At 71.1% G+C, this 457,036-nt stretch carries 425 protein-coding genes, 2 tRNA genes, 9 pseudogenes and 2 riboswitches (2 of these 438 cut by a window edge); of the genes and pseudogenes, 257 read left to right on the top strand and 179 right to left on the bottom strand.

Going from position 1 to position 457,036, the window contains the following annotated elements:
- Positions 1-1,185, bottom strand: partial view of an AMP-binding protein gene (locus tag BM339_RS15650; RefSeq protein ID WP_075021272.1) — the 5' portion only. It extends 459 nt beyond the left edge of the window; 1,185 of the gene's 1,644 nt are visible here — the first part of the coding sequence; it begins with the start codon at positions 1,183-1,185; its stop codon lies off the left edge, out of view.
- Entirely contained in the window at positions 1,182-2,864 is a 1,683-nt protein-coding gene (locus BM339_RS15645) for an AMP-binding protein (protein WP_021595345.1), read from the bottom strand. The genes BM339_RS15650 and BM339_RS15645 overlap by 4 nt, the downstream gene beginning before the upstream one ends.
- A 263-nt stretch (positions 2,865-3,127) precedes the next feature.
- Here BM339_RS15645 and BM339_RS15640 point away from each other — a divergent pair, with 263 nt between their 5' ends.
- The gene (locus tag BM339_RS15640; RefSeq protein ID WP_075021271.1) at positions 3,128-3,343 is read left to right on the top strand and encodes an EF-hand domain-containing protein; all 216 of its coding nucleotides are present in this window, start codon (positions 3,128-3,130) and stop codon (positions 3,341-3,343) included.
- Positions 3,344-3,394: 51 nt separating this feature from the next.
- Here BM339_RS15640 and BM339_RS15635 read toward each other — a convergent pair whose 3' ends face one another.
- Together BM339_RS15635 and BM339_RS15630 are read right to left on the bottom strand one after the other, a co-directional pair.
- A complete protein-coding gene (locus BM339_RS15635) occupies positions 3,395-3,709 on the bottom strand; it encodes a hypothetical protein (protein ID WP_075021270.1) in 315 nt (104 codons plus the stop codon).
- The gene (locus BM339_RS15630) at positions 3,706-3,906 is read right to left on the bottom strand and encodes a hypothetical protein (protein ID WP_143118432.1); all 201 of its coding nucleotides are present in this window, start codon (positions 3,904-3,906) and stop codon (positions 3,706-3,708) included. The genes BM339_RS15635 and BM339_RS15630 overlap by 4 nt, the downstream gene beginning before the upstream one ends.
- 210 nt (positions 3,907-4,116) lie before the next feature.
- On the opposite strand from BM339_RS15630, the gene BM339_RS15625 reads away from it, so the two are divergent.
- Both BM339_RS15625 and BM339_RS15620 read left to right on the top strand, forming a co-directional pair.
- A complete protein-coding gene (locus tag BM339_RS15625) occupies positions 4,117-4,911 on the top strand; it encodes a helix-turn-helix domain-containing protein (protein WP_075021269.1) in 795 nt (264 codons plus the stop codon).
- Complete coding sequence (locus BM339_RS15620) at positions 4,908-5,111, top strand: DUF397 domain-containing protein (protein WP_075021268.1); 204 nt, start codon at positions 4,908-4,910, stop codon at positions 5,109-5,111. Before BM339_RS15625 ends, BM339_RS15620 begins: the two co-directional genes overlap by 4 nt.
- 155 nt (positions 5,112-5,266) lie before the next feature.
- On the opposite strand, the gene BM339_RS15615 is transcribed toward BM339_RS15620, so the two are convergent.
- Both BM339_RS15615 and BM339_RS15610 read right to left on the bottom strand, forming a co-directional pair.
- Positions 5,267-5,776, bottom strand: a complete 510-nt coding sequence (locus BM339_RS15615) for an rRNA adenine N-6-methyltransferase family protein (RefSeq protein WP_256255360.1) — start codon at positions 5,774-5,776, stop codon at positions 5,267-5,269.
- A gap of 145 nt (positions 5,777-5,921) precedes the next feature.
- Positions 5,922-6,743: an SDR family NAD(P)-dependent oxidoreductase gene (locus BM339_RS15610; protein WP_075021266.1), complete on the bottom strand. Its 822-nt coding sequence runs from the start codon at positions 6,741-6,743 to the stop codon at positions 5,922-5,924.
- Between the two features lie 120 nt (positions 6,744-6,863).
- On the opposite strand from BM339_RS15610, the gene BM339_RS15605 reads away from it, so the two are divergent.
- Entirely contained in the window at positions 6,864-7,457 is a 594-nt protein-coding gene (locus BM339_RS15605) for a TetR/AcrR family transcriptional regulator (protein ID WP_075021265.1), read from the top strand.
- 85 nt (positions 7,458-7,542) lie between these two features.
- Here the strand turns inward: BM339_RS15605 and BM339_RS15600 are convergent, their stop codons facing one another.
- The 8 genes from BM339_RS15600 to BM339_RS15570 form a co-directional block, all read right to left on the bottom strand.
- Positions 7,543-9,360 carry an asparagine synthase-related protein gene (locus tag BM339_RS15600; protein WP_075021264.1) on the bottom strand — a complete coding sequence of 606 codons (1,818 nt, stop codon included), beginning with the start codon at positions 9,358-9,360 and terminating at the stop codon, positions 7,543-7,545.
- Between the two features lie 84 nt (positions 9,361-9,444).
- Complete coding sequence (locus BM339_RS15595; RefSeq protein ID WP_075021263.1) at positions 9,445-10,011, bottom strand: TetR/AcrR family transcriptional regulator; 567 nt, start codon at positions 10,009-10,011, stop codon at positions 9,445-9,447.
- A 14-nt stretch (positions 10,012-10,025) separates the two neighbouring features.
- Positions 10,026-12,167, bottom strand: a complete 2,142-nt coding sequence (locus BM339_RS15590; protein WP_256255359.1) for an MMPL family transporter — start codon at positions 12,165-12,167, stop codon at positions 10,026-10,028.
- Between the two features lie 119 nt (positions 12,168-12,286).
- On the bottom strand, positions 12,287-12,430 hold the full coding sequence (locus BM339_RS49850) for a hypothetical protein (protein WP_177287699.1): 144 nt from the start codon (positions 12,428-12,430) through the stop codon (positions 12,287-12,289).
- 32 nt (positions 12,431-12,462) lie between these two features.
- Positions 12,463-13,242 (bottom strand): group II truncated hemoglobin, encoded by a 780-nt coding sequence (locus BM339_RS15585; RefSeq protein WP_244938793.1) that lies wholly within the window; start codon positions 13,240-13,242, stop codon positions 12,463-12,465.
- A 59-nt stretch (positions 13,243-13,301) separates the two neighbouring features.
- Positions 13,302-13,838, bottom strand: coding sequence for a copper resistance CopC family protein (locus BM339_RS15580; protein WP_021595283.1), 537 nt, complete (start codon positions 13,836-13,838; stop codon positions 13,302-13,304).
- A complete protein-coding gene (locus BM339_RS15575) occupies positions 13,835-14,548 on the bottom strand; it encodes a YcnI family copper-binding membrane protein (protein ID WP_075021262.1) in 714 nt (237 codons plus the stop codon). The genes BM339_RS15580 and BM339_RS15575 overlap by 4 nt, the downstream gene beginning before the upstream one ends.
- A gap of 77 nt (positions 14,549-14,625) precedes the next feature.
- Positions 14,626-15,258 (bottom strand): hypothetical protein, encoded by a 633-nt coding sequence (locus tag BM339_RS15570; protein WP_143118431.1) that lies wholly within the window; start codon positions 15,256-15,258, stop codon positions 14,626-14,628.
- A gap of 97 nt (positions 15,259-15,355) precedes the next feature.
- Positions 15,356-15,564, top strand: a riboswitch (cobalamin riboswitch).
- A 127-nt stretch (positions 15,565-15,691) separates the two neighbouring features.
- Here BM339_RS15570 and BM339_RS15565 point away from each other — a divergent pair.
- The 6 genes from BM339_RS15565 (at position 15,692) to BM339_RS15545 (ending at position 20,810) form a co-directional block, all read left to right on the top strand.
- Positions 15,692-17,962, top strand: coding sequence for a ribonucleoside-diphosphate reductase subunit alpha (locus tag BM339_RS15565; RefSeq protein WP_256255357.1), 2,271 nt, complete (start codon positions 15,692-15,694; stop codon positions 17,960-17,962).
- A complete protein-coding gene (locus BM339_RS15560; RefSeq protein WP_235206476.1) occupies positions 17,959-18,969 on the top strand; it encodes a ribonucleotide-diphosphate reductase subunit beta in 1,011 nt (336 codons plus the stop codon). The genes BM339_RS15565 and BM339_RS15560 overlap by 4 nt, the downstream gene beginning before the upstream one ends.
- 59 nt (positions 18,970-19,028) lie before the next feature.
- Positions 19,029-19,325: a hypothetical protein gene (locus tag BM339_RS15555; RefSeq protein ID WP_143118430.1), complete on the top strand. Its 297-nt coding sequence runs from the start codon at positions 19,029-19,031 to the stop codon at positions 19,323-19,325.
- Positions 19,326-19,414: 89 nt separating this feature from the next.
- Complete coding sequence (locus BM339_RS49845; RefSeq protein ID WP_021595277.1) at positions 19,415-19,567, top strand: hypothetical protein; 153 nt, start codon at positions 19,415-19,417, stop codon at positions 19,565-19,567.
- A 95-nt stretch (positions 19,568-19,662) separates the two neighbouring features.
- A complete protein-coding gene (locus BM339_RS15550; RefSeq protein WP_021595276.1) occupies positions 19,663-20,265 on the top strand; it encodes a superoxide dismutase in 603 nt (200 codons plus the stop codon).
- A 122-nt stretch (positions 20,266-20,387) separates the two neighbouring features.
- Positions 20,388-20,810 (top strand): acyl-CoA thioesterase, encoded by a 423-nt coding sequence (locus BM339_RS15545; protein WP_075021259.1) that lies wholly within the window; start codon positions 20,388-20,390, stop codon positions 20,808-20,810.
- A 4-nt stretch (positions 20,811-20,814) separates the two neighbouring features.
- Here BM339_RS15545 and BM339_RS15540 read toward each other — a convergent pair whose 3' ends face one another.
- A complete protein-coding gene (locus BM339_RS15540) occupies positions 20,815-21,105 on the bottom strand; it encodes a hypothetical protein (protein ID WP_075021258.1) in 291 nt (96 codons plus the stop codon).
- Between the two features lie 72 nt (positions 21,106-21,177).
- Here BM339_RS15540 and BM339_RS15535 point away from each other — a divergent pair, with 72 nt between their 5' ends.
- Complete coding sequence (locus BM339_RS15535; protein WP_075021257.1) at positions 21,178-21,789, top strand: TetR/AcrR family transcriptional regulator; 612 nt, start codon at positions 21,178-21,180, stop codon at positions 21,787-21,789.
- 11 nt (positions 21,790-21,800) lie between these two features.
- Here BM339_RS15535 and BM339_RS15530 read toward each other — a convergent pair whose 3' ends face one another.
- Complete coding sequence (locus tag BM339_RS15530; RefSeq protein WP_021595272.1) at positions 21,801-22,532, bottom strand: hypothetical protein; 732 nt, start codon at positions 22,530-22,532, stop codon at positions 21,801-21,803.
- A gap of 86 nt (positions 22,533-22,618) precedes the next feature.
- On the opposite strand from BM339_RS15530, the gene BM339_RS15525 reads away from it, so the two are divergent.
- The 5 genes and pseudogenes from BM339_RS15525 (at position 22,619) to BM339_RS52455 (ending at position 27,307) form a co-directional block, all read left to right on the top strand.
- Positions 22,619-24,379 (top strand): acyl-CoA dehydrogenase family protein, encoded by a 1,761-nt coding sequence (locus BM339_RS15525; protein ID WP_075021256.1) that lies wholly within the window; start codon positions 22,619-22,621, stop codon positions 24,377-24,379.
- A 9-nt stretch (positions 24,380-24,388) separates the two neighbouring features.
- A complete protein-coding gene (locus BM339_RS15520) occupies positions 24,389-25,171 on the top strand; it encodes a crotonase/enoyl-CoA hydratase family protein (protein ID WP_256255356.1) in 783 nt (260 codons plus the stop codon).
- Between the two features lie 81 nt (positions 25,172-25,252).
- On the top strand, positions 25,253-26,503 hold the full coding sequence (locus tag BM339_RS15515; RefSeq protein ID WP_075021254.1) for a cytochrome P450: 1,251 nt from the start codon (positions 25,253-25,255) through the stop codon (positions 26,501-26,503).
- Positions 26,504-26,627: 124 nt separating this feature from the next.
- Positions 26,628-26,786 (top strand): annotated as a pseudogene (locus BM339_RS52460) (alcohol dehydrogenase catalytic domain-containing protein); the annotation flags it as partial.
- A complete protein-coding gene (locus BM339_RS52455; protein ID WP_075021253.1) occupies positions 26,780-27,307 on the top strand; it encodes a zinc-binding dehydrogenase in 528 nt (175 codons plus the stop codon). The pseudogene BM339_RS52460 and the gene BM339_RS52455, both read left to right, overlap by 7 nt.
- Here BM339_RS52455 and BM339_RS15500 read toward each other — a convergent pair.
- The gene (locus tag BM339_RS15500) at positions 27,304-28,212 is read right to left on the bottom strand and encodes a 2-hydroxyacid dehydrogenase (protein WP_075021252.1); all 909 of its coding nucleotides are present in this window, start codon (positions 28,210-28,212) and stop codon (positions 27,304-27,306) included. The genes BM339_RS52455 and BM339_RS15500 overlap by 4 nt on opposite strands.
- A gap of 63 nt (positions 28,213-28,275) precedes the next feature.
- Here BM339_RS15500 and BM339_RS15495 point away from each other — a divergent pair, with 63 nt between their 5' ends.
- Positions 28,276-29,283, top strand: a complete 1,008-nt coding sequence (locus tag BM339_RS15495) for a nitronate monooxygenase (RefSeq protein WP_075021251.1) — start codon at positions 28,276-28,278, stop codon at positions 29,281-29,283.
- Positions 29,284-29,368: 85 nt separating this feature from the next.
- Positions 29,369-30,109 (top strand): tRNA(His) guanylyltransferase Thg1 family protein, encoded by a 741-nt coding sequence (locus BM339_RS15490; RefSeq protein WP_075021250.1) that lies wholly within the window; start codon positions 29,369-29,371, stop codon positions 30,107-30,109.
- Between the two features lie 5 nt (positions 30,110-30,114).
- On the opposite strand, the gene BM339_RS15485 is transcribed toward BM339_RS15490, so the two are convergent.
- A complete protein-coding gene (locus BM339_RS15485; RefSeq protein WP_024935838.1) occupies positions 30,115-30,483 on the bottom strand; it encodes a winged helix-turn-helix transcriptional regulator in 369 nt (122 codons plus the stop codon).
- Between the two features lie 25 nt (positions 30,484-30,508).
- Between BM339_RS15485 and BM339_RS15480 the strand changes: the two genes are divergently transcribed.
- The 8 genes from BM339_RS15480 (at position 30,509) to BM339_RS15445 (ending at position 36,298) form a co-directional block, all read left to right on the top strand.
- Entirely contained in the window at positions 30,509-30,910 is a 402-nt protein-coding gene (locus BM339_RS15480) for a YybH family protein (protein WP_235206477.1), read from the top strand.
- A gap of 136 nt (positions 30,911-31,046) precedes the next feature.
- Positions 31,047-31,466 (top strand): YciI family protein, encoded by a 420-nt coding sequence (locus BM339_RS15475; RefSeq protein WP_021595261.1) that lies wholly within the window; start codon positions 31,047-31,049, stop codon positions 31,464-31,466.
- A complete protein-coding gene (locus tag BM339_RS15470) occupies positions 31,466-32,749 on the top strand; it encodes an RNA polymerase sigma factor (RefSeq protein ID WP_024935839.1) in 1,284 nt (427 codons plus the stop codon). The genes BM339_RS15475 and BM339_RS15470 overlap by 1 nt, the downstream gene beginning before the upstream one ends.
- Before the next feature lie 141 nt (positions 32,750-32,890).
- Positions 32,891-33,580: a maleylpyruvate isomerase family mycothiol-dependent enzyme gene (locus BM339_RS15465; protein ID WP_083597642.1), complete on the top strand. Its 690-nt coding sequence runs from the start codon at positions 32,891-32,893 to the stop codon at positions 33,578-33,580.
- A 169-nt stretch (positions 33,581-33,749) separates the two neighbouring features.
- Positions 33,750-35,042, top strand: a complete 1,293-nt coding sequence (locus tag BM339_RS15460) for a carbohydrate-binding protein (protein ID WP_256255353.1) — start codon at positions 33,750-33,752, stop codon at positions 35,040-35,042.
- 101 nt (positions 35,043-35,143) lie between these two features.
- A complete protein-coding gene (locus tag BM339_RS15455; protein ID WP_021598522.1) occupies positions 35,144-35,641 on the top strand; it encodes a MerR family transcriptional regulator in 498 nt (165 codons plus the stop codon).
- A complete protein-coding gene (gene trxA, locus BM339_RS15450) occupies positions 35,523-35,837 on the top strand; it encodes a thioredoxin (RefSeq protein WP_024935842.1) in 315 nt (104 codons plus the stop codon). The genes BM339_RS15455 and trxA overlap by 119 nt, the downstream gene beginning before the upstream one ends.
- A 71-nt stretch (positions 35,838-35,908) precedes the next feature.
- Positions 35,909-36,298 carry a YccF domain-containing protein gene (locus BM339_RS15445; protein WP_024935843.1) on the top strand — a complete coding sequence of 130 codons (390 nt, stop codon included), beginning with the start codon at positions 35,909-35,911 and terminating at the stop codon, positions 36,296-36,298.
- A 7-nt stretch (positions 36,299-36,305) separates the two neighbouring features.
- Here the strand turns inward: BM339_RS15445 and BM339_RS15440 are convergent, their stop codons facing one another.
- Positions 36,306-37,139, bottom strand: coding sequence for a phosphoribosylaminoimidazolesuccinocarboxamide synthase (locus BM339_RS15440; protein ID WP_075021249.1), 834 nt, complete (start codon positions 37,137-37,139; stop codon positions 36,306-36,308).
- 72 nt (positions 37,140-37,211) lie between these two features.
- Positions 37,212-38,678, bottom strand: coding sequence for an aminotransferase class I/II-fold pyridoxal phosphate-dependent enzyme (locus BM339_RS52295; protein ID WP_075021248.1), 1,467 nt, complete (start codon positions 38,676-38,678; stop codon positions 37,212-37,214).
- Between the two features lie 94 nt (positions 38,679-38,772).
- Between BM339_RS52295 and BM339_RS15430 the strand changes: the two genes are divergently transcribed.
- Complete coding sequence (locus BM339_RS15430) at positions 38,773-39,132, top strand: DUF3140 domain-containing protein (RefSeq protein ID WP_021598517.1); 360 nt, start codon at positions 38,773-38,775, stop codon at positions 39,130-39,132.
- Positions 39,133-39,205: 73 nt separating this feature from the next.
- Here BM339_RS15430 and BM339_RS15425 read toward each other — a convergent pair whose 3' ends face one another.
- A complete protein-coding gene (locus BM339_RS15425; protein WP_021598516.1) occupies positions 39,206-39,394 on the bottom strand; it encodes a hypothetical protein in 189 nt (62 codons plus the stop codon).
- Positions 39,394-39,945, bottom strand: coding sequence for a hemerythrin domain-containing protein (locus BM339_RS15420; protein ID WP_021598515.1), 552 nt, complete (start codon positions 39,943-39,945; stop codon positions 39,394-39,396). Before BM339_RS15420 ends, BM339_RS15425 begins: the two co-directional genes overlap by 1 nt.
- A 95-nt stretch (positions 39,946-40,040) precedes the next feature.
- Between BM339_RS15420 and BM339_RS15415 the strand changes: the two genes are divergently transcribed.
- Positions 40,041-42,722 carry a helix-turn-helix transcriptional regulator gene (locus BM339_RS15415; RefSeq protein ID WP_075021247.1) on the top strand — a complete coding sequence of 894 codons (2,682 nt, stop codon included), beginning with the start codon at positions 40,041-40,043 and terminating at the stop codon, positions 42,720-42,722.
- Here BM339_RS15415 and BM339_RS15410 read toward each other — a convergent pair.
- Positions 42,719-43,594: an arylamine N-acetyltransferase family protein gene (locus BM339_RS15410; protein ID WP_075021246.1), complete on the bottom strand. Its 876-nt coding sequence runs from the start codon at positions 43,592-43,594 to the stop codon at positions 42,719-42,721. The genes BM339_RS15415 and BM339_RS15410 overlap by 4 nt on opposite strands.
- 200 nt (positions 43,595-43,794) lie before the next feature.
- Between BM339_RS15410 and BM339_RS15405 the strand changes: the two genes are divergently transcribed.
- The 3 genes from BM339_RS15405 (at position 43,795) to BM339_RS15395 (ending at position 45,886) form a co-directional block, all read left to right on the top strand.
- The gene (locus BM339_RS15405; protein ID WP_075021245.1) at positions 43,795-44,601 is read left to right on the top strand and encodes a hypothetical protein; all 807 of its coding nucleotides are present in this window, start codon (positions 43,795-43,797) and stop codon (positions 44,599-44,601) included.
- Positions 44,598-45,239 carry a class F sortase gene (locus BM339_RS15400; protein WP_024935846.1) on the top strand — a complete coding sequence of 214 codons (642 nt, stop codon included), beginning with the start codon at positions 44,598-44,600 and terminating at the stop codon, positions 45,237-45,239. Before BM339_RS15405 ends, BM339_RS15400 begins: the two co-directional genes overlap by 4 nt.
- A 95-nt stretch (positions 45,240-45,334) precedes the next feature.
- Positions 45,335-45,886, top strand: a complete 552-nt coding sequence (locus tag BM339_RS15395) for an ATP-binding protein (RefSeq protein ID WP_143118428.1) — start codon at positions 45,335-45,337, stop codon at positions 45,884-45,886.
- Here the strand turns inward: BM339_RS15395 and BM339_RS49840 are convergent.
- A complete protein-coding gene (locus BM339_RS49840; RefSeq protein ID WP_177287698.1) occupies positions 45,870-46,016 on the bottom strand; it encodes a hypothetical protein in 147 nt (48 codons plus the stop codon). The genes BM339_RS15395 and BM339_RS49840 overlap by 17 nt on opposite strands.
- Before the next feature lie 329 nt (positions 46,017-46,345).
- Here BM339_RS49840 and BM339_RS15390 point away from each other — a divergent pair, with 329 nt between their 5' ends.
- From BM339_RS15390 to BM339_RS15370, 5 genes are all read left to right on the top strand, one after another.
- Positions 46,346-47,293 (top strand): GlxA family transcriptional regulator, encoded by a 948-nt coding sequence (locus tag BM339_RS15390; protein WP_075021244.1) that lies wholly within the window; start codon positions 46,346-46,348, stop codon positions 47,291-47,293.
- The gene (locus tag BM339_RS15385; protein ID WP_021599479.1) at positions 47,290-47,892 is read left to right on the top strand and encodes a DJ-1/PfpI family protein; all 603 of its coding nucleotides are present in this window, start codon (positions 47,290-47,292) and stop codon (positions 47,890-47,892) included. Before BM339_RS15390 ends, BM339_RS15385 begins: the two co-directional genes overlap by 4 nt.
- Before the next feature lie 59 nt (positions 47,893-47,951).
- Positions 47,952-49,067 carry a hypothetical protein gene (locus BM339_RS15380; protein WP_075021243.1) on the top strand — a complete coding sequence of 372 codons (1,116 nt, stop codon included), beginning with the start codon at positions 47,952-47,954 and terminating at the stop codon, positions 49,065-49,067.
- Positions 49,068-49,108: 41 nt separating this feature from the next.
- Positions 49,109-50,701, top strand: a complete 1,593-nt coding sequence (locus BM339_RS15375; protein ID WP_075021242.1) for a CocE/NonD family hydrolase — start codon at positions 49,109-49,111, stop codon at positions 50,699-50,701.
- Between the two features lie 376 nt (positions 50,702-51,077).
- The gene (locus tag BM339_RS15370) at positions 51,078-51,977 is read left to right on the top strand and encodes an alpha/beta hydrolase family protein (protein ID WP_021599482.1); all 900 of its coding nucleotides are present in this window, start codon (positions 51,078-51,080) and stop codon (positions 51,975-51,977) included.
- 53 nt (positions 51,978-52,030) lie between these two features.
- On the opposite strand, the gene BM339_RS15365 is transcribed toward BM339_RS15370, so the two are convergent.
- The gene (locus tag BM339_RS15365) at positions 52,031-53,254 is read right to left on the bottom strand and encodes a PucR family transcriptional regulator (protein WP_024935848.1); all 1,224 of its coding nucleotides are present in this window, start codon (positions 53,252-53,254) and stop codon (positions 52,031-52,033) included.
- A 454-nt stretch (positions 53,255-53,708) separates the two neighbouring features.
- Between BM339_RS15365 and BM339_RS15360 the strand changes: the two genes are divergently transcribed.
- Together BM339_RS15360 and BM339_RS15355 are read left to right on the top strand one after the other, a co-directional pair.
- On the top strand, positions 53,709-53,957 hold the full coding sequence (locus BM339_RS15360; RefSeq protein WP_021600580.1) for a hypothetical protein: 249 nt from the start codon (positions 53,709-53,711) through the stop codon (positions 53,955-53,957).
- 12 nt (positions 53,958-53,969) lie between these two features.
- On the top strand, positions 53,970-54,761 hold the full coding sequence (locus BM339_RS15355) for a hypothetical protein (protein WP_024934532.1): 792 nt from the start codon (positions 53,970-53,972) through the stop codon (positions 54,759-54,761).
- A gap of 62 nt (positions 54,762-54,823) precedes the next feature.
- On the opposite strand, the gene BM339_RS15350 is transcribed toward BM339_RS15355, so the two are convergent.
- The gene (locus BM339_RS15350; RefSeq protein ID WP_024934531.1) at positions 54,824-55,021 is read right to left on the bottom strand and encodes a hypothetical protein; all 198 of its coding nucleotides are present in this window, start codon (positions 55,019-55,021) and stop codon (positions 54,824-54,826) included.
- 101 nt (positions 55,022-55,122) lie between these two features.
- Between BM339_RS15350 and BM339_RS15345 the strand changes: the two genes are divergently transcribed.
- The 6 genes from BM339_RS15345 to BM339_RS15320 all read left to right on the top strand — a co-directional run bounded on the left by BM339_RS15345 (position 55,123) and on the right by BM339_RS15320 (position 59,918).
- Complete coding sequence (locus BM339_RS15345) at positions 55,123-55,338, top strand: hypothetical protein (RefSeq protein ID WP_024934530.1); 216 nt, start codon at positions 55,123-55,125, stop codon at positions 55,336-55,338.
- A gap of 47 nt (positions 55,339-55,385) precedes the next feature.
- A complete protein-coding gene (locus BM339_RS15340) occupies positions 55,386-55,742 on the top strand; it encodes a DUF488 domain-containing protein (RefSeq protein WP_033330410.1) in 357 nt (118 codons plus the stop codon).
- Positions 55,743-55,988: 246 nt separating this feature from the next.
- The gene (locus BM339_RS15335; protein WP_024934529.1) at positions 55,989-56,639 is read left to right on the top strand and encodes a DUF4360 domain-containing protein; all 651 of its coding nucleotides are present in this window, start codon (positions 55,989-55,991) and stop codon (positions 56,637-56,639) included.
- Positions 56,640-56,681: 42 nt separating this feature from the next.
- On the top strand, positions 56,682-57,329 hold the full coding sequence (locus BM339_RS15330) for a DUF4360 domain-containing protein (RefSeq protein WP_021599994.1): 648 nt from the start codon (positions 56,682-56,684) through the stop codon (positions 57,327-57,329).
- A gap of 180 nt (positions 57,330-57,509) precedes the next feature.
- Positions 57,510-58,847, top strand: a complete 1,338-nt coding sequence (gdhA, locus tag BM339_RS15325; RefSeq protein WP_052357314.1) for an NADP-specific glutamate dehydrogenase — start codon at positions 57,510-57,512, stop codon at positions 58,845-58,847.
- A 117-nt stretch (positions 58,848-58,964) separates the two neighbouring features.
- On the top strand, positions 58,965-59,918 hold the full coding sequence (locus BM339_RS15320) for an AraC-like ligand-binding domain-containing protein (protein ID WP_021599934.1): 954 nt from the start codon (positions 58,965-58,967) through the stop codon (positions 59,916-59,918).
- Here BM339_RS15320 and BM339_RS15315 read toward each other — a convergent pair.
- Positions 59,890-60,912 carry a methyltransferase gene (locus BM339_RS15315; RefSeq protein WP_075021241.1) on the bottom strand — a complete coding sequence of 341 codons (1,023 nt, stop codon included), beginning with the start codon at positions 60,910-60,912 and terminating at the stop codon, positions 59,890-59,892. The genes BM339_RS15320 and BM339_RS15315 overlap by 29 nt on opposite strands.
- Before the next feature lie 146 nt (positions 60,913-61,058).
- Between BM339_RS15315 and BM339_RS15310 the strand changes: the two genes are divergently transcribed.
- The 4 genes from BM339_RS15310 (at position 61,059) to BM339_RS15295 (ending at position 65,778) form a co-directional block, all read left to right on the top strand.
- The gene (locus BM339_RS15310) at positions 61,059-62,036 is read left to right on the top strand and encodes a helix-turn-helix domain-containing protein (protein WP_075021240.1); all 978 of its coding nucleotides are present in this window, start codon (positions 61,059-61,061) and stop codon (positions 62,034-62,036) included.
- 210 nt (positions 62,037-62,246) lie between these two features.
- On the top strand, positions 62,247-64,757 hold the full coding sequence (locus BM339_RS15305) for an ATP-dependent Clp protease ATP-binding subunit (RefSeq protein ID WP_075021239.1): 2,511 nt from the start codon (positions 62,247-62,249) through the stop codon (positions 64,755-64,757).
- 38 nt (positions 64,758-64,795) lie between these two features.
- Entirely contained in the window at positions 64,796-65,347 is a 552-nt protein-coding gene (locus BM339_RS15300; RefSeq protein WP_075021238.1) for a CGNR zinc finger domain-containing protein, read from the top strand.
- Complete coding sequence (locus BM339_RS15295) at positions 65,344-65,778, top strand: phosphatase domain-containing protein (RefSeq protein ID WP_021598547.1); 435 nt, start codon at positions 65,344-65,346, stop codon at positions 65,776-65,778. The genes BM339_RS15300 and BM339_RS15295 overlap by 4 nt, the downstream gene beginning before the upstream one ends.
- On the opposite strand, the gene BM339_RS15290 is transcribed toward BM339_RS15295, so the two are convergent.
- Positions 65,775-67,376 (bottom strand): GMC family oxidoreductase, encoded by a 1,602-nt coding sequence (locus tag BM339_RS15290; protein ID WP_021598548.1) that lies wholly within the window; start codon positions 67,374-67,376, stop codon positions 65,775-65,777. The two genes, BM339_RS15295 and BM339_RS15290, sit on opposite strands and share 4 nt — an antisense overlap.
- 482 nt (positions 67,377-67,858) lie before the next feature.
- Here BM339_RS15290 and BM339_RS15285 point away from each other — a divergent pair, with 482 nt between their 5' ends.
- From BM339_RS15285 to BM339_RS15275, 3 genes are all read left to right on the top strand, one after another.
- Complete coding sequence (locus tag BM339_RS15285; RefSeq protein WP_143118427.1) at positions 67,859-68,719, top strand: hypothetical protein; 861 nt, start codon at positions 67,859-67,861, stop codon at positions 68,717-68,719.
- A 783-nt stretch (positions 68,720-69,502) separates the two neighbouring features.
- Positions 69,503-70,024, top strand: a complete 522-nt coding sequence (locus tag BM339_RS15280) for a lytic polysaccharide monooxygenase auxiliary activity family 9 protein (RefSeq protein WP_021598550.1) — start codon at positions 69,503-69,505, stop codon at positions 70,022-70,024.
- Positions 70,024-70,743 carry a chitinase gene (locus BM339_RS15275; protein ID WP_075021236.1) on the top strand — a complete coding sequence of 240 codons (720 nt, stop codon included), beginning with the start codon at positions 70,024-70,026 and terminating at the stop codon, positions 70,741-70,743. The genes BM339_RS15280 and BM339_RS15275 overlap by 1 nt, the downstream gene beginning before the upstream one ends.
- Before the next feature lie 56 nt (positions 70,744-70,799).
- Here BM339_RS15275 and paaE read toward each other — a convergent pair whose 3' ends face one another.
- From paaE to paaA, 5 genes are read right to left on the bottom strand one after another with little or no spacing between them, the layout of a single operon-like run.
- Positions 70,800-71,879, bottom strand: coding sequence for a 1,2-phenylacetyl-CoA epoxidase subunit PaaE (paaE, locus tag BM339_RS15270; RefSeq protein WP_075021235.1), 1,080 nt, complete (start codon positions 71,877-71,879; stop codon positions 70,800-70,802).
- Positions 71,880-71,882: 3 nt separating this feature from the next.
- Positions 71,883-72,371, bottom strand: a complete 489-nt coding sequence (paaD, locus tag BM339_RS15265; protein WP_024934526.1) for a 1,2-phenylacetyl-CoA epoxidase subunit PaaD — start codon at positions 72,369-72,371, stop codon at positions 71,883-71,885.
- A complete protein-coding gene (gene paaC / locus BM339_RS15260; RefSeq protein WP_075021234.1) occupies positions 72,365-73,255 on the bottom strand; it encodes a 1,2-phenylacetyl-CoA epoxidase subunit PaaC in 891 nt (296 codons plus the stop codon). The genes paaD and paaC overlap by 7 nt, the downstream gene beginning before the upstream one ends.
- A 7-nt stretch (positions 73,256-73,262) precedes the next feature.
- Positions 73,263-73,547, bottom strand: a complete 285-nt coding sequence (gene paaB, locus BM339_RS15255) for a 1,2-phenylacetyl-CoA epoxidase subunit PaaB (protein ID WP_021596849.1) — start codon at positions 73,545-73,547, stop codon at positions 73,263-73,265.
- On the bottom strand, positions 73,547-74,497 hold the full coding sequence (gene paaA, locus BM339_RS15250; protein WP_021596850.1) for a 1,2-phenylacetyl-CoA epoxidase subunit PaaA: 951 nt from the start codon (positions 74,495-74,497) through the stop codon (positions 73,547-73,549). The genes paaB and paaA overlap by 1 nt, the downstream gene beginning before the upstream one ends.
- Before the next feature lie 95 nt (positions 74,498-74,592).
- Here paaA and BM339_RS15245 point away from each other — a divergent pair, with 95 nt between their 5' ends.
- Complete coding sequence (locus BM339_RS15245) at positions 74,593-75,234, top strand: TetR/AcrR family transcriptional regulator (protein WP_021596851.1); 642 nt, start codon at positions 74,593-74,595, stop codon at positions 75,232-75,234.
- On the opposite strand, the gene BM339_RS15240 is transcribed toward BM339_RS15245, so the two are convergent.
- From BM339_RS15240 to pdhA, 3 genes are read right to left on the bottom strand one after another with little or no spacing between them, the layout of a single operon-like run.
- Positions 75,221-76,477, bottom strand: coding sequence for a dihydrolipoamide acetyltransferase family protein (locus BM339_RS15240; protein ID WP_075021233.1), 1,257 nt, complete (start codon positions 76,475-76,477; stop codon positions 75,221-75,223). The two genes, BM339_RS15245 and BM339_RS15240, sit on opposite strands and share 14 nt — an antisense overlap.
- The gene (locus BM339_RS15235; RefSeq protein WP_075021361.1) at positions 76,474-77,472 is read right to left on the bottom strand and encodes an alpha-ketoacid dehydrogenase subunit beta; all 999 of its coding nucleotides are present in this window, start codon (positions 77,470-77,472) and stop codon (positions 76,474-76,476) included. Before BM339_RS15235 ends, BM339_RS15240 begins: the two co-directional genes overlap by 4 nt.
- 5 nt (positions 77,473-77,477) lie before the next feature.
- Positions 77,478-78,575: a pyruvate dehydrogenase (acetyl-transferring) E1 component subunit alpha gene (gene pdhA, locus BM339_RS15230; RefSeq protein ID WP_143118426.1), complete on the bottom strand. Its 1,098-nt coding sequence runs from the start codon at positions 78,573-78,575 to the stop codon at positions 77,478-77,480.
- A 108-nt stretch (positions 78,576-78,683) separates the two neighbouring features.
- On the opposite strand from pdhA, the gene BM339_RS15225 reads away from it, so the two are divergent.
- The 4 genes from BM339_RS15225 (at position 78,684) to BM339_RS15210 (ending at position 82,712) form a co-directional block, all read left to right on the top strand.
- On the top strand, positions 78,684-79,208 hold the full coding sequence (locus tag BM339_RS15225) for an Lrp/AsnC family transcriptional regulator (protein ID WP_021596855.1): 525 nt from the start codon (positions 78,684-78,686) through the stop codon (positions 79,206-79,208).
- 91 nt (positions 79,209-79,299) lie between these two features.
- Complete coding sequence (locus BM339_RS15220) at positions 79,300-79,866, top strand: SigE family RNA polymerase sigma factor (protein ID WP_075021232.1); 567 nt, start codon at positions 79,300-79,302, stop codon at positions 79,864-79,866.
- Between the two features lie 39 nt (positions 79,867-79,905).
- The gene (locus BM339_RS15215) at positions 79,906-81,723 is read left to right on the top strand and encodes a rhamnogalacturonan lyase (RefSeq protein WP_276526553.1); all 1,818 of its coding nucleotides are present in this window, start codon (positions 79,906-79,908) and stop codon (positions 81,721-81,723) included.
- Between the two features lie 17 nt (positions 81,724-81,740).
- The gene (locus BM339_RS15210) at positions 81,741-82,712 is read left to right on the top strand and encodes a pectate lyase family protein (protein WP_218163646.1); all 972 of its coding nucleotides are present in this window, start codon (positions 81,741-81,743) and stop codon (positions 82,710-82,712) included.
- A gap of 54 nt (positions 82,713-82,766) precedes the next feature.
- Here BM339_RS15210 and BM339_RS15205 read toward each other — a convergent pair whose 3' ends face one another.
- Together BM339_RS15205 and BM339_RS15200 are read right to left on the bottom strand one after the other, a co-directional pair.
- Positions 82,767-83,519, bottom strand: a complete 753-nt coding sequence (locus BM339_RS15205) for a TIGR03943 family putative permease subunit (RefSeq protein WP_075021229.1) — start codon at positions 83,517-83,519, stop codon at positions 82,767-82,769.
- The gene (locus BM339_RS15200; RefSeq protein ID WP_111832584.1) at positions 83,516-84,547 is read right to left on the bottom strand and encodes a permease; all 1,032 of its coding nucleotides are present in this window, start codon (positions 84,545-84,547) and stop codon (positions 83,516-83,518) included. The genes BM339_RS15205 and BM339_RS15200 overlap by 4 nt, the downstream gene beginning before the upstream one ends.
- 114 nt (positions 84,548-84,661) lie before the next feature.
- On the opposite strand from BM339_RS15200, the gene BM339_RS15195 reads away from it, so the two are divergent.
- The 3 genes from BM339_RS15195 (at position 84,662) to BM339_RS15185 (ending at position 86,206) form a co-directional block, all read left to right on the top strand.
- Positions 84,662-85,042: a VOC family protein gene (locus BM339_RS15195; protein ID WP_021596861.1), complete on the top strand. Its 381-nt coding sequence runs from the start codon at positions 84,662-84,664 to the stop codon at positions 85,040-85,042.
- Between the two features lie 130 nt (positions 85,043-85,172).
- A complete protein-coding gene (locus BM339_RS15190) occupies positions 85,173-85,370 on the top strand; it encodes a hypothetical protein (RefSeq protein ID WP_075021227.1) in 198 nt (65 codons plus the stop codon).
- A gap of 110 nt (positions 85,371-85,480) precedes the next feature.
- Positions 85,481-86,206 (top strand): hypothetical protein, encoded by a 726-nt coding sequence (locus BM339_RS15185; protein ID WP_143118425.1) that lies wholly within the window; start codon positions 85,481-85,483, stop codon positions 86,204-86,206.
- On the opposite strand, the gene BM339_RS15180 is transcribed toward BM339_RS15185, so the two are convergent.
- From BM339_RS15180 to BM339_RS15170, 3 genes are read right to left on the bottom strand one after another with little or no spacing between them, the layout of a single operon-like run.
- Positions 86,188-86,862, bottom strand: a complete 675-nt coding sequence (locus BM339_RS15180; RefSeq protein WP_021596863.1) for a DUF6962 family protein — start codon at positions 86,860-86,862, stop codon at positions 86,188-86,190. The genes BM339_RS15185 and BM339_RS15180 overlap by 19 nt on opposite strands.
- A gap of 58 nt (positions 86,863-86,920) precedes the next feature.
- A complete protein-coding gene (locus BM339_RS15175) occupies positions 86,921-88,231 on the bottom strand; it encodes a serine/threonine-protein kinase (RefSeq protein WP_075021226.1) in 1,311 nt (436 codons plus the stop codon).
- 3 nt (positions 88,232-88,234) lie between these two features.
- Positions 88,235-90,367, bottom strand: a complete 2,133-nt coding sequence (locus tag BM339_RS15170; RefSeq protein ID WP_075021225.1) for a protein kinase domain-containing protein — start codon at positions 90,365-90,367, stop codon at positions 88,235-88,237.
- A gap of 153 nt (positions 90,368-90,520) precedes the next feature.
- On the opposite strand from BM339_RS15170, the gene BM339_RS15165 reads away from it, so the two are divergent.
- Positions 90,521-91,324: an FHA domain-containing protein gene (locus BM339_RS15165; RefSeq protein WP_075021224.1), complete on the top strand. Its 804-nt coding sequence runs from the start codon at positions 90,521-90,523 to the stop codon at positions 91,322-91,324.
- Between the two features lie 18 nt (positions 91,325-91,342).
- Here the strand turns inward: BM339_RS15165 and BM339_RS15160 are convergent, their stop codons facing one another.
- The 3 genes from BM339_RS15160 to BM339_RS15150 form a co-directional block, all read right to left on the bottom strand.
- Positions 91,343-92,674 (bottom strand): OmpA family protein, encoded by a 1,332-nt coding sequence (locus tag BM339_RS15160; protein ID WP_075021223.1) that lies wholly within the window; start codon positions 92,672-92,674, stop codon positions 91,343-91,345.
- Between the two features lie 278 nt (positions 92,675-92,952).
- A complete protein-coding gene (locus tag BM339_RS15155) occupies positions 92,953-93,933 on the bottom strand; it encodes a helix-turn-helix domain-containing protein (RefSeq protein WP_075021222.1) in 981 nt (326 codons plus the stop codon).
- 140 nt (positions 93,934-94,073) lie between these two features.
- Positions 94,074-94,691 (bottom strand): TetR/AcrR family transcriptional regulator, encoded by a 618-nt coding sequence (locus BM339_RS15150; RefSeq protein WP_075021221.1) that lies wholly within the window; start codon positions 94,689-94,691, stop codon positions 94,074-94,076.
- Positions 94,692-94,779: 88 nt separating this feature from the next.
- Between BM339_RS15150 and BM339_RS15145 the strand changes: the two genes are divergently transcribed.
- Positions 94,780-95,694 (top strand): oxygenase MpaB family protein, encoded by a 915-nt coding sequence (locus BM339_RS15145; RefSeq protein ID WP_021599168.1) that lies wholly within the window; start codon positions 94,780-94,782, stop codon positions 95,692-95,694.
- Positions 95,695-95,698: 4 nt separating this feature from the next.
- Here BM339_RS15145 and BM339_RS15140 read toward each other — a convergent pair whose 3' ends face one another.
- Positions 95,699-96,892: an MFS transporter gene (locus BM339_RS15140; protein WP_075021220.1), complete on the bottom strand. Its 1,194-nt coding sequence runs from the start codon at positions 96,890-96,892 to the stop codon at positions 95,699-95,701.
- 273 nt (positions 96,893-97,165) lie between these two features.
- Between BM339_RS15140 and BM339_RS15135 the strand changes: the two genes are divergently transcribed.
- From BM339_RS15135 to BM339_RS15125, 3 genes are read left to right on the top strand one after another with little or no spacing between them, the layout of a single operon-like run.
- Entirely contained in the window at positions 97,166-98,008 is an 843-nt protein-coding gene (locus BM339_RS15135; RefSeq protein ID WP_021596986.1) for a CPBP family intramembrane glutamic endopeptidase, read from the top strand.
- Complete coding sequence (locus BM339_RS15130) at positions 98,005-99,159, top strand: sensor histidine kinase (protein WP_024934516.1); 1,155 nt, start codon at positions 98,005-98,007, stop codon at positions 99,157-99,159. The genes BM339_RS15135 and BM339_RS15130 overlap by 4 nt, the downstream gene beginning before the upstream one ends.
- A complete protein-coding gene (locus tag BM339_RS15125) occupies positions 99,156-99,815 on the top strand; it encodes a response regulator (protein WP_024934515.1) in 660 nt (219 codons plus the stop codon). Before BM339_RS15130 ends, BM339_RS15125 begins: the two co-directional genes overlap by 4 nt.
- 12 nt (positions 99,816-99,827) lie before the next feature.
- Here BM339_RS15125 and BM339_RS15120 read toward each other — a convergent pair whose 3' ends face one another.
- Positions 99,828-100,349 (bottom strand): TetR/AcrR family transcriptional regulator, encoded by a 522-nt coding sequence (locus BM339_RS15120; RefSeq protein ID WP_075021219.1) that lies wholly within the window; start codon positions 100,347-100,349, stop codon positions 99,828-99,830.
- Between the two features lie 88 nt (positions 100,350-100,437).
- Here BM339_RS15120 and BM339_RS15115 point away from each other — a divergent pair, with 88 nt between their 5' ends.
- A complete protein-coding gene (locus tag BM339_RS15115; protein ID WP_075021218.1) occupies positions 100,438-101,328 on the top strand; it encodes an LLM class F420-dependent oxidoreductase in 891 nt (296 codons plus the stop codon).
- A gap of 29 nt (positions 101,329-101,357) precedes the next feature.
- Here BM339_RS15115 and BM339_RS15110 read toward each other — a convergent pair whose 3' ends face one another.
- The 10 genes from BM339_RS15110 to BM339_RS15065 form a co-directional block, all read right to left on the bottom strand.
- Positions 101,358-102,713, bottom strand: coding sequence for an MmgE/PrpD family protein (locus tag BM339_RS15110; protein ID WP_075021217.1), 1,356 nt, complete (start codon positions 102,711-102,713; stop codon positions 101,358-101,360).
- 9 nt (positions 102,714-102,722) lie between these two features.
- Complete coding sequence (locus tag BM339_RS15105) at positions 102,723-103,793, bottom strand: LacI family DNA-binding transcriptional regulator (protein ID WP_021596981.1); 1,071 nt, start codon at positions 103,791-103,793, stop codon at positions 102,723-102,725.
- A gap of 20 nt (positions 103,794-103,813) precedes the next feature.
- Positions 103,814-105,172 (bottom strand): amidohydrolase family protein, encoded by a 1,359-nt coding sequence (locus tag BM339_RS15100; RefSeq protein WP_075021216.1) that lies wholly within the window; start codon positions 105,170-105,172, stop codon positions 103,814-103,816.
- Positions 105,169-106,305 carry an NAD(P)/FAD-dependent oxidoreductase gene (locus tag BM339_RS15095; RefSeq protein ID WP_021596979.1) on the bottom strand — a complete coding sequence of 379 codons (1,137 nt, stop codon included), beginning with the start codon at positions 106,303-106,305 and terminating at the stop codon, positions 105,169-105,171. Before BM339_RS15095 ends, BM339_RS15100 begins: the two co-directional genes overlap by 4 nt.
- Positions 106,306-106,370: 65 nt before the next feature.
- Positions 106,371-107,546 carry an ABC transporter ATP-binding protein gene (locus tag BM339_RS15090; RefSeq protein WP_021596978.1) on the bottom strand — a complete coding sequence of 392 codons (1,176 nt, stop codon included), beginning with the start codon at positions 107,544-107,546 and terminating at the stop codon, positions 106,371-106,373.
- Positions 107,543-108,370: an ABC transporter permease gene (locus tag BM339_RS15085; protein WP_143118424.1), complete on the bottom strand. Its 828-nt coding sequence runs from the start codon at positions 108,368-108,370 to the stop codon at positions 107,543-107,545. The genes BM339_RS15090 and BM339_RS15085 overlap by 4 nt, the downstream gene beginning before the upstream one ends.
- Positions 108,363-109,109: an ABC transporter permease gene (locus tag BM339_RS15080; protein ID WP_143118423.1), complete on the bottom strand. Its 747-nt coding sequence runs from the start codon at positions 109,107-109,109 to the stop codon at positions 108,363-108,365. The genes BM339_RS15085 and BM339_RS15080 overlap by 8 nt, the downstream gene beginning before the upstream one ends.
- 213 nt (positions 109,110-109,322) lie before the next feature.
- Positions 109,323-110,342, bottom strand: coding sequence for an extracellular solute-binding protein (locus tag BM339_RS15075; protein WP_075021214.1), 1,020 nt, complete (start codon positions 110,340-110,342; stop codon positions 109,323-109,325).
- A 254-nt stretch (positions 110,343-110,596) separates the two neighbouring features.
- Positions 110,597-111,610, bottom strand: a complete 1,014-nt coding sequence (locus BM339_RS15070; RefSeq protein WP_075021213.1) for an NADPH:quinone reductase — start codon at positions 111,608-111,610, stop codon at positions 110,597-110,599.
- An 18-nt stretch (positions 111,611-111,628) separates the two neighbouring features.
- Entirely contained in the window at positions 111,629-112,579 is a 951-nt protein-coding gene (locus BM339_RS15065) for an aldo/keto reductase (RefSeq protein WP_256255350.1), read from the bottom strand.
- Positions 112,580-112,702: 123 nt separating this feature from the next.
- Here BM339_RS15065 and BM339_RS15060 point away from each other — a divergent pair, with 123 nt between their 5' ends.
- Positions 112,703-113,287: a TetR/AcrR family transcriptional regulator gene (locus BM339_RS15060; protein ID WP_021594368.1), complete on the top strand. Its 585-nt coding sequence runs from the start codon at positions 112,703-112,705 to the stop codon at positions 113,285-113,287.
- A gap of 115 nt (positions 113,288-113,402) precedes the next feature.
- Positions 113,403-113,822, top strand: coding sequence for an SHOCT domain-containing protein (locus tag BM339_RS15055; RefSeq protein WP_075021212.1), 420 nt, complete (start codon positions 113,403-113,405; stop codon positions 113,820-113,822).
- Positions 113,823-113,827: 5 nt separating this feature from the next.
- Here BM339_RS15055 and BM339_RS15050 read toward each other — a convergent pair whose 3' ends face one another.
- The 3 genes from BM339_RS15050 to BM339_RS15040 are packed head-to-tail and all read right to left on the bottom strand — an operon-like array spanning position 113,828 to position 116,101.
- Positions 113,828-115,237 carry a DUF2252 domain-containing protein gene (locus BM339_RS15050; RefSeq protein WP_075021211.1) on the bottom strand — a complete coding sequence of 470 codons (1,410 nt, stop codon included), beginning with the start codon at positions 115,235-115,237 and terminating at the stop codon, positions 113,828-113,830.
- A complete protein-coding gene (locus BM339_RS15045; RefSeq protein ID WP_075021210.1) occupies positions 115,221-115,487 on the bottom strand; it encodes a hypothetical protein in 267 nt (88 codons plus the stop codon). Before BM339_RS15045 ends, BM339_RS15050 begins: the two co-directional genes overlap by 17 nt.
- Positions 115,484-116,101, bottom strand: coding sequence for an HdeD family acid-resistance protein (locus BM339_RS15040; protein WP_075021209.1), 618 nt, complete (start codon positions 116,099-116,101; stop codon positions 115,484-115,486). Before BM339_RS15040 ends, BM339_RS15045 begins: the two co-directional genes overlap by 4 nt.
- A gap of 173 nt (positions 116,102-116,274) precedes the next feature.
- Between BM339_RS15040 and BM339_RS15035 the strand changes: the two genes are divergently transcribed.
- From BM339_RS15035 to BM339_RS15020, 4 genes are all read left to right on the top strand, one after another.
- Entirely contained in the window at positions 116,275-116,712 is a 438-nt protein-coding gene (locus BM339_RS15035) for a DUF7144 family membrane protein (protein WP_075021208.1), read from the top strand.
- Positions 116,709-117,218 (top strand): hypothetical protein, encoded by a 510-nt coding sequence (locus BM339_RS15030; RefSeq protein WP_075021207.1) that lies wholly within the window; start codon positions 116,709-116,711, stop codon positions 117,216-117,218. Before BM339_RS15035 ends, BM339_RS15030 begins: the two co-directional genes overlap by 4 nt.
- A gap of 447 nt (positions 117,219-117,665) precedes the next feature.
- Positions 117,666-117,980 (top strand): hypothetical protein, encoded by a 315-nt coding sequence (locus BM339_RS50660; RefSeq protein WP_075021206.1) that lies wholly within the window; start codon positions 117,666-117,668, stop codon positions 117,978-117,980.
- A 123-nt stretch (positions 117,981-118,103) separates the two neighbouring features.
- Positions 118,104-120,725 carry a winged helix-turn-helix domain-containing protein gene (locus BM339_RS15020; RefSeq protein WP_143118422.1) on the top strand — a complete coding sequence of 874 codons (2,622 nt, stop codon included), beginning with the start codon at positions 118,104-118,106 and terminating at the stop codon, positions 120,723-120,725.
- A gap of 6 nt (positions 120,726-120,731) precedes the next feature.
- Here the strand turns inward: BM339_RS15020 and BM339_RS15015 are convergent, their stop codons facing one another.
- Positions 120,732-122,240 (bottom strand): family 20 glycosylhydrolase, encoded by a 1,509-nt coding sequence (locus tag BM339_RS15015; protein ID WP_337959916.1) that lies wholly within the window; start codon positions 122,238-122,240, stop codon positions 120,732-120,734.
- A gap of 30 nt (positions 122,241-122,270) precedes the next feature.
- Positions 122,271-123,170, bottom strand: coding sequence for a LysR family transcriptional regulator (locus BM339_RS15010; RefSeq protein ID WP_075021203.1), 900 nt, complete (start codon positions 123,168-123,170; stop codon positions 122,271-122,273).
- A gap of 102 nt (positions 123,171-123,272) precedes the next feature.
- Between BM339_RS15010 and BM339_RS15005 the strand changes: the two genes are divergently transcribed.
- Both BM339_RS15005 and BM339_RS15000 read left to right on the top strand, forming a co-directional pair.
- The gene (locus BM339_RS15005; RefSeq protein ID WP_021594373.1) at positions 123,273-123,698 is read left to right on the top strand and encodes a cupin domain-containing protein; all 426 of its coding nucleotides are present in this window, start codon (positions 123,273-123,275) and stop codon (positions 123,696-123,698) included.
- A gap of 120 nt (positions 123,699-123,818) precedes the next feature.
- Positions 123,819-124,877 carry an SDR family oxidoreductase gene (locus tag BM339_RS15000; protein ID WP_075021201.1) on the top strand — a complete coding sequence of 353 codons (1,059 nt, stop codon included), beginning with the start codon at positions 123,819-123,821 and terminating at the stop codon, positions 124,875-124,877.
- Positions 124,878-124,881: 4 nt separating this feature from the next.
- Here BM339_RS15000 and BM339_RS14995 read toward each other — a convergent pair whose 3' ends face one another.
- From BM339_RS14995 to BM339_RS14960, 8 genes are all read right to left on the bottom strand, one after another.
- Entirely contained in the window at positions 124,882-125,865 is a 984-nt protein-coding gene (locus BM339_RS14995) for a dihydrodipicolinate synthase family protein (RefSeq protein WP_075021200.1), read from the bottom strand.
- Positions 125,865-127,127, bottom strand: a complete 1,263-nt coding sequence (locus BM339_RS14990) for a metal-dependent hydrolase family protein (protein WP_075021199.1) — start codon at positions 127,125-127,127, stop codon at positions 125,865-125,867. Before BM339_RS14990 ends, BM339_RS14995 begins: the two co-directional genes overlap by 1 nt.
- Positions 127,124-127,915, bottom strand: a complete 792-nt coding sequence (locus tag BM339_RS14985) for an ABC transporter ATP-binding protein (RefSeq protein WP_075021198.1) — start codon at positions 127,913-127,915, stop codon at positions 127,124-127,126. The genes BM339_RS14990 and BM339_RS14985 overlap by 4 nt, the downstream gene beginning before the upstream one ends.
- The gene (locus BM339_RS14980) at positions 127,912-128,667 is read right to left on the bottom strand and encodes an ABC transporter ATP-binding protein (protein WP_021594378.1); all 756 of its coding nucleotides are present in this window, start codon (positions 128,665-128,667) and stop codon (positions 127,912-127,914) included. The genes BM339_RS14985 and BM339_RS14980 overlap by 4 nt, the downstream gene beginning before the upstream one ends.
- The gene (locus tag BM339_RS14975) at positions 128,660-129,631 is read right to left on the bottom strand and encodes a branched-chain amino acid ABC transporter permease (RefSeq protein WP_075021197.1); all 972 of its coding nucleotides are present in this window, start codon (positions 129,629-129,631) and stop codon (positions 128,660-128,662) included. Before BM339_RS14975 ends, BM339_RS14980 begins: the two co-directional genes overlap by 8 nt.
- Positions 129,628-130,482: a branched-chain amino acid ABC transporter permease gene (locus tag BM339_RS14970; RefSeq protein WP_081842342.1), complete on the bottom strand. Its 855-nt coding sequence runs from the start codon at positions 130,480-130,482 to the stop codon at positions 129,628-129,630. The genes BM339_RS14975 and BM339_RS14970 overlap by 4 nt, the downstream gene beginning before the upstream one ends.
- A gap of 12 nt (positions 130,483-130,494) precedes the next feature.
- The gene (locus tag BM339_RS14965) at positions 130,495-131,724 is read right to left on the bottom strand and encodes an ABC transporter substrate-binding protein (RefSeq protein WP_081842341.1); all 1,230 of its coding nucleotides are present in this window, start codon (positions 131,722-131,724) and stop codon (positions 130,495-130,497) included.
- A gap of 214 nt (positions 131,725-131,938) precedes the next feature.
- Positions 131,939-132,871 carry a LysR family transcriptional regulator gene (locus BM339_RS14960; RefSeq protein ID WP_083597637.1) on the bottom strand — a complete coding sequence of 311 codons (933 nt, stop codon included), beginning with the start codon at positions 132,869-132,871 and terminating at the stop codon, positions 131,939-131,941.
- Between the two features lie 63 nt (positions 132,872-132,934).
- On the opposite strand from BM339_RS14960, the gene BM339_RS14955 reads away from it, so the two are divergent.
- Complete coding sequence (locus BM339_RS14955) at positions 132,935-134,329, top strand: FAD-binding oxidoreductase (RefSeq protein ID WP_083597636.1); 1,395 nt, start codon at positions 132,935-132,937, stop codon at positions 134,327-134,329.
- A gap of 25 nt (positions 134,330-134,354) precedes the next feature.
- Here the strand turns inward: BM339_RS14955 and BM339_RS14950 are convergent, their stop codons facing one another.
- Entirely contained in the window at positions 134,355-135,530 is a 1,176-nt protein-coding gene (locus BM339_RS14950; RefSeq protein WP_033330452.1) for an alpha-hydroxy acid oxidase, read from the bottom strand.
- Positions 135,531-135,757: 227 nt separating this feature from the next.
- Here BM339_RS14950 and BM339_RS14945 point away from each other — a divergent pair, with 227 nt between their 5' ends.
- On the top strand, positions 135,758-136,552 hold the full coding sequence (locus tag BM339_RS14945; RefSeq protein ID WP_075021194.1) for a hypothetical protein: 795 nt from the start codon (positions 135,758-135,760) through the stop codon (positions 136,550-136,552).
- Positions 136,553-136,582: 30 nt separating this feature from the next.
- On the opposite strand, the gene BM339_RS14940 is transcribed toward BM339_RS14945, so the two are convergent.
- From BM339_RS14940 to BM339_RS14930, 3 genes are read right to left on the bottom strand one after another with little or no spacing between them, the layout of a single operon-like run.
- Entirely contained in the window at positions 136,583-137,617 is a 1,035-nt protein-coding gene (locus BM339_RS14940; protein WP_075021193.1) for a LysR family transcriptional regulator, read from the bottom strand.
- A 33-nt stretch (positions 137,618-137,650) separates the two neighbouring features.
- Positions 137,651-138,781: a CaiB/BaiF CoA transferase family protein gene (locus tag BM339_RS14935; RefSeq protein ID WP_021594386.1), complete on the bottom strand. Its 1,131-nt coding sequence runs from the start codon at positions 138,779-138,781 to the stop codon at positions 137,651-137,653.
- Between the two features lie 7 nt (positions 138,782-138,788).
- Positions 138,789-139,616, bottom strand: coding sequence for an enoyl-CoA hydratase-related protein (locus tag BM339_RS14930; protein WP_024934508.1), 828 nt, complete (start codon positions 139,614-139,616; stop codon positions 138,789-138,791).
- A gap of 359 nt (positions 139,617-139,975) precedes the next feature.
- Between BM339_RS14930 and BM339_RS14925 the strand changes: the two genes are divergently transcribed.
- The 7 genes from BM339_RS14925 (at position 139,976) to BM339_RS14895 (ending at position 147,108) form a co-directional block, all read left to right on the top strand.
- Entirely contained in the window at positions 139,976-140,953 is a 978-nt protein-coding gene (locus BM339_RS14925; RefSeq protein ID WP_081842338.1) for a tripartite tricarboxylate transporter substrate binding protein, read from the top strand.
- A 17-nt stretch (positions 140,954-140,970) separates the two neighbouring features.
- Complete coding sequence (locus BM339_RS14920) at positions 140,971-141,468, top strand: tripartite tricarboxylate transporter TctB family protein (protein WP_075021192.1); 498 nt, start codon at positions 140,971-140,973, stop codon at positions 141,466-141,468.
- Positions 141,469-141,487: 19 nt separating this feature from the next.
- A complete protein-coding gene (locus BM339_RS14915; RefSeq protein ID WP_075021191.1) occupies positions 141,488-143,020 on the top strand; it encodes a tripartite tricarboxylate transporter permease in 1,533 nt (510 codons plus the stop codon).
- Positions 143,021-143,123: 103 nt separating this feature from the next.
- On the top strand, positions 143,124-143,945 hold the full coding sequence (locus BM339_RS14910) for an SAM-dependent methyltransferase (protein ID WP_024934506.1): 822 nt from the start codon (positions 143,124-143,126) through the stop codon (positions 143,943-143,945).
- Positions 143,946-144,095: 150 nt separating this feature from the next.
- A complete protein-coding gene (locus tag BM339_RS49835) occupies positions 144,096-145,145 on the top strand; it encodes a DUF5753 domain-containing protein (RefSeq protein ID WP_177287697.1) in 1,050 nt (349 codons plus the stop codon).
- A 169-nt stretch (positions 145,146-145,314) separates the two neighbouring features.
- Positions 145,315-146,181 carry a hypothetical protein gene (locus BM339_RS14900; RefSeq protein ID WP_143118421.1) on the top strand — a complete coding sequence of 289 codons (867 nt, stop codon included), beginning with the start codon at positions 145,315-145,317 and terminating at the stop codon, positions 146,179-146,181.
- A 477-nt stretch (positions 146,182-146,658) separates the two neighbouring features.
- Complete coding sequence (locus BM339_RS14895; RefSeq protein ID WP_143118420.1) at positions 146,659-147,108, top strand: nucleotidyl cyclase domain-containing protein; 450 nt, start codon at positions 146,659-146,661, stop codon at positions 147,106-147,108.
- Positions 147,109-147,114: 6 nt separating this feature from the next.
- On the opposite strand, the gene BM339_RS14890 is transcribed toward BM339_RS14895, so the two are convergent.
- The 15 genes from BM339_RS14890 to BM339_RS14820 all read right to left on the bottom strand — a co-directional run bounded on the left by BM339_RS14890 (position 147,115) and on the right by BM339_RS14820 (position 162,404).
- Positions 147,115-148,110, bottom strand: a complete 996-nt coding sequence (locus tag BM339_RS14890; protein WP_052357306.1) for a glycosyltransferase family 2 protein — start codon at positions 148,108-148,110, stop codon at positions 147,115-147,117.
- Complete coding sequence (locus BM339_RS14885) at positions 148,107-149,354, bottom strand: glycosyltransferase family 4 protein (RefSeq protein ID WP_021600079.1); 1,248 nt, start codon at positions 149,352-149,354, stop codon at positions 148,107-148,109. Before BM339_RS14885 ends, BM339_RS14890 begins: the two co-directional genes overlap by 4 nt.
- The gene (locus tag BM339_RS14880) at positions 149,351-150,634 is read right to left on the bottom strand and encodes a lipopolysaccharide biosynthesis protein (RefSeq protein ID WP_024934503.1); all 1,284 of its coding nucleotides are present in this window, start codon (positions 150,632-150,634) and stop codon (positions 149,351-149,353) included. The genes BM339_RS14885 and BM339_RS14880 overlap by 4 nt, the downstream gene beginning before the upstream one ends.
- Positions 150,631-151,386 carry an NTP transferase domain-containing protein gene (locus BM339_RS14875; protein WP_244938787.1) on the bottom strand — a complete coding sequence of 252 codons (756 nt, stop codon included), beginning with the start codon at positions 151,384-151,386 and terminating at the stop codon, positions 150,631-150,633. The genes BM339_RS14880 and BM339_RS14875 overlap by 4 nt, the downstream gene beginning before the upstream one ends.
- Entirely contained in the window at positions 151,383-152,012 is a 630-nt protein-coding gene (locus BM339_RS14870) for an HAD family hydrolase (protein WP_021594268.1), read from the bottom strand. Before BM339_RS14870 ends, BM339_RS14875 begins: the two co-directional genes overlap by 4 nt.
- Positions 152,009-153,244, bottom strand: a complete 1,236-nt coding sequence (locus tag BM339_RS14865; protein ID WP_021594267.1) for a 2-phospho-L-lactate transferase CofD family protein — start codon at positions 153,242-153,244, stop codon at positions 152,009-152,011. The genes BM339_RS14870 and BM339_RS14865 overlap by 4 nt, the downstream gene beginning before the upstream one ends.
- On the bottom strand, positions 153,241-154,029 hold the full coding sequence (locus BM339_RS14860; RefSeq protein ID WP_021594266.1) for a glycosyltransferase family 2 protein: 789 nt from the start codon (positions 154,027-154,029) through the stop codon (positions 153,241-153,243). The genes BM339_RS14865 and BM339_RS14860 overlap by 4 nt, the downstream gene beginning before the upstream one ends.
- A gap of 16 nt (positions 154,030-154,045) precedes the next feature.
- Entirely contained in the window at positions 154,046-154,663 is a 618-nt protein-coding gene (locus tag BM339_RS14855; RefSeq protein WP_250359704.1) for a hypothetical protein, read from the bottom strand.
- A gap of 351 nt (positions 154,664-155,014) precedes the next feature.
- Positions 155,015-155,884, bottom strand: coding sequence for an N-acyl homoserine lactonase family protein (locus tag BM339_RS14850; RefSeq protein WP_075021188.1), 870 nt, complete (start codon positions 155,882-155,884; stop codon positions 155,015-155,017).
- Positions 155,881-156,462, bottom strand: coding sequence for a carboxymuconolactone decarboxylase family protein (locus BM339_RS14845; protein WP_075021187.1), 582 nt, complete (start codon positions 156,460-156,462; stop codon positions 155,881-155,883). The genes BM339_RS14850 and BM339_RS14845 overlap by 4 nt, the downstream gene beginning before the upstream one ends.
- A complete protein-coding gene (locus BM339_RS49830) occupies positions 156,459-157,427 on the bottom strand; it encodes a DUF6282 family protein (RefSeq protein WP_021594262.1) in 969 nt (322 codons plus the stop codon). The genes BM339_RS14845 and BM339_RS49830 overlap by 4 nt, the downstream gene beginning before the upstream one ends.
- Positions 157,428-157,454: 27 nt before the next feature.
- Complete coding sequence (locus tag BM339_RS14835) at positions 157,455-159,149, bottom strand: thiamine pyrophosphate-binding protein (protein ID WP_075021186.1); 1,695 nt, start codon at positions 159,147-159,149, stop codon at positions 157,455-157,457.
- On the bottom strand, positions 159,142-160,701 hold the full coding sequence (locus tag BM339_RS14830) for a flavin-containing monooxygenase (RefSeq protein WP_075021185.1): 1,560 nt from the start codon (positions 160,699-160,701) through the stop codon (positions 159,142-159,144). The genes BM339_RS14835 and BM339_RS14830 overlap by 8 nt, the downstream gene beginning before the upstream one ends.
- A complete protein-coding gene (locus tag BM339_RS14825; protein WP_021594259.1) occupies positions 160,691-161,617 on the bottom strand; it encodes a DUF4402 domain-containing protein in 927 nt (308 codons plus the stop codon). The genes BM339_RS14830 and BM339_RS14825 overlap by 11 nt, the downstream gene beginning before the upstream one ends.
- A gap of 31 nt (positions 161,618-161,648) precedes the next feature.
- Entirely contained in the window at positions 161,649-162,404 is a 756-nt protein-coding gene (locus BM339_RS14820; RefSeq protein WP_075021184.1) for an HpcH/HpaI aldolase family protein, read from the bottom strand.
- 283 nt (positions 162,405-162,687) lie between these two features.
- Between BM339_RS14820 and BM339_RS14815 the strand changes: the two genes are divergently transcribed.
- The 12 genes from BM339_RS14815 to BM339_RS14760 all read left to right on the top strand — a co-directional run bounded on the left by BM339_RS14815 (position 162,688) and on the right by BM339_RS14760 (position 173,548).
- Positions 162,688-163,476, top strand: a complete 789-nt coding sequence (locus BM339_RS14815; RefSeq protein ID WP_021594257.1) for an IclR family transcriptional regulator — start codon at positions 162,688-162,690, stop codon at positions 163,474-163,476.
- A 101-nt stretch (positions 163,477-163,577) separates the two neighbouring features.
- The gene (locus BM339_RS14810; RefSeq protein ID WP_081842335.1) at positions 163,578-164,630 is read left to right on the top strand and encodes an extracellular solute-binding protein; all 1,053 of its coding nucleotides are present in this window, start codon (positions 163,578-163,580) and stop codon (positions 164,628-164,630) included.
- Positions 164,631-164,633: 3 nt separating this feature from the next.
- Positions 164,634-166,400: an ABC transporter permease subunit gene (locus BM339_RS14805; RefSeq protein WP_075021183.1), complete on the top strand. Its 1,767-nt coding sequence runs from the start codon at positions 164,634-164,636 to the stop codon at positions 166,398-166,400.
- Entirely contained in the window at positions 166,397-167,539 is a 1,143-nt protein-coding gene (locus tag BM339_RS14800) for an ABC transporter ATP-binding protein (RefSeq protein WP_075021182.1), read from the top strand. The genes BM339_RS14805 and BM339_RS14800 overlap by 4 nt, the downstream gene beginning before the upstream one ends.
- Entirely contained in the window at positions 167,536-168,477 is a 942-nt protein-coding gene (locus tag BM339_RS14795; protein WP_021594253.1) for a DUF6282 family protein, read from the top strand. The genes BM339_RS14800 and BM339_RS14795 overlap by 4 nt, the downstream gene beginning before the upstream one ends.
- Positions 168,474-169,295, top strand: a complete 822-nt coding sequence (locus tag BM339_RS14790; RefSeq protein WP_021594252.1) for an N-acyl homoserine lactonase family protein — start codon at positions 168,474-168,476, stop codon at positions 169,293-169,295. Before BM339_RS14795 ends, BM339_RS14790 begins: the two co-directional genes overlap by 4 nt.
- 65 nt (positions 169,296-169,360) lie before the next feature.
- Positions 169,361-170,170 carry an SDR family NAD(P)-dependent oxidoreductase gene (locus BM339_RS14785; RefSeq protein WP_021594251.1) on the top strand — a complete coding sequence of 270 codons (810 nt, stop codon included), beginning with the start codon at positions 169,361-169,363 and terminating at the stop codon, positions 170,168-170,170.
- Positions 170,167-171,078 (top strand): NAD(P)-dependent oxidoreductase, encoded by a 912-nt coding sequence (locus tag BM339_RS14780; protein ID WP_021594250.1) that lies wholly within the window; start codon positions 170,167-170,169, stop codon positions 171,076-171,078. Before BM339_RS14785 ends, BM339_RS14780 begins: the two co-directional genes overlap by 4 nt.
- Positions 171,075-171,488, top strand: coding sequence for a cupin domain-containing protein (locus BM339_RS14775; RefSeq protein ID WP_021594249.1), 414 nt, complete (start codon positions 171,075-171,077; stop codon positions 171,486-171,488). Before BM339_RS14780 ends, BM339_RS14775 begins: the two co-directional genes overlap by 4 nt.
- Positions 171,485-171,886 carry a 4-carboxymuconolactone decarboxylase gene (pcaC, locus tag BM339_RS14770; protein WP_021594248.1) on the top strand — a complete coding sequence of 134 codons (402 nt, stop codon included), beginning with the start codon at positions 171,485-171,487 and terminating at the stop codon, positions 171,884-171,886. The genes BM339_RS14775 and pcaC overlap by 4 nt, the downstream gene beginning before the upstream one ends.
- Positions 171,879-172,763, top strand: coding sequence for an NAD(P)-dependent oxidoreductase (locus BM339_RS14765; RefSeq protein WP_075021181.1), 885 nt, complete (start codon positions 171,879-171,881; stop codon positions 172,761-172,763). The genes pcaC and BM339_RS14765 overlap by 8 nt, the downstream gene beginning before the upstream one ends.
- The gene (locus BM339_RS14760) at positions 172,760-173,548 is read left to right on the top strand and encodes a carboxymuconolactone decarboxylase family protein (RefSeq protein WP_021594246.1); all 789 of its coding nucleotides are present in this window, start codon (positions 172,760-172,762) and stop codon (positions 173,546-173,548) included. Before BM339_RS14765 ends, BM339_RS14760 begins: the two co-directional genes overlap by 4 nt.
- A gap of 58 nt (positions 173,549-173,606) precedes the next feature.
- Here BM339_RS14760 and BM339_RS14755 read toward each other — a convergent pair whose 3' ends face one another.
- Genes BM339_RS14755 through BM339_RS14735 form a run of 5 tightly spaced genes read right to left on the bottom strand, consistent with a single transcriptional unit; the run spans position 173,607 to position 177,959 of the window.
- Positions 173,607-174,374 (bottom strand): SDR family NAD(P)-dependent oxidoreductase, encoded by a 768-nt coding sequence (locus BM339_RS14755; protein WP_021594245.1) that lies wholly within the window; start codon positions 174,372-174,374, stop codon positions 173,607-173,609.
- A 41-nt stretch (positions 174,375-174,415) separates the two neighbouring features.
- Positions 174,416-175,357 carry a 3,5-dioxohexanoate:acetyl-CoA acetone transferase gene (gene kce / locus BM339_RS14750; RefSeq protein ID WP_075021180.1) on the bottom strand — a complete coding sequence of 314 codons (942 nt, stop codon included), beginning with the start codon at positions 175,355-175,357 and terminating at the stop codon, positions 174,416-174,418.
- Between the two features lie 2 nt (positions 175,358-175,359).
- Positions 175,360-176,145: an HpcH/HpaI aldolase family protein gene (locus BM339_RS14745; RefSeq protein ID WP_075021179.1), complete on the bottom strand. Its 786-nt coding sequence runs from the start codon at positions 176,143-176,145 to the stop codon at positions 175,360-175,362.
- The gene (locus BM339_RS14740; protein ID WP_075021178.1) at positions 176,142-177,053 is read right to left on the bottom strand and encodes a cupin domain-containing protein; all 912 of its coding nucleotides are present in this window, start codon (positions 177,051-177,053) and stop codon (positions 176,142-176,144) included. The genes BM339_RS14745 and BM339_RS14740 overlap by 4 nt, the downstream gene beginning before the upstream one ends.
- A 15-nt stretch (positions 177,054-177,068) precedes the next feature.
- Positions 177,069-177,959 (bottom strand): DUF6282 family protein, encoded by an 891-nt coding sequence (locus BM339_RS14735; protein WP_021594241.1) that lies wholly within the window; start codon positions 177,957-177,959, stop codon positions 177,069-177,071.
- Positions 177,960-178,221: 262 nt separating this feature from the next.
- Here BM339_RS14735 and BM339_RS14730 point away from each other — a divergent pair, with 262 nt between their 5' ends.
- Complete coding sequence (locus tag BM339_RS14730; protein ID WP_218163645.1) at positions 178,222-179,520, top strand: MFS transporter; 1,299 nt, start codon at positions 178,222-178,224, stop codon at positions 179,518-179,520.
- Positions 179,521-179,571: 51 nt separating this feature from the next.
- Here BM339_RS14730 and BM339_RS14725 read toward each other — a convergent pair whose 3' ends face one another.
- Positions 179,572-180,381: an IclR family transcriptional regulator gene (locus BM339_RS14725; protein WP_021594239.1), complete on the bottom strand. Its 810-nt coding sequence runs from the start codon at positions 180,379-180,381 to the stop codon at positions 179,572-179,574.
- A gap of 523 nt (positions 180,382-180,904) precedes the next feature.
- Between BM339_RS14725 and BM339_RS14720 the strand changes: the two genes are divergently transcribed.
- On the top strand, positions 180,905-181,438 hold the full coding sequence (locus BM339_RS14720) for a hypothetical protein (RefSeq protein ID WP_143118419.1): 534 nt from the start codon (positions 180,905-180,907) through the stop codon (positions 181,436-181,438).
- Here BM339_RS14720 and BM339_RS14715 read toward each other — a convergent pair.
- On the bottom strand, positions 181,435-182,337 hold the full coding sequence (locus tag BM339_RS14715; RefSeq protein WP_083597633.1) for a LysR family transcriptional regulator: 903 nt from the start codon (positions 182,335-182,337) through the stop codon (positions 181,435-181,437). The genes BM339_RS14720 and BM339_RS14715 overlap by 4 nt on opposite strands.
- A 133-nt stretch (positions 182,338-182,470) precedes the next feature.
- On the opposite strand from BM339_RS14715, the gene BM339_RS14710 reads away from it, so the two are divergent.
- Both BM339_RS14710 and BM339_RS14705 read left to right on the top strand, forming a co-directional pair.
- Positions 182,471-183,298, top strand: coding sequence for an NAD(P)H-binding protein (locus tag BM339_RS14710; protein WP_021594234.1), 828 nt, complete (start codon positions 182,471-182,473; stop codon positions 183,296-183,298).
- A gap of 5 nt (positions 183,299-183,303) precedes the next feature.
- On the top strand, positions 183,304-183,864 hold the full coding sequence (locus BM339_RS14705) for an anthrone oxygenase family protein (RefSeq protein WP_021594233.1): 561 nt from the start codon (positions 183,304-183,306) through the stop codon (positions 183,862-183,864).
- A gap of 107 nt (positions 183,865-183,971) precedes the next feature.
- Here the strand turns inward: BM339_RS14705 and BM339_RS14700 are convergent, their stop codons facing one another.
- Genes BM339_RS14700 through BM339_RS14685 form a run of 4 tightly spaced genes read right to left on the bottom strand, consistent with a single transcriptional unit; the run spans position 183,972 to position 190,200 of the window.
- Positions 183,972-186,116: a serine/threonine-protein kinase gene (locus BM339_RS14700; protein WP_075021175.1), complete on the bottom strand. Its 2,145-nt coding sequence runs from the start codon at positions 186,114-186,116 to the stop codon at positions 183,972-183,974.
- An 18-nt stretch (positions 186,117-186,134) separates the two neighbouring features.
- A complete protein-coding gene (locus tag BM339_RS14695; RefSeq protein WP_075021174.1) occupies positions 186,135-188,192 on the bottom strand; it encodes a protein kinase domain-containing protein in 2,058 nt (685 codons plus the stop codon).
- Between the two features lie 24 nt (positions 188,193-188,216).
- On the bottom strand, positions 188,217-188,987 hold the full coding sequence (locus tag BM339_RS14690) for a hypothetical protein (RefSeq protein WP_075021173.1): 771 nt from the start codon (positions 188,985-188,987) through the stop codon (positions 188,217-188,219).
- Positions 188,971-190,200: a hypothetical protein gene (locus BM339_RS14685; RefSeq protein WP_075021172.1), complete on the bottom strand. Its 1,230-nt coding sequence runs from the start codon at positions 190,198-190,200 to the stop codon at positions 188,971-188,973. Before BM339_RS14685 ends, BM339_RS14690 begins: the two co-directional genes overlap by 17 nt.
- A gap of 285 nt (positions 190,201-190,485) precedes the next feature.
- On the opposite strand from BM339_RS14685, the gene BM339_RS14680 reads away from it, so the two are divergent.
- The 6 genes and pseudogenes from BM339_RS14680 to BM339_RS52615 form a co-directional block, all read left to right on the top strand.
- Positions 190,486-190,788 (top strand): urease subunit gamma, encoded by a 303-nt coding sequence (locus BM339_RS14680; RefSeq protein ID WP_075021171.1) that lies wholly within the window; start codon positions 190,486-190,488, stop codon positions 190,786-190,788.
- A complete protein-coding gene (locus tag BM339_RS52450; RefSeq protein WP_337959915.1) occupies positions 190,785-190,922 on the top strand; it encodes an urease subunit beta in 138 nt (45 codons plus the stop codon). The genes BM339_RS14680 and BM339_RS52450 overlap by 4 nt, the downstream gene beginning before the upstream one ends.
- Positions 190,864-191,715, top strand: a complete 852-nt coding sequence (ureG, locus tag BM339_RS14670) for an urease accessory protein UreG (RefSeq protein WP_075021170.1) — start codon at positions 190,864-190,866, stop codon at positions 191,713-191,715. The genes BM339_RS52450 and ureG overlap by 59 nt, the downstream gene beginning before the upstream one ends.
- Positions 191,628-191,978 (top strand): annotated as a pseudogene (locus BM339_RS51365) (hypothetical protein); the annotation flags it as partial. The gene ureG and the pseudogene BM339_RS51365, both read left to right, overlap by 88 nt.
- A 250-nt stretch (positions 191,979-192,228) precedes the next feature.
- Positions 192,229-192,420 carry a hypothetical protein gene (locus BM339_RS52845; protein ID WP_256255369.1) on the top strand — a complete coding sequence of 64 codons (192 nt, stop codon included), beginning with the start codon at positions 192,229-192,231 and terminating at the stop codon, positions 192,418-192,420.
- Positions 192,365-192,673 (top strand): annotated as a pseudogene (locus BM339_RS52615) (alpha/beta hydrolase); the annotation flags it as partial. The gene BM339_RS52845 and the pseudogene BM339_RS52615, both read left to right, overlap by 56 nt.
- Before the next feature lie 51 nt (positions 192,674-192,724).
- Here BM339_RS52615 and BM339_RS14655 read toward each other — a convergent pair.
- Entirely contained in the window at positions 192,725-194,206 is a 1,482-nt protein-coding gene (locus tag BM339_RS14655) for an aldehyde dehydrogenase family protein (RefSeq protein WP_021593721.1), read from the bottom strand.
- A gap of 93 nt (positions 194,207-194,299) precedes the next feature.
- Here BM339_RS14655 and BM339_RS14650 point away from each other — a divergent pair, with 93 nt between their 5' ends.
- On the top strand, positions 194,300-194,884 hold the full coding sequence (locus BM339_RS14650; RefSeq protein WP_021593720.1) for a TetR/AcrR family transcriptional regulator: 585 nt from the start codon (positions 194,300-194,302) through the stop codon (positions 194,882-194,884).
- 111 nt (positions 194,885-194,995) lie between these two features.
- Here the strand turns inward: BM339_RS14650 and BM339_RS14645 are convergent, their stop codons facing one another.
- Positions 194,996-196,453, bottom strand: coding sequence for a hypothetical protein (locus tag BM339_RS14645; protein WP_075021169.1), 1,458 nt, complete (start codon positions 196,451-196,453; stop codon positions 194,996-194,998).
- Between the two features lie 229 nt (positions 196,454-196,682).
- Between BM339_RS14645 and BM339_RS14635 the strand changes: the two genes are divergently transcribed.
- Positions 196,683-197,261, top strand: coding sequence for a hypothetical protein (locus BM339_RS14635; protein ID WP_143118418.1), 579 nt, complete (start codon positions 196,683-196,685; stop codon positions 197,259-197,261).
- An 8-nt stretch (positions 197,262-197,269) separates the two neighbouring features.
- On the opposite strand, the gene BM339_RS14630 is transcribed toward BM339_RS14635, so the two are convergent.
- The 4 genes from BM339_RS14630 to BM339_RS14615 form a co-directional block, all read right to left on the bottom strand.
- Positions 197,270-197,830 (bottom strand): hypothetical protein, encoded by a 561-nt coding sequence (locus BM339_RS14630; RefSeq protein WP_075021167.1) that lies wholly within the window; start codon positions 197,828-197,830, stop codon positions 197,270-197,272.
- 65 nt (positions 197,831-197,895) lie between these two features.
- A complete protein-coding gene (locus BM339_RS14625; protein ID WP_075021166.1) occupies positions 197,896-201,948 on the bottom strand; it encodes a CHAT domain-containing protein in 4,053 nt (1,350 codons plus the stop codon).
- Positions 201,945-204,809 carry a tetratricopeptide repeat protein gene (locus BM339_RS14620; RefSeq protein WP_075021165.1) on the bottom strand — a complete coding sequence of 955 codons (2,865 nt, stop codon included), beginning with the start codon at positions 204,807-204,809 and terminating at the stop codon, positions 201,945-201,947. The genes BM339_RS14625 and BM339_RS14620 overlap by 4 nt, the downstream gene beginning before the upstream one ends.
- 38 nt (positions 204,810-204,847) lie before the next feature.
- Positions 204,848-208,891, bottom strand: coding sequence for a CHAT domain-containing protein (locus BM339_RS14615; RefSeq protein WP_075021164.1), 4,044 nt, complete (start codon positions 208,889-208,891; stop codon positions 204,848-204,850).
- A gap of 101 nt (positions 208,892-208,992) precedes the next feature.
- Between BM339_RS14615 and BM339_RS49825 the strand changes: the two genes are divergently transcribed.
- Positions 208,993-209,163 (top strand): hypothetical protein, encoded by a 171-nt coding sequence (locus BM339_RS49825; protein ID WP_021593712.1) that lies wholly within the window; start codon positions 208,993-208,995, stop codon positions 209,161-209,163.
- On the opposite strand, the gene fxsT is transcribed toward BM339_RS49825, so the two are convergent.
- Positions 209,160-212,372 carry an FxSxx-COOH system tetratricopeptide repeat protein gene (gene fxsT, locus BM339_RS14610; protein ID WP_177287696.1) on the bottom strand — a complete coding sequence of 1,071 codons (3,213 nt, stop codon included), beginning with the start codon at positions 212,370-212,372 and terminating at the stop codon, positions 209,160-209,162. The genes BM339_RS49825 and fxsT overlap by 4 nt on opposite strands.
- A 360-nt stretch (positions 212,373-212,732) precedes the next feature.
- Here fxsT and BM339_RS14605 point away from each other — a divergent pair, with 360 nt between their 5' ends.
- From BM339_RS14605 to ilvD, 4 genes are all read left to right on the top strand, one after another.
- Entirely contained in the window at positions 212,733-213,662 is a 930-nt protein-coding gene (locus tag BM339_RS14605) for an MBL fold metallo-hydrolase (protein ID WP_021593710.1), read from the top strand.
- Positions 213,653-215,206, top strand: a complete 1,554-nt coding sequence (locus BM339_RS14600) for a carboxylesterase/lipase family protein (protein WP_420883411.1) — start codon at positions 213,653-213,655, stop codon at positions 215,204-215,206. The genes BM339_RS14605 and BM339_RS14600 overlap by 10 nt, the downstream gene beginning before the upstream one ends.
- Positions 215,207-215,274: 68 nt before the next feature.
- Complete coding sequence (locus BM339_RS14595; RefSeq protein WP_075021161.1) at positions 215,275-216,585, top strand: FAD-dependent oxidoreductase; 1,311 nt, start codon at positions 215,275-215,277, stop codon at positions 216,583-216,585.
- Positions 216,582-218,318: a dihydroxy-acid dehydratase gene (ilvD, locus tag BM339_RS14590; RefSeq protein WP_218163644.1), complete on the top strand. Its 1,737-nt coding sequence runs from the start codon at positions 216,582-216,584 to the stop codon at positions 218,316-218,318. Before BM339_RS14595 ends, ilvD begins: the two co-directional genes overlap by 4 nt.
- Positions 218,319-218,332: 14 nt before the next feature.
- On the opposite strand, the gene BM339_RS14585 is transcribed toward ilvD, so the two are convergent.
- Complete coding sequence (locus BM339_RS14585; RefSeq protein ID WP_075021351.1) at positions 218,333-221,074, bottom strand: ATP-binding protein; 2,742 nt, start codon at positions 221,072-221,074, stop codon at positions 218,333-218,335.
- Between the two features lie 173 nt (positions 221,075-221,247).
- Between BM339_RS14585 and BM339_RS14580 the strand changes: the two genes are divergently transcribed.
- The gene (locus BM339_RS14580) at positions 221,248-222,423 is read left to right on the top strand and encodes a CaiB/BaiF CoA transferase family protein (protein ID WP_177287695.1); all 1,176 of its coding nucleotides are present in this window, start codon (positions 221,248-221,250) and stop codon (positions 222,421-222,423) included.
- On the opposite strand, the gene BM339_RS14575 is transcribed toward BM339_RS14580, so the two are convergent.
- Positions 222,411-222,797 (bottom strand): winged helix-turn-helix transcriptional regulator, encoded by a 387-nt coding sequence (locus tag BM339_RS14575; protein ID WP_021593704.1) that lies wholly within the window; start codon positions 222,795-222,797, stop codon positions 222,411-222,413. The genes BM339_RS14580 and BM339_RS14575 overlap by 13 nt on opposite strands.
- A gap of 80 nt (positions 222,798-222,877) precedes the next feature.
- Here BM339_RS14575 and BM339_RS14570 point away from each other — a divergent pair, with 80 nt between their 5' ends.
- Together BM339_RS14570 and BM339_RS14565 are read left to right on the top strand one after the other, a co-directional pair.
- Positions 222,878-223,288 carry a RidA family protein gene (locus tag BM339_RS14570; protein WP_075021159.1) on the top strand — a complete coding sequence of 137 codons (411 nt, stop codon included), beginning with the start codon at positions 222,878-222,880 and terminating at the stop codon, positions 223,286-223,288.
- A gap of 162 nt (positions 223,289-223,450) precedes the next feature.
- The gene (locus tag BM339_RS14565; RefSeq protein WP_143118416.1) at positions 223,451-226,348 is read left to right on the top strand and encodes a DUF4132 domain-containing protein; all 2,898 of its coding nucleotides are present in this window, start codon (positions 223,451-223,453) and stop codon (positions 226,346-226,348) included.
- Between the two features lie 48 nt (positions 226,349-226,396).
- Here BM339_RS14565 and BM339_RS14560 read toward each other — a convergent pair whose 3' ends face one another.
- The 8 genes from BM339_RS14560 to BM339_RS14525 form a co-directional block, all read right to left on the bottom strand.
- Positions 226,397-227,383 (bottom strand): MBL fold metallo-hydrolase, encoded by a 987-nt coding sequence (locus BM339_RS14560; protein WP_075021350.1) that lies wholly within the window; start codon positions 227,381-227,383, stop codon positions 226,397-226,399.
- Between the two features lie 184 nt (positions 227,384-227,567).
- Positions 227,568-228,527 carry a hypothetical protein gene (locus tag BM339_RS14555; RefSeq protein WP_021592585.1) on the bottom strand — a complete coding sequence of 320 codons (960 nt, stop codon included), beginning with the start codon at positions 228,525-228,527 and terminating at the stop codon, positions 227,568-227,570.
- 40 nt (positions 228,528-228,567) lie between these two features.
- Complete coding sequence (locus tag BM339_RS14550; protein WP_021592584.1) at positions 228,568-230,079, bottom strand: APC family permease; 1,512 nt, start codon at positions 230,077-230,079, stop codon at positions 228,568-228,570.
- A gap of 241 nt (positions 230,080-230,320) precedes the next feature.
- Positions 230,321-231,094 (bottom strand): IclR family transcriptional regulator, encoded by a 774-nt coding sequence (locus BM339_RS47615; RefSeq protein WP_161790979.1) that lies wholly within the window; start codon positions 231,092-231,094, stop codon positions 230,321-230,323.
- A gap of 71 nt (positions 231,095-231,165) precedes the next feature.
- Entirely contained in the window at positions 231,166-232,929 is a 1,764-nt protein-coding gene (locus tag BM339_RS14540) for an IlvD/Edd family dehydratase (protein ID WP_021592582.1), read from the bottom strand.
- On the bottom strand, positions 232,926-234,635 hold the full coding sequence (locus BM339_RS14535) for a phytoene desaturase family protein (RefSeq protein WP_075021157.1): 1,710 nt from the start codon (positions 234,633-234,635) through the stop codon (positions 232,926-232,928). Before BM339_RS14535 ends, BM339_RS14540 begins: the two co-directional genes overlap by 4 nt.
- A 4-nt stretch (positions 234,636-234,639) precedes the next feature.
- On the bottom strand, positions 234,640-234,957 hold the full coding sequence (locus BM339_RS14530) for a hypothetical protein (RefSeq protein ID WP_021592580.1): 318 nt from the start codon (positions 234,955-234,957) through the stop codon (positions 234,640-234,642).
- Between the two features lie 4 nt (positions 234,958-234,961).
- Entirely contained in the window at positions 234,962-236,398 is a 1,437-nt protein-coding gene (locus BM339_RS14525) for an aminobutyraldehyde dehydrogenase (protein ID WP_083597630.1), read from the bottom strand.
- Positions 236,399-236,699: 301 nt separating this feature from the next.
- Between BM339_RS14525 and BM339_RS14520 the strand changes: the two genes are divergently transcribed.
- The 8 genes from BM339_RS14520 to BM339_RS14485 all read left to right on the top strand — a co-directional run bounded on the left by BM339_RS14520 (position 236,700) and on the right by BM339_RS14485 (position 246,861).
- On the top strand, positions 236,700-239,426 hold the full coding sequence (locus tag BM339_RS14520) for a helix-turn-helix transcriptional regulator (protein WP_075021156.1): 2,727 nt from the start codon (positions 236,700-236,702) through the stop codon (positions 239,424-239,426).
- A gap of 156 nt (positions 239,427-239,582) precedes the next feature.
- On the top strand, positions 239,583-239,951 hold the full coding sequence (locus tag BM339_RS14515) for a YciI family protein (RefSeq protein ID WP_021592577.1): 369 nt from the start codon (positions 239,583-239,585) through the stop codon (positions 239,949-239,951).
- Between the two features lie 87 nt (positions 239,952-240,038).
- Complete coding sequence (locus BM339_RS14510) at positions 240,039-241,400, top strand: MFS transporter (RefSeq protein ID WP_075021155.1); 1,362 nt, start codon at positions 240,039-240,041, stop codon at positions 241,398-241,400.
- Complete coding sequence (locus BM339_RS14505; RefSeq protein WP_075021154.1) at positions 241,397-242,257, top strand: alpha/beta fold hydrolase; 861 nt, start codon at positions 241,397-241,399, stop codon at positions 242,255-242,257. The genes BM339_RS14510 and BM339_RS14505 overlap by 4 nt, the downstream gene beginning before the upstream one ends.
- A gap of 62 nt (positions 242,258-242,319) precedes the next feature.
- Positions 242,320-243,018: an alpha/beta hydrolase gene (locus BM339_RS14500; protein WP_256255348.1), complete on the top strand. Its 699-nt coding sequence runs from the start codon at positions 242,320-242,322 to the stop codon at positions 243,016-243,018.
- Between the two features lie 56 nt (positions 243,019-243,074).
- The gene (locus tag BM339_RS14495; RefSeq protein ID WP_083597629.1) at positions 243,075-243,683 is read left to right on the top strand and encodes a (2Fe-2S)-binding protein; all 609 of its coding nucleotides are present in this window, start codon (positions 243,075-243,077) and stop codon (positions 243,681-243,683) included.
- 2 nt (positions 243,684-243,685) lie between these two features.
- The gene (locus BM339_RS14490; RefSeq protein WP_075021152.1) at positions 243,686-244,663 is read left to right on the top strand and encodes an FAD binding domain-containing protein; all 978 of its coding nucleotides are present in this window, start codon (positions 243,686-243,688) and stop codon (positions 244,661-244,663) included.
- Entirely contained in the window at positions 244,663-246,861 is a 2,199-nt protein-coding gene (locus tag BM339_RS14485; protein ID WP_075021151.1) for a xanthine dehydrogenase family protein molybdopterin-binding subunit, read from the top strand. The genes BM339_RS14490 and BM339_RS14485 overlap by 1 nt, the downstream gene beginning before the upstream one ends.
- Here the strand turns inward: BM339_RS14485 and BM339_RS14480 are convergent.
- The 3 genes from BM339_RS14480 to BM339_RS14470 form a co-directional block, all read right to left on the bottom strand.
- A complete protein-coding gene (locus tag BM339_RS14480; RefSeq protein ID WP_075021150.1) occupies positions 246,839-247,444 on the bottom strand; it encodes a DUF2397 family protein in 606 nt (201 codons plus the stop codon). The two genes, BM339_RS14485 and BM339_RS14480, sit on opposite strands and share 23 nt — an antisense overlap.
- A 264-nt stretch (positions 247,445-247,708) precedes the next feature.
- Positions 247,709-249,685 (bottom strand): multicopper oxidase family protein, encoded by a 1,977-nt coding sequence (locus tag BM339_RS14475; protein ID WP_075021149.1) that lies wholly within the window; start codon positions 249,683-249,685, stop codon positions 247,709-247,711.
- Positions 249,682-250,149 (bottom strand): DUF6220 domain-containing protein, encoded by a 468-nt coding sequence (locus BM339_RS14470; RefSeq protein WP_075021148.1) that lies wholly within the window; start codon positions 250,147-250,149, stop codon positions 249,682-249,684. The genes BM339_RS14475 and BM339_RS14470 overlap by 4 nt, the downstream gene beginning before the upstream one ends.
- Before the next feature lie 287 nt (positions 250,150-250,436).
- On the opposite strand from BM339_RS14470, the gene BM339_RS14465 reads away from it, so the two are divergent.
- Positions 250,437-251,129: a response regulator transcription factor gene (locus tag BM339_RS14465; RefSeq protein WP_021592567.1), complete on the top strand. Its 693-nt coding sequence runs from the start codon at positions 250,437-250,439 to the stop codon at positions 251,127-251,129.
- Positions 251,130-251,322: 193 nt separating this feature from the next.
- Here the strand turns inward: BM339_RS14465 and BM339_RS14460 are convergent, their stop codons facing one another.
- Positions 251,323-253,389, bottom strand: coding sequence for an MMPL family transporter (locus BM339_RS14460; protein ID WP_218163642.1), 2,067 nt, complete (start codon positions 253,387-253,389; stop codon positions 251,323-251,325).
- Between the two features lie 333 nt (positions 253,390-253,722).
- Between BM339_RS14460 and BM339_RS14455 the strand changes: the two genes are divergently transcribed.
- Positions 253,723-254,952, top strand: coding sequence for a sensor histidine kinase (locus tag BM339_RS14455; protein WP_021592565.1), 1,230 nt, complete (start codon positions 253,723-253,725; stop codon positions 254,950-254,952).
- A gap of 401 nt (positions 254,953-255,353) precedes the next feature.
- Here the strand turns inward: BM339_RS14455 and BM339_RS14450 are convergent, their stop codons facing one another.
- Both BM339_RS14450 and BM339_RS14445 read right to left on the bottom strand, forming a co-directional pair.
- The gene (locus tag BM339_RS14450; protein ID WP_024934483.1) at positions 255,354-255,926 is read right to left on the bottom strand and encodes a Dps family protein; all 573 of its coding nucleotides are present in this window, start codon (positions 255,924-255,926) and stop codon (positions 255,354-255,356) included.
- A gap of 86 nt (positions 255,927-256,012) precedes the next feature.
- Positions 256,013-257,485, bottom strand: a complete 1,473-nt coding sequence (locus BM339_RS14445; protein ID WP_075021147.1) for a dihydrolipoyl dehydrogenase family protein — start codon at positions 257,483-257,485, stop codon at positions 256,013-256,015.
- 219 nt (positions 257,486-257,704) lie between these two features.
- Between BM339_RS14445 and BM339_RS14440 the strand changes: the two genes are divergently transcribed.
- From BM339_RS14440 to BM339_RS14400, 9 genes are all read left to right on the top strand, one after another.
- Entirely contained in the window at positions 257,705-258,508 is an 804-nt protein-coding gene (locus BM339_RS14440; RefSeq protein WP_218163640.1) for an SDR family NAD(P)-dependent oxidoreductase, read from the top strand.
- Positions 258,509-258,582: 74 nt separating this feature from the next.
- Positions 258,583-259,461 (top strand): alpha/beta fold hydrolase, encoded by an 879-nt coding sequence (locus BM339_RS14435; RefSeq protein WP_075021146.1) that lies wholly within the window; start codon positions 258,583-258,585, stop codon positions 259,459-259,461.
- A complete protein-coding gene (locus BM339_RS14430) occupies positions 259,458-260,063 on the top strand; it encodes a sulfite oxidase-like oxidoreductase (RefSeq protein ID WP_021592559.1) in 606 nt (201 codons plus the stop codon). Before BM339_RS14435 ends, BM339_RS14430 begins: the two co-directional genes overlap by 4 nt.
- Positions 260,033-260,767: a ferredoxin reductase gene (locus tag BM339_RS14425; protein WP_075021145.1), complete on the top strand. Its 735-nt coding sequence runs from the start codon at positions 260,033-260,035 to the stop codon at positions 260,765-260,767. Before BM339_RS14430 ends, BM339_RS14425 begins: the two co-directional genes overlap by 31 nt.
- Positions 260,767-261,066 (top strand): DUF6510 family protein, encoded by a 300-nt coding sequence (locus BM339_RS51350; protein WP_075021144.1) that lies wholly within the window; start codon positions 260,767-260,769, stop codon positions 261,064-261,066. The genes BM339_RS14425 and BM339_RS51350 overlap by 1 nt, the downstream gene beginning before the upstream one ends.
- On the top strand, positions 260,976-261,497 hold the full coding sequence (locus BM339_RS14415) for a Na+/H+ antiporter NhaA (protein ID WP_256255367.1): 522 nt from the start codon (positions 260,976-260,978) through the stop codon (positions 261,495-261,497). The genes BM339_RS51350 and BM339_RS14415 overlap by 91 nt, the downstream gene beginning before the upstream one ends.
- Positions 261,498-261,632: 135 nt before the next feature.
- Positions 261,633-262,175, top strand: a complete 543-nt coding sequence (locus BM339_RS14410; protein ID WP_075021142.1) for a hypothetical protein — start codon at positions 261,633-261,635, stop codon at positions 262,173-262,175.
- Between the two features lie 400 nt (positions 262,176-262,575).
- On the top strand, positions 262,576-264,351 hold the full coding sequence (locus tag BM339_RS50650; RefSeq protein ID WP_218163639.1) for a DUF5709 domain-containing protein: 1,776 nt from the start codon (positions 262,576-262,578) through the stop codon (positions 264,349-264,351).
- 83 nt (positions 264,352-264,434) lie between these two features.
- Positions 264,435-264,725 (top strand): ScoMcrA-related endonuclease, encoded by a 291-nt coding sequence (locus BM339_RS14400; RefSeq protein WP_075021141.1) that lies wholly within the window; start codon positions 264,435-264,437, stop codon positions 264,723-264,725.
- A gap of 36 nt (positions 264,726-264,761) precedes the next feature.
- Here the strand turns inward: BM339_RS14400 and BM339_RS14395 are convergent, their stop codons facing one another.
- Together BM339_RS14395 and BM339_RS47605 are read right to left on the bottom strand one after the other, a co-directional pair.
- Positions 264,762-267,269 (bottom strand): helix-turn-helix transcriptional regulator, encoded by a 2,508-nt coding sequence (locus BM339_RS14395; RefSeq protein WP_143118411.1) that lies wholly within the window; start codon positions 267,267-267,269, stop codon positions 264,762-264,764.
- Positions 267,212-267,604 carry a BREX system ATP-binding domain-containing protein gene (locus BM339_RS47605; protein ID WP_177287694.1) on the bottom strand — a complete coding sequence of 131 codons (393 nt, stop codon included), beginning with the start codon at positions 267,602-267,604 and terminating at the stop codon, positions 267,212-267,214. The genes BM339_RS14395 and BM339_RS47605 overlap by 58 nt, the downstream gene beginning before the upstream one ends.
- Positions 267,605-267,780: 176 nt before the next feature.
- Here BM339_RS47605 and BM339_RS14390 point away from each other — a divergent pair, with 176 nt between their 5' ends.
- Positions 267,781-270,579, top strand: a complete 2,799-nt coding sequence (locus BM339_RS14390; RefSeq protein ID WP_075021140.1) for a helix-turn-helix transcriptional regulator — start codon at positions 267,781-267,783, stop codon at positions 270,577-270,579.
- Between the two features lie 163 nt (positions 270,580-270,742).
- Positions 270,743-271,150, top strand: coding sequence for a DUF2637 domain-containing protein (locus tag BM339_RS14385; protein WP_075021139.1), 408 nt, complete (start codon positions 270,743-270,745; stop codon positions 271,148-271,150).
- A gap of 339 nt (positions 271,151-271,489) precedes the next feature.
- Here BM339_RS14385 and BM339_RS14380 read toward each other — a convergent pair whose 3' ends face one another.
- Positions 271,490-272,197 (bottom strand): NB-ARC domain-containing protein, encoded by a 708-nt coding sequence (locus BM339_RS14380; protein ID WP_075021138.1) that lies wholly within the window; start codon positions 272,195-272,197, stop codon positions 271,490-271,492.
- 173 nt (positions 272,198-272,370) lie between these two features.
- On the bottom strand, positions 272,371-272,547 hold the full coding sequence (locus BM339_RS52610) for a helix-turn-helix domain-containing protein (RefSeq protein ID WP_083597624.1): 177 nt from the start codon (positions 272,545-272,547) through the stop codon (positions 272,371-272,373).
- 521 nt (positions 272,548-273,068) lie between these two features.
- Between BM339_RS52610 and BM339_RS14370 the strand changes: the two genes are divergently transcribed.
- On the top strand, positions 273,069-274,496 hold the full coding sequence (locus tag BM339_RS14370) for a hypothetical protein (RefSeq protein WP_075021137.1): 1,428 nt from the start codon (positions 273,069-273,071) through the stop codon (positions 274,494-274,496).
- A 24-nt stretch (positions 274,497-274,520) separates the two neighbouring features.
- Here the strand turns inward: BM339_RS14370 and BM339_RS14365 are convergent, their stop codons facing one another.
- Genes BM339_RS14365 through BM339_RS14350 form a run of 4 tightly spaced genes read right to left on the bottom strand, consistent with a single transcriptional unit; the run spans position 274,521 to position 282,502 of the window.
- Positions 274,521-275,756: a TIGR02679 family protein gene (locus BM339_RS14365; RefSeq protein WP_075021136.1), complete on the bottom strand. Its 1,236-nt coding sequence runs from the start codon at positions 275,754-275,756 to the stop codon at positions 274,521-274,523.
- Complete coding sequence (locus BM339_RS14360) at positions 275,753-279,811, bottom strand: TIGR02680 family protein (protein WP_075021135.1); 4,059 nt, start codon at positions 279,809-279,811, stop codon at positions 275,753-275,755. The genes BM339_RS14365 and BM339_RS14360 overlap by 4 nt, the downstream gene beginning before the upstream one ends.
- Positions 279,808-280,971, bottom strand: coding sequence for a TIGR02678 family protein (locus BM339_RS14355; RefSeq protein ID WP_075021134.1), 1,164 nt, complete (start codon positions 280,969-280,971; stop codon positions 279,808-279,810). The genes BM339_RS14360 and BM339_RS14355 overlap by 4 nt, the downstream gene beginning before the upstream one ends.
- Positions 280,964-282,502 carry a TIGR02677 family protein gene (locus BM339_RS14350; protein ID WP_256255347.1) on the bottom strand — a complete coding sequence of 513 codons (1,539 nt, stop codon included), beginning with the start codon at positions 282,500-282,502 and terminating at the stop codon, positions 280,964-280,966. The genes BM339_RS14355 and BM339_RS14350 overlap by 8 nt, the downstream gene beginning before the upstream one ends.
- 196 nt (positions 282,503-282,698) lie before the next feature.
- On the opposite strand from BM339_RS14350, the gene mads2 reads away from it, so the two are divergent.
- The 4 genes from mads2 to mads5 are packed head-to-tail and all read left to right on the top strand — an operon-like array spanning position 282,699 to position 288,113.
- Positions 282,699-284,783 (top strand): methylation-associated defense system DNA methyltransferase MAD2, encoded by a 2,085-nt coding sequence (mads2, locus tag BM339_RS14345; RefSeq protein ID WP_218163638.1) that lies wholly within the window; start codon positions 282,699-282,701, stop codon positions 284,781-284,783.
- A complete protein-coding gene (gene mads3, locus BM339_RS14340) occupies positions 284,780-286,066 on the top strand; it encodes a methylation-associated defense system AAA family ATPase MAD3 (RefSeq protein ID WP_075021132.1) in 1,287 nt (428 codons plus the stop codon). The genes mads2 and mads3 overlap by 4 nt, the downstream gene beginning before the upstream one ends.
- Positions 286,063-286,701 carry a methylation-associated defense system protein MAD4 gene (gene mads4, locus BM339_RS14335; protein ID WP_075021131.1) on the top strand — a complete coding sequence of 213 codons (639 nt, stop codon included), beginning with the start codon at positions 286,063-286,065 and terminating at the stop codon, positions 286,699-286,701. The genes mads3 and mads4 overlap by 4 nt, the downstream gene beginning before the upstream one ends.
- Positions 286,698-288,113 carry a methylation-associated defense system restriction endonuclease subunit S MAD5 gene (gene mads5, locus BM339_RS14330; RefSeq protein ID WP_075021130.1) on the top strand — a complete coding sequence of 472 codons (1,416 nt, stop codon included), beginning with the start codon at positions 286,698-286,700 and terminating at the stop codon, positions 288,111-288,113. The genes mads4 and mads5 overlap by 4 nt, the downstream gene beginning before the upstream one ends.
- A gap of 85 nt (positions 288,114-288,198) precedes the next feature.
- On the opposite strand, the pseudogene BM339_RS14325 reads toward mads5, so the two are convergent.
- From BM339_RS14325 to BM339_RS51340, 3 genes and pseudogenes are all read right to left on the bottom strand, one after another.
- Positions 288,199-288,363 (bottom strand): annotated as a pseudogene (locus tag BM339_RS14325) (DUF397 domain-containing protein); the annotation flags it as partial.
- 80 nt (positions 288,364-288,443) lie between these two features.
- Positions 288,444-288,629: a DUF397 domain-containing protein gene (locus BM339_RS51345; protein ID WP_075021128.1), complete on the bottom strand. Its 186-nt coding sequence runs from the start codon at positions 288,627-288,629 to the stop codon at positions 288,444-288,446.
- A complete protein-coding gene (locus BM339_RS51340) occupies positions 288,626-289,435 on the bottom strand; it encodes a helix-turn-helix domain-containing protein (RefSeq protein WP_075021127.1) in 810 nt (269 codons plus the stop codon). The genes BM339_RS51345 and BM339_RS51340 overlap by 4 nt, the downstream gene beginning before the upstream one ends.
- 186 nt (positions 289,436-289,621) lie before the next feature.
- Here BM339_RS51340 and BM339_RS14310 point away from each other — a divergent pair, with 186 nt between their 5' ends.
- The 4 genes from BM339_RS14310 (at position 289,622) to BM339_RS14295 (ending at position 293,705) form a co-directional block, all read left to right on the top strand.
- The gene (locus tag BM339_RS14310; protein WP_075021126.1) at positions 289,622-290,350 is read left to right on the top strand and encodes an ATP-binding protein; all 729 of its coding nucleotides are present in this window, start codon (positions 289,622-289,624) and stop codon (positions 290,348-290,350) included.
- A 79-nt stretch (positions 290,351-290,429) separates the two neighbouring features.
- On the top strand, positions 290,430-291,593 hold the full coding sequence (locus tag BM339_RS14305) for a DUF262 domain-containing protein (protein WP_083597623.1): 1,164 nt from the start codon (positions 290,430-290,432) through the stop codon (positions 291,591-291,593).
- Positions 291,590-292,753: a DUF3696 domain-containing protein gene (locus BM339_RS14300; protein ID WP_075021125.1), complete on the top strand. Its 1,164-nt coding sequence runs from the start codon at positions 291,590-291,592 to the stop codon at positions 292,751-292,753. The genes BM339_RS14305 and BM339_RS14300 overlap by 4 nt, the downstream gene beginning before the upstream one ends.
- Positions 292,754-292,790: 37 nt before the next feature.
- Positions 292,791-293,705: a hypothetical protein gene (locus BM339_RS14295; protein WP_075021124.1), complete on the top strand. Its 915-nt coding sequence runs from the start codon at positions 292,791-292,793 to the stop codon at positions 293,703-293,705.
- Positions 293,706-293,712: 7 nt separating this feature from the next.
- Here the strand turns inward: BM339_RS14295 and BM339_RS14290 are convergent, their stop codons facing one another.
- Positions 293,713-295,839, bottom strand: coding sequence for an AIPR family protein (locus BM339_RS14290; protein ID WP_218163637.1), 2,127 nt, complete (start codon positions 295,837-295,839; stop codon positions 293,713-293,715).
- Between the two features lie 105 nt (positions 295,840-295,944).
- Positions 295,945-298,224, bottom strand: coding sequence for a hypothetical protein (locus BM339_RS14285; RefSeq protein ID WP_075021123.1), 2,280 nt, complete (start codon positions 298,222-298,224; stop codon positions 295,945-295,947).
- Between the two features lie 212 nt (positions 298,225-298,436).
- On the opposite strand from BM339_RS14285, the gene mads6 reads away from it, so the two are divergent.
- Genes mads6 through mads8 form a run of 3 tightly spaced genes read left to right on the top strand, consistent with a single transcriptional unit; the run spans position 298,437 to position 309,602 of the window.
- Positions 298,437-302,546, top strand: coding sequence for a methylation-associated defense system protein kinase MAD6 (mads6, locus tag BM339_RS14280; protein WP_075021122.1), 4,110 nt, complete (start codon positions 298,437-298,439; stop codon positions 302,544-302,546).
- On the top strand, positions 302,527-304,233 hold the full coding sequence (gene mads7, locus BM339_RS14275; protein WP_177287693.1) for a methylation-associated defense system protein MAD7: 1,707 nt from the start codon (positions 302,527-302,529) through the stop codon (positions 304,231-304,233). Before mads6 ends, mads7 begins: the two co-directional genes overlap by 20 nt.
- Positions 304,230-309,602 carry a methylation-associated defense system ATP-binding protein MAD8 gene (mads8, locus tag BM339_RS14270; protein ID WP_075021120.1) on the top strand — a complete coding sequence of 1,791 codons (5,373 nt, stop codon included), beginning with the start codon at positions 304,230-304,232 and terminating at the stop codon, positions 309,600-309,602. The genes mads7 and mads8 overlap by 4 nt, the downstream gene beginning before the upstream one ends.
- Here the strand turns inward: mads8 and BM339_RS48645 are convergent.
- Entirely contained in the window at positions 309,599-309,823 is a 225-nt protein-coding gene (locus BM339_RS48645; RefSeq protein WP_143118408.1) for a hypothetical protein, read from the bottom strand. The genes mads8 and BM339_RS48645 overlap by 4 nt on opposite strands.
- A gap of 764 nt (positions 309,824-310,587) precedes the next feature.
- A complete protein-coding gene (locus BM339_RS14265) occupies positions 310,588-311,538 on the bottom strand; it encodes a hypothetical protein (protein ID WP_075021119.1) in 951 nt (316 codons plus the stop codon).
- A gap of 521 nt (positions 311,539-312,059) precedes the next feature.
- On the opposite strand from BM339_RS14265, the gene BM339_RS14260 reads away from it, so the two are divergent.
- A complete protein-coding gene (locus BM339_RS14260) occupies positions 312,060-312,638 on the top strand; it encodes a hypothetical protein (protein ID WP_075021118.1) in 579 nt (192 codons plus the stop codon).
- Here BM339_RS14260 and BM339_RS14255 read toward each other — a convergent pair.
- The 3 genes from BM339_RS14255 to BM339_RS14245 all read right to left on the bottom strand — a co-directional run bounded on the left by BM339_RS14255 (position 312,623) and on the right by BM339_RS14245 (position 314,639).
- Positions 312,623-313,432 (bottom strand): hypothetical protein, encoded by an 810-nt coding sequence (locus BM339_RS14255; RefSeq protein ID WP_075021117.1) that lies wholly within the window; start codon positions 313,430-313,432, stop codon positions 312,623-312,625. The two genes, BM339_RS14260 and BM339_RS14255, sit on opposite strands and share 16 nt — an antisense overlap.
- Before the next feature lie 218 nt (positions 313,433-313,650).
- On the bottom strand, positions 313,651-314,172 hold the full coding sequence (locus tag BM339_RS14250) for a hypothetical protein (protein ID WP_143118407.1): 522 nt from the start codon (positions 314,170-314,172) through the stop codon (positions 313,651-313,653).
- A gap of 65 nt (positions 314,173-314,237) precedes the next feature.
- Entirely contained in the window at positions 314,238-314,639 is a 402-nt protein-coding gene (locus BM339_RS14245) for a hypothetical protein (protein ID WP_075021115.1), read from the bottom strand.
- 161 nt (positions 314,640-314,800) lie between these two features.
- Between BM339_RS14245 and BM339_RS52840 the strand changes: the two are divergent.
- Positions 314,801-314,992, top strand: a pseudogene (locus tag BM339_RS52840) (IS701 family transposase); the annotation flags it as partial.
- A 618-nt stretch (positions 314,993-315,610) separates the two neighbouring features.
- Positions 315,611-316,108, top strand: coding sequence for a recombinase zinc ribbon domain-containing protein (locus BM339_RS14240; protein ID WP_075021114.1), 498 nt, complete (start codon positions 315,611-315,613; stop codon positions 316,106-316,108).
- A gap of 185 nt (positions 316,109-316,293) precedes the next feature.
- Here BM339_RS14240 and BM339_RS14235 read toward each other — a convergent pair.
- Positions 316,294-316,379: transfer RNA gene (locus tag BM339_RS14235), tRNA-Leu, on the bottom strand.
- Between the two features lie 107 nt (positions 316,380-316,486).
- Here BM339_RS14235 and BM339_RS14230 point away from each other — a divergent pair.
- The 3 genes from BM339_RS14230 to BM339_RS14220 all read left to right on the top strand — a co-directional run bounded on the left by BM339_RS14230 (position 316,487) and on the right by BM339_RS14220 (position 321,156).
- Positions 316,487-317,806 carry a M20/M25/M40 family metallo-hydrolase gene (locus tag BM339_RS14230; protein WP_021592544.1) on the top strand — a complete coding sequence of 440 codons (1,320 nt, stop codon included), beginning with the start codon at positions 316,487-316,489 and terminating at the stop codon, positions 317,804-317,806.
- Positions 317,807-317,879: 73 nt separating this feature from the next.
- Positions 317,880-318,560: a hypothetical protein gene (locus tag BM339_RS14225; RefSeq protein ID WP_075021113.1), complete on the top strand. Its 681-nt coding sequence runs from the start codon at positions 317,880-317,882 to the stop codon at positions 318,558-318,560.
- A gap of 136 nt (positions 318,561-318,696) precedes the next feature.
- Entirely contained in the window at positions 318,697-321,156 is a 2,460-nt protein-coding gene (locus BM339_RS14220) for a chaplin (protein WP_083597622.1), read from the top strand.
- Between the two features lie 203 nt (positions 321,157-321,359).
- On the opposite strand, the gene BM339_RS14215 is transcribed toward BM339_RS14220, so the two are convergent.
- Positions 321,360-321,545 carry a DUF5703 family protein gene (locus tag BM339_RS14215; protein WP_021596264.1) on the bottom strand — a complete coding sequence of 62 codons (186 nt, stop codon included), beginning with the start codon at positions 321,543-321,545 and terminating at the stop codon, positions 321,360-321,362.
- A gap of 256 nt (positions 321,546-321,801) precedes the next feature.
- On the opposite strand from BM339_RS14215, the gene topA reads away from it, so the two are divergent.
- From topA to BM339_RS14165, 10 genes are all read left to right on the top strand, one after another.
- Positions 321,802-324,492 carry a type I DNA topoisomerase gene (topA, locus tag BM339_RS14210; RefSeq protein ID WP_075021111.1) on the top strand — a complete coding sequence of 897 codons (2,691 nt, stop codon included), beginning with the start codon at positions 321,802-321,804 and terminating at the stop codon, positions 324,490-324,492.
- Positions 324,493-324,520: 28 nt separating this feature from the next.
- Positions 324,521-326,593, top strand: a complete 2,073-nt coding sequence (gene tmk / locus BM339_RS14205) for a dTMP kinase (protein WP_075021110.1) — start codon at positions 324,521-324,523, stop codon at positions 326,591-326,593.
- An 18-nt stretch (positions 326,594-326,611) separates the two neighbouring features.
- Entirely contained in the window at positions 326,612-327,751 is a 1,140-nt protein-coding gene (locus tag BM339_RS14200; RefSeq protein ID WP_075021109.1) for a DNA polymerase III subunit delta', read from the top strand.
- A 345-nt stretch (positions 327,752-328,096) separates the two neighbouring features.
- Positions 328,097-329,680: a S8 family peptidase gene (locus BM339_RS14195; protein ID WP_244938780.1), complete on the top strand. Its 1,584-nt coding sequence runs from the start codon at positions 328,097-328,099 to the stop codon at positions 329,678-329,680.
- Positions 329,681-329,820: 140 nt separating this feature from the next.
- Complete coding sequence (locus BM339_RS14190) at positions 329,821-330,327, top strand: permease-like cell division protein FtsX (RefSeq protein ID WP_075021107.1); 507 nt, start codon at positions 329,821-329,823, stop codon at positions 330,325-330,327.
- 7 nt (positions 330,328-330,334) lie between these two features.
- Positions 330,335-330,814 carry a low molecular weight protein-tyrosine-phosphatase gene (locus BM339_RS48640; RefSeq protein WP_075021106.1) on the top strand — a complete coding sequence of 160 codons (480 nt, stop codon included), beginning with the start codon at positions 330,335-330,337 and terminating at the stop codon, positions 330,812-330,814.
- A complete protein-coding gene (locus tag BM339_RS14180) occupies positions 330,811-331,656 on the top strand; it encodes a fructosamine kinase family protein (protein WP_021596272.1) in 846 nt (281 codons plus the stop codon). Before BM339_RS48640 ends, BM339_RS14180 begins: the two co-directional genes overlap by 4 nt.
- Before the next feature lie 93 nt (positions 331,657-331,749).
- Positions 331,750-332,751, top strand: coding sequence for a TolB family protein (locus BM339_RS14175; RefSeq protein ID WP_244938779.1), 1,002 nt, complete (start codon positions 331,750-331,752; stop codon positions 332,749-332,751).
- A gap of 49 nt (positions 332,752-332,800) precedes the next feature.
- A complete protein-coding gene (locus BM339_RS14170) occupies positions 332,801-333,634 on the top strand; it encodes a PSP1 domain-containing protein (RefSeq protein WP_075021342.1) in 834 nt (277 codons plus the stop codon).
- Positions 333,635-333,681: 47 nt separating this feature from the next.
- Positions 333,682-334,458 carry an aldo/keto reductase gene (locus tag BM339_RS14165; RefSeq protein WP_200871755.1) on the top strand — a complete coding sequence of 259 codons (777 nt, stop codon included), beginning with the start codon at positions 333,682-333,684 and terminating at the stop codon, positions 334,456-334,458.
- A gap of 146 nt (positions 334,459-334,604) precedes the next feature.
- Here BM339_RS14165 and BM339_RS14160 read toward each other — a convergent pair whose 3' ends face one another.
- The 3 genes from BM339_RS14160 to BM339_RS14150 all read right to left on the bottom strand — a co-directional run bounded on the left by BM339_RS14160 (position 334,605) and on the right by BM339_RS14150 (position 337,473).
- Positions 334,605-335,399: an MFS transporter gene (locus BM339_RS14160; protein WP_075021104.1), complete on the bottom strand. Its 795-nt coding sequence runs from the start codon at positions 335,397-335,399 to the stop codon at positions 334,605-334,607.
- A 652-nt stretch (positions 335,400-336,051) separates the two neighbouring features.
- Positions 336,052-337,068, bottom strand: coding sequence for an NADPH:quinone oxidoreductase family protein (locus BM339_RS14155; RefSeq protein ID WP_075021103.1), 1,017 nt, complete (start codon positions 337,066-337,068; stop codon positions 336,052-336,054).
- A 48-nt stretch (positions 337,069-337,116) separates the two neighbouring features.
- Positions 337,117-337,473 carry a MerR family transcriptional regulator gene (locus BM339_RS14150; protein WP_021596278.1) on the bottom strand — a complete coding sequence of 119 codons (357 nt, stop codon included), beginning with the start codon at positions 337,471-337,473 and terminating at the stop codon, positions 337,117-337,119.
- A 405-nt stretch (positions 337,474-337,878) separates the two neighbouring features.
- Between BM339_RS14150 and BM339_RS14145 the strand changes: the two genes are divergently transcribed.
- A complete protein-coding gene (locus BM339_RS14145; RefSeq protein ID WP_075021102.1) occupies positions 337,879-338,715 on the top strand; it encodes a GNAT family N-acetyltransferase in 837 nt (278 codons plus the stop codon).
- 175 nt (positions 338,716-338,890) lie between these two features.
- Here the strand turns inward: BM339_RS14145 and BM339_RS51335 are convergent, their stop codons facing one another.
- The 3 genes from BM339_RS51335 to BM339_RS14135 form a co-directional block, all read right to left on the bottom strand.
- On the bottom strand, positions 338,891-339,019 hold the full coding sequence (locus tag BM339_RS51335; protein WP_256255345.1) for a hypothetical protein: 129 nt from the start codon (positions 339,017-339,019) through the stop codon (positions 338,891-338,893).
- 473 nt (positions 339,020-339,492) lie between these two features.
- Positions 339,493-340,227 carry a DUF427 domain-containing protein gene (locus BM339_RS14140; RefSeq protein ID WP_021592870.1) on the bottom strand — a complete coding sequence of 245 codons (735 nt, stop codon included), beginning with the start codon at positions 340,225-340,227 and terminating at the stop codon, positions 339,493-339,495.
- Positions 340,228-340,254: 27 nt separating this feature from the next.
- Complete coding sequence (locus BM339_RS14135) at positions 340,255-341,727, bottom strand: DHA2 family efflux MFS transporter permease subunit (protein WP_075021101.1); 1,473 nt, start codon at positions 341,725-341,727, stop codon at positions 340,255-340,257.
- Between the two features lie 129 nt (positions 341,728-341,856).
- On the opposite strand from BM339_RS14135, the gene BM339_RS14130 reads away from it, so the two are divergent.
- The 3 genes from BM339_RS14130 (at position 341,857) to BM339_RS14120 (ending at position 344,236) form a co-directional block, all read left to right on the top strand.
- A complete protein-coding gene (locus BM339_RS14130; protein ID WP_075021100.1) occupies positions 341,857-342,522 on the top strand; it encodes a TetR/AcrR family transcriptional regulator in 666 nt (221 codons plus the stop codon).
- A 92-nt stretch (positions 342,523-342,614) separates the two neighbouring features.
- The gene (locus BM339_RS14125; protein ID WP_143118404.1) at positions 342,615-344,099 is read left to right on the top strand and encodes an alpha/beta hydrolase; all 1,485 of its coding nucleotides are present in this window, start codon (positions 342,615-342,617) and stop codon (positions 344,097-344,099) included.
- Between the two features lie 64 nt (positions 344,100-344,163).
- A tRNA-Thr gene (locus tag BM339_RS14120) sits at positions 344,164-344,236 on the top strand.
- Between the two features lie 82 nt (positions 344,237-344,318).
- Here the strand turns inward: BM339_RS14120 and BM339_RS14115 are convergent.
- Together BM339_RS14115 and BM339_RS14110 are read right to left on the bottom strand one after the other, a co-directional pair.
- A complete protein-coding gene (locus BM339_RS14115; RefSeq protein WP_218163636.1) occupies positions 344,319-345,662 on the bottom strand; it encodes a tyrosine-type recombinase/integrase in 1,344 nt (447 codons plus the stop codon).
- Positions 345,659-346,219 carry a hypothetical protein gene (locus tag BM339_RS14110; protein ID WP_143118403.1) on the bottom strand — a complete coding sequence of 187 codons (561 nt, stop codon included), beginning with the start codon at positions 346,217-346,219 and terminating at the stop codon, positions 345,659-345,661. The genes BM339_RS14115 and BM339_RS14110 overlap by 4 nt, the downstream gene beginning before the upstream one ends.
- A 168-nt stretch (positions 346,220-346,387) precedes the next feature.
- On the opposite strand from BM339_RS14110, the gene BM339_RS14105 reads away from it, so the two are divergent.
- The 17 genes from BM339_RS14105 (at position 346,388) to BM339_RS14025 (ending at position 356,459) form a co-directional block, all read left to right on the top strand.
- A complete protein-coding gene (locus BM339_RS14105; RefSeq protein WP_075021097.1) occupies positions 346,388-346,588 on the top strand; it encodes a helix-turn-helix domain-containing protein in 201 nt (66 codons plus the stop codon).
- The gene (locus BM339_RS14100) at positions 346,588-346,881 is read left to right on the top strand and encodes a hypothetical protein (protein WP_075021096.1); all 294 of its coding nucleotides are present in this window, start codon (positions 346,588-346,590) and stop codon (positions 346,879-346,881) included. The genes BM339_RS14105 and BM339_RS14100 overlap by 1 nt, the downstream gene beginning before the upstream one ends.
- On the top strand, positions 346,878-347,216 hold the full coding sequence (locus BM339_RS14095) for a FliH/SctL family protein (RefSeq protein WP_075021095.1): 339 nt from the start codon (positions 346,878-346,880) through the stop codon (positions 347,214-347,216). Before BM339_RS14100 ends, BM339_RS14095 begins: the two co-directional genes overlap by 4 nt.
- Positions 347,217-347,218: 2 nt before the next feature.
- On the top strand, positions 347,219-348,508 hold the full coding sequence (locus BM339_RS14090) for a DUF3631 domain-containing protein (protein WP_075021094.1): 1,290 nt from the start codon (positions 347,219-347,221) through the stop codon (positions 348,506-348,508).
- Complete coding sequence (locus tag BM339_RS14085) at positions 348,505-348,765, top strand: hypothetical protein (protein ID WP_075021093.1); 261 nt, start codon at positions 348,505-348,507, stop codon at positions 348,763-348,765. Before BM339_RS14090 ends, BM339_RS14085 begins: the two co-directional genes overlap by 4 nt.
- Positions 348,762-348,995, top strand: coding sequence for a hypothetical protein (locus BM339_RS14080; RefSeq protein ID WP_075021092.1), 234 nt, complete (start codon positions 348,762-348,764; stop codon positions 348,993-348,995). The genes BM339_RS14085 and BM339_RS14080 overlap by 4 nt, the downstream gene beginning before the upstream one ends.
- Complete coding sequence (locus tag BM339_RS14075) at positions 348,992-349,291, top strand: hypothetical protein (protein ID WP_075021091.1); 300 nt, start codon at positions 348,992-348,994, stop codon at positions 349,289-349,291. The genes BM339_RS14080 and BM339_RS14075 overlap by 4 nt, the downstream gene beginning before the upstream one ends.
- Positions 349,288-349,467 (top strand): hypothetical protein, encoded by a 180-nt coding sequence (locus BM339_RS14070; RefSeq protein ID WP_143118401.1) that lies wholly within the window; start codon positions 349,288-349,290, stop codon positions 349,465-349,467. The genes BM339_RS14075 and BM339_RS14070 overlap by 4 nt, the downstream gene beginning before the upstream one ends.
- Complete coding sequence (locus BM339_RS14065) at positions 349,464-349,760, top strand: hypothetical protein (protein WP_143118400.1); 297 nt, start codon at positions 349,464-349,466, stop codon at positions 349,758-349,760. Before BM339_RS14070 ends, BM339_RS14065 begins: the two co-directional genes overlap by 4 nt.
- Positions 349,757-350,080, top strand: coding sequence for a hypothetical protein (locus BM339_RS14060; RefSeq protein ID WP_075021088.1), 324 nt, complete (start codon positions 349,757-349,759; stop codon positions 350,078-350,080). Before BM339_RS14065 ends, BM339_RS14060 begins: the two co-directional genes overlap by 4 nt.
- Positions 350,068-350,433 (top strand): hypothetical protein, encoded by a 366-nt coding sequence (locus tag BM339_RS49815; protein WP_177287692.1) that lies wholly within the window; start codon positions 350,068-350,070, stop codon positions 350,431-350,433. The genes BM339_RS14060 and BM339_RS49815 overlap by 13 nt, the downstream gene beginning before the upstream one ends.
- Positions 350,434-350,441: 8 nt before the next feature.
- Entirely contained in the window at positions 350,442-350,888 is a 447-nt protein-coding gene (locus tag BM339_RS14050) for a GNAT family N-acetyltransferase (protein WP_075021086.1), read from the top strand.
- 231 nt (positions 350,889-351,119) lie between these two features.
- Positions 351,120-351,380: a hypothetical protein gene (locus tag BM339_RS14045; protein ID WP_075021085.1), complete on the top strand. Its 261-nt coding sequence runs from the start codon at positions 351,120-351,122 to the stop codon at positions 351,378-351,380.
- The gene (locus tag BM339_RS14040; protein WP_075021084.1) at positions 351,380-354,667 is read left to right on the top strand and encodes a phage tail protein; all 3,288 of its coding nucleotides are present in this window, start codon (positions 351,380-351,382) and stop codon (positions 354,665-354,667) included. Before BM339_RS14045 ends, BM339_RS14040 begins: the two co-directional genes overlap by 1 nt.
- A 73-nt stretch (positions 354,668-354,740) precedes the next feature.
- On the top strand, positions 354,741-355,802 hold the full coding sequence (locus tag BM339_RS14035) for a hypothetical protein (RefSeq protein ID WP_143118399.1): 1,062 nt from the start codon (positions 354,741-354,743) through the stop codon (positions 355,800-355,802).
- Between the two features lie 34 nt (positions 355,803-355,836).
- Complete coding sequence (locus BM339_RS14030) at positions 355,837-356,205, top strand: DUF7715 family protein (protein ID WP_075021082.1); 369 nt, start codon at positions 355,837-355,839, stop codon at positions 356,203-356,205.
- The gene (locus tag BM339_RS14025) at positions 356,202-356,459 is read left to right on the top strand and encodes an endonuclease domain-containing protein (protein ID WP_075021081.1); all 258 of its coding nucleotides are present in this window, start codon (positions 356,202-356,204) and stop codon (positions 356,457-356,459) included. The genes BM339_RS14030 and BM339_RS14025 overlap by 4 nt, the downstream gene beginning before the upstream one ends.
- Before the next feature lie 394 nt (positions 356,460-356,853).
- On the opposite strand, the gene BM339_RS14020 is transcribed toward BM339_RS14025, so the two are convergent.
- Both BM339_RS14020 and BM339_RS14015 read right to left on the bottom strand, forming a co-directional pair.
- Positions 356,854-357,072: a hypothetical protein gene (locus tag BM339_RS14020; RefSeq protein ID WP_075021080.1), complete on the bottom strand. Its 219-nt coding sequence runs from the start codon at positions 357,070-357,072 to the stop codon at positions 356,854-356,856.
- Positions 357,065-357,334: a hypothetical protein gene (locus tag BM339_RS14015; RefSeq protein ID WP_143118398.1), complete on the bottom strand. Its 270-nt coding sequence runs from the start codon at positions 357,332-357,334 to the stop codon at positions 357,065-357,067. The genes BM339_RS14020 and BM339_RS14015 overlap by 8 nt, the downstream gene beginning before the upstream one ends.
- A 122-nt stretch (positions 357,335-357,456) precedes the next feature.
- On the opposite strand from BM339_RS14015, the gene BM339_RS14010 reads away from it, so the two are divergent.
- Positions 357,457-357,720, top strand: a complete 264-nt coding sequence (locus BM339_RS14010; RefSeq protein ID WP_075021078.1) for a GntR family transcriptional regulator — start codon at positions 357,457-357,459, stop codon at positions 357,718-357,720.
- Between the two features lie 265 nt (positions 357,721-357,985).
- Here BM339_RS14010 and BM339_RS14005 read toward each other — a convergent pair whose 3' ends face one another.
- Entirely contained in the window at positions 357,986-358,477 is a 492-nt protein-coding gene (locus BM339_RS14005) for a hypothetical protein (protein ID WP_075021077.1), read from the bottom strand.
- Between the two features lie 168 nt (positions 358,478-358,645).
- Between BM339_RS14005 and BM339_RS49810 the strand changes: the two genes are divergently transcribed.
- Positions 358,646-358,816, top strand: coding sequence for a YlcI/YnfO family protein (locus tag BM339_RS49810; protein WP_177287691.1), 171 nt, complete (start codon positions 358,646-358,648; stop codon positions 358,814-358,816).
- A gap of 366 nt (positions 358,817-359,182) precedes the next feature.
- On the opposite strand, the gene BM339_RS14000 is transcribed toward BM339_RS49810, so the two are convergent.
- Both BM339_RS14000 and BM339_RS13995 read right to left on the bottom strand, forming a co-directional pair.
- Positions 359,183-359,386: a site-specific integrase gene (locus BM339_RS14000; protein WP_177287690.1), complete on the bottom strand. Its 204-nt coding sequence runs from the start codon at positions 359,384-359,386 to the stop codon at positions 359,183-359,185.
- Between the two features lie 342 nt (positions 359,387-359,728).
- Positions 359,729-360,169: a hypothetical protein gene (locus BM339_RS13995; RefSeq protein WP_075021076.1), complete on the bottom strand. Its 441-nt coding sequence runs from the start codon at positions 360,167-360,169 to the stop codon at positions 359,729-359,731.
- Between the two features lie 534 nt (positions 360,170-360,703).
- Between BM339_RS13995 and BM339_RS13990 the strand changes: the two genes are divergently transcribed.
- The gene (locus BM339_RS13990; RefSeq protein ID WP_021592876.1) at positions 360,704-361,177 is read left to right on the top strand and encodes a carboxymuconolactone decarboxylase family protein; all 474 of its coding nucleotides are present in this window, start codon (positions 360,704-360,706) and stop codon (positions 361,175-361,177) included.
- 53 nt (positions 361,178-361,230) lie between these two features.
- Here BM339_RS13990 and BM339_RS13985 read toward each other — a convergent pair whose 3' ends face one another.
- Positions 361,231-361,779: a GNAT family N-acetyltransferase gene (locus BM339_RS13985; protein WP_256255343.1), complete on the bottom strand. Its 549-nt coding sequence runs from the start codon at positions 361,777-361,779 to the stop codon at positions 361,231-361,233.
- Between the two features lie 149 nt (positions 361,780-361,928).
- Entirely contained in the window at positions 361,929-362,303 is a 375-nt protein-coding gene (locus tag BM339_RS13980) for a MarR family winged helix-turn-helix transcriptional regulator (RefSeq protein WP_021592878.1), read from the bottom strand.
- A gap of 102 nt (positions 362,304-362,405) precedes the next feature.
- Between BM339_RS13980 and BM339_RS13975 the strand changes: the two genes are divergently transcribed.
- A complete protein-coding gene (locus BM339_RS13975; protein ID WP_024936073.1) occupies positions 362,406-363,851 on the top strand; it encodes an MFS transporter in 1,446 nt (481 codons plus the stop codon).
- A 49-nt stretch (positions 363,852-363,900) separates the two neighbouring features.
- Here BM339_RS13975 and BM339_RS13970 read toward each other — a convergent pair whose 3' ends face one another.
- Both BM339_RS13970 and BM339_RS52290 read right to left on the bottom strand, forming a co-directional pair.
- Positions 363,901-366,321, bottom strand: a complete 2,421-nt coding sequence (locus BM339_RS13970; RefSeq protein ID WP_256255342.1) for a VIT domain-containing protein — start codon at positions 366,319-366,321, stop codon at positions 363,901-363,903.
- A gap of 38 nt (positions 366,322-366,359) precedes the next feature.
- Positions 366,360-367,721, bottom strand: a complete 1,362-nt coding sequence (locus BM339_RS52290; protein WP_083597616.1) for a MerR family transcriptional regulator — start codon at positions 367,719-367,721, stop codon at positions 366,360-366,362.
- A gap of 141 nt (positions 367,722-367,862) precedes the next feature.
- On the opposite strand from BM339_RS52290, the gene BM339_RS13960 reads away from it, so the two are divergent.
- The 3 genes from BM339_RS13960 to BM339_RS13950 all read left to right on the top strand — a co-directional run bounded on the left by BM339_RS13960 (position 367,863) and on the right by BM339_RS13950 (position 371,971).
- Positions 367,863-368,618 carry a nuclease-related domain-containing protein gene (locus BM339_RS13960; protein WP_075021075.1) on the top strand — a complete coding sequence of 252 codons (756 nt, stop codon included), beginning with the start codon at positions 367,863-367,865 and terminating at the stop codon, positions 368,616-368,618.
- 232 nt (positions 368,619-368,850) lie between these two features.
- Positions 368,851-370,584 carry an RNA polymerase sigma factor gene (locus tag BM339_RS13955; protein WP_075021074.1) on the top strand — a complete coding sequence of 578 codons (1,734 nt, stop codon included), beginning with the start codon at positions 368,851-368,853 and terminating at the stop codon, positions 370,582-370,584.
- Between the two features lie 202 nt (positions 370,585-370,786).
- Positions 370,787-371,971, top strand: a complete 1,185-nt coding sequence (locus BM339_RS13950; protein WP_256255341.1) for a C40 family peptidase — start codon at positions 370,787-370,789, stop codon at positions 371,969-371,971.
- A gap of 191 nt (positions 371,972-372,162) precedes the next feature.
- Here BM339_RS13950 and BM339_RS13945 read toward each other — a convergent pair whose 3' ends face one another.
- Entirely contained in the window at positions 372,163-372,654 is a 492-nt protein-coding gene (locus tag BM339_RS13945; protein WP_021592888.1) for an inorganic diphosphatase, read from the bottom strand.
- 197 nt (positions 372,655-372,851) lie between these two features.
- Between BM339_RS13945 and dacB the strand changes: the two genes are divergently transcribed.
- The 11 genes from dacB to BM339_RS13890 all read left to right on the top strand — a co-directional run bounded on the left by dacB (position 372,852) and on the right by BM339_RS13890 (position 383,487).
- Positions 372,852-374,192, top strand: coding sequence for a D-alanyl-D-alanine carboxypeptidase/D-alanyl-D-alanine endopeptidase (gene dacB, locus BM339_RS13940; protein ID WP_256255340.1), 1,341 nt, complete (start codon positions 372,852-372,854; stop codon positions 374,190-374,192).
- 241 nt (positions 374,193-374,433) lie between these two features.
- The gene (locus BM339_RS13935) at positions 374,434-375,543 is read left to right on the top strand and encodes a zinc-dependent metalloprotease (protein WP_075021072.1); all 1,110 of its coding nucleotides are present in this window, start codon (positions 374,434-374,436) and stop codon (positions 375,541-375,543) included.
- Positions 375,544-375,639: 96 nt separating this feature from the next.
- Positions 375,640-376,641 (top strand): tRNA lysidine(34) synthetase TilS, encoded by a 1,002-nt coding sequence (gene tilS / locus BM339_RS13930; RefSeq protein ID WP_075021071.1) that lies wholly within the window; start codon positions 375,640-375,642, stop codon positions 376,639-376,641.
- A gap of 124 nt (positions 376,642-376,765) precedes the next feature.
- Positions 376,766-377,329 (top strand): hypoxanthine phosphoribosyltransferase, encoded by a 564-nt coding sequence (gene hpt / locus BM339_RS13925; protein ID WP_021592892.1) that lies wholly within the window; start codon positions 376,766-376,768, stop codon positions 377,327-377,329.
- A gap of 395 nt (positions 377,330-377,724) precedes the next feature.
- Entirely contained in the window at positions 377,725-379,731 is a 2,007-nt protein-coding gene (gene ftsH / locus BM339_RS13920; RefSeq protein WP_021592893.1) for an ATP-dependent zinc metalloprotease FtsH, read from the top strand.
- Between the two features lie 32 nt (positions 379,732-379,763).
- Positions 379,764-380,372 (top strand): GTP cyclohydrolase I FolE, encoded by a 609-nt coding sequence (folE, locus tag BM339_RS13915; RefSeq protein WP_052357817.1) that lies wholly within the window; start codon positions 379,764-379,766, stop codon positions 380,370-380,372.
- Between the two features lie 332 nt (positions 380,373-380,704).
- Positions 380,705-381,601, top strand: coding sequence for a dihydropteroate synthase (gene folP, locus BM339_RS13910; RefSeq protein WP_075021070.1), 897 nt, complete (start codon positions 380,705-380,707; stop codon positions 381,599-381,601).
- Entirely contained in the window at positions 381,598-382,035 is a 438-nt protein-coding gene (locus tag BM339_RS13905; RefSeq protein WP_021592896.1) for a nuclear transport factor 2 family protein, read from the top strand. Before folP ends, BM339_RS13905 begins: the two co-directional genes overlap by 4 nt.
- Positions 382,032-382,400: a dihydroneopterin aldolase gene (gene folB, locus BM339_RS13900; protein ID WP_021592897.1), complete on the top strand. Its 369-nt coding sequence runs from the start codon at positions 382,032-382,034 to the stop codon at positions 382,398-382,400. The genes BM339_RS13905 and folB overlap by 4 nt, the downstream gene beginning before the upstream one ends.
- Positions 382,397-382,984 (top strand): 2-amino-4-hydroxy-6-hydroxymethyldihydropteridine diphosphokinase, encoded by a 588-nt coding sequence (gene folK, locus BM339_RS13895; RefSeq protein ID WP_021592898.1) that lies wholly within the window; start codon positions 382,397-382,399, stop codon positions 382,982-382,984. Before folB ends, folK begins: the two co-directional genes overlap by 4 nt.
- A complete protein-coding gene (locus tag BM339_RS13890; protein ID WP_021592899.1) occupies positions 382,981-383,487 on the top strand; it encodes a DUF3180 domain-containing protein in 507 nt (168 codons plus the stop codon). Before folK ends, BM339_RS13890 begins: the two co-directional genes overlap by 4 nt.
- On the opposite strand, the gene BM339_RS13885 is transcribed toward BM339_RS13890, so the two are convergent.
- From BM339_RS13885 to BM339_RS13875, 3 genes are all read right to left on the bottom strand, one after another.
- On the bottom strand, positions 383,484-384,515 hold the full coding sequence (locus tag BM339_RS13885) for a hypothetical protein (RefSeq protein WP_021592900.1): 1,032 nt from the start codon (positions 384,513-384,515) through the stop codon (positions 383,484-383,486). The two genes, BM339_RS13890 and BM339_RS13885, sit on opposite strands and share 4 nt — an antisense overlap.
- Before the next feature lie 8 nt (positions 384,516-384,523).
- Positions 384,524-384,781, bottom strand: a complete 258-nt coding sequence (locus BM339_RS13880; RefSeq protein ID WP_021592901.1) for a hypothetical protein — start codon at positions 384,779-384,781, stop codon at positions 384,524-384,526.
- An 81-nt stretch (positions 384,782-384,862) separates the two neighbouring features.
- A complete protein-coding gene (locus tag BM339_RS13875) occupies positions 384,863-386,011 on the bottom strand; it encodes an NADH-quinone oxidoreductase subunit D (RefSeq protein WP_021592902.1) in 1,149 nt (382 codons plus the stop codon).
- A 238-nt stretch (positions 386,012-386,249) separates the two neighbouring features.
- Between BM339_RS13875 and BM339_RS13870 the strand changes: the two genes are divergently transcribed.
- From BM339_RS13870 to BM339_RS13860, 3 genes are all read left to right on the top strand, one after another.
- Positions 386,250-386,750 carry a PH domain-containing protein gene (locus tag BM339_RS13870; protein ID WP_244938775.1) on the top strand — a complete coding sequence of 167 codons (501 nt, stop codon included), beginning with the start codon at positions 386,250-386,252 and terminating at the stop codon, positions 386,748-386,750.
- Between the two features lie 359 nt (positions 386,751-387,109).
- Entirely contained in the window at positions 387,110-388,300 is a 1,191-nt protein-coding gene (locus BM339_RS13865) for a PH domain-containing protein (protein WP_244938774.1), read from the top strand.
- An 80-nt stretch (positions 388,301-388,380) separates the two neighbouring features.
- Entirely contained in the window at positions 388,381-388,884 is a 504-nt protein-coding gene (locus tag BM339_RS13860; RefSeq protein ID WP_075021069.1) for a VOC family protein, read from the top strand.
- Between the two features lie 835 nt (positions 388,885-389,719).
- On the opposite strand, the pseudogene BM339_RS52835 reads toward BM339_RS13860, so the two are convergent.
- Positions 389,720-390,137 (bottom strand): annotated as a pseudogene (locus BM339_RS52835) (transposase); the annotation flags it as partial.
- Positions 390,138-390,146: 9 nt separating this feature from the next.
- On the opposite strand from BM339_RS52835, the pseudogene BM339_RS52830 reads away from it, so the two are divergent.
- From BM339_RS52830 to BM339_RS13850, 3 genes and pseudogenes are all read left to right on the top strand, one after another.
- A pseudogene (locus tag BM339_RS52830) lies at positions 390,147-390,274 on the top strand (IS256 family transposase); the annotation flags it as partial.
- Positions 390,275-391,007: 733 nt separating this feature from the next.
- Positions 391,008-392,363: an SGNH/GDSL hydrolase family protein gene (locus BM339_RS13855; protein WP_256255338.1), complete on the top strand. Its 1,356-nt coding sequence runs from the start codon at positions 391,008-391,010 to the stop codon at positions 392,361-392,363.
- A gap of 998 nt (positions 392,364-393,361) precedes the next feature.
- Entirely contained in the window at positions 393,362-394,570 is a 1,209-nt protein-coding gene (locus BM339_RS13850; RefSeq protein ID WP_024936082.1) for a cytochrome P450, read from the top strand.
- Between the two features lie 874 nt (positions 394,571-395,444).
- On the opposite strand, the gene BM339_RS13845 is transcribed toward BM339_RS13850, so the two are convergent.
- Positions 395,445-396,473, bottom strand: a complete 1,029-nt coding sequence (locus tag BM339_RS13845; protein WP_337959914.1) for an SAM-dependent methyltransferase — start codon at positions 396,471-396,473, stop codon at positions 395,445-395,447.
- A 110-nt stretch (positions 396,474-396,583) separates the two neighbouring features.
- Here BM339_RS13845 and BM339_RS13840 point away from each other — a divergent pair, with 110 nt between their 5' ends.
- The 12 genes from BM339_RS13840 to lysX all read left to right on the top strand — a co-directional run bounded on the left by BM339_RS13840 (position 396,584) and on the right by lysX (position 410,341).
- Positions 396,584-397,753 carry a sensor histidine kinase gene (locus BM339_RS13840; RefSeq protein ID WP_021592912.1) on the top strand — a complete coding sequence of 390 codons (1,170 nt, stop codon included), beginning with the start codon at positions 396,584-396,586 and terminating at the stop codon, positions 397,751-397,753.
- A gap of 117 nt (positions 397,754-397,870) precedes the next feature.
- Entirely contained in the window at positions 397,871-398,530 is a 660-nt protein-coding gene (locus BM339_RS13835) for a response regulator (protein ID WP_308208044.1), read from the top strand.
- A 159-nt stretch (positions 398,531-398,689) separates the two neighbouring features.
- Positions 398,690-398,968, top strand: a complete 279-nt coding sequence (locus BM339_RS13830; RefSeq protein ID WP_021592914.1) for a chaplin family protein — start codon at positions 398,690-398,692, stop codon at positions 398,966-398,968.
- A 252-nt stretch (positions 398,969-399,220) separates the two neighbouring features.
- Positions 399,221-399,994 carry an ABC transporter ATP-binding protein gene (locus BM339_RS13825; protein WP_021592915.1) on the top strand — a complete coding sequence of 258 codons (774 nt, stop codon included), beginning with the start codon at positions 399,221-399,223 and terminating at the stop codon, positions 399,992-399,994.
- Position 399,995: 1 nt separating this feature from the next.
- Complete coding sequence (locus BM339_RS13820; RefSeq protein ID WP_021592916.1) at positions 399,996-402,491, top strand: ABC transporter permease; 2,496 nt, start codon at positions 399,996-399,998, stop codon at positions 402,489-402,491.
- A gap of 107 nt (positions 402,492-402,598) precedes the next feature.
- On the top strand, positions 402,599-403,573 hold the full coding sequence (locus BM339_RS13815; protein WP_024936085.1) for a Rossmann-like and DUF2520 domain-containing protein: 975 nt from the start codon (positions 402,599-402,601) through the stop codon (positions 403,571-403,573).
- A gap of 15 nt (positions 403,574-403,588) precedes the next feature.
- A complete protein-coding gene (gene panC, locus BM339_RS13810; protein ID WP_337959913.1) occupies positions 403,589-404,443 on the top strand; it encodes a pantoate--beta-alanine ligase in 855 nt (284 codons plus the stop codon).
- Positions 404,443-404,859 (top strand): aspartate 1-decarboxylase, encoded by a 417-nt coding sequence (gene panD / locus BM339_RS13805; RefSeq protein WP_021591733.1) that lies wholly within the window; start codon positions 404,443-404,445, stop codon positions 404,857-404,859. The genes panC and panD overlap by 1 nt, the downstream gene beginning before the upstream one ends.
- A 401-nt stretch (positions 404,860-405,260) precedes the next feature.
- Positions 405,261-407,120 (top strand): L-aspartate oxidase, encoded by a 1,860-nt coding sequence (locus BM339_RS51320; RefSeq protein WP_256255337.1) that lies wholly within the window; start codon positions 405,261-405,263, stop codon positions 407,118-407,120.
- Complete coding sequence (gene nadC / locus BM339_RS13790) at positions 407,117-407,974, top strand: carboxylating nicotinate-nucleotide diphosphorylase (protein ID WP_075021065.1); 858 nt, start codon at positions 407,117-407,119, stop codon at positions 407,972-407,974. The genes BM339_RS51320 and nadC overlap by 4 nt, the downstream gene beginning before the upstream one ends.
- 19 nt (positions 407,975-407,993) lie before the next feature.
- Positions 407,994-408,776 (top strand): type III pantothenate kinase, encoded by a 783-nt coding sequence (locus tag BM339_RS13785; protein WP_021591730.1) that lies wholly within the window; start codon positions 407,994-407,996, stop codon positions 408,774-408,776.
- Between the two features lie 110 nt (positions 408,777-408,886).
- Complete coding sequence (gene lysX / locus BM339_RS13780; RefSeq protein ID WP_256255365.1) at positions 408,887-410,341, top strand: bifunctional lysylphosphatidylglycerol synthetase/lysine--tRNA ligase LysX; 1,455 nt, start codon at positions 408,887-408,889, stop codon at positions 410,339-410,341.
- 164 nt (positions 410,342-410,505) lie between these two features.
- On the opposite strand, the pseudogene BM339_RS51315 reads toward lysX, so the two are convergent.
- From BM339_RS51315 to BM339_RS13765, 3 genes and pseudogenes are all read right to left on the bottom strand, one after another.
- Positions 410,506-410,730: pseudogene (locus tag BM339_RS51315) on the bottom strand (cytochrome P450); the annotation flags it as partial.
- 169 nt (positions 410,731-410,899) lie between these two features.
- Positions 410,900-411,127 carry a hypothetical protein gene (locus BM339_RS51310; RefSeq protein ID WP_052357813.1) on the bottom strand — a complete coding sequence of 76 codons (228 nt, stop codon included), beginning with the start codon at positions 411,125-411,127 and terminating at the stop codon, positions 410,900-410,902.
- A gap of 60 nt (positions 411,128-411,187) precedes the next feature.
- Positions 411,188-412,210, bottom strand: a complete 1,023-nt coding sequence (locus BM339_RS13765; RefSeq protein WP_033333168.1) for a LacI family DNA-binding transcriptional regulator — start codon at positions 412,208-412,210, stop codon at positions 411,188-411,190.
- Positions 412,211-412,696: 486 nt separating this feature from the next.
- Here BM339_RS13765 and BM339_RS13760 point away from each other — a divergent pair, with 486 nt between their 5' ends.
- On the top strand, positions 412,697-412,927 hold the full coding sequence (locus BM339_RS13760; protein WP_021591725.1) for a transcriptional regulator: 231 nt from the start codon (positions 412,697-412,699) through the stop codon (positions 412,925-412,927).
- Positions 412,928-413,151: 224 nt separating this feature from the next.
- On the opposite strand, the gene BM339_RS13755 is transcribed toward BM339_RS13760, so the two are convergent.
- Positions 413,152-414,147 carry a C40 family peptidase gene (locus BM339_RS13755; RefSeq protein WP_244938772.1) on the bottom strand — a complete coding sequence of 332 codons (996 nt, stop codon included), beginning with the start codon at positions 414,145-414,147 and terminating at the stop codon, positions 413,152-413,154.
- Between the two features lie 3 nt (positions 414,148-414,150).
- Positions 414,151-414,353, bottom strand: a riboswitch (cyclic di-AMP (ydaO/yuaA leader).
- A gap of 165 nt (positions 414,354-414,518) precedes the next feature.
- On the opposite strand from BM339_RS13755, the gene BM339_RS13750 reads away from it, so the two are divergent.
- The 6 genes from BM339_RS13750 to BM339_RS13725 all read left to right on the top strand — a co-directional run bounded on the left by BM339_RS13750 (position 414,519) and on the right by BM339_RS13725 (position 421,559).
- Complete coding sequence (locus BM339_RS13750; protein WP_372506291.1) at positions 414,519-415,040, top strand: amino-acid N-acetyltransferase; 522 nt, start codon at positions 414,519-414,521, stop codon at positions 415,038-415,040.
- Positions 415,041-415,045: 5 nt separating this feature from the next.
- Positions 415,046-415,831 (top strand): RDD family protein, encoded by a 786-nt coding sequence (locus BM339_RS13745; protein ID WP_021591722.1) that lies wholly within the window; start codon positions 415,046-415,048, stop codon positions 415,829-415,831.
- Positions 415,832-415,838: 7 nt separating this feature from the next.
- Positions 415,839-416,462, top strand: coding sequence for an RDD family protein (locus BM339_RS51305; protein ID WP_021591721.1), 624 nt, complete (start codon positions 415,839-415,841; stop codon positions 416,460-416,462).
- Positions 416,463-417,358: 896 nt separating this feature from the next.
- Positions 417,359-417,682, top strand: coding sequence for a histone-like nucleoid-structuring protein Lsr2 (locus tag BM339_RS13735; RefSeq protein ID WP_024936089.1), 324 nt, complete (start codon positions 417,359-417,361; stop codon positions 417,680-417,682).
- A 360-nt stretch (positions 417,683-418,042) separates the two neighbouring features.
- On the top strand, positions 418,043-420,577 hold the full coding sequence (locus BM339_RS13730; protein ID WP_075021060.1) for an ATP-dependent Clp protease ATP-binding subunit: 2,535 nt from the start codon (positions 418,043-418,045) through the stop codon (positions 420,575-420,577).
- Between the two features lie 313 nt (positions 420,578-420,890).
- Entirely contained in the window at positions 420,891-421,559 is a 669-nt protein-coding gene (locus tag BM339_RS13725; RefSeq protein ID WP_143118397.1) for an ArsR family transcriptional regulator, read from the top strand.
- A gap of 39 nt (positions 421,560-421,598) precedes the next feature.
- Here the strand turns inward: BM339_RS13725 and add are convergent, their stop codons facing one another.
- The gene (gene add, locus BM339_RS13720) at positions 421,599-422,576 is read right to left on the bottom strand and encodes an adenosine deaminase (RefSeq protein ID WP_021591717.1); all 978 of its coding nucleotides are present in this window, start codon (positions 422,574-422,576) and stop codon (positions 421,599-421,601) included.
- Positions 422,577-422,980: 404 nt separating this feature from the next.
- On the opposite strand from add, the gene BM339_RS13715 reads away from it, so the two are divergent.
- Positions 422,981-424,111, top strand: a complete 1,131-nt coding sequence (locus BM339_RS13715; protein ID WP_218163635.1) for an NADAR family protein — start codon at positions 422,981-422,983, stop codon at positions 424,109-424,111.
- Position 424,112: 1 nt separating this feature from the next.
- Here BM339_RS13715 and BM339_RS13710 read toward each other — a convergent pair whose 3' ends face one another.
- Positions 424,113-424,991: an HhH-GPD family protein gene (locus BM339_RS13710; protein WP_024936091.1), complete on the bottom strand. Its 879-nt coding sequence runs from the start codon at positions 424,989-424,991 to the stop codon at positions 424,113-424,115.
- A gap of 68 nt (positions 424,992-425,059) precedes the next feature.
- Between BM339_RS13710 and BM339_RS13705 the strand changes: the two genes are divergently transcribed.
- The gene (locus BM339_RS13705; protein ID WP_075021058.1) at positions 425,060-425,674 is read left to right on the top strand and encodes a hypothetical protein; all 615 of its coding nucleotides are present in this window, start codon (positions 425,060-425,062) and stop codon (positions 425,672-425,674) included.
- A 398-nt stretch (positions 425,675-426,072) separates the two neighbouring features.
- On the opposite strand, the gene disA is transcribed toward BM339_RS13705, so the two are convergent.
- From disA to BM339_RS13685, 4 genes are all read right to left on the bottom strand, one after another.
- Entirely contained in the window at positions 426,073-427,155 is a 1,083-nt protein-coding gene (gene disA, locus BM339_RS13700; RefSeq protein ID WP_024935731.1) for a DNA integrity scanning diadenylate cyclase DisA, read from the bottom strand.
- Positions 427,156-427,268: 113 nt separating this feature from the next.
- Entirely contained in the window at positions 427,269-428,693 is a 1,425-nt protein-coding gene (radA, locus tag BM339_RS13695) for a DNA repair protein RadA (protein ID WP_024935732.1), read from the bottom strand.
- Positions 428,694-428,753: 60 nt separating this feature from the next.
- The gene (locus BM339_RS13690; RefSeq protein WP_083597610.1) at positions 428,754-429,854 is read right to left on the bottom strand and encodes an alpha/beta fold hydrolase; all 1,101 of its coding nucleotides are present in this window, start codon (positions 429,852-429,854) and stop codon (positions 428,754-428,756) included.
- A gap of 27 nt (positions 429,855-429,881) precedes the next feature.
- Complete coding sequence (locus BM339_RS13685) at positions 429,882-430,580, bottom strand: class I SAM-dependent methyltransferase (RefSeq protein ID WP_024935733.1); 699 nt, start codon at positions 430,578-430,580, stop codon at positions 429,882-429,884.
- Positions 430,581-430,725: 145 nt separating this feature from the next.
- Between BM339_RS13685 and BM339_RS13680 the strand changes: the two genes are divergently transcribed.
- From BM339_RS13680 to BM339_RS49800, 12 genes are all read left to right on the top strand, one after another.
- On the top strand, positions 430,726-431,613 hold the full coding sequence (locus BM339_RS13680; RefSeq protein WP_021591709.1) for a sugar phosphate isomerase/epimerase family protein: 888 nt from the start codon (positions 430,726-430,728) through the stop codon (positions 431,611-431,613).
- Complete coding sequence (locus tag BM339_RS13675) at positions 431,610-432,215, top strand: TetR/AcrR family transcriptional regulator (protein WP_021591708.1); 606 nt, start codon at positions 431,610-431,612, stop codon at positions 432,213-432,215. Before BM339_RS13680 ends, BM339_RS13675 begins: the two co-directional genes overlap by 4 nt.
- 50 nt (positions 432,216-432,265) lie before the next feature.
- Entirely contained in the window at positions 432,266-433,015 is a 750-nt protein-coding gene (locus BM339_RS13670; protein WP_200871890.1) for an ABC transporter ATP-binding protein, read from the top strand.
- Positions 433,012-433,746, top strand: coding sequence for an ABC transporter permease (locus tag BM339_RS13665; protein WP_021591706.1), 735 nt, complete (start codon positions 433,012-433,014; stop codon positions 433,744-433,746). Before BM339_RS13670 ends, BM339_RS13665 begins: the two co-directional genes overlap by 4 nt.
- Before the next feature lie 110 nt (positions 433,747-433,856).
- The gene (locus BM339_RS13660; protein ID WP_021591705.1) at positions 433,857-435,011 is read left to right on the top strand and encodes an LCP family protein; all 1,155 of its coding nucleotides are present in this window, start codon (positions 433,857-433,859) and stop codon (positions 435,009-435,011) included.
- A 60-nt stretch (positions 435,012-435,071) separates the two neighbouring features.
- Positions 435,072-435,992, top strand: coding sequence for a proline dehydrogenase family protein (locus BM339_RS13655; protein ID WP_024935734.1), 921 nt, complete (start codon positions 435,072-435,074; stop codon positions 435,990-435,992).
- An 88-nt stretch (positions 435,993-436,080) separates the two neighbouring features.
- Positions 436,081-436,875: a pyrroline-5-carboxylate reductase gene (proC, locus tag BM339_RS13650; RefSeq protein WP_021591703.1), complete on the top strand. Its 795-nt coding sequence runs from the start codon at positions 436,081-436,083 to the stop codon at positions 436,873-436,875.
- Between the two features lie 133 nt (positions 436,876-437,008).
- Positions 437,009-437,446 carry a hypothetical protein gene (locus tag BM339_RS13645; RefSeq protein WP_021591702.1) on the top strand — a complete coding sequence of 146 codons (438 nt, stop codon included), beginning with the start codon at positions 437,009-437,011 and terminating at the stop codon, positions 437,444-437,446.
- A gap of 107 nt (positions 437,447-437,553) precedes the next feature.
- Complete coding sequence (locus tag BM339_RS13640; RefSeq protein WP_075021057.1) at positions 437,554-438,909, top strand: efflux RND transporter periplasmic adaptor subunit; 1,356 nt, start codon at positions 437,554-437,556, stop codon at positions 438,907-438,909.
- Complete coding sequence (locus BM339_RS13635; RefSeq protein WP_021591699.1) at positions 438,906-439,592, top strand: ABC transporter ATP-binding protein; 687 nt, start codon at positions 438,906-438,908, stop codon at positions 439,590-439,592. Before BM339_RS13640 ends, BM339_RS13635 begins: the two co-directional genes overlap by 4 nt.
- Positions 439,589-440,776 (top strand): ABC transporter permease, encoded by a 1,188-nt coding sequence (locus BM339_RS13630; RefSeq protein WP_075021056.1) that lies wholly within the window; start codon positions 439,589-439,591, stop codon positions 440,774-440,776. The genes BM339_RS13635 and BM339_RS13630 overlap by 4 nt, the downstream gene beginning before the upstream one ends.
- Before the next feature lie 114 nt (positions 440,777-440,890).
- Positions 440,891-441,046: a hypothetical protein gene (locus BM339_RS49800; protein ID WP_021591697.1), complete on the top strand. Its 156-nt coding sequence runs from the start codon at positions 440,891-440,893 to the stop codon at positions 441,044-441,046.
- Here BM339_RS49800 and BM339_RS13625 read toward each other — a convergent pair.
- A complete protein-coding gene (locus BM339_RS13625) occupies positions 441,043-442,020 on the bottom strand; it encodes an alpha/beta hydrolase (RefSeq protein WP_075021055.1) in 978 nt (325 codons plus the stop codon). The genes BM339_RS49800 and BM339_RS13625 overlap by 4 nt on opposite strands.
- Positions 442,021-442,175: 155 nt before the next feature.
- Between BM339_RS13625 and BM339_RS13620 the strand changes: the two genes are divergently transcribed.
- From BM339_RS13620 to BM339_RS13575, 10 genes are all read left to right on the top strand, one after another.
- Positions 442,176-443,390 (top strand): acetoin utilization protein AcuC, encoded by a 1,215-nt coding sequence (locus tag BM339_RS13620; protein ID WP_075021054.1) that lies wholly within the window; start codon positions 442,176-442,178, stop codon positions 443,388-443,390.
- A gap of 7 nt (positions 443,391-443,397) precedes the next feature.
- On the top strand, positions 443,398-444,243 hold the full coding sequence (locus BM339_RS13615) for a phosphatase (RefSeq protein ID WP_075021053.1): 846 nt from the start codon (positions 443,398-443,400) through the stop codon (positions 444,241-444,243).
- 352 nt (positions 444,244-444,595) lie between these two features.
- The gene (locus tag BM339_RS13610) at positions 444,596-444,799 is read left to right on the top strand and encodes a helix-turn-helix domain-containing protein (protein ID WP_021591693.1); all 204 of its coding nucleotides are present in this window, start codon (positions 444,596-444,598) and stop codon (positions 444,797-444,799) included.
- A 425-nt stretch (positions 444,800-445,224) separates the two neighbouring features.
- The gene (locus BM339_RS13605) at positions 445,225-445,323 is read left to right on the top strand and encodes a 30S ribosomal protein bS22 (protein ID WP_018654693.1); all 99 of its coding nucleotides are present in this window, start codon (positions 445,225-445,227) and stop codon (positions 445,321-445,323) included.
- A gap of 47 nt (positions 445,324-445,370) precedes the next feature.
- Entirely contained in the window at positions 445,371-446,372 is a 1,002-nt protein-coding gene (locus tag BM339_RS13600; RefSeq protein ID WP_021591692.1) for an NAD-dependent epimerase/dehydratase family protein, read from the top strand.
- Positions 446,373-446,385: 13 nt separating this feature from the next.
- Positions 446,386-447,315 (top strand): lysophospholipid acyltransferase family protein, encoded by a 930-nt coding sequence (locus BM339_RS13595; RefSeq protein ID WP_177287688.1) that lies wholly within the window; start codon positions 446,386-446,388, stop codon positions 447,313-447,315.
- A 76-nt stretch (positions 447,316-447,391) separates the two neighbouring features.
- Positions 447,392-447,589, top strand: a complete 198-nt coding sequence (locus BM339_RS13590; RefSeq protein ID WP_075021052.1) for a hypothetical protein — start codon at positions 447,392-447,394, stop codon at positions 447,587-447,589.
- 291 nt (positions 447,590-447,880) lie between these two features.
- Positions 447,881-448,627: an SDR family oxidoreductase gene (locus BM339_RS51300; RefSeq protein WP_075021051.1), complete on the top strand. Its 747-nt coding sequence runs from the start codon at positions 447,881-447,883 to the stop codon at positions 448,625-448,627.
- 25 nt (positions 448,628-448,652) lie between these two features.
- Positions 448,653-449,609, top strand: coding sequence for a sigma-70 family RNA polymerase sigma factor (locus tag BM339_RS13580; RefSeq protein WP_244938771.1), 957 nt, complete (start codon positions 448,653-448,655; stop codon positions 449,607-449,609).
- 56 nt (positions 449,610-449,665) lie between these two features.
- Positions 449,666-450,904, top strand: coding sequence for an MFS transporter (locus BM339_RS13575; protein WP_075021049.1), 1,239 nt, complete (start codon positions 449,666-449,668; stop codon positions 450,902-450,904).
- Between the two features lie 10 nt (positions 450,905-450,914).
- Here BM339_RS13575 and BM339_RS13570 read toward each other — a convergent pair whose 3' ends face one another.
- Positions 450,915-451,457, bottom strand: a complete 543-nt coding sequence (locus tag BM339_RS13570; protein WP_075021048.1) for a hypothetical protein — start codon at positions 451,455-451,457, stop codon at positions 450,915-450,917.
- Between the two features lie 129 nt (positions 451,458-451,586).
- Here BM339_RS13570 and BM339_RS13565 point away from each other — a divergent pair, with 129 nt between their 5' ends.
- Positions 451,587-452,747 (top strand): cytochrome P450, encoded by a 1,161-nt coding sequence (locus tag BM339_RS13565; protein ID WP_075021047.1) that lies wholly within the window; start codon positions 451,587-451,589, stop codon positions 452,745-452,747.
- Between the two features lie 8 nt (positions 452,748-452,755).
- Here the strand turns inward: BM339_RS13565 and BM339_RS13560 are convergent, their stop codons facing one another.
- Positions 452,756-453,517 (bottom strand): SDR family NAD(P)-dependent oxidoreductase, encoded by a 762-nt coding sequence (locus tag BM339_RS13560; protein WP_256255336.1) that lies wholly within the window; start codon positions 453,515-453,517, stop codon positions 452,756-452,758.
- A gap of 72 nt (positions 453,518-453,589) precedes the next feature.
- Between BM339_RS13560 and BM339_RS13555 the strand changes: the two genes are divergently transcribed.
- From BM339_RS13555 to BM339_RS13545, 4 genes are all read left to right on the top strand, one after another.
- Complete coding sequence (locus tag BM339_RS13555) at positions 453,590-454,027, top strand: MerR family transcriptional regulator (RefSeq protein ID WP_075021046.1); 438 nt, start codon at positions 453,590-453,592, stop codon at positions 454,025-454,027.
- A 463-nt stretch (positions 454,028-454,490) separates the two neighbouring features.
- A complete protein-coding gene (locus BM339_RS52285) occupies positions 454,491-454,664 on the top strand; it encodes a hypothetical protein (protein ID WP_276526552.1) in 174 nt (57 codons plus the stop codon).
- A gap of 77 nt (positions 454,665-454,741) precedes the next feature.
- A complete protein-coding gene (locus tag BM339_RS52605) occupies positions 454,742-455,122 on the top strand; it encodes an ATP-binding protein (protein ID WP_369076950.1) in 381 nt (126 codons plus the stop codon).
- Positions 455,031-455,477 (top strand): hypothetical protein, encoded by a 447-nt coding sequence (locus BM339_RS13545; protein WP_075021045.1) that lies wholly within the window; start codon positions 455,031-455,033, stop codon positions 455,475-455,477. The genes BM339_RS52605 and BM339_RS13545 overlap by 92 nt, the downstream gene beginning before the upstream one ends.
- 65 nt (positions 455,478-455,542) lie before the next feature.
- On the opposite strand, the pseudogene BM339_RS13540 reads toward BM339_RS13545, so the two are convergent.
- Positions 455,543-455,827 (bottom strand): annotated as a pseudogene (locus BM339_RS13540) (transposase); the annotation flags it as partial.
- A 625-nt stretch (positions 455,828-456,452) separates the two neighbouring features.
- Between BM339_RS13540 and BM339_RS13535 the strand changes: the two are divergent.
- Positions 456,453-457,036 carry the 5' portion of a TetR/AcrR family transcriptional regulator gene (locus BM339_RS13535; protein WP_075021043.1) on the top strand. It continues 31 nt past the right edge of the window, so 584 of the gene's 615 nt are visible here — the first part of the coding sequence; its start codon is at positions 456,453-456,455; its stop codon lies off the right edge, out of view.

Raw genomic sequence — 457,036 nt, 5'->3', positions numbered from 1 at the left:
CCAGTAGCCGAGCATCACCGAGTAGCCGCGGGTGCAGAACTCGCCGGGCACCCCGCGCGGGACGGTCACGCCCGTCTCCGGGTCGACCACCTTGATCTCCAGGTGCGGCAGCACGGTCCCGACCGTGGACACCCGCCGGTCGAGCGAGTCGCCCGCGCGGGTCTGCGTCGACACCGGCGACGTCTCCGTCATGCCGTAGCAGATCGCGACCTCGCTCATCCCGAGCCGGTCGATGACCTGCTTCATCACCTCGACCGGGCACGGCGACCCGGCCATGATCCCGGTCCGCAGGGTGGAGAGGTCGAGCCCGTCCAGCCCCGGCTCGTTCAGGACCGCGATGAACATGGTCGGGACCCCGTACAGCGACGTGCAGCGCTCGGCCGCGACCGCCTCCAGCGTCGCCTTCGGGTCGAAAGCCGGCGCCGGGATCACCACGCACGCGCCGTGGCTCGTCGACGCCAGGTTGCCCATCACCATGCCGAAGCAGTGGTAGAAGGGGACGGGGACGCAGATCCGGTCCTCCTCGTCGTAGCCGCACAGCTCGCCGACGAAGTACCCGTTGTTCAGGATGTTGTGGTGGGACAGCGTCGCGCCCTTGGGGAAGCCCGTCGTCCCGGACGTGTACTGGATGTTGATCGGGTCGTCGGCGGTGAGCGTCCGCCCGATCTCGACCAGGACGGCCGGGTCGCCCGCCCGGCCCGCCTCGACGAGCGCGTCCCACTCGGGGGTGCCGATGAGCAGGACGTCCCGCAGCGCGGCGCACGCCGGGCGCACTTGCTCGATCATCGCCGCGTAGTCGGACGTCTTGAACGCCACCGCCGCCACCAGCGTCCGGATGCCGGCCTGGTTGAGGACGAACTCCAGCTCGTGCACCCGGTAGGCGGGGTTGATGTTGACGAGGATCGCGCCGAGCTTGGCCGTCGCGTACTGGACGAGCATCCACTCCGCGCAGTTCGGCGCCCAGATCCCGACCCGGTCGCCCTTGACGACGCCGAGGTCGCGGAGGCCGAGCGCGACGGCCTCCACGTCGTCCTGGAGCTGCTCGTACGTCCAGCGGCGCCCGGACGCCCGGTCCACGAGCGCGTCCCGCTCCGAGAACGCGGCGACCGTCTTGTCGAGGTTCGCGCCGATGGTGGCGCCGAGCAGGGGGGTGCTCGATATGCCCGATGCATAGGAGAGTGTCATCGCAGGTCCTCCTCCCGGAACTCGCCCTCGGGCCGGTCGTCCGGGCTCGCGTGCTTGCCGAGCTCGCTCGTCCGCAGCTCGACCCGGCGGATCTTCCCGGAGATCGTCTTCGGCAGCTCGCCGAACTCCAGCAGCCGGACCCGCTTGTACGGGGACAGCTGCGCCCGGCTGTGCGCGAAGATCGCCCTGGCCGTCTCGGCGGTCGGCTCCCAGCCGTTCGCGAGCGTGACGTAGGCCTTCGGGACGGCCGCCCGGACCGGGTCGGGCGACGGCACGACCGCGGCCTCCGCGACCGCCTCGTGCTCGATCAGCACGCTCTCCAGCTCGAACGGCGAGATCTTGTAGTCGGACGCCTTGAACACGTCGTCGGCCCGTCCGACATAGGTGATGTATCCGTCTTCGTCGCGGGAGCCGATGTCGCCGGTGTGGTACCGGCCGCCGGCCATCGCCTCGTCCGTGCGCTCCTCGTCGCCGTGGTAGCCGGTCATCAGGCCGAGCGGCCGGTCCTCCAGGTCGAGGCAGATCTCCCCCTCGTCCGCGGGCTCCCCGGTCAGCGGGTCGACCAGCACCACCTGGTAGCCCGGCACGGGACGTCCCATCGAGCCCGGCTTGACCGGCTGGCCGGGCGTGTTGGCGATCTGGACGGTCGTCTCGGTCTGCCCGAACCCGTCCCGGATCGTCCGGCCCCACGCGTCCTTCACCCGCTCGATCACCTCGGGGTTCAGCGGCTCCCCGGCCGCGACCACCTCGCGCGGCGGGGTGGCGAGCCGCCCGAGGTCGGACTGGATCAGCATCCGCCACACGGTCGGCGGCGCGCAGAAGCTCGTCACGCCGCACCGCTCCAGGGTGTCGAGCAGCCGGTCGGCGTCGAACCGCGTGTAGTTGAAGATGAACACGCACGCCTCGGCGTCCCACGGCGCGAAGATGTTGCTCCACGCGTGCTTCGCCCAGCCGGGCGACGAGATGTTCAGATGGACGTCCCCGGGCCGCAGCCCGATCCAGTACATCGTCGACAGGTGCCCCGCCGGGTACGACGCGTGCGTGTGCTCGACCAGCTTCGGCTTCGCCGTCGTCCCGGACGTGAAGTAGAGGAGCAGGGTGTCCCGCGACATCGTCAGCCCGTACGGGGTGAAGGTCTCGCCCTCCTCGTAGGCGTCGGCGTACCGCAGCCACCCCTCCACCGGCTCGCCCACGGCGATCCCGGTGAAGTCGCCCTCGACGCCGTCGAACTTCCCGGCGTCGGCCGCGCTCGCCACCACGTGCCTGGCCTTGCCGCGGGTCAGCCGGTCCTGGAGGTCGGCGGTGCCGAGCAGCGGCGTGCACGGGATCAGGATCGCGCCGATCTTCATCGCCGCCAGCACCGTCTCCCACAGCTCGACCTGGTTGCCGAGCATCAGGATGATCCGGTCGCCGCGCCGCACGCCCGCCCGGCGCAGCAGGTTCGCCGCCTGGTTGGACCGCCGCGCCATCTGCGCGAACGAGTACTTCGCCTCGGAGCCGTCCTCCTCGACGATCCACAGCGCGGGCGAGTCGTTCCCCTCGGCGATCTTGTCGAACCAGTCGAGCGCCCAGTTGAAGCCGGTCAGCACCGGCCAGCGGAACTTCTCGTAGGCCGTCGCGTAGTCGTCGCGGTGCGCGAGCAGGAAGTCGCGCGCCGCCCGGAACTCGACTGCGGGCATGGTCTCTCCTCGTGGCCGCCACGGTCACCCGGTCAGAAGGATCGTTGGCCATCCGAGTGACCCACGCCACCCCCGAACGGGGGTAGCAGGAGTGGTCTTACCCGCCCGTGACGAACGTCGACCGCAGGAAAAGCGCCCTGTGGTCGCCTCTTTGCATCGGGTCCGGCCGATGCGGTTTCGGGAACCCGGCCCGCCGCCGGGCCCCACCGTGCTTCGATGCTGCTTTACTGCTTTGTCCGGAAAGTGTGCATCGGAGGTCCGTGATGGCCGATCTCGACCCGACCGCCACGTTCAAGGAGTTCGACCGCGACGGCGACGGCTACATCACCCGCGACGAGTTCGCCGCCGCCATGGCCGCCCGCGGCGAGGAGGTCGCCTCGGGCGAGCTCGACTCGATCTTCCGGGCGGCGGACGAGAAGGACGGGGACGCCGACGGGCGCATCTCCCTGGCGGAGTTCCTCGTCGCCTGGGACCGGTGACCCTCCCGCCGGCGAGCAGTTCGAGCAGGCGCCGGGGCCCGTCGCCGCCCGTCATGCGGGGGCCCCGAGATACCCCTTGATCATCACCAGGGCGTCGGTGATGCGCCCGGCCTCGGCGATGGGCTGCCGCCAGGACGTGTAGTACCAGTAGCGTCCTTCGTCCCCGTCGTGCGGGCGACAGGTGATCGTGTCGCCGGACCCGCCCCGCGCCCCGCAGACGCTCCGCGCGGTGGACGTCTCGTTGCGGACGACCAGCCCTCCGGCCACGTACTCGACGGTGAAGCCGTGCGCCCTGAGGTGCATGCCCAGGGTCTCCAACCGGACGTACGACTCCACCGCCGGGGCCTCGTGCTCGGGAACGCTCACGTCCGCCGCCTCGTGGACTCGGCGAGCGCGACCCGCTCGGACAGCCGGGTCTGCGCGTCGCAGAGCAGCCACAACTCGCCCTCGTCCTTGGCCAGGACCTCGTCCAGGCAGCCGTTGAGCGCCTGGTAGTCGCTCAGCCCGCCAAGCCGCCGCGCGACGAACCCGTCCCCCGACGGCTCGCCATACCAATCGGACATGAGAGGCATTCCCCTTACTCCCTCAGAAGTGGGCGATAGCGGAGTCTTTTTCATTTCGGAGACCTCGATGTCCGGTCGCAGTGCTGAAATGCTTGCGTCCAGCTTCACCTGCCGGGCAAAAGACGACCAGTGACCATTCAACACCTGTGGTCAAGCCTAGCCAAGATCACCTCAACCGGCCCCCACCGGTTAACTCCCCGGAGGATCCCCATGAGTGAGAATCGAGCGCGCATCTTCTTCGGCACCGAACTCCGCCGCATGCGGGAGCGGGCCGGGCTCACCGGCAGGGAGTTGGCGGACGCGCTCGGCTGCACACCCCAATGGATCAGCATCATGGAGAGCGGTCGCAAGGTCTCTGAACAGAGCGCCGAGGACCTCGACACCTATTTCAAGACCGACGGCCACTTCCACCGCCACTGGAAGCTGATCAACGACGTCGAACTCCAGACCTTTCTTCCGCCGGGTTTCACCGAATACTCCGGACGTGAAAAGAGGGCATCCGCAATCCGCGTGTTCTCGGCGCTGCTCATAAACGGTCTCTTTCAGAGCGAGCAGTACGCTCGCTCCGTCCTTGGTGCCGACAGAGCAGCGGGCGCCGAGGAACTGGTCGCTCAGCGAATGGAAAGACAGACGCTCCTTCAGCGCGACCCACCCCCCTTCGTGTGCTTCACGGTGGACGAGACCGTGCTGCACCGCGCGGTCGGCGGGCCCGAGGTCCTGAGAGGACAGCTGGAGTTCCTCCTCGAACTCGATGAGCGTCCCAATGTCATGATCAACGTCGTGCCGCAGAGCGTCGGCTACCACGCCGGACTGGGTGGGAGCTTCACGATCCTCAGTTGCGATGGCTCGGACATGGCGTATTCGGAGTCTGCGGGAGTCGGAACCCTGATCCAACAGCCCGACCGGGTCGCCGGGTTCGCTCTACGCTGGGAGATGCTCCGAAGCCACGCGCTCCCCGTAGCGGAGTCGCGAGCCGTCATTAGGACCGTGTTGGAGAGTCTATGAGCAGTCCGCAGAACGTTCAGTGGCGCAAGAGTGGCCACAGTGACCACCAAGGGGGCGATTGTGTCGAGGTGGCGGATCTTGCCGCCGCGATCGGGGTGCGTGACTCCAAGGATCCAGACGGGCCGAGGTTGACTCTTTCCAAGGCCGCTTGGGGCACCCTCACTGCCGACATCAAGTCCGGGGTCCGTGACCTGCCCTGACATGCTCATACCTGGGAGCCCTCGGCCAGATCGACGGTGGCCGAGGGCTCGTTTGTGCCGGGCTTACTTCGTGGTGATGTATTGGCGTGTGCTGGTCACGGTGAAGTGCAGTCGTGCGTCCAACGTGCGGGGCATGGCCTGTATCTCGCGCTGGTTCATGCGTTGGCCACGTAGTGGCATGAAGAAGGACTCGTGGTCGATGACGTGTCCACGGGCGGTGCCGCCGGCGACGTCCAGTGCCACCAGGGCGCCTCGTTCGCGAGCCGGGCGTCTATCTCCACAGTGGTCACCACCGCGCCGGCCTCGGCGAGCAGTGCCGCGTTGTAGCCCGTCCCGGTGGCGATCTCCAAGACGGCCATTCCCGGCGCCAGGTCCAGCGCTTCGATCATCCGCCGCATCAGCCACGGCGCTGTTGACGACGACGTCGGGAAATGCACGCCCCACTTGCCTGGATCGTCGTCGTCCACCTGAGTGACGACGCTCTCGTCCGCCGCGACCAGCCGCTCCCACGCCTCCGGATCGTCCGCCCTGCGCAGGGGAACGAGGTCCTCACCGTCTCCCGGAGCGATCCACACGACTTCGGAGATGAACAACCGCCGATCTACACCTTCCCCGTCGCCCGGCATGCCGAGCAGCTCACCTCGTCCTTCTTCCCGTCCTGCCACCGCTCAATTTTCCCCCTGCCGTTGCAGACGGAGCAGTCCTCTTGTCTGCCGTGCTTTCCCACCGACGTCTCCTTGCTGAGAGTGCACGAATCATTGCTCTCAGTGGGAACGAATTTGGTGTTACGTCGGGGGGCCGGTGGCCGGGTCAGCCGGGGGCCTTGCGGCTCAGGTGCTCCCAGGCTCGGTATTCAGCCGTGCGGGCCTCGTCCATCTGCTGGACGAGATCGTAGGAGGCGCCGCCGACGATCAGGCGCAGCGGCGGTTCGGGCAGGTCGGCCAGTTCCATGAGCACCGGGGCGGCGGTGCTCGGGTCGGGGCCGGCGTCGTCGCCCCACATCTCGGCGAGCCGGGCGCGCAGCGGCTCGTACTCCGGGCGCGGCTCCGCCATCGTGGTGCCGCGCGTGAACAGGTCGGTGCCGTACCCGCCGGGCTGCACGATCGTCACCTTGATCCCGAACGGCGCGACCTCCATCGCCAGCGCCTGGCTCATCGAGTCGAGCGCGCTCTTGCTCGCAGCGTAGAAGCCGGCCGACGCGACGCCGCCGCCGGTCCCCATCGTGGTGACCTGGAGGATGTGGCCGGAGCCCTGGGCGCGCAGGTGCGGCACCACGGCCTGGGTCACCCAGACCGCGCCGAAGAAGTTGACGTCGAACTGGGCGCGGATCTGCTCCTCGGTCGCCTCCTCGACCATGCCGAGCAGCATCGCGCCGGCGTTGTTGACCACGATGTCCAGCCGCCCGAACACCGCGGCCGCCTGATCCACCACCCTCAGCACGGCCTCCCGGTCGGTGACGTCCAGTGCCAGCCGGACGAGGCCGTCCGGGTGGGCGGCGGCGAGATCCGCGAGGGGGCCGAGGTCGCGCGCGGCGGCGACGACGCGGTCTCCGGCGGCGAGCGCCTCTTCCGCGAAGGCCCTGCCCAGGCCTCGCGAAGCGCCGGTGATGAACCACACTCGGGCTGTCGTCATGGGCTGCCCCTTCCTTGACTAGACGAGACGGTTCGTCTCGTTGCTTCGCCACCCTAGCGACCGGAGGGGCGATTGACAAGACGGACCGTCTCGTCTCGGATCGGTGGTAGGCTCCCGGGCGTGTCGCACCCCAGAAGGCCGGACCCCGCGCGGCGCAGCGAGCGGTCCCGGCGGGCCGTCCTGGCCGCCGCACGCGAACTGGTCACCGAGCTCGGGTACGCGAAGGTGTCGATCGAGGCCATCGCCGCCCGTGCCGGAGTGGGCAAGCAGACCATCTATCGCTGGTGGCCCTCCAAAGGCGCGGTGATCTTCGACTCGTTCCTGGAGCTGAGCGAGGGCGGGGACGGGGTGCGGCTGCCCGACACCGGTGACCTTGAGGCCGACCTCAAGACCGTCATGCGGGCGACCGTCGCCGAGTTCGCCGACCCGGCGTTCGAGGCGCCGATCAGAGCGCTCAACCTGGAGATCGTCGGTGACCCCGCGCTGGCCGCCCTCTACCGGGAGAAGCTCGCCGCCCCCGTCGACGAGGCCAAGAAGGAGCGGCTGCGCAGCGCCCAGCGCGCGGGCCAGCTGGCCGCCGACGCCGACCTCGACCTCGTGCTGGAGGTGCTCTACGCCCCGCTCCACCAGCGGTGGCTGCACCGCGCCGGACCGCTCACCCCGGAGTACGCCGACGCGCTCGTGGAGGCCGCTCTTCGCGCGTTCGCTCCCTGACGGCCGATCCGTGCGGCCATCCGAGTGACGCACGCCACCCCCGAACTGGGGTAGCAGGAGCGGTCTTACCCGCCCGTGACCTGCCTCATGGGGTGGGGAGAGGGATCTCCATGTCCGGCAGGTCGTCCGGCTCGGGCTCGCGCCAGGCGTTCGACAGCAGGACGCTCAGGGAGAGCAGGTGCCAGCTCTGCCCGGGACGGCGCGGCGGCACCTCGGCCAGGCGCCGCTCCACCGCGCCGCGGTCGAGGATGGAGAACAGCTCGGGCGGCCCGTCCAGGATGTGCTCCCGGAACACGTCGGCCAGCTCAGGTCCGTACGACTTGCGCCAGTTGAACCCGGCGGCCGCGGTGCTCGGCGGGGTGGCGCGGCGCCGCCAGCCCGGCCGTTCGCGCAGCGACCTGGGGCCCTGCTCCTCGAACCGCCACCGCTTCCCGGCGAGCGGGACGTCCCGCAGCCGGGGCGCGAGCATCCCCAGGACGAGCGCGACCGGTTCCTCGCTCAGCCGCCACTCCACGGGCAGCGCCAGCGCTTCGCGCACCACCCGGTTGTCGAGGAAGGGGTGGTAGTAGGCCCAGTTCATGAGGGTCGCGGTGTGCGATCCGGCCAGCCAGCGGCCGGTCTTGTAGAACATGTGCAGCTTGTCGAGCACGTCGAGGCCGTCATGCTCGTACCGGGCGGCCCACTGGTCGTGACGGCGCCTGGCGTAGGCGTTGGCGTCCTCGGTGAGGAACTCGCTCTGCGCCAGGAAGATGGTGTCCAGCCTGCGAAGGACACCGTCACGGGACAGGTCGGCCTGGTCGGTGAGGAAGCCGCCGCGCAGCCGCTCCCCGCCGGAGCCGGAGGTGCGCGGCTCGGGATCGTAGGGCGCCCACCGGTTCACGTTCTCGTACGCCGAGTTCATGCCCTCGCACATGCGGACCAGGGCGTGGGCGCGCCGCAGCGGGTGCCGGACGACGACCGCTCCGGACTTCTGCCTGTCGACCGTGACCCGGCACTCCACGCCCAGCACCTCGGCCACCCGCTGCGCCAGCACCACGTCGGGGCTGCCGGCCAGGCCGTGGGTGGCGCCGAAGAACGGCACCCCGGCGGCGTGGCAGGCGGCGGCGATCAGGCGGCTGTCGCGTCCGCCGGACAGCGCCAGCCGCGTCGGCCGGTCGTGCCGCCTGAACGGCTCCACCGCCGCCAGCAGCGCCTCGGCCAGCGGCTTCACCCGCGCGCGGGCCTCCCGGCGCCCGCGCGGCGCGGGCTCCTGGGCGGGCAGCGGGCGCGCGACGGTGCGCGGGTCGTGACCGCGCCGCGCGACGAGCGTGGCCGCGTTCGGGACCGCCCGCACGCCCTCGAACGGCGTCTCGTCGGAGACGAAGAACCCGTGCCGCACCATCGCCTGGAGCGCCATCACGTCGTAGGCGGGCGCCGGGCGGGCCAGGCCGGTCGCCGCCGCTCGCGCCGCCAGGTGGGCGAGCAGGGCGCGGGACGCGGCGAACCGCAGGCCGCCCGCCTCTGCGTGGTAGACGGGGCAGGCGCGGGTGATGGACGTGGCGGCCTCGAACCCGTCCGGGCCGGCGCGGAACACCGAGAAGCAGCCGCCGAGGCCGTCGAGGTCGTCGCCGAGGGCGTCCATGCTCAGCAGCAGGTCGGCGTCGCCCTTGCCGCCCAGGTAGCCGCAGTAGGTCAGGGCGCGGTCGCCGGAGGTGAGGATCGGCTCCGGGAACGGTGCCCCGGACGGTTCGTTGGACCAGGCCAGCAGCGCGGTGCCGCGGTCGGGCGAGATCCACTCGGCGGGGCGCCAGCGGCCGGCGGGCGCGGGCACCGCCTCGTCGATGGCCCGCCGGGCTGTCGCCAGCACGGCGGGCGTGATCCGCTCGTCGGGATCGCGTGCGGAGACCACCAGGCAAGCGCGCATGGCCGGCACCCAACCATCACCCGGCGAACACCCGGTAAACGCCGGGCATACAGCCGTAAATCCCGCTAAATCGGGGGAGTGTGCCTAGCCGAGGGTGGCGAGGGCTTCGTCGATGGCAGCGGGGAGGTCCAGGGACGGGTCCTCCTCCCAGCGGAGCATCAGGTCGAGCATGATGCCGAAGGCCGCGCCGGTGAGGGTGCGGACGTCGCCGGGGGCGCGGCCCTCCCGTTCGGCGAGGATGGCGGTCACCGTGCGCATCGTGTCGACGAAGTTGGCGAACGCGGCGCCGCGCAGCGCGGGGACCGACAGGATGAGGACGGCCCGGTCGCGTCCCGCGGCGAGGTCCTCGGGGGTGAACCCGCCGAGGACGTCCAGCATCGCGGCGCGCAGGGCCTGGACCGGGGTCAGCTCCGGCGGCTGGGCGCGCAGCGACGCGAAGATCAAGGGGTCGGCCTCGTCGCTGATGACGAGGTCCTCCTTGGTCGGGAAGTAGCGGAAGACGGTGGTGTGCGCGACCTCGGCGGCCTGCGCGATCTGCTCGACGGTCGTGGCCTCGTAGCCGCGCTCGCGGAACAGCCGCAGGGCCTCGCGCTGGATCGCGGCCCGGGTCCTCGCCTTCTTCATCTCTCGCAGGCCCTGCTTCGGCGGCATCTCCGGCCCTTTCGCTACCTCGTCCCGACCGAGGAGCCTACTGTCACCTCCTCCGGGGCGTCTCGGAGCCGCTCGCCCTCCACGTCCACGTGCGGGAGGACGCGGGCGAGGCGGGCGGGCAGCCACCAGCCGGCGCGGCCGAGCAGCGCCATCACGGCGGGGACGATCGTCATGCGGACGACGAAGGCGTCGAAGAGCACGGCGGCGGCCAGCGCGAAGCCGAACGACTGCACCATCGGCGTCGCGGACAGCAGGAACCCGGCGAACACGAAGATCATGATGATCGCGGCGGCGGTGACGACGCGGGAGCCGTGCGCCAGCCCGGCGACGGCGGCGCCGGTGGGGGAGGCGCCGCGGACGTGCTCCTCGCGCATCCGGGTGACGAGGAAGACCTGGTAGTCCATGGCCAGCCCGAACACCATGCCGATCAGCATGACCGGCAGCACGTTGACGATCACGCCGGACGCGTGGACGCCGAGCGGCCCCTCCAGCCGGCCCTCCTGGAACACGGCGACGACCGCGCCGAACGTGGCGGCGACGCTGAGCAGGAAGCCGAGCGTGGCCTTCAGCGGCACCAGGATCGAGCGGAACACCAGCGTCAGCAGCAGGAACGCGAGGCCGACGACGACCGCGAGGTAGGGGACGAGCGCGCCGGCGAGCTTCCCGGACGTGTCGATGTCGATCGCGGTCTGCCCGGTGACCGCGACGGACGCCCCGTCCCAGGAGCGGTCGCGGATGGTGTGGATGAGGTCCTCGGTGGCCTCGGCCGTCGGCCCGCCGTCGGGGACGACGCCGACCAGCGCGGTGTCGCCGGCGGGGTTCACCACGGGCGGGTCGACCGAGGCGACGCCGTCCAGGGCCGTGATCGTCGCAGCGACGCGCTCGGCGGCGGCCTTCGTGTCGTCCCCGGCCTGCACGACGAGGGTCAGCGGCCCGTTGATCCCGGGGCCGAACCCTTCCGCGAGCAGGTCGTAGGCCTGGCGCTGGGTCGTCCCGGGAGGGGCGGTGCCGTCGTCGGGCAGGCCGAGCCGCAGTCCGAGCGCGGGCGTCGCCGCCGCGAGCAGCCCCACCACGGCCACGATCAGCACCGGGACGGGGTGCGAGGTGACGAACCGTCCCCAGCGCAGCCCGGCGGAGGCGGCGGGACGGCGGCGGGCCAGCGCGCGGCGGCCCGCGAACCCGAGCAGGGCCGGGAGCAGGGTGAGGGCGACCAGCACCGCGATGGCCACGGTGAACGCGGCGGCGAGCCCGAGCCGGGTCAGGATGGGGATGTTCACGACGGCGAGCCCGGCCAGCGCGATGATGACGGTCAGGCCGGCGAACACCACGGCGGATCCGGCGGTGCCCGTGGCCCGGCCCGCCGCGTCGGCGGGCTCGCGGCCGTCCAGGACCTCCTCGCGGTAGCGGGAGATGATGAACAGCGCGTAGTCGATCGCGACGGCGAGGCCGAGCATGAGCGCGAGCGCCAGGGTCTCGGAGCTCACCTCCGCGAACGCGGACGCGGTGCCGATCGCCGACAGCCCGATGACGATCCCGGCGGCGGCCGTGAGCAGCGGCAGCCCGGCCGCGACGAGCGACCCGAGCGTGACCAGCAGGACGATCGCGGCGGCCACCACGCCGAGCAGCTCGCCCGCGCCCTCCTCCGGCGGTGCGACGGCGTCGCCGCTCATCTCCGTGCGCACGCCCGGGACGGCGGCGGCCTCGCGCAGCGCCTCGCGGTCCGCGCCGGTCAGCTCCGCGGCCGGGACGCGGTAGGCGACCTCCGCGAGCGCGATGCGGCCGCCGGCCGAGACGGTGTGCCGGGCGTAGGGGGAGGCGACCTCGGCGACCTTCGGCGCGGCCTCGATCCGGGCGACGGCCTGCTCGACGGCGGCCCGGGTCGCGGGAGCGGCCAGCGACCGTCCGGCCGGGACGGCGAACACGACGCGGGCGGACGCCCCGCCGGCGGCGGCCTGCGGGAACCGTTCCGCGACCAGGTCGTTCGCGCGCTGCGCCTCGGTGCCGGGGACCGAGAAGGTGTCCGGCGCCGGCTCCGACAGGAGGGCCGCGCCGGACACGGTGAGGACGAGCAGCCCCGCCCACAGCAGGACGACGAGCCCGCGCCGCCGGTAACAGAAGCGCCCGAGCCGGGCCAGGACGACCGCCACGACACCCACCGCCAATCGCTAGTCGAATAGGAAGTGTTAGTGAACTAGCGTAATTTGTCAATCGCTCCCGGAAACGCGAACGTGCCGCCCTTCCCGGGGAAGGGCGGCACGTTCGGTGCTGCGAGGAATCAGTCGGTGGCGTACGCGGCCGTCTCCGCGCGGGTGGTGACGCGGCGCAGCCCGGCGTTCTGGGGGAAGTCGTCCGCCCAGTGGGCCCGCCGCGCGCACCGGACAAGGGCATGCTGACGAAGGGCCGCGCGGGCCATATTCATCAACCTCCCTCGTCGCAGGAACGGCGTGCAGGCTACTGCGCCGGGATGTAGGGCGGCGCGACGCCCCAGCCCCAGTGCGGCATGGGCGCTTGCAGGGGCGGCTTCGCGTCCGGCTGGGAGTTGGCGAGCGCGATGCGCGTGCCCCACTCGATGTAGGACGCGAACGCGGCGCGGAATTCGGGGTCGTCCGGGAGGCCGGCCTCGTCGGCCGCGTCCATCAGCAGCGAGACCCAGCGGCGGCGCTGCGCCTCCGTGATGGCCTTGCCGAGGTGGTGCCGCACCATGTGGTGGTAGCCGCCGCGCTCCCGGCTGTAGCGCTCGGGACCGCGGAACACCTCACCGAGCCAGGCGGCGACCCATTTCGGGTGGTCCGGGGCCATGTGCTCGAAGAGGGGGCGCAGCAGCTCGTCCTTGAGGACGTTCGTGTAGAAGACCTCGGTGAGCCGCTCCAGGGCCTCGCCGCCACCCGCCCAGTCGTACAGCGTTGGGACGGACGACCCAGCCCCGCGGACGGGTGTCAGCCCGTAGTGCCGCATCTCCTCGATTTGCTGGACGTACGGCTTGATCTCGGCGAAGAACGCCGGGAAGTGCTCGCCGCCCCGGAACCCCCGCATGTGGTCGTCGGCGGACGTCCAGCAGATGCGCAGGATGTAGGACGACGGCTCGTCGACGCACCTCGACAGCTCGTAGTCCACGCACTGGGGTGCGGCGGCGAGCGGCACGGAAGCGCGTGCGTAGGCGGCCTCGAACTCCTCCGCGTCCTGCGGGTCGATGCGGTAGCGGATGTACTCGACGATCATGACGGCCCCCACGATGCCTCCGGTCGGGTAGTCACTGTAATCCTGTAATCACCCGACCGGAAGCCGGTGGGTCAGTCCGCGGGGGCGGAGGAGCGGCGGAGCCAGCCGACCACGCCGGCCGCCACCGCCAGGACCAGCGCGATCAGGCCGATCCACAGCCAGCCCGACGAGCCGCCCGAATCCTCCGAGGACGCGGCCTTCGTCGTGGACGGGGCCGGCGCGGCGGGCTGCGCGCCGCCCGACGACCCCCGCACGGTGAACGTGTAGGAGCCGCTCACCGGGTGGCCGTCCGCCGACACGACCCGCCAGCCCACCGTGTACTCGCCGTTGGGCAGCGCTCCGGTGACCGCCTGCGTGACCTTGTTGTCGACCGCGCGGGGCGGCCCCGCCTGGTACTGCCGCTCCGCGGCGTCCGTCAGCACGACGCGCGGCAGCCGGATCGGATCGGAGTAGGTGAGGACGATCTCGGACGGCGCCGCGACCGTCGCGTCCTTCGCCGGGCTGGCGCCGGTGAGCGCGGCGTGCGCCGAGGCGGGGGGCGCGGTCAGCGCGAGCACCGTCCCGACGGCCGCGGCGCCCGCGGCGACCCGGAGCGCTGCCCGCGTCATGCCCGGCTCCGCGCCCTGGTCACGCCGTACGCGCCGACGCCGATGCCGATCACGCCCACCGCGATGCCGGCGCCGCCGAGCAGCCGCGCCGTCCCGTCATCGGCGGACGCCGCGGACTCGCTCGCCGAGACGGGCTTCACCTGGGCGCTCAGGCCGGTTCCGGTCGTGCTGCCCTCGGGGAGCAGCTTCAGCACCGGCGAGGGGTGCTCCGGCTCCGCCGCGCCCTCGGCCGGGGGCTCCTCCCACTTGACGACCTCGCCGCCCGAGTAGGTCTGGTCGGCCTTGAAGACGAGCTGGTCGGTGTCGGTGGGCAGCGGGCCGAGCGAGACGTCGAACTCCTGGAACTGCCCCGGCTCGATCTCGCCCCCCGACCAGGTGATCTCGGTGATCGCCTCGGTCAGCTCGCCGCCGTGCGACTGGATCGGCTTCGCGAGCTTGGACTTCTTCGTCTTCACCGTCCAGCCGGGGGTCGGGCGGACCGACACCGACGCCAGCGGATGGTCGGCCGGCAGGTGCACCACGAGCTTGGTCGTGGACGCGTCGTCGCGCTCGTTCGGCACGCGGAACGAGACCTTGGCGTACGAGCCCTGCTCGGCCGCCTTCGGGTTGACGGTGACGTGCGCGGACGCGGCCGTGGCGAGCCCGATCACGGCCATGGAGGCGAGCGACGCGACGGCGCCGGCGCGCCGGGCGCCTGGAAGGAAACGCATGGAGGAACTCCGTTCGAGTCGTACGGGAAAGGCCGAACGCGCCGGAAACGGCGTCCGGTGACGTACTGCGCTCGGGCTCAGAGGTGAGCGAGCGCCCTCGAACGCGGCGGGGGACCCCGCCGGACCACCTGGTGCCGCAGGGCCCGCCCGGTGGAGGTGACGCCGGCCGGCGCGGGCGTCGCCCGGCGGGGACGCGCCGGCGGCTCGGCCGGCTCGACGGCGAGGAGGGCCAGGAACAGCCTGATCGGACGGTTCGCCAGCGCGGCGACCTGCCGCGCCAGCGCCCACGCGGCCCGCTCGCCGCGGCGCAGCCACCAGGCCGCGACCAGCGCGGCCACGCAGTGCGCGAGCGTCATCGCGAGGCCGTTCTCCGCGCCGCCCCGGGTGGCTCCGTCCGCCATCGCGGCGTGCGTCTCCGGCGTGTGATGGCCCATCGGGCCGGACGCGGCGGCGAAGAGCGTGTGCAGCGCGAACTGCCCGCCGAGCAGCCCGCCGAAGATCGTCGCCAGCGAGCGCTCGTGGCCCGCCAGCACCGCCGTCACGCCGAGCACCGCCGCGAACCCCGCCATCGCCGACCAGACCGGGACCGGCGCCCCGCTCGCCAGGACGTGCCCGAGGGTCGCCAGCGTGACGCACACGGTGGCGAACACCACCGCGCGCGCGGTCCTGAACAGCGGCTGCGAGGCGGGCGGGGACATGGCGCCACCCATCGTCCCACCCTGCGCGGCGGTCGCGCAGCCGACCCCGTGAATCCGCGACACACCCAACATCTTGGGGTTGTGCAAAGATCGTCGACTACATGTAGGGTTCAATCCCGTGCTGGTACGCCCCCGCCGCTCGCGCGGCGGGGGCGTCGCAAGAGGGAACCCGGTGTGAGTCCGGGACTGCCCCGCAGCGGTGAGCGGGAACGACCGCCGTCATCACGCACTGGGCCGCACGGCCTGGGAAGCGACGGCCAGTAGGACGCCTTTCGAGGCGGCGCCCGCGAGTCCGAAGACCTGCCCGCACGACCGCTTCGGGGGTCCGGGGTCGACCCCCGGATCACCACGTCCAGGCCTCGCGGGTGGGCCGGGGACGGAGCGCGGCATGCCGCCGCGTCCCGTTCGCATGCCTCCGCGAGGCGGCTTGCGAGGGGAGATGCACGTGACACAGGCTCTGGCCGCGCCGCCTTCGGCGCGGATCGTCGCCGAGGTCGAGGCGGCCTGCGACGGGGTGCCCGGCGTGGACGCCGGGCGGCTGCCGGCCGCCGCCCGGGCCGGGGACAACGGCGACGCGGGCGCGCTGCGGGACCTGGCGATCGGCGAGGCCGCCGCCCTGGTGCCCGCCGAACCCGGATACTCCAGGGTCGCCGCCCGGCTCCTCGGCGGCCGGATCCGGGACGAGGCCGCGTCCGCGGGCGTCCGGACGTTCGCCGAGTCGGTCGCCGCCGCGCACCGGGAGGGCCTCCTGGCGGAGGCTCCGGCCGCGTTCGTCGCCGCCCACGCGTCCGACCTCGACGCCCTGGTCGACGAGTCCGCCGATGACCGGTTCGAGTACTTCGGGCTCCGGACGCTCTACGACCGGTATCTGCTGCGGCATCCGCGGTCGCGGCTCGTGCTGGAGCGCCCGCAGCACTTCTTCCTGCGGGTCGCCTGCGGCCTGTCCGAGAGCGTCGAGGAGGTCGCGGAGCTGTACGGGCTGCTCAGCACGCTGTCGTACCTGCCCAGCTCGCCGACGCTGTTCAACTCCGCGGCCCGCCGCCCGCAGCTGTCGTCCTGCTTCCTGCTCGACTCGCCGCGCGACGAGCTGGATTCGATCTACGAGCGGTACGGGCAGATCGCGCGGCTCAGCAAGTACGCGGGCGGCATCGGCGTCTCGTGGACGAAGGTGCGGTCGCGCGGCTCTCTGATCCGCGGGACGAACGGGTACGCCAACGGGATCGTCCCGTGGCTGCGCACGCTCGACGCGTCCGTCGCCGCCGTCAACCAGGGCGGCCGCCGCAAGGGCGCGGCCTGCGTCTACCTGGAGCCGTGGCACGCCGACGTCGAGGAGTTCCTGGAGCTGCGCGACAACACGGGCGAGGACGCGCGCCGCACCCACAACCTGAACCTGGCCAACTGGATCCCGGACGAGTTCATGCGCCGCGTCGAGGCCGACGCGACGTGGTCGCTGTTCGACCCGAAGGAGGTCCCCGAGCTGGCCGACCTCTGGGGCGATGCGTTCGACGAGGCGTACCGGGCGGCGGAGAAGGAGGGGCGGTTCGTCCGGCAGATCCCGGCCCGCAAGCTGTACGGCCGGATGATGCGGACGCTCGCCGAGACGGGCAACGGATGGATGACGTTCAAGGACGCCGCCAACCGCGCCTGCAACCAGACCGCCGAGCCCGGCCAGACCGTCCACCTGTCCAACCTGTGCACGGAGATCCTGGAGGTGACCGCGGACGGGGAGGCGGCCGTCTGCAACCTCGGCTCGGTGAACCTGGCCGCGCACGTGGACGCGTCCGGGATCGACTGGGAGCGGCTCCGCTCGACCGTGCGCACCGCCGTCCGGTTCCTGGACCGCACCATCGACAGGGGCTTCTACCCCACGCCGGAGGCGGAGAAGGCCAACCGCAAGTGGCGGCCGGTCGGCCTCGGCGTGATGGGCCTGGCGGACGTGTTCTTCACGCTCCGCCTGCCGTTCGACTCGGCCGAGGCGCGCGAGCTGTCCACGCGGATCGCGGAGGAGATCGCGCTGGCCGCCTACCACGCGTCCGCCGACCTCGCCGCCCTGCACGGACCGCTGCCCGCCTACGGCATGACGCGGACGGCCCGCGGCCAGTTGCACCCGGACCATTTCCCGGACGCGGCACCGTCCCGTCCGGACGCCTGGGAGGCGCTCCGCGCGCGCGTCGCCGACGTGGGGCTCCGCAACTCGCTGCTGATCGCGATCGCCCCGACGGCCACGATCGCGTCCATCGCGGGCTGCTACGAGTGCATCGAGCCGCAGGTGTCCAACCTGTTCAAGCGCGAGACCCTCTCCGGCGAGTTCCTGCAGATCAACCGCTACCTGGTGGACGACCTGAAGTCGCTCGGGCTGTGGACGCCCGCCGTACGGGAGGCGATCAAGAAGGCGAACGGCTCCGTCCAGGGCCTGCTCGACCTGCCGGACGAGATGCGCGCCCTCTACCGGACGGCCTGGGAGCTGCCGCAGAAGGCCCTGATCGACATGGCCGCCGGCCGCACCCCCTACATCGACCAGGCGCACTCGCTGAACCTGTTCATGGAGACGCCGACGATCGGCAAGCTCTCCTCGATGTACGCGTACGCGTGGCGCAGCGGGCTCAAGACCACCTACTACCTGCGGTCCCGTCCGGCGACGCGGATCGCGCAGACGACGGTCGCCGCGGCCGTCTGCTCCCTGGAGAACCCGGAGACGTGCGAGGCGTGCCAGTGAACGAGCGAGCGATGCTGCTGGACCCGGGCATGGACCTGACCCTGCGTCCCATGCGCTACCCCGACTTCTACGAGCGGTACCGGGCCGCGATCCGCAACACGTGGACGGTCGAGGAGGTCGACCTCGCGACCGACCTCGCCGACCTGGCGCGCCTGACGCCCGCCGAGCTGCACCTGGTCAACCGGCTGGTCGCGTTCTTCGCCACCGGCGACTCGATCGTGGCGAACAACCTCGTGCTCAACCTCTACAAGCACGTCAACGCGCCCGAGGCCCGGCTCTACCTGTCGCGGCAGCTCTTCGAGGAGGCCGTCCACGTCCAGTTCTACCTGACCCTGCTGGACACCTATCTGCCCGACCAGGACGAACGGGCCAAGGCGTTCGCGGCCATCGAGCACATCCCGTCCATCCGGTCCAAGGCGCGGTTCTGCTTCCGCTGGATCGACTCGCTCGGCGCCCTGGACGAACTCCGCACCGCCGACGACCGCCGGGCGTTCCTGCTGAACCTCATCTGCTTCGCGGCCTGCATCGAGGGGCTGTTCTTCTACGGCGCCTTCGCCTACGTGTACTGGCTGCGGTCGCGGGGCCTGCTGAACGGCCTCGCGTCGGGGACGAACTGGGTCTTCCGCGACGAGTCCATGCACATGGAGTTCGCGTTCTCCGTGGTCGACACCGTCCGGGCCGAGGAACCCGAGCTCTTCGACGCGGACCTCACGGCCCAGGTCACCACGATGCTGGAGGAGGCCGTCCAGGCGGAGTTCGACTTCGCCCGCGACCTCTGCGGCGACGGCCTGCCCGGGATGAGCGCCGGCGACATGCGCGCCTACCTCGAATACGTCGCCGACCAGCGCCTCGTCCGCCTCGGGCTCCCGCCCCGCTACGGCACCGCGAACCCGTTCGCCTTCATGGAGTTGCAGGACGTCCAGGAGCTGTCCAACTTCTTCGAGCGCCGGGTCTCGGCCTACCAGATCGGGGTGGAGGGCAGTGTGACCCTCGACGAGGCGTTCTGACGAACTTCCCTGCCGGGACGCGCGTTGAACTGGGAGACGCTAGGCGGAGGAGAGAGAACGTGGCTTCAGTCATAGACCGGATCATGAAGTTCGTCCGGGGCCCGCAGGGGCAGAAGGCCCGCGCGAAGGCGGAGCAGGTCGCGCACAGCCCGCAGGCACAGAAGGCGCGGGCCAAGGCGGAGCAGTTCGCCCACGGCCCGCAGGGCCAGAAGGCGCGGGCGAAGGCGGAGCAGCTGGCCCGAAGTCCGCAGGCACAGAAGGCTCGGGCGCGGGCGGAGCGGTTCATCAACGACCCCCGCAACCAGGAGAAGGCCCGCAGCCTCCTCTCGCGTCTCCGCGGAAGCCCCCGCCGTTGACCGTTCGGAAACGTCTCCTCGCGGCACGTTCCGAACTTTCCGAAGTGGGCACGCGTTGAACTGTCAAGGCTAGGCCGAGGAGGAAGAACATGGCTTCTCTCATCGACCGGATCAAGCGGTTCATGCGGAGCCCGCAAGGGCAGAAGGCGCGGGCGAGGGCGGAGCGGCTCGCCCGGGACCCGCGTACCCAGGCCAAGGCGCGCGGGCTGCTGGCCCGCGTACGCGGCGGCCGCCGGCACTGACGCGCACGACGGCCCGCCCCACACCGGGACGGGCCGTCCAGCGCGCGCTTGTTGCTTGCTGGACGTAACTGCAACTTATTTGCAATAGTGGCGGCATGGCTGAGTACACGCTGCCCGACCTGCCGTACGACTACGCCGCCCTGGAGCCGGCGATCACCGGTGAGATTCTGGAGCTGCACCACTCCAAGCACCATGCCGCCTACGTGAAGGGCGCCAACGACACGCTGGAGAGGCTCGCCGAGGCGCGCGACAAGGAGCGGTTCGGCGGGCTGGTCGGCCTGGAGAAGACGTTCGCGTTCAACCTGTCCGGGCACGTCCTGCACTCGATCTTCTGGGACAACCTGTCGCCGGACGGCGGCGACCGTCCCGGCGGGGAGCTCGCGGCGGCCATCAACGAGCACTTCGGGACGTTCGAGGCGTTCCAGCGGCAGCTCACGGCGGCGACGTCCACGGTGCAGGGGTCCGGGTGGGGCGTCCTCGCGTGGGAGCCCCTGGGCAGGCGGCTGATCGTCGAGCAGGTCTACGACCACCACGGCAACGTCGGCATGAACACGGCACCGCTGCTGGTCTTCGACGCCTGGGAGCACGCCTATTACCTGCAGTACCGCAACGTGCGTCCCGACTACGTCGAGAAGCTCTGGTCCCTTGTGAACTGGACGGACGTGACCGCGCGATTCGACGCGGCCCGCGCGTCCTGAGAACGGCGGCGTCCTCGCGGGCGCCGCTCGGGGGCGGCGTTCACCTGGCCGGGATCGTGCTCAGAACCTTTCCTCGCGGCCTGGTGAACGCCGCTTCTCCGGACGCCCCTAGTCTGCTGCCCATGACCGGCGAGTACCTGCACTGGGAGACCGTCCCGACGCGGTGGAAGGACAACGACGTCTACGGGCACGTCAACAACGTCGTCCACTACTCGCTGATGGACACCGTCATCAACGCGTGGATGATCCGGACCGCCGGCTTCGACCCGGCGACCTCCGGGGCCATCGGGCTCTGCGTCGAGTCGCACTGCGAGTACAAGGCCGAGGTCTCGTTCCCGGACGCGATCCGGGTCGGGCTCCGCGTCGGGAGGCTCGGCCGCTCCAGCGTGCGCTGGGAGGTCGGCATGTTCCGCGACTCGGACGGCGCGCCCGTCGCCGAGGGGCACTTCGTGCACGTCTTCGTCGACCGGCACACCCGCCGCCCGGCCGAGATCACCGGAAACCTCCGCGCCGAGATGGAGAAGATCCTGGCGCCGGGCGCCTGACCGGTCATCGGAAGCCGTACGAGCCCACCTCGTCCAGCATGGTCAGCTCCGGCGGGTCCTCGCAGAACTCGTCCAGGGCCGCGCGGTAGCGCTGGAAGGCCTCCAGCGGGCGCAGTACCTCGGGCCCGTCCATCTCCGCGAACGCCACGAACGTGACCTTGTCGTCGAGCTGGTAGGACGCGTACCGCAGCCTCTCCGGCCGCACCCGGTCCAGCTCCGCGTAGACCTCGCGCAGCAGTTCCAGGCTGCGCTCCACATGCTCGGCCCCGACCTTGCTCCGGATCATCACGTGCATCACGGCCTCCTTTCATGCAACAGCCTGTATTTCGAAAGACGAACTGTCAACTCAATTAGGTATCCTGGCGGCATGGTGCGCAAGTACGAGCAGCGCCTCCGCGCGGAGGCCGCCCAGGAGACCCGCCGGCGCATCCTGGACGCCGTCTACGCGCGCCTGCGCGAGGCCCCGTCGGAGCCCGTCAGCATCGACCGGATCGCACGCCTCGCCCGCGTGGCGCGGCCGACCGTCTACCAGGTCTTCGGCTCGCGCGCCGGTCTCTTCGAGGAGGTCGGCGCCGACCTCCTCGACCGCGGCGGCTTCCAGGACATGCTCCGCGCGTCCGCGCATCCCGACGCCCGCGAAGCCCTCCGTGGCGGCATCCGCGGCGTCGTCGCCATGTACGCGACCCACCGCGACGTTCTGCGCGCCCTGCACTCGATGGCGATGCTGGACGCCGCGGCGGTCGGCGGCGCCGTCCAGCGCTTGGAGGCCCGCCGCGCCCGGGGCATGGCCCAGACGGCCGAGCGCCTGTCCGCCGCGAACGCCCTGCGCCCCGACGTCACCCCCGCCGAAGCCACCGACGTCCTCTGCCTCCTGACGAGCTTCGACGGCTTCGACCACCTCCACACCGCCCGCTCCCGGCCCCCCGAAGACGTCGCCCGGCTCCTCATCGAGACCGCCGAACGCACTCTCCTCTCCTGACAGGTCGAGCGCTATGTGAGGACGTGGGTGGTGAGGAGCTGCTCGAAGTCCGTTTCGAACGCCTCGTACTGCGCGCGGAGTTCGGGGCCGGGCCAGCCCGCCGGCAGGAGGGCCGGCGGGAGCAGCGGGTCGTTCAGGAGGTGGCGCAGGACGGCGGCGGCGTGGGTGAAGCGCGCGGCGATCGTGGTCGCGCCGGCGAGGGCCGTGCGGAGGGCGCCGGCCTTGGCCGTCCAGGCGTCCAGGTCCCAGAGGGCGGCGGCCAGGGTCGCCGGGTCCTCTTCGGGACGGCCCACCAGGAAGGTGCACTGGCGGACGACCGGGCCGGGCCGCGGCCGGGTCAGGTTGGCCGGGCGCAGCCAGGTGCCCTCGCGGAGCTCGGCGAGCCGCAGCGTCGACATGGCCTGGCGGAGCGCGGCGCGGTCGGCGGCGGGACGGCGCTCGGCGGTGATGACGGCGATCTCCCAGGTGCCGTCCCAGGGCCGGGTCGGGGGGAGGCGGGCCTCGTCCTGGCGGGCCTGGCGTTCGAGGAGCCGCTCGGTGAGGGCGTAGGTGCCGCCGGACTGGACGAGGTCGCCCGCGGTGACCATCCGGGAGAGCGCGACCCGGATCGTCCCCTCCGCGATGCCGAACAGCTCGCCGACGCGGACGAGGTACCGGGCGGGGAGCCGGGGCGGGTGGACGCCGAGCAGCGTGCTCAGGACGACGGACCGGGCGGTGAGCGGGCGAATCTCCAGGCTGTCCATGTCTGGTGCCGAGCCTATCGGCCCGCCCGCCCGGCTGCGGGATTACGATCTTCCTTCGGGTGACAGAGAAGTGTAATGTCGAGGGCATGACCTCCTACCTGACCGAGTCGTTCGACAGGCTGCCGTTCGGGAGCGCCGAGAAGGCGCGCCGGTACGCGACGGAGCGGTACCAGGGCGCCGCGGGCCTCAACTGGTACGACTGCGACCCCACGCTGCGGTTCCTCATGCGGCGCCATCTGGGGGACGGCTTCGGCTGGGCGGAGCCGCGGCTCAGGGAGATGGGCGCGCTGATGGGCGGGCCGGTCGCCGCGTGGGCCGAGGAGACCGACCGGAACCCGCCGCGCCTGGAGAAGTACGACCGGTGGGGACGGGACGTCAGCGAGGTCGTCATGCCGCCGTCGTTCGAGGCGGCGCGGCGGGAGATCGTGGCGACGTCGTTCACCCGGCCCGGCTTCGTCGCGGAGGCCAGGCGCGAGGGGGTCGATCCCGCGCCGATGGGCGTGGCCTGGAGCTACCTGCTGGACCAGGCCGACATCGGCATGGCGTGCGCGCTCGGCACGGGCGGCGACATGGTCGTCGGGCTGGCGGAGCTGTTCGCGCCCGAGGACGTCAAGGCGCGGGTGCGGGAGCTGTTCGCGGCCGGGGAGATGTCGGGAGAGGCCGCCCAGATGCTCACCGAGCGCTCTGGAGGCTCGGACCTGGGCGCCCTTGAGTCGACGGCCTCCCGGGAGGGGGACGCCTGGCGCCTCAACGGGTTCAAGTGGTTCGCGTCCAACGCCAACGGCTCGGCGTTCGTGGTGCTGGCCAAGCCGGAAGGGGCCGTGGACGGGGTGCGGGGAATCGCGCCCTTCCTCGTGCTCAGGGAACGGCGGGACGGGGCGCGCAACGGCGTCCGGATCCGGCGGCTCAAGGACAAGCTGGGCACGCGGTCGGTCGCGTCGGCGGAGATCGAGTTCACGGACGCGGAGGCGTTCCTGCTGGCCCCGGCGTCGAGCGCCGGCGAGGGCGGGGACGGCAAGGGCCTCGCCCGCATGATGGAGCTGACGAACGGCGCCCGGCTCGGCATCTCGATGATGGGGCTCGGCTGCGCGCGGAGGGCCCTCGTCGAGTCGCTCTGCTACACGCGGGCCAGGGAGGCGTTCGGCGCCTCCCTCATCGAGCAGCCGCTCATGCGGAGGAAGCTCGCCGAGCTGATCGTGGAGACGGAGGCCGTCCAGGCCCTCGTCTTCGACGGATACCTGGGACGGCCGCGGCTCAGGATGGGGGCGGCGCTCATCAAGCTGAGGGCCGCCAGGCTGGGGGTGACGGCCGCCGGCGACGCCATCGAGATCCACGGCGGGAACGGCTACATCGAGCAGTGGCCGGTCGCGCGAATCCTCAGAGACGCGCAGGTCAACCCGATCTGGGAGGGCGGCGACAACATCCTGTGCCTGGACGTCCGCCGCGCCATCGAACGGCAGGACGCGCACGAGCCGTTCCTCGAAAGGCTCACGAGCGCCGTCCAGCAGGCACCGGCCGGTGACGACGCCACGGCCGGACTGGTGAGCGAGCGCATCGGGCATCTCAGGGAGGCCATAGAAAGGTGGCGCGGGCTCGACAGGACCGTCGCCGAGGCACGCCTCTACCCCCTCGCTCAGTACATGGCGGACGTGTACGCGGCGGCGCTGCTGCTTGAGCAGGCGGGCTGGGAACGCGCCGATTCGGGGGAAGACCGCAAGGCGCTGGTCGCACGCCTCTACGCTCGGACCCATCTCGCCGACGCCGGCCCGCTGCGCGCGATCGACGCTCCCGCGGAGGACCTCGACCGCTTCAAGGACCTGGCGGACGGCGCGTTCATCGGCGTCTAGGAGGTCCTGTTGGCGGCACGGATCGAGCGGGTGCGGATCGAGCGGGACGGCCCGGTCACGACGGTCGTGATGTCCCGTCCCGAGACCCGGAACGCCGTGGACGGGCCGGCGGCGCGCGAGCTCGCCGCCGCCTTCCGCGCGTTCGACGCCGACGAGGGCGCGAGCGTCGCCGTCCTGTGGGGCGAGGGCGGGACGTTCTGCTCCGGCGCCGACCTGACGTCCATCGGCACCGAGCGCAGCCCGCGCGTCGACCCGCCCCCGGCGGACGGCCCGCTCGGCTGCACCCGGATGCGCCTGTCGAAACCGGTCATCGCGGCGGTCGCCGGCCACGCGGTCGCGGGCGGGCTGGAGCTGGCGCTCTGGTGCGATCTGCGCGTCGTGGAGGAGACGGCCACCTTCGGGGTGTACTGCCGCCGCTGGGGCGTCCCGCTCGTCGACGGCGGCACGTTCCGGCTTCCCCGCCTCATCGGCACGAGCCGCGCGATGGACCTGATCCTCACGGGACGCCCGGTGCCCGCGCGGGAGGCGTTCGAGATCGGCCTGGCGAACCGGCTCGTCCCGCCGGGGGAGGCGCGGGAGGCGGCCGAGGCCCTCGCGGCCGAGCTGGCGCGGTTCCCGCAGGCGTGCCTGCGCAACGACCGCGCCTCGGTCCTGGAGGCCGAGGGCCTCCCGGAGGACGAGGCGATCGCCGTCGAGCACCGGCACGGGACCGGGTCGCTGGAGGACGCCCTGCGCGGCGCCGCCCGGTTCGCGGGCGGTCACGGGCGGCACGGCGACTTCGCCGACATCTGATCGGCGTCGGTCATTGACCGTACAACTATCGGGACCGTAGCTTTCCCATGGGCGGGCCGCCCGAGACCGAGGGAGCGAGAAATGACGCTGACGGTGGACGAGGCGGGCCGGGCGCTCGCCGATCCGAAGGCCCACGCCGACGACCGGCGGTTCCATGACGCGCTGGCGCTGCTCCGCCGCGAGTCCCCCGTGCACTGGGTCGACGCCACGCCCGACTACAACCCCTTCTGGGCGATCACCCGGCACGAGGACGTCCTGGAGATCGAGCGCAACCACCAGGTCTTCCTCAACGAGCCCCGCCCGATCCTCGGCACCGCCGAGTTCGACGCGATGAACCGGGAACGGGTCGAGCAGGGCATCGCGCTGCGCACGCTCATCCACATGGACGACCCCGACCACCGGGTCATCCGGGCGATCGGCGCGGACTGGTTCCGGCCGCGCGCGATGCGGGCCCTGGAGCCGCGCGTCCGCGAGCTGGCGAAACGGTACGTCGACCGGATGGTCGACCTCGGCGGCGAGTGCGACTTCGCGCGGGAGATCGCCGTCCACTTCCCGCTGTACGTGATCCTGTCGCTGCTCGGCCTGCCCGAGAGCGACTTCGACCGCATGCTGAAGCTGACCCAGGAGCTCTTCGGCGGCGATGACGACGAGTTGCAGCGCGGGACGACCAACGAGGAGAAACTGCAGGTCCTGCTCGACTTCTTCGCCTACTTCCAGGGGCTGACCGAGGCGCGCCGCAAGAACCCGACCGACGACCTCGCCTCCGCCATCGCCAACGCGCGCGTCGACGGCGAGCCGCTGAACGACTTCGACACCGCGTCCTACTACGTCATCATCGCGACGGCCGGGCACGACACGACCAGCGCGACGATCGCCGGCGGCCTGCACGCCCTGATCGAGCACCCCGACCAGCTCGACCAGCTCCGCGAGAAGCCCGAGCTGCTGCCGCTGGCCGTGGACGAGATGATCCGCTGGGTCACGCCGGTCAAGGAGTTCATGCGCACCGCGGGCGAGGACTACGAGCTGCGCGGCACCACGATCCGGAAAGGCGACGCGGTGCTGCTCTCCTACCCGTCCGCGAACAGGGACGAGGACGTCTTCGACGACCCGTTCCGCTTCGACGTCGGGCGCGACCCGAACAAGCACCTGGCGTTCGGGTTCGGCGTCCACTACTGCCTGGGCGCCGCGCTGGCCCGGATCGAGGTCCGCGCCTTCTTCGAGGAGCTGCTGCCCCGGCTGAACTCGATCGAGCCGGCCGGGACGCCGGAGAGCATCGCCACCACGTTCGTCGGCGGCCTCAAGCGCCTTCCCGTCCGCTACTCCATCGCCTGAAGGAGCCCCGGTGCAGATCGACGCGGCGGTGCTCCGCGCCGCGGACGCCCCTTACACGATCGAGCCGCTCGACCTGGCGGCCCCGGGTCCCGGCGAGATCCTCGTGAAGATCGCGGGGGCCGGGATGTGCCACACCGACATGCTGGGCCGCGTCCCGGGGGACCTGGTCGCCAAGCCGGTCGTCCTCGGCCACGAGGGCTCCGGCACGGTCGAGGCGGTCGGGCCGGGCGTCACCGGCGTCGCCGAGGGCGACCACGTGGTCATGTCGTTCGACTCGTGCGGGACGTGCGACACCTGCCGCGCCGCGCTTCCCGGCGCCTGCCCGCAGATGACCGCGCTCAACATGCTCGCGATGCCGCTGGACGGGACGCCCCGCGCCACCGGGCCGGACGGCGAGCTGGGCGCCACCCACGTCCTCAACGGGCGGACGACGACATCGCCGGGCAGATCCGGGCGATCTCCGGCGGCGAGGGCGTGCGGTACTCCTTCGACACCACCGCCGTGCCCGAGGTCGTCTCGGCGGCGGTCGCGTCGCTGCGCACCTCCGGCGTCTGCGGCCTCGTCGGCGTCGGCGCCACCGAGTACCGGCTGGACGCGAACCTCCTGCTCATGGGCCGGACGGTGAAGGGCATCATCGAGGGCGACGCCGTCCCGCACACCTTCATCCCGAAGATGATCGAGCTGTGGCGGCAGGACCGGTTCCCGTTCGACCGGCTCGTCACGTCCTGCCCGCTCGACCAGATCAACCGGGCGGAGGCGGACGCGACGTCCGGCAAGGTCGTCAAGCCCGTCCTGATCCCCTAGACCACGCGGTGGAGGATGTCGTCGCCTCGCGCGAGGCGGCGGCAGTTCTCCGCGGCGACCGTGAAGTACCGGTCCCACGTCTCGCCGGTCAGCCACGCCACGTGCGGCATGACGACGACGTTGTCGAGGGCGAGCAGCGGGTTCCCGGCGTCGACCGGCTCCTTCTCGAAGACGTCCAGCCCGGCACCGCCGAGACGCCCCGACTCCAGCGCCGCCACCAGCGCCGGCTCGTCGATCACCGCGCCCCGCGCCGTGTTCACCACGATCGCGCCCTCCGGCAGCAGCGCGAGCCGTTCGGCGTCCAGGAGATGGTGGGTCTCGTCCGTGAGCGGGATGTGCACGGACACGACGTCGCTCGCGCGCAGCAGCCCGTCCAGCTCGCGCCAGGCAGGGTCGTCGGGACGCGGCGTCCTCGACGTGTAGACGACCTCCGCCCCGACGGTCTCCAGCATGCCGCGCAGCAGCGTCGCGATCTCGCCGCCGCCGAGGAGGCCGACCGTCCGCCCGGCCAGCTCGCCGCCCACCAGGGACCGGTCGGCGGGCCAGCCCTCGCCGCGCCGCGTCCGCGCGTCGAACGCGACGACCCGCCGCAGCGCCGCCAGCATCAGCAGCAGCGACGTCTCCGCCACGGCCTGCGCGTTCCGGCCGGGCATGTTCGCGACCGCGATCCCGCGCTCCCGCGCGGCGTCGAGGTCGATCGTGTTGACGCCGGTGCCGAGCTTCTGGATCAGCTTCAGCTTCGGCGCCCGGTCCATGTCGGCGGCCGTGAGCGGGCGCAGCACATGCCAGATGACCTCGGTGTCCGGCAGCAGCTCCGCGAAGCGCGCCTCGTCCTGCTCCGAACAGGACACGATGTCGAGGCCGGGCTCCTCGTGATCCATGTCGTAGTGCAGCAGCCCCCGCATCCTGATGACCCCTTTCGTCCGTCCATGGAACCCTGGCACGCGAGCCCGGTGTTCCCGGAGACTATGGTGCCGATCATGTGGACGGACGTGCCGATCGTGCAGGCGCCGATGGCGGGCGGGCCGTCGACGCCGGAACTCGCCGCCGCCGTGTCGGATGCGGGCGGCCTCGGCTTCCTCGCCGCCGGCTACAAGACGCCCGAGGCCATGCGCGCCGACATCGCCGCGACGCGGAGGCTGACCTCCCGCCCGTTCGGGATGAACCTCTTCATGCCGTCCTTGGACGAGGCCGACCCGGCCGCGGTCGCCGCCTACCGCGAGCGCCTCGCGCCCGAGGCCGCCCGCCTCGGCGTGTCACCGGGCGGCCCGTCCGCCCGCGACGACGCCTACGACGCCAAGGTCGCCGACCTGCTGTCCGATCCGCCCGCCTTCGTCAGCTTCACGTTCGGCTGCCCGTCGCCGGACGTCGTCCGCGCGTTCCAGGACCGCGGCACGGTCGTCATCGTCACCGTGACCTCGGCGGACGAGGCCCGCCGGGCGTCCGCCGCCGACGCGCTCTGCCTCCAGGGCTCCGAGGCAGGGGGACACAGGGGCTCGTTCACCAACACCCTCGACGACCCGCTGCCGCTGCGCGCGCTGCTGGCGTCGGTCCGCGAGGTCACCGCGCAGCCCCTCATCGCCGCCGGCGGCCTCGTCACGGCCGCGGACGTCGCCGGGGTCCTCGCGTCGGGCGCCGCCGCCGCCCAGCTCGGGACGGCCTTCGTCCGCTGCCCGGAGAGCGGGGCGAGCGCCGTCCACAAGGCCGCCCTGGCCGACCCCCGCTTCACGGCGACCGTGATGACCAGGGCTTTCAGTGGACGGCCCGCCCGCGGCCTCGTCAACCGCTTCCTCCGCGAGCACTCCCCATACGCCCCCGCCGTGTACCCGGACGTCCACTACCTGACCTCTTCCTTGCGCAAGGCGTCCGCCGCCAAGGGCGACCCCGACGGCGTCAACCTCTGGGCAGGCGAGTCGTTCCGCGGAACAACCGAAGCCCCGGCCGCCGAGATCGTCGCCGCCCTCGCACCGCGATGACCCGCACCCCCGAAAACCGCGTGCCGGACGCCGGCTTCTGTGCCACGCTCAAGCGCCTCCGCCGCCATGACCGAGGAGACTCCCGATGAACGAGCTTGAAGAACGGATGCGCGCCCGGGAGTACTTCCACTCGCTGACGTTGCTCCCCGGCTCCTGGGCCATCGTTCGCGTGGACGGCCGCTCCTTCTCGCGCTTCACCGAGGCCCGCTTCGAAAAGCCCTTCGACCCGCGCTTCTCCGCGCTGATGGAGGAGACCGCGACGGCTCTCCTCACCGAGCTGGGCGGGCGCTACGCCTACACCGAGAGCGACGAGATCTCCGTCGTCCTCGACCCGGCCTTCGACCTGTTCGGCCGCGAGGTGGAGAAGCTCGTCTCGCTGTCGGCGGGCATCGCGACGGCCGCCTTCACCCATGCCGCCGGCGAGCCGGCCGTCTTCGACGGACGCATCTGGATGGGCACCGGCCTCGACGACGTCGTCGACTACCTCACCTGGCGCCAGGACGACGCGGCCCGCTGCGCCCTCAACGGCTGGTGCTACTGGACCCTGCGCCACGAGGGCCTCTCCCCGCGGCAGGCGACCCGGGAGCTGGACCGCACGTCGGTCTCCGCCAAGAACGAGCTGCTGTTCGCGCGCGGCATCAACTTCAACGAGGTCCCCGCCTGGCAGCGGCGCGGCGTCGGGCTGTGGTGGGAGACGTACGAGAAGCAGGGCCACGACCCGATCCGCAACGTGGACGTGACCGCCACCCGCCGCCGCGTCCATGTCGAGCGCGACCTTCCCATGAAGGACGCCTACCGGGACCTCGCCCGCACCATCCTGGAATGACCGCCCTACCCGGCCTGCGCTTCGGCGCCCCAGTCCCAGAGGGCCTGGAGCACCGGGCCCAGACGCCGGCCCCGCGGAGTCAGCGTGTATCGGGTCCGGGGCGGCCAGCCCGGCTGCCTGCGCCGTTCGAGCACGCCCGCCTGGAGAAGATGGGCCAGGCGGTCGGCCAGCACCTTGTCCGAAAGAGCCGGCAGCGCCTGCCGCAGGTCGCTGAACGAGCGGTCCGCGCGCAGCAGCTCGCGGACGACCAGCGTCGTCCAGCGCCCGCGTAGCGCGTCGAGCGTGATCTCCACCGGGCAGGACGGCACCGGTTCGGCGGCGTCCGCCCGCGGATCGTCCGGCAGTCCCGGTAGGCCAACCGTTTGGTGAGTCACGAGGGCGCCTCCTAACGTCCCGGTCATGTCTACCGGAAGGAAGGCGATGCGCTCACTGGCCGACCGCCCCGAGGACCTCCCCTTCGTGTTCGCCGAACGCTTCAACAGCGGCGATCCGGAGGCGGTCGCGGAGGTGTACGAGGAAGGGGCCGTGTTCGTCCCGGAACCGGGTACCGCGCTGACGGGCACGAACGCCCACGCCGCCAACGCGCGGTTCATGGCCCTCGGACTGCCGATCGAGGTCCGCCCGCGGCACGTGTACGCCGTGGACGACCTGGCCCTGCTGATCGTCGACTGGGTGATCGAAGGGACGGCGGACGGGCGTCCCGTCCGTATCGAGGGCACCGCCGCCGACGTCGCCCGGCGGGGACCGGACGGCCGCTGGCGCTACGTCGTCGACGACCCTTTCGGGACGGCCGCGGCCTAGTCGGCGGGGGTGCGACGCGGCCGTCCGGAAATTTCCTGGAAAAAGTTGGGCGGTCGTGTTGATCCGCGGCGCCTCCCGTTCGACCCAGGGGTGAGAGGGTCCGGAAGATGGCCCGACGATCAAGGGAGACGGAACCGTGAAGTACATGCTGATCATGCGCGCCACCGACGAGGCCTTCGCCGGGATGGGCGAGATCGACTTCAACGAGATGATCGCGACGGTCGGGAGGTACAACCAGGAGCTGATCCAGGCCGGCGTGCTGCTCGCCGCCGAGGGCCTCGACGACGCCGAGGAGGGCGTGGTCGTCGACTACTCCGCCGAGCCGCCCGTGGTCACCGACGGCCCGTACGGCGAGACCAAGGAGCTGTTCGGCGGGTTCTACATCCTCGACGTGGCCTCGAAGGAGGAGGCGGTCGAGTGGGCGAAGCGCCAACCGCTCACCGGGCCGGGCTTCAAGACCGAGATCCGCCGGGTCACCACGATCGACGAGCTCCCGCAGGACAACGAGTGGATCAAGAAGGAGCGGGCGTGGCGCGAGGCGACCGGCCAGCTCTGATGGGCGACCCCACCGGACGCGAGGCCGTCGCCGCCGTCTGGCGGATCGAGTCGGCGCGGATCGTCGGCGCGCTCGCGCGCTACACCGGCGACTTCGCGCTGGCCGAGGACCTCGCCCAGGAGGCGCTGGCCGAGGCGCTGGTGACCTGGCCGCGCGACGGCGTCCCCCGCAACCCGGCCGGCTGGCTGCTCACCGTCGGCCGGCGGCGCGCGATCGACGCCTTCCGCCGCCGCGCGGCCCGCGACGAGCGGTACGCCGCCCTCGCCCACGAGCTGGGCGAGGGCGGGACCGCCGCGGGCCCCGCGCCCGCCGACCCCTCCCGGGAGAGCGACGTGCTGTGGGACCCCGACCGGATCGACGACGACGTGCTCGCGCTGATGTTCGTCTCCTGCCACCCCGTCCTGTCGCGGGAGGCGCGGGTGGCGCTCACGCTGCGGGTCGTCGGCGGCCTCACCAGCGACGAGATCGCCAAGGCGTTCCTCGTCCCGACCGCCACCGTGCAGGCCCGCATCACCCGGGCGAAGAAGACCCTCGGCGCGGCCCGGGTGCCGTTCGAGGTGCCGCCGCCCGAGGACCGGGCCGGCCGCCTCGGCTCGGTCCTCAACGTGATCTACGTGATCTTCACGGAGGGCTCGTCGGCGAGCTCCGGCGGCGACCTGATCCGCTTCGGCCTCGCCGGCGAGGCGCAGCGGCTCGCCCGGGTGCTGAGCCGGCTCATGCCGGACGTGCCCGAGGCGCACGGCCTGCTGGCGCTGCTCGAACTCACCGCGGCGCGCTTCCCCGCCCGCACCGGCCCGGACGGCGAGCCGGTCCTGCTGGAGCACCAGGACCGGAGCCGCTGGGACCGGTCCGCGATCCGCCGCGGGCGGGCCGCCCTCGCCCGCGCGGAGAAGGCCGGCCGCGGCCTCGGCGCCTACGGCCTCCAGGCGGCGATCGCCGAATGCCACGCCGTCGCCGCGTCCGTCGACGCGACGGACTGGGAGCGGATCGTCCTCATCTACGAGGCGCTCGGCCGCCTGGCGCCCTCGCCCGTGGTCGACCTGAACCGGGCGGTCGCGGTCTCGATGGCCCACGGACCGGCCGCGGCCCTCCCCATCGTGGACGCCCTGGTCACCGCCGAGGCGCTGCCGAACTCGCACCTGCTGCCCGGCGTCCGCGGCGAACTCCTCACCCGCCTCGGCCGCACGGACGAGGCGCGCACCGAACTGCGGCGCGCCATCGACCTGTGCGCCAACGACCGCGAGCGCACGGTCCTGCGCCGCAAGCTCGCCGCCCTCGGCTGAACGGCGAACGCCAGGGGTCCTTGAACCAAAAACAATCTTGTGACCAGCGGGAACAGGCGATGGTGGCGATGAGTTCTGGTCGTTCGTGGAGTCCGTCCCCCGACACCATCTCGATGTCGGACCGGCGAGGGAGTGAACCGGATGGCCGCCGAAGTGCGGAGAGAACAGCCGCCCCAGCAGGACCTGATCGCGCTGGGCGAAGACCGGATCGCGGACGCCGTGAAGACCGAGCGGCGGCGGCTCTCCGACCTTCTCGATGACCTCGGCGAGGCCGAGTGGGCCGTGCGGTCGCTGTGCGACGCCTGGACGGTGCGGGAGGTCGTCGCCCACCTGACGTTCAGCACGCGCGCCACGTTCGGCTCGGTGATCCTGCCCGCGATCAAGGCGCGCGGCGACCTCGACCGGATGGCCGCGATGATGGCCCACGACCGGGCGGCGAGGTACACGCCGGACGAGCTGGTGCGGCAGCTGCGCGAGAGCGCCGAGTCGTCCCGGCGGATGCCCGGCAGCTCCCCCATGGACCCGCTGATGGACCTGCTCGTGCACGGGCAGGACATCGCCCGCCCGCTGGAGCGGCACCACCCGGTGCCGATCGCGCTCGCGGTGCCGGCCCTGGCCTACGTCGCCGCCAGCCGGTTCCACGGCGGCAGCGGGCGGGTCGCCGGCCTGACGCTCGTGGCGACCGACGCGGACTGGTGGTCCGGCCTCGGGCCGCAGGTGCGGGGGAACGCCGAGGACCTGCTGCTCGCGGTCTCCGGCCGGCCGGCGGGGCTCGCCGGGCTGACCGGTCCGGGGGCCGAGCTGCTGGCCGCACGGCTGGGCGGGCGCTGAGCGCTTCCCGGTTCGGGGCGCTTCCCGGTTCGGGGCGGTGCGGTTAACCTGCTTGTGGCGTCCATGCCGGTTGTTCGTGCCTTGCGCCTGGGAGGGTCCCGTCCGCGGGATCCGTACGGCTCTTGCACCGGCTCCTCTGTGTCCCCCGCTCAGCTGAGGAGTCGTCCCCGTGAAATCCCCCCGCAAGCGATGGCCCGCGCTGGTCGCCGCGCTGGCCTCGGCCCTCGTCGCGGCCGCCGTGTCGCTGGTCGCGCTGTCCGCCCCGTCGTCCGCCCGGCCCGTCCCCCTGATCGCCTGCACGTATCCCGCGTGGGCGGAGGGAGCCTCGTACAAGGTCGGAGACAAGGTCGTCCACGGCGGTCACGGCTACGAGGCGATCGTCGCGCACACCGCCCATCCGGGCGCCGGCTGGGATCCGGCGTCCACGCCGACGCTCTGGCGCGGGCTGGGCGCCTGCGACGGAACGCAGCCGCCCACGACACCGCCCACGACACCGGCCGAGGACGAGGTCTGCCCCCTGAAGGGCAAGCCCGCCGGGAAGGTGCTGCAGGGCTACTGGGAGAACTGGGACGGCGCGGCCAACGGCGTCCACCCGCCGTTCGGCTGGACGCCGATCGACGACCCCGCGATCAGGCGGCACGGCCACAACGTGATCAACGCGGCGTTCCCCGTCATCCGGTCGGACGGCACCGTCCTGTGGGAGGACGGAATGGACGCCACGGTCAAGGTCGCGACGCCCGCCGAGATGTGCGCGGCGAAGGCCGCGGGAGCCACCATCCTGATGTCGATCGGCGGCGCGACCGCGGGCATCGACCTCAGCTCCAGCGCCGTCGCGGACCGGTTCGTCGAGACGGTCGTGCCGATCCTGAAACGGTACAACTTCGACGGGATCGACATCGACATCGAGACGGGCCTGACGGGCAGCGGGAACATCGGCCAGATGTCCACGTCGCAGGCCAACCTGATCCGCATCATCGACGGTGTGCTAGCCCAAATGCCGTCCGGGTTCGGGCTCACCATGGCGCCGGAGACGGCGTACGTGACCGGCGGCAGCGTCACCTACGGCTCCATCTGGGGCGCCTACCTGCCGATCATCAAGAAATACGCGGACAACGGCCGGCTGTGGTGGCTCAACATGCAGTACTACAACGGCAGCATGTACGGCTGCTCCGGCGACTCTTACTCCGCCGGGACGGTCGAGGGATTCGTCCGGCAGACCGAATGCCTGAACAACGGCCTGACCATTCAGGGAACCACGATCCGGGTGCCCTACGACAAGCAGGTGCCGGGCCTTCCGGCGCAGCAGGGCGCCGGCGGCGGATACATGCCGCCGAGCCTCGTCGGCCAGGCCTGGAACCATTTCAACGGGCAGCTGAAAGGCCTGATGACCTGGTCCATCAACTGGGACGGGTCGAAGGGCTGGACGTTCGGCGACAACGTCCGCGGTCTCCAGGGGCGCTGACCGCGCGCCGCGGGACGGGCGCAGGGCCCGTCCCGCGGCTTGACCTTGACGCCGGTGTGAAGGGTTACCGTCGTCACCGGCCATGAAGGAGAGGAGGGCCGATGCGGATCGGGGAACTGGCCGCGCGGGCGGGCGTCAGCACCCGCACGCTGCGCTACTACGAGCAGCAGGGGCTGCTGCCGGCGCGGCGCGCGGCCAACGGCTACCGGGAGTACGAGGAGTCCGACGTCCGGCTGGTCACGGAGATCCGCGGGCTGCTCGCGGCCGGGTTCTCGCTGGACGACACCCGCCCGTTCGTGGACTGCCTGCGCGCCGGGCATCCCGACGGCGCGTCCTGCCCCGAATCGGTCGCGGTCTACCGGCGGAAGCTCGCGGAGATCGACGCCGAGATCCGCACCCTCATCCGCCGCCGCGCCGACGTGGCCGGCCAGCTCGCGCGGGCCTGCCCCGGCTGCGCGCCGACTCCCGAGGAGGGGACGAATGATCACGCTGACGGCCGAGAACTTCGACGAGCGGGTGCTCCGCGCCGGCAAGCCGGTACTGGTCGAATTCTGGGCGGACTGGTGCCCTCCCTGCAAAATGATCGCGCCGATCCTTGAGCAGATCGAGGCCGAACACGGCGATCGGCTGACGATCGCCAAGCTCAACGGCGACGATCACCCGCAGATCGTTTCCCGGTACGGCGTCATGGGCTTTCCCACGATGAGCCTGTTCCGCGACGGCGAGGTCGTCCGGCAGATCGTCGGCGCGAAGCCCAAACGCGCCCTTCTCGCCGATCTGGACGGCCACTTCTAAGTCGAGGGAACGCATTCTCCCGATCCGTCGTCCTATTGACTGAACGTGACGGCCGGTATCTGGAGGGTTTAGTGCGAACGCTGTTGAATGTCGTGTGGCTGGTACTCGCGGGGTTCTGGATGGCCCTGGGCTACGTGGTGGCCGGGATCATCTGCTGCGTTCTCATCGTCACGATCCCGTTCGGCGTCGCCTCGTTCCGCATCGCGGCGTTCACGCTGTGGCCCTTCGGCAGGACGGCCGTCCCGAAGCGGAGCGCGGGCCTCGGCTCGACGCTGGGGAACATCATCTGGATCATCGTCGCCGGCTGGTGGCTCGCGCTCGGGCACCTGGTCACGGGCGTCCTGCTGTGCATCTCGATCATCGGCATCCCGTTCGGCATCGCCAACTTCAAGCTGATCCCGATCTCGCTCACCCCGCTCGGCCACGAGGTCGTCCGGTCGGACGGGCGGTCCGGCTTCTGACCGCGCGTCAGGACGTCCAGGCCCTGCCGGTGAGGCGTTCGTAGACGTCGATGTAGCGGGCCCGGGTGGCCTCGACGACGTCGTCGGGGATGGCCGGGCCCGGCGGGGTGCGGTCCCAGTCGAGGGTGCTGCTCCAGTCGCGGACGTACTGCTTGTCGAGCGAGTGCTGGGGACGGCCCGGACGCCACTGGTCGGCCGGCCAGAAGCGGGACGAGTCGGGCGTGAGCACCTCGTCGGCGAGGACGAGGGCGCCGTCCGGGGCGCGGCCGAACTCCAGCTTGGTGTCGGCGATGATGATGCCGCGCTCGGCGGCCAGGGCCGCGCCGCGCCGGTAGATCTCCAGCGTGACGTCCCTGAGCCGGGCGGCCGTGCCGGCGCCGATCTCGCGGACCACGTCGTCGTAGGTGATGAACTCGTCGTGGCCCTCGGTGGCCTTGGTGGTCGGGGTGAAGATCGGCTCGGGCAGCCGGGACGCCTCGACCAGGCCGTCCGGCAGCGGGACGCCGGAGACGGTGCCGGACTTCTCGTACTCCTTGAGGCCGAGGCCGGCGAGGTGGCCGCGGGCGATCCACTCGACGGGGAGCATGGCGAGGCGGCGGCAGCGGACGGCGCGCCCCGCCCACTCGTCCGGCACGTCGGTCGCGGACACGATGTGGTTCGGGACGATGTCGGCGAGCCGCTCGAACCACCACAGGGACAGCTGCGTGAGGATCTTGCCCTTGTCGGGGATCCGCGTCGGCAGCACGACGTCGTAGACGCTCACCCGGTCGGACGCGACGAGGATCAGCTCGTCGCCGTCCGCGTAGACGTCCCTGACCTTGCCCGAGTGGACCAGCTCCATGAGGCTCCCTATCTCGTACTCCCGCCGGACAGGAGTTTCGCACAGGGGATCCCGCCGACACGCAACGGCACCTCACTCCTCGATGTGCACCCGGACGCCGCCGAGCGACGCGTCCGCCGCGTCCGGGACGACCATGCCCGCGGCCACGCCGGAGCGCAGGTAGTCCAGGACGGGCGCGGTGATCCGCTCGCCCGGCAGGACGGCGGGGATGCCGGGCGGGTAGGGGGTCAGCATCTCCGCGCAGACCCGTCCGACGGCGTCGTCCGCGGACACCTGCTCCGCCGGGCCGAAGAACGCGTCGCGGGGCAGGATCACGAGTTCGAGCCGCAGTTTCTCGGGTGACGGCACCTCGACGGCGGGCCCGCCCCGCAGCGAGCCGATGTGCGCGTGGAGGTCGCGCAGGGCCGCTAGGAGGCGACCGGCGGTCTCCTTGTCGTCGGCGAAGGTGAGCTGCGCGCTGATCCGCCGGTGGTCGGCCAGGTGCAGGTTGACGCGATGGTGCTCGCGCAGCCAGTCGGCCGCCCGGTAGCCGGTGACGCCGAGGCCGGCGATGTCGATGACGACGGGCAGCGGGTCGAGGTCGTGCGCCAGTCCCGGTCCGGTGAACTCGCCGGGGCCCTGCACGTCGAAGCCGGGCAGCGACGCGATCTCCGCGCGAACGGCGGACGCTAGGTCGAGCGCGTCCTGCAGCAGGCCGCGGCCGTGCTCGACCATCTGCCGCCGCCAGCCGTCCAGGCCCGCGTAGAGCAGGACGGACGGGCTGGTCGTCCCGAGCAGGTCCTCCCGCTGCTTGAGCACGGCCGGATCGACGAGATCGCCCTGCTGGTGGAACACCGAGCCCTGCTCCAGCCCGGCGCCCATCTTGTGGACGCTCGTCACGCAGACGTCGGCGCCGGCGTCCATGGCCGAGCTCGGGAGGCCGGGGTGGAACGGCAGGTGCGCGCCCCACGCCTCGTCCACGATCAGCGGCTTCCCGCGGCCGTGGCAGACGGCGGCGATCGCGGCGAGGTCGGCGCACGTCCCGTAGGGGGTCGGGCTGGTGACCAGGGCGCCGCGCGCGTCGGGATGCTCGTCGAACCGCGCCGCGAACGCCGCCGCCGACGGCGGGTGCGCGAGATGCCGCGTGGCGTCCCACTGTGGCTCCACCCAGATCGGGCGGACGCCGGACAGGATCAGCCCCGAGACGACCGACTTGTGGGCGTCCCGCCCGACGAGCAGCTTCTCGCCGGGACCCGCCACCGACAGCATCGCGCTCTTGACCGACAGGGAGCTGCCGCAGGTGGAGAAGAAGGTCCGCTCGGCGTGGACGGCGTCCGCCATGAGCTCCTGGGCGCGCTCCAGCACCCCGCCGCCCGACTCGCGGTCGTCCAGGCCGGAGATCGCGAGGACGTCCGACCGGAACACCGCGTCGCCCAGCGCCTCGCGCACGCGCGGGTCGGCGCCGCGGCCCTGCTTGTGGCCGGGCGGCGTGAAGGGGAGCTGGTCCTCGCGATGGTAGGCGGCGAGGGCGTCCAGGACGGGGGCCTGCGAGTGGTCCATGGGCCGACCCGTTCCCGTGAGGGTGCCTCCGTAACGCGAATGGGGACGCGGCCACCGGGTAGGGCGGGCGTGAACGGCCGACAGGGAGTGAGGGATGAACGATCGAGTACCGGCCGAGGCGGAGCTGGCCTGGGAGGACTTCCACCGGCTCGTCAACATGACGTCCGACGAGCTGCGCGTGTGGCTGCTCACGGACGCCTCCGGCGAGGAGGCCTTCCCGGCGGACGGCGCGGGCCCGGGGGTGTCGGAACTGGGCGCCCGCGTGGTCGACGTGCTGCGCAAGCGCAAGGTCGACCTCACGGAGAACGACGCGGAGGTCATGCAGGAGGTCGTCGCCTTCGTCGAGGACCGCCTGGAGAACCGCCCGCCGAACGCGGAACGGGACGAGGAGTGGCGGCACGCGCTGATGAGCGTCGGCCACGATCCGCTGCGTCCCGAACCGTCCAGCGCATAGGAGGCGAAGACCCCTGAACGACGTGGAGGCCGCCCCGGGGACGTCCCCGGGGCGGCCTCCTTGTCGGTAGGGGTCAGGGGACCTCGGTCTGCGGGCTGTAGCCGTCGTCCTCGCCGCCGGGCGTCTCCGCCTCCGCGACCGGCGGGTCGGTCGGGCCGGGCGTGTGTTCTGCGGCGAAGTCGGTGTCGTCCTCCTGGGGCGCGTTCGCCTCGGCGCGCCGGTCGGCGAGCGGCTTGTCCTGGTCGTTCCTGCGGTCGCCCATCAGCCGCGCACCTTCCCGATCGCGTCGCGGACGCGGTCGGCGACGGCCGCCATCGGGCCGACCGCGAGGTTCTTGGCGGGCGACTCCACGCCCTGGTGGGGGTGCGTCGGCGCGACCGCCTCGGCGGCCCGGACGGCCTTGGCCATGCCCCGCATCTGCTCGGGCGTCGCCTCGCGGGCGATGCGCGGGAACTCCTCCTTCTCCTCGTGCGAGGCGTGCGCCTCCAGGTCCTTGTGGAACTCGGCGAACGTCTCGTGGAAGTCGGCGGACTCGGGGTCCATCTTCTCCAGCTCGGACAGGACGCCCTTGGCGTCGTGCTCCTCTTGCAGCCGCTCGTCCACGATGGAAGAGCCGTCGCCGATGGCGCGCCGCGCGAACGGATGGACGATCTGCTCCTCGGCGGTCTCGTGCACCGCGAGAAGCTCGCGCAGCCGGTCGAAGGCGTCCTTGCGCACCTGCCCGTGGTTCTTCTCCACCGTGGACGCCAGCCGGCGGATCTCCTCGTGCTGCGAGAGCAACAGGTCCACGACGTTCTCGGCCTCTGCGGCCATGATCGACCTCCTCCTCATGGGTTCGAACGGGCCGATACCCGGAGGGCGCGCTTCAACCCTCCGGGCCGCGGGCGGCGCTGAGTAGGCTGAACCACATGCTCTACGGGCGGGACGGGGAACTGGCCGCGATCGACGGGCTTCTCCGCCGGGCCCGTGACGGGCGCAGCGGCACCCTCGTCCTGCGCGGCGAGGCCGGGATCGGCAAGTCCGCGCTCCTCGACCACGCGGCCGCCGCGGACGGCATGCGCGTCCTGCGGGCGACGGGCGTCGAGAACGAGAGCGGCATGCCGTACGCGGGCCTGCACCTGCTGCTCGGGCGGTACGCGGACCGCTTCGGCGGCCTGCCGGAGCCGCAGGGCCTCGCGCTGTGCGCGGCGCTCAACATGGGCGGGCGGCCCGGCGAGGGCGACCGGTTCCTGGTGGGGCTCGCGGTGCTGACCCTGCTTGCCGACCTGGCCGAGGAGCGGCCGCTGCTGGTGCTGGTGGACGACGCGCACTGGATGGACGGCCCGTCCGCCGGCGCGCTGCTGTTCGCCGCCCGCCGCCTGGAGGCCGAGCCCATCGCGATGATCTTCGCGGCCCGTGACGCGGACGCGCCGGAGTTCGCCGCCGAGGGGATACCGGAACTGCGCTTGCGCGGCCTCGACCGGGACGCCGCGCGGCGGCTGCTCGCCGAGCGCACCGCGACGCTGCCCGGCCGGACGGAGCAGGAGGTGCTGGCCGCGGCGATGGGGAACCCGCTCGCGCTGCTCGAACTGCCGGCGCGGGGCGGCCACGGGTCGGCGTACGAGCGGATCCGCCGGTCGTACGCCGAGCGGATCGCCGCGCTGCCGGAGCGGGCGCGGCGGCTCCTGCTGCTGGTGGCCTCGGACGACCTCGGGGACGTCGGGGCGATCGTGGCGGCGGCGGGGCGGTGCGGCGCGTCCGTCGACGACGCCGCCCCGGCCGAGCGCGCCGGGCTGCTGCGCACGACGGCGGACGGGCGGCTGGAGGTGCGGCATCCGCTGATCCGCACCGCCGCCGTCGAGGAGGCGCCGCTGAACGCGCGGCTGGCGGCGCATCGCGCGCTGGCGGAGGCGTACCGGGAGCGCGGCGACGACTGCCATCACGCGTGGCATCTGATCAGCGGGGTCACCGAGCCGGACGAGCGCGTCGCGGCCGTCCTGGAGAAGACCGCCGAGACGGAGCGCGACGGGGGGGGCAACGCGTCGGTCGCCGCGATGTACGAGGCCGCCGCCGAGCTGAGCGAGGACCGGGCCGAGCGCGGGCGGCGGCTGGCGGCGGCCGCGCGCGCCGCGGCCGACGCGGGCCTGCCGGAGCGGGCGGTCGAGTTGGCGGCCCGCGCCGAGGCCGACCTGCCCGATCCGGTGGCGCGGGCGGAGCTGACGCTGACCCGGGCCTCCCTCGCCGACGAGCAGGACCGGACGCGGGACGCCTACCGGCTGTTCGCCGAGACGGCCGCGTCGGTCGTCGAGCTCGACCCGTACACGTCCGGCTACCTGTACTTCCAGGCGGCGTCCGCCGCGGCCAACGCGGGGGACTTCACGGCGCTGGACGACATCGTCGCCGAAGGGGTCCGCGCCGGCGTCCCGAACGCGTCCCATCTGCGGGCGCTGAGCCGGGTGTTCGCGGGGCAGCGGCCGTTCGCGACCGGCGCCGATCTCGCGGACGGCGTGGCGGCGCTGCGGGAGCTGATGGACGCGATGCGCACCTGCTACGGACCCCGCGACCGGATCCGCGCCGGGCTGTGGCATCTGCTGGTCGGGGACGTGCGGGGCGCCGCGGAGGCCGCCGCGGCGCTGGAGCGCCGCCACCGCGAGGAGGGCGCGATCGGGCTGCTCGCCGCGGTGCTGATGCTGCGCTCCCGGACGGACCTGCTGCTCGGCCGGCACCGGGACGCGCTCACCGCCGCCTCGGAGGGCAGGCGGATCGCCCTCGACACCGGGCAGCGGCGGATCCGCGTCTACCTCGACACCGTCCTGGCGCAGCTCGCCGCGATCGGGGGCGACGAGCGCCGGTGCACGGAGCTGACGGAGGAGGCGCTGGCGCGGGCCGTCCCGCCGAGCAGCGTGCACGCGGCGTCGGCGCGCGCCCTGCTCGATCTGGGTCTCGGACGGTACGAGGCCGCCGTCGAACGTCTCTCGGACGTCCTGTCGGGCCCGAATCGGCAGGGCGCCATCGCCGCCCTGCCCGATTTCGTCGAAGCGGCCGTCCGGGCCGGGGTTCCAGAGCGTGCGCAGGAAGCCGGTGAGTGGTACGGGAAATGGGCCGCGCATGTAGGGCGGCCATGGGCCGAGGCCATCGCGGCGCGCTGTGCGGCTCTGCTCACCTCGGAGGACCCTGACGCGCTGTACTCGCGTGCCCTGGATCTGCACCGTGAGGGCGGGACGCCGTTCGAGCAGGCGCGTACCGAGCTGCTGTACGGCGAGTGGCTGCGCCGGTCACGGCGCAGGAACGACGCGCGGGCGCGGCTGCACTCCGCGCTGGAGGCGTTCGACCGGCTCGGCGCGGTGCCGTGGGCGGAGCGCGCCCGCACCGAACTGCGCGCCGCCGGGGAGAGCCTCACCGACGGCGGAGACGGGCGGGACGTCCTCGCCGCCCGCCTCACCCCACAGGAACTCCAGGTCGTCCGGCTGGCGGCGACGGGCCTGAGCAACCGGGAGATCGGCGCCCAGCTCTTCCTCAGCCCCCGGACGGTCGGCTACCACCTCTACAAGGCCTACCCGAAGCTCGGCGTCGCCGGCCGCGCCGAACTCGGCCGGCTCGACCTGACCTAGCTCCTGTCCCGCACGAACCTGACGAGGTCGGGCGCGTCCTCGCCTTCGAGGACGATGCCGAAGTCGGCGGCGAGCGCCGCGGGCAGCTCGGCGGGGGTGAGCGTGCGGGTCTCGACCGTGCCGTCCGCGCGGGTGAGGGTGTGGGTCGTCCCGTCCAGCACGTGGAGGACGTCCGGCGAGAACTTCTGCACGAACGGGCGCGCCGTGAACGGCGAGCGCGGGTTGGTCGAGACGTAGTGGTTGAACACCTCGAAGTCGATGCGGAACGTCTCGTTCAGCGGGAACGTGTGCCGCTGGACCCATCCGTCCGGGCCGCGCTGGTGCATCTCCCAGCCCGCGGTGTTGGGCGTCCACGTCTCGACGGTGCGGCCCCGTCGGAGCCGGAACCCCCAGCCGTCCTGGACGGCCTCCTCGCCGTCGACGAGCGGGAGCGGCTCCAGCGGCCCGGCGCCGAAGCCCACGTCGCAGAGCCACGCCGGCTCGTCCCGCGACCCTCCCGGCGGGCGGACGTGCAGCAGCGCGTGCGTGGACGGGCGGAGCTTCGGCGAGCCCAGCGTCACCCGCGCCGCGAGCGCGGTCACCTCGAAGCCCAGCCGTTCCAGCACGGCCGCGAACAGCCGGTTGTGCTCGAAGCAGTAGCCGCCGCGCGGGCGGCCGACGAGCTTCGCCTGGACGGCGTCGAGCGACATCTCCACCGGCCGCCCGAGCATGATCTCCAGGTTCTCGAACGGGATGGACGTGACGTGCGCCCGGTGCAGGGCGCGCAGCGTCTCCCCCGTGGGGGCCAGGCCGCCGTCGTAGGCGACGCGCTTGAGGTAGGCGGGCAGGTCGAGCAGGTCGCCCTGCCACCCGTAGCCGAGATCGTCGCTCATTTTGTCCTCTCGCCTGTCGACGTCGTAACAACGGGCGAGGCGCGGATCTTTCCGTGCGCCGCACGGCGTCGGCGTTCATGACCCAGCGTAGAAGTGCCCGCCTGGATGCTTTGCCCTTCAGGTACCGGCTCGGCGTATTAGCGCGGTCCTCGCCGGGGCAGCCACACAGCGCCGGGGATCCGCAGGGGGAAGGGGCAGGCATGGTGAAGGGCAGACGGCCGTGCGCCGGCGTCGCGGGGCTCGCGCTCGCCTGCGCCGCCGCGGCGCCGGTCATGGTCACGCCGGCGTCCGCCGCGGACGGCGCCGCCTCCCGCAGCGTCACCTACCAGGCGACGCTGGAGCCGCTCAACCACCAGAACGCCTCCGGCTCGCTCACGCTGCGGCTGGACGGCCGCCGCGCCACGATCGACGAGCACTTCGAGGGGCTGACCGGCACGTCGGAGGGCATGCCCTACCCGCACCTGCAGCACATCCGCGGCGGCGGCCGGGGCGACTGCCCCACCACGGCCGCCGACGAGAACGGCGACGGCGTCGTCAGCGCCACGGAGGCCGCGCCGTTCTACGGGCCGGTCCAGACGACGCTGTCGGTCAAGGGGAGCACCTCGGCGAAGGCCGGCTCCGACGTCGAGAACGCGCCGACGGGGGCCGAGACCGACTACACGCGTGTCACCAGGCTGGACGCGGCCACGCTGGGGTCCCTGCGCGCGGGCACCGCCGTCGTCGTGGTGCACGGGGTCGACCCGGCCCTGCTCCGCCCCGGCATCCAGAAGAAGCCGAGCGACATCCTGCCGTCGCTTTCCCTGGCGGCGACGTCGCCCGTCCTTTGCGGCGTGCTGCGAGCCATGCCGGACGGCGGCGCCGTGACCGGGACCGGGTCCACCGCCGCCCATGACGCGCCGAGCAAGACCGTGCAGGGGGCGTGGGTTCTCGGCGGCGCCGTCGCAATGGCGGCCGTGGCACTGCTGGTCCGCTTTCTCCTGCGGCGCCGAGGGCGGACGGAGGGGTGACCGCGAGGACCCGCGCGAAGGGTCCGGCGGCCGCCCTCGGCGTGGCCGCGGCGATGGTGGCGGCGGCCGCGGGGGTGGACGGCCGGGCGCCGCGGGCCGCCGTGGACGGTCCGGCTCCGCGGGCGGTGACCGTGTCCCGGCCCTCGCCCGCTCCGCGTCCGGCCCGGCTGCCCGCGTCCCCGCCGGTCCGCCTGGTCATCCCGGCCGCGGGCGTCGACTCGCCCGTCGCGCGGGCCGGGCTGCGCCCGGACGGCTCGCTGGAGCCGCCCCGGCCGCCGAACGAGGACGAGGCGGCCTGGTACACGGGCTCGGTCACCCCCGGGCAGCCCGGCACGGCGGTGATCGAGGGGCATCTGGACTCGGCCTCGGGACCGTCGGTGTTCTACCGGCTCGGCCGCCTCCGGCCGGGGCAGCGGGTGAGCGTGCTGCGCGCCGACCGCGCCACGGCCGTCTTCACCGTGGACGCCGTCCGCACCTTCCCCAAGGACGGCTTCCCCGCGCGGGCCGTGTACGGCGACACGCCGGAGCCGTCCCTCCGGTTGATCACGTGCGGCGGGGACTTCGACGCGCGTGCCGGGCACTACCGCGCCAACGTCGTGGCGTTCGCGCGGCTGACCGCCGTCCTCGGCGACGGGTAGTGCGGGGCGCCGGGGCGGAGCCCTGAACGGGACGCGGGTCCCGGGCCGTACTTCGAGGTGACGGGCGACTTTCCGGAGGCGAAGGAGCCGTCGTGGTGAGCGTCGAGGACGTGGTGCGAGCGGCCGGCCGGGTGCCGGACGGGGCGGGCGCCGTGCCCGGTCCTCACCGGCTCGGGGGAGGCGGTGCTGTGGAAGGGACGCGGGACCGCGTGGTGGTCGGCGAGATCATGCTGCCGGGCGTGCGGCGGGCGGTCGGGTGCGCGCGCGGCTTCGTCCGGAACGTGGCGGCCGGCCATCCCGCGCTGGACGACATGGTCATGGTGGTGAGCGAGACGGTCGCGAACGCGATCACGCACACCGCGTCCGGGCGGGAGGGCGGGCTGGTGACGGTCGTCGTCGCCGTCGAGGCCGGGACGTACCGGCTGGAGGTCGCCGACGACGGCGCGGCCGGCGGGCGCCCGCACGTCAAGGCGGAGGCCGGCGCGGAGACGGGCCGCGGGATGCGGATCGTGGAGGCGCTGGCGGCGCGCTGGGGGTTCCGGGCGGACGGCGCCCGGACGGTCGTGTGGGCCGAGTTCCCGGCCCCGGCCGCCGCGGAGCGGGGCCGGGGCGGGGACGGGGAGACGCCGCTCAGCGGCCCCGGTTGAGCTGCCGGGTCGGCATCTGCCGGACGTTGCGGCGGTTGTTGTTCGCGAGGTTCGCTTTGGAGTCGGAGTTCTTCCGCCGCCGATTCTTCTTTCCGTTTTTGGCGAACGGGTCGTTGTCAATGGCACGCATGAAGAGACCACCTCCGGGCACGTCTGAATTCGGCCGTGAGAGGGCCGATGAAAAGGGATGGGGGCGCACGGCGACGTCGCAGGTCACACGAGATGTACATGCGATACGGGAGCGCCTTGGAAGGAACGGGAGCGGGCCCGCGGCGGTGCCGGGGGCGGCTCAACCGGAGAAGAATCAAAGCTTCATGCGTAAGAGTTAGCCATAGCCTCGCCGGAGTGTCAACCCGGAAAATGCGTTTCCGTGGACTCCCTATTCCGTGGCGGGGGATGGCGCGATCCGTGGGGTGCGTGTCGTTGACGCCATGGACGCCGGGCGCTCAGCCTGGAGACATGCGCGTCGTGTTCGTGATCTACGACGGGTTCCAGGTCCTCGACCTGACGGGCCCGCACGAGGTGTTCCGCAGCACCGGGCTGTACGACTGCCTGGTCGCCGGGCCGCGGCCCGGTCCGGTGACGTCCTCCGGCGGGCTCCGCGTCCACGCCGACTCCGGCCCGGACCTGCGGCCCGCCGCCATCGACACCCTGGTCGTGGCCGGCGGCACCGGGGTCGACGCGGCGCGGCGGGACGCGGCGCTCGTCGGCTGGGTCGCGGCGGCCGCGGGCGCGGCGCGCCGGGTCGCGTCGGTGTGCAGCGGCGCGCTCCTGCTGGCCGAGGCCGGGGTCCTGGACGGGCGCCGCGTGACGACGCACTGGCGGCGGGAGGACCAGCTGAGGAGGGAGTACCCGCGCCTGGACGTCGACTGCGACCCGATCTTCGTCCGGGACGGGCCCGTCTGGACGTCCGCCGGCGTCACGGCCGGGATGGACCTGGCGCTGGCGCTGGTCGAGGACGACCACGGGCGGGAGGCGGCGCACGCGGTGGCGCGCGAGCTGGTGATGTTCCTGCGGCGGCCCGGCAGCCAGTCGCAGTTCAGCGTGCCGCTGTGGTCGGCGCAGCCCGCGACGGACCCGATCCGGGCGGCGGTGTCGTCCGTCCAGGCCGATCCGGGCGCCCGGCACACCATCGCCGACCTGGCCGAGCGGTCCGGCCTCAGCGCGCGGCACCTGCAGCGCAGGTTCACCGCCGAGCTGGGGGTGCCGCCGGCCGCGTACGTCGAGCGGGTCCGGATCGAGGCGGCGCGGCGGGCGCTCGCGGAGGGGGACGAGCCCGTCGAGACGCTGGCGCGGCGGCTGGGCTTCGGGACGGCGGAGACGCTGCGCAGGGCGTTCCACCGGCATGTCGGGGTCGCGCCGTCCGACTACAGGGACCGATTCAGAGGGACGAGGGAGTACGCATGACGACGTATGGGCTGCTGGTCTTCGAGAACGCGGAAGAGCTGGACTTCGCGGGCCCGTGGGAGGTGTTCACGGCATCGGCCATGCTCCGCGACCAGGGCGACACGGCCGTCCTGGTCGCCGAGCAGGCCGGGCCGGTCCGCTGCAACAAGGGCATGCGGGTCGTGCCGGACCACACCCTGGACGACCACCCGGACCTGGACGTCCTCCTGGTCCCCGGTGGGCGTGGCGCCAGGGAGACCCAGCCGGACAACCCCGCCGTCACCGGCTGGATCGCGAAGGTCGCGGAACAGGTCGACTGGGTGACGAGCGTGTGCACCGGCTCGATCCTGCTGCACGCCGCGGGTCCGGCGAAGGGACGGAGGGTCGCGACCCACTGGGCCTCCGAGGACGCGCTGGAGGCGCGCGGCGACGTGACCGTCGTCCGGGACGCGCGCTACGTGGTGGACGGCAACCTGGTCACGAGCCAGGGGGTCTCCGCCGGGATCGACATGGCCCTCTGGCTGGTCGGGCGGATCCACGGCCGCGATCACGCGCGGGCGGTGCGCCGCTACATCCAGTACGAGCCGGCGCCGCCGTACATGGCCGACGAACCCGGCTGATCGGAACGAACATTCCGCCATACCAGTGATGATCTTCGCTTATCGGCATAATCACGCGAATGGCGATATCGCTTCCGGTGAGGTTCCGCAGCGACGGCGTGCGGGTGGCCGTGGAGACCGACCCCCTGCACGCCCCGCTGCGCGACTTCCTCATCAACGACCTGGGCGAGGACCTCTCCGCGATCGCCCGCGCGCAGGGCCGGCTGAACGGCGACCCGGCCCGGCCCTGGCAGGAGCACTACCGCTACCACCGCCTCGACTTCGACGGCACGATCGTGCACGTCCGGGACGTCGCCGGGTGGGCGTCCTGCGACCTCGACCCGGCCGTCCTCCGGCAGTGCCTGGACGAGTACCTCCAGGAGGTCGGCGCCCTCAAGAGCCGCCGGAGCCTGGAACGCGGCCTCGGCCAGGCCCGCGACGGCGAGCCCGTGGCCACGTCGCTCGCCCTCGGCGCCGTCTCCCCGCGCACCCAGGGCTGGGGCCTGATCCAGACCCCGCGCGCCGTCCTGGAGGACCTCGCCGGGCTGACCCCGCACCCGGACGCCTGCCTGCCGCACGGCGTCCTCGGAACCGGCTCCGGCGCCTGCTGGGCCGACCTCGCCGTCCTGGACGAGACGGGCACGCGCCTGCGCGGGGGCACCAAGACGTTCATGCCGAGGGGGATCGACCCGGAACGCCTCATGGGCGAGCTGGGGACCGCCCTGACCCAGGCCCGTTTCCTCAAGTCCGTCCCGGGAGCGTGGTCGGGGGTCGTCGCAGGGGTTCCCGCGCACGGTTACGTCGACCCGGAGACCGTCCTGCGGCTCCCCTGCGAGCCGATCGAGATCGGGGGCGTCGTCCGGCGCGTCAGGGCGTTCTTTCCTGAGCTGGCCGATTCGGGTGTCGACCTGGAGTCCGCGGCGTCCGCGGCGAGCGAGCTCACCGCGTCGGTGAACGGGCCGCGCCACGTCCTCACGGCGTTCCTGCTCCACGACGTGCAGAGCCATCGCCACCACCTGGAGGTCCTTCGCGCCGCCCGTCCGGGCTGGGAGCACACGGGCAACGCCTGCCACCTGCGCCTGGACGTCCAGACCGTCCGGCTGGAGCACCTGTGGCTGCCCGGCCACGCCTGCGAGATCCCCACCGGAGAGTTCGGCGGCATCCTCTACGAGTACGAACGGCTCCTCACCCTCTGACGATATTCTTCGCAGCCGGGGAGAACGGGGGAGGCGCGTCCATGACCGTTCCGGGACGACTCGTCGACCGCCTCCTCGGCCTTCCCGAGTCGCCGTCGCCGCACGCCGAGGTCGCGCGCGACCTGCGCGTGCCCATGCCGGACGGGATCGCGCTCGTCGCCGACCTGTACCGCCCGCGCGGCGCCGGCCCGCTGCCGGCCGTGCTGATCCGCACCCCGTACGGCAAGCGGCAGGGCGCCGTGCGGCTGTTCGCGGGCGTTCTCACCCGGCGGGGGTTCCAGGTCGTGATCCAGAACGTGCGCGGGGTCCTGGGGTCGGAGGGCGAGTTCCACGCCTTCCACAACGAGAAGGACGACGGCCTGGCGACGCTCAGGTGGCTCCGTGCCCAGCCCTGGTGCGACGGCAAGGTCGCCATGGTCGGCGCCAGCTACCTCGGGTTCACCGAGTGGGCGGTCGCGCCCTACGCAGACCCGCCCTTGGAAGCCATGGGGCTCGGCATCACCGCGTCCGAATTCGTGAGTTCGTTCTATCCGGGCGGTGCGCTCGCCCTGCACAACACGCTCGTCTGGTCGTCGCTGATGGGCACGCAGGACGAAAGAAGGCGGCCGTTCCACAACAGGCGCGTCCGGCAGGCGATGCGGCACCTGCCGCTGGACGAGGCCGACGTCGCGGCCATCGGACGTCCCGAGACCTTCCTCCGCGAGGTCGCGGCCCATGCCGAGCCCGGCGACGGCTTCTGGGAGGGCACCGACCACAGCGCCGCCGTGCCGGAGACGACCGCGCCCACCACGATGGTGGCGGGCTGGTGGGACCTCTTCCTGCGCCGCCAGCTCAAGGACTTCGCCGCTCTCCACGCGGCGGGGCGGGACGTCCGCATCACCATCGGCCCGTGGGGACACGACCTCAGAGCCCTCCGCGCGACGCTCTCCGACCAGGTGTCCTGGCTGAACGCCCACCTCAACGGGGACAAGGCCCAACTCCGCACGGCGCGAGTGAGGCTGCACCTGCAGAAGGCCGGCACGTGGCTGGACTTCGACCGGTGGCCCCCGCCCGGGACCCGGCCCACGCCGCTCTACCTCTCTCAGGGCCTCGCCTGGGACGTGCCGGACGAGGAACCCGCCACGTTCACCTACGACCCCTACGACCCCACGCCGAACGTCGGAGGCCCGCTGCTGTCACCCGGCAAGGGCGGGCAGCGCGCCAACGCGCGCCTCGAACGCCGTGACGACGTGGTCGTTCTCACCGGGGCGCCGCTGACCCGTGACCTCGATCTGATCGGTCCCGTCTCGGCGACGATCCACGTCCGCACCAGCACCGGCCGGGGCGACCTCTTCGTCCGCCTCTGCGACGTCGACCGCGACGGCGTCTCGCGGAACGTCACCGACGGCATCGCGCGCATCACGGAAAGCGGCGTCGTCCGCGCCGAGATCGAGATGCACCCGACCGCCTACCGCTTCCGGCGCGGCCACCGCCTGCGCGTCATGCTCGCGGGCGGCGCGTTCCCCCGCTTCGCCCGCAACCCCGGCACCGGCGAGCCCGCGGGCCGGGCCGTCGCGTTCCGCCGCACCCGCTTCGAGGTACTCCGCGCCAGGAGCCGCCCATCCGCCCTCCACCTGCCCGTTTGGGGCGGCTAGGGCCGCTTCGACATCGGAGCGTAATCCGTTCGTCGCAGACGGTGGTCCGTTCGTCGACACGGCCGGGCAAAGCCTCGATCCGCCCGCGGGTGCTCGCTACGTTCTTCTCATCCGCAGAACGGCCGGTGCGAAGCCGCTTCGGGGGGAGTGGCCGGTCCTGTGAGCGCACCGGGCCGGCATGGCGGAACGGGGGGAGAGGGGTCACTTCGGGGGGAGTGGCCCCTCCGTCCGTTCCCGCGGTCTTTATAAGTTCGCTATAAGGACCGCGGCACGAAGATGGAGATGCGCTAGCAGTAAAGCCGGACGGGACGTCCCACAATTCTGGCACCCGCGAATTCCCCCATCGCGGTATCGGCTAGTGAAGGGTACGCCCCCGATGAAAAGGCATCTGACGCGTGCGTTCAGACTGCTCCCCGCCGTGGCGCTGGTGGCCGGCGCCGCGCTGGCGCCCGCCGCGAACGCCGCCGCTCCCGCCCATCCGGTCCGGCTCGCCGCCAATCCCTACGAGCGCGGACCGGCCCCGACCGAGGCGAGCATCACGGCCGAGAAGGGCCCGTTCGCCATCGAGAGGATCGACGTTCCGGCGGGCAGCGGGCCCGGCTTCAACAAGGGCACGATCTACGCGCCGACCGACCTGAGCCAGGGGACGTTCGGCGCCATCGCCGTCTCGCCCGGGTTCGTCTCCCCGCAGGCCTGGATCGACTGGTACGGCCCGCGCCTGGCGACACAGGGCTTCGTCGTCATGACCCTGGAGACCAACAGCCTCTTCGACGTGCCCGCCGCCCGCGGCGAGCAGCTCCTCGCCGCCCTCGACTACATGACCGGCGGGAGCAGGGTGAAGGACCGGATCGACGCGTCGCGCCTGGCCGTCATGGGGCACTCCATGGGCGGCGGCGGGACGCTGGAGGCGGCCGACGACCGCCCGGCGCTCCAGGCCGCCGTGCCGCTCGCCCCGTGGAACACCAACTACGACTGGAAGAGCGTCCGGGTCCCGACCATGATCATGGGTGCGGACAACGACGCCATCGCCCCCGCGGACTCGATGGCCGAGTCGTACTACGACAACCTCACGTCCGTCCCGGAGAAGGCGTACCTGGAGCTGAAGAACGCCGGGCACATGACCTTCAACTCGCCGAACACGACCATCGCGAAATACACCATCGCGTGGATGAAGCGGTTCGTGGACGACGACGCCCGCTACGAGCGGTTCCTGTGCCCGGAGCCGGCGCCGGGCGCGACCATCGCCCAGTACGAGGGCACCTGCCCCACCGGCTGACCGGCGGACGGTGGTGATGGTCCCGGCAGGCCGTCACCACCGCCCTCCGGGGTTCAGCCCGCGGGGGAGACGCGCCGGTCGCCCGGATCCAGCCGGACGAGATGGTGCAGGAGGAGCAGCAGCTCGATGCGCCGTCCGGGATCGAGGAGCACGCCGCCGAGGGTCTCCTCCAGGCGCCGGATCCGGTACCGGACGGTCTGCTCGTGCACCAGCAGCCGCTCCGCCGCCGCCACCGCGTTGTCGCGGCACTCCATGTAGGTCAGCAGCGTTCGGGACAGCGCGTCCCGCCGGTGCGGGGGCAGCTTCATCAGCGGCGCGAGCCGGGTGCTCAGCGCGACGTCGAGCAGCTCCTCGCTCTGCGCCGCGACCAGGCTCGGCAGATGGTCGAGGCAGCGCACGGGCTCCTTGCCGGGCAGCACGCCGCGCTCCACCAGCGCGAGGCCCCGCCGCGCCCAGCGCAGCGACAGCGCGGCGCGCGCCGGCGGCACCGCCGGGCCGATCGCCGCCGACCGCGTCCCCTTGATCGCGGCGAGCAGCCGGTCCCGGCCGGGGCCGTCCGGGTCGGGGCAGATCAGGTACGGGGCGGGAGCGTGCCAGTCGGCGAGGAAAAGCGGCGGCAGCACCGGGACGGCCTGGCCGGGGGCGGGCCGGACGGCGACGGCGGCCAGCGTCCGCGGCACCGGCCAGCCGGCCGACCGCGCCAGCTCCCCGATCGCCTCCGCGCTCGCGGGCGGGTCCATGACCAGCAGGTCGCGCAGCCGCCACCGGAACCGCTCCCGCTCCCCGGCGAGCTCGCCCTGGGCGTTGGCGTAGCCCTGGCCGGCCGCGCTGGCGATGCGCTCCAGGAACACGAACAGCGACTCGGTGATCGAGCCGAGCGTGTCCAGCGACCAGCCGAGCCGCCGGGCGTCCTTGATGAACCGGCGGCACGCGACCTGCCCGCTCACCCGGATCGCGGTCTGCAGCCCGTCCAGGCTCCGCCCCGTGCGGGCCTCGTACGCGCCGATCCTCTCGAAGATGCCGGTGACGCTCTCCCACTCCATGTCGGGACGGCCGATGGCGTCCACGAACTGCCGGACCGTCTCCTCGACCGCCCACCGCATCCGGCGGCCGTAGCGGCTCTCCGGCGGGCGCGCGTACTCCGGGACGAGCCCCTGGATCTCCGCGACCATCTCCACCGCCGCCGCCTCCAGGTGGGGCCGCATCGGGCCGGCCACCTCGGCCGGCAGCCCGGACAGCGGGAAGTCCCGTCCCGGGGACGGGGTGGTCCGGCTCATGGCACGCCCTCCTGGTTCCGGTCTCCTGCCCTCTCAGGCTCGGTTCCGGCGGGGCGCCGCGATAGGCACGGACGGAAAGTTTCGATGGTTCCGGATTGTCACCCGGCTGACAGCCGCGCGACCCGCCCGCGACCCGCCCGAGGCGGGGCCCGCGGCGTGTCGCGGCGGCGGCGCGAAACCCCGCGAGCCCGCCCCGCGACCGGCGTGCGACGGGCGGTGCCGCACCAAGAGCGATCTCCCCGCGCCGGCTCCGCGGCGGGTTACCGGAATTCTTCGCAAAGGAATTCCCGGGGCCGTGAAAAAGGCCCGGGACACGTGTCAACCAAGCGGAGATCGCGGCGTCATGCGGGACGTTTCCCGATGTTCCGCCAAATGGTCGTTCCGCGGCGCCGGGCCGGAAAACTTGACCCGGCGGAAGTCGACTTCGCAGAGCGCCTGCGGAATGGTTCTCCCCATGCATTCACGTATTCGAACCACCGGGCCGTCCGGTCCCACCGGGTGGCTGCTGGCCTTTCTCGGCGCCCGCGAGCAGGCGCTGCGCACGCACACCGGGGTCGCCGCCGGACCGGCCGAATGGCTGCTGGTCTTCCTGGAGGTCGAGCGCGCCGAGCTCGCCGCCCGGCAGCGTCCCGCCACCCTGCTGTCGCGGCGCGGCAGGTCCGAGGAGTCCCCGTTCGGCCGGCTGGCCGCCCGCAGCGCCTGAAGGAGCGGCCCCGTGACCATCGAGATGCTCCTCGCCGCCGTGATCGGCGGCGCGCTCGGCCTCGCCGAGCTCCTCGCGCGCTACCGCGACAAGCCCGTCGCGGCCCTGCTGTCCCCGGGCGGGCTGCTGTTCGTCTTCGTCAACGCCAGCGCGTCCGTCGTCGCGCTGATCGCGATGACCGCGTCCGGCTGGACGTTCGGGCTGCCCCCCACCACGCCCCCGGCGAGCCTCATGGTCGTCCGGGTGATCGCGGCGGGGATCGGCTCGGCGGCCGTGCTGCGGATGTCGTTCGGCCCGGCGCACAGCGGCGGCACCGGCCCCGTGGCCCTGCTCGGCGGCATCCTGCGGGTCGCCGACGGCGAGCTGGAGCGCAAGCGCGCGCTCAGCCGGCTGTCGCACAACGACCTGTCGGGCCTGTCGTTCGAACGCGACCACGCCGCCCTCGCCGAGCTGTGCTGCCACCTCCTGCGCGAGTTCGACCTGGCCGAGGCGCAGCGGCTCGGGGGCCTGGCGGCCGAGCTGAGCAGCCGCGACGACCTCACCGACGCCGACAAGCTGGACTGCTGGGGGCTGGAGCTGACCCGGCTCGTCGGGGAGCGCGCCCTCCGGCAGGCGGCGCGGCGGCTGCGCGACCGGCCCCGCGACGAGCTCCGCCCGGCCGCCGGCCAGGCGGCCCAGGCCGCCCCGGCGCCGGACGACCACCTGCTGGAGACCGCCCCGGCCCGCCCGTCGGTGGCCAAGACCTCCCGCCTCGCCCCGAGCACCAACGGCAGGACGGAACGCAAATCGTTCAGCGACGCGTGACACCCCGGGAAATACCGGTGCGCCCCCTTCCGGGTGCACCGGTATTTTCGCTGGACCGGCCGCTACCGGGGCCGGACGGACAGCGGCGGGGCGCCCTCGGCATCGTCCCGCTCCTCCAGGGCGGCCGCGATGCGGTGCAGCGCCTCCGCCATCGAGACGAGCGCCTGCACCTGCGCGGCCGCCATGAGGTTCCCGGGCGAGGGGTCGGCGGCCTGGGCCTCCGCGGCCGCCTCGCAGGCCTGCTGGCTCCACCAATGCACGCCGCGATCCTATTCGAGGGCGCGAACGCGGTCCCCGCCGCCGCGCCGCCCGCCGCCCGCCCCGGCGGTTCTTTGCCGGCAGAGACGAGAGGGCTCCGCCCATGAACACAGAGCAGCGCGCCGCCCCGGCCGCCGGCCTCCCGCGCTGGGCCGGGAAGCCGGTGCGGCGGTTGACCACGGGCGAGCTCGCCGAGGCGCTCGCCTACCTGGAGCGGCACCGTCCCGAGGACGACGTCCTCGGCCGCGCGCTCGCCGGCGAGTTCGCCCGCCGCACGGCCGCCGCCGAGTTCGCCCGCCGCGCCGCGGCCGGCCGCTGACGGGGCCCGGGGCGGTGCGAGGCCGCGGGGAGGGTATACGTCCGGGTATGGAGGTACGACTGCGCAGGGTGTACGAGCCGCCCTCGTCCGATGACGGCAAGCGGATCCTGGTCGACCGCGTCTGGCCACGCGGGCTGTCCAAGGAGGACGCGCGGCTGGACGAGTGGCTGAAGGACGTCGCCCCGTCCACCGAGCTGCGCAAGTGGTACGGGCACGACGCCGAGAAGTTCGCGGAGTTCGCCCGCCGCTACGACGCCGAGCTGGCCGAGCCCGAGCGCGCGTCCGCGCTCGACCACCTGCGGGAGCTCGCCGGGCAGGGCACGGTCACCCTCCTCACCGCGACCAAGGACGCCGAGCGCAGCCAGGCCGCCGTCCTCGCCGGCCGCCTCCGCGACTCCGGCTGACGCCGCGCCTTCTACGCGGACTGGACGGGCCGCTTGAATTTCCCGGCCGGTCGAATGGAACGCTCCTTTCAGTGGCCATGCCGGCCGCTTTCACATTGGACGTTCCATTGTGCCTGCTCCGGCCCGGCGGGAAGGGGTGGTTTCACTGTTTCCAGTGGCCCATGAAAATTGAAAAAACGGCGATTGACCCCTCTGACCTGGGAAGTTTACGCTCCCTTTGCGCAGGTCCCAGCGAGGAGGAATCGCATGCGTAAAGGGATTGCCGTTTCCGCTGCCGCCGCAATTTCCGCGGGCGTCCTGTCCGCCGCGCCGGCGTCCGCGGCGCCGCTGCGGGTGCCCGGGCCGGACGGGGTGACGATCGAGATCGCGACCGTCAACGGGTCGGGCTGCCCGGCCGGGACGGCCGCCGTCGCCGTGTCGGACGACAAGGAGGCGTTCACCGTCACCTACAGCGACTACATGGCGCAGGCGGGCGGTTCCTCCGGCCCGACCGACTTCCGCAAGAACTGCCAGATCAGCATGAAGGTGCACGTCCCGCAAGGGTTCACCTACGCGATCGCGTCCACCGACTACCGCGGCTTCGCGTGGCTGGAGCCGGGCGCCAGCGGCGTCGAGAAGGCGAGCTACTACTTCCAGGGCATGCCGCAGACCGCCGCGATCTCGCACTCCATCAAGGGCGAGTACGCCGACAACTGGCAGTTCACCGACACCAACGACGTCGCGCAGCTCGTCTACAAGCCGTGCGGCGAGGAGCGCAACTTCAACGTCAACACCGAGCTGCGCGTGCTCAAGGGCACGTCCGACCCCGCGAAGACCAGCTTCATGTCGATGGACTCGACCGACGGCAGCATCAAGACCACCTACCACTTCGCCTGGAAACAGTGCCCCCCGTGGTGACGCCCGCCGGCCGAGAAGGCACCGAGTAAAGGAGAACGACCGATGCGCACTGGACTGACCGTCTCGGCGGCGTGCCTGGCCGCCCTGGCGCTCCCGCTGTCCGCCGCCCCCGCGTCCGCCGCCGCGGATCCGCCGCCGCCCGACCGGATCGTCATCGACGTGCTGACCGTGAACGGGTCGGGCTGCCACGCCGGGACGGCCGCGGTCGCGACGGCGAGCGACAACACCTCGTTCACCGTCACCTACAGCGACTACCTGGCCCAGGCCGGCGGGAACTCCGACCCGACCGACTTCCGGAAGAACTGCCAGATCAACCTGGGCGTGCACGTCCCGCAAGGCTTCACCTACGCGATCGCCGGCGCCGACTACCGGGGCTTCGCGCACCTGGAGGCCGGGGCGAGCGGCATGGAGAAGGCGAACTACTACCACCAGGGCATGGCGCAGACGACGCCCGTCAGCCACACGATCCGCGGCGGCTACTCCGACAACTGGCAGTTCTCCGACCGGACGGACGTCTCCGAGCTGGTCTTCAAGCCGTGCGGCGAGGACCGCAACTTCAACATCAACACCGAGCTGCGGGTGTACAAGGGCACCTCGGACCCGTCCAGGACCAGCTTCATGACCTTCGACTCGACCGACGGCAGCGTCAAGACCACCTACCACTTCGCCTGGAAGAAGTGCCCCGCCTGACCGGAGCCCCGAACGCCGGGCCGCGTCCCCGACCCAGGGAGGGCGCGGCCCGTGCACATGCCGGGACCTGCGGCGAGGCGCGTCCGGGCCGGTGGAGATGAGGTTTTACAGTGGGGGTGACGCGAGGAAGGAATCTTCACCATGCCGTTGGCCCCCCGCCTGCCCGCACCGCCCGAGACGATGGAGCTTCTGGAGGAGTCCTACGCGAGGGTGCTGAGGCGCGATCCGGGCGAGCCGGAGTTCCACCAGGCCGTGCACGAGGTGCTGGAGTCCCTCGGCCCGGTGCTGGCCGCGCGGCCCGCGCTCGCCACCGCCAAGCTGGTCGAGCGGGTGATCGAGCCGGAGCGGCAGATCATGTTCCGCGTCCCCTGGCAGGACGACCGGGGCGAGATCCACGTCAACCGCGGCTTCCGCGTCGAGTACAACGGCGCGCTCGGGCCGTACAAGGGCGGGCTCCGCTTTCATCCCACCGTCAACCTCGGCATCGTCAAGTTCCTCGGCTTCGAGCAGATCTTCAAGAACGCGCTGACCGGGCTCGGCATCGGCGGCGGCAAGGGCGGCAGCGACTTCGACCCGCACGGCCGCTCCGACGAGGAGGTCATGCGGTTCTGCCAGTCGTTCATGACCGAGCTGCACCGCCACGTCGGCGAGCACACCGACGTCCCCGCCGGCGACATCGGCGTCGGCGCCCGCGAGATCGGCTACCTGTTCGGCCAGTACCGCCGCGTCACCAACCGGTGGGAGGCCGGGATGCTGACCGGCAAGGGCATGCTCTGGGGCGGGTCCGCCTGCCGGACGGAGGCGACCGGGTACGGCAACGTCATGTTCACGGCCGAGATGCTGCGGCACCGCGGCGAGGACCTGGACGGCCAGCAGATCGTCGTGTCCGGCTCCGGGAACGTCGCGATCTACACGATCGAGAAGGCGCAGCAGCTCGGCGCGAACGTGATCACGGTGTCCGACTCCGGCGGCTACGTGGTGGACGAGAAGGGCATCGACCTCGACCTGCTCAAGAAGGTCAAGGAGGTCGACCGCGGCCGGGTGGCGGACTACGCCGACCTGCGCGGCTCCTCGGCCCGGTTCGTGCCGGGCGGCCGGGTGTGGGACGTCCCCGCCGACATCGCGCTGCCGTCCGCGACGCAGAACGAGCTGGACGCCGACGCCGCCGCGCTCCTCGTCCGCAACGGCGTGAAGGCCGTGTCCGAGGGCGCGAACATGCCGGCGACGCCGGAGGCCGTGGCCGTGTTCCGGGAGGCGGGCGTCGCGTTCGGCCCGGGCAAGGCCGCCAACGCGGGCGGCGTCGCGGTCAGCGCGCTGGAGATGCGGCAGAACGCCAGCCGCGCCGCCTGGTCCTTCTCCCGGGTCGAGGAGGAGCTGTCGGCGATCATGACGGGCATCCACGCGACCTGCCACGAGACCGCCGAGCGCTACGGCGCCCCCGGCGACTACGTCGCCGGCGCCAACATCGCCGGCTTCGAGCGCGTCGCCGACGCCATGCTGGCCCAGGGCCTCGTCTGACCCGGCACCGCGCGTGACCCGGCACCGCGCGTGACCCGGCACCGCGCGTGACCCGGCACCGCGCGAGCGGCCGCCCGGCTAGGGTGGTCGAGAGGCTGCGATGTGGGGGTGTCGCACATGGGCTCCGTGGTGGACGCGGAGATCGAGCCGGTGGCCACCCGGCTGGAGGCGTGGCAGAGGGCGATCGACGGCATCCCCCTGGCGATGGAGGGGCGTCCCGAGAAGCGCGACTTCTCCGCCCGGCTCCTGCTCGGGACCCTCGGACCCGTGCACGTCGCGGAGATCGCCGCCCCGGCCGGCGAGTGCCGCCGGGGCCCGGAGCTGATCGCGCGGACGCGGCACGACCTCTACAACATCCACGTCCTGGTCTCCGGGCGGGTGACGGTCGAGCAGGCCGGGCGCACGGCGCGGCTGGAGCCGGGCGACGTCGTCCCGCTCGACTCCTGGCGCCCGCTGCGGTGCGTGACCGAGGGCAGCCGGCACATCGCGGTCGCGTTCCCCGCGGCGATGCTGCCGGTGCCGATGGAGTGCGCGGAGCGGTTCGCCGCCGTGCGGTTCCCCGGCGACCGCGGCGTCGCCGGGCTGCTGTCGGCGTTCGTCCGGGGGCTGCCGCGCCACCTCGACGACACCGAGGTGACGGGCAGCGGGCGGCTCGGCGCCCGGATCGTGGAGCTGCTCGCGACCGTCCTGGACGCGTGGGACGCGGCCGACCCGGACCCGCCGCTGCTCCGGCGGATCCACGCCCACATCGACGAGCGGCTCGCCGACCCGGGCCTGTCCCCGGCCTCGATCGCCGCGGCCCACCACATCTCCGTCCGGTACCTGCACAAGCTGTTCGAGGCGGAGCGGGTCACGGTGGCCGAGTGCGTGCGGCGGCGCCGGCTGGACCGGTGCCGCCGCGACCTGCTCGACCCCGCGCTGCGCGACCGCCCGGTCAGCGCGATCGCCGCCCGCTGGGGCTTCACCGACCCGGCCGTGTTCAGCCGGGTGTTCCGCGCCGCCTACGGGCTGCCGCCGGGGGAGTTCCGGCTGGCCGTGTCGGTCACATCCGGAGCGGCACCGCCTCGATGACGCCGAACGCGCCGGCGTCGTGGTCGACGTCGACCCGGGTGAGGTGCAGCCCGGCGCGGTTGAGCAGTTCCGCGTACTCGGCTCCGGTCCGCTGCCGGGCGCCCCGCGCCATGATCAGCATCTCGAGGTCGATCCACTTGGCGCGGGACGGCCGGATGTCGTCGGGCAGCACGGCCTCCAGCAGCAGCACCCGCCCGTTCGGGTTCATGGCGTCGCGGCAGTTCGCGAGGATTCGCACGGCGCTGCCGTCGTCCCAGTCGTGCACGATGTTGGACAGCACGTAGGCGTCCCCGCCGGACGGGACGGACTCGAAGAAGTCCCCGCCGATGTACTCGCACCGGTCGGCCACCCCGGCGTCCTCCGCGGCCCGGCCCGCGCCGTCGACGACGTGGGGCAGGTCGAACACCACCCCGTGCGCGTCCGGATCGGCGGCGAGGATCGCCGCGAGCAGGGCGCCGTGCCCGCCGCCCACGTCCACGATCTTCGAGCCGGGCTCGAACTCGCACGCCGCCACGACCGGCGCGATCACCAGGCCGGACACCGCGGTCATCGCGGCGTTCAGCACCTGGCCGTCGGCGGGGTGGTCGCGGAAGTGGTCGAACCCCATCGCGCCGTGCACGTGCTCGAAGGCCGGTTCGCCCGTCCGGACGGTGTGCGCCAGCGCCGTCCAGGCCTCCCGGTGGAACGGCCGCCCCGTCATGATCGCCCAGTCGCGGAGCGAGCCCGGGACGCCGGTGCCCAGCACGTCGCCGAGCGGGGTCGAGGCGAACCGGCGCCCCTCCAGCTCCCGGAACAGGTCCAGGTCGGAGAGCGCCCGCAGCAGCCGGTACAGCGCGTCCGCGTCCGCGCCGACGGTCCGAGCGATGTCGTCCACATGCCGCGGGCCGTCGGCCAGCGTGTCGGCCACGCCCAGTTCGGCGGCGACGCTGACGGCCTGGGACACCCAGGTCCGGGTGGTGAGGTCCATCATCTGTCCGATGAGTTCAGGATCCATAATCGTGCCTCCCCGTTGGTTTTCAGCCCGATTCTGCTGAGGGGACGCGCGGAGGTCCTTGGCACTGGGCGCACAACCATTGACGACCGGTGCACGGCAGGACCCCGGCGTTACCATGGACGTCCCGCCATCGTTGGGCTGTGCTCATGAGCGTCGTTTTCCAGGCCGAGGACGCGCCGGTCGCCTCGCGGCACGAGTACTGGCAGCACCTGATGCACCAGATGCTCGTGCCGATGGACCTCCGCCTGACCGAGCCCGGCTTCCGCGGCCGGGTCGTGGCGGGCGACGCGGGGGCGGCGCAGATCTTCGAGCTGTCCATCACCGCGGGCGAGGCGGTCCGCACGCCGCGGCTGATCCGCCGATCCGACCCGGGGCTGTGCAAGATCGACGTGAGCGTGGCGGGCGAGACGCTGATCGAGCAGGACGGCAGGCAGGCCATGCTCGCCCCGGGGGACTTCGCGTTCGTCGACCTGTCCCGTCCCGCCCGGTGGGTGAACACGGCCCCGGCCCGGGTCGTCGCCGTGAGCTTCCCGCGCGCGCTGCTGCCCCTGCGCCACCGGGACCTCGGCACGCTCACCGGCACCCGCGTCCCGGGCACCGGCGGGCCCGGCGCGCTGATCTCCTCGCTGGCCCGGCAGCTGCCCGGCCAGCTCGACGGCATGGGCGCCGCCGCGCACCGGCTGGGCGGCGCCGTCCTCGACCTGCTGACCGCGGTGTTCGCGGCCCGCCTCGACCGGCCCGGCGACGCCTCCCGGGACGCCCGGCACCGCGCCCTGCTCCTGCGCGTCCACGCCTACATCGACGCGCGGCTCGGCGACCCCGGGCTGACCCCCGGCCGTATCGCCGCGGCCCACCACATCTCCGTCCGGCACCTGTACACGCTGTTCGAGGCGCAGGGGACGAGCGTGGCCGAGTGGATCCGGCTCCGCAGGCTCGACCGCGCCCGCGCCGACCTGCTCGACCCGGCGCTGCGGGCCCGTCCGGTCAGCGCGATAGCCGCCCGCTGGGGCTTCCCGAACGCCGCGCACTTCAACCGGGTGTTCCGGGCCGTCCACGGCGAGCCGCCCGGCGAGTTCCGGGCGCGGACGGGGAACGGCCCCGCCGGCACGGTCACCGACCGCTGACCTCGGCGGAGCAGGCCCGCGTCCGCAACGGCAGGCGGGGGCCCGCGAGGAGGCCCCGACGCACTGGACATCTACCTCGAAATCCGGACGACCCTGCTCCCCGTCCGATCCGCCTTTCGGCAGGCCGTGCCCGTGTTTTCGGCAAGTCTGCACGGGCAGGGACCCGACCGTTGCTATGACGTGTCCTTGGACGACCGGGGGGTTTCTGAGATGACCGCGGGGTGGTACGGGCCCGAGGGGATGGACCCGTTCGAGGAGATGCTCGCCCGCTACTTCGGGGCGCGGGCGCAACGCCGCCCGATGGAGCGGATCAGCATCGCGCGGCTGATGAGCGAGCCGGCGCGCGAGCTGGTGCGCGACGCGGCCGCGCAGGCGGCGCAGTGGGGCAGCCACGACCTGGACACCGACCACCTGCTGTGGGCGGCGACGCGGCAGCAGGGCACGCGGCAGTGGATGGCGCGGGCGGGCGCCGACCCGGACAAGATCAGGCAGGAGATCGAGGGGCACGCGCGGCGCGGCGACCCGCGGGAGGTGCCGCCCGAGCTGACCCCGTCCGCCAAGCGGGCGCTGCTCGACTCGCACCAGGTGTCGCGCGCCCTCGGCTCGTCCTACATCGGGCCCGAGCACCTGCTGTTCGCGCTGGCGCTCGACCGCGGGTCCACCGCGGGCCGGATCCTCGACCACGAGCACGTCACGCCGGACTCGCTGCAGCAGGCGGCGGCGGGCGGCGGCCAGCCGCCCGGCGGGCCCGGCGGCGGGCAGCCGACCGGCACGCCCACGCTGGACGAGTTCGGCCGCGACCTGACCGCGCTCGCCCGGGAGGGCCGCGTGGATCCCGTCATCGGGCGCGAGGACGAGATCGAGGAGACCGTCGAGGTGCTGTCGCGGCGCACCAAGAACAACCCGGTGCTGATCGGCGACCCGGGCGTCGGCAAGACCGCGATCGCCGAGGGGCTCGCCCAGCGGATCGTGGACGACGACGTCCCGGAGACCCTGCGCGGCACGCGGCTCGTCCAGCTCGACCTCGGCGGCGTCGTCGCCGGCACCCGCTACCGCGGCGACTTCGAGGAGCGGCTGAAGAAGCTCGTGGACGAGATCCGCGAGCACGCCGACGAGCTGGTCGTGTTCATCGACGAGATCCACACGATCGTCGGCGCGGGCAGCGCGGAGGGCGCGATGTCGGCGGGCAACATGCTGAAGCCGCCGCTCTCGCGCGGCGAGCTGCACGTGGTCGGCGCCACCACCATCGACGAGTACCGCCGCAACATCGAGAAGGACGCCGCGCTCGAACGCCGGTTCCAGCCGATTCTCGTGCCGGAGCCGAGCGCCGACGACAGCATCGAGATCCTGCGCGGCCTGCGCGACCGGTACGAGGCGCACCACCAGGTGCGGTTCACCGACGAGGCGCTGGTCGCCGCCGTCGACCTGTCCAGCCGCTACCTCACCGACCGCTTCCTGCCGGACAAGGCGATCGACCTGATCGACCAGGCGGGCGCCCGCGTCCGGCTGCGGTCCGGGACGCGGGACGGCGGCCGCCGCGGGCTGGAGCAGCGCCTCGACCGGCGCCGCCGGGAGAAGGACCAGGCCGTCGCGGACGAGGACTACGAGAAGGCGTCCGAGCTGCGCGACGAGATCGGCCGGCTGGAGAAGGAGCTCGCGGAGACGCGCGAGAACGGCGGGCCCGCGGCCGTCCCCGAGGTGACCACGGAGGACATCGCCGAGGTCGTCTCCCGGATCTCCGGCGTGCCCGTCACCCAGCTCACCCAGGCCGAGCGGGAGCGCCTCGTCGAGCTGGAGGAGCACCTGCACCAGCGCGTCGTCGGGCAGGAGGACGCGGTGGCGGCGGTGGCGCGGGCCGTCCGGCGGTCCCGCGCGGGGATGGGCGACCCGGACCGCCCGATCGGCGGGTTCCTGTTCCTCGGCCCGACCGGCGTCGGCAAGACCGAGCTGGCGAAGGCGCTGGCCGAGGCGCTGTTCGGCAGCCGCGACCGGCTGCTGCGGTTCGACATGAGCGAGTTCCAGGAGCGGCACACGGTCAGCCGCCTGATGGGCGCGCCGCCCGGGTACGTCGGCTACGAGGAGGCGGGCCAGCTCACCGACGCCGTCCGCCGGCAGCCGTACTCGGTGATCCTGCTGGACGAGATCGAGAAGGCGCACCAGGACGTGTTCAACGTCCTGTTGCAGCTGCTCGACGACGGCCGGCTCACCGACGCGCAGGGCCGGACCGTCGACTTCCGCAACACCGTCGTGATCATGACGAGCAACCTCGGCTCGGAGCTGATCACCGGCACGACCGAGATCGGGTTCGGCTCGTCCGACGGCGCGGGCTCCGGGCTGAGCGACCGGATCATGCGGCGGCTGCGCGAGTCGTTCCGGCCCGAGTTCCTCAACCGGATCGACGAGATCATCGTCTTCCGGCGGCTGGAGGCCGGGCAGCTCCGCCAGATCACCGACCTGCTCCTGGACGAGACGCGCCGCCGCCTCCGCGCGCAGGACGTCACGGTGACCTTCACCCCGGAGGCGGTGGACCTGCTCGCCGAGCGCGGCTACCAGCCCGAGTTCGGCGCCCGCCCCCTCCGCCGCACGATCCAGCGCGAGGTGGACGACGAGCTGTCCGATCTCCTGCTCGCGGGGGACCTCCGGCACGGCGCGCACGTGGAGGTGTCGGCGGTGAACGGCGGCCTCCAGTTCGACGTGACCACCGCGCCCGACGTCAGGTAAGGGATATAGTCCTTCTGTAACACTTACAGGAGGATCGGGTGCACATCCCACTCACCGACTACACACCCGGCATCGAGCTGGCGAACGAGCTGGTCAGCACGTCGCCGACCGTCCGCGGCTCGGAGGCGCTCCCCGACGCCGAGGCCCTCGCGGCCCTGCTGGCGGGGCACGGCCTCCGGCCGTCCGCCGACGACGTCTTCCCGGTCCAACTCCTGCGCCGCGAGGTCCGCGGGATCATCGAGACCGAGACCGCGGAGCAGGCGGCGGCGGGCGCCGCCGTGCTGACCCGCCGCGCCGGCCGCGCGCCGGTCCTGCGCCACGACCCGTCCGGGCGGTGGCGGTGGCACGTCCCGACCGCACCGGACGCGCCCCTCGCCGACCAGCTCGCCGCGATCATCGGCGTCGCGCTGGCCGGGGTCGTCCGGGCCCTCGGGCACGAGCGCTTCCGTGCCTGCGCCGCCCCCGGCTGCCGGGGCGTGTTCGCCGACGCCAGCCGTGCCGGACGGCGCCGCTACTGCATGCCCGAGCGGTGCGGCAACCGCCTCAACGTCGCCAACCACCGCGCCCGCCGCCGGGAGGTGACCCGATGACGCTCACCGGCGCCATCCGCCTTCCGGACGGCACCCCGATCCGGGGCCGCGGCCTGCGCGACCCCCTGCCGGACGGGCCGCTCCCCGAGTTCGGCCTCTACCTGGGCTCCGGCCGCCTCCGCCGCAGGCACGGGCCGCACGTGCGCTGGCCGTCCGCCTGGATCGTCTGGCCCGACTTCCTGCTTCCCCGGGACCGCGACGACGCCGTCCGGCAGATCCGGGCCCTGCACGAGAAGGCCCGCTCGGGCGCCGCCGAGGTCGCCTGCGGCGGCGGCGTCGGACGCACCGGGACCGTCATCGCCTGCCTGGCCGTCCTGTCCGGCCTGGACCCGTCCGAGGCCGTCGCGTGGACGCGCGAGCACCACCACCCGCGGGCCGTGGAGACCCCGTGGCAGCGCCGCTGGGTGACGGCCTTCCCGCCGCCCGCCTAGCCGAGGATCAGCGCCGCGCCGTGCTCGCCGATCATCATGCTCGGGGCGTTGGTGTTCCCCCCGATGATGCTCGGCATGATCGACGCGTCCGCCACGCGGAGCCCCTCGACGCCGCGCACCCGCAGCGCCGGATCGACCACGGCCCGCTCGTCGGTCCCCATCCGGCACGAGCCGACCGGGTGGTACACGGTCGTGGCGCGGTTCGGCAGCTCCTTCGCCATCGCGGCGCGGTCGGGGAACTCCGGGCCCGGCGACAGCTCCTCCTTGACGTCCCCGGCGATGACCTTGTTGCCCATCACCTCGCGGACCAGCTCGATGCCGTCCAGCAGCAGCCGGGCGTCGTCCGGGTCGGACAGGTAGCCCGGGTCGATGACCGGCGCGGCCAGCGGGTCGGCCGACGCCAGCCGGACCGTGCCGCGGCTCCTGGGGTAGATCAGCGTCGGCATGACCGTGAGCGCGGGCCGCTTGTCGACGGCGTGCCGGACGGGCGCGTCCTGGTTCGGGAACGGGTACGACCACGGCAGCGCGTGCAGCTGGATGTCGGGGACGTCCCCGGCCCGGCCGCTGCGCACGAACCCGACCGCCTCGAAGACCGACCGGGCCACCCACGTCCCGCCCCGCGTCCACTCCTTGACGACGCCCCGGGCGAAGTAGGGCGCCGTGCCCTTGTTGCGGGCGCTGTCCATGACGAACGTCATCGGCACGAACATGTGGTCGTGCAGGTTGTCCCCGACCGGCAGGTCGGCGCGCACCTCGATGCCGTGCTCGCGCAGGTGCGCCGCCGGACCCACCCCGGACAGCATCAGCAGGTGCGGCGAGCCGAACGCCCCGGCCGCCAGCACCACCTCCCTGGACGCCCGGACCGTCCCCTTCCCCTTCTTGGTGACGACCTCGACGCCCGTCGCGCGCCCCTTCTCGATCACCACGCGGGTCACGGTCACGCCGGTCAGCACGGTCAGGTTCGCCAGGCCGTGGTCGTCCAGGTAGCCGACGGACGAGCTGTAGCGCAGCCCCTTGTCGACGCTCTGCTGGAAGATCCCGACACCCTCCTGCTCGGCGCCGTTGTAGTCGTCGTTCCGCTTCACGCCCGCGGTGTCGGCGACCGCCTCGATGAACGCCTGCGACGCCGGCGTGAGGTCCTTCTGCCGCGTCACCTGGATGGGCCCGCCCGCGCCGCGCAGGTCGGTGGCGCCGTCCTCCCAGTTCTCCAGCCGCTTGTAGCTGCCGAGCACGTCGTCGAAGGCCCAGCCCTCGCACCCTTCGGCAGCCCAGTCGTCGTAGTTCTTGCGGTGCCCCCGCACGAACAGCATCCCGTTGATCGACCCCGACCCGCCGAGGACGCGCCCCCGCACCTGCGGGATCTTCCGGTCGAGCGCGTTCTCCTGCGGCGAGCTGTAGAACCCCCAGTCCAGCCGCTTCTTGAGCTGCGGGACGTTGTGGAACACGGCGATCAGCCCGGGCTTGCGCACCAGCGGCGTCCGGTCCGGCCCGCCCGCCTCGACCAGCACGACGCTCGCCCCGGACTCCGCCAGCCGCCTGGCCAGCACGCACCCGGCGCTCCCGGCCCCCACCACCACGTAATCAGCGCTCTGCTCCATGACGTCCTCTCAGCGGCCATCGCGTCACGCCGCGACCGTTCACGAGGGCCCGCGCCCGGCCCGGTCGGTACCGCCGTTCGAGCCGGACGCGGGCGTCCCGCCAGGTCGGGCGGCAAAGCGTCCGCCGATCGTAAGAGGGCCCCAGACCTCGGTCGACCCGAGTCCCGATGACCGGAACGGCTCGCCGGGCACCGGCTCGGCAGGACAGCGGACTCGCCGTGCCCGGGGTGGCCCGGCGCCGTGAGCGCCGCCCTTCCAGGAATGTCGACAATGATCGCCATAATGGCGCGACGGACATTTGCGATAGCAAAAATTGTGTCTGGTGACACTGATCGGAAAATCTCTCCGCTCGGTGATCAATCCAGAACGCGTTGTCACGGTGTGGCCAGTTTGTAGATTGTCGACAATGGGTATTTGCGAGTCAATGCGGGGTGAAACCGTCGTTCGTCCCCTCTAGTCACCGGCGACACTTGGGGCTGACCATGGAGCTTGAGCGCCTGCTCAATGTCCGTCCACTGAAGATCGTCAGGGACGCCGGCGCGACGATCAGGTCCATCGCTCTCTTCGCGACTCTGCTGCTGGCCGGCGGCGGCTATCTGACCTATCTCGTGAGCGCGCGCTTCGATGACACAAAGGTCCTCGCCGGAACGGCGGTCGCTGAGTTCGGCCTGCTGCTCCTCGCCGCCGCCTGTTTCAGGTACTACAGCGTCCACTATTGCGATCCGGCGCCCTATGAGATCCTCCGTATCGAGGGCCTACTGATCATCGAACCGGTCGGCGGATATCATCGCTACACGAATACCCGACGCCAAACGATCAAAGTGCTGCGCGACAACGTACGGCTGGTGGAACACCGGTCCCACTTCACCGGTCGCGGTTCCCGGGGAAAGAATTCGATCGAGTCGTTGATACCGGGGCACGACCTCTTCGTGGCGCGCGCCGCGGAAGAGGACGGCGGCAGGAGGCTGTGGATCTACCCCGGAAGACCGCTTTTCAGGGGAGATGTCGAAGAGGTCGGAATTCGACAGGTCTTCGAAGACAATATCGAGACCATGAAGCCCTACTACCGCAAGGGTGGCAATAGGTTCAAGACCAGGGAGATATCGATCGCCATAAGGTTCGTGCTGGCTGAGGATCCTCTGAAGATCGACGGCCTGGTCTGGAATAACGGAACGACCTACCACAAGAGGCGTGAAGTGGGGACGATCGCCCCGGTGCGGACGGTCGACCGCTTGGCCGGCACGGTCGAGTATCAGATCTCCGTGCCCAGGGCAAAGCCGCATCATGCTTACGGCTTCAGGTGGGTTTGGCCGGACGGCAGCTTTCAGAAGCGGGTCAAGTGAGCGGCCTGTTTCATTGAAAGTCGGCGGCCCATCCTTCGGCCGTGATTCAATGATCGCATGGAAGATGACTGAACACGCATAAGATGCGACTTCAAGTGATGGGCGTCCAGATTTTCTTCTGGGCGCCCACTGGCTTCCTAGGGTGCCGAAGCGGCGACCATGTCTCCCGTGTGGGCACTGCTCGTCCGGGCCGCCGCGTCCGGCGTCGGCCTGCTCACCACCTGCCGTTTCCGTGAGGCGCACCGGATCGCCACCGAGTAAGTCAGCCTGCTGCCCGCGAAGCCGCGCGACGTCCCCTCCCGGCACTGAAGTTCGCCGATGCGTTCCACGTGCGGCGTCCCGCGCCTCCGGCCGTCTCCACGAAGGCCGGGGAGGAGCTGGCCGCCGCCGTGGTGGTTCGGGGCCGCGTCGGCGCACGTCATGAGTGTGACCGCACGCTCCTTCTCCTGCACGGACCGTGCCTGGGCTGTGGGGGTTTTGGCGGATGGTGCCGATGGATTGCTCGGGTGGACGGGTAATGCTGCCAATCTTCTTGGCCGGATGCGGCTGGTTCGGGTCCTAGCCTGCGCTGGTCTTGTCGGGGTGGATCGGGCGGTGCGGCGGTGGTCTTGCCCGCCATCCGCGGGGGAGTTACCGTTCCACCAATTCGATAGGAAAGTTTCCTATCCGATGGAGCCGCCATGCCCCGCTCCCCGCCGCCCGCTCCCCGCCGCCCGCTCCCCTCGCGGCCGCTCCCCGCCGCGCCGAACGACAGACCACCCCAGCACGCAAGGACCCCCCGCTATGAAGAAATCAAGGCGCAGGCTCGCCGCTCTCGCGGCCGGCCTCGGAATCGCTCCCCTCGTCGCGGTCGTGCTGCCGGCGACCGCCGCCTACGCGCACGGCTACGTGTCGGCGCCGCTGAGCAGGCAGGCCCAGTGCGCCCAGAAGATCGTCCAGTGCGGTGACATCCAGTGGGAGCCGCAGAGCGTCGAAGGGCCGAAGGGCCTGACGAGCTGCAGCGGCGGCAACGCGCGGTTCGCCGAGCTCGACGACGACGGCAAGGGCTGGCAGGCGGCCGCCGTCGGCCGCCAGGTCACCTTCACCTGGACGTTCACCGCCCGGCACCGCACCACCAACTTCGAGTACTACGTCGGCGGCCGGAAGGTCGCCGACATCGACGGCGGCGACCAGCAGCCCCCGGCGACCGTGTCGCACCCGGTCGACCTCGGCGGGGTCTCCGGACGGCAGAAGGTGCTCGCCGTCTGGAACGTCGCCGACACCCCCAACGCGTTCTACGCGTGCGTCGACCTCCAGGTGCAGTGATGGCGCGCCAGAGGGTGAGGCGCGCGCTGATCGGCGTCGTGGCGCTCATGGTGGCCGCGCTGTCGGCCGTCCTGCCGACGGCGTCCGCGGCGAGCGCGGCCGCGTTCGTGGTCAGCGAGGCCCAGTTCAACCAGATGTTCCCGAACCGCAACGCGTTCTACAGCTACGGCGGGCTGACCGCGGCGATGGACGCGTTCCCCGGGTTCGCCAACACCGGCAATGACACGGTGAAGAAGCAGGAGGCGGCGGCCTTCCTCGCCAACGTCAGCCATGAGACGGGCGGGCTCGTCCACATCGTCGAGCAGAACACCGGCAACTACCCGCACTACTGCGACGCGAGCCAGCCCTACGGCTGCCCCGCCGGGCAGGCCGCCTACTACGGGCGCGGCCCCATCCAGCTGAGCTGGAACTTCAACTACAAGGCGGCGGGCGATGCCCTCGGCATCGGCCTGCTGAACAACCCGTGGCTGGTGGAGCAGGACTCCGCGGTGGCCTGGAAGACCGGGCTCTGGTACTGGATGACCCAGCGTGGTCCCGGCACCATGACCGGGCACGACGCCATGGTCAACGGCCGCGGGTTCGGCGAGACGATCCGCAGCATCAACGGCAGCCTGGAATGCGACGGCCGCAACCCGGCCCAGGTGCAGAGCCGGGTGAACGCCTACCAGAGGATGACCCAGATCCTCGGTGTCCCCGCCGGTGACAACCTGACCTGCTGACGCGGGCACCGGCCCACCACCCCGGCGGAAGGCCGCCATCTTCCGCCGGGGTGGTGTCACGCGTCGTAGTCGACGGTCAGCTCCGGCGTGGCCGGGACGGACTGGCAGGTGAGGACGTACCCGGCGTCCACCTCGGCCGGGTCGAGCGCGAAGTTGCGGCGCATGTCGGCCGCGCCCTCGACGACCCGCGCGCGGCACGTCCCGCACACGCCGCCCTTGCAGGCGAACGGCAGGTCGGGGCGGACCCGCTGCGCCGAGTCGAGGACGGTCGCGTCCCGCGGCTGCGTCAGCGTGGTGGAGCGCCCGTCCAGGACGATGGTGACCTCGCTGGCCGGGCCGGACGGCGCGGACCGCGTGCGGTTCGGCTCGGGCGGCACCTCGTCCACGTGGAAGAGCTCCTGGTGGACGCGCTCGCGCGGCACCCCGAAGCCCCGCAGGACGTCCCGCGCGTCGGTGACCATGCCGAACGGCCCGCACAGCCACCAGTGGCCGACGTCGGCGACGGGGACGAGGAGCGGCAGGAGGGCGCGCAGCCGGTCCGCGTTCAGCCTGCCGCTGAACAGCTCGGCCTCGCGGGGTTCCTGGGACAGGACGTGCACCAGCTCGAACCGGTCCGGGTGGGCGTCCTTCAGGTCGGCGAGCTCGTCGGCGAACATGACGGTCCCGCTGCGCCGGTTGCCGTAGAGCACGGTGACGCGGGCGGCGGGGTCGGCGAGGGCGGACGCGGCGATGGACATCACCGGGGTGATCCCGGAGCCGGCGGCGATCAGCACGTGGTGCTCGGCCCCGGGGGCGTCGAGCACGAACGTGCCGGATGGCGGCAGGACCTCGACGACATCGCCCGCCCGCACCTCGTGGACCAGCCAGGACGAGAACAGCCCGTCCGGGATCTCCCGGACCCCGATGCGCGGCGCCGCCCCGGCGGGGGCGCAGATCGAGTAGGAGCGGCGTTCCTCCCGGCCGTCCAGGACGCGGCGGAGCGTGAGGAACTGGCCGGGCCGGAACGCGTACGCGTCCGCCAGCTCCGGCGGGACGTCGAAGGTGACCGCGACCGCGTCGTCGCAGAGCGGCTCGACGTCCGCGACGCGCAGCGAGTGGAAGCCGGCGCGGCGCGGTGCGACCTCGGTGAGCGTCACGGCTCAGATCTCCTTGAAGTGCTCGAACGGCTCGTGGCAGGCGTCGCAGCGCCGCAGCGACTTGCAGGCCGTGGACCCGAACCGGGACAGCTCGACCGTGTCGGCGGACCCGCAGCGGGGGCAGGCGACCCGCCGGGTCGGGCCCAGCGCGAGCGGGATCGGGCCGGACGCGCGGCGCGGCGCGGGGCCGGGCGGCGAGACCCCGGCGGCGGCCAGCTTCCGGCGGCCCGGCCCGCTGATCCAGTCGGTCGTCCACGGCGGGTCGAGCACGGTGCGGATCCGGACCTCGGCGTACCCGGCCTCGGCGAGCCGGTTCCGCAGGTCGTCGCGCATCGCGTCCAGGGCCGGGCAGCCGGTGTAGGTGGGGGTGATCGTCACCTCGACGCGGCCGGGCCCCTCGGTGACCTCGCGCAGCACGCCGAGCTCGGCGAGCGTGACCATCGGCAGCTCGGGATCGGTGACGGTCTCGGCGACCGCGCGGGCGCTCACCATTCCGCCCCCGGATGCTCGCGGGCCAGCCCCTGCAGCTCGGCGAGCAGGGCGGTCATCGCGGCGGGGTGCTCGCCGTCGCGCCCGGCCACGCGGGGCGGTACGGGGTCGGGACGCCGGAGCGTCGCCGCCGCCAGCACCTCGTCGAGCACCGCGTCGAACTCCGCGCGGACGGCGGACGGGTCGACCCCCGCGCCCGCGGCGGCCATCCGCCGCTCGATCTCGTGGACGCCGAACAGCTCGCCCGTGTGCGGCCACACCTCGTCCACCGCACGCTGCGCGCGCTCGTGGGAGAGGCCGGTGCCGTCGCCGAGCCTGATCGTCCACAGCGCGGCGTGGTCGCGGTGGTAGGCGACCTCCTTCACGCTCTTCGCGGCGATCGCGGCGAGAACCTGGTCGCCGGACGCGGTGAGCCGGTCCAGCAGCGCCAGCCGCCATGTCGCGAACAGCAGCAGCCGGACGGTCGACTGCGCGAAGTCGCCGTTCGGCAGCGCGGTGAGGCCGACGTTGCGGAACTCGGGCGCGTCCCGGAAGTAGGCGAAGTCGTCCTCGCCCCGGCCCTTGTCCTCGGCGGCGGCGGCCCGGGCCAGCAACAGCCGGGCCTGGCCGAGCAGGTCCAGCGCGATGTTGGCGAGCGCGACCTCCTCCTCCAGCTCGGGCGCGTGCGTGCACCACTCCTGGAGCCGGTGCGACATGATCAGCGCGTCGTCGCCGAGCATCAGGCAGTAGGCGGCGAGGTCGCCCGGGTCCAGGCCGTCCGGGACGGAGGCGTCGATCCCGGCGAGCGGGTCGTGGAACCCGGTCCCGAACGCCCAGCGGGGGTCGCCGTCGTCCTGGGTCAGCGCGTGGAACGGGTTGTCCGCGTCGAACGGGTCGTGGAGGGCCATCGGAGCCTCACATGTGCGGGACGTCGTCGGGGATCTCGTAGAACGTCGGGTGCCTATAGACCTTGTCGCCGCTCGGGTCGAAGAACGCGTCCTTCTCGTCCGGGCTGGACGCGGTGATGTCCCGCGCCTTGACCACCCAGATGCTCACGCCCTCGTTCCGCCGTGTGTACAGGTCGCGGGCATTGCGCAGCGCCATCGTGTCGTCGGCGGCGCGCAGCGACCCGACGTGCACGTGGTTCAGGCCCCGCTTGCCCCGGACGAACACCTCGTACAGCGGCCAGTCCTTCTCCATCAGGACGCCTCCCTCCCGACCGGTCGCCCGGCATTGCGCGCGGCCTGCTTGGCGGCGTGCGCGGCGGCGGCCTCGCGGACCCAGGCGCCGTCCTCGTGGGCGGCCTTGCGCACCGCGATCCGCTCCGCGTTGCAAGGGCCGTCGCCGCTGATGACGCGCTTCAGCTCGGACCAGTCGATCTCGCCGAAGTCGTGGTGGCCGCGCTCCTCGTTCCACGTCAGGTCCGGGTCGGGGAGCGTGACGCCGAGCGCCTCGGCCTGCGGGACGGTCATGTCCACGAACCGCTGCCGCAGCTCGTCGTTGGTGTGCCGTTTGATCTTCCAGGCCATGGACTGCGCGGTGTGCGTCGAGTCGGCGTCGGGCGGGCCGAACATCATCAGGGACGGCCACCACCAGCGGTTCACGGCGTCCTGCACCATCTCCCGCTGGGCCGGCGTGCCGCGCATCAGCGTCATCAGCAGCTCGTAGCCCTGCCGCTGGTGGAACGACTCCTCCTTGCAGATCCGGATCATCGCCCGCCCGTAGGGGCCGTAGGAGCTGCGGCACAGCGGCACCTGGTTGCAGATCGCGGCGCCGTCCACCAGCCAGCCGATCACCCCGACGTCGGCGAACGTCAGCGTCGGGTAGTTGAAGATCGACGAGTACTTCTGCCGGCCGGAGACCAGCCGCTCGGTCAGGTCGGTGCGGTCGGCGCCGAGCGTCTCGGCCGCCGAGTACAGGTACAGGCCGTGGCCCGCCTCGTCCTGCACCTTGGCGAGCAGGATCGCCTTGCGGCGCAGCGACGGCGCGCGGGTGATCCAGATGCCCTCCGGCTGCATCCCGATGATCTCGGAGTGGGCGTGCTGGGCGATCTGCCGGACCATCGTGGACCGGTACTTCTCGGGCATCCAGTCGCGCGGCTCGATGCGCTGGTCGCGGTCGATCGTCCGCTCGAACTGCTCCAGCGTCATCCGCCCTCCCGTGAATTACCGACCGTCCGTTCAGTCAGTATTTTAGCTCGGTACCGGCCCGCGGGGAAGGGCGCGCACCCCCGGACGCTGCGATAATGACCGCCGTGACCAACGAGGGCGGCAGGCGGGCGAACCGGCGCGGCCGGCCGGGCTACGACAAGGAGTCGCTGCTGCGGGTCGCCGTCACGGTGTTCAACGAGCGCGGCTACGACGGCACCAGCATGGACGACCTGGCGAAGCGGCTCGGCATCAGCAAGTCCGCGATCTACCACCACGTCGCCGGCAAGGACGAGCTGCTCCAGCTCGCCGTGGACCGCGCGCTCGACGGGCTCTTCGCCGCCGCCGCCGAGGCCGTGGCCCGGCCGGGCCGCGCGATCGACCGGCTGGAGCACCTCGTGCGCGCCAGTGTCGCCGTCCTCGTCGCCGAGCAGCCGTTCGTGACGCTGCTGCTGCGGGTGCGCGGCAACACCGCCGTCGAGAAGCGGGCGCTGGCCCGCCGCCGCGAGTTCGACCACCTCGTCTCCGGGCTCGTCGCGGAGGCCGAGGCCGACGGCGACATCCGCCCCGACGTCGACCCGCCGATCGCGGCCCGGCTGCTGTTCGGCCTCGTCAACTCGCTGATCGAGTGGTACCGGCCGCGCGGCGGGGCGGGCGCCGGCGAGATCGCCGACGCGCTCTGCAAGGTCGCGTTCGACGGCCTGCGCCGCCGCCCCGCTGGTGACGCTACAGATTCGTGACGAGGACCTCGGGACGCTCCACGCAGTCGGCGACGAAGCGCAGGAATCCCCCGGCGACGCCGCCGTCGCACACCCGGTGGTCGAAGGTGAACGACAGTTGCGTCACCTTGCGGAGCCGGACCTTCCCCTTGTGGCCCCAGGGCTTCTCGACGATCCGCCCGACGCCGAGCATCGCCGCCTCGGGATGGTTGATGATCGGGGTCGAGCCGTCCACGCCGAACACGCCGTAGTTGTTGAGCGTGAACGTGCCGCCGGTCAGGTCGGACGGAGCCAGCCGCCCCTCCCGGGCGCCGTCCGTCCGCTCCCGGAGGGCGGCGGCGAGCTCGGCCAGCGTCATCGCGTGCGCGTCGCGGACGACCGGGACCACCAGACCGCGGTCGGTCTGCGCCGCGAACCCCAGATGGACCTCCGGCACCCGGACGATCTCCTGCCGCTCGACGTCCACGTAGGCGTTGAGCTCGGGATGGCGCTTCAGCCCGGCCAGGCAGATCCGGGCGAACAGGGCCAGCATCCCCACCCGCGCGCCGGAGCGCTGGATGTCCTTCCTGAGCTTGACCAGGCGGGTCGCGTCCACGTCGACCCACGTGGTCGCGTCCGGGATCTCGCGGCGGCTGCGGGACAGCCGCTCCGCCGCCGTCCGGCGCGCGCCCTTCAGCGGGACGCGCACCACGCCGTCCCCGTCCTCGGGCTCGCCGGGACGCGCCGCGATCGCGGTCTCGACGTCCCGCCGCAGCACGACCCCGCCGGGCCCGCTGGGCGTCAGCGCCCCGACGTCGATGCCGTTGTCCAGCGCCAACCGCCGCACCACGGGCGAGATGACCCGGGGGGCCTCGCCGCGGGCGGGCATGTCAGCGGCCATGTCAGCGGGCAGGGCTGTCCGCGCGGATTCCGGCCGCGCCACCCGGCGCCGGGACCGCCGCGGCTCCCGCGTCCCGTACCCGACCAGCACGTTCCCGGACCCGGCCCGCTCCTCCTCCCGGTACCGGGCCGCCGCCGCGCCCTCGGCGGTGATCGCGATGAGCGGGGCGCCGACCTCCACCACGGTCCCGGCCTCGGCGTACAGTTCCGCGACCGTGCCCGCGAGGGGGACGGGGACGTCGACGGCCGCCTTGGCGGTCTCGACCTCGACGATGCTCTGGTCGACGGTCACCGTGTCGCCGACCTTCACCTTCCATTCCAGGATCTCGGCCTCGGTGAGCCCTTCGCCCAGATCGGGAAGCCGGAAGACCGTCGCCTCGCTCATCGGGCACCGTCCAGGAACCGCGTGTCGGGACGGTCGTCGCGCTGGAGGCGGTCGAGCGCGTCGAGGATCCGGTCGGTGCTCGGCAGGTGATGGTGCTCCAGCATGGGCGGCGGGTACGGGATGTCGAACCCCGTCACCCGCAGCACCGGCGCCTCCAGGCTGTGGAAGCAGCGCTCCTGCACCCGGGCGGCGATCTCCGCGGCGACGCCCCCGAACCCCGCGGCCTCGCCGACCACCACGCAGCGCCCCGTCCGGCGGACGGACGCGGCCACGGTCGCGTCGTCGAACGGGACGATCGTCCGCAGGTCGATGACCTCCAGGTCCCAGTCCTCCGCGGCGGCGGCGGCGCCGGCGGCCTCCAGCGCGACCGGCACGGTCGGCCCGTAGGCGACGACCGTCGCGTCGCGGCCGGGGCGGCGGACGGCGGCGCGGCCGAACGGCTCCGTCCGGTCGAGCCGCTCGACGTCCGACTTCGACCAGTACAGCTTTTTCGGCTCCATGAAGACGACCGGGTCGGGGTCGTCGATCGCCTCCCGCAGCAGCGAGTAGGCGTCCTCGACGGTGGCCGGCGTGACGACCTTCAACCCCGGCGTGTGCGCGTAGTAGGCCTCGCTGGAATCGCAGTGGTGCTCCACGCCGCCGATCCCGCCCGCGTAGGGGACGCGGATGACGAGCGGCAGCGCGACCTTCCCGCGCGTACGGTTCCGCATCTTCGCCACGTGCGACACGATCTGCTCGAACGCCGGGTAGGCGAACGCGTCGAACTGCATCTCGACGACGGGCCGGAACCCGCCCATCGCCATGCCGACCGCGAACCCGACGATGCCGGACTCGGCGAGCGGGGTGTCGAAGCAGCGGTCGCCGCCGAACTTCGCGGCGAGCCCGTCGGTGACGCGGAAGACGCCGCCGAGCGCGCCGACGTCCTCGCCGAACACCACGACCCGCTCGTCCCCGTCGAGGGCGTCCCGCAGCGCGGTGTTGAGCGCCTGGGCCATCGTGATCACGACAGCGCCTCCTCGGCCTCGATCTCGGCCCGCAGCTGCGCGCGCTGCTCGTCCAGCTGCGGGGTCGGCGTGCCGTAGACGTGGTCGAACAGCCCCATGGGGGCGAGGTCCGGGTCCGCGTTCATGCGGGTGCGCAGCCGCTCGGCGAACTCCTCCGCCTCGGCGGCCGACGCGGCGACGTCGGTGTCGGTGAGGTGCCCGCGGCGCCGCAGGTACGTCTCCAGCCGGGCGATCGGGTCGCGCCGCCGCCACTCCTCGGCCTCCGCGTCCGGCCGGTACCGGGACGCGTCGTCGGCGTTGGTGTGCGCTTCGAGCCGGTACGTGTGCGCCTCGACCAGGAACGGCCCGCCGCCCGACCGGGCGTGCTCGACGGCCGCGGCGAGGACGGCGAGCACCGCGACCGGGTCGTTGCCGTCCACCCGCTCGGAGCGCACGCCGTACCCGATCCCCTTGTAGGCCAGGGAAGGTGCGGCGGTCTGCCGGTCGAGCGGAACCGAGATGGCGTACTGGTTGTTCTGCACCAGGAAGACGACGGGCGCCTTGAACACGGCCGCGAAGTTGAGCGCCTCGTGGAAGTCGCCCTCGCTGGTGGCGCCGTCGCCGACGCAGGCCAGCGCGACCCGTCCCGTCCCCTTGCGCCGCTCCGCGTAAGCGAGGCCGGCCGCGTGGACGGTCTGGGTCGCGAGCGGCGTGCACTGCGGCGCCGTGCGGTGGGCGCCGGGGTCGTAGCCGCAGTGCGCGTCGCCCCTGAGCAGCGAGAGCACCTCGACGGGGTCGATGCCGCGGGACACCAGCGCGACCGACTCCCGGTAGGTGGGGAAGAACCAGTCGCCGTCCTCCAGCGCGAGCACGGCCCCGACCTGGCAGGCCTCCTGCCCGTGGCTGGACGGGTACACCGCCAGCCGGCCCTGCTTCGTCAGCGCGGACGCCTGCGCGTCGAACCGCCGTCCGACGACCATCGCCCGGTGCGCCCGGCGCAGCAGCTCCGGATCCGGCACCGGGTAGCGCTGCCGCCCGCGCACCGCCGCGCCGCCGTCGGTCAGGAACCGCACGGGCTCCGCCGAGGGCAGCAGCTCCTCCACCCGGCCCGCCATACGCCCCCACCTCCGCACTCGATCGGTGCTAGGAATATGAACCAGACCGGACATAAGACTCAATAGACGGCATAAATCCAGGACGTACGGCCCAGTAACGGAGCTCGGATGAACCATCTGTCGCCCGCGGCCCCGCCGCCCGCCGGGCCCGCCGGACGATCGGCGGCGCCCCTCGACGGCGTCGACCGCGCCATCCTCCGCGAGCTCCAGGCGGACGGCCGGCTGTCCATGCGCGCCCTCGCCGAGCGGGTCAGCGTCTCCCGCTCCAGCGCCCACGCCCGGGTGGAACGGCTGATCGCCGACGGCGTGATCACCGGCTTCGGCGCCCGGGTGGACCCGGTCCGCGCCGGCCTCGGGACGGCGGCCTACGTGCTGGTCACCATCGAGCAGAACTCCTGGCGCCACGTGTCGGCCCGGCTCCGGGAGGTCCCCGGCATCGAGCACCTGGCCTTCGTCGGCGGGGACGTCGACCTCGTCATGCTGGTCCGCACGGCCGACAACGCCTCGCTGCGCGACATCGTCCTGGCCCGCGTGCACGCCCTCGAAGGGGTTCGCTCCACCCGGACCTGGCTCATCTTCGACGAGACCCAGGTGCACCGCACCGAGGACGGCGCCGAGGCGCCGGGAACCTGAACGCCCGAAAGGCGGGTTGACGGGCGGCGGGCGCGTCCCTACGTTCGGCTGAAAGCGCTTTCTCCACGGGCCGGAGCCGAGAGGAGTATCGGTGAACGGATCCCGGCGGGCGTTATGGGAGCGCTCTCCTGATGCCGCCAGCAGCGAGTTCCACGGGTTCTTCGAGCGGCACCACCGCGAGCTCGCGCGGCTGGCCTACCTGCTGCTGGGCGATCCGGACGGCGCCGACGACCTCGCGGCCGACGCCCTGGCCGCCGCGTGGCAGCGGTGGGACCGGGTGCGGGCCGCCGACCAGCCGCTCGCCTACGTGCGCCGGATGGTCGTCAACATGTCGAGGAGCCGGATCAGGGCCCTCGTCCGGGAGCGCGACACGCTGGAGCGGATGCGGGCGGTCGCCGGGGAGCACGTCCCGCCACCGGACGTCCCCGCGGCCGTGGACGTCCGGGCGGCGCTGCGGCGGCTGCCGCGGCGCAAGCGCGCCTGCGTGGTCCTGCGGCTCGCCTTCGACCTGTCCGAGAAGGACACCGCCCGCTGCCTCGGCGTCACGGTCGGCACCGTGAAGAGCCAGACCGCCAAGGGCGTCGCCGAGCTGGTGAGGCAGCTGGCGGACCGGCCGCCGGAGCGGCGCGGCAACCTTCCGGGCGCGGCCGGCGACTAGTGGGAAAAGGCTTTCCCGCCCCCCGCCCTGGGAGTCGCCGTGAGATCGACCTTCCGTCTTGCGCTCGCCCTCGTCCTCGCTCTCGCCGGGACCGCGGCCCCTCCGCCCGGACCGCGGGCCGCCGTGGCGCAGGCCGCCGCCCGGCAGGCCGAGGACCTCGACCGCGGCCTGATCAGCGTCCGGTCCGGCAACGGCAACTACGTCGGCTGGCGCCTGCTCGGCACCGACCCGCCCGGCACGACCTTCAACCTGTACCGGGGCACGGCCCGCGTCGCCACGGTCACGAACTCGACGAATTACCGGGACGAGGGCGCGCCCGCCGGAGCGTCCTACACCGTCCGGCCGGTCGTGGACGGGGTCGAGGGCGCACCGTCCGAGGCCGCACTGCGGTTCGGCGACGGATACCTGGACGTGCCCGTCCAGCCGCCGGGGTCCGGCTACAGCGCGAACGACGCGAGCGCGGCCGATCTCGACGGCGACGGGCGCCTGGAGTTCGTCCTCAAATGGGACCCGTCCAACTCGAAGGACAACTCGCAGAGCGGCTACACCAGCAACGTCTATATCGACGCCTACCGGCTGGACGGCACCCGGCTGTGGCGGATCGACCTGGGCCGCAACATCCGAGCCGGCCAGCACTACACGCAGTTCCAGGTGTACGACTACGACGGCGACGGGCGCGCCGAGGTCGCCATGAAGACCGCGGACGCCACCGTCGACGGCACCGGCAGGGTCATCGGCGACGCCTCGGCCGACCACCGCAACTCCGCCGGATACATCCTCACCGGCCCCGAGTACCTCACCGTGTTCGACGGCCGGACGGGCGCCGCGCTGGCGACCACGGACTACGTCCCGGCCCGCGGGAACGTGTCCGACTGGGGCGACTCGTACGGCAACCGCGTGGACCGCTTCCTCGCAGGAACCGCCTACCTGGACGGCGTCCGGCCCAGCCTGATCATGGCGCGCGGGTACTACACGCGCACCGTGATCGCCGCGTGGGACTGGCGGGACGGCCGCCTCACCCGACGCTGGACGTTCGACACCGACAGCTCCACCAACGCCGGCCGGGGCTACGACGGGCAGGGCTCGCACAGCCTGTCGGCCGGCGACGTCGACGGAGACGGCCGCGACGAGATCGTCTACGGCGCCATGGCGGTGGACGACGACGGCCGCGGCCTCTGGACGGCCCGGACCGGCCACGGCGACGCCCAGCACCTCGGCGACTTCGACCCGGCGCGTCCCGGCCTGGAGTACTTCAAGGTCAGCGAGTCGTCCGGGCAGCCGTCCTCGCTCTACCTCGACCCGCGCAGCGGGCAGGTCCTGTGGTCGACGCCCGCGTGCTGCGACAACGGCCGCGGCGTGGCCGGGGACATCTGGGCCGGACGCCCCGGGGCCGAGTTCTGGTCGGCGTCGGTCTCCGAGCTGCGCGGCGTCGCCGGGAACAACGCGGGGCGCAAGCCGTCGTCGATCAACTTCCTCGCCTGGTGGGACGCCGACCCCGTGCGCGAGCTGCTCGACGGGACCCGCGTCGACAAGTACGGCACGTCCGGCGACACCCGGCTGCTGACCGCGTCCGGCGTGCACTCCAACAACGGCACGAAGGCCGTCCCGTCGCTGTCCGGCGACCTGCTCGGCGACTGGCGCGAGGAGGTCGTCTGGCCGTCGAGCGACGACACCCGGCTCCGTGTCTTCACCACCAGGGAGGTCACCGACCGCAAGATCTACACGCTCCTGCACGACACCCAGTACCGGACCGCGCTGGCCTGGCAGAACACCGCCTACAACCAGCCGCCGCACCCGAGCTTCTTCCTCGGGGACGGCATGTCCGCCCCGCCCCGCCCGCAGATCTACGTGCGATGAGACGAAGGAGACCCCGCATGGCCACCAGACCCCTGCTCATCGGAACGCTCGCCGCCGCCCTCGCCGCGACCGCCGCCACCGCCGCCCCGGCCACCGGCGCCGCCGCCCCGGCCCGTCCGGCCGCCGCGGCCGATGCGTCCCCGGTCGGGTACGCGAGCATGAACGGCGGGACCACCGGCGGCGCGTCCGGCGCCACGGTGACCGCGGCGAACGCGGACCAGCTCGACTCCTACGCGACGTCGAGCACCCCGTACACCATCCGGATCACCGGCACGATCGCCGTGTCGGGCATGCAGAAGGTGGCGTCCGACAAGACGATCATCGGCGTGGGCTCGTCCGGCCGGATCACCGGCGGCGGGCTCAACGTCTCCGAGGCCAGGAACGTCATCATCCGCAACCTGACGTTCACCGGCGCGAGCGACGACGCGATCAACGTCCAGTACTCGACGAACGTGTGGATCGACCACAACGACCTGTCCGGCGGGAACGACGGCCTCACCGACGTCAAGCGCGGGTCCGACTTCGTCACGGTGTCGTGGAACCACTACCACGACCACGACAAGACCGCCCTGCTCGGCCACAGCGACGGCAACGCCGGCGAGGACCTCGGGCACCTGCGGGTCACGTACGTGCACAACTGGTTCGACGGGACGGGACAGCGCCACCCGCGGGTCCGGTTCGCCAACCCCGTGCACGTGCTGAACAACTACTACAACGACATCGGGAGCTACGGCGTCGCGTCCACCGAGAACGCGGGCGTCTTCGTCGAGCGCAACTACTTCGAGAACGTCGAGCGGCCGACCTCGCTCCAGGAGGGCTCGTCCGACGAGGGCAACATCAAGGCCCTGAACAACCACCTCGTCGACTCGGGCACGCCCGCGATCCGCAACCCCGGGTCCGTCGCGGCGATCCCGTACTCCTACACCCCCGAGTCCAGCGCCACGGTGAAGGGGACCGTCATGGCCGGCGCGGGCGTCGGCCGCATCTGACCGGGCCGTCCGGGCGCGTCACCGCTTCAACGGAGAGGCCGGTGGCGGGCCGGGTCACTCGTAGGGGTTGGCGGGCTTCTTGATCCGCTTGAGGGACCGTCCGCGCAGCGTCTGCACGACCGTCGCCTCCTGCCCCGTCGCGGGCGGCTCCCAGACCCCGTCGACCTGGACCCACGCGTCGGCGGGCGGGCGCGGGAGGCCGCGCACCATCACCGGGAACGGGATGGCGTCGCCCGCGCAGCAGGCGACCTTCAGCCGGGTGAGCTGCCAGCCCCGCGCCCCCTTCCCCGCCGGGGTGACGAACCCCGTCAGCCGGACGGGGACGCCCGTGAACGTCGCGGGGTCGCCCGTCTGCGCCTGGTACGCCCGGCCGATGAACTCGCCCATCTTCATCGGGACGGGCTCGCCGCTGCTCGGCAGCGCGGCGAACCCGCCGGACGGCGCGGGCGGCGGCGCGGTCCGGCCGGTGTTCCTGGTGGCGGTGAACGAGCCGAGCGCCGGAGGGGCGATCACGAAGATCGCGAGGACGGGCAGGCAGAGCAGCCAGGCCACCCTGGGCCCGCCGGCGTGCCCGTGGCCGTCGTCCTGGGAGCCGTCGCCGTCCTGGTCGTCGTGGGAGCCGCCGGTGTCGCGCCACTCCCTGCGCAGCCCGGCGGCGCCCAGCACCAGCAGCGCCGCGGCGGCGACCACCAGCGGGTACCGGAAGCCGGGCCGCACGTAGTTGACGTACTCGCCGCTCCCCAGCGTGATCCACAGCATCGCGGCGCCGATGAGGACCAGCAGCAGGTTCTGCGCGGACTTGCTCATGACAGCAGCCCTCCCACCAGGACGCTGACGCCCACCGCCAGGCAGAAGGTCAGCGGGACGAAACGGACGGCGAACCGGCGGCCGAAGAAGCCCGCCTGCAGCGCGATCAGCTTGAGGTCCACCATGGGCCCCACCACGAGGAACGTCAGCCGCGCGGTGGTGGAGAACTGCGACAGGCTGGCCGCGACGAAGGCGTCGGCCTCGGAGCAGATGGACATCAGCACGGCCAGGAACGCCAGCAGGAGCACCGACACCGCGGCGCTGCCCGCCGCCGACTCCACCCACGCCGCGGGCACCACCGCGTTGATCGTCGCGGCGGCGCACGCGCCCACCACCAGGAACCCGCCGGCGTGCATGATGTCGTGCCGCATGGCCTGCCGGAACGCCTCCAGCCGTCCGGCCGCGCCGTGCGCGTGCGGGCGGGACGGGATCCTGATCCACTCGCCCCTGCCGAGCAGCAGCCACGCCCACCCCGCAAGCATGGCCACCACCAGCGACGCGACGAAACGGCCGACCACCATCTCCGGCTTGCCGGGGAAGGCCACCGCGGTCGCGACCAGGACCACCGGGTTGATCGCGGGGGCGGCGAGCAGGAACGTGAGCGCGGCGGCCGGCACCACCCCGCGCGCCATCAGCCCGCCCGCCACCGGGACCGAGGCGCACTCGCACCCGGGCAGGACGGCCCCCATCGCGCCCGCGACCGGGACCGCCGCCGCCGGCCGGCGCGGCAGCACCCGCCGCCACACCGCGGGCGGGACGAACGCGGTGATCGCGGCCGACAGCGCGACCCCGAACACCAGGAACGGCAGCGCCTGCACGCACACCGCCACGAAGATCGTCGCCCACGCGTCCAGCGCCCGCGCGTCGACGTCCGGCGCCACGAGGACCCGCCCCGCCACCAGCGCGGCGGCCAGCGCGGCGAACGCCCACGCGGCGCGGGTTCCCGGCGCCGCCGCAGCGGGGCGCCCCCAGTCACCGGGCGGGAGCACCTCGTCCTCGGCCACCCGGAGGCCGACCCGATCACCCATGCGGCCATCGTTCCAGAGCCGGCCGCCGGGTTCGGGTAAGACGCTCATGAGGACCCCTCCGTGGTAGCATTCGGAGGATAATCCTCCAGTTATACTCTCATCCGGAGGCCGATCATGGCAGTCGAGCTCAACCACACGATCGTCCACGTCACGGACAAGGCCGCGTCGGCCCGCTTCTACGCCGAGATGCTCGGTGTGGACCCGCCCGCGCCGTTCGGCCACTTCCTGACGGTCGCGCTGTCCAACAACGTCACCCTGGACTTCCTGGACGCGCGCTCCGTCCCCGCGCCGCAGCACTACGCGTTCCTGGTGAGCGAGGACGACTTCGACGCGATCTACGGCCGGATCCGCGAGCGCGGCCTCGCCCACTACGCCGACCCGATGCGCAGCCGCTCCGGCGAGATCAACCGCCATGACGGCGGGCGCGGCGTCTACTGGGACGACCCCGACGGGCACCTCCTGGAGATCATCACCCGTCCCTACGGCGGCGGCTGAGCCGGCAGCCGGGAAGGAAGGGGAGCCAAGGCCCCGCCGCCGTCCTCGCGGGCGGGGGACGGGCGGGACGCGGGCTCATGGTGCGGGACGGCGGCGGCCGGCACCGCCAGCGCCAGCGCCGGCCCGAGCCGTGCGCGAGGACGTCCTGGACGGCTTCGACACCGCCGCGCAGCGCCGCCTGGCCGGCACCGTGTGGAACCAGGGCGGCTGTGACGGCTGGTACCTGGACGCCGACCACCGCAACACCAACAACTGGCCCGGCTCCATGACCGCCTACCGCCGCCGCACCCGCCGTCTCGACCCCGCCGACTACCACCTCGAACACTGAGCGAGCGGCTCCGGGCCGGCGATGACCGGTTCAGGCCGTGGACAGGGCGGTTCGTCCACCTTTACAGAGATCACTGGAATGATCGTCTGGGACAGGAGGACGGAATGTCGATGACTCGGAGAAAGGCCGTCTCGGGCGCCGTCGCGCTCGGGGTGGCGGCCGGCCTGGTGGCCGGTGGAGCCCCCACCGCCGCCGGGGCCGAAACGCTGCAGTTCCACATCAAGGTGCCGAAGCGCCTTTCCGTGGGCAAGGGCGGGTACAGCAAGTCCTGCGCCATGGACGTCTGGGTCTGGGGCACCGAGGGGCCGGTCGTCGCCTATTCCAAGGTGTACATCATCGACCCCGACGGGCGGGTCCCGTCGGCCTACAAGCGCGTCCTGCCCGGGGACGAGGTCGGCTGGGGCGCCGGATGCCCCTCGAAGCTCAGCCACCTGGGCAAGTGGCGCGTGCGGGTCATCGCCTACAACAAGAGCGGGAAGGCCCTCGGGAGCCGCGAAGACCACTGGTACGAGAAGTGGGACACGGTGATCCAGAGCGCCAACGCGGCGCCGGAGCCGGTGCGGAAGGGCCGCGCGATCACGGTGTCCGGTCGCCTGAAGCGTGTCGACAACATCGGGTTGGGATACACGTCCTACTCGGGGAAGCCGATCCGGGTCTACTTCCGTCCCAAGGGCGCGAAGACATGGACGTACATGGGGGCCACGAAGACCGCCAAGGACGGCCGCTTCCGCAAGGCGTTCAAGGCCAAGCGGGACGGGACCTGGCGCGCCTACTTCCCGGGCACGAGCAACTTCGACCGGCAGAAGTCGCGCGACGACTACGTCGACGTCCGCTGACCGGCGGGGCCGCCCTGGCCGCCGGGCGCGGCCAGGGCGTCCGCGTGCCGCGGGGCGGTGACCGCCAGGTAGAGCAGGACCATGCCGACGATCTGGGCGAGGTGGTAGACGGACGTCGGGTCGAGCGCGACGCGTTCGGTGACGCTCGGGTCGATCGCCTTGGCCGCCGCCGCGGCGCCGCTGGCGACCATCGCGACGATCACCGGGACGGCCATCGGATGGCGGCGGCGGGCCGCCCACCCCCAGAGCGCCAGGATGCAGATCATCGTCAGGCTCTCGCAGGCCAGCAGGGCGGACACCCCCGCGTGCCCGGTGACCGCGAGGACGGCGTAGGCGGCGATCCCGACCGACCGCAGCAGCCAGAAGGTCCTGCGGTGGCGCGGGCCGAGCACCTCGGCGACGGTGGCCGCCAGCAGGTAGGACACCGCGATGACCACCATCGCGCTGATGACGGCCCAGCTCGGCTCGCTCCACCGCTCCGAGTACTTCACCACGCCGTGGTGGACGAACCCGGCGATCGCCGCCAGTCCCGCCCACCAGAAGGACGTGCGCCAGTGCCGGTGCGCCGTCGACGCGCGCCCCAGCCGTGCCGCGAGCGCCACGACGATCAGCCCCAGGGCGAGATCGGTCAGTGCGGGCGCGGGTTCGGCAAGCACACTTCGCACGTTACCGGCATATCGCCCAGCAGGTCACCGGCGCCCCGGCCGTCCGGGGTCAGGCGGTGCCGTGGCTCCCGCCGCTGGTGTTCCCGCCCCCGCCGCCGTACCCGTTCATGATCCTGTCCACGACGACGCGGTAGCCGACCTCGCCGCGCGGGTGGCGGTACTTGATGCTCCACTCGGCCGACCCGGGGGCGGCCGGGATGTCGACGGCGGTCCGCCACGGCAGTTCGACGTCCTTCAGCGTCGTGCTCTTCCCGTTGATCGTGTACGTCAGCGAGGTCAGCGTGACGTCGCCCGTCAGGTAGAACTCAAGCACGCGGGTCCGCTCGGCGGGCGGCGACGGGGTGGCGGGGGCCGCCGCCTGCGTGGTCGGGGACGGCGCGGTCGGGGACGGGGACCCGCCCGCCTTGGCCCCGCCCGGCCCGTCCAGGAGCAGCACGCCCGCGGCGAGGCAGCCCACGGCCAGGGCGCCCGCGGCGGACAGCAGTGCCCACCGGGGCCTCCGGGGCTTCGCCGGACGCGGCCGGGGCGCCGGCGGGTTCTCCATCGCGGCGGTCTGCCGGCGGATCTCGGCCGCGATCAGCGGTGGCGGCCAGGCCGCCTGCCCTTCCTGCGCGGCCAGCCGTACGGCCAGCTCGGCGGGCTCCGGCCGGGTGTCCGGGGCGGACCGCAGGCACTCGGCGATCGCCGTCCGCAGCCCTTCGTCGGCGATGGGGACGGATCGCTCCGTGGGCGGGGCGCCGGTGCAGGCGAAGGTCAGCGTGCAGCCCAGCGAGTAGACGTCGCTCGGCGGTCCGATGGGCTCGCCCGCCTCCTGCTCGGGCGACATGTATCCGCGGGATCCGGCCGGTGTGCCCGGCGCCGTCCCGCCCGTGCCGTCCCGCTCGGCCGCGATGCCGAAGTCGATCACCCGGGGCCCGTCCGCGGTGAGCAGCACGTTCGCCGGTTTGAGGTCGAGGTGGACGTACCCGGCGCGGTGGATCAGGGCGAGCGCCTCGGCGAGCCCGGCGGCCAGGGACCGGACGGCGTCCGCGGGCAGGGGGCCGGTCCGCCGGACGGCGTCGCGCAGCGAGACCGCCGGGAGGAACTCGGTCGCCATCCACGGCCGGGGCGCGTCCGGGTCCGCGTCCATCAGGCCGGGCCCGTACGGCCCGCCGGCGGCCCGGGTGGCGGCCACCTCGCGGCGGAAGCGAGCCCGGTGCTCGGGGTCGCCCGCGAGGTCGGCGTGCATCACCTTCACCGCGGCGGCCCGCCCGCTCGCGGACCGGCCGAGGTAGACGACCGCCATGCCGCCCGACCCGGCCCGCGCCAGCAGCCGGAAACGCCCGGCCTGCCGGGGATCGGCGTGCTCCAGCCCCTGCATCCGCTAGCCCCCGCCCGGTGGGGAGAGGGCCCGCACGTATCCGCCGGCGGTGCCGATGAACACCGACCCGCCGATGGCGACGGGCGCCGACGTCCGGACCGTGACGTCGGCCGGGTACGTCCAGACCGTGTGCCCGTCGGCCGCGTCGAGCGCGTAGACGTTCCGGTCGGCGCAGCCCACGTACACCCGGTCGCCAGTGGTGCCGAGCGCGTTCCACGTGTTCCGGGACGCCCGCGGCCCGACCCGGCGCGACCACACGACCTCACCGGTCGCCGCCCGGACGGCGGACACGTCGCCGGCCGCGGTGCCGAAGTGGACCACCCCGCCGCCCGACCCGAAGCCGAAGCTCTCGTAGACCGTCTCGCCCATCTGCTTCTTCCAGACGAGGGCGCCGGTGTCCGCGCGCAGCGCGTGCACGGTCCCGCGCCCGTCGCAGAAGAACACCAGCCCGTAGCAGGCCTGCGGATAGTGCGCCCAGTACGCCGGACAGGTCCATCGGGGGCGTCCGCTGCCGGCGTCCAGGGCGGACACCTTCGTCCGGTCGACCGTGATCACCAGGTCCTCGGTGACGGCGATCCCGAGCTCGGTCTTCACGCGCGCGTTCCAGCGGCGGTCGCCGTCCGCCCTGTCCAGGGCGGTCACCGAGTCGTAGCCGAAGCAGGCCGTCGACGCGCCCGCCACGGGGTACATCGGGACCTTGCGCTCGGACGGCCACGGGCGGCTCCAGCGCTCGTCTCCCGATTCGGCGCGGAGCATGGTGAGGCGCGAGGCGAAGTGGTCGACGACGAACACGTCGTCGCCGTCCACGCTGACGTGGTCGATGCCGAAGGAGCGGTGCTTCCAGCGCGTCTTCCCCGTGTCGGGGTCGAGGGCCTTCAGCATGCCGTCGCCGTGCGCCAGGAGGACCTCGCCGGCGGCGAGCAGGTCGGGGTAGTAGTCGTCCACCTTCACCTTCCACCGCGACGTCGCCCGAGGCGGCGGGGCGGTCGGCGTCGTCGCGGTCGGCCTCGGCGGCGCGCCCGCCGCCCGCGCGCCGCCGCCCCGGCCGCGGCGCAGCGTGACCGCACCGCCGATCACCCCGGCGGTCGCGAGCGCGGCGGCACCGCCGACGAGCAACGCCCGCCTGCTCGGCGAGCCGGTCGCGCCGTCCCCGTCCCCGTCCCCGGCCTCGGGCTCGGCGGTCTCCTCCGACATCCGGTCCTGGTCGGGGACGGTGGGCGGCGTCGGCTCGTCCTCGGGCGGCGAGTCCTCGGGCATCCTCCGGGCGCGGGCCGTCCGGCGGTCGATGGCCTCGGCGACGCTCGCGGGCAGCCAGCCGGAGCCCTGCGCCGGCCCGGCTCCGTCGAGCCTGGCGAGGAGGCCGGCGGCGGTGGGGCGCCGCTCGGGCTCCAGGCGCAGGCAGTCGCCGATCAGGTCCCGCAGCCAGGGGTCGGCTATCCCGGCGAGGTCGGCCCGCGCCTCCTTCACCCGCCGCAGGACCGCCGCCATGCCGTCGTCCGCGAACGGCTCCACCCCGGTCGCCGCGTAGGCCAGCACGGTGCCGAGGGAGAAGACGTCGCCGGCCGGTCCGGTCCGCAGCCCGGCGGCCTGCTCGGGCGACATGAACCCCGGGGTGCCGGGGGTGGCGCCCACCCGGGTGATCGTGATGGCGTCGTCGGGACGGGCGATGCCGAAGTCGATCACCCGGGGCCCGGCGGCGGTGAGCATGATGTTCCCCGGCTTCAGGTCGCGGTGCGCCAGCCCGGCCCGGTGGATGTCGGCCAGCGCCTCGGCCAGCCCGGCGGCCAGCGTCCGGACGGCGGGCCCGGGGAGGCTCCCGTGGCCCCCGACCGCCTCCCGCAGCGTCAGCCCCGGCAGGTAGGCGGCGGCCAGCCAGGGCGTCCCGGCGTCCGCGTCGGCGTCCAGCAGCGACGCGGTGAAGGCGCCGCTGACGGTCCGGGCCGCGCCGATCTCCCGCCGGAACCGCGCCCGGTACTCGGCGTCGCCGGTGTACCTCGCGCCGATGACCTTCACCGCGACCAGCCGGCCGCCCGGCGACCGCCCGAGGTAGACGACGCCCATGCCGCCGGCGCCGAGCCGGGCCAGCAGGCGGTAGGGGCCGACCCTCTCGGGATCGCCCCGCCGCAACCGCTGCACAGACCCGCCTTCCCACGCACACCCTGGAGCCACGACCTCGCCCCATGATGGCGTGGCGCCCCACCGGACCACCACCCCTCGAACAGCGGACGGTGACGGGGAAGACCGTTAGCGTGGTCCCCGGAAGGCTCCCGGGGCGAAAGGGCTGAGACGGTGCCGCGGACGCGACCCAAGGTGGAGTTCCTGCCGGCGCGGATCAGGAGCCTCTCCGACGGGCTCCCCCCGGCCGAGCCCGGCACGCTGTTCGCCCTGGGGGCGCGCGGCGGGATGAGGGTCGCGCCGGACGCCGGGTTCACGCTCGTGTTCGGACGCCAGGAGGACGCCGTCCACGTCTGCGTCGGACCGGGCGACACCCACGTCAGCCGCAGGCACGGCCACATCCAGCGCGAGCACTCGCGCTGGATCCTGTACAACACCGGGAAGCTGGCCATCCGGTTCCCCGGGTCGCGCCTGGTGCTGCGCGGCCAGTCGGCGGAGCTGCCCGAAGCCGGGTACACGCCGCTGTTCATCGTCGCGCCGGATCAGGAGCACCTGTTCGAGGTGCGGATCGCGGCGGGCGCCGTCCCGCCGGGGAGCGGCGCCCGCAACGAGGCGCCGACCGACGAGCGCCGGCCCTGGCGGCTGGAGGCGTCCGAGCTCCTGGTGCTGGTGTGCCTCGGGCAGCGCTACCTGCGCCACGACCCGGACCCGCGGCCCCTGACCTGGGCGCAGGTCGCCGACGAGCTGGACCGTCTCCAGCCCGAGGCGGGCTGGAACCAGAAGAAGGCGGCGCGCCGCGTCGAGAAGGTGCGCCACCAGTTGAGCGGCCGGGTGCCGGGCCTGCTGGAGCATGAGGTCACCCCGCCGATCGGCAACGCCCTCAACGTCAACCTGATCCGGAACCTGCTGATCACCGGCACCCTCACCCCGGACCACCTGCGCCTCCTGGGCGACCCGCCGGAGCAGGACGAGGACTGACCCGGCGGGCGGCGCTTGTCAGCTCACGGGGACGTTCCGGGTCGGTTCGTAGCCCGGGAACTCCACGGTGATGTTCGTGACCTCGGGCGGCAGCCTGTAGGCGTTGGCGTGCGTCATCGTCCCGCCTGGCAGGACCCGGTAATCGCGGCCCACCGGCTGATTGCACACGCACCGGTTCTGGGTGTCGCGCAGGGTGTAGTAGCGCATCCCGGTGGCCTCGTCATAAAGCGTCACGCCCATGGTGCCGTCACTGGCGCCGCCGTAGTAGAAGACCTTCGTGGCCGGAATGGTGAACTGGGTCGTGCGGGAGAACTGTTCACCGCCGGTATTGGTCAGTTTCCAGACGAGGTTGACCAGTCCGGACGGCGAGCGGCGCAGTTCGGTGACGTCCAGTTTGAGCGAGCGCACTTCCGGCGCTCTCGGTCGGGGCGGGCTGACGGGATTCGTTCGCGCGCCGGGCCGCGACCCGCCATCCGGCGCCGCCGGAGGTTTGGAGAACGTCACGGTGACCCGCCTGTTCCGCCGGCGGCCCTCGTCGCTCGTGTTCCCCGCGATCGGCTCCTTGGATCCGTGTCCGGCCGACCGGTAGTCCACGCCCTGACGGGAGACGAGCGCCGCGAGCGCGCGCTGGACGGATTCGGCCCGGCGCAGGGAGAGCGGATCGTTGATCGCGTCGTCCCCGGTGTCGTCGGTGTGGCCGTCGATCCGCACGGTCGCGCCGGCCGCCCGGTCGATCTGTCGCGCCACGTCGGCCAGGACCGCCTGGGCCTTTGCCGACAGGTCCGCCCGGTCCACGGCGAACAGCACGTCCGACGACAGCCGGACGCTGCGGGTCGCGTCGCCGTCGTCCACCGCCCGGTCCCCGCCCTCGGCGGTGCTGATCAGCGGGAGGATCTTCGGCCGCCCGGCCCCGGCCGGGTCCGTCCCGCCGGGCGGCCGGACGGGCCCTTCGCCGATGGGGACGTCCGGGAACACCCGGGTCTGCGGCACCGAGACCGAGATGCGCTTCACCTCGGGCGGCGGGGCGGGCACGACCGCGTAAAACTCGGCGGAACCGCCCGGCTGGACGATGCTGTTGAGCGTGTCGCTGCACAGGCATCCGCCGCCGGCGCCGATCAGGGGGAAGTACCGCTTGCCGCCGGCCGTGTCGACCAGGGTGATCCCGCGGGCCTGGGTGGTCGACGGCTCGGCGGCGTGGACCCCGTCCGCCGCGGGCCAGTCGAGCACGCTCTCCGGATAGAACGGCTCGTTCTCGCCGTTGACCAGCCGGATACGCACCACCACGGTGTTCGACGGACCTCGATCGAGCCCGATCAGCTCGACCCGCACCTTCCCTGTGGCGATGGCCATGGGAGCGCTCGCCGTTCCCCCGCCGCCTTTTCCGCCATTTGCGGCACGGGACGGCTTGCCGCTTCCACCCGCGTCCCCCTCACCGGCGCAGCTCGCGATGGAAAGCCCCGCAGAGAGCACGGCGCAGAAAAGCGCGGCGGGCGCGATCGAACGATGCGCGGATCTCATCTTTCCCCGTTCCCCGACTGGCAGAGATGCTCAGCGTCACACGGAGGACAAAGGGGCCGATTGCCTGCCGCTGCACGGCTATTGCCGGCGCATGCACTATCAGCGGTCGGCTATTTCGGCGGCCGGTCCGAATGCATGGCCCGGTACTCACCGGGCGGGATTCCATGGACGGCGCGGAAGAGCCTGCTGAAGGACGCGGCGCTGGGGAAACCCCAGCGTGCCGCGATCGCCTCCACCGGCCGTTCCAGCAGCGCGGTGTCGGCGAGATCGCGGCGGCACCGGTCCAGCCGCCGGCGCCGGATCCATTCGGCGACCGTGCACTCCTCGGTCTCGAACAGCTTGTGCAGGTGGCGGAGCGACACGTGGTGGGCCGCGGCGATCATGCCGGGTGTCAGCCCCGGGTCGCCCAGGTGCTCGTCGACGAAGGCGTAGATCTGGCGCAGCAGCACCTCGCGCCGGACGTCGGGCGGCGTTTCCGCGTCCAGCCGCCGGGCCAGGACCGCGGCGACCAGATCGAGCGCGGCGGTGGAGATCCGGGCCGCCTCGGACGGACCGTAGGTGCCGAGGTCGGCCGCCACGCGCGTCAGCAGCGCCGACAGCAGCGCGCCCGTCCCCTCCCGGCCGGACAGCGCCACCCCGGTCACCCGGGCCGCCTGCTCGGGGGACAGCGGCAGGAGCGCGCGGGGCACCAGCAGCGTCATCATGCGGCCGGGCGACCGCGCGAGGACGCTCAGCGGCCGCGTCAGATCGGCCAGCGCGACGTCGCCCGGCGCCAGTTCCGCCCGCCGGCCGTCCTGGGCGACCGCCAGCCGCCGGCCCGACGCCGGCAGCCAGAGCTGGTAGAGGTCGGCCTCGTCCCGGCGGATCATCGCCGGCGTGCGGTGCAGCTCCGCCGCGCCCGCGGCGCCGTCCCCGAAGGCCGTCGCGACGGCCGCGGTGACCGCCCCCAGCGCGTCCACCCGGCTCTCGGCCCGGAACACGGTGCGGCGGCCATAGGGCGTTCGGAAGCCGCAGGCGAGGTGCTCGCGGGTGATCGCCTGCCAGTAGTCGTACCGCTCCGACGCCGGCACGTCGCTCGTGGAGATCAGCATGCCCGTCACCTGCCGCGCAGGACGGCGGCTTCGCCCCCAGCCTAACCAGTCGCCGACGAAAGCCGGATGTATCCGCGCCTACGCCGCCGATCCAGACCTCGCGGCGGCTCGGCGACCTCGTCGCGGAGGGCGACAGGGCCTCAACCGCGGATGTAGCCGTTGACCATCTCGGCCAGCTCGTCGACCATGCGGTCGTGCGGGATGGGCGGGCGGTCCAGGACGTACTTGATGGACAGCAGGCCGACGGTCTCGGTGATGATCCAGAGCGTCGCGTCGATGTCGAGGTCCTCGCGGAACGCGGCGCGGTTGACCAGCAGGTAGACGCGGATCAGGTCGGTCAGCCGCCGCTGCAGCGCGGCGAGCTTGTCGAACGGGCCGAGCCGCGGGACCTGCTCGACGATGATGCGCAGCAGGTCCGCGTTCTCCTCGAACAGCCGGATCTGGACGTCCAGCAGCGCGCGCCCGGCGGCCTCCCACGGCTGCCGCATGGTGGCCTCGATCTCGGCGCCGAGCCGGTCGGCGAGATGGTCGGCGAACCGGTCCAGGACGGCGATGACGATCGCGTCCTTGTTGGGGAAGTACTGGTACAGCGATCCGTTGCTGATCCCGGCGGCCTTCGCGATCCGGTTGGTGGAGGCGCCGTCGTACCCGCGCTCGGACAGAACGCGAGTGGCGGCCTCCAGGATGCGCTCGACCGTGCGCCGCGACCGGTCCTGGGAGGGGATCCTGCGGGGCGAAAGTCCAGGTGAGGAGGTCATGGGCGGTTCCTTTGGAAACGCGACTTGTAAGCGACTGCTTATTCGCGTTTAGCTTACCGGAGTCGCTTCTTTTCGGGAGGTCGCGCACATGACGATGACCGAGGGGACGCCCGAGAGCCCACCGGCCGGGCGGGAACGCAGCGAGGAGCCGGTCCCGTTCGGCCCGGGTTCGCTGCTGTGGGAGCAGATGGGGCTCTACACGTCGGCGATCGCGGGCAACAGCGTCTTCATCCTCCAGGTGATGCATCCGGCGATCGGGACCGTGGTCGACCGGCTGTCGAGCTTCCGCACCGACCCGCTCGGGCGGGCGGCGCGCAGCTTCGCCTCCGTCCAGACCTGGGTGTACGGGGGCCGGACCGCCATCGAGGAGGGCAGGCGGCTGCGGGAGATGCACAAGCCGCTCAGCGCCGTCGACGAGGACGGGAACCGCCACCACGCGCTGTCGGCCGAGCCCTGGGCGTGGGTGCACCTCACCGGCTTCTACGCCGCCGTGGCCGCGGCGAAGTACTTCGCCCCCGCGCCGCTGGCCCCCGAGGAGGAACAGCAGATCTTCGACGAGTTCCTCCAGCTCGGCAGGATCCTGCGCGTGCCCGAACGGATGCTGCCGGAGAGCATCCCGGACTACTGGGACTACTTCCACGACATGGTGGACAACACCCTCGTCCCCCACAAGGTGGCCCACGAGGTCCTCGCCCAGATGGGCCAGGTCCCGCCCAACGTGCCCGCGCCGCTGCGCCCGCTGGCCGCCCCGGTGAGCGCGGCCGCCGGACGGCTCGGACGGCTGATCACCATCGGCACCCTCCCGGAGGCCGCCCGCGAGAAGCTCGGGCTGCCCTGGACGGCCGGGGACGAGCGCCGGCTGCGCCTGGCCGGGCAGGCCATCGGGCGGAGCACGCCCCTGCTCCCCGAACGCGTCCGCTACATGCCGATCGCCTACCGCGCCCGGCAGGCGGCCCGCGCCCAGGAGCGCCTGGAACGGGCCCTGGCGCACCGACCCATGTGAGACGTCATCGCCCCTCCCCGGCCCAGCGGGCGCGCGTGACGGTCGCGACGAAGGTGAGGGGGACGGTCAGCACGGCGGCGGCGGCGAAGATCCCGGCGTACCGTCCGGCGCCCGCCGGCCCGCCGGTGAGGACGGCCGCGGTCGAGCTGCCCAGGAACAGCGACGCGGCGAAGCCCGACACGACGGTCGCGCGCGCGGCCGGGAGCACCTCGGTCGCCCAGGTCTGGAGCGAGGAGTGCATCGACACCCAGGCGAGGCCGAGCAGGACGGTGGCGGGGAGCACCACCGCGGGCGCGCGGGACAGGGCGGTCAGCAGGCAGGCGCCGGTGGCGGCCGTCCCGCCGAGCGCGATGAGGCGGGACGCGTGCACGCGGTGCGCCATCATCCCCGCCAGGCGGGCGAAGCCGAGCACCGCGACACCGTAGAGGGCGGTGACGGCGCCGGCGACGGACGCGCCCGCGCCCGTCGCCTCCACCGCGGCGGGCAGCAGGGTCAGCACGCCGAGCAGCACCATGCCCTCGACGAACGCCAGCGCGAGCACGAGCCGCGCGGGGCCGGACCGGGCCAGCGCCGCCATCGGCGCGAGCACCCCGGCGCCGGCCCGCACGAGCGGCGGTTCGGGGAGCCGGCGCAGGGCCGGCACGAGCAGCAGCGCCGCCGCGCCCGTCACCAGGAACGCCGGCCGCCAGCCGGCGAACTCGGCGACGGCGCCCGCGCCCGCCGACGCGAGCGCCGTCCCGGCCGCGACCCCGGTCATCAGCCGCGCGATCTCCGGCTGCCGGCGCGCGGCCGGGACGGTGTCGCCGACGTAGACCAGGCTCGCCGGGATCGCCGCGCCGAAGCAGGCCCCGGTCAGCCCGCGGGTGATCCCGAGGGTGAGCGCGGAGTCCGCGGCGGCGGAGGCGGCGGCGGAGACCGCGGCGAGCGCCAGCGCGACGCGCATCGTGCGGACGAGGCCGAGCCGGTCCGCGACGACGGCCCACAGCGGCTGCGTGAGCCCGTAGGCGAGGAAGTAGGCGCTGGCGGCGTGGACGGTCGCCGACAGCGGGACGCCGAGGCCGTGGGCCATCGCGACGAGCATCGGCGCCATCGAGAACCGGTCGAGCGTGCTGACGAACGCGACCGCCTGGAGCCGCCACGGGATGCGGCCGGGTCCGGCGGTCCCGGCGGCGGTCTCGCCGCCGGGGCACCGCGTCATCGCCGCACCGCGGTCATGCCCCGTCCCGCCGGGGCGCGCGCCGGTCGAACGCCTTCCCGCCGGGATGGGAGACGAGCTCGGACGCCGGTCATTCCCGGAAGTCTCATCCCAACCCCCCTAATTTGGACCCGATCATGGTAGGCGGCCCTCTTCTGTCCCCCGAGCGAGCTACCCGGGAGTGTCCACCGAGCGGTGAAGATTCGGGATCGCCGGATCTCTAGCGTCTTCGACGTGGCCGCGGCGCCCCTGACCGCGGGATCTCGGAGGAACATCATGCGATTCTGGAAGCAGCTCCTGGCGGTCGGAGTCATCGCCCTCGTCGGCGGCCAGGTGATGATGGCGGCGGACTGGAACGCCCCCCTCAGCCTGGGCATCGGCGCCGTGACCATCGCGCTCATCCTGCCGGTGTACGCGTGGGTGGTGCGGCGGACCGAGCACCGCGAGCCGGCGGAGGTGGCGGCCAAGGGCGCCCCGGTCCGCCTCGGCCTGGGGACGCTGCTCGGCGCCGGGCTGTTCGCGGCCGTCATCGTCAACATCGCCTTCCTCGGCGGCTACGAGGCCGACGGCTTCGGCTCGGCCGGGGGCACGCTCGCGCTGCTCGGCTTCATGGCCGCCGCCGCCGTGACCGAGGAGGTGATGTACCGCGGCGTGCTGTTCCGGATCCTCGAGGAGCGCACCGGCACGTGGGTGGCGCTGACGCTCAGCGCCCTGGTGTTCGGCCTGTCGCACCTGTTCAACGAGCACGCCACCCTGTGGGGGGCCATCGCCATCGCGATCGAGGCGGGCGGCATGCTCGGCGCCGCCTACGTCGCCACCCGCAACCTGTGGGTGCCGATCGGCCTGCACTTCGGCTGGAACTTCGCGGCGGGCGGCGTCTTCAGCACCACGGTCTCCGGCAACACCGCGCCGGAGGGGCTGCTGCACGGGGTGAACCCGGACCCGTCCCTGTCGAGCCTGATCACCGGCGGCGAGTTCGGGCCGGAGGCGAGCCTGTACACGGTGGCGTTCTGCACGATCGTGACGGTCGTGTTCCTGTGGCTGGCCCGCCGGCGCGGGAACCTGGTCCCGCTCCGGCGCTCCGCCCGGCCCGCCGCGCCCGCTACGCTCGCCCGATGATCGACCTCCGGCGGATCCCGGACCTGTGGCGGCGGTGCCCCGTCGTGGTCCGGGATCTCCCGTTCCCGCTGCTGCTGATCGTCCTGTCCTTCGTCCCCGCCCTGCACGGCCAGGAGACGCAGGTCGGCGACCTCCCGAAGCGCCCCTTCGACGCGCTCGCCGCCGTGATCCTCGCCCTGGAGACCCTTCCGCTGGCGGTGCGGCGGCGCTACCCGGGCGCCTCCCTCGCGCTGGTGACGCTCGGCTTCACGCTCGCCGAGCTCGGCAGCTACCACATGGTCGCGGGCACCGCCATCGCCTTCGTGCTGGTGAGCGCGGGCGCCCACCTGGACCATCACCGGCGGCTCGCCATGGTCGCCCTCACCGCGGTGTACGTGCCGCTGGCGATCACGCTCCACCGGATGGGCTCACCGGAGGGCGTGAGCGGGTTCGTGGTGTTCTACCTGGTGGCGACCATGGGATGGTGCGTCGGGTCGTGGCTGAGGTCCACCCGGGAGGCCGAGGCCGAACGCCGCCGGCGCATCGCCGAGGCCACCCGCACCGCGGAGCGCACCCGCATCGCCCGCGAGCTCCACGACGTCGTCACCCACCACGTGACCGCGATGGTCGTGCAGACCGAGGCCGCGCGGTACCTGACCGCCGCGCCCGATCGCCTCGAGGAGACCCTGAGCTCCATCAGCGAGACCGGCCGGCGGGCCATCGGCGACCTGCGCCACCTGCTCGACCTGCTCAACCCCGACCACGACACCGCCACCACCAGGGCGCCGTCCGCCGGCGACCTCCGCACGCTCGTGGACCAGACGCGCCAGGCGGGGCAGCCCGTGGAGTTCAAGGAGGAGGGCGAGAAGGCGGAGTCGTCCGGCAGCGCCGAGTTCGTGACGTACCGCGTCGTGCAGGAGGCTCTGACGAACGCCCTCAAATACGCCCATGGCAGCCGTACGGTGGTGCACGTGCACTACGGCGACAGGGACATCATGGTCGAGGTCGGCAACGACGGATCGGGCACGCGGGCCGGCTCTCCCGGCGGCAGCGGGCGGGGGCTCGCGGGGCTCCGCGAGCGGGTCGACGCCCTGGGCGGCGAGTTCCGCGCGGACGGGCGGGCGGGCGGCGGGTTCGTCGTGCGGGCGCGCATCCCCGCGAGGACCTCGTGACCGCACCCGTCCGGGTCGTCGTCGCCGACGACCAGGCGCTGATCCGCACCGGCTTCACGACGATCATCAACGCGCAGCCCGACCTGGAGGTGGTGGGCGAGTGCGGGGACGGCCGCGCCGCGGTCGACCTCGCCCGCCGGATGGATCCGGACATGGTCGTGATGGACGTGCGCATGCCGGTGCTGGACGGCATCGAGGCGACCCGCCTGCTGGCCGGCGCCGGGGTGCGGCATCCCGTCAAGGTGCTCGTGGTGACGACGTTCAACCTGGACCAGTACGTGTACGAGGCGCTGCGCGCCGGGGCGAGCGGGTTCCTGCTGAAGGACGCCCCGCCCGCGCAGCTCCTGCACGGCATCCGCACCGTCGCCGCCGGCGCCGCCCTGCTGGCCCCCGAGGTGACGCGGCAGCTCGTGGGGAAGTACGCGGCGCGGATCCGTCCCGCCGAGGGCGGGCCGGACGACATCCCGCTGACCCCCCGCGAGCTGGAGGTGCTGCGCCTCATCGCCGACGGCCGGTCCAACAGCGAGATCGCCGCGGCCCTGGTGATCAGCCAGGAGACCGTCAAGACGTACGTGTCGCGCATCCTCACCAAGCTCGACCTGCGCGACCGCGTCCAGGCGGTCGTCTACGCCTACCGCCGAGGGCTGGTGACCTGACCGGGGCGGGGGTCAGGCTCTGAGGCCGTCCAGCATCACCCGGGTGAAGGCGTCGCCGGGGCGGGCGCCCGGACGGCAGACGGCGGTGCTGAGCATCTCCACCACCTCCGTGGAGCCGATGTCGCGGCGCAGCCCGCCCTCGTGCCGGGCCTGCTCGATGACCTCTCGGAGGAGCCCGTCGACCTCTTCCTGCAAGGCGCCCCGCTCGCTGGGCACGGGAACGTCCTCGGCGAGGGACTTGATGAGGGCCAGCGGCTGTCCCGTGCAGTAGGCGACGACTTCGGTGAGCACGTCCCAGCGCGAGAGGTCCTGGGCGGCCAGCAGCCGGATCCGCGTGCCGAGGCAGCGGAGCGAGCCGGTCGCGATCTCCTCGACGAGCGCCCTCCGGTCCGGGAAGTGCCGGTAGAGGGTGCCGACGCCGAGCCCGGCCTCCCGGGCGATCTCCTCCATGCCCACGCCGGGGCCGCGCTCGGCGAACAGCCGGAGGGCGCACGTGACGATCCGCTCTCGGTTGCGCCGCGCGTCGGCCCGCATCGTTCGCCCCCTCCCACCGTTAACCGGAATCTCAGATTCATATTACTCTGACGGAACCGGAATATCCGATTCAGGTTGGAGCGGCTTCATGCGCATCGGAATGTTCAGCGTCGCCGGGACGGCCCCCGTGGACGATCTCGTCGCCCAGGCCCGCCTCGCCCGGGACGCCGGGCTCGACGGCTTCTTCCTCGGGCACGCGGCGTCGTGGGACGCCCTCATGGCCGCGGCGCTCGCCGGACGCGAGGTGCCCGGCATCGAGGTGGGCACCGCCATCGTCCCGACGTACCCGCGCCATCCCCTCGCCCTCGCCTCCCAGGCGCTCACCGCGCAGGCCATGGCGGGCGGGCGCTTCACCCTCGGCATCGGGCCGAGCCACCCGCAGGTCATCGAGGGCGCGCACGGGATCTCCTACGAGCGGCCCGTGCGGCACGTCCGCGAGTACCTGTCCGCCCTGCGCCCGCTGCTGCGCGGCGAGGCCGTCGACCGGCACGGTGAGACGCTGACCGCGGTCGGCGCCGTGGACGCGCCCGGCACGACCCCGCCGCCGGTGATCCTGTCCGCGCTCGGCCCGGCCATGCTGCGCGTCGCGGGCGAGCTCGCAGACGGCACCGTGACGAGCTGGGTGGGCGCCGACGCGATCGCCGACCACATCGTGCCCGCGATCACCCGCGCCGCCGACGCCGCCGGACGGCCCGCGCCGCGTGTGCTGGCCGGCGTCGTGGTGGCCGTCACCGACGACCCGGACGGCGCCCGCCGGACCGTGGCCGAGCAGTTCGGTGCCGTGTCGCAGTTCCCCGCCTATCAGGCGGTCCTCGACCGCCAGGGACTGTCGGGCGTACACGAAACGGTCATCGCGGGGGACGAGGACACGGTCGCCCGGGAGCTGCGCCGCTTCGCCGACGCCGGCGCCACCGACCTGCTGATCGGCCCCTTCGGCGACACGTCCCGCGTCCTGCGACTCGCCGCCTCCCTCCGCTGATGGCCTTCCCGGCGGCCGTGGGGACGCTGTCAGAAACGGAGCAGTGCGGTCAGGGTGCCGACGTCCTGGGTGTCCTGGAGCGCTCGGACGGCCTTGCTGATCGCGGTCGCGCGTTCGGCGCCGAGGACCGGGCCGGCCAGCCGCCGGAACTTGCTCTCGATCTCCGCATCGGTCATCGGGTTGAGCGGGTGGCCCTTGGGGTGGCGTACCTCGCTGTGGAACGTCCCGCGCGTGGAACGCAGGGTCAGGACCGTCGACGACGGGGCGGCGGGCGCGAGCAGCCGCACCTTCTCCGCCAGCCGTCGCACGGCGGTGTCGGTCAGGGTGCCGGGGTGGAACCATGCGGGACCGGGCTGGTGACCGCGGAGTGCCGCCGCGACGCAATAGGGTGCGCTGAACTGGGCGGCGGGGGCGTCGGCGGGGTCCGGCCGGGCGAAGTGCGGGCTGGTCGCCCACGCGCCGGAGTGGAGGTCGATCGCGATGATCTCGGACGCGTCGAGGCGGTGCTCGTCGCGGGCCGCCAGCACCGCGTCGAGCGAGGCGTGGATCTTCCGGCAGCAGGAGTAGGGCTTGGTCGCCACCTGGTCGGCTTGGAAACGGGTGCTCCAGCCGTCCAGGAGCGCTCGGGGGTCCCACTGGTCGGTGGCGACGAGCCGCGCGAAGCCGCGGTCGTCGTCGAGGACGTCCAGTGGGCCCGTCATGTGGTGGTCCGCCTGGTAGGCGGCGGTCATCCCGGCCGTGGCCGCCGCCGCGTAGTTGTTCTTCGCCATCGACGGTCCCAGCGGGCCGTAGACGCTCTGCCGGACGGACGGGACGGGCGCGGCGCAGGCGGCGAGGGCCAGGGCGTGGGCCGTCGCCGTCTCGTCCAGGTGCAGGAGCCTCGCGGTGACCGCCGCTCCGGCGAGGGCCAGGTGCCCGCCGGTCCCCCAGGAGGCGAGCCGGTGCCGGGTGCTGGGCCGGGCGGCGGTGCCGAGGCGCCCGGCGACCTCATAGCCGGCGAGCACCGCGGCCAGGACGTCGGCGCCGGACGATCGGCGGGCGTCGCCGACGGCCAGCGCGGTGGGAACGATCACGGCGCCCGGGTGGCCGTGCAGGGTGTCGTCGAAGTCCAGGCAGTTGGCGAGCAGGGCGTTCGCGGACGCCGCGGCGAGCGTGCCCACGCGGGTGGCCGAGCCGAAGACGGTGGCGGGGCCGCCGGGGCCGTCGAGCGCGACGGTGCCGTCCACCAGCGACCGGCCCCAGCCGATGCCGGCGGCGCCGAGGCCGCAGCCGATGCTGTCGAGCACCAGTTCGCGGAGCCGGCGTCGTGTCGCCGGCCCCGCCTGGGGGAGGGACGGGGCGGCCAGCCGCTCGGCCAGGCGCGCGCAGACGTGACGGTCGTCCATCGCGGGCTCTCAGGCTCCGCCGCAGGAGCGGCGGACGATGAGCGTGGGTTCGATGACGATCTCCTCGGGCTCGTCGCGGTCCTCGGCCAGGATCAGCCGGGTGGCGAGGACGCCCATGCGGTGGGGGTGCTGGTCGACGACGGTGAGCGGTGGATCGATCAGCGATGCCCAGGGGAAGTCGTCGAAGGAGACGAAGGCGATGTCGTCGGGGATTCGGGCGCCCGCCGCCCGGAGGGATCCGAAGACCTCGCGGGTGAGCCGTCCGCTGGTGCAGATGACGGCGTCCGGGGGGCCGCCCTCGCGTGCGGTGAGCAGCTCGGCCACCGCCTCGGCCACGACGCCGGGTTCCTGGGTCTCGCAGGTGTGCACCGAGATCGGGCCCGCCGGTGGGCCCGTGGCGTCGCGTTCGGCGGCGACGCCCGCCAGCCGCAGGCGTTGCGTGGTCAGCCGCCGGGTGCTCGTGACGACGGCGATGCGGCGGCGGCCCAGCCCGTACAGGTGCCGGGCGCAGAGCGCGCCGGCCGCGCGGTCGTCGAGGTGGACGCTGTGCATGCGCGGGTGCGCCGCCGCCGGGGCGCGGGTGAGCAGGACGCACTGCGCCCCGCGGGACGCCATCTGGCGGGTCAGGTCGTCGTTGTCGTGGCCGGTGGTGGTGATGAGGCCGCGGACCCGCTGCTCGTCCATGAGGCTGAGCAGGCGGCGCTCGGCGGAGGGATTCCTGGAGGTGTCGGCGAGCAGGACCGATCCGTCGGCCGACGTGGCCACCTCCTCGGCCCCCCGGACGAGCTCGACGTAGAAGTGGTTGCGGAGGTCTCCGACGAGCACGCCGATGCTGTTCGACCTGCCCTTGAAGACGCCGCGGGTGAGCCCGTTCGGGCTGTAGCCCAGCTCGTCGATCACCCGCGTCACCCGCGCCACCAGGTCGGGGCTGACGGGCGACGTCCCGGACAGCACGCGGGAGACCGTGGCGGTCGAGACGCCGGCGGCGGCCGCCACGTCCTTGATCGTCGGGCGGCCGGGGCCGGCCCCGCGGGATGCGCCCGCGGGGCCGGCGGCCGAGGTGTCCTGGGGTGTGTCCATACCGGTGTTCCTGGTGCTCGTCATGGATTCGCGCGGACGAGTTCGCCGTCCGCGACGGCGGGGCGGCCGTCGATGAGGACCCATCGGACGTCGTCGAGCCGCTCCGCGTCGGCCACCACGATGTCCGCCACGGCGCCGGGGCCGATGCGCCCCCGGTTGGGTGCGAGGCCGGGGACGGCGTCGGCGACGTTGGCGCCGGCCATCGCGACGGCCGCGGGCAGGGTGGTGGCGCCGTCCTCGACCGCCTTCGAGATCGCCAGCAGGATGGGGTCGTGGTACCCGCCGGCGTAGTCGGTGGAGATGGTGTCGACCAGGCCTTCCCGCAGCATCGCGAACATTGTCTCAGGGGAGCGCAGGAGCCGGCGCGCTCCGAGCCCGTCCAGCGTCGACACGTCGACGACGACCCCTGATTTCCGCAGCTCGGCGGCGTGCTCCACCGCCTCCTCGACGGTGAAGCTCGAATGGTTGGAGTGGCCGGCGATCAGCCGGACGTCGATCCGCGCGATCTCGGCGACCTGCTTCATGGACGCCGCGGCGTTGTGCACGAGGACCGGCACGCCGTGGCGCCGCGCGTGCTCCGCGGCCTCGGCCAGCCCGTGCAGGGCCACCTCGAAGGCGGGGAGCACCACGGAGCGGACGATGTCCGCCGCGTCCTCCGGGGTCATGAGGTCGATCAGCCCGATCTCGGTCAGGACGGCGGCCACCTCGTCCCGGTCGTGGGTCCGGCGATCGATGTGGCGGCCGAGGACCGTGTACTTCAGCGCGTTCGCCTGCGCGGGCGTGATGGTCTCCCCGGTGAGCTCCCGCACCTTCTGCGGGATGTACATGTAGCTCGCCCCGCCGCCGCCGAGGGTGTGCCCGGCGCCGATCTCGCCCAGTGCCACCGCGCCGTCCCGCACGGCCCTCTCGGCGGTGGCCCGGACGTTGTCCTCGCGCAGCCCGCCGCCGTCCGCGATCTGGGCGGCCCGCAGGCAGGAGGGCGTGTTGCACGAGGCCGCCTTCACGTTCACCGGGTGCGCGGCGTTCGTCCGCGCGATCTGCTCGGCGGTCATGAACCCGTCCACGCACAGGACAGTGGTGGTCCCCTCCAGCAGGTGCCGGTCGAGGTTGCGGACGACCTGGTCGTCGGGGAGCGGCTCGTGCCCGCTCGGGAACAGCGGGCCGAAGGCCGTCCCGTGCGTGTGGTTGTTGATCAGGCCGGGCAGCACGACCTTGCCGGCCGCGTCGATCACGAGGTCCGCCCGGTCGTAGGGCCGCTCCGGATCCGACGGCGGCAGGTCGCGGACGGCGCCGTCGACGATGACGACGTCCGTGCCGGGCAGCCAGGCGGTCCCGTCGCCGGGGACGACGGTGCCGGACCGGATCACGGTGACGGTCACGAGGCCCCCCGCGTCGTCGCGGCGTCCTGCCGGGCGCGGCCATGGCGGAAGGGCTCCAGCTCATCGACCCGCTCCCCGCGGATCTCGGCGCCCACCAGTTCGGCGACGCGCAGGCAGAGGGTGGCGCCGCTGTGGGTCACCGCGAGGAAGAGCCCGTCTGCCGTGGCGCTCCGTCCGAGCACCGGCAGACCGTCGACCGGTATCGGCCGCACCCCGACCCGGGTCGCCTCGATCCGGGTTCCGCGGAAGCCCGGGTAGAGCTCCTCGGTCCGGCGCAGCAGCGTCTCGGCGGCGCCCGGCTCGACGTCCCAGGAGCCGTTCTCGCCTCCGGACACCGCGTCGTCCAGGCTCGGGTCGTGCAGGAGCAGCCGTCCGGCACCATCGGGCCTGAGATGGACGCCCGGCGCGTGGATCACCCTGCCCACCGAGACGGCCGTCGGGGCGGTGTAGGCGAGGAGGCCGATGGAGTTGCGCATGGGCAGCTCGACCCCGGCCAGCGCGGCGACCTCGGCCGCCCGGGGACCCGCGCAGTCGACGACCGCGTCCGCCCGCACGGTCTCCCCGTCGGCCGTGGTGACGCCGGTGACGCGGTCGCCCGCCATCGGCATCCCGACGACGGCCGAATGGGGCCTGACGTCCGCCCCGGCCGCGCGGGCGGACGACAGGAGCGCGCGCACGAGCGGCACGGGGTCGACCCAGCCTTCCTCCGGGTAGTACGCGACCGGCCCGTCGATCTTGCCCGCGGCCAGGTCGGGCTCCAGCTCGCGGGCCTGGGACGGCTCCAGCCACCGCACCGGATAACCCCAGTCCGTCAGGCGCTCGGCCTTCCGCCGCTGGTTCTCCCGCGCCGCAGGATCGGCCTTCCACTCCAGGTTGCCGTGCTCGTGGTACCAGTCGCACGAGGCGGCCTCCTGCGCGAGCCGCCGGTGCGCCCGCAGCCCCTCGACGTTGAGGTCGTGGTAGCTGCGGGGCGTCTTGTTGTTGGAGTTGGTCCAGGAAAAGGTGGCACCCGAGGTTCCGGACGCGGGCGCACCCGAATCCAGCACGGTGACCGAGCAGCCGTGGCGCGCCAGTTCGGCGGCCATGGCCGCTCCCATCACACCGGCTCCGACGACGACGACCTTGAGCGACATCGCTCTCTCTACCTCTTTCGTTGGAATGCGGGGATTTCGTGGGGGCGGACGGGCGAGGGGGGACGTCAGTCGGCGAGCACCAGGCACTCCCCGGCCGGGGCGGTGACGGTCACGCGGTCGCCGGGGGAGGGCAACGAGGTGGCGGGTCCGCCCGAGACGGCGGCGGTCAGCCGGCCGGCCCCGGGAAGGTCCACCACGACGTTCGCCGACGCGCCGAGGTACTGGACCTCGGTCACCGAGCCCCGCAACCGGGAGATCCGCGCCGCCGCCTCACCGGCCGCGTCGCCGGCCACGGTGTCGCCGGTCACGGTGTCGCCGGCATGGACGGTCAGGGACTCCGGGCGGATGAGCACGTTGACGCGCCCGCCGGCCTCGGCCTCCTCCCGCGGGTCGGTGACCGAGAGCGCCTGCCCGTCTTCGAGCCGCACCGTGAGGGACGGGCCGGCCGGTCCGGCGACGTCCGCGGCCAGGATGTTCGACTGGCCGACGAAGCCGGCGACGAACGTGTTGACGGGCCTGGCGTAGATCTCCGCGGGCGGTCCGAGCTGCTCGATGCGTCCGGCGTTCATCACCGCGATCCGGTCGGACACCACGAGCGCCTCGGTCTGGTCGTGCGTGACGAACACGGTGGTGATGCCGACCTTCTGCTGCAGCCGCCTGATCTCCAGGCGGAGCTGCTCGCGCAGCTTGAGGTCGAGGTTGGACAGCGGTTCGTCGAGCAGGAGGACGGCGGGCTCGACGACGGTCGCCCTCGCCAGCGCCACCCGCTGCTGCTGCCCTCCGGACAGCTGGCGCGGGAACCGTCCGCCCATCCCCGCCAGCCCGACGAGGGCCAGGGCGTCCGCGATCCGCCGGGCGCGCTCGGCGCGGCCGACCTTGCGCATCCGCAGCCCGAACCCGACGTTGTCGGCGACGGTCATGTGCGGGAACAGGGCGTACTGCTGGAACACCATGGCGCTGGGGCGCTTGTTCGGCGGGAGATGGTCGACCCTGCTCCCGTTCATCAGGACGGCACCGGCATCGGGCTCGGCGAACCCCGCGATCATGTTGAGCGTGGTCGTCTTCCCGCACCCGCTGGGGCCGAGCAGCGTCAGCAGCTCACCGGGGCGGACGTCCAGGCTGAGATGGTCCACCGCCACCTCGTCCCCGTACCTCTTCACGACGGTGCGCAGGGCGACCTGCCCGTCCTGCCCCGCCTCGTGCGATCCCGATCGGGAAAGGGTGGACTTCGTGCTGTTCACCGCCGGTCACCTCCGTAGATGAAGTCGGTCAGCTTGGCGTAGCGGTGGGCCAGGCCCACCGCGAGCAGGACGGGGACGAGCGTCAGCAGCGCCACGCAGGCGAGCACCGGCGAATAGTCGTATTGCATGGCCGACAAGATGGCGATGGGAATGGTCGACTTCTCCCGGGAGACGAGGAACAGCGACAGTTCCACGTTGTTGAAGGACGCGATGAAGCTGAAGAGCATTCCGGCGAGGATTCCGCTGCGGATCAGGGGCAGGGTGACGTGGAGGAAGGTCCTCGCCCTGGTCGCGCCGAGATCCGCCGCGGCCCGTTCCCACGAGGGGTCGACGCCCGCGAGGGCCACCCCGACCGTCCGGACGACGAACGGGATGCCCACCAGCACGTGGCTCGCCATCAGGATCGGCGTGCCGACCAGGTCGCGGCCGCCGAGCTGGGTCAGCATCTGCAGCAGCGCCAGGCTGATGACGATCTCCGGCAGCAGCAGCGGAGAGGCGAGGAAGCCCTCCACGAGCGTGCGCGCCACTCCGCCGGAGCGGAGCAGGCCGTACGCGGCGGCGGTGCCGAGGCAGGTGGCGAGCGCCGCCGCCGGGATCGCGATGAGCAGGCTCTGCCAGATCGGCTCCAGCCACCGCGCCGTCAGCGCCTCGGGCCACCACCGCAGCGACACGCCGCGCGGCGGCAGCTCCGGGTAGGTGTCGGGCTGGACCGCCGTCCACACGACCACCAGCAGCGGCAGTGCGATGAACGACATGATCAGCGACAGCACGGCGGCCTGGACGATGCGGCCGGGCCGCACCCGCCTGCGGGAGGACTCAGCCACGACCGCCCACCTCCGGCCGGCCGCCCCGGCTCGTCAGTCGTGCCGACCAGGACAGCACCAGGATGACCGACAGTCCGAGCGCGAGGATGACGGCGGCGACGGAGGCCGCGCGCGCCCACTCCCCGGTCGTGATCATGGCCTCCTGCACCAGGGTGGCCAGGGTCTGCACCCGGCCGCCGCCGAGGACGGACGGGGTGGCGAACGCGCCCAGGCAGATCGCGAACACGAGGATCGCGCCCGCCGTCACCCCCGGCAGCGACAGTGGAAGCGTCACCCGGAAGAAGGTCCGAACGGGACCGGCGCCGAGGTCGCGGGCGGCCTGTTCGAGGCTCGGGTTCACCGCCTGCAGCGACGACATCGTGGTGAAGACGCTGAAGGGCAGCAGGACGTGGACCAGCCCGATGATGATGGCCGCGTACGTTCCGCGGAGCCCGGTCGGCCCGTCATGGATTCCCGTCCCCTCCAGCACCTGGCTGATCAGGCCGTCCTTTTCGAGGAGCACCAGCCAGCCGTACGTCCGCACCACCACGCTGGCCACCATGGGCGACAGCACCAGGACGACGACCAGGACACGGATTCTGGAATTGCTGCGGACCAGGAAGTGCGCGACCGGGTAGGCCATCACCGCGCAGATGAACGCCACGGCCAGCGAGGTCCATACGGTCGACCACAGGATCCGCAGGAAGTGAGAGTCGGAGAAAAGCGAGGAATAGTTCCCCAGATTCGGATCGAGCACCACGTCCGGTCCTTCATAGGAAAGGAAGCTGGTGCTGAGCAGAATCCCCACGGGGACGAGGAACAGTATGGCGAGCCACAGGACCGCCGGTATCGGCAGGACACGATGTCCGCGGAGCGCCGTGGGTCGCCGGCGCTTCGCCGCCCCGGTCTCAGTGCCGGGGGCGGAGATGACCACTGGCCTTCTCCCTTCGCCGCTCGGAGGGGCAGATCATGATCAGTCGAACGTCCGCTGCCAGCGCTTGAGCCAGGCTCCGCGGTTGGCGTTGACGGCATCGGCGTCCGGGACCTTCACCTTCGTCCCGAGGTCGTCGGCGCTGGACACGTGCTTGTCCGCGAACTCCGCGGGCAGTTCCACGCCGCGGACGGTGGGGCCGACGTTGTACCGCTGCGCCCATCTGGCCTGGACGTCCGGCCGCAGCCAGAAGTCGAGGAACTTGTAGGCGTTCTTCTTGTTCTTGGCGCCGACCGGGACGCCGAGGGCGCCCAGCAGCGCGTACGTCCCTTCCTGCGGGACCGTGAAGTCGTAGTGCGTCGTCTTCGCGTAGATCGCGGCGCGGCCGTCGAAGTACGGGAACGCCGACGCCTTCCCCTGCTCCATGTAGGGGACCGCCTCCGCGGACTGGCTGGGCGACGCCAGCAGATGCGGGGCCAGTTCCTCGTACTTGGTCCAGGCGGGCTCCACGTTGGACGCGTCGCCGCCCGCCAGGTCCGCCGTGATCAGGAGCTGGAGCACGCCGAGGGCGTTGCTCGGGTGCCAGGCCAGGGTTCCGCCCCGGTATTTCGGATCCCAGGCGACGTTCCAGGACGTGGGCGGCTTGTCGAACTTCTTCTTGTCGTACATCAGCACGACCTGCTGCAGCTCGTGGATGGCGCCGACTCCGCCCGCCGCCTTGACCAGCTGCGGGTAGGCGTTCGCGACGTTGGGCACCTGGGCGGGGGTGACCGGGGCCAGGAGCCTGTCCTCGCGCCCTTGGGCGATCTCCCAGCTCGTCATGATCCCGACATCGAAGCCGGGCTCTCCCCGGGTGGCGCGGATCGCCGTGTAGGCCTCCGCGGCCGCCCCTTCCGGGATGTACTCGACCTCGATGCCGGTCTCGGCCTCGAACGGCTTGCCGACGACCTCCATCCAGAGCTTGGCGTACTCGGCGCCGTAGCCGTCGATGACGAGCCTGCCGGCGCCCCCTCCCGTCCCTTCGCCACCGCCGCAGGCGGTGAGCAGCAGTCCACCGAGCACGGGTAGGACGAACCATCGGGGTCTGGGTCTACGCAGGGCTTGAGTCATCGATCCGCTCCATCGTGTGACGGACGCTGACATCCCCCTGGCCCCCGGCGGACTGAACATCATTCGCCGCAAGCCCCTGCCAGCCTGTGCATCTGTCTGATGTAACTAGTTACATCAGACAGAATAGCGGCGCCTCCCTTCCTGTCAAGAGTCTTCGCACGTCGCCCGGCGGTCACCGCGCCCGTGCGCGCGGTGGAGGGGCGGGGCTACCCCGGGACGTCCACCAGCACCTTGCCGACCGCGCCGCTCTCCACCGCCCGTTGCGCGTCGGCGGTGCGGTCGAGCGGGAAGCGGACCAGCGGCAGGCCGTGCTCCTCCCCGACCGGCAGGGCGCCGTCGCCGACCGCGGCGGTGACGTCCTCGGCGGCCGCGGCGAGCGCCTGCGAACCGACCGTGTAGAGGACGAGGAACTGGAAGCGGCTGTTCAGGAACATGTTCTGCCGGACGTCCAGTTGCGCCGGCTTGTCGCCGTCGTTGGCGTACACGGAGATCGTGCCGCGTGTCCCCAGCACGGCCAGGTCCAGCGGGAGGTTCACGCCCAGCGCGACCTCGGCGATGATGTCGACGCCCTCCGGGGCGATCTCGCGGATCGCGGCGGCCGGGTCGCTCTCGCGGTAGTTGACCACGTGGTGGGCGCCGGCGGCGGTGGCGAGCCGGGCCTTCTCCGGGCCGCTGATCGTGCTGATCACGGTGGCGCCCGCCCAGCGGGCGAGCTGGATCACCGCGTGCCCGACCGCGCCGGCCCCGCCCGCCGCGAGCACCACCGCGCCGTCGAGCGCGCCGGGCCGCAGCCGGCGCGGGCCGTCCTCGGCGACGGTGAGCGCCCGGTGGGCGGTGAGCGCGGGGACGCCGAGCGCGGCGCCGACGTCGAGACCGGCCTCGTCGGGCAGCGGCACGGCCCGCTCGGCGGGCACGACGGTGTACTCGGCGGCGGTGCCGGTGGGCCGCCCGGCGGCGGCCATGTACGACCAGACCCGCTGACCGGCCCGGCCCGGGTCGACCCCCTCGCCGACGGCGTCGATCACGCCGGCGCCGTCGTGATGCGGAGTGATCTCGGGAAACTGCATGGTGCCGCCGGAACGGCTCTTCCAGTCGGTCGGATTGACCCCGGACACGGAGACCCGGACGCGAACCTCGCCGGGGCCGGGCACGGGCAGGTCGCGGTCGACGAGCCGAAGAACCTCGGGACCGCCGTTGTCGCTGTAGATGATCGCTTTCATGATTCGTCCTTTCCCTCGTCAGCCGATCCGTACGTCGCTCGACCGCGACTCGACGGCGTCGAGGGCGGCCAGGGTGGCGGCGTCGAACGTGATCTCGCTGACCGCCATGTTGGCCTCCAGATGGACGGAGCCGGCGGTGCCGGGGATGAGCAGCACGTTCGGGGCGCGGTGCAGCAGCCAGGCGAGGCCCACCTGGTGGGGCGTGACGCCCAGCGACTCGGCCACGGCGTGGACGGCCGGCTCCTCGGTGACCTTGGGCAACCCGGGGATGGCCCCGCCGAGAGGGAAGCACGGCACCCAGGCGATGCCCTCGTCCGCGCACAGCCGCAGCAGGTCCTCGTCGTCGCGGGAGACGAGGCTGTAGGCGTTCTGCACGCAGGCGATACCGGCCGGCAGGGCGCGGCGCAGGCCGTCGAGGGTGACGCTGCTCAGGCCGATCGCGCCGATCTTGCCCTCGTCGCGCAGGGCCGTCATCACCGCGAGCTGGTCGTCGAGGTCGACCCGCTGGTCGCCCTCGGGGCGCAGGCCGGGTCCGGAGTCGAGGCGGCGGAGGTTCACCACCGGGAGCCGGTCGAGGCCGAGGCTGCGCAGGTTCGCCTCGACACCGGCGCGCAGCTGCTCGGGCCGCTGCGCGATCCGCAGCGGCAGCCGCCCGCCCGGGTCGGGTTCGGCGCCGACCTTGGTGACGACGAGCACGTCGTCCTCGGGACGCAGGGCCTCGCGGATCACGGCGTTGGCGAAGCCGAAGCCGTAGAACTCGGCGGTGTCCACATGGTCCACGCCCAGCGCGACCGCGCGGCGCAGCAGCGCGACGGCCTCGTCGCGGCGGTCGTGCAGGCGGTCGAGCTGGAGGGCGCCGTAGCCGGCCCGGGACACGGTGCGGCCGGCGAACGTGGCGGTGGGGGCGGTGATGGACGTCTCCTCGGTCGGTGGGTCGCCGCGGTGGTGCGCGGACTGCTCGCGGCCCACACCGTACAATCAATGGATGACAGATATCAATATCTGTCATTCATATGACGGCTGACAGGTTGGCTTCCGCCAGATGCCTGGAGTACGTTCCTGGAAGTCCGCCTGGAGTTCGGGGGAGGTCTGATGCGCGCAGAGCCGCTCGACGCGGAGACGATCGTGTCGGCCACCGAGGAGCTGCTGCGCCGCCACGGTCCGGAGAAGACCACGGTGCTCGACGTCGCGCGGCTGCTGGGAGTGAGCCACGGGAGCGTGTACCGGCACTTCCCGTCCAAGGCGGCGCTGCGCGAGGCCGTGATCCTGCGCTGGCTGGACCGGATGCGGGACGAGGTCGCCGCGGCGGTCCAGGATTCCGGCCCGGCCCCCGACCGGCTCCGCCGCCTGCTCACCGCCATGTTCGCCGCGAAGTGGGCGAAGGCGAGGGAGGACCCGGAGCTGTTCGCCACCTTCCGGGTGCTGGCGGCGGAGCACAGCGACGTGGCCTGCGCCCATGTCGCGCGCCTGCTCGCGGAGATCCGGGCCGTCGTCGCGGACGGCATCGCCCGCGGCGACTTCGCCGCCGGTGAGCCGGAGGTGATCGCGCGAGCCGTCCTCAACGCGACCAGCCGCTTCCACAACCCGCTGCACGCCGCCGAGTGGCGGTCCCCCGAGACCGCGCCGGAGTCCGAGGACGTCATCTCCCTCATCCTCAACGGCATCCGAGCACGCTGAGCCGCCGGCCCTGCCCGCGTCCGTGAATCGCCTGTTGCGGGTGATTTCGGAACCGTCGAGTTCGGGGAGCGTTGGCCGCATCGGATGGTGAGCGGCCAACGACAGGAGGATCACCATGAACGACCTCGCAACGCCCATCGCCGCAACGGACTACCCCTTGCTGAACGCCTTCTGGACGATGCTGTGGTTCTTCCTGTGGGTGCTGTTCCTCATGGTGCTCTTCAGGATCCTGAGCGACATCTTCCGCGACGACAGGCTGAGCGGCTGGGGCAAGGCCGGATGGTCGATCTTCGTGATCGTGCTGCCCTTCCTCGGCGCCTTCGTGTACCTGATCGCGCGTGGGAAGGGCATGGGAGAGCGCGATCTGCACGCCGTGCAGAAGCGTGACGAGCAGTTCCGCGCCTACGTCCGCGAGACCGCCGGACCCCAGGAGCCCACGAAGGCCGACGAGCTGGTCAAGCTGGCCGAGCTGAAGAACCATGGCGACATCAGCGAGGTGGAGTACGAGAAGGCGAAGGCCAAGGTCCTCGCCTGAGCCTCTCAGATGCTCTCGGCGGCGACGCGGCCGGCCTTCACGGCGTCGGCCAGGGCCCGGTGGTCGCGCTCGTTCTGGTCGGCGTAGCCCTCGGCGAACTCCGCGAGGGCCCGGTCGAAGGTGTCGCTCCTGCCGAGGTAGGCGGCGATCGCGATCGGGTCGCCGGAGCGCGCGTGCGCACGGGCCAGGGACACCCCGCACACCTGCGCGAAGACCTCCATCACGTCCGGCGACATGGCCTCGGGCTGGACGATCCCCTTCCAGTCGCGCAGCTGCCGCACGTAGAAGTCGCGTTGCCGGCCGTCGATACCGGTGACGCGGTCCCAGCCCAGGAAGATGTCCCCGGCCGCCTGCATCAGCCGTTGCCCGGCCACGACGCGCCGCCCCTGGTTGCCGCCGCGCCGCGCTCCCGCGGTGTGCGGGGCGAGGACCGACTCCCCGGCCTCCTTGGCCTGGAGGAGCAGCGGGTCGTCGTCGTCCCTGCCCAGCATCAGGACGATCCAGCAGCGGGTGCCGACACTGCCGACGCCGACCACCTTGCGCGCCACGTCCACCGGACGGAACCGGCCGAGCAGATGCCGCCGCTCGGGGGAGAGGCTGTGCCGGTAGGTCCTGATCAGGTCGCGCAGCGTGCCTTCGAGTTCGGAACGCCTCCCGTCCGGGAGCAGGTCCCCGAGGGGCGTGATCAGCGGCGGATCGGGGTTGATGCGGCGCACGCCGTCTCCGGCCACGTGCGTGAGCTTCTCGAACGCCTGGACGTTGTCGCGGGTGCGCGCCTTGGCCGCCGCTCGGGCGGCCCGGCGGCGGGCGTCCTTGCCCAGCCGTTCCGGCAGGATCGTCCTGAGCCGGTCGGCGTCGTCCTGGGCGTACCAGATGTCGAGGGTGCGCATGCCGGCGAAGTCGTGCATCCGCCGCCGGTAGGCGCGGACGCAGGCCCGCGCGATGCGGTCGCGCTCCGCGGCGGTGAAGGCGTTGGCGCGGGCGGCGATGACGAGGCTGGCGGCGAGCCGCTTGACGTCCCACTCGAACGGGCCCGGCAGGGTCTCGTCGAAGTCGTTGACGTCGAAGAGCAGGTGGCGTTCGGCGGAGGCGAGCAGCCGGAAGTTCAGCAGGTGCGCGTCGCCGCACAGCTGCGCCGTGAGCCCGGTGTCCGGGACGGCGCCGAGATCCGCGGCCATGATCGCCGCCGCGCCGCGGTAGAACCGGAACGGTGACTCCAGCATGCGGCCGTACCGGATCGGCACCAGCTCCGGGACGCGCTCGGCGGACTGCCGCTCGATGACGTCGAGGGGATCCGGGCGTCTCCCGTCCGGGCCGAAGGCGGCGTGACCGGTGCGGGGCACCCTCGCCCGCGCGGCCTTGCCGCGGCCCGCACGCTCGGACGGGCTCAGATGATCGCTACGGGCCGTGGCCATGACCGGGCCTCCCTTGTCCGGACCGGCGTGCCATGGGCGGGAGCCGGCGCACCTCGACGAGTTCGAGGCCCAGGGCTTCGATCACCTCCAGGACGCCGTACAGGGCGCCCTGATCGAGCTCCGCGCTCCAGACGACGGTCTCGACGGGGTTCACGCGGACGTTGAGATCGTCGAACGCGTGCTGGAAGGTGTCGCTGATGCGGCCCCTGATCCGTATCTCGTAGCCGGGGCCGGCCGGAGGATCGGTCATCGGTTCGCACTCGCCGTCCGCTTGCCGGCGTGCCGGATCCACAGGGCGAGGGCCGCGGTCAGCAGCCCCCAGGTGATGAGCCACAGGCCGATCAGCCAGGTGAGCGCGGTCAGGGTGATCCCGGGCCACAGCAGCAGCAGGAGCCCGGCGAGAATGCCGAGGCCCGCCAGGAGGGCCGCCCCGTCCCGTCCCGGCATGGACGGTTCCGCGAGCGCGGCGACGAGCCCGACGATCCCGCCGACCAGCCAGAACAGGCCGAAGAGCAGGGCCAGGACCTGGACGGTCTGGAACGGGTCGCGCATGACGAGCACGCCGACGGCCAGGGACAGGACGCTCAGCAGGGTCAGCAGGACGCGGGTCCCCCCGCCCGCCTCGCCCGCCGCGACGGCCTGCCCGAGCCGGTACAGGCCGAGGATCACCAGCTTGAGGCCGAAGAGGAAGGCCACGACACCGATGGTGGCGTCCGGCCATGTCACGATCACCAGGCCCAGCAGCGCCGAGAGGATCCCGGTGGCCATCCCGGCGCCCCAGGCGCCGGCCGCGGGCCGGGTGAGCCCTCCGGACGTCCGCGGGCTCACCGGCCCGACCGCTCCTGACGGGTGCGCCGAGGCCATGGGGTCCTCCCTGCTCGCCCGGCTCCGCACCGCCTGGAGCCGGGGTGGTCCATGGCCCCAGCGCACCGCGGCGGAGCATGCGCCCGCATCATCCCTGGCGGGTGATCCCGGCACCGCCACTCCGGCGGACGATGAGGTGGATTCGGCTCGCTTCGTAGGGAGAAGGGGTTGAGATGACTCAGGGAGTGCATTCCCCGGTCGGCGGCGGACGGGCGCCGGTGAGCGGCTGGGCGGTCGGGTTCGCGGTGTTCGCCGGCTGCATGATGATCATGGTCGGGCTCTTCGGGGCCATCGTCGGGATCGCCGCGATCGTCGACGACGACCTGTACGTGGTCCGCGGCGACTACGTCTTCACCTGGGACCTGACGGCCTGGGGCTGGATCCACCTGGTGCTCGGCATCATCGTGGTCGCGGCCGGGGCCGCCGTGTTCACCGGGCGGGCCTGGGCGCGCGCGCTCGGCATCGTCCTGGCGGTGCTGAGCGCCATCGCGAACTTCATCTTCCTTCCGTATTACCCGGTGTGGTCCATAGTGATCATCGCTCTGGACATCGCGGTGATCTGGAGCCTGGCGAGGTACTCGCGGCAGGCCGCGGCCGAGACCTGGGGATGAGGCGGCTCCGCGACCGCCCGGCCGCGGGCATCCCCGCGCGCGCCGACTACACGGACGCGGTGTACGGATCGCTGCTGGCCGCCTCGGTGATCGCCGGAACCGGTTCGGGCGACCACCCGGTCGCCGCTCCGTCCCTGGCGATCCTGCTGCTGGCCACGGGGCTGGTGTTCTGGGTCGCGCACGTCTACGCCCGGCTGGCGGGTGACCGCCTGCGGGGCGCCGCGTGGGGGCGGGCGGAGATCAGGTCCGTCGGCGCCGCCGAGTGGCCGCTGGTCCAGGCCGCCTTCCCGCCGGCGGCGACGGCCCTCGCGGGCTGGCTCTTGGGGCTCGCCGACGCCGCGACCGCCTGGCTGGCGCTCTCGGTCGCGCTGGCCGGTCAGGTCGGCTGGGGCATCGCGGCGACGCTCCAGGCGGGCGGACGAGGGGGACTGGTCGCCGCGTCGGCCCTGGTCAACCTGCTCCTCGGACTGACCGTGGTCGCCCTCAAGACGCTCCTGTCCCATTGACCCCGGCAGCCCGGAACCGGGCCGGTGGACCGGGCCGCGACGGGACCTCCTCACCCGGATCAGGTGAGGTGAGGCGGCGGCGAAGGCGCTGACACGCATGTGTGCACGGTGCGGAGGGCACGGCCCGGCGGCACGCCGACGCCGCCCGGCGGTGGATGGCCCGGCTCTCCTTGGTAGGGGCCGGGCGGGCCGCGTTCAGAACGGGCGGCGCCGCCCCCGCGGAGCACCCGGCCCCGCCTCCCGCGCACCCCTTCCTGATCATGAATCCGCGTTCGGGGGGAGGCAAGGTCGAGCGGTTCCGGCTCGCCGGCAGGCCCGCGAGCTCGGGGCCCGGGTCGTCGTCCTCGACCCTCGCCGCCACCAGGACGTCGCGGAACTGGCGCGGCGGGCCGTGGCCGACGGCGCCGACCCGTCAACAACGCCTCCTTCGAGGCGTACGCGGCGGTCGTGCAGAGCCCCGGCTACCGCGACGACAAGGTCGGCACCACCCTGCGGTTGCTTCCGGACCTGCTCGCCCGGCACCGCGGCCCCCGGCTGACGGTCCGCGCCGCGAACGTCGTCGTCGACGGCCCGCAGGCCGTCCTGGTGAGCAACAACCCCTACCAGGGCGGCGATCCGGCCGGGTTCGGCCGCCGCGAGCGGCTGGACTCCGGGGGTCCTCGGCGTCCTGGCGATCAGCGTCGAGAGCGCGGGGAAGGCATCTGCCGCGCCACCGTCGCCCCGCGCCTCGTGCGAAGCCGATGCTGGACTTGCGGGGTCTGACCCGGCTCGCCTTCGGGCGGCGCCGTTCTCGCGGGGCTCCGGGCGGGTAGGAAGAAGGGGCGGGGGCGGCGTCCTGGTCGGGGGGGCCTGGAGACGGCGCGTCCCCCTCTCGGGGTGATCTCGATGATCGCGAATGGGACTCCCGCGGACATGCCGGCGCCGGGGGCCGTTCCCGCCGGGTCCCTGCCGTACGTGCCCGGCTGGGTCGTCGCGCGCCCGCGCCTCACGGAGCGGCTGAGCGCCGGGGTCCGGGGCCCGCTCACCGTGATCACCGGACCTCCGGGGGCGGGCAAGACGATCACCGCGCTGGCCTGGGCGGCGTCCTGGGCCGGGCCGCCGCGCGTGTGCTGGGTCACCTGCGACGACTCGACGGTGACCGTCCAGGGGTTCTGCGCCTCGCTGATCCGGAGCCTGTCCTCGGCGGGCATCGACGTGGCGTCCGCCGGGCGGGGCCCCGATGCCGACGGGGAGGGCATGGTCGAGGCGGTCACGGCGGCCCTGCTGGAGGCCGGCCCCGTCGCGGTGGTGGTGGACGACTTCCCGGCCAGGACCGGTTCGGCGCCCGCCGAGGTGGTGGACCACCTGCTGCGGCACGCCCCCGCCTTCCGGGCGGTCGTCCTCTCGCGCAGCGATTCGCCCCTTCCGCTGAACCGTCATCGGCTCGCCCGGGAGCTGACCGAGATCCGCGCCGATGACCTGGCCTTCGGGGACCACGAGGTCGCCGAGGTGCTGGCGCAGCACGGGGTGCGGCTGACGCACGCGTCCCGGCGGGCGCTCCACGAGCGGACGGGCGGCTGGCCGGCCGCGATCAGGCTCGCCGCGATGTCGATGGAGAACCACCCGGATCCCGAGGAGTTCGCCGCCCGGTTCGCGGGCGACGACCAGGCCGTCGTCGGGTACCTGATGGAAGAGGTCGTCGACGCCCAGCCCTCCGGCGCGCGCCGGCTGCTGCTCGCGACGAGCGTCGTGGAGCGGGTGAACGCCGGGCTGGCCTGCGAGCTGGCCGGTGACGCGGGCCGGGCCTTCGCGGACATGGTCCGGCAGAACGCCTTCGTGGTGCCGCTCGGACGGGGCTGGTACCGCTATCACCCCATGTTCGGTGCGGCGCTGCGGCTGATCCTCCGGCACGAATCGCCTGGCCTGGTCCCGGTGCTGCATCGCCGGGCGGCGGAGTGGTTCGAGCGGTCGGGGCTGCTGCCCGACGCCGTGCGCCAGGCCGTCCGGGCAGGCGACTGGCAGTACGCGTCGCGGATGGTCGTCGACCGGCTGGCGATCGGTCACGCGCTCGGCCTCGGACCGCCGGAGGCGTCGTTCGACCTCCTCGACGGGATACCGGACACGGCCGCCTTCACCGGCGCCCGGCCGGAGCCGGCGATCGTGGCCGCGGCCGTCGCGGCCCGGCGCGGGGACGAGGCGTCGTGCGCGGCCGCACTGCGCCACGCCAGGAGGGTCCTCCGGCGCTCGCCGCACGACCCCGCCTGGATGTGCCTGGCCGCCGTCGAGCTCTGCCGCCCCGGAGCGACGGGTTTCGGTGACCTGGCCGGTGCGTCCGGCGAGGCCGCCCTGCTGCGGCGGGCTCCCGGCCGGCTCCTCGACGACCGTCCGGAGCTGAGGTCGCTGGCGCTGTCCGGGCGGGGAGCCGCGCATGTATGGCATGGGGAGCTGGACGAGGCGGCGCGCCACTTCGGCGAGGCGCTGACCGCCGCCGAGCAGGCGGGAGGCGACGTCCAGAGGAGGCGGTGCCTCAGCGATCTTGCTCTCACCGAGGCCCTTCTGGGCAACGTCGCGCACGCCGCGGACCTGGCGGGCCGGGCCCGCCGGCTCCCCGACGCGCCGGTCTCCCCGCAGGCCGGCGACCTCGCGGCGGCGGAACTGGCGGACGCGTGGGGCGACGTCGAACGGTGGCGGCCCCGAGCGGCTCGCCGCCGGGTGGCGCAGGCGTTCCCCGGTCCTCTGGCGAGAGCCATCCAGCACCTGGTGAAGGCCCGTGCCGACCTGTGCCGGGGGCACCCTGAGCACGCCCTGGACGATCTGCGGGCGGCCGGCGAGATGGTCCCGCGACCCGGCTGGCTCGGGCGCAGGCTGGCTCTCGTGAGCGCCGAGGCGCATGTCGCCCGCGGCGAGATCGAGGCCGCGCGGCGCGACGTGGAACGCGCCGACGGGCGGCCGTCCCTCGAAACGGCCCTCGCGCTGGCCCGGGTCGAGATGAGCGCCGGCGAGGACGGAGCCGCGGTCGCGACGCTCAGGGAGGGGCTGCACCGGTGGACCAGGGCGCCGACGGACGTGCGCGTGGAGGCATGGCTGCTCGACGCCCGTCTGGCCTACCGCAACGGCGACCAGGGGCAGGGCCGCCGCTCCCTTGACCGTGCCCTCCGCCTGGCTCGGCGGGAGGGCATCAGGCGGCCCTTTGAGATGTCGCGGAGCTGGCTGCTGCCCGTCCTGCGGCAGGATCCCGGGCTGATCCGCACCCATCGCCTCCTCCTGGAACCGCTGGGTCTGGCGGCGGAGACCGGCGCGATGGTCTCGCCCGGCGGGAACGGGGCGGTGCCGGTCGAGCGGCTCAGCCCGCGGGAACTGGAGGTGCTGCGGTCCGTGGCGCAGCTGATGACGACGGAAGAGATCGCCGTGAACCTGTACGTGTCCGTGAACACGGTCAAGACCCACCTCAAGAGCATCAACCGCAAGCTCGCCGTGACACGCAGAGGCGAGGCGGTACGGCGAGCCCGCGAGCTGTCCCTCCTGTGAAGGGGCTCAGTCCGCCATGTGCCAGGTCTTTCGGGGTTTGTTGTGCATTCGTCCGGGGAAGCCGGGGCGCTGCTGCCACGGGTGCGGTCCGGTGGGCGGGCGGTAGCCGACGCCGAGCGCGTCCAGGCGGGCATAGTGCGCCGCGTCCATCCGGCTCTCGAAGTCGTCGAAGTCGCGTTCGTCCGGGCCGGGCAGGTCCGACCAGGCCACCTCGGCGAACGCGGCGAGCCGGGGGAACGCCTGGTAGTCCACCCGGCCGCGGTCCTCGGCGACCTCGGTCCACAGGTTGGCCTGGGCGCCGATGATGTTGGCCGCGTGGGGCGTCCCGGCCAGCCGGGGCGGTACGGGTTCGAAGCGGTAGACGTCCTCCAGGGTGTGCACCCATCCGAAGGGCACGGGCTCCTCCGCGCCGGGCGCCTGGACGTGGTCGAGGTAGACCTCCTGCTGGGGGCACATCACCACGCTGTGGCCGCTCTCCGCGGCGGCGATCCCGCCCCGGTACCACCGCCAGCACATGACCGCGGCGCCCTCCGCCAGGCCGCCCTCCAGGATCTCGTCCCAGCCGATGAGGCGCCGGCCGCGCGCGGCGAGCCAGCCCGCGAAGTGACCGATCATCCAGGACTGGAGCCCGTCCTCGTCCCCGAGCCCGAGGTCGCGGATGCGCGCCTGGGCCGCCGGGGACGCGCGCCACTGGTCCTTGAAGCACTCGTCCCCGCCGATGTGGACGAACGGGCCGGGGAAGATCTCCAGGACCTCCTCCAGGACGCCCTCGTAGAAGCGGAGCACGGCGTCGGTCGGGGCCAGCACGTTGCGGTTGAAGCCCCACTCGGTCCAGACCTCCAGCGCGGAGGTGTCGATGACGTCGGTGTTCCCCAGTTCGGGGTACGCGGCGATGGCCGCCTGCGAGTGTCCGGGCAGGTCGATCTCGGGGACGACCGTGACGTGCCGCTCGGCCGCGTACGCCACGATCTCGCGCAGATCGTCCTGGGTGTAGAAGCCGCCGTGCGGCCGCTCGTCCCACAGCGTTGGCTCGCCCCATCCCAGGCGGGTCCGCCGCCGCCAGGCGCCGACCTCGGTCAGCCGGGGGCGGCGGCGGATCTCGACGCGCCACCCCTGGTCGTCGGTGAGATGCAGGTGGAGGACGTTCAGCTTGTGGACGGCCAGCAGGTCGACATAGCGCAGCACGTCGTCCTTGGGCATGAAGTGCCGGGCGACATCGAGCATGAAGCCCCGCCAGGCGAAACGCGGCGCGTCCTCGATGGTCACGTTGGGCACCGTGGCCGGCCCTCGCTCGATGGGGGCGCGGCGGAACGCGTCTGGCCCGAGCATCTGCCGCAGGGTCTGCCGGCCCCAGAAGACACCGGCCTCGTCGCCGCCCACGATGTCGGCGCCGTCGCTCGACACGGTCAGCCGGTAGGCCTCCGGTGCCAGTGACGGGTCGACACCGGTGCGCACGCTTCCGCTGAACGGACCCGAACCTCCCGTCAGTTCGCATCGGTGTGGGGCAGGGATCACGCTCACCTCGGTCGCCACACGCCAAGTGCATCACACACGGGACGGGGTGAGCAGGCCGGAGGCGTTCTCGACGAGCACGGCGAGGAAGGCGCTGCTCAGCTCGTCCAGCCGGGTGCGCGAGTAGGCGGCCAGGACGCGGGTGACGGCGGGTTCGGGGCGGAGGATGTGGCCCTCGTAGCCGTCCGGGACGAGGTTGGCGGGGAAGAGGGCGGGGCCGAGACCGGCGGCCGCCAGGGTCGGGGCGGACGCGGTCTGCTCCGCGCGGACCGCGGTCCTCGGCCGGAACCCGGCGTCGTGGCAGGCCCGGTCCAGGATGGCGGCCAGGCCGTTGTCCGGGCCGTAGTGCACCCAGCGGCGGTCGCGCAGCGCCGCGAACCCGATCTCGGTGACGCCCTCGACGGCCAGCGGATCGTCCGCGGGGACGGCCACCACGAACTCCTCGGTGCCGAGCGTCCGGACCGGTCCGGTCCAGCCGGGCGGGAGCGGGCCGATGGCCAGGTCGGCCTGCCCGGCCGTCATCGCCTCTGCCAGTTCGGCGGCGTGCCGGTGCTCGAACAGACGGACGTCGATCCCCGGGTACCGCCGGCTCCAGGCGCGCAGCGCGGGAGGCAGCACGCCGATGCTGATCGAGTAGACCGTCGCGAGGCGCAGCTCCCCCGCGGTGAGGCCGGCCGCCTGCCGGACGGCCGTCTCCGCCCGTGCCGCGTCGGAGAGGGCGGCGCGCGCGTGCGGGAGCATCGCGCGCCCGGCCGGCGTCAGCCCGACCGCCCGGGGCAGGCGCTCCAGGAGGGGCGCCCCGGCCGCCCGTTCCAGCGCCCGGATCTGGTGGGAGAGGGCCGGCTGCGTGACGTGCAGCGCTTCGGCCGCCCGGGTGAAGGACCCCTCGTCGACCACGGTGACCAGGTACTGGAGCTGGCGCAGGCTGAGCATGCACAGATTCTATCTAGCCGATGAAAAAGATGACTTGGACTTATGTATGCAGGTGGGCCGAGACTGAAGGGCACTGTTCACCCATCGCTGAGGAGATCTGACGTGGGCTCTCTCGACGACCTTCCTCTGGCGGGCGAGACCGTGGCGAAGGACTTCGCCGGCTGGTCCGGCGCCGTCCGGGCGGACTTCGACGCGCACGCGTTCAACGGGCAGGTGGGGGGCCTGCTGCTCCACGAGACCGACCGGGTGCGGGTGTGGGACATCCGGCTCGCCCCGGGCGAGCGGCTCCCGGCGCACCGCCACGTCCTGGACTACTTCTGGACGGCGCTGACCGACGGCCGCAGCCGCCAGCACGTCCACGACGGCACGACCAGGGAGGTCGCCTACCGGCGCGGGGAGACGCGCTCGTACACGTTCGGTCCGGGCGACTACCTGCTGCACGACCTGGAGAACACCGGTGACGGGCCGCTGGCCTTCATCACCGTGGAACTGCTGCAAGGCGCGAACCCGCCGCTGCCGCTCAGCTGAGCGCCCACGGAAAGGACGGCGCGGGCGGCGACCTCGCGGCGGCGGCCTGCCTGCGGGCCCGCGACGACGGCGGCCCAACATCTCGCGCAAACACGAACCGATAAGAGCTGGAAGGAAATCATGCAGACGGAACCCAAGGTGGCCCTGGTCGTCGGAGCCCAGGGCGTCATCGGCCGGCGGCTGGTGGAGCACCTGGCGGAGCTGGGCGACTGGGACGTCGTCGGCCTGTCGCGCCGCGGCGGGACGGACTCCGGCCGCGTCCGCCACCTGTCGGTCGACCTGCTGGACCGCGACGACTGCGCCAAGCGGCTCGGCGAGCTGACCCACGTCACCCACATCTTCTACGCCGCCTACCAGGACCGGCCGACGTGGGCCGAGCTGGTGCCGCCGAACCTGGCCATGCTCGTCAACGTGGTCGACGCCGTGGAACCCGTCGCCAAGGGCCTGCGCCACATCAGCCTGATGCAGGGCTACAAGGTCTACGGGGCGCACCTCGGTCCGTTCAAGACGCCGGCCCGCGAGGACGACCCGCCGCACATGCCGCCGGAGTTCAACGTCGACCAGCAGGACTTCCTGGAGCGCCGCCGGCAGGGCGCGTCCTGGACCTGGTCGGCGATCCGCCCCTCGGTGGTCTGCGGCTTCGCGCTCGGCAACCCGATGAACCTGGCCATGGTGATCGCCGTCTACGCGTCGATCGCCAGGGAGCTGAGGGTGCCGCTGCGCTTCCCGGGCAAGCCCGGCGCCTACGGGTCGCTGCTGGAGATGACCGACGCCGGGCTGCTGGCCCGCGCCACCGTCTGGGCCGCGACGGACGAGCGCTGCGCCGACCAGGCGTTCAACATCAACAACGGCGACCTCTTCCGCTGGAGCTCCCTCTGGCCCAAGATCGCCCGCTTCTTCGACCTGGAAACGTCCGACCCCCTGCCCATGAGCCTGGAGACGGTCATGGCCGACAAGGGGCCGCTCTGGACGTCCATGACCGAGAAGCACGGACTGGAGCCGCACCCCTACGAGCGGCTCGTCTCCTGGCCCTTCGGCGACTTCGTCTTCTCCTGGGACTACGACATGTTCGCCGACGGCTCCAAAGCCCGCCGCTTCGGCTTCCACGAATTCGTCGACACGGAGAAGATGTTCCTCGGCATCTTCACCGACCTCCGCGACCGCCGGATCATCCCCTGAGCCGTCACCGAGACGCGCCCTCGCCCTCCGCGCCGTGCGGAACGGGCGGGGGCGTGCAGTCGAGGCCGGCGTCCTGGAGGATCCGGCGGATGCCGGCCAGCGCCGCGGGGCTGTCCACGGGGAGCTTCGGACGGCGGGGGAAGCCGCCGTTCTCCCCGAGGACGTTCATGGCCGCCTTGAGCGTGGCCTGCATGCCGCCGAAGGCCCAGTTGTATCCGTCCCGGCGGTCTCCGGCGAGGCCGGCCATGAGCTTCTCGTACCGGTGCGCGATGGCGTACGCCCGGGCCACGTCGCCCCTCCACACCGCCTCGAAGAAGCCGGGCATGTCGGCACCGAGCAGCATGCCGCTGCCGAAGTGGCCGTCGCCGCCGAAGCCGCCGCGGATCAGGGCGACGCTCACCCGGTTCAGCATGTTGCCGAAGACGCGCAGGGTCGACCCCACGGCGTCGATGGTCTCGATGAACTCCGCCATGCTCGGCACGCTCTGCTTGATCGCCACGACGTTGGGGATCTCGGCGAGCCGGACGATCTCCGGCAGGCTGATGTGGTGCCCGTTGTCCTGCGGGAAGTTGTAGAGCCACGCGGGGACCTCCACGGCCCCGAACACCTCGCGGTAGTAGGTCTCCAGCTCCGCGGGCGTCGGACGGGCCAGCGGCGGCGGGGCCGCCATCACCGACGTGGCCCCGGTCCGCGCCGCGTGCTCGGCCAGTCCCGCGGCGTCGTCGACGCGCGAGCAGGTCACCCCGATCACCGTGGGGACGCGGCCCGCGACGGTCTCCACCGCGATCTCGGCCAGCCTGCGCCGCTCGTCGAGGGTCTGGCTGAACCACTCCCCGGTGCTGCCGTTCACGCAGATGCCGTGCACGCCCTGCGCCACCGACCTGTCCAGGACGGCCCTGAACGCCTTCTCGTCCAGCTCGCCCTCGGAGGTGAACGGCGTGATCGCGGCCGTCCAGTAGCCCGTCCACGGCACATCGTTGCGGTCCATCAGATCGTCCCCTCCGCGGGTGCGCCGGTGCGTTCCGGACGCCGGTCGACGGTGCGGCGGCCGGATTGGAAGACCGCGTGGACGGCCTCCTTCTTCTGGAGCACGGTGATGTCCTCGGCGGGCGACCCGTCCACGAGGAGCAGGTCGGCGATCATGCCCTCGCCGATCGTCCCGAGGTCGTGCCCGCGGCCGATGAGCCCCGCGTTGACGGCCGTGGCCGACCGGATCGCCTCCAGCGGTCCCGTGACCCGCGCCTGGAGCTCCAGTTCCAGGGCCTTCCGCGGCTGGTGCCGGCCGAGCAGGTCGGAGCCGGAACCGATGCGAACGCCCGCGTCCATGGCCATCCGCAGGGAGGTGAACGCCGAGTCGAGGACGGTGTTGATCTGGTCGACCTGCGTCTGCGTCATCCCCACGGCGAGACCGTCCGCCGACAGCAGCTCGAACGTGGCGATCGTGGGGACCAGGTATGTTCCCTTCTCGGCCATCAGCGCCGCGGACGCCTCGTCCATCAGGTTCCCGTGCTCGATCGAGCGGACACCGGCCTCGACGGCGTTGGCGATCGCCTCGGGGTTGTAGGCGTGCGCGATGACCGGCCGGCCACGCGCGCCCGCCTCGTGGACGATCGCGGCGAGCTCCTCGCGGGTGAACTGGGTGTCGGTCACGTCGTCGCCGTGCGAGGCGCATCCGCCGCTCGCCATCACCTTGACCTGGTCGGCGCCGGCGCGCAGCACCTCGCGCGCCGCCCACCGCACCCGTTCGACGCCGTCGGCCACGACGCCGGTCCACACGAGGCCGTCGAACATCACGGCCGGTTCCCGCTCGTGCCCCCGGCGGAGGTCGGAGTGGCCGCCGGTCTGGCTGAGGGGGCCGTTGGAGACCAGCAGCCGCGGCCCCGGCACCTGGCCGCCCTCGATGGCGAGCCGGAAGCCGGCGTCGGTGTAGCCGGCGTCGCGGATCGTGGTGAACCCCTGCTCCAGGGTGGACCGGATCTCCCGGAGGACGGCCGCGGCGTACACGGCGCGGGGGCCGTCCAGGAGCCGGTCGAGGTGGTCGACGGCCCCGAGGTGGGCGTGCGCGTCGATCAGCCCGGGCATGACGGTCCGGCCGGCGCAGTCGATGACCTCGTCCGCGGCGCCGCGGGGTGCCGCGCCGGCGCCCACGGCGGCGATGCGGCCGTCCTCGATGCGGAGCCACGACCGGGGGACGGGGTCGCGGCCGGTCCCGTCGATCAGTGTCACGTCGGTCAGGTGGGTGATGGTCATGACGCTCCAGGCGTAGGCGGGGCGAGGGACGGTCCGGATTCCCGCCGCGCGGCGTGGCCCGCGGCGTCCTCGGGCAGGTCGCCGCCCAGGTAGAGGGAGCCCAGGCGGGGGTCGTCGAGCATGGGCGCGGCGTCGCCCTCCAACGCCACGGTTCCGGATTCGAGGACGTAGCAGCGGTCCGAGTGGTTCAGGACGAGGCGCGCGTTCTGCTCGACGATCAGGACCGCGATCCCCTCGGCCTTCAGCCCCCCGACGATCTCGAACACCTGCCGCGTCGCGATCGGGGACAGGGCCGCCGCGGGCTCGTCCAGAAGGAGGACCGACGGGCGGCGCACCAGTGCCATCGCGAGGGCCAGCAGCTGCCGCTCGCCGCCGGAGAGCAGCGCCGCCGACCGCCCCGCGACCGAGGCGAGCGCGGGGAACTCCTCCAGCAGGTCGGCCGCGCGGCGCCCGGCGGCCGCCCGCGGCCAGGTCCGGGGCGCCATGAGCAGCAGGTTCTCCCTGACCGTCAGGCTGGGGAAGGTGTTCTTCAGCTGCGGCACGTAGCCGAGTGCGGCCCGGCCCTCGTCGGTCGCCGTCCCGGACCGCACGGCACGGCCGGCGACGCGGACCTCCCCCGCCGTCCAGGGGAGCAGCCCCGCGACGACCTTCAGGCAGGTCGACTTCCCGGCGCCGTTAGGCCCGATGACGCTGACCACCTCGGCGTCGCCGACCGTGAGCGACAGGTCGTGGAGGATGCGCTGGTCGCCGTAGCCGGCGTGCACACCGGTGAGTTCCAGAGCGGTCACGGCCGGCCTCCCAGATAGGCCTCCAGCACCCGCGGGTCCTTCCGGACCACGTCGGGTTCGCCGTGCGCGAGCTCCTTGCCCCGGGCCAGGACGTGCACGTGGTCGCAGTGGGTCATGACGAACTCCATGTTGTGCTCGATGACGCCGACGGCGAGACCGCGGTCCGCGACCGCGCGCATCCGGGTGGCGATCGTCCCGGCCAGGGACGGGTGCACGCCCGCCATCGGCTCGTCGAGGAGCAGCACCCGCGGCTCCCGCATCAGGGCCCGGCCGATCTCCAGCAGCTTGCGCTGCCCGCCGGACAGGGCGTCGGACCGCTGGTCGAGGACCGGGGCGAGCCCCATGAACACGCCCGTCTCCTCGGCGAGGGCGGCCAGCCCGCGCAGCTCGGCCGAGTGCGCGCGCGATCGGAAGGCCAGCACCAGCGACCGGACGGCGGACGGCCGCGAGCCCGCCACCACCAGGTTCTCCAGCGTGGTCAGCCCGCCGAACATCCGGGGCGTCTGGAAGGTCCGGGCGATGCCGGCCCGCGCGGCCCGGTGGGGGGACGTCCTCGGCACGGCACGGCCGTCGACCCGGATCGTGCCCGTGTCGCGCCTGACGAAGCCGGTGACGCAGTCGAACAGCGTCGTCTTCCCCGCCCCGTTCGGGCCGATGACCCCGGTCACCCTGCCGGGCGGCAGTGCCAGGCTGACGTCGTCCAGGACCTGGAGCCCGCCGAACCGGACGGAGACGTTCCGAATCTCAAGCATCGCTGGTCGACGCCTCCTTGACGGCGGGGGCGGCGGGCTTCTCCGCCGCCGCGTCCGGTTCGTCCGGCGGGCCCGCCTTCAGGTGCCGGCTGGACCGCGGCGGCAGCAGGCCCTCCGGGCGGAGCCGCATCATGACGATGAGGATCACGCCGATGGCGATCCAGCGGAGCGAGGCGAGCTGGGTGTCGCTGAACGCCGTGAACCCGAAGTCGCGGACGAACCTGGTGAACTCGAAGACGGCGGCGATGCCGGCCGCGCCGAGGCAGGCCCCGGCGTGCCGCGCCCCGCCGATGATGATCCCCGCCCAGATGTAGAAGGTCACCCGGGGATCGAACTGCTCGGCGGTGACGAAGCCGACCCAGTGCGCGTAGAAGGCGCCGGCGACGGCGGCCAGGACCGATCCCCAGACCAGCACAGTCGTCTTGTAGGCGGCGACGCTGCGTCCGAGCATGGCCGCGGCCGGCTCGTCCTCCTTGATCGCCGACAGGCCCATCCCGAGCAGGCCCCGGGTGACGACGCGGACGAGGAGCCAGGTCCCCGCGAGCAGCCCGGCGGCCAGCGCCAGCCACGCGGCGGCGAAGACGTCCGGGTCCAGCTGGCCGAAGGGCCGGGGAACGCCGACGAGCCCGCTCGGCCCGCCGGTCGCCTCCAGGTTCTGCAGGAGCACCCGCAGCGTCTCGGCGAAGGCGATCGTGACGATCGCCAGGTAGTGCGAGGTGAGGCGCGCCGCGATCCAGCCGAGGGGCAGCGCCGCCAGGCCGCCGAGGACGCCCGCGGCGGGGATGGACAGCGCCAGGCTCACCCCGTGCAGGGAGAGCAGCGCGGTGGCGTACGCGCCGACGCCGAAGAAGGCGACATGGCCGAAGTTGATCACGCCCGTGCGCCCGACCTGGAGGTTCAGCGAGAGCCCCAGCGCGCCGTACAGCAGGGCGACCGTGGCCACCGCCGGAAGGTAGGTGTTCATACGCGCACCGCCTTGCCCTTCAGCCCCTGGGGGCGGGCCAGGAGCAGCAGGGTGAGGATCACGAAGGCGAACGCCGGCTTGTACACCGGCGGCAGGACGAGGGCGAACATCTCCATGCCGACGCCCACGAGCACGCCGCCGAGGATCGCCCCGCCGAAACTGCCGAGCCCGCCGAGGATCGCCGCGGCGAAGGAGGGCAGCAGCAGGTTCCAGCCCATCAGCGGGGTCAGATGCGTCTTGACGCCGTAGCAGATCCCCGCGATCGCGGCGAGCGCCCCGACCAGTCCCCAGGTCAGCATGAGCGTCCGGTTCTCGGAGATCCGCGCGACGCGCGCCAGGGACCGGTCGTCCGACAGCGCCCTCATCTCCCGGCCGAGCCTCGTCCGGCCGATGACGGCGGCGGTGGCGGCCATCGCGGCGAGCGCGACGAGGCTCGTGTACGCGGCCGCCTTGCTCACATGCAGATCTCCGGCGGCGAACTGGCCCGTCACCCCGAACTCGTACGTTCTCAGCGAGTTCCCCCAGAACAAGGCGATGGTGTAGTCGAGGATGAATTCGAGGCCCATGGTGACGATGAGCAGGGTCATCAGGGGCGCCGCCCGGAACTGCCTGACGACGATCAGATAGGCGACCGCCCCGAGCACGAACGAGGCCAGCACGCCCGCCGCCACGGCGAGATACCAGGTGGTCACCACCGCCGCCAGGGCGTACGTGGTGTAGGCGCCGGCGGCGACCAGGCCGCCCTGGCTGATGTTGGGGAACCGCTGGACGGCGTAGACGAGGGTCAGGCCCAGCGCCATGAGACCGATGAGCATGCCGTCGGTCACGCCGTTGACCATTGCTTGGAGCATGGGAACCGTCCTTCAGGACAGGGTGAACTTCTTGACCAGCTCGACCTTGCCGTTCCTGACCTGGTAGACCCCGTAGTCGGAGCGCTGGTCGCCCTTGCCGTCGAACTCCAGGTCGCTGGCGGCCCCCTGGTAGTCGATGTCGCCGCCGCCCTTCAGCGCCGCGATGCCCTCGGCGTATCCGCCGACCTTCTTGCCGGGCGCCGTGGAGACCTTCGCGATGGCCTTGGTCAGGGCGGCGCCCTTCGTGCACTCGCACGCCGCCATCGCCAGGGCGACGACGATCGCGGAGTCGTAGGCGTAGAAGGCGAAGGTGTTGCTGGCGAGCAGTTCCTTGCCGGTCTTGGCCTGGAACGCCCGCCGGAGGTTCGCGTACGCCGCGCCGTCGACGTTGGGCGCCGCGTCCACGGTGTACAGGCCCTCCGCCGCGGCCGTGCCGACGGCGTCGAACAGCTCCTGGTTGACCGACCAGCCGACCGAGAGCCAGGTGCCCTTGTCCGGCGCGTTCCGCGCGTCCTTCATCATCGCGGCCAGCTCGGGCGTGTAGCCGACGTTGACGATGACGTCGGCCTTCTTGCCGATCGCCCGGCCCACCTCGCCGGTGTAGCTGCTCTGGTTCGGCGGGTAGGTGACGGAGTCGACCACGCGGCCCCCGGACGCCTGTAGGGCGTCCTTGAAACTCTTGACGATGGTCAGGCCGCTCGGGTCGTTGCGCGACATCGCCACGGCGGACGTCCACTTCTGCTCGCGGACGGCCTGCGCGATCGCGGCACCCGTGTACTTGCCCGGCGGGTAGAAGCGCCAGACCAGGTTCTCGTCGTCGAGGTCGGTGACGTCGCCGGCGCCGGCGGCGGTGGTGAGCACCGTTCCGCTCTGGATCGCCATCGGCGCGATGGCCAGGGTCTCGGCGCTCGACCACACGCCCATGATGGCGGCGGAGCGGTTGACGTTGATCAGTTTCTGCGTGGCCCTGGTCGCGGCGTCCGGATCGGTCTGGGAGTCCTCGATCTGCAGCTTGAGCTTCCGGCCCATCGGCGCGTCGCCGTTGATCTCCTCGACCGCGATCCGCAGCGCCGACTGGATGTCCGGCCCGTACACGGCGCCGCCGCCCGACAGGGGGACGAGGCCGCCGACGTTGATGGACCCGCTTCCCGAGCTCCCGCCGCCGCACGCGGCCGCGGTCACCACCACGCAGGAGAGCGCCGCCCAGGTGATCGGCCCGTGTATTCGTCTGCTGCGCCTCATCGTTGCCTCCCGCTCGGCTCAGTCCGGCCGCTGATTGGGGCCTCGGATCCGTGGGCGCGGCGCGATCCGACGATCGATCGCGTCGCCGTGGGCCCTCGTCGCGAAGGAGATCGATGATCTATGCGCCCACCGGGTTCCGGATGGCTTGCGATGACAGTAATCGCGGGGAGCGGCTGCAACGATGCAGGAGTCGGCGGATTCGATACCCGGGCCGCTATTGATCGGTGTCCGCCGCGGCGGGCATCACGGGCGCGGCTCGCCGGAGGAGGTGCACGAGGTCGTCCCGGGCCTGGTTCCGCTCGCCCCGCCGGGAGGCCATGAGGATGCTCGACTGGGCCGGATCCCCCTGCAACCGGACGAACCGCACGCCGTGGCTCGGACGCCGGGCGATCTCGCCGGAGACCAGGGCGACGCCCTCCCCGGCGGCGACCAGGGCCAGCAGCATGAGCGTGTTCTGCACCAGATGCCGGACGGCGGGCGTGAACCCCGCCGCCGCGCAGCCGCTCAGCATGGCGTTGATCATGCCCTGCCCGATGCTGCCCTCGTAGGCGATGAACGGCTCGTCCGCCAGTTCGGCCAGATCGATCTCCGAACGGCCGTCGCGCACGAGCCGGTGGCTGGGAGGGAGGGCGGCGACGAACACGTCCGTGCAGACGTTCTCGAACTCCAGCCACGGATCGACGTTCCCGGGCGCGCGCAGGAGACCGCAGTCGATGCCGCCGTCATGGAGGCCGGCGATCTGGTCGCGGGTGTCCATCTCGTGCAGCCGCAGCTCCAGCCCGGGATGGAGCAGGACGAACTGGTGGAGCACGCGCGGCAGCAGGCCGAGGGCCATCGGCTCCACATAGCCGAGGGACAGCTGCCCGAGGACGCCGCCCGCCGTGGATTTCGCCATCTCCATCGCGCGTTCCAGCCGGGCCATGACGATGTCGATCTCGGCCAGGAACGTCCGCCCCGCGGGCGTCAGCTCGACGTTGCGGGAGTTCCGCCGGAGCAGCTGGATGCCGAGCGAGCTCTCCAGCGCCTGGATGTGGCGGGTGAGGGGCGGCTGGGTGCTGTGGAGCCGCGCCGCCGCCCGCCCGAAGTGCAGCTCGGTCGCCACGGCCTGGAAGGCCCGCATCTGCTGGACGGTCGGATCCTTAGCCATCCGGGCATTGAAACCGGCATTTGTGGCAATCGTCAATCATTTCGCTGGTGACAGACTTGCCGCATGGCATCCATGGTCCCCGCCGAGGCCCTGACGACCCTGAGCGAGACGCTGGACTCCTCCGGCCTCCTGCTCCCTCCGCTCGACCTCTCGCGCTACGAGATCGCCCCGAACAACCTGCGCGGGCGCGCGGGCGCGGTGATCCGCCCGCGGACGGTCGAGGAGGTGCGGGCGGTGCTGGGCGTCTGCCGCGAGCACCGCCTGCGCGTGGTCCCGCAGGGGGCCAACTCGGGTCTGGTGGGCAGCGGCATTCCGGACCCGACCGGCACGCAGGCGGTGCTGTCGACCGACCGGATGCGCGGCCGGTTCGAGGTGGACGAGGACGGCCGGACGCTCACCGCGTCGGCCGGCTGGACCCTCGACGAGATCAACGCGCGGCTCGCCCCGGCGCGCCTGCACCTCCCGATCGAGGTGGGATCGAGCCCGTCGGTCGGCGGCATGGTCGCCACGAACACGGCGGGGTCCAACGTCCTGCGCCACGGCGACGCCCGGCGCCGGCTCCTGGGCGTCCAGGCGGTGATCGCCGACGGCGGGCTGACCGTGATCGACACCCTGGCGCCGCTGCGCAAGCGGAACGAGGGGCTGGACGCCACCCAGCTGTTCGTGGGGACGGAGGGGGCCTACGGGGTCGTCACCGCCGCGAGCTTCGAGCTGGCGCCGCTGCCCGCGAGCCGGGCCGCGGCCTGGCTCCAGATCCCCGACCCGGCCGGGCTCTCCGCCGTCCTGCGCGAGTTCGAGCATCGCGCCGGCGAATGGCTGTCGGCCTTCGAGCTGGCCTCGGCCACGGCCGTCCACCTGCTCGACGACGGGTATCCGCACCTGCTCACCCGCGTCCCCGCCGGCGACCACGACAGCGTCCTCGTCGAGATCGGCGCCGCCGACGGCTCGGCCGAAGAGGTCCTGCTGGCCGCCATCGACGCGCTCTGCGACCGGGGAGACGTCGGGGACGCCGTGGTCGGCGCCCCGGACCGGCTGTGGGAGGTCCGGCACACGATCCCGGCGATCACCGAGCGGATGGACCCGGTGGCCGCCTTCGACATCTCCGCCCCGCGCGGCGGCCTGACCGCACTCCGCGCCGAGCTCGGGACGAGGCTCGCGCGCCACCACCCGGGCATCACGCCGATCGAGCTCGGCCACTACGGCGACGGCGGTCTCCACCTCATCCTGCCGCTGCCCTCCGACATCGCCGCCGACCAGGACGGACTCCGGGAGCTCCGGAACCTCGTGTTCGACACGGTGGTACGGGACTTCGGCGGCAGCTTCTCCGCCGAACACGGCATCGGCCCCAAGAACGCCGACGCCTACGCACGCTACGTGCCGGCCCCCATCCAGCGCATCGCCGAATGCCTCAAGCGCGAACTGGACCCGGAAGGCGTCCTGGGCTGGCGCACCCCCTGAGCCCGGCCCGGGACGGCCGGGACCTTCAGTCCGTCCGCCGCGCCCGAAGCCATCCGGCGTCCAGCTCGGCCACCGAGGCGCATCCCATCAGGCACATGGTCCGGATCATCTGGGACCGCAGCATTTCCAGGACGTGGACGACGCCCGGCTCCCCGCCGGCGGCCAGCCCCCAGACGACCAGACGCCCCACCAGCACCGCACGCGCCCCGAGCGCGACCGCCCGCACCACGTCCCCGCCCCGGCGGACGCCGCCGTCGAGCAGCACCTCCGCCGACCCGCCGACCGCGTCCACGACCTCGGGGAGCGCGTCGATCGCGGCCGGTACGCCGTCGAGCTGGCGGCCGCCATGGTTGGACACCACCACGGCGTCGGCGCCCAGGTCGACCGCGCGCCGCGCGTCGTCCCCGGTGATCACGCCCTTCACGACCAGCCGCCCGTCCCAGACCTCGCGGAGCCAGGCGACATCGCGCCACGTGGGGGAGAAGGACTCCGCTCCGGCGCGCCCCATCTCGGTGAGCGGCATCGCTCTGCCGTCACTCCCGGATCCGGCCGTGTTGGGCAGCTCGAACGGCATGCCGTCGCGCCAGAACCGGTAGACCCATCCAGGCCGCCGCGCCATTTGCGGCCCAAGGCGAAAGGCGCTTCCAGCGTTAATTCTCAGGTTATAGCTGAACCCGTTCCGAAAATCGCGTTCGCGATTCCCGGCGATGGCCGTGTCGATCGTCGCCACGAGCACCCGGTAACCGGAGCGGCGAGCCCGTTCCACGAGCGCCTCCATCAGCACGGGATCGGAGAACCTGTAGAGCTGGAACCACCGGGGCCCGCTCGCCGACGCGACCTGGTCGAGGGAGTACCCGCCCCCGGAAGGCACGACCGACTCCACGCCGGCTCGCTCCGCCCCCCGCGCGACCGCCAGGTCACCCGCCGGATGCACCAGTCGCATGCCGCCGCAAGGCGCGGTCAGCACCGGCATGGAGAGCTCGGTTCCGAGAACCTCCGTCGCCAGCACCGGCCGGGGTGTCCACTCTCCCATCCGTGGATGCAACCAGAGGCCGTCGAAGGCCTCGCTATTGCGCCGCAATGTCACCTCGTCGTCGGCGCCGCCGTCGATGTAATCGAAGAGCAGCCGCGGCAGAACCCGCCGAGCGGAACGGCGTGCGTCCTCGTGATTGAGCACTCCTGAAAGCCGTCGTCTCCGCATGGCCTGCACGCCGAGCATGCGAACCTCTCAGTTATCGCGGGATATGTATGTCCTGCGATGATAAGTACGCCGCCCAGCTAAACCGTTGCCGTTCGGGCATCGATCAATGCACCCTGACCCGCCACCGGCCCCCGCGCCCCCACCTTCCGCTGCCCCGGGCATCGCCGGGCTCCTCAAGCGCGAGCTCGACCCGGTGGGATTCTGGGCCGGCAAAACCCAATACGGAGATGATCGAGGGGCTGAAGCGCCAGGTGGAGAAGGCTTACCGGGAGTTCGGCGGAGATCCGAAGCCCGCGAAGACCAACCGATGGGCGCAGAGCTCTAAGGCTCCGGACCTGGTCGCCTCCTTCAGCGAGGATGGCGAACTGACGATCACAGGCCGGGCACCCGCCCCGCTCGGCGTCGAAGGCATGGGCTCGCACACCACCATGTGGGCGGCGGAACTCGTGGCTCTGCAGTGGATCGTCGCCTCAGCGGCGCCTGAGGAGCAGACTCGGATCCAGGCCATCAAGGGAAGGGTGAAGGACGATCTCAAGGGCGAGGTGCTCGAGCTCGACTACTTGCTTCCCGCTGACCAGCTCCGCTCCGGGCAACTGCACGCCATCTTCGGCGCCGCCGTCAGAACGCTGGAGGCACAGCGCATCGAGTCGGCCGCGGAGAACTATCTGAGGTTCCGCAATCTGCTTCCCTATGCGACGGTCGATGCGGGTGACAGGGGCGGTCACGGCGAGAGGAAGACCCGGGCTGTGGAAAAGGGGTTCGACAGGGAATCGCTGCTGCAAGCCGTTGCTCAGAAAGCAGACGAGTACAGCCAGGAGCGGGTGGAATCTACGATCGACGCTCTGAAAAAGGCCGCGGCCGCGTTGGAGAAGGAACCCGGTTTGGGGTGGACCTCAACGAAAGAAGTCTTCGACGCCGTCGTACTTTCGATCGGACGGCTGGAAAAGGAGGCCGAGGCCCTCGGCGGGGGCAAAATGCAAGTACGCGGCCGGCGAAAAGTCGAAGAAACAGTGATCGAATGACCGGGCGAGCCACCGCGCGAGCGCGGCCGGTCAGAGGTCGCCGTCGGGGTGGGGGCCCGGGGTGAGGTTCAGGGTGTAGGGGGTCTCCTCCAGGCGCTGGTAGGCGGTCTCGATCACGCTGTCGGCGTCGATGGCCGCTTCCAGCAGCGTCATGCCGCGGTCGGTGCGGGTGGTGATGGCGCGTTGCCAGCGGTCGAGGTTCTCCCTGCTGAGTTCGAGGAACTTGCGGGTCGGCATCGACAGCGGGGTGCTGGGCGTGACGGCGTAGATGGCCCGCGAGGTCAGCGGCTCGATCATGCGCAGGCTCGCTCCCCGGCGGCGCGCGTCCAGCGCCTGGCGCATCGGCAGGAGCGCGGCCCCGGCGCCGGCGATGATGAACGGGACGAGCCCCGCGGGTTCGCTGACGTCGACGACGACCGCGGGCTCGACCGCGCTGGTGTCGCGGATGGAGTCGAGGTAGGGGCGCCCGAACCCGCGGTCGACGATCATGGGGAGGCCGTCGAGCAGGGCGATGGGGACCGGGTCGGGGAACTCGTTGCGCCAGCCGGGCGGCAGCGCGAGGACGACCTCCCCCTCGCCGATGTGGACGCACTCGATGCCCTGGCGCGTCACGGGGGCGACGGTGTAGGCGAGCTCGGCCTCGCCCGTCCGGATCAGGGCGACGATCTCGTCGGTGTCCCCGTGGTGCTGGGTGAGCCGGAGGGTGAGGCCGGGGTGCCTGCGGCGGAAGTGGCCCACCCAGGCGGCGAGGAAGCTCGTCGTGAGGGAGGCGGAGATCGCCAGGTCGACCCGCCCGCGTTCGAGCCCCCGGTAGCTCTCGGCGACCTGGCGGGCCCGATGCATGTCGCGCACCACCTGGCGGGCCGGGCCGACGAGCGCCTCGCCCGCCGGGGCGAGCACCAGCCCGCGCCCGACCCGGCGGAACAGCTCGACGCCGAGGTCGCTCTCCAGCCGGCGGATGATCTGCGACAGGGACGGTTGCGCCAGGTAGAGCGCCGACGCGGCCCGGGTGACGCTGCCCTGGTCGACGACGGCGAGGAAGCATTCGAGCTCGCGGACGTTCATGAGGGCGATCCAAACGGTCGGCTCACGGACGGGTCAAGGCTCGCGCCAGGCGGGCGCCTCGGAGTCGGCTCCGGTCCGGGGCACCGCCCGGTCCGCCTCGGGCGCCACGCCGTCGAGGGTGAAGGGCAGCGACGGGATGGTGTAGCGGTCGCCGTCCGGGCCGATACCCGTGCTGAGGATGCCGCCGGCGTGCACGTCCGCCGCCGCGGCCACGTCGCGGTAGGTGCGGACCTCCGCCGCGACGATGCCGTGGTCGGCCAGCAGCGCGAGGCACTTCTCGGTCGACAGGGCGCCGAGGGCCTGCGAGATCTCCGCGAGGAGCGCCGTCCGGTTCGCCACCCGGGACGGGTTGTCGGCGAACCGGGGGTCGTCGAGCATCCAGGGCTTGTCGATGAAGCGGCACAGCCGCGCGAAGTGCTCGGGGGTGTACGCCGAGACGACGATGGTCCCGTCCGAGGTGTGGACGAGGTCGGCCGCGGGCGCCACGGTCGCCTGCCCGTTCCCCTTGCGCCGCGGCTCCTGGCCGGAGGCGTGCCATTCGCCCCACATCGCGGACTGGAGATGGATCGCGGCGTTCAGCAGGGAGACCTCGGCCACGCCGCCCTCGCCGGTGCGCTCCCGGCGCAGCAGCGCGGCGAGGACGGCCTGGACGACCGCGTAGCTCGCGGCGACGTCGGCGATCGGGAAGCCGACCCGGAGCGGATCGCCGTCCTGCTCCCCGTTGATCGACATCAGCCCGCTCTCGGCCTGCGCGGCGATGTCGAGGCCGGGCCGGTGCGCCGAGGGACCCGCGGAGCTGAAGCCGCTGACCGAGACGAAGACGAGCCGGGGGTGGTCTGCCCGCAGGTCGTCCGGCCCGAGGCCGAGCCGGGCCAGCGCTCCGGCCCGGAGGTTCTGCACGACGACGTCCGCCCCGGCGATCAGGCGCAGGGCCGTGTCCCTGTCGCCCTCCTGCTTGAGGTCGAGGACCACCGAGCGCTTCCCGCGGTTGAAGGCGAGGACGATGCCCTCGCCGTAGGCGCCGATGCCGCGCGCCTGGTCCCCGTCCGGTGGCTCGATCTTGATGACCTCGGCGCCGAGATCGCAGAGCAGCTGCGTCGCCGCGGGCGCCGCGATGTAGTGACCGAACTCGACGACTCGGATTCCCGCGAGTGGTGTGGTCATGCCGTTCCTACTCTCCGGTGAACACCGGCTTGCGCTTCTCCAGGAAGGCCCGGGCCGCCTGCCTCGCGTCGTCGCTGCGGGCGCAGTCCACCATGCGGGGCATCTCGCGCTGGAGGTAGTCGGGCAGCGTCGCCAGCCGGGCGTCCGCCAGGTTCTCCTTCGCGTAGCGCATCGCCTTCGGCGGCTGGGCGGCGAGCTTACCCGCCAGTTCGCCGAGCCTGGCCGGCAGGTCGGCCGTGGTCTCGGTCACCAGGCCCCACTCCGACGCCTCGGCGGCCGTGAACTTGGCGGGATCGAGGAGCAGCGCCCGCGCGCGGGCGTCGCCCACGGCGCGGGCGAGCAGCCAGGCGCTGCCCAGGTCGCCCGACACTCCGGCGCTGACGAACGCGGTGTTGAACGCCGCGCCCTGCGCCGCCAGCCGGAAGTCGGCGGCCAGGGCGAGGGCCAGCCCCGCGCCAGCGCAGGCGCCGTTGATGGCCGCGATCGTCGGCACCGGGAAGGACACGAGCGTCTCCACGATGGTCGAGGCCCGGCCCAGGCGGTCGAGGTCGTCGGCGACCGAACGTCCGCGCAGGGTGCGCGTGTCCTGGTCATGAGCGTTGTCCGAGGCGGCGCGGGCCAGATCGGCGCCGACGCAGAAGTCGGCTCCCGCGCCGGTGAGGACGAGGACGCGCAGGCCGCGTTCCGAGCGGGCCCGCTCGACGGCGGCGAGCAGGTCCTCGACGAGCTGCCAGGAGATCGCGTTGCGGCGCTCGGGCCGGTTGAGGGTCACGGTGCCGACGCCGCCGGCGAGCTCGAACAGCACGGTCCCCGAACCGGTCGCCGTTCCGCTCATCCGGGGAGGCCCGGCAGGTCACGCGCCGCTGGGTATCGAAGATCCATCCGGGTGCACCATCCCTCGTTCGCTGTTCCGACACCGCGCCCCATCCTGAGCAACGCCGTCCTAGTGCGTCAAAGAGCAAAACGAAGAGCAACACATTGCGCGGCGCTATGGGTGAATCATTGCGTCACGCAATGAGTCGGGTTGAGTTCACGTCTTTGACGTACTTCATCGGGCGGTGACACGGTGGGGCCTTCGCGGAAGTGGACCGAGGTCATGGACATTGGGCCAGGTGGCGGGCACGTGGCGACGGCGATGTCGTCGCTCTGGTCACCGCCCCATCGGGCATCGGTCCGTCAGACAAGAGGTGCCCCATGAATGCTCGTCCGGTCAGGAAACCCCGCAGCGTCGCCTGGGTGTCGGTCCTCGCCTGCGCGCTCGCCACGGCCGCCTGCGGCGGTGCGACCGCCCAGCAGGCCTACCCGACGCGCGACGTCCAGCTCATCGTGCCCTATCCGGCCGGCAGCGCGATCGACACCACGGCCCGCGCCCTGGCCGACACCGTCAACGAGCAGCGCAAACTCGGCAAGCGCCTCCAGGTGGTGAACAGGGCCGGGGGCGCCGGCCTGGTCGGGACGACCGCGGTGCTCAAGGCCAACAAGGCCGGCTACACGATCGGCCTCGTTCCGGACGGGCCGATGACGTTGATTCCCCATACCGAAAAGGTCTCCTACGATCCCGAGGCGGCCACGGTGCTGAGCGAGGCCACCACCTCGCCGGTGCTGTTCGCGGTGCCGGGCGACTCGCCCTACAAGACCCTGGGCGACCTGGTCGCCGCCGCCAAGGCCCGCCCCGGCGCCGTCACGATCGCCGAAGGACCGCTCAACTACGCGGTTCCGGCCAAGAAGTTCGAGCAGCTGACGGGCACGCAGTTCAAGCACGTCAAGTTCGACGGCGACCAGGCGACGACCACGGCCCTGCTGGGCGGCAACGTCGACGTGGGCGTCATGCAGCTGGCCGGGGCGAAGGCGCAGCTGACGTCCAAGAAGCTCCGCGCGATCGGGATCGCCACCGCCGAGCGCGTCGACCTCGCCCCCGACATCCCCACCTTCACCGAGCAGAAGATCCAGCTGCAGTGGGAGGCGTACAACGTCGTCGTCGCGCCGAAGGGGCTGCCGGCCGAGGCGCAGAAGAAGCTGTCCGACGCGTTCACCGCGGCCATCAAGAGCCCGAAGTTCACGCAGACCGCGCGGAACCTGGGCCTCGTCGTCAGCGGGGCGGACGGGAAGGCGGCCAAGGCGCGGCTGTCGCAGAAGTCCACCGCGGCGAAGAGCCTGCTCCCGCTGGGATGACGGTGAGGCGCTTCCCCATGAGAGCCGCGTCCGACGTGATCGTGGCCGGATCGCTCCTGGCGCTGGGCGTGCTGTACGGCGTGCTGGCCGTCGGGGAGGGGATCGGCACGATGGCCGACACCGGGGCGGGCTTCTTCCCCCTGGTCGTCGCGGTGGTGCTGGTCGCCGCCAGCGGTACCGTCCTCGTGCAGAGCCGGCGCGGGACGTCAGGCACCGAGCCCGCCGAGGACGACGCGACCCCGGAGGACGGGGACGAGGGCGGTAAGGACGACGCCGTGCGCTGGGCACGGGTCGGCGGCGTCCTGGCCGCCGCCCTGCTGGTGCCGGCCGTGGGCGCCACGGTGGGCATGACCGTGACGCTGTCGGTCTCCGTCGCGCTGGCCGCCAAGATCATGGGCCTGTCCCGGTGGACCGGCGCCGCCATCCTCGGCGTCGCCTTCGGCGCGGCCACCTGGCTGGTCTTCGTGCGGCTGCTGTACGTCCCCCTCCCGGCCGGCACGCTCGGCCTGGTCTGAAGAAAGGAAGAAGTGTCGCATGGCGGACGTGATCGGTAACCTCGGCACCGGCTTCGCCTCCTTCGCCGATCCGACCTACGTCCTCCTCGCGCTGGTGGGCGTGGTGCTCGGCACGGTCGTCGGGGTACTCCCGGGCATCGGGCCCATCGGCGCGATGTCGGTCCTGCTCGGCATGACGACGCAGCTGGGCCCGACGGGGTCGCTCATCCTGTTCGCCGGGATCTACTTCGGCTCCACCTACGGAGGGTCGACGACCTCGATCCTGCTCAACCTGCCCGGCGAGTCGTCGTCGGTGGTGACGGCGCTCGACGGGCACGCGATGACGAGGCGGGGCAGGGCCGGACCCGCGCTGACCATCGCGGCGGTCTCCTCGTTCGTGGCGGGGACCGTCGCGATCGTCGGGCTCATGGTGTTCGCCCCGTGGCTGAGCGGGGTGGCGGTCGAGCTCGGTCCTCCCGAGTACATGGCGCTGTGCGTCGCGGGACTGCTGCTGCTGGCGGCGCTCTCCGACGGCTCCACCGCCAAGGCCGTCGCCATGATCTGCGCCGGGCTGGCGGTGGGCACGGTCGGCATCGACCCGGCCGCCGGGGATCTGCGGTTCACGCTGGGAACGGGCAGCCTGGCCGAGGGGTTCAGCTTCATCGCCCTGGTCATGGGGGTCTTCGGCGTGGCGGAGGCGCTGAGCACGACCGGCCGCCGGTGGCGTCCGGAGGCCGTCCGGGCCCCGAAGCTCAGGGAGCTCCTGCCCTCCGGGCGGGAGTCGCGCGGGGCGGCGCCGGCGGCGGTGCGCGGCTCGGTGATCGGCTTCCTGCTCGGGCTGGTGCCGGGCCCGGCCGCGGTGCTGTCGACGTTCGCCTCCTACGTGGCCGAACGGAAGATCTCCCGGCACCCCGAGAAGTTCGGGAAGGGCGCCGTCGAGGGGGTGGCCGGTCCGGAGGCGGCCAACAACGCGGCGGCGGGCGCCGCGTTCATCCCCCTGCTGGCGCTCGGCATCCCGTTCGCCCCGACGATGGCGCTCGTGCTCGCCGCCCTGCTGCTGAACGGCATCGTCCCGGGGCCGACGTTCATCAACGACCAGCCCGACCTGTTCTGGACGGTCATCGCCGCGATGTACATCGCCAATCTGGCGCTCCTGGTCCTGAACCTTCCGCTGGTGGGCCTTTTCACGCGCCTGCTGTCCGTCCCGCCGCAGGTGCTGATGCCGGTAGTGATCGGCCTGTGCGTCGTCGGGGTGTACGCCGAGAACAATTCGATGTTCGACGTCATGGTGATGCTGGTCGCGGGGCTCCTCGGATTCGTGCTCCGCCGGGCCGGGTTCAGCATGGCCCCCTTCGTGCTCGCCGTCGTCCTCCAGCCCACGCTGGAGACCTCGCTGCGCCAGACCCTGGCCTACTCCGACGGCAATTCGGGATACGTGCTCGGACGGCCCGTCACGATGGTGATACTCGGCCTCGTGGTCTTGGCCGTGGCATTGTCGGTGCGGCAGGCGGTCCGCGCGCGAAGGGCCTCGTCCGCCCCTTCGGCCAGTTCTGAATCGGCACGCACCGGCTAGCCCGGCCGTCGCCCGCGACGATGACCCATTGAGGCCACCGTTCATCGCATGTGCGCTCTTTATCCTTGATCGGACTATTATGTCCAAATAAATTGGAGCCGTTATGGATGAACAGTACGGTCCGGAGTTGCCGTCGATCCCCGGCGTCGATCCCGAGGTGCCCAATTCGGCCCGGGTGTGGGATTACTGGCTGGGAGGCGACGAGTTCTACCCCGCCGACAAGGCGATGGCCGACGAGATCGAGCGGGTCCTGCCGGACATCGTGGACCAGGCGCGCGCCGACCGGCTGTTCCTGAGACGCGTGGTGGAGTTCTTCGCCGGCGAGGCGGGCATCGACCAGTTCCTGGACATCGGGACGGGCCTGCCGACGTCCAACAACACCCACGAGGTCGCGCAGCGGCTGCGCCCGGACGCCCGCGTCGTCTACGTCGACAACGACCCGCTCGTCCTGGCGCACGCCCGCGCGCTGCTGACCAGCACCCCCGAGGGCGTCACCGCCTATCTGGACGCGGACATGCACGACCCCGACGGCATCCTCGACCTGGCCGCCCGGACGCTGGACTTCGGCCGTCCGGTGGCCGTCACCATGCTCGGGGTGGTCTGGCACATCGTCGAGGACGACGACGCCGTGCGGATCCTCGGGCGCCTGATGGAGCGGACCGCGCCGGGCAGCCATCTGGCGATCAGCCACCAGACCGACGAGGTCACCGGGCAGCAGGCCCGGGACGCGGTGGAGATGTGGAACCGGGACGCCGCCCCCAAGGGGGTGTGCCGGTCCAGGCGGCAGATGGAGACGCTGTTCACCGAGATCGGCCTCGACCTGCTGGAGCCGGGTGTGGTGTCGTGCAACCGGTGGCGGCCGGAGACCACCGACATGCTGCCCGCGGAGGTCGACCAGTTCGGTGGGGTGGGCCTCAGACAGTGACCGGCCGCCATCTGGTGGCCGGCACCGGTGACGGCGCACCGGGACGTTGGGCAGACTGGGACAGCCGCGTAGGAGGTGAGGAGCCTGCCGACCGGAAACGAGGCAGACGCCGGTAGGAGCGCCAAGAAGCCCGACGGGTGCGTGAACTGCGTGAACGGTTCGAGTGCCGTGGACGGCAGGCTCGGTGGCACCGGCGGCCCTTCCGGTGATGCCGGCTGCCGGTGCACCGTGGGCGAGGTGTGGGTCCCGCAGTGCGAGCCGGACGCGCTGACCCAGCCGCGGCTGCTGCTGGCCGCCCGGCTGCGCGAGTTGCGTGAGCGCCGGCAGGTGCCGATGCGCACCGCCGCCGCGGCGATCGGATCTCCGGCTCTGCTCCAGGCGATGGAACGGGGCGTCACGGCATCGTCCCCCCACCACGTGATGACCCTGGCCACGCTGTTCGGGGTGACCGACCACGACACCCGGTCGGTGCTGCTGCAACTGGCCCTGCACTCGCGCCAGGAGGGTTGGTGGGAGCCCTACCGCAGTCTCATCCGCCCCGGGTTCCTGCCCTACCTCGGCGCCGAGCAGGCCGCGCAGCTGATCCGCTCCTACGCCGTCGAGGCGATACCCGAGCTTCTGCAGCACCCCGACTACGCCCGCGCCCTCATCGCCCGGAGGCATCCCGCGGCCGATGACGACGAGCTGGACCGGCGGCTGGAACTGCAGATGCACCGCCAGCGGATCCTGCGCGCCGACGACCCGCCCCAGCTGTGGATGATCATCGACGAGGCGGCGCTGCTCCGCTGGGCCGCCCCCACCACCGTGATGTACCGCCAGCTCGACCACCTGCTCGACCTGTGCGAGCTCCCGCACGTCAGCATCCAGATCATGCCGCTGGACACGGGCGCCGCCCTGCTGCCGCGCCCGCTCACGCTGGTGCGCGTGCTGGAGGACCGCGACATCTCCCGGGTGGCCTACCTTCAGGAACTCGACACCTCCATGTACCCGCACGACGCCGGCCGGGCCAGGCACTGGCTGAACAAGCTGGCGATCCAGGCGGCCCGGCCGGACGAGACGCCCGACCTGCTGCGCCGGGCGGTCGGGCACCTGGCGGGCGAGGAGCCGCGCCCCTCCCGCGACGACCGGACCGGCGACGACCGGGCCGGCGACGACCTGGCCGGCGACGACCGCGCCCGCGTCGCCGGATCGCTCCGGTGACGGCTGAATGTGACGGATGACACAGAGCCGGGCGCCCGCGTCTGGCAGGCTGCCGCCGTCCCCGGACCGCTGACCGGCCCTGACTGACACGCGCATACCGGACACCCGCGCGGCACCGCACCCCGCCCTGCCCTGCCACCCGTCCGTTCTCGCAGAAAGCGCAGCGCCCATGGCAACGACGCCGCGGCGGACCCCCGCGCACCAGATGTTCAACAACGTGCTGTCCAGCCTCCACGAGCACAGTGGGAACGACACGAAGGACGAGATCGCCGGGGTCGTGGTGCGGGTCCCGGGGCTCTACCCCGACTACCGGGGCGGGATCCCCGCGGGGCTGTCCCCGATCAACATCTACAAGAAGCTGCGCGGCGATCATCTGACACTGCCGACCGGCCCCCAGCTCAGCGTGCTCGTCCTGGCGCTCCAGCACCTCGCCTACCGCGGGCACGTGCGCGACGACGATCCGGGGTGCGCCACCCTCCCCGGATGGCAGGCGCTGCTGAACCAGGCCAGGATGCTCGACCGCCACCAGCGGAGCCAGGGCCGGTACATCCGGGATTCGGAGCACGGCGCCGACCGGCCGCTGACCCTGCCCGTGCCCGTGCCGCCGGGGTCCGCCGTCCGAACGTCCGCGGCGCACATCGAGGTCGCCTCCATCGACGTGACGGCGGTCGAGGTCCATCAACTCGTCGCCCTCGGCCACTACGCCCGGACGCTGGCACTGCGCGCCTCCGACGCGGATCCGGGCGCCTTCTACGAGATCGCCGTCGCCCTCGGCACCGCCGGGGACCCCTACCGCGGGCGCGCGGGGGTGTTCGCCGTCGCCGCCGCGGCCGCCGCCCGGGGGCCGTCCCCCGCCTCCGACCTGCTCACCCCGGATCTCGACGTCGACGCCGGCAAGGCCGCCGCGCACGCCCGCGTGCTGGCCCACGCCGCCACCGCCCACGACGACCACGACGCCGCCCGCGTCTTCGCGTACTGCGCCGGCCGCGCCGACAGCCCCGGCCTGCAAGCCCAGGCGCCGCGACTTCGCGACTGATTCCCCCTGCCGCACGGCAAAGGCATCCCCGAAACGGTCGTGACCGACCGATGCACGTTCATTCGCCGCGTGCATTTCAGATCGTTTCCTCGCCGCGCCGAATTGTTGCTTTCTATTTCGCAATGAATATCGGCCGATAAGCTGATATGGGCACCTTGATGTGTCATCGTGGCGCATGTGCGACTTAGTGCCGCTGAGGCCCCCTCAACTGCTTCCGGCCCGTGGTCGCCTCCCGCCGCACGGCGCCCCTGGGTGCACTGACGGTCGACCGTGGCGGCTCCATGTGAATGCCGGACGCCTGGGTCGGCGGTGTTCCGCCGGGCCATTCCCAAGAGATCGAGGTGACCCATGCCCCCGCACAACCCGTCGTTCCATCAGTGGCAGCCCCGCCACCGGAACTGCTTTTTCCTGGACATCTCCCGATTCACCGGCACTGACGAGGCGGCCCAAGCGCACCGGCGGGCAACGGTCCAGAACATGGTCGAGCACACCGCGCGCGACCTCGACATCCGTTGGCGGCCCGGCCTGCACAGCGACCGGGGCGACGGTCTCGCGCTCGTCACCAAGTGCGGCATCGAGGTGCTGGTCCACGACCTTCCGTGGCGGCTCGGCGGCGCCGTGCGCCGGCACAACCAGACCGTCGCGCCCGATCTGCAGGTCCGGCTCCGCATGGCCGTGGACGCCGGCTTTCTCGTCAGGGACCACACGGGCTACTCCGGCGACGCCCTCAACCGGGCCGCCCGGCTTCTCGACGCGCCGGAATTCAAGATCGCGATGAGAGATCAGGGCGCGGAGTTCGCCGTCATCATCTCCGCCGAACTGTACGAGGCGATCCAGGGGTTCCACCTGCTCGACGACAGAAAGATCGGGAAGGTCCAGGTCGATGTGAAGGAGACCCACACCACGGCCTGGATGTGGACCCCCTGAGACCCGCTAGCGGAGCGCCGCGGTGCGCTGGGCCCGGCGCAGGCCGGGCAGCAGGCGGAGGGAGCCGGCGGCCAGGCCCGAGACCAGCACCATGTGGACCGCGAGGTGCACCGTCATGAAGTAGGCGGTGAACGCGGCGCCCCGGCGCCGGTGGACGAAGCGCAGCAGCCCCGGATCGGCGGCGGCGAAGCAGGCCAGCAGGGCGAGCGGCAGCGCGAGCAGCGCCGGGTGCAGCAGGCCGGCCGGGAGGGTCGCCATCGCGAGGGCGCAGGCGAGGATGCCTGCCGGGCGGTTGGCGTGCTCCGGCTGCCCGCCGCCCCGCCTGGACGCGGCGAGCGCGAGCGGGACGAGCGGGACGGCCCGGCGCCACTGCTCGGCGAGGATCGGCAGGAGCCGGCTCGCGTCGTCGTGGTGCCCGCGGACGGCGTCGGTGAGGACGACGCGGCACGTGCCCGCGAGCCGGCCGCCGTACTCGACGTCCTCGCAGTCGCGCAGCGTCTCGTCGAACGGGCCCACGGCGCGCAGCACGTCGCGGCGGATGGCGGCGAGCGCGAACACGACACCGGTGACGTCGCCGAGGTGCCGGCGGCGCCAGTACGCGGCGTGCAGGACGCGGTACCACTCCGCGGGCCCGTCGTCGATGAGCGGCTCGGGCTCGTAGACGCCCTGGACGCATCCGCATTCCGGGTCGTCGTCCAGGACGCGCAGAGCGTTCTCCACCGCGTCCGGGCGCAGCGCTACATCGGAGTCGAGGAAGAAGACGACGTCTCCCGTGGTGGCGGCGACACCGGCGTTCCGCGCGGCCGACACCCCGCGGTTCTCGGGCAGCCGCACGACGCGGCAGCCCTGCGCGGCGGCGATCGCCGCGGAGCCGTCACCACTGGCGTCGTCGACCACGACGATCTCGTCCGGGCGCCGCGTCTGGGCCAGGACGGCCTCCAGGCACGGGCGCAGCGTCTTCGCCGCGTTGTAGCAGGGGACGATCAGGGAGACGGTCGTCATGGCCGGGCCTCCAGCGCCGCGCGATAGACGGAGAGGGTCTGTTCGGCGGTCCTGGCCCAGCTCAGCCGGTCCCGGACGAGCCGTTCCCCGTGCCGGGCGAGGTCCGCCCGGACGGCCGGGTCGGTCAGCACCCCGGTCACGGCCTCGGCGATGGCCTCCGGGCCGGTGCCGCGGACGAAGCGCGCCGCGGGGGCGTCCGCGTCGCCGAGGAACACGCGGGAGAACCCGGCGCCGAGGACCGCCGGTCGGGCCATCGCCATCGCCTCGGTCGCGACCAGGCCGAACGGCTCGAAGAGGGAGGGGAACACGCAGGCGTCGGCCATCTCGTAGTACTCCAGCAGCGCGCGCCCGCCGACGAACCCGCCGGAGGTGCGGACGTGTTCGTCCAGCCCGGTCTCGGCGACGATGCGCGCGACGCCCGCCGTGTCCCCGTCGCCGACGACGACCAGGCGGACCCTGGGGACGTCCTTGCGGATGCTTCGCATCGCTTCGAGCAGCTCGTAGATCCCCTTCTGCCGTTCGAGGCGCCCGACGAACAGGAGCACCGGGTCGTCCGGCGCGATCCCGAGGCGCGAGCGGAGGGCGGCGGCGCCGAGGCGGAGTCCGTCCCGGTCGAACGCGGGGTCCGCCAGGACCCGCTCGAACGTGCCGCCCAGGGGGACGACGTCGATCGGCGTCCGGTCCCAGCCGGCGGCGGTCAGCTGGTCCCGCACCTCCGGGGTGGGGACGACGACGCGCCGCGCGACGCGCGCCAGCCACCGCTCGACCGCCGCGAACACGTGCAGCGGGTCGGTGATCGTGCGCTGCGGGGCGACGCCGTACTCGGTGGTGTGGACGTGCAGGACGACCGGCAGCCGCAGCGCGTAGTGGCACAGCAGGCCGCACAGGAAGTTCGTCGTGTCGTGGACGGAGACCAGGTCGGGCCGCTCGTCCCGGCCGAGGCGCCGCAGCCGCGAGAAGTACCGCCAGTTGCTCACCACGACGTTCAGGGCGAGCAGCAGGAACTCGGCCCTGCGGGTCCGGTTGAGGCGCCGGCGGCGGCCGATCGCGCCGAGGACGCCGCCGCGCGGCCGGTACACGGCGATCGTCCCGCTCGTGCCGCGCACCGGGAGGCGGCCGTCGTTCAGCGTGCACACGGCCAGCCGGTGCTCGCGGGCCAGGTACGGCGTGATCATCTCCGCGTACCTGCCGAGCCCGGTGGTGACGTTCGGCGGGTACTGGTTGACGACGTAGGCGATCCTCACCGCTGCGCCTCCACCGCGTCCGTCTCCGTTGTCCCGGTCTCCGCCCGCCGGTACGTTCTGGCCGCGGCGGTCCCCACGATGGCCACGAGGATGACGTTGCCGAGCGCGAAGCCGGCCAGCGCCCCGGTCAGCCCCCACCGGGCGACGCACGTGGCCAGGCACGCCACGGCGACGGGCGTGCCCGCGGCGAGGCAGCCGGCGAGGAGCCGCGCGCCCCGCACCCCGTCCATCGACAGGGCCACGGCGTACAGGTTGAAGACCGTGTGCGCTCCGATGCCCGCCGCCGACAGCGCCATGAGCCCGAGCGAGTAGGGGTAGCCGCCGCCCAGCAGGACGAAGAAGACGGTGCTCGCCGCGAACGCCACGGCCGCCGTGCCCGCCGCGACCAGCGGGGTGATCCGCGCGATGCGCCGCAGCGCGGCCGGCTTGTCCGCCACCGCGAGCGCCGGCAGCAGCACCAGGCCGACCCCGTCGGTGAACAGCACGCCGAGCAGCCGTTTCGGGAAGCCGTTGTAGACCGAGTACACGCCGACGTCCCCCGTGCCCGCCCAGCGGTTCAGGAAGATCACGTCGATGCCGAACAGGACGCCGGTCAGCACGGCGATCACGGTCATGTAGGCGCCGAGCCGGTACTGCGAGCGTGCCGCCGCCCGCGTCCACGAGCGCGGGACGATCCCCAGGCCGGGCAGCGCGACCAGGACGAACGCCGCGTTCGTGGCGATGAGCGCGAAGAGGTAGACCTCCGCGTCGTGTACGCCGAGGACCAGCAGGCAGAACGCCGAGCCGGCCAGGTAGGCGGCCGCGACCGCGAGCTTGAGGGACGCCACGAACCGGTACCGTGCCAGGCCGCGCAGCAGACCCTCGGTGAGCTGGTTCAACGCCAGCGACAGCGCGAGCGCGAACGAGAAGCACAGCGTCCGGGCGTCGACGCCCAGCGGGACGGCCAGGAGCGGGGAGAGCAGCGCCCCGGCGGCGGTGAGGCCACCGCCCAGCGCGAGGGTGGACAGGAACGCCGTCGCCGCCAGGGCCGGGCGCTCCGCCGGCCGGGCGCGCGGCAGCTCCTGGAGCAGCACGTAGTGCAGGCTCATCAGCATGCCCACGGCGACGATCAGCGCGATCGTCAGCACCAGGGTGAAGTGCCCGAACTCCCGCGGGCCCGCGCCCCGGGCGATGACGAGCGTGGTGCCGGCGGCCGTGGCGCTGGCCAGGCTGCTCAGCAGCGTCGGCCCGGCCGCCCACCCGTGCCCGCCGAGCGGCGACCGCGCGCGGTCGGGCCTCACCCGGCGCGCTCCGCGTGCCGCCGCCTGGCGAACTCCAGGTCGGCCGCGGTGTTGATGCCGCGGGCCTCGTCCGGATCGTCCACCTGCACCGCCGTGACGTCCCGGCCGCGGATCAGCGACAGGTAGGTCAGGAACGGCAGGAAGTTGACCTCGCCGGTCATCGCGCCGCGGGGCGCGGCGGCGAGGTAGTCCCGCCAGGCGGCCGCGAGCCCGCCCGTCGCCAGGCAGAACACGCCGACGTCGCCGAGCCCGCCGGGCCGGCACGCGTCGCCCTCGCGGGACTGCCGCACCCGCAGCAGCCGGCCGCCGGACAGCTCGTACTCGACGTACGGGTCGGGCATCGGCACCAGCGGGATCGTCAGCCCCGGCGCGCGCAGGTGGGCGTCCACGACGCGGCGCACCGTCCGCCCGGACAGGTTCACCTGGTCGCCCCAGACCACCAGGATCCCGCCATGGGACTCCCAGTGCCCGGACGCCCCGAAGACGGCGTCGCCCATGCCGGTCGGCTCGCGCTGCACGCTCACGGACACGGCGCCACCGGCGATCTCCTCGGCGGCGAGGCGGTGGAACCGCGTCTCCGCCGCGGGCGCGATCACCACGTGCACATGGTCGACGGACGCCCGCAGCGCACGGTGCAGCAGGTGCCACACGGTGACGCCGTCGGCGATCTCCGCCATGATCTTCGGGACGTCCAGGCCGAGCCGCGTGCCGCGCCCGGCCGCCGGGATCACCGCGCAGACGGAGCGGTTCACGGCCGGGCCCCCGTCTCGGCGAGCCCGGCGAGGTCGTCCAGCCCGCCCAGGTGGACCGCGCCCGGGGCGGGCTCGGCCGCGTGCACCTGGAACGTCGTCAGCCCGGCCCCGACGGCGGACGCCACCCCGTGGACCGAGTCCTCCACGGCCACCGCCTCGTCCGGCGCGATGCCCCACCGTTCGCAGGCGCGCCGGTAGAACGCCGGGTCGGGCTTGCTGACCGGGACGTCGTCGCCGGTGAGAACGCCGCGGAACCACCCGCCCAGCGAGCAGGCCGCCAGCACCCGCTCGACCGAACCGCGGCTGCCGCTCGTCACCAGGTACGCGGGCTGCCCGCCGGCGGCGAGGGCCGCGAGGAACCTCCGCGCACCAGGGAAGACCTTCACTCGCCCCGCGTCGACGTACGCGCGGTAGTGCCGCCGCTTGGCGCCGATCAGCCGCCGCGCGCCGTCCGTGCCGAGGCCCAGGACCGCCGCGACCTCGTCGGTGCTCGCGCCCGCGTGTCGCTCGTACCGGAAGGAACCGAGCAGCTCGGGCGCGGTCTCCGCGAGCGCGGCGCGGAAGGCGGCATCGTGGACCGGGGTGGAGTCCACGAGCGTGCCGTCGAGATCGCAGAGCCAGATCATCCGGCCTCCTCCAGCGGGGCGGCGGCGGGCAGCCCCGCCAGGGCGGTGAGGACGCGCACGGTGCGCGGCCCGCTGTGCGTGCCCGGACGCGCGGGCTCCGCCAGGTCCGCGGAGATCCACCGGGCCCGGCCCCAGGTGCCCTCCGGGACGTCCACCGGCACCGCCTTCATCTGCACCGCCTTCACCTGCACCGCCCGGTCGCCCGCGCCCTCGTGGCACAGCACGTGGGTGACGGTCCGGCGCTCGTTGAACGGGTCGCCGAGATGGACCAGGGCGCGGGCGACGTGGTCCGACGCGGTCAGGCCCTGGACGTCGTGGTCCTCCCGGATGTTGACGACCAGCACCTTCGCCGCCGCGCGGCTCGCCGCGACCGCCTGCGCCACCCCCGGCGCGAGGTAGCTCGGGTACAGCGACGAATGCGGGGTGCCCGGCCCGTACACGATCAGGCGGGCGTCCCGGATCGCCGCCAGCGCCGCCGGGTTCGGCGACACCTCGGCGCGGCGGCCGGCCAGGATCCGCCGCACCCGCCCGGCGGGCATCGCCTCCAGCGCGTCCCGGTCGCGGACCGGGTCGCGGAGCAGGAACAGGTCGGTGATCGGCGCCGGGTCCTGCGGCGCGACGATCTCCGCCTCGTCCGCCAGCAGCCGCCCGTCCTCCTTGAGCGCCGCCAGGTGGGCGTTCTCGCCGCCGGTCACGTTCAGCAGCCGCACCGGGGACCCGAACGTCGCGGCGCACGCGCGGACCGCGGCGTTGAAGTCCTCTCCCAGCCGCAGGTAGGCGCCGGCGAACACCAGGTTGCCGAGCGCGCAGTCCGCGAGGTCGAAGCCCCCGGCGCCGGTGCCGAGCCGGTCCAGGAAGGCGGCCAGGTCCCGGGCGATCGCCAGCCGCGGGCCGCGCGGCAGCGCGTGGCATCCCTCGACGAGGTCGACCGCGAGCGCGCCGACGAACTCGGCCAGGTCGCGCGGCGTCGTCCCGTCCGGGAGGCGGTGCTCCAGGACCGCGGCCAGCGCCGCCTGCCCCGGATCGCGGGCGTCCAGATGCAGCAGGAGGTTCTTGCGGAAGTCCGACGGCCCGAGCATCCCGGGCAGGTAGCGGCGCAGCGCGCCGGTGGACATCCCGTTGTCGTACCCGTTGATCAGCAGCGCCAGCCGGATGCCCGGCGTGCGCAGCAGCTCCCGCGCGATCGCGGCGCCGCCCCGCCCGCCGCTGAACATCGCGACCCGGGCGCTCACCGGATCTCCCGGCGGATCCACTCGTTCGCGGACGGGGCGCGCAGCACGCCCCGCCGCTGCAGCCAGTGGCGGTAGCCGAGGTAGCCGACGAGCAGCGCGCGGTCCCGGGCCCCGCGCCAGTACCGCCAGCCGCGTCCCCCGCCGGCGCGCGGCCGGTGCTCGATCGGGATCTCCACCCACGTACGGCCGAGTTCGGCGACCCGTGCGGTGATCTCGGTCGAGCAGTTCATCCCGCCCGCCTCCAGCGGCAGCGCGCGCAGCAGCGGCCCGTGCACCAGCTTGAAGATCGAGTTGAAGTCGCGGTAGCGGGTGCGGTGCAGCAGGTTGCTGACCGCGCCGCTCGCCGCCGAGCCCCACCGGTACGCGGCGCCGTCGGCCTTCCGGACGCGGGCACCGGAGAAGGCCGTGCCCTCGCCGGCGAGGACGGGCCCGAGGAACCGGTCGAGGCCGGCGATCGGGAACTGGCCGTCGGAGTCCAGCAGCAGGACCCACTCCAGCCGCGTGTGCCCGATCGCGGCGCGGATCGCCGCGCCCGCCCCGCGGTTGCGGTCGAACCGCACGATGACCAGCTCGGGGCAGCCCACCCTGAGCTCTTCGAGGATGTCGGCGGTCGCGTCGGTGCTCCCGTCGTCGCAGACGACGATCTCCCACTCGCCGACCAGCGCGTTGCGCCGCAGGTAGGCCTGCCATTCGGTGACCACGTCGGCGATGGTCGCCGCCTCGTTGTAGGCGGGCGCCGCCACGGAGATCCCGATGGCGCCGGACGCGCCCCCGGACGTTGGCATTTTGTCCCCTTCCCGCTCAGGTACGGGTCCGCTCGGGGCCGAGCAGGCGCCCGAGCCGGCGATCCAGCGGCAGCAGGTTGAACGCGACGACGAACGGAAGGTGGGCGAGCGCGAAGACGACCGTCGCGCCGAACGAGATCGGCCCGCCGGTGATCAGGGTGATGTGCGGTGCGTCGATCTCGGACGGGAGGTCCACCGGGTTGACGACGTACCACATCAGGTCGAGGAAGCCGGAGAAGATGACGACGATGCCCGTGAACACGACCTTCAGGCACCGGCCGGGCGTCCCGCCTCCGAGCCGGTACGCGGCGGCGGTGGTCAGCACGAGGCCCGGATAGAGCAGCAGGTAAAGGTGGGTGTAGAAACTGTCGGCATCGGCGCGCTCGCCGTCCAGAAAATAGAAGCCGCTGATCCTCGGAAAGAGGTAGCCGGCGAAGAAGACGAACGGGATGTACAGCACCCAATGCGGGACCCTCGACGGCCACGGGAACAACGCGATTCCGCAGGCCAGGCAGGCGAAGACCAGCAGTTTGGCGGGCAGTTCCCAGGCGGCCCCGATCTCGCGCCCGTGCGGCATGAACAGCAGTACGGCCAGTGCCCCGGCCGTCCCCGTCAGAAGGGCGATCCACCACACGTGAACGCCCCAGCGGACAGGCGCCGCGGGCTGTGCGCCACCGGTCACGGGATCCGGTTCGCCCTCTCCGGATCGCGTCCGGGAGCCCGGGTCCCCGCTTCTGACGCTCATTGTCCGACACCCTTCCCCGAGGCGCCGAGCGACGACCGGCACCCATCTTCTAGTCCCACTTTCAACCATCGTGGGAGCGCTCCCACACACTCCCGTCGCACACCACCGAGAAATGTGTGGGAGCGCTCCCAGTAGATTTGAGAACGTCCATTCATGTCAAGACGTCACCCGAAAAACGCCGAAACATCCCTTGCGCGAGCGGGCCTGCGGAGGAGTTGCCGGGTCAGCGGGACCCGCGGTTCACGTGAGCGCCTCGACCAGGCTGCCGTGGCCTCCCGCCAGGCTGATCTCGGCCAGGTGCAGCCCGTCGTCGAACGCGTGCGAGGGGAACCGCTCCCAGATCCGGTTCTCGTGGAACGGGATGATCCTGCGGGTCTCGCCGCCGACGGCGGAGAGCATGGTGTCGGCGAAGTCCAGCCAGCCGGTGGCGCTGCCCGTCGTCATGGCGATGGGCGCGAGGATCCCGTCGCCGCGCAGGCCCTCCAGGTTCTCGTAGGAGTAGACGTTGTCGCCGGCGAAGATCCATTCGCCGTCCGCCGCGTTGGAGACCGCGACCACCTGCGAGCCCGCCGTGTGGGTGTCGAAGGCGGGGCGCACGGCGAGACCGGGCGCGATCTCGTGCTCGCCGTCGACGCGGGTCCCGAGGCCGTCGCGTTCCCGCTCGGCCAGGAGGGCGGGCAGGTCCGCCTGGCACGAGCGGGTCAGGTACTCGAACCGGGGCGGCCTCCGCAGCGCCGCCTCGTACTGGGTGATCTCGCGTTGCTGGATGTAGACGTGGGCGTTCGGGAAGGCGCCCGCGCAGCCCGCGTGGTCGAAGTGGTTGTGCGTGAGGATCACGGTGTCGACCTGCGCGGCGGCGACGCCGATCCGGTCGAGCACGTCCACCGGCGCGGCCCATCCGGTCCGGCCGTACTTGGCGGTCAGCCGCCGGTAGGTGGCCTCGTCGGCGAACCCGGTGTCGACCAGCGCGCACCGGTCGGCAGAGCGCACGAGGGCGAAGCAGTACGGCATCCGCCGGTGGCCCTCGTTCGGCTGCGCGGCGAACAGGTTGCTGGCCGGGAACCGGTCCACGAACCCGTACTCCAGGACCCAGATGGAGTGGTCGCTCATCGGCCGGTCTCCTCGGGCGGCAGCAGCTCGAAGGCGCCGAGCTGGACGGCGACCATCGTGTAGTAGCCGACGAGCGTCACCACCTCGAACAGCCGCTCCACGGTAAGCCCGGCCACCGCGTCGGCGTAGGTGCCCTCGTCGAGCTTGCCCGTGTCAAGGAGCTGCCGGGCGACCTCGTACGCGCGGCGCTCCTCGGTGGTCGTCAGCTCCGGCGGCCGGCCGGCGGCGAGCGCGTCCAGGTCGGCGGGCGACAGCCCCGCGGCGATCCCCGCCTTCGTGTGCGCGAACAGCTCGAAGGGGGCCCGGTGGTGATGGCCGACCATGAGGATGACCATCTCCCGGGCGCGCGCCGGGAGCGTCAGGTGGTACCGGATCGCCGCACCGAGCTTTTCGAGCGCGTTGCCGAGCGGCGGGTGCAGGACCCACACCGCCGGCGGTCCCTGGAGCCGTCCCGCGCCGTCCACCAGCGAGAACGGGGCGGACGAGTCCGCGCGGCGGCCCGAGGCGAAGAAGTCGTACAGGGTGCGCTGCTCCGGGCTCATCTCCTCCGGGCTCTGGCCCGTGAAACGCGCGCTCATGCGCGGACGGGGCCGGGCGCGCCGAGGAAGGCCCGCGGGTTGTCGACGGTCATGCGCCGCAGCTCGTCCGGCCGCCAGCCGAGATACGCCAGCTGCTCCACGAAGATCCGCAGGCATTCGGGCTCGGAAGGCGCCCACCGGGAGAAGGCGTCGGTGCTGAGCACGCTCCTCTCGGGGCCGATCGCCGAGAGCATGTCGTGCACGTCGCGGATCGTGTGCCGGGAGTCGGGGTGCAGGAGCGGGCCGTTGCAGAACTCGATGTAGGCGCCGAGGGCGGCGAGCTCGCGCAGCCGGCCCGCGTCCGCCGTGTAGTGCATCGGATGCGTGATCATCAACCGCTGCCCGATGTCGGCGCAGTAGCGCGCCACCGCCTCGCTCTCCTCCAGCGACACGTGCCCGGTCGCCAGCGACAGGCCGAGGTCCCGGCACGCGTCGACGGCCTCGCGCGCCTGCCCGGTCAGGGTGCCGCCGGAGGCGAGCAGCGAGACGGCGTTGCGGCGGCCGTACTCGTCGAAGGACGGGGAGACCCGGCCGAGCAGCTTGGAGATGTAGCCGTTCCGGCCGGTGTCGGCGTCCGAGCCCCAGGTCGGGAGGAAGACGACCCGGGCGCCGTGCGCGGCGGCCAGTTCCACGACCGTCGCGCAGACCCCGCCCATCGGCGGGTTGAGCGTGATGCTGCCGTGCACCTCGAAGCCGAGATCGGCGACCTGCCGCCGCAGCATCCCGGCGCGGTCGGTCGTGATCCACAGGTGCGACTTCAGCACCCAGCCGGCGATGCCGTACGCGTGCGCGAGCCGGGCGACCGCCAGGTCGTCGCCGCGGTAGTGGAACGCGGCGGACAGGTCGGGCCGGCCGTGGACGTGCACGTCGACGGCGTCGCGCAGGAGCCGGTCGAACCCGTCGGGGAGCGCGGCGACGTCCAGGGGCGGCGCCGGAGGCTGATCGTCGGCCATCTCGTCGGCCATGGGGACCTCCACGTGGGGAAGATGTCGTCAGGTGATCGGGAGCGGCGCGATCACGCCGGCGTCGGTGCGCACGTCGATGACCACGGGACGGTCCGCCTCGACGGCCCGCTCGAAGGCGGGCACGAGGCCGGCGGGCTCGTCGACGGTGAGTCCGAGGGCGCTCATCTCCTCGGCGATCCGGGCGAACCGCACGTCCCGGTAGGTCCACAGCTCCTGCGACCGCTCGGTGGCCTCGCCGCCGTACGCCCGGTCGAAGCCGCGCCTGCTCTGGTTGCCGCTCCGGTTGTTGTTGACCACGGTGATGGAGTTGATCTTCCAGCGGGCGGCCGTCTCGATCTCGCCGAGGTGGTAGTACAGGCCCGCGTCGCCGGTGAAGACGACGACGGGCCGGTCCGGGGCGGCGGCCTTGGCGCCGATTCCGGCGGGGAAGGCCCAGCCCAGGTGGCCGGCGCTGCGCAGGTAGTCCTGCCCCGCCGCGGTCACGTCGAAGAACTGCCCCATCCACATGCCCGCGTGCCCGGTGTCGGCCAGCACCACCGCGTCGGCGGGCAGGGAGGCGGTGAGGTCGCCGCAGATCCGCTCCGGCCGGATGGGGACGTCCCCGCTGGTCAGCACGGTCCGGTACTTCTCCCGCCAGGCGTTCTTGATCCGGGCGACCTCCTCGATCCAGCCGTCCCGCTCGTGCCGCGGCCGGGTGCCGGCGAGAGCGATCATCCTGCGCAGCACCTGCCGGACGTCGCCCAGCACCGCGGCCCGCAGCGGGTAGTTGCGGCCGAGGAACTCCGGGTCGATGTCGACCTGGACGGCCGGCGTGCCGATCGGCGGCACGGCCCAGAAGTGGGTCGTCATGCCGCCGGTCCTCGTCCCGAGGAAGCAGACCAGGTCGGCCCGGCCGACCACGGCGTTGGCGCTCTCCCGCGAGTAGGTGCCCACCATCCCGGCCGCCAGGGGATGCCCGCCCGGAATGGTGTCCTTGCCGTTCGCGGAGGTGACGACCGGGATCCGCAGCATCTCCGCCACCTGCACGAGTTCACGGCCCGCCCGGGAGGCCCGCACGCCGCCGCCGGCGACGATCACGGGCCGCTCGGCGGCGGTCAGCTCGCTCAGCGCCGCCTCGACGTCCGCGTCGTCGGGTTCGGGGCGGAACGGCGGCACCTGGGCGAACCGCCGCTCCACCAGCGGATCGAGCTCGGCCTCCTCGGTGTCGAGCTGGCCCTCGTTCCCCTGCACCTGGAGGTGCACCGGTCCTGGGCATCCGGTGGTCGCGACCCGGAACGCGTGCCGGATCATGTCGGGGAACCGGGCCACGTCGTCGATGGTGGCGTTCCACTTGGTCACGGGCTCGAAGGCGGGCAGGTCGTCGATCTCCTGGTACACCTGCCGGAACTTGGTCGCCGGGAGCCGTCCCCCCGTCAGCGCGAGCACCGGCGAGTGCGCCAGGAACGGTTCGCGCAGCCCGGCCGCGAGGTTGAGCGCGCCCACCACCTGGGCCGCGCACACGCCCACCCGGCCCGACACCCGCGCGTACCCGTCCGCCATGTACGCGGCGGACTTCTCGCCGTGCGTGACGACCCGCGCCACGTCGGGGTGGCGGCGTTCCAGCTCGGCGAGCGTCCGCCGCAGGATGGCGGGGACGGAGAACAGGTGCGTCACGCCGTAGCCGGCGAGCATGTCGGCCACCGCCGACGCGCCCGACCGCCTCACCGCACCGGAGTCAGCCATCGTGGGACCGCCCCTCGCCGCCGTTGACCGTGGACTTCGTCGAGTACGCCGTCGGCGACGGGTTCGGCCGCCGGGTGGCCGGGCGCTTCCCTGAGTAGCGGAGCCCCAGGTAGGGGAGCGTCCGGCACATCAAGTAGTAGACGAAGTGCGTACGCGGCCACTGGGTGACGTTCGCGCCGGATGACGCGTGGTAGTAGTTGTGGCAGTCCGCGCGCATGGCGGACGCGTGCCGGTCGAGCTGCCGGTCGATCCACCGGACGTACCGGTCGAGCGCGGCCTCCCTGGTGTCGACCGTCCGCAGGCCCAGGCGGTGGACGCGGCGGATCGCCGCGACGGCGATCTCGGCCTGGCGCTCCAGCTGGGCGATGATGGAGAACCCGCCATTGGTGTTCGGCCCGTACAGGATGAAGAAGTTCGGGAAGTTCGGCACGGTGACGCCGAGGAACGCGCGCGGGCGTTCCCCCCAGTAGTCCTGGAGCTTTTGACCGCCCGCACCGGTGACGGTGGTGCGGGCCAGGAAGCGGGTCGGCTGGAATCCGGTGCTCATGATGAGCACGTCCACCTCGCGCTCCACGCCGGTGGCGTCCACGATGCCTTTGCCGGTCACGGACGTCACCGGCTCGGGGACGAGTTCGACGTTGGCGCGGTTCAGCGTCGGGTAGAACGTCGAAGCCAGGACCGGGCGCTTGCATCCCCAGGGGTGGTCCGGCGTGACGGCCTCGCGCACCGTGGGATCGTCGATGGCGGTGTCGATGAAGTGCCGGCACAGGCGCTGCATCCGCCCCTGCTGCTTGCTGCTCGCGTCGTACGCCTTGAACCGTTCCATCGACTTCCAGAACAGCCACATCCGGTAGGCGCGGCGGGCGACGCGGCTGCGCAGGAAGATCGCGCGCTCCCGGGCGGTGAAGGCCCGTTCGCCCTTGGGCTCGATCCAGCCGGGCTCGCGCTGGAAGACGTAGAGCCGGCCGGTCTCGGGGGCGATCGCCGGGATGATCTGCACGGCCGTCGAGCCGGTGCCGACGACGGCGACGCGCTTCCCGGTCAGGTCGTGGTCCTCCCACCGGGCCGTGTGGAAGGCGATGCCGCCGAAGTCCTCCAGGCCCGGCCAGTCCGGGTACCGGGGGACGTTCAGCAGGCCCGCGCAGTTGATGACGAACCGGAAGGTCCGCTCGGCGCCGTCGTCGGTCCGGACGCGGTAGCCGGACGCCGACTCGTCCCAGGTCAGCTCCTCCACGCGGGTGCCGAACCGGAAGTGCGGGCGCAGCCCGAACCGGTCCACGACGACCTCGGCGTAGCGCTGGAGCTCGGGCTGGGTGGCGTGGGTGCGGGGCCAGTCGTAGTCCATGAAGGAGAACGAGTAGGCGTGCGAGGGGATGTCGACCTCGCACCCGGGATAGCGGTTGTCCCACCAGGTTCCGCCGGGGCCGGCGCTCTGCTCGAAGATGGTGAAGTCGTCGAACCCGGCCCGGCGGAGCTTGACGGCGGCCGCGATCCCGCCGAACCCGCCGCCGATGATCGCGACGCTGGGCGGTGCGGGGGTGCTACGGGGCATCGGTCAGCTCTGCGGCCTGGGACGGCATGGGGTAGTCGGCGGCGTTCAGCACCCACCCGTCCTGCTGGGAGAAGTCCAGCCGGGGCGGCGCGAAGATGTCGATGAGGTGGTTGGAGCCGGCGCCGATGGCCTGGCTGGTGTGCACGGTCGGCGGCGGGATCACCGTCAGGGACGGGCTGCCGCAGTGCTCGTGCTCGTCCGGCCGCCACTCGTCGAGGTCGGTGGTCCAGGGCCAGCGCAGATGGTGGACGTACTCGCCGTCGATGATGAGCGAGAGCTGCTCGAAGTCGTCGTGCGAGTGCGGCGACATCTTGGCGGTGTCGCGCGGGCCGGTGCGCGGGCGGGTGTAGTTGACCATGAACGACGAGCACCGGAAGATCCGGAACGGCGGGTTCTCCAGGCCGGGGACGTCCAGGCTGTAGGTGCGCAGCCGGTACCCGCCGGCCGGCTCCGGCCAGGGCTCCAGCGGTGCGACGTTGGGGTGCGGCTCGTCGTAGGCGCGGGCGTTGGAGGCCCGTGCCGCCGCCTTGGGGGACCGGGTGGTGGTGATGGTGACGACCTGTCCCGGTCCGCGCAGCCGGACGGTGGCGGGGCCGGGCGGGATGAAGCTCAGGGTCTCGCCGGCCACCTCCGTCTCCGTGCCGTCGATGGTGATCACGGCGCCGGTGGCGGGGTCGGGGAGCAGCAGGCCGAACTCGTCCGGCCCGCCCTCGTGCTCGACGACGGTCTCCTCGCTCACGTCCAGGTAGCCGATCACCAGGTGCTGGCTGCGGCCGTACCAGGCGGCTGCGCCGTCCTGCTCGTCCGGGGGCAGTTCGTAGAAGCGGAGGTAGTCGGCCGCGGCGGCCTGCTCGGCGGCCTTGCCGGGGCCGGTGCTGCGGAGGGCGGCTCGGGCGTCGCCGGGGTCGTAGGGCATGGGATCTCCCTGGTCGGTGTGGTGGTGCGGGCTAGCCTCGGGCGGCGGCGCACAGGTCGGTGGCGGCGGTGCCGAAGATCTGGGCGTCGTTGCCGACCATGACGAAGGCGAAGCCGCGGTCGGCGGCCGCCTTCGCCTGCTGGGCGGTGCGGACGGCGGTCCCGACGGGCGTCTCGCGGTCCTTGGCGGCGGCGAGCAGCCGGTCGGTCAGCGCGGTCAGGCCGGGGTCGTCGGCCTTGAGGCCGGTGGAGACGGTCAGGTCGCCCATGCCGAGGAAGGCGGCGTTGACCCCGGGGACGTCGAGGACGGCCTCGGCGTCCTCCACCGCGGAGAGGTCCTCCAGTTGGGGGATGCGCAGCGTGTCCTCGTCGCCGCGGCGCAGGTACTCGGGCGTCGGGTCGAGTCCCCACATGCCGGCCCGGGACGTGGTGCCGAGGCCGCGGCTGCCGCGCGGCGGGAACAGCATGCTCCGCGCGACGCGGTCGGCGTCGGCCCCGTCCATGACGTGCGGGACGAGGACGCCGTCCACGCCCGTGTCGAGGATCGGCTGCACGTGGCCCGCGCCCCGTTCCGGCACCCGGACGAGGGCGTGCAGGCCGAGGCCCTGCGAGACGACGACCATGCGGTAGGCGCTCTCCAGGGTCAGTGGGCTGTGCTCCAGGTCGATGACCACGAAGTCGAACCCGGCTCGGGCCAGCAGCTCCACGGTCTCCAGGGCGGGGATCTTGACCCAGGTGCCGAGGAGGGGCCCGCCGTCCCCGGTCCGCAGCCGTTCGATCATCCGCATCGCGGTCTCCTTCGGGCCGTCCCGGCGGGGGTGCCGGCCGGGGACAAGTTCCGAAGAGCGGGATGAACATCCTGTTCTTCGGGATTCCGGGCGACTGTAGGCAGACGTGTCGCGGCACGTCAAGAGATCGAATTTTCCGGAACTTTCCCGCCCTGAAATGCGGCGGAAACCTTGACACGGCCCCGAAGAGGTGACCTACAGTCCGGGGTTGTACCGGATAGATGGACAGCTAACCCGGATAGTGGGACAACCGGGCGGCCCGGACGGAAGGTGGGGAGACGGCATGGCGGACATGCCCGGGACATCGTCCAAGGATCGCCTGGACATCACCAGCGGGGACATCCAGGTCGTGGCGCGGACCGCTCAGCTGCTCCGCCTGCTGACCACCCACGAGACCATCGACCTGGTGACGGCCGCCGCCGAGCTGGGCGTGGGGAAGTCGACGGCGCACCGCTACCTCGCGTCGATGGAGAACCACGGCCTGCTGCACCGCCGCGACCGCAACCGCTACGAGTGCGGCGAGCTGCTGGCCGAGCTCGGCACGGTGGCGCTGTCCCGGCTCGGGGTGATCGAGGTCGCCCGCCCGGTGATGGAGGCCGTCAGCGTCGAGGTTCAGCAGACGGTGGTGCTGAGCATCTGGAACGGGCAGGCACCCGTTGTGATGCATGTGCACGAGGACAGCAGCCGTACGGCGCACGTCTCGATAAAGGTCGGGTCGGTGCTGCGTCAGGGCACGGCGCAGTTCCTGGTGTTCTACGCGTTCCGTGACCACACTTTCCATCGCTTCCGCGGCGAACCGTCCGCTCCCGCGATCTCGGAGGCCGACCTGGCGGTGGTGCGCGAGACCCGCGTCGCCGTCCGGTACTGGCCGGACGACGGCATCCGGGCCCTCGCCGTGCCCGTGTTCGACGCCAACAACCTGGTCGTCGCCACGCTCGGCGTCGTGGGCATCGCCCAGTTCGTGCCCGATGAGATCGACAGCCCCGTCGCGCGGGCCCTGCTGCGCGGCGCCGACATCATCAAGAACAGCCTGAGTAGCTCGCTGGAGGGCGACGGCGAAGACCAGCCCTGACCGGACACCGTCGTCGTCAGACGAACCGCGCCGGGGGGTGTGTCGCGTCGGTTCGCACCGTTCGTGTGGACGGTTCCCTCGAGAAAAAAAGAGGTAAGGCAATGAGACAACCCCGAACGCTCGTCCTGGCGATGGCCGGTTCCCTGCTGCTCGCGGCCTGCGGGGTCAGCGGCTCCAGCGGCGGCGGCTCCGACGACAAGACGCTCACCTGGGCCAGCACCGGCGGCAAGTTCCAGGAGGACGAGAAGAACGCCCTGCAGAAGCCGTTCACCGCCAAGACCGGCACGACGTTCACCAACGCCAGCCCGGCCGACATCGCGCAGGTCAGGGCGATGGTCAAGTCCGGGCGCACCATCTGGGACCTGGTGAACACGAGCTGGATCTTCGGGGGCGCCTACTGCGGCGAGCTGTTCGAGAAGCTCGACAGCCCGACCCTGGACCGCAGCCAGTTCCCGCAGGGCACCACGCACGACTGCTTCATTCCGACGTTCCGGTACGCGAACATCTTCAGCTACAACGCCGACATGTTCCCCGGCGCGAAGCCGTCGAAGATCGAGGACTTCTTCGACGTCAAGCGCTTCCCGGGCAAGCGCATCGTCTTCGACTACCCCAAGAACGGGCTGCTGGAGGCGGCGCTGGTCGCCGACGGCGTCGCGCCGGACAAGCTGTACCCGCTGGACGTGGACCGGGCGTTCAAGAAGCTCGACACGATCAAGAAGAACCTGGTGTTCGCGCCCACCTACGGCGCCATCCAGCAGCAGCTCGTCGACAAGCAGGCGTCCATGACCCTGACGGTGACGGCGCGCGGCGTGACGGCCGCGCAGGCGGGCGCCAACCTCAAGCCGGTGTGGGACTTCAACACCACCGACATCGGCGCGCTGCTCATCCCGAAGGGCAGCCCGCGCAAGACGCTCGCGCAGGAGATGCTCGCGTTCGTCGTCGCACCCGAGCAGGCCCGCGCCTACGCCAAGCTCACCGGCACGGCCCCGGCGCGCACGGACGTCCCGGTCGAGAGCATCCAGTACTCGCCGCTGCAGAAGTCGTTCAACGCCTTCCAGTCCGACCGCGGCCGGCTCGTCGAGCAGGACAAGCCGTGGTGGATCAAGAACACCGACGCCGTGTCGAAGCGCTGGACCAAGTGGAAGGTCAGCTAGCCGATGGCCGCCCCGACCCGCGCGCCCTCCCCGCCGGACGCCGCTCCGGCGGGGGGACCGGCCCCGCCCACCAGGCGCGACCGCCGCAGCGCGGTGCTGCTCCTGCTGCCGGCGCTGGTGGCGCTGACGGTCCTGTTCGCCCTGCCGCTGATCAACGTGGCGTGGCAGAGCTTCACCGACCCCACGTTCGGGATCGACAACTACACGTCGCTGTTCACCGACGGGTACACGCTGCGGGTGCTCGGCCGGACGGTGCTGACCGCGCTGGTGGTGACCTTCGTGGGGATGGTCCTGGCCTACCCCTACGCGTACGCGATGACGATCGTGGGCCCCACCGCCCGCGCCGTCCTGGTCACGGTGGTGCTCGTCCCGTTCTGGACGAGCATGCTGGCCCGCAACTTCGCGTGGCTGGTGCTGATGCAGAACGACGGGGTGATCCAGAAGTACCTGCTGGCCCCGTTCGGTTTCGGCGACACCGTGCTGCTGGGCACCAACACGGGCGTCGCCATCTCGATGACCCAGGTGATGCTGCCGTTCATGGTCCTGCCGATGTACAGCAGGATGCAGCAGATCGACCGGCGGCTGGTGAAGGCCGCGCAGGGCCTCGGGGCGGGACGGGTGTCGGCCTTCCGCAAGGTCTACGTTCCGCTGTCGCTGCCGGGCGTGGTGGCCGGGGCGTCGCTGGTGTTCGTGCTCGCGCTCGGCTTCTACGTCACGCCGGCGCTGCTCGGCTCGCCGCAGAGCGCGCTGATCGCCCAGGTCATCAACACCCAGGCGCGTGAGCTGCTCGACTTCGGCGGCGCCGGGGCGATGGGCATGTTCCTGCTGGTCGTCGCGCTGGCGGTGCTGGGCGTCAGCCGGCTGCTCGCCGGGCGCGGCGCGGGCGGCCTCTCCCAGGCGGTGGCCACCGCGGGCGGCGCCTCCGGGGCGTCGGAATCCGTGCGGGCCCCGTGGCTGCGGGCCTACACGGCCGTCGCCGGGCTGTTCCTGGTCGCGCCCAGCCTCGTGGTCATCCCGATGAGCTTCTCCTCCGGGCAGACCTTCCAGTTCCCGCCGCAGGGCTGGTCGGTCCGGTGGTACGAGCGGTTGTTCACCTCACCGGAGTGGACGGCCTCCATCCTCAACTCGCTCCAGGTCGCGGTGATCACCGCGGTGCTGGCCACCGTCCTCGGCACCGCGGCCGCGGTCGGGCTGACCCGGGCGCCCGAGCGGGTGCGCGGCGCGGCGAACGGGTTCCTGCTGTCCCCGCTCACCGTGCCGCACATCCTCATCGCGCTCGTGGTCTTCAGCGTCTTCCTCCGGATGGGGCTGAACGGCAAGCTGATCGGGATCATCCTGGCGCACACCGCGCTCGCGCTCCCGTTCGTGGTGATCGCCGTCTTCACCCGGCTGCGCGGCATGGACCCCCGGCTGGCGGACGCCGCCGCCGGGATGGGCGCGCGGCCCTGGTCGGTCTTCCGCCGCGTCACCCTCCCGCTGGCGATGCCCGGCGTCGCCTCCGGCGCCGTGCTGGCCTTCGTGAGCTCGCTGGACGAGGTGGTCGTCGCGCTGTTCCTCCAGGGCCCCGCCGCGATCACCCTGCCGGTGCAGATGTTCAACAGCGTGGCCCTCCAGATCGACCCCACGATCTCCGCCGCCTCCAGCGTCATGGTCGTCGGCGTGAGCGTTCCGATCCTGCTCGCCCAGGTGGCGGGCGCCCGCCGCGGAGCCGCGAAGGCGGGCGGCACCGGAAAGGCAGACGGCACCGGAAAGGCGGGTGATCCCCGATGAAGTCGCAGGAGTCCGGCGGAGGCCGGATCGAGCTGGTCGACCTGTGCAAGCGCTTCGCGCCCCGCGGACCGCTGGTGGTCGACCATGTGGGGATCGACGTCGCCCCCGGCGAGTTCGTCACCCTGCTCGGCCCCAGCGGGTCGGGCAAGACGACGACCCTCAACATGATCGCCGGGTTCACCGAGGCGACGTCGGGGGAGATCCGGCTGCACGGCCGCGACATCTCCGGCCTGCCGCCGCATCGCCGCGGGTTCGGCATGGTGTTCCAGAACTACGCCCTGTTCCCGCACATGACCGTCGAGCAGAACGTGGCGTTCCCGCTGCGGGAGCGCGGCGTGGGCAGGCGGGAGACGCAGCGGCGGGTGGGCGACGCGCTCGACCTCGTCGACCTCGGCGGTCTCGCCGGGCGGCGTCCCAACGAGCTGTCCGGCGGGCAGCAGCAGCGCGTCGCGCTGGCCCGCGCCGTCGTGTACTCCCCGAGCGTCCTGCTGCTGGACGAGCCGCTCAGCGCGCTCGACCGGAGGCTGCGCCAGACGCTCCAGCACGAGATCAAGCGCATCCACGACGAGCTGAAGCTGACGTTCGTGTTCGTCACGCACGACCAGGAGGAGGCGATGGTGCTCTCCGACCGGATCGCGGTGTTCAACCGCGGCCGGATCGAGCGCCTCGACGGCCCCGCCGAGCTGTACAACCGGCCCGGCACCCGGTTCGTCGCGACCTTCCTCGGCGAGTCGAACATCTTCGCCGGACGGCTCACCGGCGACGTCTACGTGTGGGGCGACCGCAAGTGGGGCTTCGCTGCCGAGGGCCCCGGCGCCGGCCCCGACGACCGGCTGCTGGTCGTGCGGCCCGAGCGGGTGGGCCTCGCGACCGAACCGTCCGCCGTCCCGTCGGGAGCGAACCGGGCCGAGGCGACCGTCATCGAGGTCACCTTCCACGGCACATACCAGCGCGTCCGGCTGGAATTCCGGGACGGCACCGAGGGCTCCGCCGTCCTGTCCCAGGGCGCAGGCGGGACCGCCGGCCTGCCGGACCCGGGCGCTTCCGTGGCGGCGCACTGGAGCCCGGACGACCAGGTGCTGGTGACCGACGGGCCCGCCGCCTCCCAGATCGACCAAGAGATGAGGACCGACACGTGATCGCTGATCCCGCGCTGATCGACCCCGACCTCGACGGGGACCGGCACGACCCCGACGACGAGGCCGACGCGCTGCTCGTCGGGGCGGTGGACCTGCACCAGCATCCCGGCCCGAGCCCGTTCCCGCGCCGGATGAGCATTCTGGACGCCGCCCGCGACGCCGCCGGAGCCGGCTTCCGCGCCATCGTCGCCAAGTCGCACCACCACAGCATGGTCACCGACATCCTCGCGCTCGGCCCCGCCGGGCTCGACGACCTGCCCGTCGAGGTGCGCGGCGGGATCGCCCTGAACCGGACGGTCGGCGGCCTCAACCCCTACGCGGTGGAGCTGGCGCTGCGCATGGGGGGCCGCATGGTGTGGTTCCCGACCCTCGCCTCGCACGCCCACATCGACCACCACGCCGAGCACAACACCGGGTTCCCCACGCCCGAGGTCGAGCTCCGCGACAACGAGCCGATCTCGATCGTGGACGAGGCCGGGGCCGTGCTGCCGGAGGTGCGCGACATCCTCGGCGTGATCGCCGCCGAGGACGCCGTGCTGACCTGCGGGCACCTCGGCGTCGGCGAGGCGCAGGCGCTCATCGACGCCGCGCTGGAGGAGGGCGTCCAGCGGATCGTCGTGAACCACCCCTGCTTCGTCGTCGGCGCGTCCATCGAGCAGGCCGCCGCGTGGGCCCGGCAGGGCGTGCACATCGAGCACTGCGCGGTCATGTACTTCGGACGCCCCGACCGCCGCCGCGACATCGGCGAGCTGGAGGCGTTCATCAAGGCCGCCGGGGTGGAGCGCACGGTGATCTCGTCGGACTCGGGGCAGAAGGTGAACCCGCTGCCGGTCACTCTGTTCCGCCGGGCCGTGCGGGGCCTGCTCGACGCGGGCCTCCCGGAGTCCGACATCACCCGGCTGGTCGGCGGCAACGCCGGAGGGCTGCTGCTGCCATGAGCGCACGGGCACCGGACCCGCCCGGCACCGGGGACGGCGTCTACGAGGTCGTGGCCCTGCGGTACGGGACGCGCACCGGGACCCGCGCGGAGATCTACCTCAACCACCACATCCACGGTGAGCCGGACTCGCCGCTCGACATGGACTACTACTGCTGGGTGGTCCGCAACGACCGGCGGACCGTGGTCGTGGACACCGGGTTCGGCCCCGAAGGCGGCGCCCGCCGGGCGCGCACCACGCTGACCGAGCCGGTCGCGGCCCTGGCGGCGCTCGGGGCCTCCCCGGACGCCGCGCCGCCGGTGATCGTGACGCACGCCCACTACGACCACATCGGCAACCTCGCCGCGTTCGACCGGTCCGAGGTCATGCTCGCCCGCGGCGAGTTCGAGTTCTGGACGGGCCCGATGCGCCGCCGCGCGCAGTTCGCCCACTCCGTCGAGGAGGCCGAGACCGCCCACCTGGCCGAGGTCGCCCGGCAGGGCCGGATGACGCTCCTGGACGGGCCGCGGACGGTGGCGCCGGGCATCGAGGTCGTCCCGGTGGGCGGGCACACGCCCGGACAGCTGATCGTCCTGGTGACCACGGCGTCGGGGCGGACCGTCCTCGCGTCCGACGCCCTGCACTACTACGAGGAACTGGACCTGGACCGGCCGTTCGCGTTCGTCGCGGACCTCCCCGCGATGTACCGGGGCTTCGACCTGCTGCGCGACCTGGCCGGACGGCCCGGTCACGTCCTGGTCCCCGGACACGACCCCGAGGTGATGCGGCGGTTCCCGGTGCTGGAGGGCACCGGCGGCCACGCCGTCCGCGTCGGCTGACCGAAACGGTCGGCTGACTGGATCGGTCGGCTGACACGGCCGGCCGTCACGAGAGGAGCACGAAGTTGGCGCACAACACGCTGGAGGACAAGGTCGCCCTCGTCACCGGCGGCGGGAGCGGGATCGGCGCGGCCACCGCCCGCCGGCTCGCCGGCCAGGGGGCCCGGGTCGTCGTGGTCGACGTGAACGGCGACGCGGCGAAGCAGACCGCCGAGTCCCTGCCGACCGAGAGCCTGGCCATCGCCGCCGACGTCTCCAAGGAGGCCGACGTCGAGCGCTACGCCGAGCAGGCGCTGGACAGGTTCGGCCGGATCGACCTGTACCACCTGAACGCCGGGATCCTCGGCACGCTGGACCGGCTGACCGACCTCACGGTCGACGACTTCGACCGGGTCACGTCCGTGAACCTGCGCGGCCCCTTCCTCGGGCTGCGGACCGCGTTCCGCTGCTACGAGTCCCAGGGCAACGGGGGCGCGATCGTGCTGACCTCGTCGATCGGGGGCCTGCGCGGCAGCGCCGACCTGCTGCCCTACCAGGCCAGCAAGCACGGCGTGATCGGGCTGACGTACGGCGCCGCCATGTTCGGGGGGTCACGGGGGGTGCGCGTCAACGCCGTCGCGCCCGGCCTCGTCCCGACCGGGCTGTTCACCGGGGTGGCCGGCGCCGGGAAGAACCTGGAGCAGCGTGGGACGACCACGCCGCTGCGGCGGGTCGGCACCCCCGAGGAGATCGCCGGGGTGGTGGCGTTCCTGCTCGGGGACGACGCGGCGTACATCACCGGCGAGGTGGTGTCGGTCGACGGCGGCGCCGCGATGGTCAACACCGTCCGTCCGTCCGGTGGCGCGGGAGCCTGGCGTCCCGAGGAGACGGCGTGACCGAGAAGCGCCCGGTCGGTTTCGTCGGCCTCGGCAACATGGGCGGGCGCATCGCGCGCCGCATCATCGAGCGTGGCCACCGCGTCCTCGGCCATGACAGCGACCCCGGGAAGGTCGCCGCGGCGGGCGCCGACCCGGCGGGGTCGGCGGCCGGCGTGGCCGAGGGCAGCGACACGATCCTGCTGTCCCTGCCGGACAGCAAGGCGGTCGAGGCCGTCGTCATGGGGGCGGGCGGCCTGCTCGGCGCGTGCCGTCCCGGCCAGGTCGTGGTCGATCTGAGCACGGCCGCGCCGGAATCGACCGTCTGGCTGCACGCCGCGCTCCGCGAGCGGGGCGTGACGTTCCTGGACGCGGGCGTCACCGGCGGCGCCGCGGCCGCCGAGCGGGGCGCGCTGACGCTGATGGTCGGCGGCTCCGCCGACGCGGTCGGCGCGCTGTACTGGCTGTTCGACCTGTTCGCCGCGAAGGTCTTCGTCATGGGGGACAGCGGGGCCGGGCACACCGCGAAGCTGCTCAACAACTTCCTCAACGCCGTCTCCCTCGCGGCCACCGCCGAGGTGATGGTCGCGGGGCGGGCGGCCGGCCTGGACCCGGGGCGGCTGCTCGCGGTCCTCAACGCGGGGAGCGGGCAGAACTTCGCGACCCGCGAGCGGTTCCCGCACATCATCCGGGGCGACTACCTGGAGGGCGGCCTCACCGGCGCGCTGATGATGAAGGACATCGTCCTGTACGTCGAACGCGCCCGCGCGCTCGGCGTCCCGACGCTCAACGCCGCCGGGCCGCTGGCGACGTTCGGGCTGTCCAACAACCTCGGCTACGCCGACCAGATCAGCAACCGGGTGGTGGACGCGCTGGGCGACGTCGCCGGCGGCATCCGGGTCCACGACGGCGAGGAGGCCGCCCGATGAGGATCGTGCGCGGGCGAGCCTCCGCGGGCGCGTCCGAGCGGAGGTCGTCGACGTTCACCGGCGAGGTCTGGGCCGACCCCGTCCTGCCGTCCACCGACGGCGTCGTCGTCAACAACGTGTTCTTCGCCCCCGGCGCGCGCACCCACTGGCACCACCACGAGAACGGGCAGATCCTCCAGGTCACGGCCGGTTCCGGGTGGGTGTGCGCGCTCGGCGAGGCGCCCGAGCCGCTCGGCCCGGGCGACCTGGTCTGGGTGCCGCCCGGCGAGACCCACTGGCACGGCGCCGGGCCGGACGGCTACCTGCTGCACCTCGCGACCTCGCTCGGCACGACCCACTGGGACCGGCCCGTCACCGACGAGGAGTACGGGGCCGCCCGCCCGCAGACCATCCCGGAGGAGCAACGATGACCCTTGACGTGAACAGCCAGGAGAGCCGGTACGAGCGGGGGATGCGGGCCCGCCGGGAGGTGCTCGGCGCGGAGCACGTGGACCGCGCGATGTCGACGGCGAGCGACTTCGGCCGTCCCATCCAGGAACTGCTGACCGAGTACTGCTGGGGCGAGATCTGGACCAGGCCCGGCCTGGAGCGCCGCACCCGCAGCATGCTGAACATCGTCATGCTGACCGCGCTCGGCCGCAACCACGAGCTCGGGGTGCACGTGCGGGGCGCGGTGAACAACGGCGTCACCGACGACGAGATCCGCGAGTGCCTGCTCCAGGCGATGATCTACTGCGGCGCGCCCGCCGCGCTGGAGGCGTTCCGCGTCGCCGAGCGGGTCCTGACCGAGCTGCGCGCCGATGGGTGACCGCGGAACGGTCGGTTTCGTCGGGCTCGGCAACATGGGCGCCCCGATGGCGGGCCGGCTCGCACGCGCCGGGTACGCGGTGCGCGGCCACGACGCCGACGCGGCGTCCCTGACCGTGCTGGACGAGCTGCCGGGGGCGGTCCCGGTCCCCACCGCGGCGGCGGCCGCCGAGGGGGCGGACGCGGTGGTGCTGATGCTGCCGACGTCCGATGTCGTCGAGGCGGTGCTGGACGGCGGGCTGCGCGACGCACTCGCCCCCGGCACCGTCCTGGTCGACATGGGTTCCTCCGACCCGGTCCGGACCCGGGCGCTCGCCCCCGGCATCGGGGAGCGGGGCGCGGCGCTGGTCGACGCGCCCGTCTCCGGCGGTGTGGCGGGCGCCCGGAACGGGACGCTCACCATCATGGCCGGGGGCGACCCGGAGCCCGTCGAGCGGGTCCGGCCCCTGCTGGAGGCGCTGGGCGGGAAGGTCCTGCACGTCGGCCCCGTGGCCGCCGGACACGCCCTCAAGGCGCTCAACAACCTGATGTCCGCGGCGCACCTCCTCGTCTCCTCGGAGGCGCTGGAGGCCGGGCACGCGTTCGGGCTCGACTACGAGGTGATGCTGGAGGCCGTCAACGGGTCCAGCGGCCGCAGCGGATCCACCCAGGTCAAGTGGCCGGCCCACGTGCTCCCGGGCGGGTTCGACTCCGGCTTCGGCCTCGGCCTGATGCTCAAGGACATGCGGACGGCGGTCGGGCTCGCCGCCGCGTCCGGCCGCCCCGCCCGGCTCGGCGCGGCGGCCGTGGACCTGTGGGCCGAGGCGGCGCGCGAGCTGCCGGGCGACGCCGACCACACCGAGATCGTGCGCTGGCTACGGAACGGAGAGCAACGATGACCGTCCTCACCCCCGACCAGGAGGAGATCAAGGCCGAGTTCATCCGCGTGCGCGGCACGTGGGGGCCGCCGTGGGAGAGCATGCTGCGCCACGACCCCGGGTTCCTCAAGGCGTACCTGAACTTCTCGGCCGTGCCGTGGCGCAAGAACCACCTGGACGCCAAGACGAAGGAGTTCGTCTACATCGCCGTGGACGCCGCGGCGACCCACCTGTACGAGCCCGGCATCCTCCAGCACATCCGCGCCGCCCTGGAACAGGGCGCGACGGGCGCGGAGATCATGGAGGTGCTGGAGCTGACCAGCACCCTCGGCATCCACGCCTGCAACATCGGCGTCCCCCTCCTTCTGGAGGTCCTCGAAGAGGAGGGGCTCCGCACCGAGCCCGCCCCCCTGGACGCGGAGCGCGAGCGTCTCAAGGCCGAGTTCGTCGCCAACCGCGGCTACTGGCACCCGTTCTGGGACGGCCTGCTGGAACTCGACCCCGAACTCTTCGGCGCCTACCTGGACTTCTCGTCGGTCCCCTGGACGACGGGCACCCTCCCGCCGAAGACCAAGGAACTCGTCTACGTGGCCTTCGACGCCTCGGCCACCCACCTGTACCAGCCGGGCCTCAAGCTCCACATGCGCAACGCGCTGCGCCACGGCGCCACCGCGGAGGAGATCATGGAGGTCCTGGAGATCGCCAGCGTGGTGGGCATCCACGCCGCGACGACCGCGGCGCCCCTCCTGGACAAGGCCCTGGCCGAGAAGGCGGGAAGCCCCGGCGCCGCCACCTGCGGGCGGTGAACGGGCCGGGGCCGGGCTCGTGAGCGTTCCGGCGCCGGGCCGCCCGGCGCCGGAACGCTCAGGTGAGGAACCCTCCATCGACCGGCAGGATGACCCCGCTGAGGTGGCTCGCCCGGTCGCTCAGCAGGAACGACACGGTCGCGCCGACCTCCGCTCCCGTCCCCGCCTTGCGCAGCGGCGTGGCGGCGATCCGGGCCTCCACACCGCCGGGGATCCGCTGCCGCAGATGGTCGAGCATCGCGCTCTCGATCGGGCCGGGGGCCAGCACGTTCACCCGGACGCCGAGCGGCCCGAAGTCGTGGGCGGCGGTGCGGGTCAGGCCGATGACCGCGTGCTTGGTGGCCTGGTAGGCGCCTGAACCGGAGCTGCCGCGCAGGCCGCCGATGCTGCTCATGTTGACGATCGAGCCGGAGCCCTGCGCCTCCATGACCCGGATCTCCTCGCGGAGGCACAGCCACGTGCCCTTCACGTTGACGGCCATGATCCGGTCGAAGTCCTCTTCGGTGACCGCGTCGAGCCGCCCGCTCCCGGGAATCGCGGCGTTGTTGAACGCCCCGTCGAGCCGGCCGAACCGCGCGACGGTGGCGTCGACGAACGCGGCGACGTCCGACGGGTCCGAGACGTCGCCGGTCGTGTAGGCGACGTCGTGCCCGTCCGAGGTGAGCTCCTCGGTGAGTTCGGCGAGCGGCGCCTTGCTGCGCGCGACGAGCATGAGGGCGGCGCCGTCCGCGGCGAGGAGGCGCGCGGTGGCGGCCCCGATCCCCGTGCTCGCCCCGACGATGAGGACGGTCTTGCCGGCGAGCGGTGGTTCTGTGGTGGCTGGCATGGGTCAGTGGGCCCTTTCCTGGTCTCGTTCCATGGGCGTACTCATGGGGTCGTGCTCGCGTCGCCGCCGTCGACGCCGCGGAGGGCGAGCATCTTCCGGGCGTCGTCGGGTGTGGCGATCTCCTTGCCCAGGTCTTCGATGACGCCCCGGATCTTCGTCACCTGCTGGGCGTTGCTCTCCGCGAGGCGTCCCCGGCCGATCCACAGGCTGTCTTCGAGGCCCACCCGCACGTGGCCGCCGAGCCACGCGCTGTGGGTGGCGAACTGCATCTGGTCGCGGCCGGCGGCGAAGGCGGAGAAGGAGTAGTCGTCACCGAAGAGCTTGTCGGCGATCCGCACCATGTGCTCAAGGTTCTCGTGGTCGGCGCCGATGCCGCCCAGGATGCCGAAGACGCCCTGGATCAGCAGCGGCGGCTTGGCGAGCCCCTTGTCGAGGAAGTACTTGAGCGTGTACAGGTGCCCGATGTCGTAGCACTCGAACTCGAACCGGGTGCCGTGCTCGCCGAGCGTCCGCAGGGTGTGCTCGATCTTGTCGAAGGTGTTGACGAACGGGTGCGAGTAGGTGTTGAGCACGTAGGGCTTCTCCCAGTCGTGCTTCCACTCCTTCACCCGGTCGGCGATCCCCGAGAACACGAAGTTCATCGAGCCCATGTTCAGCGACGCCAGCTCGGGCCGGAAATGGAGGGCGGCGGCCAGCCGCTGCTCCATCGTCATCTGCGTCGAGCCGCCGGTGGTGATGTTGAGGACGGCGTCGCCGTGCGCGGTGATGCGCTCGATGATCTTCTCGAAGACCTCGACCTCGAACGCCGGCCGCCCGTCCGGCCGCCGGGCGTGCAGGTGCACGATGGCCGAACCGGCCTCGATCGCCTCCAGCGCGGCGTCGGCCACCTGGTCGGCGGACAGCGGGAGATGGGGGCTCTGGGACGGCACGTTCACCGATCCCGTCACCGCCGTGGTGATGATGACCTTCTCGGCGGCCCGCATCGTCAGCTCCCTTCCGCTTCCCGGAACGTCGTGACCAGCCCCCGCGCGGCCTCCGCCAGCATCGAGGCGTCGTTGCTGAGCACGACGAAGTCGCACCCGTCGCGCGCCGCCTGCGCCGCCCGCTCGGGCACGCCGCCGAACGCCAGCCCGCAGCGCTTGCCCGCGGCGTGCGCGGCGTCGAGCGCCGAGCCGATCAGGTCCTTCACCTCGGGCGAGGCCGGGGTGGACCCCATCGACAGCGAGAGGTCCGCGGCGCCGACGAACACCGCGTCGACCGAGTCGAGCGCGAGGATCTCCGGCGCGGCCTTGACGGCGTCGACGCTCTCGAGCTGCGGGATGCACAGCACGTCGTCGTTCCCGACGGCCCGGTAGTCGGTCGCGGGGCGCAGCCCCCACGCCCCGGCCCGGCTGGTGCCGCCCGCGCCGCGGGTACCGTGCGGCGGGAACCGGCACGCCTTCCCGACGGCCTCGGCCTGCTCGACGGTGTCGACGTGCGGCACGAGGATGCCCATGGCGCCCGCGTCGAGGATCTTCTGGATCGTGGACGGGGTCCCGTCCGGCACCCGGACCAGGGGCACCACGCCGAGCGCGGCGGCCGAGTTGATCAGCCGGTACGCCATCGTCAGGTCGAGCGGCGCGTGCTCCAGGTCGATCACGACGAAGTCGAACCCGCAGTACGCCATGATCTCGGACGGCTCGGTGGAGGCGATCTTCAGCCAGGTGCCGAGCGGTGTGCCGGCCCGGTCCGCGGCGAACAGCCCGGCGCCGGTGCGTCGCGTCCCGGTCACGGCATCGGGTAGTCGTCGGCGTTGAGCACCCAGCCCGGCTTGGCGGAGAAGTCGGCGCGCGGCGGGCTGAAGATGTCGATCAGCTGGTTCCGGTCGGGGCTGGCGGCCGCGGAGGTGTGCACGGTGGGCGGCGGGATGATCGCGACGGACGGGCTGCCGATCCGCACATGGTCGTCCTCGCGCCACCCGGTGCTGTCGGGCAGCCACGGGGTGCGGATGTGGTGGACGTACTCGCCCTGCACGGCCAGCGAGAGCTGCTCGAAGTCGTCGTGGGTGTGCGGGGAGAGCTTGTGGGGGTCGCGCGGACCGTCGATCTCGGGCAGGAAGTTCACCATGAACGAGCGGGTCCGGAAGATGCGGCCGAACCGGCCCGCCTCGTTCGGCACCTCCGACAGCCGGTAGAACCGCACCGCCGGCCCGGCGGGGGGCTCCGGCCAGCGCTCCAGCAGCGCGACGCGCGGGTGGTCCTCCACGTAGGAGTCCGCGTTGGCGGGCCGGTCCCGCCAGTCGGGCTCGGTGGCCTCGACCAGGCGGATGAGCGGGCCGTCGCCCTCCACGGCGAGCCGCGAGGTGCCGGGCGGCACCACCACCAGACCGGGCTCGTCGATCTTGGTGGCGCCGTCGTCGGTGATCACCGAGAAGGCGGGCGAGTCGCCGATGGCCAGCACGACGAGCTCACCGTCGAGCGTTCCGTTGCCGAGCTCGTCTCCCGCGCGCGCGAAGGTGTGCACGAGCACGACGTTCTGGCCGCGGACGATCGCGGTCCGCTCGTCCGGTGACGCGGCGTCCGGTGAGGCGAGCTTGCGGAAGTCGAAGTACTGCGGAGCCGCGATGGGGGCGCCGCTGTCCGGCCGCGATGCCGTCGCCGTCGCGAGCGAGGAGCGGGGGTCGTCTTTCCCGTATGCCATGGTGGGTCCCTTCCGTCAGTCGTCGAGGTTGAGCAGGTGGGCGGGGTTGTCGCGGACCATGCGGCGCAGGTCCTTCTCCGGCAGCCCGAGGTCGAGCAGCGCGCCGGCCACCCGCATCCACGCGTCCACCGGCTTCGGGTTGGCCGCCTGGCCGAAGTCCGAGGACAGCACCGTGTGCTCGGGGCCGAGCGTCTCGATCCAGGTCATCAGCCGCTCGGGGTCCCACGCCATGTTCCCCTCGGGGTCGTACATGCCGATCTCGTGCTCGACGAACGCGCCGAGGTCGACGAGCTCGCGGCACAGCCCGGGCTCGGCGCCGATCACGAAGTCGGGGTGGCTGACGACCATCCGCTTCATGCCGCGCTCCCGCGCGGCCTGGAACAGGGTGCGGATGTACTCGGGGTACATGTGGCCGCCGTTGAGGACGGCCTCCTGCTCCTTGATCTCGTCCAGGATCTCGATCACTTCGGGCTTCAGCGCACCGTCCTCGTCGACGATGTCGATGCGCTCCAGGGTCAGCGGCACGGTGGTGGTCGGGAACGCCCCGTCCTCGGGGTGGCACTCGATGTGCCGGCCCGAGGAGATGGTCGGGAACCAGACGACCTTGCCGCCCATGCGCAGGCACATGCGCACGGCGTGTACGTTGAGCCCGCCGACGGTGCTGTTCAGCGCGATGCCCCCGTAGACGGAGGCGGCGACCTCGGCCAGCCGCCCCTTCATCGCCAGGACGTCCATCTGGGTGTTGTGGTGGTGGGATTTCGCCACCATGGCGCGCAGGCCGATCCGGGCGCCGTCCTGGGCGGCCTCGACGTGGTCGAAGCGGCGCGGGAACGGGCTGGGCCCGGAGTGGACGTGCATGTCGACCAGCCCGTCCAGGACGGAGGCGATGGCGGGACGTGGGCTCATCTGGCCACCTTCGTTCGTATTTTGAAGTTGCTGTTCAATATACGAGGCCAAACATCCTGCTTCAAGTGCTTGTGTTGTCCAGATCACACGTTTACGGTGCTACATGTTCACTTTGTGAACTCAAGGTTCAGAGTTCTGTCGCGGCTAACGAACCCCGGGCAGCCGCCAGCACAGACCGGAGGACGCGATGTCCACACCGTCCCACGCAGAAGCGCCGCGGCCGGCGGCAGCGGGCCAGGCGCACTCGTCGCACGGCCCGGACATGGATAAGGTGCGCGCCGCCGTACGCGGCGGGGCGCTCGCCTACTTCGTCGACCAGTTCGACATCTACCTGCCGATCGTGGTGCTGGCGCCCGCGACGATCTACTTCCAGTCGGCGTCCCTGAGCGCGAGCACGACGGCCCTGCTGTCGTCGCTGGTGTTCGCCTCGACCCTCGTCGGCCGCCCGCTCGGCGCGCTCGTCTTCGGACACTTCGCCGACACGGTCGGGCGCAAGGTCACCACGCTGGTCGCGGTCGGCGGCTTCGGCATCACCACCCTGCTGATCGCCTGCCTGCCGGGCCACGAGACGATCGGGGCCTGGTCGATCGGCCTGCTGATCTTCCTCCGCTTCATCGACGGGATCTTCCTCGGCGGCGAGTACACCACCGCGGTACCGCTGGCGATGGAATGGTGCCCGAAGCACAAGCGCGGGCTCTACGCCTCCCTCATCACCTCGACCTCCCCCTGGGCGTACGCCGTGATCGCCGCGATCACGCTGCTGCTCCTGCAACTGCTGCCGCCCGCCGGGCTGCACAGCAGCTACGTGCAGTGGGGCTGGCGGATCCCGTTCGTGATCGGCGCGCTGCTGGCGGCCGTGCTGTTCCGCTACTACCTCAAGCAGGTGCACGAGCCGCCCACGGAGCGCAGCGGCGAGCGGCACAAGATGCCGTTCGTGCGGCTGGTGGTGCGCTACCCCAGGGCCCTGGCGCAGGTGTTCATCCTGATGACCGGCACGTGGCTGGCGACCAACATGGAGGCCGCCGTGACGCCCGCGCAGCTCAAGTCGCACCTCGACCTGTCGAGCAAGGAGGTCACGGTGACGATGCTCGTGATCAACGCGTCGGCCGCGGTGGCCTACCCGTTCCTCGGCGTGCTGTCCCAGCGGATCGGGCGGCGGCGGTTCTACATCGGCTACGGCATGACGGTCCTGACGATCGGCGCCGGCGCCTACACCCTGATGATGGCCATGAACAGCGGGTTCGGCGCGGTGCTCGGCTGGGCCGTCCTGATCGGCGTCTTCACCGTCGGCACGTTCGGCCCGATCGCGGCGTACCTGACCGAGCGGTTCCCGGCGAGCATCCGGTCCACCGGGTACGGCGTCGGCTACAGCCTCGCCATCGTCATCCCCGCGTTCTACCAGTTCTACCTGCGGCAGCTCGACGACTTCATGCCGGGGCACCTCGCCCCGGCCGTCCTGATCGTGCTCGCCGGAGCGCTGATCAGCCTCGGCGGCTTCCTCGGCCCGGAGACCAAGGACGTCGACATGACCGACGACAGCACGGTCCCGGCCCTGCGCTGACCGGGGAGAGAGACTGCGGCGGCGGTGGCGTGCGGGCGCCCCGCCGCCGCGCTACATCGCGCGCTGGTCGACGTCGTCGGGCCGGTAGTGCCCGCCGAGCTCGCGGGTGAGCTCGCGGGCGGTGTCGACGACGACGCGAAGCTCGGGGGCGTCGTCGGACATCGACAGGGTGTTGTCCGGGCCGATGATGGCCATGGTGGCGCAGATGCCGTACTCGTCGAACACGGGCGCCGCCACCGCGACGATGCCGGGGGTGCTCATCGCGGAGCAGTGGCCGACGGCGCGGACCCGCTCGACGTCGGCGCGCAGCTCCTCGCGCACCGGGCCGGGCAGGTTCGCCATGAGCCGCTCCATGGACAGCTGATCGCCGTGGTAGGCCAGGAAGACCTTGCTCTGCGCCGCGTCGAGCGGCAGATGGCTGCCGACCCGCACGGACACGATGACGGCGGTGGAGATGTTCTCCTCGACCCGGGAGACCACCGGCCCGGTGAGCCCCCAGAGGCTGAGCACAGAGCTGCACCGCGTGGCGCGCGCGAGCGCCTGCATGTGGCGCGGGGCGAGGTTGATGACGCGGCGGTGGCCGATGGCGAAGGCGCCGAGCTGGAGCAGCAGGCCGCCGGGCGAGTAGCCGCCGCCCTCGGGGCCGCGTTCGAGCAGCCCGGCCGCGACGAGCGACGTGCAGTAGCGGTACGCGGTGGTGCGGTTGAGGCCGAGCCGCTCGGCGACCTCGCCGGCGGTCAGCTCCGGCGTGGCCGGATCGAACAGCGACAGGATCTGGCTGACCCGGCTCACGGCCTGGATGTCCGCCTGGTCGCCTCGGTCCGCGCGAGCGCCGTCCGGCGACCGCGTCGATTTGGTCACGGAGCCTCCGCCGGACGGTGATCGAGGGCCTGACAGCCATGCTCACGACAGGAGCACGGCTGTCAGGCTACCTCAGAAGCCGGGCGGCTCAGCGCCGGACGCTCCCTCGCCGCCCCGCACGGGTCAGGCGTCGAGGTAGGCCAGGACCGCCGGCACCCGGCGGTATCCGCGCCGGCCTGGTCGTGTCGACTCTGCTGTTCGCCGCCAGCGGCGCGCTGGCGACCGGCTACCGGATGCAGGTGAACGGGACGTTCGTCCGCACGGTTCCCGATCACTTCAGGGCGCAAGGACTGGGCGTGATGTCGGCCGGCCTCATCACCGTCCAAGGGCCGGGAGTACTCGTGAGCGGCTCTGTAGCCTCGGTGATCGGCCCGGCGCAGCCGGTCGCCGGCGCCGGTGCGGCCGGAATGCACGCAGAGGAATCTGAGAATCGGAGGTGCCTTTGCGAACCGCCGAAGGCAAGAACTGGTCGTGGGTTTCGGCCGGGTGGGTGGGGCTCCCTCTCGTGTTGCTCCTCCTACTGGTGACAGAGGACACGGCGGGCTGGTGGCGGTGGCCGGTGGCCGCGGCGGGATTGGGATTCTTCGTCTGCGCGGCCATCGGCCTGGTCCGGCTGGACGCCCGACGGCGTGGCGGCGGCGGGACGGCCATGATCGTGCTCGCCCTCGTCGCGGGGTTCCCCTTCCTGATCCTGCTCGGCAACATCACGCCGGCGCGGGCGGAACGGGTCGAGTCGTGCCGGGTGTCGGCGCTGAAGCCGACGAACGAGCTGTGGCTTCGGCAGGATTACCGGGTCGCCTGCCCGGCGGGAACGCGCGACGTCGTCCACAGGCCGAGCCCGCGTGCGAACAAGGCCGACAGGGACCGGCCGCGCTATGCCGTGGGCGAGACGGTCTGGGTCTCCATCTCCAAGGACGACCCTGACGAGATCCGATTCGTCACCGGTCCCGGGAGCGGACGCCTCGCCCTGGCCCTGATCGTCCTGGCCATCGTGGGCGTGCTGTCGGCCGTCGGCATCTGGCGTGCCCTCACAGCACCGAAGCGCCCCGTGCCCTAAAGAGTGAGGTTCCCCTCCGCGGCGATGGCGTCGGCGGTGGCCTGGGTGAAGGCGCGGATCCGGTTCGTCTCGGCCGTGGCGCGCCAGATGAACCGGCGCTCCCTGGGCGGGCCGTCGTCGATCGGCAGGTAGGCGATGTCGGGGCGCGTGTCGTACTTGCTCGCATGGGCGGGCACCGGGAAGACGCCCAGCCCCGCGCCGATCAGGGAGAGCATCTCCTGGACGGTGCTGAACTCCTGGCCGTGCCGGGTGGGCCTGCCGCCGGGCGTGCGGCGGGGTATCAAACTCTCGTTCATGTAGGCGGGAAGACCGCGCGGCGACAGCACCTCCTCGGTCCCGAGGTCCTCCAGCGAGACCGACGCTCTCCGGGCGAGCCGGTGCCGGGCCGAGACCGCGAGGACGACGGGCTCGCGGAAGAGCACGGGGCCGCACGCGATGTCGGGCTCGTCGACCTTGACCGGAACCAGGACGAGGTCGAGCTCGTCGGCGCGGAGCAGGTCGAGGAAATCGCTGTAGCGCACGTCCGCGATCCGCACCTCGCACCCCGGATGGCGCGCGTGGAACCGCGTGGCCGCCTGCTGCAGGAGCCGGCCGACCACCGTGCCGACGAAGCCGACGCGCAGCACCCCCTCGATCCCGCGGCCGGCCGCGACCGCCCTGTCGATGCCGTCGAGGATCTGCTGGTAGGCGGGCCGCAGGTCCTCCTCCAGGCGCCGTCCGATCGGGGTCGGCACGACCCGGCGGCTGGTCCGCTCGAACAGCGCGGCGCCGATCCTGCGCTCCAGCTTCTTGATCGTCTGGCTGACCCGGGCGGTGGACACGTGCAGGCGTTCGGCGGTGCGACCGAAATGCAGCTCCTCGGCGAGCGTCAGAAAGATCTCGATGTCGCGCTGCTCCACGCCCGGGCCTCCGATCGTGAACCCCTCGGTTAACGACCCTTGCAGAGCCGCTCATTGTTGCCAACCCGGCCCCCGGCGACCGTTGAGGTGCGGCCCGAAGGAGGCCGCGGCACTCGGACCAAGGAGCAGCGAGATGACCGACCACATGACCCTCGTCACCGGCGGCACCGGCAAGACCGGCCGGCGCGTCGTCCAGCGGCTGACCGCCCGGGACCGGCCGGTGCGGGTGGGATCCCGGTCCGGCGGGGTGCCCTTCGACTGGGCGGACCAGGACACCTGGGAGCCCGCGCTGGAGGGCGTCACCGCGGCGTACCTGTCGTACTTCCCGGACCTGGCGGCGCCCGGGGCGCCCGAGGCCATCGGATCGTTCGCCGAGGCGGCGCTGCGGTCGGGGACCCGGCGGCTCGTGCTGCTGTCCGGCCGCGGCGAGGAGGAGGCCCAGGCCAGCGAGAAGGTGCTCGCGGACTCCGGCGCGGACTGGACGGTCCTGCGCTGCAGCTGGTTCGCCCAGAACTTCAGCGAGGGCTACCTGGTGGACGCCCTCGCGGCCGGTGACCTGTCCCTGCCCGCCGGCGACGTGGGCGAGCCGTTCGTCGACGTCGACGACATCGCCGACGCCGCGGCGGCCGTCCTCACCGAGGACGGGCACCTCGGCCAGATCTACGAGCTGACCGGGCCCCGGCTGCTGACGTTCGCCGAGGCCGTCGCCGCCATCGCCGGCGCCACCGGCCGCTCCCTCGGCTACCACCGGATCCCGGCGGACGACTTCGCCGCGGGCCTGGCCTCCGACGGCGTCCCCGACGATCTCGTCGGCCTGCTGACCTACCTGTTCACCACCGTGCTCGACGGCCGCAACGCCTACGTGTGCGACGGCGTCCAGCGGGTCCTCGGCCGCCCGGCCCGCGACTTCTCCGACTACGTGCGCGACGCCGCCGCCACCGGCGTCTGGAACGCGAGGTGACCCCGATGAAGACGCTCCAGTCCATCACCCTGCTCTTGGCCACCCTCAGCAGCGGCCTGGTCGCCGGGCTGATGTTCACCTACGCCTGCTCGGTGATGCCCGGCTTCGGCCGCTCGTCCGACCGCACCCTCGTCGAGGGGATGCAGAACATCAACCGGGCGATCATCAACCCCTGGTTCCTGATCCCCTTCCTCGGCTCGCTGCCCCTCATCGCGACGGCGGTCGTCCTCGCCTGGCGCGGCCACGGCCGGCCCGCGCTGCCGTGGATCCTCGCCGGGCTCGCGCTCTACGTGGTCGCGTACCTGATCACGCAGGGCATCAACATCCCGCTCAACGACCGGCTCGACCGGGCCGGGGACCCCGCCCGCATCGCCGACCTGGCCGAGACCCGCCGGAACTTCGAGGACCGATGGGTGACGTGGAACATCATCCGCACGCTCGTCCACACCGCCGCGTTCACCTGCCTCGCCTGGGCGCTCGTCGTGTACACGCCCGCCCGGTCCAGCGCCGCCGCCCCCGCGGCGGACGAGCGACCACCGGCCCCGGCGGCGACCGCCCCCCGCTGATCGCCCGCCCCACCCCGGCCACGGCGGACGGCCTCCCGGCCCCCCGCCGTGGCCGACGGCCGTCCAGCGCAGGGCGCCCTGGCCCTGCGCGATCGGCCGGGGTTCGGCTAGGAGCGTGTGGGGGTGGCCAGGAGTTCGCCGTGGATGTTGGCGTGGTAGAGGGTGCCGCCCGAGGCGCACAGGTTCTCGGGGTGGATCGGCCGGGACCGGTGGTCGGCACCTATCCGCCTCACCAGCCGACCGGTCGCCGGGTCGAACGAGGACAGGCCCCGGTCGCCGATGTGCAGCAGCCCGTCCGCGAGCACGGGCCCGCCGTGGCTGTCGGGATGCAGCCGCTGCCGCCACAGGCCGCGGCCGCCGGCGGTGTCCACGGCGACGAGCAGGCCGTTGCGCGTGTTCACGAAGAGCCGTCCCGGGGCGACGATCATGGGGGGCGGGTCGACGGAGTCGCGCACCGCGCCGAGAGGGTACGTCCAGCGGAGCCGCCCGGTGCGGCGGTCGAGCGCGTGCAGCACCCCGGCCGACCACACCATGTAGACCGTCCTGTCGTCGGCCAGCGTCAGCATGCCGTGTTCGGAGGCGGGAGCGGCGTGCTCCGCCTGCCAGCGCGGCCTGCCGTCCGCGGCGGTGAACGCGAGCACCGTGTGCGACCGTGTCCCGGGCGCGCCGGTGACCGCCAAGATCAGATCCCCGGCCTTCTGGAGGGGCATGACCGGGGGCCGCGAAAGCTCGGCGGACCACCGGCGGCGGCCGGTCACGGCGTCGATGCCCACCAGCAGGTCATCGGCGTCCGGATGGCACACCGTCCGTCCGGACGCGACCGGCCCGTGCGCCGACAGGCGGCCGTGGCTCCACCGGGCCCGGCCGGTCCGGGCGTCGAAGGCCGTCAGCTTGTCCTCGCCGGGGACCGGTACGCACACCGCGCCTCCTGCCACCGCCGGAGGCGGGCTGGAGGAGGTCAGGCCGAGCCGGTGCGACCACGCCTCCCGGCCGGTGGCGAGGTCGTACGCGGCCAGCCGGCCGTCCGCGAGCCGCAGGAACAGCCGGTCCGCCGACCACGCCAGACCCTCCACGGTGTCGGTGAGGACGTCGGGGACGCTCCACCTGACCCGTCCGGCGCGGGGGTCCACGGCGGCGAACGCGGTCCCGCCGACGACGAGCAGCATCCCGTCGACGATCACCAGGCCGTGCTCCCTGCGCACTCGACCTCCTGGTAGCCGCACCATCCAGCGCACCGGTCCCGGTGGGGTGGCGGGCCTGGTGCGCATGTCGTCGATCGCGAGGAACGCGGCCACCGCGCCGACCGCCCCGCCGGCGACCAGCACCCGGCGCGGTATCCGCCGGCGGCGGTGGACCGGCAGCGGCGGCGGTACCGGTTCCCGGCCCCGGGCGCCGATCGCGGCGACCACCTGGTGCGGCAGCCACCGCGTGCCGTGCAGGTCCATGGTCGCGGCGTCGGTCAGCCGCTCGGTCACCTGGTCGGGGGCGGGCCGCTCGGCGGGATCCTTGGCCAGGCAGGCGGCGGCGATGTCGCGCAGCACGGGGTCGGGCACCGCCTCCAACCGAGGCGGCTCGTGCACCGTGCGGTGCAGGATCCGGTGGACGGACCCGTCGCCGAACGGGCCGGTCCCGGTGCAGGCGAAGACCAGCACGGCTCCGAGGGAGAACACGTCGGAGGCGGGTCCCGCCGTGCCGTGCGCGATGTGCTCGGGCGCCAGGTAGCCCGGCGAGCCGATCACCTCGCCGCTCTGCGTGATCGCGGCGGAGTCGGCCGCCCGCGCGATGCCGAAGTCGATCACCCGCGCGCCGTCCGGGCCGAGCAGCACGTTGGCCGGCTTGAGATCGCGGTGGACGACCCCCGCCCGGTGGATCGACCGGACCGCCTCCGCCAGCCCCACCGCGAGTCCCCGGACGGCGGCCGGCGGCAGCGGACCGTGCGACCCGACCGCCTCCTCCAGGGAGAGGCCGGGCAGGTAGGCCGTGGCCAGCCAGGGCCGTTCCGCGTCGGGGTCGGCGCGCAGCACCGGGGCGGTGAAGACGCCGCTCACCGTTCGCGCGATCTCCGTCTCGCGGCGGAACCGGGCCCGGAACCCGGGGTCGTCGGCGAGCTCGCGGTGGATCAGTTTGATGGCCACCGGCCGTCCGCCGGGCGAGGTGCCGAGGAAGACCTCGCCCATGCCGCCCCGGCCCAGCCTGGCGAGCACCTCGAACTGGGCGAGCCGTCTCGGGTCGCCGGGGCGCAGGGGCTCCATCGGTTCCCTCCGGGATGGTCAGGGGCCGGTGACGGCGACGAGGTCGCCGGTCGAGCAGATGACGGCCCCGTCCACCGCGTCCAGCCCCTCGACCTCGGCGTCCAGGCGGACGCGCCACGCCAGGCGCCCGCGATCAAGGTCGACGGCGTGGACGGTGTCGCCGCCGGGCGCGTAGAGCGTGCCGCCGACGCGGGCCGGCGGGGCCGTCGCCGTCTCGGAGCCGCCGGCCTGGACGGGCACGGCGAACCGCTGCCGTCCCGTGCCCCGGTCGAACGCGCGCACGAACCCGGCCAGGTCCTGGACGACGACGGTGTCGCCGTACACCAGGGGCGGCCTGACGACCTTCCCGGCGGTGGCGCTCCAGCCGCCCTTGCCCTGCCGTACGGCATGGAGCCGGTCCGCCAGGTCGGTGACGTAGACCGTGCCCGTGTCCTGCAAGGCCGCGGCCCGGCCCTGGACACGACGGCGCCACACGGTCCTGCCCGACGCCGTCTCGAGGACCCGGAGCTCCTCCCTGGTCAGGACGCAGAGCGCCCCATCGCGGGCGGTCATCACCGGATGGCTCGCGACCCAGTCGAGCGAGCGCCGCCACCGCTCGGTTCCGGTACGGAGATCGAACGCGATCAGCGCGTCCCCTGCCACGATCACCAGCCCGTCCGCCGCGAGCGGCGGCTGCACCGGAGCGGCCAGGGACGCCGACCACCGTCTCTTCCCGTCCGCGGTGTCGAAGGCCGTGAGCTTCCAGCGCGCCCCGAGTGCGGCGTTGTCCAGACCACCCGCCTCAAGTGCGACGACCGTCCCGCCCCCGACCGCCACCCGTTCGGAGGAGCGCTTGATGCCCCGCTTCCAACGCTGCTTCCCGGACTGGACGTCGACGGCGAGGATCCACCCCTCGGCGCCTCCCAGGTCGCCGGTCGAGGTCACCGCGTACGCCGTCCTCTCATCGATGACGGGTGCGGCCTCCGTCCGCGAATCCCGCAGCCGCCACCGCACCCGTCCGCTCGCCGGCCCGCCTCCCGTCGGTCCGCCTTCCGCGGCGGCGGGCGTCTCCGGCGTCCGCGGCGACGTCCCGGTGCCGGACCGCCGCCATGCGGTCAACTCGCCCAGCCCGGCGCCCGCCGCCCCCGCCGCCGCGATCCCGCCGGCGACCAGCAGCCGTCTCCGGCGGACCCGGCGGGGCAGCGGCATGGTGGCCGGCGGCGGCTGCGCCTGCCTGGTCCGTACCGCCTCGGCCAGCGGCGCGGGCAGCCATCCGACGCCCACCGGTGCCGTGCCGGCCCAGCTCAGCCGGTCGAGCAGCATCGCCGACGTGGGACGCAGCGCGGGATTGCGGGCCAGGCAGTCGGCGACGAGGCCGCGCAGGAACGTGTCGGGGATGCCGTCCAGGTCCGGGTCCTCGTGCAGCACCCGATGGATCATGACCGGGAGCGGTCCGTCGCCGAACACCCTGCGCCCGAGGACGGTGAAGCCCAGCACCGCGCCCAGCGCGAAGACGTCGCCCGCCGGGCGGACCTCCCGGCCGGCGGCCTGCTCGGGCGCCATGTAGCCGGGCGTGCCGAGGACCCCGCCGGGACGGGTCAGCGCGTGGTCGTCGGCCGCCCTGGCGATGCCGAAGTCGATGATCCGCGGCCCCTCGCCGCTGAGCAGCACGTTGGACGGCTTGAGGTCGCGGTGCACCACGCCCGCCCGGTGGATGGAGTCGAGCCCCTCCGCCAGCCCGGCCGCCAGCGCCAGCGTCGCCTCCACCGGGAACGGTCCGTGCGTCCGGACCGCCTCCTGCAGCGACAGACCCGGCAGGTAGGCCGTGGCCAGCCACGGCGTGGACGCCTCGGGATCGGCCTCCAGCACGGGTGCGGTAAACGCGCCGCTCACCGACCGGGCGTTGGCGACCTCTCGCCGGAACCGCGCCCGGAACCGCGGGTCCCGCGCCAGATGCTCGTGGATCACCTTGATGGCGATCGGCGTCCCGCCCGGTGTGCGACCGAGATAGACCCGCCCCATGCCGCCGGCCCCCAGCCGGGCGACCAGCACGTGGTGCCCGATGCGCACCGGGTCTTCCGGGGTCAGCCGCTCCATGGCATCAATGACGCACACCAGCCCTCAGGCGGGCGGTATCAGGTCGCTCTGGCTGACGGTGTACGTCAGCGGGGGGTAGACGAAGTCCGTTTCATTGTTCTCGCGGCGCCGTAGCCGGTAGAACTCGCGCTGCTGCTCCTCGTCGGCCAGTACGAGGCGCGCACCTTGCGGGAGATATGCGTGTCCGTCGCGGAACCGGAGGAAGGTCTGTGACGTTCGGAGGGTCACACCCAGCCATTCGTTGTCCGTCGTTCGGACGGGTGTGTCCAGCACGATCTTGTGCTTGAGCCGCCGGTTCGTGTCGACGGAGAACGCGACGATGCTGTGGTGGGTGAGGGTCACCTCGAACTTCTCGCCATCGGCCCCCTTCGATTCGAAGATCAGCTTCCTTAGCGGGTCCGCTTCGGGATGCCGATAGCAGGAGAAGACGGCGATGAAGGACCCGTCGGCCAGGTCGAGGGCTTGGTCGGAATGGCCGCCCATGGTCCTGTAAGCGTTCGTGTAGCTCTCGATGAGAGCGTTGTTGAAGCCGACCGGAAGCGTTGCACATTCTTGGACCTGTTGCGCGAGCCTTTCGTGCACCGGCCGGAAACGCTGTGTGGGGCTGCTGTATGGAGTGGTCGTGCGCACGAGAGGCACGCCCTGCGCCTCGTCGACCTTGGTGAGCGTGGCGCCTCGCCGGCCTTTGCCGACGTCCTCCCAGCGGGCTGACGCGGACAGCTCTGCGAAGAGATTTTCCTCGGTCGGCAGAACGAACGAGAGGATCTCATCCGAGATCCTAGGCTCGGGGGGCAACGTAGTCTCCCTTGTTCATGCTGAAGAGAAACTCGTCGCCGTAATCGATGAAGGACGAGCTCTTGTTCTCTTCGGCGTAGAGCCTGCGCAGTTCGTCCATGCCTGCCGGGGTGGGCGGCTCCAGTCGCACCAGATCTCCGTCCAGCTTGAGGAACGTGTGGCCGCCCTTGTGGACGGCCTCAGCGTTCGAGCAGCGCACCACGTATCCCAGGCGGGTCGGAAGCGATTCGGCGTCCAACGCCGAGGGTCGTATCTCATGCGTGTACAGGCGGTTGGTGGACAGTGGCATGAAGAACACAGAGCCGGGGTAAAGCGTCAGGGTGAATAGCGAGGGAAGGGTATCCCCGAGGCGGTTTTCAGTCGTATCTTTGAGCCGGAAGCGGAGCTTGGTCAGCCCGCTGGCATTCTTCACGCCGTAGTCGAAGGGGTCTTCGGACAGGGGTCGCAGCTTGTCGAGCCCGTCATAGAAGGTGCAGAACGCCATGATGCCGTTGGCGGGCATGTCCTTGGTCTTGTCGGCATGGGCCGAGATCTTCGCCTTGGACTGCCTGCGCTCGGTCGTGGCGGGGGTGTTGTGGTAGATCTGGGCGAGGACGTGATTCAGCGGCGCGTGGTTCCGGAAGACGGCGGCGGCCTCGCGGTTGAGAGTCTCGACGATATGCGTGTCGGTCGGGCGGAAGCTTTCGGTCGGCCCCGAGAGATTCGTGGAGCACCGGAGCAGGCGGAAATGCAGTTCGTCGCCGTTCCGCGTCACGGGCGTCAGGTAGATACCGCTGCGATGGGCCGTTCCGGGCTTGGTGGACTCGGTCAGGGACTGGAACGCGTGCTCCGTGCGGATCAGGTTGAAGTGATCGGCACCGGGGTCGAAGAAGCGCCGGTAGTACACGCCGACGCCGTGCACCCGGATGGGAACCTGGCCGAGCTCGACAAGGGGCCACGGTTCGTTGACGTCCTCGCAGTACCCGTCCGACAGCTCCCGTATAACGAACACCCGGGCCGCCGCACGCAACTGGCCGACGCTGATCCCGGACACATCGCCGCACAGGTAGACGGTCTTCCGCGCGAGGTCGAGCGAACCGGAAGCAAGATCTCCTGGCGTGATCGTCGACCCGAAGAAGTCTCTGAGCGAGTCATTATCGTGCAGTGTCGAAGGCGCGACCAGAATACTGTTCGCGTCATCGACGCAGGCTTCTACCGGCTCTGTTGCGTGCATTGAATACAAGATTATCATCCATCAGCCGACCGCACCCTGGCCATACGGCGCCCGCCTTCCTCGGCATCACCGCACCGAAGACCGGCACCATCAGCGGTCCGGACGCGATCGCCAGGCCGGTGCCGATCACGCTGACCCGGCGGCGTCCTAGGGCCGGGACCGGGCGCCGTCGCCCGGGTGACGGGTGGATTGGCTTACCGGCCTTCTTCGGACACACGTAAATCCGCTGTTAACTCTGCAATTCCTCCGTTCTATGACCTTTCTCAGCCCAGTAGTGTCCGGACTGTGCTGATCAGCCCACACGAGCAGGAGCGGCTGTTGCTGCATGTCGCCGCGTCGGTCGCGCGGGAGCGCCGGGCCCGGGGGCTGCGGCTGAACCATCCGGAGGCGACCGCGATCATCGCGGTCCATGTGCTGGAGGGGGCGCGGGACGGGCGCACGGTCGCCGAGTTGATGGAGTCCGGCCGTTCGGTGCTGACCCGGGAGGACGTCATGGAAGGCATTCCGGAGATGCTCGACTCGGTGCAGATCGAGGCGACGTTCCCCGACGGGACCAAGCTCGTCACCGTCCACAGGCCGATCCCGTGACCTCCCGTCCGCTGGTTCCCGGGGAGGCCGTTCCCGCTGACGGCCCGCCCGTCGTGCTCAACGCCGGGCGCACCCGTGTCATGGTCACGGTCGTCAACACGGGAGACCGGCCCATCCAGGTGGGGTCCCACTAGCCCCACCGCCGGAGACCGGATCAGGCTGGCCGACACCGACCTGTTCATCGAGGTCACCGAGGACCGCAGCCGCGGTGCGAGCGCCGGTGACGAGGTGCTCTTCGGCGGCGGGAAGGTGATCCGCGAGTCGATGGGGCGGGCGCTGCGGCTGGGCGTCGGCGGGCCGGTCGGGTCCGGCAAGACCGCCCTGGTGGCGGCGCTGTGCCGGACGCTCCGCGACGAGCTCGCCGTGGCCGTGGTGACCAACGACATCTACACGACGGAGGACGCCGACTTCCTGCGGCGCGACGCCGTCCTGTCGGACGACAGGATCGTCGCCGTCCGCACCGGATGCTGCCCGCACACTTCCATCCGCGACGACATCTCCGCCAACCTCGACGCCGTCGAGTCGCTGGAGCGGCGGCACGGACCGCTCGACCTGATCTTCGTGGAGAGCGGCGGCGACAACCTCACCGCGACGTTCAGCCGGGGCCTCGTCGACCGGCAGATCTTCGTCCTCGACGTCTCCGGCGGCGACAAGGTCCCGCGCGAGGGCGGGCCCGGGGTGAGCGGCGCGGACCTGCTGGTCGTCAACAAGACCGATCTGGCCCCGCTCGTCGGCGCCGACCTGGACGTCATGGACCGCGACGCGGCACGGGTGCGCGGCGGCAGGCCCGTGATCTTCAACTCGCTGCGCGAGCGTCCCGGCGCGCCGGAGGTCGCCGAGTGGGTCCGGGCCGTCATCGCCGGGACGCGGGACGTCCAGGACTCGCCCGGCGCCTCGACGCCGGCGGTCGCGCCCGGGGCCCTGTGACCCGGCATTACACGGCCCGTGCCGAGTGCGACGGCGCCGGGCGGACCAGGCTGACGACGGTGCGTTCGGACGGGCCGTACGCGCTGCGCGCCGCTCCGGAGGCCGTCTACCTGGTCGGGGCGGCGGCGGGCCCTCTCGGGGGCGACGAGCTGCGCCTCGACCTGGACGTCTCGCACGGCGCCACCCTCACCGTGCGCTCCGTCGCGAGCGCGCTGCTGCTCCCGGGCGAGGGCGAATCCCAGGCATGGGTGAAGGCCAGGGTCGCGTCAGGAGCGCACCTCGACTTCGCCCTGGAACCGGCGGTCGCCACGGCGGGTTGCCGCCCACCGTGCCATCGCCGATCTCGCCCTGGAGGGCGACGCCACACTTCGCTGGCGCGAGGAACTCGTCCTCGGATGGCACGGCGAAACCGGGGCCCCCTGCACGAGCCGGATCGACGTCACCCTCGACGGCGTCCCGCTGCTGCGGCACGAGCTACCGCTGCCCGATCCGGCCTTCTACACCAGCAGCGCCGTGCTGGGGGACGCGCGCTGCACCGGCGACGTGCTGCTGGTCGGCCCCGATCTGGCGAGGGACGCGTACGCCGCCGACGGGCTGGCGGTCATGCCCCTCGCCGGACCGGGCGTCCTCGTGACGGCACTCGCACCCGATTCGGCGATCCTCCGGCAACGTCTCGTCCAGGGCGAAAAGCACGCCCGCGGCTGACCCGGTAATCTCCAGCCGGGGCGCGCCTTCTCACCGAACGCGCCCGTGGAGGCCTCCCGCCCGGATCGGCAGCGACCTCCCGGCGCCGATCGTCCAGTCCACGGGCGACACCCGCACCGTCCACGAGGGCGCCGTCGCCCTGCACCGCGCGCTACCCGCGTCCCGCATGGTCACCTTGCGGAACGTCCGCCGCCACGGCATGTACCCCAACCGCTGCGTCACCGAAGCGGTCAACGCCTACCTCACCTCCGGCACGAATGCGACCTGCGACAAGGAGACCTGGAGAGCGACATATGCACGGCCGTCAGAGCCGGATCATGACGGTCTTGGTCTCGGTGTAGGCGTCCAGGACCTCGGTGCCGTGTTCGCGGCCGATGCCCGACTGCTTGAAACCGCCGAAGGGGACCGTTCCCGCGCTCATCTCGCCGTAGGTGTTGATCCACACGGTTCCGGCCCGCAGGCCACCTGCGACGCGATGGGCGCGCCCGAGATCGGTCGTCCACACGGAGGCGGCCAGGCCGAAGATGGTGTCGTTGCCCTGGGCGATGGCGTCCTCCGCGTCGGTGAACGTCAGCAGGGCGGCGACCGGTCCGAAGATCTCCTCCCGGACCACGCGGGCGTCCGCGCCGACGTCCTCGATCAGCGTCGGCGGCATGTACAGGTCCCGAGCGTCGCCGACGGTCAGGAGGCTGCCGCCCTCCTCGCGGGCGAGGTCGAGGTAGGAGCCGACCCGCTCGAAGTGCTGCGCGGTGACCAAGGGCCCGATCTTGGTATCGGGATGGAACGGGTCGCCCAGGGCGAAGGCCTTCATCTCCTTCAGCAGCAGTTCGCGGAACCGGTCGCGGACCGTCTCCTGGACGAAGATCCGGGTCCCGGCGACACAGGCCTCGCCGCTGCCCTGCGCGAACCCCGCGACGGCACCCTTGGCCGCCGCCTCCAGATCGGCGTCGTCGAAGACGATCGTCGGCGACTTGCCGCCCAGTTCCAACGTGACCCGTTTGAGGTCCTTGCTGGAGACCTCCAGGATGCGCTTGCCCACCCCGAGCGAGCCGGTGAACGAGATCTTGTCCACCCCGGGATGGTGCGTGAGCGCCTCACCGGTGGTGGCGCCGTCTCCGGTGACGATGTTGACGACGCCTGGGGGAAGGTCCGTCTCGCCCAGCAGCTCGCCGATGCGCAGGGCCGACAGCGGGGACCAGGCGGCCGGCTTGGCGACCACGGTGTTGCCGGTCGCCAGCGCCGGACCCAGCTTCCACGCCAGCTGCAGAACCGGACCGTTCCACGCGGTGATGGCCGCGACGACGCCGATGGGCTCGCGCACGGTGTAGTGGAGCACCGACGGGTCCGCGGGGGCGGTCCGGCCGTAGATCTTCGTCGGCCAGCCCGCGTAGTGCCGGAAGACCTCGACGGAGTGGTCCACCAGCCAGCGGGTCATCCACAGGGGGCCGCCCATGTCCAGGGAGTCCAGCACGGCCAGCTCTTCGGCGTGCGCCTCCAGCACGTCGGCGATCTGCAGCAGGATCCGGCTGCGCTGATACGGGCCGATGTCCGCCCACGACGGGTCCTCGAAGGCCCGCCGGGCCGCGGCCACCGCTTCGCCCACATCGTCTGCTCCGGCCATGGCGACGTCGGCGAGCACCTTCCCGGTCGCAGGGTCGAGCGTCGCGAACGTGTTTCCCGCAAGAGCCGGTCTCCAGCTACCGCCGATCAGGAGCCGCTTGGCGGACCCGTCCAAGAACGCGGGCGCGGGCCGCTCGTCGGGGGCGACGGTGAGAGGGATGGTCACAATGACTCCTTCGCAAACGAACTAGTTTGTTTGCGCCACGGTAGCCAGCCTGGCCTCGCCTTGCAAACAGACTGGTTCGTTTACCCTGATGATGTGGACAGAGCCCAAGCCAGCAGGCGCCGACTCCTGGACGCCGCCACCACAGAGTTCGCCGCCTACGGCATCGCCGGCGCGCGCGTCGACCGAATCTCGGCCGAATCCAGGGTGAGCAAGGCTCAGATGTACGCCTACTACGACAACAAGGAGGGCCTCTTCGACGCCGTGCTGGCCGACCAGGTCGAAGGCATCGTCGACGCCGTGCCGCTCACCGCGGACGACCTCCCCGGCTACGCCGTCCGCCTCTATGACGCCTACCTCGCGCGCCCTCGGCTCGTGCGCCTCGCCACCTGGGCACGTCTGGAACGCACCCCGGAAGGCCACCTCTTCCCGGCCGCTGAGGACGCTCCCAAGATCAAGACCATCGTCCAAGCCCAGGAAGCCGGGCACGTGACGCCGGACCTGCCGGCGGCCGACGTCCACGCGATGGTCATCGCCCTGGCCATGACCTGGTCACCGGCCAGCATCACCTACACCGCGACGGCGGCCGACCCGGCCGCCGACCACACCCGCCGCCGAGCCAGCCTCGCCACCACCGTCCGCAACGCCTTCGCCCCACGCAGCACCACTTCCGAGGACTGACCAGGCGCCGACCCACGACCTTGGACAAGCCACCGACCTGCGCGGGGACGGCTCTTACTCGGGTGGACATGAGGCCCGCAGGCGCCGAGTCCGCGCAGCGAACGCCCGGATTCAGCCCGGTGGGGTGCCGAGGAGTGCTCGCAAAGTGTCGTCGGCGGCCTCCTGCGGCGAAACCGAAGCGCTTCTGGCCGCGAGGCCGTCCCACTTCAATGCGGCCGCATCGGCCGACTCCTGGAGCCCACGGTTCATGGGAACGGCGGCGATGAGACCCGCTGCCGCGATCAGCCGACGTGTCCAAGCGCGGCCTTCAACCGTCGCGGCGATGGTCACCGTCCATTTGCCGTTCGCCTCCGGAGTTCTCTTCACCGTCAGGGCCGCCTCACCTAGCGGGTTGGTGGCATTCACCGTCATGGCAGGGCCCTCTTCGGTATCCGTCCACCAGCGCTCAAGGTCCAGTTCACCCTCGCACTCGGCCTGTGGGAACCCCTCCACCTCGCCGGCAAGCGCGGCACGCACGACGGTGGGTTTCCGGGCGCTGTCGATCTCGACCCACCCCGTCTGCACATCACCCGGAGTGCTGAACTCGATGCGGTTCGACCCGGCACGGTCCCACGCCACGACGTCCACATTTAGCGGCTCGATCTCGTCGTCCGGAACGAGCGCGATGCGGTAGCGGGCACCCGGCCCGATGTGCGAGCCCTTGAGAAGCCGCGCGCCGAACGCCGCCTCAGAACCCGTTACGAGCCTGCCCTTCTTGAAGCGCAACTCCCCGACCGCCTGATGAAGGGCGGCGACATATGCCTCGGCCCACTCGCGGGACACAGCAGTGAGCGTCACCCGGTGCTCGAAGCCGAGCCGCTCTCGCAGGCCGCGTTTCGCCATGCCGGGCACCTCGGCGTTCCACGCGGACACGACCTGGCCGAACCCTTCGTCCAACGTGCGCCGGACGCGGCGCCGCATGACGGCCAACCCCACCCGGGCCAGCGGACGCAAGAGGGAACGACCCCCGAATCGCGCCGTGGTCCTGACAGTCCAGCGCCCGCCCTTGTCCTTACCTCTCCCAACACGCAGATCGGCGAAGGCGAACGGATGCGCGACCCGCACTGAAAGCGGAGCCGTCTTCGCCCCGAGCACGGCCCACCATTCCTCGGCCGCCACCTCACATTCCCACTTCGCCCGCCGCACCTTGCGAAACGGCTTCGGCCCTTGGTAGTCGCCGCTGATCCGTACGTCACGAAGCCGCCGCCCTGACATGCGTAGCTCCACCTTGAGCCGGACGATATGGCCGCCGAAGTCGCCGGTGGCCTCGATCCGCGACTCCCCGGCCCTGTTCCACGCCGCAACGCTCACCTCGCCCTCGCCTCGATCGGCGGCCATCCGATAGCGGGCCCCGGTGGCGACGTGCCGGCCCTCCACCAGCCGTATCCCGTCGTGAACGTCCTGCCCGAACTCGAAGCCGCTCTCGGTGACGGGCGCCTCTTCCACCGCGTCCAGCAGGGCCGCGACGACCTCGTCCAACAGATCCCGGGGAAAGGCCTCAACCTTCGCGTCATACCGGTACCGAGCCATACCGATCATGATCTCGCATGGGAGAGAAACGCGCCTGGTGCGCCACCGACACTGGCCAGGTGGTCCACGGAGACGCCCGCAACGCGACCACCGCCGAAGCCAACGGGGCCGGCGACATGTTGATCACGGCGGTCGGGCGGGGACCGGATGGTCGCGAGGCCGGCAGCCCGCACACCGGCCACTGGCGATTCCGGGACCGGTCCCGGGCGGGCTGGCTATAGTCCAGCAGATGGACGACGTAAGGAAACACGCACCATCTCCTCTTGCGCCGGTGATGACACGGCTGATCAATCCGATCGGTTTCGTGCTGGTTTCGCTGATATTCCTGTTCATGCCGTGCATTGCCACCAGCGCGGAGTCCGGACCTCCGAGATTGAAATGGATAGTCGATGAAGGGTTCACCGGTTGGAACATCGCCACTGAGGCGAACACGTTCCCCGCGGCGGTCCGCGTTTTGCCATTCGCCCTGCTCGTCGTCCTGGTGGCAGGTGCGGGCACCGCCCTGGCGCGCAGTCCGCAGAGGCGAAGCTTCGTCGCCGCCGTTGCGGCGACGGTCTCCGGTGGACTCCTGGTGGTGACCGGGCTGTGGGCCTCGGAGTCGCTGGACGTACAGGGACATGAGTTTCTGCCAATGCCGTCGACCATGCCGCCGGCCGAAGTCGCGGAATTCTTCGACAACCTCGGAATCAAGGTAGAGGTGAGTGTCGGGTTCTGGCTGGGGCTGGCCGCACTCGCTGTGATCATCGCTTTCAATGTCCACCTTGTGCTGCGCAGCAGACGGCAGCCTGCCAGAGCAGTGCCTGAGTGATATCCAGGTCAGGCGTCATGACGCTGCAGCGGTTCGCCCGCGTAGGGCTTGAAGAGCATGTCGCGCTTTGTCCACGACTCGTTGAGCAACTCGCTGTGCACCTCACCCCGGATGATTCCCAGGAGGAAGTCGGTGGTGAGCAGGTCGTACCTTTCCCATACGTCGCCGTTCCGGTCTGAGACCCGGATCGGATACGAACCGGCCGCCGCCTCGGGTGAGACCTGCCAATACAGCGTGAGCCCGGTGCCGGTCGAGGCCCAGGGCAGCAGCCTGGAATCAGGGTCGAGACCGTCCGGCCGCCCCACGACCTCGTCCTCGAACAGGTCCTGGAGCTGTTCGAACTCCACCCCCGACCGCTCCAGATCGACATGCTTGAGGCCGACGCCGGGCGCCGGAACGTAGAGCCTCAACCAGTCCAGCCAGATCCCACCACCCCCAGCGTCGAGAAGCTCGCGGTAGTCCCGCGGCACAGCCGCCCCGATCCGCCGCTCAACCCGTCCCCAGTCAAACGGATCGGCCAGCGGTACGAGAGATGCCACTTCGGTCAACTGCCGAACACTGGTCGCCATACAGGTGCGTTCCTCGGGCTATTCCATCCGCGTCCGTTGCTGGACTCCCGCCAGACCGATTGGACTCACCCAGTCTGATTGGGTGCCGCTCTCCACCGTTCGAGCACCGTGATGTGGTCGAGAACGCAGGTTACGATGGCCTGATCTACGTCGTCGAGCCGAGTGGCTATCTCCGGATCGCGGTTGCCATCAAGAATCAGCTCAAGGACGGTCGCGGATGGAATGAAGTCCGGTTCCTCACCGATGCACTCCCGCAACCACTTTCGAACCTCATTTTCGGCATCGGTGTTTCCCAGTGCCCCCTCGACCGTGGCACGGAGGACGCCGCCTGCCCCTACTGCGCCTATCAGCGCCGGCGGAAGACTTCTGCGGCCGGTGAGAACCTCCACTGCCCTGACCAGCACCGCCTTTCCCGTCGTGTCCAGGCCGGAAACCAGGTCGTCCACCTCGGCCTCGGACAGTGCCCTGGGACGGGGACGTCGCAGCCACCTCCCTGAGCGTTGGGCTCGTCCCAGAAGGTCGCGGAAGGCCGACGTCAGATCGTGCCAGGCAGGATCCTCCCGAGACCGATCCAGCTCCCGGTCCACCACCGCCCTCGCGTCGGGGTCGCCACGGACCGAAGCCGCCAGTGCCGCGATGGTGGGATCCCAATAGGCCAGGTCGGCGGCTCTGGTCACCGCTTCCCGGTCCGCGCGGGATCGAGCATGGTCGCGTGACCGCTCCACCAGGTGCGCCAGCGTCCTGTTGGGCGGCCACACACCGGGAGCGACCTCCTCGATGAGCCGGGCGAGGTCGTCACCGAAACCGTCGTCGAGGAGGTCACGGAGGGCCTCGGCGGAGGCGGGCGGCGAGATCGACGGGTACAGATGGAGGCTGGTGCCGGCCGCCCTGATCGCGGAGTCGTCCGTCTCGCCCAAGGTTTCGTGGATCAATCCGGAGGCCAGCTGATGGACCAGTGCGAGCTCGGGCTCCTCGCCCCACTCGCCCAAATACTTGCCGAGGTTGTAGTGGCGGATGGGCAGGTCCTCGATGAGACCCGAGGCGTAGGCGTGGCGAAGGGCGTCACGTGCCTGCCTCACCGCCATGTCGAGATTGCCCTTGCGGAACTCCAAGGCGGCCCGCATCTGGTGCAGATCGCCCTGCCGGTCGAGGTCGCCGACGGCGGCGAAGACCGCCCCGCACTCATCGAGGACGGCTGCGGCCTCGTCGAGGCGGTCGAGCCGCATCAGAGGAGCCACCCTCTCGAACCAAGTCCTCGACAGGTCTCCCTGCGATACGCCGCGCTCAGCCTTGGATTTCACAATGGCATCGTTAGTCTCTAGCGCGCCGGCGTAGTCACCACGCCGCATCGCAGTGTTGAACAGCATGGTCAAGAGCGACTCGCGCAGGTTCCCGGGAATGACACCTGAGTCGTCGTCCTCGTCGGGCTCTGGGAGCCGCGCCACCTCCGCGAGCAGCCGCTCGCATTCCCGTTGGACGTAGGTCCCAGACCCGAATCGCTCGAACACCCGCAGCCGCTGCGCCCGGGCGGCGACCGACTGCCATGGCCCCAGCCCGCCCATGAGGCCGTGTCCGATCGCCTCCTCGGTCAGCCGGAGGGCTCGGGCGAGCTCACCCGCGTCCAGAAGGAGGGGAAGGAGATCTCCGGAAGTGAGGATCACGCCCTTGTGGTCGCGCGATGCCAGAGCCTCCGCCAGGTGCGTCTCGTGGATCGCCCGGCCTGTGGACGGGTCCAGTCTGTTCGCCGCCATCGCCACCGCGCGGCGGATCCTCGGCCCCACGGCCGTTTGGGAAGCGGCTTGCAGAACGGGGTCGATCGCCTTGAGCACCAGATGAGCGCTCTGTTGACCGTGATCGTTGTGCAGCACCTCTTCCAGATAACGCGCCGCCTCGGACCAGAACCCCAGCTCTAGGAGGCTATGGGCCTTGTGCAGCCGCCACTGGACCTGATCGCCGTTGTCCACATGGCCGGAATCGGGTGACCACAGGCCGAGGAGAGCCGCGTTGATGGCGCTTCGAAAGTGGGGCTCCTCGTGAGCGTCCGCCTCCTCCCGGCCGACGGCCGCCATGACGGGGTGCACGAGGAGCCGGGATCGCCGCGGTTCGGGACCGGTGACGACGGTGACGAGGGCACTGTCGCGAAGCCCGGCCAAGAGTCCGTCGAAATCGGGTGCCGGCGGCACCCGTCCCGCTAGATCGAGGACGTCCCAGAGCCGTTCCCAGGCGGCTTCGGCCGTTGAATGCCGGCGAGCGTCGTCCTTGAGATCGCAGAGCATGTAGTACAGCTCCCGCTCAGTGCTGTCCAGGCTCATGAGCACCGCACGAGTCCAGGACGCCATGTCCGCGACCGCTGCGCCTCGGCCGTCCTTGAGGGACGTCAGGGGCCGGTCTGGGCGGTCGCTGTCAGCCACCCGGTCCGCGGCGAGTGCGAGCAGAGCGGGATGCCCGTAGGTGAGGGGGAGGGCCGTGCGGTCAAGGCCGTGGGCGCGGGCGAGTAGCGCTGCCTCGTCCGTGGGGAGCAGTCCGACAACCTCGGTCGCCAGCGGGATATCCGGCCCGCGTTGACGCACCCGTGTCGTGATGAGCAGCCGGCCACCGGGGCGCGCTGTCAGGTCGGCGAGCAATCGGCCCCATCGAGGGTCGCGCCAATCGCCGTCCGGGCTCAGCAGGGCTTCGGCCCCGTCCACCACGACCAGCACGGCTTCCCTGGATGAGGTTTCGAGGTCGGCCGATATGCGGGTGAGGCGGGAGAGGACGTCCGGGTCATTCGCCGTCAGCCAGAAGATCTTGTCGAACTCGGCCGAGTGGAAATGCGCGAGTTCTACGGCGCAAGCGCTCTTGCCGACGCCGGGCATGCCATAAAGCACCACTCCGGACAAGGCCACGCCGGTCAACGCCGCCCCCGCACGGCTCAGCAGATTGTCACGCCCGAAGAGGTGCTCGTGCGGTGGTGGCAGGTCTGAGACGGCGGTACTCCGCATCGATCTGACCGCGGGAGCCTGTGCTGGAGGGGATGGTGGCAATGCAAACCGCAGCCGTGCGGCACGGGGCCCGAAAAGCGCCGGCGCCGCAACCCAGAGCGGGTCCGGGCCGGGTTCGCCTGCGACGGCTCGCATTGCCTCGCCCATCGCCCGCCCGAGTGTCATGCGATCACCGAACAGGCGCCCGTAGAGTTCACCCGTCAAGGCCGCGCTGAAGTCGTCGCCCACGGCGTAGCGCATGGCCACGACGGCGCAGTCGAGGCGTTCGGCCAGTTCCGCCGCCAGGACGGAGGACCAGCAGGCGGACATCACCAGCAGCTTCAGACTCTCGCGCACCGGCTCCAGAAGGTGTGCCAACGTCGTGGTGTCGATGTCGTCGGCGAGGCCGGCTTCGGTCTCCAAGCGGAGACGTCCTGGCCTGCCATGCGCAGAGATGTGGATCACGTCCCAGCCGGCGGGCGCGTCGAGCACCCTGCCCAGCTTCTCCGCTGTCACGCCGTAGGGCAGGAAACGCAGGTCCACGGTGCCGCGCCAGCCGGACGGGTCGCGCGATCCCCGCTCGAGAGCGAGCCTCTCTCCCCGCAGGTTCAGGGCGGAGGTCCCCTCGGGGCGGCTGAAGACGGCCAGCATCCGCGGCCGGTCACCTGCGGATTCCGGATCCGGAGGACCCGGTCCGGCGCCGGGACTCGGCACGAAGACCACTCCCTGAAGTGCCAGCGGCACCCCGCCGACATGCGCGAGCTGTAGTGGAAGGTGGGCAGGATGCTCGGGGTCGGGTGGCCCGTCTGGGACGGTCACGTGAACGACCACCGGGGCATACGCCGCCAGCAGCGGTCCGAGCCTGCCGAAGATCTCTTTTCCGCCCCACTGTGCAAGGCCGGTCACGAGGTCGGCGTCGCTGCTCGACCGGCGCGCCGTCATCAGCCGGGACCCGTACCGGCGCAGGTACGCGGCAGGGTCGGAGAGGCCCTCGTAGGCCGTGGGCCTCGTCGTCAGGTCCACGTCATGGAAGACGGGTGTGTCGTCCGCCGTGCCCGTCAGCCGCCATCGCCAGCCGATTCCGGGCCGGTGATCCTCGATGTCGAGCCGCAGTTCCGGCAGCGGGGAGGACAGAGTTCTTGACACGTTCGCGGTCATGCCACTGTGCGCGGGACGGTGTCGGATCCCGCCGCCGAACTCGGCCGATCCTGGTCGCCCTCGGTCGTCAGGCCCGCCAGGTGGCCCCGGACCACGTCGGCGCGAGGGCTTCCGATCGCTTCGAGCAGTTCGAGCGAGAGCAGCCAGCACTGCTTCGCCTCCAGCGGCCGCCCCGCGGTGTTCAGCGCGACGCCGAGGTTCTTCAGGGCTATGCCCTCGCCGTGCCGGTCCCCGATCTCGCGGAAGATCTTCAGTGCCTCCCGGGCCCGGTCAATGGCGTGCTCGGTCCGCCCCATGCGGAGCAGGGCGGTGCCGAGCGTGTTACGGATCATCCCCTCGGTGTGGCGGTCGCCGATCGCCTGCTGGATGGAGATCGCACGCCCGCACGTGTCAATGACCTGATCGAATTGTCCGAGGTCTCGACTTATCTGCGCACCCGTGGCCAGCGCAACGCCCTCCCCCCACTGGTCGCCGATGCCGCGGAACACTCGCACCGCTCGTCGGCAGTGGTCGAGCGCCTCCGGATGCCGCATGAGGTCGCGCAGGACGATGCCGAGCGTGACCAGGGCTATTCCCTCTCCCCAGAGGTCGCCGATGTCCAGGTAGGTCCGCAACGCGCGTGCGAGATGGTCCCTCGCCTCGTCCAGCAGTCTTTGGTCTCGGTACACCAAGCCGCACACGGTGTCGGCGAATGCCAGGCCGGATGGATCGCCGAGTTTCCGGAAGAGCACCGACGCCTCCCGTGCATCGGTGAGCGCGGGCGCCGAGCGTCGCAACTCGCGTTCGGCGAGTGCGAGATGGCAGCGCAGCCATGCCTCCCCGTGCCGGTCCCCGGACCGCAGTGCTCCCGCAAGGCCGATCTCATGCGAGGAGATCCAGTCGTTCCACGGCTTGCGGAGCAGGAAGAACCCGGCCATCGCCACCGGCAGCCGCGAGGCCATCTCGTCACGGCCGGTCCGGCCTGCCAGCGTGAGCAGCGCGATGAGGTTGGCGTGCTCGGATCCGTACCAGGTCAGTGCCGCGTCGTGGGAGGCGAAGTCGATCTGCGGCTGCACGACGGGGACGGGGAGGGCACCGCCGAAACCACGGGGTGCCTTGGCCCGGTCGGCGGCCGTGAGCACGCACAGATACCATCCCAGCAGGCGCGTCACCGCCTCGTCGCTCTTCCCGGACGGCAGCTCGGCGGCCAAACCGGCGGCGTAGAGACCCAGCAGGTCATGCATCCGATACCGCCTGCCTTCGGTCTCTTCGACCAGGTGGAGCCGCACCAGCGTGCTCAGGCAGCGGCGCGCACGCGCGATGGTCAGGCCCGTGAGGGCGGCCACCGCGGCGGAATCCATATCCGGGCCGGGATGCAGGCCCATCAGCGTGAACACTCGGGCCGCGTCCGCGGGCAGCGCGCGATACGACCAGGAGAAGGCGGCCTGCACGGCGGTGGTCTCGTCATCGCCGGTGGAGAGAAGCTCCAGCCGGTGTCGCTCGTCGGCAAGCTCGTCCACGAGTTCTTCGAGGGGCGCCTTGTCCCGCGCGGCGATGAACTCCACGGCGATCCGGAGGGCGAGCGGCAGCCGTCCGCAGAGCCGGGCGATACTGTCCAACTGGCCGGGTGTTGAGTTCCGGCAGGCCGCCCGTAGCGTCTCCCGGACCAGCGTCGTCGCCTCCGCCGTCGGCATCACCTCGAGATCGAGGAGCCTCGCGCCGTCCCGGGCGGCGAGCCCTCCGAGCCGTGCCCTGCTGGTGATCAGTACGAAGGACTCGGACGTGCCCGGGAGCAGCGGGCGGACCTGTTCCGTCGATGCCGCGTTGTCCAGCAGGAGCAGCAGTCTCCGGCGGGCCACCGTCGTCCGGTACAGCGTGGCACGCTCCTCTTCCTCCAGGGGAATCTGTTGATCTGGGATCCCGAGGCTGCGCAGGAGCCGGCCGAGCGCGGCGCCGGGACTCAGCGTCGCCTTGGGCGAGTGGCCGTGCAGATCGATGTAGAGCTGCCCGTCGGGGAAGTGTTCGGCCGCACGATGCGCCCACTGGACGGCGAGAGTGGTCTTGCCGACGCCGGGCATGCCGTGGACGACGGCCACGGACGCCTCCTGGCGTTCGGTCGCGGTGGTGAGCGCCCTGTCCAGCCATGCCAGCTGTTCGGAACGCCCGGTGAAGCCGGAAGCGAGCAGCGGAAGCTGACGCAGCTCAGGCCTGGGTAAATGGGAGGCCGATAGGGGTGGCGGCCATTCGGGAGCCGGTTCGGCCGGGGTGTCGCGGGGCTCTGCCCCGGCACCACCCAGGAGGCGAATCCAGGCATCGGCCTTAACGTTCTTCACCGAGATCCGCACCGTCCGGAAGAGGAGGGGTTCGGCCTCGGCATAGTGCTTCACCACTTCGTGGAAGAACCAGTCGGACACGACGAGGGCCAGAACCGCCCTCGACGAACGCAGCGATTCCTTCAGCTCGGCCGCGTCGATCAGCCGGAACGGCAGGATGACGGCTGTGCCTGCCACGCCACGATCATCTGAATGCACCTCACCCGCGTGCAGCGCCATACGCATCCGGAAGGCGGTCGGAGCCGCACCGGCCGCAGTGTGCCGTCCGATCTCAGCGGCCAGCGCCGCGGGCAGTTCGCACGCCAGGAGCTTCTTGGGCACGTGAGCCGGCACCAGGACCATTGCGCCGTCACCGCGGTCCTCGACGACACACTCCTGCCAAGCGAGCCCGGCCGACGCGAAGGCGCGCTTGAGCGCCTCGTACATCCGCTTGCGGATCGTGACCTGGTGCGTGTTGGTGCGTTTTTCGTCGCTGAAGCCTTCAACATCGACCACCACGACGCTGTAATGCGCGGCGGGCGGGGGCACGGTCTCCGCTTCCAGGTCCATGGGTCTCCTCGCGGTTGATCGTCAACCCCCGCCCGGTCCTATTCCTCTGGAGGGCCGACGTGGGGCAGGACGGCCCGGATGGCGGCGGCATCATCCGGGTGAAGCCCTTGAGTGAGGCGGTCGGCATCTCTCGCGCCGTCGATGATCGCTTCTAGCGCGTCTGCCAACGGGACGAACTCCGGGTCTTCTCGCAAGCCCTCCAGGTTCGCCAGCACGATGTTCGGACGATCATCGTCGTCATAGGTGGCGGCAACACACTCTCCAAGCAGATCGACCAAGGGGACGGCCAGATGGAGGTCCGGCGCCAGCCTGACCCGCCCCGCCACGACCGCTGCCGCACGACGGAACACCGCCGTACTGATCTCGTCGAGGTCCTCGGGTGGTTCGCCGCCGGGCCGGCTGGGCAACGCTTCCAGCGCCTCCGCCAACCGGGCTCGGCCAGGGGACGCGGCCATCGTCTGCAATGCCGCGGTCGCCTCACCCATCGCCAGTGCCGCCAGCACAGGATCCCATGTGGCCAGCTCTATGTGGAGGCGTTCCTCTGCGAGCCGGGTCGCGCGGCGGAACAGGTCTTGCAGCGTCGCGTCGTCGTATGAGGCGCCCAGTGTGGCCAAGGGGACGTGGAGGTCGGTGCCGATCGCCAAGGTCAGGTCCTCGGTCGTCCCAGGCCAGGACTTCCCCGCCTCGTTGAGCCGTCCATCCTCCGTCACCTGCGTGAGGAGGTCGTCGGCAAGCGCGTCCAAGGCCTCGTCGCCACGGGTGTGCCCGGCGAGCGTACCGAGCAAGGCCGCGGCAAGGTGGTGCGCGGCGGCATCGGCCATCTGTTCGTCCGTCCGTGCCTGGGCGGCCAGGCGGTACCCGAGATTGGTGTGGGTGCTGACGATCAGGGCGAGGTCTCCGTGCTTGTAGGCGTAGCGCACCGCGTCCCGCGCCGCCCTGACCGCCGCACCCGGACGGCCGCGCGCGTCCTCGATCCGGGCGAGCGCCGACAGCGATGCGGCGATCCCATCGAGATCGTTCTCCTGCTCGAACACCGTGCGGCAGGTCGACAGGTGCCGCCTGGCCTCGTCGAGGCGTCCGAGCTTCTCCAGCGGACCGCAGATGTTGAACCGGGCCCGGGAGACCTCCCGCGGCCCGGCTCCACGCCGTACCTTCAACTCCATGATCTCCTGGGCGAGCCGCGCGGACGCGGCCCAGTCGCGGGTCGCCGACGCCGCCGAGCGGCAGGTGCCGAGGACCAGTTCGCGCACCCAGAACGGCCGCACGCTCTCGTTGCCACCGGCCGGTTCGTCTCGCTCGACCAGGTCGTCCAGCCGGTCGCGATGCGCCGCCAGCTCGTCGGTGATCCGCGCCGCCTGGCCGGTCGCGATGAGGAGTTCGAGCCGCTGGTCGTCGTGCAGCAGCCGGGTCCATGGGCCGGATCCCGCGCGCTCGCCCAGCGCGATCTGTTCCTCGGCGAGGTCCAGGGCCTGCACCAGCCTTCCGGCGTTCCTGGCCGCGATGATCAGGTCGGAGATCAGGACCGCGGCCATGTCCAGGTCCCCCCGGGCCAGTGCCTCCTTCCGGAGCCCCTGTGTGATCGCCTCGGCGGAAGAGTCGCCCAACAGCAGGAGCACGTTGGCGAGCAGGCGCTTTGCCGGCAGTTCCTCCTCGGTGCCGGCGGCCATCTGGATCAGGCGGGCGAGCAGCGGTACCAGCGCAGACAGACCATGACGGGAACGTTCGCGGCGGAGCACGAGGTCGAGGGCATCCGAAGCCGTTTTGACCTTGCCGCCTTCGAGCAGGTACGGCGCCCCCGCGAGCGCCGCACGGTTGACGTCCGACGCGGGGCCGCCCGCGCGTTCGGCATCGGCGGCGGCCTCGATCTCGGCGACCCAGTAGGTCGCGGCCGCTTCGACGATGGCCGCGCGTGCGGGCTCGTCCGTCAGCGATCCACCCGTGGAGGCGACGAGGGGATGCAGCCGCAGCGCGCCGGTCGCCTCATCGAACGCGGTGAGCGCGGTGGCCACGAGGCGGGCCAGGCAGGCGTCGAAGTCCGCGGTCTCCCTGGTTACCGCACGCCAGATCGTGGACGCCACCGCCGGGACACGGTCGCCAGGGTGGAGGTGGCAGAGCACCGAGAACAGCATGCGTGCCGGCGCGTCCAGGCCACGGACGGCCGTCGTGGTCCAGTCGGTGAGCAGATCGGCCTCGCCCGCGGCGTCCCGGCGGGGGCGAGGGGGACCCAGCAGCCGCGTCAGGCGTTCAGGATCGGCGGCCTGGCCGTCGGCCAGTTCCAGCAGTTTGGGGTGGCCGTCGGCCAATGCGAGCGTCCGCCTGCCCAGGTCGCGGGCCTGGTCGGCGGGCACACCAGGGTGCTCGCCATCCAGCAGTGCGCCGAGCAGGGGCAGTTCCCGGGCAAGGAGGACCGCTTCCTGCTCCGACAGGGGGCCCAGGAACTCGACGGTCGTTCCCGGTGGCGGGGACTCGGGCAGCGTACGGGACGTCATGACGACCCGGCCCCGGCCCTCATGATCGGCCAGGGCGGTCAGCAGGGCGGCCCAGCGGGAGTCGCGCCAGTGCCCGGACCCGGTGAGGAGGGCTTCGACGCCGTCCACCACGACCAGCACCCGCGCCGCCGCCATGGCGGAGGTGAGCGCGGGCAGCCGGTCGCTCCGCCCATCGGAGGCTTCCAGGACGCCGGTCAGATCGACGTCCGGCAGGCCGGACCGCAGCATCTCGGTGAGGTCGGTGAGTGCGTGGTCACGGCCGATCTCGTCGTCGGGCACTTCGCACCACAGCACATCGCCGAAGTCGGTCCTTTCGAGGTCGGCCAGTTCCAGCGCAAGGCTGGTCTTGCCCATGCCCGGCAGACCGTGCAGGATGAGCGCCGCCGCGCCGCCGGAGGCGAGCGCGCGCCGGCAGCGCGCCATGGTCCGTACCCGTCCGACGAACCGCTGCGGTGGATCGGGCAGGACCCCGAGGGCAGGCGGTGAGGGCGCGGCTCCGCTGGACGGCGCCGGGAGCCGCAGCGTGGCCGCGGACGGCCCGAACAGTGTCGGTGCGGCCCAGGCCAGCGGTGAGCGGCCCTCGGCGCGGCGGCGGGCGGACGCCAGCGCCGCGGGGAGGGCGAGCCCGGTGCCGAGCAGGTACTCGTACAGGTCGGCCAAGAGCGAGATCGCCAGATCGTCGGCCACCGGGAAGCGCATCGCCAGCACGGCCGTATGCAGGTTCCGGGTCAGCTCGGGGGCGAGCCCGAACGACTCGCAGGCGCTCACCGTCACCAGGCGCGCCCGCCGCGTCGCCCCCGCGCGAGGCGGTCCGGTGAGAAGGGAGAGCATGTCCAGCACGTCGACCCGGTCGCGCTCGCCGTCGGCCGTCTCCAGCGTGAAGGTGGATCGCCTGCCGTGGCCGGCGAGATGGACGACGTCCCAGCCCTCCTCGTCGGCCATGGCCGTCGCCAGCGCTTCACGCGTCACTCCGTACTGGAGGATGCGCAGGTGGACGGACCGGCTGTGACGCTCGGCGAGCCGCCGTGTGAGGGCGGTCAGTTCCTGACGCTCCCGGCGCAGGTCGAGCGCGGCGGTACCGTCCGGCATGCTGAACACGGCGAGCATCCGGAGGGGCCGTTCCGCGGAGGGCGTTTCCCGCATCCTGGTCGTGTCGGCCGCGGTCACGAACACCGCGCCGTGTTCGGCCAGGGTCCTGCCGTCCACCACGGCGAGTTCCCATGGCCAGCGGGCGGCGTGGTCGCCCGTGGCCTCGACCAGCACCGTGCAGGGTGCACGGGCGGCCATCGTGCGTGCCGTGCCGCCCAGCATCCGCGTGGCCAGCCATGTTCCGGCCGAGAGCGAAATCTCCCGCTCTCGAGCGGACCGGACGTCCGGTGCGGAGTGATCGCGAATGTAGCCGGGCAGGTCGGAGAGCGCTTCGTACTGCTCCGCCGTGGTGTCCGGTTCTCCTCGGTGTTCCGAGAGCACCCTGCCGGAGACGTCGGTGAGCCGAGCCTGCCAATGCTTCTGGCCATCGTCGAGGCTCACGGTCAGTGTCAGCGGCTCAGGAGAAGGCAACAGGACGCCGTCAGCGGCGTGCTCGCGCGCCATGAATCCATGCTACGGGCCGCGACACCGCCCCTTTCGCCTACTCTTGCGAAGCACCATCGGGTTCACGGTGGTGCGTGCGAGACACATGGCGAGGTTCGGGCATGGCGGAGAAGGTCGATGACGAGGAGACCCGGGAGCCGAAGGCAGGTGATACGCGGTTCGGCCCTTCGGGAATGCCCGAGGTGTACGACGGTCGGCGGTGGGTCTCCCTCCCCCCTGACCTTCCACCCGATCTCGACACCCCGAACCGGAACGATGACGACGACCGCTAGTGGTCACCGAAGGTGATGCCGAGGCTTTCGGCCCGCCGTCGTCCTGACTGATCCCGGTAGGTTTCGAGTTGCCACCGCAGCTTTTCGATCCGGACATCGTCCTCGTCCCCCGTGTCCTGGAGGCATTTCAGGAGGAGGTTCGCCGACCGCAAGGTATCGAGGTCGGCATCGCCCGAGGCGGCCATGCGGCGCTCGTAGGTGTCTGCGGCCAGTTGCCGTGCCCGTTCCACCTCATCGAGTCCGTACAGGTCATAGGCGAGATCGTCAGCGACCTGCAAGGTGAGCCGGTGGTCATGTCCGAGCGTGTCGCGCAGACCGGCGAGCGCGTTCTCGCGGTGCCCGACCGCGCCCGGCAGGTCTCCCGCGATCTTGAGGTCCGCCGCGAGGCCGACCTCTGACTTGAGGGTGTCGGGATGCCGCGGCCCGAGCACTCGCCGGCGACGTTCGTAGGTGTCGGCGTTAAGCAACCGCGCCGCTTCCGTCTCCCCGCACGCACGCAGGTCGAGCACGTGCCGGTGGGCGCAGCGCAGAGTCTGCGGCTCGTCGGCGCCGACCGTCCGGCGCAATGCCTCCAGTGCCTCGCCGCTCTGGTGCCGCGCCTGCCCGTAATCCCCCGCGATGTACAGGTCATAGGACAGATTGACCACGGACGCCAGCGTGTCCGGGTGGTCGGGGCCGAGCACCTCGCGCCTTCGCCGGATGGTGTCCTCGTGCAGCCGGCGGGCGCGCTCGGCGACGGCCTGCCAACCGTCCTCTTTACGCGCGGCCAGAGCGGACAGGTCGACGGCGACATTGTGTGCGGCGCTCAGGGTGTCGGGGTGATCAGGCATGCGGGCACGCCTGATCTCCAGGACGCGCTCGTCTAATCCGACCGCTTCCCGATGCTCGCCGAGTTGGAAATGGGCCTGGGCGAGACGCTCCTGGGCCAGCAGGATCGGCTCCGAGTCGAGCGTGGCGCCGGGTTCCCGACACCAGCGCCGGTATGCGTCCGCGGCGATCGCGCGAGCGGTGCGTGCGTCACCCTGGGCGGTGAGGTAGTGCGCGATATCAAGGAGGAGCAGTCGGCAGGGGGCACGGTCGTCACCCGCGAGGTCCAGGTGCAGCGCATGCGGGAGCAATTGGGCGTAAGAGCCCCAGTTCTCGGGCGAGGTCGGGGCTCCAGGGTGGGCGAGCGCGAGTTCGAGCCGGGCTCGCGTGCTCAGGTCCGCGGCAGTCGTGCCGTCGCGATCGCGTATGAACGCTTGGAGGAGCGTTCTCATCTCCAGCATGTCGCGTTCGGCGCGAATCAATCCCGCTTCTTTGGCGGCACGGGTGGCCGCGGCCAACCGGAGACGGTCCCAGGAGTGCTCCTCGGCAGGGCGGGCGTGCCGGTTGTTGAGAAGCGCCCACAGCACCTTGACCGGAATGGGCGCCGGACCGAACACGGAGCAGGCCGTCAGCAGGTCCTCGGCGTCCGCGTTCCGTCCGGAGAGCGACTGGAGCGCGGCGGACCATACCCCGGACAGGGAGTCCCGATAGGACGGGGCCCTCCCGAAGCCGAGAACCCGGATGGTCTTGGAACGAAGCAGCTCAAGGTAATCGCCGGGCTGGATCGACCCTCCGTTCAACGCGTCGGCCGCCTGGTCGACGGCCAACGGCAGGTCGTCCAGCGCGGCGGCGAGTTCGTGCGCCTCCTCCTCGGACAGGCTCGGCACGCGATCCCGCAACAGGGTCACCGACTCGTCCCGCCGGAATCGGGGGAGTTCGAGGGACCGGTCGCTGATGCCCGCGCCCTCGGGTGAACGCGACGTGATGATCAGGTCCAGGCCGGGGTGCGGTCCGTCATCGGGGAGGAAAGGTTCTATGCCGGCAGGGCTGCCGGCATCGTCGAACACCAGTAGCCACCGTCCCTCCCGGCGCAGCGCTTCGTAGAGCGGGGTGAGGGAATCGAGGATGTCCGGTCGCGCGGGGATCTTCACCGTCTCGGCCAGTTCGGCGAGCAAGGACGGCAACCGCTGTACAGGGGACGCGCGAAGCCACGCGACCCGGGTCTGGTAACGGCCGCGGTGGTTGTGGGCATGCTGGACGATGAGGTGGCTCTTCCCGGCTCCGGGTTCACCATGGACGATCACGGGATGCCCCCGAGCCTCCCGCAAGAGCCGCTTCAGTTCGCCCAATTGCTCGTCACGGGGACGGGCGTACCCGAGGCGCCTGGGCAGGCGGAGCGAGGACCGCGGGACGGCGGGCCGGGTGGTGCTGCCTTCTCCGCGCTCGGCTCGGGTGTACAAGTCCGCGGCCAGTGCGGCGAGGTGGAGATACCACTGGCGGTGGGACCGCCGCCTGCTCCCGAAGATCAAGCCGCAACCGGTCAGCGACAGCCTCCACTGCGCCAGCCAGTGGTCCCTGAAGTGGAATCTCTCCGCCCAGGCCCGGCCGCACTCCCAGATGGTCAGCGCGACTGTGGCGAGCGGGGCGGGCACGTGGGGGCGCAGGTCCGAGGCGGGGTCGGCGATGAGATGGGCCAGTGCCCGCCGCTGCCGGGCGTCCAGGGATTCCAGGACGTGTGCGACCAGCGCCAGCAGAAAGTAGGCCGGCTCGGCCGCCAGCGGCCCGTGCTCCTCGAAGCGGGACAGGTCGATGAACCGGCAGGTCGAGGGGTCGAGACCGGGAACGCTCGACAGCACCACGTTGCCCGGGTGCAGGTCCTTGTGACAGCGGCCCTCCAGGACAGGAAGCCGCCGGGCGCCGCCGAGCCGCGGATCCTGGGCGAACGCGATGGGGTTGGTGAGGCGTCCGTCGCCTGGGAACTCGATCTGGGCGGCGAAGCCCTCCTCGCGCGCCCAGGCGCGCAGGGGGCCGCCGGTATCGAGCCGATGACCCAGCAGTTTCTTGAGAAAGGCATTGGGCGTGTACAGGTTGAACTCGACATCGGGCGCGGGATTCCAGCCGTCCAGGGCCAGCTCGACGACCCTGGCGCAGGTGGCGTTCACCCGTTCGAGGTCGGCGGGATCCGAGTTCAGGACCTTGGCCAGGCTCCGGTACTCCCGGAGGCTACCCCCGGCGATCTCCTGGAACATGATCCAGCCATTGCCCGGCAGCGGGATGGGCGCGAATCCCGCCGGGATCGAGACCAGATGCCGCCGCACGAATTCGGGAGGCGAGCAACGCTCTGCCCAGGCGTGCCGCTCCGGCTCCCGGTCGGCCCGGTCCCGGGGCGGCAGCACCTTCATGATCATGTGTCTGGGGCCGTGACCGGGGCGCTTCCCAAGGACGGACAGGACCGTGGCCCCGGACAGGCCCTCGTCCTCCCAGTCTCCGAGTTCCAGCCGGGCCCCGTTCGTCAGCCATGCCCGCAGCGCATCCCTGGCGTACACCGGTACTCGCGACAGGACATCACTCACCGCAGGCCCCCTCGGCGTCTCAGCGGTTGCGCCAAGTATGCCCGCCCTGTCCCCACTCCCGTGACTGGCGCGTACCTCGCCGGCGCTGGCGCCGGCGAGGTGGGCAGGTGCAGTCAGGTTACGGATACCGGGGGTGTGGGGGCCACTCTTACGCTTCCTGGAAAGCCGCCGAGACTCCAAGGACGCGTTATGGAACAAATCGAGTTGGGCGACGTCACCATCACCCGGATCTGGGAGTACTACGGTTCCGTCGAAATGACGCCTGACACCTTCTTTCCAGAAGGTTCGAAGGAGGTCTGGGAAGACGGTGCTCCCTGGCTGGTCCCGCATTTCCTGGATTCCGAGACGAATATCATCAACTCCGCGATCCAGACCTGGCTGCTGCGCAGCGAGGGGAAGACCATTCTTGTCGACACGGGCGTGGGCAACCATAAGGAGCGGCCGTACGCGCCGGTCTGGGGCCATCGGAAAACCGACTTCCTGGCCAATCTGGCGCGCGCCGGCGTCGAGCCCGAGGACGTGGACATCGTGGTCAACACCCACCTCCACATCGACCACGTCGGCTGGAACACGTACCTGGACGAACGGCGCTGGGCCCCCACCTTCCCCAACGCCACCTACCTGATGCCGAAGGCCGACTTCGACTTCTGGAATCCAGAGAACGGCCACGAGACGGTGTTCGGCCGCGGCAACCAGAACGTCTTCGAGGACAGCGTGGCCCCGGTGCACGAGGCGGGCCTGACGTTGCTGTGGGAGGGCAGCCACCGGATCGACGCCAACCTGCGCCTGGACGCGGCGCCCGGGCACACTCCCGGCTCCTCCGTCCTGACGCTCGCCTCCGGGGCGGACCGCGCGGTGTTCGTCGGCGACATGCTGCACAGCCCGGTACAGATCCTGGAGCCGGGCACCAACAGCTGCTTCTGCGAGGACGCCGCGGGCGCCCGCGCCACCCGCCGCAAGATCCTGGGCTGGGCGGCCGACAATAACGCGCTCGTGGTTCCCGCGCACCTGGGCGGCCACGGCGCCGCCGAGGTCACGCGTGACGGAAGCAGGTTCGCCATCAAGGGCTGGGCCCCGTTCACGCCCTATGACGAGGACCGCGGGAAGGCATCGGCGTGAACCACGACCGCAACCCCGTCATCAAGACCGCGCAGGGGCCCGTCCGCGGCCGGAGCCAGGACGGCATCGCGGCTTTCCTGAACATCCCCTACGCCGCCCCGCCCCGCGGTGCCGGCCGGTTCGCCGCGCCGCGGCCGCACGAGCCCTGGGACGACGTTCGGGACGCCACCGCGTGGGGGCCCAACGCGCCGCAGTCCGAGCGCACGCTCGGCAGCGTGGACATGTCCCCCTATTTCGGCACTGGTTGGAGCCGCGGGGAGGACTACCTCACCGTCAACGTCTGGACGCCCGCCGCCGCGAACGGCGACCTGCCCGTCATGGTGTTCGTCCACGGCGGCGGGTTCGTCGCCGGATCGACCCGGTCCGCGCTGTACGAGGGCTCCGCCTTCGCCCGTGACGGCGTGGTCCTCGTCACCCTCAACTACCGGCTCGGCATCGCCGGTTTCCTCGACCTCCCCGGAGCGCCCGCCAACCGCGGCCTGCTGGACGTCGTCGCCGCACTGCGCTGGGTCCGGGAGAACATCGCCGCGTTCGGCGGTGATCCCGGCAAGGTCACCCTCTTCGGCCAGTCGGCCGGGGCGACCATCGTCGGCGGCGTCCTCGCCGCCCCCGAAGCGGCGGGCCTCTTCCGCCGGGCGATCATCCAGAGCGGCAGTGGCCTGGGCGCGTTCACGACCGAGCAGGCCGCCCGCGTCACCGAGGCCGCGTCCGAGGCCCTCGGCGCAGCGCCCCGCGCCGACGCCTTCGCGGACGTCCCCGACGAGCGGCTGGTCGAGGTCGCGTCCCGGCTCGGGGGCATCGACCTGCGGACCGAGTCGCACCACGATCCGCTGGCCGGTCTCAGCCCCTTCAGCCTGGTCCTCGACACGCAGCCCGCCGAGCTCGTCGCCACCGGCCTCGCCGCCGGCATCGACCTGCTGATCGGGACCAACGCGGAGGAGGGGAATCTCTACCTGGTCCCGGTGGGCAAGTACGCCGCCTCGACCGCCCGGGACGTCGAGGATACGGCGGCGCGCTCGCACCCGAGTCCCGCGCGGCTCGTCGAGACGTACAGGAAGGCCCGGCCCGAGGCGTCCTTCGGCGAGCTGCGGTCCGCCATCCTGGGCGACGCGCTGTTCGGCGCGGGCAGCTGGGCCCTGGCCGACGCGCACGCGGCCCACTCCGAGTCCGCCACCTTCCGCTACGAGTTCGCGTGGCGCTCCCGAGCCTTGGACGGAGATCTCGGCGCGACCCACGCCGTGGAACTCCCCTTCGTCTTCGATCTCGCCCGGCTTCCCCGGTTGCGGGGCGCCGGCAACCTGCTCGGCCCCGAGAGCCCTCCCGCGAAGCTCGCCACCCGCATGCACGAGGCATGGATCCGGTTCGCCGGGACCGGCGCCCCCGGCTGGGACCCGTACGACATCGAGCGCCGGACCACGATGCGCATCGACGACGAGTGGACCCAGGTCGACGACCCCCGCGGCCTGGAACGGCAGGCATGGAGCCGACCCGTCCCACCGGCTTCGGCGCACCCCTTTCCAGGAGGGCGGCGGAATGGACCGTGACTGAAATGTCAGCCGCAAATCACCGCCTGCAGCGCGGATGGGAACCGCATGCGGTCTTCCCTCAGAATTTGGACCTGCCGGTCATCGCCGATGTCGACGTGCTGGTCGTCGGTGGCGGAGCCGCCGGGGTGGCCGCGGCCACCGTCGCGGCCGAGAACGGCCGCAGCGTCGTCCTGATCGAGAAGTACGGATTCTGCGGCGGTGCCGCCGTGGCGGGAATGTCCGGAACGGTCTGCGGACTCTACCTGGCCAGTGACCGCGGCGGCGGGCCCGAGCAGGTGGTGTTCGGCTTCGCCGAGCGCTTCCGGTCCGAGTTGGCCGCCAGAGGCGGTCTCACCGAACCGCAGAGGTACGGCAAGACCTGGACCTGCGCCCACGAACCGCTCGTCTGGCGGGAGACCGCGGACTCGTTGCTGGAACAGGCCGGCGTGCGCGTCTTCCTGCACACCGCTGTCACCGGCGTTCTCATGGACGGGGACGTGCACCGGGGCGCCGTCATCGAGTCCAACGCGGGCCGTGCGATCGTGAGGGCGGCCCGGACGATCGATGCCTCCGGAGACGCGGCGGTCGTGGCACGCGCCGGTCATGGCCACCGGTTCGGTGATGGCGGCCGGATCCAGAACCCCACCATGTTCTTCCGCATCGCCAACGTCGACATGGGGCGCTTTCTCGCCTACTACGGCACGGACACCATCTGCCCGCCCGACGTCACCGACGCGATCGTGCGGGCGCGCTCGGAGGGCGAAGACCTGCCGCGGCAGAAGATCTGGATCTTCCAGACCACGCGACCCGGCGAGCTCATGGTCAACGCCACCCGCCTCACCGCCCGCGACGGCCGCATGCTCAATGTCATCGACCCCGAGGACTTCACCGAGGCCGAGGTGCTGGGACGCAGGCAGGTGCGCGCGTACGCGCGGTTCCTCGCCCGCCACGTTCCCGGCTGCGAGAACAGCCATGTCGTCGACACCGGGGTCGAGGCCGGCATCCGGCAGACGCGCACCATCGTCGGCCGGGAGACCCTCCGCAACGGCGACGTGGTCACGGCCCGCAAACGACGAGACGGCATCTGCCGGGTGCCATGGCCCATCGAACTCCACAGCGGCGACCGGCCCAAGCTTCACTGGCTCCTCGACGACTACTACGAGGTGCCGTATCTGGCGCTCGTCCCCGAGACCGGCGAGAACATCATCGTCGCCGGCCGGTGCCTGAGCGCCGAACACGAGGCGCTCGCCTCCGCGCGCGTCACCGCCCAGTGCTTCGAGTACGGCCATGCCGCCGCCGTCGCCACGGTCCTGTCCCTCGACGAGAACACCCGTTACGGCGACATAGAGGGCGAGTCCGTCCGCGCCGCCATGGCCGCTCGCGGAAGTGCCCTGTGATCGACGACTCCCGGGAGAAGCACGTGCCGGACCCCAGGCCCCTGCGCAGCAACTTCGAACCGGGCACGACCCGATGGGCCGTCCGGCGGGCCCAGTGGTCCGCCATGGGACTGACGCAGGAGGAGCAGCACCGTCCCAAGATCGCCATCGTCAACACCTCCTCGCGCCTGTCGGTCTGCTTCGCCCACCTCGACGATGTCGCCGGTGTCGTCGCCGACGCCGTCCGCGAGGCCGGGGGCCTGCCCCTGGAGATCCGCACCACGGCTCCGAGCGACTTCGTCACCAGCGCCGGACGCAAGGCCCGCTACCTGATGCCCACCCGGGATCTGATCGTCAACGACATCGAGGCGGCCGTGGAAGGCGCCCAGCTCGATGCCATGGTCTGCCTGTCCTCCTGCGACAAGACCACCCCGGCCCATCTGATGGCGGCGGCCCGGCTCGACCTGCCGGCCATTCTCGTGATCGGCGGCTATCAGGGGGGCGGCACGCTCGCGGGATGCTCGGTCGACATCGACACCGTCTACGAGTCCGTGGGGGCACTCGCGTCGGGGCGGATGGGCGTCGACGAACTGGGACGGCTGGCCGACCACGCCATCAAGGGCCCTGGTGTGTGCGCGGGACTGGCCACCGCCAACACCATGCACGTACTCGCCGAGGCCCTCGGCATGACCATGCCCGGTTCCGCTCCGGTGCGGGCGAACTCCCGGGCCATGCTCGCGCGCGCGGCCGAAGCGGGCCGCCGCATCGTGTCCCTTGTCCATGAAGGCGTCACCGCACGCCAGATCCTGACCGCCGACGCACTGGAGAACGCCGTCGAGGTCGCCCTCGCACTCGGCGGCTCCGTCAACTGCGTCCGCCATCTGACGGCGGTGGCCCAAGAGGCGGACCTCGACGTGGACGTCGTGGCGACGTTCGAGCGGAAGGGGAGGGACGCGGTGCAGCTGGCGGCCATCAGACCCAACGGCTCCCACCAGGTCTGGGACCTGGAGCGGGTCGGGGGAGCGCAAGCCGTCCTGCGGGCCCTCCTCCCGCGCCTGCACCGCGATGCCCTGACGGTCTCGGACCGCACGGTGGCCGAGCTCGCCGAGCGGGCGCCCCGCCCGGACGGGCAGGTGCTGCGCTCCCCGTCGAATCCGGTGAGGCCGGAACCGGGCCTGCTGATCGTGCGCGGCACGCTCGCCCCGGAAGGAGCCATCGTCAAGGCCGCCGCGGTGGGCTCCGCCCGCAGGCGGTTCTCGGGCCCCGCACGCGTGTTCGCCGGCGAGGACGCGGCGATCACGGCCCTCGGCACGTCCGCCATCGACCCCGGTGACGTGATCGTATTGCGCGGCATGGGACCGCGCGGCGGGCCCGGCACCGTCTTCGCGGCGAGCTTCGTCGCGGCCCTCAACGGCGCGGGACTCGGCGGGCAGGTCGCGGTGGTCACCGACGGTGAGCTGTCCGGGCTCAACCACGGCCTCGTGGTCGGCCAGGTCATGCCCGAGGCGGCGGACGGCGGTCCGCTCGCCGGAGTGCTCGACGGCGACCTGATCACGATCGACCTGGACGCGCGGCGCCTGGACACCGAGGCGCCCAGGAACGGCGCACCGGTCACCGCGGGCGATCCCCAGGCCGAGCGGGGATGGCTCGGCCAGTACGCCGCCCTCGTCGGCCCGATCCAGCAGGGGGCCGTGCTGCGGCGCCCGCGGCGGACTCCGCCGTCACGGGACCGGACCCGGGGGACCGCCCGCTGACAGCCGCGGCCCGCCTACACGTTGCCGCCGGCCATGGACATCCCCTCGACGAGATCGCGCAGCTGAGAGCGCGCCGTGACACCGAGCTTCGGGAAGACGCGGTACAGGTGGGAGCTGACCGTACGCGGTGAAAGGTAGAGCCTTTCTCCGATCTCGCGGTTCGTCAGGCCCTGCGCCGCCAGCCGGATGATCCGCTGCTGCTGCGGTGACAGGTCCGCCAGCGCGTCGGGCAGGGGCGGGACGACGTCCATACCCGCGGCCCGCAACTCGGCCTCCGCGCGCTCGGCCCACGGGCGCGCTCCCAGATGCCGGAAGCGCTCCAATGCCGCGGCGAGCATCGGGCGTGCGTCGCTGATGCGCCGCCGGCGCCGCAGCCATTCCGCGTAATCGAGAAGCGTTCCCGCGCGCTCGAAGGGCCACTGCTCGACCGGCTCCGCGAGGGCCTGCCGGAAGTGCGCCTCGGCACGGTCCGGATCGGCCAGCAAGGCCCGTGCGCGGCTGATCAACGCCGTCAGACGCGGCGAGGAGGCCGGGCCGAGGGTGCCGGCCAATTGCTCGACGATGCTCGCGGCTTCGGTGCGATGACCGCTGCGGGCGGCGGCCGCGGCGAGATCGGCGACGGCCGCGCAGGACGCGTGGTAGTGCACAGGCTCGCCGCCGGAGTCGAAGACCAGCCGGAACTGCTCGTAAGCCGTCTCGTGGTCGCCGTCGGCGAGGGCGGCGGCTCCCAGGCCGCGCCGCGCGTAGACCGCGACCGATCGGCTGTCCGAAGGATCGATCAGTTTGAGCGCCCCGTCGGCGCGGGCGCGTGCCTCCGCCGTGCGCCCCCGCAGAGCCAGCACCATGGCGTCGACCGCCGAGGCGCACGCCGCGGCATGATCGAGGCCGGTCTCCGCCGCGATGGCGGCGACCTCGGCGCACACCGCGTGAGCCTGTGTCCAGTTGCCGTGATCGAGATAGGCGAGCGCCGCGGCGCAGCCCAGCCCGTTCGGCAGGGGACTGCGGTTCGACCACTGGTCGAGGGCCGCGTCGAAGGTGCGGACGGCCAGGGGCGTCTCGTCGAGCATCCAGGCGACGATCGCCAGCATGGTCAGCCGGCCGGGCCGGCCGCCCCACTCGGAGAGGAGCCGGGGCAGCTCGTCGAGCGCGTCCGCCCTGGCGGCGAACGGATCCGCGACCACCGTCACCCAGACCCGCAGCGGTTCCTCGTCCCCGGACCCCGCCCTGACGGACCGCAGGATCCGCCGGATCTCGCGACGCTCGTCCTCAAGCCCCGAGTAGAAGCGGACCACGGCGGCGCCGGAGAGGAGTTCCAGCGCGGTGGCCGGATCCGTGCCGGCCGCCGCTCGCGCGTTGCGGGCGAGCAGCGAGAACGCCGCCGAGTGACGCTGCGTGAGAGCCATCAGCCGGCCGACCTGCAGTGAGGCGGACAGCCGGACCGCCGGGTCGGTGGTGAGCGCACCGGTCTTGGCCGCGAGTTCCTCGACCCAGTCGAGCCGCCCCGTGAACACGGCGGCCTCGGCGGCCGCGACCAGCCGCCGCGCGGCGTCCTCGCGCACCGGGGAGAGCTCCGCCGCGCGTTCGAGCGCCGTCGCGGCCGCCGCGTAGCCGCCACGGCTCCGGGCGCGGTCGGCCGTCCGCTCCAGCGCGGCCGCCACCTCGGCGTCCTGATGGAGCGTGGCGGCGGCCAGATGCCAGGCGCGCCGGTCCGGCTCGTCCCGCAGCGCCGCGGCGAGCTTCAGATGGACGTCGCGCCGGGCGTCGAAAGGCGCGACGTTGTACACGGCCGACCGGATCAGCGGGTGGCGGAACCGGATCCGCCGGTCGATCTGCCGCACCAGCCCGGCGTCCTGTGCCGGCGACCATGCCTCGTCATCGGTGTCGGGCAGAGCCATGGCCACGCCGGATGCGGGGTCCGCGTCGTCGGCCGCGGCCAGCAGCAGGAGCGAGCGCCGGGTGGCCTCCGGCAGCCCCGCCAAGGCTCTGGCGAAGATGCGTTCGAGCCGCTCGGTGAGCGGCAGCGGGCCCGCCAGTGCCGCATCCAGGCCGACGCGGTCCGACGCGGCGGCTCTCGCCAGCTCCACCAGCGCGAGCGGATTACCGCCGGCCTGCTGGAGGATCCGCCTCCGCAGCCGCCCGGACGGTTCGCCTGGTTGTGCGTCGAGCAATCGACCGGCCGCGGCCTCGTCGAGAGGGTCCAGCTCCAGCACCCGGTCAGTGTCGAACCCGGGCAGCGGGTTCCCGCCGCGGGTGCCGACGATCACGGTGACGGGCTCCATGTCCAGCCGTCGTGCGGCGAAGGCCATGGCGTCGAGCGAAGCGCCGTCGATCCACTGCGCGTCGTCCGCCGCGATCAAGACCGGAGCCCGGTCGGCGAGGTCGGACAACAGTGTCAGAACGGCGACGCCCACGAGCATCGGATCGAACCGCTCCGGGGCGGGTCCGAGTCCGACGGCACCCAGCAGCGCGGCCCGTTGACGGCCGGGCAGCCTGCCGGCGTCGCCCAGGAACGGCCGCAGAAGCTGGTGCAGACCCGCGAACGCCAGGTTTGCCTCTGATTCGCTGCCCGTGCAGCGCAGCACCTGGACACCCGCCGCCCGGGCATGCCCCGCCACGGTCTTCAACAAGGTGCTCTTGCCCGCCCCGGGGACACCGGTGAGCATCACGAGCCGGTCACCCGCCGGCGCACGGTCCACCGCGTCGACCAAGAACGCGAGCTCGGCGTCCCGGCCGATGATCGCCTGATCGAGCGACATCTCTGCCGGCGCGCTGCGGTGTCGGTGGATGTGGTGGCGCACGAGGCCTCCAACAATTTGCGGGTGTATTCGATCCTAGCCCGTCACTTCGTGCGCCAAGATGCAGTCACGTGACGGATAGCGCAGCACAGACCGGGCGGCGCACCATTGTTATGCCCATCGGGAGGACATCCGTGCTCGCAGGAATCACCGTCATCAGCTTCACCCATTTCCTCCAAGGCCCTTCGGCCACGCAGTTCCTCGCGGATCTGGGTGCGGACGTCATCAAGGTCGAGCCCGTCACCGGCGCCTTCGAACGGAGCTGGTCGGGCCCCGACGCATACCTGCACGGCCACAGCGTCTTCCATCTGCTCGGCAACCGGAACCAGCGCAGCATCGCCGTGAACCTGCGGTCCGACGGGGGAGCCGAGGCCGCGCGCCGCCTGGTCGCCCGTGCCGACGTGCTCGTCGAGAGCTACCGGCCGGGCGCCATGGACCGTCTGGGGCTGGGCCCCGCGCAGGTCAGGGCGCTGAATCCGGGCATCGTCCACGCGTCGCTCACGGGCTACGGCGGAAGCGGCCCCTACCGTGACCGACCGGGCCAGGACGTGCTGCTGCAAGCCCTGTCCGGCCTCGCCTCCCTCAACGGCCCGGCCGAGGCCCCGCCCATTCCCGTCGGCGCGTCGATCGTGGACCAGCACGCCGCCGCCATCGCCGCCGTCGGCATCCTCGGGGCGCTGTTCGACCGTGCCCGCACCGGCGACGGCCACAGGGTGGAGAGCGACCTCCTCAGCGCCGCACTCGATCTCCAGATCGAGCCCCTCAGCTACCACCTCAACGGCTTCGGCCAGGACCGGGAACCGACCGGGGTCTCCTCACCTTTCTACAAGGCCCCTTACGGTGTGTTCGCCACGGCCGACGGCCATGTCTGCCTGTCGCTGACCTCGACGGGCAAACTCGCGGAGATCTTCGAAGACCCTTGGTTCGCCGCCATTCCGCAATCCGAGGAGTTCTCCCGGCGGACGGAGATCAACGCGCGGGTGGCCTTTCATATCTCGTCCAGAACCACCGGGAACTGGCTGGCGAGATTCACCGAACTGTCGGTGTGGCATGCCCCGGTGCAGACCCATGCCGATGTCGAGAAGGACCCCCAGATCGCGCACAACGGGTCGATCATGACGATCGACCACCCCACCGCGGGCACCGTCCGCCTGCCGGCTCACCCCGTCCGCTATGACGGGGAGCGGGTCCCCGTGCGCATGCCTCCACCCGCCCTCGGGGAGCACACCCGCCAGGTCCTCGCCGAGGTCGGCTACGACGACGGGGCCATCGACGGCCTCATCGCGGAAGGAGCCGTTCACGCCGGATGACTGAAGTCGTCGTCGAAGCGCGCCCGCGCGGCTTCGATCGCCGGCATCTGGGAGGCGGCCCATTCCAGGAGGACGTCGACGGGGCGCCGCAATGTCTTGCCGAGCGGGGTGATCCGGTACTCGACGGCGACCGGGCGTGTGCCGAGCAGCACCCGTTCGACGATGCCGTTGCGTTCAAGCCGTCGCAGTGTGGCGGTGAGCGATTTCTGAGACACCGCAGGGATTGCGCGGCGCATCTCGTTGAAACGGTGCGGGCGTTCGCACAGGGCGTTGAGCACCTGCAACGACCACTTGTCGAGGACCTGGTCGAGCAGTTCGCGGTGCGGCGCACTGATCGTCAACTCGGGGGCGTTGCCGGGGGCGGTATCCGCCATGGCACCTCGTTTCGTTGAAGTTACCTGAGACTACCAAGTATCAAAGAGATACCTTCGTTTCCCGATCCGAGGAGATCTCCGTGGCCGTCCACCGCTTCAGTCCCGCGGGCCTGCTCCAGCCCGTCCCCTACCACCATGTCGCCGTCGCCACCGGTCTGCGGCAGGTCCACGTCAGCGGCCAGGTCGCCCGCCTCGGCGACGGCGCGCATGTCGCACCGGACGACCTCGCCGGACAGGTCGCCCAGGCGCTGCGCAACACCGCGACCGGCCTCGCCGGAGCGGGAGCGACGTTCTCCGACGTCGTGCGGCTGACCTTCTATGTCACCCGCTGGACACCAGGGAAGATCACCGACTTCATGGCCGGCGTCGAGGAGGTCGCCGAGGAGATCGGGCTGCCGCGGCCCATGCCGCCCGCGTCGCTGATCGGTGTCGAGGTCCTCTTCGAGCCGGACGTGCTCGTGGAGGTCGAGGCGACGGCCGTCATCGAGTGATCAACCCCGCGTGCGACGAACACGCCCACCCGCGCGAGCGCCGTTCCATGCTCGCCTGATTCTGTCGGGAGACGGCACTACTTTCTCCACATGCCCCAGAACGAGGATCTTCTCGTCATCCCTGACGATTGGCGCGCCGCACTCCATCCACGTCGCGGTGGGATGTCCGGGCCTTCGCTCGAACTCGACACTGACGCCGCCTCCACTGCTCAGCAGTGGGTGAAGGAGACGCGCGACGAGATCGACCGTGTGCTCGACGACCCGCAGAGCCGGGGAGACCTGGTCGGGGCAGCCCGCGCGTACTTGCGGGGCGAGGCGGACCCCCAGGGCGCCGCCGTGATCGCGGCCGTCCTCGCCGCGGAATGGCCGCTACGGGACGGCTACGAGTACGGCGAGGAACCGTTCGCCACCTTCGCGGACGCGTGGATCGCCGAGCACGGCCTGGTGTTCGCCGCCGCGGCCACGGTCGGGCTCAGCGGCGTGTTCGTCGACGGTTACGGCTGGCGGGAGCGGAAGGACGGGCGCCATCTCCGGCTCCGCCGCCTGGACAAGCAGGACCCCGGCTACAACCATGGTCTGGATTGCCTCGAACGGGTCGCGGCCCGCGTTCGCGCCTTTCTCGCGGCCGCCGACGAGTCGGAGTACGAGCGGGCCGTCGACGTCCTGGGCGACCGCCGCCATGACGGCATGCGACGCCTGGCCGCCGCGTACCTGGTGCCGACGCAGACCGCGTGGGTCGACGAACTCTGCGCCACCCTGCCCCGCCTGCAGCCGCACACCTGGATGATGGTGCTGCGCACGATGGGGTCGGCCGGCCAGCTCGCCACGCTGCTCGCCAGGCAGAGCGGGTGGTCCTGGCTCAACGGCAGGCCGGGCGTGCTCCCCACGGCCGTCGACGGCGTCGGTCCGGCGCTGGCCTCGACACTGGCCACCGTCGCCGAGGAAGAGACCGAGATCGGACGCGACCCGTACGAACTGCTGCGGGGAATCGGTGTGCTGGCGACGGACGAGGCGTTCCGGCTTCTAGTGGACCGCCTTGACCGGCCGCACGTGCACAAGGCCGTGATCGAGACGGCTCGCCACCACCCCCGGCGGGCGCTGCGGCTGCTCGGCGAGGCGGCCGCGTCGGGCCCCGCGCCGATCTCCTCCTACGCCGTCCGGCTGCTCCGCGACCACGTCGCGGCCCGTCCCGACATCACCGCCGTCGTCGTGCCGCGCCTGTCCGCGGCGGCCCGCGACGTCGTCGAGTCGATCGGCGAGTCGGCCGCCGGCTGGGCGCCGGAGGCCGCGGCGGAGTCCCTGCCGCGGCTGCTGGTCGAGCCGCCGTGGACGCGCGAGCGTCCCAAGTTCAGGCGGGTGACCGTCAAGGGACTCCAGCCGCTGCCCGCCCAGCCGGGAGAGCCGGAAGGGCGGGCAGAGATCCGTGCCCTCATTCCCACCGCGCTGGGGAAGACCGGCCCGCGGCGTTACAAGGCGGAGGCCGCCCTTCGGCGCATCGCCGGGGCCGAAGGCGACGGGGAAGTCCTTGACGTGGCCGGTGAGTACGGCGCCAAGGCCGCGAAGGCGGCCGAGGTGCTGCTCGCCACCGACCCCCTGGACGACCTTCCGCCGGAGATGCCGCGGCGGCCGGTATGGCCGGATCCGTACATCCTCCCCCAAGTGCTTCTCAGAGAGAACGGCCGGGCACTTCCCGCCGACGCGGTCGACCACATCGTCACCATGCTCTCCGTCTCGAAGCCGGGCAAGCCGTACGTGGGCATCGACGTCGTCAGGGAGATCTGCACCCCCGCCTCCCTCGCCGCACTCGCCTGGCGCCTGTTCGAGTCGTCGGGCCTGCGCGAGCGGAGCTACCTCGAGGAAGAGACCGAGTGGGTGCTGACGGCCTTGGGCCTGTTCGGCGACGACGAGACGGTGCGCAGGTTCACGCCGGTGATCCAGGCCTGGCCGGGCGAAGGCGGCCACGGCAAGGCGGTCAGGGGCCTGGACGTCCTGCTCGCGATCGGCAGCGATGTGGCGCTGATGCACCTCCACGACACGGCCACCAAGGTCAAGTACAAGGGCCTCAGAAGGAAGGCGCAGGAGCGGATCGACGTCCTGGCCGAGGAGCTCGGGCTGAGCCCCGGACAGCTGGGCGACCGGCTCGTCCCCGACTTCGGGCTGGACGAGAGGGGCGAGATGTTCCTCGACTACGGCCCGCGCGGCTTCACCGCGGGCTTCGACGAGCGGCTCAGGCCGTACATCGTCGACGACAAGGGTCAGCGGCGCGCCGGCCTTCCCACGCCGGGCGTCCGCGACCACCAGGAGCTGGCCCCGGCCGCCCGCCGGCGGTTCGCCGCCCTGAAGAAGGACGTCCGGTCCGTGGCCGACGAACGGCTCCGTCGCTTCGAACGAGCCATGGTCGCGCAGCACCGGTGGAGCGTCCAGGACTTCCGGACTCTCATCGTCGAGCATCCACTGGTGCGGCACATCGCCCGGCGGCTGGTGTGGATCACCGAGGAGGGCCGCGCGTTCCGCGTCGCCGAGGACCGGTCGTTCGCCGACCTTCAGGACGACGAGCTGCCCCTGCCCGAGACGGCCCGGGTGGGGGTGGCCCATCCGCTCCACCTGGCCGGCGACCTGGAGACGTGGGCCGAGGTGTTCGACGCCTACGAGATCAACCAGCCCTTCCCGCAGCTTCACCGCCCCACGTACGCGCTGACCGAGGACGAGCGCGGGGGCACCGAGCTGGGACGCTTCCACGACGTCACGGTGCCGGTCGGCAGACTGGTCGGCATGGAGCGGCGCGGCTGGCAGCGGGGCAGCGCCGAGGACAACGGCATCCAGCCCGGTGTCCTCCGCGAACTGCCCGGTGGCCGAGCCGTCGTCATCGGCGTTGATCCGGGCATCGTGGTCGGTGACATCGGCTTCTGGCCCGAGCAGCGAATCGACCGTGTCTGGCTCACCCTGGGCGCCGACCTCGGCCGGCGAGTCGAGCCCCGGCCCCTGCCGTTCTCCGAACTGGACCCGATCACCGCCTCCGAAGTCCTCGCCGACCTCGTCGAACTGACGACCACCCGGTAAGGACCTGCGTGATCCCTTGCAAGACTTGGCGGGTGGCGAACTGAACAGTCAGGATCCGCTCTGCTGATGCTGTTCGGGCAGGTGGCTTTCCGGGTGCACCCACAGCAAGACGTTGCCAGGCCGCCCGCCCTTCGCCTCCTCCCACTCCCGGTGGAAGAACGCCAGAATCTGCCGGTCCGAGTAGCGCAGGCTGAAGTGGGTCAGGACGAACAGGGTCTGCGGATGAGCCTCGATCACGGGCCTGAGCCGACTCCACACGGTGTGCCCGATCCGGTTCGCGCGGTCCAATTCGGCGTCGTCCAGGAAGGTGCACTCGGTGATGACGACCGGATATTCGAAGAGCCATGGATTTCGCTCGAACACGTTCACATGGGTATCGCCGAGGAACGCGAACAGCGGCCGGTCGACCACACGGTCGACCTCGACACCATCCTTGCGGTACCGGGCCATCATCCGCCCGAATTCCCCGCCCCGCCCTTCTTCTCCCAGCGACCGTCGCAACTCGTCGAATTCCGGGAGCAGAGCCTTGCGCCGCTCCGAAAACGCGTAACCCACACAGGGCACCTTGTGTTCGCACTCCACCACCCGCACGTGGTGCCCGCGGCGTCCGAAGACGAACTCATCGCCCTGCCGCACACCATGCAGGCGGTGACCCGTCGCCAACGCCGGGTCGAAGCCCGGCCCATGGTTCAGTTCGGCGGACGCGCGCAGGTAGGACTCCGCGTAGGTCACCGCCTCAGCGGGCAGGTAGATGTCCGTCCCGGACGCCTTGGACGCCAGGAAATCGAGATCCTTGGAGTGATCATGGTGGGTGTGGGTCAGGAAGACCGTGTCCACCTGCCGCCCTTCACACAGCCCCGCGTCAAGGCTGCACCGCAGCTCGGGGATGTGAAAGAAGGTCTTGTCGTTCGCGCGGGAGTAGCCGGTGAGCGTCAGCTCGGCACCGGGAATCCGCCATGTCTTCCACTGCCTGAAGGGATGCCCCCGCTCCAACAACTCGGGGTACTCAGGCCGTTGCTCCGGAACCCGCATCATCAAGGGCGTCTTTCCATGAGAAGTGGGGGACGGCGCTTAACCCATCGCGATCAAACGTCCGCGACCCGAGATCCTAATGGCCGACTCGGCCTCCAGCATCCCGATTTCCAGCCGGCCGGTGATTCAGGCCGTTGAATTCGGGGGGAGGCCGCGCGTGGCCTCCCCCCGTGTCCGCCGCCGAATCTTACGGAACGGGTTCCGGCATGACGGCCTGGGGTGCCGGTGAGGCCAGCACCGTCGGGTCGACCGTCTCGGACAACTCGGTCAGGATCGCGGCGTGCCGCACTTTGTGCCGGATCAGCATCTCGTGGTAAGCGGGGTCGGTGTAGCCGTTGTACATCACCGACTCCGACTCGCCGGGCTCGATCTTGAAGTACACCGGCGCCGCCACGGCCGCGATCTCGGCCGCCTCCCAGAGCCGGTTCATCCCGCCGAAGGAGTCGAAGGTCAGGGCCCACACGTCGAGCGGGATGCGCACCTGCGAGCGGATCGCGGCGAGCATCGGCAGCGACAGGTCGCCGACCGGGTTGACGCTGTCGGCGCCCAGCCGCTCCAGGATCCGCACCGAGGCCGGGTTGGCGTGGCCCGCGTACACCGAGACCTTGAAGAACGCGTCCGGCGGGAGATCGCCGGCCTCGCGGGCGTGGTGCAGCACGTCCAGCACCCCCTCGTCGACGACGAGGACCCCGCGCAGGCCCACCGAGAAGATCCGGAGGTAGTCGTCGAGCAGGCGCCGCAGGTTGTCGGCCCCGCGGACGCGCTTCCCCGTGGTGACGCCCTCCTCGGTCAGCGCCTGCCGCCCGCTGTCCCAGCCCGATCGCGGCCCCGGGCAGGCGACCACCTCGATGTCGTGCTCCGCGGCCAGTTGCGCGAACGCCTTCAATTCGCCGCGGTCGAGCAGCGTGGCGCCCCCGCCGAAGGAGACGATGCGGTGGATGTGCACCCCGTGCCGCGCGGACTCGGCGATCAGCACCTCCAGGGTGGACAGCCGCTCGACTCCGGAGATCTCCAGGCGGTAGTCCCCGCCGTCGCCGAACCGCAGTGGGGAGCGGGTGCGCCCGTAGTCGTCGGACTCGGGCAGCCCCTGCGCGCGCAGCAGGCCGGCCCCGTTCGTCCGGTTCTCGGGTCGGGCTGGATTGTTCATCGGGCGTCTATCCCCTTCAGTTCGGTTTCTCGTGCCGCTGTCAGACAACGGTTTCGGTCAGCGCGGCGCGCAGCCGGTGGTACTTGTCCGGCGACCGGCGCCGCAGCAGCAGCCCGCCGGCGATTCCGGCCAGCAGGGACAGGAAGGTCAGCGCCACGAACGCGAAGGCCGCCCAGCCGCCGACGCCGAGCAGGACGTCGAGGCTGTCCAGCGTCAGGTAGAGCAGGGTCAGCAGCCCGGCGGTGGCGAGGACGGGCGCGACGAGGGTGTGCCAGAGGCGGCGGTCGACCCTCGTCCGGCGGAAGTAGACGAAGATCGCGAGGGAGGCGATCGTCTGCGACAGGATCACCCCGATCGCGCCGACGCCGGTCATCCAGGTGAACAGCGTGGCGAACGGGTCCAGCCCGAAAACCGCGAACGCCCCGACCACCAGCGCGGCGATGCCGGTCTGGACGATGCAGGCGACGTACGGCGTCTGCTTGGCGCGGCGGGTGTGGCCGAGCGCGGACCAGAGCACGTTCTGCCTGCCGAGGGAGAACAGGTAGCGCGCGACGTTGTTGTGGAACGTGACGATCGCGGCGAAGATCGCGGTCAGGATCAGGATGTGGAAGATCCCGGTGGCCCACGAGCCGAGGATCGTGTTGCTGACCGCGAAGATGAAGTCGCCGGACTCCTTCTGCGCGACGCCCACCACGGACTGCGGGCCGACCGCGTTCACGACCAGCCAGGACGCCACCGCGTACAGCAGGCCCATGAACACCACCGCGACGTAGGTCGCGCGGGGCACCGTGCGCCTGGGGTCGCGGGCCTCCTCGCCGTAGATCGCGCTGCCCTCGAAGCCGATGAAGGAGGCGTGCGCGAACATCAGCGAGATGCCCAGCCCGGCCGAGACCGTGGTCGTGGGGCTGAACGGCTCGAACGTCACCGCGGTGCCGGACCGGACGAGGTCCACGCAGATGGCGCCGGACAGCACGATGATCATGATCGTCTCGCACGACATGAGCACGCCGAGCACGCGGGCGCCGGTGTGCACCCCGTGCACGCCGAGCGCGAGGCAGGCCGCCATCGCGGCCAGGGCGAACAGCCACCACGGGACGTTCACGCCGGTCGCCGAGTGCGTCAGGTCCGCGGCGTAGTAGCCGAAGCCGCCGTAGAGCCCGACCTGGATCGCGTTGTAGGCCCAGATGGCCAGCGAGGCCGAGCCCAGGCCGAACGGCCGTCCGAGGCCCAGGGTCACGTAGGCGTAGAAGGCTCCGGCGTTGGTGATGTGCCTGCTCATCGCGACGTAGCCGACGGCGAACAGCAGCAGGATCGCGGCCGCGAGCACGAACGCGCCCGACAGCCCCACCCCGTTGCCCGCCCCGATCATGATCGGGAACAGCGCGATGACGACGGTCAGCGGCGACGCCGCGGCGATGATGTAGAAGACGATGCTGCTCGTGCCGAGGGTGTTCCTGCGCAGGCCGTGATTACCCCGGCCCGCGCCGGCCGGCACGGGAACGTCGCGGTCGGCCGGGGTCGGGGGGACGGAAAGGTCTTTGCCAGTGTCCATTGGTCGGTCCGATTCTGCTCGGGCCCATCCGCCCTTCGGGTGGGCCGGCGATTTTCGTGACTCCGGAGAACTTCCGTGGCGATGACGAGACCGCCCCCGCGGCCGCCACCTTTCATTCAGTGAAATCTAATTACATTGACTTTTGCGCGCGATGCGCGACGCGCGCGAAATACGAGGTCATTGGCTTCGGTCGAGATTTTCCGCGGACCCGGATCAGGTCACGGCGGCGAGTCCGGCCCGCTCAGGCGCCGGTGCGCAGCCTCCGGGCCAGTTCGAGCGAGGCCGAGTGCACGGCCTCGCCCGCCGAGTCGAGGGTCTTGTCGTCCAGCCGATGGGACAGGAAGCTGACGCTGAGCGCCATCTGCGGCAGTCCGGGCTGGGTGGGCACGGCCGAGGCCACGCAGGTGAGGTCTTCCGCGGCCTCTTCGGCGTCGATCGCGTAACCCCGTTCCCTCGCGGCGAGCACGTCCCGTTCCACCGCGTCGGGGTCGGTCAGGGTGTGCTTCGTGTGGGCATGCAGGATGCCCCGGCGCAAGAGCGCGCGGCGTTCCGCTTCGCTCATCACGCTGAGCATCGCCTTGCCCAGGGCCGAGGCGTGCCAGGGGTCGACCTGGCCGATCTCGTTCAGCTTCCGCACCGTGCGCGAGCTGTGCAGGACCTCGACGATGACGACCTGGTCGCCGTAGCGGATGGCGAGGTTGACCGTCTCGTTGAACCGTTCGAGCAGGGTCGTCATCACCGGCAGCGACTCGCCGCGCGGGACCGCGCTGGACGGCACCCGGTGCCCCATCCGGAAGATCTCCCAGCCGAGCCGGTACCGGGTGTCGTTCACCCGTTCCACGAAGTTCTCGGAGACGAGGCTGTGCAGGTAACGCAGCACGGTCGGCTCGCTCAGGCCCACGTCGCGGGCTATCTCGGTGAGGCTTCCCTCGCCGCGGACCTCGAGCGCGCGCAGCACCCTGGCCGTCCGGACGACGCCCTCGAGCGGCTTCTTCGACTGGCGTTCCGGCTGCACCGGCAGCACTTTACCAGGGGCCTCGGCCGTGCTTCCCACTTCCTCGGTAAGCCCTTTATCCATCACCTCTCTCACCAGCCTCCTATCCATCCCGACAGCATTCCCTGCGGTTCTTCGCCGGGGTTCTCCGATCGCCCCCGCAGGAAATCGAAATCGCATCCTTGATCGGCTTGCAGAACGTGTTCGACATAGAGCGCGCCATAACCGCGGGTGAATGCGGGCGCGGGTGGCGCCGATTCCCGCCGCCGGCGGGCGAGTTCGGTCTCCGGCACCTGGAGATCGAGCCGGCCGGCCCTCGCGTCGAGGGCGATCGGGTCGCCGTCGCGCACGAGCGCGAGCGGCCCGCCGGCGGCGGACTCCGGCGCGACGTGCAGGACGGTCGTGCCGAACGCGGTGCCGCTCATCCGCGCGTCGGAGACCCGCACCATGTCGCGGACCCCCGCGCGCAGCAACCTCGCCGGGATGGGCAGCTGCCCCCATTCGGGCATGCCCGGCCCGCCGCGCGGACCGGCGTTGCGCAGCACCAGCACCGAGTCCGCGGTGACGTCGAGGTCCGGGTCGTCGATCCGGGCCGCGAGGTCGGTCATGCCGTCGAACACCACCGCCGGGCCGGTGTGCCGGAGCAGCTCGGGGCTCGCGGCGCTGCACTTCACGACCGCGCCGCCGGGAGCCAGCGAACCGCGCACGACCGCCAGGCCGCCCGGCGGCTGGTACGGCCGGTCGAGCGGCGCGATGACGTCCTCGCCGCCGTACCGCGCAGGGTCCCCATCGCCGCCGTACCGCGCGACGTTCTCGCCGATCGTGCGGCCGTTGACCGTCAGGGCGTCCAGTGCGAGCAGCGGACGCAGCTCGCGCAGCACCGCCGGGATCCCGCCCGCGTGGAACAGGTCCTCCACCAGGTGCTCGCCCGCGGGGCGGACGTCGACCAGCAGCGGGGTCCGTTCCGACAGCTCGTGGAAGCGGTCGAGCGTGAGCGCGACGCCGGCGCGCCCGGCCAGCGCGAGCAGGTGGACGACGGCGTTCGTCGATCCGCCGACCGCGAGCAGCGTGGTGATCGCGTTGTCGAACGCGCCGGGAGTCAGGATCCGCGACGGGCGCGTGCCCTCGCGGGCCAGCGCGACCGCCCGGCGGCCGGACGCCTCGGCGAGCTGGTACCGGCGCGCGTCCGTCGCCGGGATCGCGGCCGAGCCCGGCAGGCTCATCCCGAGCGCCTCGACGATCGAGGCCATCGTCGAGGCCGTCCCCATCTCCGGGCAGTGCCCCGGCGAGGGCGCGGAGGCCGCCTCGAGCTCCTCGTACTCGTCCATGCTCATCAGCCCGGCGCGCACGTCGTCGACATGGCGCCACAGGTCCGTGCCGACGCCGTGGCGGCGGCCGCGGAAGACGGCCGGATTGGCCGGCCCGCCCGTCACCATGACCGCCGGCACGTCCGCGCTCGCCGCGCCCATCAGCTGCGCGGGAACCGTCTTGTCGCAGCCGGCGAGCAGCACCGTCGCGTCGATCGGGTTGGCGCGCAGGGATTCCTCGACGTCCATCGACATCAGATTGCGGTAGAGCATCGCGGTCGGCTTCATCAGCTGCTCGCCCAGCGACATCGTCGGGAACTCCAGCGGCACGCCGCCTTCCTGCAGCACGCCGCGCTTGACCGCGTCCACCAGCCCGCGCAGGTGCACGTTGCAGTTGACCAGCTCCGACCACGAGTTGCAGATGCCGATGACCGGCCGCCCTTCGAAGGCCGCGCGGCCGATGCCCGTCGCGCGCAGGGCGCTGCGGTGCACGAACCCGGGCACGTCCTGCCCGCCGAACCAGCGGGCGCTGCGCAGCGGCGCGTTCATCGCCGCGTCCTGGCGGCCGCGCGGGTGATCTTCCGCAGCAGCGGCTGGCGGGCGACCTGGTAGCTCAGCGCGCGTCCCGCGCGGGTCGCGGTGATCCGGTCGAGCACGTTCTCATGGGGCCGTTTCCCGCGCCTGCGGCGTGCCGCCGCCCGCGCGACGCCGAGGTCGGCGAGCGCCGCCGAGGCGGCGTTGTGCCCGCTGGCCCCCATGACGCCGCCGCCGGGATGCGTCCCCGCGCCGCAGAGGTAGTAGTTCTCCACCGGAGTCCGGTAGTCCTTGAGCGCGTCCAGCGGCCTGCTGCTGAACAGCTGGTCGAGCAGCATGCCGCCGTGGAAGATGTTCCCGCCCGTGATCAGGTACTCGCGTTCCAGGTCCTGTGGCGTGATCACGACCCGGTCGAGGATGTGGCCGCGCAGGTTGGGCGCGTAGGCGAACAGGTCCTCCAGCACGGCGTCGGCCCAGGACTCCTTGACCTCGTCCCAGGTCGTGCCCGCGAGCTCGAACGACAGCTGCTGGACGCCGAGCGTCATCGTGTGCTTCCCGGGCGGGGCCAGGCCCGGGTCGGTGACGCTCTGGATGACCGCCTCGATCACGTAGTGCTCGGGGAAGGTGCCCTGCCGCTGGGCCACCGCGGCGGCCTCGAACAGCTCGCGGGACGCGCCGAGCAGTTGGTGCCCGTGGTGCTGCGGCCCCGGCTCCGCCGAGTCGAACCCGAGGTACTGCGGCAGCTCGTCGATCAACAGGTGGATCCGCGCCATCGATCCCTTGCTGTCCAGGTTCTCGATCTGCGTGCGCAGTCCGGGGTCGAGGTGCTTGTCCGGCAGGAGGGTGAGCAGCGAACGCTGCGGATCGGCGTTGGACAGCACCTGCCCCGCCTCGATGACCTCGCCGGACGCGAGCCGGACGCCGACCGCCCGGCCGCGCTCGACGACCACGGTGTCGACCGGCGCGCCCAGCCTGATCTCCGCCCCGTGATGGCGCGCGGCGGCGGCGAGCGCGGCGGAGATGCCGCCCATCCCGCCGCGCACCATGCCGAACTGGCCGAAGCGCCCCTGGAACTCGCCCCACGAGTGGTGGCCCCACACGTAGCTGGTGCCCGGCGTCGACGGGCCGCCCCAGATCGACACCATGCCGAAGAAGGTCAGGAAGCTCTTGATCCGCTCGTCCTCGAAATAGCGGTCCAGCAGATCCCTGACCGACAGAAGGGTGAACTCGTCGAACAACTCCTGCTCGCCCGCCTTCTCGAAGGCCGCGAGCACTTCGGAACGCGCGGGCGGCGATTCGAGCAGCCACGGCACCACGAAGCCGGCGAACTTCTGCATCCGGAGCCCGAATTCGACGAACCGCTTCGCGTCGCCCTTGTTGAGGCGCTCGAACTCGCGCAGCGTGCGGTCCATGTCGGGCCACATGAACACGTGCTCGCCGTCGGGGAAGAGGCAGAACGACAGCGCCTCGCCCTGGTAGAGCTCCAGGCCGAACCGCTCCAGCTCCAGCTCCTCGATGATCTCGGGCCGCAGCAGCCCGGCGATGAACGCGCACGACGACCAGCGCGAACCGGGGATGAGCTCCTCGGTGACGCAGGCGCCGCCGACGACGTCCCGCGCTTCGAGCACCAGCACCCTGCGTCCGGCGCGCGCCAGGTAATTGGCGGCGACGAGCCCGTTGTGGCCGGCGCCGATCACGACGGCGTCATAGCTTTCGGCCATTTCCTCAGCCTTTTCGTACGTCATCGAGGGTCATGGTCAGGTGTGTGCTCACGCTCTCGGTGTCCACGAGCTCGGAGAACCGGGCGAGCACGGGCTCGAACGAGGGATGGGTGTCGCGCAGCGACTCCCATTCGGCCCAGTCGCGCACCCCCATCACCTCGACGACGCGCGGCGGCTCGCCGGTTTCGAGGAACACCTCGAATCGTTCGACGACGTCGTGAGCGAGGCAGGTCGGACGGTCGAGGTCGGCGGAGAACCGCGCGAACTCCTGGACGTCGACGCCCCGGCGGAGGCGGAAGGTGTTGATGGCGAAGACGGTCATGTCATCACTCGCCCAGGTTGACCATGACGTGCTTGAGCTCGGTGTACTCGTCGAGCGAGTAGATCGACATGTCGTTGCCGTGCCCCGACTCCTTGAACCCGCCGTGCGGCATCTCCGGGACCACCGGCAGGTGGTCGTTGATCCAGACGGTGCCGAACTGCAGGTCGCGCGAGAGCCGGAGCGCGCGGGCGACGTCCGAGGTGAACACCGACGCGGCGAGGCCGTACTTGATGTCGTTGGCCAGCGCGGCCACGTCGTCCCCGTCGCCGAACCTCGTGATCGTGACGACGGGGCCGAAGATCTCCTCCTGGACGGCCTCGTCCCGCTGCCGCGCCCCCAGGAGCAGCGTGGGCGCGACGAAGGATCCGGTGTCCGGGCGTCCGCTCCGGACCAGGTCGATGTGGCCGGTCTCCCCGGCACGCCGCACGAAGCCCTCGACCCGCTCCTGGTGCGCGGCCGTGATGACCGGGCCCATGGTGGTCGCCTCGTCCGCCGGGTCGCCGACGACGAGCGCGTTCATCTCGGCGGTGAGCCCGGCGACGACCTCGTCGTGCACGGACTCGTGGAGGTACAGCCGCGAGGCCGCCATGCAGTCCTGGCCGGAGTTGCAGAAGGCGCCCTCGGCGATCTTCGAGACGGCCAGGTCCACGTCGGCGTCGGGGAACACCAGCACGGGCGCCTTGCCGCCCAGCTCCAGGTGCAACCGCTTGAGGTTGCTGTCAGCAGAGGCGTGCAGCAGCCGCCTGCCGGTACGGGTGGACCCGGTGAGCGAGGACATCCGCACCAGGTCGTGGTCGACCAGCCGGGCCCCGACCGAACCGTCGCCGGTCACGATGCCGAGCACGCCCGGCGGCAGGTGCTCGGCCGCCAGCTGGGCGAACCGGAGCGCGGTCAGCGGGGTGTGCTCCGAAGGCTTGAGCACGAGGGTGTTGCCGGTCATCAGCGCCGGGCAGATCTTCCAGATCGCCATGAGCAGCGGGTAGTTCCACGGCGCGACCGACCCGATGACGCCCAGCGGGTCGCGGCGCAGGAAGCTCGTGTGCCCGGACATGTACTCGCCCGCGGCGCGCCCCTCCAGCAGCCGCGCGGCCCCGGCGAAGAACCGGAGATGATCGACGATCATCTCCACCTCCTCCTCCGCCAGCGCCATCGGCTTCCCGACGTTGCGCGACTCCAGCAGGGCGAACCCGGCCGCGTCCCGCTCGAGGTCGTCGGCGATCCGCAGCAGCGCGCGGGCCCGCTCGCCCGGCGTCGTGCGGGCCCAGCCCGGGAACGCCGCGGCCGCCGCCTCGACCATGCGGTTCACGTCCTCTGCCGAACTGCGGGGGATCTCGGCGAGCTGAGCGTTCGAGGCCGGGTTGACGACGGGGTCGGTCAGGTCGCTCGTGGCTCGATGCCAGGTGCCGGCGGCTTCGGCGAGGCCCACATCGACGATGCTCATTCCGCGATCCTCTCGCTTGGATTACACTGAATGAAATCCTCATTCACTGAATGGAGTGCCAGAATAGGCACGCGGTCGCAGGCCGTCAATGCACGTCGTCCACCGGCCCCACCACCGCGGGCCGCGCCGCATCGCATCCGTGCGGCCGGCTCGCGTCGGATCCGCGGGCCTGGACGTTGCGGTGCCGGAAGGCCGGCTCCGCCGCCCGCCGCCCCGGAGCTCCTTATTGGACAGATGTCGGGCGGAGCCGACATCACCGGCGACACCAAGGTCGCTGTACTGGCCTGGTTAGGGTGGCCGCATGTCGCTGGTGGGAAGGGACGTCGAGCAAACCCGCATTCGACGCCTGCTGGCAGATGCGCGCGACGGACGCAGCGGTGCGCTGGGGCTGCGGGGCGCAGCCGGAATCGGGAAATCGGTCCTTCTCGACCACGCTGTGTCGATCGCCGAAGCCGGAGGCGGCATGCACGTGGTCCGCGCGGCAGGGGTCGAGTCCGACTCCGAGCTGGCGTACGGCGGCCTGCACCAGCTCTTGTTTCCTCACTTGGATCGCTTGGACGCCCTCCCCGTCCCCCAGGCCACGGCACTGCGTTGCGCCTTCGGCCTGGCCGAGGGGGACGAGGCCAACCGGTTCCTGATCTCCGCCGGCGCCCTGTCGTTGCTCGCCGATCTGGCCGAGGACGCCCCGCTGCTGTGCGTGGTCGACGACCTGCAATGGCTCGACCAGGGTTCCGTGGAGGCGCTGTTGTTCGCGGCCCGCCGCTTCGTGGCCGACCCGATCGCGGTGCTGTTCGCGGTGCGCGAGACATTCGTGCCGTTCGAGATCTCAGGCGTCGAGGTCATTGATCTGGCCGGCCTCGCCGCATCCGATGCCGCCCGGCTGCTCGACGACCACGCACCGGACCTCATCGAACCGGTGCGGACCCGGGTCCTCGCGGAGTCCGGCGGCAATCCCCTGGCGATCATTGAGCTCGGGTCGTCGCGGCTCGCGGCTCGCGATGCCGACGAGTCCGATCCGGCCGAGCAGGTCCGCCCGCTGCCGGTGACCCGCCGCGTGCAGGAGGCGTTCCGCCGCCAGATCGTGGAACTTCCCGATCCCACCCAGCGCGCCCTTCTGGTGGTGGCAGCCGACACCGCGGCGCCCCTGGCGACGATCCTGCGCGTGATCGAATCCCTCGGCGGCACCCCCGGCGACCTGGCGCCCGCCGAACGCGAACGGCTGGTCTGGATCGACAGCCGGATAACGTTCCGCCACCCCCTGGTGCGGGCGGCCGCCTTCCAGGACGCGCCGCTGCACCGGCGGATCGAGGTACATCGCGCGTACGCCGAGGCGCTGCGCGCGGACGCCGATGCCGACCGCCGGGCCTGGCACCTCGCCGCCGCCACCACCGCCCCCGACGAGGCGGTGGCGGCCGAACTCGAACGCGCGGCGGAGCGGGCCTGGCACCGAGGCGGCGCGATGGCGGTGTCCGCCGCCTACGAACGCGCCGGCCGGCTCAGCGCCGACCGGGAACTGAAGGCCCGGCGTATCGCCCGGGCCAGCCACGCCGCGTTCGACGCCGGCAAGGCCGACCGCGCCGCCCGGCTGGCGGCCGAAGCGCTCTCGCTCACCACCGACCCCGGCATCCGGGCCGACGCCATCTACACCCGTGGCGCCGTGGAGTACGAACGAACCTCGCCGCGGGCCGATGCGGAGCTGACGATCGAGGCCGCCGCGTTCATGCGCGACATCGATCCGGAGCGCGCCGCGCTCACGCTCTTCGAGGCCGCGCACGCCGCCCGGCACGGAGCGGCGCACGACCTCCTGCAGCGTGCGGCGGATCTGATGCGCGGGTTCACCCCGCCGGAGCGGTGGGCACCTGTCGTCGCCGCCCTTGCCGGGTGGGCGGAGCTCTTCGCCGGACGCCCGGAGCTGGCCCTCGGCCCGATGCGCGATCTCCACACCGCCACCCGCGGCGGCGGGAACGACCTGATGCGTCGCATCACGGCCGGGTTCGGCGGGCTCATGATCGCGGACGACGACGGCGTCATCGCCGGGACCGAGGACATGCTGGCCGAGGTGCGGGCCACCGGGGCGCTGGGGTGGGTCCCGTACACCCTGAACGTGCTCGCCGTGGCGCGGCTGTTCCGCGGCGAATTCGCGGACGCCCGCGCGTGCGTGGCGGAAGGCGCGTCCGTGAGCGACGAACTCGGGAACACGACCGAGAGCCTGGCACACCGATCGGTGGAGGTGTGGTTACACGCCGTGTCGGGTGACGCGGCACGCTGTCGATCTCTTGCCGACGACGTGCTCCCGCGAGCCCGAGCCCGGCATCGGGTCAACGCCGAGATCGCGGCCTGGGGGCTCGGCATGCTCGATCTTTCCGCCCGGCGGTTCGGGGAGGCCTTGGACAGGCTGGAGCAAGTGTCCCGGGGGCCTGCGAGCCGCGACCTCCTGATCCGGGCGGTGCCGGATCTGGTGGAAGCGGCCGTGCGAAGCGGCCGGCCGGATCGCGCCCACGGACCACTGGCAACGTTCCTGCACTGGGCTGAGCACGTCGACCGCCCGGTGGCCACCGGGCTCGCACTACGCTGCCGGGCCTTGCTGGCCGATGACGGCGACGCTGACGCGCAGTACGCCGAGGCGCTGCGGTTCCACGAACGGCACGGCGGCCCCTATGAGCGCGCCCGTACCCAGCTTGTCTACGGCGAGTGGCTGCGCCGCCGGCGCCGCCGGACCGAGGCCCGCGCCCATCTAGCGGCTGCGGTGTCCGCGTTCGACCGCCTCGGCGCGAGGCTCTGGGCCGAGCGCGCGCGCGGCGAACTGGCCGCCTTCGGCGAGCGGGACGATGAGCCTCCGCGCAGCGGCCCGCTCACCCTGTTGACCCCGCAAGAGCTGCAGGTCGTCAGGCTGGCCGCCGCCGGTCGCACGAACAAGGAGATCGCCGCACAGCTCTTCCTGAGCCCACGGACCGTCGGCCACCACCTCTACAAGGCGTACCCGAAACTAGGCGTCACCGGTCGCGCCGAACTGGCCGACCTCGTCTAGCCGGCGACCGGCGCCAGTCACCGGTTTCCCGGACACCGGTCACGATGACCGATGCGTCACCGCGGAGCCCCCGCCTAGCGTTTCCAGCGTTCAGACAGCGCTCGAATCTGTCCCAGAACGACCATCGAGAGCAACGCCCACGACGAGGGGACGACAATGACGAAGTACTTTCTGAGCCTCCCCCACGACTCCGCCGAGGAGCCGACGATGGAGGGCATGGACTCCGCGGAGCTTCAGGGGATGACGGCCGCGGTCGGTGCGTTCAACACCGCCCTTCAGGAGGCGGGCGCGTTCGTGTCCGCTGGAGGCCTGCACCCGCCGTCGAACGCGACCACGGTGGACTACTCCGGTGACAGCCCCGTACTCACACCAGGCCCGTTCGTCGAGGCCGATGAGCACCTCGGTGGCTTCTGGATCATCGAGGCCGAGAATGACGACGTCGCGATCGAATGGACCAAGCAGGTCTCGCGGGCGCTGGGAAGCAGGATCGAGGTACGCGCCCTCCAGGAGGAACCCGCTGCCTGACGACGGTCCGGCCGCACCGCGCCACGCGAGTCAATGACACCAGCACCCGCATCAACCCTCGCTCCACCTGCCCCGAAAGGGACCGTCATGACGCTCTCGTTCGACATCCGAAGGGTGCAGAGGAGAACCCTGATCCTCCTCATGGTGAGCCAGGTCGTCGGCAGCATCGCGGTCGCGCTCACCTTCGCCGTGAGCGGGATACTGGCGGCCGAGCTGGCCGGCTCCTCCGGCGCCGCCGGCCTGGCTCAGGCGACCCTGATCCTGGGTGCCGGGGCGGCCTCCTACCTGCTGGCGACATTGATGAACAGGAAGGGCAGGCGCGGTGGACTGGCTGCCGGCTACCTGATCGGCGCCATCGGCGCAGGAACGTGTGTCGTGGCCGCGACCACCGGGAGCTTCACTCTCCTGATCGCCGGCATGGGCGCGCTCGGTGCGTCATCGGCGTCGACGAACAGTTGCCGGTACGCGGTCACCGACCTCGCCCCGGAGGGCCGCCGCGCCACCACGCTGTCGATGGTGGTGTGGGTCGCCACGGTGGGTGCGGTGCTGGGGCCCCTGATGGTCGGCCCGGCCCGGGCCGTGTCCGCACGGCTCGGCCTGCACCCGCTGGCGGGGCCGCTGCTGGTCGACATGACCGGCGCACTCATCGCGGCACTGGTGATCTTCAGCCTGCTTCGACCCGACCCACTGATCGTCGCCCGAACCTTGGGTCGGACGGCCGGCCACCGAGCCGAACGCCACCAGGTGCGACCTCGGCGTCACGCCTCTCCACTCGGCCCGGGTATCGCAGCACTGATGCTCGCCAACGCCACCATGGTGGCCGTCATGGTGATGACGCCGCTGGAAATGCACCACCAAGGCGCCGCCCATACCGCCATAGGCGCCGCCCTCTCAGTCCACTTCCTCGGAATGTACGCGTTCGCCCCCCTGTCCGGCGCCCTGTCCGACAGAGCCGGAGTGCCAACGGCACTGGTCGTGGGAGGGGCCGTGCTGCTGGTCTCACTCGTGGTGCTGATCGGCTGGTTCGGGCAGAGCCCGTTCACGCATGGACTCGGCCTTTTCCTGGTCGGCCTCGGCTGGTCGGTGTGCACCGTGGCGGCCTCATCGCACATCGCCGCCTGCTCGATGGGCGACACCCGCGTCCAAGGCGCCGCCGACACCGCCATGACGGTCATGGCCGCGGCCGCGGCCGCGGTCGCAGGGCCGCTCATGGCGCTCTGGGGCTTCAACGGCCTGCTCGCGATGGCCGCGGTGCTGTCAATCGGGATCCTGCTGGCGGCGCACCGGATCCGACCCCCGCAAGGCATCACTCGCGGCGCCGGAGGGCTTGATCGCGAGAACACCGCATCTCCCGCTGCGCCGCGCAGCCGCCCGGTCTCTCCGGACCTCGGGCTTTCTGTACCGGCAAGAGGCGGCCATCCCACCACGACGGAAAGCGACGTCCCATGACCGAACAGATCCTGACGATCGACGGGATAGAGCTGTGCTACGAGGCGTTCGGCGACCCAGCCGATCCGACCGTGTTGTTGATCGCAGGTGGAGCACAGTCGATGATCTGGTGGGAGGACGACTTCTGTGGTCGCCTCGCCAAGGCGGGTCGCCACGTCGTGCGCTACGACCACCGCGACACCGGCCGGTCGACCGGCTCACCGCCTGGCCGGCCGTCGTACACCGCCCACGATCTGACCACCGACCCGCTGCGAATCCTGGACGCTCTGGGAGTGAGTCGGGCACACCTGGTCGGGCTGTCGATGGGAGGCGGCATCGCCCAGCGCATCGCCCTCGAACACCCCGAACGGGTGAGCACCTTGTGCCTGGCCTCGACCAGCCCCGCCGTCCCGGCCGAGCACGATCGTCGGCTCCCACCGCCGAGTCCGCAGGTGATGGCCACGTTCACCGACCCCGGACCCGGGCCCGACTGGACCGACCGTGACGCAGTGGTGGCCTATCGGGCCGAGGCCGAACGGCCGTACGCGGGAAGCCTCGGGTTCGACGAGCCGCACGTCCGGCGACTCGCCGCCCAGGAGGTCGATCGAACCCGGGACATGGCCGCCTCGATGACCAACCACTTCGTCCTCGACGACGACGCCCCGACCGGCGCCCGGCTCGACCAGATCACCGTCCCGACCCTGGTCCTGCACGGCACCGCCGACCCGATGCTACCGCTCGAGCATGGCCGAGCCCTCGCCGCCGAGATCCCAGGCGCGCAGCTGGTCTCCCTCCCCGGCGCCGGGCATCAACAACCGCCACGAGAACTCTGGGACCTGGCCGTCGCGGCGATCGTCGAGCACACCGAACAAGGCTGAACTCGGATGGCGTTCTATCGATCTCACCGCAGCAAGAGAGGAAACGAGCCGTGAGTACATTCGTGCTCATCCACGGCGCCGGCGTCGGCGGAGGATGGTTTTGGCACCTCGTAGAAGCCGAACTCCGATCCCTCGGACACACCACTGCGGCCCCCACACTGTGGACCGGCGACGATTCGGCGACGTTACACGACTACGCCGACGCCGTCGTCAACACAATCGACGTACAAGACGAGCTCTTCGTCGTCGCGCATTCGTTCGGCGGGTTCACCGCACCTCTGGTCGCCGAACGCCTTCCCACCGCCGGACTCATCTACGTCACCGCCATGATCCCCCGGCCCGGCGAGCCGCCGGCCGACTGGTGGGGCAACACGGGACATCCGGAGGCCGTCCGAATCCAGGCCGCCGAAGACGGTGGCCTCACCGGTTCCTCCGACCCATACGTGAGCTACTTCCACGACGTGCCCGAGCATCTGGCCGACCAGGTGTCGAATAGGGAACCGCCCCCGCCCTCCAGCTCCGCCTATTACGAGCCCTGGCCCCTCGACACCTATCCGACCACGCCAACGCGATACGTCCTCTGCACCGAGGACCGGCTATTCCCCGCAGCATTCCAGCGCCGACTTGTACGTGAGCGACTCGGAATCGTCCCCGACGAGATCGCGAGCGGCCACTGCCCCGCCCTCAGCCGTCCCGCAGAGCTCGCGGCGATGCTCGACACATTCACACGCGCCCGCACCGAAGCGTCCGGCATCGGCTGACCTGCTCGCTCGGACCACGAACCCGGCGCCGGCCTATGCCGAGAAGGAAGACTCACATGTCCGCTGACGACACACATCACGCTGATAGGCCGTTGTCTCGACATAACGTTCATGGCGGCGAGGACCGCGGCAGTGGGCATTCTTGCTTTCGGGTCGGTGAGCCCGGCAGCCCCGGCTGCACTCACGCAGGGCCTACCAGCAGAGTCGCGCTGAAGGTCAACGGAGTACTCCAGAATATCGAGGTCGACAATCGCACCTCGCTGCTGGACCTGCTGCGCGAGCGGCTCGACCTCACCGGCACCAAGAAGGGATGCGACGCGGGCGCCTGCGGTGCCTGCACGGTGCTGGTGAACGGCGCACGCGTCAATGCCTGCCTCACCCTGGCGGTTCGACTGCGGGACGCCGAGATCACCACCGTGGAGGGCCTGGTCACCGGCGACGGTGATCTCCATCCGCTCCAGCAGGCGTTCATCGACCAGGACGCCTTCCAGTGCGGCTACTGCACACCAGGGCAGATCATGTCCGGCATCGGTTGCATTCGTGAAGGGCACGCGGGCTCCGCGGAGGAGATCCGGGAGTGGATGAGCGGAAACATCTGCCGCTGCGGCTGCTACGTCAACATCGTCCAAGCGGTGCAGCAAGCCGCTGGGGCCGAGGGAGCGTGACGATGTACCCGTTCTCGTACCTGAAGGTCGACAGTCAGTCCGCTGCCGTCGCCGCGGCGGACCGCGGCGGACGCTTCATCGCCGGGGGCACGACCTTGGTCGACCTGATGCGCGAGGAGGTCGAACGTCCCGAGGCGTTGATCGACATCAGCGCGCTACCGATGCGCGCCATCACGCCCACCCCCCGCGGGGGCATGCGCATCGGCGCGCTGGCGACGATGGCCGACGTCGCCGCCGATCCTGGCGTCCGAACGTCTTTCCCGATGGTCTCGGAGGCCCTCGAACTGAGCGCTTCGGCCCAACTGCGGAACATGGCCACCATCGGCGGCAACATCATGCAGCGAACCCGGTGCACATACTTCCGAGACCGCTCGGCGCCCTGCAACAAGCGCGAGCCGGGTTCCGGATGCGCCGCTCGCGAGGGCGACAACCGCGCCCACGCGATCCTGGGAACCTCCGCGGCCTGCGTGGCCACCCACCCTTCCGACCTCGCCGTGGCCTTCGCCGCACTGGACGCCGTGGTTCACCTTCGACACGTGCGCGGACGCCGCCAGGTGGCCTTCGCCGATTTCCTCGTCAAGCCGGGAAGCACGCCCGAACGGGAACACGCACTGCGGGACGCAGAACTGATCACCGCGGTGGAGATCCCCGCCCAGCCCCGGCCGCTGCGGTCGGGCTACCTCAAGGTCCGGGACCGGCAGAGCTACGAGTTCGCACTGACCTCTGCCGCCGTCGCGCTTTCGATCAGCGACGGCCTGATCCGGACGGCGAAGGTCGCCGCCGGCGGAGTCGGCACCGTGCCGTGGCGGCTTCGCGCGGTGGAGCGGCGGCTGGTCGGGCGGCGGCCGTCACCCGACCTGTGGCGCACCGCGGCCGAACATGCCGCCGACGGTGCCGAACCCCTCGAACACAACGCCTTCAAGGTCGACCTGCTCCAGCGCACGGTCGAGCGTCAGTTGCGAGTCGTGGGAGAACAGTGATGAGTCACCAGGCCGAGGTGGCCGTCGGCCGCGCACACAAGCGTGTCGAAGGCCGCCTCAAGGTCACCGGCCGGGCGACGTACGCGGCCGACCACGGCATCGACGACGTCGCGTACGCGGTGATGGTCGACAGCAGTATCGGCCGCGGCCGGATCACCGCTATCGACTCCGCGGCCGCGGAGGCCGAGGCCGGTGTGCTGAGCGTGCTCAGCCACCGCAACGCGCCCACGCTGCCATACGAGGACAACACCGACGGCTCGTACAACCCGCCCGGCGTGCGCCTGCGCGTGTTCCAGGACGACCAGGTGCACTTCTTCGGTCAGCCGGTCGCCGTCGTCGTCGCCCAGTCCTTGGAGATCGCCCAGCACGCGGCACACCTGATCGACGTCACCTACAAGGTTGAACAGCCGTCCACCGATCTGAGCACGGCGCCCGCCGACGAGCCGTCCACCTACGCCCGCGGCGAGGCTGAGGCCGCTCTGGAATCGGCGCCGATACAGCTTGACCTGACGTACAACCTGGCCCGAAACCACCACAACCCGATGGAGCCGCATGCCACCATCGCCCGCTGGGAGCGCGGCCGCCTCACCGTCATGGACAAGACCCAGTGGGTCGGCGACGGCACGCAACTCGAACTCGCCACGGTCTTCGGCATACCTCGAACCGATGTCCGCGTCATCTCGCCGTACGTCGGTGGCGCCTTCGGCAGCGCCCTGCGCTGCTGGCCGCACGTGACCGTGGCCGCGCTCGCCGCCCGCGAGACCGGCCGGCCCGTCAAACTCGTGATGGCCCGCCGCCAGCTGTACTTCGGCACCGGCTTCCGGCCGGCGTACGAATACCGCCTCCGGCTGGGGGCCCAGCGCAATGGACGCCTCACCGCCACGATCCATGACATCCGCGCCGAGACCTCCTCCTACGAGACCTTCACCGAAGCAGTGATGACCCCCGGCCGGATGCTTTACAGCACCCCCAACGTCCAGCAGGCCTACCGGACCGTCCCGCTGGACGTGAACACCCCGACCTACATGCGCGGCCCCGGGTACGTCAGCGCGGTCCACGTCCTCGAGACCGCGATGGACGAGGTGGCCCACCGGCTCGGCATCGACCCGATCGAGCTGCGACGACGCAACGAGCCGGACGCGGACCCGTCCTCGGAGCTGCCGTTCTCCACCCGCCGCCTCCAGGAGTGCTACACCGTCGGAGCGCGTGAGTTCGGCTGGAACGACCGCGATCGCGAACCCGGATCCACCCGGGCCGGCGACTGGCTCGTCGGCACCGGCATGGCGGCGGCGGTCTACAACACCGCACGCACGACCGCACGGGCCTCGGTCCGCCTCAACGTCGACGGGACCGCACTGGTCCAAGCCGCCACCAGCGACATGGGACCGGGAACCTACACCTCCATGACCCAGGTCGCCGCCGACGAACTCGGCCTCAGCACCGACGAAGTGACCTTTCAACTCGGCGACTCCGACATGCCGGTGACTCCGCCCCACGGCGCGTCGACGACCATGGCCAGCGTCGGCTCGGCGGTCCACGACGGCGCGCGCCGCGTCCGGCGGTCGGCCATCGAGCTCGCCGTCAACGACCCCGCCTCGCCCCTCCACGGGGCCGATCCCGGTGACGTGGTGGCAACCCGCGGCAGGCTCCATCTCGAGAGCGACCCGCGCCGCGACGACAGCTACCGGGCACTTCTCGCCCGCAACGGCCGCGCCCGGCTGGAGGCCCCCGGCCTGTTCGCGCCGCCGACCGAGGAAACCCGATCCGCATACGCCTACGGTGCGGTCTTCGCGGAGGTAGGCGTCGACCAAAGCCTCGGCGTGATCCGTATCCGCCGCATGCTCGGCGTCTACGACGCCGGCCGGATCATCAACCCACGGCTGGCCCACAGCCAGGCCATCGGCGGCATGGTCGGCGGCATCGGCACGGCCCTGCTCGAACACACCACCACCGACCACCGCGACGGCCGGATCACCAATGCCGACCTCGCCGACTACCTCGTCCCCGTCAACGCCGACGTACGTGATCTGAACGCGATCTTCCTCGAAGGCCGCGACGACTACGCAGACCCCATCAGCGTCAAAGGACTCGGCGAAGTCGTCCAAGTCGGCATCGCCCCCGCGATCGCCAACGCCGTCTTCCACGCCACCGGCCGCCGCATCCGCGAGCTGCCCATCACCATCGAGACCATGCTCTAACACCCGAACCGTCGAGCCGGTTGGAAAACCGATCGCCCCGCGGTATGTCGACCTCGGTCATCGCGCACCTCGCCGCCGCCCGCCACAGCCGGTGCATCGCGGTCTCGTGCTGCTCGATCGCCGTCACCGCCGGCCGGCGCAGCAGCCGCGCCTGCGACGGGCGGTCCGGCCCGCCGGAGACGAACCAGTCCCGGAGCCCTCGCCACCGGTTGCGCCACGACTCCGGCGCGCCGGCCTCGGCGCGGCCGAACGCCTCGGCGGCGTCCGCCCCGTCGGGGACGGCTTCGGAGGCCTCCGGCCGTGCCGCCAGGCCGAGCAGCCGTTCGTTGCCTCGCGCCTCCACCTCGTCCAGCGGCCTCGCGATGTCGGCGCCGGAGTTGGCGAGGTCGGCGATGAACCGGTTGATGTAGTCGATGAGCTTTCCTTGTAGGCGATGACCCCTCCGACATCGCCGTCGGAGAAGTCGATCGCCCGCCGCAGCGACGACATGAACGCCTGCGCGTTGTCGGCGAGCGAGGCGAACCGGTCGGCCATCGCCACCGACTGCAGCTCGCCGTGCTGTCCGAGCCGTCGAGGCCCTCATCGCGGAAGGAGCCGTTCCTGCCGGATGACGGAGAGCACCTCCGGGCCGATCCTCGCGGCGGGACATCGCCCACCACGCGGGCGCGGCTCCCACGGACTTCGCTCGTCGGACGCAACGGCGCGAGCATCTGCCGATGATCGGGTCCGCCTTTCCACGGCCGTCGCGGTCGGCCCGGCCGAACGAACCCGCTCGGCGATCGTCCGCCCGACCGGTCCCGTGCCGATCACGATCACGTTGGGCGGGCGACCTGCCTGCGGCCGGGTGCTATCCATGACCGGCGTGCGCGTCTCCGAAGGGCGTGGTGACTCCCTCGTAGGAGACGCGCAGCATCATTCCCTGCTCGGCGTGGGGCAGGTTGTGGCAGTGATTCATCCAGATCCCGGGGTTGGTGGCTTCGAAGGCCACCTCCCAGACCTCTCCCGCCCGCACCTCGAACGTGTCCATCCACAGTGGACTGCCGGATGAGGGCGTCCCGTCCCTGGACAGGATCAGCACGGGATGGCCGTGCAGATGCCAGGGGTGAGTGTCCAGGCTTCGGTTGACGACCGTGAACCGGACGACATCGCCTTCCGCGACGAGCAGGTCCGGGATCGATGGGTGCCCCCGCCCGTTGACCGTCTGCGCGTAGGCCGGCCCGCCGTCGACCATTGCCACGGCGCGGTCCAGGACGAGGGTGAAGTGCCGGTCAGCGGCGTCTGGATCGAACGGGGCGCGCGCAGGCGTTCCGTAGCGCAGGAGGTCGAGTTCGGGCCAGTCGGAGGTGTCCTCGACCCGGGGCTCGCGCTCTGCGTCGCCGTCCGGGTGCAGCCGCACGCCGGTGTCGCGGTCGTTGTCGAGCACCAGCGCGACGGTCGTGGCCGGCATGACGAACACCAGGTCGTAGCGCCCGCCGGCGGGCAGCCGCAGGCTCACGTCGCGGACCTGCTGGGGATGGTGGAGGTCGCGGCCGTCGACGGCCGCGACCCGGAACGGGGTCCCGGCCAGCGCGAGCCGGTGCGGATCCGAATCGGTGTTGATCAGCCGCAGCCGTACCGTCGTACCAGGTGCCGCGGTCTGTACGGTGCGCCCGTCCTGGTGCCCCACGACGACCGTACCGGCGAACGTGTGGACGGGCAGCGTGAGGTCCACCTGCTGCCGGCCGGTGCTTTCATCCGCCCGCCGTCCGTCTCGTGGTGTGACGACGAGCGTCCCGTACAGTCCCTTGCGCACGCCGGGGTCCGATGCCTCGTGGGTGTGGTACCAGTAGGTGCCTGCCTGGTCGGCGCGGAATCGGTAGACGAACTCTTCACCGGGTCTCACCGGACGCTGTGTCAGGTCCGGCACACCGTCCTCACCGCACGGCACGTCGTAGCCGTGCCAGTGCAGTGTGACCCCGCCGTCGATGTCGCTGTTGCGCAGCGTCACCTCGACCACATCACCCTCGGTGGCGCTGATCGCCGGGCCCGGTACCTGGCCGTTGTACGTCCACGCGTCGATCTCACGTCCGGACGCCAGTCGTACGGTCGCCGTCTTCGCGGTGAGCACGTGCCGGTGCCTGGCACCGCCGGGAGACGGGCTCCCGAGGCCGCGCAGATCGGCCACCGACAGTGCCGGACGGGAGCCGGATGCGTGGGCCGGGCCGTCGCCGGTGATCGCGGAGCCGGGGGGTCTGAACAGCAGGCCGACGCCTGTGCCACCGGCTCCCACGACTCCGGTTCCGACGGCGGTGATGAGGAACCGCCGTCGGGTGAGAGCTGGATGACGGTCGGTCTCCCCGCGCACCTCCTCGCCGTCCGCCGCCACGACGCGGGCGGTCAGCACGGCGCCGGCCGCCACGAGCGAGACCGTGATCAGCGCGGTCGACCAGGTGAGGGGGTACCCGGCGAGGAAGGTCACCACGAGACCGGCCAGCGCGGCGTACGCGGCGGTGAGCAGCGCGACGACGCAGCTCGCCGGCAGGCGCTCGCCCGCCGTCCTTCGCGCCGTCCGCAGCCGCGGCCCCGCGATGAGCACCGCGGCCACCCCGGCGACGCCGAGCAACGGAAGGCCCAGCAGCACCTTTTCCTCGACGAACCACCAGCCCCGGCCGGCCAGGATCGACACGGTGGCGCCTCGGGTGAGCGTGACCAGGACGGCTGCGATGAGCAGTCCGAATCCGAGCCGGTGACGCCGGAGGGCCGCCGCGACGCCGGCTCCGAACCACAGCGCCGCGCCCAGCAGGGCGACGCCATGGTCCAGGACGATCAACCGGGCCGTGGTCACTGAGCGGATCCCGGTGCGGATCCGCCGGCTCGGGCATCGTCGCCGGCGGCCCGCGCGGTGGATGCCGAGGAGGTCGACGGTTCTCGCGCCTGGCGGAGGATCCCGCCCGCCACGCCCATCATGATCAGCCCGTTGACCGCGTGCAGGCCGAAGACGAGCCGGCCCGCGGTCGTGGTGTCTCCCGTGTCGCCGAACGCCTTGGCGACGGTCGCGATCACGGGCTGACCGATCCCCAGCGCGGTGAGCAGACCGGCCAAGCCGACGAGCCGGCCGGGCAGGCGGCCCAGCGCGGCGGTCAGCGTCGTCAGGAGCGCAAGGAGGACGACCATGTAGCCCAGCGCCCGGTGCGGCCGGAAGGCATCGTCGTTGGGTGCGGTGTCGAACGCTCCGCTGCCGGCCAGGAAGAACTGGACAGCGATCGCGAGCACGAGCACTGCCGCGAGTCCGGCGATGATCTTACGCATGGAAAGGCGCCCTTCGGGTCGGTGTGGTCACGGACGTGCTCTTTTCCGTCGGGGGGTCACGAAAGGAATCGTCGCGTCGTCGCCCCGGGGCGTCCTCTGGTGGCGGATGGCTGTGCGTACGCAGATCTGCGTACGCGGTCGGCGTTTGATCGCGCTCTTCGCCGTAGTTGGCACGGACGGACGAGTATTCGGTGGTACCCGCCCCGGCGATAGGATCCGGATGTGCAACGCAGAGCCGCGCCGTTGGCAAGCATGCGCCCCTTGGCGCCGACCGGAACGGCACACCTGTGAGCGCGGCGGGCCCGTCCTCGCCCGGCAACGCTCCGATCAAGGTCCTGCTCGCCGATGACGAGCGTCTTGTGCGATCCGGGTTCAAGGTACTGATCGACGTCGAGGACGACATCGAAGTGGTCGGGGAGGCCACCGACGGTGCCGAGGCCGTCGAGCGGGCCCGGATGACCCGTCCCGACGTTGTGCTCATGGACATCCGGATGCCGAAGCTCGACGGCATCCAGGCGACCAGCGAGATCGTCAAGACACGTGGGCTGCAGCATGTCCGGGTCCTGATCCTCACCACCTACGAGACCGACGCGTACGTCTTCGAAGCGCTGCAGGCCGGTGCCAGCGGCTTCATGCTCAAGGACGCGGGACCGGCCGAGCTTCTCCATGCCATCCGGGTCGTGGCCGCCGGGGACGCGTTGCTCGCCCCGCGGATCACCCGGCGCCTGATCGCCCAGTTCACCGCGCAACGGGCCGCCACGCAGGCCGGTGAGGACCGGCTGGCGGTCCTCACCCAGCGCGAACGTGAAGTGCTGGCCCTGGTGGGACAGGGCCTGAGCAACGACGAGATCGGTGCCGAGCTGAGCCTGAGCCCGGCCACCGCGCGCACCCACGTCAGCCACGCGATGGTGAAACTGGGCGCGCGGGACCGCGCACAACTGGTCGTCATCGCCTATCGGACAGGGCTCGTCAGCCCTTAAGCCGTGATCCGCACCGTCGCGGCCGCAGGACCCGTGTGCGAGGCCCCCGCACCCCGGAGATCTCGTCCCGCTCGGCATCGGCCTGGTCGTGACGGGCGTCAGCCGGTGCGGCGGTGAGCAAGCGACGGACGGACATGGAGTTCCTCTCGGATCGACGGATATCGGGGAAGGCGGTGGATGGGACGGGGCGTCGTCACACGGCCGCTGGTGTGCGAGGCGCCGGGACCGTCTTCGGTGCCCGGCGTCCGGGCATCCACCAGTTGGCCTTGCCGCACAGTTCCATCACGGCGGGGACGAAGATCAACCGAACGATGGTGGCGTCGATGAGCACGGCGACGGCCATGCCCAGACCGCCCTGCTTGACCGCGACGTCCGGGCCGAACAACGAGGTGGTGAAGACGGCGATCATGATGGCGGCCGCGGACGTGATCACCTTGGCGGTCCGCGCCAGCCCCTGGGCGACGGCCACGCGGGTGTCGCCGGTCCGCTCGTACTCCTCACGGACCCGTGAGATCAGGAAGACCTGGTAGTCCATCGACAGGCCGAACAGGACCGGGAACATCATCATCGGGACCCAGGTCGTGACCGGCATGGCGGCGGGGAACCCCAGGGCCGGGCCGAGCCATCCCCACTGCACGACCGCCACCACCACACCGTAGGCGGCGCCGATCGACAGCAGGTTCATCACGGCTGCCTGCAAAGCGATCGTGACCGACCGGACCAAAGCGATGAGCAGCACCATGGACATCGCGATGACGACCAGGATCATCAGGGGCAGGCGCGAGCCGGACTCCTCGGCGACGTCGATGGTGCCGGCGTTCGGTCCCCCGATGAGGACCTGTTCGCCGCCGGGCGCCTTCGGCAGCACGTCGTCGCGGAGTTCGTGCACCAGGTTCGTGGTCGCCTCGTCCTGGTACCCGGTCGTGGGGAAGGCGGTGAAGGTGACGGCCTGCCCGTCCTCGCTGACCCGGGGCGGCGTGGCATGGGCGATGCCCTCGGTCTTGCGGACCGCTTCGACGACGGGGCGCAGATCGGCGTCCTTGGAGTCGACCTCGGTGGCGAAGACCAGGGGTGCTCCGTAACCCGGACCGAAGCCCTCGGAGAGGATCTCGTACGAGATGTAGCTGCCCCTGTCCCGGGGCTGGACGCTGGCGTCGGGCTGGCTCAACCGCATCGAGAGCGTGGGGGCGGCCAGCACCAGCAGGGCCCCGCCGGCGAGGAGCGCGGCGACCAGCGGCCTGCGCTGCACCACGCCGGCCCAACGCTCGGCGAGCGCGCGGCGCTCCCGGGGCGGCGCACCGGGCTCCCGGTTCCGGCGGGACGCGCGACGAGGCAGGCGCAGCGAGTTGATCCTGTACCCGGTGAAGCCCAGGAACGCGGGCAGCAGCGTCACCGCGGCGACCATCGTGATCAACACCGTGATCGACGTGGCGACGGCCACCCCGGTCATCAGCCGCTGTCCCATGACGACCAGGCCCATCAGCGCGATCACGACGGTCGTGCCGGCGAACAGCACCGCGCGACCGGCCGTGTCGATGGCCTTGGCCGTGGCGCGCTCGGGTTCGTCGCCGTCGCGGAGGCCGTCCTTGTAGCGGGTCACGATGAACAGCGCGTAGTCGATGCCGACGCCGAGCCCGATCATCGCGCCGAAGGCCTGGGTGAAGTCCGGCGCCGGGACCAGGTGCCCCACCACCTTCATCAGCGCGAGGCCGCCCACGATGGCCAGGAGGGCGGTCACGATCGGCAGGCCCATGGCCACCAGTGACCCGAAGGCGATGAACAGGATCACCGCTGCCGCCAGCAGGCCCACGCTCTCGGCCGGGCCCTGCGGGGGTGTCTCGGCCTTTTCCGCCATGTACCCGCCCAGCGCGAGCGCGACGTTGTCGTCGGAGGCGTTCTTGACGATGGTCACCAGTGGCTTGACCTCGCTCTTCTTCACCTCCTTGTCGCTCAGCGGGATGGTGACGCGGGCGATACGACGCCCCTGCGCGACCAGGTTCTCGTCCTGATACGGCGAGATCACCGGCCCGGTGGCGGGTGATGCGGCGAGATCGGCGATGGTCTTCTCGATCTTCTGCTGGGCGGCGGGATCGTCGATCCCCCTGTCGGCCTTGATCGCAAGGGTCAGCCTGTCGCCCTGCTCTTTCGGGAAGTGCTTCTCCAGCAACATGTTCGCCTTGGCCGACTGCGAGTCTCCTCCGGAGAAGTCGTTGTCGGGGGCCGCGCCGTAGCCGAACCCGACGTACGCCACGGCGATCACACCGAGGACCCAGGCCAGGAGAACCAGGCGGCGGCGGCGGAAACAGAAGCGACCCAGTCTCGCCAGAGCTCCATCCGTACGTGGAGACTCGGGTGTCTTCATCATCAGCTCCTCAGAGGTCGAGCCTTGCGGCACGCTTCGTCCCGATAAGGGAGGGGTTGATCGGTCACGACGGCGATCGTCGCGTGCGCAAGGCGGCCCTGGCCTCTGACGACGGATGGTCATGTCTACGCAATCGGGCGTAACCGGCTGTGCCGCGCCGCGCCCGCCGACGTAGCGGGTCGCGCGTCTGAGCGGAGCCTTGTCCGTGGACGCGAACAGTAGGATCACGGTATGAAGATCCGCCCCGGGCCCTCCCTGCGGGTGCTGACCCAAGACGCGCTGCTCGCGCTCTTCGTCACCGCGATGTCGGTCCAGGGCACGGTCGCCCTCGCAGCCGCCAGAGGGACGGAACAACGTCCGCTCACCGACTTCGGATACCTCGGATTCACACTGCTCGTGGTGGGCGGCCTGGTCGTGACCGTCCGCCGCTCGTGGCCGGTCCCGGCGTTCGTCACCGCCGCATTGGCCAGCGTGGTCTATTACGCCCTTGGGTTCCCGGACGGGTACGGCTGGCTCGGGCTCATGGTCGCCCTGTACACCCTCGCCGCCTACGGTGACGGGCGCCGGTCATTGGCGATCGCCGGCGCGGGCATCGCGGTCCTGGCCGCCGCGTGGCTGTACGCAGGGGCCGACGTGGAGCCGCGCGAGGCCATCGGCTGGGTGTTCTTCCGCATCGGTGTGGCGGTCATGAGCACGACTCTCGGCGAGTCCGTACGCTCCCGGCGGGTCATCGCGGCCGACGCTCAAGAGCGCGCAGAACTGGCGGAACGGACCCGCGAGGAAGAAGCGCGCGCCCGGGTCGATGCCGAACGGCTCCGGATCGCACGCGAAGTCCACGACACCGTCGCTCACGCCATCGCGATCATCAACGTGCAGTCCGGCGTCACCGCGCACGTGCTCGACAAGCGACCCGGCCAGGCACGTGAGGCGTTGCAGACCATCGAGCAGACGAGCTCCCGGACGCTGCAGGAGATGCGAGCCATACTCGGAGTCCTCCGCGGCGGCGACGACGACCCTGTGCCGCACACCAGCCTGGAACAGATCGACGACCTCACCGCCGAGGCACGCGCCGCCGGACTGGACGTCACACTCGAAGTGGACTCGCCCGCAGCGCCGTTGCCGAGCGCGGTGGACAGTGCCGCCTACCGGATCCTTCAGGAGTCGATCACCAACATCATCCGGCACACCGGCCCGACCCGGGTGACGGTCGCGGTGAACCCGGGGATCGACCATCTGGAGATCCGTGTCACCGACCAGGGCCGCACCGGTTCGAACGGCGCCCCCGTGACTCGACCACCCGGTAACGGCCCGGGCATGGCGAACAAACCCGGTCGCGGGATCCTGGGCATGCGCGAGCGCTGTCAACTGCTCGGCGGAGAGCTCAACGCCGAGCCGACTCCGGGCGGGGGGTTCGAGGTCACGGCACGGCTGCCCCTCGCACCGACCGGGTCGCGCTTCTGAACGGCCGTGGGTTCGTACGCGATCACGCGGAGCGGCGAGGTGATCAGCTCGGTTCGGCGGGCAACCGCGGTTCCTCGATCGTGTCCGGGCGGACCCCGCACGGAGTGGCTCCAAGGCCGGTGAGAGCCTCGGTGAGACGACGTCGGACGGCACAGCAAAAAGTGCGGGCCGAGGCGCACCTCGATCCCGCACCATATGGGGAAATGGTTCGTGTCCGAGGGCGAGCGTAAGCATTCGCACATGCTGACCACGGTGCCGATCGGGGACGTCTGCCGCGTCGCGGTGGGATAGCCGCCCACCTGCACGTCGTGGTGATATCCGGTCCGGACGCGGTGGGCGCAATGCCATCGAATCCGAGTTTGCCCGTTTGGGTCATATCGCCTGGGGACGATCCGGGGGCTTCATTCCCGGGTGGTTCGTACGAGGGGTGTGTCGACGAGGTGTTCGGCGAGGAACCAGGACTGCAGTTCGCCGGTGCGGATGACGCCGGAGACGATCAGATCGCTGGTTCCGTCGTCCCCGAACCCGGTGGCGCGGGCCGCGTCTTCGTGGGCGGCGATCAGGATCGTCTCGTGGGCTTCGAGCAGCCGGGACAGCATCGCGGGGACTTCCTCGGCGCCGTCCGGTGGACGGGGTACGCGGGTGAACTGGGCCGCGTGCCTGGGGTCGCCCACCGCGACCCCGCCCAGGGTCTGCACCCGCTCGGCGATGGCGTCGATCAGCGTCGACTGCTCGTTCGCGTGCTTGTCCAGCAGCAGGTGCAATGGGTAGAAGGTCGGGCCGCGCATGAGCCAGTGATGCTTCTTGTACATCGCGTACAGCATCTGGGTGTCGGCCAGCAGGTGGTTCAGGCGCTGGCAGGAGTCCATTCGGGCCTGATAGGAGAGCCCGAGCGGGAATTGACGGACGGTCCCGAACTTCTGCACCTCGCGCCCGTGCTGGTGAAGCCATGGCTGTGATGTGGCGCTCTGCATGCGCTGGTCTCCTTCGAGTCGGTGCCTGTCGATCATGAATCGTGCGGCGTGATTCGCGGCGTTCCGCCGGCCCGGGGCGGCTCGGCTCAGCGATCCCGCCGTCCGTCCGTCGCGTCGCGGTAGGCCTCCAGCAGGCGGAGCCAGACCTCGCTGATGGACGGGAAGCAGGGGACCGCGTGCCAGAGGCGGCTGACGGGCACCCGCGCGGCGACGGCGACGGTGGCCGAGTGGACCAGCTCCTCGATCGCGGGGCCGACCATCGTGACGCCGAGCAGCCGGTCCTGGTCCTCGTCGACGACCATGCGGGCGCGGCCGGTGTAGCCGTCCGCGTAGAGTCCCGCTCCGGCGACCTTCTCACCGGTGTCGACGTCGACCACCCGGATCCGGTGCCCGGCGCGCTCGGCCTGGTCGGCGGTCAGTCCCACCGCGCCGGCCTGCGGGTCGCAGAAGAAGACCTGCGGTACCGCGTGGCTGTCGGCGGTGGCGGCGTGCGGCCCCCACGGGGCGGGGTCCACCGGCCGTCCGACCGCGCGGGCGGCGATCACGGCTCCGGCGACGCGGGCCTGGTACTTGCCCTGGTGGGTGAGGATGGCGCGGCCGTTGACGTCGCCGAGCGCGTACAGCCATCTGTCGCCGGCCACGGCGCGGACGGCGCAGGTGTCGTCCACCTCCAGCCACGAGCCCGGCTCCAGGCCGACGGTCTGCAGGCCGATGTCGTAGGTCAGCGGCCTGCGTCCGATCGCGAGGAGCACCTCGTCGGCCTCCAGCTCTTCCCCGCCTTCAAGGGACAGTGTGACCGGGCCGGTGGGGTCCGGGCGGCGCATGCCCTCGACGGTGACTCCGATCCGCACGTCGATCCCGGCCTCGGTGTAGGCGCGCGCGATCATCTCGCCGACAAAGGGCTCCATCTTCGGCAGCAGCCCTTCGGCCTGCGCCAGGAGGGTGACCGAGGAACCGAGACCGTGCCAGGCAGTGGCCATCTCGACGCCCACTCCGCCGCCGCCGATGATGGCGAGCCGCCCGGGGACCGTGCGGGAGTCGGTGCCCTCCCGGTTCGTCCAGGGCCGCACGTCGGCCAGGTTGGCCAGCTCGGGAAAGTTCGGGCGGCTGCCGGTGCAGACGACCACCGCGTGGCGGGCGGTGAGGGGAATGGTGGAGCCGCCCGGGATCTCCACGGACACGCGCCGTGTGCCGTCCAGGCGCGCGTGGCCGCGGATCAGGTCGGCGCCGATGTCCTTCAGGAACTGGGCCTGGCCCCGGTCGTCCCAGCCGGTCACCCAGGTGTCCCGCCGGGCGAGCACGGCCGCGGCGTCCGCCGCCCCGGTCACCGCCTCCCGGGCTCCGCCGACGCGGCGGGCGTCGGCGAGCGCCGTGACTGGCCGCAACATCGCCTTGCTCGGAACGCACGCCCAGTACGAGCACTCCCCGCCGACCAGCTCTCGTTCCACGGCCGCCACGGTCAGCCCGGCCGAGCGGACCCGCTCGGCGATCGTCTGCCCGACAGGTCCCGTGCCGATCACGATCACGTCGTAGTCTTCCGCGGCCTCGTGTGCGCTCACGGCCTGCTCCTCTTCTCGGTGCTCGGACTTCTCACCTGACTTGGTAGTCGGGCGCGGGACGCACCGGCATCCCCGGTCTTGACGATTCCGAGGGGCACCCCCGCGAACGCCAGGAATAGCCGCCTTGACGATGTGGGCGCCGGTGCGCCGGGCGACGGTGGGTTGCGACGAGGGCGCCGGCCACAGGGTTCGCGGGCGCCGGAACGAAGGGAGTGCTGGATGAGCATGAACTGGCTCGACCGGATGGAGTCCATGCCGGTCTTCGCGGAGCGGAAGCTCATCGTCGTCGGGGGCAGCAGCGGCATGGGGCGCCAGACCGCTGCGGACGTGGTGGCAGCCGGGGGGACCGCCGTCATCATCGGGCGGAATCCCGCCAAGGTGGAGGCCACCGTCAAGGAGCTGGGCGGGGACGGCCGCGCGGTCGGGATCGCGGCGGACCTGTCGGAGCCGATGGCGGCCGAGGAGACCCGCCGGATTCTGGCGGCCGAGCACGCCGACGCGACGCTGCTGGTCAACGCCGCGGGGCTGTTCCTGCCCAAGCCGTTCCTGGACTACGACGGCACCGACTACGACGTCTACCAGGAGCTGAACCGGGCGATCTTCTTCCTGACCCAGACGGTGGCCCGGGGGATGGCCGAGAGCGGGCAGGGCGGGTCGATCGTGAACATCGGCAGCATGTGGGCGCACCAGGCGGTCGGGGCCACACCGTCGTCGGGCTACTCCCTGGCCAAGGGCGGGCTGCACGCCCTGACCCGCAACCTGGCGCTGGAACTGGCGCCGCACAAGATCCGGGTGAACACCGTGGCGCCGGCCGTGGTCGCGACACCGATCTACGAGAAGTTCGTGCCGGAGGACCAGCTGGAGGCGACGCTGCACGGCTTCGACGCGTTCCACCCGATCGGCCGGACCGGCACCGTCCGCGACGTGGCCAACACCATCACCTTCCTGCTGTCCCCGGCGACCGACTGGGTCACCGGCGCCGTCTGGAACGTCGACGGCGGCGTCATGGCAGGACGCAACTGACCCGAGGGGAACCGGCCGCCCCGGGGCACCTCCCGGGGCGGCGGACTCCCGGAACGCCACCGGAGGAATCGATCATGGCGTCCGTTCATCACCGCTACACGACGGTGCAGGGCCACCGGCTGTTCTACCGCGAGGCAGGACCGGCCGACGCTCCCGTCATCGTGCTCCTGCACGGTTTTCCGACCAGTTCGTTCATGTTCCGCGATCTCATCCCGCCGCTGGCGCGGCGCTACCACGTGATCGCGCCGGACCTGCTCGGCTTCGGCCTCTCCGATGCCCCGCCCGCCGGCGAGTTCGACTACACCTTCGACTCCCTCCACCGGCTGACCGCGGGCCTGCTCGGCGAACTGGGGGTCACCCGCTACGCCGTCTACGTCCACGACTACGGCGCCCCGATCGGCTGGCGGCTCGCGCTGGCCGACCCGCGGGCCATCACGGCGATCATCACGCAGAACGGCAACGGCTACGAGGCGGGATTCGTCGAGAGCTTCTGGAAGACCGTGTGGGACTACCAGAACGCCCAGACACCGCAGACCGAGGGCGCCATCCGGGCCGCGCTGAGCCTGGAGGTGACCCGGTGGCAGTACCTCACCGGCGTCCCGGACGAGACCCTCGTCAGCCCCGATGCCTGGCACCACGACTTCGCGCTCCTGTCTCGCCCCGGCAACGACGCGATCCAGCTCGCGCTCTTCCGCGACTACGTCACCAACCCGCGGATGTACCCGGCTCTGCACGACTACCTGAGAAAGCACCGCCCTCCCGTCCTGGCGGTCTGGGGGAAGGGCGACGAGATCTTCGGACCGGAGGGCGCCAGGGCCTTCGCGGCAGACGTGCCCGACGCTGAGATCCACCTGCTCGACGGCGGGCACTTCCTGCTGGAAAGCGCTCACGACCAGGTCGCCGAACTGGTCCTCGGCTTTCTCGACCGGTCGGTCGGCAGGGGCGCCCGATGAGTGTCGTCTCACGCGGATTCCACGGCCGCCGCGGCGCGGCCGGGACAGAGGGCCGGATACCGCCCGGACAGCACGAGACCACCGGCTTCCCCGTGCTCTCGGCCGGTCCGACGCCGCGCACTCCACTGGCGGAGTGGACGTTCTCCGTCCGGCGCCACGGTGCGGATCTGAGGTCCTGGACCTGGGACGAGATGCTGGCGCTGCCCGCCGAGACCTTCACCGCCGACATCCACTGCGTGACCCGGTGGTCCAAGCTCGACACGCGCTGGCGCGGAGTCTCGATGGACACGCTCCTGGACGGAACCGGCCAGGACGCCCCGTACCTGCTGGCGTTCTGCGACGGCGGCTACACCACCGATCTGCCGGTGGCGGACGTGACCGGCGGCCGGGCCTGGGTGGTCTACGAGTACGACGGCCGGCCGCTGGACCCCGAACACGGCGGTCCGGCCCGGCTGCTCGTCCCGCACCTCTACTTCTGGAAGAGCGCGAAATGGATCCGCGGCGTGGACCTGCTCGATCACGACGAGCCCGGCTTCTGGGAAACCTACGGCTACCACATGTACGGAGACCCGTGGAAGGAACAGCGCTACCACGGCGACTGACCTGGCATACCGCGACCGTCAAGGCCGCCACCTGGGAGACTCCGACGGTCCGCACCCTGGAGCTGGCGGTGCCGGGCTGGCCCGGACACCGCGCCGGCCAGCACTCGGACGTCCGGCTGACGGCCGCGGACGGCTACGTCGCGGAACGGCAGTACTCCATCGCCTCGGCGCCCGGCGAACCGCTGGCCATCACCGTCGAACGGCTGGAGCACGGAGAGGTCTCCCCGTACCTCACCGACGAGGTCCGGGTCGGCGACAGGCTGGAACTGCGCGGCCCGGTGGGCGGCTACTTCGTCTGGGAGGCCGCCGACGAGGGGCCGCTGCTCCTCGTCGCGGGCGGCTCGGGCATCGCCCCGCTCCGGGCCATCATCCGCGAGCGGCGACGCTGCGGCAGCCGCGTCCCGGTGTGCCTGCTCTACTCGGCGCGCACGCTGCCGGACGTGATCTACCGCGCCGAACTCGACTCCTGCACCGAGGGCATCGCCGTCAGCTACACGCTGACCCGGGCGCGCCCGCCCGGCTGGACGGGGTACACGCGGCGCGTGGACGTCGAGCTGCTGGCGGAGGTGGCCTGGCACGTCCACCAGAAGCCGATCGCCTTCGTCTGCGGCCCGACCGGCTTCGTCGAAACCGTGGCCGCGGGGCTCGTCGAACTGGGCTACCCGCCCGGACGGATCAAGACCGAACGGTTCGGAGGGAACTGATGCAGACGCTCGACGGGAACGCCATCGCCGGACTCTTGCAGGACATTTTCGGGGAGGAGATGACGTCGGCGACGGCCGTCTGCGGGACGTGCGGTTCCGCCGCCGCGCTCGCCGGCGCCGTGGTCTACCCGCACCTGCCCGGCCACGTCGTACGCTGCCGCACCTGCACCGGGCTGCTGATGGTCGTCACCCGCGTCCGCGGGATCTACTGCCTCGACCTCCAGGGCATCGCCGCCCTGGACCGTCCGGACGACACGCGAGCCGATGCGGCGGGCGACCGCACTCCAGCCACCGGCTGAGCCTCCATGACCGCTTCGCCCCGTCCGCCCAGCGGACAGACCGAACGGACCTGCTCGCGCTCGGCGTCATCGCCATCGCCTACAGCGGGCAGGTGTCCATGGCGCCGCTGATGGCGGCCGTGGCCGTCGCCGCAGTCCTCTTCGCCCGAGCGCTCGGCGCAGGCGGCGCGCTCCTCTACGCGCCGGCGGCCGTGGCGGCCTGGCTCGCCCTGCTGAAGTCGGGCGTGGACCCCGTCGTCATCGGGCTGGCCATGGGCTTGCTGACCTACGCGCGCCCCGCGTCGCGAAGCGATCTGGAACACGAGGCGGCCGGCCGCCGAGGACGCTACTGGCACATGCACGACCTCCTCCTCAGCCACCAGGGCGCGTTGCAACTGGCCGACCTCCGCCGGTACGCCGCCGCACCGGCATCCCGGAGAAGCCGCCCTTAGGAGTGGAGGAGGAAAGGGGGTCGGTGCGACCGGCTCGCAAAGCTGGCCGGGTTGACGATGCGGCCGCCACACCGTGGTGGCGATGCTGGAGTCGGAGAGCGCAAAGCAGGGTTCGCGAGCCGGAGGAGCTTTATCGTGCCTCGGTACAGGGTCCACTGCGGCGGCGGGTACTGGGAAGAATACGGCCGACGCTTCGTACAGGCCGCGCTGCCGCATCTCGACGAGATCTACTCCATCGCATTGCACATGACAGGCGAGCGGGCCGAGGCAGAAGAGATCGTGCTGGAGACCTACTCTCAGGCGTTCTATTCGTTCGGTCAACGCAGGCCGCTTGAGCCGCTTGAAATGTGGTTGTACGCCATCTTGTTGCAGGTCGTCGCCGAGACACCGCTGCTGTCGCCCATCCGGCCGGTGGGGCGCGGAACGCGCACATCCGGCCCTCTCGAAGCAGGAGAAAGAATGAGCATGACCGACGAGCACAAGCGGGAAAGGCTCCGCGACATCGAAGCGGACCTCGACCGGCTGCGACAGGACCTCATCCCGCCGCCCGGCGATGCCCACGACTACATCGACTCCGCCCAAGACCTCAACGCCCGCGAGGAGATCGGCGGCATGATCGAGACACTCGAGGCCGAGCGTGAACGTCTGCGTGCGCAGCTGGGTTTGTCCGAAGCCTGACCGTCCACCGGCACCCGCGTGCGGTGAAGCCAGGCCACGGCCCGTCTGGGAACGACCCCAGGCGGGCCGTCCGGCTTCCTCAACGCGTCAATGAGCGATCTGCCTGCTGCGCCGCCACCGAAATATCAAGCCTGACGATGTGGCGAGGCTGACGGCCAGCAAAGCTGAAGCTCATCGGATGACCTCGCTGGAATGGCGAAGCAGGAGAGTGTTATGGCTGAGAAGCAGTCAATGTCCACGCCGATGCAGCCGATGGCAGGGCACGGCGGGCATCTCTACATGCAGACGAACGAGACCCGCAACTGCATCGTCCACTACTACCGGGCCCCGGACGGGAAACTCACGGAAGTGGAGCGGGTTTCCACGGGCGGTGCCGGTTCCGGAACCTACAAGCCGGTCAGTGGCCAGGAGAGCGCCCCCCAACGCCTTCGAGGGCGCGAACAGCGTGATCCTCACGCCGGACCATCGATTCCTGTTCACTACCAACGGCGGCGACAACTCGGTCTCCAGCTTCGCCGTCAGCGCGGACGGGAAACTGACGCTGCTGGACGCGACCCGGACCGGAAACGTCGTCGATGGGCGCAGTGGCAGCGCCAAAGCGCTCGCGTACTCCCCGTCACACGGCACCCTCTTCGTCGTGCACGCGCTCGGGCCCGACCACCTGCGGCTGATGTCGGTCGACGAGGCCGGCATGCTCACCTCCCGCCCGGAGCGGTACACGGTCAACACGATGGACAAGACCGACCGGGTGGCGACGATGGCCACGCTGACCCCGGACGAGAAGTTCCTCGTGGTCGGCACGACATTCGACCAGCGCCCCCAGGCGAACCCGGACGGCTCTCCGATCCTGTGGGTCGACAAGAACGGCGCGCCTCACTCGATCGCCTCGAATGCGCCCGACCCGGACGGCCTGATCGTGTTCCCGGTCGGCGCCTACGGCGCGCTGGGCGAGCCGAGCTTCCAGGACGGCGGCGGCGGTTCGCCGTGGAACCCGCAGTTCCTGCATCAGCGACCCGACCACTTCCTCATCGGATACGCCGTCGGTGACGGCCTGGCGATGGCGAGGATCGGCGAGGACGGCAGCGTCAGCACCGGTCCGATCACGCCGATCGACACGACCGGCGGCAAGCCCTCGGAACTGTGCTGGCTCGCCATTTCGCCCGATGACCGATGGGCGTTCGCCACGAACTTCGGGTACGGCTATGTCACGAGTTTCCGCATCGACGGAAACACCCTCACGGTCGCCAAGGACCCCGCCTGCCCGAAGGTGCCCGGCGACGGAACGTTCCGCGCGCTGAACGGGACGGTCAGCAGCGGGCCGGGCGACAACTGGCTGTGCCCGACCGGGGCGTATCTCTACCAGCTCTACCCGAACGCTTCGAAACTCATCGGCTACGCGGTCCGTCCGGACGGAGCCCTCGACGAGGTCACCAGCGTGACCACCCCGTACCAGAGCCCGCAGGGCCTCACCGGATTCTGGGCGGGGCCTCCGAGGCGTCCCGCGCCCAGGCACCGACCGGGTGCACCGGAAAGCACCGGTGCACCCGGACGGCCAGTCGGAGGCGGTCACGGCCACCGCCGGCCGGCGGTGACCGTCGCTCAGCGAACCGGCGAAGGGCTTGAAGCGGTGCTGCACGAACGACATCAAAGGAGGGGGCAGATGCCGAAAAGGGGGCGTCACGAATCCGAGGACCTGGAGGACTACGAGGTTCTCGATTCCGCCGACACTCTGGATGGGCCGCCGGGGGACGATCCTCTGGATCGGGGAGTGGTGCCGCCGCAGCGCTGGTCCGTCGCGATCGCATACGGCACGACGGCCTCCGAACAGGAAGCGGGCTCGCTTGATCGGCTTTCGGCCGCGGAGGAGCCCGATGTCACCGCAGATCTCGATGACGATGAGGCGGGTGAGTTCGCCTGGGACGAGAACGTGACCGAGGCGGAGACATCGCGCTACATGGGTGAAGACGTCTCCGATCCCCGGGCGGGCCGCCTGGTGCCCGCGTACACGGACCTCTACGAGGAGGGCGACGCATACCTTGTCGTCCGCGACGAACTCGTCGCTCGCGACGCGGGGGTCGACGGCGGTGGCGCGTCCGCGGAGGAGGCCGCGATCCATGTGGTGAGCGACGACGCCGGTTCCTCAAGCGGAGGCCGTGAAGAAGACCGCGCGGATTGACGATACGGAATTTGAGGCGCGCCTCCTACGCTCGGCCCTGCATCGGCCCGGACGGGCGGCAGGTCGAGGGGAGCTGAGGATCAATGATCAAGTGGGAGCAGGTGAAGCGGGACGACGTGGTGCGCGCGATCCAGGAGTACGACCGGCTCGGTCCGGAGTCGTTCTTCGCCGAGCACGGATTCGGCTACGCCACGACCTACGAGCTGGTCTGGGAGGACCGGTACTACCCGCCCAAGGCGATCCTGGGCACGGCCTACGAACTGGCCACCGGTCACCGCCTCGGCTCCGGCGACTTCGAGGGAGGCAAGAGCGGCGCGGTCAGGGTGCTCGGAAGGCTGGGGTTCACCGTCCAGCCGCAGCGGCCTGCCAGGTAGCGCCTCTCCTCCAGGTGGTACGCCTCCGGTGCCTGGTCAGCCCTGCTTGGCGGGCATCCCGCGTTCGGCGGCGATGCGGGCGAGTTCGACCCGGGAGTGGATGCCGAGCTTGGTGAACACGTGCCGCAGATGCGTGTTCACCGTGTACGCCGACAGGTAGAGGCGCTCGGCGACCTCGCGGTTGGTCGCGCCCCGCGCCACCAGGCTCACCACCGCGAACTCCGACTCGGTCAGCTCCGGCCACTCGGGAGCAGAACGGGGGCCGGACGCGGCGGGACGCACCCCGCGGGCGCGCAGCAGGCTGCGCACCCGGGCGGCGTCCCGCTCGGCCCCGGCCCTGGTGTAGGACGCGAGCGCCGACTCAAGGAGCGGCACCGCCTCGTCCGCCCGAGTGTCCGGAAGCAGCCTCCCGGCGTCTTCGAGCACGGACGCGCGCACCAGTGGCCGCGGATCGCCGTCGCTGCGCGCGACGGCCAGAAGCGCCGTGTCCGGGTCGGCGTCGAGCACCGCACGGGCGTGCAGGGCGGCGCACTCCAGGAAAGGGAAATCCGCGTTCCGTGCGGCGAACTCCTCCAGGTTGGCGACCACCGACTCGGCGTCGCCGCGCCTGCCCGCGTCCAGCAGGACGCGGGTGACGATGGCCGAGTCGGCGTGCATCCGCGGGCTGCTGCTGGCCAGTGCTCCGCGGGCCAGCGGGTCGAGAAGCCGCACGTCGATCCCGGCCACCTGCGACGGGTCCGCATCGGCGTCGGCCACCAGCGCCTTGAGCCAGCCGCCCAGCGCTTGCGCGGACGGGGACTCGCGCGTGCCGAGAAGCCGCTCCGCCGACCGGCGGGCCTGGGCGAGCTCATCCGGATCACCGGTGTGCAGCGCCACCCGGCCCGCGATGTAGAAGCAGAGATGGTCGGCTTGGCCGTACTTCTCGTCCGCTGTGATCTCGTCGGACATCTCGATGGTCGCCTCGGCGTCGGAACGGGCGTCGGCGAGCCGGCCGGCGGCGTACATCGCACGGCACCGGATCACCGACCAGTTGCGGATGTGCACCGCCACGCCTTCTCGCTGGGCGTCCCGAATCCCGGCATCGACGATCGCGACTGCCTCGTCGACGCGGGCCAGCCGGAGGTACATGATCGCGATCCAGGCGTCCAGGCGCCATACCCGCGCCGCCTCGGCGCTCTCCGCCTCGCGCTGGAGGGCGGTCGCTGTGCCGAGGAGGCCGAGGGAGCGCCGCCAGGCGCCCCGGGCGAGCGTCAGCGAAGCCCGCGCGAACAGGGTGAGCATCTCGTCGGCCGGATCGCCGCTCGCCCGCGCGCGGTCGGCGGCGGACCCGGTGGCCCGCTCCGCCCCGGCGACGTCCCCGAGCAGGTCGAGCGCCAGCGCGAGGCTGATCTCCAGCTGGATCCGCAGCGCCGCGGACAGGGCGGGCAACTCCAGTGCCCGGCGGCATTGCTCGGCGCTGTCGGCGAGCGCGTACTGGGACAGCAGGAGGGCGAGCCTGAGCCTCGCCTCGGCTTCGGCCTCCGGATCGGCGATGTCGCCCGCGCCCGCCGCGACCAGCCGTACCGCTTCGGCGGCCTTGCCGGCGAGCGTGAGGTAGCCGAGAGTCTCGGTGGTCAGCGGGCCGCGGCCGGGATCACGGGGTGGCGTCAGGTCCAGCGCACGCCGGCTGAGCACGCTCGCCATGGCCGGGGACACCTGCCCGGTCTCGGTGGCGGCCCGCCGCAGGATCGTGATCGCATCGGAGTCGCCGGGCGCGGCCACCTTCATGACGAGCTCCGCGACGTCCGGCGGTGGCGCGCCGTGCCGCAGCATCACCTCGACGGCCTGGCGCCGCAGGCTCTGCCGGACGGTCGCGGGCAGGGCCGCCTCGACCGCCTCGCGGACCAGATCGTGCCGGAAGGCGACCCGGTCGCCGTCCTCGGCGATCAGCCCGGCCGCCATCGCCTCCCGCAATGCGCCGAAGACCTCGGCGGGCGAGCCGCCGGTGAGGGTGGCGAGTTCCGCCGCCGAGAACCGGCGGCCGAGCACGGACGCCATCTGGAGGGCGGCGCGGGCACTCTCGGACAGCCGTGCCAGATGGTCCTCGATCGAGTCGACGAACCGCAGCGGTATCCGGGTGCCGGTGAGGCGGGCGGCTCCGCCGGACACCTCCACCAGTTTCTCCTCGCGCATGCCGCGCAGCAGCTCGGTCAACAGGAACGGGTGGCCCTGGACGCGCGCGATGACCCGCAGCAGCGCGACGTCGGGCGCACCGCTGAGCAGGTCCGCCGTGACATCGGCGACCGCGGTGTCGCTCAGGGGACCCAGCGTGACCTTGAGCGCGCCGGCGGCCTCCAGCCGGGACAGGGCCGTGCGCGCCGGTTCGGCCCCCTCCCCGGACCGGGTCGACAGCAGCCAGAGGATCCGGTGCGTCGCGAGCTGCCGCGTGAGCGTGCCGAGCGCCGCGAGAGTGGCCTCGTCGGCCCACTGCACGTCATCGACCGAGATCAGCACGGGTATGCGGAGCGCGGCGCGCTCCAGTGCCTCCTGCAGCTCACGGAGCAACCAGAATCGCTGGTCGAGGGACTGGGAAAGGTCGCGGAGCACGGCGGATCCACCGGCGCGCCGGGCGCGTACACCAGGGCTTGAAGCAGCGGGGCGAGCGGAATCACCTGCCCGGCGACGTCGCAGACGCCGTGGAAGACGCTGATGCCTCGTTCGCGGGCCATGTGCTTGGCCGCTTCCATCAGCACGGTCTTGCCCATGCCGGCCAGTCCGGTGATGAGGACCGTACCGCCGCGCCCGGCGCGCACCGCGTCGAGCCGGTCGCGCAGCGCATCGATCTCGGCCTCCCGTCCCCGCAGGGGAGGTACGGGCACGAACGGGCCGATGGCGCTCACGTCCAACTCTCGTCCTCCATTCGAGCCCAGTGCGATGTCGCAGCCGCAGTGTCCCGTTCCATCGCCACGGCCGACTGTACTGACCATGGACGCCGGTGAAGCGCCCTGGCCGCACGGGTGACAGATCGCTTATCCGGGTGATGCACCGGGCGGCGGCGGCCGAGCACCCTGGCGGCATGGCGAGCATCAACGAGAGTTCAGCCGTCCGGGAGGCCGTGTACGGGCGTGCCGCGGAGCAGGAGATCGTCGGCAACCTGCTGCGGCGCGCCCGTCGCGGAGCCGGCGGGGTGGTCCTGGTGGACGGGGAGCAGGGCAGCGGCAAGTCCCTGCTCCTCCGCGATTCCATCGACGAGGCGGCGGAGCAGGGATTCTCCCTGGCCGCGGCGGCAGCGGACCAGGTGGGCCAGGCGATCGAGCTCTTCGCGCTGCGTGCGGCCCTGCACGAGTCGTTCGCCGAGCTCAACGCCGACGACGACGGCCATGCCCCGCAGCACGTGACCGAGCGGTCGATCGCGTCGATACGGGCTTGTCTCGAACGGCGGGCCGCGACCGCTCCAGTCCTGGTATGCCTTGATGACCTGCATTGGGCGAGTTCGGCCACACTGGCCGCGCTCCGGACGCTGCCGGGAGATCTCGACGACCGCCCGATCGCGTGGCTGCTGGCCCGGTCCAGCGCACCGCCGCGCATCGCCGACCATCTCTTCGGACTGCTGGAGAAGGACGGCGCCGTCCGGGTCGCACTGGGCGCGCTGGGTCAGGACGCGGTGGAGGCCATGCTGGCCGACGCGTTCGGCGCCGTGCCGGACCGTGCCCTGGCGGACCTCGCCCGTGGGGCCGCCGGCAACCCCGCACTCGTCGCCGGGCTGATCGGGGGTCTGCGTGACGAGGAGGGCGTCCAGATCATCGGAGGGCGCGCCGCGCTCACCTCGTCCCGGCTGCCGAGGCGCGTGTACGAGCTCGCCCAGCGGCGGCTCGACGACCTCGGCAAGGACGCCCGGCAACTGCTGGTGACGGCCGCGGTGCTGGGGCCGGCGTTCCGGCTCGCGGACGCGGCCGAGATGCTCGGCAGGACTCCTGCGGCGCTGCTGCCCGCGATCGAGGAGACGATGGACGCCGCGATCACGACCGCCACCGAGGACGCGTTCACCTTCCGGCACGAACTGCTCTGCCGCGCCCTCGGTGAGATGACCCCGCAACCGGCCCGCACGGCCCTGCATCTTCAGTACGGCCGGATTCTGCTGGCCGACGGCCGATCAGCGGAGGGAGCCGCCGGTCACCTCCTGCAGGGGGCGCGTCCGGCCGACCGTGCTGCACTGGCCGGCCTGGACGAGGCGGCGGTACAGGTCCGGGGCTCCGCGCCGCGGGTGGCTGCGGACCTCACCGTGCGCGCGCTGGAGCTGACGCTCCCCGGCGATCCGGCCGCACTGCCCCGCACGGTCGCCGCCGCGGAGGCACTGACCGCGGCCGGCCGGCTGGAGCGGGCCGACCGGATCGTCCGCGGCCTGCTCGCCCGGCCGCTGCCGCCGGAGACGGAGGATCGGCTGCGGTGCGCGCTGTCCTCGCTCCTGTGCGCCATGGGCCGGCCCAAGGAGGCCGCCGGCCAAGCCGAGACGGTACTGGCCCGGCCCGGGCTGGCGGCAAGCCTGCGAGACCAGGCCCTGACCGCGCACCTCCAGGCTCTCACCGGACTGCGCGACGAGCTCACATGCCCGGCGGCCGACGCCGTGCTGGCCCTTCCCGGCCGGCACGACGGTCACACCGCAACGGCGGCCCTGGTCGCCCGAGCGGTCGTCGAATGTGACGACGGCCGTGTCGGCGAGGGCCTTGAGGTGCTGCGGCAAGCGGTGCGCCATGAGACGGGGAGTTCCTGCGACGCGCGCCACGTCCAGCCGTTGCTCGCCCTCGCCGCCGCCCTGATCGATCTGCGTCGGCTCGGTGAGGCGGAGAAGATCCTGTGCGCTGCGGATGTCCCGGCGCTGAGGAATCTGCCGGCGGGCGCCGTGGTGTCCCTGCTGCGCGGCCGTGTCCATCGTGCCGCCGGACGGCTCGCCGATGCCGCCACCGAGGCCGGCGCGGCTGTGGCCGCCGCCGAAACCCTGGGCGCGCACGGCTACGCCGCGACCGCGCACTGCGTGCTGGCCATGATCGAACTCCGCCGCGGCGACATCGCGGCAGCGACCCGGCACTTGGCCGCTCGTCCCGCCGCGGGCCCCCAGTTCGCCGACATCTACGCACGCGCCGAGAGCCTCCTGGCCGAGGCGCAACTCACCGAGGCGGTCGACGGCCCCGCCGCCGCCCTCGGGCACCTTCGCCGGCTCCGCGTCGACCTCCACGCGCGGCCCGGACTCCTGCTCGGTGACCCGACGGCCGCGGCCTGGCTGGCGCGCACCGCACTGGCCGCAGGCGACCACGGGCTGGCCGCGGCCACCGCCGACGCCGCGCAGCGCCTCGCGGACGCCCACCCCGATCACCCGGCTCTCACGGCCGCAGCGGCGCACGGCCGAGGCGTCGCCCACCGCGACCCGGCCTGCTTGGCCCAGGCCACCGCGCAACACTCCAGCGCATGGGACACAGCCTCCGCGGCAGAAGACCTCGGCGTCCTACACGGCGATCAACGCGACCAGGACCGGGCGATCCACCGCTTGAAAGAGGCGCTCGACGGGTACCGGCAGGTCGGCGCCGACCGCGATCAGGCCCGCGTCCGGCGCCGGCTGCGCGAACTCGGCATCCGCCACCGCCACTGGACGTCCCTCCCCGGCAAGGCGGTCACCGGGTGGAACAGCCTCACCCGCACGGAGCAGACCGTCGCCGAACTCGTCGCTCAGGGGCTGAACAACAAACAGGTCGCCGGTCGCATGTACATCAGCCCCCACACGGTCGCCCACCACCTCCGCCAGGCGTTCCGCAAGCTCAGCATCGCCTCGCGCGTCGAACTCACCCGCATCGTCATCGAACGGACCGCACGCCATCCATGACTCTCAAGGCGCCCCCGATGCCGCGTTCCTCGGCGCACAGGCACACCGGTCCGATCGCGCGCCCGGCCGGAGTGCTCCGGATTCATGGCATTGCCCGGGGCGGTTCAGACCCGCTGAACGTGCCGCCGACGCTCCCGTATGCGGGCCTTCCTTTGCAGATCGGGTGATCCGGTGGGCCTCCACGGTCAGCGTCATCGTGTTGGCCGGAATCGTCGCGGTGATCAGCTACAAGCACATGTATCAGCTGGTGTTGCGGTACGGGGAAACGTCGTGGACGGCGGCGCTGTTGCCGGTGAGTGTGGACGGGATGATCGCGGTGGGCTCGATGTCGCTTCTGGTCGACTCCCGGCAGGGTCGCCGCAGTGGCGTGTTGCCGTGGACGTTGCTGGTGTTGGGCAATGCCGCCAGCCTGGCCGCCAATGTCGCCGTCGCCGAACCATCGGTGGTCGGCCGGCTCATCGCCGCATGGCCGAGTTGCGCGCTGATCGGGTCAGCCCAGGACGGGGTTGGTGCTGGCGGTAGGGCCTTGGACGGAGACGGCTTTACCATCACGATCCGAAAGGTGCCGTGACTTCGGTCAATGGAGCCAGCTTGCCGGGGTGTCAGAGTTGGCGTCTGCATACACGGCGAGTCAGTCTCATGTGAACTCCAGGCGAACAGAACTGGTCCCGGTCGTCTACCGGATCGCCCGTAGACAGGGACCCGATCACGCTAGCCTCCGGGTGCGCTCTGTGTGTCTTGACTATTTTTGGACCACAGGATCGACGGGACGGCCTCAGTCAAACTCGCTCCCTGTAAAGGGCGCGAAATGGTCGCCATGTTGGCCTCGGTGTCGATCTCTGCATGACTAGCCTGTCGTGGTTTTGGAAAGCTGGTGAAAACTTGAAAATTCCAGCTACTGGCCGCTTGGTCATCTCTGAGCCGCTACTCTAGCCCGCGTCCACAAGAGCACGGAAGGAGGTCCTCCATGAGTGAAAGGAGCGCGGTCAGGATCGAACTGATCCGTGCCGATCAAGGCGACCGGCGGATCGAGTTCGCGCCAAATGGGATGAGTATCCCCATCGTTGATCACGTCGAGGCGTGATCGGGCGGCGGTGAAGAGGTGTATGAAGTCCTCCAATGTGCAGCCCGGGATGCTCCGGAGGTGCGCGGCCGCGATGCGAATGGCCAGGGGGAGGTGCCCGCAGAACTCGACTATGCGAGCAATCGTCCCAGTCTCGGGACCCTCGGCATGTTCGCTAACGCACGACAGGAAGAGCTGCGCTGCTTCCGCAGCGGGCAGGACGCCCACCGGAATGCGTACGGCTTCGTCCAGCCCGTTCAGCCGCTCGCGACTCGTGACGATCGCTCTGCACTTCGGTTCTGCAGGTAGAAGAGCCCGGATCTGGTCGGAGCTTCTGACGTTGTCGAGAATGAGCAGGACGCTCTTCCCCCGCATTTGGCTCTGGTAGAGGTTGGCGCGCCCGGTGGTGTCCGCCGGAATCTCCTCGCTCGGTACCTTCAGTAGCCCGAGCAGGCTGCCGAGAGCCTCGTGTGCGGTGAGCCGGGATGCGCCAGAGGTGTGCCCCCCAAAGTCGATGAATAGAAGCCCGTCAGGGAACTCGGGGCCGCTTCCCACGAGCCATGGATTGCGATGGCGGTCTTCCCGACCCCGGCCATCCCACTCCAACTCCCAAGTGCGCCCGACGAAGCGTCGAGTAGACGGCGGCAGCCCTACCAGGTTTGGCATCCCTCCTCTCCGGGTCCGACTGGAACCATCTGGGCCGAGGGCCATTAGGGCACCGCCGGCCTTCAGCGCGTCGTCGCACCTGCGGGCGGCAGCCGGACTGACGCTACGCTGCCCGGTCTCAACTTGCTGATCCAGCTCCGGCTGCACTGGACCGCCACTGCGAGTTCTGCTTGAGACACCCCCGCCGCCTCGCGCAGTCGTCGCAGTTCCTGCCCGAACTCGATTGATTGTTCTGCCATTACCGGTGGCGCCCCCTCAGCACCGTTCGTCGCTGCGAGCGTGGCCTCCCCGGAGTTCCCCGCGGCGCGAAGAAATGTGAGTGCATGTCATCCCTCCCGTTGCGCTGAGATTGCCATCACTTCGTTGACCAAGGGAAGGGGGTTCCTGTTTCCAATTGTGTCGATCACGAGAACCCCGGTCTCACCAGGCAGGTTCCTGAAGATCGCTCACCAGGTCACAACCATGCGGCATATCTCCCAGCCCCGTCTCCAGCGAAGATCGTCGATAGTCGCCCCGCGGTCCGCTGCGGGATTGAACGATGCTCGCTCCATACCGCTGATACTCGCACTGACCCGTCGCATCGGAATGGTCTTGATCATTTGAGCGCTGAGTGGATCTGGTGGCAGTCGAGCCGGCTTGACGCACGATGTGCCGCCGGTTCTCCGCGCTGTGCTGCCCAGGTCCGCGATTTGTCCGTACGCTTGGAACCTGCCGGCCTGTCGTGCCCTACGGCCGCATCATGCGGAGGTGACCAGTTCCAATGGTGAAGCCGCTCCCGATGGAAGTGCTGTCGTCAAAGCTGTTGACCCTGGACGAGATCGGCGCCGACCTGGCACAGCTGACCATCAGGGTCCGGACCAGCAGGACCGGCGTCACCCACGCACCTCGATGTCGACAGGTCGGCAAGAACACCGCGCCCGAGGAGGTCACAACCGTCAGTGAGCTTCGCGCCGGCGGCGAGTTCCGACCCTGTCGTACGTGTGGTGGGGCGGTCGTCGAAGAGCTCTCCGCGGGCCAGACCGAGCAGCTTGCGGCACTCATTCCGCTCCTGGAGAGACGCCTTCAGCAGGTAGTTGAAGAGGAGCGGGCCAAGCGGGAGGAACGGGATCGCATACGCCGGGCCGACTTGATCGACAAGCGTGCTGGATACATCGTGCGCGGCTGGACCCGGGAGATCGAAGAGGAAAGGAGGTTCGCCGTCCGGTATCCGGCGGAACACCGCGCCGCGATCGTCGCCTGCGACGACTGCGGTGCCAAGGCGACCGTCAGCTTCGATCCGCGATCTCTTGAGGTCTCCTACGTCTGTCCGTCCGATTCGGAACATGGTTTCGTCCACCTGCGCAATGGCGGAAGGCGGCTGGCCGCTTGGGTTCACCGTGGGGGGAAGGAGCTGGTCGCGCTCGGACTGGTCGCGCCGGTGCTCGCTGGAGCAGACGACGCCTGGGTCTTGACGTACGCCACTCGGGCCGACGACTACCGAACCACCGTTTCGGCCATGGAGGACTTCGATCGGGCATATCCTCCTCGGCTGCGCCTGGCACCGGACATTCGGTGCGGTGAATGCGGCGATCCCCTGAGTTCGTGGCCGGGTATCCCTGGAAGTGAGCCACGGATCGAAGCGGCGTATTCGTGCGATAACCGGCACGAGGACGGTAAGTACCGGCACCACGAGAAGAGCCTCGTGGACGAGCGGATCGATTCGATCTTGCATCGAAGGCTTCGTGAGCATCCGCCTTGGGCCACCGCCAAGGAACTGGAGTTCGATCAAGGCGCAGTCGCAGCCTACGCCGACGACCTCGCCAGGAAGATGGCGATCTTCGATGCCTGCGTCGGAGCGGCGAAGTCGGTCGACGAGCTCGTCAAGACCAGGTCGCAGCTGGCGGAAGGACTCGACCTGGTCTCCAGGATTCGCGATCAGGGCTGTCTGGCCATAGCGGACCTCACACGATATGCGGCGGGCTATGCCGCATACACTCCCCGCTGGACGTTCTCCGAGCTTGCCCGTGCCCTGCTGACGAAGCGCATTGACGTCACCGAGCAATCTGTCACCGTCTTCACCCTATTCGACGACGGGACGCCGCTCCAGCGACTCCTCCGCTCCCGCGAGATCAAAGATGAGCTGGCCGAACTGGGTGAACGTCAACGCGAACTCGAACAAGAGCTCGCCGATCTCGATAGACGACTCTGATGGTGGGGGCGGTGGGCCACGGGTTCAGCCGGCGTTGTGCGGCGGGGTGAGGTCGGCGATGAGGTCGGAAAGGACTTGTTCTTCTTCGACGCGTGTGCCGCGGTCGGTCATGGCCGTGGACAGTCCAGGGTCCCAGGGGGTGGGGGAGGGGCGTCCGGTCAACGGGGTGTCGGAGGCCGCTTCGAGGTAGGCGGTGGCGTCGTAGCGCCAGGGCCGCCAGCCGATGCGGGTGTGGACGGCGTTGGCGATCGCCACTCCGCCCCAGTCGAAGTCGCCGTGGTAGGCGAACTCGGCTGAGCCCTCGGCGAGGAGTTCCAGGAGGCGCCAGACCGCGGCGGACGGACGCCCGTTGCAGCAGACCAGGGGTGGGCAGGACGGGCCGAGGGCGTCGGCCGCCGCCGTAAGGACGACAGGGTTTTCGCAAACGCGAACCAGGCGGGAGCGTATGGGGGTGGTGTGGTGGCGGAGCTGGCGCAGGGTGAGCGAGACCGGTTCGCCGCGCATGGCGGCGAGCATCCGGCCGGTCGGGGTGGCTGTGTCACCCGGCAGGCCCAGACATAGGACGGTGGAGGACAGTTCGTCCAGGTGCACGCCGACCGCCGCCCAGGTGTCGCGGCGGGATTCGGCGCCGCCGTCCGCGCGGAACGGCAGTCCGGCGATGGCGCGGGCGCCGGAGATCGCCAGCGTGGCGAGCGGGTGGCCATCGTCGAGGGCGTGGGCGTTGCCGCAGGTCTCGGCGGCGAACCGGCCCAGCGGGACGCCGGAGGCGGGCAGTGCCCGCACGACCGCGGCGAGCTGCTTCAGCATCCCGGGAGCATCCTCAAGGGATGCCAGGCGGCGGACGAGGCCGGAAATGGTGAGCCGCTCGCGCCATTCGGCGAGTTCGGGACGGGTAGCTACCGCTTCGTCTAGCGGTTCGAAGGCTGCCGCCCAAGCGGCGGCCGTCTCGGCCCGTTCCTTGGCCAGGTCGCGGACGGGACCGTCCAGGATCTCCACGGCGGTGGTGAGCCCGCCGGGGCAGGCGCCGCTGGTTCGCAGCACGCGGTCGACCTCGGCCAGCGACACCGACAGTGATGCGCCGGCGACGGTACGGCGGCCCAGGAGCAGTTCGATAGCGCGCCGCTGGAATGGGGTGGCGCCGGTGAGTGTGACGGTCCCGCTGAGCGCGCCGCCGCGTTCGAGTCGGCGTCGGATCCGCTGGAGTAGCCAGGCGGTATCGGGGCCGCCGAGCAGCCGTCGCAGCCGGTCGGTGTCCGTCATCCGAACAGGTCCGCCTGTCCCCTGGCGGGCTGCGGGAGGTCGGCGCGGGTGCGTTCGCGGCCGTCCCAGCGCCACGGGGTCACCAGGACGGCGTCGATGCCGTCCCGCCGGGACAGCTGGCAGATCGACAGGCCGGGCACCTGCGGGTAGCAGCCCCATTCGCGCTCGCTGGTCATCGCCACGTCCATGTCGAACGTGGCGAGCAGGCCGAGGCATTTTGCACGCGAGTCGTCGTCCACACCGGCGAACGCCTCGTCCAGGGCGACGAGCCGTGGCGCATGCGGGTTGGCGGCCGACTTGTAATGCGCGGACGCGGCGGCGAACAGCGGCACGGAAGCGGCGAGCACCCGTTCGCCACCGGACGCGGGACCGGTCGCCGGACGCCACTGCCCGTCCTGGAGCCGCTGGATCGTGAAGGCGTGCCAGGACCGGTAGTCCAGTGCCCGGGTGAGCTGCTCGGTCCAGCCGGACGACGGGTTGTCGGCGTGCTCGCGGGCGATCTGCTCCTGCAGGAACCGCCCGACGGCGGCGCGATCGTCCGCCGACCAGGCGTCGATCGTCTGCCGGAGCCTGTCGCGGACGCGCTCCAGCCCGTCCGGCGCGTTCTTCGCGGGCTTCCACACCAGCCGCAGCCGCATCCCGGTGGACGTCGGACGGGACGTGAGCTCGGCGTTCATCTCCCGCACTTCGTCCTCGGCGGCGGCGATGAGCTCCTGGAGCGTACCCGCGACTTCGTTCAGCAGGTGGTTCTCCAGGATCTCCCGCTCGCGGGCGGACAGCAGCCGGGCCCGGTGCTCCGTCTCGGTCTCCAAGGCCGCCGCCAGGCCGGGAATGTCCCGGTTGCGACCCTGGAACAGCACGTCCACGACCATGATCCCCTCGCGCAGGGTCAGGCCGACCGAATGGCCGTGCCGGGACATCGCGTCCGAAAGCAGCTTGTGCTCCTCGGTCACCTTCTTCTGCACACGGTCCCAGGGGCCGTCGCCGTCGTCGATCGCGTCCAGGTCGGCGTTGACGGCGCGGGCCAGAATCACGGCGGGATTGGCCGCCCACTCCTGCGCTGGGTCGGGAACGTCCAGGCCCGGCAGCGCGACGTCCAGCAGGCCGGTCGTGGCGAACGCGCGAAACGCGGTGACGGCCTCGTCGCGGGCGGCCGTGGCATCGGTGATCTCGGTGCGGAGCTGGTCGCGCGTGCCCTGGGCGTTGCCGCGTTCCTCCAGTGCCGACCGTTCCCGGAGGCGTGCCGCCGACTCTGAGCGGTCCCGTTCGTCGAGGGACAGTTTGACCTCTTCGAGTTGCCGGAACAGCTCGTTGACGGCGGCGCCCGCGGTCTCGACCAGTGCCCGATGCTCCTCTGTGATCGCATCCGCCCGCCCGCGTGCCTCCGCCGCGTCCTCGGCCGCCTTCGCCAGCCGCCGCTGGACGTGCTCTAGTTCCTCGGCGGCGTCCTGCGCCGCCTCCCGCGCCGACAGCAGAGCGCGCGCCGCGGGCCACAGCTCGGCGAGCGCCAGCCGGTAGCCGTCGATCGCCTCGCGCACGGCCGCGAACCTGGTCTCGTCGGCCGGCAGGCCAACGTCGGAGGCGAACTCGGCGGCCTGCCGCTCCGCCGCTCCGACCTCGTCGCGGCACCGGGCCACGACCGCATCCGCGCGTCCGCGCTCGATGTCCAGGTCCCGCCGCCTGCGATGCTCGGCGGCGAGCCGGACATGCGCCTCGCGCAACTCGGTGTCGGGCGGGATCTCGCGGTGCTCGGCGGCCAACGCCTCCTGCCGCTGCGACAGCCTGCCCCGTTCCCGCTCCAGCGCCGTGATCCGCGACCGGGTCTCGGCGAGGTCGGCGCGGAGCCGGGTGATACGGGCGCGGCGCGCGGCCTCGCGGGCGCCCTCGCCGATGAAGCGGGCGTCGTCCTTATGCCAGGAGCCGCCGAGGACGCCGTTCGCCCAGCGTCCGTCCACCGCGATCCAGGTCCGGGCACCGGGGCCGAGGCCGATCCCGGCGAGGACGGCCCGCACCGCACCGTCGGCGACCGCGGCGGCGGCCGGGTCGGCGCGGTCGACGGCGGGTCGCAGCACCAGCTCGCACGACGGACCCTGGACGACCCCGCCGGACAGCACGAACGTGTCGTCCTCGCCGAGGAGGGCTCCGTCCGGCGTCACCCAGGCGTCCAGGATTCCGGCCGCCTCCAGCGCGGCCTCCAGCCCGGCCCGGTGGTCGTCCGGCACGGTGTCGGCGAAGTCGACGACCTTCCACAGCGGCGCGCCCGGACGGCCCGCGCGGGAGCCGGCGCGCGTGTGCGGAACGGGCGGAACATCGTGCCCGCCGGCCTCCAGCCGCCCGATCTCGTCGAGCAGTGCCTCCATGTTGGTCCGCTCGATCCGCAGCTGGGACTCGACGTCCGCCACCTGCCCGCCGAGCGCCGCGGTCGCCGCGCGGACCGCGTCGTCCACGGCGGTCGCGGCGAGGTTGCGGCCTTCGGCGGTCTGCGCCCATTCCTCCAGTGCGGCCAGGACGGCGTCGGGATCGTCCAGCCGGATCTCGGTGAGCCCGGCGAGATAGGTGGTGTAGGCGTCCAGCAGCGCAGCCGCACCCGCCTGCGTGTCCGCGTCGGCCGCGGCGATCCGCTCGGCGGCGGCCTGCTGTTCGCCGAGCAGCCGTTCCACCTCGGCGGTGGCGGCTTTCAGCCGGGTCCGGACCGCGTTGACCTCAGCCATCAGGCGGTCGAGTTCGGCAAGGGCACGGGACCGGACTTCTGCGAGCCTTCCGGTGTTCCGCTGCGCGTTGGCGGGATCGGCATCCCAGCCGTCCATCGCCTCGGCGTGGGCGCGACCGCAGCCGGCCGCCTTCGCCAGTGTTGCCGATTCATCCCGGGCGGCGCCGAACGTGCGCTCGGCCGACTCCGCGCGCGAGAGCGCGGTCCCGGCCCGGCGTTGCCTGCGCTCGACCTCGCCGGCCAGCTCATCGCGATCACGTTCCCGGGTCCGCGCATGCGCGTTCTGCCGCCGTGCCTCCGCGCCAATCTGCTCGATGCGCTCGGCGTCGCGCATCTCCGGGCTTGCCTCAAGCGCATGCCGGCGCGCCTCCAGCCGGGTCTTCTCCGCCTCCAGCTTCTCCAGCAGCCGCCCGGCATTCGCCAGCTCGGACTCCGCCGTCGAGAACCGCGTCTCCGCCTCGGTAAGGCCCCGGTTGAGATGCTCGTAGCGGCTCTGCGTGAGGCGCGGCCCTGCCGCCTTCCGTTTCGCCGCGATCCGCGCGTACCTGGTGTAGTGCCCGAGGAAGCCGATGGTGGCCTTGTGCGCGTCCTCCAGGGCGCGCAGCGCGTCACGCTCCTCGTCCAGGCCGCGGAACGCCTCCGCCACCGTGGCCACCAGCGCCGGGCTGAGCGGCGGCAGCGCCTCCGTCAGCGCGCGGGACAGCAGCCGTTCATCCGGCTTCTTCGACAGTTGCGGCTGGCGGAGCTGGATCAGCAGGTTGACCAGCGCCTCGTAGCGGTGCTCACCCAGCCCGAACAGCGCCTCGTCGACCGCCCGCCGGTAGTCGGACGCCCGGTCGTAGACCAGCCCGTGGCCCTCCACGGCGTCGCGCAGCTTCTCCCGCGTCAGCGACACGCCACCGTCCGAGACCAGGGACAGGTCCACGCCCACGCGGCGCGTCGTGACGAAGAACCAGTGCCGGGCGATCCCGCGGTCCTTCACCGCCTTCAGACCGCAGCCGAGCGTCCGGTACTCCTCGGTACCGTCCGGATGCCGGCGGCCGAACTCCAGCCATGTGTAGCCGAGCCGTTCGGGATGCGGATGCTTTCCGCCGAGCAGCAGGTTCCACTCCATCCTCTTCTGCTTGTCGCCGTCGGGCTCCACCCGGTGCGAGGACAGCTCCCCGTCCAGCAGGAACGGCAGCGTCAGCGCCAGCACCTTCGATTTGCCGGTGCCGTTGTTGCCACGCAGCAGCAGCCGTCCGTCATGGAACCAGAACTCTTCGACGTCGTAGTAGAACATGTCGACGAGCCCGGCGCGCAGCGGCTTCCAGCGCTCGGACGCCGCAGCGGGCACCTCTCTCATCCTTCGGCCCTCCTCGGTTCCCGGATGGTCGGCTCTTCCACGGCGTAGCGCGCGATCGCCGGGCGAGCCCTCACCCAATCCGCCCGCACCTCCACGAGCCTCAGGGCCGCCAGCTTCCCGAGCGCGATGTCCAGCAGTTCCTCCGCGGCGCCGGGCTCCGTCACGCCCTTGCGCCAGAACGCCCGGTGCCGTACGGCCATGTCACGGACGAAAGCGGTCAGCTCGTCCCGCCCCGCCTCGTCCCGTCCTGACAGGTACTCGGCGACCAGCAGCGTCACATGCCCGTCGGTGCGCTGCTCGGGCATCCGGACATCGGTCAGCTCGTCGGCCGGGTCGACCATCGCCACGCCCTCGGCCCGCACCTCGGCGACAAGACCGGTGACCTCCTCGATCCGGCGGGTGATGGCGGCGCGCTGAGACACCAGATAGGCGCGTTCGGCGTCGTCCAGGTCGTCGTAGTAGACCACCGGGTCTTCCAGAAGCCTGCGCGTCAAGCCGCGCCGCAGCGCCCGGTTGCGCAACTCGTCGGTGTCGGGGACGGGTTCGTCGGTCAACTCCGCCAGCCGCTCCGCGAAGGTGGTCGCGACGACGGTGGACGGCCCACGCACCCCGGTGAGCAACGACGCGAGAACGGCCCGGCGCACGTCGTACAGGACGTCCCCGGTCGCCGACAGGTAGGACTCCTCATCTCCGGACACACGCCGCAGTACGCCCCAGCTGAGCAGCAGCCGCACCACCGCCACCAGATCGGACCGCTCCGCCCGGCTGTCCAGGCTGAACGGGTACGCCAGATCCGGCTCGGCCGCGGCGTTCAGCACCTCCTCGGCGAGCCGCCCCAGCGTCGTCTGCGCGTCGGCGCGCTCCAGCACCGCCAACGCCAGGCACAGCACCACATAACGGCGCCGCCCGAACGGCTCCCCGGCCCTGCCGCGCGCCGGATGCGTGCCGTCGTCGAGCGTCGGCGCCGTCTTGAACAGCCGGGCCGTCTCGGCGTCCACCTGGAGCCGCCAGCCCGTCTCCCTGCTCAGCCAGTCGCGCAGCTCCGCCTGGTACCGGCGGACCAGCACCAGAACGTCCGGATCGGACTCGGCGGTCAGCAGCGGGCGCCGCAGCAGCGCTCGCAGCGCCGCCCGCCGCCGCGCGGTGTCCTCGTCACTCATGCAGATCAGTGATCTCGATGAGGTGCTCAGGTCCGCTGAGCACGCCGTCCTCGGTCACGATGCGCACCTGCCCGCCGCCCGAGACGACGGACAGCCGCACCTCCATCGACCCGTCCCCGGTGACCGCCTTCACCTCGGTGTCGCCCGGCAGCCGCGCCGCCAGCGCGTCCCCCAGCAGACTCAGAAACAGCCGAAAGGCCCGGGCGTCCAATGTCCCCAGCTCCGACAGGAGATCGGGCCCGTCGGTGCACAGTCGCGACCGCGCCACCGCCGTCTCCGCGGCCTCCTGATCAGCGCGCTCGCGCAGCAGCCGCCGCATGTGCGACCGGTCCTGGACACGGTTCGGCTTGCCCCGCCGTTCGTAGGACCCGGTCCGGCGCAGTTGCGGCGAAATCCGCACCGGCGGCGCGTCCGCCCACGGCCGGCCCTGCGGTTCCGCATCGCTCCAGGCCGCCACCGTCGCGTCGGTCACGGTGAGGTGCCGCGCGGACGTCAGCCCGAACGCCGCCCTCCACAGCCGGTGCATCGACGCCTCGTCCGGCGCCTCGGCGAACCAGCGGGCCAGCGCCCGGAAGTCCGCCGACCGGTCCGAGCGGCCGGAGCGGCGCTCGTTCAGCAGCCCCACCGTGTCGACCAGCTGCTTGATCGCCGTCACCGCCGACTGCCGGAGCAGCCGCGCCTGCGACGGCCGGTACGTCCCACCGGAGACGAACCAGTCGCGCAGCCCGCGCCACCGGTTGCGCCACGACTCCAGCGCGGCGGCCTCAGCCCGGCTGAACGCCTCGTCCGCGTCGTCCTGGTCCGGGACCGCGTCGGACGCCTCCCGGCGCGCCGCCAGCCCGAGCAGCCGCTCATGGCCGCGCGCCTCGACCTGGTCCAGCAGCTTCGCGATATGTGCGCCGGAGTTGGCGAGCTCGGCGATGAACCGGTTGATGTAGTCGATGAGCCGCTCCTTATAGGCGATGAAGCCCTCGACATCCCCATCGGAGAAATCGATCGCCCGCCGCAGCGACGACATGAACGCCTGCGCGTTGTCGGCCAGCGAGGAGAACCGGTCCGCCAGCGTCAACAACAACAGATGGACCTTGGCTGGATCCGGGTCGCTCTCGCCCGCCAGCGCCGACAGGGCCGCGAGCTGGTCGGCGATGTCGGCGAGCGCCACCGACTGGAGCACGCCGCGCTGACCGATCGCCTCCTCGTAGAACGCGATCGCCTGCTCGGCGGCATGACCCGCCGCGGTGAGCTGGTACAGGAACCGCTTGCGGTGGAAGTCCTCGACGGTCGTCACGCGGCCGGTGTCGGCGTCGGCCCGAAGGTTCCCCCACTCCACCAGTTTGTCCAACGCCTGCGCGAGCTGCTCGTCGCTGCCCCGCCGCAGCTCCGCCGCCACGTCCTCCGGGCGCAGGTGGACGATGAAGCGCTCCTTCGCCCGTGCGAACGAGCGCAGCACATCCCGGTAGAGAGCCGCGTTCGGAGCGCTGAGATGCGCGAACGGCTGCGGCCCTTCCGCCCCCGAGCCCAGATCCGCCACCGCCCCATTGTCACCCCCGAACCAGCGCGAATGTGCCGACTCCACTGCACCCGTAGACCATTCACCGGGCTTCGACGTCCGCGATGGGATCGCGCCGGTGGCTCCAGGGTCGGGGCCTAGGATCCTAGGTGCACATGCGGAACCCGTTCCGCGGGCGGGAATGAGAACAGGGTCGTGGCGGATGGAGCAGGTCAGCTTGGACATCGGAGACGCGGGCAAGGCGCCCGGGACCGAGGACGGCGCGCCCGATTCGCTCGCCGACGACGAGATCATCGACTTCATCACCGGCAAGCGAGTCCGGGACCGGGGGAGCGAGCCCGTCCGGCAGCGGGTCGCACGGGCGCTGTTCCACGAGTACGGGATCTCGGTCGCCGACATGGAGCGCGACTTCCCGATCCCCGTGGACGCGGTCGGACGGCGCCGGACGACCAAGAAGGCCGACATAGCGATCTTCGAGCATGAAGCCGAGCATCGGCCGGAGAACCTGCGCCGCGTCGTGATCTGCAAGCCCGAGCCCAAGGCGAGCCGCAAGGTCACCAAGATCCGCACCTACACCCAGGCGAAGGAAGACCTGGAGGAACTCGAGACACTCCTCGGCACGGAGGCGACTCCACGTGCCCAATACGGCATGTGGACCAACGGCGTCGACTTCTTCTTCCTCTACAAGGAATCGACCCGATTCGGCGCCCGGTTCGAGCAGCGGGCCGACTGGCCGCTCGCCGACGAATCGGTGCAGAGCGGCACGGTCGTGTCGGTCGCGCGCCTGCGCCGCGGCGAGAGAGAAATGCTCAAGACGGCCTTCCAGCGCTGTCACAACTACATCCACGGCAACGAGGGCATGCCGAAGGACGCCGCTTTCTGGCAGTTCCTCTACCTGCTGTTCGCCAAGATGTACGACGAGCGGATCAGCCGCCGCACCGGCCGGGCACCGGAGTTCTACGCGCTACCGTCCGAACCGTTCACCGAGGACGGCCGCAAGGCCATCCGCAAGCGGATCGAGGCGCTCTTCGCGGAGGTCAAGCGGGAGTACCCGCTCTTCACCGCACGCGATGAGATCACGATGTCCGACCGGGCGCTGGCGTTCATCGTCGGCGAGCTCGCGCCCTACGACCTGACGGGCACCGACATCGACGTCAAGGGGATGGCCTACCAGGAACTCCTCGGCGCCAACCTGCGCGGTGACCGGGGACAGTACTTCACCCCCATCGGCGCGGTCGAGCTGACGGTGTCGATCCTCGACCCCCAGGAGGACGAGACCGTCTTCGACCCCGCCTGCGGCACCGGCGGCTTCCTCCGCGAGACGCTCCGCCACCTGCTCAACAAATGGCGGGACGAGGAGCAGACCAGCGGACTTCCCGACACCGAGGAGCAGCTGATCGCCCACCAGGACCGGCTGCACACTTTCGCCGAGGAGCACCTGTTCGGCGCCGACTTCGACCCATTCCTCGTCCGGGCCACCAGCATGAGCATCATGACCCTGACGGGCGGCGAGGGAAACGTCTACCACCTGGACTCCCTGGCCTTCCCCAGAGGCCATCTCTCCGGTGTGGCCCCGGCGAGCGAGCGCATCCAGTTGGGCTCGGTCGACGTCCTGATGACGAACCCGCCGTTCGGCACCGACATCAAGGTCGAGAGCGCCGAGATCCTGGACATGTACCGGGACGGCGTCGCCAGCGCCTTCATCCGGAACAAGGAGACCGGCAGGGCCGAACCCACCGGCGAACGCCGGGCCGCCGTGTCGCCAGAGCAGCTCTTCATCCAGCGAGCCGTGGAGTGGGTCAGACCCGGCGGCCGGATCGGCATCGTCCTACCGAACGGGATCCTGTCGAACCCGGGCCCGGTCGACGAGGGCATCCGCCAGTGGATCCTGGACAACTGCTGGGTCCTCGCCAGCGTCGAGCTCCCGGTGGAGACCTTCATCCACGACGCGGGGGTCAACATCCTCACCAGCCTGCTCTTCCTGAAGCGGAAGACCGAGCGGGAGAAGCTCGAGACGACGATGGGCAAGCAGGACGACTACCCGGTCTTCATGGCCGTGGCCGAGAAGGTCGGCATAGACCGGCGCGGCAACCCGGTCTACAAGCGCCACCCGGACGGAGAGATCGTCCTGGAGGTCGTGGAGGAGAAGGAGCGGGTCCGGATCGGCGACCGCGACGAGGTCACCATCCTGCACCGCAAGCGCAAGGCCATCGACGACGACCTCAAGGAGATCGCGAAGGCGTACAAGGAGTTCCGCGTCAGGCACAAGGAGCCGGGGCTGCCCCGAGGGAGCCGCCGATGATCACCAGGATCGAGGCGTACGGCTACCGCTGCTTCTCCCGGCTCACGATCGACCTGGACCGCCACCACGTGATCGTCGGGACCAACGGCTCCGGCAAGACCACGTTGCTGGACGTCCCCGTCCTGCTCGGCGACCTGGTACGCGAGCAGCGGGTGGCCGGCGCGTTCCTCCACGCACGTCCCGGACGGACGCCGCGCGCGGGCGCCCCGCTGGAACTGCTGCACCGCCAGGAGGGAGACACGATCTCGTTCGCCGTCGAGGCGAGGCTGCCCGCCGACCATGTCGACCGCCTGGCGAGCACGAGCATGGCCAGGCTCGGCAAGCCCGTGCCCACCCATCTGCGTTACGAGGTCCGCTTGGACGTGTCCAAACGCACGATCAAGGTGTCCGACGAGAGCATGTTCTTGTTCACCGGGGACGGGAACCGTCCCGAACCCGGCACGTTCCCGCAGGGCACGAGGGACGATACGCCGCTGCCGCACGACGACTGGCAGGCGGTGATAGCCCGGGAACGCAACGGCCCCACCAAGTTCATTCCGGAGACGACGACGCGGGACACCGAGATCCCGCCCTTCCGGGTACCGCCGGAACGGCTCTCGCTCGACACGATCCCCGCCGACCCGACGCTCTTCCCAGCGGCCCTGTGGTTCGCCCAATTCCTGCGCGAGGACGTCACCTTCCTGGCACCGCACTGGGACACGCTCCGGCGTCCGGCCCCTCCCGGCGGCCCCGATGTGCTGGAGCCGTCCGGACAGAACATCCCGTGGCTCGCACTCGCTCTTCAAGAGAACGACCCCGACCGGTTCGCCGCCTGGCTTGCCCATCTACGCGTAGCACTGCCCCAGGTAGCCTCCGTCAAGGTCGTCGAACGGGAAGAGGACAGCCACGCCTACTTTGACGTGAAGCATGCGAGCGGGTACGGCGTCACCTCCACCGGCCTGTCGGAGGGCACACTGCGGCTGCTGACGCTGACACTGCTGCCCTTCTTGGACGAGACAGCGCTGCCCAGGCTCTTGATGACGGAAGAACCGGAGAACGGTGTCCACCCCAGGGCGATCGAGACGGTCACCCAATCCCTGAGATCGATCGGCGCCTCGCAGGTGTGGGTGTCGACCCACTCACCGATCGTCCTGGCGCACACTCCGAAGGACGAGGTCCTCGCGGCCCGGCTGAACGACGACGGCGGCGCGGATGTGGTTCCCGGGGAGCGACACCCCCGGCTACGCGAATGGCGCGGCTCCCTCGACATGGGAACCCTCTTCGCCGCCGGAGTGCTCTCGTGACCGAGATTCAGGATTCCCGGCGAGACGTCGTGTTCCTCGTCGCCTCCTGCGCAGCGGAACATATGCTGCGCGGGCTCTTCGGCGGCTCGGGCGATCCCGGCAAGAGGCTCGGCTGCGGCCGATTCGCCTTCGATCCCGAGGAGGACGTCTTCGTCGCTCCCGGCAGGGACCAGGGAGTCTTCAGCGTCGCGCCCGAACTGCTGAGCCCATTCGAGCGGCTTCACCGCCGCGCCGTGGTCGTCCTGAACGCGAACTGGCCGGGCAGCCCAGGCCCCGCCAGGCTTGCAGAAGATCTCAATCGCCGGCTGGTCCGCACGTGGGATGAGCTCGCCGTCATAGTGATCGACCCCTGCCTGGAAGCCTGGGTGTGGCAGGCCCCTGATGTGGCCGACGTCTTGTCGCTCCCGAACGATTACCGGGAGATCCTCGTTCGCAGCGAGCATTGGAAGAAGGACGAGACGCATCCGAAGGACCCCGAGGGCGCGCTCGACCACCTCCGCCGCCACCATAAGGTTCGGGCCTTCAGTTCCGACTTCACCAGGGTCGCCGAGCAGATGCCGGTGGAGCACTGCAAGGACCCCGCCTTCACTTTGCTTTGTGACCGCCTGCGCACCTGGTTCCCGGAGAACACGTGAAACTCGCCGAGCCCGACAACCCCGTACGATTTTCTTGGCTGACCGACCAGGGCCACCGCCTCAGCCCCGGCCCCTACGTCTCGGACGGCTACGCGGCCCGGATGCTCCTGAAGAACTTCCCGCGCACCCAAACCCTCGCGGAGGTCACCAGCGGCCGCATCTTCCGCCCGGGAATCTTCAAACGCGACTGGACGACACACCCAGAGTTCGGCGTCCCCTACCTCTCAAGCGCCGACATCTTTCAGGCAGACCTGTCCTCCCTGGCTATGATCACGAAGAAGTCCTTTAAGAAGATTCCTAAGCTGGGGCTAGAGCCAGGATGGACACTCATCACCTGTGCTGGTATGACAGCAGGACGTGTCACCTATGCTCGCAGCGACATGAACGGGTTCGCTTGCAGTCAGCACGTCATCCGTGCCGTCCCAGACGTCGACATCATACCTGCCGGATACCTCTACACATTCCTCTCCAGTTCGTACGGCTCACCGATGATTAAGAGTGCTGTATATGGAACGAGCGTCAAGCACATCGAACCAGCACACTTGACCGACCTGCCAATACCTAGGCTGGACGAAGAGACCGAGCACCGGATCGACGACCTCTTCCAAGAAGCGATGATGCGCCGATCACGATTCCAGACGGGCGTCACAGAGGCCACTCGGGACCTCTTCGAGAGCGCTGGTCTCCCTGAGTTGGTCGACCTTCGCTGGCACGACCTCCCTCGTGATGTTGACTTTAGCGTTTCAGGGCTTGATGCCAGTACGCTGCGCGCTTTTAACTTCTCTCCGCGTGCGCACAATCTAATCGAGGAACTAACGAGAATCCCTCATCGAGAACTGGGTGAGATATGTGACGGGGGTGCTCTTGGGTCTGGGGTTAGGTTCGTGCGGATAGATAGCGATCCAGAGCGCGGCGTAAAGCTGATCGGTCAACGGCAGGGATTCTGGCTTAAGCCCGAGGGGCGATGGATCAATCCAGATAAGTCCCCACCTGGAATCTTCGCCGAGAACGAATCGACCTTGATTGCCGCACAGGGGACCCTTGGCGACTCTGAAGTATTCTGTCGAGCAATTTTTGTCACCGGCAACTGGCTTGACCATGCTTACACGCAGCATTTTCTGCGCATACTTCCAGGAGACCTGGATTTCTCTGGTGCCTATCTTTTCGCTTTCATGCGATCTGAGGTGGCTTTTCGTATCATGCGCTCAATGAGCGTCGGTGGCAAGCAGCAGGACATCCACGAAAGGCTGCGGAAACACATCCCCGTGCCGGAGTGCACTCCCGAAGATCGGGAGAGGATCGCGGAAACGGTACGGCAGGCGTTCCGGTGGCGTGACGAAGCCGATGCACTGGAGGACGAAGCACAGGCCTTGCTGGCTACCGCAATGGCCGAAGCGTCCAAGAAGGGCTGATCAAGCTGCGAGCGGGGCCGCCGACGGATAACCGTCGGGGGCCCCGCTCAGGTCAGGTTTAGAAGTTGACGACTCAGGAGCGGGCTCAGCGGGTGCTCTTGATCCGCAAGACCAGATCGACCAGATCGGCGAACTGAGGCTTGCTAAGGGCGAGGTGGCCCCTGCCAAGGTTCTTGCTGTCACGCATGCCGATCGCCTCGGTCAACCGGGCGACTTCCACGCATTGAGCGGACGTGCCCTCCGTGGAGTGGCTGCTTTTGCGTCAAACGGGAGTGCTCATGTGCACTCCAGAACCTGCCCATCATCGTGACCGGGACGGGCACTCGATTGCTACATGTCGTCCTTAATGCGGCGCACCAAGGTGGCAAAGGTCTTTGGGGCGAAGATGAGGTGGCCCCCGCCAGGATTCTTGCTGTCTCGAACCCCGATAGCACCCCCCATCTCGGCGAGCTCCACGCACTGAGTGCTGGTCCCATCCGATGAGTAGCTGCTCTTTCGCCAGGTCAGAGATCTCACTTCATGGTCTCCATCAGATGCTTGATCAAGGCTCGGGAGGCGACGACCGGGAGCGCCACCGTCCCGATGCGATCGAACTTTACTCCAAACCTCTCGACCTCGGCAGGATCGGCTACCAGCCTCCCACCATTGGAGGCCTCGACATACCCCACCTGCCCCTCCTTGACCTTGATGATCTTGAAGGAGCCGTCGAGGCCTGCGTTCGCGCCAGCAGTGTTGGGCACCACGCGCAAGAAGACGTTGGCCAGCTCTGAGATCTCTAGCAGCTTGGCGAGTTGTTCCCGCATGACTTGAGCGCCACCTACCTGACACGCCAAGGCTGACTCGGCTATGAGCACCCACACGTCCGGTGGGTCCAGCTTGGTCAGAATGCTCTGACGCGATATCCGATCTTCCACGGCCTTGTCGAGGTCGGACGCGCGGCCCTCCGCGAAGAGCGCGCGAGCGTAGGCGGGAGTCTGGAAGAGCGCAGGGACGAGTTGGCCACTGTAGATCTTCATCCATAGGGATCGGGCCTCGAACTGGGTGAAGGTCCGGAACCAGGTCGGGTCGTGTCCCTGCCGGGCGAACCAGAGCGTGATCGAGAAGAGCCCACCGGTGTTCCACGCCTCGTCGAGGATGGCGGCCTGCTTGTCGGTTAGCTTCGCTTCGCTGTTCTCGAGTCTGGAAATAGACGAACGCGCACAGTTCAGCAGCTTGCCCACAGCGTCACCCGTGAGGCCGCGCTGCATGCGGTGGAACCGCAGTGAGTAGGCGATCCATGCCCACATTGAGGACCGGGGGTCCGGCGGCTCGTTGATGTTCATTTGATAATCCTCAGCTCGGTGCAAGTTCCGAAGTTCCACAGGAACAAGGCAAGATTAGTCAGCTGGGCGCACCCTGTGTTGACAAAGCAAGGGGCTTCTGACCTGCGAGGTGAGTTCCAAATGGCACACATGGTGCAGTCTGGACATATTGGCGGCGCCTTTTCGCGCGATATCTCGAAGGGCGGCATGTGCGCGTGGCGCCTTCCGCCGGACGAGAGGTGCGCGTCCATCGCGCGTTCCCTGGTCCGCGGGGCGGCGGCGCCGCTCGGCTTGGAACGCGGCATCGTGGAGGACGTGGTCCTGGCCGCCAGCGAGCTGGTCACCAACGCGCTGAACCACGCGCTTCGCGCCTGGGCCGACATCGCGCCCATGCCGCCAGTCCCGTCCGAGCTGTGGATGTGGGCGAGAACGACCCCGAAGCCGCAACTGGTGGTGTCGGTGTTCGACGCATGCCGCTCGTCCCAGCCGACCATCGCTCCGAAAGACGTCCTAGACGATCACGGCAAGGGCCTCAGCATCGTCGACCTGCTCGCCGACTCCTGGGGCGTGCACCCGTCTCGCTCCTGGGCCGGGGACGGCGTCCGGGGAAAGGCGGTGTGGTGCGCCTTCGCGCTGCCGCACCCGTGGCCGCACAGGCCCCTCACCTCTCCGCCGACGGCGACCGCCGGCCACCTCGCGTCCAGCCTCAGGTCCCGCGGGCTCAACGTGGTCGAAGGCTACGGCCGACGCGTCTCCGTAGTGAGCGTCCTGGCCGAGGCCGGACGGGAACTGAACGTGTGGATCGAGCCGACCCACCTCTCCTACAACGCGGGCGCCACCCGCGTGCGCCGTCCCATCGCCGACCTGTACGACGCCGGCGAAGACATCGTCCGCTGGAGCGAGGCCGACGCGATCACCGAGACTCGCCGGCGGTGAGAAGACCCCGGATAGTGTTGGATCGCGTCACAAGACGCACGCGGGTGAACGGACGCGGCGAAGGACGGGCACGATCGGCGTGAGCAGGCAGGAAGAGCTCGACGTCCCGGTGGAGTACACCTACCAGGGCTTCAGTACGGGCGTCGAGAAGGAAGAGGAGCCGTCCCTCGCCGAGTCCATCCACGAGCCGTTCGATCCGGCCAAGATCGACGTCCAGACCAGAAACCCGACGGTGGCCCTGCTGCTGGCCCGGCTGCGACGCGGCGTCCTCGATCTGACTCCGGACTTTCAGCGCCTTGCCGGGATCTGGAATGAGACCGCCCAGAGCAGGCTCATCGAGTCCCTGCTGCTCCGCATCCCCCTGCCCACCCTCTACGCGGCCGAGAGCGGCGAGGAGAGCTGGGCCGTTGTCGACGGCATTCAGCGGCTCACCACGATCGCCCGTTTCGTCGACCCGGAAGTGATCGGCGCGGAGCCGCTCAGGCTCCGTGGCTTGGAATACCTCGATGCCTACGAGGGCCGTACCTATTCAGAGTTGCCGGGCGGGCTCCAGACCAGGATCGACGAGACCGAGTTGATCGTCCACCTGATCCGGGCGGGGACGCCGGAGCCGGTGAAGTTCAACATCTTCGCCCGCATCAACATCGGCGGCAAGACCCTCACACTCCAGGAACTCCGGCACGCCCTCATCCCGGGCCGCGCCCGCACGCTGCTCGCCGAGCTGGCCACTAGCGAAGCGTTCCTCGAAGCGACCCAACACAGTGTCAAGCCGGACCGAATGGCTGACCGCGAGATGGTGTTGCGCTTCCTCGCCTTCCGGCTCACCGACCCGGCGGACTATCCACGCGGAGATCTCGACGACTTCCTCCGCCAGGCGATGAAGCGGCTCAACAGCCTCGATCCGGATGAGATCGAACGGCTCCGGTCGGACTTCGAGCGGGCGATGTGGGCGGCCCGCGACATCTTCGAGGAGCACGCGTTCCGTAAGCGATTCCCAGGGCAGGATCGACGCCTTCCGATCAACAAGGCTCTGTTCGAGGCGGTCTCGGTGAACCTGGCGAAGATGAAGCCCCAAGAGATCGGCGCGTTGGTCGAAGGACGAGACATGGCACAGGCACGGTTCATGACCCTCATCGAAGACGACTGGTTCTTGCAGGCCATCTCCGTCGCGACCGGCGACGCGAAGAAGGTGCGCCTGCGCTTCCGTGCCGTCGAAGAACTCCTCCGGCAGGTGGCCACGTGATCGACAAGCTGACCATCACCAACTTCAAGGCATTCGCCAAGGCGGAAATCCCACTCGCCCCTTATACGCTCCTCTCCGGCTTGAACTCCTCCGGGAAGAGCACCGTCCTGCAAGCCCTGGCCCTCCTGCGTCAAGCAGACGAAGCCAACCTGCTTGTGGATTACAGCTGGTTCGACGAAAATGCATCTCCAGGCGGCCTTCCACTTAACGGTCGGCTTGTTGAGTTGGGGACCGGGCAAGATCTTCTCCATGAAGACTATGTTGTCGGCCAGAGTGAAACTCCAGAGATCGGATTCGAGATAGTCGCGGGTGATAACTCATTTGAGATTCGTGCCGCCTATAGACGCGAAGGTGATCTCCTGCCGCTAACGCATGGCCTGCAACCCGAAGAAGTCGGGCCCTGGCATGATGAGGAAGCCAGGGTTAGTCTGTTGAACAGGGGTTTTCAGTATCTGAAGGCTGACCGGATCAACCCTGCTGTGACATACCCGCGGTCACATGAGATGGCCGTGCGCCGGGGGTTCCTCGGAACTGGCGGCGAGTACACGATCGACTTCCTGCGCCACAACCGAGACGAGGCGGTCTCGGCGCCGACTTTGCATCATCCTGGGGCCTCGCCACGCCTCCTCGATCAAGTGGAAGCTTGGATGGGGGAGATCTGCCCTGGGGTCAAGCTCTCAACGGAGGCCATCGAGCGGACCGATCTGGTACGGCTCGGCTTCGAGTTCAACCGTCCTGGTCAACCGACGAGCAACTCGCGGCGGCCGACCAATGTCGGATTCGGCCTCACCTACGTGCTCCCGGTCGTCGTTGCCTGCCTCACGGCCCGGCCTGGGGCCCTGCTACTGATCGAGAACCCGGAGGCTCACGTCCATCCCCAAGGGCAGAGCGCGCTGGCCGGGCTGACCTGCGCCGCCGCTGCCGCAGGTGCCCAAGTGATCGTCGAGACGCATAGCGACCACATCCTGAACGGCGTCCGTCTAGCGGTGAAGCGCCAGAGGATTCCCGCCGATGATGTGCGTCTGCTCTACTTCCACCGCCAAGACGACGGGATCATCGATATCGTCAACCCGACGATCGGGCCGGACGGGATGCTGTCGGATTGGCCGCAGGGGTTCTTCGACGAGTGGGACCGTTCGCTCGACCAGCTTCTCGACTGACGACCTTCCGCTTTCCGCTCGGCGCGAAAGGGGCCTCGTGCGCGTCCTGCTGTTCTTCAACGAACTGTCCTGCACGGTCGTCCTGCCGAAGGATCGGGTGGACGAAGCGATGAAGCAGTTCGTCGGAGTGCTCCGTAAGGTAGCGGCACAGCGCGGCGACACGGCCCTCATCTCTGAGATGAAACTCGCGGAGGTGGAACTGGCTCCCGGTTACTACCTCGGCGAATGGTCCGGACGTCCCGCCAACCGTGACCTGTGGCGCTGGATCCGCGGCTTGCAGAATCGCGCACCGTTCCGCTCGGTCCTCCCGCCCGGCGCGGAGGAAGGCGCAGAGTACTTCTGGGACGGCCGGCCCGCGAAGGGCTTAGGGGCCGCGCACCTCATGGACGGCGCTTCGGTGAGCCTGCCTGTGGCCTCGGCCTGGGAAGTGCCGTGGGTCCGGGCTCGGCGTGCGACCTTGCCGGACGACCCGGACGACGACATCCACGAAGACGACGTGGAAATCCGGCATGCCGCCACGCTCGATCACGTCGACGTCCACCACGAATGGATCGGCGCTGCCGGGATCTCTGAAATTCAGAATGGTGCGCAGATCTGGGAAGCTCGTGCGGACCTCTACCCTCACCTGCTGTTCCTGCCACGGACCGAGGAGCAGTTCGCCACTCTGGAGTCCCGATGGGTGGTTCCGGGGGCGCGCGAACTCCTGCGAATCAACGAAACGATCGGCCACTGGGACCCGGCGCGGTCACCCGAGCCTGCGTGGCGGTCTTATGTAACGCCTGAGTCGGCGAGCCGCAAGCATTACTGCGAGTTCGAGGACTTCGATGGAGTCGTGCGGCTCTTCGACTTGCACGGGCGATTCCCGCCAACGCCGGGGCGTGTCTACTTCCGGCTCGTCCCGGAGCAGCGGAAGGCGACGGTCGCGAACATCGGACGCAAGCTCGGCGTCTGACCGCCGGTCACGCCTCGTCGGCCCCCTCGTCCTCGTCGCCCACGTCCAGGCCGGTTTCGGCACGGACTCTCGCGGCGAGGTCGGCGAGCGACCCTTCGCCGGGAACATGCCAGTGCCGTGTCCCCTGGACTTGCTGATCGACTCCGGATGCCTCCCGGCGCATCATCTTGACCAGGCCGCTCGGCGAATACGACTTACCGTCGGCCTGCCACTGCAACTGCTTGGTCTTGCTGTTCCGCCAGACCGCCCGGAGCCGGTTCGGATTCTCTTCCAGCCACTCCGCCAGATCCCGGCGTTCGGGCCTGGTGACCGGGCGGAACTCCAAAACAGTTCCGTCCTCGATACGTCCAGCGTCGACCAGGGTGCGCACCGCGTCGACATGCCGCCCCTGCTGCAGCGGAAGCGAGCCGGAAACCTGGTAGTCGGATTCGAGCGCCGGGACGGGACTTCCTGAGGCCATGCCCTTGGCCGCCCGCTGAGCGACCCGCCGGATGCGCTCGGTGTTGCGCATCGCGGGAAGGACCTGGCTTTTGGGGCCGTACTCCGCGTCGATGCTGTTCATGACCCAGTTCAACGCGTCTTCGGTGAGCTCGGTGGCCCGCGTGAGCTGGGCGTCCCAGTCGGTGTCCGGCTCGCTGATCCGCGCGGTGTCGAGCTGGCCGAAGACCACGTGTGTGATGAGCAGGTCGCCATAACTGGCCATGGCCGCCGCACGCCTGATCAGGCCCTCGTTGAGCTCCTTGAGCCGACCGCGCACCGCACGCAGCACTTGGACTCGGCGCCAGACGCTGTACGCGTCCAGGCCGGGGGTGAACAGCGCCGGGTAGGTTCGGTCCTCCCATAGAGCCGACGTGTCGCGCTTGGCCCTGGCGGCGAACTCGGCGTTCGGGTGCGTCGCGGCGAGGGCCAGCGCGGCCTCGGTCATCGAGCAGCCCTTGTCCTCGTCGATGCGCTGCCCGCTGCGTTTGATCGCATAGGCGAGGTGCAGCCGGTGCGCGAAATCCTGCTGGAGCGTGATCTGGATGTCGTCGAGCGCCTTGAAATCCCGATCTTCGATGGGGTTCTGGGTATTGGTGCTGGTGGTGACCTGGTCGCCGAATCCGGACGGGCAGTCTTCCAGCGAGATGAGGCGGACGAGCACCCGTCCCTGTCCGGCCTTCTCGATGTCCGCGAGGCAGGCCCGGTGGATCGCGGTCACCGTCTGGGCACCGTTCACGACGCTGGCTCCGGTCAGGTGGAAGTCGCCCACGCCGCCTGGCCGGCCGCTTCCCGACTTCTTGATCGAGTCGCACAGCAGGGTGATGCCGTTGCTGAAGTACCAGAAGTTCTCCGGTGTCTCCAGCAGGGTGTTCCGGATCTTGACATTGACGTCGGTCAGGTCCAGGGAATCGCGGATGTTCCGGGCGAACAGGGCACGTCCGTGGTCGGAGTACCAGGAGGCGATGTCCTCCGCGGTGATCGTGCCGAAGAACGCGTTGTAGGGCTCGGCCTCGCGGCCGTAGTTCTCCAGGCGCGCGACCAGTTTGATCTTCGTCGCGGCCGCGTCGCCGAGGACGGCGCGGACGAAGTCCCGGAGGTCGAGGACCTCGTAGTCGACCATCTCCCCGGCGTAGTTGAGCTGGCCGATCTTCTTTTCCAGCAAGGTGCGCACATCGGAGTTCAGCGGTTCCGCGCGCAGCAGGGCGGGAACCAGCGTGATCTTTGGCCCGGCCGAGTCCAGTGCCTGCTCCAGCACCTTGGCATGGCGCTGGAAGCGGCTGTTGAACGAATCGAACTCGCGCTGGAGAATCCGCTCCAGACCGTCGATCATGTTGCGGACGTCGTCCTCGCCGAAGCGAGCCTTGCCCTTCCGGCTCCACTTGGCCTGGACCAGCGTGATCCGGGCGCTGTCGCCCTGCGTGTCGACGGTGATCGCGTCAAGCCCGTGGTCGTCGCGCCCGTCGAACACCGCCCGTGCCGCCTCGCTCGCGCCGCACGGCTGCTGGATCTGGACGGCGAGCGCGGCGAGCCCCCGGCTCAGGAACGCATCCTCGCGTGCCTCGTCGCTGGGCCACGTGAAATCTGACATATCGATCCAGTCCGTGAAGCGCTGCTTGAGAGCGTCGCGAACATGTCCGATCTGCACGGGATTCACGGGGGTGCCTCCGCCAAGACCTCGTTGAGCTGATCCCCCGCCATCCTAAGAGCCCGCCGACCTGCGTGCTCCGTCATGGTCGCCTCCGGAGTCGCTTGTGCCGAATCATCGTTGCTCATCCGGTTCGGGGAATCGGACGACGTTCCCGCTGGCCGAAGTCCCCGGCTCTGCTGAGGTGAGTCTTCGCGCCTGTGCGGAGAGGTCGCGAGCGATTCCCTGCCAACGCCACGCCTGTCCACCATGCCAATCCGAGTATTTTCCAGGTCGCCATTTTCTCAGCGCTTCCAGTTCGGCGAGGATGGTCGCCGTCTCCTCGGCATCGGGCCGCGAGAACCCTGGTCTCAGCCGTTTCGCGACCGAATGAAGGCGATGAGCGGCGCGATAGTAGTCGAGTTGGATGTCTGTGAGCCTACGTACCGCGTACCCGCCGCATTTCGAGCACCAGTCGAAATCCTCGCGCCTGAGCAGGTCGGCTGCGGTCAGCAGGTCGTCGTTCTCGGTGACGTCTCTACCGTGCGCGTGAGAGCAGTAGGGCGAATGTCCCTTGCCCATGACTGCCGGATCGGCGTTGGTGGTGTAGATCTGCACGTCGGCCAGCACACCCAGCGGGGCCCCGATTCCGCCACCCCACATCTTGGTCTCGTCCTCTTGCTGAAACGGTCGCAGGTCGAGACCGTCCGCCGCGAGGAGAGCCTCCCACACCCCCATCGGAACGGTGCGGTGTCTGGGGTCGACGGAGCCGTTCAGGGTTCGCAGGTCATGGACATTCCGTGCCAGTGCGAGGCAGCGCAGGGTGCGCTCCCGCTCCCCATGACTGTAATGAGACGCACTGAGCATGGTCTGAAGCCATGCCTCGCCCGCCGCTGCCCCGAGATGCCGGGCGAAGTCGGGATCACGGGGCGACAGGTGGTGCTGGGGAGCCCACTCCCGTTCGGGATCTGCAGCGTCGTCGGCGGTGATTCGCTCCATCCACGGGGCGATCATCGATGCGGGCAGGTCCGATGCGCCCGCGATGAAGACTCCCCGCCATCCGGCCGCGCACCGCTCCTCGATGACGCTCACGGGCAGAACCTCGACGCCGTTCTCGACGGAGGCGACGATGGCGAGTTGATCGGTGGCGAGGCCGGCGGCCGCGCGCAGCGCTCGCAGATGCGCCGCCGTGATGGGCCGCCGCTCCACTACCGGCGTGTCGTCGAGGACTCCGGGGGTAAGCAATTCGTCGGTCGCCCGGATGTTCGGCGGGGCGGGCAGCCCGTCATCGCCGGGCTCGCAGACAAGAGTGGAGCCGCCCGCGAGCAACCGTTCGCCGATCACGGCCGGGACGCGCAGCAGCATGGTGCGCCGCCCCCAGTCCGCTTCCACGGTGTACGCGGCGAGCACCGCCAGATCCCAGTGAGTCACCGCTTCTTCGAAATCGCCGCGGAATCCTGATTCGGATGTTTCAGCCTCGGGAACCCGCGCCAGGATTGGCCACTCCGGATATTCGGGCTGCCTGTCGGCTTGGGATTGGGCCCGCGCCGCCCACTCGGTTATCAGTTCTGCTCCCCGTGCCAGTACCACCCGGAGTTGCTTGTATTTGCGCTGGATTCCCTCTTCGAGATCGTAGGTGAGAAGGGATTGTTGATCCGGCGTGAGCCAGTCCGCTGCGGCGCGCTCCTTCCAGCGTCGCCACAGTCTTTGTAGGCGGAACTGCACGGCCGCCGGGTCACCCAGAACGGTAAAGGCGGGGTCCTCGGCCGGAAGGTCCGGATCCGGAGCCTGGAAGACCGCGGTCGCCGCCAGGAGCGCCTCCGGACGGCAGAACCGTGCCGCCAGTACCCGCGACGCCTCGACGTATTCGCTCTTCCGAGCCAATCTGGTTCGCGCCCAGGGCTCCAGCCACGGGTACCGTCCGACAACGGCGAGGGCTTGATTGAGGCTCTCGGCGGCATTCGTCCACCGCTGGAAGACCGCTTGGCGGACGGTGCGAGCCTTCTCGAACTCCGGCCACCGGTCTTCGTCATCGTCCTCCCCGGGAGGACTATCGCCCTCGCATAGCAACAGTGCTGCCGCCGCTACCTCCTCCTCGGGCCAGTCCTCGTCGTCCGGTGCCGAGTGGGTATCGAGTTCGTAGGACAGCCCCATTCCTGTGACCGCTTGCAGGAAAATGTCCAAGGCGGTGCCCGGGCGCGCCCAGCGTCTCCAGACGGCGCACTGTCTGCACATGCGTCCGATGGTCTCGGCGTTCAGCGGAAGTGTCAGCGAGCGGACGTCCTTCGTTCGCAACGCTGAACACGATCGGTCGGCGTGCACGCGGGCGCTCTTGCCCTTGGCGGCATGGACGTTGATCAACGTGCCCTCGAACGGGCCCAAAGGAATGTCGGCGGGCAACGCGAAATCAGGCACGGCTCTCCCTCATCGGCGGCTCCGATGGGCGGAGTATCTCGAACTCACCGGGACGACCGCAGGCAAAGCGGAGGCCGGAATCGGTCTTCCCGGGACCCGGTGTGAGGCTTCTGCGGCGCTCTTGACCAATACGGTGGATGACCGCGGCCCGGCGTTGTTAGATGGGCTGCGACGCGGACGGCGAAGCGGCGGAAAGGCGGTCCGGTTAGGTCATGGCGGACATCGTCGGCGGGGGGCCACCGGTCAACGACGCCGAGCGCGCGGCCATCGCGCACCTGCGAGACCACGGGCCCGACGACTGGCTGGTACTGCACAACATCGAGATCCCGGTCCGCGGCGACATGTACGAGGTCGACCTGGTCGTGGTGATGCCCCATGCGGTCTGCGTCATCGACGTCAAGGGGACCAGGGGACGCGTTGAGGTGGCAGGGCGCAGGTGGTACCCGTCCAATCGCGGCTCCTTCCACTCTCCGGTGGCCAAGCTCCGCGACCACGCCAGGGCGCTGAAGGGTGAGCTCGCACGCCGGAACCCGGCCCTGAACCGCGTCTATGTTGACGCCTTGGTAGTCCTCACCGCCGAAGACGCGGTGCTGATCGACGCCAGTGACCGTCCGGACGCCGACGCCCACGACGTTGCGCGCCTCGACGATCTGATCACCGTGCTCGCCGACAGGTCGCGCGTGCGCAGCGGCTTCCCGCGCGACATCCGGCGCCATCGCCGGGCGATCCTCGAGTCGCTCAAGGGTGTCGTGCAGGTCCCGACCGGGCCGCAGCGGTTCGGGAACTGGGTGGTGCGGGAGCGGCTGGGGGTCACCGACGAGATCACCGAGTACCGCGCCGGGAACGCCACCGTCACCACCTCGCAGACGGTGCTGCTCAGGGTCTACAAGGCCGACCCCTTCCAGCCGGAGAGCGTCCGCCAGGCCGAGCGCATCGCCATTGCCAACGCCTACGAGGTGCTGGCGAAGATGCCGAGGCACGAGTGCGTGGTCGGGTGCCGCGACTTCTTCGCCACCGAGGACGAGAGCCAGTTCGTCCTCGTCCTCGACGACGTTCGCGGCGGCGCGTTGCGATTGCGGCTCGGCAACCCGCGGCTGGCCCTGGCGGTGGACGCCAGGTACCGGGTGATCGCTGACATCCTGCGCGGGCTCGCGCACGCGCACGCGCATCGTGTGATCCATCGTGCCCTGTCCCCGGCGTCCGTCCTGGTGGCCACAGGCGGGAAGGGGATGCTCACCGGATTCGACTACGCCCGTCCGGAGGACCCCAGAACGCACACTGTGGTCGACCGGCTCGCCGACGTCCTCGATCCCGCGTATGTGGCGCCCGAATGCCAGTCCCGGGCACGGGCGATGAGCCGGGCGTCGGACGTTTACGCGGCAGGCGTCATCGCCTATCAGTTGCTGGCCGGGGAGCTGCCTTTCGCCTCCACGTCCGATCAGTACGAGAAGCGGAGCGTGCTGCCCACCGAGCCCTTGGAGGCCGCCGGAGTCTCGGGACAGGTCGCCGAGTTGCTCAGGCGGATGTGTGCGCAGAATCCCGGTGCGCGTCCTTCGGCGGCCGAAGCGCTGCGAGCATTGGCCGGCGCGTCCCGTGCGACGTCAGGCCGCGGCACCGCCACGCACGCCGACTACCGGAACTTGCCCGAGGGACACCAGCTGACCCGCAAGTTCACGATCCAGCGCAGGCTGGGAAAGCCCGGCTCGTTCGGCGCCGCCTACCAGGTGTACGACAACCTCGCGGGCGCCGACCGGGTCGTGAAGATCGTGGACCGTGATCGCGAGTCGCTGGTGGAGCGGCTCAAGCACGAGTACCAGATCCTGCTCGGTCTGCGGCCGCACGACAACGTGATCAAAGTCGAGGGCGCCGACTACCTCGACGGCGGTGAGACCCCGTACCTGGTGTTCGAGTACGTCGAGGGGCAGGACGTCTCCGCGCTGGTCGAGGAGCATGCGCTCGGCCCCGCCGACGCGGTGAAGCTCGGCGTCGAGGTCGCCGGCGGCCTCGCGTTCCTGCACGGCAGCGGCATCTACCACTGCGACATCAAGCCCGGGAACCTGCTGTGGACCGACCGGGGCTGCAAGATCATCGATTTCAACGTGTCAGTGTCGGCGGAATCGAGCATGTCCAGGGCCGGTGGCACGGCGAAATATCTGCCGCCGGACATCGACACCCGCGTCCCGCCGACGGCCGCCGACCTCGTCGACCGCGACGTCTACGCGCTCGGCGTGACGCTCTACCAGGTGCTGACCGGCCGCTACCCGTTCGCCTCGGGCCGTCCGACGCTGGGTGAGCCGCCGGTGGACCCGCGGTCGATGAGCGGGCTGTCGGAACTGTCCGACACGCTTGTGGACACCGTGACCAAGGCGATCGGCCCGTTGCGCAGCTCGCGCTACCGCGACGCCGGTGAGTTCCTGGCCGCGCTGGAGGCGATCGGCGGCGAGGTGCACCGCCGCCCGCCGTCCACGCCGCCGCCCGAGCCCCGGCCGGTCATCGCGGAGCGCAACGTCAACCCGTTCGTCGCCCACCTGGCGACCCTCTACAGCCAGAGCACCAGCAGCAACGCCGGCACCAGGGGCAAGGACCCCCATGACCTCTATGTGGCGACCGCGCTGGACGCGAAGCTGATCCCGGACGTCCTCGCCGGCAAGTACCGCCTGGTCGTGATCACTGGGAACGCGGGAGACGGCAAGACCGCCTTCCTCGAGCACCTTGTCACCGCGGCGATGGAACGCGGTGCCACGGCCGGCGAGACGCGCGAGAACGGCGCCGACGTCCGCCTCCTGAACGGCCGGTGGCTGCGGACCAACCACGACGGCAGCCAGGACGAGGGCGACAAGGCCAATGACGACGTCCTGGCCGAGTTCTTCGCGCCGTTCGCGGACACTGCCGGGCAGGCGGGGGCCGCGAGCGCGGATGCCGAGGCGGCCCCGGAGACCCGGCTCATCGCCATCAACGAAGGCCGGCTCGTCGACTTCCTGACCTCTCACAAGGAACGGTTCGCGTTCCTTGAGGCCGCCGTCCGGGCCGGTTCGGAGGACGGTCCACCGGCCGACGGGATCGCCGTCGTCAACCTGAACCGCCGCAGCATCGTGGCAGGTTCCGACGAGTTGGACGGGCCCATCTTCGACCGGATGCTGGCCAGGATGACCCACGACCGTTTCTGGGAGGCCTGCGAGTCCTGCGATCTGGTGCGGTCCTGCTATGTTCCGCACAACGTGCGGACGCTGGCCCATCCCAGCGCGGGGCCGAAGGTCGTCAGGCGGCTCCGGGAGTTGTACACGCTCGCGCACCTGCGCGGGCGCATGCACATCACACTGCGCGATCTGCGTTCGGCGCTGGCGTTCACCCTGACGTCCGGCAAGGACTGCGCGCAGATCCACGGGCTGTACGACAGGAACACCGGCGGAGCCGTCGAAGAGATCCTCTCCGGGTTCTACTTCAACGCCTGGCTGGGACGGCCCGGCACCCGCGACCGGTTGCTGGCCTTCCTCCAGGAGATCGACGTCGCCGTGCCCCCGGCACCCGCGCTGGACCGCCGGTTCGCCCATATCGGACCGGGCGCCGGACAGGCGATGATGACCATCGACCAGCGCGGCGAGTACGACCTGTCGCTGCTGCGCGCGCTCTTCGAGAGGGTGGCGGGCGCTGGCTCCACACCGCGTGACGCGTCCGGAGCCCTCGCGCTGTACCAGGCGTCAGTACGGCGCCGGTTCTACTTCGAGGGCCTGGACGACAAGCGGGCACGGGCCATGACCCCCTTCAAGTCGGCCGAGCGCCTCCTGTCGGTACTGGCCCGCCCTGAGCAGGCCGCCGAACGCATGCCGGAGCTGATCCATGCCATCAACCGGGGCGAGGGCCTGCCCGATCCCCGGCGGCTCGGTGACACGCTCGCGCTCCAGGTCCGCCAGGTGCCCGGCGGCACGATCCGGAGCTACCGGCTCTTCCCGATCGAATCACTGTCGCTCTCCGCCTCCGGCGGCGACGCGTCCCCCTACCTCGAACAGGAACCCGACGGGTTGGTGCTCACCTATCACGGCGTCGGAGGCCAGACGGCCCGGTTGCGCATCCAGCTCGACCTCTTCGAACTGCTGGACAGGCTGCACGACGGCTACCTACCGGGAATCGCCGAGCAGCAGGGGCACTATCTGGGGCTCACCATCTTCAAGAACGAGCTTTCGGCGGCGCCCTACCAGGAGATCGTCCTCGCCGCCGGGTCTCGGGACCTGCACCGCGTCCGCCGCGAGCCCGGCGGCAGGCTCGTCATGGAGCCGCTCGCGAGCGAGAGGAGGGCGGGCAGCGATGACACTGAGCCGCGGTGACAAGGAGTTCCGCCATCCAGGAGTGAGCTACCTGGACTACAAGCAGCTGGAAATGGACCGGGTGCTGACCGCCTTCCTGCCCCGGCTGTGGTGGGGCGGGAAATCCAGCATCCTCTCCCGGACCGCCGACCTCGACGTCGAGGACTTCACGGAGACATTCCGGGAGCACCCGGAATCGTTCGTCGGCTTCGAGACCGACACCACCCGCAGGTGGCTGGAAACCCACCTGTTGGACATCGTGAACCGGGGAAAGCCGACTCAGGCGGTCGCCGGGCTGCGGCCGTTGCACGGGTTCACCTACCGATTCAGGAATGCGCGCCGATCCCGTGCCTATGGCGCCGACGAACAGCTCTACGAGATGATCCACCACGCCTCGGATCCGCGGCGCGGTACCCGGACGCTGGAGCATCTGAAGAACTTCTTCTTCGACGGCATGGACCAGCGCACCGAGATACCGCGGCCCGACGCCGACATCGATGTGGAAACCCAGGCACTGATCAGTCTCTCCGAGGCGGTGAAGCGCGACATCACCGACCGCGCCGCCAGTGGCAAGGACCGCCGTTCGCATCCTCCCCTCTACCCGGAGGCATCCGACGTCCTGGTGGACGACGTGCTCCGGCTGCTGTTCCACCGGGACCTGATCCCACGCTCGGTCCTGGTCGACCATCTCAAGATCCTCTTCGCCTTCCATCTCGCGCTCTACCACCTGCGGATCCTCAAGCTGCTGCCCGCGCTCGTCGGCGGTGAGCCGGGCCATTTCGGGCGGCGCGGGGGGTCGTCCTCCTACAGCGATCGGACCCGGCCCAACGGAGGGTTTTTCCTGGACGTGGCAGGGATCCCGGGCACATCGGCGGCGCGGCTGGCCGAGCGCAGCGCCGCCGTGTGGTTCGGGCGCATACCCGATTTCATCGAGGCGACGTTCACGGTGAAGCGGCTCGACGACCTGGCGCGGCACTTGGTGCGGCGTGGCGCCCTGCGCATGCCGGACCGCGGGTTCTTCCTCGTCGGCGAACTCCTCCGGTTGCTCGGGCCAGAGCACCGGGAGGAGCGCGACAGGTTCGCCGGCGGACGCCTGGCAGTGATCGAAGGGACGCGCACGAGCGATGCCGACACCGATCGGGAGATCGAGCAGATCCTCCAGCTCGGGCTTGACGACTTCACGGCCTACATCCAGATCATCACGGCCTACCGGGTCGGCTTCCACCGCAAATACCTCACCGGCTGCCTGGACTCCCTGCTGCTGAAGAAACGGCCCGGGGCACTGATCGCTCAACCGCGCGGGGGAGACCGGCGGTTCGTCCTGGACAGCCGACTCCTGGAAGTGCTGCTCCAGCTGTCCCTGCTCAAGCAGGGAGACGACGGGGAGTACTACACCGCCGCGTTGCGTGTGGACGAATTCCTCGACATCCTCCGCGAGCGCTACGGGTTGTACATCGACCGGCTGCCCGCCGGTGACGGCTTCGCCCGGTCGACCATCGACCAGCAGGCCGCGTTCCGCGCCAACGTCGGGGCGTTCACGGCCCGGCTGAGAGAGATCGGTTTCTACTCGGACCTGTCCGACGCCTATCTGACACAGACGATCACGCCGCGTTACACGGTCGGCGGGCCAGACCGTCCTCCAGCCCCCGCCCACCGCCATTCAACGGACGAGCTCCGCTCGGCGGAGCGTTCGGGGGGGAGAGCATGAGCACCGGACTTCACGAGCTGCGCGAACAGGATCTGGAGACGGCTCTGGAACGGGTGCTGGCGCCCCGGCTGTCGCGATACCTGCTTGAACGCGGCCCAGGCCATTGCATGCGCGTCACCGATGTCGGCCCCTCCCTGGCGGCCCGGCTGTGCCGGCGCGTACGCGGCGCCACCGGCGAAGACGGCCAGGTCTACGTGCTGGGTTCCGCTGTTCCCTCCGATGTGGCCGTGACGAGCACCAAGCTGGTGGAGCTGCGCAACCCGGACGCGCATGGCCGGCAACGCCCCCCGCTGCTGGTCTTCGTCACGCCGCGGACGCACGCCAGCGCCGAGGACTCCTTCGGCGTGGCCACCTTCGAGGACGTGCCGCTCGGTGACGTCTACGCCGAACTCGCCGCGCGGCTTCACGCCGAACTTCCCGAGACCCTCCGGTACTTGGTCGAGGAGGTGTTCGAGGTCGTCGAAGAACAGGCGTGGGCCTATGCGGAGGACTACGCCCGCTGCCGTTTTCTGCTGACGATCCAGCTCAACGACAACGACCCCCTGGCCGCAGGAGCAGCCGTCTTCGAACTGGGTCTCGTGCCCGACTTCGACCTGTTCCGCGACCCCGCGCAGGTCAAGACCCGCACAGGGATGAACATCCGGCAGGCCCGGGTGTTGGGGAACACCGAACGGCCCGAGCGTCAGCGGGTGATCGAACTTGGCCTGACCGATACCGCGTTCCGTGCGCGTTTGGCCGACTTCCTGGCGCGGACGGGGCTCGAAGACCCACGCGCCTGGACGCGACAGATCGTGGTCGACAAGGCGAACTGGAACCTCGCTTTTCATCGCTGGCCCCTGCGCGAGGAACGGATCACCGAGGCATTGCGCATCACCATCGGTGAGCTGCAACTGCCCAAGGCCGGCGACTCGGCCGATCACACCGGACATCACGTCCTGAAGAACATCACCGGACAGCCGTTCCTGCACGGTGGACGACACGGTCTGACCCAGCTCGCGATCACCTTCCAGGTGGAACCCGACCCGCGGCGGGTGGCCGGCCTCGCCAAGTTCGTCGTCCACCTGCTCTCGGAGGATTCCGGGCCCACCGGCGTGACCGCGACCGTCCGGCTCGGTAAGACCGCGAAGAACACCTACAAGGCGACACTCAAGAAGCTCCGAGCCGCCGAGCTGGAGCAGGGCTGGCACTTCATTCGGGTCACGCCGCAGGACGACGAAGGCGTCCCGCTTCCGGTGCGGACCGCCTGGGGGGACGGTGCCGACGACTCCGGTCCCGGCAACGAGAGCGACCGGTTCATGGTCATCGCCGATGACGATTTCGACGAGCCGCCGCCCAGGCAGCGCGTCGTCCGGGAGGTCGGTGTCAGTCAGGCTCTCCGCAGGCTGGAATTCAAAGCGCTCGAAGACTCCCGCGAATGGCGCGGCCTCCGAGCCAAGAGCGTTTCGTGGAAGAGCGGCGAGGGTGCGGGACGGTACGTTCTGCACGCCACGTTCGGGGGGCACGGATCCGCCGATATCCCGCTCGCTCCCACGCTCTTGGACGTGCAGCGGCGAGTCCTCGCCGAGCCCGGCCGTCTCCGCCGCTGGCGGATTCCGGTCAAGGTCGACCATGCCGGTGACGCCTTCCCTGAAGACCTGCGGATTCACGACGGGACCGACGCCGCCGTGGACGCGTTCATCACCGCACGCCAGGCGGTGCTCACGGCCGTGGCGGGTGATGACGGCCTGGTGGTCGAGGGCCGGGAACTCCTGGACTTGCGCAGCGAGATACAGCGCTACGCCGAGGCCTATGGCGAGCTGGTCTCCTGGCAGCTCCGCCGTGCGGAACGTGCCGCCGAAGACCGGCAGAGCGGACTGCTCCGGGAACTCGCCGCCCTGCTCCAGATCGACACCGTCGAGGTCGGCTTCACGAATCAGGACGGAGACCGGCAGGATGTCGTGCTGGTCGGCCCCACCCATCCGCTCCGGTTGCTGTGGCTGGTGACCTGGTCGGAACTCGGTCACCGATGGCTGGAAAACGCTAGGGAGAACACGGCCCCGGTGATCGCCGCGGCCGGGCGCACGCTGGAGGACCTGACCCCGCTCGGCTTTCCACTCGCGGTTCCCTTGCCGGATGGGTCACTGACCATCGCCGCCGGCGATCTCAACCCGTACTGGGGAGTGTGCCTCCCCACCGGAGCCGTCGATCCCCAAGGGCTCCTGTCGATGCTCTCCTCGGCGCTGCGCCTGCCGGGCGGGTGGACCGCAGGGCAGGCCGTCTCCGGTCGGGTGCTCGCCGACCGGGTCGAACGGTACCTGCGCCTGCATCCCTATGTCAGGACGCTGGTGATCAGCGCGGTGAACGCCGGCCGAGCCGACCATCTCGCGGAGATGCTGCTCGAACTGCAACGGCGCAAAGACCTGGCGGACGTCAGCTATGACATCCGCCTCTTCGCGCCCGATGCCCAGGCCGCCGGCAATGGAGAGGCGCTCGCCGAACTCCTGCGGGGCGAGGGGGAATCGGCAGCCGGTGCCGAGGTCTTCCACACCCGTACGTCCACGGGGATCGTTCCGAAGCTCGCGGTGGCCGTCCGGCCGCTGCCCGAGTTCCGTGCGGCGACCAGCGAGCATCCTGCCCACATCACCATGCTCTTCGACGCTCTGAGCGGGGAGAGCTTCAACGCCGCTCCCCGCGGCGATCTCCGGATGGCCCCCGTTCACGGCCTTGTTCAGGACGTCTCCACGATGTATGTGGAGGACGAGGAGGCCGTCACCTGGCACAAGCAGCCGCAGCATGGCCCGGCCCAGCCGATCACAGGCGCCGAGGAGTTCTCCGACCTGCTGTCCGCCCTGCCCGCGACGCTCTCTTCGGCGGCCGCGGCGGTGGCCACCGGTCAAGTGGGCACCGACATGGTGCCACGCGTCACGCTCAACCTGGACGCGCACGACGGGGCCCTCCTCCACCAGGCGCACCGAAGCAGCGACTGGGTGATCACCGTCGACCGTACGATGGGCCTGGAGTACTTCGACAGCCCGGGCAGCGAACGCCGGCCCGATTACGTCATCGACTTCGATGTGGAGGGCGCCGAGGGCCTGGGCCACCACCTGGTCGTGAGCTCGCGATCGGTCGGCGAGCTCCGCGCGCTGCTCGCACCGGCGTGCGCGCAGCACGGCTTCAGCGTGGACGCACGGCACACCGGGACGTTCTTCGACCAGCTGCGGCTGCTCTCGGGACGGCTGGCCTTCAAACTGGCCTCGGCGACGCCTACCGAACGGACCGAGGTCCTGGGGCTCGCGCTGGCCCGGCTCTTCCTCGACTACCAGGGTGTTCTGGCCGATCAGATCCTCGTGCCGCTCGACGCGCATCTCGGGCTGTACCGGGAATCACGCAAGCGCGCCGATGAGGTCGCCGAGGCGGTCAGCCTGAAACGCACCGACCTCGCTCTGCTGAGCCTGGACGCACGGCGCCGAACCATCACCTGCCGCCTCGTCGAGGTCAAGTGCTACAGCACCCTGTCCGGGCTCGCGGCCTACGAGCAGCTCAAGAGCAGAATGATCGAGCAACTCGACGGCAGCCAGACCGTGCTGGCGGAGCACTTCGACCCGCACCGCGAGAATCCCGACCGTCCGGATCGCGCGGTGCGCAATGCCGAACTCGGCGCCATGCTGCGCTTCTACGTCGGTCGAGCGGTCCGGCACCGCACGATGCGACCGGACGCCGCGGCCGAGGCCCGATGGCTCCTTGACCGGCTCGACGCCGGATACAGGCTGGACTTCACCCGTACCGGGCTGATCTTCGACCTTTCCGGGAGGGGCACTAGTTCGGAGTTCGAAGCCGGAGTCGAGTTCCACCGGATCGGCCGGAATCTCGCGGAGGAACTACTGGATTCCGTCCCCAAAGACCCGGTCCTGCCCACTACAGAGACCACATTGAGCGGCCTCGACCTGACGATGCCACGGCTATCCGACGCGGCGTTCCGCGCCCCCGCCCGCGATCATGCAACACCCGAGGAACCGATCCGCATCGATTCTGTTGATCTCGCCGAAGAAGCGGTCCCCGAATCGGGGTCGCCGGAACCCGGCGTTGCGGGATCCGAACCCATCGCGGCGGAGGCAGACCCTCCACCGAGCGCCGAAATCGAGCCGGTTCCCGGTCCGGTACCAGTCGGCCTGGAGGATGCACCCGCTGGTCAGGGGGAGATCCCGGACGTCTTCCTGGGGACCAGCGGGCCGTCTCCTCAATATGGTGTGCTCGGTGAGGCCGCGGGGCGTCGGATCGCGCTGGACCTCAACGAGACGCATACGATCAGCCTCTTCGGCGTCCAAGGCGGCGGCAAGAGCTACACGCTCGGGTCGATCATCGAGGCGGCGTCGCTGTCGGCACCTCCGGTGAACCGGCTTCCGAGCCCGCTCGCCACGATCGTGTTCCACTACAGCCCGACGCTTGACTACGCACCCGAGTTCACGAGCATGCTCGCCGCCAATGACGATCCAGAGCAGACGCGCATCCTCGGAGACACGTACGGCGGCCGTCCCGCAGCCCTCACCGACGTCGTAATGCTGGTCCCCGGAGACCAGCTGGACCAGCGTCGCGCAGAGCACCCCGGCATCCGAGTACTGCCCTTGAAGTTCGGTTCGGCCGAACTCCGCGCAGAGCATTGGCGCTTCCTGATGGGCGCGATCGGGAACCAGTCCACGTACATTCGGCAACTGCAACGGATCATGAAGGCGCACCGCCGGGACCTGCGCCTGGACCTCATCCGGGCCGGTGTCGAGCAATCCAGCCTGTCGGACAACCTGAAACAGCTCGCGCAGCAGCGACTCGACCTGGCCGCCGACTACATCGACGATGGCGCCCGGGTGAAGCCGCTCGTGCGGCCGGGCCGCATGATCATCGTCGACTTGCGAGACGAATACATCGAGAAGGACGAGGCCCTCGGCCTTTTCGTCGTTCTTATGCAGCTGTTCGCCGAGGCCGGGGGTGACAGTGAACGCTTCAACAAGCTTGTCGTTTTCGACGAGGCGCACAAGTACATTGAGAGCCCAGATCTAGTGGCCGGCCTGGTCGAGAGTGTCCGGGAGATGCGGCACAAGGGGATGAGCGTGTTGGTCGCCAGCCAGGATCCGCCATCGGTGCCGATCTCCTTGATCGAGCTGTCCAATCACATCATCCTGCACAAGTTCACGTCGCCTGCCTGGTTGAAACACTTGCAAAAGGCTAATGCATCACTTGCTGATCTGACGCCCGCGAGAATGGCCAATCTCGGTCCTGGCGAAGCCTATGTTTGGTCTAGCAAGGCAAGCGATGTCGCTTTTACGCGCAGCGCTGGAAAAATGCGACTACGACCACGAGTAACAAAGCACGGCGGTGACACGAAGACGGCCACCTAGAACGTGACGCGTGCCCCCGGCGGCGATGTGCCGCAGAAAAACTTGGTGACCGTCCGCGATAGCCCACCGCCGATGCAGTTGATTCGAGGATGGCTCTTATCTTCGGCTGCCCTGAGCGGTGCTCTCATGTACGCAGGCTCTCCAAGTTTCGAGATCGCCTGCTTTGCAGCCACAGGGGTGGCGTTGAGCAGGATGCTTTGTCCGATGGTGGCGTCGCTCACCCTCGGTTGTGTCGTTGGCGAAGGTGAGATGCATGCTGGAGGCTTGCGACGAGGGAGGTGGTAATGGTGAGATTTGCATTTCTGGGGCGGGTGTCGACGGAGGAACTGCAGGATCCGGGGAGTCGCATCGGTGGCAGTTGTCACGTGCTGAGCGGCTGGTTGTCGACCGTGGGCGGAGTTCTTCGACGTAGGGCAGTCTCGGGCGGTGGCGTGGCAGCGGCGTCGCGAAGCGGAACAGCGAGACCGAGCAGGGGCGTGCCCGATTGGAAGGCGAGCTGAACGCCGTCCCACCAGACCAGACGGTCAGCCGTAACGGACTCGCGGAGCTGCTGCGTCGGACCGGTGAACTCGCTAACGCGGTCGTCCGGGCGCATCCTGATGACAAGGCGGATCTGTACGCGAGGCTCGGGTTGAAGATGACGTACTACCCCGAAAAAAACTTGTGGAAGCCAGGGTGGTCCCGCCTTCCACATGTGCTAATGATTTGTGTCCGAGGGGCGACACGCCCCGACAGCACATGGCCCATCCATTCATCGCTCGTCGCTCTGACCGCATTTCGGTTGGTGCATAGCCTGCAGCCACCTGGTCGGATTGATGCGAGCCCGCACGCAGATTCGGACTGGTGCGTGCGGCTCGACATTACCGTCATGCGCAGGTTTTCCGCTTTGATCGTTCTCGGTCAGGGCTTGTGGCTGCCTCTGGTCCCGACGCCTGGTCCGCGGCCTTGAACGGGCGGCCGGGCATGGTTTAGGTTCGCTGCGGGTTCACGGCTGCAACGTCCGGGTGACGTCGCGAGCGACCGTGTAGGCGCCCGCGAGGTCGGCATCGCCGGAGCCTGAGGGGAGAGACGGAGCGTTGTACGCGATCAGGACGACCACGTTCCGCATGCGGAAGCCCACGTGGGCGTAGTCCTCCAGGCGGCCTCCGAATGCTTGCTCGCCCAGTCCTGCCAAGGGACGGAACCCCTTCAGGGTCTCACGCGACCTATGGTGCAGTCCCGCGTAACCGTGGGATGCCGCCTGGTATCCGGCGCCTGGCCAGTAGTCGAAGACCGAGGCCACCTCAACGATCAGATCCGCGGTCTGCAGCTTCGCTTCCACCGTCTTGTCAGCCTTCCAGCGGCAGGCGGTGGCGTGGACGTCGCGGAAGCCGGTGAGGAGCGGGTCTTCGTCCCAGAGACCGAGGTTCCTACCGTCGCGGACCACTTTGCCGAGCGTTTCGGCTGACACGAGCCGGCAGGCTGGTGGGACCTGGTGCAGTGGGGCGGGTCCCCGCGGGTTCTCCTGCTTGTGCGGGGTGGGTTCGGCGGGCAGGCCGAGCTTGCGGGCGACTTCGATCGCGGCCCGCCGGGCTCCGGCCAGCGCTGTCTGCTTGGGGAGGGTCTGCCCGTGCTCGTGTCCCTCGTAGACGATGGCGTAGAAACGTCCGCGGGCGGTGAAGACGTATTCCCCCCGCCCGCCCTTCGCCACGCGGGAGTATCTGGAGATCGCCTGTTCGCCGAGGCCGTCCACGCGTTCGGCGGGTGGGTGGAGCGTGGTGAACGCGGTGTCGTAGGCTGAGGTCGCGGGCATGTTCCGGGCGGTGTCGAGCTCGTCGGCCTTTACGGTGAGGACCTTCTTGTGGGCGCCCGTGCTGGACTGGGAGAGCCATACGCAGTCGTCGGGGTCGTCGTCCCGGTTCAGTGGGACCAGAGCCTTGGCCGTTTCGCTGGACACGCCGCATCCGTCGGGCAGGTCGGGAAGCCGGGGAACGGTGTCGGGGCCACGGCGCGGAGCCTCGAACGGCCCCTCCGCGACGCCGTGGACGCGAGGGGGCGCGGTCCCGTCCTGTCGGCATACACGCCGCCGACGCCGGCGGCGACCAGGACGATCACGGTGATTGCCGCGACGGCTGCGGTGCGCCGGGGGTTGGTGCGCAGCCGCCGGAAGAGTGGGCCGATCACGCTCGTGGCCTCCAGACGATGTTCAGGTCAGCGGTGGACGCGCCCGCTACGGCCCGCCAGGGAAACGCGTGCAGCCGATGCGGCAGCGAGTACGACGAACGATCACATGAGCTGTGATTGCTGAGGCGGCTGTAAAGTTCGAGGCCAGATCAGGACAACGCCCAGGCAGGAGAAGGCTGCGGTGGTGGTGCGGTGCCCGCTGGGCTGGACGAGCGGTCGCGACACGGAAGGCGGCCGGGCCCGGCTGGACACGCAGCGGCGAACTTCGGGGATCCTCGCACCGTCACACCCGGCATGATCGATGATCGGGAGACCTACGTCGTGCCGCACACCTGGCGGCATCCGCTCAGTCTCGCCCTGGTCGCGCTCGCTCTGGTCGCCCTGTGCACCGGTGCTGCGCTCACGGTGATCTGGGACGGGAACATCGGCCCGCGGCAGTTCGCCGTGGTCGCGGCCGCGTTCGGCGTGATGTGCCCGGCCGTGGTGACGCTCGGACGGGCGGGCGGCGCAGCACGCCGCCGACTGCGCCGCGAGATCGCGTTCTCGGTCACCGGTAAGGGCGTCTGGCTGGGCACCCCCGTCGACCTGCTGATTCCCTGGGAGCAGGTCGCGGCGATCGACGTAGTGCACCATCGATCCCGCGAATGGACGCTGCTGAACTTCCTGGACCTGCCCTGGCGAAGCCAGGTCAGCAAGGGCCGCTACGTATACGTCCACGCTGCCCTACCGCGCACCGGTCCCCCGCTCGCCCGCTTGGAGATCACCGGATGGCGGATGCGGATGGACCGGCTCGCCGACGCCGCCACGCACCACAAGCCCGCGGTACGCACCGCCGAGATCGATGCACTGAGCGCCCCTCAGCGTATGGACTGACCTCGGACGAGTCCGATGATCGCCTGGGAATCCACGGATCCAAAACGACCCGCCCCGGGGCTCACCATGCGACGGCCCCTCGACCTACGGCGAGTCGAGGCTTTGGGCATCCGCGCAGCCAACGTCGAAAATCGGCATGGCAACCGGCATCGGCGCTGTGGCCTGGGGCGATGTGTTCTGGAAACCCGCTCCCGGGTGGGCGGACCCCGGGCTGCCGAGTCGGAGAGTGCCGAGGACTGGTCAGCCGATCCAGTAGGCGGCACGTTCTGCGCCTCGACGGTGAACACGGCCGCGTAGTGCTCGGCGATCTCGCACCGCGTGATGCCGTCGCCGACCGGCTCGGCCGCCAGCCGGTCCTCGTCGATCATCATGATCGCGGTCCTCGCGGCGCAGCCGGAGAGGACGAAGGCGAAGCGGCGCCCACCCCTCTGACCGGGCGTCCCGCCGCCCAGCCTCGCACCGGGGAGCGACTTGAGGAACCCTTCGAGTTGGTCGGGCTGGCTCACCTCGGCCGCCCGCGCAGAACGGGGCGGCGGCGCGGCGAGCTTCTCGAACGCCACCAGCTTCCCAGGGCTCACCGGGTCGGGACTGCCTGTACGGGTGCCTCCCAGCGTGAGCCCGCCCGGGGGTGCCTTGGCCTTGTCGACGGCGAACATCGCCAGGTTCTTGTAGGGCGTGTCGCACTCCCCGTGTTCGGTCACGCCGGTGAGGTCCATGTTGAGCCGCCCAGGGCCGTCGCTGGTCAGGCGCGCGCCGCGGGCGGTGTCGCAGCCGCCGGTGTAGGAGAACAGCACCACCGCCTCCCCATCACCGTCCGGTCCGGTGGTGCGACGCGCGGGCCGTTCGCCGGCCGGAGGATCGCCGTCGCCGCCCCGGCCAACGCGAGCACGGCGACGACAACACCCGCAGCGATCCCCCTTCTGCCGCTCATGCCGTCTTCGACGGTGCGAATCCGTCTCCGGGTTCCCCTGCTCCCCTGGCGCCGCCGACGAGTTCTTTCTCAAAGATGCACTCAGCTGGTATAACGACGGCCGGCCTCCAGGGTGTCCGGGTCGTATTTGGTACGGAAAGTGTCTCCTGCGAAGACGATCTCGATGGTGCGGGAGCCGGTGAAACGTATCCGTTGCGGAGCTCCCAAGGAAGAGGTCGACCACACGGTCCGTTCCTGGTGGAACGGCTTCCGGCCGGACTGGAGTTTGACCTCCGCTGCGGAGTTCTTACGCAACCCGTCTCTGATGACCAGCACCAGCCGCGTATCACCGTCAGGAGAGACGTCATGGACGCGGCTGCTCCGTACCCCAGAAGCCCCCCACAAGGACAACAGGAGGAACAGGACGCTCAGCAAGAGCGCCACACTCACGCCCGTGAACGCCGCGATCCTTCTCGCGGGCTTGCTCGGAATGGGAACGCTCGCCGTGAGCGCGGCACCGGCGATGACCACCCCGAATGCGACCGACGCGATCCGGCCACCGTAGGCGAAGTTCCACGGGTTGATCAGGAAGAACCAGAACAAGGCCGTTCCGACCGCCGTCACCGCGCCCAGGGTAAGCACCGGTCCGCGTACCTGGCGCGGACGCGTGCTCAGGGTTGTACTCGGCGTCACAGCGTTTCCCTTTTCATGTGATTCCCGTTGAAGAGGCCTGGCTGGTCGCCCCCGATCAGGAGAGCGGTTCCGTGCCCCCCATCTGCGGCCTGCCGGCGGGGGGTTCCCACCAGGGTCAGGCTCACCGCTGCACGCTGCACATTGATCCTTTCCCAGGTCTTGGGATCGTTGGTCCGGCGGGGTACTACTGCGGCTCGGTGGTGGCCCGGCTGGGTGAAGAACCGGCGGGCAGAGGGAGTGAGCAGAGCGGCGACGGCGACGGTCGCGCTGATCACGCCGCCGATTGTGGCGGCGACAACCAGGGGAAGGGGGTCGTTGCCCGATTCCTGGGCGAATCTCACGCAAATCGCCAGGTTCACGAGGGCGGCGGGTACCCAACGCGCGAGCATCACGTACATGGCCAGCCGTACGGTCCTGGACGTCTCCGTGGGGGTGTGGAATCGGGTGCGTGCATGCCATTCCTTCAGCCGCGGTCGTTCGCTCGTTAGATGCGTCCGCAAAGGGAAATGTTGGTCCGGGGCGGCATGCGGTTCGGGGCGCGGAGTTCCGTCGGGACGAGGTGGGCGGAGGATTTCCTCGGGTGGAGCCGCGGTGGCAGGCGCGGGCGTATGTGACCGGGCTGCTGGCGCCGGACCGGATACAGCGCTTGCTGGGCAAACGTCCGCTGGGATGTGTCGGGGATGCGCGATGACCTGCGCGAGTACGTCTTCCAGCACCTCGGGGACGACTCGGGGTGCTGCTCGTGGACGAGGGGATCCAGTGCTGGGTCGGGGTCGGGGTCGGGGGAGAGAGGCTGGTAGTCGTCCGCGTCCGCACGCTGGCGAACAGTCTTGCGCCGCGCCGTCGACCCCGGCGGCATCCGACCCCGGCACAGCAGGTGCGGGGTCTTGCCCGGTCATCGGGGCCAATCGCTGACAATCCCGTGCGGCCGTGGGCCGTATGACTCCAAACCCCTCCGGCGTCACCGAGTTATACCGTGAGATCTTCGTTGGTGATCAGGCTGAGGCGAGGGAGATTCAGCATCTTGTCGTGCTGCTCTTCGACGGGGCCTTGCCGAGCAGCATGTCTTTTGCGTTCGGGGTGTTCGACCTTGCCGCGCACTACGGGGGCCTTCCTGGGATGGAGGTGGCCGTTGTCGCGGGCGAACCGGACACGACGATCGTGGGCGGCTGGTTGGCCTGCGCGGTTCCTTACGATCTGCGGGCGGTTCGGGACGCCGATCTGGTCATCGTGCCGAACCTGCCGCAGTGCTCGGCCGAGGATCCGCCCGAGCCCGCGCTGGAGGCACTGCGCGCGGCGCAGACCCCGACTCGCAGACGGCGCCGATCGTGCAATGGATGTTCACCCAGCGGGGCTTGGGCATCGGCAGGTGCAGCGGTGGAACCTGCCCGATGGCTGGGTCATCTCCGCCCGTCCCGCGCACCCGGCCCTGGTCAGCGAGTCCGACTTCATCGCGGTCCAGGGCATCCAGACCCCGCGCGGTGCCACCGCCCGCTCGGACCGCTGCTACCTGCTCGCCGGGCTGCTGCGGTGCGGCGTCTGCGGCCGCCGGACGGAATCGTGCTGGGCCAACAACCGGCCCGCGTATCGGTGCCGGCACGGCCACAGCAGCTCGTCGCGCTCAGAACCGGATCGGCCCAGGAACCTCTACGTCCGCGAGGACCACATCCTGCCCCATCTGCCGACCCTGCACCTTCGCCTGACCGGCCTGTCCGATGCCGTGCCGGACGGCGCGTCCACCGACCCCGGGGAGGTCATCGGCGACCTGCGCACCCGAAAGCTCACGCTCACCTATGAGCCCGAGACCCGCACGTTGCGGACCGGCACCCCGAGGGAGGTGAAGGACACCATCCACCACCGACGCTGACACCGAGGCGCCTCGCGTCGTTGCACGCGCCGTTCCGGCGCAGACTGCGGCTGGTGTGCTCACGGCATCCACAACCACGGCGAAAGGAAGTGATCAAACAGCGAAAAGCCAACCCTCTCGGGTGTAAACCAGCCCCGAGAGGCACTCCAGAGTGCCCGGAAATACCCGGATATGTACGAACTGTGTGTCCGAGGGGGGACTTGAACCCCCATGCCCCGTAAAGGGCACTAGCACCTCAAGCTAGCGCGTCTGCCTATTCCGCCACCCGGACCGGTCGCAGGCCGCAGCGGGCTGCGGCGGGCTTCACCATACCAAAGGTGGCGAGTCGCGGCGAAGTCGATCGGCGGGGCACCATGGGACGGTACGCGAGGACACGAGGTGATCACTGTGGCGCACGAGCCGACCGCTGAGGACGAGGTCGTCCGGCTCTGCCAGGAACTCATCCGGATCGACACCAGCAACCCGGGCGATCATTCGGGGCCGGGGGAGCGGGTGGCGGCCGAGTACGTGGCGGAGAAGCTGGAGGAGGTCGGGCTGGAGACGCGGATCTTCGAGTCGCATCCGGGGCGGGCGAGTCTCGTCGCGCGGATCGAGGGGGAGGATCCGGGTCGGGACGCGCTGCTGCTGCACGGGCATCTCGACGTCGTGCCGGCGCGCCGGGAGGACTGGACGCGGGACCCGTTCGGCGGGGAGATCGCGGACGGGTGCGTGTGGGGGCGCGGCGCCGTCGACATGAAGGACATGGACGCGATGATCCTGGCCGTGGCGCGGCAGCGGCTCAGGGAGGGGCGCAGGCCGCCGCGGGACATCGTGCTCGCCTTCCTGGCCGATGAGGAGGCCGGGGGGAACTGGGGTGCGCAGTGGCTGGTGAAGGAGCATCCGGAGCTGTTCGAGGGGTGCACCGAGGCCGTGGGGGAGGTCGGCGGGTTCAGCCTGACGGTGCCCGGGGACCGGCGGATGTACCTCATCGAGACGGCGGAGAAGGGCATCGCGTGGATGAACCTGACCGCCAAGGGGACGGCCGGGCACGGGTCGATGGTGCATCCGGACAACGCGGTCACGGCGGTGGCGGCGGCGGTCGCGCGGCTGGGGGCGCACGAGTTCCCGGTGCAGTTGACGAAGTCGGTGCGGGCCTTCCTGGAGCGGGCGTGCATGGCGTACGGGGTGGAGTTCGATCCGGATCGTCCGGAGAAGTGCCTTGAACAGATCGGGCCGCTTGCGCGAATGATCGGCGCGACGCTCCGGCACACGCTCAATCCGACGCGGCTGGACGCCGGGTACAAGACGAATGTCATTCCGCAGAGTGCCACGGCTCAGATCGATGGACGCTTTTTGCCCGGATATGAGGAGGAGTTTTTCGCGGTAGTGGACGAACTTCTCGGGCCGGACGTCGAGCGGGATTTCGTCCACCATGACCACGCGGTGGAGACGGACTACGAGGGGGCCCTCGTCGCGGCGATGGAGGCGGCGCTGACCTCGGAGGACGCGGGCGCGCTGCCGGTGCCGTACTGCTTGAGCGGCGGGACGGACGCGAAGGCGTTCGCGCGGCTGGGCATGCGGTGCTTCGGATTCGCGCCGCTGAAATTGCCCCCAGAGTTGGACTTTTCCGGAATGTTCCATGGCATTGACGAGCGCGTTCCCGTGGACGGGCTGCGCTTCGGCGTCAGGGTTCTCGACACATTCCTTGATCGCTGCTGAATTTGCCATCACCACTGCGTTCCGTGGTGCTATCGTCACCATTCGTTGACGGGTCCGTCGCAACGGAGGGTGTGTGGTGGCAGGGGACGCGGCGCGGGTCGGGGCGGTCATCGCCCGGCCGCGTCGCGTCTCCGCCGGACGCGCCGTCCGGCGGCTGCTCGTTCTCGGCGGGCTCCTGATCGCGGGCTGGCTCCTCGGGTGCGCGGCGCAGTCCGCGCATGCCGACGAGGGGCCCGCCGCGCCGGCCGAGGTCGTCGCGAAGACGCCCGTCCTCGGGGACGCGGTCACGGCCGTCCATCAGCGTGAACCGGTGCGCGGAGTCGTCCGGGCCGTGGCGAAGAAGGCGCCGCGCGAGGTGCCGGTGCAGCAGGTGGTCTTGCCGGAGGCTTCGAACGATCCGGTGACGGTGCGGGAAACCCCTCCGGCTGCGGCCGCGGGTGAGGTTTCCCAGGCCCAGCGGCCAGCGCGCGAGCTGGACGTGCACCGGGTTTCCAGCGTTTCCGTCGATCGGACGGCCGTCGCCCATGAGGCGCGCCATGCCGTCCAGCAGCATCGGGCGCCCATGCCGGCGCCCGACCACCCCGACGGTGGTTCGACGGTCGGTGGCGTCGTCACCGGCGCCCTGACCGCAGGGCTGCCCGACGTCGGGACATGGGCTCCGGCCCCGCCGCGCGCGGCGCTTCCGCGCGCCTCCTGCGCGATGCCCCCGGCCGTCCGCACCGCCGCGGACGAGCCTTCCTTCGCGCCCGACTAATCCCTGATCACAGTCTCCGGACGCGTGCCCGTGCGGCTCGGGCACGCCGGTCCGGTCATCCGCCGTGCCCTCATGCGCGGCATCCCCCCGAGACACACCTGTCTCTTCACCCTTTTCTCCTTTCGAACGGAGCATCATGCGAACGTGGGCAAAAGGCACATCGCGTGCCGCGGTGCTCACCGCGGGCTTTGTCGCCCTCGGTGTCAGCGCCATCCCCGCCAACGCCTTCGCCGACGTCACGAACGGCGGCGCCGGAGTGCTGAGCGGCAACCAGGTGGACGTCCCCATCTCCGCCCCGGTCGACGTCAGCGGCAACGGCGCCGCGCTGCTCGGCACCACGCACGCCACATCCCGCGGCGGCGTCAAGGTTCGCAAGCGCGGCGGGGACGGCCGGACGTCCGGTGCGCACGGCATCGCGTCCGGCAACCAGGTCAACGCGCCGATCTCGCTGCCGGTGAACGTCTGCGGGAACAGCGCGGCGGTCCTCGGCGAGGCCGACGCGGGCTGCCGGGGCGGCGCAAGTGTCGGCGGCGGAGGCGCGGGCGGTGGCCAGCGCACCGACGGGACGGGCGGCGTCCTCGCGGGGAACCAGGTGCACGCCCCGATCTCGATCCCGGTCAACGTGTGCGGCAACGCCGTCGCGGTCGCCGGGGAGGCGGTCGGCGGCTGCGAGGGCGGCGCCCGCGTCAAGACCGGCGGCGACACCGGGTCGGGACAGCAGACGTCCGGCATCGTCGGCGTCGGCGCCGGCAACCAGGCGGACGTCCCGATCAGCGTGCCCGTGGACATATGCGGCAACGCGGTCGGCAACGCGGCGGCGGCGTGCGAGGGTGGCGCGTCCGTCCGCAACGGCGGCCACCGGACGGGACGGCAGACCACGACGGGCGACCTCGGCGTGATCGCCGGAAACCAGGGCAACGCCCCCGTCAGCATCCCGCTGACCGTCTGCGGCAACGCCGCGGCGGTCGCCGGGCAGGCCGGTGCGTTCTGCGAGGGCGGTGCCCACGCGCGCAGCAGTTCCGGCGGCGACCAGCGCACGTCCGGCGTGGGTGGGATCCTGGCCGGAAACCAGGGAAACACGCCGGTCACCGCCCCGGCCGAGGTCTGCGGCAACGCCGCGGCCGTCGTGGGCCTGGCGGGCACGAGCTGCAACGGCCAGACGCTCGTCGAGGATTCGCAGGGCTCCGGCGCCAAGACGTCCGGTGACCACGGAGTCGGCGGCGGCAACCAGGCGAACGCCCTGGTCAAGGCCCCCGCCGACGCCTGCGGCAACGCGGCCGCGATCGTCGGCCTCGCCTCCGGCCTGTGCCAGGACGGTCCCGGCTACGGCGGCTACCAGCCCTACTCCCGGACGACCGGCACCGTCCCCGCCATGGGCGGCCTGCCGAGCGAGAACACGCTGCCCAAGGCGGACGGCGTGCGCGGCCTCACCAAGCTCGTCGCCGTCCCCACGGTGGACACTCCGCGCCCACCCGCCGGGCACCAGTTCAAGGGCACGAAGAACCTGAAGGCCGCGCGGCACGGCGGGACCACGCTCCCGAAGCCCCGCCCCGCCACGGCCATCGCCGGCGAGGGCCTGGACACCGTGCACGACGAGCCGCTGGCCGTCTCGCTGCTCGACACCCAGGCGCTCCCGGGCGGCATCGGCCTCCCGAAGCTGAACGCCCGCCACGCCGGAAACCCCGGGGTCAACGGCGTGAACGGCCTCTCCCACCCGCTCCCCGAGACGGACGGCCTGGCAGAGGTCAACGCGCAGCCCGCGATCGTCGGCCACTCCCAGGTGACCGACCGCCACACGACGGACGCCCTGCCGGGAGTCGAGTCCCTCTCAGCCGAGCGGCGTGGGGCGGGCGCACTGCCCGGTGTAAATGGTCTGCCCAAGGCTGGTGGGCTGGTCGCGCTGCCGCGGACGGACGGTCTGCCCAGGCTGAGCGTGCTGCCCGTGGGCGGCGAGTCCCTCTCGGGGGAGCGGCGTGAAGCAGGTGCGCTGCCCGGTGTGAGCGGTCTGCCCCACGCCGGTGGTCTCGTGGCGCTGCCGAAGGCGGACGGTCTGTCGGGGGTTCGCGTGCTGCCCGTGGGTGGCAAGGCGCTCCTGGCTGAGCGGCGTGGGGTGGGCGGGCTGCCCCCGGTGAGTGCGCTGGCTCGGGTGGATGGGCTGCCCAGCCTGTTCGCGGTGCCCCGGACGGACGCCCTCGTCCAGGACGGCGGCCAGAAGACCCTGGTCGCGGACGGTGCGCTGGGCGAGACCGTGGACGGTGTCCGGGCCCTGGTTCCCGGGGGCGGAGCGGCCGGACGGCCGCTGGCGGCCGCGGGCTCGAACGCGCGGTCTCACGGCACGCCGAAGCTTCCGCTGCGGAACCTGCCGGGCGGGCGCGTGCTGCCCGCCACGCCGGTCAGCACGGACGGCATGCTCCGGCCGGGCGGGCAGGTGCCCGTGACGAGTGAGATCGGCCCGGTCGCGGGGGTCGCGGCGAAGGGCGCGGCCCCGTCCGGCAAGGACTCCGGTTCGGTGTGGGTGCTGGCGGTGTCCGGGGTGCTGGCCTTCGCGGCCGGAACGCTGGCGCTGGCCCGCCGCCTCCGCGTGGGCCGCCGCTAGCCGGCCGGCGGGCGTGGCGGTGCGGCCACGCGCACGGCGAGCGGCCACGCGCACGGCGAGCGGCCACGCGCACGGTGAGCGGAAGACTTCGCCCGTCCCGGGAGGCGCGGCCCGGGGCGGGCGAACCGCTGCAGGCGGGGGTGACGATGCGTCAAGCGGACCGAACGTGGTGCTACGCTCCGGGCGATGCCACGGGGGAACGGTCAGAAAGTGCGGACGGCGCGGATGACCTTGCGGCGAAGCTGAATACGTCGGCGGCCGTCCGGGTACAGGCGCAACCGATCGATCTCCCAGCCGCCGCGTTCCGCGTGCTCGGTGAGGATCTGCCGGGCGGTATCACGCGTGGTGCCGCGCGGCAGCGACAGGACGAGGTAGGTGTACTCCGCCATTGAGACCATTATTACGTGGTCGACCGGGCGTGCGGCACCCGACCGCGGCGTCCGCGTCCGCGCGGCGGCCGGGGGCATGTCATCCTGTCGGAGGCGCGCGACGGTGAGAATCCCGTCCCTCCCCAGGGGGCGGCACGATGATCGCGAGGCGGCGGGGAAGGACCCACGGGATTGAACGCGCCGTCATGCGACGTTGTACGAAGCCGGTAAGAAAGAGCCTGTGTAAGAGGACCGAGACAGCGAGGTTGGAGCGACTGTGCCAGCCAAGAACGGCACCGCGAACAGTGGCCGGGGCAATGGCTCCGGGACCCGCCTGGTGATCGTCGAGTCGCCTGCGAAGGCGAAGACGATCGCCGGGTACCTGGGCCGTGGCTACATCGTGGAGTCCAGTATCGGCCATATCCGGGACCTCCCGGGAAGCGCCTCGGAGGTGCCGGCCAAGTACAAGGGCGAGCCGTGGGCCAAGCTCGGCGTGAACGTCGAGCAGGACTTCGAGCCGCTCTATGTGGTCAACACCGACAAGCGGCAGCAGGTGCAGAAGCTCAAGAAGCTGCTCGCGGAGGCCGACGAGCTGTTCCTCGCGACGGACGAGGACCGGGAGGGCGAGGCGATCGCCTGGCACCTCCAGGACGTCCTGAAGCCGAAGGTCCCCGTGCACCGGATGGTCTTCAACGAGATCACCAAGGACGCGATCCAGCGCGCCGCCGCGAACCCGCGCCAGCTGAACATGCGCCTGGTGGACGCGCAGGAGACGCGCCGGATCCTGGACCGCCTCTACGGGTACGAGGTCAGCCCCGTCCTGTGGAAGAAGGTCATGCCGAAGCTGTCGGCGGGCCGGGTGCAGTCGGTGGCGACGCGCCTGGTCGTCGAGCGGGAGCGGGAGCGGATCGCGTTCGTCCCCGCCCACTACTGGGACATCGCGGCGCAGTTCGACACCGGTAAGGACGAGGAGCCGAAGGTCTTCAAGGCCGGGCTCGTCTCGGTGGACGACAAGCGCGTCGCGCAGGGCCGCGACTTCGCGTCCGACGGCACCCTGAAGACCAGGGACGCGCTGCACCTGGACGAGGCCGCCGCCCGCGCCCTGGCCGAGCGGCTGCGGGACCGCCCGTACGAGGTCAAGTCGGTCGAGCGCAAGCCGTACACGCGCCGCCCGTACCCCCCGTTTCGGACGACGACCCTCCAGCAGGAGGCCAGCCGCAAGCTGAACTTCTCCGCGAAGTACACGATGTCGGTCGCGCAGAAGCTGTACGAGAACGGCTTCATCACCTACATGCGCACTGACTCGATCACGCTGTCGGAGACGGCGATCACGGCGGCCCGCAGGCAGGCGGCGAGCCTGTTCGGCGGCGAGTACGTTCCGGACAAGCCGCGCGTCTACGCGTCCAAGGTGAAGAACGCCCAGGAGGCGCACGAGGCGATCCGCCCGGCGGGCGACACGTTCCGGACGCCGGCCGAGACGGGCCTGTCCGGCGACCAGTTCCGCCTCTACGAGCTGATCTGGAAGCGGACGATCGCGTCCCAGATGAAGGACGCCGTGGGCCAGTCGGTGTCGATCCGCGTCACCGGGCTCTCGACGCAGAACGAGCGGGCCGAGTTCGGCGCGACCGGCAAGACGATCACGTTCCACGGGTTCCTCAAGGCGTACGTGGAGAGCGCGGACGACCCGTCCACCGACCGGGACGACCAGGAGCGGCGGCTGCCGAACCTGGCGGAGGGCGACCCGCTGACCGCGGACGCGGTGGACGCGGAGGGCCACTCGACCCGCCCGCCGGCCCGCTACACCGAGGCCAGCCTGGTCAAGGAGCTGGAGGAGCGGGAGATCGGCCGCCCGTCCACCTACGCCTCGATCATCGGGACGATCCTGGCGCGCGAGTACGTGTTCAAGAAGGGCACGGCGCTCGTCCCGTCGTTTCTGGCATTCGCCGTGGTGAACCTGCTGGAGCAGCACTTCGGCAACCTGGTCGACTACGACTTCACCGCGCACATGGAGGACGGTCTCGACGAGATCGCCCGCGGTGAGGCCGAGCGCGTCCGCTGGCTGACCCGGTTCTACTTCGGCGACAACGGCGAAGAGGGCCTGAAGGAGTTGGTAGGCGACATCGGCGACATCGACGCCAAGGGCATCAGCTCTTTCCCGATCAAGGGCACCGACATCGTGGTCCGGGTCGGCCGGTACGGCTCCTACCTCGACCGCGACGGGGAACGCGTCAACATCCCCGACGACATCGCGCCGGACGAGCTGACCGCCGAGAAGGCCGAAGAGCTGATGGCGCAGCCGTCGGGCGACCGGGAGCTCGGCAAGGACCCGGAGACGGGCCACACGATCGTCGCGAAGTCGGGGCGGTTCGGGCCGTACGTCACCGAGATCCTGCCCGAGCCGGCGCCGCCCGCCGAGGGGAAGAAGCGGACGAAGAAGGCCGATACCCCCAAGCCGCGCACGGGTTCCCTGTTCAAGTCGATGTCGCTCGACACGATCACGCTCGACGACGCGCTGAAGCTGCTGTCCCTGCCGCGCACGCTGGGCGAGCTGGACGGCGAGCCGGTGACCGCGCAGAACGGCCGGTTCGGTCCCTACATCAAGAAGGGCACCGACAGCCGGTCGCTCGGCTCGGAGGACGAGCTGTTCACCGTCACGCTGGAGCAGGCGAAGGAGCTGTTCGCGCAGCCCAAGCAGCGCGGACGGCGGGCCGCGGCCGCGGCGCCGCTGCGCGAGCTGGGCAAGGACCCGGCGAGCGAGAAGCCGGTGGTGGTGAAGGAGGGCCGGTTCGGCCCGTACGTCACCGACGGTGAGACGAACGCGAGCCTGCGCAAGGGCGACGAGGTCGAGTCGATCACGATCCAGCGCGCCGCCGAGCTGCTCGCGGAGCGCCGGGAGAAGGTGGCCGCGGGCGGCGGGAAGAAGAAGACGGCGACGCGCCGCCGAACCTCCGCAAAGTCCGGCTCCTAGGGACATCCACGCCGATACCCTGACCGACATGACCAGAACGGGCGCACCCCGGCCGCACCCCGCAGCGTCACCGCCGCCGGGCGTTTCGTCACTGTCCTCGATCGCGCCGTTCCGGCGGCTGCGGAGCGTGCTGGCGCTGTCCTGCCTCGCGCAGTGGCTCAGCGTGCCCGCGCTGACCGCGATGGCGGCGACGCTGACCCGCGACGACGGCGCCGCGACGCAGGCGCAGGCGGTCGGCGGCACGCTGGCGCTGATGCTGCTGCCCGCGGTGCTGCTCGCGCCGCTCGGCGGCGTGCTCGCCGCCCGCGTCGACCGCCGGCTGATGCTGATGATCGCGGACGTGCTGCGGCTGGTGGTCGTCGTCACGGTGCCGCTCGTCGGCATGCTGCCGTGGACGCTGGCCGCCGCGTTCCTGGTGTCCTGCCTGAGCCTGGTGTGGTTCCCGGCGGCGCGCGCGTCCCTGCCCGCCCTGGTCCCGGACGAGGAGCTGCGCGCCGCCGCCCGCCGCGCCGCGACCCGCGTGATCGTCGCTCCGGCGCCCGCCGCCGCGCTGCTGTTCGCCGTCCTCGCCCTCATCGCGGACGGGACGCTCGGCACCGGCTCCCGCGCCGACCTGGCGCTCTACGCGACCGCCGCGGTGTTCCTGGCCTCGGCCGGCGCGACCGCCACGATCCGCGAGATCCCGTTCGCCGAGCCCGCCGCGGCCGGCGCGCCGCTGAAGCTGATCTTCCAGGGGCCGGGGACGGCCGCCGCCCGCGGGCTCGGCCTCGCGATCGCCGGCGCGTCCGTCACGGCCGGCGCGATCCTCGCCGCGGCCCGCGTCCACGCCGGTGAGCTGGGCGGCGGCGACGCCGGGTACGGCACCGTCCTGACCGGGCTCACGGCCGGCACCGGCTTCGGGCTGTTCCTCGGGCCGCGCGTCCTCGTCCCGTTCAGCCGCCGGCGCCTCCTCGGCCTCGCCGTGATCGCCGCCGCGCTGGCGCTGGCCGTGCTCGCCCTCGTCCAGAACCTCGTCGTCGTGGTGTTCATGACGGCGTTCCTGGGGGTGTTCGCCGGGGCCGCCTGGTCGAACGCCAAGGCGGCGGTGAACGACCCCGACGCGCCGGAGGACACCCGCCCGTCCGCCTACCTGCGGTCGGTCGCGCTCGTCACCGTGCTCCTCGCGGCCGTCGGCGTCCCGCTGATCGCCGGGGCGGTCGGCTCGCACCGGATCGACCTCGGCGGCGGCGTGTACGACGTCCACGGGTCCGGCGTCGCGCTGCTGGTCGCGGCGGTCGTCGCGCTGGTGTCCGGCCTCCTCGCGTACCGGCGGCTGGACGACCGGCGCGGCATCCCGCTCGTCCCCGACCTGCGCGCCGCCCTGCACGGCGAGATCTACACCCCGCCCGAGCAGGCCGTCGCCGCGCCCCAGCAGCCCGTCCACCGGAACCGCGGCGTGTTCATCGCGTTCGAGGGCGGCGAGGGCGCGGGCAAGACGACACAGGCGCGGCTCGCCGCGATCTGGCTGCGCGACCACGGCTACGACGTCGTCACCACGCACGAGCCCGGCGCCACCAAGATCGGGATGCGGCTGCGGGCGATGCTGCTCGACCGCGACACCACCGGCCTGTCCGTCCGCGGCGAGACCCTGCTGTACGCGGCCGACCGCGCCGACCACGTCGCCAACGTGATCAAGCCGGCGATGGACCGCGGCGCGATCGTGGTCAGCGACCGCTACGTCGACTCGTCCCTGGCCTACCAGGGGTTCGGCCGGCAGCAGGCCGTGGAGGACATCGCCCGCGTCAACGCGTGGGCGACCGGCGGCCTCGTCCCGGACCTGACCGTCCTGCTGGAGATCCCGCCGCAGACGGGCCTCGGCCGGCTGCCGGCCCCCGCCGACCGCATGGAGTCGGAGTCGGCGGACTTTCACGAGCGCGTCCGCGCCGGGTTCCGCGCCCTCGCCGAGGCCGACCCGGACCGCTACCTGATCCTGGACGCGAGCCGCCCGCAGGCCGAGCTGACCCGCGAGATCCAGTACCGGATCCGCGAGATCCTGCCCGACCCGATCCCGGCGGGCACCGAGGACGCCACGAGCACGTTCCCGGTCATCACCGACTACTGACCCGGCTAGCCTCTCTCCATGAGCGTGTGGGACGACCTGGTCGGGCAGGAGCCCGTCATCGCGCAGCTGTCCGCGGCCGCCGGCGGGACGGGCGGCGTGGCGCACGCGTGGCTGTTCACCGGGCCGCCCGGTTCCGGCCGCGTCGCCGCCGCGCGGGCGTTCGCGGCGGCGCTGCAGTGCACGGAGACGCCGCGCGGGTGCGGGCACTGCGCGTCCTGCCACCAGATCCTCCAGGGGACGCACGCGGACGTCGAGGTCGTCCGCCCGGAGGGCCTGTCGTTCGGCGTCAAGGACGCGCGGTCGCTCGTGCTGCGGGCGTCGTCGTCGCCGAGCGGGGGCCGCTGGCAGGTGGTGCTGTTCGAGGACGCCGACCGGGCCACCGAGGGCGCCGCGAACGCGCTGCTGAAGGCGATCGAGGAGCCGCCGGCGCGGACGGTGTGGCTGCTGTGCACGCCGTCGCCGGAGGACCTGCTGGTGACGATCCGGTCCCGCTGCCGGCTGGTGACGCTGCAGACCCCGCCGATCGCGGCGATCGCGGACTTCCTCGTCCAGCGGGACGGCGTCGACCGCGACACCGCCGACGTGGTGGCGCGGGCCGCGCAGGGCCACATCAGCCGGGCCCGCCGCCTCGCCGCCGACCCGGCGATGCGCCAGGTGCGCGACGGCGTGGTGGCGATCCCGCGCCGGCTGACCGGGGTGAGCCCGGCGGTCGCGGCGGCGGAGACCCTCGTGAAGGCGGCGGAGGCGGAGCGGGACGCGCAGACGGCGGAGCTGAACGAGACCGAGACGTCCGCGCTGCGCAAGGCGCTCGGCGAGAGCGAGAAGGGCCGCATGCCCCGCGGGACGGCGGGCGCCCTCAAGGACCTTGAGGCCCGGCAGAAGTCGCGGGCGACGCGGGTCCTGCGGGACGCCCTGGACCGGACGCTGCTCGACCTCGCGTCCTACTACCGCGACCTGCTGACGCTGCAGCTCGGGGCGGGCGGCGAGCTGGTGAACATCGAGCTCGGGCCGGAGCTGCGGACGGCGGCGGGCAACGGCCGCCCGGAGGACACCCTCCGCCGCCTTGACGCGATCATGGACTGCCGGGAGCGGCTGGCGGCGAACGTCAACCCGCAGCTGGCGTTCGAGGCCCTCACGCTCGCTCTGCGGACCGGCTGACACCCACTGGGCGGACGGCGCCGAGCGGACCATTCGGCCGTGGCCGCACCGAGCCGACGACGATCGCGGGACGTCTCCTGTTCCCCGCTTACAAGAGATGTCCCTATTCGTTACATTTCCGTACGCGTCTCTCAACAAGCGCACACGTAACGTCTCCTGGCTGATCAACAGAAAACCGGGCTATTCACCCCCACGGCCAGGAGGTCTGCCTTGCGGCGAGCCTTGATTTCCGCCGCGTGCGCCGTCGCCACCATGACGGCCCTCGCGTTTCCAGTGTCAGCGGCTCCGAACCCATCGCAGGCGAAGGGTGAGGCGTCGGAGTACGTCGTCCTCTACAAGGAGGGCGTGTCCACGGGCCGGGCCCACCGTGCCGTGAAGGCGGCCGGAGGCAAGGTCGTCCACGAGAACCGCGACGTGGGCGTCGCGACCGTCCGGTCGAGCAACCCGGGGTTCATCCGCGCCGCGATGAGCCGGCGGGAGCTGGAGGGCGTCGCGCACAACCGGGTCATCGGCGAGGCGCCGAAGACCAAGAAGAAGGCCGCGAAGGTCGAGAAGCTCGCCGGCGTCACGAGCGGTGCCACGAACAAGCTCTCCCTTGCGGGCAAGCCGTCCAAGGACACCGAGCCGCTCGCGGACCTGCAGTGGGACATGAAGCAGATCCACGCGACGGCGAACGGCTCGTACAAGAAGGAGCCGGGTGACAGGCGCGTGCTGGTCGGCGTCCTCGACACCGGCGTGGACGGCGACCACCCGGACATCGCGCCGAACTTCGACCGGAAGCTGAGCCGCAACTTCACCCACGACATCCCGACCGACGCCAACGGCGACGAGGTCGACGGGCCGTGCGAGTTCACGTCGTGCGTCGACCCCAACGACTGGGACGACAACGACCACGGCACGCACGTCGCGTCCACGATCGCCTCGCCGCGCAACGGCCTCGGCATGGCGGGCGTCGCCCCGAACGTGTCGATCGTCAACCTGCGCGTCGGCCAGGACTCCGGCTACTTCTTCCTCCAGCCGACCGTCGACGGCCTGACCTACGCGGCCAAGAACGGCATCGACGTCGTCAACATGAGCTACTACATCGACCCGTGGCTCTGGAACTGCGGCAACAACCCGGCCGACAGCCCCGAGGCCCAGCTGGAGCAGCGGACGATCATCAAGGCCGCCCAGCGCGCTCTGGACTTCGCGCACGAGCGCGGCGTCACGCTGATCTCCGCGGCGGGCAACGACCTCGTCGACTACACCAAGACGAACGAGGACGCGAGCAGCCCCGACTTCCCGTCCACGCCGGGCGAGGCGCCGTACGAGCGGACCGTCCCGGCGAGCTGCGTGTCGATGCCGTCCGAGGGCGAGCACGTCATCCCGATCTCGGCGACCGGGCCGAGCGGCCGCAAGTCGTACTACAGCAGCTTCGGCAACGGCTACGTCGCGGTGGCGGCGCCCGGTGGCGACAAGGTCGACAACGCGAACCAGCGTCCGGACGACAAGGGCGGCATCTGGGCGGCCTACCCCGAGCGGCTCGCGAAGGCCCGCGGTGAGCTGAACGCCGACGGCACGCCGAAGGTGCCCTACCTCATCCGCAGCTGCAAGGGCGGCAAGTGCGCCTACTACCAGTCGATCCAGGGCACGTCGATGGCGTCGCCGCACGCCGTCGGGGTCGCCTCGCTCATCGTCAGCAAGTACGGGCACCGGGACCGCCGCGGCGGCCTGACCCTGGACCCGGGCGTCGTCGAGCGGGTGCTGCGCGGCACCGCGACGCCCAAGGCGTGCCCGAGCCCGCGGACCGTCGAGTACGTCTGGTACACCCAGGGTGAAGACGGCGAGTGGGTCAAGCACACCTCGACGCAGACGTGCGAAGGCTCGAAGGGTCAGAACGGGTTCTTCGGCAGCGGCGTCGTGGACGCGCTGAACGCGGTCTCGCGGTGACCCTGCACTAGGCCACCCCAGGGCGCGGCCCCCGGCGATCACGCCGGGGGCCGCGTTCTTTGTGCCGGGACCATCCGGTGCGTTCTGTGGCAAGGTGAACACCGGCTGTATCGCGGGCGCGGCGGGACGAGGGAGCGACGATGACCGAGCCGGAGGAGCCGACCGAAGAGCGTGCGCGGCGGGCCCCGATCTGGCTGATCGCCGGCGCCGTCGTGCTGGCCGTCGCGCTGACCGCGGGCGCGTCAGTCGGCGGCATCCTGTGGATGCGGGACGACGCGAGCCCGGAAGGCTCGAAACCGGGCGAGCGTGAGGTGTCGGTGTTCTTCTGCGTCCGCTCGTCCAGCGAACCCCGGTGCGGCGACGGCGCGGCGACGGAGCAGCAGAGGCAGGCGGTCAAGCAGCGCGTCACGGGCATGCCGAAGGTGCGCCAGGTGGTGTACGAGTCGCAGCAGCAGGCGTACGAGCGGGCCAGGAAGACCTTCGCGGACCGCAAGGACCTTCTCGCCGCCCTGCGTCCCGAGGACCTTCCCGATTCGCTGCGGGTGCGCGTCGCCGGCACCCGCGCCGCCGAGGCGGTCAAGGCGGCGCTGACCAGTGCCCCGGGCGTCCAGGAGGTCGTGATCCAGCCACGCCGCCCTGGGGCATGATGGTGGGATGCCGTACCGCGTCACGTTCGTCTGCACGGGCAACATCTGCCGCTCTCCGATGGCCGAATGGGTCCTGCGCCACCACGTCGATGAAGAGGGGCTGGACGTCGAGGTCGACAGTTCGGGCACCGGCAACTGGCACGCAGGCGACGGGGCCGACGAGCGGACGGTCGCGACGCTGGAGCGGGCCGGGTACCGCTCGGCGCACATCGCGCGGCAGTTCGAGCCCGGCTGGTTCGCCCGGTACGACCTGATCCTGGCGCTGGACGAGGGGCACCGGCGGGCGCTGCGGGCGATGGCGCCGGACGAGGAGGCCCGCGGCAAGGTCCGGCTGCTGCGCGAGTTCGACCCGGACGCGGACGGCGACCTCGACGTCCCCGACCCCTACTACGGGGACCGCGCCGACTTCGACCTCGTCCTACAGCAGGTGGAGGCGGCGATGCCCGGCCTCCTGGAGGAGATCCGCGCGGCGCTCAAGGCGGCGTGAGCGCGGTGCGGCTGGAACGGCTGCTCGGGACCGCGGTCGACGACGTGCGCGATCTCGGTTCCAGCCACTCCTGGACGCTGCACAGGGCGTCCCTGGCGGACGGCCGCGAGGTGTTCGTCAAGGCGGCGTCCGACCAGGCCGGCGTGTTCACCGCGGAAGCCGCCGGGTTGCGGTGGCTGGGCGAGGCGGGCCCCGGAACGCCCGTCCCGGAGGTCGTCGCGGCGGACGACCACATGCTCGTCCTGCCGTGGCTGCCCTCGGCGTCGCCGTCCCCGGCCGCCGCCGAACGGCTGGGGCGGGAACTGGCCGCCCTGCACACCGGGAACCGTCCGGACTCCTACGGGGCGCCCTGGGACGGCTACATCGCGGACCTGCCGCTCGACACCACCCTCGACGACCGCGCCTGGCCCGCCTGGTACGCCGAACGCCGCCTCGAACCGTTCCTGCGCCTCGGCAGGCGGCACCTGTCGTCCGGTGACGTCCGCCTCATCGAGGCCGTCATGGAGGACGTGGAGACGCTCGCCGGGCCGCCGGAGCCGCCGTCCCGCATCCACGGCGACCTGTGGTCCGGGAACATCCTGTGGACGGACGAGCGCGCGCTGCTGGTCGACCCCGCCGCGCACGGCGGGCACCGCGAGACGGACCTGGCGATGATGGCGCTCTTCGGAACGCCGCACCTGGACACGGTGCTGGCCGCCTACGATGAGGCGGCGCCCCTGGCGGACGGATGGCGTTCCCGCGTCCCGTTGCACCAGTTGCACCCGCTGCTCGTCCATGTGGCTCTGTTCGGCGGGTCGTACAGGGCGTCCCTGGTCGACGCGGCGCGCGCGTCGCTCGGCTGAGGCGGCTTGCTTGCGAAGTGGTAACTCCGCATTCATGGGTGTTTGTGGCGATGTAAATGAGATAGAAACGACGGGCGATCCGCAGGAAGGCAGGTGCGAGACAAGCCCATGAACGGTGGCAGGCGCCAGGACCCGGGGGACCGGCTCGGCTCGTGGAAGGGCCTCATCCCCCTCTGCATGGCCGCGGCGGCGGCCCTGTTCATCGGCGGAGGCGTGGACGTCGTGCATCGCCACCAGCGGGCCGGCGACGACGAGCGCGAGGCCAAGCCCGCGGCGAAGGCCGAGCGGACGGAGCCGGCGGTCGTGGTCGGCATCACCGCGCCGGGCACCGCGCTGCTCGTCCGGGACGTCCGCACCGGCGCGAACGTGGGGCTCCCCGTCGCCGCACCGGAGGGCCGCCGCTTCCACCGCGTCGCCGCGGTCAAGGACGGCTCCTACATCGTCGCCTCCTACGGCGGCCGCAGCGTCACGTTCCAGCGCCTCCAACTGGGCGACGACGGGCGCCCCAAGAGCCTGACGGACATCCCCAAGGTCAGCGTCCCGGGCGCGTCCACCGCATGGTCGGAACTCGCCGTCAGCCCGGACGGCGGCCGCATCGCCTACGTGACGTACAAGGGCGCCCGGGGCCGTGTGGACGTCGTCTCCACCACCGGCGGCGCCCACAAGGCGTGGACGACGAAGCTCCGCGCCCGCATCGGAAGCCTCTCCTGGTCCGGCAGCACACTCTCCTTCGTCTGGACGTCGGCCGGCTCCCCGAGGCACCAGGTCCGCACCCTCGACACCGGCGGCCCCGCGGGCGACCTCAAGGTCAGCAAGGCCGTCATGGTGCTGCCCAAGGGCGCCACCAACGCCGTCCTGAGCCGGGACGGCCGCTCCGTCATCACGGGCGCGGTGAAGAACTCCGAGCTCACCCTCCAGGCGTACACGCTCCAGGGAAAGCCCGCGAGGACGCTGTGGACCCAGAAGGTGAAGGGCGCCCTCACCGGCCTGGACATCGCCCACACGAGCAACAGCCTCATCGCGACCGCCGGCGACCTGTACGCGCAGGGCGTCGCGGCCGTCCCCGGAGAGGATCTCGCCGACGTCGCCTGGTGACACCTAGAGTGGACCCACGGAATCGGGCGAATGGAGCGAAACCGTGGGCATGGTGATGGCAGTCAGCTTCACCCGTTACGGGCGGCTCTACTACCTCGACCCGGGCCCGCACAGCCCGAAGGTCGGTGACAAGGTCCTCGTCCCGACCGACTCCGGGCCCGAGGTCGCCGAGTGCGTGTGGGCGCCGCAGTGGGTCTCCGACGACATCGGCGGCCTGCCCGAGTGCGCCGGCCCCGCCACCGACGAGCACCTGGCGCGCGACGAGACCAACCGGCGGCGGCGCGCCGAGGGCCGCGCCATCGCCAAGCGCCTGATCCGCAAGCACGAGCTCCCGATGAAGGTCATCGGCGTCGACTACCTCGACACCGACAACGTCTTCAAGATCTACTTCACCGCTCCGCACCGGGTCGACTTCCGCGCCCTCGTCCGCGACCTGGCCCGCGGCATCAAGGCCCGCGTCGAGCTCCGCCAGGTCGGCCCGCGCGACGAGGCCCGCCTTCAAGGCGGCATCGGCCCCTGTGGCCGCGACCTGTGCTGCGCCACCTTCCTCAAGGACTTCGAGCCCGTCTCCGTCCGCATGGCGAAGGAACAGGACCTTCCCGTCAATCCGCTCCGCATCGCCGGCGCCTGCGGCCGCCTGATGTGCTGCCTCAAGTACGAGCACCCGCTCTACGTCAAGGCGCACGAGCGCATGCCGGCCCTGGGCTCCCGCGTCGACACCCCGAACGGCCCCGGCCAGGTCGTGGGCCGCAACGTCCCCGCGGACAAGGTCACCGTCCGCCTCAACTCCGGAGGCCGCTGCTCCTGCCCTTCGGCCTCGGTCTGCTCCCCCCGCAAGCAACACGACGCGATGCACAACCCCGCCTCCGACGACCCCGGCTGACCGCCGGGGAGCGAGTGGAGATCAAGGCGCGGGGCAGAATGCGAGGCATGACGCGAACTGTGAACCTGCCCGGTGACGCCTCGCTGCCCCTCATCGGCTTCGGGACCTGGCAACTCCGGCCCAAGACGGCGTACGAGTCGGTGCGTGCGGCGCTCGACATCGGTTACCGGCACATCGACACCGCGACGCTGTACAGGAATGAGGCGGACGTCGGCAGGGCCGTCAAGGACAGCGGCGTCGATCGGGAGCAGGTCTTCGTCACCACCAAGCTGCGGCCGCAGGACGCCCGGAACGCCCGCCGCACCCTGGAGTCGAGCCTTCGCCTGCTCGACACCGCCTACGTCGACCTCTGGCTGATCCACTGGCCGACCGGACGGGACGAACTCGTCCCGACATGGCAGGACCTACTCTCCGCCAGGGACGCCGGGCTGGCCCGGACCGTCGGCGTCAGCAACTTCAGCCCGGCGCAGATCGACCTGGTGACCGAGGCCACCGGAGAGCAGCCGGCCGTCAACCAGATCCCGTGGAGCCCCGCACAGCACGACCCGGCCCTGCTGGACGAGCACCGCCGCCGAGGGGTCGCCGTCGAGGGCTACAGCGGCCTGAAGAACACCGACCTGCGCGACCCGATCCTCACCGGAATCGCGGAACGGCACGGAGTAACCACCGCCCAGGTGGTCCTCCGCTGGCACCTGGAACACGACATAGTGATCCTGCCCCGCTCCTCGCGCCGAGAGCGCATCGCAAGCAACTTCGCCCTCGACGCCTTCACCCTCACCAAGGAGGACGTCGCCACGATCGACTCCCTCAGCCGAACCGCCTAACCGACCCCAGCTACGCGAACCCCCCGTCCCCCAGAAGCCAACACGCACACGCCACCACAAACCAGGCCGCCGGCAGCACGACCACCGAAAATCATCAACAGCCGCTGAAAAAAGGTCGGCAGAACCGCCAACGCGTCCCTGCTCGCTTACGAACCTGCCACACCCGCCGGCCGCGCGCTGGCTGCTGCGCTCGACGCCGCGAGCGACGTCCACGTCCAGGCCGGCCGGCCCAGCCGGCGGCCCTCGATCAGCGGCAGGACGAGTGCGAGCAGTCCGAGCGTCACCAGGACGGTCCCGGGAACGTCCAGGCGGGTGCCGGTGACGCGGGGCTGGGGCGGGACGGTCCGGCGGATCATCGGGAGCGTCACCAGGCCCACCGGAACGTTGATCAGGAAGATGCCGCGCCACCCGCTGCCGAACAAGTCGGCTTCGATCAGCGCGCCTCCGATGAGCTGCCCGAACACGCCGCCCAACCCGAGCGCCAGGCCGTAGGCCGTGAAGGCGCGGGCGCGGCGCTCCCCGCTGAACGCGCCGTTGATGATGCCGAGGACCTGCGGCATCAGCAGCGCGGCCGCGACGCCCTGCACGACCCTGGACGCCATCAGCGTGCCCGGGGACGGGGCGAGCCCGCACGCGAGGGACGCGCCGGTGAACGCCGCGAGGCCGAGCGCGTACATCCTTCGGCGTCCGAACAGGTCGCCGAGCCGCCCGCCGGTGACCAGCCCGCTGCCGAGGGCCAGCCCGAACCCGGCGACGACCCACTGGACCGCCGTCGCGCCGGCCCGCAGATCCGCCTGGATGTCGGGTATCGCCACGTTGACGATGAAGAAGTCGAGCGTGGTGATGAAGATGCCGGTGAGCAGCACCAGAAGCGCCCCGGTGGACGCGGCACCGGGCCGCACGCCCTCGCCTGGCCGCCGGCCCGCCGCGGTATGCGACATGGTTCCCCCGTTCGTCGTCGTGAGCCTCGACGATCTCCCGGACCCGCTCACGAGTGCGATAAGGCGAGAGCCAACGCACCCGACCGCGAACCCCACGGAACCTCGACGCCCGCCGCCCCGCACCAGCGCATCCCAGCACGGGCACTCGGCCGACAACCCGCACCAGCGCCCGCAGGCACGACGAATCTCACCGCAGGGTGCCCGGCCCGACAGAACGAGGCGCGCGGACCCGTCGGCGACGCGCGGTCGGGCCGTGAGGGGTGGTGCCGTACGCTCGGGCCGCCAACGCCACGCAAACCCGGCGCCTGTCGCCCCGCGCCGACGTGTGTCGGCACGAGCATCCGGCTGACAACCCGCGCCGGCGTGTATTCGCACGGGGACTCGGCCGTCGGTGGCCCGCATCGTCGCCCGCGGGCGCGGCGTATCTCGCCGGGTGCCCGGCGTGGCGGAACGCGGCGCGCGGACCTGCCGGCGATGCGTGGCCGGTGTGTGGGCGGTGCTGTGCGGCCGGGCCGCTAAGGCCATGGGAACCCGGCGGTTGGTGGCCCGCACCGGTGCCCGTGGGCGTGGGGTATCTCGCCGCGTGCTCGGCGTGGCGGAACGTGGCGTGTGGAGCCGGCGGTGGTGCGTGGTCGGGCCGTGCGGTCGGTCGCTAGCGCCACGGGTTGAGGGCGTGCTTGCCGCTGGTCCGGCGCGCTTCGAGGTTTCGGAGCACCGCCGGACCGTCCGCCAGGGGATGAACCTGGGGAGTGCCGGGCGGATACACGCCCTGGGCGATGAGCGCCTCGATCTCGGCGAGCAACGATCGGTAGATGGACGGGACCGCCGTCGCCAGCGCACCAATGTGCAGGCCCTTGACCTGAACCTGATGGGCGAACACCAGCTCGTGAGTGGTCACGGCGACATCGCCGGACGCCGCACCGAACACCACGATTCGTCCGATAAAGGGCTTGGTGACCGCCAGGCTGGCCTTGAACGTGGCCTGTCCCACGGACTCCAGAACCAGGTCGACGCCGCCGGTCAGGCGGACGATCTCCGCGGCCAGGTCAGGGCGTGCGCCGTCCAGGACCTCGTCCGCGCCGAGCGTTCTAACGGTGTCGTGCTTGGCCGGCGAGGCCGTGGCGATCACGCGCGCACCGTAGTGACGGGCGAGGCGGACGGCGGCCTGCCCCACACCACCGGCCGCCGCGTGCACGAGCACCGTGTCACCCGGCTCGATCCCACCCAGCGGCTTCAGCGCCGCCAACGCGGTCGCCCAGTTGAGCACAAGTCCGAGCGCCTCGGCGTCGTCCCATCCGGACGGGACGGGAAGCACCTCCGCGGCCGGCATCGTCATGTACTCGGCGAAGGCACCCGGCCCTGCTCCGACGACATGGGAGCCGACAGGGAGAGGGCTCTCCACCGCCGGGCCGACGCCCACGATCTCGCCGGCGGCCTCGAAGCCCGCCACGTAGGGTGCCCGCGGACCTCCGCCGTAGATTCCACGCGCCTGCATGACGTCCGCGAAGTTGACCCCGGCGGCGCCGACCCGGATCAGGTACTCGCCCGGACCAGGCACGGGACGGCGCTGATCGGTCGTCAGGAACAGATCCTCCGGCCCGGCGTCCGACCGCTGGACCAGTGCCCGCATCGTCTGCTCGGCGGTCCGATGCCGCTCGTTGGTATCCATGCACCGGAACGTAGAAGGCTCACACAGGTGTCAAGGTCAACCGGCGGTTCACCCGGTGACGCGACGGGCCTCACGGAGGTAGTCGTCGAGAGCCGCCTGCTGAGCGCTGAGCGCGGCGATTCGCGCGGCGAGCCGATCGCGGTGGTCCTGCACCTCACGCAGAAATTCCGCGCACGGCACATCCGCCCCCGCCTCGGTGATGTGGGGCAGAACCTCCTTGATCAACCGAACCGGCAACCCGGATTCCAGCAGCGACCGGATGACAAGGACCCGGTCGATCGTGGATCGGCAGTAGTCGCGGTACCCGTTGCCACGGCGGCCTGGGACGATCAAGCCCTCATCCTCGTAGTACCGCAACGACCTCGCGCTAGCACCACTGACCCTGGCGGCCTCGCCGATCCGCATACGTGCGGCAACGTCCAGAGACTCCCCGATCTTCCAGCACGATGGCGTCGCGGCGAAGGGTGGCGGCGGGTGCGCCCCGTGCCATCGCGCAGCCCTCGCCGAGCCCCGCCCCACGGAAGGCGCCGCCTCAGCTGGACGCCACCGCTCGATGGGCGATCCCGGGGCGACCAGTCCAACCGCATCGTCCGTCCGCCACACATACTGCCGATCCGCCGATGGTCAGGCACGGAGGCACACGAGCGGTCGGCGGCGGAACCGTCCCGCCTGGCCAACTCCCGGCGGCACTGCCCGGCGTAGTCGCCCCCGTGGGGCGACCCTCGCGCCCGCCTCGTCTACGGGCATGCTTGAGGCCGCCGCCGTAATTCGGTTGTGCGGGTTGCTCGGGGCGATTTAGCGTCCCGTCGCATGGATTCACTGGTACCGGACGGGCCTGTGCGGCTGCTCGGAATCGACGACCTCGCCGCCTGCCAGCGCCTCGCCGAGGACCGGGAGTGGGGCCGTGAAGACCACAAGTGGCGGTTCCTGTTCTCCGTCGGTGACGTGTACGGCGTCGACGACGGGAACGGCGGCCTCGCCGCGACGGTGGTGACGACCCCGTACGGCAAGGACGTCGCGGCTATCAGCATGGTGCTGGTCGCCAAGCGCTATGAACGCCGCGGTCTGGGCGGCCGGGTCATGCGGCACGCGATGGAGAACGCCGGTACGTCCAGCCTCTGCCTAACCGCCACGGACTATGGCCGCCCCCTGTATGAGCGTCTGGGTTTCAGGTCTGTCGGACTCTGCACGACCTACAAGGGCACCGGTCCGGGCCCGTCAGAGCGAACCGTGTCCGTGCCCGTGGAACCTGCCGACATGCCCGCCATCCACGCACTCGACACCGAGGTCTTCGGTGCCGACCGATCCCAAGTGATCGACGGCCTGCCGGCATTCTGCTCGACGTTCCGCGTTGTCAGGGACGGGACGGGCATAGCCGGTTTCGGAGGCATGTGGCGGAACGACGGGCAGGCCATGGTGGGCCCCGTCCTGGCACAGGACGTCGGCACCGCCCTCGCGCTCGTAGACGAGATCGTCCCAGAGGGCCCGATACGCCTGGACATCGACCACCTCCACACGGAACTGACCGCCTGGGCAAAACGGCACGGCCTCCGCCCCGCCTTCACCACGACGATCATGGAATACGGCGACCCGATCCCAAACGACCCGTCCCGCCTCTACCTCCCCGTAGCCCAAGCCCTCGGCTAACGCCCCAACCCACCAGCGAGCCAGCCACACCTCACTACCTCCCCCAGACGCCCGTCCCCGACCCACCACGCTGACACGCCCTCACGCTTGGCGGGGCGCGGCACGCACGCAGGCCCGGCACGCAGGCCCGGCACGCAGGCCCGGCACGCAGGCCCGGCACGCCTGCCATGCTGGCCTACTCGCCCGTCCGCCCGCCCGCCGCCACGCCCGCCACGCCCGCCGTGTCCGGCACGTCCGGCACGTCCGGCACGCCCGCCGCGTCCGGCACGTCCGCCGCGTCAGCCGCGTCAGCCGCGTCAGCCACGCCTGGCACGTGGCTTGACGCACCTGAGGTGGCGTGGTGCTTGAGGTGGCGTGGTGCTTGAGGTGGCGTGGTGCTTGAGGTGGCGTGGTGCTTGAGGTGGCGTGGTGCTTGAGGTGGCGTGGTGCTTGACGTGGCGTGGTGCTTGACGTGGCCTGGTGCTTGACGTGGCGTGACGTTCCAGACGTGCGTGCCGGGCGTGTCAAACGTGCAGGTCCAGGCACGCCTGCCACGCCAGGCGCATCGGCATCCTCGGTAGGACGGGCCGGACCGTAAACCGGTGTTGCGCGGTGCGCCATGCTTCCCGCGCAGCACCCAGAACTCCGCAGCAGCCGAGCAACCCTCGCCGCCCTCGACTACATGACCGGCGAGAGCAGGGCTAAGGACCGGATCGATGCGTCGCGCCTGACCCAAGGGCCGGGTTGTTGCTTGTTCGCCGGACGCACTTCGGCAGCGGCCGGGGATGAAGCGGACGCTTAGAACTTCGTTTTCGGGCGTTCCTGGAGGACGCCATCGACGAAGATGTCGACCTTCTCGTTGTAGAAGCAGATCAAGCCGGCGACCTTGCGGCTCTCGTCCAGTGGGGTCGGGTACGACCAGGCCAGATCCTTCTGGATTCCGTCGCCCGCATGCACCGACCAGTACTCGGCGGTGCCCTTGTAGGGGCAGTGCGTGACGGTCTCGGTGTGTTCGAGGAGATCCATCCGGACATGCGGTTTCGGCAGGTAGTACCGCACCGGCAGGCCCGTCTCGAACAGCAGTCGCGGGCTGGACGACTCCGCGACCGTCACGCCGTCCACCTCCACACGGACGTGCCGCGACGACGCCAGGACGTCCACGCGCGTGTGCGGATCGCGCGGATGGACGAAGACCTCCTCGTCCTCCTCGAACCACGCGTCCATCGCATCCCAGTCGAGCCGGACGAGGCCCGGTAGTTCGGTATGCCGGAGCGCGCCGCCCGGAGCCTCCGCCCCGTTCACCTTCACGGTGTAGGCGGTCGCGTCGCCGCGGCTCGGCGAACGCTTCCCGGGCCCGTCCTCGACGAGCTCGGCCCGCACGTCCGCCTCGGGGAAGTAGTAGGTCGGGTAGTAGGGAATCTCCCATACGAGGGACGGTCTCGTGGTGTCGGCGACCAGGTGACCGCCCAGGTACGCCCGTACGCGCTTGCCGCTCTCCTCGATCCGGAGGCTGGTCTTCCGCGATGTGCCCATGCTTGGGCAACCGCTCCCGGCCGGGGCCTATTTCGCCCTCGCTCTGCGTGGGACGGCGAGGATGGGTAGCAGAGAGAGGAGCAATAGCGCGGCCGCCCACCAGAAGGTCGTGGTGAACGCTCCTGCCAGGAGGTTCGGCGTCCCTGCCGTGTGGAGCGCGGCTGCCTCGTCCAGGTTGCCGGACGCGCCGGGAATCTCGTCGCGGATGCTGATCTGCAGGACGACCGCCATCACCGCCGTGCCCAGCGAGCTGCCCACCCTGACCAGGATGTTCGCGCCGGTGGTCGCCGCCGGAACTGCCTCGCGGGGCAGTCCCTGGTAGGCCATCGCCATGAGGCACGGAGCGATCATGCCGTGGCCGAGCCCCACGACGAACATGGCGCACATGATCGTGGGGCGGCCGGTGCCGGGGGAGAGGCCGGTGAGCGCCAGGGTTCCGGCGAGCACGCCGAGGACGCCGCCGACGACGAACCACCGCCCGCCGAAGCGGTCGGCCAGCCGTCCCGACACGCTCATGGTGAGCATCGCGCCGAGCCCCATGGGTGCGAGCAGCCAGCCCGCGTCCAGGGCCGACTCTCCGCGGACGAGCCCCGCGAACAGCGGAACCAGGATCATCACGCCGAACATCGCGGCGCTGTAGAGAAAGAGCCCGCTGGTCGCCCCGGTGAATGCACGGGTGCTGAGACGACGCAGATCGATGAGCGCACCGTCCCCCTTGCGGAACGCATGCACGACGAACGCTCCGACCATGGCGCCGCCCGCGATCGCCGTGACGAGGAAGCGGCCACCGGTGAGGCTGTCGCCGTTGCCGGCAACGGACAGGGCGTACACGAGCACCGCAAGCCCGGGGGACAACAGCAGCATGCCGAGGACGTCCAGCCGGGCGTCCATGTCGCGCTCGCCGTCACGGGGCAGCATGCGCAGGGCGGCGAACAGCGCCACCGCGCAGAACGGGACGTTGACGAAGAACATCCAGCGCCAGTTCAGGCTGTCGACGATCGCGCCGCCGAGCAGCGGGCCGAGCACCGGGGCGAGCATCGCGGGCACGGAGACGATGCTCATCACCCGTCCCATCCGGTCGGGGCCCGCCTCGCGGACGAGCATGGTCTGCCCGACGGGCAGCAGCATCCCGCCGCCGAGGCCCTGCAGCACGCGGAACGCGATCAGCGAGGGAACCGACCAGGCGAACCCGCACAGCAGGGACCCGCTGATGAACAGCCCGAGCGAGACCAGCCACATCCGCCGCGCGCCGAACCGCCGGACCGACCACGCGGTGATCGGGATCGCCATGGACAGGGCGAGGGTGTAGCCGGTCACGACCCACTGGATGGTCGACAGGGAGGTGCCGAAGTCCTTGCCGAGGGCGGTGATCGCCACGTTGACGATGGTGCTGTCGAGAACGGTCATGATCGCGCCGAGCACCACGACGATCGCGAGTTTGCGCAGGTGCGGGTCGATGCCGTCCTTCTCGACGGGTGGTGCGGTTCCCATGATCTTCATCGGCGCCCCCCTGGTTTCCGTACACCGTATCGCTGGCACCATACACTGTATCACCCGATCCGTACACCGTATCGATACGCCGTATCGCGTACCATCGGCGATGTGGCGGGAACTTCGAGGTCAGACGATGTGTGGACGCGTCCGCGCGGCGGGCGCCGCCCGAAGCTGACCCGCGAAGGGATCGTCGAGGCGGCGATCGGGATCGCGGACGCCGAGGGGCTGGACGCGGTGTCCATCCGCCGCATCGCGAGCGAGCTGGGCGTCCGCGCGATGAGCCTCTACACGCACATCGACGCGAAGGAGGACCTCCTCGACCTCATGTACGACGAGGTCGCGGGGGAGGTGCTGCTCGACGGCGAGCTGCCCGACGACTGGCGGGAGGCGGTGCTCGTGCTCGCCCGCAGGGAGCGCGAGGCGAGCATCAGGCATCCCTGGCTGCTGCAGATCGCCGGCCGCTCCGTGCGCGTGGGCCCGAACGGGCTGCGTCACCTTGAGCAGTCCCTGGCGGCCATTGCCCGGCTCACCGACGACCCGGAGGAGATGCTGACGATCGTCAAGGCCGTCGACTACTACATGATGGGCTTCATCACGTTCGAGCAGGGGCTCGGTCAGAACCGCCCACAGCATGGTCCGGCAAGCCCTCTGGAAAAGGCGTACGTTCGCAAGTTGGTCGAGAGCGGGGAGCTCCCCCATCTCAAGCCCTTCCTGGAGACGGGCCTCTACAACCACAACAGCTTCGAGCGGGGCCTCAAATGGTTGCTCGACGGCATCGAACACGAATACGGAGGGAAGTAGCCCTCGGTCATCACGCCGACGTAGCGTAGGCGACGGCGTACGTGCCGCTACGACGAGACGGGGTCCAGGTGCGGGCAGCAAGGTTCATCAGCGTGGCGACTGTCCTGGCGCTGGCAGCGGTCACCGGCTGTAGCGGCGATGCCAAGAACGAGTCGACACCTCCGGCCGACGTCCCGGCGGGGCTCGACTCCTTCTACGGGCAGAAGCCCACCTGGAAGGGGTGCGGGGACGACTTCCAGTGCACGACCGTCCAGGTACCTCTGGACTACTCCAAGCCGTCCGGGGCGAAGGTCGGCATCTCCCTCATCAGGCTCCCAGCTCAGGACAAGTCGGCCCGGATCGGCTCCCTTCTCACCAACCCGGGCGGTCCCGGAGGTTCTGGCATCGACTTCGTCCGCCAGGCCGGCCGCGCTTTCGGGGACGACCTGCGCCGCCGCTTCGACATCGTCGGCTTCGACCCGCGCGGAGTGGCCGCCAGCGACCCCGTCCGCTGTAACGACGGCCCCCAACTGGACGCGTTCTTCGCCACCGACGCCTCCCCCGACGACCAGAACGAGACGAACACCCTCGGCGAACAGGGCAAGGCGTTCGCGGAGCGGTGCAGGACCAAGGCCAGCTCGGAGCTTCCCCATGTCGGCACCGTCAACGCAGCCCGCGACATGGACGTCCTGCGTGCGGCCCTCGGCGACAGCAAGCTCACCTACTACGGCGCCTCCTATGGCACCTACCTGGGCGCCTTTTACGCCGAACAGTTCCCCAAGAACATCCGGGCCCTCGTCCTGGACGGCGCCGTCGATCCGCAGCTCTCGTCCACCGAACTGCTGATCGAGCAGGCGAAGGGCTTCGAAACGGCCCTCCGCGCGTTTGCTGACGACTGCGTGAGGTCAGGCGGCTGCCCCTTCGGAACCACCGCCGACACGGTCATCACCAACATCGCGTCCTTCCTCGCCGCCACGGACAAGAAGCCGCTCTCCAGTACCCGCAACTCCCGCAAGGTCACCGAGTCCCTGGCAGTGATGGGCATCGCCAGGTCCTTGTACGTCAAGGAGTACTGGCCCGTCCTGCGCCAGTCCCTCATCCAGGCGATGCAGAAGGGCGACGGCACCTACCTCCTGGCCCTCGCGGACGAGATGGTCGAGCGCAAGGAGGACGGCTCATACAGCAACCAGACCGACGCCAACATGGCCGTCAACTGCGTCGACAAGCCCAACCCACCGGACCTCGCCACCTACGGCAAGTCCGCGGAAGAGGCCAAGAGGGTCGCCCCCCGATTCGGCCCCTTCGTCGTCTGGGGCGGCCTGCCCTGCGTCTACTGGCCCGTCCAGATCAAGCAACAGTCGAAGCCCATCACCGCCAAGGGTGCCGCCCCGATCGTCGTCATCGGAACCATCCGCGACCCCGCAACGCCGTACAAGTGGTCCCAGAGCCTCGCCGACCAGCTCTCCAGCGGCGTCCTGCTCACCTTCGACGGCGACGGCCACACCGCCTACCTGCAGGGCAACTCCTGCGTCAACGAGGCCACCGACAAGTACCTCGTCACGACCGACCCGCCCAAGGACGGAACCACCTGCCGCTGAATAACCAGTGCAACCCACCCCCGGAGACCCGGTAGACTGCTTCCCGCCGTGCCCCGCATGGCAGGCCGCCTTAGCTCAGTCGGCAGAGCGATTCACTCGTAATGAATAGGTCGTCGGTTCGATTCCGACAGGCGGCTCGGTACTTGACCAGGGCGTTCATCCGAATCGGGTGGGCGCCCTTAGTCGTGCCGGTTGCAGTTCGTGTTGCAGTTCCCATGATCACGGTGCCCCCCAGAGGGCCCGCCCCATGCGCTCCATGCTCTCCTGAGCCATCGGCGAAGCTACGTGCGTGTACCGCTGCGTGATCCGGATATCGGAGTGCCCCAGGATCTCCTGCACGACGCGGACGTTGACGCCCTGCTCGATCAGCAGTGTCCCGGCGGTGTGCCGCCCGTCATGCACCCGGGCGTCTCGCACGCCGGCCGCGGCGAGGACCGCCTTCCAGTCGTCCCAGTCGTCGCGCGGGTCGATCGGCCGCCCGTTCGGCTGGCAGAACACGAGGTCGTGATCCTCCCAGACGTTCGCCGCGGCAAGGCGCTCCTCGCGCTGCCGTCGGCGGTGCGCCTTGAGCACGGCCACCAGTTCGGGCGGGAGCGGCACGGTCCGCTTGCTCTTGCCCTTGGGCTTGCGGAAGACCAGGCCGCCGCCGGCTCGCTGCGGGCACGTAGAGGCGTGCCGGTCGCAGTCCTTGAGGCAGAGCCGCGGCGCGTCCGCGGGGATGCACTTGTGCGGGCGGCCGGACCGGCGCCGCGCCTTCGGGCAGTTCTTCGGGCACGGCCGCCGGTGCTTCCCCTCCGTGCACGCGGCCACGTCATCGCAGCCGTGATGCCACTTCTGCCGCACCAGTTGCCACCACACCCGTACCGACCCGCCTTCGAGGTCGACGAACTTCCACCGGAGCCCGAGCGCCTCGCCCTGCCGCAGCCCGAGCGACAGACCCACGGACCAGCGGGCCCCGTTGCGGCGGCCGTCCGCCGCGGCGAGGATGCGCCGCGCCTCGGCCTGCGTCAGCGGCTCAATCTCGCTGTCGTTCTCGCCGGGCGCGTCGAGCAGCGTGGCGACGTTCCGGCCGACCTGGTCGCGCCGCACCGCCAGGGTGAGCGCGCGGGACAGGATCCGGTGGACCTTCAGCACGTGGCTCGGCTTCTTCTCGGCCGCGTACATCCGCGTGTAGAGCTTGTCCAGGTGGTCGGCCCGGAGCCGGTCGAGCCGGTGCTTGCCGAGGTGCGGGACGATCCAGTTCCGGATGTCCGACCCGTAGGACTGCAACGTGTTCGGCGCCAGCTCACGCGGCCAGATGTCTTCCAGGCACGTGCGCATCCACTGCTCGACGGTGGGCTTCCGGCCGGGCTTGTCGACCTTCCCGGCGTCCCGCTGCGCCTCCAACTCCTGGACCTTCGCGGTGACCTCGGCCTCGGACTTCCCGGTGCGGTGACGCCGGTCGGGGGAGCCGTCGTCCTTGACGCCCATGGTCACCCAGCCGTGCCATTTGCCGTCGCTCTCGCTGTAGAAGATCGACGACCGGCCGTTTGGCTTGCGGGAGCCGTCGCTGCGCTCGCTCATCCTGCTTTCCCCTTCGTCCCGGGCGGGAGCTTCCCGCGCAGGCGTGCCTCGCGGATCCAGCCGCGGACGGTCGTCACGGGCACGTTGTTGCGCTCGGCGATCGCCTTCGCCGGCTTGCTGGTCACCGCCAATGCCGCCTCGTACCACTGGGCGACCCGAGCGGCGAACTCGTCGGGATCGGTCTTCCTGTCGCGGACGAGGCTGGGCAGCTCGACGAGAGTCTGCGTGCCGCCCCTGCGTCCGATCCTGCTCATCACGTGCTCAAGGCGACCCATTGGGATGGCCCGCAGGACGTCCGCCGTAATCGGTCCGTCGGCGATGCATAGGCCGGTGATCCGCACGCGGCGGTGCTCGTCGGGGACGCGCTCAAGCCGGACGTAGAGCGGGACGTCGAGGATGCCCTCGACCATCTGCCAATCCGTCCCGAGGCCGTCCCAGAGGGGATCATCGCCCGGCCGGTGCTCGGGCATGAACACTCCGCCGGCCTGCAAGGTCTCCTCGCGCAGCTGCTCCAGAGTGGGCCGCTCTCTCGCCGGGTGCTCTTCTCTGTCGCTCACGTTCGCCAACGTACACCGGTCCGCGAGCTTGCTCAATAAGCCCGCGAACGTAGACGTTAAGTCCGCGAACTTGTGGGACACCGGAGGAACGTGGTAGCCATAGATCGGTACTTCTAAGTCCGCTCGCTTAGATGTCAGCGAGCGGCGTTGATCGATGGGAGTCGATCCGTGGAACGAAAGCTCATCCCCTGGTGGCCCGACGCGGGCGAGGCGCTCGGCGGCATCAGCCGGACGACCACCTATGAGCTGATCAGGTCGGGAGAGCTGCCCAGCGTGACCATCGGCCGTCGGCGATTCGTGGCCGTGGCGGACCTCGATGCCTTCGTGGAGGGTCGCCGGACGGGCGGACAGGGCGGGACGGCCGCCTGATGACCACGAACAAGAACGCCCCCGGCGGCGAGACCGGGGGCGCGGACGAGCAGGCGGGCGGCCGGGTCGTCGAGTCGAGCGTACAGCGCTATCCGGCCGCGTTCGCGTCCCTCTATGCACCCAGCGGCAACCGCACCATGTGGTGGTTCACCATGAGGTGCCCGCACTGCGGACACGGCCACTTCGGCCGCCTGCGCAGCCGGGACGCCCTCGACGGCGTACGCCGTGCGGGATGCGGCCGGCTCGTGTGGGTCGTCGTCGCCCGGACCTACCCGGCGGAGGCGGCCCGGTGAGCGACGCTGACCAGCTGCTCAGGCTGGCCGTGGCCGCGGCCGAGATGGTCGACGACATCGAGGGGCAGCAGCGCCGGGAGTCCGCCGCGTTCCGGGACGGCTACGCCCTCGGTCTCGCCGCGGGAATCGACGTCGGCCGCGACCAGGCCGAGCGCGACATGGCCGAGGCGTGGCGCCCCGTCGCCGAGAGCGTCCGGCGCCTCGGCCGGACGCTGACCTTCGAGGAGATCGAGCGCCGCCGCTGGGACGGCCGCCGGGAGGACTTCGGTCGGCCGCGCCCCGGTGACTACACGGGCGGGCCGGTGTCCTGGGACGAACGGGGGACGGCCGCGTGACCATGCCCGTAGGTGCCGTGCTGCTCGACCGGCTACGCGCCGCACTGGCCCGGTACGTCATCCTCCCGTCCGACGAGGCCGGAGACGCGGTCGCGCTGTGGATCGCGGCGACGCACGCGCAACCGGCGTGGCAGCACGCGACCCGTCTCGTCATCACCGCCCCGGAAAAGCGCTGTGGAAAGTCTCGCCTGCTCGACATCATTGAGACGACGTGCCACGACCCGCTGATCACGGTGAACATCAGCCCGGCCGCCCTCGTCCGCTCCATCGGCGAGGACCCGCCCACGCTGCTGCTCGATGAGGCCGACGCGGTGTTCGGCAAGAAGGCGGCCGACAACCACGAGGACCTGCGCGGGCTGCTGAACGCCGGTCACCAGCGCGGGCGCCCGTACGTCCGGTGGGACGCCGCGCTCCGCCAGCCCGAGCACTGCCCGACGTTCGCGATGGCCGCGCTCGCCGGGATCGGCTCGATGCCCGACACGATCGAGGACCGGGCCGTCATGGTCAGGATGCGCCGCCGCGGCCCCGGCGAGCGCGTCCAGCCGTTCCGGACCCGCCGTGACGCGCCCGCGCTGCATGAGCTGCGCGACACCCTCACCGCGTGGGTCCGTAGCCGCCTGGACGCCCTGACCGATGCCGAGCCCGACATGCCCGTCGAGGACCGGGCGGCGGACAACTGGGAGCCGCTCATCGCGGTGGCGGACGTCGCTGGCGGGTCGTGGCCCGAGCGTGCCCGGACCGCGTGCCGGGTGCTGACGAACGCGGCCGAGGAGGATACGACGCTCGGCGTGCGGCTCCTGGCCGACCTGCGCGAGGTGTTCGGCGACGCTGAGGCGCTGCACGGGGCGACCATCCTGGAGGCGCTCCACAAGCTCGACGAATCACCGTGGGCCGACTGGTACGGCCGCCCGTTCAACGCCCGTGATCTGGCCAAGATGCTCAAGCCCTACGGCATCAACTCGATCAAGGTGAAGGTGTCGGGGCAGGCGCTCCAGGGCTACCGGCGAGAGCACCTATACGACGCATGGAGCCGCTACCTACGCCCACAGCAGGAGGGGAGCGGAACCCCTGGAACTCCCGGAACCTCGCAGGTCAGCGACCCGGCCGAGGTTCCGGGTTCCGGACGCCGAACGGAACCGGAACCCGGAACCCCCCTCCTGACCAGCGCGGTAACGGAGGTTCCGCAGGTTCCGGACACCCCCTGCTGTGCAGGGTGCGGGCACCCGATGGACCCGGCGCTCTCGGCTGCCGGAGAGACCACACACCCGATGTGCGAGAGGAGCGCATCATGACCACGAACCCCTACTACAAGCTGATCAATGGCGAGCCGATGATCAGCCCGGCCGGGCTGGCGCTGCTGCTCGACCTGCCCGTCGAGGAGGTCCTCGCCGAGTACGAGCGGCAGGGGAAGGGCGCGGCCAGCGGCGTCCTGCGGATGCCCGCCGAGTGGCGCAGGCGGGGCGTGCGCGTCCGCAAGGAGACCCAGGCCGCCCTCGGCTACGAGGCCGGGATGAAGGAATGCATCGACTACCTGGCGAGCAAGCCGTGAGCACCGACCTGCGGGCGGCGCTCGGCCGGCTGACGGCCGGTGAGCGCGAGGCCCTGGCGACCCGCTGGCGGGAGAACGCGGCCTACTGGAGCGGCCGGCCGTCCGGGCTCGGCGCGATGTGGGCGGCGCTGGTCGACCAGGTGGCCGAGGTCGACGCGCTGGAGCGGCTGCGGGCGGCGGCCGAGACCGAGCCGCACACGATGCGCGAGGCGAGGCGGCCGAGGCGATGACCGAGCCGAACCCCCACCCCTACTACCGGCGGAGCGATGCGGGGCTCTCGCTCACCCTGTCGGGTCGAGCGGCGCTGATGGACGTGCCCGTCGAGTTCGTGGTCGCGCAGCTCGGGACCGAACCGGGCTGGGCCGAGCGCATCCCGCCAGGGTGGGCCGAGCGGGGCAACCGGGTGCGCGCGGAGTGCTGGCGGGCGCTCGGATGGGAGGCCGACCTGTTCACGTGTCTGGACTACCTCGCGGGGCGCATGTGGGTGCTGCCCGCTTCGCGGTCCGCGGGGAGGTGGCGGCCGTGAGGGCGGTGCTGACGGCGCTGGCCGCCGTCCCGTACGTGCTCGGCTGGACGGCCGGCGCGGTCGCCGTGGTGGCGGCCTGGTCGTGGGCGGCGCTGGTCGCCGGGTGGCGGGACGGGCGGCGGGTCGACGGGCCCGCCGAGCCGGTTCCCGCGCGGCGGCCGTGGGCGGCGGCATGAAGGCGCTGACGTCCGCCGAGCAGGCCGCGCTGCTGGACGTGGTGGCGCTGGTGTCGGCCGCCCGGGAGCCCGACGACGGCCCCGACGCCGAGCCGCTGAACGAGGTCCTGGACGCCGTGGTCGGCGACCTCGGCCGCGCGTCCGGCCTCGCGCTCGCCATCGCGTTCGGGGTGGTGGCCTCCCGGCTGCTGGACCGGCTGGCGTCGGCAAGCTACCGGGGCGCTGAGGAGTTGTGGCAAGAGATCGCCCACGAGATCACCATGGGCGCCATCAAGGGAGGAGAGCAGGGATGACCGAGGAGGAATTCCGCGCCGTCCGCGGACGCATGGAGCGGATGCGCGAGGGCAACCGGCGGCACCAGCGGGAGATGCGCCGGCTCGCCGTGATGTACGTGCGGGCCGTCACCGACGGCCTGACCGAGGCCGACCGGGTCGAGCTCGACGGGGCCGAGGCCCCGTCGTTCGCGGCGATGCGCGAGCGGGCCGAGGCGTCCCGGCTGGAGCACGCGGCGCGGCGTCGGCGGGCCGAGCGGGAGACCGCGTCCCGGGAGCGCATTCACGGCGCCCTGCGGGACGTCTACGGGCTCGACGCCGCGGACGCGTGGGTTCGGTGAGCCTCGCGCAGGTGGCCGCCCACGAGGCCGCTCACGCGGTCGTGGCGGCGCACTACGGGGTGCCCGTCCTGCGGGTCGTCGCCGGGGAGCGGTCGGGCTTCACCGAGCGGGAGGACGTCGGGACGACCGCGCAGGCCGCGGCCATCACGGCGGCCGGTGAGGTGGGGCAGCGGTTGGCCGGCGGCCGGTTCTTCGATCTGGCATGCGGCGACCTGGCCGACTTCGAAGCGCGGTTCGGGCTCGGCCGCCTGTGGCGTGCCCAGCGGGACGCGCGGGAGATCCTCACGGCCCGCCGTGCCGCGTGGCTCGACCTCGCCGCATGGCTCGTCCGCGAACGCCGTATCGAGTTCTAGGAGAAGACATGCATTCAATCACCCATGGGTCACCCGACGACGCCGAGGCGATCGCCCGCCTCACCGGTGGGCACATCCAGGCCGAGCACCTGGCCGCGGCGCTGGCCGATGCCACGATGCCCGCCCACGCCCTGATCGTGCGGGACCGCGGCCAGGTGATCGGGGCGGCGGTGTACGCGCTGACGCGGGCCGGTGGCGACCTGGCCCGCACGCTGTACATCACCAACATCGCCGTCACCCCACCGCAGCGACGCACGGGGGTGGGACGCGCGCTGGCCGACGGACTCCGTGACGCCGCCCACGAGCACGGGTGCGACCGCGCAGAGTGGCGCATCGAGGAGACGGACCGACAGACCGCCGCGTTCTGCCGGGCGCTCGGTCTCAGCCCCGACCGTCCCCGCCGTCCCCGGGGCGGCGGCTGGATCCAGTCACTGGCCTACACGGTCCGGCCGTAGAGAGGGAGGCGGCCCGGCTTGTGAGTTTTCGCTACACGAAATAATCTGTTCGTGTGACGGAAACCAGAGCGCGAGCGGCCTGCCCGCAGTGCGGCGGCGCGATGCCCCCGCGCGCCCGGGTAGGCCGTCCGCGCCGGTACTGCTCGCCGACATGCACCCGCCGTGCCGACGCGGCCCGCACCGCCCGCCTGATCAAGCTCGGCCGCATGGTCGATCGGTCCGGGGGCGTGCATGGCGCGGCGTGAGATGGCCATCCTCCGCACGGTGCTCGGCGCCCGGCTGGACGATGCGCTGGACGCGATGCCCGCCGCGGCCCGCACCTTCACGGTCAAGCGGATCAAGGCCGCGCGATGGGCGTGCGTACAGGTCGACGACCAGTGGACGCTCGCCGTCCCCTACGGCGCCGGGTGGCGCCCCGTGCTGGACGTTCCCGCCGAGCTGGCCGCCGCGCTGCACGGCGCCGGGATCGTCGCCGAGACGGGGGCGCGCTGATGGCCGCCCGTACCGTCCTGCTCAACCTCATCGGCCAGGACCGCGTGTCCCGCATGCTGCGCGGCGTCCGCCGCCAGGTCGACGAGACCGACGAGAGCATCCAGCGGTTCGGCCGTGACAGCGACCGAATGTCGAAGATCACCGGCAAGGCGTTCGGCAACGTCACCAAGCGCCTCGGCGGCCTGCTCAAGGTCGGCGTCAAGTTCGCCAGTCTCGGCATCGGCGCCGCGCTCGCGATCTCCCAGGCGGTCAACCTCGCGGCGGCGCTCGCCCCACTGGCCGGACTGCTCGCCGGGATACCCGCGGCGATCGCCGTCTTCGGGGTGGCGCTCGGCACGCTGAAACTGGCGCTCAGCGGCGTCGGTGACGCGTTCGGTGCGGCCCTGGGCGACGACCCGAAGAAGTTCGAGGAGAGTCTCAAGGGGTTGGCGCCGGCCGCCCAGTCCGTCGCCCGTGAGTTGCGGGCGTTGCGTCCCACGCTGCTCGGCATCCGGCAGGCCGCCCAAGGCGCGTTCTTCGGACCCCTGCAGGGGCAGTTGCGCGGCACGGCCGCCGTGCTGGCAGGCCCGCTGCGTACCGGCGTGCGGAGCGTGGCCGGTGAGTACGGCCTCGCCGCCGCCGCCGGCCTGCGGTTCGCCCAGCAGGGCCGCACCGCGTCCGGCCTCACGGTCATCTTCGGTGCCGTCCAGCGGGCCATCGCTGGCATCCGGCCCGCCATCACTCCGGTACTCCAGGGCTTCCGCGACATGGCCGTACAGGGCGCGGGCACCCTCTCGCGGCTCGGCGCCGGGGTGGGCAACCTCGGCGTCAGGTTCGGCGAGTGGATGCAGCGCTTCGCCGCGTCCGGTGGCGTGCAGGCAGCGCTGGGCGGGGCGCTCACGCTGATCAAGTCGCTCGGCGGGGTGCTGCTCGACCTCGGCGGCATCCTGCGCTCCGTCGTCACGGCCGCGTCCGGGAGCGGCGGCCTGCTCGGCTTCCTCGGCCAGGCCACGGCGCAGCTCAACGCCTTTCTCAGGACGGCTCAGGCGCAGGCCGCGCTGCGGACGTTCTTCACCACGATGAACCAGCTCGGCTCCGCGCTGGCGCCGATCATCCCCATCCTGGCCTCGGTCGTCGGGCAGTATCTCTCGGCGCTCGGGCCGATCCTCCAGGCGATGACGCCGCTCGTCGGCGCGTTCGTCCGCGGCATCGGCACGATCCTCGCCGCGCTCACGCCGATCCTGCCCGCACTGTCGCAGCTCGCGACGACCCTGCACCAGCAGTTGCAGCCGATCCTGATACCGCTCGTCGACCTGATCGCGCAGACCGCCGCGCAGGTGGGCGGGGCGCTCGTCCAGGCGCTCATCGCGTGCATGCCGTCGATCAAGCAGCTCATCCTGTCGGTGGCGACGCTGCTGCCGCTCTGGGCTCAACTCACGCCCGTCTTCACCTCGCTGCTGGTCGCGCTGATCCCACTGCTCCCGCCGATCCTCCGGCTCGCGACGATCCTGATCACGGCGCTCGTCCCGGTGCTGCGCATCGCGATCATGATCCTGACTAAGTACTGGTCAACGACCATCGGGCTCGTCATCCCCGTGGTGAACAAGCTCGCGCAGGTGCTGACGTGGGTGGCCGGGGTGATCGGGCCCGCCATTCAGCGGGTCGGCGCGGTCATGACGTGGCTCTGGCAGAACGCGATCAAGCCCGCATGGAACGGCATCCAGACGGCGATCGGCGTCGCCTGGTCGCTGATCCGGCCGGTGTTCGACACGATCGCCAGGGTCGTCCGGACGGTGCTCGGCATCGCCTTCACCGTCTTGAAGAACACGGTCAAGATCGCATGGATTGCGATCCAGATCGCCATCGGGCTGGCCTGGAAGGTCATCAAGCCGATCTTCGACCGAATCCAGACGGTCATCCGGAACTACCTCGCGCCCGCGTTCTCCTGGTTCTGGAACAAGGTCGTATCGCCGCTGTGGAACAAGATCAAGGGCCACATCTCCAGCGTCTACAACACGGGCATCAAGCCGGTGTTCGACAAGCTCAAGACGGCGGTCGGCAAGATCGGTGACGCTTTCTCGGCGGCGGTGAGCGCCATCAAGCGCCACTGGGACAAGCTGAAGGGCGTTGCGAAGACCCCGGTCAACTTCGTGATCGGGCTGTACAACGACGGCATCGTGAACCTGGTCAACAAGCTGGCGTCATTCGCGGGCGTGAAGGACCGGCTCAACAAGATCCCCAAGTTCGCCCGAGGTGGCGTGCTGCCCGGCTACTCCCCCGGCGTGGACTCGCTCATCGCGGCCGTCTCGCCCGGCGAGGCGATCATGCGGCCCGAGTTCACGCGGGCCGTGGGCGCGGACTTCGTCCACTCGGCGAACAACGTGGCCCGCCGCACCGGGCCGTCCGGCCTGCGCAAGTGGCTCAGCGGGCCCGGTGCCATGGGCGGTGAAGGGCTCGCGTTCGCCCGAGGTGGCGTCGTCCCCGGGTACGCCGGTCGGTTCGCGTTCGGCGGGATCATCGGCGACTTCGTGAAGGGTGTGAAGGACTTCACGATCGGCAACATCGGCAAGGGTGCGGAGAAGCTGCTCGACAAGGTCCTCGGCGCGACCGTGCCGGGCTCGGGCACCTTCCGCAACCTCCTCGCCGCGATCCCGGGGTGGATCAAGAAGACCGTCGTCGACTGGGTCAAGAAGAAGGTGACCGGCGGCGTCGGCGGGCCCGGCGTGCAGCGGGCCCTGCAGTTCGCCCGGCAGCACAACGGAGCGCCGTACGTGTGGGGCGGCGTGGGGCCGGGAGGCTGGGACTGCTCCGGCTGGATGTCGAGCCTGGTCAACGTCATCCAGGGCAAGAACCCGTACCAGCGCCGGTTCACGACGTTCAGCTTCACCGGCGCCCGCAACGGCCCGGCCGGGTTCGTCCGCGGCCTGCGCTCCGGCCTGACCGTCGGCGTGACGAACGCCGGCGTCGGGCATATGGCCGGGACCCTGGGCGGCATCAACGTCGAGTCCAGCGGGTCGCGAGGCGTCCACATGGGGCCCAGTGCGCGCGGCACCAGCGACCGCATGTTCGGCATGAAGTACGGGCTCAAGTTCGACCGCGGCGGGATGCTGCCGGAGGGGTGGTCCCGCGTCTACAACGGCACGGGGGCGCCTGAGCCGGTGCTGACGAGCGGGCAGTTCGACGCCCTGGCCGGCGGCGCGAGCCGAGACGTCCACGTGCACATGGACAACGTGACGATCCGGGAAACGGTCGACGTGGACCGGGCGATGCAGCGCGCCGGGTTCCTGGCCCGGTCGGTGACGCTGTGACCGCCGACGCTAGGACGCTGAGCGCTGAGCCTCGGCGCGCTGCGCCGAGCACCAACACTGTGAAGGGGAAGCTGTGACGCGCAAAGTCCTATGGATGCAGGCCGCCGAGGGCGACGAGGCGCTCGTCGACGAGTACGCGGCGATCGACGACCGGCAGGTACTGCTGAGCCTGTGGTCCACGGAGGGCGCGATCGGCAGCGGCCTGGAGGTCACCCAGCGGTCCGCGGGCGCGAACTTCTCGGTGGACGTGGCGGCGGGCCTGGCGATCGTCACCGGCGATGATGTGGCGGGCCAGGGTACGTACCTGGTGCGCAGCGACGCGGTAGAGAACGTGACGATCCCGTCGCCGCCGGGGGCCGGGGAGCGGATCCACCGCGTGGTCGCGCAGGTGAAGGACAAGCTCCACAACTCCGGCGACTGGTCGACGTATGAGTGGACGATCGACGTGCTGGAGGACACGGGGTCCGGGACGCCGACGCTGACCGATTCGGCCATCTCGCTGGCGCTGGTGACGGTCGCGGCCGGCCAGGCCAGCGTGACCAACGCCGACATTCAGGACTTCCGCCCGAACGCGTTGTCGCGCCCGGGCCGGGCGAGGCTGGTGGCCGACGCGGCGTCGCGGCCGGTGCGTCCGGTCGAGGCCGAGGAGATCTGGCGGCAGGACCTGGACTGCAATGAGGTGTACGACGGCTCGGCGTGGCGGGAGATCCTGCGCCGCGACGGCGGCGGGTCGGCGTGGACGACCTACACCCCGGCGCTGACCGCGACGTCCAGCAATCCGACGCTCGGCAGCGGCGCGACCGCGCAGGGCCGCTACACCCGGTACGGCCGAACAGTCCACGTCGAGGTGATCATCAAGTTCGGGACGTCGGGGACGGGCGCGGGCAACGGCTTCTACGAGGTCTCCCTGCCGGTGACGGCGCGCACCCAGACGGTCGGCCGCCGCACCGGCTCGGCGTACTGCTACGACAACAGCGAGCAGGACTTCTACGACGGCGCGTGCTTCATCAACACCTCCGAGACGGGCAAGGCGCGCGTGTCCATCGACTCGGCCGTGGTCGGGCACGGCGTGCCGTTCTCCTGGTCGACCAATGACGAGCTGGGCTTCACTCTCACCTACGAGGCGGCGAGCTGATGGCGTACGCCGAGGCCCGGTCGGCGACGTCCTGATGCGGTTCCTCGTCGCCCCGAGCGAGCCCGGCGGGCTCATGGACGACGTGTCCTGCGCCCGGCCGGGAGAGCTGCTGTACCTGCCGATTGAGTGCGACAACCCCGAGTGCCGGTGCGGCAAGGTGTTCCGCGGGATCGCCAGCGGCCACGCGACCACCACGGCCCTCGTCGCGGACGTGCCGGCCGACGAGGACGCGATGTGCCAGATGACCGCGGGGGCCGTCCTGCGGGACTACCCGATCCTGCGGGGGCAGCTGCCGGGGGGCGAGGTTCTGGAGGCCGTACGGCTGCTCTCAGGGCTCGCCTACCTGCGGGACGTGGGCGACGTGGTGCGGGTCGCGGACGTAGACGAGGTGATGGCGGAGTGAAGGGCGACACGACCTCGCGCGGCTACGGCTGGAGACACCAGCAGGCGCGGCGCATCGCGCTCGCCAACATGGAGCCTGGCCAGCCGTGCGCGCGGTGCGGACAGCCGATGAGCCGAGCCGAGCCGCTCGACCTCGACCACACCGACGACCGTGCCGGGTACCGCGGCCTGGCCCATCGGTCGTGCAACCGGTCCGCAGGTGCAGCCAAGGGCAACGCGGGCCGAGCCAAGCCCGTCACGTCCCGTAGGTGGTGAGCCCCGCCGCCGCCCGCCTCGCGGTCACCGTGCGTGAGGGCAGGCCGAGCAGCGCCCCGGCCGGTGGCCCATGGTCACACAGGGCGACGCAGGGCCCCTGACCTGCGGGGATGAGGAGGGGAGGGGGGCACGGCCGAGCCGCACGCTGACCTGCGGTTCCATGACCCCAACCGCAGTCAGCATTTTCTCCCTCCGGGCTCTCAAGCACGGGTGATCATGGTGCTCCGTCACGCCGAGTGACGGGGCCAAGATCGCGACCCCCTCACGCTCCGTGACCTCCCCTGTTGGTGCCATCTCCGACTCCGGCCGGATAGCGGCCCTCATGATCACGAGCAGGCCACGACCCCGGGGGTGGTGCGTTCCCCGCGCAGGTCCCCCGGGGCCGTGACGTCTCTCAGCGCTCGGCGCGCTCCAGCTTGACGAGCAGCTCCGCCGGGGTGGACGCCTTCACCGTCCCCCGGCCGTCCGGCCGGAGCGTCTCGCGGACGAGGCCGCCGCGGGTGGCGTACCAACCCGCGTCGGTGCGGGCGAACGCCCAGCCGGGGAACCTCTGCGCGAACATCACCAGCAGGTCCGACACGTCGCCGTCGACCTCGACGGCCCGCCTAGACACTGAGGCCCTGCCCCGGTCCGTTCGGCCGCCACTGCCGGCCGGGCTCGGTCATCCGCGCGGCGAGTTCCTCGGCCGCCTCGCGCAGCTCGGCGGAGATGCGGGCGCCGACGCACGACCACGCCAGCTCTGTCCACCGGTCGTGTTCGAGCACGAGGTCGCGGTCATGCTTGTGGATGGCGCGCCACCGGCCGCCGACGAGTTCGAACACGTCGAACCCGACGATTTGTCGTTCTGGTTCGAGCGCGCGTCGTGGCTCTGTCATCGAGGGGTCCCTCCTCGTTGCCCGTATGTGACCGGCACCATAGCCCGCTCTATACCGGGCTGTACACCTCTACAGAGGGATACGAGCGTTTACGCAGGTCAACCCCGGTCTACGGTCCGAGCATGAGCAACCCGCCGGAGATCGACCACGAGGGCCCGCGGCCGGTGTACGTGCAGGTGGCGGACATCATCGCCGCGCGGATCGATGCTGGTGACCTCCAGCCCGATCGGCCCATCCCGAGCGAGGCACGCATGGCGGAGGAGTTCGGCGTGGCCAGGCTGACCGCCCGCCGAGCCGTCCGAGAGCTGCGGGACCGCGGACTCGTCGTCACGGTACCCGGCCGCGGCACGTTCGTCCGGCCGGCCGACGGCGACGAGCAGGACTGACCGGCAAACAGGCGTTGCCATCATGGCAACTCAGGCCCTCTGACGGTCTCCGACCTGCCCGCCCGGACGGTCCGCCGGGGGTGCGCACAATCTGCGCGCCCTGACCTGCCCGCCCGCGCAGGAGCCGCACCCTCCCCGACCTGCGCCAGCCTCTGCCCGGCGCAGGCCCGTGACCAGCAGAGAGCCCCCGCCGGTCGGTGCCGGACGGGGGCTCCAGTGAGGTCCTCCAAGGACCTGGGTTACGACGAACGTAACGCAGGTCGCACTACTCGCCGTCGGCCGTCTCGACCGTGGCGACGCACCGCCGGATCATCTCGCTGGCCTCGCGCAGGGTGCGGTCGAACTCGTCGTCGTCGCCGTCCCGGCACGCAGCGGCGAACGCGCGGTGTGCCGCGGCCGCCCGCCGGACGGCAAGGCCGAAATCGACGTCCCGGATGCCGTCCGCTTCGGCCTCCAGCATGGTGGCGAGGTTGTCGGCCCGCTGCGCGAGGTCGGCCCGGCGCCGGGCCATGTCGCGGACGTCGTCCGGCTCGCCGTTCGGCCACTCGCCGGGGATGGTGCCGGTGGCGGGCTGCTCGTCGTCGCCCTGGTCGCCGGTGTCGCAGGAGAGGCACGCGAACACCTGGACGCCGTCGACGATGCCGACGGGCCGCATGGGGGCGACATCGATGCGGCACGCCACGCAGGCGCGCCCGTCGCGCTGAGCGAGCGTGAGGGCCGACGGGTCGGGGATGAGGTGGGTAGGCTTGTCGCTCACGGCGGAGGTCCCTTCCGTCCAGGCCCCGGCCGGTGGTGCAGTCACCGAGTCCGGGGCCGTCCTGTATCGGCATCGTTCCTGCTGGTGCCGAATTACTGCCATTGCACAATATGCATACCGGTCGGGATCCGTCAACGTGGAAAACCCTGGTCAGGCTAGGATCCTGCCATGGCAGGAAAGAAGCGCGGTCGCCCGGCCACGGGCAAGACTCCCAACCGCACGGTCCGCGTCCCGGACGAGGTCTGGAACGAGGCCAAGGAGAAGGCCGAGCGCGAGGGCAAAAACGTCTCGGACGTCGTGAACGACTGCCTACGCCGGTACCTCCGCAAGAAGGGCTGACGCACTGGACGAACAGCGGCAGCGCAAGCCGCCAAGGCGACGGGTGCGAGTCCGGACTCCGTGAAGCGCATGAAGGCGCTCAAGCGCGAAGCCATCGACCTGCATGACGCCGTGATGGCGGGGCGCATCTCGCTCGACGCCGCCGCGCTGGCACGGATGAAGCGGTCAGACATGGCTCGCCCCTAGTTGCAGTTCGTGTTGCAGTTCGGCCCGTACCGACAGGGTTCGCGAGAGTTCACCCATGCCCTGTGAGCTGGCCAAACGCACTCCGGCGAATCGCCCCATACCCTGGTCAAGGGCTCTCGTAATGAATAGGTCGTCGGTTCGATTCCGACAGGCGGCTCCCACCTCAGAGGCCCATCACGATCACCCGCGATGGGCCTTCTGCATGACTTCCTGACTAGGCGTCCTCGGCAGCGGCGGGAACACGTCGTCCATGGCCTCCGTACCGGCCAGCAGGGCGGGGCGGATCCGGTGCCAGTACACCGTCTCGCTGACCTCTGTGCTCTCGTGGCCGGCCAGCCGTGAGATGTCCTCGATGGGCACGCCGGCGTCCGACAGCACCGACACGAAGCTGTGCCGTAGTTCCCACAGGACGTTGTTGGCTTCCCCTCGGTGCCCGCAAGCGGCATGAAGACCAGGCCGTGCTCCTGCCAGGTCATGCCAGCCGGGCCCCTCCTTGGGTGCGTTATAGACCCGGATGGTCTTTGGGCATCAGCCAGCCGACCGTGTCTGGGTGGAACACGTCACCCCAACCAGTAGCGAACACGTGGCCCGTCTTCGCCGACGCGTCATATCTCGCCGACGAGGAGTTTGTCAGCCGCCTGGGCCTGTGGTGCTCCCGGAGTACGGTCACGGTCTCGTCATCGTTGCTCACGACGCAGGACCGACCGTTTTTGGGCGAGAACGTCTCTACTCTGCGTCCTTCAGTCCCAGACGGAACCAGTCGGGCATGGTGTCTTCTGAGCGCGGGAACCAACGGTTCTCAAGGGCGAAATCCTCTGCGGTCGGCGCGTCCTCGAAGCTCGGTTCGGTATCGCGGTTGTAACTGATGGTGAACGTGCCGGGCGGGTCGACGATGTACTCGAACCCCACCCAGCTCCCCACGCCTTCGGAGTACATACCCTTGCGGAGCTGCATGAATAGACGCCAGACCTCCGGTGGAACGGCCCAGCCGCGTGTTGAGCGGTCGGGCATCAGCACGCCTGCCGACATTTCGCTGTGCCTGCCGATCGTCTGGACACGCACCACCAGGCGTCGCCAGCCGTCGGGCAGGGTGGGCACTACCTGCGCCGTGATCTGGTCGAGTTTCTGCCGTTGTTCGGACGGACTGAGCTGCGGCCAACGGGACATCCGCTGTGCTCTCCTCTGCTAATGGGGGACGGACGACTCATGTAATCCGCCCCGGCGCGGTCGATACCGGCAGATTAGAGATCAACCGAGCGCGCCAGGTTCCCTCGAGAGGCACGCGTCATGACCAGGGCGGAGCGACGAAGCCCGTGATCGCCAGTGAGCCGCATCGAGGGGCTCAGGTGCTCCTTGCCAACGGCGGGTCGGGACGGCCCTGGACGAGTCCGACCAGGAAAAATCGTCGATCCTGATCGTGTGCGGCAGCGTCTCGACGGCGAGCGTTCCGACGGCCTTGCACACCAGGCCGGTGAATCGCGCGGCCGCGGCAGCGGGGGCCGTCCTGCTGGGCGCTGCTGAAGGTCGAGATCCCGAGCGCCTTGCCGCCTCACCGCCACCTGTCAGAACGTCAGCGGACGGACTGGGCGGGTGCGGGTTGGTCCTCGGGGGTGGCTCGTAGGTCACAGGCGATCGGACGTCACATTGTGGTGGCTTGCTCCGTCAGTGGGGTGTATCAGTCATCACGGCAAGGAGATCGTCATGGACGCTCGGTTCAACTTCTACGGCGGCACCATCGGGGCCAAGTACATGAAGTACATCCAGTCGGCGGGCAAGGTGCTGATGGACTCACCGCTGCCCGTCCTGACGCAGCACCTTGTGGAAATCAGGGCCAGCCAGATCAACGGGTGCGGCGTCTGCCTCGACATGCACACCAAGGACGCCATGGAGGCGGGGGAGACCTCGGTGCGTCTCAACATGGTCGCGGCGTGGCGGGAGGCCACGGTCTTCACCGAAGCGGAGCGGGCCGCCTTGGAGCTGACCGAGCAGGGCACGCGTATCGCCGATGCCGCGGGTGGCGTCACCGACGAGGTCTGGGAGAACGCCGCCAAGCACTTCGACGAGGACCAGCTCACCGCCCTGGTGGGCCTGATCGCGCTGATCAACACCTGGAACCGCTTGAACGTCATCACCCGGCAGCCCGCCGGGGGCTACCAGCCCGGCCAGTGGGGGTGATCATCGAGCGCTGACTTCGGATGCACGTCCCACGCGGACCGGGACGTGCATCCCTAGGGGAGGACGTGTCGGTTGCAGGGTGGGAGGTGGGCGGTCATGCCGGCGGTGATGGCCCAGCGTTCGTGGTCGCGCCAGACGCCGCCGATGTTGATGAACTCGGGGGAGAAGCCTTCGCGGCGAAATCCGAGGCGCTGGACGAGCCGGCGGGACGGCTCGTTGCCCGGCTGGACGTCCGCTTCCACCCGGTGTAGCCCGAGCGGGCCGAACGCGTACAGGACGGCCAGCCCGACGCCTTCCGTCATGTAACCCTGGGCGGCGCTCGGCGCGAAGGCCGCGAAACCCAGGATCGCGCGGTCGTACGGCCGGCGGACGATTCCGGTGAGGGTGACGTGGCCGGCGATGGCTCCGGTGTCCGCCTGTTTGACCAGCAGGGCCTCGCCGGCCGTCGGGTCCGCGAAGCGCCCCAGGTAGTCGCGGAACGCCGCAGGGTCTGCCGGTGTTCTCACCCAGTCGGCGTGCAGTTCGGTGCTCTGCCGGGCGAGGCGGACGAACTCCTCCTCGTCCCCCGCCCGCATCCGCCGCAGGACCACGCGACACCCCACAACGCCTCCGCCCTGGCCTCCCCGCCCCCCGACCGTTCGTTGCCTACAGAGCAAGGTTGCACCACGTGCGCCTCGGCGCGCAGCGACTCCGCGGACACGTCATGGAGGCGGAACCGGGAGCCCGGGCCTGTCCTGGACGGCGGCGCCGGTCAGCCGGTGAGGTGCTCCGCGAGGATCTTCAGGTGGGTGTCGCGGGCCTCGGTGTGGCAGCGGCGGCCCTCGTCGGTGATCTCGACGAACACGCCGCGGCGGTCGTCCTCGCAGAGGCCGCGCTGGACGTACCCCTGCTTCTCCAGGCGCGCGACCGTGCGGGACAGGGCGCTCTGGCTGAGGTACATGGCGGCGGCGATCTCCTGCATGCGGCGCTTCTCACAGTCGAGATCGACGAGCCTGTCGAGCGTCTCGTACTCGCTCATGCTGAGGCCGTGGGTCTCCTGCAGCGCGCGGTCCAGGGCGCACGCGACCGTGTTGTAGCAGGTCGCCAGCTCGCGCCAGCGGCTGACCAGAGCAGTCTCCGCCTCCATGCCGCGCATCGTAGCATGCACGCGCATCAGATGCATGCGAATTAGATTCCAGAGAAATTAGTGCGTGGACATTTGATGCGCGTGCATGTACTGTCCTCCGACGTGACTATCACCGACACCTCACCCGACTCCACCGTCCGTGCACCGGCCGCCGCGCCGGCCGAACAGACCTGGACTCCCCGGCTGTGGGGAGTCCTCGCGGTCCTGTGCGCCGTGCTGTTCCTCGACGGACTCGACGTCTCGATGGTCGGCGTCGCGCTGCCGTCGATCGGCGCCGAACTGGGCCTTTCGACCACGTCACTGCAGTGGATCGTGAACGGCTACGTCCTCGGATACGGCGGGCTGCTCCTGCTCGGCGGGCGCACCGCCGACCTGCTCGGCCGCCGCCGGGTCTTCCTCGCCGCGCTGGCCGTGTTCGCCCTCGCGTCGCTCGTGGGAGGCCTGGTCGACAACGGTGCGCTGCTGATCGCGACTCGTTTCGTGAAGGGCCTGGCCGCCGCGTTCACCGCGCCGACCGCCCTGTCCATCCTGACCACCACCTTCCACGAAGGGCCCGCCCGCAACCGGGCCCTGTCGGTGTTCTCCGTCTTCGGCGCCAGCGGCTACTCGTCCGGGCTGATCCTCGGTGGGCTGCTGACCAGCTTCGGATGGCGCTGGACGTTCCTCACGCCCGTCCCGCTCGCCGTCCTCGCCCTCGTCGCGGGCATCGCGCTGATCCCGCGGGACCGGCCCGCGGCCGGCGGCGGCCACGACGTCCTGGGGGCCGTGACGCTCACCGGCGGCATGCTGCTCGCGGTCTACACCGTGGTCTCGGCGCCGGAACGGGGCTGGCTCGACCCGGTCACGCTGGGGTCCGTCGTCCTCGCGGCGGCCCTGCTGGTCGCCTTCTTCGTCACCGAGAACAGGGTGCGGCACCCGCTGATCCGGCTCGGCATCCTGCGGATCGGCTCGATCGTCCGGGCCAACCTGAGCATCGTCGCGCTGTTCGGCTCGTACCTGAGCTTCCAGTTCATGATGACGCTCTACCTGCAGGACGTGCTGCGCTGGTCGCCGCTGAAGATGGCCATGGCGCTGCTGCCCGCCGGGCTTCTCGTGGCGTTCGGGTCCCCGTTCGTCGGCCGCCTCATCGACCGGTACGGGACGCCCCGGCTGATCATCAGCTCGATGACGTCGCTCAGCCTCGGCTACGCCTGGTTCCTCGCGACCGCCGGGAACAGCCCGCACTACGCCTTCACGATCCTGCCGACGATGCTCCTGCTGGGCGGCGGGTTCGCGTTCGGGTTCAGCTCGATCATGGCGCAGGCCACGGACGGCATCGACGACTCCGAGCAGGGGCTCGCCTCGGGTCTGGTTCAGACGTCGGGCCAGGTCGGCGCGGCCCTGGTCCTGGCCGTCGTCACCGCGCTGGTCGCGGGCGGGACGGCCGCGGGCGGCGACGGGTTCGCCGAGTTCCACCCCGGCGTCAACCTGGTCAGTGCCGTCGCCGTGGTCGGCCTGGCGCTCAACCTGATCCCCCTCCTCCGCCGGTACCAGCCCAAGCACACCTGACCGGAACGACCGGTGCGGGGGCGTCCTACGCGGGACGCCCCCGCTCGCGTCATCTCGGCCGCTTCCAGAAGGACCGCCGAGGCTGGGACTCACCGGTGAAGTCGGCGAGCACCCGCAGCGCGCGGTTCCACAGCTCGCTGACCGCAGGAGTGTCATCGGGGAACTGGAGACGAAGGAAGTCGTCGCGCAGCTCCGCGAGTGACGTCGCGTCCAGGGACTGAGCCTCCATCCGCGGGACGATCGACTCCAGGGCGGGCAGCAGGTCGTTCTGCAGATGCTGGACGCGTGCCTCCGCATTCTCGGGCACCTGCCGGAGGCGTTCGAGCACGATGGCCATTTCCCGCTGGAACTTGGTGAGATCGGGGGCGCTGCCGGCCCCGGGCGCCGGGCGCTTTTGCTTGGCGGCCCGGCCGAGGGGACGGCTGGAACCCCGCGCGACCCCCTGCGGCCTTGCGGAGGGACGCGGCCCGGCGGGGGGAGGCGGTGCGGCAGGGGGAGGCGCCGCGCCGTAACCGGGAGGCGCGGACCGCTCCAGCATCCCGCCGGGCGCCGCCGGCATGGGCGGCATGGGTGCGCCGGAGTCCGGCGGCAGTTCCATGTCGGCCGTTGAGACCGAGAACGCGGCGTGGGCCGCGTGCGGAGCGGCCGCCGGTGCGCCCCAGCCTCGCGGCATCTCCACCGGCTGAACGACCTGGTGCGGGGCGTCGCCCTCGGTCGCCACCCTGCTGTCCACGGCCACGAACGCGGTGAAGCGGCACAGGACACCGAATTTGAGCGAGGTCGCGATGATGCGCTGCTCCAGGTCATCGGGGCCGCCGACCGTGTAGCGGTCCTCCAGGTCGCGCAGGTGCGCGCGGGCCCAGATGGACCTGGCGGCCGTGTCGTCGGCGACGACGCCGGTGGCGTGCTGTTCCCACGGCGTCCCGTCCGACGCGGTGCCCCGGACGGTCAGCGATCCGGTGGTCGAGCCACGGAACCGGCCTGCGATCACCAGCGGCACGCCGGGGAACAGGGCGCCCGGCCGGGCCTGGGCCACCGTTCCGGGGACGATCTCCAGGCCCTCGGGGTGCAGGCCGAGCCCGGTCGCGACCGGGGCCGCGATCCGATGGTGGATGTGCTCCATCGCCTCGTCGAGGCGGTCCTCGGACTCAACCAGTTCGCACCGCCCCTGCCCGATGGCGGCGAGGCGGTTCAGGAAGCCCGCGTTGACGGCCTGGTCGATGCCGACCGTGTGCACGCGGACGCCGTGCAGCCGCGGTTCCAGGTGGGCGAGGAGCTGGTCCTCGTTGCCCACCTGGCCGTCGGTGATCAGGACGAGCACCCGGTCGCGTCCCGGGTCGGCGAGCAGGCGGCAGGCCTCGTCGAGCGGGGCGAGCATCTCCGTACCACCCCGCGCGCCCAGCGCCGCCAAGTGCTCGACCGCGCGGAACCGGTTGCGGTCCGAGCCGTCGACGAGCCCGGTACCGAGGTCGCGCGGGCGTTCGATGGTGGTGTCGAACGACAGGACGGCGAACCGGTCCTCGGCGCGGAGCGTGTCGACGATGCGCGCCGCGGCGCGGCGTGCGGCGACCATCTTCCAGCCGTGCATGCTGCCCGAGCGGTCGAGGACGAGGACCACGTCCCGCGGAGTGGCTGTGGCCTCGCCGGAAGGCAGGACCGTCAGGCTGAACGTGCCCTCCTCGCCGGACTCGTCCGGGATCAGGGTGAGGGCCGCGCTCTCCCGCGGGGCGAAGTCGAGGCGGAGGATGAAGTCGCGGTCGAGGCGTTCGCCGGGCCGCAGCCGCACGGTGGTGCGTTCGCCGCCGCCCTCCTCCGTGACCACGTGCAGTGCCGACCGGAGCTGGGTCAGCGGCAGCCCGGCGGGATCGATGTCGACGGTGACGGAAAGCCGCACCGGGTTGGGGAATCCGGGGAGCAGAACCGGCGGGCTGATCCGGGACGCGTCCGGCACGGCATCGGTGTCGTCGGCCACTCCGGTTCCTGCGCGCTCGTCGTCCAGGGGCGCGCCCGGGATGTAGCGGGGCGCGACCACGAGCGGGAAACGGAACGTTGCACTGGACGCCGACTCGTGCGGCAGCGGCTGGTCGAGGGCCAGCGTGATCGTTACCCGCTCGCCCGGCAGGATGTTGCCCACCCGCATGGTGAACACGTCCGGGCGGTCTTCCTCGGCGATCGCCGCGCGCTGCCCTGCGGCGATCGCGGTGTCGTAGTCCTGCCTCGCCTGGCCGCGCTCCTTCAACTTCCCCTCGACGATCCGGTCGGCGGCCTCCATGCGCAGCGCGGTGACGGCGGCGCGGTCGGGCAGCGGGAAGATGTAGGTGGCCTCCAGCGGGACGTCGAACGGGTTCCGGAACCCCTGCACCACCTCGATCCCGGCGGCCAGGCCGGTGATCGACGCGTGCACGTCGACGGAGTCGAGCGGCAGGTTGCCCTTGTCGGTGCTGAGCGCGCCGAACCCCCGGTCTGGCACCGGTGGCGCGATATCGGGTAGCGGCAGGATGCGCACGGTCACTGGGTCCTCCGGGGTTGAACGGCGGGCAGGAACGCGGGGGTCTCAGCAGAACCTCCGGCCGAGTCTGTTGCCGGGCCTTCGGTGATGTCTGCGGCGGGGGCTGCAGCCGAGTCTTCGGTCGCGCCCTCGGCGAGGCTCCCGGCCGGGCCATCGGCTGGGCCTCTGGTGAGGGCGCCGGCGGGGTCTTCGGTGGAATCTCCGACCGGGCCTTCGGCGAAGTCTTCGGCCGGGCCTATGACGGGGTCTCCGGCCGGGCCATTGGCCGGGCCTAGGACGGAGTCTCCGGCCGGGCCTTTGGTGGGGTCTCCGGCTGGGCCTTTGACGGAGGCTCCGGTCGGGTCCTTGACGGGGAGTAGTCCGCGCCTTCGCAGCTCGTCGAGCAGTGGACGCGCGGCGGTCTCGATCGCGGCGAGGTCGTCGCCGCTCAGGGTCGGAACGTCCAGGAGCACGGTGAGACCGGGCACGAGCCGGACCCCCTGGACCAGGGTGTGATGGGCAACGCGGTAGTCGCCAGCGACAGTGGCTTCTCTGTGAGACACGTCCGGACGTGCCCTCCAGAAGCTCTCCCGCTCACGCGACCTTTCACCAGTGGAGCCGGGCTGCCTCTCTTCGCCGCCCAAGGAGTCAGCGGCCGGGGAGATGGAGCCCTCCGGCCTGCCAGCGGACGTGGCAGGAGCTTCGGGGTCCGCGGCCGTCTCATCGTCCGCACCGGCGATCCGGGCCGGTTCAAGCCGGCGGCCGGTGGAACGCGCGGATCCCGAGAATCCCGAGGATCCCGTAGGGCGTACGGAGCCCGGGGAGGACGCGGAGCTCGCAGGGGGCTCCGCGCCCGCGGCGGGTGTATGGGGTTCCGAGTCCGCGGAGCCTGCGGGAGGTGCCGAGCCCGCGGCGAGTGCATGGGGTTCTGATTCCGCGGAGGGTGCCAAGTCCGCGGAGGGTGCGGAGCCCGTGGGAGGTTCCGAGTCTGCGCGAGGTGTGGAGCCCGTCGCGGGGGCAGAAGGTGCGGAGCCCGGGGAGTGCATCGGGGGTGTGGGCGCGAGGGGTGTGGGGAGGGCGGCGATTTGGGCGAGGGTTGCGTTGGGGGCGCCGGCGAGTTCGAGCTGGATCTCGGCGATGGAGCGGCCCGCCGCCTGGCGGCGCTTGACCGCGACGAGCTGGAGCAGGTGGCGGGGGCCGTACAGGGACGTCCGGCCGCGGCGGCCGAGGGGCGGGTCGACCAGGCCGATCGTGGTGTACCAGCGGATCAGCCGCTCGTTGGGAAGATCACGCACCCGGCCGCTGACCTGCGCGGATCCGTCCGCGGCGAGGGCCGCGGCCGCGTCCTCCGCCAGCTCGCCGATCGTCCAGGTCCTCTCCATGGCTCGATGATGACACTGTCACGATGACAGTGTCAACTTCCGAACCAAGATCGACATGAAGAAACCCTTGATGGAACCGCCGGGCTGCCGCACGCTGGTGCCTCAGGTGCGGCTCGGGGGCGGAGGAAAAGGGGCCGTGAGGTGCGCAGCAGCGGGGTCGGCATGTCCGCCGCCGGGGCGTCGGCGCTGCACCGCTACCGGACACTGGCCGCCAAGCACCGGTGGGAACGACGTGCGGTGAGGGCGGCGGTGGCCGGAGCCGCCGGTGTCGTCGCGGCCGGCTTGGGCACGTGGTGGATCGGCTTCCTTGTCGCCGTCCTCATGTTCACCGGCCATGCTGCGTACACGAGGTTCAGGCCGAGCCCCATGGCCAGCTGGCGGCGGGGTGCTCGGGCCGAGCGCCGTACTGGACGCCGCCTGGCACGTCTGGATCCTGCGGGCTTTCACGTCCTGCATGACCGCGCGTTGCACGACGGCCCCATGCCGGTGGCCAATCTCGACCACCTGGTAGTCGGCCTCACCGGTATCTACGCGATCGTTAGCAGGAGGTTCCGGTGGGGAGCGCGATTGCGCGCCGAGCAGCGCCGTCTCTGGGTCGGGCACAGCTCCGTGGGTGGAGTGGCCAATGTGGCGACGCGTGCCGCGGACACGGTGGCCGAGCTGCTCTCCAAGGAACTGGGTCAAGACGTCTCTGTCACGCCGTTGGTCGTCGTGCACGGAGCGCGGGTCGCCCGGGAGGGTGTGCGGCACGGTTCAGTGCTCCTTCGCTCGGCTCGGACGATCCCGCGCGCTATTGAGGCGGAACCCGTTATCTACACCAGCGCGCAAGTGGCGGCACTTGCGGCCGCCGCGGAAAAGCGACTGCCGCCCATGATGGAGGCCCTTTTTCCTGAGTGATTCGTCAAAGTGAACCCTTTTACTCTGGGTGACGTGAAGATCGCTCATCGGGATGAAGTGCTGGTCATGAGAACCGGGCGAACCTTGCACTAGGTCGGGTAAAGCCAACATTCTTCCCATAAACGACATCTCGCCAAGGCGTCCCCCGAAGGGGGAAGAATAGTGTTCGGTATGGAGTCCGAACTCTTGAATATGCCTGTAAAGAGCGCTCTGAGCCTTTACCTTTTCTGGCATGAACGACCATCTCCTGGTCGAGGCGCTACGCGAGCGCGCCCCCGCCGCCACGGCCGCGATGTACGACGCCCACGCCGACAGGCTCTACGCGTACTGCTGGTTCCAGTTGCGGTGCCGGGACGCGGCTCAGGTGGCCTTACGCGACACCTTCGTCGTGGCCGAGGCCCACATCGGCAAGTTGCGCGATGCCGACCGGTTCGGGCCGTGGCTCTACGCCATCGCCCGGCTGGAGTGCGCCAGGCGTCTGCCGCAGAGGCACCAGGTGCCGGACGTGCCGGTTGCCAGTCACGATCAGGAGGACGTCGACCAGCGCATCACGGCGTGGCAGGCGGTACTCGCCCTACGGCCTGTCTCGCGGGAGATCCTGGAGTTGCGTGTAAGGCACCAACTGTCGGTTCCCGACCTCGCGGCCGTGTTCGGGATGTCCCCGAAGGCCGCGCAGGCGGCGCTCGACCACGCGCACGACGAACTCTACGAGGCGTTGACAGCGGAGATACTCGCGCACACGGGACCGTACGGCTGTACGGAGCGCGCTCGGCTCTTACGGCAGCGGCGAGGCGACCTCACGCCCGATATCAGCAGGCGGTTAGTGGAGCACGCGGAGGCTTGTTCCGTCTGTGCAGCGTTCATGCCTCGTGCCGTGTCGGCCGCCAAGGTGTACGGACTGCTCCCGCAGGCGAAACCGGCGGCGGAACTGCGCCTTCGGGTGATGAGCTGTTTCATGGACCCCGAGCTGGTCGGCTACAGGCTCTTCGTCGCCACGCGGGTCACGAAGTTCACGTCCGATGGGTTCCCGGTCCAGTCCGTCGGGTCGGGAGGGGCGATCCGTGCGCCGCGTCTGGGCGGAGGCGGGTGGTACGGCCGCTTCCGCAGGAGGTCCAGCGACGAAACGGCGGCCAACCTTCGCGGACAGGCCGTCCGTGCAGCTGCGGTGCTCGTGGTGGTAGCACTGCTGTCCGGTGGTGGGGTCGCGTCCATGTACGGGTTCATCGGCCCAGGCGGCAAGGACGCGGGCACGAGCGCAGGCCCGCATCCGACCGTTGTGCCTGGCGTCTCGCGGACGCCGCTGCCGCAAGGTCCGAACGAACGTCCGAACGGGTCAGGGCCTGTTGGTACTGCCCCTGTGTCGGCCACCTTTCCTTTAGGTGCGCGCGCCTCTTCCGCTCCTCCGACCGCTTTCCCCGTACCGTCGTCGGCTCTGGTCTCCTCGTCTGAGGCGTCCGGGCCGGGGGCGACCGGCGCTTTGGTGGTCTCCCCGCTCTACCTGGACCTGGCAGGAAGTTCCGACGGCTCGGTAGAGCTACGAGCGGAAGGCGGCTCGGTCGCCTGGAAGGCGACAAGCCGCGGCTCGGTAACGGCAAGCCCGTCCACCGGTCGTCTTGAGGAGGGGCAGAGCGTCGTCGTGCAGGTGCACGTTTCGCGACGGGACGACTCGCAGGGGGAGGGAGTCATCACCTTCACGCCAGGCAACATCCAGGTCCACGTCACTTGGCGTCCCGATGCTCCCGACCCGGATCCGACTCCCTCGCCCACGCCCACTGGGGCAGACCCGCCGACGCCGTCCACGCCGCCCGAAACGCAACGGCCGGGCAGTCCCGTGCCCACGACCCCCGCGCCGGCCCCATCCGGCCCACCTCCCACAGAGGCAGGGCCGGCTCCCTCGCCCACGACCCCGTCCACACCGGAACCCTCTGCGGGTACCGACTCCACAAGCCCCACCCCGAGTTCCTGACGAGGAGTGGCGGACGTACTTACCCTTGCCCGAGTCAACTACTCTTCGTAGGTGATCGTTTGCGCTAAGCAGTGCATCCCTGGGGGAGGACGTGCTCATGGCATCTGGCGCACCAGAGACACGTCGCCGTCACGCGAGCCCGCCCCCTGCGCAATGTACGGCGTTTCGGCTGGTCGCCGTCGGTGCTGGCCTGGCGCTCGGGATGAACCTGCTCCTTCCCGCGGCGTCCGCCCGTCCCCTCGCGGAGCCAAGCCCCAGCGCAAAGGATGTTGAACGGAGCGAACGCCAGGTCAGGGAGCGGGCGGCCGAGGTCGGACGGACGAAGGCCAAGCTCGCCCAAGCGGACGGCGAACTCGACAGGCTCGCGATCGCTGCGGCGTCCGCAGTGGAGCGCTACAACGGTGAGCAGCTGAAACTACGCCGTGCACAGCGGGCGTACACCGACACCCAGGGACGGCTCTCAGAGGCGCACAGGCGGGTCGAGATATCCAGAGCCGAGCTGGCGTCGTTCGCCGCGCAGGTCTACCGGGACAACACCGGTTACGACCCGTTGTCCTCTGCGGTCGCCGGCGAGGGTGGCCCGCAAGGCTTCATGGACCGTGCCGGCATGGTCAAGATGCTCGCCGAACGCCGAGCGGCCATGGTGCAGAGGGTCGAGGCGGCCAAGACGGTAGCTGACGTGTTCCGTCGCCAAGCGAAGATGACGCTGAACGAACAGAGCGCTGCGGCAAGACGCGCCGATGCGGCCAAACGGACTGCACGGGAGGCGGTCGAGACCCAGCAGGCATCCGTCCAGCGTCTCCAGGACGAGAAGCGTCGTCTGGAGAGTCACCTTGGTAAGGCCGAAGCGCATGCAGCGAAGGTCAAGCGCGCGCGGGAGCGTGCCTCGCAGAAGGCGACGGAGCACAAGGCTCGTTCCGCCTTCGCCAGTTCTGGCGCCAGTACCGGACGTCCTGAAGCGGCCCTCACCACGTCGGCGGCGCGCGGAGCCATAGCGGTCCGCGCCGCGCTGAAGTGGCTCGGCACGCAGTACTCCTGGGGCGGGGGTGACGAGTCCGGTCCCACGTACGGTGTGGAGCAGGGCGCGGAGATCAGAGGGTTCGACTGCTCTGGGCTGGCCATGTACGCGTGGAGCAAGGCCGGTGTACGGCTCGACCACTGGACCGGTACTCAATGGACGTCCGGGCCCCACATTCCCGTAAACGAACTGCGTCCCGGTGACCTCGTCTTCTTCGCGACCGACAAGACCAACCCCGACACCATCCACCACGTCGGCATCTATGTCAGCGATGGCCAGATGGTCGAGGCGCCTTACACCGGCGCACGGGTACGCATCGCGACCATCCACCGGGGCGACCTGATCGGGGCGACACGTCCGGCCGGGTGACGCCACGCATGGTCGCTGACCTGCGCGAACCGTTGCCTGGAAAACGGGAACCCTTCCGTACGGCGTCCTGTACGGAAGGGTTCCTCGCGAGACGCGTCGCATGGGCGGCGGGGAGCGGATCGGCGCCGTCCGCGACTCCCTGGCCCGGCACCGGCACGGCCCGGCCGGTGGTCAGCGGGACCGGGTGGCGCTCAGTGGCCGCCCTGGTCCGCCGCGCGCTTGAACGACCGCTCGATCTCCTGCTCGGCCTCCTGGCGCCCCACCCAGCTGGCGCCCTCCACGGACTTGCCGGGCTCCAGGTCCTTGTAGACCTCGAAGAAGTGCTGGATCTCCAGGCGGTCGAACTCGGCGACGTGGTGGATGTCGCGCAGGTGCTCCATCCGGGGATCGGTGGCGGGGACGCACAGGACCTTGTCGTCACCACCGGCCTCGTCGGTCATCCGGAACATGCCCACCGTGCGGCAGCGGATGAGGCAGCCGGGGAAGGTCGGCTCCTGCAGCAGGACCAGCGCGTCCAGCGGGTCACCGTCCTCGCCGAGGGTGTTCTCGATGAACCCGTAGTCGGCCGGGTACTGCGTGGAGGTGAACAGCATGCGGTCGAGCCGGATGCGGCCGGTCTCGTGGTCCACCTCGTACTTGTTCCGCTGGCCCTTCGGGATCTCAATGGTGACGTCGAAATCCAAGATGTCCTCCGCTCCCTGCGCGCTCGCAGTGAATAGTCTTTCGGGAGCCTGTGGGCGAGGCCGGCCCCACAGGTGATTGTTCCCCTGTATAAGGATGTCGCACGTTGGTGAGTGCTGAGTGGGAGAGGGGCGGTCACGTGCCTGGACGGGGCCGAACCCTCGCGGTTCTGTCGCTCTCTCTCCTTAACGTTTTCGCCGTGGCCGCCGGCCTGGCAGTGGTGAAACTCACACCTGACCGGCATCTGTCTCCGCAACCGCCGAGCGTGGCCGCGCGTGACCTCGTGCAGGTTCCAACCTCGGCGGCCTCGATTTCCCCCGCCGGCCTGGGCGCGGGCCGTCCGCCTGACGCGTCCGCTCTGGCGGGACGGCTCACGCCCCTGATCGGCGGCCCGAAGGCGAAAATCAACGCGGTGGTCATCGACGCGGAGACCCGCCGGACCCTGTACCAGCTGCGCGCCGACCGGCCCGCCACCCCGGCCTCCACGACGAAGCTGGTGACATCGGTGGCGGCGCTCGCCTCGCTGGGCCCCGCGCACCGCATCACCACACGGGTCGTGCAGAGCACAGGCGGCAGAATCGTTCTGGTCGGAGGCGGGGATCCTACCTTGACGGCTCTTCCGCCGCGTCCGGACGCCGGCCATCCGCCCTATGCGTCGCTCTCGGAACTGGCCCGTCAGGCGGCCACGGCGCTGAAGTCGTCCGGTGTGGGCCAGGTCCGTGTGGACTACGACGTGTCGGCGTATCGGGGGCCCCGTACGGCCGCGGGGTGGAAGCCCAACTATCTGCCGGACGGTGAGGTGGCGCCTGTCACCGCCCTCACGGTCGACGAGGGACGTGTCGCGCCGTCCGATCCGTCCAAGAAGACGAGGGTCTCTGATCCAGCGGCCACTGCGGCGAACCAGTTCGCGCGTCTGGTGTCCAAGTACGGGGTGAGCGCCAAGGTCGGGCGAAGGACGGTCGCGCCGAAGGAGGCGGCTCCGCTCGGCGCCGTCCAGTCGCCGCCGATGTCGGCTCTGGTGGAGCATCTGCTGACCGACAGTGACAACGATGTGGCGGAGGCTGTGGCCCGGCAAGTCGCCATCAAGCTGGGACGTCCGGCGACGTTCGCGGACGCCGCTCAGGCCGTCCAGCAGGTTCTGGCGAAGCTGGGTGTGGCGGAGGGCGTCTCGGTGAACGACGGCAGCGGGTTGTCGCCTCGCAACCGGATCTCGCCGATCGCGCTGGCGCGGATCGTCTCGCTCGCTTCCGGGGAGGACCATCCGGAACTGCGTCCGGCCATAACCGGCCTGCCGGTCGCAGGGTTCTCGGGGACGCTGAGCCCGCCGCGCTACACCGTCGCCACCAGTCAGGCGGGTGCGGGGCTGGTGCGGGCGAAGACCGGCACTCTCGCGGGGGTCAGCACGCTGGCGGGGCTCGCCTACAGCGCGGACGGGCGGCTGCTCGCTTTTGCGTTCATGGCGGGGGACGGGAAAGGGCCGGTCGATCCGGGGAAGCTGGACCAGCTCGCGGCGGCGGTCGCGGCCTGCGGGTGCGGCTGATCCTCCTTCGGTTATCCACAGGTTCCTGTTGTCCTGCGGTTGGGCGGCGGGTGGGGCAAGGGTGGGGGAGTACGGTCCGCCCCCGGGTGGGAGGGGCCTGCTTTTTCAGGACATGCGGGTCTGGGTGCGCGTGTGGGGTCCGTTGAACGGGAGATAACCAGAACGGTTGTTCGTTGAATGACCGTGCACAGGCGCCCCGGCGCCGCGTCCGAAACGTACGGTGGAGTACATGAGCGCCTCAATGATCGACTGGAACGTGGCGGTTCAGGCCGGAACCCGGCTCGTCAGGCCGGGCCCGCAGGTCACCCATGACGAGGCCCGTGAGGTCGTGAAGGAGCTGCGCGAACTTTCGAAGACCGCCCACGGGCACGTGCGGGACTTCACCGGCATGGCCTCCGAGCTCGACCCGGACCCGGCGACGATCGTCGACCGGCCCGGCTGGATCCGCGCCAACGTGGACGGTTTCCGGGTCGTCCTCGAACCGCTGATGGAGCAGATGTCCGAACGGCGCGGCCCCGGCCCTCTCGGCGGAGCGGGCAACGTCGTCGTCCAGGCCGTCGGCTCCCGCGTGACCGGCATGCAGGTGGGCGCGATCCTCGCGTACATGGCCAGCCGTGTCCTGGGGCAGTACGAACTGTTCCTGCCGCCGGACCCGTCCGGACGCGCGCCGACGGGCCGGCTGACCCTTGTCGCACCCAACATCGTCCACGTCGAGCAGGAGCTCGGTGTGGAATCGCGTGACTTCCGCCTCTGGGTCTGCCTCCACGAGGAGACGCACCGCGCCCAGTTCACCGGGGTTTCGTGGCTGCGCGAGTACGTCCAGGACCAGATGACCAAGTTCCTCCTGGCGTCCGACCTCGACCCGGGCGTGATGCTGGACCGCATCAGGGACGCGGCGGAAGCCGTCGCCGACGCCGTGCGCGGAGGCGACGCCAACCTCATCGACGCGATCCAGACCCCGGAGCAGCGCGAGATCCTCGACCGTCTCACCGCCGTGATGACGCTGGTCGAGGGGCACGGCGACTACGTCATGGACGCGGTCGGCCCGGAGGTCGTGCCGTCCGTCCAGCAGATCAGGTCCCGTTTCCAGGGGCGCCGCGCGGGCGGCTCCAAGCTCGACCGGACGATCCGGCGGCTGCTCGGCATCGACCTGAAGATGAAGCAGTACGCGGAGGGCTCCCGGTTCGTCCGGCGGGTCGTCACCGAGGTCGGCATGAGCGGCTTCAACCAGGTCTGGCAGTCACCGGAGACGCTGCCCACGCACGACGAGATCAAGGAGCCGGCCCTGTGGATGGACCGGGTCATCGGTCCTCGCGCCATCGACGCCCCGCCCGAGGCCAACGAGGCCTGAGGTCGACGAGGGGCTGAGCGCACAGAGATTCTCCGACGAGGCCTGAGCCCGAAGGTGAAGCACTAGGCCGTCGCAGGGTGGTGGTAGACGTTTCCCATGGGCCCTGATCCTGCGGTGGCGGCGGTACGTCTCGCCGTGCGGCATGTGCTCTCCGACCTGCCGCAGGGTGCGATGGTCCTGGCCGCGTGCAGTGGAGGCGCGGACTCTCTGGCGCTCGCCGCGGCGCTCGCCTTCGAAGCGCCCAGGGCGGAACGCTCGGCAGGCGGCGTCACGATCGACCACGGCCTCCAGGACGGTTCAGCGGAGCGGGCCGACGCCGTGGTCCGGACCATGGCCGACCTTGGCCTGGACCCATCCGGCTCTATCGCGGTCACCGTCGAGGGGCCTGGCGGCCCGGAGAACGCGGCGCGCGTCGCCCGGTACGCCGCGCTCGACGATGCGGCCGCCCGGTGGGGCGCGTCAGCCGTCCTCCTCGGGCACACGCGAGACGACCAGGCCGAGACCGTCCTGCTAGGGCTGGCGCGTGGGTCCGGTGCCCGGTCGCTGTCCGGGATGCCGCCCACGTTCAGGCGAACCCAGGCCGCCGTGCTCTACGCGCGGCCTCTTCTCGAACTTGATCGGGCCACCACGCGCCGTGCCTGTGAGGCGATGGGGCTTGAGCCCTGGGACGACCCCCACAACGTCGATCCCGCCTACGCGCGCGTCCGCGTCCGCCATGAAGCCCTGCCCGCCCTGGAGAAGGCCCTGGGGCCGGGTGTGGCCGAGGCCCTGGCGCGGACGGCCGGGATGCTGCGCGACGATGCCGACGCCCTGGACGAACTGGCCTCCCGCGCATTCAGCGACCTGGAGACCACGGCAGACGGGTACGGCGTTGCCATGGCCCTGGAAGGACTTGAGGGCCTCCCCAGGGCCGTCCGTACGCGGGTCCTCCGGATGGCGGCGGTCAAGGCCGGAAGCCCACCGGGTACGCTCGCGGCGGTCCATGTCGATGCGATGGATCGGCTGGTCACGGCCTGGCGCGGGCAGCGGCACGTGGATCTGCCGGGGCGGCTTCGCGCCGTCCGGCGGTATGGAAAGCTGCTGTTCGTCCCGGTTTGACGTCGCGGCGTGTGCCGATCGTCACATGCCGCGCCCGTCGCGCGCGCCTACCGGGCGTGCGTGCGGAGTCCGTCCTACGTCCGTCCTACCGGACGGGCGCGGTCTGAGCGATGAGGGTGGGGTTGTGGACGAGAAGGACCTGGGCAACGACCTGGCGAAGGTGCTGATCCCCGAGGACGACCTGCAGGCCAAGGTGCGGGAGCTCGCCGGGCAGATCGACGCGGACTACGCGGGTAAGGACCTGCTGCTCGTCGGCGTCCTCAAGGGCGCTGTCATGATCATGGCTGATCTGGCGCGGGCGCTGCACTCGCCCGCGTCCATGGACTGGATGGCCGTGTCGTCGTACGGGTCGGGCACGAAGTCGTCGGGCGTCGTGCGCATCCTCAAGGACCTCGACACCGACATCATCGACCGGCACGTCCTGATCGTGGAGGACATCGTCGACTCCGGGCTGACCCTGTCGTGGCTGGTGAGCAACCTGCGGTCGCGTGGCCCGGCCTCCTTGGAGATCTGCGCGCTGCTGCGCAAGCCGGAAGCGGTCAAGACCGACGTCGACGTGAAGTACATCGGGTTCGACATCCCTAACGAGTTCGTCATCGGCTATGGGCTCGACTATGCGGAGAAGTATCGGAACCTGCCTTTCGTGGGGACGCTGGCCCCGCACGTCTACGGCGGCGACGGGGCCTGACGTCCCCGTACCGGACCCCACACGGCCGGTGGCGGGTGCCCCCGCCCAGACGCCCACAGGGCCCTGGGAAGAGCCCCAAGGGGCCCGCAGGGACCGCCCAGGGAACAAGGGACCGTGACGAATCGTTGCAAGGGTCGTTGACGGGTATATGGAAGGGGAGCAGGGGAACAGCGTCGGCTGCGTCTCCTGCGCCCTGCGGTGTACCGTCAGTGTCCCGGACCCTGGGTTCGGGAGGCGATTATGAGGGAAGCCGCCACGACGGGCCCGGAGCCCAGGCGACGGGTCCTTCGTTGGACGGATTGTTGGTCGCAGTGGCGTTCGTCCCCCCGGGACGGGCGGGGATCGCACACAGATGTTGGTCAGGAGGGACGGGCCCCGAAGGGGTAACCGGATAAATGGACGTGAAGCGCTATTTTCGCGGGCCGCTGCTGTGGATCCTGCTGTTCGGCCTCTTGGTCGCCCTCGTCATGTGGGGCGTCAACCCCGGCCGTTCGTTCGAGAAGGTTGACACCTCCAAGGTCGTCTCGGAGATCAACGCGGGCCAGGTGAAGTCCGCCAAGATCGTCGACAAGGACCAGCGGATCGAGCTGACCCTCAACAACGGCAAGCAGCAGCAGGCGTCCTGGGTCGACGGCCAGGGACTCCAGTTGCAGCAGCAGCTGCAGAAGCAGGCCGACGCGGGCAAGCTGCCCGGCGGCTACAACGTCGACGTGCCGAAGCAGAGCGTCTTCATGAGCCTGCTGTTCAGTTTGCTGCCCATCGTGGTCATCGTGCTGATCTTCCTGTTCATCATGAACCAGATGCAGGGCGGCGGCTCGCGGGTGATGAACTTCGGCAAGTCCAAGGCCAAGCTCATCACCAAGGACACCCCGAAGACCACCTTCGCCGACGTGGCCGGGGCCGACGAGGCCCTGGAGGAGCTTGAGGAGATCAAGGACTTCCTGCAGAACCCGGCGAAGTTCCAGTCGATCGGCGCGAAGATCCCCAAGGGCGTGCTGCTGTACGGTCCGCCCGGTACCGGCAAGACGCTGCTCGCGCGAGCCGTGGCCGGCGAGGCGGGGGTGCCGTTCTACTCGATCTCCGGCTCGGACTTCGTCGAGATGTTCGTCGGTGTGGGCGCGTCCCGCGTCCGCGACCTGTTCGAGCAGGCCAAGACCAACGCGCCGTCGATCATCTTCATCGACGAGATCGACGCCGTCGGGCGGCACCGCGGCGCGGGCCTCGGCGGCGGCCACGACGAGCGCGAGCAGACCCTGAACCAGCTTCTCGTCGAGATGGACGGCTTCGACGTCAAGGGCGGCGTGATCCTGATCGCCGCGACGAACCGCCCGGACATCCTCGACCCGGCGCTGCTGCGTCCCGGCCGGTTCGACCGGCAGGTGACCGTGGACCGCCCGGACCTGGAGGGCCGCAAGGGCATCCTGCGGGTGCACGGCCGCGGCAAGCCGTTCGCGCAGGACGTCGACCTCGACGTGATCGCGCGCCGCACCCCGGGCTTCACCGGCGCCGACCTGGCCAACGTGATCAACGAGGCGGCGCTGCTCACCGCGCGGTTCGACCGCAAGCTGATCGACATGGACACCCTGGAGGAGTCCATCGACCGCGTCATGGCCGGGCCGGAGCGCAAGACCCGGGTGATGTCGGAGAAGGAAAAGAAGATCATCGCCTACCACGAGGGCGGGCACGCGCTGGTGGCGCACGCGCTGCCGAACTCCGACCCCGTGCACAAGGTGACGATCCTGCCGCGCGGGCGGGCCCTGGGCTACACCATGACCCTGCCGATGGAGGACAAGTTCCTCACCACTCGCTCGGAGATGACCGACCAGCTGGCCATGCTGCTGGGCGGCCGCACGGCCGAGGAACTGGTCTTCCACGAGCCGACCACGGGCGCGGCCAACGACATCGAGAAGGCCAGCTCCATCGCCCGCAACATGGTCACCGAGTACGGCATGAGCGAGCGTCTGGGCGCGCGCAAGTTCGGCACCGGTCAGGGTGAGGTCTTCCTGGGCCGCGACATGGGCCACGAGCGGGACTACTCGGAGGACATCGCGTCGGCCATCGACGACGAGGTCCGCCGCTACATCGAGGCCGCGCACGACACGGCGTGGGAGATCCTCGTGGAGTACCGGGACGTCCTGGACGAGCTCGTCGTCAACCTGATGGAGAAGGAGACCCTGTCGAAGGACCTGGTGCTGGAGATCTTCGCGCCGATCCAGAAGCGGCCGCACCAGAACTCCTACACCGGTTACGGCAAGCGCCTCCCGTCCGACCGTCCGCCGGTGTTGTCGCCCAAGGAACTCGCTCTGCTCGGTCCGCAGGACGTGACTGACCTGACCAAGAACAACGGGCAGGGCGGCGGCGTCGCCTCCGAGGCGACCGATCCGGCCCCGGGCGAAAGCTGACGGCCTTGGCGATCCCGTACGACGAGGCGCCGATCGAGATCGACCCGCCGGGTGAGACCGTGCGCGGCGGGCATTTCGACCATGCGCGCATCGAGAAGGCAGTCCGGGAGATCCTGATCGGCATCGGGGAGGACCCCGACCGGGACGGTCTCCGTGAAACACCGGCCAGGGTGGCGCGGGCCTACGCGGAGCAGTTCGCGGGTCTGCGCCAGACTCCGGAGGACGCGCTGACCACGGTGTTCGACGCCGACCACGAAGAGATGGTCCTGGTGAAGGACATCGAGGTGTATTCGGTCTGCGAGCACCACCTGGTCCCCTTCCACGGGGTGGCGCACGTCGGGTACACGCCCAACAAGAAGGGCCAGATCACCGGCCTGTCCAAGCTGGCTCGGCTGGTGGACGTGTACGCGCGCAGGCCGCAGGTGCAGGAGCGGCTCACCAGCCAGGTCGCGGACGCGCTGATGACCGTCCTGGAGCCGCGCGGCGCGATCGTGGTGATCGAGGCCGAGCACCTGTGCATGACCATGCGCGGGGTGCGCAAGCCGGGCGCGAAGACGGTGACGTCGGCGGTGCGCGGCGACTTCCGTGATCATGCCGAGACGCGGTCCGAGGCGATGAGCCTCATCCTTGGCCGCTATTGACCGCCCGGCCCTCTTCCGGGCCGCCGGACCGTCTGAACGGGCCTCAGCGTCGCGCTGAGGCCCGTTCTGCTGGTTCCAGCGCCGCCGCAGCGGGCCTCCCGGGGCCCACGCCCGGTGTCCCGGGCCCGTGCCCGGCGTCTCGAACCTCCGGTCGGCGTCTCGGGGGCTCCGGCGGGTGCCTCGGGCCTGCTGCGGGCGTCTCGGGGCTTCGGCCGGTGTCTCCGGCCTGCGGTCGGCGTTGCAGGGCTTGCGGCCGGGTGTTTGGGTGGCGGTGCCGGGGCGGCTGAGGCGTCGCTCCGGCGGGTTGTGCGCAAGGCATAGGGTTGGTTGACATGACCAGTGCCGCCGTTCCGGGGCTGCCCGCGCCAGGGCGCTGCCTCGTCATGGGCGTGGTCAACGTGACCCCCGACTCGTTCTCGGACGGCGGGGCCTGGTTCGACGCGGAGAAGGCCGTCCAGCACGGGCTTGACCTTGTCGCGGAGGGCGCCGACATCGTGGACGTGGGCGGCGAGTCCACGCGGCCCGGCGCGCAGCGCGTGTCCCAGGACGAGGAACTGCGCCGCGTCATCCCCGTCATCGAAGCGCTTACGGCCGAGAACGTTCCGGTGAGTGTCGACACGATGCGCGCCGACGTTGCGGAGGCCGCCGTGGGTGTGGGCGCCCGGCTGGTGAACGACGTCAGCGGCGGCCTGGCCGACCCGGACATGCCGCGTGTGGTGGCCGCGGCAGGTATCCCGTACGTGGTGATGCACTGGCGCGGCCACAGCCACGACATGCAGACCCGCGCCATCTACGAGGACGTCGTCCGAGAAGTGCGCGACGAGCTTCTACGCAGGGTCGACGCCGTACTGGGAGAGGGTGTCGACCCGTCGATGATCGTGCTGGATCCTGGGCTGGGTTTCGCCAAGAACCCGGAGAAGGGGCACAACTGGTCTCTTCTGGCCCATCTGGACGCGTTCACCGGTCTCGGCTATCCCGTCCTGGTGGGGGCTTCCCGGAAGGGGTTCCTGACCAGGCTCCTCGCCGACCCGGACGGGATGCGGCGTCCGTTCACCGACTGCGACGACGCGACCGTGGCCATCACCTCGCTTGTCGCGTACACCGGCGCCTGGTGCGTGAGGGTGCACAGGGTCAGGCCGAACGCGGACGCGGTACGTGTGGCGGCCGCCATGCGGGCGGCGCGTCCGAGCAGTGACGACACTTCCGATAACGGGGAGCCCCGCCTATGAGCCGTGCCGTGAACCGCGCCGACGTGGACGAGGTCCACGCCGAGTTCTATGCCGCGTTCGAGGCCGGTGACTTCGACCGGATGTCCGCGGTGTGGGCGGACGGCCAGTACGCCGAGGCGGTCTCCTGCGTCCATCCCGGTTGGACGATGCTCCGGGGACGCGAGTCGGTCCTGCGGTCCTGGGCGCTCATCATGGCCAACACGAGCTACATCCAGTTCGTGCTGACCGACGTGGAGACCGACGTGTACGGCGACCACGCGGTGGTGACGTGCAAGGAGAACATTCTCACCGCGGACGAGGACACCGAGACCGGGTTCCTCGCAGGGGGAAGCATCGTCGCGACGAACGTGTTCGTACGGGCGGACGGCGAATGGCGGCTTCTGCTGCACCATGGTTCTCCCGTTCTCAACGTCGTGGATGCAGAGGAAGAATGACGACTCTCGACCGCATCGAGCTGCGCGGGCTCCGCGCCAGGGGGCGGCACGGCTGCCTGCCCGCTGAGCGTGAGCTTGGCCAGGAGTTCGTCGTGGACGCGGTCCTGGGGCTCGACACGCGCCCCGCCGCGGAGGGTGATGACCTCTCGCGTACCGTCGACTACGGAACGCTCGCCGGCCGGCTGGTCGCCGTCGTGGAGGGGGAGCCCGTCAACCTCCTCGAAACACTGGCGGACCGGTTGGCGACAATATGTCTGGAAGAGAAGACGGTCTCCGAGGTGGAGATCACCGTCCACAAACCGAGCGCCCCGGTCCCGCACCCCTTCACGGACATCGCCGTGAAGATCAAGAGGAGTCGCCCATGACAGCGTCCGACCGCATGCCCGACCGCACCGCCACCGGCGGCCACATGCTGGTCCAGCATCGAGTCGTGTTCTCGATCGGCAGCAACCTCGGGGACCGCCTGGACAACATCCAGGAGGCGGTCGACGCGCTGTTCGACGCACCAGGGCTGCGTTTCGTGGCGTTCTCGCCGGTGTACGAGACCGCGCCCTACGCGCCGGCGGGGGAGAGCATCCCCGAGCAGGGCGACTTCCTCAACATCGTGCTGGTCGCCGACACGCGGCTGCCACCGGAGAACCTGCTCGAACGCGTCCTCAACATCGAGAACTCGATGCGCCGGGAGCGCGTGGTCCGCTGGGGACCGCGCACCCTCGACATCGACATCGTGGTGTTCGGGGACGTCGCGTCCGACGACCCCGATCTGACGCTCCCCCACCCGCGCGCGCACGAGCGCGCCTTCGTGCTCGTCCCGTGGGCCGACATCGAGCCGGACGTGTTGCTGCCCGGCCATGGCCGCGTCGGTGACCTGGCGCAGGCGAAGAAGTCCGAGGGAGGCCCGTCGGCCGTCCGTCGGCGCGACGACCTGGCTTTGCAGCAGCCTGCATGAAACCGTCCCGCCCGCTGTTCCTCATCGCCCTCGTGGTCGTCGTCGCGGTGATCACCTGGGCGGTGCTGCGTTCCGCCTACGTCTCGCTGCCGCCGCTGCCGTGGACGGCGGTACCGACGCTGCTCCTGCTCGCGCTCGGCGAGAGCGTCAGCGGGCTGAACGTGCTGCGCCGCATCCGCCGCAGGCCCGGCAATGGGCGCGTGCCGGACAGCCGCAAGCCCGTGCCGAAGCCGCTGGACCCGATGGCCGTCGCGCGTCTGGCCGCGCTGGGGAAGGCCAGCGCGCACTCCGCCGCGGTCATCGCGGGCGTGTTCGGCGGGTTCGCGGCGAGCCTGGCGTCGTCCCTGGAGAAGGCGACCCCGCGCCATGACTTCTACGTGAGCGGCGGCACGTTCCTCGCGGCGGTCGTGCTCGTGGCGGCCGCGTTCTTCCTGGAGTACGCGTGCCGGGTCCCGAAGGACCCGGACGAGGAGGAGCGCGACCGCCGCGCGTCCCGTGCCTAGGGCTTCAGCAGGTACGGGACGCTCGAGGTGAGGAAGCGTCGCGGGAACTCGTCCCTCAGCCGCCACAGTCCGGCGTCGACGACGAAGTGGGCCATGACCGCGCCGAGATAGGCGCCGTAGAGGGCCCGCTCCCAGACGTGCGGCGAACCGTGCAGATGCGATGCCTGATCGAGCGCGATACCGCCTGCCAGGGCGATGACGGCCATGAGGCAGAGCCCGGTCATGCCGGAGCGTCCGCGCCTGGGTGCGCCGGACACGAGCCCGACGATGAGCAGGTACTGGTAGCCGTGCGCGATGGTGAGTCCGGCGACCGCGGCGTACGGGGACGTGAAGAGGAAGACGGGCAGGAAGAACAGCAGCGAGATCAGGTAGATGGCTATGAACGCAGGTGGACGCTGTTCCCGTCGTGCCAGCGCATAGAAACCGAGGGCCACCCCACAGGCGAACACGGCGAAAGCCACCGGGAACAGTGAGCGGACCGGTGGATCCACGCCGAGCTGGAGCAATTCCGGGTGAACGAGCAGTCCCGCTATCCCTCCCGCACCGGCGAGCATGATGGCGCGCCGCTCCAGGGGCTTCACGGACCCGGCGCGCTGAGCAACCCCCGCCAACGCCGCCATCCCGAGGTTCTGCTTCTGGAAGTGGAAGAACTGCCAGGCCAGGAAGGCGAGAAGCGCCCACTGCAACTGCTTGTACGGGACGAGTGCCGCGGCGAACGCCGTCCCCAGGATCAGTGCGACGGGAGCGACCACGTAACGTCCGCGGTGCGCTGCCGCGTGCGCGCGTATCTCCGGGAGGGTGAAGAACCAGCCGGTCGCGGCCACGTGCACGGACGAGCCCAGGAACAGCAGGGCTCCCAGCGCCCTGCCGGGTGAATCAGAACCGTCGGGCGCGAGTGCGATGGCGCCCGCGAACGCGCCGGCCGACAGCAGGGCCGTCCCGAGAAGCCAGGTGCGGCGCAGGGTCCGGAACGTCCCGGCCAGGGCCTCGCCGACGGGCGGCGCGCTCGCGTTGCTCGGTGCTGCCACGGCGCGGACTAGCCTCCGCCGCAGACCCCGGCGGCACCGGCCGGGGCCGCGATCAGCAGGAACAGGCCGCCGAGCACGATGAGGCCAGTGAGCACGGCGAGCGGGACGATGACGGGCGCGCGGAAGAACTTACGGCTCGGCCTGGGCGCTCCTGCGGGCGCCTGCGTCCGCCCCCAGTCGGTCCACTGCTGGTCAGGTGCCGTCCACTGCGATTCGGGTGGGCGAGCGGGTCCGGTGGTCGGCGGACCTTCGATCATCTGCGTCATCGGCGACTCCTCACGTCATGGCTTCTGACGCGAGCGGGCCCTTACCGGTTCAGCCTCCTGTGGGGAGCATGGCGCGCCCGGTCACTTGTCGATGTCGCCGACGACGAAGAACATCGAGCCGAGAATGGCGATCATGTCGGCCACCAGATTTCCGGGCAGCAGCTCGGTCAGGACCTGGATGTTGTTGAACGACGCGGACCGCAGCTTCATCCGCCACGGCGTCTTTTCGCCGTGCGACACCAGGTAGTAGCCGTTCAGGCCCAGCGGGTTCTCCGTCCAGGCATAGGTGTGTCCCTCCGGGACCTTCAGGACCTTGGGCAGCCGCTGGTTGATCGGGCCGGGCGGCAGTTCCGCAAGGCGGTCCAGGCAGGCGTCGGCGAGGTCGAGGGACGCGTGCGCCTGGTCGAGCAGGCACTCGAAACGGGCGAGGCAGTCACCCTCGGACCGGGTGACCACGCGGACGTCCAGTTCCCCGTAAGCGAGGTAGGGCTCGTCCCGGCGCAGGTCGAAGTCGACGCCGGAAGCGCGTGCGATGGGGCCGGACACCCCGTACTGCAGAATCTGCTCCTGCTTGAGGACGCCGACGTTCCTCGTCCGGGCGCGGAAGATCTCGTTGCCCATGATGAGGTCGTCGATCTCACCCATGCGGGAACGGACCTCGGAGACCGCCGTCCGCGCGCGCGCCGTCCAACCGGCGGGGAGCTCGTCCTTCAGACCTCCGACCCGGTTGAACATGTAGTGCATGCGTCCACCGGAGATCTCCTCCATGACCCGCTGCAGGGCCTCTCGTTCACGGAACGCGTAGAAGATCGGCGTGATCGCGCCTACTTCAAGCGGATACGAGCCGAGGAACATCAGATGGTTGAGGATCCGGTTGAGCTCCGCCAGGAGCGTCCTCACCCATACGGCGCGGACAGGGACCTCCATGCCCAGCATGCGTTCGACGGCGAGGACGACGCCGAGCTCGCTGGAGAACGCCGACAGCCAGTCGTGCCGGTTCGCCAGGACGATGATCTGCCGGAAGTCGCGTACCTCGAACAGCTTCTCCGCGCCCCGGTGCATGTACCCGACGATGGGTTCCGCGGCCGAGATGCGCTCGCCGTCCAGGGTCAGCTTCAGCCGGAGCACACCGTGCGTGGACGGATGCTGGGGGCCGATGTTCAGGGTCATGTCCTCGGTGGCGAGCTCCTTGGCGCCCGCACCGATCCCGACGATCCGTTCGGTGGTCATGGTCGCGTCTCCGCCGCTCCGATCACCGCTTCATGGTCCCATGGCGAGCGGTGCTCGTTATCCGGTTGACTAGGGGGCAATGAACGCGAGCCACGGCGAACCGCCATACGAGCCCGCCGCGCACCCCGGACACCAGGGCGCGGCGTACCCGCCCGCGCCGCCCGGCCCGGGATCCGGCGGTCAGCCGCCTGGTCAGGGTCAGGTACCGGCACAATACCCGGCGCAGCAGGCACCACCCGTGTACGAGGCGGCCCAGGCGTTCGCACCTGGAGCCGGCCTGCGCTGGTCGCCGATCTCCAGGCGCCACGCATGGCACAGGCTGCTCAAGGCCGTCCTGTGGGCGATCCCGGTAGGCGGTGTGGGCGGATTCATCGTGTGGCGGAACGGAGGCGTCGTACCCGCCGCGATGTGGGTCGCCGCCGTCCTCCTGGGGGCCGCGCTGACCTGGCTGGTCGCGGAGCTGGACCGCCGGGCGTACGGGTACGTCGAGCGTGCCGACGACCTCATCGTCACCCACGGGGTGTTCGTCAAGCGCCTCATCGTCGTCCCGTACGGGCGGATGCAGTTCGTGGACGTCACCGCCGGGCTTCTCGAACGCTGGATGGGGATCGCCACCGTCCGGATGCACACCGCGGCGGCCGCGACGGACGCGACCATCCCGGGACTGCCCACGGCAGAAGCCGCCCAGCTGCGCGACCGTCTGGCGCAGAAGGGCGAAGAGCGGAGCATGGGCCTATGAGCGGCCCCTACGGCCCGTACGGTCCGCCAAGGCCACCCGGTCCGCCCGGACCACCTGGACCACCTGGGCCGCCCGGACCACCTGGGCGCCCCGGACCGCCCGGACCGCCTGGCCCGTACGGCCCTCAAGGCCATCCCGGCCCCTACGGCCCGCCGCGTCCCCCGTCCGGCCCGCCCGGACCGTACGGTCCGCCTCGTCCTCCCTACGGTCCCCCGCAGGCACAGCGCCCACCGATCAGGTTCTCCGAGGGCACGCACAGGCTCCACTGGGCGACGGCCCCGCTGCGCGCCTTCATCTTCCTCATCATCTACTTCGTCCTTCTGGGCTTCCCCCTGCTGCTCACCCAGACGGACAGCGGCGTGACCCTGGCGCTCACGCCGGAGGTCCTGCTCCGGTTCATCATCGTGACCGTTCCCATGGGCGTGATCGCGGTGGTGACGGGTCTCTGGACCTGGCTGTCCGTGCGTTTCCACGTCGACAACGACGACCTCGTCGTCGAAACCGGGATTCTGCGGAAGAACAAGCGTCGCATCCCCCTCTCGCGCATCCAGGCCATCGATCTGGTCCGCCCTCTGGTGACGCGAGTGTTCGCTCTGGCGGAAGTCCGGGTGGAACTGGCAGGAGGCGAGAAGAGCGAGATCGCGCTCCGTTACCTGGGACGGCACTCGGCGCAGCAGCTACGAGCCGAACTCCTAGCGCGCGCCGCGGGGCTGCCAGGCCACACACCAGAAGCGCCCGAACGGCACCTGTGGCGCGTCCCGTTCGGTTCGCTGCTCGGTTCGCTGGTCGTGCGGCTTCCCGTACTGGGGACGGTGCTGCTCTTCATCGCGTCCCTCATCTTCTTCGTCCTGTACGTCGAAGGCGGGATCCTGGCCGTCACCATCCCCGTCCTGCTCGGGCTCATCCGGGCCGTCGTCGCGCCCCTGGTGATGTACGCCAACTTCACGGTCGCCATGTCCCCGGACGGAATCCGCCTCCGCTACGGACTGCTGGAGACCCGGATGCAGACGCTGCCACCGGGCCGCGTCCAGGCCGTCAGCATCGTCGAACCGGTGCTCTGGCGCAGTCTCGGCTGGGCCCGCGTCGACGTAACCGTCGCCGGCTACGCGGGCGAACGCCAGGCATTGTCGTCGACCCTGCTGCCCGTCGCGCCACGCCACGTCGCCCTGCACCTCGTCTCCCAGGTCTTCCCAGGGACGAACGTCGACGCCGTCCCGCTCGTCCCCGCGTCCTCGAAGGCCGTGGCCATCGACCGAGCGGAAGGCGCCGGCACCGACGACGTCGTCTTCGTGACCCGGCACGGATGGCCGTGCCGCCGCACGGACGTGATCGCCCACGCGCGTGCGCAGAGCGTCCGGCTGACGGCGAACGTCTTCCAGCGCCTGCTCGGCCTGGCCACCGTCCACGTCGACGCGCCCCCCGGCCCGGTCCAGGTCGCCGCGACGGACCGCGATCTGGGCGAGGCACGGGCGATCGTCGACTCCACCGCCGGCCGCGCCTCCGCGGCCCGCCGCGCCGGCGGCGGAGACCCCACCCGCTGGGCCCGCTGACCAACGATCGCCGGCACGGGGCGATGCCCTGGCTTGTCATGGACGGATCCGTTGTCGGGGGTCGTTGGCATGATCGCCGAATGGCAGCAGAAGTCCCGGTTCCAAACCGCTACGCACGCGTCAACGCGTGGGTGATCAGCCGCGATACCGATTCGGAGGTGCGGTTCCTCGCGTCGGCGTTCGAGGGGGTGGAGACGCCGGGCTCGCGGGTGCTGGATCCCGATGGCGACATCGGTCATGTCGAGGTCGAGCTCGGGGACAGCGTCATCATGCTGTTCGACGCCAAGGCAGACTGGCCGTCGACCCCCGCTCACCTGCGCATTTATGTCGATGACGTGGCCTCGACCGTCGAAAAGGCCGTCGCGGCCGGTGCGCGTGTGGTGACCCGCCCGACCCTGCTCGCGTTCGGCGAGCGCGTGGCCCGTGTGCGTGACCCGCAGGGACATCTGTGGTGGCTGCATGAGCGGGTCGAGGACGTCCCGCCCGAAGAACTGGGCAGCCGTTTCGCCGATCCTGCCGCTCAGGAGGCCATGGCCTACGTCCAGCGCACCCTGCGGGAAGAACTCCAGGGCAGCCCCCACTGACCCAACCCAGCCTGGCCTGGATCAACAGGGTGCCAACACGTTTCAAGCCTTACGGGACGGCTCCGAGGGTGTGACGCTCGCGCCGATCACCGGCCCGGATTGAGCGGCCAGACTGATCCGGCCAGACTGATCCGGCCAGACTGATCCGGCCAGACTGACCGGCGCGCCTGGCGGCGTGCCTGTGTCCTGACTCCCAGCGGCCCGAGCGGAATCACGGCTGGCTGAACGACCGGATAACGTGCGACGGCGAAACGCGCTCTCCTCGTTCAACAGCCACACAAGGTGAAGGGCAGGTCGAGCGGGACGACGTCATCCCGCATCAGGTCCGCCCGGAACCCGACGTCCGAAGGGGCCAGCTATCGAGGTGGTGCGGCGGGCTTGGTCGCTCGGCACGGATGCTCTATCCACAGACGCGCTCTGGTTCGACGGCATGGAGCGGCGGAGAAGGCCGCAGTTGACGCTGCCCTCGCCAATGACCTGGTGACCTGTGCAAACCTCGACGGGAAGCCACCACCGGGCCCTATGACGAGAACACGGTGCGGTGCGCTGTGACACCCCTCTCGGACATCAGCTTGATCAACTACTCCTGACTTTTCCACAGAACCGCGTTCTAGTGCCGTGCCCGTCCCGCAAGAACGACGATGAAATCCGTCGGCCCGCCCGAGGGGGGAGGGCGGGCCGACACCCAGGCGTCCATCGGACGCGGCGCCACCGGTAGGGCGCCTCGCCGGTGAGGAGGGGATCGGAACGCGATCACTCGGAAGGAGCTGTCATGACAGAACTAGGCCGAATCAAGACACGCGAACCCGCCGGCTGCGCGGGTGATGTCCATCGTCGTGACGGCCGACAGGTCGTCGGGGGTGGCATCCAGGTGCTCGGCCGCGCCCGGGTGCTCGATCTCCAGCCAAGCGACCACGCGGGCGTGCTGGGGTGTAGACGCCTTCGGCGGCGGGCTGGTCGAAGATGGTGCGCACCAGCGTGGCCACCCATAGCTGGGCGGACTTAAGAACTCGGGGGGAGCAGGTTGTGCAGGGGGGCGGGTCCCGCACCGCTGCCAGCCGGCCCCGGGCGGGGCGACTCGACCGCTACGACCAGGCCCCGGGGTGGGCGTCGGAGATGACCAGCAGCTGGAAACCGGTCAGGCCGCGGAGCGACCAGCTCGCGCATGAACGCCACCCACCCGGCACCGTCCTCGGCCGAGGCCACCGTGATCCCGAGGATCTCGCGTGCCCATCGGCATCGACGCCCGTCGCCCCCCAGTGGTGCTGGATGTCCAGGTGGCTGCGCTTCGCAACCGCCGCTCGAGGGTGGGCCGTATGCGTTCGTGTGGGTGGACGCCTTGATCCAGAAGGTCAGTGCGGGGTTGTGCCGGATCGTGAACGTCCATGTTGAAAGGTGAACGCGATGCAGCCGTCCAGCCGGCGCCGGTACTTGGACGGCCACTCGCGGCGGCCTGTAATCCGGAGAGCATCACGGAGGTGGCAGCTGACCATGAACTGAACTCGGCATCCGGCGCCTTTGCGAGCCGTGCCTAGAGCTCGACCGAACACGCCCAACCGGACCATCCAGCTCCACAATGCTCGGCCAGCGATGGACGATCGTCGCAAATGTTTCGAAAATTCCGGAGGCCCCTTGGCATGGCCGCTGCTGGTCTGTGGTCAACGGTTGCCTGCGGGTTCGGGGGTGCGCTGGCTTGGTTGCAGCGGCACCTTCCGACGATCGTGCGCCCACAGATAGTCGGCAGGACGGCAGTCCCTGGACAGTGGTTTCCGCAACTGATCACATGTAAGACCGCTCAACGCGCTCGTCATTGACCTGCTGGGCGGGCTCGGCGGCGTGGTGTCGCGAGTGGGGGCGGAAGGGGCCTTGGCAGAAGAAGCGCATGGCGCGCGCCGTGCGAGATCGTTCATCTTCATTGGTCATGTCAACGACCGTCTCCGCGCGGAACCGGCGATCCAGAGGTGTGTTCTTGACGGGTTGATCAGGTCGGCGTACGTTCGACAAGAACTCGAAAAGCTTCGAAACTTTTCGATGGGTGGAGTGATCGGAGGGCTGTGGTGAGACGTTTCCCGTATGTCCACGTCCGGCGCCCGGTGGCGAGGGCGGGCGCGTTCCTGCGGTGTGTGAACGCGCTGTCTCCGGTCGGTTGGGCGACGGCTGCCGTGATGCTCACGGCGGCGCTCGTCGCGGCTTCGTTCACGGTTCCCGTTACGGGTGCGGATGGCGCGCCTCGCGCTGCGGGCGGGCCGGCCGCCCCGAAGATCAGCGGACACTGGGTCGACAGCTGGGTCTCGATGCCGCAGCTGACGGAGCCCGGCAACATGCCACCGCCCCCGTTCACCCAGGACTACGGGGTCTTCGAGGACGCGACCCTGCGTCAGACAATTCGCGTCTCGGTCGGCGGCCGGAATGTACGTTTGCGGTTCTCCAACGCGTTCGGCGGCGCGGCGCTCCCGATCACCAGGGTGTCGGTCGCTCTGCCGGACGGTGGGAAGGCGGGGGTTAGCGCGATAGAGCCGGGGACGTCCCGGCCGGTGACCTTCCATGGCCGGTCCGCACGGACCATCCCCGTCGGCGCGCAGATGGTGTCCGATCCGCTGACCTTCCCGGTGGCGCCGCGGTCGATTCTGACGGTGACCGTCTACCTGGCGGACGGCCAGGCCTCCACAGACATCACTTCCCACCCCGGGTCCAGGACCACGTCGTACATGCTGGCCGGGGACCACACCACGGACGCCGACATGCCTGGCGCGACGTCCACCGACCACTGGTACTTCCTCAGCGGCCTCGAAGTTTGGGCCAAGCCCTCCACTGCGGCGGCAGCCGTCCTCGGGGACTCCCTCACCGACGGACGGGGTTCCACGACGAACATGAACGACCGCTGGCCGGACCAGCTCCTCGACCGTCTTCAGTCCCACACGTCCACCAGCGGCATCGCCATTGTCAACCAGGCGGCGGGCGGGAATCGGGTCCTCAATGACGGGCTCGGTCCCAACGCCCTCGCCCGCCTGGACCGTGACGTGCTGGCCCAGAGCGGCGTCGAATGGCTGGTCGTCTTCGAGGGGGTGAACGACATCGGCACCGCCGAGCCCACTCCGGCCGCTCAGAAGCAGGTGGCCGACGACCTCATCATGGCCTACGACCAGATCATCGTCCGCGCACACGCGCAGGGCATCCGCGTCTACGGCGCGACGCTCACACCGTTCGGGGGCAACACCGGTTACGACGATCCCGACGGCTACCGCGAGGAGGCCCGCCGGACGGTCAACACGTGGATCCGCACCAGTCACCGCTTCGATGCCGTGATCGACTTCGACCGCGCAACCCGCGATCCTTCAACCCCGAGGAGGCTCCTGCCGTCCTATGACGTCGGCGACCATCTGCACCTGAACCCGGCAGGCTACAAGGCGATCGCTGACGCTGTCCCAGCCTCCCTCTTCCGCCAGAGGCCGCTCGCACCAACCTTCGGCTTCAACTGACCGCACCACGAGTCAACCGATGAGCCCGCTCTGCCCAGCCCTGTTGACTCGGCCCGTCCACGTCCCGTCCAGCCCCACGACATCAGGAGGACGAGAAGAACGCGAGGGCAGCGGTCGTAAGGAGGCCAGGTACCTCGGGGTCTTGGGTTAGCGCAAACGCGCCGGCCGCCGCGGACGTCCGCCTAGTAGTGGGAGCAACCATGGCATGGACGCCGCGGCGGCCGGTGTCCGAGCCGCCGGCAACGGGGGCTCCGCCTCGCCTTCGTCCAGGACGGCGTTGGCGACAGCGAGCCGTCCCGGGACGCCGCCGAGCCGGGCCGGGACAGCGCCCGCTCGGCAGCGAGGCGTCGCGCAGGCAAATGCTGCTGCGGTGCGTCTGCCGACGGTGGTGTGCGGGGCGGCGGGCGTCGTGGGATCGAACCACCACCACCCTGACCAAACCGGCGCCGGTAGAGAAATGCCGCTCTCCGTGGCGAGCCCAAGGGCGCGGGTCGAACCAGACGAGGCCGACGATGCCGCGATGGCTCGCGACGTCCCGGCTTCCGGTCATCGCCGTCATGGGCGCGCGGGAGGCCGCGATGTTTCGTGTGGCTAGGTGGACCTGCGCTTCCACCACGGGGCCCTCCTGCACTGGACGCAACATTCAAGTAGAACGCGGTACTGACCTGCTTGCCCGGCTCTCAGGCCTTGGGGCGCGACGCCATCAGCGGTCCTTGGAGACGAGCCGTGGGCTCGTTGACGTTGAGGGTGCACCGTGGTCGACGCTGGCTGCTGTTCGGGGGGAGGCGATGACGGGGATGGGTGGTGATCTCCGACACGCGTGGGGGGTTGGTGCCTGTGGCCGGGGGGCGTTGTGGGTTGTGGGCGGATGGCCAAGCGGTGGCCGGAGTGCGTGGTTGCGGGACTGGGGGGCGGTCGAGGGTGACGGGGGGTGTCTTGTTCGGTTCCGTTGCGTGGCTTTGCTGCGGATAAGTCCGTGATGCGAAAATCGTCAGATCATGAGCGATTCGGACTATGACCCCTGGTCCCCCGCGTTCGTGGCGGACCCGTATCCGGTTTTCGAACGGCTTCGTGCCGAGCGTCCTGTGTTCTTTCACGAGCCCACCGGTCAGTGGGTGATCAGCCGTTACGAAGACGTCAACGCGCTGTTGCGGGACCGGCGGCTCGGCCGCTCGTACCTCCATATCGCCAGCCATGAGGAGTTCGGCCAGGCCCCGGAAGCCGACTTCCTGAAGCCGTTCTGGGATCTCATCCGCGCCGGGATGCTGGACGTGGAACCGCCCACGCACACGAGGCTGCGCCGTCTGGTGTCCAAGGCGTTCACGGCGAGGATGGTCGAGGGCCTGCGTCCGACGATCAGGCGCCTCGCCGGCGAACTGGTCGGAGCCCTCACGGACAAGGGCGGCGGTGACCTGCTCGCCGAGGTCGCCGAGCCGCTGCCGGTGAACGTGATCGCCGAGATGCTCGGCGTCCCCGCCGAGGACCGCCACCTGCTGCGCCCCTGGTCGGCCGACATCTGCGGCATGTACGAGTTGAACCCGCCCGAGGAGGCGCAGCGGACCGCCGTCCGCGCCGCCGTCGAGTTCTCCGACTACCTGCGCGCCCTCGCCCGCACCCGCCGGGACGAGCCCCGCGACGATCTCATCACCGCCCTCGCCCAGGTCGTGGACGAGGGCGACCGGCTCACCGAGGACGAGCTGATCGGCACCTGCGTCCTGCTGCTCAACGCCGGGCACGAGGCGACGGTGAACGCGACCGGCAACGGCTGGTGGTCGCTGTTCCGCAACCCGGGCGAACTGGAACGGCTTCGGGCCCATCCGGACCTCACCCCAATGGCCGTCGAGGAACTGCTGCGCTATGAGACCCCGGCGCCGATGTTCGAGCGGTGGGTGTTGGAGGACATCACGGTCGCCGGTGTCGGCATTCCACGCGGTGCCGAGGTGGCGTTGCACTTCGCGTCCGCCAACCGTGACCCCGACGTGTTCGCCGAGCCGGACCGTCTTGACCTGGGACGCGACCCCAATCCGCACATCACCTTCGGGCTCGGCATCCACTACTGCCTCGGTGCGCCCCTGGCACGCATCGAGCTCGCCGAGTCCTTCGGCGCGTTGCTCCGCGTGGCGCCTGACCTTCGGCTGTCTGAAGAGCCGACCTGGAAGCCGGGCTACGTCCTGCGGGGCTTGGAAGCCCTTCACGTGGTGTGTTGACCGTGCCCCTGTTGGTCAGGCTCTGCCTGAGTGTCGGCGCCGTTTCGTGGAGCCCGCTGCCCCGTCCATGAGGGTGGCGGCGCCAGCCGGGTCGTTTGGGCAACCTGGGATAGCCGGGCGCGGTTGGTGAAGCGGGCGGCGTAGCGGCGACGGAGTTGGGTGGCGGTCTCCGTCCGGGTTGCACCTGAAGCCGATGGGCTGGACGGGGTAGGGCGTCTCCGGCCAACGGCGATGGTGTGGGCGCTGCAGTGGCCGTTGGACGGCTGGAGCGCTCTGTGGGGGCGCTTCGCCGTCGCCCCCTGCCGTCGAACCGGCGCGGGATCACCAGTGCCGCGAAGGCGGGGCTAGGGGCCGCGAGGGGCGGACGCTGTGGTTCGGCCGGGACGGGCGCGCGTGGGTGCTTTGTGACCATGCCCGTGTCGAAGGCGCCGCCGCTGACGCTGCGGGCGACCTGGCGCTGGCAGTTGGTCAGGGGCTGAAGGCGGTTTGTCTCTCGTTGGCTGCTGCGTTCGAGGTGATGCTTTAGGACGTGTCTCGATGTTCCGATCACGGCGCGCGTGGGCGACTCGGCCTGTGACAGATCATCTGCGAGCACGGAATCGCTCGGCGAAATGCCCTCTCAGCCCCGCATCCGGACCCGCTTCAACCGAGCGAAGCGGGGCTCGCACGACGGTGGAGGTCACTTGAGATACGCCCTGGTGGCGCCGCAGGTGACGGGGTGCTGCGTGGTGGGCGAGTTGAAGGCTTCTTGTGGGCTGCCGCACCCCAGGCGATGCAGTAGCGGTGCCGCCGAGGCTGCCGGCGCGGCGGGTGTTGAGGCACGGGGGTGAGGGTGGTTGTTCCTCGTCCGTTGTTCGCTTCCCAGGGGGGTGACTTACGGGTGGGGTGGGGGCTGGGGGAGGACGGGTGGGATGGGGATGTCAACGGACTGGGCCAGCCAGCCGAAGCCGCCCAGGCCGGAAGGGTCGGTCAGTTCGGCGTCTTCGCCTGCGTGGCAGAGGGCGGCGACGTAGGCGCGTGGGTCGCGGTGTGCCAGGTCCAGGGGCGGGCGTGTGCCGGACAGGCCCAGGGCGCGCAGGGCGTCCCGCTGGGTGGTCAGCAGGGTGGACGTCGCGCCGGCGCGTTCGCCCTCGGCGGCGCAGGCGTCGAGGGCGACGTGGGCGGTGACGTCGCATGATCCGTCCGGGACGGCGGGGACGGTCGCGCCGTCCCGGTAGCCGGCGAGCGTCCCGTACACCGGGCGCGTCTCCCGTGAATGGGAGTAGTCGACCGCGATCGCGAGGCCCCGCGAGAGCCGTCGCACCACCGAGGCCCAGGCGGCGCAGCGCGGATGGCCGATCTCGGCGCGGTCGCCCGGTTCGCGGAGCGGCCACCAGCGTTGCAGCCAGTCGCTGTCCTTGTCCGACGGCGGCGGGCCGGGGCGTTCGGTGCCCGTGGACGGGTCGACCAGCACGGTCCGGACGCCGTCGGGGGTGTGCTCCACCACGTCCAGCGGCACGTTGTCGAGCCACTCGTTCGCGACGGCGAGGCCGGTGATGCGGGCGGGCAGGTCCGGGCGCCACACGATGTCGGACGGTATCTCGGCGGGACGGGGCGCGATCTCCACCGCGACCGGGGCGAGCCGGGAGGCGAGGTCGGCGGGCGCGCAGGCCAGGATGTTCTTCAGCAGGTGCCCGGATCCGGCGCCGATGTCGACCAGGTCGAGCCGGTCGGGGCGGCCGAGCAGGTCGTCGACGTCGACGAGGAGGCGGGTGATGGCGGCGGCGAAGCGCGGCGAGGCGTGCACCGAGGTGCGGAAGTGCTCGGCGGGGCGTTCGCCGCGCCGGTAGAAGCCGTCCTCCCCGTACAGCGCCCGCTCCATCGCGGTCCGCCACGTCTGCCATCCGGAAACCAACGACGCCACGACTGCGACGTTACCGTGGGCGGCGCCCTCCGGACCGCCATCCTCGCGGTGGACGCGCGTCCGACCTGCGGCTGATCCCGGACGGATCCGCGCGTACGTACTCTGTCGGCATGGTGGCGAGGGCATGGGAGTGGCTGCGGCGCAAGAAGCCGCTCGTCGACGCGTTCTTCGCGCTTCCGGTGGTGGCCTTCACCCTGCCGTCGTTGCTGGGCGGGACCTCCGGTCTGGGGCCGGTCAGGTACCTGCTGCTGTCGGCCGGGCTGATCGCTCCGCTCGTGCTGCGCCGGACGTTCCCGCGCGCGGTGTTCGTCACGGTCGTGCTGGTCTCGGGCGTGCAGTGCCTGCTGGGAGTGATCCCGGTTCCGGCGAACCTGGCCGTGCTGATGGTGTTGTACACGATCACCGCGAACTACACCTTCCGGTGGGGGGTCGCCGCGGTGCTGGTCGTCGAGGCGGGCTCGGTCATGGCCACCGTCCGGTATCCGAGTGGCGCCCAGGACCGCAGGTTCACGTTCATCATGCTGACGGTCATGGTGGCGGGCGTGTACATCCTCGGCCTGCACATGCGGACGCGGCGCGCGTACCTGCGTTCGGTGGAGGAGCGTGCCGCGCGGCTGGAGCTCGAACGCGACAACGAGGTCAGGATGGCCATGGCGGCCGAGCGCGCGCGGATCGCCCGGGAGCTGCACGACGTGGTGGCGCACAACGTCAGCGTGATCGTGGTGCAGGCGGACGGCGCGGCCTACGCGATCGAGACCGATGTGGGACGGGCCCGGCAGGCGCTCGACACGATCTCCTCGACGGGGCGGATGGCGCTGGCGGAGATGCGGCGGCTCCTCGGCGTCCTGCGCGAGACCGACGACGCCGGGGCGTTCGCGCCGCAGCCGGGGGTCGCGCAGCTGGACGATCTGGTCGAGCAGGTCCGGGCGTCCGGGCTGACGGTGAGCTACGAGGTCGAGGGGACGCGGGCGGCGATGTCGGAGGGCCGCCAGCTCACGGTCTACCGCATCGTCCAGGAGGCGCTGACCAACACGCTCAAGCACGGGGGCCCGCGGGTGAACGTGTCGGTCCGGCTCCGGTACGCCGAGGACGCGCTGGAGATCCGCGTGGAGGACGACGGCCGTGGCGCGGCGGCGTCCAACGACGGGCGGGGTCACGGTCTCGCCGGCATGCGGGAACGGGTCGCCGTGTACGGGGGCAGCGTCCGCATGGGCCCGCGCGCCGGTGGCGGGTTCGAGGTGGTCGCGTCGATCCCGGTCCGCGAGGAGGTCGCGGCATGACGAGCGCGAGGGGGGCCGCGTACTCCAGGATGTCGGCATGACGGTATGTGTGGGCTTTGTCCGCGGGAGGTCGGAGTGAACGTGGTGGACGCCGAGCCGGCGCCGCCGATCCGGGTCGTGCTCGTGGACGACCAGGAGCTGGTGCGGGCCGGGTTCCGGATGGTGCTGGACGCGCAGCCCGACATCGAGGTCGCCGGTGAGGCCGGGGACGGGGTGCAGGCCCTGGAGCTGCTGCGCGGCACGCGGGCCGACGTCGTGCTCATGGACGTCCGGATGCCGCGGATGGACGGGATCGAGGCGACGCGGCGGGTGGTGGCGGCGTCCGGGCCGAAGGTGGTGATCCTGACGACGTTCGACCTGGACGAGTACGCGTTCGCGGCGATCAAGGCCGGCGCGGGCGGGTTCCTGCTGAAGGACGCGGGCCCGGCGCAGCTCATCGAGGCGATCAAGGCGGTGCACTCGGGGGACGCGGTGGTGGCGCCGAGCACGACCAAGCGGCTGCTGGACCGGTTCGCCGTGCACCTGCCGGACTCGGGGCAGGGCGCGAGCGGCGCGCTGGAGAGCCTGACCGACCGGGAGGGCGAGGTGCTGCGGCTCGTCGCGCGCGGGATGTCGAACGCGGAGATCGCGGGGAAGCTGTACGTCTCCGAGGCGACGGTGAAGACCCACATGGGGCGGATTCTGATGAAACTGAACCTGCGGGACCGGGTCCAGGCGGTCGTGTTCGCCTACGAGACAGGCCTGGTCAAAAGCGGCCAAAGGGGTCACTCAACGTAACGAGCCGGTCACTCGATGGCGACTTTTTGCATTCATCGTGACGTGGGGGATTGGTCTACCTAAGAGTAGCTGGGTAACTACCGTACGCGACGCCGTCCACATGGCGGACGTCGGCACCAGTCATATCGGGTCTCTTGGCCCACGTACGGGAGGACACTCGTGATCAAGAAGCTTGCCGCCACCGGCATCCTCGGCCTCGCCGTCGCCGGCTCCGCTCTGGCCGCGACGCCCGCCTACGCCGCCGTCTACGGTGGCGACCACGGCAAGAAGCACCACGGCTCGTTCAACGACAACTCGACCGGCCCCAACGTCGGCCTGCTGAACGGGACCCAGGTGATCGCGCCGATCTCCATCCCGATCGACGTCTGCGGCAACGCCGTGGCCGTGATCGGCGGCGCCCAGGCGGGCTGCAAGGGCGGCGCGTCCGTCCACAACTGACGATCGCGCGTGCGGGCGCCGAGCCCGTGACCGAAGAGCGCCGGAGCCCCGCGGGGTCTCCGGCGCTTTCGCGTGCCCGCCCGGAGCAGGGGCGGTCGGAGGCCGGGTGGACCCGGCTGTACGACTCAAGTCGTACAGAGGCGCCGCGGATAGCCGTGAGAGTGACGCGGACCGTGGACGCCGGGGCGATGGCAGGGACGCCGCGGATTCCTAGCGTGGAGCACGATCATCCACGACCACGAAGGAGTCACCGTGACCAGCACGTTCGCCGAACAGCCCGGGGGAGCCCCGGCCGCCGCGGTCCTGCCGGCCGTCACCGCCGAGGGCGTGTCGAAGGTGTACGGGTCCGGGGACGCGGCCGTGCACGCGCTGCGCGGGGTCAGCGTCGGGTTCGCCCGGAGCGCGTTCACCGCGATCATGGGCCCGTCCGGGTCCGGGAAGTCGACGCTGATGCACTGCCTGGCCGGGCTGGACACGGTCACCGGCGGGCGGATCGTGCTCGGCGACGCCGAGATCACCGGGATGGGCGACCGGCGGCTGACGCTGCTGCGCCGCGACCGCGTCGGGTTCGTGTTCCAGGCGTTCAACCTGCTGCCGACGCTCACCGCCGAGCAGAACATCCTGCTCCCGATGGAGCTGGCCGGCCGCAAGCCGGACCGGGCGTGGTTCGGCCACGTCGTCGACACGCTCGGGCTCCGCGACCGGCTCGGGCACCGGCCGAGCGAGCTGTCGGGCGGGCAACAGCAGCGCGTCGCGTGCGCCCGCGCGATCGTCGCCCGGCCCGAGGTGATCTTCGCGGACGAGCCGACCGGCAACCTCGACTCCCGCGCGGGCGCCGAGGTGCTGGGGTTCCTGCGCACCTCGGTCCGCGAGATGGGGCAGACGATCGTGATGGTCACCCACGACCCGGTGGCCGCGTCGTACGCGGACCGGGTGGTGTTCCTGCGCGACGGGCAGATCGTCTCCGAGATCGTCCAGCCGACCCCGGCCGCCGTCCTGGACCGGCTCAAGAGCCTGGGGGCCTGAGATGCTGCGGACGACTCTGGCGGGCCTGCGGGCCCACAAGCTGCGGCTGCTGCTGACGGCGGTCGCGATCACCCTCGGCGTCGGGTTCATCTCGGGGACGTTCGTCCTCACGGACACGATGGACAAGGGCATCTCCAAGACGTTCGCGAAGTCCGCCGACAAGGTGGACCTCGCGGTCGTCCCCAAGAGCGACGACCCCGACGAGGGCGTCCCGGCCGACCTGCTCGGCAAGGTCAGGGCGCTGCCCGGCGTGACGGACGCGCAGGGGGTCGTGCAGGGCGACGCCGCACTGGTCGGCAGGGACGGCAAGGCCGTCGGCGACTTCCCGACCGTCGGCATGTCCGTGCCGTCGGGACGGCTGCTGCGCTACGACGTCGACAAGGGACGGCCGCCCTCCGGAGGCGGCGAGGCCGTCCTGGACACCAAGCTCGCCAAGCGGGAGGGCTTCGGCGTCGGCGACACCGTCACCGTCCTGGACGGGAAGGAACGACCGCACCGGTTCCGGGTCGCCGGCCTGGTCGACTTCGGCATCGACCAGGAGGCGAGCTTCCGCGGCGCCGTGGGCTTCGACCCCGCGACCGCGATGCGGATGACCGGTGAGAAGACCTACCGCGAGCTCGACATCACGGGCGGGAACAAGGCCGCGGTGAAGGCCGCCGCGGGCGGCTCCTACGACGTGTTCACGGGCGAGGAGCTCGGCGCGCGGCTGGCGAAGGCGGCCGGCGCCGACACCAAGATCATCCGAAGCGGGCTGCTGATCTTCGGGCTGGTCGCGATGCTCGTGTCCGCCCTCGTCATCTACAACACGTTCTCGATCCTGATCGCGCAGCGGATGCGGGAGATGGCGCTGCTGCGCTGCGTCGGCGCGACCCGCCGGCAGGTGTTCGGCGGCGTCCTCGCGGAGTCCTTCGCCGTCGGCCTGGTCGGCTCGCTGCTCGGCCTCGTCGCCGGCGTCGGCCTCGGCGAGGGCGCGCTGGTCGCGGTCAACCGGCTGAACGCCGCCGTGGCCGTCGCCGGGCCGTCCCTGGCGGTCCGCACGATCGTCATCGGCCTGCTGATCGGGGTCGTGGTGACCGTCCTGTCCGCGCTGCTGCCGGCCCGCGCCGCCACCCGCGTCGCGCCGGTCGCCGCGCTGCGCGCCGACCTGGAGCCGGGCAGCGGCCGGTTCCGGCTCGGCTGGATCCGCACCGGGGTAGCCGCCGTGCTCGGCGCCGCCGGGCTCGCCCTCGGGACGCTCGGCTCGGTCGTCATGGAGAAGGGCGAGACCGCGATGTACGTGGTCGCGTTCGCCGGCGGCGTGTTCTTCCTCGCCGTGATCGCGGCGATGCCGGCGCTCGTCCGCCCGCTCGGACGGCTCGCGGGCGCGGTCCCGGGCCGGCTCGGCGGCGTCCCGGGACGGCTCGCGGTCTCCAACGCGCAGCGCGCGCCCCGCCGCACCGCCACCACCACGATCGCGCTGACCGTCGGCGTCGGGCTGATGAGCCTGTTCGCGGTGGTCGCCGCGAGCGGCAAGGCGACGGCGTCGTCCAAGCTGGAGGAGCAGTTCCCCGTCCAGTTCCAGATCCGGACGCAGGACTTCGACGGGACCGTCCCGCACGCGCTCGCCGAGTCGCTGCGCACGCGGCCCGAGGTCACCGACGTCGTGGAGGAGCGCCGCGAGGAGACCACGGTCGCCGGCGACGACGGCGACATCTCCACGATCACCCCCTCCGCGCTCGGCACGATCCTCAAGCCCGACATGAAGCAGGGCACGCTCGCCGGCGCGCAGAAGCCGGGCACCGCGATGGTGGACGAGGCGACGGCCAAGGTGTCCGGCCGGGGGCTCGGCCAGACCGTCCAGGTCCGGACGCCCAGCGGCACCGTCCCGGTGAAGATCACCGCCGTGTACGGGGCGGGATCGAGCCTCGACGGGATCATGATCCCGGAGGCGGACTTCATCCGGTACTTCGGCGTCCGGGACCCCGTCGGGATCTACGTCAAGACCCGCGACGAGATCCCCGCGTCCCAGGCCCGCAGGGCGGTGGAGGACGCCGCGCGGCCCTACCCGGCCGCGAAGGTGGTGTCGTCCGCCGAGTTCGAGGAGTCGATGAGCAAGGCGATCGACATGGTGCTGATGATCTTCGGCGGGCTGCTCGGCCTGGCGATTGTCATCGCGCTGTTCGGCATCGCGAACACGCTGACCCTGTCGGTCGTGGAGCGGACGCGGGAGTCGGCGCTGCTGCGCGCCCTCGGCCTCACCAAGCGCCAGCTCCGCCGGATGCTGTCGGTCGAGGCGCTCGTCATGGCCGTGATCGGCGCGTTCACAGGGGTCGTGCTCGGCATCGGGTTCGGATGGGCCGCGACGAACGCGATGGCGGTCGACTCGATCTTCGCGCTGCCCTACGTCCAGGTGATCGGGTTCGTCGTCCTGGCCGGCGCGGCCGGCATGATCGCCGCGGTCATGCCGGCGCGACGCGCCGCGAAGGCGTCCGTCGTGGAGTCCCTCGCGCATGACTGAATGGGGGGCGGGGTGACGATCGTCACCCACCGGACCGCGCGGCCGGGTCCCGCGGGTACCCTGGTGCGCGCACGTCCGGTACCTACCTGAGGACTGGAACGAAACCGATGGACCCAGAGGTCACGCCCTCTTCCGGCACGCCCGGAAACGGGCCGGGCTCTTCCGGGGGGACGTCCCCCCGCACCCCCCGGAAGAGCGAGGAGACACCTGCGGACAGGCCCGCGCGGCTCGCGGTCGGCGTCGTCGGCGCCGGCCGCGTCGGCACGGCGCTCGGCGCCGCGCTGTCCCGCGCGGGCCACCGCGTGGTCGCCGCGGCGGCCGTCTCCGAGCGGTCCCGGGCGCGCGTCGAGGAACGCCTCCCCGGCGCGGCCACCGCCCCGCCGCAGGACGTGGTCGCCGCCGCCGACCTGGTGCTGCTGACCGTCCCGGACGACGCGCTGCCCGAGCTGGCCGGCGGCCTGGTCCCGGCGGGCGTCCCGGTCACGGGCAAGCTCGTCATGCACACCAGCGGACGGTACGGAACCGCCGTCCTCGACCCGCTCACCCGCGCGGGCGCCCTGCCGCTGGCCCTGCACCCCGTGATGACCTTCACCGGGCGCCCGGACGACGTGAACCGGCTCACCGGCATCTCGTTCGGCGTCACCTCGCCCGAGCCGCTGCGCCCGGTCGCCGAGGCGCTCGTCCTGGAGATGGGCGGCGAGCCCGTCTGGATCACCGAAGAGGCCCGCCCGCTCTACCACGCGGCGCTCGCCGGGGGCGCGAACCACCTGGTCACGCTGGTCGTCGAGTCGATGGACCTGCTGGCCCGCGCCGGCGTGGCCGAACCCGGCCGGATGCTCGGCCCGCTCCTCGGCGCCGCGCTCGACAACGGGCTGCGCCTCGGCATCGACGGCCTCACCGGCCCGGTCGCCCGCGGCGACGCGGGGACGGTCGCCGGCCACGTCGCCGAGCTGGCCACGGTGTCGCCGGAGAGCCGCCGCGCCTACGTCGCGCTCGCCCGCCTCACCGCCGACCGGGCGCTCGGCGCCGGACTGCTCAAGCCCGAGGACGCCGAACGGCTCCTCGAAGCGCTGGCCGACTGACCCCAGGGAGGTTTGGTGATCATCGCGAGGACGCGGGAGGAGCTTGCCGAGGCCCGCTCCCAGGCCGGGGGCACGCTCGCGTTCGTCCCGACCATGGGGGCGCTGCACGAGGGGCACCGCTCCCTGATCCGGCAGGCCCGGGGCCTGGCGGACTCGGTCGCGGTCAGCATCTTCGTCAACCCGCTCCAGTTCGGCCCCGGCGAGGACTTCGACCGCTACCCGCGGACGTTCGCCACCGACGTCGAGGCCTGCGCCGCCGAAGGCGCCGACCTCGTATTCGCGCCCGATCGCGACGTCATGTACCCGGACGAGCCGCAGGTCACCGTCAGGTCGGGCCCCATGGGCGAGGTCGTGGAGGGCGCCGCGCGCCCCGGCCACTTCGACGGGATGCTCACGGTCGTGCTGAAGCTGCTCAACCTCGTCCGGCCCGACGTGGCGATCTTCGGGGAGAAGGACGCGCAGCAGCTCGCGATGATCCGCCGGATGGTCGCCGACCTGGACGTCCCCGTCCGGATCGTGGGCGGCGCGACCGTCCGCGAGCCGGACGGCCTGGCGCTGTCGAGCCGCAACCGGTACCTCTCCGCCGCCGAGCGCCGGACGGCCCTGGCCCTGTCGCGCGCCCTGCGCGCCGGCGCGGACGCCGCCCCCGCCGGCCCGGACGCGGTGCTGGCCGCCGCCGGCACCGTCCTCGACAAGGCCGGCGCGGCCGACCCGCCGCTGGACCTCGACTACCTGGTCCTGGTCGACCCCTCGACCTTCGCCCCGGTCGCGTCCTCCCACACCGGCCCGGCCGTCCTCGCCGTCGCCGGCCGCGTCGGCGCCACCCACCTGATCGACAACGTGTCCCTCCATTTCGGCAAGGAGCGCTGATGTTCCGGACGATGTTCAAGTCGAAGATCCACCGAGCGACGGTCACGCAGGCCGACCTGCACTACGTCGGCTCGCTGACCATCGACCAGGACCTGATGGACGCCGCGGACCTCCTCCCCGGCGAGCAGGTCTCCGTCGTCGACATCGACAACGGCGCCCGCCTGGAGACCTACCTGATCGCCGGCGAGCGCGGCTCCGGCGTCATCGGCATCAACGGCGCCGCCGCCCGCCTCGTCCAGCCCGGCGACCTGGTCATCATCATCAGCTACGCCCAGATGACCGACGCCGAGGCCCGCGACTTCACCCCTTCGGTCGTGCACGTCGACCGCTCGAACAAGATCATCTCCCTGGGCGACGACCCCGCCGAGCCCGTCCCCGGCACGAACACCACCCGCGGCGACCTCATCCACAACTGACACCTCCCCCTTTCGAGACCGCCCCAGCGCCTGGGGTGAGCTGCACGCCGGTGAACGCTGGGTGCGTGCCATCGGAGGGTTCCCTGCGCAGTGGTGTCCTTTGCAAGACCGCCTGGCGTCCTGGGGTGTGCTGGCCGTCGCTGGTGAACGCTGGGTGCCTCCCTTCGGGGAGGGGGTTGGTTCTCTGTGCGGTGTCCTTTGCAAGACCGCCTGGCGTCCTGGGGTGTGCTGGCCGTCGCTGGTGAACGTTAGGTGCGTGCCTTCGGGGAGGGGTTAGGTCCCAGCGCAGTGGTGTGCGGGGGTGCGCGTCGGCGGGTGTTCTGGCGGTTAGAGGGGGGCGGGCGCGGGCGCGGTTCGGGGTTAGGGTCATAATGACGAGAACCGACCCCGGAGGAGGGCTCGTGATCCCTTCCGTTCTCCACGCCCCCGCACCCGGCTGGACCCGAGAGACCGACGTCGTCGTGATCGGGTCCGGCATCGCCGGGCTGGTCGCCGCGCTGCGGTGCCGCCCGCACGGGCGGGTGCTGCTCGTCACCAAGGCCCTGCTGGACGCGGGGTCGACCCGCTGGGCGCAGGGCGGGATCGCCGCCGCGCTGGACCCGGACGACACCCCGCTGGAGCACCTGGCCGACACCCTGACCGCCGGGGTCGGGCTGTGCGACGAGGACGCCGTCCGGGCACTCGTCACCGAGGGCCCGGACGCGGTCCGCGGGCTGATCGAGCTCGGCACCGCGTTCGACCGCTCCGGCGGCGACCTCGCGCTGACCCGGGAGGGCGGCCACCACCGGCGACGCATCGCGCACGCCGGCGGGGACGCGACCGGGGCCGAGATCAGCCGGGCCCTCCTCGCCGCGCTCAAGGACTCCGGCGTCGAAGTGATCGAGCACGCGCTGGTCCTCGACCTGCTGAAGGACGCCGCCGGTCGCGCGGCCGGCGTCACCCTGCACGTCATGGGCGAGGGGCAGCCGGGTGGTGTCGGCGCCGTCCGGTCCCGTGCCGTGGTGCTCGCGACCGGCGGGCTCGGGCAGGTGTTCTCCGCGACGACGAACCCGGAGGTGTCGACCGGCGACGGTGTCGCGCTCGCGCTCCGCGCCGGGGCCGAGGCGACCGACCTGGAGTTCGTCCAGTTCCACCCGACGGTGCTGTGGCTCGGCCGCGGCGCGACGGGGCAGCAGCCGCTGATCTCCGAGGCCGTGCGCGGGGAGGGGGCGCACCTCGTCGACCACGGCGGCGAGCGCTTCATGATCGGACGCCACGAACTCGCCGAACTCGCCCCGCGCGACGTCGTCGCCAAGGGGATCATGAACCGGATGGCCGAGACGGGCGCGTCCTGCATGCTCCTCGACGGGCGGCACCTCGGCGCGGCGGTGTGGGAGCACCGGTTCCCGACCATCCTCGCCGCGTGCAGGCACCACGGCATCGACCCGGTGACGGAGCCGATCCCCGTCGTCCCCGCCGCGCACTACGCCAGCGGCGGCGTCCGCACGGACCTGCACGGCCGCACGTCCGTCCCGGGCCTCTACGCCTGCGGCGAGGTCGCGTGCACGGGCGTCCACGGCGCCAACCGCCTCGCGTCCAACTCCCTTCTCGAAGGGCTCGTCTTCGCCGCCCGGATCGCCGACGCCCTCGTGGAGGATCTCCACGGCGGTGGCGACCCTGCCGGTCGTCCGACCGTGGCCGACGGTGAGGCGGGCATGACACACGCCGTCTCCGTTGAGCGGGACGTCTCCCTTGGGCGGGACGTCTCGGTGGGGCGGGAGGTCTCGGTGGGGCCGGACGTCTCCCTTGAGCACGTTTCCGTTGGGCAGGGGGTCTCCCTTGAGCAGGACGTTTCGGTGGGGCAGAGAGTCTCCCTTGAGCAGGATGTTTCCCTTGGGCAGGGAGTCTTCGTGGGGCAGGGCTTGCCGGCCGGGGGCGGGCTGCTCGCGGGCGGGTTGCGGGAAGAGATCCAGCGCGTGATGACCTCCTACGCGGGTGTGCTGCGGGGAGCCGACGGGCTGGAGAGGGCGGCGGTGGAGCTTGACGCGCTCGGCGGCGGGCACGCCGAACCGGGGGTGGAGGCCTGGGAGGCCACCAACCTGCACACCGTCGCGTCCGCGATCGTGGCGGCGGCGCGGCGGCGGGAGGAGACGCGCGGGAGCCACTGGCGGCAGGACTTCCCCGAGCGCGCGGACGGGACGTGGCGCGGCCACCTCGTCACCCGGTTGGAGGGGAACACCCTGACGACCACCTACGAACCTGTGGAAGGAAAGCGCTCATGACACCGGAACTCTCGCAGGCGCTCAGCGCCGCCGGGCTCGATCCACAGGATGTGGACAACCTCGTCCGGACGGCGCTGGCCGAGGACGGCGAGGTCGACGTCACCAGCATGCCGATCTTCGCACCGGAGGACACCGCGGCCGGGGACCTCCGGGCGCGGCAGGACGGCGTCGTCGCGGGCGTCCCGGTGGCGTGCGCCGTGTTCGAGGCGCTGGACGTGGCGTACGAGGCGAAGGTCGAGGACGGGGACCGGGTCGTCCCCGGTCAGGTCCTCATCTCGGTCAGCGGGACCACCAGGGCCCTGCTGCGGGCGGAGAGGACGGCCCTGAACCTGCTCACCCACCTGTCCGGGATCGCGACGGCCACCCGGCAGTGGGCCGACGCCATGGAAGGCACCAAGGCCAGGGTCCGCGACACGCGCAAGACCCTGCCCGGCCTGCGCGCCCTGCAGAAGTACGCCGTGAGGTGCGGCGGCGGCGTCAACCACAGGATGGGCCTGCACGACGCCGCGCTCATCAAGGACAACCACGTCGCGGCGGCCGGGAGCGTCACCAAGGCGTACGAGGCGATCCGCGCGGTGTACCCCTCCCTGCACGTCCAGGTGGAGTGCGACACGCTCGCGCAGGTCGAGGAGGCGCTCGCGGTGGGCGCGTCGAGCATCCTGCTGGATAACATGACCGACGCCGAGATGGCCGAGGCGGTGCGCCTCGGCGCGGGGCGGGCGGAGTTCGAGGCCAGCGGTGGCCTTACCCTGGAGCGGGCCCGAGACGTCGCCGTGACCGGGGTGGACTACCTTGCCGTCGGCGCGCTGACGCATTCGGCGCACGTGTTCGACATCGGCCTTGACTTCTCCTGACCAGCGGGGACCGGACGCCATGCTGCTCACCATCGACGTCGGCAACACCCAGACCGTCCTCGGCCTGTTCGAAGGCGACGAGGTGATCGAGCACTGGAGGATCAACACCGACCCCCGCCGGACCGCCGACGAGATCGCGGTGGTCCTGCAGGGTCTCGTCCAGCAGAGCCCGCTGCTGGCGGAGACCGACATCAGCGGCATCGCGCTGTGCTCCACGGTCCCGTCCGTCCTGCACGAGATGCGGGAGATGTGCCGCCGCTACTACGGCGACGTGCCCGCGGTGATCGTGGAGCCGGGCGTCAAGACGGGCGTCCCCGTCCGGATGGACAACCCCAAGGAGGTCGGCGCCGACCGCATCGTGAACGCGCTCGCCGCCGTCCACACCCACGGCGGCCCGGCGCTCGTCGTCGACTTCGGCACCGCCACGACGTTCGACGCCGTCTCCGCCAAGGGCGAGTACGTCGGCGGCGCGATCGCCCCCGGCATCGAGATCTCGATCGACGCGCTGTCCTCGCGCGGCGCGCAGCTCCACAAGATCGAGCTGGTCCGGCCGCGCAGCGTGATCGCCAAGAACACCGTCGAGGCGCTCCAGTCCGGGATCATCTTCGGCTTCGCCGGGCAGGTCGACGGCATCGTCGAGCGCATGTCCGAGGAGCTCGCCGAGGAGCCCGAGGAGGTCACGGTCATCGCCACCGGCGGGCTCGCCCCGCTCGTGCTGGAGGAGTCCCGCAGCATCGACGTGTTCGAGCCGTGGCTCACCCTGATCGGCCTGCGCCTCATCTACGAGCGCAACACCCCCTGACGTCCGCCGCGACACCCGGCCGATCGGGCGCAAGTCGTTCGCGGCGCACCGGACGGCCTGGATAGCCTTGCGATGTGAGTGACGAGACCTTCGACGAGCTCCCGGAGCAGATGCGTGTGCGCCGGGAGAAGCTCGACCGGCTCCGCGAGAGCGGGATCGACCCCTACCCGGTGACCTTCCCGCGCACGGCGACGATCGCCGAGATCCGCGAGAAACACGGCGACCTGGAGCCGGGCACCGAGACGGGCGAGAAGGCCGGCGTCACCGGGCGCGTCATGCTGATCCGCAACACCGGGAAGCTCTGCTTCGCCACCATCCGGGACGGATCCGGCGACCTCCAGATCATGCTGTCGCTGGCGAAGGTCGGGCAGGAGCAGCTCGACTTCTGGAAGCGCGAGGTCGACCTCGGCGACCACATCGGCGTCGAGGGCGAGATCATCACGTCCCGCCGCGGCGAGCTGTCGATCATGGCGGACCGGTTCGCGATCACGTCCAAGTGCCTGCGGCCCCTCCCGGAGAAGCACGCCGGGCTGACCGACCCGGAGGCCCGGGTCCGTCAGCGGTACGTCGACCTGATCGTCAACGACGAGGCGCGGAACATGGCGCGCATCCGCAGCGCCACCGTGCGCGCCGTCCGCGACTTCTGGCACGACGAGGGCTACCTGGAAGTCGAGACGCCGATGCTGCAGCCGATCCACGGCGGTGCGGCGGCGCGTCCGTTCACGACCCACATCAACGCCTACGACATGGACCTCTACCTGCGCATCGCGATCGAGCTGTACCTCAAGCGGCTCGTCGTCGGCGGGATCGAGAAGGTCTTCGAGATCAACCGGAACTTCCGGAACGAGGGCGCGGACTCCACGCACAACCCGGAGTTCACGATGCTGGAGGCCTACGGGACGTACCTCGACTACAACGACATGGCCGACCTGACCCAGCGGATGTACCAGAAGGCCGTCGTGGCCGCGCTGGGCACCACGGTGGTCGTCCACGACGGCGCCGAGATCGACCTCGGGCTGCCCGAATGGCCGCGGATCACGCTGTACGGGTCGGTGTCGGAGGCGCTCGGCGAGGAGATCACCCCGCACACGCCGATCGAGGCCGTGCGCAAGCTCGCGGACGCCCGCGAGATCTCCTGGGACCCGAAGTGGGGGCAGGGCAGGCTCGTCCAGGAGATCTTCGAGGAGCTGGTCGAGCACACCCTCGTCCAGCCGACGTTCGTCATGGACTACCCGGTCGAGACGTCGCCGCTGACCCGCCAGCACCGGGAAGAGCCCCTCCTCACCGAGAAGTGGGACCTCATCGGGTTCGGGACGGAGCTCGGCACCGCCTACTCCGAGCTGATCGACCCGATCGAGCAGCGCCGCCGCCTCACCGAGCAGTCGCTGCTCGCCGCGGGCGGCGACCCCGAGGCCATGCAGCTGGACGAGGACTTCCTGCGCGCCCTGGAGTACGCGATGCCGCCCACCGGCGGGATGGGCGCCGGCATCGACCGGATGATCATGGCGTTCACCGGCAAGGGGATCCGGGAGACGATCCTGTTCCCGCTGGTCAAGCCCGAATAGTGACCGGCCCGAATAGTGACCGGAACGTCACGTAGCCCGCGCAGGACGAGGTTGTCCCGGTAGACGAGCTCGCCGGAAGTGAGGGCCACGTCGCGCTCGAACGGTTTCCCGAGCGCGACCTGGCCCTCCAGCCGGGCCAGTGGCGCACCGAGACAGAAGTGGATGCCGTGCCCGAACGACAGGTGCTTCGGTATGTCGCGCCCCTCGCTGTAGCGCGTCAGGTCGAGCCGGTCCGGATCGTCGAAAACGGACGGGTCGCGGTTGGCGGCGCCGGTCAGCAGCAGGACGAACTCGCCGCGCTTCACGAGTGTCCCGTCCGGCTCCACGTCGTCCAGGGCTGACCGGAGCGTGAGCTGGACCGGCGGGTCGTAGCGCAGCAGTTCCTCCACGGCCGCCTGGACGTTCCCGGGCCGCTCACGGAAGAGCTCCAACTGCGCCGGGTCGCGCAGCAGTGCCAGGGCGCCGTTCCCGATGAGGTTCACGGTCGTCTCATGGCCCGCCACAAGCAGCAGGACGCACGTCGCGAGGAGTTCCTCCTCGGAAAGGGCGTCTCCGCCGTCAGAGACGCTCACAAGGGCGCTCAGGAGGTCGTCCCGGGGGCTCGGCCCGGCGCGCGGCGGCCAGTTTCCGGAAGTACGCCGCGAACTCCTCGCGCGCCTCGTCCCGCGGGGCGATCTCGGACGCGGGCAGCGGGAAGTCGGGGTCCAGGCCCCGCGCGAGGCTGTCCGACCAGCCCTTGAACAGGTCGCGGTCCGCCGCGGGGACGCCGAGCATCTCGCTGATCACGATGACGGGCAGCGGGTACAGGGCGTGGAATCGGGGCGTGGAGTCGGGGTGTGGAATCCGCTAAGCGCTTTCCCGGATCACGAGTTCGGGCCGCTGGACGACCTGCCGGTGCTGGTGGGACGCGCCCTCGCCGATCTCGGCCATCGCCAGCTCGGCCGCCTCCCAGCCGAGCTCGCGGCGCGGCTGGCGGACGGTGGTCAGCGGGACGGCGGCGCTCGCCGCCAGCTCGATGTCGTCGTAGCCGATCACGGCGACGTCCTCGGGGACGCGGACCCCGAGCCGGGTCAGCTCGTTGATCAGCCCGATGGCCAGCAGGTCGTTGGCGCAGAACACGCCGTCGGGCCGCGGTGACATGGCCATGATCTGGTGCGCCGCCGCCTGCCCCTCGGTCGGGCTGAGGGCGTCCTTGACCAGGGTTCTCGGCTTGCCCAGGCCCGCCTCGACGATCGTGCGGGCCGCGCCGTCGCGGCGTTCGACGCAGGGCTGCGGCTCCGGGACGCCGGTCACGAACGCGACGCGCTCGCGGCCGATGCCGAGCAGGTACGCGGCGGCGATCTCGCCGCCCGCGACATGGTCGACCTGGGCGTAGCACGTGTCGGACGACGCGCGGTCGATCAGCACCACGCTCATGCCGGCCGCGCGCAGCCGGGAGATGTCCCCCGAACCCATCCCGACCGGGATGATCAGGACGCCCGCGGCGCGCTGCTCGACCAGGAGGTCCAGCGACCGGCGCTCCTTGGCGGCGGAATGGTCGCTGGACAGCCAGAGGGCGTCGTGGCCAGCCGCGTTGAGCGCGGCCTCTGCGCCGCGCGCGACGTCGGTCGCGTACGGGTTGGTGAGGTCTTCGACGACGATGCCGAAGGCGCGGCGCGGCTGGTCGTGGAACTCGCCCGCGGTCCGTTCCGGGCCGCGGCGGAGCCGCCGCGCGGACTCGTTCCGGACGAATCCGAGCTCCTCGATCGCCGCGCGAACGCGGTCACGGGTAGCTTCGGCCACGAGGTCTGGCCGGTTTAGGACATTCGAAACGGTCCCAACTGAGACTCCAGCCCGCCTCGCGACTTCGCGAATACTGGTCTGTGGCAACTCGCTCCTCGTCCCGCTCCGTGGGAGTTCTCCCAGGTAGTGGAGTTTTTCACGGCGTCGCGCCGAATGCACGGTCACGGACCGTGGCCAAACGTGCGCATCGTGCCATCGTTCGACGCTTGACGGGCCGGATCCGGCCGCCTAGCGTTCCGAGCCGAAGCGTAGCTTGAAACGATTCACGATCTTCGTTCAGCAGGAGATCCGGTGACTTCGACGAGAAGGGGCGGGTGCGGATGGCTGGCGACCTCATCCCGTCTCCCTCGGCAGGCCAACGACTGAATCGTCACCCGGAGTTCCCCCGTACACCCCCGCAATCGGCCAGGCGGCCACCTCCGGCCAAGCTCGCGAGACAGCAAAGGAACCCGATGATCTAAGTCCGGAAGGGCTCCGGACCCGGCAACCCAACGCGCGTACAGATCGAAACCCGTGCCTGTGCAGCGGACGGCTGCATCCCCGCGGTCATCACCACGGACGAGGGAGGACGGAGTGGAAACAGCCACACTCGCACGTCGTGGCACCGACGATTTCGGGCTGAGCGAAGAAGAGATCCGGCTGCTCGCCCAGATCGCCAGCGGTGTCACCGCCGATGTGGCGGCACGCAAGCTGGAGTTGAGCGCACGGACCTTGCGGCGCCGGTTGCGGACGATCTGCGACCGGCTGGAGGTCAACACCCCTATCGAGGCCGTGGTGTGGGCGGCCCGGAGGCAGCTCATCTAGCCGAACCCCCTTGCGCTCGTCTGGGGACGGCGAGCGCATCGGCGACCAGCGTCATCAAGGAACACAGCGTCATCAAGGAATCAGGCGGCACGTTCGAATCCCGTCCGACCCCGCGGCGGCGGCGCCGGAACCCTGACAGGTAGGTCCCTGCAGGAGGCGTCGCCGCGGACGGTGTTCGGGTGCCGATGGCCTTCGGCCGCCGGTGGTGGGGGCCCGCGACCGGGTCAGGCGACCCGGACACCGCCGGCGAAGGGCCGTCCGGCCATGGGGGCGATCTTGACGACGTCGCCGGTCTGGGGAGCGTGCAGCATCTTGCCGTCGCCGACGTACATGCCCATGTGGTGCAGGTCGGAGTAGAAGAACACGAGGTCGCCCGCCTGCAGCTGGCCGCGCGACACGTGAGTGCCGGCGTTCCACTGGCTGCCGGTGTAGTGCGGCAGGTTGATGCCGACCTGCTTGTAGGCCCACATCGTCAGCCCGGAGCAGTCGAACGTGCTCGGGCCCGCGGCGCCCCACACGTAGGGGCGGCCGATCTTGCCCATCGCGTACCGGAGCGCCTGCGCGGCCTTGCCGGTGCCGACGACGGGGAGCTTGGCGAGCTGGGTGGGGTCCTTGTCGACGAGCTTGCCGCGGACCTTCTCGTAGGTCTCGGTGACCTTCTTGCGCTGCGACTCCAGCTGCGTCCGCAGCTCCTTGACCTGCTTGGCGCGCGCCTCGGCGGACTTGCGGGCGCGCTGGGCGGACTGCATGGCCTGCATCAGGCCGAGCACCTGGGTGCTGTCCTGCTTGGCGAAGTAGTGGAGGGTCGCGGCCTGGTCGAGGACGGCCTGCGGGTCCTGGGAGGCGACGAAGGAGACCGTGGGGTCGGAGCCGCCCTGCATGTAGCTCGTCGCGGCGAGGGCGCCGACCTTCTGCCTGAGCTCCTCCAGCGACTTCTCCTGCCGCTCGGCGTTCTCGGTGGCCACCTTGGCCGCGCGCTGCGACTGGGAGAGCTTGACCCTAAGCCCGTTGTACTGCTCGGTCAGCTGCTCCAGCTGGTCGGCGAGCTTGAGCGCCTTGGCCCGGAGCTCCTTGGTGGACGGCTCGGGATCGGCGTGGGCTACGGCGATCTTCTGCGGGGTGATCGCGTGCGGAGCGGCCGAGACGGCGATGAGCGCGCCGGCCACGACGGCCGCGCGGCCGCGAAATCGCGAAAGGGAAGCAGACCGCGATCGCTGCACGAATTCTCCTCTCCTCATCCGCCTACCGGGTTAGCTGACGGGTTGGGGCCGGAGCAGCCCCTCCGCGAGCGCGCGGACGTCTGCCGTGCACTGCGGATTCACCCCTGACGGCGTCAGCCCAGGGGCGATCCCCCGAACGCTCCGAAAGTGGGTCCCCGGCTCCCCGGGGCGCTGGATGCGACCCGCGGACTCGGCGGTTCGGCCTCCGTTCTGCGGTCGGCCGATGTCAGCGAAGGACACTAACGGAACCCGCATTGGATGCCAACCGGAACATGCGAAATCCCAGGTCGCCGAGGTGGCGCCCGGTGGATCCACCGGTTCGGCACCCGTGGTCGGCGGCCGGTCGCGGCGTTGGATAATCTCGCTTGCTTGTGGAAGTCGTGATCCGGCGGGCCCGCACCGCCGACGTCCAGGAAATTCGCAGGCTGGTCGATCTGTACGCCGGATCGGGGCGCCGCCTGCTGAAGAAGACGACCGTCAAGCTGTACGAGGACGTACAGGAGTTCTGGGTCGCCGAGGACGTCCAGCACGGGGCACCGGGACGCATCATCGGCTGCGGCGCCCTGCACGTGATGTGGGAGGACCTGGCGGAGGTCCGCTCGGTCGCCGTGGACAAGGGATGCGGCGGACGCGGAATCGGGCACCGGATCGTGACGCGCCTTCTCCAGACCGCCAGAGAACTCGGCGTCCGGAGGGTGTTCTGCCTTACCTTCGAGGTGGACTTCTTTGCCCGCCACGGCTTCGAGCAGATACTGGGAACTCCGGTCGCGCCGGAGGTGTACGAAGAACTTCTCCGCTCCTACGACGATGGCGTGGCAGAGTTCTTGGACCTCGACCGGGTCAAGCCGAATACGTTGGGCAACACCCGGATGTTGCTTCGCCTGGAGGACTGACCCAAATGAGCGATTCCCCTCACCGCGGGCGGCCTTACCGGCCCCAGCAGGGCCAGGGTTCGTACGGCCCCCCGCCCCCGTACCAGAGTCCCCAGCGGCAGCAACCCCAGCAGCAGTGGCAACAGCCGCAGCAACAGCAGTGGCAGCAGCAGCCCCAGCAGCAGTGGGACCAGCAGACTTACGAGGCCCCCTACGACGAGTACGGCGCCCATGGCGGCGGCGACCTGGCGCTGGCCCCCATTTACCGGCGCGCGGGCGCACGGATCATGGACAACGCGCTCGTCGCGGTGTTCGGCTTCGCGCTCGTCCTGCCGGTGACGATCGGTGCTTTCGGCCTGGGCAAGCCGGGCAGTAAAACCGAGGACGAGGGGGGTGTGTGGAACTGGCCCATCATCTTCACCCTGTTCTGCGTCCTGTCGCTGTTGCCGTTCATCTACGAGGCCGTCCAACTGTCCATGTGGGGACGGACGCTCGGAAAGCGCGTCCTGGGGCTGGGAATCGTCCAGGCGCGTCCGGCGGGTAGCCCCCTGACGACGACGCAGGCGGTTTGGCGGGCCGGTATCACCCACATCGGCTACCAGCTCGGTGTCTTCTTCTTCCTCGTGTTGGCGGTGATGGTGTGGGACTACGCCGCATACGGGATGGTGCTGGTCTGGGCGGGTGCGCTGATGGCCTACCTGTGGGCGATCTGGGACCAGCCCCTGCACCAGTCACTGCACGACCGCTTCGCCGGCACGCTCGTCATCGATGAGCGGGTCGGATACGACGAGTACTCCGAGTACGCGGAGTAAGACCGCGATGGCGGCCCCGCTCGCCGAGCCAGGCCAGCGCCTCCTGGCGCGTGTCGTCGACACGCTCGTCGTCGGCGTCCCCGTGATCCTCGTCGTGCGCGCGTTCGTCTCCGGCCCCACGGTGGACGCCGTCGCTCCGCCCGCCCTCGCCGGATGCATGCTGGTGTACGAGGCCGTCCAGCTCGCCCTCTGGGGGCGGACGCTCGGCAAGCGCGTCGCCGGCATCGAAGTCGTCGCCGCGACGCCCCAGGAGGCCGATCAGGGCCCGCCAGGGGGTGCGGGCGACGCGGAGCCCGGCCCGGCGCCTTTGATTCCCGCGTCCGTGCCCGGATTCGTGCCCACGGCGGCCTCGTCGGGAGGCGAAGGCCCGGCCGAAGGAGGCGGCGTCCCGTCCGGGGAGAGCGTGCCCGCCGGCGCGCGCCTGGACGTTATGCATGCCGTTGTCCGTGCCGCGGTCTATTCGCTGCCGATCGCGCTGCGCCCGATTCCCGTTCTCGGTCTGCTCGCGAGCATCTTCTGGGTCGGGAACGCGGGGATGCTGTTCGAAGGCACGCGCCGCCAGGCCGTCCATGACAGGCTCGCGGGGACGCTCGTGGTGAAACGCCCGGACTCCGATTCCCCGGCCTTCTGACGGCCTCTCCGAAGCGCCTGGAAGATCTTGCCCGGCCGTCCCGCGGGCTCGTTCCGGTTACGGACCCGAATCGAAGCGGGATGTGTCTCGTCCCGGACGCTCCCTCCGTTTGGAAGTTGCCGTGCGCACCGTTGCGGGAACGCCCCACGTGCCGCTTGTTAGGCGGTAGTGGACTTACTTCGGATGGGACGCCGTCTCACTCTGAACGGACCTTTCGCGTGACATGCCCGTCGTGAGGGGGGAGCGGGACCGGGGTGTGGCGACGCCGGGTCTTGGTGCCCGGTCGAAGAAGTGGGACGGGCGGTGGGATTGTGCCTTGATCTCCCGATTCCAGATGAACCACGGCAGGCCGGGTTCCGCGCGGTGGATCCCGGTCCGCAACTTCCCGCGACCACGACATGGCAACAGATTTCGACGGCGGCTCGTTCCTCGTTATCCCTCCACATCGGCCGGTCAGAGCCTGATCAGCCACGGCGCGCCACCGGCGCATTACCACCGGGTGGCGTGCTTAGTGCCGTTACGTCAGGGTTAAACGCCAACGGCGGTGGCGCCCTCCGCAAACCCGAGCCAATCCGCGAACGACCGCCCAGGTCAGCGCGGCGAGCCGTGACGCGGGTCACGTCCCAAAACCTCGGACCGGTCCGCCCGCGCCGGGAATTCTTGGGGCCGGGCCCGCCGGAGCGGCCCGCCCGCCGTCCGGCCCGCACCGGAAACGACGACCCTGATTACGGCCGGTGCGTGGCAACGCGACTTCGCCGCCAGTGCCGGTTCATGGCCGGTACGGCGACTTCGCGTCCGCGCCGGTTCATCGTGAGTGTTGGAATTGTCATCGGCGAAGTTCTCGGTATATCTTTGTCAACCGATTGAAGTTTGCTCCAGCCGAAAGGTCTGTCCCCATGGCACAGAAGGTTCAGGTGCTTCTCGTCGACGACCTCGACGGTGGCGAGGCGGACGAGACCGTAGCGTTCTCGATCGACGGCGCCTCCTACGAGATCGACCTCAGTGGCGCCAACGCGACGAAGCTGCGGGAATCGCTGCAGCCGTTCGTCGAGAAGTCCCGTAAGGCGGGCACGCCCTCGCGCCGCCGCCGGCAGCGGGGCGCGTCCAGCCGGGAGCGCAGTGCGGAGATCCGTGCCTGGGCCAAGAACAATGGCATCAAGGTGAATGAGCGCGGCCGGATCCCCGCCCACGTGATCGAGCAGTACGAGGCGGCCAACTGACCCGCCCGTCCTCCGCGGCCCGTCTCCGATCGTGAGACGGGCCGTTCGCTTGTGGCGTAGCGCGCGTGCGGTTCGGCGCGCCCGCGGTGAGGTACACAGGGCGCGCGGGTGGAAACACCATCCCCATTCGGCACTCTCGGCCCGCGCCTTGGCCTACCTGCGAAAATCCCCCCGTTCGCTTGGGGCGTAGCGGGAACATGACGCACCGATGCGGTAGTTGGATGAGACTGAACAGCGCATAGCTGGGGAACGTCTCCTGGTGGGAGTGCACCGGGCGGCCTCCTCGGGGCGGGCTAGCATGCGGAAGGACAGTTCCGGACGTTCCGGACTCTGCCCAACCGCTCTGTGAGGAGCGACGAGATGTTCGAGAGGTTCACCGACCGCGCGCGGCGCGTTGTCGTCCTGGCTCAGGAAGAGGCCAGGATGCTCAACCACAACTACATCGGCACCGAGCACATCCTCCTGGGTCTGATCCACGAGGGTGAGGGCGTCGCTGCCAAGGCCTTGGAGAGCCTGGGGATCAGCCTTGAGGCGGTCCGCCAGCAGGTCGAGGAGATCATCGGCCAGGGCCAGCAGGCGCCGTCGGGCCACATCCCGTTCACTCCGCGTGCCAAGAAGGTCCTTGAGCTGTCGCTGCGCGAGGCGTTGCAGCTCGGCCACAACTACATCGGCACCGAGCACATCCTGCTCGGGCTGATCCGCGAGGGTGAGGGCGTCGCCGCCCAGGTGTTGGTGAAGCTCGGCGCCGACCTGAACCGGGTCCGCCAGCAGGTCATCCAGTTGCTGCACGGCTACCAGGGCAAGGAGCCGGCCGCCTCCGGCGGTCCCTCGGAGTCGGCTCCGTCCACCTCCCTTGTGCTCGACCAGTTCGGCCGCAACCTGACGCAGGCCGCGCGGGAGGGCAAGCTCGACCCGGTCATCGGGCGGGACAAGGAGATCGAGCGGGTCATGCAGGTGCTGTCCCGCCGCACCAAGAACAACCCCGTCCTCGTGGGCGAGCCCGGCGTCGGCAAGACCGCCGTCGTCGAGGGCCTCGCGCAGAAGATCGTCAAGGGCGAGGTGCCCGAGACGCTCAAGGACAAGCAGCTCTACACCCTTGACCTCGGCGCGCTGGTCGCCGGCTCCCGGTACCGCGGCGACTTCGAGGAACGCCTCAAGAAGGTGCTGAAGGAGATCCGCACCCGCGGCGACATCATCCTGTTCATCGACGAGCTGCACACGCTCGTCGGCGCGGGCGCCGCCGAGGGCGCGATCGACGCCGCGTCCATCCTCAAGCCGATGCTGGCGCGCGGCGAGCTGCAGACCATCGGCGCGACCACGCTGGACGAGTACCGCAAGCACCTGGAGAAGGACGCCGCGCTGGAGCGCCGCTTCCAGCCGATCCAGGTCGCCGAGCCGTCGCTGTCCCACACGATCGAGATCCTCAAGGGCCTGCGGGACCGCTACGAGGCGCACCACCGCGTGTCGATCACCGACAGCGCGCTCGTCGCCGCCGCGCAGCTCGCCGACCGCTACATCAGCGACCGGTTCCTGCCCGACAAGGCGATCGACCTGATCGACGAGGCCGGCTCGCGGATGCGCATCCGCCGCATGACCGCGCCGCCGGACCTGCGCGAGTACGACGAGAAGATCGCCGACGTCCGGCGCGACAAGGAGTCCGCGATCGACGCGCAGGACTTCGAGAAGGCCGCGGCGCTGCGCGACTCCGAGAAGCAGCTGCTCGGCCAGAAGGCGCAGCGGGAGAAGGAGTGGAAGGCCGGCGACATGGACGTCGTCGCCGAGGTCACCGACGAGCTGATCGCCGAGGTCCTCGCCACCGCCACCGGCATCCCGGTCTTCAAGCTGACCGAGGAGGAGTCGACCCGGCTGCTGCGCATGGAGGACGAGCTCCACAAGCGCGTCATCGGCCAGGAGGACGCCATCAAGGCGCTCTCCCAGTCGATCCGCCGCACCCGCGCCGGCCTGAAGGACCCGAAGCGTCCCGGCGGCTCGTTCATCTTCGCCGGCCCGTCCGGCGTCGGTAAGACCGAGCTGTCCAAGACGCTCGCCGAGTTCCTGTTCGGGGACGAGGACGCGCTGATCCAGCTCGACATGTCCGAGTTCATGGAGAAGCACACCGTCTCGCGGCTGTTCGGCTCCCCGCCCGGCTACGTCGGGTACGAGGAGGGCGGCCAGCTCACCGAGAAGGTGCGCCGCAAGCCGTTCTCGGTCGTCCTGTTCGACGAGATCGAGAAGGCCCACCAGGACATCTTCAACTCGCTCCTGCAGATCCTGGAGGACGGCCGCCTCACCGACGCGCAGGGCCGCGTCGTGGACTTCAAGAACACCGTCATCATCATGACGACGAACCTGGGGTCCAAGGACATCTCCAAGGGCGTCTCGATGGGCTTCGCCCGCCAGAACGACGAGCAGGGCTCGTACGAGCGGATGAAGGCGAAGGTGTCGGAGGAGCTCAAGCAGCACTTCCGCCCCGAGTTCCTGAACCGCGTCGACGACACGGTGGTGTTCCACCAGCTCACCCCGAAGGAGATCATCCAGATCGTCGACCTGATGATCGCCAAGGTGGACGAGCGGCTGCGCGACCGCGACATGGGCATCGAGCTGCGGCAGGAGGCCAAGGACCTGCTGGCCCTGCGGGGCTACGACCCGGTCCTCGGCGCCCGGCCGCTGCGCCGCACGATCCAGCGGGAGATCGAGGACAGCCTGTCCGAGAAGATCCTGTACAACGAGCTCAAGCCCGGCCAGATCGTGATCGTCGGCACGGAGGGCTTCGACCCCGAGAACAAGGACTCGGTGGAGAACGCCAAGTTCACCTTCAAGGGCGTGCCGAAGCCGTCGACCGTCCCGGACAGCCCGCCCCCCATCGAGGGCGCGGTCAACTTCAACAAGGACTGACGTCCCGCCAGAGGCCCGCAGCGGAGAAATCCGCCGCGGGCCTCTCGCATGCGCGGGGGCTGTGCGGGCGGGGTGGCCTCTGCGGTACCGGGCGCGATCGGCCGTGGACCGCCTGTTCTCCTCGCCGCCCGGTCCTAGACGGCTAGCCCGTACGTGGCGTCGTCGAGCGGCGCAGGCGTTTCTGGGACCGCGGAGAGGGCTTGGCAGCGGAGCGTTTTCCACAGAATGGGGTTCTAGCGCCTGGCTTCTCCGTCGTCCTGGAGCATCTCAGTGGACCCCCTGAGATGTCGGAGGCGAGGAATAGTGTTCGAACATGCGATCGAGTGCGGTCGGGGCGGCGGCGGAGTTTCGGCGGCGGAAGGCGCGCATGCCGGCGGGCGAGGCGCGGGTGGCGGACGCGTTCCGGCGGGATGTGCGGGCCCGTGCGCCGGAGCAGTTCCCCATCTTCCGGTCGCGGCTGCAGGGCGAGTTGCTCGCGCGCCTGCTGCTGGGGCCCGGCCGCGAGATCTCCATGCTCGACCTCGCGGTGATGCTCCGCACCGACCTGGCATCCGTGATGCGCGAGGTGGAGAGGCTGGCGCGGGCAGGCCTCCTCGTGCTGCGCCGCACCATGGCCGGACGGGTGGTGACGCGCGACACGAGCAGCCCGCTGTACGAGCCGCTCGCCCGCCTCCTGATGCTGACCTTTGGACCCGCCGCGGTGGTGGCGGAGGAGTTCGGGCGGTTTCCCGCGGTCCGCGAGATCTACCTGTTCGGCGCGTGGGCGGAGCGCTACGACGGCGTCCCCGGCACCCCACCCACCGACGTCGAGGTTCTGGCGATCGGCGAGATCGGCCCCGACCTCGCCTTCGACGCGGCCCAGGAGGCGGCCGCCCGGCTGGGCCTCCCGGTCCATCCGGTGGTCCGCACGCCGCACCAGTGGCAGGACGACACCGATCCCTTCCTCCGTGAGATCCGCACCGGCCACCTGACCAGGCTCTGACGCACCGCCCCGGCCTCTCGTGCGGCCGGGCCGGGAATGTCAGGCAGAGGTGGCCAGCCAGGCGTCGATCTCCGTGTGGAGGCGAGTCTTGGTCGATGACGGGGCGAAGGAGGCGTCGGCGGCCGCATGGGCCAGATCGGCGAGGATCGCATCGTCATAGTTGAAGGCGTCGCGGACCCGTGTGTACTCGGCGGTGAGCGGGGTGCCGATCAAGGCGGGGATATCGGTGTTGAGGGTGACGATCAGGCCCGCTTCGCGGAGGCGGGGCAGCGGGTGGGCTTCGAGGGTCGGGGCGAAGCCCAGAGCGACGTTGGAGGACGGGCACACTTCGAGCGGGATGCGGCGCTCCCGTACCTCTGCCACGAGGTCGGGGTCGTCCAGGACGCGGATGCCGTGGCCCAGGCGCTCGGTGCGGCCGGGGCCGAGCGCCTGCCGGATGCTGGCGGGGCCTTCGCCCTCGCCCGCGTGGTGGACGACGTGGAGGCCGGAGTCGCGGGCGGCGGCGAAGACCTCGGTGAACGGGTCCGCGGGGTGGGCCTCGTCGCCGGCAAGCCCAACGGCGACCACGCGGTCGTGGCGGCGGGCCAGGTCGACGGTCCGCCAGGCGCGCTCGACGGACCGGCGGCGGGAGTGGTCGAGGATGAGGCGGCACTCGATCCCGAAGGCCTCCTGACCGGCCTCCAGGCCTTCCAGAACGGCCGTGAGAGGCATATCGAGGTCGCCGAGGCGCTCACCGTGCGCGGCGGCCGTGAAGGAGACCTCGGCGTAGCGGGTGCCTTCGGCGGCCTCGTCCTCGCAGAACTCGTAGGCGATCCGCCGGAAGTCGGCGGGCCGTCGAAGGCAAGCGCGGACGAGGTCGTTCTGCGCGAAGAAGGAGGCGAAGTCCCCGAACGCGCCTGCCTCGTCGGGCACCTGCACCTGATTGGCCCTGCCGATCTCGCGGAGCGTCGACCAGCGCACGGTGCTTTCCAGATGGACGTGCAGGTGGGCCTTGGGCAGAGTCAGCAGATCACGCACGGCCGTACGGTACGGGCCCGCCGACCGGGTCGGCCAACCAATATTCGCGTCCACCAAGCGGCCCACCGCAACCATGATTCGGCCGCCAACCGCCTACCCCGGCCACCAAGCATTTGCCGGGCGGTGAGCCCCTGCCCCGGCCACCAAGCATTTGCCGGGGCGGTGAGCCCCTGCCCCGCCCACCAACGTCTGCCCTGGCCGCCAAGCATTTGCCCTGGCTGCCAACCGCCTGCCCCGGCCGCAAGCATTTGCCGGGCGGTGAGCGCCTGCCCTGGCCGCCAACGTCTGCCCCGGCTGCCAAGCGTCTGCCCTGGCCGCGTCTGCTGGGGGTGCTTGGTACGTGCATGATTGGACGTTGAGATGGTTGAAGTTCAGCTGATTGGCTGGCGGCCCTGGAGGAGTGCGTGAGTGCTGTGTTGAATCGTATTCATCGCGTCGAGGATGGTCGGCGCATTGAAGGCGTTGCTCGGCCTGTTTTTATTCACAACTTCTCTTATCATCTTACGAATCTGCTTGTTTATGCGGATGGGGCCATTCACTGTTGGGAATGGGTTGATCTGGATGGTCTGCGGGAGAAGCTCGAATGTGGCTGGGTGGTTACTGAGGTTCCCGAGGGTGGGGAGATCAGTGCGTTCGGGTTGGGGCGCTGGAAGGCCGCGGAGCCTATGTTCGGTCTTACTCCGGAAATGCTGCTGGCTGAGGTGGCCGACGACATTGAGAAGCTGAACGGGCGTCCCGACTCCATAGGTCGGTGTCTCGCGGCGCTGGACCGGTACCTGGAGACGCGGGACGAGGTCGACCGGTGCGCGCTCCGGGACGCCTACCTGGCGATTCCTGAGCACAGGCGCCACTACTCCCTGGGCGACATGGACAACAAGGATCGTCCGCTGGTCTATCTCTGCACCGATATCGGTGAGGCCCCGGTTGGAGGCTGGTTCGAGGATGGTGTCGTCAGTGAAGCCATGCGTGAATGGGCGTTGCAGTACTTTGCCGACCGCGACCGTGAGCGGACGGAGTATGACTCGAAGCGTCCCGCCGACGATCCGCCGGAACCTGTGGGTGGGACGATTCACTTTGGCGGGCGTGTGTTTCCGAAAGGGTGGCCCGAGGATGTGGGAATCGATGCTCTGCAGAACGATTACCCGGCGCCGATCGAGGTCGGAGACGTCGTTTATCCGTCGGTGACGCACGCCTACTGGGCGCTGTCCACGGTCGATTCTGGGGTGCGGGAGCGGATCCGTCTGGCCGAGCGGCCCTACGACGCGAGGAAAATGGCGGAAGAGGCGCCGCGCGTCGCTAACTGGGCGCAGGCCCGCACGGCCGTCATGGCAGGCCTTCTGCGTGCCAAGTACGACCAGCACCCCCGTCTGGCGGAGGTTTTGCTTGGGACGGGTGACTCGCCGCTAGGGTACGGCGGAGTCGACTCCGACCATTGGGTCACCCACGGCGAGACGGGCCGCAACTGGGTGGGGCGGCTTCTCGAACTCATCCGCTCCGAACTGCAGGCCCGGCGGTCGGGTATTGCTCTGCCGTGACTCAGCCGGGGAGGGCGTAGCGGCCGTCTTCCAGGGGGTCCACCAGGCCGTCCGCTATCAGGGCGTCCAGGGCCCGTTCTCGTTGGACGTCGTCGGCCCAGACGACGTCGAGGGCTGGTTTCGCGACCGGGCCTTCGGCGTCGCGGAGGACGGCGAGGATGCGGCCGCGGCATTGGCGGTCGGTGCCGGCGTAGGTCTGTCCGCGGCGCGGCGGCCCGTCGTAGGCGGGGCGGCCCGCGCGCTGCCAGGCGCAGCGATCGAGCACCGGGCAGTCGACGCAGCGTGGTGTGCGCGCCGTGCAGACCAGCGCGCCCAGCTCCATGACGGCGACGGCCCAGCGGGCGGCGGTGGCGGGGTCGGCCGGCAGCAGGCCCTCGGCCAGCTCGACCTCGGCCCTGGTCTGCGACTTCGGCGGGTACTCGTCCCCCGACAGGAGGCGGGCCAGGACGCGCCGGACGTTGGTGTCGAGGACGGCGTGCCGCTGCCCGAACGCGAAGCTGGCGACTGCCGCGGCCGTGTAGGCGCCGATGCCGGGCAGCGCCAGCAGGTCGGCGTGCGAGGACGGCACCTCGCCGCCGTGCCGCTCGGTGATCGCGCGGGCGCTCTCGTGGAGGCGCAGGGCGCGGCGCGGGTAGCCGAGGCGTCCCCAGGCCCGGACGGCCTCCCCGGACGGTTCCGCGGCCAGCGCCGCGGGGTCCGGCCAGCGCGTCATCCAGGCGTCCCACACCGGAAGGACGCGGGCGACCGGCGTCTGCTGGAGCATGATCTCGCTGACGAGGACGCCCCAGGGCGTCGCGTCCGGCGCCCGCCACGGGAGGTCCCGGGCATTCGCCTCGTACCAGTCGAGGATCGGAGCGGTGTACACGGAGTTCAGGTTCATGTGCGCCGCCATTGTGGCACGCGGCGGGTCGTCCCCTCTTTCCCTAGCGCTGATTGCATACTGACCGCATGGGGGCGAACACTGAACGTGACTGGAGCGGATCCGGGGCCGATCGATACTGGCGCCGCCGCGCGGCGGCCCTCGCGGGCGTCCTCGGCGCCGTCGGCCTGCTGGCTTGGGCGTGCTCCGGCGGCACCGGCGAAGGCGAACCCGTCCAGAAGGCGGGCGCGATGGGCAGCGCGAGTCCTCCACCGCCGCCGAGCGCGATGCCCACGGTGACCGTGACCACGACCACCACGCCCGCCGCGGAACCGGCCGACGGCGGCCCCTGCGACGACGATGACCTCGTGGTCACCATGTCGGCCGCCGGGGACACCTTCGCGGGCCCGCGGCGGCCCGAGTTCCGCATCACGGTCGTCAACGCGGGCAAGGGCGCCTGCACGTTCGACACCGGCTCCCTGGACGTCCGCATCACGTCCGGCTCGGACAGGATCTGGTCGTCCGCCAAATGCCGCCACGGTGAGGCACCCAAGAAGATCCTTCAGCGCGGCGTCCCGTACGTCGACAACGTCACCTGGGACCGCGGACGCGGCTGCAAGGGCGCCACCACGGCCCGCCCCGGCACCTACGTGGCCGCCCTGAAGGACACAGACGCCAAGAAACAGATCTTCCGCCTCCGCTGACCCATGACCGCCCACCCTGCCACCACGCGACAACCTCAATAGTTGCGATGGCGTTCGAAGGCGAGGCGGGTGAAGCGGTAGCAAGGTCGCGAAGTGAGTCGTTGGAGCGTGCCGGAATGATTGATTGACCCGTAGGTGTGGGGTTGCCTGGACCCGCTAGTGCGCTGACCTCAGCCGGCGCCGCATCCACGCGACAACCTCAATGGTCGCGATCGCGTCCGAAGGCAGGGGCGAGCGCAGCGAGACCCTGATCGCGCAGCGAGCCGCAAGGCGAGTCGGAGCGATGCCAGCGATCGCCCGCGGTGCCCGACGATGGAGGGCCGCTAGGCCCGAAGGAGGAGGGCGCTGCAATGAACACAGCAGGGCCGCTAGGCCCGAAGGGGGAGAAAAAAGCAAAACTACACATAGCGTTCCAGGATCGACGATTCGGCCAGGCGGGACAGGCCCTCGCGGACGCTGCGGGCGCGGGACTCGCCCACGCCGCCGACCGCCTGGAGATCGTCGATGCTGGCGGCGAGGAGTTTCTGCAGGCCGCCGAAGTGCTCGACGAGGCGCTCGACGACCATGCTCGGCAGGCGCGGCACCTTCGCGAGAAGGCGGAAGCCCTTCGGGCTGACGGGCAGGTCGAGGGCGTCGGGGCCGGCGAAGCCCATCACCTCGGCCACCGTGGACAGGTCGAGCAGCTCCGTCGCCGACAGCGTGTCCAGCGCGGACAGGATGGCGTCCACGCCGCGGGCCCGGGTGTCGTCGGACGGGTAGTCGCGGACGATCAGCTCGCGGTCGGCGTCCACGCCGGAGACCAGCTCGTCGAGCTGGAGCGAGAGGAGCCGGCCGTCGGTGCCGAGCTCGACGACGTAGCCCTCGATCTCGTCGGCGATGCGGCGCACCATCTCCAGCCGCTGCACGACGGCGCTGACGTCCCGCACGGTGACGAGATCCTCGATCTCCAGCGCGGAGAGCGTCCCGGACACCTCGTCCAGCCGCAGCTTGTACCGTTCGAGCGTCGCCAGGGCCTGGTTCGCCTTGGACAGGATCGCCGCCGAATCCTCCAGCACGTAGCGGATGCCGTCGAGATACAGCGCGATGATGTGCATCGACTGGCTCACCGAGATGACCGGGTAGACGGTCTGGCGGGCGACGCGCTCCGCGGTGCGGTGGCGGGTGCCGGACTCCTCGGTGGGGATGGTCGAGTCGGGCACGAGATGTACGGCGGCGCGGACGATGCGGCTGTGGCTGTCGTCGAGGACGATCGCGCCGTCCATCTTCGCGAGCTCGCGCAGCCGCGTGGCGGAGAACTGGACGTCGAGCTCGAAGCCGCCCGAGCACAGTTCCTCGACCGTCTTGTCGTAGCCGAGCACGATCAGGCCGCCGGTGTGGCCCCGCAGGATCCGTTCGAGTCCGTCGCGGATCTGGGTGCCCGGAGCCACCGCGGCCAACGTGGCGCGGCGTCGTTCGTCATGACCCTTGTCGTGTGATGGCACCTGACCCCCGGAGGTCGCTGGACGGCGTCAGTTTACCGAGGCGGGCCGCGTCCTGGTTCCTCCCCAGGTCGCAAGCGTGCGTTGTGTGGAGTAATACTCTGGCGTGACTCCTGTCAGGGCGCCGTAAACGCCACCTGGAGCGCCTGCTGCAGGCTGTCCACTTCCATCACCTTCATGCCCTCGTAGCTGGTGAGCTGCGGATCCGCGCGTTTCAGCGGGGACCCGTCCGCGAGATCGAGCGACCCGCGCGGGACGACGGCGTGCTTGAACCCGAGCCGCGCCGCCTCGCCGAGCCGCCGCTGGACGCCCGGCACGACCCGCACCTCCCCGGCGAGGCCGACCTCGCCGAGCGCGATCAGGCTGCCCGACAGCGACTGCTCGACCGTGGAACCCGCGACCGCCAGGGCGAGCGCCAGGTCGACCGACGTCTCGGTGAGCCGCACGCCGCCGACCGTCGAGACGTACACGTCCTGCTCGTGCATCGAGATCTTGCAGCGCTGCGCGAGCACCGCGAGGACCATCGCGACGCGGGACGTGTCCAGCCCGGACGTGGCGCGCCGCGGCGCCGGCAGGTGCGACTTCGCGACGAGCGACTGCACCTCCGCCACCAGCGGCCGCCGCCCCTCCAGGGTCACCGTCACGCACGTCCCCGGGACGGGCTCCTCGCGGCGGGTGAGGAACAGGCCGCTCGGATCGGGCAGGCCCACGATGCCGACCTCCGACAGGTCGAAGCAGCCCAGCTCGTCCGTCGGCCCGTACCGGTTCTTGACCGCGCGGATCATGCGGAGGCGGGAGTGCCGGTCGCCCTCGAAGTACAGGACGACGTCGACCAGGTGCTCCAGGAGCCGCGGCCCGGCGATCGCGCCGTCCTTGGTGACGTGCCCGACCAGCACGACCGTGATGCCGCGCTCCTTCGCCACCCTGATCAGGTTGGCCGCGACCTCGCGGACCTGCGTGACCCCGCCGGGCGCCCCGTCGGCCTCGGACGTCCCGATCGTCTGGATGGAGTCGACCACGAGCAGCGCCGGCTCGACGGCGTCGACATGCCCCAGGATCGCGGACAGCTCCGTCTCCGCCGCCAGGTACAGGTCGTCGGTGATCGCCCCGACCCGGTCGGCGCGCAGCCGCACCTGCTCGGCCGACTCCTCACCCGTCACGTACAGGACGTTCTTCGCCGCCCCGCCCCCGTCCGCCGTCGAGGCCAGCGCGGCGACCTCCAGCAGCAGCGTCGACTTCCCGATGCCGGGCTCGCCCGCCAGCAGCAGGACCGCGCCGGGCACGATGCCGCCGCCGAGCACCCGGTCCAGCTCGTCCAGGCCGGTCGGCCGCGTCTGCGCCGACCGGACGTCCACCTTCCCGATCGGACGCGCCGGCGCACTGACCGGCCCCGCCGACACCACCCGCGCGGGCGTCGCCGACGCCGCCTCGGTGACCGTCCCCCACGTCTGGCACTCCCCGCAACGCCCCACCCATTTCGAGGTCTGCCACCCGCACTCCGAGCACCGGTAGGCCGCCTTCGCGGTCTTAGCCTTCGCCATGCGACGGAAGCGTAGAGCCCGGCAGTGACAGTGCCGGCCCCGCGCCGGTCGTGTTCGGGGTCAGGCTTCTTTGCGGGCTCTTTCGATCAGGTCGCCGAGGTGGTCGGAGACGGTGCCGGGGCGTTCGAGCATGGCCATGTGGCCGGCGCCGGGGACGACCTCCAGGCGCGCGGACGGGACGCAGGACGCGATCTTCAGGCTGTGCTCGACCGGGGTGAGCCGGTCGTGCTCGGCGCCGATGACGAGGGAGTCGGCGCCGCGGAGGGACGCGCAGTCGCTGATCGGCTCGGTGGTGATCATCGAGCGGAAGAAGTCGGCGAAGGCGTCCAGGCGGGTCTCGGTCATCATCTGCTCGGCGAAGGCGACCGCGGCGGGGCTGGCGTCGGGGCCGAAGGCGACGAGGTCCTCGACCAGGGTGGCGGCGTCGCGGCCGAGGTGGCGGACCCGCTCGACGGCGCCGGAGCCCGCGCCGAGCGCGCCGAGCGCGCGGGGGAGGAGGCGGTGGGTGGTGCGCGCGATCAGCGCGGGCATGCCGAGCGTGACCTCGCCGAGGCCGCCGGGCGACGTGCAGAGCAGCCCGGTCGCGAGGATCCTGCGGCCGAGCAGGCCGGGGTTCTCGTCGGCGTAGCGCAGGATGGTCATGCCGCCCATGGAGTGGCCGACGAGGACGATCGGCGTGCCGGCGGGGACGGTCGCGTCGATGACGGCGGCGAGGTCGCGGGCGAGGCGGGGGACGGCGTAGCCGTCGCGGGCGCCGCCGTCGGAGCGGCCGTGGCCGCGGTGGTCCCAGAAGACGAGCCGGCCGAGGCCGCGCAGGGCCTTGCGCTGGAAGTGCCAGGAGTCCTGGGTGAGCGTCCAGCCGTGGGAGAAGACGACGGCGAGGTCGGTGCGGTCCGCGCCGTCGACCTCGGCGTACAGGCGCGTCCCGTCGTCGGCGCGGACGGGGACGGGACGGCCGCGCAGGGAGCCGAACGGCTCGCCGGCGAAGGGGTCCGGCCGCAGTTGGAGGCGGCGCATGGCGCGCCGCTGGGCGACCAGCCCAGCGCCCGCGCCCGCCGTGCCGAGGGCGGTGACGGCGAGGATGTTCAGGAGCGTTCTGCCGCGGGCCTGGGCGGGCGTCGCCCCAGAGGTGACAAGGCTCGTCTTGGCGGCGCGGCCCATGGTCCGTCCCTCCGACTCGTCAGTAACTCAGAGGCAACGCCACCACAAATTGACGGCATAGTCCACCTCGAGTTCGGCATGTTCGCGCAGGCAGACATCGGCGAGATCGGGTGGGAACTCGATGCGGAGCACCGCGGCGAAGTCGTCCCTGTTCTGGAACGACCACCGGATCATCAGGGGTTGGCGGGTGAAGCCGTGCCGCGTCCAGAACCGCTCGACCTCGGCGGGATCGTACTTCGGGAGGCTGCGCTGGAACCAGCGGCCGAACGTGGAGCGGGTCGCGTCGTTGTCGATGACGAAGACCGCGCCGCCGCGCCGGACGACCCGGTTCAGCTCGACCAGCCCCGGCTCGCAGCCCGGGCCGAAGAAGTACGCCCACCGGGCGTGGACGACGTCGATCGACGCGTCCGCGAGCGGCAGCGACTGGGCGGCGCCGACGCGGACGGTCACGTTGCGCAGGTTCCGGGTGCGGCGCGCGGCCGCCTCGGCGAGGCCTGCGTGCGGTTCGACGCCGACCACCCGCTGCGCGTCCGCGGCGAAGAACGGCAGGTGGTAGCCGGTGCCGCAGCCGACGTCGAGGACGTCGGCGCCCTGCCACGGCCGGATCGCGCGCATCGCGGCGGCCAGCACTCCGTCGGGGTCGACGGCGCGGTTCTCCAGTTCGTAGACCTGGGGGGAGTTCCAGATGTTGGGGCTCGGCACGGCGCCCGGCGCGATCTCGGCCACGGGGACAGAGCGTAGCGGCGCGGCGGGCGGGGCAAGCCAGATCACTCCGGGCGAGTGTTTCATCACGGCCGTCGCCGCATAGGCTTTCCTTTGCATACCCGTCTCTGATGACAACTGCCGAGCGATCTTTCCTGGCGAGGAAGCCTTGACCCCGCAGTACAACGGTGCCTCTTCACCCGCGCTCCGCGTGCCGGACGCGCCGATCACGCTCTCCACCGCGTCGGTCTACCCGGAGAAGGTACCGAGCGCGTTCGAGATCGCCGCGCTGCTGGGGTACGACGGCATCGAGGTGATGGTCTCCACGGACGCCTCGTCGCAGGACCTGAACGTCCTGCGCCGGCTGTCGGACTACCACCAGGTGCCGATCAAGTCGATCCACGCGCCCTGCCTGCTGCTCACCCAGCGGGTCTGGGGACGCGACCCGTGGGGCAAGCTGGTCCGTTCGAAGGACGTCGCCGAGGAACTGGGGGCGGAGGTCGTCGTCGTCCACCCGCCGTTCCGCTGGCAGCGCGACTACGCCAAGGAGTTCGTCGACGGCCTCGCCCGCATGCAGGACGAGACGGACGTGCTGTTCGCGGTCGAGAACATGTTCCCGCTGAAGGCGCGCGGCGCCGAGGCGGGCATGTACCTGCCCGACTGGAACCCCGTCGACCAGGACTACCCGTACGTGACGCTCGACCTGTCGCACACCGCCGTCTCGGGGTCCGACGCCATCGACATGGCGGGGAGCCTCGGCGACCGGCTGCGGCACGTCCACCTCGCCGACGGCGTCGGCGTCATGAACAAGGACGAGCACCTCGTCCCGGGGCGCGGCAACCAGCCGTGCGGGCCCATGCTGGAGAACCTCGCCGAGGGCGGTTTCCGGGGGCACATCGTCCTGGAGGTCAACACGCGGCGCGCGTCGAACCGGGCCGAGCGGATGGAGGACCTCGCCGAGGCCCTGGCGTTCGCGCGCCTGCACCTCGCCGCGGCCGACCACACCTGGGAGGTCACCTCGGCCGGGGAGATCACCCGCCGGGGCGTGCGGCGGTGACGGACGCCGCCGGACCCGTCCGGGGCCGGACGCGGGGGCCGGGGCGCCGGCCCGGCCCGACCGAGACCCGCGAGAAGATCCTGGCCGAGGCCCGCGACCTGTTCGCCGAGAAGGGGTACGACGGCGCGTCGCTGCGCGCCATCGCCCGCGCCGCCGGGGTCGACCCGGCCCTCGTCCACCACTTCTTCGGCAACAAGGAGGGCGTGTTCATCGAGGCGATGCGCTTCCCGGTGGACCCGGCCGTCGTGCTGCCCCAGATCCTCGCCGCCCCCCGGGACCGGCTCGGCGAGACGATGGTGCGCACCTTCCTGAGCGTGTGGGGGGACGCCGACCGCCGCGCGCCGATGCTGGCGATGCTCCGCTCGGCGATGACGAACGAGCGGGCGGCGGCGCTGCTGCGGGAGTTCGTCACGAGCGCGCTGTTCGGGCGGGCCAAGCAGGTCACGGCCGCGCCGTCGCTCGGGATCCAGGCGGCGGCCGGGCAGATGATCGGGCTGATGATCCTGCGGTACGTGCTGCGCGTCGAGCCGCTGGCGTCCGCGACCGAGGACGAGCTGATCGAGCTGGTGGCGCCGACCCTCCAGCGGTACCTCACGTCCTGAACCTCCGGAACACCCTTGACCGGGCCCCTCCGCGGGCATAAATTCAACACATGATGAGTTCTAGTCCGGCGGGAAAGGCCGAGCCGGCGGTGAACGTGCGGGACCTGCGGGTCGTCCGCGGCGGCAGGGAGGTGCTGCACGGGCTCTCCTTCGACGTCCCGCGCGGCTCGATCGTGGGACTGCTCGGGCCGAGCGGCTGCGGGAAGACCACCCTGATGAGGGCGCTCGTCGGCGTCCAGATCGTCCGGAGCGGGACGGTGGCCGTCCTCGGCGAACCCGCCGGATCACCCGGCCTGCGGCGCCGGGTCGGGTACTCCACGCAGACCCCCGCCGTCTACGCCGACCTGACCGTCACCGAGAACCTGCGCTACTTCGCGTCCGTCCTGCGGGCCCCGCGCTCCGACGTCGACCGCGTCATCGACGAGGTCGGCCTCGGCCGCAGCCGCGACCAGACGGCGGCGACGCTGTCCGGCGGGCAGCTCAGCCGCGTCAACCTCGCCGTCGCTCTGCTCGGCTCGCCCGAACTGCTCGTCCTGGACGAGCCGACCGTCGGCCTCGACCCGGTGCTCCGCCAGGAGCTGTGGGAGCTGTTCCGCGAGCTGGCCGACCGCGGCGCCACCCTCGTCGTGTCCAGCCACGTCATGGACGAGGCGGGACGCACCGACCGGCTCCTGCTGATGCGCGAGGGCATGATCCTCGCCGACGGGACGCCGGACGGGCTGCGCTCGCGCACCGGGACGCCCGACCTCGAGGAGGCGTTCCTCCACCTGATCACCGAGAAGGCCGGGAGCACCGCATGAGCGCCGCCATCACCCTCGCCACGATGCGCCGCATCCTGGCGCAGCTCAAGCACGACCACCGCACGCTCGCGCTGCTCATCGCCGTCCCGACGCTGCTGATGATCCTGTTGCGGTACGTGTTCGACCAGCCGGAGGTCTTCGACCGGATCGGGCCCATGCTGCTCGGCCTGTTCCCGTTCATCGTCATGTTCGTCGTGGCCAGCGTCGCCACCCTCCGCGAACGGACCAGCGGCACCCTCGAACGGCTGATGACCATGCCGCTCGGCAAGCTGGACCTGCTGCTCGGCTACGCCCTCGCGTTCGGGCTCCTCGCGCTCGTCCAGGTCGCCGTCGTGCTCGCCGTCTCGCTCACCTGGCTCGACCTCGACCTGAACGGCTCGCTCGGCTCGCTCGTCCTCGTCTCCCTGCTGGACGCCCTGCTCGGCATGGCGCTCGGCCTGTTCGCCAGCGCGTTCGCCCGCACCGAGTTCCAGGCCGTCCAGTTCATGCCGGCGTTCGTCCTGCCGCAGCTGCTGCTCTGCGGCCTGATCATCCCGCGCGAGAACATGGCGGGCTGGCTCCAGGCCATCTCCGACGTCCTGCCCCTCTCGTACGCGGTCGAAGGCATGCGGGAGATCAGCGCCGACCCCGACTTCACCACCACACTCACCGTCGACGTCAGCGTGATCGCCGCCTTCGTCCTGGTGGCCCTCCTGCTGGGAGCGGTGACCCTCCGCCGCCGCACAGCCTGACGACCCGTGAGGTGGGGGTGAGGTTTACATGGAAAGAAGAGGTCCGCCTTAATCGGACAGGTGGGGCTAAGTGGGCCATCCCTGGTCGTTCAGGCTGGTAGCTTCGCGCCATGACCTCCCCTGATCTTTCCGGTTCGCAGGCGTCGGAGCGGCCCGAGGCGGCTCCGGGGGCACAGGCCACCGAGGCGCCGCCCGTCCCGGGGAGCGATGCCGAGAACGCCTTCTGGGGCGGCGGGGACGGGACGGAGACCGCGCGCAAGCGGCGGTGGCCGCGGATCCTCATCGCGGTGGGCGTGTTCCTGGCGCTGATCGTGGCGGGGCTCGGCGGCCTGGTGTGGCAGCGGCAGTCGTCCTACAACGGCAACATCGACCGGATCAAGGGCGTGATGCCCGACGACGGGTCGAAGCGGCCGGGGCCGAACGTCGCCGGCACCGAGAACTGGCTGCTGGTCGGGTCGGACTCGCGGGCGGAGGCCACCACCGGCGAGGGGAACCAGGTCTGGAAGCCGGGGCAGCAGCGCACCGACACGATCATGCTGCTGCACCTGCCGGCGGACCGGAAGAAGGCCTACATCATCTCGTTCCCGCGGGACTCGTGGGTGGAGATCCCCGGCTACGGCCGGCAGAAGATCAACGCGGCGTTCTCGTTCGGCGGGCCGAAGCTGCTGATCGAGACGATGGAGAGCCTCACCGGGATCCGAGTCGACCACTTCGGCGCCATCGACTTCGAGGGGTTCAAGTCGATGACGGACGCGCTCGGCGGCGTCACCGTCAACATCAAGCAGAGCGTCTACGACCCGGCGCGCAAGAAGCAGTGGGAGGCGGGCCGGCAGAAGCTCGACGGCGAGGAGGCGCTGCTGTTCGTCCGGCAGCGCTACAACCTGCCGAACGGCGACTTCGACCGGATCAAGCGGCAGCAGGCGTTCCTCGGCGCGCTCGCCAAGCAGGCCGCCGACCGCGGGACGCTCACCAACCCGCTCAAGCTCGACCGGTTCCTGTCCGCGCTCACCAAGTCGATCAGCGTGGACGAGGGCGTGTCGGCGGGCGACCTGCGCTCGCTGGCGCTGAGCATGCGCAGCGTCCGCGCGTCGGACGTCATGTTCATGACACTGCCGAACAAGGGCACGGGAATGCGCGCCAAGCAGAGCGTGGTGTTCCTGGACGGGACGAAGGCGAAGGCACTGTTCGACGCCGTCAAGAGCGCGCGGATGGCCGAGTACGTCAAGCAGCACGGCGCGGGGAACAGCCTCGGCACGGTGTCGTGATCGCCGGGCCGTCCCGGGCTTAACCTGGGACGGTACGCGCACGGACAAGGGGTTCGCACAGTGCTTCGTCAGGCGTTGCTCGCCGCGTCGCGCAGTGACGGCGCGCGCCGGGTCGTGGAGACCGCGCCGTTCACCGCCGACGTCGTCCGCCGGTTCGTCGCCGGGGAGACGATCGAGGACGCGCTGCGCGTCACGGAGGATCTGAGCGGCGAAGGGCTGCTCGTCACCCTGGACGTCCTGGGGGAGGACACCCACGACAAGGGCCGCGCGGAGGCGAACGCCACGCATTACGTCGAGCTCCTGGAACGGCTGGGTGACGCCGGGCTCGGCACGCGCGCCGAGGTGTCGATGAAGCTCTCCGCGGTGGGGCAGACGCTCGACGAAGACCTCGCCTTGGAGAACGCCCGCCGGGTCTGCGAGGCCGCCCGTTCGTCCAGTACGACGGTCACCCTCGACATGGAGGAGCACACGACCGTCGATGCGACGCTGGGGATCGTCCAAGACCTGCGGAGGGACTTCCCGGACGTGGGTGCGGTCGTCCAGGCCTACCTGCGCCGCGCTGAGGAACACTGCACGGAACTGGCCTACGAGGGTTCGCGTGTGCGGCTGTGCAAGGGCGCGTATGCGGCACCGGCGGCGGTCGCCTTCACCGACAAGGAAGAGGTCGACAGGTCGTACGTGCGCTGCATGAAGGTCTTGATGGCCGGCAAGGGCTATCCGATGCTCGCGACGCACGACCCGCGGCTCATCGAGATCGCGGGCGCGCTGTCCGACCTGCACGAGCGCGACGCCTCCACGTTCGAGTACCAGATGCTCTACGGGATCCGTCCGCAGGAGCAGCGCAGGCTGGCCGCGCAGGGCGCGCAGGTCCGCGTCTACGTCGCCTACGGCCGCGAGTGGTACCAGTACTTCATGCGCCGGCTCGCCGAGCGGCCCGCCAACCTGCGCTTCTTCATGCGCTCCCTCGCCGGACGGTCCTGACCAGGCGTTCCTCCGAGGGCGTGCCTCGAAGCGGTCCGGCCCGGGACTAGGCTGGGCGCGTCGCTGAGATGAGATCCGAGGGTGGCCGATGATCGCGATTCTGGGTGCCGGGAAGATGGGCGAGGCGCTGCTGTCCGGGGTGCTCCGGGCCGGCCGCCGCCCGTCCGAGCTGGTGGCGACCGCGCGCCGGGAGGAGCGCGGGGCGCTGCTGCGCGAGCGGTACGGCATCGAGATCCTGCCGAACGCGGAGGCCGCCGCGAAGGCCGGGACGCTGGTCCTCGCGGTGAAGCCGCAGGACATGGGCGTCCTGCTGGACGAGGTCGGCCCGCACGTCCCGCCGGGACGGCTGGTGATCTCGATGGCGGCCGGGATCACGACCGGGTTCGTCGAGGCGCGGCTGCCGGAGGGCGTGCCCGTCGTCCGCGTCATGTCGAACACGCCCGTGCACGTGGACGAGGCGATGAGCGTCATCTCGGCCGGGTCGCACGCCGGCGAGGAGCACCTGAAGCTGGCGGAGGAGCTGCTGTCGCCCGTCGGCAAGGTGCTGCGCATCCCCGAGTCGCTGCAGGACGGCGCGACGGCCCTGTCCGGCAGCGGGCCCGCGTACTTCTACTACCTCGTCGAGGCCATGGTGGACGCGGGCATCCTGCTCGGCATGCCGCGCGCCGCCGCGCTGGAGATGGTGATCCAGTCGGCCGTGGGCGCCGCGGTCATGCTCCGCGACTCCGGCGAGCACCCGGTGCTGCTGCGCGAGGCCGTCACGTCCCCCGGCGGGACGACGATCTCGGCGATCCGGGAGCTGGAGCGGCACGGGGTCCGCGCCGCCGTCCTGGAGGCGATCGAGGCCGCCCGGAACCGGGGGCGGGAGCTCGCGGGCGGTTGATCCGCGTCCGGGCGCGGAGAGCCGGGTGAAGAACCGGGCGGAGAACCGGGCGCGGAGAGCCGGGCGCGGAGAACCGGCGAAAGTTCATCTTTGAACATTGATCCGCCCCCGGGGTCCCGTTCGTGTTAGAGATATGGGACTCATACTCCGCCTGATCGTCGCCGCCGGGCTGGCGGCCGACGCGATCGTGCACTGGAAGTTCGCGCCCGACATGGCCTTCGTCCAGGGCGGGTCCATCGACGGGGACCTGCTCTTCCGCATCCAGGCCGCGGTGGCCGGCGTGGTCGCCGTCATCATCCTCACCTACGCGACCCGCTGGTCCTACGCGCTGGCGTTCCTCGTCGCGGCGAGCGCGGTCGGCGCCCTCGTCCTGTACTACTACGTCGACATGGGCGCGCTCGGCCCGCTGCCGGACATGTACGAGCCCGTCTGGTACATGGAGAAGACGGTCAGCCTCGCCGGTGAGGGCGGCGCCGCCCTGGCCGCGCTGGTCGGGTTCTTCACCGTGAAACGCGGCCGGCGCCGCGAGGACGACGAGGTCTACGAACGCGAGCCCGCCGGCAGCTTCTGAAGCGAGCCCCATAGCTCCCACAAGCTCCCACACGCACGACTGGCCTCATCGGGCCGATTCATGCGCGATCGTGCCGATCCGTCCGATGATCGTCTTACCATGCCCCCGTGGCGTCCCGGCGTTATGTCCCCGTGCTCGCGGCCGGCGCGCTGCTCGCGGGCGTCCTCAGCGCCTGCACCGGCGGTGGCGGGGACGGCGGGATCCGGCTCGGCAGGGTCGAGCGCGCCGACGTGTCCGAGGTCGTGGAGGCGCCCGCGACCGTGTCGGCCCGCGCCACGGCCGTGCTCCGCTCGCCCGCCGAGGGGACGATCGCGCGGCTGTACGTCGCGGACGGCGACCCGGTGGACGAGGGCGACGTCCTCGCCAAGATCAGCTCGCCGGGCGCGCGGGAGCAGCTCGCCCAGGCCCTCGAAGCCGACCGGTCGGCCTCGGCCGGGGGCGGAGTCCCCGAAGGCCTCGACCTGTCGGAGTTCCAGCGCAGGACGGACCGGACCGCCCGGGACGGGTTCGCCGCCGCCCGCAAGATCGCCCTCCGGATCCCGGACCTGAAGGAGCGCGCGCTCGTCCTCGCCGGGATCACCAGGGCGGAGGGCCAGTACCGGACGGCGTCGGCCGCGGCCCGCACCGCGGTGGCGCGGCTCAACGCCGGGCTGGGCAGCGTGGGCGCGACGATCTCGTCCATCACGGCGGCGCAGCGGGTGCAGACGCGGGCGGCGGTGCGGACCGCCCGGCGCACGGTGGACGCCCTGACGATCAAGGCGCCCTTCGACGGGATCGCCGGGCTCGGCGGCCCGGCGGGCGGCGCGCCCGGCCTCGGCGACGTCCTCGACCGGCTCCCGCAGGGCGCGCGGTCGCAGGCGGGCGGCCTCACCGGGCTGGGGAACCTCGGCGGCGGCGCCGCCAAGGACGCGTCCGCCATCGCGGCCGGCGCGCCCGTTTCCGGCGGCGACGCCGTCATCACGGTCACGGACGTCTCCACGCTCGCGCTCACCGCCGACGTGGACGAGACGGACGTCCTCCAGGTCGCCAAGGGCGTGGAGGCCGAGGCCGAGTTCGACGCCGTCGAGGGCGGCACCTACGAGGCCGAGGTGACCGGGGTCGGCGTCACGCCCAAGGAGTCCAGCGGCGGCGGCGTCACCTACAAGGTCACCCTGGCGCTCGGGCGTGGAGCCCTCGCGGGCGGCGGGACGGCCCCGCGGCCGAAGCCGGGCATGAGCGCCGTGGTGAACCTGAAGGTGCGGGACGTCCGGAACGTCCTGTCGGTGCCGTCGTCCGCCATCGTCACCAGCGGGCGCGAATCGGTCGTCTGGGCGGTGTCGGACGGGAGGGCCCAGCGACGCGTGGTCGGCTTGGGCGCGGAGGGGGACGCGACCGTCCAGATAACGCGCGGCCTCCGCGAAGGGGAGAGCATCGTGGTCCGCGGTGCCGACTCCGTCAAGCAGGGCCAGGAACTCGGCCGGTGAGCGAGGCGGCGCTGGAGGCGGTGGACGTCACCCGCACGTACCGCATGGAAGGCGTCGACGTCACCGCCCTGCACGGGGTGAGCCTGCGGATAGACGAGGGCGAGTTCGTCGCCATCCTCGGACCGTCCGGCTCAGGGAAGTCGACGCTGATGCACCTGCTCGGCTGCCTGGACCGCCCGACGACCGGAACACTGCGCATCTCCGGGAGGGACGTCTCCCGCCTCTCGGACGGCGAACTCGCCGAACTGCGCAACGCGCGCGTGGGTTTCGTCTTCCAGTCGTTCCACCTCCTGGCCCGCACGAGCGCGCTCGACAACGTGGCGCTTCCGCTGGTCTACCGGGGCGTGCCGCGGAGCGAGCGGCGCCACCGCGCCACCGCGGCCCTCGCCACCGTCGGCCTCGACCACCGGCTCGGGCACCGCCCCGGCCAGCTGTCCGGCGGCGAGCAGCAGCGCGTCGCGATCGCCCGCGCCCTCGTCGGAGACCCGGGCGTCGTCCTGGCGGACGAGCCGACCGGCAACCTCGACACCCGCACCGGCCACGACGTCATGGACCTGCTCGACCGGCTCAACTCCGAGCGCGGCGTCGCCGTCGTTCTCGTCACCCACGAGCCGGACATCGCCGAGCGGGCGCGCCGCCAGGTCCACATCCGCGACGGCCGCATCGAGCGCGACGTCCGATGAGGCCGGTGGAGTCGTTCCGGATCGCGGCGGACGCGCTGCGCGTCAACCGGCTCCGCAGCGTCCTGACCATGTTCGGGGTCGTCGTCGGCGTCGCCGCGGTCGTCGTGCTGGTCGCGATCGGCAGCGGCGCCCGCGACCTCGTGCGGACCGAGATCGAGGGCCTCGGCTCCAACATCATCTTCGTCGCGCCCGGCGAGCTGAGCTTCGGCTCGGCGCCCACGATCAGCCGGATGCGGCTCGACGACGTCGGCTACCTCGGCCGCGTCACCGGCGACGAGAACGCCATCGCGGTCGCCCTCAACTCCGGCGAGACGGTCCGGGCCGGCCACGAGGAGATGTTCGCCAGCATCGTCGGGACGAACGACCACTACGGCAACGTCTTCGACCGGCCGCTGCGCCGCGGCCGGTACCTGAGCCGCACCGACGTGGAGACGCGCCGCCGCGTCGTCGTCCTCGGGTCCGACCTCGCCCGCCGGCTGTTCGGCGACGTCGACCCGGTCGGGCGGCAGGTCTCGATCGCGGGCGGCACCCGGTTCCGCGTCGTCGGCGTCCTCGCGGAGATCGGCTCGACGTTCGGGCAGACCCGCGACTCCGAGGCGCACCTGCCGATCACCACGGCGCAGCGGCTCTTCGGCGTGGACCGGGTCGACTTCATCGCCGTCCGCGCGCCCAGCAAGGACGCCGTCCCGCGCCTCCAGCGCGAGATCGTGGACGCGCTGGAGACCCGGTACCGGGGCGAGCGGTTCTCCGCGATCACGCAGACGCAGCTGCTCGGCACGATCGGCACCGTCCTCGGCGCGCTCACCGGCGTGCTGGCCGCCATCGCCGCGATCTCGCTGCTCGTCGGCGGGGTGGGGGTCTCCAACATCATGCTCGTCGGGGTCCGGGAGCGGACGCGGGAGATCGGCCTGCGCAAGGCCCTCGGCGCCCGGCAGCGCGACATCCTCGCCCAGTTCCTCGTGGAGGCGGTCCTGCTGACGACCCTCGGCGGCCTCGCCGGCATCGCCCTCGGCATCGGGGCCGCCGTGACGATCTCCGCGGTGTCGCCGGTGCCGGCCGCGATCACCTGGTGGTCCCCGGTGGTCGCGTTCGCCGTGTCCGCGGCCGTCGGGGTGTTCTTCGGCGTCGTCCCGGCCCGCCGCGCCGGCCGCCTCGACCCGGTGACCGCCCTGCGCGCCGAATGACCCGGGACGCGGCCTTCGTCCGGCCCGGCAGATGGAAAGGATCATGAAATGCCCGGCGGTCCGGGCCCGGTCGGCCTATCATTTAGTTGATCTTGAAATACCGGGGGGTCGGGGATGGAAGAGCGGCGCGCACGTCCGGACGACCTGCCCTTCCCCGCGTCCGCCCTGCACCGCACGCTGATCAAGCTGCGCGTCCCCCGGTTCATGGCCGACCACGCCGCGGCCCTCCTCGCCGCGAACCTGCGGAAGCGCGACACCCGCGGACGCTAGGCCGCGGCCGTGTTCCCCGGGGACGCGGTGGAGGTCACGTGCCCGACGAAGCGGGCGGCGGAGCGCATCGCGTCGCCCGCCTCCGGCAGGACGCGGTTGAGGATCTGGAAGACGTGCATCTGCCCGTTCCAGATCTCCAGCTCGCAGTCGGCCCCCGCGCTCTGCAGGGCCTCCGCGAACGCCTCGGCCTCGGTGCGCAGGACCTCGGCGCCGCCGACCTGGATGAGGACGGGCGGGATGCCGTCCCAGGCGCAGGAGAGCAGGGCCAGCCGCGGGTCGTCGAATCCGGCCGGCCCCACGACGAGACGCGCGACACGGCGTGCCGACGCGGCGCTGATGTACGGGTCGTGCGCGCGGGCCTGCGCCTGGATGGACAGTTCGCAGGTGAGGTCCACCCAGGGGGAGAACAGGAGCAGGCCGGCCGGTTTCGGCAGGCCCAGCCGGCAGATCTCGCCGGCCAGCACGGCGGCGAGGTGCCCGCCGGCCGAGTCGCCCGCGAGCACGATGCCGGCCGCCGGGACGCCGCGGGCCAGCAGCCACCGATAGGCGGCGAGGGCGTCCTCCAGCGGGGCGGGGAACTGGTGCTCGGGCGCGAGCCGGTACCGGGCGGCGACGACGGGCAGGCCCGTGTCGAGCGCGAGCCGCGACGTGATCGGACGGTGCGTGCGCGGCGAGCAGGCGACGTAGCCGCCGCCGTGCAGGTAGAGGACGGCGCCCCGCACGTCGTCCTCGGCGACGTCCCGGGAGATCACCCACTCGCCCCTGACCGGGCGGTCAGCGGTCTCCTCGGGCGGCGGCTCGTCCAGCGAGTCGAACCGGACACGGGAGCCGTGCCGCATCAGCAGCGCCGCGACGTCCACGGTCGAGCGCGCGGTGCGGATGCTGCCGGGGCCGGGGAGGTAGTTCAGGAACGGACGAACGCCCAGGCGAAGCGCGTTGCTTATCGCGCGGCTGCGCACGCTCGGCCCGTCCATTTACCCCCCTATAGGAGATTTCTGCCTGATATCGGTATGCCCGTTTCCGGCGTGTAATTCACGTCACAGGCGTGTTGCGGGAACCGGGTCCGGTAAAGGGGCGGTGCGGGTTATGTGTGGGCCAGGTCACGTGACCCGCGCGATACCGTGAGGTCATGAGCAGTGCCGATCCGTCCCCGCCCCCCGGCCCGGAGAACTGCGGGCTCCACGTCTTCTGGGACGAGCGGCTCATCTCCTACGACTTCGGTTCCGGGCATCCCCTGAACCCCGTCCGGGTCGAGCTGACGATGGCGCTGGCCCGGGAGCTCGGCGTCCTCGACCGCCCGAACGTGACGGTCTCCGGGTTCGCGTCCGCCGACGACAAGCTGCTCAGGCTCGTCCACGAGGAGCCCTACATCGCCGCCGTCAAGCACGCCGGCGCCACCGGGCTGCCCGACCCGCGGTACGGCCTCGGCACCGCCGACAACCCGGTCTTCCTCGGCATGCACGAGGCGTCCGCCCTGGTCACCGGCGCCTCGGTCGCCGCCGCCGAGGCGGTCTGGACGGGACGCTCCGAGCATGCCGCGAACATCGCCGGCGGCCTGCACCACGCGCTGAGCGGCGCCGCCAGCGGGTTCTGCGTCTACAACGACCCGGCCGTCGCCATCGCGTGGCTGCTGGAGAACGGCGCCGAGCGCGTCGCCTACGTCGACGTCGACGTCCACCACGGCGACGGCGTCCAGGAGGCCTTCTACAACGACCCCCGCGTCCTGACGATCAGCCTGCACGAGTCGCCGCGGACGCTGTTCCCGGGAACCGGCTTCCCCGACGAGACGGGCGCGGACGGCACCTCCGTCAACATCTCGCTGCCGCCCGGCTGCGGCGACCGGCACTGGCTGCGGGCGTTCGACGCGATCATCCCGCCGCTGCTGCGCCGGTTCCGCCCGGAGGTGCTCGTCACCCAGCAGGGCGCCGACGGCCACGCGCTCGACCCGCTCGCGCACCTGACGCTCAGCGTCGACGGGCAGCGCACGGCCTACGCGTGGCTGCACCGGCTCGCCCACGAGACCGCCGGCGGCCGCTGGATGCTCACCGGGGGCGGCGGCTACGAGCTGGTCCAGGTCGTCCCGCGGGCGTGGACGCACCTGCTGGCCGAGGCCGCGGGCGGGCCGATCGCCCCGCGGACCGCGACCCCGGAGGACTGGCGCGAGTTCGTCCGGCTCCGGACGGAGGAGGTCGCCCCGCGCAGGATGACGGACGGAACCGACGTGGTGGAGGTCAGCAGGTGGGGCGACGGCTACGACCCGGGGGACCCGGTCGACCAGGCGGTGCTGGCGACGCGGCGGGCGGTGTTCCCCGAGCACGGCCTCGACCCGATGACGGACGAGTGAGCCGCCGATGAGGTCCGCGCCCACCCGGGACGAGCTGCGCGCCCACCTCGTCCGGACGATGATCGCCGGCGACGTGGCCACGCCGCGCCAGAACAACCTGCTGCACTACCGGCGGATGGCCGCCGGCAACCCCTACTACCAGCTCGGCCTGGAGCTGAAGCCGTCGTGGACGGAGCAGACCGTGCTGGAGATGATGGTCGAGCGCTGCGGCGTCGACCCCGATCCCCACCACCTGTACGGCGACGACACCATCGACCCCGACATCACGCTCGACATGCTGGAGGCGATGGGCGACCGCATCGGCCTCGCCGCCCGCCGCCGGGAGAACGTGGTCGTCGCGACCGGCCATCCGGCCACGCTGACGCCGCTGTACCAGGCGGTCGCGCGGGAGCTGATCGAGGCGGGCTGCCGGATCCTGACGCCCGCGGCCGGCTGGACGTACGAGATCGAGACCGGCTACGGCGGCTCGGACCTGCGCCGCATCGTCTACGCCGACCCCGGCGTCGCGATGCTGGAGGGGAGCGACCTCCGGACGCACCACACGCACGACCCGCACCCGATGGAGGCCATGCTCCGGGAGCTCGCTGATATCGGTTCTGAGGACGACACGGAAGCTAAACCCGATATCTGGCCGGATCTGGCCATCGCCGATCACGGCTGGGCCGGCGCCGCCGGCCAGGCGGGCATCGACACCGTCGGGTTCGCGGACTGTAACGACCCGGCGCTGTTCGCCGGCGCCGCCGAGGGCAAGATCGACGTCGTCGTCCCGCTCGACGACGGCGTCTCCGCGCACCACTACGAGCCGCTGACCGCCTACATCCTTGATCGCGCACGCCGGAGCGCCGTCGGCTGACCCCCGGGCGCGCCCCGATCCGGCCGGCTCCGGCGCCGTGCGCCCTGTCACTCCGTGTGACAGGGCGGCCGTAACGGGGCGCATGGGCTTGCCGGGAGCCTGCGGGTACTGCGGAACCGCAGGTCAACAGGGGGTTCCGGTTGACAAGCGTTCGTCGTGCCACGCGTTGTCCCGTCAGGTCCACGCTGTGTAGAGCATCAGGACTGTATCCACCCGGTCAGGTCGGATACAGAAATGTGCGGAACTCCCCTCTTGCGACTGCCGATACGCGATTTACGCTGGAGGAAGTACACGTGCGTGATCAAAGTCACCCGAAGGGCCGGTGCGCGGCACGTGTGGAAGAGGGCGTCCGATGACCTCAGGCGAGCGACCTCTGAGCGAGGTCAGGTTCCTGACCGTCGCCGAAGTGGCGGCGGTGATGCGGGTGTCCAAGATGACCGTCTACCGTCTCGTCCACTCGGGCGAGCTTCCCGCGATCCGCGTGGGACGCTCGTTCCGGGTTCCCGAGCAGGCCGTTCACGATTACCTGCGCGACGCGTACATCGAAGCCGGATAACGGGTAGGGGCGGGGCATGACCTCGCCGCGAACTCCATACCCGGCCGTGCAGGGGGCGTCGGGCGGGTCCCGAGGGACCGGCCCGAAGCTGGGGAAGCAGGACGAGGACCGGCAGAACGGTCCGGACACCGAGCGGACGGGCGATGGCCGGCGGCCACGCCCGCCCGGACGGAACGGTGCCCGGCGCCGTGCGAGTCGCGGTGCCGGCCGCCGTCCGTACCGCTGTGCCCACGGCTGTCTCTACGGCTGCGTCCACGGCTGCGTCTGCGGCCGTGCCCATGACCGCGGGGCAGGCCGCGGCATGATCTCCACCGGTGGAGCGGTAGTCTTGGTCGGCGGACCGTGCGCGCTTCTCCAAGAGCCATCATGCTCGCCTGCGGCACGCCCGTCTCCTGCACATCACCCGATACGCCGAGCGAGGTCCCGTGGGCTCTGTCATCAAGAAGCGTCGCAAGAGGATGGCCAAGAAGAAGCACCGCAAGCTTCTGAAGAAGACGCGCATCCAGCGCCGCAACAAGAAGTGATCACGCCGGCCGTTCAGCCGTAAGGGGTGGGGCGCACAGTGTCCTCCATGCCCGCCGCCGCGGCCCGTGTCGTCCTCGTCACGGGCGTCTCCCGTTTCCTGGGGGCGCGGGTCGCGAACGCCCTGCAGGCCGACCCGGGCATCGAGCGCGTCATCGGGGTCGACACGGTACCGCCCGTCGAGTCCCTCGGCCGCACCGAGTTCGTCCGGGTGGACATCCGCACGCCCGGCATCGCGAAGATCATCGCGTCGGCGGCGGTGGACACGGTGGTGCACCTCAACCTCGTGACCTCCTCGTCCGTCCCGCGGGCCAAGGTCAAAGAGCTCAACGTCATCGGGACGATGCAACTGCTCGCGGCCTGCCAGCGCTCGCCCGACATGCGCAAGCTCGTCGTCCGGTCGTCGGCCGCCGTCTACGGCTCCTCGCCGATGGACCCGGCCGTCTTCACCGAGCGGGACGAGCCCGTCGAGCCGCCGAGGAACGGCTACGCCAAGGACGCCGTCGAGGTCGAGGGCTACGTCCGCGGCCTGATGCGGCGCCGCTCCGACCTCGCCGTCTCGGTGCTGCGGTTCGCGAACTTCCTCGGGCCGGGGGTCGACTCCCCGCTCACCCGGTACCTGCACCTGCCGGTCGTCCCGACGGTGCTGGGCTTCGACCCGCGGCTCCAGTTCGTCCACGAGGACGACGGCGTCGAGGTGCTGCGCCGCATGACGACCGAGGACCACCCCGGCTGCTTCAACGTCGCCGGGGACGGCGTGCTGCTCCTCTCCCAGGCGCTCCGCCGCGCCGGGCGGCCGTACCTGCCCGTGCCGTCCCCGTCGATCTCGGTGCTCGGCGACATGGGACGCCGCTTCGCGGGCCTGTCCGGTTTCTCCCCGGAGCTGCTGCGCTGGCTGACGTACGGGCGGGTCATCGACACCACCGCGCTGGAGAACGAGCTGTCGTGGCGTCCCAAGTACAGCTCCGAGGCGGCCTTCGCCGACTTCGCCGCCGCCCAGGGCCTCGGCCACGGGCACGGCCGGCTGGCCGGACTGCTGGGACGCACCTGAGAGGGGAGCCGGCATGATGAACGCCCACCAGGCAGAGGACGAGGAGGGCGCGCAGGTCATCCGGCTCGCCTCCGTCCGCCAGGACTCCGCCGGCGAGGACCCGCCCGAGCGAAGCCCGCTGGAGCGCGGCATCGCCTCCGGCCTGGCGTTCCTGCGCCGCCGGCTGTCCGGCGAGTACGAGGTCGACGAGTTCGGCTTCGACCCCGAGTTCAACGCCGCGGTCGTCCTGCCGCTCGCCCGCGCCCTCTACGAGCACTGGTTCCGCGTCGAGCTCGACGGCGTCGACAACATCCCCGAGGGCGGCGCGCTGCTCGTCGCGAACCACTCCGGCACCATCCCGATCGACGCGCTCATGCTGTCGGTCGCGCTGCACGACCACGCCGACCGGCAGGTCCGCCTGCTCGGCGCCGACCTCGTCTACCAGATCCCGCTGCTCGGGCACCTGTCCCGCAAGGCCGGGCACACGCTCGCCTGCCACTCCGACGCGGCGCGGCTGCTCGCCAAGGGCGAGCTGGTCGGCGTCTTCCCGGAGGGCTTCAAGGGCGTCGGCAAGTCGTTCGCCGACCGCTACAAGCTGCAGCGCTTCGGCCGCGGCGGCTTCGTCGGCACCGCCCTGCGCGCCGGGGTGCCGATCGTCCCGTGCGCCATCGTCGGCGCCGAGGAGATCTACCCCAAGATCGCCGACCTGCGCCCGCTGGCCCGCCTCCTCGGCCTCCCGTACTTCCCGATCACCCCGACGTTCCCGCTGCTCGGCCCCGCCGGGCTCGTCCCGCTCCCGTCCAAGTGGGTGATCCGGTTCGGCGAGCCGATGACGCTGGACGAGTACGACGCGGACACCGCCGACGACCCCATGACGGTCTTCAACATCACCGACCACGTCCGCGAGAACATCCAGCAGATGCTCTACGAGACGCTCCTCCGCCGCGGCCCCGCCTTCCTCTGACCGCCCGGGACGGCGGCCCCGCCGTCCCGGAACCCGCCTTCCGCCGCTCGCGTCAGAGATCCGGACGCGGAGCGGGATGAAGGTGTGGGGCATCTTCCGCGACGCCTCCGGCCGGATCATCGGCAGCGTCGACGACCTCGGGCAGTTGGAGAGCTTCCGGGACGTTCCGCCGGGCCGCGCGCCGTTCCAGCTCATCGCCGAGGACGGGCTGCCCGCGGGCACCGTCGACGAACGCACGGAGATCTACGTCAACCCCGCCGTGTACCCCTTCTGACCCGGGGCGGGTGGTCCGGCCCGGCGCGGTGCGCTCGCCTCGCCCACGCCACCGAGGAGGCGCACGCCGGCGAGGGTCCGTCTCGCCGCCTCCGTTCTTGGCATTCCGGGGACCCTCGTCCTCATGGCCGTCCTGCTGCTCCGCCCTCTCGCCACATCCCTCACCCGCTTCCTGAAGGCTGAGCGGAAGGCGGTCAGGATGTGACGCACATCACTTAGGTGGCGGCGACGGATTTCGCGGCGGCGGCCGGTCTTGATGCGGACTGAACCGACAACCGATTCGGAGTGTCCGATGTCCGATCTTTTCCAGACCGCCGTCGTCACCGGAGCCGGCCGCGGCTTCGGGCGTGCGATCGCCGCCGCGCTCGTCGCCGCCGGTACCGGCGTCGTCGGCATCGCCCGCGACGAGCACGACCTGCGGCTGGTGCGCGACGACCTCGGCGAAGGCTTCACGCCCCTCGCCGCCGACGCCACCGGCGAAGCGCTCGCGGAGAACGTGATCCGCGAGCACCGTCCCGGCCTGCTCGTCCTCAACGCGGGCGCCGCGCCGCACATGGCGCCCGTCCATGAGCAGACGTGGGAGACCTTCAGCCGCAACTGGCATACCGACACCCGGCACGTCTTCGCCTGGACCCGGGCGGCGCTGCTGGCACCGCTGGCCCCGGGCAGCGTGGTCATCGGCATGTCGAGCGGGGCCGCCCTCGGCGGGTCGCCGCTGAGCGGCGGGTACGCGAGCGCGAAGGCCGCCATCCGGTTCATCCGAAACTACGCGGCGGACGAGACGAAGCGGGCCGGTTCGGACATCCGGTTCGTCACCCTGTTCCCGCAGCTGACCCCGGCCACGGACATGGGCCGTCTCGCCGTCGCCGGCTATGCCGCGCGCCAGAGCGTCACCCCCGAGGCGTTCACCGAAGGCATGCAGCCGCTCCTCACGCCCGACCAGGTGGCGAAGGCCGTGGTCGACATCGCCGGCGACCCCGGCAGCGCGTCGGAATACCTGGTCGGCGGCGCCGGAGCGCGCCCCGTCGGCCGATCCTAGAGTGGACGCCACACCGGGAGGGGCCGTGGACGCCGAATTCGCCGCGCTGGCCGAGCCGTTCCGGCCGGAACTGCTCGCGCACTGCTACCGCATCCTCGGCTCGATCCACGACGCCGAGGACCTGGTGCAGGAGACCTACCTGCGAGCGTGGCGCGCGTACGACCGGTTCGAGGGCCGCTCGTCGGTGCGGCGCTGGCTGTACAAGATCGCCACCAGGGCGTGCCTGACCGCGCTGGAGACGCGGTCCCGCCGCCCGCTGCCCTCGGGACTCGGCGCCCCCTCGGACGACCACCGCGTCGCCGTCGCGCCCCGCGAGCCGTCGGTGGCCTGGCTCCAGCCGGCTCCGGACGCGCTCCTCGGCACCGGCGACCCGGCGGCGATCGTGAGCGGACGCAGCGGCGTGCGGCTCGCCTTCATCGCCGCGCTGCAACTCCTGCCCGCCAGGCAGCGGGCCGTGCTGACGCTGCGCGACGTCCTGGCGTTCCGCACGGCCGAGGTCGCCGAGATGCTGGACACGACGACCGCGGCGGTCGACAGCGCGCTCCGGCGCGCCCGGTCCCGCCTCGCCGAGGCCGGTCCGGTCGAGGACGACCTGGCCGAACCGGACGAGGCGGTCCGGCGAGCGCTGCTCGACGACTACGTCGACGCGTTCACCCGCGCCGACTCCGCCGCGCTGGTGGACCTGCTGCGGGCCGACGTCGAACTGGAGATGCCGCCCATCCCGACCTGGTTCACCGGACGGGACGCCGTCATCGGCTTCCTGGCCGGTCGCGTGCTCCGCAGGGACCGGTTCCGGCTGGTGCCCGCCGGAGCCAACGGCCAGCCCGCCGTCGTGGTCTACGAGCGCGCGAGGGACGGACGGTACGAGGCGCACGGCGTCGAGGTCCTGACCCTGCTGGGCGACCGGGTCGCCCGCATCACGGCGTTCAACGACCCGAGCCTGGTGCCGACGTTCGGCCTGGCACCCGCGCTCGCGTCCTGAACCCATCCTGGCGATCCGGCCTCGCCGGGTTCCACCCACAGACAAGGAACGTGCACATGAGCACCCCCCACCCGACGCTGAGCCGGCGCGGAACCACCCTGGCCCTGGCGACGCTGTTCCTCGGCATGTTCGTGACGGGCAGCGCCGAAATGATCGTGGTCGGCGTGCTGAACCTGATCGCCACCGACCTCCGGGTCTCCATCCCGGCGGCGGGGGCGCTGGTGACCGCGAACGCCCTGGGCCTCGCCGCCGGCGGTCCGATCCTGACCGCCCTGACCATCAGGCTTGACAAGCGGCTCACGCTGATCGGCACGATCGTCCTGTTCATCCTGGCCAACCTCGTCCCGGTCCTGACCGCGAACTACGGCGTGTTCCTCGCGGCCCGCACCGCCGCGGGCGCCTTGCAGGGCCTGTTCATCGCCGTCGCGTTCGCCGTCGCGATGGCGGTGGCCCCGCCGGAACGCATGGGACGCGCGATCTCCGTGGTCGTCTCCGGCGTCGCGGTCTCGGCCGCGCTGGGCGTCCCGCTCGGCACGCTGGCCGGCCAGGCGCTCGGCTGGCGCGGCTCGTTCACGGCCATCGTCGCGGTCAGCGTGCTCGCACTGGTCGCGACCCTGGCGCTGATCCCGCCGGTGCCGAGCACGGGCGGCGGCGCGGGCGGCCAGGCCAGGTACGCCTTCGCACCCCGGGTGCTGGCCGTCCTCGGCGTGACCTTCCTGATGTTCACGGGCCTGTACTCGACGCTCACCTACATCGTGCCGTTCCTGGAGGACGAGACAGGCATCTCCGGCGCGCTGATCAGCGTGTTCCTCCTGGCCTTCGGTGTGGCGACCGCCGTGGGCTCGTTCGGCGGCGGCAGGTTCGCCGACACGAACGCGGCGCGCACTCCGATCGCCGCCGCCACCGGCGCCGCGTTCTCCCTGCTGGCCCTCTACCTCGTCGGCCCGATCGCACCGCTGGTGGCGCTCGTCCTGGCGGCCTGGGGAGTGTTCTCCTTCGGCATGGTGCCCTCGCTCCAGTACCGCGTGGTGAGCCTCGCCGGCCCCGGCGGCGCGCTGGCGTCCGCCCTGCCCGCGTCCGCGGCCAACGTGGGCATCGCGTGCGGCTCGCTCGCCGGCGGGCTGGCGATCGGCGCCTTCGCCGCCCCGTCCGTCGTCCTCACCGGCCTGGCCATCACCGTGCTCACCATCCCGGCAGCCTGGGCGGCCAGCCTCCTGAAGCCGCCGGCGGCCGACGAGCCGGAACCGGTACAGGTGTCGTCAGAGCAGGAAATAGCCGCGAACCACCCGGAGTGAGCGACCGAGTTCACGGCGACGGCCGAACCGTGCAGTGCCTCACTCGATGCCTCGCGATGTTTCGTATCTTTCGTGTCCTGCCGTTCTCGGCGAGAAATCCGAGTACCGAGGGCGCCGTGGACTCTTCGGCAATGATGCGCTGCATCCAGGCGGTGACGCTCATCAACAAGCCGGTCTCCGGCGTCCGGTCGCCTCGAATGGCCAGGTAAACCGCCCAATCGTTGATACGACGCCGCACGAACCGATCGTGGCCATCGTTCCCTAACAAAGCCAGGCCGGCCGCCCACTGCTGAAACTCATCCGCGTCGGCGGTCTCCATCGCGACCGTGTCCACGAGTTCGACAATGGCCGTCTTGGACACGGTCGCGACGGGGTCACGCAGGATCGCCGCCACGGCACGGTCGTCGAAACGGCGCCCCGAGGCGGCGATCACCGCGATGACCTTGCGATAAGCGTCCAACCGGACGTGCTCGTCCTCAGCGGCCTCGCCAATGTCCACGTCGACGATTCCCGCGTCAGCCAGCAGTGCCGCCAAATCTGAGCGCAGCGTCATTAGCGTCACTCCCCGCCCGACAACCCGGCGTCCCACCGACCTTGACTGCCCGGCTACCTGGCCGCCGCTTTAGGGACGGCCCGCGTGTGATCATAGATGGATTCGTCCCGCCACCAGGATGGAGGCGCCATGAACGCGCCGCACGTATTCTTCGACCCGTTCGCTGGGGCAAGGGCGGCCGGCGAAGCCCATTCACAGCTGGACGAACTGCGGGAGCAGCACGCGGCCTTTCGAAGCGATGCCGGACACGGATTCTGGGTCCTGACGCGCTACGACGACATCCTCGCCGCGTTACGGGATCCGGAGACCTTCTCCAGCCGGGCGATCGCCGTCATCGATCCCGACCCCGCCTACCAGTGGATTCCGGTCATGCTGGATCCGCCGCTGCACACGACCTGGCGGCGTTTGCTGCGCCCCCTGTTCTCGCCCGTGGCGGCCGCGGTGATGGAGAAACGGATAACCCAGCACTGCATCTCGCTGATCGACGGCCTCGCGAGCCGGGGCTCCTGCGACTTCGTCGCCGATTTCGCCCGCCTCTACCCAACGACCGTCTTCCTGGAGTTGCTCGGCCTGCCCACCGAACGGCTGGAGGAATTCCTGGCGTGGGAGTACGCCATCCTGCATCCACCACCCTCCGGTACAGGACGGGTCGAGGCCATGGGCGCGTTGACGAACTGCTTCACCGAGCTCATCCAGGACCGCCGGGCCCAACCGCGCGAGGACCTGGTCAGCGCCGCGACCACCTTCGCCGTTGACGGACGCCCGGTCACCGACGACGAGCTCCTGCAACTGTGCATCCTGCTCTTCCTCGCCGGACTGGACACCGTCGCCGCCCAGCTGTCCTTCACCTTCTGGCATCTGGCCCGCCACGACTCCGACCGGGCCAGGCTCGTCGCCGAGCCGGACGTCATCCCGGACGCGATCGAGGAGTTCCTCCGCGTCCACACCCTCGTCCTCCCCGCGCGCAAACTCACCCGCGACATCGACATGCACGGCTGCCCGATGAAGGCCGGGGACATGGTCATGCTCCCGCTCGCCATGGCCGCCCGTGACCCGCGCACGGTGTCCGCCCCGTCCACCGTCGACATCGACCGGCCCCCGACCCGCCACCTGGCCTTCGGTGCCGGCCCCCACCGCTGCCTCGGCGCCCACCTCGCCCGCCTCGAACTCCAGATAGCGCTGCGCGAATGGCACGCTCGAATCCCCGACTACCGCATCACGCCGGACGAACAACCCGTCGAGCACGCAAGCCTCGTCCTAGGCCTGGACACCCTCCCCCTGACCTGGTGACCGGACGCTCAGACCGTCTTGAGCATCCCGCCATCGATCACCAGATCGGAGCCGCTCATGTTGGGCACGCGGCCAGAGGCGAGGAACACCACGAGCGCCGCGACCTCCTGCGGGTCGGTGAACCTCCCGGTCGACAGGCCCACGACCGCCGGAAGCCGGTCGGCGAAGTCCTCCCGCGCGACACCCGCGCGCTGGGCGAGCAGATCGCCCGGCCCGCCCGGGGACGTCCACACGTCCGTCCAGACCGGGCCGGGCGAAATGGTGTTCACCCGCAGCCCGCGCCCACCGAACTCCTCGGCCAGCGCCCTGCCGAGGTTCGCCAGCGCCGCCTTGGCCGCCGACTGGGCGACCAACCGCGGCTGTGGCAGCCGCGCGTTGACCGAACCGATGTTGACCACCGCGCCACGGCGGTCCAGCAGACTCGGCAGCGCCGCACGCGTCGCGCGCACGGCCGCCATCAACGTGAGATCGAACGTATGCCGCCAGGCGTCGTCGTCGAGTTCGAGGAACCCACCGGCAGGCGTCGAGGTGCCCGCCACATTGTTGACCAGCAGATCGACACCGCCGTGCCGCTCGACCGCGAACCGCACGAGCCGCGCAGGCCCGCCGGCCGTGGCCAGATCGACCTTGACCGCATCCGGTGTCGCGTCCCGCAGCGCGTCGCTCACCGTACGACTCCCGGCGACGACCGCGAACCCGTCCTCGACCAGTGCCCGCACCGCCGCCAGCCCGATCCCACGCCCCGCCCCGGTCACCACGGCGACGCGCACCGCGCTCTCTTCAGCCGCCCTGTACTGAATCTCCACCCGGCAAGCATTCAGGTTGAACTATGGTTCAAGTCAATGAGCGAGCTGTCGATCTCCGAACTACGGGCCCGCACCGGACTGGCCTCATCGGCCCTGCGGTTCTACGAGCGCAAAGGCCTGCTCCACGCCACCAGGCGCGCGGGCGGCAAACGCATCTACGACGAGGACGCCGTCGAACAGGTCGCACTCATCGACCTGCTCAAACGCGCCGGCTTCAGCCTCTCGGAAATCGCGGCCCTCGTCGGCCCGACCGGCCGCACCGCCCCCGACTGGCGAGACGCGGCCTCGGCGAAACTGCGCGAACTAGACGACCGCATCCACCAGATCCAGCAGGCGCAGAAAGCACTGCGCCACGCCCTCGACTGCGAGCACGACCGCCTAGACGACTGCCCCGTCCACCACCGCATCCTGCAAGCCCACGCCAAAGCCCTAGCCACAGCCGCAAAAACCACCAGTCCCACCCCCAACCGCTAGACCCCATCCCATCCAATTAGGTGGCGATAGCCCGCCGTCCTGCAACGCTGGCTGCACTCCCGCGGCATCACACCGCAGCCAAGCGGGCGGCACCCTGCCCGCCCAGCGAGACCGACGTCCGTGGCTATCAAGCAGACCCGGCGCCGCCGAGCCCGGGCCGAACGGACTCGCACGCTCACCCCGGTGCTGCAGCGACTCGTCGAGGCGGCTGACCGACGGGCTCGGCGGACCCGGTCGTGCCCCGAACGATCGGTGAGCTGTTCGCCGCCGAACGGCCGCTGCCGGTCGAGGCGTGCGAGACCGCACTTCTCGCTGCGGGTCGACCGGCGCAGCCAGATCAGCGTGCACACCCGGCAGACAACCCAGAAGCACATCGCCGCAGCGTTGCGGACCCGCGCGCTCACCGCCGACGCGGTCGCACCGGAGGCTCGCAAGGCCCGCCGAGACCACCACCCGCGACCAGGTGACCTACCGCGGGTTCCGGGCCGAGCCGCTCGTGGCCGAGCCGACGACCGCCGCTCCGAACGCCGCCGCTCCCCGCCAGGACACGCTGAGCGACTTCGAAGCCAACCCCGACATCGACCCCGCCACCATCCACACTCTGATGGGTGAAGAAGGGGCGAACGACTATGCCTGATCGGCGCCTCGGGCACCGGCAATCTCACCTGCTCATCGCGCTAGGCACCGAAGCCGCCACGGTCGGAGACCGGATCAATACACCCTGGCCGCCAAGCTGGTGACGAGCTGGTCGAGGCCGCCGTCAACAAGCAGCTCAACAAGACCATCGCCCGTTACGGCCGCGTCGACCTGCTCTGCATCGATGAGCTGGGATACACGGAGCTCGACCACCCCCGCGCCGACCTGCTGTTCCAGGTTCTGAGCGCGAGGAGAAGAGCCGCTGGCCATCGCCTCCAACGAAGCTTTCAGCAAAGCGCACATGTTCCCGGGCAGTGCAGAGGCTATGCTGGGGAGACCAGTGTAGATGGACTATCTGATGAGGTAGATGATGACCCCGCCGGTCGATCAGGAGTTTGTTCAAGTGGCAGTACCCGCCCGCCACGTCATGGCCGTCTACCGGCTGCTCACCGAGCTTGAGCAGCAGCCTGGCGCCGACATCGAGCCCGCCGGAACGAATGACGCTCCTGCGGCATGGGACGCCAACAAGCTGACCAGACTGGCCAGCACCGAACTGAGCAATACCGACACGGTCAGTCGCATTCTCGACATCCTCTGCCAGGAGCCCGGCAAACAGTACGACATGCAGGACCTGGTGAAGGCCCTGCCGATGGAGTACCACACGCTGCGCGGGAACCTGGCCGCCTTCACTCGCCACCTGAAAAAGCACTACGACAGCGCTGCCTGGCCGATGCAGGTCGATTGGCGCGGTGACGAGGCGCTCTATAGCCTCTCTCCCGAGACGGCTGCCCTCTGGAGTTCCATCCGCGGCTGACCAGTGAACTCCGATGCCCCGAAGATGCTCAGTTCTCGTCAAGCAGACGTCCTGGGGCGACACGATCAGCAAAAGATCATGACACCCTCGGGGTCCATCCCGAACGCCGCCGCGACAGCTCGGGGCTCCACCGCCTGGCGAGTGGCGGCCAGTTCGGTCTCTAGCTGGGCGATCCGGCGTCGGGCGGCGACCGGTTCGGCGTGATCGACTGAGGTCGGCCCCGGCTCCAGTCGGGCGTCGATGCGTTCCTGGCGCAGCCAGACGTAGATGGTCTGACCAGGCATCTGCAGGTCCGCAGCAACCTGCCTTACCGGACGGCCGGCCTTAACCAGGTCCAGCACCTTGCGTCGGAACTCAGGGGGACAACTTCTGGCATCTGGGGGCTCTCCTCATGATCGAAGACACGAGGATCCCAGTAACGCGACCCCGCCGAACCGGGCACATCACGGGCTTCACTGAACCCGGTGGACTACAGGACTCCACCCGGCGCCAGGGGTTGATGCGGGCGAATCGACCTGCAGGTGGCCCGTGAGGTTGTTGAACGTCTCCTGCCAGCGGGCGAGCTTCCCGTTAGGCGGACGCCAGCGGCAGGAGTTCCTTATAGCCCCGATTGGTTGCTCATCGAGTCGGTGTCGAGCGGGGCCCAGTGCTCGACGATTTGGCCGTTGCGGACGCGGACCGTCTCCATGCTGAGGACCTCGTAGCCCCATCCCCGGTGATCGCCTTGGATGCCTCCTCGGTGGTCGACGACCTCGGGGGCGACCAGTTTCAGGGCGTCTTCGAGCCGGCCTTCCAGGACTTGGGCGTAGCTCTCGACGCTGCGTCGTGTATCTCCCGGTCCGGGGTGCGGGGTGTCTGCTGCTCCCTGATGAGGATCTCCTCTGGTGGGGATGAGCGAGGCGGTGAGTGGGAAACTCCTCGGTCAGTGGGTTCGGCTACCGTAATTGGGGAAGTCCCCAGTTCGCAGGGAGGGTCATGCCACCGCCGAGCACCGGACCTGCGCAGCGTCCGGAACCCCATCGTCGTCTTCGCGCGGACGCTCAGCGCAACTACGACCTGCTCGTGTCCGCGGCCAGGGACGTCTTCCACGAGCACGGCGTCGACGCCCCGCTTGACGACATCGCTCGCCGGGCCGGTGTCGGCAACGCCACGATGTATCGGCATTTCCCGACGCGCCGCGAACTGATCATCGCCGTCTACTCCGGGGAAGTGGCCGAGCTCTGCGCCCGGAGCCAGTCCCTGCTGGCCGAGGATCCTCCCGGCGACGCCCTCTTCGGCTGGCTCCAGGACTTCATCGCACACGTGGCGACCAAACGGGAACTGGCGCTGTCGATCACCGATGACCGCGCCGGTCAGCGCTCCGCACTGTTCGACCGTTGGCACGACTCGATGCACACAGCCGCGTCCGCACTACTGACCCGGGCGCAAAGCGCCGGTGCTGTCCGCCCTGACCTCAAGGCATCGGAACTACTGGCCCTGGCCAACGGGATCGCACTGACCGCTACGGACGCCACTCAAGCAGAGCGCCTCGTCATGCTGATCAGACAGGGCACGGAAAC

This window comes from Actinomadura madurae (assembly GCF_900115095.1).
GTDB lineage: Bacteria > Actinomycetota > Actinomycetes > Streptosporangiales > Streptosporangiaceae > Spirillospora > Spirillospora madurae.
This window is presented reverse-complemented; position numbering and strand designations above follow the sequence as displayed.

Bases quoted from the DNA above. Each gene is read 5' to 3' on its own strand.
- BM339_RS15645 (WP_021595345.1), bottom strand. From the start codon at position 2,864: ATGCCCGCAGTCGAGTTCCGGGCGGCGCGCGACTTCCTGCTCGCGCAC.
- BM339_RS15640 (WP_075021271.1), top strand. From the start codon at position 3,128: ATGGCCGATCTCGACCCGACCGCCACGTTCAAGGAGTTCGACCGCGAC.
- BM339_RS15630 (WP_143118432.1), bottom strand. From the start codon at position 3,906: ATGTCCGATTGGTATGGCGAGCCGTCGGGGGACGGGTTCGTCGCGCGG.
- BM339_RS15625 (WP_075021269.1), top strand. From the start codon at position 4,117: ATGAGTGAGAATCGAGCGCGCATCTTCTTCGGCACCGAACTCCGCCGC.
- BM339_RS15620 (WP_075021268.1), top strand. From the start codon at position 4,908: ATGAGCAGTCCGCAGAACGTTCAGTGGCGCAAGAGTGGCCACAGTGAC.
- BM339_RS15610 (WP_075021266.1), bottom strand. From the start codon at position 6,743: ATGACGACAGCCCGAGTGTGGTTCATCACCGGCGCTTCGCGAGGCCTG.
- BM339_RS15600 (WP_075021264.1), bottom strand. From the start codon at position 9,360: ATGCGCGCTTGCCTGGTGGTCTCCGCACGCGATCCCGACGAGCGGATC.
- BM339_RS15595 (WP_075021263.1), bottom strand. From the start codon at position 10,011: ATGCCGCCGAAGCAGGGCCTGCGAGAGATGAAGAAGGCGAGGACCCGG.
- BM339_RS49850 (WP_177287699.1), bottom strand. From the start codon at position 12,430: ATGAATATGGCCCGCGCGGCCCTTCGTCAGCATGCCCTTGTCCGGTGC.
- BM339_RS15580 (WP_021595283.1), bottom strand. From the start codon at position 13,838: ATGACGCGGGCAGCGCTCCGGGTCGCCGCGGGCGCCGCGGCCGTCGGG.
- BM339_RS15575 (WP_075021262.1), bottom strand. From the start codon at position 14,548: ATGCGTTTCCTTCCAGGCGCCCGGCGCGCCGGCGCCGTCGCGTCGCTC.
- BM339_RS15570 (WP_143118431.1), bottom strand. From the start codon at position 15,258: ATGGGTGGCGCCATGTCCCCGCCCGCCTCGCAGCCGCTGTTCAGGACC.
- BM339_RS49845 (WP_021595277.1), top strand. From the start codon at position 19,415: ATGGCTTCTCTCATCGACCGGATCAAGCGGTTCATGCGGAGCCCGCAA.
- BM339_RS15550 (WP_021595276.1), top strand. From the start codon at position 19,663: ATGGCTGAGTACACGCTGCCCGACCTGCCGTACGACTACGCCGCCCTG.
- BM339_RS15545 (WP_075021259.1), top strand. From the start codon at position 20,388: ATGACCGGCGAGTACCTGCACTGGGAGACCGTCCCGACGCGGTGGAAG.
- BM339_RS15540 (WP_075021258.1), bottom strand. From the start codon at position 21,105: ATGCACGTGATGATCCGGAGCAAGGTCGGGGCCGAGCATGTGGAGCGC.
- BM339_RS15535 (WP_075021257.1), top strand. From the start codon at position 21,178: ATGGTGCGCAAGTACGAGCAGCGCCTCCGCGCGGAGGCCGCCCAGGAG.
- BM339_RS15530 (WP_021595272.1), bottom strand. From the start codon at position 22,532: ATGGACAGCCTGGAGATTCGCCCGCTCACCGCCCGGTCCGTCGTCCTG.
- BM339_RS15525 (WP_075021256.1), top strand. From the start codon at position 22,619: ATGACCTCCTACCTGACCGAGTCGTTCGACAGGCTGCCGTTCGGGAGC.
- BM339_RS15515 (WP_075021254.1), top strand. From the start codon at position 25,253: ATGACGCTGACGGTGGACGAGGCGGGCCGGGCGCTCGCCGATCCGAAG.
- BM339_RS15500 (WP_075021252.1), bottom strand. From the start codon at position 28,212: ATGCGGGGGCTGCTGCACTACGACATGGATCACGAGGAGCCCGGCCTC.
- BM339_RS15495 (WP_075021251.1), top strand. From the start codon at position 28,276: ATGGTGCCGATCATGTGGACGGACGTGCCGATCGTGCAGGCGCCGATG.
- BM339_RS15490 (WP_075021250.1), top strand. From the start codon at position 29,369: ATGAACGAGCTTGAAGAACGGATGCGCGCCCGGGAGTACTTCCACTCG.
- BM339_RS15480 (WP_235206477.1), top strand. From the start codon at position 30,509: ATGTCTACCGGAAGGAAGGCGATGCGCTCACTGGCCGACCGCCCCGAG.
- BM339_RS15470 (WP_024935839.1), top strand. From the start codon at position 31,466: ATGGGCGACCCCACCGGACGCGAGGCCGTCGCCGCCGTCTGGCGGATC.
- BM339_RS15465 (WP_083597642.1), top strand. From the start codon at position 32,891: ATGGCCGCCGAAGTGCGGAGAGAACAGCCGCCCCAGCAGGACCTGATC.
- BM339_RS15455 (WP_021598522.1), top strand. From the start codon at position 35,144: ATGCGGATCGGGGAACTGGCCGCGCGGGCGGGCGTCAGCACCCGCACG.
- trxA (WP_024935842.1), top strand. From the start codon at position 35,523: ATGATCACGCTGACGGCCGAGAACTTCGACGAGCGGGTGCTCCGCGCC.
- BM339_RS15440 (WP_075021249.1), bottom strand. From the start codon at position 37,139: ATGGAGCTGGTCCACTCGGGCAAGGTCAGGGACGTCTACGCGGACGGC.
- BM339_RS52295 (WP_075021248.1), bottom strand. From the start codon at position 38,678: ATGGACCACTCGCAGGCCCCCGTCCTGGACGCCCTCGCCGCCTACCAT.
- BM339_RS15430 (WP_021598517.1), top strand. From the start codon at position 38,773: ATGAACGATCGAGTACCGGCCGAGGCGGAGCTGGCCTGGGAGGACTTC.
- BM339_RS15425 (WP_021598516.1), bottom strand. From the start codon at position 39,394: ATGGGCGACCGCAGGAACGACCAGGACAAGCCGCTCGCCGACCGGCGC.
- BM339_RS15420 (WP_021598515.1), bottom strand. From the start codon at position 39,945: ATGGCCGCAGAGGCCGAGAACGTCGTGGACCTGTTGCTCTCGCAGCAC.
- BM339_RS15415 (WP_075021247.1), top strand. From the start codon at position 40,041: ATGCTCTACGGGCGGGACGGGGAACTGGCCGCGATCGACGGGCTTCTC.
- BM339_RS15410 (WP_075021246.1), bottom strand. From the start codon at position 43,594: ATGAGCGACGATCTCGGCTACGGGTGGCAGGGCGACCTGCTCGACCTG.
- BM339_RS15405 (WP_075021245.1), top strand. From the start codon at position 43,795: ATGGTGAAGGGCAGACGGCCGTGCGCCGGCGTCGCGGGGCTCGCGCTC.
- BM339_RS49840 (WP_177287698.1), bottom strand. From the start codon at position 46,016: ATGCGTGCCATTGACAACGACCCGTTCGCCAAAAACGGAAAGAAGAAT.
- BM339_RS15390 (WP_075021244.1), top strand. From the start codon at position 46,346: ATGCGCGTCGTGTTCGTGATCTACGACGGGTTCCAGGTCCTCGACCTG.
- BM339_RS15385 (WP_021599479.1), top strand. From the start codon at position 47,290: ATGACGACGTATGGGCTGCTGGTCTTCGAGAACGCGGAAGAGCTGGAC.
- BM339_RS15380 (WP_075021243.1), top strand. From the start codon at position 47,952: ATGGCGATATCGCTTCCGGTGAGGTTCCGCAGCGACGGCGTGCGGGTG.
- BM339_RS15375 (WP_075021242.1), top strand. From the start codon at position 49,109: ATGACCGTTCCGGGACGACTCGTCGACCGCCTCCTCGGCCTTCCCGAG.
- BM339_RS15370 (WP_021599482.1), top strand. From the start codon at position 51,078: ATGAAAAGGCATCTGACGCGTGCGTTCAGACTGCTCCCCGCCGTGGCG.
- BM339_RS15365 (WP_024935848.1), bottom strand. From the start codon at position 53,254: ATGAGCCGGACCACCCCGTCCCCGGGACGGGACTTCCCGCTGTCCGGG.
- BM339_RS15360 (WP_021600580.1), top strand. From the start codon at position 53,709: ATGCATTCACGTATTCGAACCACCGGGCCGTCCGGTCCCACCGGGTGG.
- BM339_RS15345 (WP_024934530.1), top strand. From the start codon at position 55,123: ATGAACACAGAGCAGCGCGCCGCCCCGGCCGCCGGCCTCCCGCGCTGG.
- BM339_RS15340 (WP_033330410.1), top strand. From the start codon at position 55,386: ATGGAGGTACGACTGCGCAGGGTGTACGAGCCGCCCTCGTCCGATGAC.
- BM339_RS15335 (WP_024934529.1), top strand. From the start codon at position 55,989: ATGCGTAAAGGGATTGCCGTTTCCGCTGCCGCCGCAATTTCCGCGGGC.
- BM339_RS15330 (WP_021599994.1), top strand. From the start codon at position 56,682: ATGCGCACTGGACTGACCGTCTCGGCGGCGTGCCTGGCCGCCCTGGCG.
- gdhA (WP_052357314.1), top strand. From the start codon at position 57,510: ATGGAGCTTCTGGAGGAGTCCTACGCGAGGGTGCTGAGGCGCGATCCG.
- BM339_RS15320 (WP_021599934.1), top strand. From the start codon at position 58,965: ATGGGCTCCGTGGTGGACGCGGAGATCGAGCCGGTGGCCACCCGGCTG.
- BM339_RS15315 (WP_075021241.1), bottom strand. From the start codon at position 60,912: ATGGATCCTGAACTCATCGGACAGATGATGGACCTCACCACCCGGACC.
- BM339_RS15310 (WP_075021240.1), top strand. From the start codon at position 61,059: ATGAGCGTCGTTTTCCAGGCCGAGGACGCGCCGGTCGCCTCGCGGCAC.
- BM339_RS15305 (WP_075021239.1), top strand. From the start codon at position 62,247: ATGACCGCGGGGTGGTACGGGCCCGAGGGGATGGACCCGTTCGAGGAG.
- BM339_RS15295 (WP_021598547.1), top strand. From the start codon at position 65,344: ATGACGCTCACCGGCGCCATCCGCCTTCCGGACGGCACCCCGATCCGG.
- BM339_RS15290 (WP_021598548.1), bottom strand. From the start codon at position 67,376: ATGGAGCAGAGCGCTGATTACGTGGTGGTGGGGGCCGGGAGCGCCGGG.
- BM339_RS15285 (WP_143118427.1), top strand. From the start codon at position 67,859: ATGGAGCTTGAGCGCCTGCTCAATGTCCGTCCACTGAAGATCGTCAGG.
- BM339_RS15280 (WP_021598550.1), top strand. From the start codon at position 69,503: ATGAAGAAATCAAGGCGCAGGCTCGCCGCTCTCGCGGCCGGCCTCGGA.
- BM339_RS15275 (WP_075021236.1), top strand. From the start codon at position 70,024: ATGGCGCGCCAGAGGGTGAGGCGCGCGCTGATCGGCGTCGTGGCGCTC.
- paaD (WP_024934526.1), bottom strand. From the start codon at position 72,371: ATGGTGAGCGCCCGCGCGGTCGCCGAGACCGTCACCGATCCCGAGCTG.
- paaC (WP_075021234.1), bottom strand. From the start codon at position 73,255: ATGGCCCTCCACGACCCGTTCGACGCGGACAACCCGTTCCACGCGCTG.
- paaB (WP_021596849.1), bottom strand. From the start codon at position 73,547: ATGGAGAAGGACTGGCCGCTGTACGAGGTGTTCGTCCGGGGCAAGCGG.
- paaA (WP_021596850.1), bottom strand. From the start codon at position 74,497: ATGACGCTGGAGCAGTTCGAGCGGACGATCGACCGCGACCAGCGCATC.
- BM339_RS15245 (WP_021596851.1), top strand. From the start codon at position 74,593: ATGACCGCCGTGACCAACGAGGGCGGCAGGCGGGCGAACCGGCGCGGC.
- BM339_RS15240 (WP_075021233.1), bottom strand. From the start codon at position 76,477: ATGAGCGAGGCGACGGTCTTCCGGCTTCCCGATCTGGGCGAAGGGCTC.
- BM339_RS15235 (WP_075021361.1), bottom strand. From the start codon at position 77,472: ATGGCCCAGGCGCTCAACACCGCGCTGCGGGACGCCCTCGACGGGGAC.
- pdhA (WP_143118426.1), bottom strand. From the start codon at position 78,575: ATGGCGGGCCGGGTGGAGGAGCTGCTGCCCTCGGCGGAGCCCGTGCGG.
- BM339_RS15225 (WP_021596855.1), top strand. From the start codon at position 78,684: ATGAACCATCTGTCGCCCGCGGCCCCGCCGCCCGCCGGGCCCGCCGGA.
- BM339_RS15210 (WP_218163646.1), top strand. From the start codon at position 81,741: ATGGCCACCAGACCCCTGCTCATCGGAACGCTCGCCGCCGCCCTCGCC.
- BM339_RS15205 (WP_075021229.1), bottom strand. From the start codon at position 83,519: ATGAGCAAGTCCGCGCAGAACCTGCTGCTGGTCCTCATCGGCGCCGCG.
- BM339_RS15200 (WP_111832584.1), bottom strand. From the start codon at position 84,547: ATGGGTGATCGGGTCGGCCTCCGGGTGGCCGAGGACGAGGTGCTCCCG.
- BM339_RS15195 (WP_021596861.1), top strand. From the start codon at position 84,662: ATGGCAGTCGAGCTCAACCACACGATCGTCCACGTCACGGACAAGGCC.
- BM339_RS15185 (WP_143118425.1), top strand. From the start codon at position 85,481: ATGACTCGGAGAAAGGCCGTCTCGGGCGCCGTCGCGCTCGGGGTGGCG.
- BM339_RS15175 (WP_075021226.1), bottom strand. From the start codon at position 88,231: ATGCAGGGGCTGGAGCACGCCGATCCCCGGCAGGCCGGGCGTTTCCGG.
- BM339_RS15160 (WP_075021223.1), bottom strand. From the start codon at position 92,674: ATGGCCATCGCCACAGGGAAGGTGCGGGTCGAGCTGATCGGGCTCGAT.
- BM339_RS15155 (WP_075021222.1), bottom strand. From the start codon at position 93,933: ATGCTGATCTCCACGAGCGACGTGCCGGCGTCGGAGCGGTACGACTAC.
- BM339_RS15150 (WP_075021221.1), bottom strand. From the start codon at position 94,691: ATGACCTCCTCACCTGGACTTTCGCCCCGCAGGATCCCCTCCCAGGAC.
- BM339_RS15145 (WP_021599168.1), top strand. From the start codon at position 94,780: ATGACGATGACCGAGGGGACGCCCGAGAGCCCACCGGCCGGGCGGGAA.
- BM339_RS15140 (WP_075021220.1), bottom strand. From the start codon at position 96,892: ATGACGCGGTGCCCCGGCGGCGAGACCGCCGCCGGGACCGCCGGACCC.
- BM339_RS15135 (WP_021596986.1), top strand. From the start codon at position 97,166: ATGCGATTCTGGAAGCAGCTCCTGGCGGTCGGAGTCATCGCCCTCGTC.
- BM339_RS15130 (WP_024934516.1), top strand. From the start codon at position 98,005: ATGATCGACCTCCGGCGGATCCCGGACCTGTGGCGGCGGTGCCCCGTC.
- BM339_RS15120 (WP_075021219.1), bottom strand. From the start codon at position 100,349: ATGCGGGCCGACGCGCGGCGCAACCGAGAGCGGATCGTCACGTGCGCC.
- BM339_RS15115 (WP_075021218.1), top strand. From the start codon at position 100,438: ATGCGCATCGGAATGTTCAGCGTCGCCGGGACGGCCCCCGTGGACGAT.
- BM339_RS15110 (WP_075021217.1), bottom strand. From the start codon at position 102,713: ATGGACGACCGTCACGTCTGCGCGCGCCTGGCCGAGCGGCTGGCCGCC.
- BM339_RS15105 (WP_021596981.1), bottom strand. From the start codon at position 103,793: ATGGACACACCCCAGGACACCTCGGCCGCCGGCCCCGCGGGCGCATCC.
- BM339_RS15095 (WP_021596979.1), bottom strand. From the start codon at position 106,305: ATGTCGCTCAAGGTCGTCGTCGTCGGAGCCGGTGTGATGGGAGCGGCC.
- BM339_RS15070 (WP_075021213.1), bottom strand. From the start codon at position 111,610: ATGAAAGCGATCATCTACAGCGACAACGGCGGTCCCGAGGTTCTTCGG.
- BM339_RS15060 (WP_021594368.1), top strand. From the start codon at position 112,703: ATGCGCGCAGAGCCGCTCGACGCGGAGACGATCGTGTCGGCCACCGAG.
- BM339_RS15055 (WP_075021212.1), top strand. From the start codon at position 113,403: ATGAACGACCTCGCAACGCCCATCGCCGCAACGGACTACCCCTTGCTG.
- BM339_RS15050 (WP_075021211.1), bottom strand. From the start codon at position 115,237: ATGGCCACGGCCCGTAGCGATCATCTGAGCCCGTCCGAGCGTGCGGGC.
- BM339_RS15045 (WP_075021210.1), bottom strand. From the start codon at position 115,487: ATGACCGATCCTCCGGCCGGCCCCGGCTACGAGATACGGATCAGGGGC.
- BM339_RS15040 (WP_075021209.1), bottom strand. From the start codon at position 116,101: ATGGCCTCGGCGCACCCGTCAGGAGCGGTCGGGCCGGTGAGCCCGCGG.
- BM339_RS15035 (WP_075021208.1), top strand. From the start codon at position 116,275: ATGACTCAGGGAGTGCATTCCCCGGTCGGCGGCGGACGGGCGCCGGTG.
- BM339_RS15030 (WP_075021207.1), top strand. From the start codon at position 116,709: ATGAGGCGGCTCCGCGACCGCCCGGCCGCGGGCATCCCCGCGCGCGCC.
- BM339_RS15020 (WP_143118422.1), top strand. From the start codon at position 118,104: ATGATCGCGAATGGGACTCCCGCGGACATGCCGGCGCCGGGGGCCGTT.
- BM339_RS15010 (WP_075021203.1), bottom strand. From the start codon at position 123,170: ATGCTCAGCCTGCGCCAGCTCCAGTACCTGGTCACCGTGGTCGACGAG.
- BM339_RS15000 (WP_075021201.1), top strand. From the start codon at position 123,819: ATGCAGACGGAACCCAAGGTGGCCCTGGTCGTCGGAGCCCAGGGCGTC.
- BM339_RS14995 (WP_075021200.1), bottom strand. From the start codon at position 125,865: ATGGACCGCAACGATGTGCCGTGGACGGGCTACTGGACGGCCGCGATC.
- BM339_RS14990 (WP_075021199.1), bottom strand. From the start codon at position 127,127: ATGACCATCACCCACCTGACCGACGTGACACTGATCGACGGGACCGGC.
- BM339_RS14980 (WP_021594378.1), bottom strand. From the start codon at position 128,667: ATGCTTGAGATTCGGAACGTCTCCGTCCGGTTCGGCGGGCTCCAGGTC.
- BM339_RS14975 (WP_075021197.1), bottom strand. From the start codon at position 129,631: ATGAACACCTACCTTCCGGCGGTGGCCACGGTCGCCCTGCTGTACGGC.
- BM339_RS14970 (WP_081842342.1), bottom strand. From the start codon at position 130,482: ATGCTCCAAGCAATGGTCAACGGCGTGACCGACGGCATGCTCATCGGT.
- BM339_RS14965 (WP_081842341.1), bottom strand. From the start codon at position 131,724: ATGAGGCGCAGCAGACGAATACACGGGCCGATCACCTGGGCGGCGCTC.
- BM339_RS14960 (WP_083597637.1), bottom strand. From the start codon at position 132,871: ATGGCTAAGGATCCGACCGTCCAGCAGATGCGGGCCTTCCAGGCCGTG.
- BM339_RS14955 (WP_083597636.1), top strand. From the start codon at position 132,935: ATGGCATCCATGGTCCCCGCCGAGGCCCTGACGACCCTGAGCGAGACG.
- BM339_RS14950 (WP_033330452.1), bottom strand. From the start codon at position 135,530: ATGCGGAGACGACGGCTTTCAGGAGTGCTCAATCACGAGGACGCACGC.
- BM339_RS14945 (WP_075021194.1), top strand. From the start codon at position 135,758: ATGATCGAGGGGCTGAAGCGCCAGGTGGAGAAGGCTTACCGGGAGTTC.
- BM339_RS14940 (WP_075021193.1), bottom strand. From the start codon at position 137,617: ATGAACGTCCGCGAGCTCGAATGCTTCCTCGCCGTCGTCGACCAGGGC.
- BM339_RS14935 (WP_021594386.1), bottom strand. From the start codon at position 138,781: ATGACCACACCACTCGCGGGAATCCGAGTCGTCGAGTTCGGTCACTAC.
- BM339_RS14930 (WP_024934508.1), bottom strand. From the start codon at position 139,616: ATGAGCGGAACGGCGACCGGTTCGGGGACCGTGCTGTTCGAGCTCGCC.
- BM339_RS14925 (WP_081842338.1), top strand. From the start codon at position 139,976: ATGAATGCTCGTCCGGTCAGGAAACCCCGCAGCGTCGCCTGGGTGTCG.
- BM339_RS14920 (WP_075021192.1), top strand. From the start codon at position 140,971: ATGAGAGCCGCGTCCGACGTGATCGTGGCCGGATCGCTCCTGGCGCTG.
- BM339_RS14915 (WP_075021191.1), top strand. From the start codon at position 141,488: ATGGCGGACGTGATCGGTAACCTCGGCACCGGCTTCGCCTCCTTCGCC.
- BM339_RS14910 (WP_024934506.1), top strand. From the start codon at position 143,124: ATGGATGAACAGTACGGTCCGGAGTTGCCGTCGATCCCCGGCGTCGAT.
- BM339_RS14900 (WP_143118421.1), top strand. From the start codon at position 145,315: ATGGCAACGACGCCGCGGCGGACCCCCGCGCACCAGATGTTCAACAAC.
- BM339_RS14895 (WP_143118420.1), top strand. From the start codon at position 146,659: ATGGTCGAGCACACCGCGCGCGACCTCGACATCCGTTGGCGGCCCGGC.
- BM339_RS14890 (WP_052357306.1), bottom strand. From the start codon at position 148,110: ATGACGACCGTCTCCCTGATCGTCCCCTGCTACAACGCGGCGAAGACG.
- BM339_RS14870 (WP_021594268.1), bottom strand. From the start codon at position 152,012: ATGATCTGGCTCTGCGATCTCGACGGCACGCTCGTGGACTCCACCCCG.
- BM339_RS14860 (WP_021594266.1), bottom strand. From the start codon at position 154,029: ATGCCAACGTCCGGGGGCGCGTCCGGCGCCATCGGGATCTCCGTGGCG.
- BM339_RS14850 (WP_075021188.1), bottom strand. From the start codon at position 155,884: ATGAGCGACCACTCCATCTGGGTCCTGGAGTACGGGTTCGTGGACCGG.
- BM339_RS14845 (WP_075021187.1), bottom strand. From the start codon at position 156,462: ATGAGCGCGCGTTTCACGGGCCAGAGCCCGGAGGAGATGAGCCCGGAG.
- BM339_RS49830 (WP_021594262.1), bottom strand. From the start codon at position 157,427: ATGGCCGACGAGATGGCCGACGATCAGCCTCCGGCGCCGCCCCTGGAC.
- BM339_RS14835 (WP_075021186.1), bottom strand. From the start codon at position 159,149: ATGGCTGACTCCGGTGCGGTGAGGCGGTCGGGCGCGTCGGCGGTGGCC.
- BM339_RS14830 (WP_075021185.1), bottom strand. From the start codon at position 160,701: ATGCCCCGTAGCACCCCCGCACCGCCCAGCGTCGCGATCATCGGCGGC.
- BM339_RS14825 (WP_021594259.1), bottom strand. From the start codon at position 161,617: ATGCCCTACGACCCCGGCGACGCCCGAGCCGCCCTCCGCAGCACCGGC.
- BM339_RS14820 (WP_075021184.1), bottom strand. From the start codon at position 162,404: ATGCGGATGATCGAACGGCTGCGGACCGGGGACGGCGGGCCCCTCCTC.
- BM339_RS14815 (WP_021594257.1), top strand. From the start codon at position 162,688: ATGGCGGACATGCCCGGGACATCGTCCAAGGATCGCCTGGACATCACC.
- BM339_RS14810 (WP_081842335.1), top strand. From the start codon at position 163,578: ATGAGACAACCCCGAACGCTCGTCCTGGCGATGGCCGGTTCCCTGCTG.
- BM339_RS14805 (WP_075021183.1), top strand. From the start codon at position 164,634: ATGGCCGCCCCGACCCGCGCGCCCTCCCCGCCGGACGCCGCTCCGGCG.
- BM339_RS14800 (WP_075021182.1), top strand. From the start codon at position 166,397: ATGAAGTCGCAGGAGTCCGGCGGAGGCCGGATCGAGCTGGTCGACCTG.
- BM339_RS14790 (WP_021594252.1), top strand. From the start codon at position 168,474: ATGAGCGCACGGGCACCGGACCCGCCCGGCACCGGGGACGGCGTCTAC.
- BM339_RS14775 (WP_021594249.1), top strand. From the start codon at position 171,075: ATGAGGATCGTGCGCGGGCGAGCCTCCGCGGGCGCGTCCGAGCGGAGG.
- pcaC (WP_021594248.1), top strand. From the start codon at position 171,485: ATGACCCTTGACGTGAACAGCCAGGAGAGCCGGTACGAGCGGGGGATG.
- BM339_RS14765 (WP_075021181.1), top strand. From the start codon at position 171,879: ATGGGTGACCGCGGAACGGTCGGTTTCGTCGGGCTCGGCAACATGGGC.
- BM339_RS14760 (WP_021594246.1), top strand. From the start codon at position 172,760: ATGACCGTCCTCACCCCCGACCAGGAGGAGATCAAGGCCGAGTTCATC.
- BM339_RS14755 (WP_021594245.1), bottom strand. From the start codon at position 174,374: ATGCCAGCCACCACAGAACCACCGCTCGCCGGCAAGACCGTCCTCATC.
- kce (WP_075021180.1), bottom strand. From the start codon at position 175,357: ATGCGGGCCGCCGAGAAGGTCATCATCACCACGGCGGTGACGGGATCG.
- BM339_RS14740 (WP_075021178.1), bottom strand. From the start codon at position 177,053: ATGGCATACGGGAAAGACGACCCCCGCTCCTCGCTCGCGACGGCGACG.
- BM339_RS14735 (WP_021594241.1), bottom strand. From the start codon at position 177,959: ATGAGCCCACGTCCCGCCATCGCCTCCGTCCTGGACGGGCTGGTCGAC.
- BM339_RS14730 (WP_218163645.1), top strand. From the start codon at position 178,222: ATGGATAAGGTGCGCGCCGCCGTACGCGGCGGGGCGCTCGCCTACTTC.
- BM339_RS14710 (WP_021594234.1), top strand. From the start codon at position 182,471: ATGACCGACCACATGACCCTCGTCACCGGCGGCACCGGCAAGACCGGC.
- BM339_RS14705 (WP_021594233.1), top strand. From the start codon at position 183,304: ATGAAGACGCTCCAGTCCATCACCCTGCTCTTGGCCACCCTCAGCAGC.
- BM339_RS14700 (WP_075021175.1), bottom strand. From the start codon at position 186,116: ATGGAGCCCCTGCGCCCCGGCGACCCGAGACGGCTCGCCCAGTTCGAG.
- BM339_RS14695 (WP_075021174.1), bottom strand. From the start codon at position 188,192: ATGGAGCGGCTGACCCCGGAAGACCCGGTGCGCATCGGGCACCACGTG.
- BM339_RS14685 (WP_075021172.1), bottom strand. From the start codon at position 190,200: ATGCACGCAACAGAGCCGGTAGAAGCCTGCGTCGATGACGCGAACAGT.
- BM339_RS14645 (WP_075021169.1), bottom strand. From the start codon at position 196,453: ATGGCTCGGTACCGGTATGACGCGAAGGTTGAGGCCTTTCCCCGGGAT.
- BM339_RS14635 (WP_143118418.1), top strand. From the start codon at position 196,683: ATGGACGACGTAAGGAAACACGCACCATCTCCTCTTGCGCCGGTGATG.
- BM339_RS14630 (WP_075021167.1), bottom strand. From the start codon at position 197,830: ATGGCGACCAGTGTTCGGCAGTTGACCGAAGTGGCATCTCTCGTACCG.
- BM339_RS14625 (WP_075021166.1), bottom strand. From the start codon at position 201,948: ATGACCGCGAACGTGTCAAGAACTCTGTCCTCCCCGCTGCCGGAACTG.
- BM339_RS14620 (WP_075021165.1), bottom strand. From the start codon at position 204,809: ATGGACCTGGAAGCGGAGACCGTGCCCCCGCCCGCCGCGCATTACAGC.
- BM339_RS14615 (WP_075021164.1), bottom strand. From the start codon at position 208,891: ATGGCGCGCGAGCACGCCGCTGACGGCGTCCTGTTGCCTTCTCCTGAG.
- BM339_RS49825 (WP_021593712.1), top strand. From the start codon at position 208,993: ATGGCGGAGAAGGTCGATGACGAGGAGACCCGGGAGCCGAAGGCAGGT.
- fxsT (WP_177287696.1), bottom strand. From the start codon at position 212,372: ATGAAGGTGCTGCCGCCCCGGGACCGGGCCGACCGGGAGCCGGAGCGG.
- BM339_RS14605 (WP_021593710.1), top strand. From the start codon at position 212,733: ATGGAACAAATCGAGTTGGGCGACGTCACCATCACCCGGATCTGGGAG.
- BM339_RS14585 (WP_075021351.1), bottom strand. From the start codon at position 221,074: ATGTCGCTCGATCAGGCGATCATCGGCCGGGACGCCGAGCTCGCGTTC.
- BM339_RS14575 (WP_021593704.1), bottom strand. From the start codon at position 222,797: ATGGCGGATACCGCCCCCGGCAACGCCCCCGAGTTGACGATCAGTGCG.
- BM339_RS14565 (WP_143118416.1), top strand. From the start codon at position 223,451: ATGTCCGGGCCTTCGCTCGAACTCGACACTGACGCCGCCTCCACTGCT.
- BM339_RS14560 (WP_075021350.1), bottom strand. From the start codon at position 227,383: ATGATGCGGGTTCCGGAGCAACGGCCTGAGTACCCCGAGTTGTTGGAG.
- BM339_RS14555 (WP_021592585.1), bottom strand. From the start codon at position 228,527: ATGAACAATCCAGCCCGACCCGAGAACCGGACGAACGGGGCCGGCCTG.
- BM339_RS14550 (WP_021592584.1), bottom strand. From the start codon at position 230,079: ATGGACACTGGCAAAGACCTTTCCGTCCCCCCGACCCCGGCCGACCGC.
- BM339_RS14540 (WP_021592582.1), bottom strand. From the start codon at position 232,929: ATGAACGCGCCGCTGCGCAGCGCCCGCTGGTTCGGCGGGCAGGACGTG.
- BM339_RS14535 (WP_075021157.1), bottom strand. From the start codon at position 234,635: ATGGCCGAAAGCTATGACGCCGTCGTGATCGGCGCCGGCCACAACGGG.
- BM339_RS14530 (WP_021592580.1), bottom strand. From the start codon at position 234,957: ATGACCGTCTTCGCCATCAACACCTTCCGCCTCCGCCGGGGCGTCGAC.
- BM339_RS14525 (WP_083597630.1), bottom strand. From the start codon at position 236,398: ATGAGCATCGTCGATGTGGGCCTCGCCGAAGCCGCCGGCACCTGGCAT.
- BM339_RS14520 (WP_075021156.1), top strand. From the start codon at position 236,700: ATGTCGCTGGTGGGAAGGGACGTCGAGCAAACCCGCATTCGACGCCTG.
- BM339_RS14515 (WP_021592577.1), top strand. From the start codon at position 239,583: ATGACGAAGTACTTTCTGAGCCTCCCCCACGACTCCGCCGAGGAGCCG.
- BM339_RS14510 (WP_075021155.1), top strand. From the start codon at position 240,039: ATGACGCTCTCGTTCGACATCCGAAGGGTGCAGAGGAGAACCCTGATC.
- BM339_RS14505 (WP_075021154.1), top strand. From the start codon at position 241,397: ATGACCGAACAGATCCTGACGATCGACGGGATAGAGCTGTGCTACGAG.
- BM339_RS14495 (WP_083597629.1), top strand. From the start codon at position 243,075: ATGTCCGCTGACGACACACATCACGCTGATAGGCCGTTGTCTCGACAT.
- BM339_RS14490 (WP_075021152.1), top strand. From the start codon at position 243,686: ATGTACCCGTTCTCGTACCTGAAGGTCGACAGTCAGTCCGCTGCCGTC.
- BM339_RS14485 (WP_075021151.1), top strand. From the start codon at position 244,663: ATGAGTCACCAGGCCGAGGTGGCCGTCGGCCGCGCACACAAGCGTGTC.
- BM339_RS14480 (WP_075021150.1), bottom strand. From the start codon at position 247,444: ATGAGGGCCTCGACGGCTCGGACAGCACGGCGAGCTGCAGTCGGTGGC.
- BM339_RS14470 (WP_075021148.1), bottom strand. From the start codon at position 250,149: ATGCGTAAGATCATCGCCGGACTCGCGGCAGTGCTCGTGCTCGCGATC.
- BM339_RS14455 (WP_021592565.1), top strand. From the start codon at position 253,723: ATGAAGATCCGCCCCGGGCCCTCCCTGCGGGTGCTGACCCAAGACGCG.
- BM339_RS14450 (WP_024934483.1), bottom strand. From the start codon at position 255,926: ATGCAGAGCGCCACATCACAGCCATGGCTTCACCAGCACGGGCGCGAG.
- BM339_RS14440 (WP_218163640.1), top strand. From the start codon at position 257,705: ATGAGCATGAACTGGCTCGACCGGATGGAGTCCATGCCGGTCTTCGCG.
- BM339_RS14435 (WP_075021146.1), top strand. From the start codon at position 258,583: ATGGCGTCCGTTCATCACCGCTACACGACGGTGCAGGGCCACCGGCTG.
- BM339_RS14430 (WP_021592559.1), top strand. From the start codon at position 259,458: ATGAGTGTCGTCTCACGCGGATTCCACGGCCGCCGCGGCGCGGCCGGG.
- BM339_RS51350 (WP_075021144.1), top strand. From the start codon at position 260,767: ATGCAGACGCTCGACGGGAACGCCATCGCCGGACTCTTGCAGGACATT.
- BM339_RS14400 (WP_075021141.1), top strand. From the start codon at position 264,435: ATGATCAAGTGGGAGCAGGTGAAGCGGGACGACGTGGTGCGCGCGATC.
- BM339_RS14390 (WP_075021140.1), top strand. From the start codon at position 267,781: ATGGCGAGCATCAACGAGAGTTCAGCCGTCCGGGAGGCCGTGTACGGG.
- BM339_RS52610 (WP_083597624.1), bottom strand. From the start codon at position 272,547: ATGGCAGAACAATCAATCGAGTTCGGGCAGGAACTGCGACGACTGCGC.
- BM339_RS14370 (WP_075021137.1), top strand. From the start codon at position 273,069: ATGGTGAAGCCGCTCCCGATGGAAGTGCTGTCGTCAAAGCTGTTGACC.
- BM339_RS14365 (WP_075021136.1), bottom strand. From the start codon at position 275,756: ATGACGGACACCGACCGGCTGCGACGGCTGCTCGGCGGCCCCGATACC.
- BM339_RS14360 (WP_075021135.1), bottom strand. From the start codon at position 279,811: ATGAGAGAGGTGCCCGCTGCGGCGTCCGAGCGCTGGAAGCCGCTGCGC.
- BM339_RS14355 (WP_075021134.1), bottom strand. From the start codon at position 280,971: ATGAGTGACGAGGACACCGCGCGGCGGCGGGCGGCGCTGCGAGCGCTG.
- mads3 (WP_075021132.1), top strand. From the start codon at position 284,780: ATGATCACCAGGATCGAGGCGTACGGCTACCGCTGCTTCTCCCGGCTC.
- BM339_RS51340 (WP_075021127.1), bottom strand. From the start codon at position 289,435: ATGAACATCAACGAGCCGCCGGACCCCCGGTCCTCAATGTGGGCATGG.
- BM339_RS14310 (WP_075021126.1), top strand. From the start codon at position 289,622: ATGTGCGCGTGGCGCCTTCCGCCGGACGAGAGGTGCGCGTCCATCGCG.
- mads6 (WP_075021122.1), top strand. From the start codon at position 298,437: ATGGCGGACATCGTCGGCGGGGGGCCACCGGTCAACGACGCCGAGCGC.
- mads7 (WP_177287693.1), top strand. From the start codon at position 302,527: ATGACACTGAGCCGCGGTGACAAGGAGTTCCGCCATCCAGGAGTGAGC.
- mads8 (WP_075021120.1), top strand. From the start codon at position 304,230: ATGAGCACCGGACTTCACGAGCTGCGCGAACAGGATCTGGAGACGGCT.
- BM339_RS14260 (WP_075021118.1), top strand. From the start codon at position 312,060: ATGATCGATGATCGGGAGACCTACGTCGTGCCGCACACCTGGCGGCAT.
- BM339_RS14245 (WP_075021115.1), bottom strand. From the start codon at position 314,639: ATGTACGTGATGCTCGCGCGTTGGGTACCCGCCGCCCTCGTGAACCTG.
- BM339_RS14220 (WP_083597622.1), top strand. From the start codon at position 318,697: ATGCGAACGTGGGCAAAAGGCACATCGCGTGCCGCGGTGCTCACCGCG.
- BM339_RS14215 (WP_021596264.1), bottom strand. From the start codon at position 321,545: ATGGCGGAGTACACCTACCTCGTCCTGTCGCTGCCGCGCGGCACCACG.
- tmk (WP_075021110.1), top strand. From the start codon at position 324,521: ATGACCAGAACGGGCGCACCCCGGCCGCACCCCGCAGCGTCACCGCCG.
- BM339_RS14200 (WP_075021109.1), top strand. From the start codon at position 326,612: ATGAGCGTGTGGGACGACCTGGTCGGGCAGGAGCCCGTCATCGCGCAG.
- BM339_RS14190 (WP_075021107.1), top strand. From the start codon at position 329,821: ATGACCGAGCCGGAGGAGCCGACCGAAGAGCGTGCGCGGCGGGCCCCG.
- BM339_RS48640 (WP_075021106.1), top strand. From the start codon at position 330,335: ATGCCGTACCGCGTCACGTTCGTCTGCACGGGCAACATCTGCCGCTCT.
- BM339_RS14170 (WP_075021342.1), top strand. From the start codon at position 332,801: ATGGTGATGGCAGTCAGCTTCACCCGTTACGGGCGGCTCTACTACCTC.
- BM339_RS14165 (WP_200871755.1), top strand. From the start codon at position 333,682: ATGACGCGAACTGTGAACCTGCCCGGTGACGCCTCGCTGCCCCTCATC.
- BM339_RS14160 (WP_075021104.1), bottom strand. From the start codon at position 335,399: ATGTCGCATACCGCGGCGGGCCGGCGGCCAGGCGAGGGCGTGCGGCCC.
- BM339_RS14155 (WP_075021103.1), bottom strand. From the start codon at position 337,068: ATGGATACCAACGAGCGGCATCGGACCGCCGAGCAGACGATGCGGGCA.
- BM339_RS14150 (WP_021596278.1), bottom strand. From the start codon at position 337,473: ATGCGGATCGGCGAGGCCGCCAGGGTCAGTGGTGCTAGCGCGAGGTCG.
- BM339_RS14145 (WP_075021102.1), top strand. From the start codon at position 337,879: ATGGATTCACTGGTACCGGACGGGCCTGTGCGGCTGCTCGGAATCGAC.
- BM339_RS14140 (WP_021592870.1), bottom strand. From the start codon at position 340,227: ATGGGCACATCGCGGAAGACCAGCCTCCGGATCGAGGAGAGCGGCAAG.
- BM339_RS14135 (WP_075021101.1), bottom strand. From the start codon at position 341,727: ATGAAGATCATGGGAACCGCACCACCCGTCGAGAAGGACGGCATCGAC.
- BM339_RS14115 (WP_218163636.1), bottom strand. From the start codon at position 345,662: ATGAGCGAGCGCAGCGACGGCTCCCGCAAGCCAAACGGCCGGTCGTCG.
- BM339_RS14100 (WP_075021096.1), top strand. From the start codon at position 346,588: ATGACCACGAACAAGAACGCCCCCGGCGGCGAGACCGGGGGCGCGGAC.
- BM339_RS14090 (WP_075021094.1), top strand. From the start codon at position 347,219: ATGCCCGTAGGTGCCGTGCTGCTCGACCGGCTACGCGCCGCACTGGCC.
- BM339_RS14085 (WP_075021093.1), top strand. From the start codon at position 348,505: ATGACCACGAACCCCTACTACAAGCTGATCAATGGCGAGCCGATGATC.
- BM339_RS14075 (WP_075021091.1), top strand. From the start codon at position 348,992: ATGACCGAGCCGAACCCCCACCCCTACTACCGGCGGAGCGATGCGGGG.
- BM339_RS14065 (WP_143118400.1), top strand. From the start codon at position 349,464: ATGAAGGCGCTGACGTCCGCCGAGCAGGCCGCGCTGCTGGACGTGGTG.
- BM339_RS14060 (WP_075021088.1), top strand. From the start codon at position 349,757: ATGACCGAGGAGGAATTCCGCGCCGTCCGCGGACGCATGGAGCGGATG.
- BM339_RS14050 (WP_075021086.1), top strand. From the start codon at position 350,442: ATGCATTCAATCACCCATGGGTCACCCGACGACGCCGAGGCGATCGCC.
- BM339_RS14045 (WP_075021085.1), top strand. From the start codon at position 351,120: ATGGCGCGGCGTGAGATGGCCATCCTCCGCACGGTGCTCGGCGCCCGG.
- BM339_RS14040 (WP_075021084.1), top strand. From the start codon at position 351,380: ATGGCCGCCCGTACCGTCCTGCTCAACCTCATCGGCCAGGACCGCGTG.
- BM339_RS14030 (WP_075021082.1), top strand. From the start codon at position 355,837: ATGCGGTTCCTCGTCGCCCCGAGCGAGCCCGGCGGGCTCATGGACGAC.
- BM339_RS14015 (WP_143118398.1), bottom strand. From the start codon at position 357,334: ATGACAGAGCCACGACGCGCGCTCGAACCAGAACGACAAATCGTCGGG.
- BM339_RS14010 (WP_075021078.1), top strand. From the start codon at position 357,457: ATGAGCAACCCGCCGGAGATCGACCACGAGGGCCCGCGGCCGGTGTAC.
- BM339_RS49810 (WP_177287691.1), top strand. From the start codon at position 358,646: ATGGCAGGAAAGAAGCGCGGTCGCCCGGCCACGGGCAAGACTCCCAAC.
- BM339_RS13995 (WP_075021076.1), bottom strand. From the start codon at position 360,169: ATGTCCCGTTGGCCGCAGCTCAGTCCGTCCGAACAACGGCAGAAACTC.
- BM339_RS13990 (WP_021592876.1), top strand. From the start codon at position 360,704: ATGGACGCTCGGTTCAACTTCTACGGCGGCACCATCGGGGCCAAGTAC.
- BM339_RS13980 (WP_021592878.1), bottom strand. From the start codon at position 362,303: ATGGAGGCGGAGACTGCTCTGGTCAGCCGCTGGCGCGAGCTGGCGACC.
- BM339_RS52290 (WP_083597616.1), bottom strand. From the start codon at position 367,721: ATGGAGAGGACCTGGACGATCGGCGAGCTGGCGGAGGACGCGGCCGCG.
- BM339_RS13955 (WP_075021074.1), top strand. From the start codon at position 368,851: ATGAACGACCATCTCCTGGTCGAGGCGCTACGCGAGCGCGCCCCCGCC.
- BM339_RS13950 (WP_256255341.1), top strand. From the start codon at position 370,787: ATGAACCTGCTCCTTCCCGCGGCGTCCGCCCGTCCCCTCGCGGAGCCA.
- BM339_RS13935 (WP_075021072.1), top strand. From the start codon at position 374,434: ATGATCGACTGGAACGTGGCGGTTCAGGCCGGAACCCGGCTCGTCAGG.
- tilS (WP_075021071.1), top strand. From the start codon at position 375,640: ATGGGCCCTGATCCTGCGGTGGCGGCGGTACGTCTCGCCGTGCGGCAT.
- ftsH (WP_021592893.1), top strand. From the start codon at position 377,725: ATGGACGTGAAGCGCTATTTTCGCGGGCCGCTGCTGTGGATCCTGCTG.
- folP (WP_075021070.1), top strand. From the start codon at position 380,705: ATGACCAGTGCCGCCGTTCCGGGGCTGCCCGCGCCAGGGCGCTGCCTC.
- BM339_RS13905 (WP_021592896.1), top strand. From the start codon at position 381,598: ATGAGCCGTGCCGTGAACCGCGCCGACGTGGACGAGGTCCACGCCGAG.
- folB (WP_021592897.1), top strand. From the start codon at position 382,032: ATGACGACTCTCGACCGCATCGAGCTGCGCGGGCTCCGCGCCAGGGGG.
- folK (WP_021592898.1), top strand. From the start codon at position 382,397: ATGACAGCGTCCGACCGCATGCCCGACCGCACCGCCACCGGCGGCCAC.
- BM339_RS13890 (WP_021592899.1), top strand. From the start codon at position 382,981: ATGAAACCGTCCCGCCCGCTGTTCCTCATCGCCCTCGTGGTCGTCGTC.
- BM339_RS13880 (WP_021592901.1), bottom strand. From the start codon at position 384,781: ATGACGCAGATGATCGAAGGTCCGCCGACCACCGGACCCGCTCGCCCA.
- BM339_RS13875 (WP_021592902.1), bottom strand. From the start codon at position 386,011: ATGACCACCGAACGGATCGTCGGGATCGGTGCGGGCGCCAAGGAGCTC.
- BM339_RS13860 (WP_075021069.1), top strand. From the start codon at position 388,381: ATGGCAGCAGAAGTCCCGGTTCCAAACCGCTACGCACGCGTCAACGCG.
- BM339_RS13850 (WP_024936082.1), top strand. From the start codon at position 393,362: ATGAGCGATTCGGACTATGACCCCTGGTCCCCCGCGTTCGTGGCGGAC.
- BM339_RS13840 (WP_021592912.1), top strand. From the start codon at position 396,584: ATGGTGGCGAGGGCATGGGAGTGGCTGCGGCGCAAGAAGCCGCTCGTC.
- BM339_RS13820 (WP_021592916.1), top strand. From the start codon at position 399,996: ATGCTGCGGACGACTCTGGCGGGCCTGCGGGCCCACAAGCTGCGGCTG.
- BM339_RS13815 (WP_024936085.1), top strand. From the start codon at position 402,599: ATGGACCCAGAGGTCACGCCCTCTTCCGGCACGCCCGGAAACGGGCCG.
- panD (WP_021591733.1), top strand. From the start codon at position 404,443: ATGTTCCGGACGATGTTCAAGTCGAAGATCCACCGAGCGACGGTCACG.
- nadC (WP_075021065.1), top strand. From the start codon at position 407,117: ATGACACCGGAACTCTCGCAGGCGCTCAGCGCCGCCGGGCTCGATCCA.
- BM339_RS13785 (WP_021591730.1), top strand. From the start codon at position 407,994: ATGCTGCTCACCATCGACGTCGGCAACACCCAGACCGTCCTCGGCCTG.
- lysX (WP_256255365.1), top strand. From the start codon at position 408,887: ATGCGTGTGCGCCGGGAGAAGCTCGACCGGCTCCGCGAGAGCGGGATC.
- BM339_RS13745 (WP_021591722.1), top strand. From the start codon at position 415,046: ATGAGCGATTCCCCTCACCGCGGGCGGCCTTACCGGCCCCAGCAGGGC.
- BM339_RS51305 (WP_021591721.1), top strand. From the start codon at position 415,839: ATGGCGGCCCCGCTCGCCGAGCCAGGCCAGCGCCTCCTGGCGCGTGTC.
- BM339_RS13735 (WP_024936089.1), top strand. From the start codon at position 417,359: ATGGCACAGAAGGTTCAGGTGCTTCTCGTCGACGACCTCGACGGTGGC.
- BM339_RS13730 (WP_075021060.1), top strand. From the start codon at position 418,043: ATGTTCGAGAGGTTCACCGACCGCGCGCGGCGCGTTGTCGTCCTGGCT.
- BM339_RS13725 (WP_143118397.1), top strand. From the start codon at position 420,891: ATGCGATCGAGTGCGGTCGGGGCGGCGGCGGAGTTTCGGCGGCGGAAG.
- BM339_RS13710 (WP_024936091.1), bottom strand. From the start codon at position 424,991: ATGAACCTGAACTCCGTGTACACCGCTCCGATCCTCGACTGGTACGAG.
- BM339_RS13705 (WP_075021058.1), top strand. From the start codon at position 425,060: ATGGGGGCGAACACTGAACGTGACTGGAGCGGATCCGGGGCCGATCGA.
- radA (WP_024935732.1), bottom strand. From the start codon at position 428,693: ATGGCGAAGGCTAAGACCGCGAAGGCGGCCTACCGGTGCTCGGAGTGC.
- BM339_RS13690 (WP_083597610.1), bottom strand. From the start codon at position 429,854: ATGGGCCGCGCCGCCAAGACGAGCCTTGTCACCTCTGGGGCGACGCCC.
- BM339_RS13670 (WP_200871890.1), top strand. From the start codon at position 432,266: ATGATGAGTTCTAGTCCGGCGGGAAAGGCCGAGCCGGCGGTGAACGTG.
- BM339_RS13665 (WP_021591706.1), top strand. From the start codon at position 433,012: ATGAGCGCCGCCATCACCCTCGCCACGATGCGCCGCATCCTGGCGCAG.
- BM339_RS13660 (WP_021591705.1), top strand. From the start codon at position 433,857: ATGACCTCCCCTGATCTTTCCGGTTCGCAGGCGTCGGAGCGGCCCGAG.
- proC (WP_021591703.1), top strand. From the start codon at position 436,081: ATGATCGCGATTCTGGGTGCCGGGAAGATGGGCGAGGCGCTGCTGTCC.
- BM339_RS13645 (WP_021591702.1), top strand. From the start codon at position 437,009: ATGGGACTCATACTCCGCCTGATCGTCGCCGCCGGGCTGGCGGCCGAC.
- BM339_RS13630 (WP_075021056.1), top strand. From the start codon at position 439,589: ATGAGGCCGGTGGAGTCGTTCCGGATCGCGGCGGACGCGCTGCGCGTC.
- BM339_RS49800 (WP_021591697.1), top strand. From the start codon at position 440,891: ATGGAAGAGCGGCGCGCACGTCCGGACGACCTGCCCTTCCCCGCGTCC.
- BM339_RS13625 (WP_075021055.1), bottom strand. From the start codon at position 442,020: ATGGACGGGCCGAGCGTGCGCAGCCGCGCGATAAGCAACGCGCTTCGC.
- BM339_RS13620 (WP_075021054.1), top strand. From the start codon at position 442,176: ATGAGCAGTGCCGATCCGTCCCCGCCCCCCGGCCCGGAGAACTGCGGG.
- BM339_RS13615 (WP_075021053.1), top strand. From the start codon at position 443,398: ATGAGGTCCGCGCCCACCCGGGACGAGCTGCGCGCCCACCTCGTCCGG.
- BM339_RS13610 (WP_021591693.1), top strand. From the start codon at position 444,596: ATGACCTCAGGCGAGCGACCTCTGAGCGAGGTCAGGTTCCTGACCGTC.
- BM339_RS13600 (WP_021591692.1), top strand. From the start codon at position 445,371: ATGCCCGCCGCCGCGGCCCGTGTCGTCCTCGTCACGGGCGTCTCCCGT.
- BM339_RS13595 (WP_177287688.1), top strand. From the start codon at position 446,386: ATGATGAACGCCCACCAGGCAGAGGACGAGGAGGGCGCGCAGGTCATC.
- BM339_RS13590 (WP_075021052.1), top strand. From the start codon at position 447,392: ATGAAGGTGTGGGGCATCTTCCGCGACGCCTCCGGCCGGATCATCGGC.
- BM339_RS51300 (WP_075021051.1), top strand. From the start codon at position 447,881: ATGTCCGATCTTTTCCAGACCGCCGTCGTCACCGGAGCCGGCCGCGGC.
- BM339_RS13575 (WP_075021049.1), top strand. From the start codon at position 449,666: ATGAGCACCCCCCACCCGACGCTGAGCCGGCGCGGAACCACCCTGGCC.
- BM339_RS13570 (WP_075021048.1), bottom strand. From the start codon at position 451,457: ATGACGCTGCGCTCAGATTTGGCGGCACTGCTGGCTGACGCGGGAATC.
- BM339_RS13565 (WP_075021047.1), top strand. From the start codon at position 451,587: ATGAACGCGCCGCACGTATTCTTCGACCCGTTCGCTGGGGCAAGGGCG.
- BM339_RS13555 (WP_075021046.1), top strand. From the start codon at position 453,590: ATGAGCGAGCTGTCGATCTCCGAACTACGGGCCCGCACCGGACTGGCC.
- BM339_RS13545 (WP_075021045.1), top strand. From the start codon at position 455,031: ATGATGACCCCGCCGGTCGATCAGGAGTTTGTTCAAGTGGCAGTACCC.